This is a genomic window from Chryseolinea soli (assembly GCF_003589925.1).
In the GTDB taxonomy this organism is placed as follows: Bacteria; Bacteroidota; Bacteroidia; order Cytophagales; family Cyclobacteriaceae; genus Chryseolinea; species Chryseolinea soli.
Map to the genome: position 1 here is coordinate 2764331 of NZ_CP032382.1, position 461373 is coordinate 3225703.

General features: G+C 51.1%; 392 protein-coding genes, 8 tRNA genes, 1 pseudogene and 2 riboswitches (2 of these 403 only partly in view). Of the genes and pseudogenes, 219 read left to right on the plus strand and 182 right to left on the minus strand.

All coding sequences use genetic code 11. From position 1 onward, the window contains the following. Both D4L85_RS11905 and sucD read left to right on the plus strand, forming a co-directional pair. Nucleotides 1-646: the 3' portion of a hypothetical protein gene (locus D4L85_RS11905; protein ID WP_160143683.1), read on the plus strand. Its footprint begins 239 nt before the window's first position; the window shows 646 of its 885 coding nt (coding positions 240-885); its start codon lies beyond the left edge, outside the window; the stop codon is at nt 644-646. A 124-nt stretch (nt 647-770) separates the two neighbouring features. Further along, complete coding sequence (sucD, locus tag D4L85_RS11910) at nt 771-1655, plus strand: succinate--CoA ligase subunit alpha (RefSeq protein WP_073133838.1); 885 nt, start codon at nt 771-773, stop codon at nt 1653-1655. Between the two features lie 20 nt (nt 1656-1675). On the opposite strand, the gene D4L85_RS11915 is transcribed toward sucD, so the two are convergent. Together D4L85_RS11915 and D4L85_RS11920 are read right to left on the minus strand one after the other, a co-directional pair. Beyond that, a complete protein-coding gene (locus tag D4L85_RS11915) occupies nt 1676-1927 on the minus strand; it encodes a hypothetical protein (protein WP_119754519.1) in 252 nt (83 codons plus the stop codon). Between the two features lie 140 nt (nt 1928-2067). Then, a complete protein-coding gene (locus D4L85_RS11920) occupies nt 2068-2649 on the minus strand; it encodes a CAP domain-containing protein (protein ID WP_119754520.1) in 582 nt (193 codons plus the stop codon). Nucleotides 2650-2774: 125 nt separating this feature from the next. Here D4L85_RS11920 and icd point away from each other — a divergent pair, with 125 nt between their 5' ends. From icd to D4L85_RS11935, 3 genes are all read left to right on the plus strand, one after another. Continuing rightward, nucleotides 2775-4001: an NADP-dependent isocitrate dehydrogenase gene (icd, locus tag D4L85_RS11925; protein WP_119754521.1), complete on the plus strand. Its 1227-nt coding sequence runs from the start codon at nt 2775-2777 to the stop codon at nt 3999-4001. A 214-nt stretch (nt 4002-4215) separates the two neighbouring features. Continuing rightward, nucleotides 4216-6501, plus strand: a complete 2286-nt coding sequence (locus D4L85_RS11930) for a PKD domain-containing protein (RefSeq protein WP_160143684.1) — start codon at nt 4216-4218, stop codon at nt 6499-6501. Continuing rightward, the gene (locus D4L85_RS11935) at nt 6501-7592 is read left to right on the plus strand and encodes a PorP/SprF family type IX secretion system membrane protein (RefSeq protein ID WP_119754523.1); all 1092 of its coding nucleotides are present in this window, start codon (nt 6501-6503) and stop codon (nt 7590-7592) included. The genes D4L85_RS11930 and D4L85_RS11935 overlap by 1 nt, the downstream gene beginning before the upstream one ends. A gap of 2 nt (nt 7593-7594) precedes the next feature. On the opposite strand, the gene ribH is transcribed toward D4L85_RS11935, so the two are convergent. From ribH to pdhA, 3 genes are all read right to left on the minus strand, one after another. Then, nucleotides 7595-8062, minus strand: coding sequence for a 6,7-dimethyl-8-ribityllumazine synthase (gene ribH, locus D4L85_RS11940; RefSeq protein WP_119754524.1), 468 nt, complete (start codon nt 8060-8062; stop codon nt 7595-7597). 88 nt (nt 8063-8150) lie between these two features. Further along, the gene (locus D4L85_RS11945; protein ID WP_119754525.1) at nt 8151-8840 is read right to left on the minus strand and encodes a tetratricopeptide repeat protein; all 690 of its coding nucleotides are present in this window, start codon (nt 8838-8840) and stop codon (nt 8151-8153) included. A gap of 121 nt (nt 8841-8961) precedes the next feature. Then, nucleotides 8962-10005, minus strand: coding sequence for a pyruvate dehydrogenase (acetyl-transferring) E1 component subunit alpha (gene pdhA, locus D4L85_RS11950; protein ID WP_119754526.1), 1044 nt, complete (start codon nt 10003-10005; stop codon nt 8962-8964). Nucleotides 10006-10080: 75 nt separating this feature from the next. On the opposite strand from pdhA, the gene recF reads away from it, so the two are divergent. From recF to D4L85_RS11965, 3 genes are all read left to right on the plus strand, one after another. After that, complete coding sequence (recF, locus tag D4L85_RS11955) at nt 10081-11190, plus strand: DNA replication/repair protein RecF (protein WP_119754527.1); 1110 nt, start codon at nt 10081-10083, stop codon at nt 11188-11190. Then, complete coding sequence (locus tag D4L85_RS11960) at nt 11177-11473, plus strand: DciA family protein (RefSeq protein WP_119754528.1); 297 nt, start codon at nt 11177-11179, stop codon at nt 11471-11473. Before recF ends, D4L85_RS11960 begins: the two co-directional genes overlap by 14 nt. Nucleotides 11474-11614: 141 nt before the next feature. Continuing rightward, nucleotides 11615-12094 (plus strand): hypothetical protein, encoded by a 480-nt coding sequence (locus tag D4L85_RS11965; protein ID WP_119754529.1) that lies wholly within the window; start codon nt 11615-11617, stop codon nt 12092-12094. 98 nt (nt 12095-12192) lie between these two features. Here D4L85_RS11965 and D4L85_RS11970 read toward each other — a convergent pair whose 3' ends face one another. Continuing rightward, nucleotides 12193-13839 carry a carboxylesterase/lipase family protein gene (locus tag D4L85_RS11970; protein ID WP_119754530.1) on the minus strand — a complete coding sequence of 549 codons (1647 nt, stop codon included), beginning with the start codon at nt 13837-13839 and terminating at the stop codon, nt 12193-12195. A 76-nt stretch (nt 13840-13915) separates the two neighbouring features. Between D4L85_RS11970 and D4L85_RS11975 the strand changes: the two genes are divergently transcribed. The 24 genes from D4L85_RS11975 to rpsJ all read left to right on the plus strand — a co-directional run bounded on the left by D4L85_RS11975 (nt 13916) and on the right by rpsJ (nt 36458). Then, nucleotides 13916-14608: an NUDIX hydrolase gene (locus tag D4L85_RS11975; protein ID WP_119754531.1), complete on the plus strand. Its 693-nt coding sequence runs from the start codon at nt 13916-13918 to the stop codon at nt 14606-14608. 10 nt (nt 14609-14618) lie between these two features. Continuing rightward, a complete protein-coding gene (locus D4L85_RS11980; RefSeq protein ID WP_160143685.1) occupies nt 14619-15218 on the plus strand; it encodes a hypothetical protein in 600 nt (199 codons plus the stop codon). 304 nt (nt 15219-15522) lie between these two features. Next, nucleotides 15523-16818 carry a TPR end-of-group domain-containing protein gene (locus D4L85_RS11985; protein ID WP_119754533.1) on the plus strand — a complete coding sequence of 432 codons (1296 nt, stop codon included), beginning with the start codon at nt 15523-15525 and terminating at the stop codon, nt 16816-16818. A gap of 46 nt (nt 16819-16864) precedes the next feature. Continuing rightward, a complete protein-coding gene (locus D4L85_RS11990) occupies nt 16865-17341 on the plus strand; it encodes a DMP19 family protein (RefSeq protein ID WP_119754534.1) in 477 nt (158 codons plus the stop codon). Nucleotides 17342-17347: 6 nt separating this feature from the next. Next, nucleotides 17348-17653 (plus strand): hypothetical protein, encoded by a 306-nt coding sequence (locus D4L85_RS11995; protein ID WP_119754535.1) that lies wholly within the window; start codon nt 17348-17350, stop codon nt 17651-17653. A gap of 65 nt (nt 17654-17718) precedes the next feature. Further along, the gene (locus D4L85_RS12000) at nt 17719-18180 is read left to right on the plus strand and encodes a DUF4304 domain-containing protein (RefSeq protein ID WP_228450865.1); all 462 of its coding nucleotides are present in this window, start codon (nt 17719-17721) and stop codon (nt 18178-18180) included. Between the two features lie 843 nt (nt 18181-19023). Further along, nucleotides 19024-19106: transfer RNA gene (locus D4L85_RS12010), tRNA-Tyr, on the plus strand. 112 nt (nt 19107-19218) lie between these two features. Then, nucleotides 19219-19291 (plus strand) — tRNA-Gly (locus D4L85_RS12015). A gap of 129 nt (nt 19292-19420) precedes the next feature. Further along, nucleotides 19421-19492 (plus strand) — tRNA-Thr (locus tag D4L85_RS12020). A gap of 261 nt (nt 19493-19753) precedes the next feature. Next, nucleotides 19754-20941, plus strand: a complete 1188-nt coding sequence (gene tuf, locus D4L85_RS12025) for an elongation factor Tu (protein ID WP_073133806.1) — start codon at nt 19754-19756, stop codon at nt 20939-20941. A 179-nt stretch (nt 20942-21120) separates the two neighbouring features. Further along, a tRNA-Trp gene (locus tag D4L85_RS12030) sits at nt 21121-21193 on the plus strand. A gap of 23 nt (nt 21194-21216) precedes the next feature. Beyond that, nucleotides 21217-21408 carry a preprotein translocase subunit SecE gene (gene secE / locus D4L85_RS12035; protein WP_119754537.1) on the plus strand — a complete coding sequence of 64 codons (192 nt, stop codon included), beginning with the start codon at nt 21217-21219 and terminating at the stop codon, nt 21406-21408. Nucleotides 21409-21419: 11 nt separating this feature from the next. After that, on the plus strand, nt 21420-21977 hold the full coding sequence (gene nusG, locus D4L85_RS12040) for a transcription termination/antitermination protein NusG (RefSeq protein ID WP_073135097.1): 558 nt from the start codon (nt 21420-21422) through the stop codon (nt 21975-21977). Between the two features lie 6 nt (nt 21978-21983). Then, nucleotides 21984-22427: a 50S ribosomal protein L11 gene (gene rplK, locus D4L85_RS12045; protein WP_073133804.1), complete on the plus strand. Its 444-nt coding sequence runs from the start codon at nt 21984-21986 to the stop codon at nt 22425-22427. An 8-nt stretch (nt 22428-22435) separates the two neighbouring features. After that, a complete protein-coding gene (gene rplA, locus D4L85_RS12050; RefSeq protein ID WP_119754538.1) occupies nt 22436-23140 on the plus strand; it encodes a 50S ribosomal protein L1 in 705 nt (234 codons plus the stop codon). Between the two features lie 4 nt (nt 23141-23144). Beyond that, nucleotides 23145-23678 (plus strand): 50S ribosomal protein L10, encoded by a 534-nt coding sequence (gene rplJ, locus D4L85_RS12055; RefSeq protein ID WP_119754539.1) that lies wholly within the window; start codon nt 23145-23147, stop codon nt 23676-23678. 36 nt (nt 23679-23714) lie between these two features. After that, nucleotides 23715-24092: a 50S ribosomal protein L7/L12 gene (gene rplL / locus D4L85_RS12060; protein WP_119754540.1), complete on the plus strand. Its 378-nt coding sequence runs from the start codon at nt 23715-23717 to the stop codon at nt 24090-24092. Nucleotides 24093-24264: 172 nt separating this feature from the next. Further along, entirely contained in the window at nt 24265-28137 is a 3873-nt protein-coding gene (rpoB, locus tag D4L85_RS12065; RefSeq protein ID WP_073133796.1) for a DNA-directed RNA polymerase subunit beta, read from the plus strand. An 87-nt stretch (nt 28138-28224) separates the two neighbouring features. Further along, the gene (gene rpoC / locus D4L85_RS12070) at nt 28225-32541 is read left to right on the plus strand and encodes a DNA-directed RNA polymerase subunit beta' (RefSeq protein WP_119754541.1); all 4317 of its coding nucleotides are present in this window, start codon (nt 28225-28227) and stop codon (nt 32539-32541) included. A 67-nt stretch (nt 32542-32608) separates the two neighbouring features. Next, nucleotides 32609-32935 carry a DUF3467 domain-containing protein gene (locus tag D4L85_RS12075; protein ID WP_119754542.1) on the plus strand — a complete coding sequence of 109 codons (327 nt, stop codon included), beginning with the start codon at nt 32609-32611 and terminating at the stop codon, nt 32933-32935. Between the two features lie 144 nt (nt 32936-33079). Next, nucleotides 33080-33499, plus strand: a complete 420-nt coding sequence (gene rpsL / locus D4L85_RS12080; protein WP_073133791.1) for a 30S ribosomal protein S12 — start codon at nt 33080-33082, stop codon at nt 33497-33499. A 12-nt stretch (nt 33500-33511) separates the two neighbouring features. Further along, on the plus strand, nt 33512-33979 hold the full coding sequence (gene rpsG / locus D4L85_RS12085; protein ID WP_119754543.1) for a 30S ribosomal protein S7: 468 nt from the start codon (nt 33512-33514) through the stop codon (nt 33977-33979). Nucleotides 33980-33992: 13 nt separating this feature from the next. Continuing rightward, nucleotides 33993-36110, plus strand: coding sequence for an elongation factor G (fusA, locus tag D4L85_RS12090; RefSeq protein ID WP_073133787.1), 2118 nt, complete (start codon nt 33993-33995; stop codon nt 36108-36110). Nucleotides 36111-36152: 42 nt separating this feature from the next. Continuing rightward, nucleotides 36153-36458 carry a 30S ribosomal protein S10 gene (gene rpsJ, locus D4L85_RS12095; RefSeq protein WP_025538266.1) on the plus strand — a complete coding sequence of 102 codons (306 nt, stop codon included), beginning with the start codon at nt 36153-36155 and terminating at the stop codon, nt 36456-36458. 52 nt (nt 36459-36510) lie between these two features. On the opposite strand, the gene D4L85_RS12100 is transcribed toward rpsJ, so the two are convergent. The 6 genes from D4L85_RS12100 to D4L85_RS12125 all read right to left on the minus strand — a co-directional run bounded on the left by D4L85_RS12100 (nt 36511) and on the right by D4L85_RS12125 (nt 44182). Continuing rightward, nucleotides 36511-37125, minus strand: coding sequence for a nucleotidyltransferase family protein (locus D4L85_RS12100; RefSeq protein WP_119754544.1), 615 nt, complete (start codon nt 37123-37125; stop codon nt 36511-36513). Nucleotides 37126-37159: 34 nt separating this feature from the next. Beyond that, a complete protein-coding gene (locus tag D4L85_RS12105; protein ID WP_119754545.1) occupies nt 37160-39277 on the minus strand; it encodes an outer membrane protein assembly factor BamB family protein in 2118 nt (705 codons plus the stop codon). Nucleotides 39278-39757: 480 nt separating this feature from the next. Then, on the minus strand, nt 39758-40954 hold the full coding sequence (locus D4L85_RS12110) for an XdhC family protein (RefSeq protein ID WP_119754546.1): 1197 nt from the start codon (nt 40952-40954) through the stop codon (nt 39758-39760). A gap of 71 nt (nt 40955-41025) precedes the next feature. After that, entirely contained in the window at nt 41026-41457 is a 432-nt protein-coding gene (locus tag D4L85_RS12115) for a c-type cytochrome (RefSeq protein WP_119754547.1), read from the minus strand. A gap of 73 nt (nt 41458-41530) precedes the next feature. Beyond that, nucleotides 41531-43690 carry a molybdopterin cofactor-binding domain-containing protein gene (locus D4L85_RS12120; protein WP_119754548.1) on the minus strand — a complete coding sequence of 720 codons (2160 nt, stop codon included), beginning with the start codon at nt 43688-43690 and terminating at the stop codon, nt 41531-41533. Between the two features lie 12 nt (nt 43691-43702). Next, complete coding sequence (locus D4L85_RS12125; RefSeq protein ID WP_119758755.1) at nt 43703-44182, minus strand: (2Fe-2S)-binding protein; 480 nt, start codon at nt 44180-44182, stop codon at nt 43703-43705. 322 nt (nt 44183-44504) lie between these two features. Between D4L85_RS12125 and D4L85_RS12135 the strand changes: the two genes are divergently transcribed. Continuing rightward, nucleotides 44505-44939, plus strand: coding sequence for a DUF2141 domain-containing protein (locus tag D4L85_RS12135; RefSeq protein WP_119754550.1), 435 nt, complete (start codon nt 44505-44507; stop codon nt 44937-44939). Here the strand turns inward: D4L85_RS12135 and D4L85_RS12140 are convergent. The 5 genes from D4L85_RS12140 to D4L85_RS12160 are packed head-to-tail and all read right to left on the minus strand — an operon-like array spanning nt 44936 to nt 47940. After that, a complete protein-coding gene (locus D4L85_RS12140) occupies nt 44936-45421 on the minus strand; it encodes a DinB family protein (protein ID WP_119754551.1) in 486 nt (161 codons plus the stop codon). The genes D4L85_RS12135 and D4L85_RS12140 overlap by 4 nt on opposite strands. Further along, nucleotides 45418-45924, minus strand: a complete 507-nt coding sequence (locus tag D4L85_RS12145; RefSeq protein ID WP_119754552.1) for a c-type cytochrome — start codon at nt 45922-45924, stop codon at nt 45418-45420. Before D4L85_RS12145 ends, D4L85_RS12140 begins: the two co-directional genes overlap by 4 nt. Further along, nucleotides 45911-46561, minus strand: a complete 651-nt coding sequence (locus D4L85_RS12150) for an SCO family protein (RefSeq protein ID WP_119754553.1) — start codon at nt 46559-46561, stop codon at nt 45911-45913. The genes D4L85_RS12145 and D4L85_RS12150 overlap by 14 nt, the downstream gene beginning before the upstream one ends. Next, nucleotides 46554-47090, minus strand: a complete 537-nt coding sequence (locus D4L85_RS12155; RefSeq protein ID WP_119754554.1) for a CopD family protein — start codon at nt 47088-47090, stop codon at nt 46554-46556. Before D4L85_RS12155 ends, D4L85_RS12150 begins: the two co-directional genes overlap by 8 nt. 52 nt (nt 47091-47142) lie before the next feature. After that, nucleotides 47143-47940: an MOSC domain-containing protein gene (locus D4L85_RS12160; RefSeq protein ID WP_119754555.1), complete on the minus strand. Its 798-nt coding sequence runs from the start codon at nt 47938-47940 to the stop codon at nt 47143-47145. Nucleotides 47941-48072: 132 nt separating this feature from the next. Here D4L85_RS12160 and D4L85_RS12165 point away from each other — a divergent pair, with 132 nt between their 5' ends. After that, nucleotides 48073-48750, plus strand: coding sequence for a Crp/Fnr family transcriptional regulator (locus D4L85_RS12165; protein WP_119754556.1), 678 nt, complete (start codon nt 48073-48075; stop codon nt 48748-48750). A 51-nt stretch (nt 48751-48801) separates the two neighbouring features. Here the strand turns inward: D4L85_RS12165 and D4L85_RS12170 are convergent, their stop codons facing one another. Both D4L85_RS12170 and D4L85_RS12175 read right to left on the minus strand, forming a co-directional pair. Continuing rightward, nucleotides 48802-49605 (minus strand): DJ-1/PfpI family protein, encoded by an 804-nt coding sequence (locus tag D4L85_RS12170; protein ID WP_119754557.1) that lies wholly within the window; start codon nt 49603-49605, stop codon nt 48802-48804. 69 nt (nt 49606-49674) lie between these two features. Next, complete coding sequence (locus tag D4L85_RS12175; protein ID WP_119754558.1) at nt 49675-50670, minus strand: GlxA family transcriptional regulator; 996 nt, start codon at nt 50668-50670, stop codon at nt 49675-49677. Nucleotides 50671-51045: 375 nt separating this feature from the next. On the opposite strand from D4L85_RS12175, the gene D4L85_RS12180 reads away from it, so the two are divergent. Both D4L85_RS12180 and D4L85_RS12185 read left to right on the plus strand, forming a co-directional pair. Then, a complete protein-coding gene (locus tag D4L85_RS12180; RefSeq protein ID WP_160143686.1) occupies nt 51046-52299 on the plus strand; it encodes a hypothetical protein in 1254 nt (417 codons plus the stop codon). Between the two features lie 47 nt (nt 52300-52346). Next, nucleotides 52347-53558, plus strand: coding sequence for a hypothetical protein (locus D4L85_RS12185; protein WP_119754560.1), 1212 nt, complete (start codon nt 52347-52349; stop codon nt 53556-53558). Here the strand turns inward: D4L85_RS12185 and D4L85_RS12190 are convergent. The 8 genes from D4L85_RS12190 to D4L85_RS12225 form a co-directional block, all read right to left on the minus strand. Continuing rightward, nucleotides 53537-53992 carry a DoxX family protein gene (locus D4L85_RS12190; protein WP_119754561.1) on the minus strand — a complete coding sequence of 152 codons (456 nt, stop codon included), beginning with the start codon at nt 53990-53992 and terminating at the stop codon, nt 53537-53539. The genes D4L85_RS12185 and D4L85_RS12190 overlap by 22 nt on opposite strands. 59 nt (nt 53993-54051) lie before the next feature. Beyond that, a complete protein-coding gene (locus D4L85_RS12195; RefSeq protein WP_119754562.1) occupies nt 54052-54642 on the minus strand; it encodes a Crp/Fnr family transcriptional regulator in 591 nt (196 codons plus the stop codon). Then, nucleotides 54639-55064 carry a DUF2147 domain-containing protein gene (locus D4L85_RS12200; protein ID WP_160143687.1) on the minus strand — a complete coding sequence of 142 codons (426 nt, stop codon included), beginning with the start codon at nt 55062-55064 and terminating at the stop codon, nt 54639-54641. Before D4L85_RS12200 ends, D4L85_RS12195 begins: the two co-directional genes overlap by 4 nt. 62 nt (nt 55065-55126) lie before the next feature. Beyond that, on the minus strand, nt 55127-56389 hold the full coding sequence (locus D4L85_RS12205; protein WP_119754564.1) for a M16 family metallopeptidase: 1263 nt from the start codon (nt 56387-56389) through the stop codon (nt 55127-55129). A gap of 5 nt (nt 56390-56394) precedes the next feature. Next, nucleotides 56395-57549, minus strand: a complete 1155-nt coding sequence (gene porV / locus D4L85_RS12210; protein ID WP_160143688.1) for a type IX secretion system outer membrane channel protein PorV — start codon at nt 57547-57549, stop codon at nt 56395-56397. A 29-nt stretch (nt 57550-57578) separates the two neighbouring features. Next, on the minus strand, nt 57579-60992 hold the full coding sequence (porU, locus tag D4L85_RS12215) for a type IX secretion system sortase PorU (RefSeq protein WP_119754565.1): 3414 nt from the start codon (nt 60990-60992) through the stop codon (nt 57579-57581). A gap of 31 nt (nt 60993-61023) precedes the next feature. After that, nucleotides 61024-61695 carry a CDP-diacylglycerol--serine O-phosphatidyltransferase gene (gene pssA / locus D4L85_RS12220; RefSeq protein WP_119754566.1) on the minus strand — a complete coding sequence of 224 codons (672 nt, stop codon included), beginning with the start codon at nt 61693-61695 and terminating at the stop codon, nt 61024-61026. 7 nt (nt 61696-61702) lie between these two features. After that, nucleotides 61703-62353 (minus strand): MBL fold metallo-hydrolase, encoded by a 651-nt coding sequence (locus tag D4L85_RS12225; RefSeq protein WP_119754567.1) that lies wholly within the window; start codon nt 62351-62353, stop codon nt 61703-61705. Nucleotides 62354-62490: 137 nt separating this feature from the next. On the opposite strand from D4L85_RS12225, the gene D4L85_RS12230 reads away from it, so the two are divergent. The 3 genes from D4L85_RS12230 (at nt 62491) to D4L85_RS12240 (ending at nt 68173) form a co-directional block, all read left to right on the plus strand. Next, nucleotides 62491-63561, plus strand: a complete 1071-nt coding sequence (locus D4L85_RS12230; protein WP_119754568.1) for an NAD(P)/FAD-dependent oxidoreductase — start codon at nt 62491-62493, stop codon at nt 63559-63561. A gap of 3 nt (nt 63562-63564) precedes the next feature. Beyond that, nucleotides 63565-67182, plus strand: a complete 3618-nt coding sequence (locus D4L85_RS12235) for a PD40 domain-containing protein (protein ID WP_119754569.1) — start codon at nt 63565-63567, stop codon at nt 67180-67182. A gap of 112 nt (nt 67183-67294) precedes the next feature. After that, entirely contained in the window at nt 67295-68173 is an 879-nt protein-coding gene (locus tag D4L85_RS12240) for a YicC/YloC family endoribonuclease (RefSeq protein ID WP_119754570.1), read from the plus strand. A 14-nt stretch (nt 68174-68187) separates the two neighbouring features. On the opposite strand, the gene D4L85_RS12245 is transcribed toward D4L85_RS12240, so the two are convergent. Then, a complete protein-coding gene (locus D4L85_RS12245; protein WP_119754571.1) occupies nt 68188-69348 on the minus strand; it encodes a formimidoylglutamase in 1161 nt (386 codons plus the stop codon). A gap of 221 nt (nt 69349-69569) precedes the next feature. On the opposite strand from D4L85_RS12245, the gene D4L85_RS12250 reads away from it, so the two are divergent. Next, complete coding sequence (locus D4L85_RS12250) at nt 69570-71285, plus strand: MASE1 domain-containing protein (protein WP_160143689.1); 1716 nt, start codon at nt 69570-69572, stop codon at nt 71283-71285. A gap of 25 nt (nt 71286-71310) precedes the next feature. On the opposite strand, the gene D4L85_RS12255 is transcribed toward D4L85_RS12250, so the two are convergent. The 4 genes from D4L85_RS12255 to D4L85_RS12270 all read right to left on the minus strand — a co-directional run bounded on the left by D4L85_RS12255 (nt 71311) and on the right by D4L85_RS12270 (nt 76039). Beyond that, complete coding sequence (locus tag D4L85_RS12255) at nt 71311-72570, minus strand: homoserine dehydrogenase (protein WP_119754573.1); 1260 nt, start codon at nt 72568-72570, stop codon at nt 71311-71313. Between the two features lie 21 nt (nt 72571-72591). Next, entirely contained in the window at nt 72592-73644 is a 1053-nt protein-coding gene (locus D4L85_RS12260; RefSeq protein ID WP_119754574.1) for a homoserine O-acetyltransferase family protein, read from the minus strand. Between the two features lie 75 nt (nt 73645-73719). Continuing rightward, nucleotides 73720-75042: an O-acetylhomoserine aminocarboxypropyltransferase/cysteine synthase family protein gene (locus tag D4L85_RS12265; protein ID WP_119754575.1), complete on the minus strand. Its 1323-nt coding sequence runs from the start codon at nt 75040-75042 to the stop codon at nt 73720-73722. Between the two features lie 280 nt (nt 75043-75322). Continuing rightward, nucleotides 75323-75425, minus strand: a riboswitch (SAM riboswitch). A 158-nt stretch (nt 75426-75583) separates the two neighbouring features. After that, nucleotides 75584-76039: a DinB family protein gene (locus D4L85_RS12270; protein WP_119754576.1), complete on the minus strand. Its 456-nt coding sequence runs from the start codon at nt 76037-76039 to the stop codon at nt 75584-75586. A 180-nt stretch (nt 76040-76219) separates the two neighbouring features. Here D4L85_RS12270 and D4L85_RS12275 point away from each other — a divergent pair, with 180 nt between their 5' ends. After that, on the plus strand, nt 76220-76552 hold the full coding sequence (locus D4L85_RS12275; RefSeq protein ID WP_119754577.1) for a type II toxin-antitoxin system HigB family toxin: 333 nt from the start codon (nt 76220-76222) through the stop codon (nt 76550-76552). Between the two features lies 1 nt (nt 76553). Further along, nucleotides 76554-76976 carry a helix-turn-helix domain-containing protein gene (locus D4L85_RS12280; RefSeq protein ID WP_119754578.1) on the plus strand — a complete coding sequence of 141 codons (423 nt, stop codon included), beginning with the start codon at nt 76554-76556 and terminating at the stop codon, nt 76974-76976. 18 nt (nt 76977-76994) lie between these two features. Here the strand turns inward: D4L85_RS12280 and fabG are convergent, their stop codons facing one another. Next, nucleotides 76995-77741, minus strand: coding sequence for a 3-oxoacyl-[acyl-carrier-protein] reductase (gene fabG, locus D4L85_RS12285; protein WP_119754579.1), 747 nt, complete (start codon nt 77739-77741; stop codon nt 76995-76997). 183 nt (nt 77742-77924) lie between these two features. Here fabG and lpdA point away from each other — a divergent pair, with 183 nt between their 5' ends. Both lpdA and D4L85_RS12295 read left to right on the plus strand, forming a co-directional pair. Beyond that, nucleotides 77925-79316, plus strand: coding sequence for a dihydrolipoyl dehydrogenase (gene lpdA / locus D4L85_RS12290; RefSeq protein ID WP_119754580.1), 1392 nt, complete (start codon nt 77925-77927; stop codon nt 79314-79316). Nucleotides 79317-79418: 102 nt separating this feature from the next. Then, nucleotides 79419-80525 (plus strand): acyltransferase family protein, encoded by a 1107-nt coding sequence (locus tag D4L85_RS12295; protein ID WP_119754581.1) that lies wholly within the window; start codon nt 79419-79421, stop codon nt 80523-80525. A 127-nt stretch (nt 80526-80652) separates the two neighbouring features. Here D4L85_RS12295 and D4L85_RS12300 read toward each other — a convergent pair whose 3' ends face one another. Continuing rightward, nucleotides 80653-83619 carry a glycosyltransferase family 117 protein gene (locus D4L85_RS12300; protein WP_119754582.1) on the minus strand — a complete coding sequence of 989 codons (2967 nt, stop codon included), beginning with the start codon at nt 83617-83619 and terminating at the stop codon, nt 80653-80655. A 176-nt stretch (nt 83620-83795) separates the two neighbouring features. On the opposite strand from D4L85_RS12300, the gene D4L85_RS12305 reads away from it, so the two are divergent. Then, nucleotides 83796-84908, plus strand: a complete 1113-nt coding sequence (locus D4L85_RS12305; protein WP_119754583.1) for a DegT/DnrJ/EryC1/StrS family aminotransferase — start codon at nt 83796-83798, stop codon at nt 84906-84908. Nucleotides 84909-84977: 69 nt separating this feature from the next. Beyond that, nucleotides 84978-85289 carry a DUF6922 domain-containing protein gene (locus D4L85_RS12310; protein ID WP_119754584.1) on the plus strand — a complete coding sequence of 104 codons (312 nt, stop codon included), beginning with the start codon at nt 84978-84980 and terminating at the stop codon, nt 85287-85289. A 7-nt stretch (nt 85290-85296) separates the two neighbouring features. Here D4L85_RS12310 and D4L85_RS12315 read toward each other — a convergent pair whose 3' ends face one another. From D4L85_RS12315 to D4L85_RS12330, 3 genes are all read right to left on the minus strand, one after another. Beyond that, on the minus strand, nt 85297-85851 hold the full coding sequence (locus D4L85_RS12315) for a hypothetical protein (RefSeq protein WP_119754585.1): 555 nt from the start codon (nt 85849-85851) through the stop codon (nt 85297-85299). Nucleotides 85852-85877: 26 nt separating this feature from the next. After that, a complete protein-coding gene (locus tag D4L85_RS35035; protein ID WP_119754586.1) occupies nt 85878-86822 on the minus strand; it encodes a UDP-3-O-(3-hydroxymyristoyl)glucosamine N-acyltransferase in 945 nt (314 codons plus the stop codon). A gap of 312 nt (nt 86823-87134) precedes the next feature. After that, nucleotides 87135-87767 (minus strand): hypothetical protein, encoded by a 633-nt coding sequence (locus tag D4L85_RS12330; protein ID WP_119754588.1) that lies wholly within the window; start codon nt 87765-87767, stop codon nt 87135-87137. A 36-nt stretch (nt 87768-87803) separates the two neighbouring features. Here D4L85_RS12330 and D4L85_RS12335 point away from each other — a divergent pair, with 36 nt between their 5' ends. Together D4L85_RS12335 and D4L85_RS12340 are read left to right on the plus strand one after the other, a co-directional pair. Beyond that, nucleotides 87804-89087, plus strand: coding sequence for a tetratricopeptide repeat protein (locus tag D4L85_RS12335; RefSeq protein ID WP_119754589.1), 1284 nt, complete (start codon nt 87804-87806; stop codon nt 89085-89087). Nucleotides 89088-89225: 138 nt separating this feature from the next. Beyond that, complete coding sequence (locus D4L85_RS12340) at nt 89226-90584, plus strand: hypothetical protein (protein WP_228450866.1); 1359 nt, start codon at nt 89226-89228, stop codon at nt 90582-90584. Here D4L85_RS12340 and D4L85_RS12345 read toward each other — a convergent pair. Then, nucleotides 90533-91612, minus strand: coding sequence for a glycosyltransferase family 4 protein (locus tag D4L85_RS12345; RefSeq protein ID WP_228450867.1), 1080 nt, complete (start codon nt 91610-91612; stop codon nt 90533-90535). The genes D4L85_RS12340 and D4L85_RS12345 overlap by 52 nt on opposite strands. 203 nt (nt 91613-91815) lie before the next feature. On the opposite strand from D4L85_RS12345, the gene D4L85_RS12350 reads away from it, so the two are divergent. From D4L85_RS12350 to D4L85_RS12385, 8 genes are read left to right on the plus strand one after another with little or no spacing between them, the layout of a single operon-like run. Further along, nucleotides 91816-92649, plus strand: a complete 834-nt coding sequence (locus D4L85_RS12350) for an ABC transporter permease (RefSeq protein WP_119754590.1) — start codon at nt 91816-91818, stop codon at nt 92647-92649. Continuing rightward, complete coding sequence (locus D4L85_RS12355) at nt 92646-93914, plus strand: ABC transporter ATP-binding protein (RefSeq protein WP_119754591.1); 1269 nt, start codon at nt 92646-92648, stop codon at nt 93912-93914. The genes D4L85_RS12350 and D4L85_RS12355 overlap by 4 nt, the downstream gene beginning before the upstream one ends. Further along, the gene (locus D4L85_RS12360; protein ID WP_119754592.1) at nt 93902-94726 is read left to right on the plus strand and encodes a class I SAM-dependent methyltransferase; all 825 of its coding nucleotides are present in this window, start codon (nt 93902-93904) and stop codon (nt 94724-94726) included. Before D4L85_RS12355 ends, D4L85_RS12360 begins: the two co-directional genes overlap by 13 nt. Beyond that, nucleotides 94723-95739 (plus strand): glycosyl transferase, encoded by a 1017-nt coding sequence (locus D4L85_RS12365; RefSeq protein ID WP_119754593.1) that lies wholly within the window; start codon nt 94723-94725, stop codon nt 95737-95739. The genes D4L85_RS12360 and D4L85_RS12365 overlap by 4 nt, the downstream gene beginning before the upstream one ends. Next, a complete protein-coding gene (locus D4L85_RS12370; RefSeq protein ID WP_119754594.1) occupies nt 95736-96665 on the plus strand; it encodes a glycosyltransferase family 8 protein in 930 nt (309 codons plus the stop codon). The genes D4L85_RS12365 and D4L85_RS12370 overlap by 4 nt, the downstream gene beginning before the upstream one ends. Continuing rightward, nucleotides 96662-97693, plus strand: a complete 1032-nt coding sequence (locus tag D4L85_RS12375; protein ID WP_119754595.1) for a hypothetical protein — start codon at nt 96662-96664, stop codon at nt 97691-97693. The genes D4L85_RS12370 and D4L85_RS12375 overlap by 4 nt, the downstream gene beginning before the upstream one ends. Beyond that, nucleotides 97677-98561 (plus strand): hypothetical protein, encoded by an 885-nt coding sequence (locus D4L85_RS12380; RefSeq protein ID WP_160143690.1) that lies wholly within the window; start codon nt 97677-97679, stop codon nt 98559-98561. Before D4L85_RS12375 ends, D4L85_RS12380 begins: the two co-directional genes overlap by 17 nt. Next, a complete protein-coding gene (locus tag D4L85_RS12385; RefSeq protein ID WP_119754597.1) occupies nt 98558-99460 on the plus strand; it encodes a glycosyltransferase family 2 protein in 903 nt (300 codons plus the stop codon). Before D4L85_RS12380 ends, D4L85_RS12385 begins: the two co-directional genes overlap by 4 nt. Nucleotides 99461-99467: 7 nt before the next feature. On the opposite strand, the gene D4L85_RS12390 is transcribed toward D4L85_RS12385, so the two are convergent. Beyond that, nucleotides 99468-100478: a glycosyltransferase family 2 protein gene (locus tag D4L85_RS12390; RefSeq protein WP_119754598.1), complete on the minus strand. Its 1011-nt coding sequence runs from the start codon at nt 100476-100478 to the stop codon at nt 99468-99470. A gap of 3 nt (nt 100479-100481) precedes the next feature. Beyond that, a complete protein-coding gene (locus D4L85_RS12395; protein ID WP_119754599.1) occupies nt 100482-101108 on the minus strand; it encodes a class I SAM-dependent methyltransferase in 627 nt (208 codons plus the stop codon). Between the two features lie 77 nt (nt 101109-101185). On the opposite strand from D4L85_RS12395, the gene D4L85_RS12400 reads away from it, so the two are divergent. The 9 genes from D4L85_RS12400 to panB all read left to right on the plus strand — a co-directional run bounded on the left by D4L85_RS12400 (nt 101186) and on the right by panB (nt 110272). Next, entirely contained in the window at nt 101186-102292 is a 1107-nt protein-coding gene (locus D4L85_RS12400) for a glycosyltransferase family 4 protein (RefSeq protein WP_119754600.1), read from the plus strand. 37 nt (nt 102293-102329) lie between these two features. Next, nucleotides 102330-103322 carry a class I SAM-dependent methyltransferase gene (locus D4L85_RS12405; protein WP_119754601.1) on the plus strand — a complete coding sequence of 331 codons (993 nt, stop codon included), beginning with the start codon at nt 102330-102332 and terminating at the stop codon, nt 103320-103322. 13 nt (nt 103323-103335) lie between these two features. Next, nucleotides 103336-104223, plus strand: coding sequence for a glycosyltransferase family 2 protein (locus D4L85_RS12410; RefSeq protein WP_119754602.1), 888 nt, complete (start codon nt 103336-103338; stop codon nt 104221-104223). Continuing rightward, a complete protein-coding gene (locus D4L85_RS12415) occupies nt 104220-105158 on the plus strand; it encodes an NAD-dependent epimerase/dehydratase family protein (protein ID WP_119754603.1) in 939 nt (312 codons plus the stop codon). The genes D4L85_RS12410 and D4L85_RS12415 overlap by 4 nt, the downstream gene beginning before the upstream one ends. Nucleotides 105159-105169: 11 nt before the next feature. Continuing rightward, a complete protein-coding gene (gene asnB / locus D4L85_RS12420) occupies nt 105170-107044 on the plus strand; it encodes an asparagine synthase (glutamine-hydrolyzing) (RefSeq protein WP_119754604.1) in 1875 nt (624 codons plus the stop codon). Beyond that, nucleotides 107041-108204: a glycosyltransferase gene (locus D4L85_RS12425; protein WP_160143691.1), complete on the plus strand. Its 1164-nt coding sequence runs from the start codon at nt 107041-107043 to the stop codon at nt 108202-108204. The genes asnB and D4L85_RS12425 overlap by 4 nt, the downstream gene beginning before the upstream one ends. A 199-nt stretch (nt 108205-108403) precedes the next feature. Next, complete coding sequence (locus D4L85_RS12430) at nt 108404-108880, plus strand: Lrp/AsnC family transcriptional regulator (protein WP_073133671.1); 477 nt, start codon at nt 108404-108406, stop codon at nt 108878-108880. A 33-nt stretch (nt 108881-108913) separates the two neighbouring features. Continuing rightward, the gene (locus tag D4L85_RS12435) at nt 108914-109420 is read left to right on the plus strand and encodes a phosphoribosyltransferase family protein (RefSeq protein WP_174236152.1); all 507 of its coding nucleotides are present in this window, start codon (nt 108914-108916) and stop codon (nt 109418-109420) included. Between the two features lie 33 nt (nt 109421-109453). After that, a complete protein-coding gene (gene panB / locus D4L85_RS12440) occupies nt 109454-110272 on the plus strand; it encodes a 3-methyl-2-oxobutanoate hydroxymethyltransferase (RefSeq protein WP_119754606.1) in 819 nt (272 codons plus the stop codon). A 158-nt stretch (nt 110273-110430) separates the two neighbouring features. On the opposite strand, the gene D4L85_RS12445 is transcribed toward panB, so the two are convergent. The 8 genes from D4L85_RS12445 to D4L85_RS12480 form a co-directional block, all read right to left on the minus strand. Beyond that, nucleotides 110431-111768, minus strand: a complete 1338-nt coding sequence (locus tag D4L85_RS12445) for a PhoH family protein (protein WP_119754607.1) — start codon at nt 111766-111768, stop codon at nt 110431-110433. 72 nt (nt 111769-111840) lie between these two features. After that, nucleotides 111841-112524 (minus strand): AlbA family DNA-binding domain-containing protein, encoded by a 684-nt coding sequence (locus D4L85_RS12450; protein ID WP_119754608.1) that lies wholly within the window; start codon nt 112522-112524, stop codon nt 111841-111843. Nucleotides 112525-112696: 172 nt separating this feature from the next. Further along, entirely contained in the window at nt 112697-112927 is a 231-nt protein-coding gene (locus D4L85_RS12455; protein ID WP_119754609.1) for a hypothetical protein, read from the minus strand. A 79-nt stretch (nt 112928-113006) separates the two neighbouring features. Then, nucleotides 113007-114521 (minus strand): magnesium chelatase, encoded by a 1515-nt coding sequence (locus D4L85_RS12460; RefSeq protein ID WP_119754610.1) that lies wholly within the window; start codon nt 114519-114521, stop codon nt 113007-113009. Nucleotides 114522-114578: 57 nt separating this feature from the next. Then, nucleotides 114579-115676 (minus strand): vWA domain-containing protein, encoded by a 1098-nt coding sequence (locus D4L85_RS12465; protein WP_073133659.1) that lies wholly within the window; start codon nt 115674-115676, stop codon nt 114579-114581. 383 nt (nt 115677-116059) lie between these two features. Beyond that, nucleotides 116060-116701: a sterol desaturase family protein gene (locus D4L85_RS12470; RefSeq protein WP_228450869.1), complete on the minus strand. Its 642-nt coding sequence runs from the start codon at nt 116699-116701 to the stop codon at nt 116060-116062. 49 nt (nt 116702-116750) lie between these two features. Next, nucleotides 116751-117893 (minus strand): N-acetyl-alpha-D-glucosaminyl L-malate synthase BshA, encoded by a 1143-nt coding sequence (gene bshA / locus D4L85_RS12475; protein ID WP_119754613.1) that lies wholly within the window; start codon nt 117891-117893, stop codon nt 116751-116753. 140 nt (nt 117894-118033) lie between these two features. After that, the gene (locus tag D4L85_RS12480) at nt 118034-120985 is read right to left on the minus strand and encodes a glycoside hydrolase family 3 N-terminal domain-containing protein (protein WP_119754614.1); all 2952 of its coding nucleotides are present in this window, start codon (nt 120983-120985) and stop codon (nt 118034-118036) included. A gap of 281 nt (nt 120986-121266) precedes the next feature. Between D4L85_RS12480 and mutL the strand changes: the two genes are divergently transcribed. Genes mutL through D4L85_RS12495 form a run of 3 tightly spaced genes read left to right on the plus strand, consistent with a single transcriptional unit; the run spans nt 121267 to nt 124647 of the window. After that, a complete protein-coding gene (gene mutL, locus D4L85_RS12485) occupies nt 121267-123069 on the plus strand; it encodes a DNA mismatch repair endonuclease MutL (RefSeq protein ID WP_119754615.1) in 1803 nt (600 codons plus the stop codon). A gap of 30 nt (nt 123070-123099) precedes the next feature. Continuing rightward, nucleotides 123100-123735, plus strand: coding sequence for a rhomboid family intramembrane serine protease (locus D4L85_RS12490; RefSeq protein ID WP_119754616.1), 636 nt, complete (start codon nt 123100-123102; stop codon nt 123733-123735). Between the two features lie 21 nt (nt 123736-123756). Beyond that, on the plus strand, nt 123757-124647 hold the full coding sequence (locus D4L85_RS12495; protein ID WP_119754617.1) for a rhomboid family protein: 891 nt from the start codon (nt 123757-123759) through the stop codon (nt 124645-124647). A gap of 3 nt (nt 124648-124650) precedes the next feature. On the opposite strand, the gene D4L85_RS12500 is transcribed toward D4L85_RS12495, so the two are convergent. From D4L85_RS12500 to D4L85_RS12515, 4 genes are all read right to left on the minus strand, one after another. Then, nucleotides 124651-125514, minus strand: coding sequence for an alpha/beta fold hydrolase (locus D4L85_RS12500; protein WP_119754618.1), 864 nt, complete (start codon nt 125512-125514; stop codon nt 124651-124653). A gap of 38 nt (nt 125515-125552) precedes the next feature. Beyond that, the gene (locus tag D4L85_RS12505; protein WP_119754619.1) at nt 125553-126233 is read right to left on the minus strand and encodes a carboxypeptidase-like regulatory domain-containing protein; all 681 of its coding nucleotides are present in this window, start codon (nt 126231-126233) and stop codon (nt 125553-125555) included. Nucleotides 126234-126292: 59 nt separating this feature from the next. Continuing rightward, the gene (gene rlmN, locus D4L85_RS12510; protein WP_119754620.1) at nt 126293-127336 is read right to left on the minus strand and encodes a dual-specificity RNA methyltransferase RlmN; all 1044 of its coding nucleotides are present in this window, start codon (nt 127334-127336) and stop codon (nt 126293-126295) included. A 67-nt stretch (nt 127337-127403) separates the two neighbouring features. Continuing rightward, entirely contained in the window at nt 127404-127829 is a 426-nt protein-coding gene (locus D4L85_RS12515; RefSeq protein WP_119754621.1) for a hypothetical protein, read from the minus strand. 131 nt (nt 127830-127960) lie between these two features. Between D4L85_RS12515 and D4L85_RS12520 the strand changes: the two genes are divergently transcribed. Beyond that, entirely contained in the window at nt 127961-129034 is a 1074-nt protein-coding gene (locus D4L85_RS12520) for an N-acetyltransferase DgcN family protein (protein ID WP_119754623.1), read from the plus strand. Nucleotides 129035-129132: 98 nt separating this feature from the next. Continuing rightward, on the plus strand, nt 129133-130200 hold the full coding sequence (locus D4L85_RS12525) for a mandelate racemase/muconate lactonizing enzyme family protein (protein ID WP_119754624.1): 1068 nt from the start codon (nt 129133-129135) through the stop codon (nt 130198-130200). A gap of 61 nt (nt 130201-130261) precedes the next feature. On the opposite strand, the gene D4L85_RS12530 is transcribed toward D4L85_RS12525, so the two are convergent. The 3 genes from D4L85_RS12530 to D4L85_RS12540 all read right to left on the minus strand — a co-directional run bounded on the left by D4L85_RS12530 (nt 130262) and on the right by D4L85_RS12540 (nt 134878). Beyond that, nucleotides 130262-132229 carry a M56 family metallopeptidase gene (locus D4L85_RS12530; RefSeq protein ID WP_119754625.1) on the minus strand — a complete coding sequence of 656 codons (1968 nt, stop codon included), beginning with the start codon at nt 132227-132229 and terminating at the stop codon, nt 130262-130264. After that, nucleotides 132226-132612 (minus strand): BlaI/MecI/CopY family transcriptional regulator, encoded by a 387-nt coding sequence (locus tag D4L85_RS12535; protein WP_119754626.1) that lies wholly within the window; start codon nt 132610-132612, stop codon nt 132226-132228. Before D4L85_RS12535 ends, D4L85_RS12530 begins: the two co-directional genes overlap by 4 nt. A 190-nt stretch (nt 132613-132802) precedes the next feature. Continuing rightward, complete coding sequence (locus D4L85_RS12540; RefSeq protein ID WP_119754627.1) at nt 132803-134878, minus strand: IPT/TIG domain-containing protein; 2076 nt, start codon at nt 134876-134878, stop codon at nt 132803-132805. A gap of 249 nt (nt 134879-135127) precedes the next feature. Between D4L85_RS12540 and D4L85_RS12545 the strand changes: the two genes are divergently transcribed. Then, the gene (locus D4L85_RS12545; protein WP_160143692.1) at nt 135128-136603 is read left to right on the plus strand and encodes a rhomboid family intramembrane serine protease; all 1476 of its coding nucleotides are present in this window, start codon (nt 135128-135130) and stop codon (nt 136601-136603) included. Nucleotides 136604-136777: 174 nt separating this feature from the next. Here the strand turns inward: D4L85_RS12545 and clpB are convergent, their stop codons facing one another. After that, a complete protein-coding gene (clpB, locus tag D4L85_RS12550; RefSeq protein WP_119754629.1) occupies nt 136778-139393 on the minus strand; it encodes an ATP-dependent chaperone ClpB in 2616 nt (871 codons plus the stop codon). A gap of 124 nt (nt 139394-139517) precedes the next feature. Here clpB and D4L85_RS12555 point away from each other — a divergent pair, with 124 nt between their 5' ends. Continuing rightward, on the plus strand, nt 139518-141347 hold the full coding sequence (locus tag D4L85_RS12555) for a glycosyltransferase (protein ID WP_119754631.1): 1830 nt from the start codon (nt 139518-139520) through the stop codon (nt 141345-141347). Between the two features lie 19 nt (nt 141348-141366). Here the strand turns inward: D4L85_RS12555 and D4L85_RS12560 are convergent, their stop codons facing one another. Continuing rightward, nucleotides 141367-141807 carry an iron chaperone gene (locus D4L85_RS12560; protein WP_119758760.1) on the minus strand — a complete coding sequence of 147 codons (441 nt, stop codon included), beginning with the start codon at nt 141805-141807 and terminating at the stop codon, nt 141367-141369. Between the two features lie 185 nt (nt 141808-141992). Then, nucleotides 141993-142979, minus strand: coding sequence for a GlxA family transcriptional regulator (locus D4L85_RS12565; protein WP_119754632.1), 987 nt, complete (start codon nt 142977-142979; stop codon nt 141993-141995). A gap of 479 nt (nt 142980-143458) precedes the next feature. Between D4L85_RS12565 and D4L85_RS12575 the strand changes: the two genes are divergently transcribed. From D4L85_RS12575 to D4L85_RS12595, 5 genes are all read left to right on the plus strand, one after another. Further along, nucleotides 143459-143869, plus strand: a complete 411-nt coding sequence (locus D4L85_RS12575; protein WP_119758761.1) for a VOC family protein — start codon at nt 143459-143461, stop codon at nt 143867-143869. 287 nt (nt 143870-144156) lie between these two features. After that, nucleotides 144157-144735, plus strand: coding sequence for an O-methyltransferase (locus D4L85_RS12580; protein WP_228450870.1), 579 nt, complete (start codon nt 144157-144159; stop codon nt 144733-144735). Nucleotides 144736-144871: 136 nt separating this feature from the next. Beyond that, nucleotides 144872-145780 carry a sugar phosphate isomerase/epimerase family protein gene (locus D4L85_RS12585; protein ID WP_119754634.1) on the plus strand — a complete coding sequence of 303 codons (909 nt, stop codon included), beginning with the start codon at nt 144872-144874 and terminating at the stop codon, nt 145778-145780. An 11-nt stretch (nt 145781-145791) separates the two neighbouring features. Further along, nucleotides 145792-146187 (plus strand): Dabb family protein, encoded by a 396-nt coding sequence (locus D4L85_RS12590; protein WP_119754635.1) that lies wholly within the window; start codon nt 145792-145794, stop codon nt 146185-146187. Between the two features lie 122 nt (nt 146188-146309). Then, nucleotides 146310-147413 (plus strand): energy transducer TonB, encoded by a 1104-nt coding sequence (locus D4L85_RS12595; protein ID WP_119754636.1) that lies wholly within the window; start codon nt 146310-146312, stop codon nt 147411-147413. Nucleotides 147414-147455: 42 nt separating this feature from the next. Here D4L85_RS12595 and D4L85_RS12600 read toward each other — a convergent pair whose 3' ends face one another. Then, on the minus strand, nt 147456-148091 hold the full coding sequence (locus D4L85_RS12600; RefSeq protein ID WP_119754637.1) for an alpha/beta hydrolase: 636 nt from the start codon (nt 148089-148091) through the stop codon (nt 147456-147458). A 7-nt stretch (nt 148092-148098) separates the two neighbouring features. Continuing rightward, the gene (locus tag D4L85_RS12605; protein ID WP_119754638.1) at nt 148099-148722 is read right to left on the minus strand and encodes an NUDIX hydrolase; all 624 of its coding nucleotides are present in this window, start codon (nt 148720-148722) and stop codon (nt 148099-148101) included. A gap of 194 nt (nt 148723-148916) precedes the next feature. Here D4L85_RS12605 and D4L85_RS12610 point away from each other — a divergent pair, with 194 nt between their 5' ends. Next, on the plus strand, nt 148917-151319 hold the full coding sequence (locus tag D4L85_RS12610; protein ID WP_119754639.1) for an ABC transporter permease: 2403 nt from the start codon (nt 148917-148919) through the stop codon (nt 151317-151319). Between the two features lie 31 nt (nt 151320-151350). Here D4L85_RS12610 and D4L85_RS12615 read toward each other — a convergent pair whose 3' ends face one another. Together D4L85_RS12615 and D4L85_RS12620 are read right to left on the minus strand one after the other, a co-directional pair. Continuing rightward, nucleotides 151351-151767 carry an energy transducer TonB gene (locus D4L85_RS12615; protein ID WP_160143693.1) on the minus strand — a complete coding sequence of 139 codons (417 nt, stop codon included), beginning with the start codon at nt 151765-151767 and terminating at the stop codon, nt 151351-151353. A gap of 189 nt (nt 151768-151956) precedes the next feature. After that, a complete protein-coding gene (locus tag D4L85_RS12620) occupies nt 151957-154437 on the minus strand; it encodes an ABC transporter permease (RefSeq protein WP_119754641.1) in 2481 nt (826 codons plus the stop codon). Nucleotides 154438-154623: 186 nt separating this feature from the next. Here D4L85_RS12620 and D4L85_RS12625 point away from each other — a divergent pair, with 186 nt between their 5' ends. Further along, nucleotides 154624-156333, plus strand: coding sequence for a GMC oxidoreductase (locus tag D4L85_RS12625; RefSeq protein ID WP_119754642.1), 1710 nt, complete (start codon nt 154624-154626; stop codon nt 156331-156333). A 17-nt stretch (nt 156334-156350) separates the two neighbouring features. After that, a complete protein-coding gene (locus tag D4L85_RS12630; protein WP_119754643.1) occupies nt 156351-156953 on the plus strand; it encodes a gluconate 2-dehydrogenase subunit 3 family protein in 603 nt (200 codons plus the stop codon). Between the two features lie 293 nt (nt 156954-157246). On the opposite strand, the gene D4L85_RS12635 is transcribed toward D4L85_RS12630, so the two are convergent. The 3 genes from D4L85_RS12635 to D4L85_RS12645 form a co-directional block, all read right to left on the minus strand. After that, the gene (locus D4L85_RS12635; protein WP_119754644.1) at nt 157247-158911 is read right to left on the minus strand and encodes a metallopeptidase TldD-related protein; all 1665 of its coding nucleotides are present in this window, start codon (nt 158909-158911) and stop codon (nt 157247-157249) included. A 4-nt stretch (nt 158912-158915) separates the two neighbouring features. Continuing rightward, a complete protein-coding gene (locus tag D4L85_RS12640; RefSeq protein WP_119754645.1) occupies nt 158916-160631 on the minus strand; it encodes a metallopeptidase TldD-related protein in 1716 nt (571 codons plus the stop codon). A gap of 171 nt (nt 160632-160802) precedes the next feature. Next, the gene (locus tag D4L85_RS12645) at nt 160803-161666 is read right to left on the minus strand and encodes a methylated-DNA--[protein]-cysteine S-methyltransferase (protein ID WP_228450871.1); all 864 of its coding nucleotides are present in this window, start codon (nt 161664-161666) and stop codon (nt 160803-160805) included. A 137-nt stretch (nt 161667-161803) separates the two neighbouring features. Between D4L85_RS12645 and D4L85_RS12650 the strand changes: the two genes are divergently transcribed. Then, a complete protein-coding gene (locus tag D4L85_RS12650) occupies nt 161804-162709 on the plus strand; it encodes an MBL fold metallo-hydrolase (protein ID WP_119754646.1) in 906 nt (301 codons plus the stop codon). A 95-nt stretch (nt 162710-162804) separates the two neighbouring features. On the opposite strand, the gene D4L85_RS12655 is transcribed toward D4L85_RS12650, so the two are convergent. After that, nucleotides 162805-163503 carry a 2OG-Fe(II) oxygenase gene (locus D4L85_RS12655; protein WP_119754647.1) on the minus strand — a complete coding sequence of 233 codons (699 nt, stop codon included), beginning with the start codon at nt 163501-163503 and terminating at the stop codon, nt 162805-162807. Nucleotides 163504-163635: 132 nt separating this feature from the next. Here D4L85_RS12655 and D4L85_RS12660 point away from each other — a divergent pair, with 132 nt between their 5' ends. The 7 genes from D4L85_RS12660 to D4L85_RS12690 all read left to right on the plus strand — a co-directional run bounded on the left by D4L85_RS12660 (nt 163636) and on the right by D4L85_RS12690 (nt 170796). After that, on the plus strand, nt 163636-165222 hold the full coding sequence (locus tag D4L85_RS12660) for a hypothetical protein (protein WP_119754648.1): 1587 nt from the start codon (nt 163636-163638) through the stop codon (nt 165220-165222). 117 nt (nt 165223-165339) lie between these two features. Continuing rightward, nucleotides 165340-166239, plus strand: a complete 900-nt coding sequence (locus D4L85_RS12665) for a 3-keto-disaccharide hydrolase (protein ID WP_119754649.1) — start codon at nt 165340-165342, stop codon at nt 166237-166239. Then, entirely contained in the window at nt 166236-167117 is an 882-nt protein-coding gene (locus D4L85_RS12670; protein ID WP_119754650.1) for a DNA-3-methyladenine glycosylase family protein, read from the plus strand. The genes D4L85_RS12665 and D4L85_RS12670 overlap by 4 nt, the downstream gene beginning before the upstream one ends. Nucleotides 167118-167151: 34 nt before the next feature. After that, nucleotides 167152-167583, plus strand: a complete 432-nt coding sequence (locus tag D4L85_RS12675; RefSeq protein WP_119754651.1) for an acyl-CoA thioesterase — start codon at nt 167152-167154, stop codon at nt 167581-167583. 17 nt (nt 167584-167600) lie between these two features. Next, nucleotides 167601-167927 carry a nucleotide pyrophosphohydrolase gene (locus D4L85_RS12680; protein WP_119754652.1) on the plus strand — a complete coding sequence of 109 codons (327 nt, stop codon included), beginning with the start codon at nt 167601-167603 and terminating at the stop codon, nt 167925-167927. Then, the gene (locus D4L85_RS12685) at nt 167924-169564 is read left to right on the plus strand and encodes an amidohydrolase (protein ID WP_119754653.1); all 1641 of its coding nucleotides are present in this window, start codon (nt 167924-167926) and stop codon (nt 169562-169564) included. The genes D4L85_RS12680 and D4L85_RS12685 overlap by 4 nt, the downstream gene beginning before the upstream one ends. Before the next feature lie 113 nt (nt 169565-169677). Beyond that, the gene (locus tag D4L85_RS12690) at nt 169678-170796 is read left to right on the plus strand and encodes an acyltransferase family protein (protein WP_119754655.1); all 1119 of its coding nucleotides are present in this window, start codon (nt 169678-169680) and stop codon (nt 170794-170796) included. 8 nt (nt 170797-170804) lie between these two features. On the opposite strand, the gene D4L85_RS12695 is transcribed toward D4L85_RS12690, so the two are convergent. The 4 genes from D4L85_RS12695 to D4L85_RS12710 all read right to left on the minus strand — a co-directional run bounded on the left by D4L85_RS12695 (nt 170805) and on the right by D4L85_RS12710 (nt 176069). Then, entirely contained in the window at nt 170805-171515 is a 711-nt protein-coding gene (locus tag D4L85_RS12695; protein WP_119754656.1) for a 2-phosphosulfolactate phosphatase, read from the minus strand. A gap of 27 nt (nt 171516-171542) precedes the next feature. Then, nucleotides 171543-172628, minus strand: a complete 1086-nt coding sequence (gene gcvT, locus D4L85_RS12700) for a glycine cleavage system aminomethyltransferase GcvT (RefSeq protein ID WP_119754657.1) — start codon at nt 172626-172628, stop codon at nt 171543-171545. Between the two features lie 55 nt (nt 172629-172683). Further along, a complete protein-coding gene (locus D4L85_RS12705; protein WP_119754658.1) occupies nt 172684-175443 on the minus strand; it encodes a T9SS type B sorting domain-containing protein in 2760 nt (919 codons plus the stop codon). 179 nt (nt 175444-175622) lie between these two features. Then, nucleotides 175623-176069: a hypothetical protein gene (locus tag D4L85_RS12710; protein WP_119754659.1), complete on the minus strand. Its 447-nt coding sequence runs from the start codon at nt 176067-176069 to the stop codon at nt 175623-175625. 463 nt (nt 176070-176532) lie between these two features. Here D4L85_RS12710 and D4L85_RS12715 point away from each other — a divergent pair, with 463 nt between their 5' ends. From D4L85_RS12715 to D4L85_RS12745, 7 genes are all read left to right on the plus strand, one after another. Further along, entirely contained in the window at nt 176533-177375 is an 843-nt protein-coding gene (locus D4L85_RS12715) for a prephenate dehydratase (protein ID WP_073133576.1), read from the plus strand. Between the two features lie 14 nt (nt 177376-177389). Further along, nucleotides 177390-178589 carry a pyridoxal phosphate-dependent aminotransferase gene (locus D4L85_RS12720; RefSeq protein WP_119754660.1) on the plus strand — a complete coding sequence of 400 codons (1200 nt, stop codon included), beginning with the start codon at nt 177390-177392 and terminating at the stop codon, nt 178587-178589. 15 nt (nt 178590-178604) lie between these two features. After that, entirely contained in the window at nt 178605-179486 is an 882-nt protein-coding gene (locus D4L85_RS12725; RefSeq protein ID WP_119754662.1) for a prephenate dehydrogenase, read from the plus strand. A gap of 12 nt (nt 179487-179498) precedes the next feature. Further along, nucleotides 179499-180602 carry a chorismate mutase gene (locus D4L85_RS12730; protein WP_119754663.1) on the plus strand — a complete coding sequence of 368 codons (1104 nt, stop codon included), beginning with the start codon at nt 179499-179501 and terminating at the stop codon, nt 180600-180602. 126 nt (nt 180603-180728) lie between these two features. After that, complete coding sequence (locus D4L85_RS12735; RefSeq protein ID WP_119754665.1) at nt 180729-183965, plus strand: toxin-antitoxin system YwqK family antitoxin; 3237 nt, start codon at nt 180729-180731, stop codon at nt 183963-183965. Further along, on the plus strand, nt 183958-185889 hold the full coding sequence (locus tag D4L85_RS12740; protein ID WP_160143694.1) for a transglutaminase-like domain-containing protein: 1932 nt from the start codon (nt 183958-183960) through the stop codon (nt 185887-185889). Before D4L85_RS12735 ends, D4L85_RS12740 begins: the two co-directional genes overlap by 8 nt. A 117-nt stretch (nt 185890-186006) precedes the next feature. Continuing rightward, nucleotides 186007-187962, plus strand: coding sequence for a DUF3857 domain-containing protein (locus D4L85_RS12745; protein WP_119754668.1), 1956 nt, complete (start codon nt 186007-186009; stop codon nt 187960-187962). 24 nt (nt 187963-187986) lie between these two features. Here D4L85_RS12745 and D4L85_RS12750 read toward each other — a convergent pair whose 3' ends face one another. Next, the gene (locus D4L85_RS12750) at nt 187987-188712 is read right to left on the minus strand and encodes a L,D-transpeptidase family protein (protein WP_119754669.1); all 726 of its coding nucleotides are present in this window, start codon (nt 188710-188712) and stop codon (nt 187987-187989) included. Then, complete coding sequence (locus D4L85_RS12755; RefSeq protein ID WP_119754670.1) at nt 188709-189773, minus strand: mechanosensitive ion channel family protein; 1065 nt, start codon at nt 189771-189773, stop codon at nt 188709-188711. Before D4L85_RS12755 ends, D4L85_RS12750 begins: the two co-directional genes overlap by 4 nt. 182 nt (nt 189774-189955) lie before the next feature. On the opposite strand from D4L85_RS12755, the gene D4L85_RS12760 reads away from it, so the two are divergent. Next, a complete protein-coding gene (locus tag D4L85_RS12760; protein ID WP_119754671.1) occupies nt 189956-190750 on the plus strand; it encodes a sensor histidine kinase in 795 nt (264 codons plus the stop codon). Here D4L85_RS12760 and D4L85_RS12765 read toward each other — a convergent pair. Beyond that, nucleotides 190717-191361, minus strand: coding sequence for a response regulator transcription factor (locus D4L85_RS12765; RefSeq protein WP_160143695.1), 645 nt, complete (start codon nt 191359-191361; stop codon nt 190717-190719). The two genes, D4L85_RS12760 and D4L85_RS12765, sit on opposite strands and share 34 nt — an antisense overlap. A gap of 592 nt (nt 191362-191953) precedes the next feature. Between D4L85_RS12765 and D4L85_RS12770 the strand changes: the two genes are divergently transcribed. From D4L85_RS12770 to D4L85_RS12780, 3 genes are all read left to right on the plus strand, one after another. Next, nucleotides 191954-197527 carry an alpha-2-macroglobulin family protein gene (locus D4L85_RS12770; RefSeq protein WP_119754673.1) on the plus strand — a complete coding sequence of 1858 codons (5574 nt, stop codon included), beginning with the start codon at nt 191954-191956 and terminating at the stop codon, nt 197525-197527. A gap of 61 nt (nt 197528-197588) precedes the next feature. After that, complete coding sequence (pbpC, locus tag D4L85_RS12775; protein WP_119754674.1) at nt 197589-199952, plus strand: penicillin-binding protein 1C; 2364 nt, start codon at nt 197589-197591, stop codon at nt 199950-199952. A gap of 89 nt (nt 199953-200041) precedes the next feature. Continuing rightward, complete coding sequence (locus D4L85_RS12780) at nt 200042-201388, plus strand: OmpA family protein (RefSeq protein ID WP_119754675.1); 1347 nt, start codon at nt 200042-200044, stop codon at nt 201386-201388. On the opposite strand, the gene D4L85_RS12785 is transcribed toward D4L85_RS12780, so the two are convergent. The 5 genes from D4L85_RS12785 to D4L85_RS12805 form a co-directional block, all read right to left on the minus strand. Then, nucleotides 201385-202911, minus strand: a complete 1527-nt coding sequence (locus D4L85_RS12785) for a tetratricopeptide repeat protein (RefSeq protein WP_119754676.1) — start codon at nt 202909-202911, stop codon at nt 201385-201387. The two genes, D4L85_RS12780 and D4L85_RS12785, sit on opposite strands and share 4 nt — an antisense overlap. Nucleotides 202912-202972: 61 nt before the next feature. After that, the gene (locus D4L85_RS12790) at nt 202973-204343 is read right to left on the minus strand and encodes a pyridoxal-phosphate dependent enzyme (protein ID WP_119754677.1); all 1371 of its coding nucleotides are present in this window, start codon (nt 204341-204343) and stop codon (nt 202973-202975) included. A 115-nt stretch (nt 204344-204458) separates the two neighbouring features. Beyond that, the gene (locus tag D4L85_RS12795) at nt 204459-205382 is read right to left on the minus strand and encodes an aspartate carbamoyltransferase catalytic subunit (protein ID WP_073133545.1); all 924 of its coding nucleotides are present in this window, start codon (nt 205380-205382) and stop codon (nt 204459-204461) included. A 5-nt stretch (nt 205383-205387) separates the two neighbouring features. After that, nucleotides 205388-205930 (minus strand): bifunctional pyr operon transcriptional regulator/uracil phosphoribosyltransferase PyrR, encoded by a 543-nt coding sequence (gene pyrR / locus D4L85_RS12800; protein WP_174236153.1) that lies wholly within the window; start codon nt 205928-205930, stop codon nt 205388-205390. A 79-nt stretch (nt 205931-206009) separates the two neighbouring features. Beyond that, nucleotides 206010-207113 (minus strand): peroxiredoxin family protein, encoded by a 1104-nt coding sequence (locus D4L85_RS12805; protein ID WP_119754679.1) that lies wholly within the window; start codon nt 207111-207113, stop codon nt 206010-206012. A gap of 234 nt (nt 207114-207347) precedes the next feature. Here D4L85_RS12805 and D4L85_RS12810 point away from each other — a divergent pair, with 234 nt between their 5' ends. Further along, nucleotides 207348-207773: a hypothetical protein gene (locus tag D4L85_RS12810; RefSeq protein ID WP_160143696.1), complete on the plus strand. Its 426-nt coding sequence runs from the start codon at nt 207348-207350 to the stop codon at nt 207771-207773. Nucleotides 207774-207792: 19 nt separating this feature from the next. On the opposite strand, the gene D4L85_RS12815 is transcribed toward D4L85_RS12810, so the two are convergent. From D4L85_RS12815 to D4L85_RS12880, 14 genes are all read right to left on the minus strand, one after another. After that, a complete protein-coding gene (locus tag D4L85_RS12815; RefSeq protein ID WP_119754681.1) occupies nt 207793-209265 on the minus strand; it encodes a hypothetical protein in 1473 nt (490 codons plus the stop codon). Nucleotides 209266-209281: 16 nt separating this feature from the next. Next, nucleotides 209282-210895, minus strand: coding sequence for a hypothetical protein (locus D4L85_RS12820; RefSeq protein ID WP_160143697.1), 1614 nt, complete (start codon nt 210893-210895; stop codon nt 209282-209284). 11 nt (nt 210896-210906) lie between these two features. Continuing rightward, nucleotides 210907-211317, minus strand: coding sequence for an EVE domain-containing protein (locus D4L85_RS12825; protein WP_119754683.1), 411 nt, complete (start codon nt 211315-211317; stop codon nt 210907-210909). A gap of 314 nt (nt 211318-211631) precedes the next feature. Then, nucleotides 211632-213515, minus strand: a complete 1884-nt coding sequence (locus D4L85_RS12830; protein WP_119758764.1) for an amidophosphoribosyltransferase — start codon at nt 213513-213515, stop codon at nt 211632-211634. A 115-nt stretch (nt 213516-213630) separates the two neighbouring features. Continuing rightward, nucleotides 213631-215115 carry an NADH-quinone oxidoreductase subunit N gene (locus tag D4L85_RS12835; RefSeq protein ID WP_119754684.1) on the minus strand — a complete coding sequence of 495 codons (1485 nt, stop codon included), beginning with the start codon at nt 215113-215115 and terminating at the stop codon, nt 213631-213633. Between the two features lie 3 nt (nt 215116-215118). Next, complete coding sequence (locus D4L85_RS12840; protein ID WP_119754685.1) at nt 215119-216732, minus strand: complex I subunit 4 family protein; 1614 nt, start codon at nt 216730-216732, stop codon at nt 215119-215121. A gap of 28 nt (nt 216733-216760) precedes the next feature. Further along, nucleotides 216761-218701 carry an NADH-quinone oxidoreductase subunit 5 family protein gene (locus tag D4L85_RS12845; RefSeq protein WP_119754686.1) on the minus strand — a complete coding sequence of 647 codons (1941 nt, stop codon included), beginning with the start codon at nt 218699-218701 and terminating at the stop codon, nt 216761-216763. A 3-nt stretch (nt 218702-218704) separates the two neighbouring features. Next, nucleotides 218705-219013, minus strand: a complete 309-nt coding sequence (nuoK, locus tag D4L85_RS12850; RefSeq protein ID WP_119754687.1) for an NADH-quinone oxidoreductase subunit NuoK — start codon at nt 219011-219013, stop codon at nt 218705-218707. Between the two features lie 4 nt (nt 219014-219017). After that, complete coding sequence (locus D4L85_RS12855; RefSeq protein WP_119754688.1) at nt 219018-219536, minus strand: NADH-quinone oxidoreductase subunit J family protein; 519 nt, start codon at nt 219534-219536, stop codon at nt 219018-219020. Then, the gene (locus D4L85_RS12860) at nt 219533-220243 is read right to left on the minus strand and encodes a 4Fe-4S binding protein (protein ID WP_119754689.1); all 711 of its coding nucleotides are present in this window, start codon (nt 220241-220243) and stop codon (nt 219533-219535) included. Before D4L85_RS12860 ends, D4L85_RS12855 begins: the two co-directional genes overlap by 4 nt. Before the next feature lie 106 nt (nt 220244-220349). Further along, nucleotides 220350-222371 (minus strand): tetratricopeptide repeat-containing sensor histidine kinase, encoded by a 2022-nt coding sequence (locus tag D4L85_RS12865; RefSeq protein WP_119754690.1) that lies wholly within the window; start codon nt 222369-222371, stop codon nt 220350-220352. Nucleotides 222372-222375: 4 nt separating this feature from the next. Continuing rightward, nucleotides 222376-223458: a complex I subunit 1/NuoH family protein gene (locus D4L85_RS12870; protein ID WP_119754691.1), complete on the minus strand. Its 1083-nt coding sequence runs from the start codon at nt 223456-223458 to the stop codon at nt 222376-222378. Nucleotides 223459-223551: 93 nt separating this feature from the next. After that, nucleotides 223552-224364, minus strand: coding sequence for a glutamate racemase (gene murI, locus D4L85_RS12875; protein ID WP_119754692.1), 813 nt, complete (start codon nt 224362-224364; stop codon nt 223552-223554). 62 nt (nt 224365-224426) lie between these two features. Then, complete coding sequence (locus D4L85_RS12880; protein ID WP_119754693.1) at nt 224427-225164, minus strand: tripartite tricarboxylate transporter TctB family protein; 738 nt, start codon at nt 225162-225164, stop codon at nt 224427-224429. Nucleotides 225165-225295: 131 nt separating this feature from the next. Between D4L85_RS12880 and D4L85_RS12885 the strand changes: the two genes are divergently transcribed. The 3 genes from D4L85_RS12885 to ispE all read left to right on the plus strand — a co-directional run bounded on the left by D4L85_RS12885 (nt 225296) and on the right by ispE (nt 229078). Next, nucleotides 225296-227293 carry an ATP-binding protein gene (locus D4L85_RS12885; RefSeq protein WP_160143698.1) on the plus strand — a complete coding sequence of 666 codons (1998 nt, stop codon included), beginning with the start codon at nt 225296-225298 and terminating at the stop codon, nt 227291-227293. Between the two features lie 99 nt (nt 227294-227392). After that, entirely contained in the window at nt 227393-228205 is an 813-nt protein-coding gene (locus D4L85_RS12890; RefSeq protein WP_119754695.1) for an enoyl-ACP reductase FabI, read from the plus strand. Between the two features lie 63 nt (nt 228206-228268). Then, a complete protein-coding gene (gene ispE / locus D4L85_RS12895; RefSeq protein WP_119758765.1) occupies nt 228269-229078 on the plus strand; it encodes a 4-(cytidine 5'-diphospho)-2-C-methyl-D-erythritol kinase in 810 nt (269 codons plus the stop codon). A 299-nt stretch (nt 229079-229377) separates the two neighbouring features. On the opposite strand, the gene D4L85_RS12900 is transcribed toward ispE, so the two are convergent. The 4 genes from D4L85_RS12900 to D4L85_RS12915 all read right to left on the minus strand — a co-directional run bounded on the left by D4L85_RS12900 (nt 229378) and on the right by D4L85_RS12915 (nt 233710). Next, entirely contained in the window at nt 229378-230289 is a 912-nt protein-coding gene (locus D4L85_RS12900; RefSeq protein WP_119754696.1) for a DMT family transporter, read from the minus strand. Continuing rightward, nucleotides 230290-231426 (minus strand): LptF/LptG family permease, encoded by a 1137-nt coding sequence (locus D4L85_RS12905; RefSeq protein WP_119754697.1) that lies wholly within the window; start codon nt 231424-231426, stop codon nt 230290-230292. 22 nt (nt 231427-231448) lie between these two features. Further along, nucleotides 231449-232579, minus strand: coding sequence for a tRNA guanosine(34) transglycosylase Tgt (gene tgt / locus D4L85_RS12910; RefSeq protein ID WP_119754698.1), 1131 nt, complete (start codon nt 232577-232579; stop codon nt 231449-231451). A gap of 63 nt (nt 232580-232642) precedes the next feature. Continuing rightward, nucleotides 232643-233710: a LacI family DNA-binding transcriptional regulator gene (locus tag D4L85_RS12915; RefSeq protein WP_119754699.1), complete on the minus strand. Its 1068-nt coding sequence runs from the start codon at nt 233708-233710 to the stop codon at nt 232643-232645. A 215-nt stretch (nt 233711-233925) separates the two neighbouring features. On the opposite strand from D4L85_RS12915, the gene D4L85_RS12920 reads away from it, so the two are divergent. The 9 genes from D4L85_RS12920 to D4L85_RS12960 all read left to right on the plus strand — a co-directional run bounded on the left by D4L85_RS12920 (nt 233926) and on the right by D4L85_RS12960 (nt 247900). Further along, a complete protein-coding gene (locus tag D4L85_RS12920; RefSeq protein ID WP_119754700.1) occupies nt 233926-237045 on the plus strand; it encodes a SusC/RagA family TonB-linked outer membrane protein in 3120 nt (1039 codons plus the stop codon). A 28-nt stretch (nt 237046-237073) separates the two neighbouring features. Next, complete coding sequence (locus D4L85_RS12925; RefSeq protein WP_119758766.1) at nt 237074-238654, plus strand: SusD/RagB family nutrient-binding outer membrane lipoprotein; 1581 nt, start codon at nt 237074-237076, stop codon at nt 238652-238654. 131 nt (nt 238655-238785) lie between these two features. Beyond that, nucleotides 238786-242070 (plus strand): VCBS repeat-containing protein, encoded by a 3285-nt coding sequence (locus D4L85_RS12930; RefSeq protein WP_119754701.1) that lies wholly within the window; start codon nt 238786-238788, stop codon nt 242068-242070. A 99-nt stretch (nt 242071-242169) separates the two neighbouring features. After that, nucleotides 242170-243270, plus strand: coding sequence for a glycosyltransferase (locus D4L85_RS12935; protein ID WP_228450872.1), 1101 nt, complete (start codon nt 242170-242172; stop codon nt 243268-243270). Then, nucleotides 243258-243866, plus strand: a complete 609-nt coding sequence (locus D4L85_RS12940) for an RNA polymerase sigma factor (RefSeq protein WP_073133492.1) — start codon at nt 243258-243260, stop codon at nt 243864-243866. Before D4L85_RS12935 ends, D4L85_RS12940 begins: the two co-directional genes overlap by 13 nt. Nucleotides 243867-243908: 42 nt before the next feature. Further along, nucleotides 243909-244538: a 16S rRNA (guanine(527)-N(7))-methyltransferase RsmG gene (rsmG, locus tag D4L85_RS12945; protein WP_418219867.1), complete on the plus strand. Its 630-nt coding sequence runs from the start codon at nt 243909-243911 to the stop codon at nt 244536-244538. Between the two features lie 128 nt (nt 244539-244666). Continuing rightward, on the plus strand, nt 244667-245206 hold the full coding sequence (locus D4L85_RS12950; protein ID WP_119754703.1) for a hypothetical protein: 540 nt from the start codon (nt 244667-244669) through the stop codon (nt 245204-245206). A 209-nt stretch (nt 245207-245415) separates the two neighbouring features. Continuing rightward, nucleotides 245416-246357: a transporter gene (locus D4L85_RS12955; protein WP_160143699.1), complete on the plus strand. Its 942-nt coding sequence runs from the start codon at nt 245416-245418 to the stop codon at nt 246355-246357. Then, nucleotides 246347-247900, plus strand: a complete 1554-nt coding sequence (locus D4L85_RS12960; protein ID WP_119754705.1) for a vanadium-dependent haloperoxidase — start codon at nt 246347-246349, stop codon at nt 247898-247900. Before D4L85_RS12955 ends, D4L85_RS12960 begins: the two co-directional genes overlap by 11 nt. A 251-nt stretch (nt 247901-248151) precedes the next feature. Here the strand turns inward: D4L85_RS12960 and D4L85_RS12965 are convergent, their stop codons facing one another. The 4 genes from D4L85_RS12965 to D4L85_RS12980 all read right to left on the minus strand — a co-directional run bounded on the left by D4L85_RS12965 (nt 248152) and on the right by D4L85_RS12980 (nt 252874). Beyond that, the gene (locus D4L85_RS12965) at nt 248152-248904 is read right to left on the minus strand and encodes a lysophospholipid acyltransferase family protein (RefSeq protein WP_119754706.1); all 753 of its coding nucleotides are present in this window, start codon (nt 248902-248904) and stop codon (nt 248152-248154) included. Between the two features lie 163 nt (nt 248905-249067). Continuing rightward, nucleotides 249068-250405 (minus strand): Gfo/Idh/MocA family protein, encoded by a 1338-nt coding sequence (locus tag D4L85_RS12970; protein ID WP_119754707.1) that lies wholly within the window; start codon nt 250403-250405, stop codon nt 249068-249070. Nucleotides 250406-250471: 66 nt separating this feature from the next. Beyond that, entirely contained in the window at nt 250472-251422 is a 951-nt protein-coding gene (locus D4L85_RS12975) for a formylglycine-generating enzyme family protein (RefSeq protein ID WP_228450873.1), read from the minus strand. 258 nt (nt 251423-251680) lie between these two features. Beyond that, complete coding sequence (locus D4L85_RS12980; protein WP_119754708.1) at nt 251681-252874, minus strand: RsmB/NOP family class I SAM-dependent RNA methyltransferase; 1194 nt, start codon at nt 252872-252874, stop codon at nt 251681-251683. 210 nt (nt 252875-253084) lie between these two features. Between D4L85_RS12980 and D4L85_RS12985 the strand changes: the two genes are divergently transcribed. After that, nucleotides 253085-254023: a hydroxypyruvate isomerase family protein gene (locus tag D4L85_RS12985; protein WP_119754709.1), complete on the plus strand. Its 939-nt coding sequence runs from the start codon at nt 253085-253087 to the stop codon at nt 254021-254023. Nucleotides 254024-254172: 149 nt separating this feature from the next. Continuing rightward, complete coding sequence (locus D4L85_RS12990) at nt 254173-257010, plus strand: CHAT domain-containing protein (protein WP_119754710.1); 2838 nt, start codon at nt 254173-254175, stop codon at nt 257008-257010. A 24-nt stretch (nt 257011-257034) separates the two neighbouring features. Here the strand turns inward: D4L85_RS12990 and D4L85_RS12995 are convergent, their stop codons facing one another. From D4L85_RS12995 to D4L85_RS13010, 3 genes are all read right to left on the minus strand, one after another. Further along, entirely contained in the window at nt 257035-257397 is a 363-nt protein-coding gene (locus D4L85_RS12995) for a hypothetical protein (RefSeq protein ID WP_160143700.1), read from the minus strand. Between the two features lie 548 nt (nt 257398-257945). Further along, nucleotides 257946-258428: a TPM domain-containing protein gene (locus D4L85_RS13005; protein WP_119754713.1), complete on the minus strand. Its 483-nt coding sequence runs from the start codon at nt 258426-258428 to the stop codon at nt 257946-257948. Between the two features lie 27 nt (nt 258429-258455). Next, nucleotides 258456-259244 (minus strand): ThuA domain-containing protein, encoded by a 789-nt coding sequence (locus D4L85_RS13010; protein WP_119754714.1) that lies wholly within the window; start codon nt 259242-259244, stop codon nt 258456-258458. 149 nt (nt 259245-259393) lie between these two features. Between D4L85_RS13010 and D4L85_RS13015 the strand changes: the two genes are divergently transcribed. Then, nucleotides 259394-260389 (plus strand): aldo/keto reductase, encoded by a 996-nt coding sequence (locus tag D4L85_RS13015; protein ID WP_119758769.1) that lies wholly within the window; start codon nt 259394-259396, stop codon nt 260387-260389. A 156-nt stretch (nt 260390-260545) separates the two neighbouring features. On the opposite strand, the gene D4L85_RS13020 is transcribed toward D4L85_RS13015, so the two are convergent. The 3 genes from D4L85_RS13020 to D4L85_RS13030 all read right to left on the minus strand — a co-directional run bounded on the left by D4L85_RS13020 (nt 260546) and on the right by D4L85_RS13030 (nt 263482). Further along, the gene (locus tag D4L85_RS13020) at nt 260546-261055 is read right to left on the minus strand and encodes an SLOG cluster 4 domain-containing protein (RefSeq protein ID WP_119754715.1); all 510 of its coding nucleotides are present in this window, start codon (nt 261053-261055) and stop codon (nt 260546-260548) included. A 65-nt stretch (nt 261056-261120) separates the two neighbouring features. After that, nucleotides 261121-261534, minus strand: a complete 414-nt coding sequence (locus tag D4L85_RS13025) for a putative signal transducing protein (protein ID WP_119754716.1) — start codon at nt 261532-261534, stop codon at nt 261121-261123. Next, nucleotides 261518-263482 (minus strand): glycoside hydrolase family 97 protein, encoded by a 1965-nt coding sequence (locus tag D4L85_RS13030; protein WP_228450874.1) that lies wholly within the window; start codon nt 263480-263482, stop codon nt 261518-261520. The genes D4L85_RS13025 and D4L85_RS13030 overlap by 17 nt, the downstream gene beginning before the upstream one ends. Nucleotides 263483-263549: 67 nt before the next feature. Between D4L85_RS13030 and D4L85_RS13035 the strand changes: the two genes are divergently transcribed. Next, nucleotides 263550-264071 (plus strand): 5' nucleotidase, NT5C type, encoded by a 522-nt coding sequence (locus D4L85_RS13035; protein ID WP_119754718.1) that lies wholly within the window; start codon nt 263550-263552, stop codon nt 264069-264071. A gap of 9 nt (nt 264072-264080) precedes the next feature. Here the strand turns inward: D4L85_RS13035 and ygiD are convergent, their stop codons facing one another. Beyond that, entirely contained in the window at nt 264081-264905 is an 825-nt protein-coding gene (gene ygiD, locus D4L85_RS13040) for a 4,5-DOPA-extradiol-dioxygenase (RefSeq protein ID WP_119754719.1), read from the minus strand. Between the two features lie 172 nt (nt 264906-265077). After that, a complete protein-coding gene (locus D4L85_RS13045; RefSeq protein ID WP_119754720.1) occupies nt 265078-265605 on the minus strand; it encodes a YceI family protein in 528 nt (175 codons plus the stop codon). A 197-nt stretch (nt 265606-265802) separates the two neighbouring features. Between D4L85_RS13045 and D4L85_RS13055 the strand changes: the two genes are divergently transcribed. The 9 genes from D4L85_RS13055 to D4L85_RS13095 all read left to right on the plus strand — a co-directional run bounded on the left by D4L85_RS13055 (nt 265803) and on the right by D4L85_RS13095 (nt 273983). Further along, a complete protein-coding gene (locus D4L85_RS13055; protein ID WP_119754722.1) occupies nt 265803-268538 on the plus strand; it encodes a VWA domain-containing protein in 2736 nt (911 codons plus the stop codon). 176 nt (nt 268539-268714) lie between these two features. Further along, complete coding sequence (locus tag D4L85_RS13060; RefSeq protein WP_119754723.1) at nt 268715-269227, plus strand: RNA polymerase sigma factor; 513 nt, start codon at nt 268715-268717, stop codon at nt 269225-269227. Beyond that, a complete protein-coding gene (locus D4L85_RS13065; protein ID WP_119754724.1) occupies nt 269217-269717 on the plus strand; it encodes a hypothetical protein in 501 nt (166 codons plus the stop codon). The genes D4L85_RS13060 and D4L85_RS13065 overlap by 11 nt, the downstream gene beginning before the upstream one ends. A 93-nt stretch (nt 269718-269810) precedes the next feature. Continuing rightward, nucleotides 269811-270359 (plus strand): DUF4252 domain-containing protein, encoded by a 549-nt coding sequence (locus D4L85_RS13070; RefSeq protein WP_119754725.1) that lies wholly within the window; start codon nt 269811-269813, stop codon nt 270357-270359. 87 nt (nt 270360-270446) lie between these two features. Beyond that, entirely contained in the window at nt 270447-270932 is a 486-nt protein-coding gene (locus tag D4L85_RS13075; protein WP_119754726.1) for a DUF4252 domain-containing protein, read from the plus strand. 11 nt (nt 270933-270943) lie between these two features. After that, nucleotides 270944-271459 (plus strand): DUF4252 domain-containing protein, encoded by a 516-nt coding sequence (locus D4L85_RS13080; protein ID WP_119754727.1) that lies wholly within the window; start codon nt 270944-270946, stop codon nt 271457-271459. A 54-nt stretch (nt 271460-271513) separates the two neighbouring features. Beyond that, a complete protein-coding gene (locus D4L85_RS13085) occupies nt 271514-272404 on the plus strand; it encodes an ABC transporter ATP-binding protein (RefSeq protein WP_119754728.1) in 891 nt (296 codons plus the stop codon). Nucleotides 272405-272410: 6 nt separating this feature from the next. Beyond that, nucleotides 272411-273217 (plus strand): ABC transporter permease, encoded by an 807-nt coding sequence (locus D4L85_RS13090; RefSeq protein WP_119754729.1) that lies wholly within the window; start codon nt 272411-272413, stop codon nt 273215-273217. Between the two features lie 280 nt (nt 273218-273497). Continuing rightward, nucleotides 273498-273983 (plus strand): hypothetical protein, encoded by a 486-nt coding sequence (locus D4L85_RS13095; RefSeq protein ID WP_160143701.1) that lies wholly within the window; start codon nt 273498-273500, stop codon nt 273981-273983. 164 nt (nt 273984-274147) lie between these two features. On the opposite strand, the gene D4L85_RS13100 is transcribed toward D4L85_RS13095, so the two are convergent. The 5 genes from D4L85_RS13100 to dinB all read right to left on the minus strand — a co-directional run bounded on the left by D4L85_RS13100 (nt 274148) and on the right by dinB (nt 282202). Continuing rightward, nucleotides 274148-274666, minus strand: a complete 519-nt coding sequence (locus D4L85_RS13100; protein ID WP_119754731.1) for a M23 family metallopeptidase — start codon at nt 274664-274666, stop codon at nt 274148-274150. Between the two features lie 6 nt (nt 274667-274672). Beyond that, nucleotides 274673-277747, minus strand: coding sequence for a DNA polymerase III subunit alpha (locus D4L85_RS13105; RefSeq protein WP_119754732.1), 3075 nt, complete (start codon nt 277745-277747; stop codon nt 274673-274675). A 27-nt stretch (nt 277748-277774) separates the two neighbouring features. Further along, on the minus strand, nt 277775-279928 hold the full coding sequence (gene recQ, locus D4L85_RS13110; RefSeq protein WP_119754733.1) for a DNA helicase RecQ: 2154 nt from the start codon (nt 279926-279928) through the stop codon (nt 277775-277777). A 513-nt stretch (nt 279929-280441) separates the two neighbouring features. After that, a complete protein-coding gene (locus D4L85_RS13115) occupies nt 280442-280978 on the minus strand; it encodes a 2'-5' RNA ligase family protein (RefSeq protein WP_119754734.1) in 537 nt (178 codons plus the stop codon). A 30-nt stretch (nt 280979-281008) separates the two neighbouring features. After that, the gene (dinB, locus tag D4L85_RS13120; RefSeq protein WP_119754735.1) at nt 281009-282202 is read right to left on the minus strand and encodes a DNA polymerase IV; all 1194 of its coding nucleotides are present in this window, start codon (nt 282200-282202) and stop codon (nt 281009-281011) included. Between the two features lie 497 nt (nt 282203-282699). Here dinB and D4L85_RS13125 point away from each other — a divergent pair, with 497 nt between their 5' ends. Both D4L85_RS13125 and D4L85_RS13130 read left to right on the plus strand, forming a co-directional pair. Next, nucleotides 282700-283479 (plus strand): XRE family transcriptional regulator, encoded by a 780-nt coding sequence (locus D4L85_RS13125; RefSeq protein ID WP_228450875.1) that lies wholly within the window; start codon nt 282700-282702, stop codon nt 283477-283479. A 91-nt stretch (nt 283480-283570) separates the two neighbouring features. Then, nucleotides 283571-284842: an NADase-type glycan-binding domain-containing protein gene (locus tag D4L85_RS13130; protein ID WP_119754737.1), complete on the plus strand. Its 1272-nt coding sequence runs from the start codon at nt 283571-283573 to the stop codon at nt 284840-284842. Nucleotides 284843-284904: 62 nt separating this feature from the next. Here the strand turns inward: D4L85_RS13130 and D4L85_RS13135 are convergent, their stop codons facing one another. The 6 genes from D4L85_RS13135 to D4L85_RS13160 form a co-directional block, all read right to left on the minus strand. Beyond that, a complete protein-coding gene (locus tag D4L85_RS13135; protein WP_160143702.1) occupies nt 284905-285471 on the minus strand; it encodes a hypothetical protein in 567 nt (188 codons plus the stop codon). 316 nt (nt 285472-285787) lie between these two features. Next, nucleotides 285788-285869 (minus strand) — tRNA-Leu (locus D4L85_RS13140). A gap of 61 nt (nt 285870-285930) precedes the next feature. Next, nucleotides 285931-286014 (minus strand) — tRNA-Leu (locus D4L85_RS13145). 71 nt (nt 286015-286085) lie between these two features. Then, nucleotides 286086-286466: a fluoride efflux transporter CrcB gene (gene crcB, locus D4L85_RS13150; protein WP_073133423.1), complete on the minus strand. Its 381-nt coding sequence runs from the start codon at nt 286464-286466 to the stop codon at nt 286086-286088. Nucleotides 286467-286659: 193 nt separating this feature from the next. Further along, nucleotides 286660-287415, minus strand: coding sequence for a hypothetical protein (locus D4L85_RS13155; RefSeq protein WP_160143703.1), 756 nt, complete (start codon nt 287413-287415; stop codon nt 286660-286662). 74 nt (nt 287416-287489) lie between these two features. Beyond that, nucleotides 287490-287561, minus strand: a tRNA-Thr gene (locus D4L85_RS13160). Nucleotides 287562-287649: 88 nt separating this feature from the next. Between D4L85_RS13160 and D4L85_RS13165 the strand changes: the two genes are divergently transcribed. The 5 genes from D4L85_RS13165 to D4L85_RS13180 all read left to right on the plus strand — a co-directional run bounded on the left by D4L85_RS13165 (nt 287650) and on the right by D4L85_RS13180 (nt 291320). After that, complete coding sequence (locus D4L85_RS13165) at nt 287650-288096, plus strand: RrF2 family transcriptional regulator (protein ID WP_119754740.1); 447 nt, start codon at nt 287650-287652, stop codon at nt 288094-288096. Between the two features lie 130 nt (nt 288097-288226). Beyond that, nucleotides 288227-288862 (plus strand): peroxiredoxin, encoded by a 636-nt coding sequence (locus tag D4L85_RS13170; RefSeq protein WP_119754741.1) that lies wholly within the window; start codon nt 288227-288229, stop codon nt 288860-288862. Nucleotides 288863-289324: 462 nt separating this feature from the next. After that, nucleotides 289325-289474 (plus strand): hypothetical protein, encoded by a 150-nt coding sequence (locus D4L85_RS34410; protein ID WP_160143704.1) that lies wholly within the window; start codon nt 289325-289327, stop codon nt 289472-289474. Next, the gene (locus D4L85_RS13175; protein WP_119754742.1) at nt 289471-290631 is read left to right on the plus strand and encodes an FAD-dependent monooxygenase; all 1161 of its coding nucleotides are present in this window, start codon (nt 289471-289473) and stop codon (nt 290629-290631) included. Before D4L85_RS34410 ends, D4L85_RS13175 begins: the two co-directional genes overlap by 4 nt. Nucleotides 290632-290789: 158 nt before the next feature. After that, nucleotides 290790-291320 carry a GNAT family N-acetyltransferase gene (locus D4L85_RS13180; RefSeq protein WP_119754743.1) on the plus strand — a complete coding sequence of 177 codons (531 nt, stop codon included), beginning with the start codon at nt 290790-290792 and terminating at the stop codon, nt 291318-291320. A gap of 71 nt (nt 291321-291391) precedes the next feature. Here the strand turns inward: D4L85_RS13180 and ilvA are convergent, their stop codons facing one another. The 9 genes from ilvA to D4L85_RS13230 all read right to left on the minus strand — a co-directional run bounded on the left by ilvA (nt 291392) and on the right by D4L85_RS13230 (nt 303260). Next, the gene (ilvA, locus tag D4L85_RS13185; RefSeq protein WP_119754744.1) at nt 291392-292645 is read right to left on the minus strand and encodes a threonine ammonia-lyase IlvA; all 1254 of its coding nucleotides are present in this window, start codon (nt 292643-292645) and stop codon (nt 291392-291394) included. Nucleotides 292646-292713: 68 nt separating this feature from the next. Further along, nucleotides 292714-293784, minus strand: coding sequence for a ketol-acid reductoisomerase (gene ilvC / locus D4L85_RS13190; RefSeq protein WP_119754745.1), 1071 nt, complete (start codon nt 293782-293784; stop codon nt 292714-292716). A 66-nt stretch (nt 293785-293850) separates the two neighbouring features. Further along, nucleotides 293851-294144, minus strand: a complete 294-nt coding sequence (locus D4L85_RS13195) for an ACT domain-containing protein (RefSeq protein ID WP_119754746.1) — start codon at nt 294142-294144, stop codon at nt 293851-293853. 49 nt (nt 294145-294193) lie between these two features. Continuing rightward, complete coding sequence (gene ilvB, locus D4L85_RS13200) at nt 294194-295951, minus strand: biosynthetic-type acetolactate synthase large subunit (protein ID WP_119754747.1); 1758 nt, start codon at nt 295949-295951, stop codon at nt 294194-294196. Then, nucleotides 295926-297608 (minus strand): dihydroxy-acid dehydratase, encoded by a 1683-nt coding sequence (gene ilvD, locus D4L85_RS13205; protein ID WP_228450944.1) that lies wholly within the window; start codon nt 297606-297608, stop codon nt 295926-295928. The genes ilvB and ilvD overlap by 26 nt, the downstream gene beginning before the upstream one ends. A gap of 95 nt (nt 297609-297703) precedes the next feature. Beyond that, nucleotides 297704-298591, minus strand: a complete 888-nt coding sequence (locus tag D4L85_RS13210; protein WP_073133401.1) for a branched-chain amino acid transaminase — start codon at nt 298589-298591, stop codon at nt 297704-297706. A 572-nt stretch (nt 298592-299163) separates the two neighbouring features. After that, nucleotides 299164-299793, minus strand: a complete 630-nt coding sequence (locus D4L85_RS13220; RefSeq protein ID WP_119754750.1) for a DNA-3-methyladenine glycosylase family protein — start codon at nt 299791-299793, stop codon at nt 299164-299166. Nucleotides 299794-299838: 45 nt separating this feature from the next. Further along, on the minus strand, nt 299839-300339 hold the full coding sequence (locus D4L85_RS13225) for a methylated-DNA--[protein]-cysteine S-methyltransferase (protein WP_119754751.1): 501 nt from the start codon (nt 300337-300339) through the stop codon (nt 299839-299841). 293 nt (nt 300340-300632) lie between these two features. Then, nucleotides 300633-303260 (minus strand): ABC transporter permease, encoded by a 2628-nt coding sequence (locus D4L85_RS13230; protein WP_174236155.1) that lies wholly within the window; start codon nt 303258-303260, stop codon nt 300633-300635. 326 nt (nt 303261-303586) lie between these two features. Here D4L85_RS13230 and D4L85_RS13235 point away from each other — a divergent pair, with 326 nt between their 5' ends. Further along, nucleotides 303587-304810: a phospholipase D-like domain-containing protein gene (locus D4L85_RS13235; RefSeq protein ID WP_119754752.1), complete on the plus strand. Its 1224-nt coding sequence runs from the start codon at nt 303587-303589 to the stop codon at nt 304808-304810. 53 nt (nt 304811-304863) lie between these two features. Here D4L85_RS13235 and D4L85_RS13240 read toward each other — a convergent pair whose 3' ends face one another. The 4 genes from D4L85_RS13240 to D4L85_RS13255 form a co-directional block, all read right to left on the minus strand. Then, nucleotides 304864-305277 carry a hypothetical protein gene (locus D4L85_RS13240; RefSeq protein ID WP_119754753.1) on the minus strand — a complete coding sequence of 138 codons (414 nt, stop codon included), beginning with the start codon at nt 305275-305277 and terminating at the stop codon, nt 304864-304866. Nucleotides 305278-305487: 210 nt separating this feature from the next. Continuing rightward, nucleotides 305488-305925, minus strand: coding sequence for an aminoglycoside 6'-N-acetyltransferase (aac(6'), locus tag D4L85_RS13245; RefSeq protein WP_119758771.1), 438 nt, complete (start codon nt 305923-305925; stop codon nt 305488-305490). Between the two features lie 154 nt (nt 305926-306079). After that, nucleotides 306080-307399, minus strand: a complete 1320-nt coding sequence (locus tag D4L85_RS13250; RefSeq protein ID WP_119754754.1) for a pyridoxal phosphate-dependent aminotransferase — start codon at nt 307397-307399, stop codon at nt 306080-306082. Nucleotides 307400-307542: 143 nt separating this feature from the next. Then, nucleotides 307543-308535 (minus strand): AraC family transcriptional regulator, encoded by a 993-nt coding sequence (locus D4L85_RS13255; protein ID WP_119754755.1) that lies wholly within the window; start codon nt 308533-308535, stop codon nt 307543-307545. Nucleotides 308536-308623: 88 nt separating this feature from the next. Between D4L85_RS13255 and D4L85_RS13260 the strand changes: the two genes are divergently transcribed. After that, a complete protein-coding gene (locus D4L85_RS13260; protein WP_119754756.1) occupies nt 308624-309589 on the plus strand; it encodes a cytochrome c in 966 nt (321 codons plus the stop codon). A gap of 565 nt (nt 309590-310154) precedes the next feature. Here D4L85_RS13260 and rlmD read toward each other — a convergent pair. Further along, entirely contained in the window at nt 310155-311591 is a 1437-nt protein-coding gene (rlmD, locus tag D4L85_RS13265) for a 23S rRNA (uracil(1939)-C(5))-methyltransferase RlmD (RefSeq protein WP_119754757.1), read from the minus strand. A 77-nt stretch (nt 311592-311668) separates the two neighbouring features. Here rlmD and D4L85_RS13270 point away from each other — a divergent pair, with 77 nt between their 5' ends. After that, on the plus strand, nt 311669-314377 hold the full coding sequence (locus D4L85_RS13270; protein ID WP_119754758.1) for a T9SS type B sorting domain-containing protein: 2709 nt from the start codon (nt 311669-311671) through the stop codon (nt 314375-314377). Between the two features lie 108 nt (nt 314378-314485). Here the strand turns inward: D4L85_RS13270 and D4L85_RS13275 are convergent, their stop codons facing one another. Continuing rightward, nucleotides 314486-315220 carry an SH3 domain-containing protein gene (locus D4L85_RS13275; protein ID WP_119754759.1) on the minus strand — a complete coding sequence of 245 codons (735 nt, stop codon included), beginning with the start codon at nt 315218-315220 and terminating at the stop codon, nt 314486-314488. An 80-nt stretch (nt 315221-315300) separates the two neighbouring features. Here D4L85_RS13275 and D4L85_RS13280 point away from each other — a divergent pair. From D4L85_RS13280 to D4L85_RS13290, 3 genes are all read left to right on the plus strand, one after another. After that, nucleotides 315301-315373: transfer RNA gene (locus D4L85_RS13280), tRNA-Lys, on the plus strand. Between the two features lie 512 nt (nt 315374-315885). Continuing rightward, nucleotides 315886-318555 (plus strand): DUF6493 family protein, encoded by a 2670-nt coding sequence (locus D4L85_RS13285; protein WP_119754760.1) that lies wholly within the window; start codon nt 315886-315888, stop codon nt 318553-318555. After that, nucleotides 318555-319901, plus strand: a complete 1347-nt coding sequence (locus D4L85_RS13290; protein ID WP_119754761.1) for an SWIM zinc finger family protein — start codon at nt 318555-318557, stop codon at nt 319899-319901. The genes D4L85_RS13285 and D4L85_RS13290 overlap by 1 nt, the downstream gene beginning before the upstream one ends. A gap of 52 nt (nt 319902-319953) precedes the next feature. Here D4L85_RS13290 and D4L85_RS13295 read toward each other — a convergent pair whose 3' ends face one another. From D4L85_RS13295 to D4L85_RS13305, 3 genes are all read right to left on the minus strand, one after another. Next, nucleotides 319954-320358, minus strand: a complete 405-nt coding sequence (locus D4L85_RS13295; RefSeq protein ID WP_228450876.1) for a VOC family protein — start codon at nt 320356-320358, stop codon at nt 319954-319956. A 67-nt stretch (nt 320359-320425) separates the two neighbouring features. Further along, nucleotides 320426-321142, minus strand: coding sequence for a helix-turn-helix transcriptional regulator (locus D4L85_RS13300; RefSeq protein WP_119754762.1), 717 nt, complete (start codon nt 321140-321142; stop codon nt 320426-320428). Between the two features lie 168 nt (nt 321143-321310). Continuing rightward, on the minus strand, nt 321311-322093 hold the full coding sequence (locus D4L85_RS13305; RefSeq protein ID WP_160143705.1) for a hypothetical protein: 783 nt from the start codon (nt 322091-322093) through the stop codon (nt 321311-321313). A gap of 234 nt (nt 322094-322327) precedes the next feature. Here D4L85_RS13305 and D4L85_RS13310 point away from each other — a divergent pair, with 234 nt between their 5' ends. Next, complete coding sequence (locus tag D4L85_RS13310) at nt 322328-323581, plus strand: hypothetical protein (protein ID WP_119754764.1); 1254 nt, start codon at nt 322328-322330, stop codon at nt 323579-323581. 47 nt (nt 323582-323628) lie between these two features. Here the strand turns inward: D4L85_RS13310 and D4L85_RS13315 are convergent, their stop codons facing one another. Then, nucleotides 323629-326250, minus strand: coding sequence for an ABC transporter permease (locus D4L85_RS13315; protein ID WP_119754765.1), 2622 nt, complete (start codon nt 326248-326250; stop codon nt 323629-323631). Beyond that, nucleotides 326247-326708 carry a PadR family transcriptional regulator gene (locus D4L85_RS13320; protein WP_335621964.1) on the minus strand — a complete coding sequence of 154 codons (462 nt, stop codon included), beginning with the start codon at nt 326706-326708 and terminating at the stop codon, nt 326247-326249. The genes D4L85_RS13315 and D4L85_RS13320 overlap by 4 nt, the downstream gene beginning before the upstream one ends. A gap of 237 nt (nt 326709-326945) precedes the next feature. On the opposite strand from D4L85_RS13320, the gene D4L85_RS13325 reads away from it, so the two are divergent. After that, on the plus strand, nt 326946-327683 hold the full coding sequence (locus D4L85_RS13325; protein ID WP_119754766.1) for a hypothetical protein: 738 nt from the start codon (nt 326946-326948) through the stop codon (nt 327681-327683). On the opposite strand, the gene D4L85_RS13330 is transcribed toward D4L85_RS13325, so the two are convergent. The 4 genes from D4L85_RS13330 to D4L85_RS34415 all read right to left on the minus strand — a co-directional run bounded on the left by D4L85_RS13330 (nt 327660) and on the right by D4L85_RS34415 (nt 330207). Next, a complete protein-coding gene (locus D4L85_RS13330) occupies nt 327660-328616 on the minus strand; it encodes a polysaccharide deacetylase family protein (protein ID WP_119754767.1) in 957 nt (318 codons plus the stop codon). The two genes, D4L85_RS13325 and D4L85_RS13330, sit on opposite strands and share 24 nt — an antisense overlap. Nucleotides 328617-328934: 318 nt before the next feature. Continuing rightward, on the minus strand, nt 328935-329387 hold the full coding sequence (locus D4L85_RS13335) for a DUF1569 domain-containing protein (RefSeq protein ID WP_119754768.1): 453 nt from the start codon (nt 329385-329387) through the stop codon (nt 328935-328937). Between the two features lie 160 nt (nt 329388-329547). Beyond that, the gene (locus D4L85_RS13340) at nt 329548-330039 is read right to left on the minus strand and encodes a hypothetical protein (protein ID WP_119754769.1); all 492 of its coding nucleotides are present in this window, start codon (nt 330037-330039) and stop codon (nt 329548-329550) included. A gap of 21 nt (nt 330040-330060) precedes the next feature. After that, nucleotides 330061-330207, minus strand: a complete 147-nt coding sequence (locus D4L85_RS34415) for a hypothetical protein (RefSeq protein ID WP_160143706.1) — start codon at nt 330205-330207, stop codon at nt 330061-330063. 227 nt (nt 330208-330434) lie between these two features. On the opposite strand from D4L85_RS34415, the gene D4L85_RS13350 reads away from it, so the two are divergent. The 3 genes and pseudogenes from D4L85_RS13350 to D4L85_RS34765 all read left to right on the plus strand — a co-directional run bounded on the left by D4L85_RS13350 (nt 330435) and on the right by D4L85_RS34765 (nt 333850). Next, nucleotides 330435-333071 (plus strand): ligand-binding sensor domain-containing protein, encoded by a 2637-nt coding sequence (locus tag D4L85_RS13350; RefSeq protein ID WP_160143707.1) that lies wholly within the window; start codon nt 330435-330437, stop codon nt 333069-333071. 50 nt (nt 333072-333121) lie between these two features. After that, nucleotides 333122-333298, plus strand: a pseudogene (locus tag D4L85_RS35110) (hypothetical protein); the annotation flags it as partial. Nucleotides 333299-333403: 105 nt separating this feature from the next. Next, nucleotides 333404-333850 carry a sensor histidine kinase gene (locus tag D4L85_RS34765; protein WP_228450877.1) on the plus strand — a complete coding sequence of 149 codons (447 nt, stop codon included), beginning with the start codon at nt 333404-333406 and terminating at the stop codon, nt 333848-333850. Between the two features lie 111 nt (nt 333851-333961). On the opposite strand, the gene D4L85_RS13360 is transcribed toward D4L85_RS34765, so the two are convergent. Continuing rightward, nucleotides 333962-334141, minus strand: coding sequence for a histone H1 (locus tag D4L85_RS13360; RefSeq protein WP_119754773.1), 180 nt, complete (start codon nt 334139-334141; stop codon nt 333962-333964). A gap of 447 nt (nt 334142-334588) precedes the next feature. Between D4L85_RS13360 and D4L85_RS13365 the strand changes: the two genes are divergently transcribed. Next, nucleotides 334589-335692 (plus strand): Fic family protein, encoded by a 1104-nt coding sequence (locus D4L85_RS13365; RefSeq protein ID WP_119754774.1) that lies wholly within the window; start codon nt 334589-334591, stop codon nt 335690-335692. A 61-nt stretch (nt 335693-335753) separates the two neighbouring features. On the opposite strand, the gene D4L85_RS13370 is transcribed toward D4L85_RS13365, so the two are convergent. The 5 genes from D4L85_RS13370 to D4L85_RS13390 form a co-directional block, all read right to left on the minus strand. Beyond that, nucleotides 335754-336083 carry a hypothetical protein gene (locus D4L85_RS13370; RefSeq protein ID WP_119754775.1) on the minus strand — a complete coding sequence of 110 codons (330 nt, stop codon included), beginning with the start codon at nt 336081-336083 and terminating at the stop codon, nt 335754-335756. Beyond that, nucleotides 336080-336478 carry a DUF4267 domain-containing protein gene (locus tag D4L85_RS13375; protein ID WP_119754776.1) on the minus strand — a complete coding sequence of 133 codons (399 nt, stop codon included), beginning with the start codon at nt 336476-336478 and terminating at the stop codon, nt 336080-336082. Before D4L85_RS13375 ends, D4L85_RS13370 begins: the two co-directional genes overlap by 4 nt. Before the next feature lie 71 nt (nt 336479-336549). After that, complete coding sequence (locus D4L85_RS13380; protein ID WP_119754777.1) at nt 336550-337125, minus strand: Crp/Fnr family transcriptional regulator; 576 nt, start codon at nt 337123-337125, stop codon at nt 336550-336552. Between the two features lie 47 nt (nt 337126-337172). Then, the gene (locus D4L85_RS13385) at nt 337173-337742 is read right to left on the minus strand and encodes a Crp/Fnr family transcriptional regulator (RefSeq protein WP_119754778.1); all 570 of its coding nucleotides are present in this window, start codon (nt 337740-337742) and stop codon (nt 337173-337175) included. A gap of 44 nt (nt 337743-337786) precedes the next feature. Next, nucleotides 337787-338011 (minus strand): DUF2798 domain-containing protein, encoded by a 225-nt coding sequence (locus D4L85_RS13390; protein WP_119754779.1) that lies wholly within the window; start codon nt 338009-338011, stop codon nt 337787-337789. Nucleotides 338012-338203: 192 nt separating this feature from the next. On the opposite strand from D4L85_RS13390, the gene D4L85_RS13395 reads away from it, so the two are divergent. The 4 genes from D4L85_RS13395 (at nt 338204) to D4L85_RS13410 (ending at nt 340781) form a co-directional block, all read left to right on the plus strand. Next, a complete protein-coding gene (locus D4L85_RS13395) occupies nt 338204-338806 on the plus strand; it encodes a Crp/Fnr family transcriptional regulator (RefSeq protein ID WP_119754780.1) in 603 nt (200 codons plus the stop codon). 146 nt (nt 338807-338952) lie between these two features. Then, the gene (locus tag D4L85_RS13400) at nt 338953-339606 is read left to right on the plus strand and encodes an NADPH-dependent F420 reductase (protein ID WP_119754781.1); all 654 of its coding nucleotides are present in this window, start codon (nt 338953-338955) and stop codon (nt 339604-339606) included. A 95-nt stretch (nt 339607-339701) separates the two neighbouring features. Continuing rightward, entirely contained in the window at nt 339702-340091 is a 390-nt protein-coding gene (locus D4L85_RS13405) for an ester cyclase (protein WP_228450878.1), read from the plus strand. A 12-nt stretch (nt 340092-340103) separates the two neighbouring features. Then, nucleotides 340104-340781 (plus strand): DUF1080 domain-containing protein, encoded by a 678-nt coding sequence (locus tag D4L85_RS13410; protein ID WP_228450879.1) that lies wholly within the window; start codon nt 340104-340106, stop codon nt 340779-340781. Between the two features lie 655 nt (nt 340782-341436). Here the strand turns inward: D4L85_RS13410 and D4L85_RS13420 are convergent. After that, the gene (locus tag D4L85_RS13420; protein WP_160143709.1) at nt 341437-341820 is read right to left on the minus strand and encodes a hypothetical protein; all 384 of its coding nucleotides are present in this window, start codon (nt 341818-341820) and stop codon (nt 341437-341439) included. 104 nt (nt 341821-341924) lie between these two features. Here D4L85_RS13420 and D4L85_RS13425 point away from each other — a divergent pair, with 104 nt between their 5' ends. From D4L85_RS13425 to D4L85_RS13445, 5 genes are all read left to right on the plus strand, one after another. After that, complete coding sequence (locus tag D4L85_RS13425) at nt 341925-343013, plus strand: efflux RND transporter periplasmic adaptor subunit (RefSeq protein ID WP_119754785.1); 1089 nt, start codon at nt 341925-341927, stop codon at nt 343011-343013. A gap of 25 nt (nt 343014-343038) precedes the next feature. Further along, entirely contained in the window at nt 343039-346248 is a 3210-nt protein-coding gene (locus D4L85_RS13430) for an efflux RND transporter permease subunit (protein ID WP_119754786.1), read from the plus strand. Further along, nucleotides 346217-347680 carry a TolC family protein gene (locus tag D4L85_RS13435; protein ID WP_228450880.1) on the plus strand — a complete coding sequence of 488 codons (1464 nt, stop codon included), beginning with the start codon at nt 346217-346219 and terminating at the stop codon, nt 347678-347680. The genes D4L85_RS13430 and D4L85_RS13435 overlap by 32 nt, the downstream gene beginning before the upstream one ends. Nucleotides 347681-348018: 338 nt before the next feature. Continuing rightward, nucleotides 348019-348525 (plus strand): RNA polymerase sigma factor, encoded by a 507-nt coding sequence (locus D4L85_RS13440; protein ID WP_119754787.1) that lies wholly within the window; start codon nt 348019-348021, stop codon nt 348523-348525. Then, a complete protein-coding gene (locus D4L85_RS13445) occupies nt 348522-349112 on the plus strand; it encodes a hypothetical protein (RefSeq protein ID WP_119754788.1) in 591 nt (196 codons plus the stop codon). The genes D4L85_RS13440 and D4L85_RS13445 overlap by 4 nt, the downstream gene beginning before the upstream one ends. A gap of 36 nt (nt 349113-349148) precedes the next feature. Here the strand turns inward: D4L85_RS13445 and D4L85_RS13450 are convergent, their stop codons facing one another. Further along, nucleotides 349149-349517 (minus strand): nuclear transport factor 2 family protein, encoded by a 369-nt coding sequence (locus D4L85_RS13450; protein WP_119754789.1) that lies wholly within the window; start codon nt 349515-349517, stop codon nt 349149-349151. Nucleotides 349518-349638: 121 nt separating this feature from the next. On the opposite strand from D4L85_RS13450, the gene D4L85_RS13455 reads away from it, so the two are divergent. The 3 genes from D4L85_RS13455 (at nt 349639) to D4L85_RS13465 (ending at nt 352904) form a co-directional block, all read left to right on the plus strand. Further along, nucleotides 349639-350619 carry a GlxA family transcriptional regulator gene (locus D4L85_RS13455; RefSeq protein ID WP_119754790.1) on the plus strand — a complete coding sequence of 327 codons (981 nt, stop codon included), beginning with the start codon at nt 349639-349641 and terminating at the stop codon, nt 350617-350619. A gap of 196 nt (nt 350620-350815) precedes the next feature. Further along, on the plus strand, nt 350816-352333 hold the full coding sequence (locus tag D4L85_RS13460; protein WP_228450945.1) for a M81 family metallopeptidase: 1518 nt from the start codon (nt 350816-350818) through the stop codon (nt 352331-352333). Nucleotides 352334-352514: 181 nt separating this feature from the next. Then, a complete protein-coding gene (locus D4L85_RS13465; protein ID WP_335621965.1) occupies nt 352515-352904 on the plus strand; it encodes a DUF4268 domain-containing protein in 390 nt (129 codons plus the stop codon). A gap of 105 nt (nt 352905-353009) precedes the next feature. Here the strand turns inward: D4L85_RS13465 and D4L85_RS13470 are convergent, their stop codons facing one another. Further along, nucleotides 353010-354749 (minus strand): PQQ-dependent sugar dehydrogenase, encoded by a 1740-nt coding sequence (locus D4L85_RS13470; protein ID WP_119754793.1) that lies wholly within the window; start codon nt 354747-354749, stop codon nt 353010-353012. A gap of 291 nt (nt 354750-355040) precedes the next feature. Between D4L85_RS13470 and D4L85_RS13475 the strand changes: the two genes are divergently transcribed. Then, nucleotides 355041-355505 (plus strand): RidA family protein, encoded by a 465-nt coding sequence (locus D4L85_RS13475; protein ID WP_119754794.1) that lies wholly within the window; start codon nt 355041-355043, stop codon nt 355503-355505. Between the two features lie 60 nt (nt 355506-355565). Here D4L85_RS13475 and D4L85_RS34940 read toward each other — a convergent pair whose 3' ends face one another. From D4L85_RS34940 to D4L85_RS13485, 3 genes are all read right to left on the minus strand, one after another. Then, nucleotides 355566-355781 (minus strand): amidase family protein, encoded by a 216-nt coding sequence (locus tag D4L85_RS34940; protein ID WP_250645400.1) that lies wholly within the window; start codon nt 355779-355781, stop codon nt 355566-355568. 11 nt (nt 355782-355792) lie between these two features. Continuing rightward, nucleotides 355793-357112, minus strand: coding sequence for an amidase family protein (locus D4L85_RS13480; RefSeq protein WP_250645401.1), 1320 nt, complete (start codon nt 357110-357112; stop codon nt 355793-355795). Nucleotides 357113-357176: 64 nt separating this feature from the next. Then, nucleotides 357177-357641, minus strand: a complete 465-nt coding sequence (locus D4L85_RS13485; RefSeq protein ID WP_119754795.1) for a YybH family protein — start codon at nt 357639-357641, stop codon at nt 357177-357179. A gap of 316 nt (nt 357642-357957) precedes the next feature. On the opposite strand from D4L85_RS13485, the gene D4L85_RS13490 reads away from it, so the two are divergent. Continuing rightward, on the plus strand, nt 357958-359043 hold the full coding sequence (locus D4L85_RS13490) for a DUF3500 domain-containing protein (protein WP_160143710.1): 1086 nt from the start codon (nt 357958-357960) through the stop codon (nt 359041-359043). An 83-nt stretch (nt 359044-359126) separates the two neighbouring features. After that, nucleotides 359127-360329 (plus strand): HupE/UreJ family protein, encoded by a 1203-nt coding sequence (locus D4L85_RS13495; protein WP_160143711.1) that lies wholly within the window; start codon nt 359127-359129, stop codon nt 360327-360329. 7 nt (nt 360330-360336) lie between these two features. Here the strand turns inward: D4L85_RS13495 and D4L85_RS13500 are convergent, their stop codons facing one another. The 3 genes from D4L85_RS13500 to D4L85_RS34770 form a co-directional block, all read right to left on the minus strand. Then, nucleotides 360337-361224 carry a dienelactone hydrolase family protein gene (locus D4L85_RS13500; protein WP_119754798.1) on the minus strand — a complete coding sequence of 296 codons (888 nt, stop codon included), beginning with the start codon at nt 361222-361224 and terminating at the stop codon, nt 360337-360339. 204 nt (nt 361225-361428) lie between these two features. Next, a complete protein-coding gene (locus D4L85_RS13505; RefSeq protein ID WP_119754799.1) occupies nt 361429-362436 on the minus strand; it encodes a transglutaminase domain-containing protein in 1008 nt (335 codons plus the stop codon). 19 nt (nt 362437-362455) lie between these two features. Next, nucleotides 362456-363181 (minus strand): carboxypeptidase-like regulatory domain-containing protein, encoded by a 726-nt coding sequence (locus D4L85_RS34770; RefSeq protein WP_228450881.1) that lies wholly within the window; start codon nt 363179-363181, stop codon nt 362456-362458. A gap of 356 nt (nt 363182-363537) precedes the next feature. Between D4L85_RS34770 and D4L85_RS13515 the strand changes: the two genes are divergently transcribed. From D4L85_RS13515 to tenA, 6 genes are all read left to right on the plus strand, one after another. After that, on the plus strand, nt 363538-363888 hold the full coding sequence (locus D4L85_RS13515; protein ID WP_119754800.1) for a type II toxin-antitoxin system TacA family antitoxin: 351 nt from the start codon (nt 363538-363540) through the stop codon (nt 363886-363888). Next, the gene (locus D4L85_RS13520) at nt 363854-364393 is read left to right on the plus strand and encodes a GNAT family N-acetyltransferase (RefSeq protein ID WP_119754801.1); all 540 of its coding nucleotides are present in this window, start codon (nt 363854-363856) and stop codon (nt 364391-364393) included. The genes D4L85_RS13515 and D4L85_RS13520 overlap by 35 nt, the downstream gene beginning before the upstream one ends. Before the next feature lie 147 nt (nt 364394-364540). Beyond that, a riboswitch (TPP riboswitch) is annotated at nt 364541-364636 on the plus strand. A gap of 67 nt (nt 364637-364703) precedes the next feature. Next, complete coding sequence (thiM, locus tag D4L85_RS13525; protein ID WP_119754802.1) at nt 364704-365501, plus strand: hydroxyethylthiazole kinase; 798 nt, start codon at nt 364704-364706, stop codon at nt 365499-365501. Then, entirely contained in the window at nt 365501-366142 is a 642-nt protein-coding gene (gene thiE, locus D4L85_RS13530; RefSeq protein WP_119754803.1) for a thiamine phosphate synthase, read from the plus strand. Before thiM ends, thiE begins: the two co-directional genes overlap by 1 nt. A gap of 7 nt (nt 366143-366149) precedes the next feature. Further along, the gene (gene thiD, locus D4L85_RS13535) at nt 366150-366974 is read left to right on the plus strand and encodes a bifunctional hydroxymethylpyrimidine kinase/phosphomethylpyrimidine kinase (RefSeq protein ID WP_119758777.1); all 825 of its coding nucleotides are present in this window, start codon (nt 366150-366152) and stop codon (nt 366972-366974) included. Then, complete coding sequence (gene tenA / locus D4L85_RS13540) at nt 366961-367620, plus strand: thiaminase II (protein WP_119754804.1); 660 nt, start codon at nt 366961-366963, stop codon at nt 367618-367620. The genes thiD and tenA overlap by 14 nt, the downstream gene beginning before the upstream one ends. Here the strand turns inward: tenA and D4L85_RS13545 are convergent. Continuing rightward, complete coding sequence (locus tag D4L85_RS13545; RefSeq protein ID WP_119754805.1) at nt 367561-367899, minus strand: DUF3303 domain-containing protein; 339 nt, start codon at nt 367897-367899, stop codon at nt 367561-367563. The genes tenA and D4L85_RS13545 overlap by 60 nt on opposite strands. A 168-nt stretch (nt 367900-368067) precedes the next feature. On the opposite strand from D4L85_RS13545, the gene D4L85_RS13550 reads away from it, so the two are divergent. The 4 genes from D4L85_RS13550 to D4L85_RS13565 all read left to right on the plus strand — a co-directional run bounded on the left by D4L85_RS13550 (nt 368068) and on the right by D4L85_RS13565 (nt 372075). Continuing rightward, complete coding sequence (locus D4L85_RS13550) at nt 368068-368886, plus strand: LytR/AlgR family response regulator transcription factor (RefSeq protein WP_119754806.1); 819 nt, start codon at nt 368068-368070, stop codon at nt 368884-368886. Between the two features lie 106 nt (nt 368887-368992). Next, entirely contained in the window at nt 368993-369589 is a 597-nt protein-coding gene (locus tag D4L85_RS13555; protein WP_119754807.1) for a hypothetical protein, read from the plus strand. A gap of 19 nt (nt 369590-369608) precedes the next feature. Continuing rightward, nucleotides 369609-370778: a serine hydrolase domain-containing protein gene (locus D4L85_RS13560; protein WP_228450882.1), complete on the plus strand. Its 1170-nt coding sequence runs from the start codon at nt 369609-369611 to the stop codon at nt 370776-370778. Between the two features lie 253 nt (nt 370779-371031). Further along, nucleotides 371032-372075: an aldo/keto reductase gene (locus D4L85_RS13565; RefSeq protein WP_119758779.1), complete on the plus strand. Its 1044-nt coding sequence runs from the start codon at nt 371032-371034 to the stop codon at nt 372073-372075. Between the two features lie 11 nt (nt 372076-372086). Here D4L85_RS13565 and D4L85_RS13570 read toward each other — a convergent pair whose 3' ends face one another. Next, nucleotides 372087-372629 carry a cysteine hydrolase family protein gene (locus D4L85_RS13570; RefSeq protein ID WP_119754808.1) on the minus strand — a complete coding sequence of 181 codons (543 nt, stop codon included), beginning with the start codon at nt 372627-372629 and terminating at the stop codon, nt 372087-372089. A 211-nt stretch (nt 372630-372840) separates the two neighbouring features. On the opposite strand from D4L85_RS13570, the gene D4L85_RS13575 reads away from it, so the two are divergent. Beyond that, a complete protein-coding gene (locus tag D4L85_RS13575; protein WP_119754809.1) occupies nt 372841-373635 on the plus strand; it encodes a restriction endonuclease in 795 nt (264 codons plus the stop codon). A 67-nt stretch (nt 373636-373702) separates the two neighbouring features. Here the strand turns inward: D4L85_RS13575 and D4L85_RS13580 are convergent, their stop codons facing one another. From D4L85_RS13580 to D4L85_RS13600, 5 genes are all read right to left on the minus strand, one after another. Further along, nucleotides 373703-374341 carry a hypothetical protein gene (locus D4L85_RS13580; protein ID WP_119754810.1) on the minus strand — a complete coding sequence of 213 codons (639 nt, stop codon included), beginning with the start codon at nt 374339-374341 and terminating at the stop codon, nt 373703-373705. 11 nt (nt 374342-374352) lie between these two features. After that, nucleotides 374353-374730, minus strand: coding sequence for a hypothetical protein (locus D4L85_RS13585; protein ID WP_119754811.1), 378 nt, complete (start codon nt 374728-374730; stop codon nt 374353-374355). After that, nucleotides 374727-375392, minus strand: coding sequence for a DUF2306 domain-containing protein (locus D4L85_RS13590; protein ID WP_119754812.1), 666 nt, complete (start codon nt 375390-375392; stop codon nt 374727-374729). Before D4L85_RS13590 ends, D4L85_RS13585 begins: the two co-directional genes overlap by 4 nt. 272 nt (nt 375393-375664) lie before the next feature. Continuing rightward, nucleotides 375665-378364, minus strand: coding sequence for an ABC transporter permease (locus D4L85_RS13595; protein WP_228450883.1), 2700 nt, complete (start codon nt 378362-378364; stop codon nt 375665-375667). A 3-nt stretch (nt 378365-378367) separates the two neighbouring features. After that, nucleotides 378368-378700, minus strand: coding sequence for a PadR family transcriptional regulator (locus tag D4L85_RS13600; RefSeq protein WP_119754813.1), 333 nt, complete (start codon nt 378698-378700; stop codon nt 378368-378370). Between the two features lie 205 nt (nt 378701-378905). On the opposite strand from D4L85_RS13600, the gene D4L85_RS13605 reads away from it, so the two are divergent. The 6 genes from D4L85_RS13605 (at nt 378906) to D4L85_RS13630 (ending at nt 384487) form a co-directional block, all read left to right on the plus strand. Further along, entirely contained in the window at nt 378906-380042 is a 1137-nt protein-coding gene (locus tag D4L85_RS13605; RefSeq protein ID WP_119758781.1) for a serine hydrolase domain-containing protein, read from the plus strand. Nucleotides 380043-380054: 12 nt separating this feature from the next. After that, complete coding sequence (locus D4L85_RS13610) at nt 380055-381233, plus strand: cystathionine gamma-synthase family protein (protein ID WP_119754814.1); 1179 nt, start codon at nt 380055-380057, stop codon at nt 381231-381233. A gap of 386 nt (nt 381234-381619) precedes the next feature. Then, on the plus strand, nt 381620-382714 hold the full coding sequence (locus D4L85_RS13615; RefSeq protein WP_119754815.1) for a fatty acid desaturase family protein: 1095 nt from the start codon (nt 381620-381622) through the stop codon (nt 382712-382714). Between the two features lie 67 nt (nt 382715-382781). After that, nucleotides 382782-383645 (plus strand): sigma-70 family RNA polymerase sigma factor, encoded by an 864-nt coding sequence (locus tag D4L85_RS13620; protein ID WP_119754816.1) that lies wholly within the window; start codon nt 382782-382784, stop codon nt 383643-383645. A gap of 28 nt (nt 383646-383673) precedes the next feature. Continuing rightward, nucleotides 383674-384033 (plus strand): hypothetical protein, encoded by a 360-nt coding sequence (locus D4L85_RS13625; protein ID WP_119754817.1) that lies wholly within the window; start codon nt 383674-383676, stop codon nt 384031-384033. Nucleotides 384034-384295: 262 nt separating this feature from the next. Continuing rightward, nucleotides 384296-384487, plus strand: coding sequence for a cold-shock protein (locus D4L85_RS13630; RefSeq protein ID WP_073133259.1), 192 nt, complete (start codon nt 384296-384298; stop codon nt 384485-384487). Between the two features lie 486 nt (nt 384488-384973). On the opposite strand, the gene D4L85_RS13635 is transcribed toward D4L85_RS13630, so the two are convergent. Then, a complete protein-coding gene (locus D4L85_RS13635) occupies nt 384974-385426 on the minus strand; it encodes a cold-shock protein (protein ID WP_119754818.1) in 453 nt (150 codons plus the stop codon). A 388-nt stretch (nt 385427-385814) separates the two neighbouring features. Here D4L85_RS13635 and D4L85_RS13640 point away from each other — a divergent pair, with 388 nt between their 5' ends. From D4L85_RS13640 to D4L85_RS13685, 10 genes are all read left to right on the plus strand, one after another. Further along, nucleotides 385815-387578 (plus strand): purple acid phosphatase family protein, encoded by a 1764-nt coding sequence (locus D4L85_RS13640; RefSeq protein WP_119758782.1) that lies wholly within the window; start codon nt 385815-385817, stop codon nt 387576-387578. A 185-nt stretch (nt 387579-387763) separates the two neighbouring features. After that, a complete protein-coding gene (locus D4L85_RS13645) occupies nt 387764-390013 on the plus strand; it encodes a ligand-binding sensor domain-containing protein (protein WP_160143712.1) in 2250 nt (749 codons plus the stop codon). Nucleotides 390014-390131: 118 nt separating this feature from the next. Then, a complete protein-coding gene (locus D4L85_RS13650) occupies nt 390132-392357 on the plus strand; it encodes a ligand-binding sensor domain-containing protein (RefSeq protein ID WP_119754820.1) in 2226 nt (741 codons plus the stop codon). A 75-nt stretch (nt 392358-392432) separates the two neighbouring features. Continuing rightward, on the plus strand, nt 392433-395054 hold the full coding sequence (locus D4L85_RS13655; protein ID WP_119754821.1) for a family 20 glycosylhydrolase: 2622 nt from the start codon (nt 392433-392435) through the stop codon (nt 395052-395054). A 554-nt stretch (nt 395055-395608) separates the two neighbouring features. Further along, a complete protein-coding gene (locus tag D4L85_RS13660; protein ID WP_228450884.1) occupies nt 395609-399010 on the plus strand; it encodes a SusC/RagA family TonB-linked outer membrane protein in 3402 nt (1133 codons plus the stop codon). Between the two features lie 20 nt (nt 399011-399030). After that, the gene (locus tag D4L85_RS13665) at nt 399031-400659 is read left to right on the plus strand and encodes a SusD/RagB family nutrient-binding outer membrane lipoprotein (protein WP_119754822.1); all 1629 of its coding nucleotides are present in this window, start codon (nt 399031-399033) and stop codon (nt 400657-400659) included. Nucleotides 400660-400802: 143 nt separating this feature from the next. Next, on the plus strand, nt 400803-402161 hold the full coding sequence (locus tag D4L85_RS13670; RefSeq protein WP_119754823.1) for a PhoPQ-activated pathogenicity-related family protein: 1359 nt from the start codon (nt 400803-400805) through the stop codon (nt 402159-402161). A 6-nt stretch (nt 402162-402167) separates the two neighbouring features. Further along, nucleotides 402168-403010 (plus strand): glycerophosphodiester phosphodiesterase family protein, encoded by an 843-nt coding sequence (locus tag D4L85_RS13675; protein WP_119754824.1) that lies wholly within the window; start codon nt 402168-402170, stop codon nt 403008-403010. A 6-nt stretch (nt 403011-403016) separates the two neighbouring features. Next, nucleotides 403017-403859, plus strand: coding sequence for a glycerophosphodiester phosphodiesterase (locus D4L85_RS13680; RefSeq protein ID WP_119754825.1), 843 nt, complete (start codon nt 403017-403019; stop codon nt 403857-403859). A 2-nt stretch (nt 403860-403861) separates the two neighbouring features. Beyond that, on the plus strand, nt 403862-405223 hold the full coding sequence (locus tag D4L85_RS13685) for a sialidase family protein (RefSeq protein WP_119754826.1): 1362 nt from the start codon (nt 403862-403864) through the stop codon (nt 405221-405223). A 78-nt stretch (nt 405224-405301) separates the two neighbouring features. On the opposite strand, the gene D4L85_RS13690 is transcribed toward D4L85_RS13685, so the two are convergent. The 5 genes from D4L85_RS13690 to D4L85_RS13710 form a co-directional block, all read right to left on the minus strand. Next, a complete protein-coding gene (locus D4L85_RS13690) occupies nt 405302-406474 on the minus strand; it encodes an AraC family transcriptional regulator (protein WP_119754827.1) in 1173 nt (390 codons plus the stop codon). 510 nt (nt 406475-406984) lie between these two features. After that, nucleotides 406985-407254 (minus strand): hypothetical protein, encoded by a 270-nt coding sequence (locus D4L85_RS13695; RefSeq protein WP_119754828.1) that lies wholly within the window; start codon nt 407252-407254, stop codon nt 406985-406987. A gap of 122 nt (nt 407255-407376) precedes the next feature. Next, nucleotides 407377-408129 (minus strand): SDR family oxidoreductase, encoded by a 753-nt coding sequence (locus tag D4L85_RS13700; protein ID WP_119754829.1) that lies wholly within the window; start codon nt 408127-408129, stop codon nt 407377-407379. Between the two features lie 79 nt (nt 408130-408208). Beyond that, nucleotides 408209-408949, minus strand: coding sequence for an SDR family oxidoreductase (locus tag D4L85_RS13705; RefSeq protein WP_119754830.1), 741 nt, complete (start codon nt 408947-408949; stop codon nt 408209-408211). Between the two features lie 84 nt (nt 408950-409033). Continuing rightward, nucleotides 409034-409966 carry an AraC family transcriptional regulator gene (locus tag D4L85_RS13710; RefSeq protein WP_119754831.1) on the minus strand — a complete coding sequence of 311 codons (933 nt, stop codon included), beginning with the start codon at nt 409964-409966 and terminating at the stop codon, nt 409034-409036. A 134-nt stretch (nt 409967-410100) separates the two neighbouring features. Here D4L85_RS13710 and D4L85_RS13715 point away from each other — a divergent pair, with 134 nt between their 5' ends. The 7 genes from D4L85_RS13715 (at nt 410101) to D4L85_RS13745 (ending at nt 417238) form a co-directional block, all read left to right on the plus strand. Continuing rightward, the gene (locus tag D4L85_RS13715; RefSeq protein WP_228450885.1) at nt 410101-410778 is read left to right on the plus strand and encodes a FadR/GntR family transcriptional regulator; all 678 of its coding nucleotides are present in this window, start codon (nt 410101-410103) and stop codon (nt 410776-410778) included. A gap of 40 nt (nt 410779-410818) precedes the next feature. Beyond that, nucleotides 410819-412033: an MFS transporter gene (locus D4L85_RS13720; protein WP_119754833.1), complete on the plus strand. Its 1215-nt coding sequence runs from the start codon at nt 410819-410821 to the stop codon at nt 412031-412033. A gap of 100 nt (nt 412034-412133) precedes the next feature. Continuing rightward, entirely contained in the window at nt 412134-413015 is an 882-nt protein-coding gene (locus tag D4L85_RS13725) for a helix-turn-helix domain-containing protein (protein ID WP_119754834.1), read from the plus strand. 167 nt (nt 413016-413182) lie between these two features. Further along, a complete protein-coding gene (locus D4L85_RS13730; RefSeq protein WP_119754835.1) occupies nt 413183-413722 on the plus strand; it encodes a carboxymuconolactone decarboxylase family protein in 540 nt (179 codons plus the stop codon). An 8-nt stretch (nt 413723-413730) separates the two neighbouring features. Next, nucleotides 413731-414747: a zinc-dependent alcohol dehydrogenase family protein gene (locus D4L85_RS13735; protein ID WP_119754836.1), complete on the plus strand. Its 1017-nt coding sequence runs from the start codon at nt 413731-413733 to the stop codon at nt 414745-414747. A 195-nt stretch (nt 414748-414942) separates the two neighbouring features. After that, a complete protein-coding gene (locus D4L85_RS13740; protein ID WP_119754837.1) occupies nt 414943-416607 on the plus strand; it encodes an AMP-binding protein in 1665 nt (554 codons plus the stop codon). A gap of 136 nt (nt 416608-416743) precedes the next feature. Beyond that, on the plus strand, nt 416744-417238 hold the full coding sequence (locus tag D4L85_RS13745; protein ID WP_160143713.1) for a hypothetical protein: 495 nt from the start codon (nt 416744-416746) through the stop codon (nt 417236-417238). Between the two features lie 10 nt (nt 417239-417248). Here D4L85_RS13745 and D4L85_RS13750 read toward each other — a convergent pair whose 3' ends face one another. Continuing rightward, complete coding sequence (locus D4L85_RS13750) at nt 417249-418406, minus strand: LacI family DNA-binding transcriptional regulator (RefSeq protein WP_119754839.1); 1158 nt, start codon at nt 418404-418406, stop codon at nt 417249-417251. Between the two features lie 233 nt (nt 418407-418639). On the opposite strand from D4L85_RS13750, the gene D4L85_RS13755 reads away from it, so the two are divergent. The 11 genes from D4L85_RS13755 to D4L85_RS13805 all read left to right on the plus strand — a co-directional run bounded on the left by D4L85_RS13755 (nt 418640) and on the right by D4L85_RS13805 (nt 435071). Continuing rightward, a complete protein-coding gene (locus tag D4L85_RS13755; protein WP_228450886.1) occupies nt 418640-421705 on the plus strand; it encodes a SusC/RagA family TonB-linked outer membrane protein in 3066 nt (1021 codons plus the stop codon). Nucleotides 421706-421735: 30 nt separating this feature from the next. Next, nucleotides 421736-423241: a RagB/SusD family nutrient uptake outer membrane protein gene (locus D4L85_RS13760; RefSeq protein ID WP_119754840.1), complete on the plus strand. Its 1506-nt coding sequence runs from the start codon at nt 421736-421738 to the stop codon at nt 423239-423241. 9 nt (nt 423242-423250) lie between these two features. Next, on the plus strand, nt 423251-424132 hold the full coding sequence (locus D4L85_RS13765) for a sialate O-acetylesterase (protein ID WP_119754841.1): 882 nt from the start codon (nt 423251-423253) through the stop codon (nt 424130-424132). Between the two features lie 3 nt (nt 424133-424135). Further along, on the plus strand, nt 424136-426115 hold the full coding sequence (locus D4L85_RS13770; protein ID WP_119754842.1) for a glycoside hydrolase family 2 protein: 1980 nt from the start codon (nt 424136-424138) through the stop codon (nt 426113-426115). A gap of 27 nt (nt 426116-426142) precedes the next feature. Further along, on the plus strand, nt 426143-428425 hold the full coding sequence (locus tag D4L85_RS13775; protein WP_119754843.1) for an FAD-dependent oxidoreductase: 2283 nt from the start codon (nt 426143-426145) through the stop codon (nt 428423-428425). Then, the gene (locus D4L85_RS13780; protein WP_228450887.1) at nt 428415-431000 is read left to right on the plus strand and encodes a glycoside hydrolase family 127 protein; all 2586 of its coding nucleotides are present in this window, start codon (nt 428415-428417) and stop codon (nt 430998-431000) included. The genes D4L85_RS13775 and D4L85_RS13780 overlap by 11 nt, the downstream gene beginning before the upstream one ends. A 55-nt stretch (nt 431001-431055) precedes the next feature. Continuing rightward, on the plus strand, nt 431056-432723 hold the full coding sequence (locus tag D4L85_RS13785) for a sodium:solute symporter family protein (RefSeq protein ID WP_174236157.1): 1668 nt from the start codon (nt 431056-431058) through the stop codon (nt 432721-432723). An 85-nt stretch (nt 432724-432808) separates the two neighbouring features. Further along, the gene (locus D4L85_RS13790) at nt 432809-433399 is read left to right on the plus strand and encodes a Crp/Fnr family transcriptional regulator (protein WP_119754844.1); all 591 of its coding nucleotides are present in this window, start codon (nt 432809-432811) and stop codon (nt 433397-433399) included. 129 nt (nt 433400-433528) lie between these two features. Further along, complete coding sequence (locus D4L85_RS13795) at nt 433529-434077, plus strand: carboxymuconolactone decarboxylase family protein (RefSeq protein WP_119754845.1); 549 nt, start codon at nt 433529-433531, stop codon at nt 434075-434077. An 83-nt stretch (nt 434078-434160) separates the two neighbouring features. After that, nucleotides 434161-434628 carry a YHS domain-containing (seleno)protein gene (locus tag D4L85_RS13800; protein WP_119754846.1) on the plus strand — a complete coding sequence of 156 codons (468 nt, stop codon included), beginning with the start codon at nt 434161-434163 and terminating at the stop codon, nt 434626-434628. Between the two features lie 35 nt (nt 434629-434663). Beyond that, the gene (locus tag D4L85_RS13805; RefSeq protein ID WP_119758787.1) at nt 434664-435071 is read left to right on the plus strand and encodes a DoxX family protein; all 408 of its coding nucleotides are present in this window, start codon (nt 434664-434666) and stop codon (nt 435069-435071) included. An 81-nt stretch (nt 435072-435152) separates the two neighbouring features. Here the strand turns inward: D4L85_RS13805 and D4L85_RS13810 are convergent, their stop codons facing one another. Next, nucleotides 435153-435752, minus strand: coding sequence for an FMN-dependent NADH-azoreductase (locus tag D4L85_RS13810; protein WP_119758788.1), 600 nt, complete (start codon nt 435750-435752; stop codon nt 435153-435155). A gap of 243 nt (nt 435753-435995) precedes the next feature. Here D4L85_RS13810 and D4L85_RS13815 point away from each other — a divergent pair, with 243 nt between their 5' ends. After that, nucleotides 435996-436403 (plus strand): winged helix-turn-helix transcriptional regulator, encoded by a 408-nt coding sequence (locus D4L85_RS13815; RefSeq protein WP_119754847.1) that lies wholly within the window; start codon nt 435996-435998, stop codon nt 436401-436403. Here D4L85_RS13815 and D4L85_RS13820 read toward each other — a convergent pair. Continuing rightward, entirely contained in the window at nt 436393-438360 is a 1968-nt protein-coding gene (locus D4L85_RS13820) for a tetratricopeptide repeat-containing sensor histidine kinase (protein WP_119754848.1), read from the minus strand. The two genes, D4L85_RS13815 and D4L85_RS13820, sit on opposite strands and share 11 nt — an antisense overlap. A gap of 205 nt (nt 438361-438565) precedes the next feature. Here D4L85_RS13820 and D4L85_RS13830 point away from each other — a divergent pair, with 205 nt between their 5' ends. The 5 genes from D4L85_RS13830 to D4L85_RS13850 all read left to right on the plus strand — a co-directional run bounded on the left by D4L85_RS13830 (nt 438566) and on the right by D4L85_RS13850 (nt 445056). Continuing rightward, nucleotides 438566-440164 (plus strand): hypothetical protein, encoded by a 1599-nt coding sequence (locus D4L85_RS13830; RefSeq protein ID WP_160143714.1) that lies wholly within the window; start codon nt 438566-438568, stop codon nt 440162-440164. 121 nt (nt 440165-440285) lie between these two features. Then, entirely contained in the window at nt 440286-441092 is an 807-nt protein-coding gene (locus D4L85_RS13835; protein ID WP_119754851.1) for an AraC family transcriptional regulator, read from the plus strand. 67 nt (nt 441093-441159) lie between these two features. Continuing rightward, complete coding sequence (locus tag D4L85_RS13840) at nt 441160-442029, plus strand: SDR family oxidoreductase (RefSeq protein ID WP_119754852.1); 870 nt, start codon at nt 441160-441162, stop codon at nt 442027-442029. A 163-nt stretch (nt 442030-442192) separates the two neighbouring features. Next, a complete protein-coding gene (locus D4L85_RS13845) occupies nt 442193-442738 on the plus strand; it encodes a hypothetical protein (protein WP_119754853.1) in 546 nt (181 codons plus the stop codon). 119 nt (nt 442739-442857) lie between these two features. Further along, nucleotides 442858-445056: a TonB-dependent receptor family protein gene (locus D4L85_RS13850; RefSeq protein WP_119754854.1), complete on the plus strand. Its 2199-nt coding sequence runs from the start codon at nt 442858-442860 to the stop codon at nt 445054-445056. Between the two features lie 189 nt (nt 445057-445245). Here D4L85_RS13850 and D4L85_RS13855 read toward each other — a convergent pair whose 3' ends face one another. Both D4L85_RS13855 and D4L85_RS13860 read right to left on the minus strand, forming a co-directional pair. After that, nucleotides 445246-445809, minus strand: coding sequence for a hypothetical protein (locus D4L85_RS13855; RefSeq protein ID WP_119754855.1), 564 nt, complete (start codon nt 445807-445809; stop codon nt 445246-445248). A 115-nt stretch (nt 445810-445924) separates the two neighbouring features. Next, nucleotides 445925-448099 (minus strand): carbohydrate binding family 9 domain-containing protein, encoded by a 2175-nt coding sequence (locus tag D4L85_RS13860; RefSeq protein ID WP_119754856.1) that lies wholly within the window; start codon nt 448097-448099, stop codon nt 445925-445927. A gap of 167 nt (nt 448100-448266) precedes the next feature. On the opposite strand from D4L85_RS13860, the gene D4L85_RS13865 reads away from it, so the two are divergent. Both D4L85_RS13865 and D4L85_RS13870 read left to right on the plus strand, forming a co-directional pair. Then, nucleotides 448267-448839 (plus strand): Crp/Fnr family transcriptional regulator, encoded by a 573-nt coding sequence (locus D4L85_RS13865; protein WP_119754857.1) that lies wholly within the window; start codon nt 448267-448269, stop codon nt 448837-448839. 71 nt (nt 448840-448910) lie between these two features. Next, nucleotides 448911-449651, plus strand: coding sequence for an SDR family oxidoreductase (locus tag D4L85_RS13870; RefSeq protein ID WP_119754858.1), 741 nt, complete (start codon nt 448911-448913; stop codon nt 449649-449651). A gap of 77 nt (nt 449652-449728) precedes the next feature. Here D4L85_RS13870 and D4L85_RS13875 read toward each other — a convergent pair whose 3' ends face one another. After that, on the minus strand, nt 449729-450205 hold the full coding sequence (locus D4L85_RS13875; protein WP_119754859.1) for a hypothetical protein: 477 nt from the start codon (nt 450203-450205) through the stop codon (nt 449729-449731). 180 nt (nt 450206-450385) lie between these two features. Between D4L85_RS13875 and D4L85_RS13880 the strand changes: the two genes are divergently transcribed. Continuing rightward, nucleotides 450386-451147: a metallophosphoesterase gene (locus D4L85_RS13880; protein ID WP_119754860.1), complete on the plus strand. Its 762-nt coding sequence runs from the start codon at nt 450386-450388 to the stop codon at nt 451145-451147. Here the strand turns inward: D4L85_RS13880 and D4L85_RS13885 are convergent. After that, nucleotides 451134-452081, minus strand: a complete 948-nt coding sequence (locus D4L85_RS13885; protein WP_119754861.1) for an MBL fold metallo-hydrolase — start codon at nt 452079-452081, stop codon at nt 451134-451136. The genes D4L85_RS13880 and D4L85_RS13885 overlap by 14 nt on opposite strands. A 135-nt stretch (nt 452082-452216) precedes the next feature. On the opposite strand from D4L85_RS13885, the gene D4L85_RS13890 reads away from it, so the two are divergent. Together D4L85_RS13890 and D4L85_RS13895 are read left to right on the plus strand one after the other, a co-directional pair. Beyond that, the gene (locus tag D4L85_RS13890) at nt 452217-453362 is read left to right on the plus strand and encodes a hypothetical protein (protein WP_119754862.1); all 1146 of its coding nucleotides are present in this window, start codon (nt 452217-452219) and stop codon (nt 453360-453362) included. Continuing rightward, complete coding sequence (locus D4L85_RS13895; RefSeq protein ID WP_119754863.1) at nt 453359-453919, plus strand: hypothetical protein; 561 nt, start codon at nt 453359-453361, stop codon at nt 453917-453919. Before D4L85_RS13890 ends, D4L85_RS13895 begins: the two co-directional genes overlap by 4 nt. Before the next feature lie 9 nt (nt 453920-453928). Here D4L85_RS13895 and D4L85_RS34775 read toward each other — a convergent pair whose 3' ends face one another. Continuing rightward, on the minus strand, nt 453929-455149 hold the full coding sequence (locus D4L85_RS34775) for a hypothetical protein (protein ID WP_228450888.1): 1221 nt from the start codon (nt 455147-455149) through the stop codon (nt 453929-453931). A gap of 247 nt (nt 455150-455396) precedes the next feature. Between D4L85_RS34775 and D4L85_RS13910 the strand changes: the two genes are divergently transcribed. Further along, on the plus strand, nt 455397-455729 hold the full coding sequence (locus D4L85_RS13910) for a PadR family transcriptional regulator (protein WP_119754864.1): 333 nt from the start codon (nt 455397-455399) through the stop codon (nt 455727-455729). Nucleotides 455730-455741: 12 nt separating this feature from the next. Further along, nucleotides 455742-458420 (plus strand): ABC transporter permease, encoded by a 2679-nt coding sequence (locus D4L85_RS13915; protein WP_160143715.1) that lies wholly within the window; start codon nt 455742-455744, stop codon nt 458418-458420. Nucleotides 458421-458587: 167 nt separating this feature from the next. Here D4L85_RS13915 and D4L85_RS13920 read toward each other — a convergent pair whose 3' ends face one another. From D4L85_RS13920 to D4L85_RS13930, 3 genes are all read right to left on the minus strand, one after another. Next, nucleotides 458588-459157, minus strand: a complete 570-nt coding sequence (locus tag D4L85_RS13920) for a dihydrofolate reductase family protein (RefSeq protein WP_119754866.1) — start codon at nt 459155-459157, stop codon at nt 458588-458590. A 147-nt stretch (nt 459158-459304) separates the two neighbouring features. Continuing rightward, nucleotides 459305-459817 (minus strand): hypothetical protein, encoded by a 513-nt coding sequence (locus D4L85_RS13925; protein WP_119754867.1) that lies wholly within the window; start codon nt 459815-459817, stop codon nt 459305-459307. Between the two features lie 58 nt (nt 459818-459875). Beyond that, nucleotides 459876-460382, minus strand: a complete 507-nt coding sequence (locus D4L85_RS13930; protein ID WP_119754868.1) for an OsmC family protein — start codon at nt 460380-460382, stop codon at nt 459876-459878. Between the two features lie 321 nt (nt 460383-460703). Here D4L85_RS13930 and D4L85_RS13935 point away from each other — a divergent pair, with 321 nt between their 5' ends. Together D4L85_RS13935 and D4L85_RS13940 are read left to right on the plus strand one after the other, a co-directional pair. Further along, nucleotides 460704-461039, plus strand: a complete 336-nt coding sequence (locus D4L85_RS13935) for a PadR family transcriptional regulator (protein ID WP_119754869.1) — start codon at nt 460704-460706, stop codon at nt 461037-461039. Continuing rightward, nucleotides 461036-461373, plus strand: partial view of an ABC transporter permease gene (locus D4L85_RS13940; RefSeq protein WP_228450889.1) — the beginning only. It continues 2356 nt past the right edge of the window; only the first 338 of its 2694 coding nucleotides appear in the window; its start codon is at nt 461036-461038; the stop codon falls past the right edge of the window. The genes D4L85_RS13935 and D4L85_RS13940 overlap by 4 nt, the downstream gene beginning before the upstream one ends.

The following is a 461373-nucleotide window of genomic DNA, read 5'->3' on the forward strand; positions in this document are numbered from 1 at the left end:
ACCGGCCGGCACCTACAAGGTGATAGACTTTGCCAATCAGGTGAAACCCGGACCCAGCGTGCTGAATAAATATACCGACTTCGTGCTAAGCTCGGCCACTTCACCCAAAAACACCCTTGCCGCAACAGGGGCCGTAACACGCGGCGACGAGTTCATTGCGTTATACTTGCCAGTGAACCACAACGAAGTGTTTGGTAACAAAATAATTATCAGCTGGGACGATGAGAAAAAACTGAAACCCTACACGGTGACTTTCACCACACTGTTTGGCGATGAACTGCTGAAGAAGGAAACATCCGACTCATGGATGGAAGTAGACCTTGCCGACCCCACTTTTGGCCCCGAGAACAACATCATCGTAAATGTGGTATCGAAGACCAACAAGAATCACAAATCGGAAAACTTTACGTTGAAGAAGGCCCCCAAGGCCACGCGCGATAAGATCAAGGGGCCTTATGCTGAGTTGGCCGCCACAGAGCCCACCGCGATCAATAAACTGTTCATCGCCGCCTTGTTCGAAGAGAACAACCTCCTCATCGACGCTGGCACAGCCTTCCAGGAAGCAGCCAAACTCGAACCCGCCTACCAACAGTCCTACACCGACTTCCTGGTGCGGAACAACATCAAAAAGCTGGTTAAAAAGTAAACCGACCGCCCAAAGAATAAAGAAAAGCTGCCCTCACCCGGCAGCTTTTCTTGTTTGCGGCGCGTTTGGTCAAAAGGTTTATTATCCTATTTTTGTGCTTCTCAAAAGCAAACGACAAACTTCCATGAGTGTACTGGTAAATAAAAATTCCCGTGTCATCGTTCAGGGTTTCACAGGTTCCGAAGGCTCCTTTCACGCGGGCCAGATGATTGAATATGGAACAAACGTAGTAGGGGGTGTAACCCCTGCGAAAGGTGGAACCGAACACTTGGGAAGACCGGTATTCAACACCGTGAAAGAAGCCGTTGAGAAAACGGGTGCCGACGTGTCCATCATCTTCGTGCCCCCTGCCTTCGCCGCCGACGCCATCATGGAGGCCGTAGACGCAGGCATTAAAGTAGTCATCACCATCACCGAAGGCATACCCGTAAAGGATATGATGACGGCCAAAAAATATCTGCAAAGCAAAGGCGGCGTAACCCTCATCGGTCCCAACTGCCCTGGCGTGATCACCCCTGGCGAAGCCAAAGTAGGCATCATGCCCGGCTTTGTGTTCAAGAAAGGACGGATCGGCATCGTGTCTAAGTCGGGAACCCTCACCTATGAAGCAGCCGACCAGATCGTGAAAGCCGGCCTGGGCATCTCCACCGCTATTGGTATTGGCGGCGACCCCATCATCGGAACACCCACAAAAGATGCTGTAGAATTGTTAATGAATGACCCCGAAACCGACGCCATCGTCATGATCGGCGAGATCGGCGGAAACTATGAGCCCGTAGCGGCCCGTTGGATCAAGGATTCGGGAAATAAGAAGCCAGTGGTTGGATTTATCGCCGGCCAGACTGCCCCTCCGGGTCGCAGAATGGGCCACGCGGGTGCCATTATTGGCGGCGCCGACGACACCGCAGCGGCTAAGATGAAGATCATGCGCGAGTGTGGCATCACCGTGGTAGAATCACCCGCCGAGATTGGCGAAACCATGGTGAAAGTATTGGCCGGCAAAAAATAGTCGCCGGCCCCAATTTCCTATTAAAAAGTAGTTCTGAATTCGTTTTCCAGGTATTCGTTCAGGTTTTTCAACCCGCGCAGCATGCTGAGCTTTTCGGCTTTTTGATCGGCGTTGTCGTTTTGGTAGATCACCTCTACGAACAAGTCGCGGAGCATGTAGATGTAGATTTTGCGGCCATTTTTCACGCGCGTTCCCAGGGCTACACCTTTTCTTTTGAGGTATTTCACCTGACTTTCTAAAGAAAGCTTGCTGAAAATGAACTTGAGGATCATAAAACAATTTGTTTGTTGTGTTATGTATCCAAATGCCAATAGCAAGCCAGGAGAAAAAAACCTTAAAATATCGGTGTTTTGGCCTTTTTAGAGTGGAGGCCAGTCCAGGAATGGGAAACTGAATTCAAAACAATACTCTTTTATGGACAGAGGTCGGGAGCCACATCGTCTACCTCGCCAAACCACACCAGCCCGTATTCTTTGTAGATGCCAATGCCGATGGCCTTCCATTTTGCCTTTTCCCACGTGCCGCTGTTGATGAGCAGGGGATTGTGGCCGGGACTTACTTTCCAACCGTCAAGTCCTTCTTTCGCCGTGGCGCCAACGGAACTGTAATAGGCGATCTCAAAACCATTGCCCGTATAGCCGGCAATTTCCTGTGGCTTGGTCCACATGCAGGAGGCTTTCTTGTGATCGTTGGTATAACAGCACGACGTCCATTTTCCGTGCGACGACCAACTGTGGGGGTTGCATTTGTTCTTGGGGTCGAAGGTATAGTGCTCGGAGAGATCGCGTGCATGGGTCTGAGCCACCTGCGAGAGTTTGGTAGAGAGCGGAATCGATTCCAGGTGGTTTTCCCGGCGGTAGACCATGATCAGGTCATACAGTTTCTTCTCTTCTGGACTAAGGCAGACCGTTGCAACAGGATAGGGCCGCTCATGGAAGCCGCCGAGGCCAAACAGCACCAGACTGCTTGCCAGAAGAAGGGAAAACGATTTCATAGAGAAATTTACCAATAAACGCCAGGCCGAGTAAAAATATCTTCATTTCTGGTTGAGATTTTTTAATTTTCCGCGCCCAAAAAAATGGGCATCACAAAACATTCACTTTTAACGCATTACAAACAATGAGCGATCAGAAAATTAGCATCAGCAACGGTAAGCTGAACGTGCCTGATAATCCTACGATTCCCTTTATTGAAGGCGATGGAACCGGCGTAGACATTTGGCCTGCATCTCAACTGGTATTCGACAAAGCGGTAGAAAAGGCCTATAACGGAAAGCGGAAGATCAACTGGAAGGAAGTTCTGGCAGGCGAAAAAGCGTTTAACAAAACCGGCAACTGGATGCCCGAAGAAACGCTCACCGTCTTCAGAGAATATTTAGTAGGTATCAAAGGCCCCCTCACCACACCGGTAGGCGGCGGCATTCGCTCCCTCAATGTGGCCCTCCGCCAGGAACTCGACCTCTATGCGTGTGTGCGTCCCGTGCGGTGGTTCAAGGGCGTGCCTTCGCCCGTGAAGGAGCCTCAAAAGACCGACATGGTCATCTTCCGCGAAAACACCGAAGACATCTATGCCGGCATCGAATTTCAGGAAGGCTCGGAAGAGAACAAGAAATTCCTGCAGTTGTTGAAAGACAATTTCCCGAAGAGCTATAAGAAGATCCGCTTCCCCGAAAATTCGGGTATCGGCATCAAACCCGTTTCCAAAGACGGAACCGAACGTCTCGTGCGCTCGGCACTGAAATACGCCCTCGAGCACAAGCTGCCCAGCGTTACACTCGTGCACAAAGGCAACATCATGAAGTTCACCGAAGGCGGTTTCCGCGACTGGGGATATGCCCTCGCGAAAAGCGAATTTGGAGCCGTAGACCTCGATGGTGGTCCTTGGCAAGTGATCCAGAAAGGTGATCATAAACTGATCATCAAAGACGCCATCGCCGACGCATTCCTCCAGCAGATATTGCTGCGCCCGGATGAATATTCGGTGGTTGCAACCTTGAACCTCAACGGCGACTACATCTCCGATGCGCTCGCTGCCATCGTGGGAGGTATCGGCATTGCGCCCGGCGGAAACGTGAACTACGTAACCGGCCACGCCATCTTCGAAGCCACACACGGCACAGCACCTAAATACGCCGGCCAGGACAAAGTGAATCCCGGCTCTGTCATTCTCTCCGGTGTCATGATGCTCGAATACATGGGCTGGAAAGAAGCTGCCGATCTCATCATCAAAGGATTGGAAGGCGCCATCAATGCAAAGAAAGTAACCTACGATTTCCACCGCCTCATGGAAGGCGCAACCCTGCTGAAATGCTCGGAGTTTGCGAAAGAAGTAGTGAGTAAGATGTAATAAGCAACGGTTCACAACCGTGTGTTTTAAGAAAGGTCATCGAAAGGTGGCCTTTTTCTTTTTTTAAAATTTCAATCGGACGCCGTTAAAAACGTCGATGAAAACGCATAGCCCCTTGGATATTTTTTCAGGACGCGAAAAAATCAGTCGCATCTTTTTCTACTGAAATGTGGTTGCAGTAGTGTGAAATACTTTGCAGGAAAACGAATCGATCATGAACCCGTTCCTGCAGACCTGCCTGTCCGTTTTTTTCCTGGCTGTGATGCCGAATGCACCTATGTTTGGTCAGGCGCCGTCCTGCATGGGAATGACCAACACCATCACACAGCCTTCGCCGTTATGCCTGACAACCACGCCGGCAACGATCGTCCAGCCCGCGGCCACCAGCGTCCACACAGGACCAATGACTTACGATTGGGAGATGTCAACTTCATCCGCGACTGGCGGATTCGCTTCTCTGGGCGTGAACGCAGAAGATCTCCCGGTTCCCACATCGCCGGGGACCTACTACTTTAGAAGAATCGCTTCGCTGTCGGGCATCCCTGCACCCCCCCATACGCCACCTCCCTTTCGGCCATGCGAGAGCAATGTTGTCGAAGTTGTGATCGTGTCGCCGCCATCCATTTCGGCCAAATCGCCCGTTAGTGCAGAGGTATGCTCAGGTGCGGGCACAAGTTTTTCGATCACGGTATCTGCTGGGGGAGGAGTGAACAGTCAGTGGCAATACGATGATGGAACGGGTTTCACAGACATTGCATTCGGAAGCTCCACTTACAACGGAGCAAACGCGAATACGCTGACCATTTTGAATGCTGCAGGTTTGGGCAACCGAGATTTCAGATGCACAGTGACCAGTACGTTGAGCGCTGACTGCCAAAGTCAATCCACAGTATTTTCCCTGCATGAGAGACCGCTCCCCACCGTAACGCCCCTCGCAAAAACGGTTTGCGAAAGTGTGACAGCAAGAGGCGGTGCCGCCATCGTCGATCTTAACACGTTTAACAACGCACTAACCGTTTCAGATCCCGCCAACCTTTTCGTGTCGTGGTTCACCTCCTCACCCCGGGCCTCCATTAGCGATCCGGCAAACTTTCACTTCACGGGCACAACCGTGTTGACGGCCAATGTTACCAACACAACAACCTTTTGTGCGGCCGATGCCACGGTAAGACTCACCACCAAACCATTCCCAACCGCTACCGCCATCATACAATCGCCGGCCAATCTCTGCAGCGGCGAATATTTCGACGTCGCTTTGCAAGGAGCTGCTCAATACAACTGGACGGCTAGTGCGCCAACCGGAATACAAGGCGCCGGACCCGGGCAGGCCCCTGTCATACACCAGGCATTGACAAACCGGGGAACACAACATAAAGCGGTTACTTACACCATCGTGCCCAAACAGGACGGATGCATGGGCCCGCCGATCGATGTGACGGCAACCGTTCAACCGGAAGTAAAAAAATTTGCGGTCACCGGTGGGGGTGAAATATGCCTGGGCCATGCGGGCCTCACGATCGGGCTAGTGAACAGCCAATCCAACATAGCGTATGAATTGGAGCGAGATGGACAGTCCACGGGCATCACCTTGACTTCTCCCGGTGGTCCCTTTGTCTACCCCAACCCCATAGCCAGCAACGGCACCTTCACCATTCACGCCACCACCGGCGGCCGATGCGAAACCGACATGGACGGAAGCGCCATCGTCATTGTACGAACGGTCCCACAAGGAACCGGTATCATATCAGGCGACGAAATCATTTGTCAGGGATCGACACACACCTACGAGGCGTCCGGCTGGACCGATGCCACGGACTATCAATGGATCCTCCCAACACCGCTGCGAAGCGTGCGCGAAGAAGAACAGGTTGCTGAAATTATCGCGGAGCAAATAGAAACGGATGGGGCCGTGCAACTACAAGCTGTTGGCGTGAACACGTGTGGCGCGGGAATGACCGCCGCGAAAATCATCAGCATCCACGCCAACCCCATCGTCAACATCAGCCAACCGCAGATCGTGATAGCGGGGCAACCCTTTGACCTAACCTACACCACCACGACCTCTCTAGCGCAATGGCAATGGAATTTTGGCGACGGCGGCACATCCACCGGGTCATCTCCCGAGCATACCTATGATAAACCCGGTCCCTATGTTGTATCGCTGAACGCGTTCGATGAAAATAATTGCCCGGGATCTAACACGCTGAACATCGCCGTCACATCGGCCATTTCATCAAACAACATCAAGAACGTGATCACCGCCAACGGCGATTCGCAAAACGGATATCTGATCGTGGAGAATCTGGAGAAATTTCCTGACAACGAAGTGGTGCTTCTCTCGCGTTGGGGCAACGAGGTGTTTCGAAAAAAAGGCTATGCCAACGACTGGGATGCACGCGTTGATGGCTATTTTCTGCCGGCGGGCAACTACGTTTGCATCGTCCGGCTCACGGAAACAAACAACGTATTTTCACGGGTAATAACCGTCGTAAAAGATTGATGCGCCGGCTCGCAACCTTCTGGTTTTTCAGCGCGGCCCTGGCTGCACACGCCCAGGACATCCCGCTGTTCACACAAAAGCTGACCAATGCTTTTTTGTATAACCCCTCGGTGGCCGGCAATACTTTGGGATCCATCACGCTCGCGCGCCGGCAACATTGGAAGGGTATACAGGGTTCGCCAAACTCCACCCTGCTCAGCGCACATCTTCCGGTAAATGGTTATCGCTTTGGCACGGGACTCACCGTGTATCAAGACAACGTCGGTGTGTCTCAGACGCTTTCCGCCAACGGTGCCTTCGCTTATCACCTGATCTTACCCAGTCGCCAATCGTTCTCGCTGGGTGTGTCTGCTGAATATTATAACTACCGTGTTGTTCCCTCGCGCGTGGACGTGCAGGCAACGGGTTGGAGCGATCCTGTTCTGTTGTCGAGGTATACCGGTGTGAACGGCGTCGATTTTTCGGCCGGGGTCAGTTATTATTCGCGTTATCTCCGCGCAGGTGCTTCCATCAATCGCATCAGCGGATGGCTGGGGTCGGAGCACAGAAACCTCTTCCAGCCTTTCTTCACCGGGTTTGTGCAAGGCATACTGCCCCTGGCCGACAAGCGACACGGGGTGGAACCGATGCTCACCTATCGCTCCCTAAATCCGGAGAGCGCCTTGTTGGAGGGAGGTTTGTATTACACGTTCGATAAGAAGATCACCCTCGGGGCAAGCTATCGCACAGGAAAAGTAGTTTCCGTGGCCACATCATTCCAGGTGTACAAGAATCTGACGATAGGCTATAGCAACGAACTCTTCGCCAGTCAACGCAACGTTGGCTTGGGACCTAGTCACGAAATCGCTGTGCGTTTCGATTTTAACGATCGCACCGATCTGCAGGCCCGCAAAAGTCCCCGGTATCTCAACACGGCTCAACTTCAGGCTCGCCGCAAACCCCTTGTAAATTATTTTGTCCCGAAAGTCGCCGTCAGGAAATACAAGCACTATGTCAGGAAGACCCGCAGAATTTCCAATCAGGCCTTGTTCGAATGGCGCGCGAAAAAGACGCCTCGCAAAAAGCGGATGACGATAAAAAAGAGAAAATGAATTTAGAAGTTGAGCATGCCGATCGCTGTGAGCGCGGCTTCCTCACCCTTGTTACCATATTTACCACCCGCACGATCCAACGCCTGCTGTTTGTTCAACGTGGTGAGCACGCCAAAGATGACCGGCTTGCGGGTTTTCAACGCAGCCTCGGTGACACCGTAGGCAACGCCCTGGCAGATGTAGTCGAAGTGGGGTGTCTCGCCTTGAATAACACAGCCCAGACAGATCACGGCGTCGATATCTTTTTTCTCACCCATCCACAAAGCGCCCAGTGAAAGCTCGAACGTGCCCGGCACATTTTTGCGGATGATGTGTGTTTTCTTTACCCCGTTGGCGGTCAGTCCCGCTACGGCACCTTCATAAAGGGCTTCCGTGATCTCTTCGTTCCATTCCGCCACGACGATGGCGAATTTCTTTTTGGAGAGATTTACGTCCGATTTTACTTTTCCAGATTTCAAGGGACCGGCCATAGGCGTGTAGTTTGTTTTTCCTGGAGGAAAATAGGGTGAAATAAAAAAGGGATAGAAGATCTATCCCTTGAAATTAAATGAAATATGCTTAGGAATTGCTTTCCAAACGCGCTTTGAACTTGCGGGCACTTTGATATTCCGCAGATTCCCAATACTGGGTGATCACTTTTTCATAGGCTTCTTTTGCCTTGTCGTTCTGGTTCAGCTTTTCGTAGGCCAGGGCTTCCTTCATCAGGTAGGCCGGTGAAAAATATTTGTTCGGCTTGTAGTTGGCGGCCTTGTTGTAGTATTTGGCAGCGTCCTCATACTTCTGCTCTTCCATATAGGTGTCGCCCACCAGGCTATAGGCCCGGGCCTGTACCAAAAGATCGTTAGAGCTAAAGTCTTCCAGGTAAAGACGGGACAGCTCATATTTACCTTGCTTCAAATAGCAAACGCCAGCATAGTAGTTGGCCAATTTGCCTGCGTCGGTAATACCGTATTTATTGATGATCTCGAGAAAGCCCATGCTGTTTCCATCGCCATCCAGCGCTTTTCCCAGGCTGTCGGCTTCGAAATAATAAACGGCCTGGAACATTTCTTTCTGGGCCTCTACGTTTTGGGTGCTCTTATAATAGTGGAAACCAAAATATCCACCAACGGCTAAAAGAATAGCGACCGCGATGCCGACAACGACCTTGGGATTGCTTTCAATCCAATTTTCGGCGCCAATCAAACGGTCCTTAATTGCCTCGGGATTTTCGAGAAGTTCGTGCTTGTGTTCTTCCTTTTTTGCCATTGTATTCAGGTTATTTCCGCCTCAACCCGGAAAGGAACGGGTTCTGCGTGACATTATTACGTTTTGCCCGACCAGTCGGGGGCGCAAAACTACACATTAGATGCTTCTAAAAAAAGGGGTCTTAATCCAGCACGAAAGGATAGTCCGTTTGTACATAAACGTCCGTCAAAGCCTCGGAAGGATCGGGATACTTGGATTCTTCCGCGAACTTCACGCTTTCGTCTACCTGACCCATCACCTTGGCATCGATGGCTTCGAGGTCCTTTTCGGTTGCCATTTTGCGTTCGAGGATGGTTTTGCGTACGATTTCGATGGGGTCGCGTTGTTTGTATTGTTCCACCTCGTCCTTGGTCCGGTATTTTTGAGGATCGGACATGGAGTGACCCTTATAGCGATAGGTTCTGAATTCGAGCAGGGTAGGGCCTTCGCCTTTGCGGGCGCGGTCGGCGGCGCGGGCTACGGCCTTATGCACATCTTCGGGGTGCATGCCATCCACCGGTTCGGAAGGCATATCGTATGCTTCACCCAGGGTATACAGGTCCGTCACGTTCGAGGTGCGTTGCACCGACGTTCCCATGGCATAACCATTGTTCTCGATCACAAAGATCACGGGCAGCTTCCAGAGCATGGCCAGGTTCAGGGTCTCATGGAAAGCACCTTGACGTACGGCACCGTCGCCCATGGAGCAAATGCAGAGATTGCCGGTCTTATTATATTTTTCGGCGAAGGCCAGTCCGGCTCCCAGCGGAACCTGAGCGCCCACGATGCCGTGGCCGCCGACAAAACCTACGTTTTTATCAAAAATGTGCATGGAACCGCCTTTTCCTTTGGTGGTACCGGTTTCTTTGCCATAGAGCTCGGCCATGATGGCCTTAGGGTCTGTGCCCAGGGCCAGCGGGTGGCCGTGGTCGCGATAGGCCGTGATCCATTTGTCGCCTTTGCGGAGGGCGGTAACAGAGCCGGCGGCGCAAGCCTCCTGGCCGATATAGAGGTGGCAAAAGCCTTTGATTTTCTGCATGCCATACAATTGACCTGCCTTCTCTTCAAATTTGCGCATCAGCTGCATGCTTTCGTACCAGTAGAGATAGGTCTCCTTGGAGAACTCCTGGTTGTCACTCTTCGCCGCAACAGCGGCCTCATTCTTCGCTTTGGTTGTCGTAGGCATATCCCTATTTTTGAATCCGAGCTGCGAAATTAATTCCCAAACGAACATTAGCCAAACTTTCCGTGTAATTCTCTCATGCACCTTGAAAAACTTCATTTGCTCAACTTTAAGAACTATGCAGAGGCGAATCTCACGTTTTCACCCCGGATCAATGTCCTGGTAGGCAAAAACGGCAGCGGCAAGACCAATTTGCTGGATGCCATCTTCTACCTGGCCTTCACAAAGAGCGCTTTCTCCACCACCGATCAGCACTGCATTCAACACGAGCAGCCTTATTTTATGGTAAAAGGAGGCTTTCGAACGGAAAACTCCTCCAACGAAATCGTTAGCTCCGTCCAGCAGGGTGCCAAAAAAGTGTTCCGTGAAGGCGTGAACGAATACGAAAAGCTCAGCGACCACATCGGCAAATACCCGGTCATCTTGGTAGCCCCCGACGACGTAGACCTGGTGAAAGAAGGCAGCGAGGCCCGTCGCAAATTTTTCGACGGCATCATCTCGCAGTTGGACAAGCATTATCTCGAAGACCTCATCCAATACAACCACGCCCTGAAGCAACGGAACAGCTTTCTGAAAATGGCCTACGAAAAAGGCCTTACCGACTGGCTCACCCTCGATGCCTACGACCAGGTGCTGGTGAAACGTGGCATGCCCATCTTCGAAAAACGCCTGGCGTTTGTGAAAGAATTTTTGCCCGTGTTCCGGAAATATTATCGCTTCATTGTCGAGGAAAATGAGGTGACTGATCTTGCCTATGTGTCACCCTTGCAGGAAAAAGATTTTACGGCAGGATTGCAGGGCACCCGTCAAAAAGACCTCGCCCTCCAGCGTACCAGCTTCGGCATCCACCGCGACGACTATATTTTCACTCTCGAACAAGGCGACTTGAAACGCCTGGGCTCGCAAGGACAACAGAAATCGTTTGTCATCGCCCTCAAGCTGGCCCAGTTCGAGATTCTGAAAACCCACAAAGGCTTCAAACCCATCCTGCTTTTGGACGATATTTTTGATAAATTGGACGACTTTCGCATCAGCCGCCTGCTGGCGCTCATGAAGGAAGACCTCGGCCAACTCTTCATCACCGACGCCCGCCCCGACCGCACCCAAGGCTTGCTGGACCAAATCCACGTGGAGGCTACTGTATTTACCATCGAGAAAGGAAACGTGAAGCTGTATGAGCGACAATAAACACAACATCAAGTCAGTAGGAGACGCCATCCGCGAGATGCTGAATTCCTATCGGCTCAACAATAAATTTGATGAGGCCAATGTGTTGGCGTCATGGGAGCGCATGGTGGGGAAGCCGATCGCCAAGCGTACGAAAAAACTGTATATCAAAAATAAAGTGTTGTTTGTAGAGTTTGATTCGCCGACCATGCGTCATGATTTTTCGATGCATAAAACGCATGTTTTGGAGATGTTTAAAAAGGAGTTTGGTGAGGGGGTGGTGGCGGAGATTATCGCGATGTAAATTAGCCTTGGCGATTACCTTGAGGCCTTAAACGTTGGACAGAAGACATGGAAGGGACCATAAAATAACAACCTGCACGTTCAGGAAAACGCCAGCTAGAAAGTTTTTTGCCGAGATATGAATAAAACGTAAAGTAAAATCATGGCCCTTATTTTTTTGGATCGGACCGCTTGCGCAATCTGCCAGCAAACTTTGAAGGAAGGAGAGCGCATCAGTGGTTTTCCTGCCTTCACTAACAATATCAAAGATCCGTTGTATCTCTTTAGTGACAATGGCGTTCATGAACAATGTTTCGAACACCATTCGTTGAAAGATGAAGTCGATGGGCTTTTGACAAAATTTTTTGACGCTGCGAAAAGTCGGAGATGCTTTGTCGATGGTCAGATTATTGATAAAATGGGCGATGCCATCCAAGTGGGTTTTATTACGTCAGACACAAGCGAAGAGTTATACAACTATAATTTCATTTACATCAACAGAAAGAATCTGCAATCTTGGGTCGGAAGAGATCATTTTGTGATGCTCCTTAGAAATTTTGAAGAGGAGGGAAAATACGTCGGCTTCGGATCGTTCAATTCAATAGACCATCTCCTTCAGCAGATTGCCCAACCCGTGGTGTGAACCCACGTTGTAAAAAAAACAGTAAAGGCGCGAAGAACAAAACCCCTGGCATCTCTATCGGTCTGGCTTTGTCCTTCGCGCGAAAAAATCATCACGACCTACGGCGCTTGTTTGGCCACCTTCGCTGCCTGGCTGTCCAGGAAAAGATATCGTGTATCGTCGTATTTCACCGATTTCGATTCGGTGTCGAGGATCATCACGGGTGGTGTAGCATCGTTAGGTTGTGCGGCAGGCCACTCCGGCAGACCGCTCGCGTTCGGGTTGCCGGTCTTGATAAAGTTGGCGAAATAGTTCAGCATCGTCTCCGATACTTTGTAGTCGTCGGCCGTCCACTGATAGTCTTTCACCAGGGGCAGGTTCCCCATGCAGTATTCGATCTCACAGGCATGCGGGGCACCGAGAGGCTCGAATTTCATTCCACCTTGTTGCGTGCCGCCGGCGAGTCCGGGTGTCAAGGACTTATCCACCATCGCGGGGCGCAGCTTGCTGTAGAGATATCGGTACACGGGCTGGCTACTGTTTTTGCGATGAAGATCGAACCACTTCCAGGTGCTGTAGGAAATAAACCTGTCGGACGCAAGATTGGTCGCCGCCCACTCTACTTCTTTGGCATTGCCATGCGGATATACTTTCAGTGCCGCTTCAAAATCGTTCGGATAAGCCTCCTTTACTTTCTTGATCAGATTCTCTTCCGAGTACGGCAACCCCTGCATGAACGCCATGCCCGGAATTTCAGACGAGTTCCATCCCAGTAGCAGCGGCACCTGGGACTGTTCGTGTGCCTTAAGGACGTCGGCCATGTTCTTCGTGTAGAAGTATCCGTCGATCACCGGGGGGAAGCCAAAACGTTTGGACTCCTGGTAGGCTTCAAACAGTTCGCGGGTGCTGGCCTTGCGCAGCTGGGCCAGCGAAGTATAGCCGGCATTTTTCGCGAACTCGGCGCCTTGCTTTTCGCCTTCGGCCAACGGAACAGCCGCCAAAGCACTAATGCCCGAGCCGCTCTCGCCAATCGCACCGGCAATCAATCCTTTCGACAACGGCGACACCATCTGGGCGCTCACCGAAATAGATCCGGCCGATTCGCCGGCGATCGTCACCTTCTTCGGATCGCCACCGAATACAGCAATATTTTTGTTGACCCATTTCAAAGCAAAAGCTTGATCGAGTAAACCAAAGTTACCCGATGCCTTGTAAGGGGATTCCTTGCTCAACTCCGGGTGGGAAAAAAATCCAAATAGACCCAGACGATAGTTCACCGTCACCACGACGATACCCTTCTGTGCCATAGCGGCACCATCATATCGCGGCTCGGAGCCATCGCCTGCCACAAAACCCCCACCATAGAAATACACCAACACGGGAAGTCCCGTGGCATTTCGTTTTGCGGGCGACCACACGTTCAGGTAAAGACAATCTTCACTGATGCCTTTTGAACGTGAGTTCATGTCGCCAAAAACAATGCCCTGCACCGGGCGTGGGCCAAAGGCCTTGGTCTCTTTCACGTTGGTCCAGTTGTCGAGGGGCTGTGGCGCCTTCCAGCGAAGATCGCCCACCGGGGGTTTGGCAAACGGAACTCCGAAATAGGTTTGCAGACTTGTTTTCGTGTCGTACAGTCCTTCGATCGTACCGTTCTCAATTTTTACCTGAACCGGAAAACCAAAGTTGTCTTGTGCCCGAAGCCCAGAGGTCGCCGAAATGGCCATAAGGATCACCATGGCGAAGGCGGTTTGTGTAATCGTTTTCATTATTGTCTCATTTTGTAACAATAATAGGTAGCGTTTCTTTAAAATACCATCTATTTTTGGACAAACTTGTTAATTCATGGCGGAAAGGGCTTTTTTGCCGCATTTGGCGTATGATTCAGTTGTTTTCGGATTTTCCGGCGACGAGCTGAAGATCCTCATCATGGAATATCACAACACGGGCTTGTTCGCGCTTCCTGGAGGATTTGTAGGAAACGACGAAGACCTGGACCTGGCGGTGCGCCGCGGATTGGCCGAGCGCACAGGGCTCTCCGACATTTACCTCGAACAGTTTCACGCCTTTGGATCCATGGCCCGCTACAAACCGGAAGTGATGGCGACAATCCTGCGGGCCAACGGTCACAACCCCGAACAGGATTTTCCATGGATGCTGGACCGCTTCATCACCATCGCTTACTATGCGCTCATCAATTATAAAGACGTTGTGCCTAAACCCGATGCACTTTCCGATTCCTGTCAATGGTATCCGGTGAAAGAATTGCCGAAGTTGATCTTAGACCACGAAGGTATTGTAGAAAAAGCCGTGCTCACGTTGCGTGAAAATCTGGATCGGAAACTTGTAGGCGGAAATTTGCTGCCGCAGCGTTTTACGATGAAAGAACTCCAACATGTTTATGAAGCCATTCTGGACACCAAGCTGAGACGCACCACGTTTCAACGCACCATGCTGGCCACGGGCAAACTGAAACGACACGACAAGCAGTATTCGGGCAAGGCGCATAAGGCGCCTTATCTATATAGCTTTACATAGCCGGTTCGATTTGAATGCCCGCGCAATAAGTGGTAGGATTTTTGCAAATGCTGACCAAGATTTTGCATTATCCATGAATCGAAAAACGATTATAGAACGCGATACCCTTGTTTTTTTATACGCCTATTTAAGACAGATCGATTTGTCATTGGATAGATGCAGGTGGACATCTTGGGCCGAACTTCAACATTATTACCACGACAAAATAAATCCAGCGAGGGTAATAAATTATCTTCTGAAATACGCTCATCTGAATCTTGATACTATCGAATGGCTATGTTCTTATGATGAAGAAACAAGTTGGTTAAGAAGACTTGGCTGTTTTCTATTTAGGACTGTTAATGGGCCAGCTAGCCTGGCACACTCAGAAATCCTGTGTTGTTGCAAATTGTTGTCAATATTTGATGAGTATTTAAAGTCGGATTTTCAGTCCTACAATTTGGAAGTTGAAAAACTGAGAATTGATATCGCTAAATTCTATTCCAATGTTTTGGAGTGCAAGTTGCGGCGCAAAGATTCGGATAAAGCAATGCGCATTGAGCACTACTTTCAAAAATCAATTTTGAAAACGACTCCCATGGAGGAGTTCAGCAGGGGAATTTATTTATAAGATCATAATAATTTCTTTTCCTGTCGCCATTAATGTCCTTGCGTATATAGGCGAAGGCGCTTACATGTCGCAATCTCTGCGGGTACCCTATTGGTTAGCTGGAATGACAGGTTTGTTCAATGATTTTTTTTATCTTGGCACCCTCAAAAACCTACGTTGCCATTGAGTGAAAAATTCGCAATGTTTCTGTTAAAAAAACAATCCTCTTTATCATCGTCTCATCTCCAAATGCGGCGCAGCGAATGATCTTTTTTGTTTTCACGATACCAGGCTAAAATATTTTTCAAAAGAATTTATAAATGTTATGAAATCATCACTCTTCAAAACGTTTTGCGGCACACTATTTACGCTCCTCGCGTTGTTCTGGCCATTTTCAGGTCATGCACAAAACAGCAAAACGTATCAAAATGATGTCGACAGCGCAAGGCTTTATCAGGAGGATCATCACTATGAAAAAGCGCTCGTCTGCTACAAGCGGTCATTCAAAAAGAAAAACATAGATCTGTATGATTACTACAACGCCAGTTGTTGCGCTTCCCTCACGGGCAACCTGGGAGAAGCGTCTGAATTCCTGTCCAAAAGTATTGCACAGGGATATTTGAACCGGGAATGGATGGAAGAAGACGCCGACCTGGCCGCGCTACGTCTCGACCCGCGCTGGATGCGGATTCGAAAAAACATGGACGACGCGCTGAAAAATATCGAGAAGAAATTCTCGAAAATAGAGAAGGTGAACGCCACCGACCTCATACCCTTTCAGGAGAATAGCCGGTGGGGATATATGGACCGGGCCACGATGAAGGTCGTTGTAGCACCGGAGTTCTGGAAATTAACGTTTATGGGCGATTGTGCCACCTTCTATTATAAGGACGACGGGAAGATACAGCTCGGTCGGGATGGAAAGATCAGGAAGGTGACCTATTCCAATACCGGCCCCGCGATCGGGACAGCCGACCCGGACCCCATACGCTTTGCGGACCCGGCGCCGATCAGCGGCTTTAAGGGTTTTATGCTCGACAGCTTCGACAAGGTTGTGGCTTTTTCGGACATCTATAATCGCAGTGAGACGCCGAGCTTCAATATCAGCGAACCGTTCAAGATCAACGGCGAGTTTTATCTGATCGCCCACAAGCCCGAGCGCAGCGGCATCATCGCAAAGGACGGAACACCGTTGCCGCATTTTGATTTTGTCCACACAAATCTCTCCCGGAACACGAGGGTGACGGGCGATCTGAAATGGTTCTATTTCACCGACACCAACAACGAAAAAGGATTCATCAACGAGCGCGGAGAAGTTAAATTGAAAGGTGAATTATTGGACTATCCCTTTCACCGCTATGATGCCACATGGGTGACGGTTCAACATGGAGACGATGATCGCCGTGGGGTATTAGATCTCCGGAAAATGGAATGGATCATCAAGCCACAATCCCTGCGGATCGTCGGGATTAACTATTCGTATAAAGGTGACTGCGTTCCTTGGCCACGCGAGAGCGACATTGTGGAATTTTATTTTTTAGTGGATCCCACAATCGAGAATGATGGGACGTCGCGATATTACATCGATAAGAACATGACGGAATTCCGACCAAAAAAATAGTTCAGAATGGGTTAGAAAAATCGGGGTTGGTAATCTTTGACAAACTATGGACGATCGGATATTTATAGGGAAAAAATACGCTGAGGCCGTTAAAGGAATAAAGGCGGAGTGGTTAAAAACGACGGATTCTAGATGGTACGATTATGTAGTTGGGTTACCTAGCGATCTGCAGGTTACTTACCTTGTCGTTGTTGTGCATAACCAGGTTTTTAACGGGGGATTTCACCAATATTTCTTTAATGGTTATGGTCAGTTTGCAAAAGAAACGATTAGGTCTCTTATTAAGATCAACGCACCGAGAAGGGCCGAACTTTTGGTAAAGGCATTGAAACTAGTGAACAAGGAGGGTTGGCCTGATAATGTTTTTAGAGAAAGATTACTGAAAAAAGATCTTAGACAATTATTCGTCGATGATGATTTATTTGAACCGCTAAATCAATTGGATATCCAATATTATGATTATGACGACAAAGAGGAAGAGGATATAGTACAACGATTGAGTAACTATCTGCAGAACCCATAAAAACAAATGATCGAGAAGGATGACAGCATAGTAAAGCTCATAGAGCGGTTGAAATCAAAAATTGACTTTACCGCGATCGAATTTGTTCCCTATTGGGACGCGGACCTTTGTGCCATAGGATTAAAGCAACGAAATCATCTTATTTATATTTCTACTTACGATTATACTGAGCTACCTGAGTTTCAATGTTATTTTGAGTTGGAATTAATTGATGAGAAAAACGGCGATGAAACGATTGAAACTATCTTGGTCGGCAGAGAGGTATCAGAGACTGAACTCGTGGCAGTAATGAAAGAACACTTTAATATTTAGTCTTATGGCCCGCCTATTTCCCAATCCTAAAAATTGTTAACGCCCCAATACCCGGTTTTTGAAAAATGGACAGCAGGGATTTTAAAACGATGTTCGGCGATGTGGCCAAGGAAAGCGGATTTGAAAGTGCCTTCGGTGGCTGGTGGAAAGAAAGTTCTGAAACGATCGTTGTACTCGACTTGCAGAAATCGAACTTCAACAATCTTTATTACCTGAATATCAAGATTTATGTACAAGGGATATCCGGTAAGCGCTATACAAGGAGTAAGAATTTAGTGAAGAAGGACGTAGGAGATATTTTCAGGAGACAGCCCCCTGCCTACAGTTCAGTGCTTGATATCGATCCGGCCGAAAATGATAGCATGCGAAAGGATAAACTGGAAAAAATGTTTCTTGAATTTTTGGTGCCGTTCGCGGATAAGGCGTTATCAAAGTCGGGCATAGTGGAACTGGCAGAGAAGGCTGAGATTTACTTGCCGCCTGCAGTCAAGGCTTGGTTATCACAACAGAATGATGGAACGGTATAATAATTTAATGGGCTTGAGGAGTCAAAACTCTTTTAACCTGTGGACGGAGGTTGATTATGGAAATGATTGATAATTTTAATGCATACAATTGGCCGTTTAGGTGGTTTGGCCTTTGGAAGGGATATGGGGATCGATATAGAAATTATCCCAGTGTCAGACAATTTGTCGACGAAAGCCTAAACGCCACATATTCTGAGAAGTCCAAAATGGGGATTTATCTAAACGAAAGCTATAGCATAGCCTTCACAAGCAAAATGAATTTTCTCTCGCCTTTTACTGGAAAAATGTCATTCGGGTCGATAGGCTGTAGAACGGACGGGAAATGGTATTGGCTTGACAATATTTTTGAGTTTGTAGAAAATCACAACCTGATTCTTCCGGTGAAGTTTTACGAACACATGAAGGAAAATGATTTCAAGATACAAGATGTTCGGCCAGAACAAATTGCTGATCTAGAACGCCCTGGGTTAACAATCAATTAACAAAGCGGAGCATCTCTAAACGAAAAGAACAGACCGATTGAATACACTGGCCGATTCGGGAAAGCGGATAATCTTGGTGCCCTGGGCGAGAACCCCAAGCTTCCCCCAAAATCCCATTGCGCCCACTTTGCGTCCTTTGCGGTAAAACAGGAAGTCGCGCCTCAGCCCAACTCGCCCGCCACCAACAAAGTTTCCACACACCCAAACCGAACAATTTTCACCCCCAACCCACCATTCTCCACGAAATTCTCCACCAAAGTTTTGAAAAAGTAGAAAAGCGTCTAATTTTGCACTCTCTTTTTTGAAAAGGACCCGTTAAAGGCCGTTTCAAACGTTCTTAAAAGTACTGAAATCAAGTTTTGGGGGAATACCAAAGCGGCCAACTGGGACAGACTGTAAATCTGTTGTCTTATGACTTCATAGGTTCGAATCCTATTTCCCCCACATCGCCCGCCGAAGCCTTGGCGAAGGCGGGCAGCCCAAAAGGCAGTCTCGGACATCGGTTTCTACCAGCAACCGGCTCCATGAAAGGAAGCAGTCCTTTCTAAATAAAATTGCGGGAGTAGCTCAGTTGGTAGAGCGATAGCCTTCCAAGCTATAGGTCGCGGGTTCGAGCCTCGTCTCCCGCTCATTTTGACTCCGGTCAATGAGCACTCGGCAAAAAAATCAGGACAAAAGCCTGTTTTTCTAACGAAAACGCAAATTGACCAACTAGGCTGTTGATAGTCTATAAAGAGGAGAACGGCAGGATTTTAAAAGCTGTTGTAGCTCAGTGGTAGAGCACTTCCTTGGTAAGGAAGAGGTCGTGAGTTCAATCCTCATCAACAGCTCAATTAGAGAGGTCGTGAGTTCTCCCGATAACTATCGGGACCTCATCAACAGCTCATCCTTAAAAAAGGATTCAAGGCAGGAAGCATGTAAGACGTAGCGACTCTTATACCGTCAAAGAATCCATGAAAACGAAAAGCAAACCCTTTTCAAAGGCTTAAAATGTTCAGGGTGTTAGGTTCAGCAGCAGGCAGGACCGAAGAAATAGGTAAAAAACAATTTCAAACACTTATAATTTTAAACTTTAACAGGGATTTTCAAATATGGCAAAAGAAACATTTGATCGTTCGAAACCACACGTAAACGTTGGTACTATCGGTCACGTCGATCACGGTAAAACTACGCTTACAGCAGCAATCACCAAAGTTCTTGCATCCAAAGGACTTGCTTCAATGCGCGATTTCTCTTCTATCGATAACGCTCCTGAAGAAAAAGAAAGAGGTATCACCATCAACACGTCGCACGTAGAATACGCTACTGAAAAGCGTCACTATGCGCACGTTGACTGCCCTGGTCACGCCGACTATGTGAAGAACATGGTGACGGGTGCTGCCCAGATGGACGGCGCTATCCTCGTGGTAGCCGCTACTGACGGACCTATGCCCCAAACCCGCGAGCACATCCTTTTGGCTCGTCAGGTAGGTGTACCCGCCCTGGTAGTATTTATGAACAAAGTTGACTTGGTTGACGATGCAGAATTGCTTGACCTCGTTGAAATGGAAGTTCGCGAACTGATGTCCGCTTACTCTTTCCCTGGCGACACCATGCCCGTTATCAGAGGTTCCGCTCTCGGCGCCCTGAACGGCGAGCCGAAATGGGTTGAAAAAGTTGAAGAACTGATGAAGGCTGTGGATGATTATATCCCCCTGCCCGTTCGTTTGATCGACAAAGACTTCCTGATGCCTGTAGAAGACGTGTTCTCGATCACTGGTCGTGGTACCGTTGCTACCGGTAGAATTGAAAGAGGTGTGATCAACACTGGCGATGCCGTAGAAATCCTCGGTATGGGTGCTGAAAACCTTAAATCTACCATCACGGGCGTGGAAATGTTCCGTAAGATCCTCGACAGAGGTGAAGCCGGCGACAACGTAGGTCTCCTCCTCCGCGGTATTGAAAAAGAGCAAATCCGTCGTGGTATGGTTATTTGCAAGCCTGGTTCTGTAAAGCCCCACGCTAAATTCAAAGCCGAAGTTTACGTTCTTTCGAAAGAAGAAGGTGGCCGTCACACGCCATTCTTTAACAAATACCGCCCTCAATTCTATTTCCGCACAACCGACGTAACAGGTGAGTGTAAGCTTCCTGCCGGCGTGGAAATGGTTATGCCTGGCGATAACATCTCCATCGAAGTTGAGCTGATCAACAAGATCGCTATGGAAAAAGGTCTCCGTTTCGCTATCCGCGAAGGTGGTCGCACCGTAGGATCGGGTCAGGTGACTGAAATCCTGGACTAACCTCCAGATAATCAAAGCATAAAGCGTTTCTGAAAATTTTCAGGAACGCTTTTGTTTTCTGGTCCTTTGTTTTACCTTTGCAGTCCTTTTGGGCTGAGGTACATGGGTGCGGCTCAGGAGTTTGAGCGGCTCCGGCTAAAGGAAGGTCAAAAAGGCCAGAATTCGGTATTTTTAAGTAAACGGGTGTAGCTCAATTGGTAGAGTAGTGGTCTCCAAAACCATTGGCTGGGAGTTCGAGTCTCTCCACCCGTGCAAAAAAAGTTTAAAAAAATCAAATGGAGAGGTTAAAGACCTATATCGCAGAGTCCTGGGATGAGATCAAGAACAAGGTTACTTGGTCAAAGTACAGTGAGTTGCAAGGCAGCGCCATCCTGGTGTTGGTAGCTTCCACCATTTTCGCTTTAGTCATATACGCTGTAGACGTGGTTTTCAAATCAGGTCTGAAGTGGTTTTACAGAGAATTTTAATGCAGAAGGTCATGGGCGAACTGAAATGGTATGTGCTCAGGGTCGTCAGCGGCCAGGAAAAGAAGGTTAAATCCTACCTGGAGACTGAGATTGAACGCTCAAAACTCACGGATTTTATCCCGCAAGTTCTGATCCCTTCTGAAAAAGTATACGAAATGAGAAACGGTAAGAAACGGGTGAGAGAAAGAAATTTCTTCCCGGGCTACGTTCTCCTTTCCGCAGATCTCTCGAACGGGGAGGCTCACCACGCTGTCAATAGCATTCCGGGCGTGATTGGGTTTCTCGGTAACAACGGCACCGGGGCTTCCAAGGATCCTGTACCTCTTCGTCAATCAGAGGTAAATAGGATTCTCGGTAAAGTTGATGAGATTGACGAATTCGAGGAAAAACTCGAAACACCTTTTATCAAGGGCGAGTCCGTAAAAGTTATGGATGGACCTTTCAGTGGATTTACCGGCACGGTAGAGGAAATTTTTGAAGACAAAAAGAAACTCAACGTGATGGTGAAGATTTTCGGCCGGAACACACCGGTCGAGTTAAGTTATATGCAGGTTGAAAAGCTAGATTAAGATAACATGGCAAAACAAATTATAGGTTATCTGAAATTACAGGTAAAAGGCGGACAGGCAAACCCTGCACCTCCGATTGGTCCTGCATTGGGTTCCAAAGGTCTGAACATCATGGACTTTTGCAAGCAATTCAATGCCCGTACGCAGGACAAACCCGGACAGGTGTTGCCCGTTTTGATCAGTATCTACAACGACAAGTCGTTCGATTTTGTAATCAAAACTCCTCCCGCCGCAATCCTGATTTTGGATGCAGCAAAAAAACAAAAAGGATCCGCAGAACCGAACCGCACCAAGGTGGGCTCGATCACCTGGGATCAGGTTAAGACGATTGCCGAAACAAAAATGCCCGACCTCAACGCATTCAAAGTTGAGTCTGCCATGAAAATGGTGGCCGGAACGGCAAGAAGCTTAGGTATAACAGTATCAGGAACTCCCCCTTGGGATAAATAATCACAGCGATGGCGAAAATTTCTAAAAACAGAAAAGCAGTCCTTGCGAAATACAATCCTGAGAAGGAGTATTCCCTTGAAGATGCTTCAAAACTTGTGAAGGAAATCACCTTTGCAAAGTTCGATTCCTCCGTTGACGTTGACATCCGCCTGGGCGTGGACCCTAAAAAGTCTGACCAAATGGTGAGAGGTGTGGTAGCGTTGCCCCACGGAATCGGTAAAGATGTACGCGTGTTGGTTCTTTGCACCCCTGACAAAGTTCAGGAAGCCAAAGACGCTGGCGCCGAACACGTAGGCCTGGACGACTTCCTCCAAAAGATCGAAGGCGGCTGGACAGATATCGATGTGATCATCTGTACCCCTACGGTAATGGCAAAAGTAGGTAAGCTGGGTAAGATCCTCGGACCCCGCGGCCTCATGCCCAATCCTAAATCAGGAACTGTTACGCTCGAAGTTGGTAAAGCCGTGAAAGAAGTAAAAGCCGGTAAAATCGACTTCAAAATTGATAAACAAGGTATCATCCACTGCAGTGTTGGTAAAGCTTCCTTCTCGGCCGATAAGATCCGGGACAACGTCGCAGAAATGATCAATGTTATTGCCAAGCTGAAGCCCGCATCAGCAAAGGGTGCTTACTTCCAAAGCATCACTTTGTCGACAACGATGAGCCCGGGTATTACCGTTGACACGAATTCCGTAGCTGGCGTTAAGCAATAAGAACATGACCAGAGAAGAAAAAGCACAGATTATAGACGAACTTTCTGCAAAGTTTGCCGACAACGCCCACTTCTATATTACCGACGCTTCGGGCTTCACCGTAGAACAGGTAAACAATTTTAGAAGAATGTGCTTCAAGAGCGGTGTGGAATACAGAGTGTACAAAAACACGCTGATCCAGAAAGCCCTTGAAAGACAAGAAGGTGTCGACTACTCTCCTTTGTTTGCAACGTTGAAAGGTTTCTCGGGAGTTATCTTCTCCAAAGAAGTCGGCAACACGCCCGCCAAGGTGATCACTGAGTTTCGCAAGAAGCTTGAAGGCAAACCCGTACTGAAAGGTGCATCTATCGAGTCCGCCCTGTTTATCGGGGACGAGAACTTAAAAACGCTGACCGAGCTGAAGTCCAAAAACGAGCTCATCGGCGAAGTTATTTCCTTGCTGCAATCGCCTGCCAAGAATGTTGTCTCTGCGCTGCTTAGCGGCAAGAACACCGTGGCCGGCTTGGTGAAAGCCCTGGAAGAACGCGGAACTAAATAATTATTGAACACAACGAATTAATTAAACTTTACTAAAATGGCCGACATTAAAGCACTCGGAGATCAACTTGTTGAACTCACTGTTAAAGAAGTAAACGAACTCGCTTCTTACCTGAAAGAAACCTATGGCATTGAACCTGCTGCTGCAGCTGTTGTAGCTGGTCCTTCATCTTCAGGCCCAGGTGCTCCCGCCGCTGAAGAGAAAACTAACTTCGACGTAGTGTTGAAGGCAGCTGGTGCTAACAAACTGCAAATCGTGAAATTGGTGAAAGAACTTACCGGCCTTGGCTTGAAAGAAGCTAAAGACATGGTAGATGGCGCTCCCAAAACTATCAAAGAAGGCTTGCCTAAGGACGAAGCAGAAAACCTTAAGAAGCAACTCGTTGAGGCTGGTGCCGAAGTAGAGTTGAAGTAATCTTCTTGACGAAGGGTACCGTCTAACAAACTTCGGTTAGACCCCGTTTCCGGATCGCTGGATCAGGACGGGGTCTATTCCTATTTGTACCTGAACAACTCGCTCTGCCTGAACGACTTGTTTTTTTCTATTGTTCTCCGTCCAGGATCTTAGAACTTAAACGTTAAACACCTTGACAAAGAAGACTATAAACGATAGGATCGATTTCTCTTCAAGCGAGAGAGTCCTTGACTATCCTGATTTTCTGGATCTTCAACTCCAGTCTTTCAAAGATTTCTTACAGATTGAAACGCCTGCCGAGAAACGGCAGAACGAAGGCCTTTACAAGGTTTTTGCTGAGAACTTCCCCATTAGCGACTCGCGCGAGAACTTCGTACTCGAATTCGTAGACTATACCATCGATCCTCCCAAATACAATGTGGACGAGTGTATCGATAGAGGCTTGACGTTCTCCGTACCCCTGAAAGCAAAGCTTCGTCTCACCTGTAACGACGAAGACAACGAAGATTTCGAAACCATCGAACAAGAAGTGTTCCTCGGCAATATCCCGTATATGACCGAGAAAGGCTCTTTTGTGATCAATGGTGCCGAACGCGTTATCGTATCGCAGCTTCACCGTTCCCCCGGCGTGTTCTTTGCCATGAGCAAGCACACCAACGGAACGAAATTGTACTCTGCCCGGATCATCCCCTTCAAAGGATCGTGGATCGAATTCGCGACAGACGTGAACGCCGTGATGTATGCCTACATCGACCGTAAAAAGAAATTCCCCGTAACTACACTGCTCCGCGCCATTGGTTATGGTTCCGATAAAGATATCCTCGACCTCTTCGGCCTGTCTGAAGAAGTGGAGGCGACCAAAAACACCCTCAAGAAGGTAGTAGACCGCAAACTGGCTGCCCGCGTTTTGAAGACCTGGACGGAAGACTTTGTGGATGAAGATACCGGTGAAGTGGTGTCGATCGATCGTAACGAAGTGTTGCTGGAACGCGACCACACCCTGTCGGCCGAAGATGTGGATGTGATCCTGGACAGCGGCGTGAAGTCGATCATCCTGCACCGCGACGATATCAACATCGCCGACTACCACATCATTTTCAATACGCTGGCCAAGGATACTTCCAACTCTGAAAAAGAAGCTGTGGAGTACATATACCGCCAGTTGAGAAATACCGAAGCTCCCGATGAACAAACGGCCCGCGATATCATCCAAAGCCTGTTCTTCAGCGAGAAACGCTATGACTTGGGTGAAGTAGGACGCTACCGGATCAACAAGAAGCTCGGTCTCGACCTCAGCTTCGATCACCGCGTATTGACCAAAGACGATATCATCCTGATCGTAAAATACCTTATCGGCCTCATCAACTCGAAAGCTGTAGTGGACGACATCGACCACTTGAGCAACCGTCGCGTGAGAACCGTAGGGGAGCAGTTGTATTCGCAGTTTGGCGTTGGTCTGGCCCGTATGGCCCGCACCATCAAAGAAAGAATGAACGTTCGCGACAACGAAGAATTCAAGCCCGTTGATTTGATCAACGCGCGCACGTTGTCGTCGGTGATCAACTCGTTCTTTGGAACCAACCAGCTGTCGCAGTTCATGGACCAAACCAACCCGCTGGCCGAGATCACGCACAAGCGTAGAATGTCGGCACTCGGTCCCGGTGGTCTTTCCCGCGAACGCGCAGGCTTCGAAGTTCGTGACGTACACTACACGCACTACGGACGCCTCTGTACCATCGAAACCCCGGAAGGTCCGAACATCGGTTTGATCTCGTCCCTCTGCGTTCACGCAAAAGTGAACAAGATGGGCTTTATCGAAACGCCTTACCGCAAGGTGGAGAATGGCAAAGTGAAAGTAAAAGAGCCCGTGATCTTCCTCACGGCCGAAGAAGAAGATACGCACTACATCGCGCAAGCAAAAGTGCCCATCAAGCCTACCGGCGAATTCCTTGACGAAAAGATCAAGGCACGTTTTGAAGGTGACTTCCCTGTGATCGAGCCGAAAGACTTGCGTTACATGGACATCGCTCCTAACCAGATCGTGTCGGTGGCCGCTTCGATGATCCCCTTCCTCGAGCACGACGATGCTAACCGTGCCCTGATGGGTTCGAACATGCAACGTCAGGCTGTGCCGCTGATCAGACCTGAAGCACCTATCGTAGGTACAGGTTTGGAAGGCCGCGTAGCCCTCGACTCGCGCGCATTGATCCTTGCAGAAGGACCTGGCGTTGTGGAGTTTGTAGATGCGAAGAAGATCACCATCAAATACGAAGTAACGGAAGAGCAACAACTCGCCAGCTTCGACGATGAGTTCAAGACCTATAGCCTGATCAAGTTCAGAAGAACCAACCAGGATACCTGTATCAACCTGACGCCGCTCGTAAGAAAAGGCCAGAAGGTAGAGAAAGGCCAGCCGCTGTGCCAGGGTTATGCAACCCAGAATGGCGAGCTCGCCCTGGGACGCAACCTGCTCGTGGCCTACATGCCTTGGCAAGGTTACAACTTCGAGGATGCGATCGTAATCTCCGAGCGTGTGGTGCGCGACGACGTTTATACTTCGATCCACATCGAAGAATTTGAACTCGAAGTGCGCGACACCAAACGCGGTGAAGAAGAACTTACGTCGGAAATCCCGAACGTGAGCGAAGAAGCCGTGAAGCACCTCGACGAGAACGGTATCATCCGCATCGGCGCAGAAGTAAGAGAAGGCGATATCCTCATCGGTAAGATCACCCCTAAAGGTGAAACCGACCCTACGCCGGAAGAGAAACTGCTCCGCGCCATCTTCGGCGACAAAGCCGGCGATGTGAAAGATGCATCCCTCAAGGCACCCCCGTCATTGAAAGGCGTGGTGATTGAAACGAAACTCTTCTCGCGTCCGAAACGCGATAAGGATGTTCGCACCAAGTCGAAGAAAGAACTGGATGCGCTGAAGAACAAGTACAGCAAGCAATTGGCCGAACTCCGCGAGGAAATGATCAAGAAACTTGCTCACCTGTTGAACGGCAAGACCAGCAACGGTGTGAAGCATAAATTCGGTGATGAACTCATCAGCAAGGGTGTGAAGATCTCTGCGAAAGTGATCGACAACAACCTGTTCCCTGATAAGAATATCTACCGCGACGAAAGCAATTACAACGTTCCTGAAGAAGTGAACCTGATTGCTGACATCAGCCTGGAGAACTGGACCAGCGACGAGCACACCAACGACCTGGTGGCTCAGACGGTGAAGAACTACTTGCTGAAGCGCAACTCGTACGCCGGCGAATTCAAACGCGAACGTTTCACGCTGGAAGTAGGCGACGAACTCCCTACGGGCATCGTGCAATTGGCAAAAGTATATGTAGCGAAAAAGCGCAAGCTTAAAGTAGGGGATAAGATGGCCGGTCGCCACGGTAACAAGGGTGTTGTAGCGCGTATCGTACGCGAAGAAGACATGCCTTTCCTGTTGGACGGAACTCCGGTAGACATCTGCTTGAACCCGCTGGGTGTACCTTCACGGATGAACTTGGGTCAGATCTACGAAACGGTGTTGGCATGGGCCGGCCACAAGCTGGGCAAAAAATATGCAACCCCGATCTTCGACGGAGCAACCCTGGATCAGGTGCAAGCCGAATTGAAAGAAGCCGGCCTGCCGGAATACGGACGGACGTATTTGTACGACGGTCTCACCGGCGAGAAATTCGACCAACCCGTAACGGTAGGTATGGCCTACATGCTGAAGCTCGGTCACTTGGTTGACGATAAGATGCACGCCCGTTCCATCGGACCCTATTCCCTCATCACACAGCAACCGCTCGGTGGTAAGGCACAATTCGGTGGTCAGCGCTTTGGTGAAATGGAGGTTTGGGCAATCGAGGCATTCGGTGCTTCGCACATCCTCCAGGAAATCCTTACCATCAAGTCCGACGACGTGATTGGTCGCGCCAAGGCATACGAAGCGATTGTGAAAGGCGAGAACATGCGCAAACCGAATATTCCTGAGTCGTTCAACGTGTTGGTGCACGAGCTCAGAGGTCTGGCGCTTGAGATCACCATGGATTAAGTCGGAAGGATAACGCATCCGTCCTGTTAAAAATAAAATGTAAGGCCGCTTTGTAAAAGGAGCGGCCCTCACTGAAAACCACAGCTTATGTCTTTCAGAAAAAATAAAAAGATCAACAGCGACTTCTCAAAGATCACCATCAGCTTGGCTTCTCCTGAATCGATTCTGGAAAGCTCGCATGGTGAAGTAACGCAACCCGAAACCATCAACTACAGAACCTACAAGCCTGAAATGGGCGGTCTGTTCTGCGAGCGGATCTTCGGTCCCGTGAAGGATTGGGAATGTCATTGCGGTAAGTATAAAAGAATTCGTTACAAGGGTATCATCTGCGATCGCTGCGGTGTTGAAGTAACCGAGAAGAAGGTTCGTCGCGAGCGCATGGGCCACATCGAGCTGGTGGTACCTGTAGCACACATCTGGTATTTCCGTTCCTTGCCCAACAAGATCGGCTACCTGCTGGGTCTTGCCACCAAGAAACTGGATCAGATCATCTACTACGAACGGTACGTGGTGATCCAACCCGGTATGAAAGAAGAAGATGGCGTGAAGAGACTCGACTTCCTCACGGAAGAAGAATACCTCGACATCATCGACAAACTTCCCCGCGAAAATCAATTGCTGGATGACAACGATCCGAAGAAATTCATCGCCAAAATGGGTGCTGATGCTTTGGAAATGTTGTTGAGCAGAACACAACTCGATACACTTTCTTATGACCTGCGTCACCAGGCCGCTACCGATACGTCACAACAACGTAAGGCAGAAGCGTTGAAGCGTCTGAAAGTGGTAGAAGCTTTCCGCGATGCCCGCACACGCATCGAGAACAAACCCGAATGGATGGTGATCAAGATGGTTCCCGTAATTCCCCCGGAATTGCGTCCCCTTGTACCCCTGGATGGCGGCCGTTTCGCTACGTCGGATTTGAACGATCTGTATCGTCGCGTGATCATCCGCAACAACCGTCTCAAGAGACTCATCGATATCAAAGCTCCTGAAGTAATTCTCCGCAACGAGAAACGCATGCTCCAGGAAGCCGTAGACTCTTTGTTCGACAACTCCCGTAAAGTGAACGCCGTGCGTTCCGATGGAAACCGCGCCCTGAAATCGTTGAGCGATATGCTCAAAGGTAAACAAGGTCGCTTCCGTCAAAACTTGCTCGGTAAGCGTGTCGACTACTCCGGTCGTTCGGTTATCGTGGTAGGTCCTGAATTGAAATTGCACGAATGCGGTCTGCCCAAAGACATGGCGGCCGAATTGTTCAAGCCGTTCATCATCCGCAAGCTCATCGAAAGAGGTATTGTGAAGACGGTGAAGTCGGCCAAGAAGATCGTGGACCGCAAGGATCCTGTGATCTGGGATATTTTGGAAAACGTATTGAAAGGACACCCCGTTCTTTTGAACCGCGCTCCTACGCTCCACAGATTGGGTATCCAGGCTTTCCAACCGAAACTGATCGAAGGAAAAGCTATCCAGTTGCACCCGCTCGTGTGTACGGCCTTCAACGCCGACTTCGACGGTGACCAGATGGCTGTTCACGTTCCCCTGGGACAAGAAGCGATCCTGGAAGCGTCTATGCTGATGCTTTCTTCGCACAACATCTTGAACCCTGCGAACGGCGCCCCGATCACCGTACCTTCCCAAGACATGGTGTTGGGTCTCTACTACCTCACCAAAGGCAGAAAGAGCACGCCCGACAACCTGATCAAAGGCGAAGGCAAGTCCTACTATTCCGCAGAAGAAATCATCGTGGCATTCAACGAAGGCAAGCTGTCCAAGCACGCCAACGTGAAAGTGCGCGCGAAAGTAAGAGATAAGAAAACCGGCGAGCTGAGTACGAAGATGATCGAGACCGTTGCAGGTCGCGTGATCTTCAACCAGTACGTGCCGGAAGAAGTAGGCTTCGTAGACGAACTGCTCACGAAGAAGAAACTTCAAACCATCATCGCCGATGTATTCAAGGCTGCAGGTCAATCCAAAGCCGCGAAGTTCCTCGATGATATTAAAGAACTCGGTTTCCAGATGGCCTACAAAGGCGGTCTTTCCATGGGCTTGAACGACGTGAAAGTTCCGGACGAAAAACCCAAACTGGTAGCCAACGCACAGGAAGAAGTAGACAGCGTGTGGAACAACTACATGATGGGTCTTATCACGGACAACGAGCGTTACAACCAGGTGATCGACATCTGGACCCGTACCAACACGTTGCTCACCAACACGCTGATGAAGCAGTTGGAAGAAGACCAGCAAGGGTTCAACTCCATCTACATGATGATGCACTCCGGTGCCCGCGGTTCGCGCGAACAGATCCGTCAGTTGGGCGGTATGCGCGGTCTGATGGCCAAGCCTCAGAAAAACCTCGCCGGCTCTGTGGGATCGATCATCGAAAACCCGATCCTTTCCAACTTCAAAGAAGGACTGGACGTGTTGGAGTACTTCATCTCCACCCACGGTGCGCGTAAAGGTCTTGCCGATACCGCTTTGAAAACGGCCGATGCCGGATACCTGACCCGTCGTTTGGTCGACGTAGCCCAGGATCTTGTGATCACCGAAGAAGATTGCGGCACACTGCGCGGTTTGAAAGTAACAGCACTGAAAGACAACGAAGATATCGTAGAGCCTTTGTCGGAAAGAATCGTAGGACGTACCACGGTACACTCCATCTACGATCCGCTGTCCGATGAAATGATCTGTGATGCTAACCAAGAGATCACCGACGAACTGGCAAAAGTTATCGAAGACGCCGGTATCGAAGAAGTGGAGATCCGTTCTTTGCTCACATGTGAGTCGAGAATTGGCGGATGCGCGAAATGCTATGGCCGTAACCTGGCTACTGGCAAAATGGTGCAGTCCGGCGAAGCGGTGGGGGTTATTGCAGCCCAATCCATCGGTGAGCCCGGTACACAGCTTACCCTCCGTACGTTCCACGTAGGGGGTACTGCATCGAACATCGCGGTTGAAGCTAACATCAAAGCGAAATTCGCTGGCGTGCTTGAATTCGAAGGTATCCGCGTGATCGAAACCACCGACCGTGATGACAAACCTGTGAAGGTTGTGATGGGTCGTACCGGTGAGATCCGCATCCTGGATAAAGAAAAGAACAGAGTGCTCATCACCAACCACGTTCCTTACGGTGCCTTCCTGAAAGTGGAAGACGGCCAGAAGGTAGAGAAAGGCGACGAGTTCTGCTTCTGGGATCCTTACAACGCCGTGATCCTTTCCGAGTTCGACGGTACTATTGAGTACGAGTCGATCATCGAGGGTATCACCTACAAGGAGGAATCCGATGAGCAAACCGGTCACCGCGAAAAGGTTATTACCGATACGCGTGATAAGACCAAGAACCCGGCGATCGTGGTGAAAGGTAAAACCGACACCAAAGGCTATAACATTCCCGTAGGCGCCCACTTAGCGGTGGATGCTGGCGAGAAGATCAAAGCTGGTCAGGTATTGGCCAAGATCCCTCGTACGATGGGTAAATCAAGGGATATCACAGGGGGTCTGCCCCGCGTAACGGAATTGTTCGAAGCGCGTAACCCTTCTAACCCGGCTGTAGTGAGCGAGATCGACGGCGTAGTGACCTATGGTGGTATCAAACGCGGTAACCGCGAGATCTTCATCGAATCGCGCGACGGTGTTCAGAAACGCTACCTGGTGCCGCTGTCCAAGCACATCCTGGTACAGGACAACGACTTTGTGAAAGCGGGTCAACCGTTGTCCGACGGTTCCATCACACCCTCCGATATCCTTTCTATCAAAGGCCCTACGGCGGTGCAAGAGTACCTGGTGAACGAGATCCAGGAAGTATACCGTCTGCAAGGTGTGAAGATCAACGACAAGCACATCGAGGCCATCGTAAGCCAGATGATGCAGAAAGTGGAGATCATCGATCCGGGAGACACCAGCTTCCTCACAAACGAATACGTAGACAAGCTGCAATTCCGTGAAGACAACGACACGGTGTTGGATAAGAAAGTGGTGATCGACGCAGGCGATTCCCCGAACCTGAAAGCAGGCCAGATCATCACGGCCCGCGAATTCAGAGACGAGAATTCCGTGCTCCGCAGAAAGGATCAGAAATTGGTTGAGGTTCGCGACGCGATGCCTGCCGTTTCCAGACCTACGCTGCAAGGTATCACCCAGGCCTCGTTGAAGACGGAAAGCTGGCTGTCGGCCGCATCCTTCCAGGAAACGACGAAGGTACTCAGCGAAGCCGCCATCCGCGGAAAAACCGACTGGTTGATGGGCTTGAAGGAGAACGTGATCGTAGGTCACCTCATCCCTGCCGGTACCGGTCAGCGCAAGTACAATGACATCATCGTGACCCACAAGGACGAGTATGATGCCATGCAGGCCTCCGCATCGCGCGAAAAGAGCCGCGACCGCGAGAAAGAACTACAGGATTAATGTAGACATACCATAAATCGGGTTGATGCCGTAAAAAGCATCAACCCTTTTTTTATCCCTCTTTATTATGTCCGACGACAAGAACAAACAGCAGCAACAGGCCCAGATCAACATCGAGCTGACAGAGGAAATCGCCGAGGGCGTTTATTCCAATTTGGCCATGATCGCCCATTCCAACAGCGAATTTGTGATCGATTTTATCCGGTTGATGCCGGGAGTGGCCAAAGCGAAGGTAAAATCGCGCATTGTCATCACTCCGGAACACGCCAAACGCTTCCTTTTCGCCTTGAAAGACAATATTGAGAAGTACGAGGCCAGCTTTGGCCCCATCAAGCGAACCGACGATATGCCGAAGTTTCCCATGAATTTTGGGGGTACCGTCGGGGAGGCATAACAGAAAAATAACGCCAAAAGGCTTAAAATCAGGGTTTTTAAAGCGGGGAGGCTGCAAAATTCTTGGAAAAAGGTTTTGTATCCTTTGTTTCTTATGATACCTTTGCAGTCCTAATTTTTGAGAGGTTTATAAAGTAAAATATAAATGCCTACCATTCAGCAACTTGTAAGAAAGGGAAGAAAGAAATTGACGTTCAAGTCAAAGTCACCTGCCCTGGATTCCTGCCCTCAGCGCAGGGGCGTTTGTACACGTGTGTACACAACAACGCCTAAAAAACCTAACTCTGCTATGCGCAAAGTAGCCCGCGTACGCCTCACCAATGGAAAAGAGGTGAACGCGTATATCCCTGGTGAAGGCCATAACCTGCAGGAACACTCCATCGTGCTGATCCGCGGCGGTCGGGTGAAAGACCTTCCCGGCGTTCGCTACCACATCATCCGTGGTGCCCTCGATACGGCGGGCGTGAACGGCCGTAAACAAAGCCGCTCGAAATACGGTGCCAAGAGACCTAAACCGGGAGCAGCAGCTGCAGCCCCTGCAAAGGGCGGCGCTAAGAAAAAATAATCTTTAGAAGCGATGAGAAAGTCAAAACCTAAGAAAAGATACCTGTTGCCCGATCCTAAATTCCAGGATACGCTGGTGACCAAGTTTGTGAACTACCTGATGGAACAGGGCAAGAAAAGCGTGGCCTACACCATTTTCTACGACGCCGTTGAGCAAGTAGAAAAGAAGACCAACGAAAGTGGTCTCGAAGTGTGGAAGCGCGCCATGAGCAACCTGACTCCCGCCGTTGAAGTAAAGAGCCGCCGTGTAGGGGGTGCTACTTTCCAGGTGCCGGTAGAAATCAGACCCGAGCGCAAAGTAAACCTCAGCATCAAATGGCTTATCGACTACGCCCGTCTGCGCGGCGAAAAGACCATGATGGACAAGCTGGCTGCCGAGATCATCGCAGCTTCTAAAGGTGAAGGCGCTGCCATCAAAAAGAAAGACGATACCCATCGCATGGCGGAAGCCAACAAGGCTTTTTCACATTTCAGATTTTAATTAACAGATATACATGGCTAGGGATTTAAGATTCACCAGAAACATTGGTATCGCTGCGCACATTGATGCTGGTAAAACCACCACCACTGAGCGTATCCTGTACTATTCCGGGGTGAACCACAAGATCGGTGAGGTGCACGATGGTGCCGCCACGATGGACTGGATGGCGCAAGAGCAAGAAAGAGGTATCACCATCACTTCTGCAGCCACAACCGTATATTGGAAATACAGAAGCAACGACTACCACGTAAACATCATCGATACCCCCGGGCACGTTGACTTTACGGTAGAAGTGAACCGCTCCCTCCGCGTACTGGATGGTCTCGTGTTCTTGTTCAGCGCCGTTGACGGTGTTGAGCCTCAATCCGAAACCAACTGGCGCCTGGCCGACAACTACAAAGTGGCCCGCATCGGTTTCGTAAACAAAATGGACCGTGCAGGTTCCGACTTCCTCGGCGTTTGCAAGCAAGTGAAAGAGAAGCTCGGCAGCAAGGCTGTAGCCCTCCAGTTGCCCATCGGTTCGGAAGAAAACTTCCGCGGCGTAGTTGACCTGGTCAACAACCGTGGTATCATCTGGAATGAAGAAGACAAGGGCATGACCTACAAGGTTGTTCCCATTCCCGACGACATGGTGGAAGAAGCTGCCGAATACCGCGAGAAATTGCTGGAGTCCGTAGCCGAATACGATGAGAGCCTCATGGAGAAATTCTTCGAGGATCCCAACTCCATCACTGAAACAGAAATTTTGACTGCGTTGCGTAAAGCAACCATCGATATGGCCATCGTTCCCATGGTGTGCGGTTCTTCGTTCAAGAACAAAGGCGTACAAACCATGTTGGACTATGTGATGGAACTCCTTCCTTCACCGATGGACAAAGACACGATCGTAGGTATCAACCCCGATACCAACGAAGAAGTGGCTATCAAGCCCGACGAAAAAGGACCTTTCGTTGCCCTGGCATTTAAAATTGCAACCGATCCGTTCGTAGGCCGTCTGTGCTTTATCCGCGCATACTCCGGCGTATTGGAATCCGGTTCCTATATCTACAACACCCGCTCCGAAGCAAAGGAACGCATCTCCCGCGTATTCCAGATGCACGCCAACAAGCAGAACCAGATCGAAAGACTGTCTGCCGGTGACATCGGTGCCGTGGTAGGTTTCAAAGACATCAAGACTGGCGATACGCTTTGCGATGAAAAGAACAAGGTGGTGATGGAATCCATGGTGTTCCCTGAGCCTGTGATCGGTTACGCTATCGAGCCGAAGAAACAAGCCGACGTGGACAAACTGGGTATGGCCATTGCCAAGCTGGTAGAAGAAGATCCTACGTTGCGCGTAAATACAGATCAGGAAACGGGTCAGACCATCCTGAGAGGTATGGGCGAGTTGCACTTGGAAATTATCATCGACCGTCTGAAACGCGAATTCAAAGTAGAGATCAACCAGGGTGCTCCCCAGGTGGCCTACAAAGAAGCGCTTACCAAGTCGGTTGAACATAAAGAAGTATACAAGAAGCAGACCGGTGGTCGTGGTAAATTTGCCGATATTCTTTTCGAACTCGGACCCCGCGGCGAACTGCAGGAAGGCGACAAGGAAGGACTGGAGTTTGTGAACGACATCGTAGGTGGTGTTATTCCTCGCGAATTCATCCCCGCCATCCAGAAAGGCTTCGAGCAGTCGATGGTGAACGGTCCTCTGGCCGGCTACCAGATCGACAACATGAAAGTAAGATTGTTCCATGGCTCTTACCATGACGTTGACTCCGACTCTTTGTCGTTCGAATTGGCGGCACGCATTGGCTTCAAAGAAGCCGCTAAGAAATGCGCTCCCCAATTGCTGGAACCGATCATGAGTGTGGAAGTGCTCTCGCCGGACGAGTTCACAGGTTCTGTAACCGGTGACTTGAACCGCAGAAGAGGCGTTATGAAGGGCATGGATACCCGCTCGGGTGCCCAGGTGATCAAGGCCGATGTGCCGCTGGCCGAACTGTTCGGTTATGTAACGGACTTGAGAACCATTACTTCAGGACGTGCTTCAGCTTCTTTGACGTTCTCTCACTATGCGCCTGTTCCCAAGAACTTGGCCGAGAAAGTAATTGAAGATGTAAAAGGCGCAGCCTTAGCAAAATAATTTAACGTAAAGGATTTAGACGATTTCCTTAACCACTATAGTATGAACCAGAAAATCAGAATAAAATTGAAGTCCTACGACCACAACCTGGTCGACAAATCTTCAGAGAAGATCGTTAGGGCTGTAAAAGCTACAGGTGCTGTAGTGAGTGGACCCATTCCGTTGCCCACTGAAAAAGAGAAGTTCACGGTGCTTCGCTCGCCCCACGTAAACAAAAAGGCGCGTGAGCAATTCCAACTCTGCACGTATAAGCGTCTGGTTGATATCTATTCCAACAGTGCCAAGACTGTTGATGCCCTGATGAAGCTCGAGCTTCCCAGCGGTGTTGATGTAGAGATCAAAGTATAGTTATACCCCACTGTGTGGGTTGAAAGCCATTCCTTTTGAAGGGATGGCTTTTTTATTTTTGGTCGAGGTAGTTTTGATAATCATCCATCGTGTCGAGGTCCAATTCTCCTTTGGGGAAATCCACGGTGGATACCTGTTCTGGGAAAAGCTGAAACATTTTTTTTGCACCTTGATCATCTCCAAGAGCATGGAGGGAAGGAAAGAGCGATTTTTTAAATAATGCCGGCACGCCAGGCGATCCGGCGTAATGAGAGGCGACAATAGGTTTTTCGGTTTTTCCAATGAGGTTTAACAGATGCTGTGTGGTCAGTGCCGGTTGGTCGCAAACCATGAAGAGCACTGCGGTGATGTTCGGGTGGTGGGCTTCCACGTGCCGAAGCCCTGCTTTTAACGAACTTCCCATACCCGTCTCCCATTGCTCGTTCACGACAACGCTCGCAGGCAGAGACTGAATACTTTCGCGATGTTGTTTCGCGTGCGCACCCAACACCACCGCGACCACGGCTGGCCCGGCATCTAAGGCAACCGTAATGGCGTGGCGAAGCACCGTGGTGTCATGCACCCGGAGCAGCTGCTTGGATTGACCCATGCGCGAAGAAGAACCCGCGGCCAATATAACGATGGCAACATGAGGGTTGTCAGCCGCTGGGTTCTCCTTCTTGGTCATGGTAGTATTTTTTTTTGGTATAACTTCTTAAGACTTAAGGAAGCGCGAACGCTACAAAACTATCGCCTGATTTTGTACCCATCTTTCCACCACCACAAGCGATCACTACATATTGTTTTCCATCGACTTCGTATACCGATGGCGTTGCATATCCGCCCGAGGGCAATTTGTATTCCCAAAGAATTTTGCCGGTAGCTTTATCGAAGGCGCGGAACATTTCATCGCGGCTGGCGCCGACAAAGACAAGACCGCCAGCAGTCGTTGCTGTTCCTCCGTAATTTTCTGTTCCAGTAGGAGGGACGCCTTTCTCTTTCAACTCCTTAAATTCTCCGAGGGGAACCTGCCATTTCATTTCACCGGCGTTCAGGTCGATGGCGCTGAGCGTGCCCCAGGGAGGCTGCACTGCCGGGTAGCCTTCGGGTGTGATGAAACGGTTGTAGCCCGTGTTGGAATAGAGAATGTCGGGGTGGCGTTCGAAGATGCCTTTCTTTTCATCTTCCGTGCGTTCCTCCAGGTTTAGAACATAGCGGGCGATGGCGTCGCGTTCTTTCTCTGTGAGGTGTGTAAAGGCGGGCATGACGCCTTTTCCTTTCAGGATAAATTGCTTGAGGGATTCTTTGTTAAACTTCTCATTGGCTTTTAGCAGGGATGGAAATACGTGCCCGTCGCCGGCGCGCTCGATGCCGTGACAGGTCGCACAATGTGTGCGATAGAGCGAGATGCCGATCCATGCGTTTTCTTTCATGCGCACATCCACCATTTGAAGGATCCAGGGCATTTCGTTTGCGTTTACATAGAGCAAACCGGTTTCTGGGTCGAATGAACCACCACCCCATTCGGCGCCACCGTCAAAGCCGGGGAAGATGATGGTGCCCTCCTTGCTGGGGGGAATGAAATTTTTCCCGGTGCGAAGGCCTTTGAATTTTCCCTTCACCCAGTTTTCAATTTCCGGCGTCATCTTGTTGATCATGTCTTCCGTGAAAGCCTGGCGGGCAAAGGGGGCAGGCTTCGTAGGAATGGGTTGGGTGGGCCAGGCTTCTTCGCCTTCGAGATCGGAGGGAGGGAAGGGTGTCTCCACTACCGGGAACAAAGGCTCACCGCTGTCGCGGTCCAATACATAGACAAAGCCACTCTTTGTGAGCTGGGCCACAGCATCTTTCTTTTGACCGTCGTGAGTAACAGTGACCAGCATGGGGGGTGCCGGCAGATCGCGATCCCACATGTCGTGATGGATCACCTGATAATGCCATTTGCGTTCTCCGGTTTCTGCGTTCAGAGCCAGCACACAGTTGGCGTAGAGGTTTTGTCCTTTGCGATTTCCTCCATAGAAATCAAAAGAGGGTGAACCGGTGGCGGCATAGACCAGGCCGCGTTGATGATCCACGGTCATGCCACACCAGGCATTCACGCCGCCGATGGTTTTGTAGGCATCCTTGGGCCACGTTTCATAGCCCGCTTCTCCGGGTTGAGGGATCGTGTGAAAGACCCACGCCAGCTTTCCGGTTTTCACATCAAAGGCGCGGAGATAGCCGGGTGCGGCGATGGGGCCCTCGTGAACGCGTGAGCCCATGATGATCAAATTTTTATAGATCACGCCCGGGGTATTGGAGAGCACCATCAACGTGGCCGCCCGTTCGCCGAGCCCTTCTTTCAAACTAACTTTTCCCGACGTGCCGAAGGTTTCAATTTTCTTTCCCGTCTTTGCGTCGATAGCATATAGATTTTCACCAAAGGAATAGAGAATGCGTTTGTCTTCGCCTTCTGCCCAATAGGTAACGCCCCGATTCACGCCGAGGCCTGCATTGGGTTCGCCCGGATCGAATCGCCACAATTCTTTGCCCGTGGCGGCATCAACGGCAAAGGCTTTCAATTGGGCCGAGGTGGCATACAGCACGCCATCCACGATGATTGGATTGCATTGGAGCTGGGTCCGGTTGTTCACCGTGTCGGCATCGCCGGTGCGATACGTCCAGGCCACCCGCAGGTTGGATACATTTTCTTTGTTGATGGTTTGCAGCGAGGAATACTGGATGCCATCCGCCGTGCCGCCTTTGATGCGCCAGGACGCGTAGGCGGAGGTTGCCGTTTCTTCCTTTTTCGTGGAGCAGCTCGCCAGGAAAACGAGTAGCGTTAAAGACAGGATGTATTTCATACGGTTGGGTTGGTCTGGTTGTATAGTAAATATGGAAAGTTCTATCCGAAAACGGAATCACTCAGCGTGCCCTGGACCCGTTGCGCGGTTAAGAAAATTCTTATGCCCCGACGCTTTAATAAGAGCCCGCAGAGCGAATTTCCTCACTTGCTTTTTACATATTTTGAGCTGCCTTCGCAAAGTTGTGCGTCTTTCAAGGCCATAGCCTCCTCGTGTTCGTCGCCGGTAAGTTTGAAAACCATTTCATCCGGAAAGAAGCAGGCGAATGCCTTTCCATTATTTTGGAGCACGGCTTTCCGAACATCTGGCGCTCTTCTCCTTTTAGTTTCTTGCCGACGGCTGTAAGCACATTTCTTCCCGGGTTATAAGACAATGGTTGTTGGGGAAGATAGGACTTCTGCGAAAGGAATCAAAAGCCTGGCTGGAGGATCAGTCTGAAGATGGGTTGTGTGGCGGCTGCGCGTACGTCTGCGAAAACGACTACTTGTGGGTAGCTGTCTTTTTGGTGCCGTCCGGGCTGTTGAGATAGACTTGTTTGAAGACCTGGTCGCTGGTCGCATCGCGGTGATGGATGGGGCCTTGACGATATTTCAGGAACCCACCAGAACGATTGGTGAACTTGCCTTGAATTTCCGCAATAATAGAAACAGCAATCTCATCCGGAGCTTCTGCGCCGATGTCGAGGCCTATCGGAGAATGGATGCGGTGAAAGTCTTCCGGCGTCAAGGTCAATCCTTCTTTTTCGAATTCCACTAACATTTTATCAAAGCGCTTTCGCGGACCCAGGATGCCGATGTAAGGCGTTTCCGTGCGCAGCAATTTCCGGAGCACATCGCGATCGTAAGTGTAGTTATGCGACATGAGCACACAGGCCGTATAAGGCGTGATCACAAAATCACGGTCGACAAAATCACGTTGACAGAGTGATAGTTTATCGGCATTTGGAAAGAACAGCGGCGCGATATGCGCAACACACTCGTCCGTTACGGTCACCTCCCAGCCCAGCGACTTGGCCAGTTGGGTCACGGGGCGTGCATCGAAGCCACCACCAAAGAGAATGAGCGATGTAGAAGGCTGAATGAGCTCCGTGAATACTTCCACGGCCTTTCCTTTCACATCAAAAGTGATCGCCTGCGATTTTTTTGATTCAAAAAGTTTTTCAAGATGCGGTGTGACGATGGCCTCGAGCGTACCATCGAAAAAATTATGGGGCTTATGGCCATCCTCCGAAAGCAGAAGTTTTTTTCCTACCAGACCAGCGTCCTCTGCTGCAAAAATGGTAGCCAACGCTACGGGTACCTGCAAAGCCGCAATCTGCTCATAAAACCCAACCGGATTTTTCTCGTCCGTCGGATCGACCGGTTCGATCAATACATCGATAATGCCATTGCATCCCAAACCAATCCCGAGGTTTTGATTGCTTTCCTCGCTGGTATCGTAAGTCACCGTCAGTGGAATTCGATCCGTCATCACCTGCCGCGCCTTGCGTAGCGCATCCCCCTCCAAACACCCGCCACTGATCGACCCAACCCAACGGCCATCATCCGTAATAAGCATGCGAGCCCCTGGGCTCCGATACGACGAACCCCGCACCTTCACCACGGTAGCCAACGCAGCCCTCCGCTCGGCGAAGTCCACCTTCTTACACGCATCCAATATGGCCTTAAACTCTTTCATTTCATGTTATAATATTTTGTGCGCCGCCATTGTTGGTGTTCTTCACCAACAAGAGTCGCTTCCAGCCACGCTCAGTAGGGCGTATACTCCGCAGACTTCGTCCCCAACCCGGCCGCGATCTCACTAGGCTGAACCGCCGGATGCTTATTCCCCCAAGAATTGCGCACGTAGTTGATCACATCCGAAGCCTGCTCATCCGTCAACTCAAATCCCACCATTTCACTGTCATAGTCAGTACCGTTCACCTTGATGGGTCCACGCATCCCTTTCAAAACAATCTTGATCAACCGGTCGCGGTTGGCCAGAAAATTCGATTTGGCCAAAGGAGGATAAACACCCTCCATGCCTTCACCTTGCTCCATGTGACAGTTCATGCACTGGGCGGTATAAATTTCCTTGCCACGGGCGATGCTGGCCTTCAAATCAAACAAAGGTTTCGCCCGGAAAGAGAAAAAGGAAGCGATGATCAGGCCAAACAAGGCAACTAAAACGACGTTCTTCATCAATCTAAAAGTTTTTGTGGATCTTCTATCAAAATAACGGCCACACTTTACGTGGGCCGTTATGGGTTTACAATTATACTTCTTCCAAGTTGAACGGCAACTTTCGAATGCGTTTGCCGGTCAAATCAAATATGGCATTGGTCAGTGCGGCGGACAGTGGCGGCAATCCGGGCTCGCCAACGCCCCCTGCTTTTTCTTCGTTGTCGACCACGTGCACTTCAATTTCCGGGGTCTCGGTGATGCGCGGCATTTTGTAGGTGTTGAAATTCTGCTCTACGGCCTTGCCATCATTGAAGTGTGTGGCATGAACGGTTGCGGCGCCCAACGCCATCACGATGCTGCCTTCTACTTGTGCGCGGATGATGTCGGGGTTCACGTACCATCCACAATCCATCACGGCCCACACTTTGTCTACTTTCACTTTGCCGTCGGCTTTCTTGGAGACTTTCACTACTTCGCCTACGATGCTCGAAAAACATTCGGTGATGGACACGCCATAGCCTTCGTTCTTCTTCCGGTTTTTCCAACCCGATACTTCCTCCAGCCGGTTGATGAGCGTTTGATAGCGCTCTTCACCCAAATGTTGACGCCGGAAATCAAGCGGATCTTTTCCGGCTTGAACGGCCAGCTCGTCCATAAAACTTTCAAAGGCAAATCCATTTGTCGAAGCATATACCGAGCGCCACCACATCACGGGGATGGGCACATCCAACGGCAAGTCTGAGAAGCTGTAGTGCGGAATGCTTTCAAAGTAAGGTTCCAAAAATCCTTCCGTGGTGCTGCCGTTATAAGAATCCTTTTGTGCGCCGGGCCACTGATGGTCCATGTTCTGGCCGGCAAGCTTGGCCTTGTAGGCCGAAATGCGTCCGTCTTTAAGACCGCCGCTGCATTGGTACACCATACCTGGACGGAACGGTCCTTGTGTAGTATCATCCTCGCGCGTCCACACCACCTGCACGGGGGAGTTCACTGCTTTCGAGATGATGGCTGCTTCGTGCGGGTAATCCATAAATGCCTTTCTTCCAAAACCACCACCGAGGAATGTCATATTTACGGTGATCTTTTCTTTTGGCAGATCCATCAAGGGACTCAAAAGATCCTGTACCCAATCCGGGCCTTGAATGGGTCCCCAAATTTCCAGCTTGTCGCCTTGGTAGTGGGCTGTGCAATTCACAGGCTCCATGCAGCTGTGTGATTCGTAGGGAGTTTCGTACGTGGCTTCGATTTTCTTATCAGCTTTCTCTAATGCCGCGGCAAAGTTGCCCTTGGTGCGGAACGACAATCCGTCTTTTGTTTTCAGGTCGTCGTTCATGCGGGTGTAGAGTTGTTCGGTGCTGAAGTGTTCAAAACCCGAGTCGTCCCACTCCACCTTCAATACTTTTCGTCCTTGCATGGCCGACCAAATGGAGTCTGCCACCACGGCCACGCCTTCGCGGAAGGTGTTGAAGACGCTCATCTTTACCGGGATCACGTGCTTCACGCCGGGGACTTTCTTGGTCTCGGTGTCGTCAAAGCTTTTTACCTTTCCCTGGAAGCGCGGGTTGCGTTCCACCACGGCATAGAGCATGCCGGGAAGTTTTTTATCCATACCGAAGGTAGCCGTACCGTTGACTTTGAGCGGTGTGTCCTGGCGTGGAATGGGTTTGCGAAGGACCTTATAATCTTTCGGATCTTTCAAATGCACCGACGTGGGTGGCGTAAGCTTGGAGGCATCGGCCACCAGTTCGCCATAGTGGAATTTCTTTCCGGAAGGTTTGTGAATGACGTGACCGTTTTCAGCATAGCATTCCGACGCGGGCACGCTCCACTTTTTAGCGGCGGCCTCGATCAGCATTTCGCGCGCGGTGGCGCTCAGGTGTAAGAGTTTCTTGTAGGTGCCGCGCACCGTGGAGCTTCCACCGGTGATCTGGCTGCCGTACTTGGCGTTATTCCCCTGGGCAAAGATGATCTTCACGTCGTTGAGATCCACTTCCAGTTCTTCGGCAATGATCTGTGGCACCGACTGGAACGAACCTTGTCCCATTTCTGCGCGGTGGTTGGTGATGGTCACCTTGCCGTTGGTGTCGATCGAGATCCAGGCGTTGAGGTCGATGCCGAGATTGTCGGCGGTTTCGGTCTTCATGATCTCGGCAGCTTTCGCGCCGGTCGGGAAGTAAAAGCCGATCGTCAGCGCTGCGCCGGTAAGGCTGGAGAGCTTGATGAAATTTCTGCGGGTTAGATTTTTTGTTTCCATGGTAGGGTGGATTTATTTCGCAGAGGCTTTTTGGTTCATGATCTGGGAGGCCGTTTTGATGGCCTTGCGAATGCGCGGATACGTGCCGCACCGGCAGATGTGGCCTTGCATGGCCGTGTCGATATCCTTATCGGTGGGGTTAGGGCTCTTTTTCAGCAGGGCCGTGGCCGCCATGATCTGACCCGACTGGCAATAGCCGCATTGGGGCACCTGCTCTTTTATCCAGGCTTGTTGCACCGGGTGGGAGTTGTCTGTGGAGAGTCCCTCGATCGTGGTGAGATCTTTACCGGCCGCGACGGACACGGGGATGGAACAGGAGCGCACAGGCTGGCCGCCCATGTGCACAGTGCAAGCGCCGCATTGCGCGATGCCACAGCCGTACTTGGTGCCGGTAAGCCCTACAAGGTCACGTATGGCCCACAGCAGGGGCATCTTCGGATCAGCCTCTACGGTGTAGGTCTTACTGTTGATTTTCAAGGTGTAGGATGCCATAATCATGTTGGGTTGGAGAGAGGTAAGTTACAAAGATCATGGCAAAAGTGCGCACCCGTATGGCGTTTGTCGCGGCTTGAAATTCCGCCAGATGAGGGATTTTGAACATCAGAGGTTTCTTGCGTCCCCCGGATGGCAAAAACAACCTGATAAAAAACAAGGTTTTGGATGGACGAATACGGATTAGCACAGTAATTGCAAAAGAATTTCCGGTTCCGCCCAGGGAAGTTTCTCCCCAGGTGAGCATCCGGAAACGACACTTCGGTACAAGTCATTGACCGGCTTCCGGAAAGTAGACAGTTTAGGAGAAAATTAGAAACGCATGAAGAACACATTGTATTCCATCCTGCTGATGGCCGCCCTGGCGATTGCCGGTCACAACACTTTGGCACAAGGCTCAAACCTGCAGGTGGTGGTGAAAAATATCAAAAACGCCAAGGGCGAGATTCGCGTGGGGCTGTTCAACAACGAAGAGACCTTTCTCAAAACCCCCATCGACGGCAAGATCGTTTCCGCCACGGAAGGCTCCGTCACCGTGGTGTTCTCAAACGTGGTGCCCGGCGACTATGCTATCAGCGTGGTACACGACGCTAACAAGAACGGCAAACTGGACTATACCAGCCTGGGCATTCCCAAAGAGGGCGTGGCTTTTGGCAACAATGCCGTGGGCTCATTCGGACCGCCGGCGTTCGACAAGGCCAAGATCAACCTGAACGGCCAGGACCTCACCTGTACCCTTGAAATGAAGTATTATTAGAAGCGGATCAAATCCGTATCCACCGGCGTGTAGCCCAGGTGACGACTCATGGAAAGCACCTGCCCTTTGTGATGAAATTCATGGGTGGCCACGTGCGTGAAGATGGCCAGAGCGGTGGAAACAATCTCTTTTTGGCGGCTTTGGATAGGGATGGTCAATACATCGTTCCAACGCCCGTCAAACTGGGTGAAGAACACCTCCATCATTTTGTCAACTTGCCGATAGAGCGGCGGAATGTCCAGCATCGTGACCACGTCGTCTGCTTTAAAAAAAGGCTGCTTTTGCTGAAGGGCATTGTGGCCGATCCAATACTGATAGACATTGGCGACATGCACCAGCAAATGGCGGATGCTTCCATGACCAAAGCTGGGAATCTGCTGAACAAAATCTTCGGTCGATAAATCCTCACAGTAGGTGAACAACGCGGCTCGTGCGCTGAGGGCAAGCGCATATTGGTGGCGGAGGGTGTCGGTGATGCTCATTGGGGGATGGTGTCGCACGAAGTTAAGACTTTCGAAACGTGTTGTACTTCTACGATGCCTTCGTTGCGATTCCAGGTGTTATAAAGATACGTGGCGATCTCGGCGATCTCGATGTCGGTGAGGGCTGGGATGGGTTGCATCACTTTATTAAAGCTTACGCCGTTCACGGTGACGGGGCCGCTTTTTCCATTGCGGATCAGGCAGATCACGGCGTCTTTGTTTTTGTCTACGTAATCCGACGTAGCCACCGGGGGATAGAGGCGGGCGAGTCCGGTTCCATTTTTTTGATGGCAGTTGCTGCAGTACCGCAAGTATAGCTCCTCTCCGTGAACGTAGTATTGTTGGAATTTTGGGGAGCCTTCGGGGAGGGCTTTTGACGTGTCGGTTTTTGAGGGCGTGCAGGATAGGAAAAGTGCTGTTTGGGCCGCAAAGAAGCAGAGACGCAAAATTGACGCAGGGCGCTTTGCATCTCTGCTTTGTTCTTCGAGTTTATTTTTTCTCATATTCCTTTTCCAGGCGCGCGATGTCTCCCATCAAGCGGTTTACATCGTCTTCTTTTGTTCCGTCGTACTTTCCGCGGATGCGGCGTTCTTTGTCGATCAGCAGGAATGCGCCACTGTGGATGAAGCCATCCACTTCGCCTTTGTCTTCCATGGCGGTGGCAAAGTAGCCGGTTTGAGCAATCTTGTAAATGTCTTCTTGTTTACCGGTAACGAAGTGCCAGATGTCGCTTTTCACACCGAGGCGGTCAGCGTAGTCATGCAGCAATCCAACGGTGTCGTATTTCGGATCGATGGTGTGAGAAAGTAGTCTTACCTGCGGATCATGTTGAATGGAGTCGTACACGCGCAGCATTTGTGTTTTCATGATGGGGCAGATGGTGCGGCAAGAGGTAAAGAAGAAATCGGCTACATAGATCTTGTCCTTGAAGGTGTCGTTGGTGATGGTGGCGCTGTCCTGGTCCACAAATTTAAAATCGGCGATGGTGTGATAGACGGTATCCTTGCCCTCCACTTCACGTTCTCCAAAAATGGGCAGCGGTGGTTCTTCTTTTTTTGCACACGAAGCCAACAACACGCAGCCTGTCAGCAGGGCAAAACCTGCCGCCAGCCACGTCGATGAGAAAGTCCTGTTATTCATTTTTTCTATATTTTTTATAAAGTCGAATCCCCAGCGTAATGGCGATAATCACCGCCAATAGTCCAACCAATCCCCACACCATACTCAGCGCGCTTTTCAACACGATGATAAAAACGATGCTGATGAGAAACAGGGTGGATACCTCATTCCAAAAACGCAGCTGTTGCGAGGTGTATTTTACAACGCCCCGCTGCAATTGCTTAAACAAATAATGCAGTGAAAAATGATAGCCGTAGAGCAAAACAACCAGCGTGAGCTTTACGTGCATAAACCCTTGCTGCAAAAACGAAGGTTGATTGATCAGCAACAATGTTCCCATGATCAGGGTAACGATCGCCGAAGGCCACGTAATGGCAAACCAAAGGCGTGAGGCCATCATGTTCAATTGCTTCAAAAGAATGGTGCGCTCCGGTTCGGGTTTGCTGTGGCTTTCGATGATGTAAACAAACAGCCGGGGCATATAAAACAATCCGGCAAACCACGTGACAATAAAGATGATGTGAACGGCTTTGAGATACAGGAATGTCATTGGACAAAAATCACCAGTAGGCGCACGGCGATCAACAGTTTGCCGTTTTTTTTTATTGGAGGGTAATGGCCTCACCAACGGTGACGATGGCGGGTTCTACGGTAAGCACGTTTTGGCCAAACAGGATCTTGTTCTCGCTCCGCCGGTAGGTGGCCAGCGTGCGCGTGGGCTCCTGACCTTTTTCGGCCGTGTCTTGGTTGATGGTCGGCAGCGCACAACGGGCACAGGGCTTTACGCCAACAAACCGGGTGGTGCCCACAGCAAAGTCGCGCCAGGTGTCTTCCTCGTAGGGTTCGCCCCCCGTAAATACCAGGTTGGGACGGAACCGGTTCATGGGCAGGGGCGCCTGCATGCGCTGGTTTAGGTCGTCCAGTGAGCTTTGGCCAATGATGAGCAGGGGATAGGCGTCGGCCAGGCTCACGTGGTTGCCCGCTGGGCTATACTTGAGGTCTACCTGCCGGGCATTCTCCTCCGGGAAATACACCAGCCTACACGACATGCCCACGTGACGGGAAAACCAGGTGCTGATTTCCGGGTTCACCTCATGGGCGGTGACCGTGTCATCCCAAATCGTCACCGTGAGGGGATTGGGATCGTAGGTGGGTGCTAAGCTTAGTTGTAGCGTGTGTTCCTGAAACCGCACGGTGAGATTCGTGTCGTCGATCGATGTCTTGAAGAGGGCCATAATGGGATGCACGCGTTGTGTGAGAAATACACCCGCGTCGTCCACAAGCATCCAGCGACGGTCGTATTGCAGACCCTTTTTCATGACGCGTGCCTGTGTCAACGAGATGCCTCCCAGTGATTTGATGGGGTAGATCCAGATTTCGCTCAGCGTCAGACGGCTCATGAACTTTTCCGTTTATTTTTGTGCTAACTTAAATAACTTATCGGTGAATTTTGCCCGGTGAAACCGATAATTGAGCTATTTACGTGAATGCTGAAGAAAGGTTGATCCCCACACACAACAGAAGACGTTCCCATGACAAATTCGTCCGCCCTTTGGTATTTTGAAAGCACCAATCTTTACAACATTCTATGTCCCCACAAAGTGAAGCGCATGGCCGACAACCATGAGTTCGTCACCTACAAACGGTCGCAGTTTATTTACATGCCCGACGATTCGGCCACACACATTTACATGATCGTAAAGGGTCGTGTAAGGATCGGCCACTATCTGGATTCGGGCGAAGAAGTGATCAGCGCCATCCTGACAAACGGCGAGATCTTTGGCGAACTGGCCCTGGCCGGGGAGGACAAACGCAAGGACTTTGCGCAGGCGTCGGACGAAACCGTGATTTGTCCCCTCACCATCAACGATCTTCAGGCCCTCATGTACGAGAATCGCGAACTGAGCTTCAAGATCCTGAAGCTCATCGGCCTCCGCATCATGAAACTGGAGCGCAAACTCGAACTGCTGGTCTTCAAGGATGCCCGCACCCGCATCGTCGAATTCCTGAAAGACACCGCCGCATGGAAGGGCAAAAAAGTCGGCTACGAAACGCTCATCCCAACGCAACTGACGCACAAGGACATTGCGTGTCTCACGGGCACGTCGCGCCAAACGGTGACGACGATCTTAAATGATCTCAAGGAAAGCAATCTGATCAACTTCGACAGAAAACGAATTTTAATCCGGGACCTGGAGAGTTTGAAATAGACGAACAGAACAAGTTCACGCAAGGCCTTTGCGTGAACTTGTCATGAAGTTTTATTTTTTTGCGTTGGAAAGAACCAGCCCTTCTTTCGGTACCCACTTATCGTACTCCATGTATTGTGCCGCTGCTTTTGCGGCCGCTTCGCCTTTCAGTTTGGCTACCAAATGGAGGGCGCCGTCAATTCCGGCGGATATGCCTGCCGTTGTGATCAGGTTGCCATTGTCGACAAAACGAACGTCCGACAATACTTTTGCCTTTGGGAAAGACTTCTGCAGGGCATCGATGCTAAGATGGAAAGTGGTGGCCGTCTTGTCATCCAGGAGACCAGCTTTGCCAAACGCAAAGGCACCGGTGCATACAGAGAAGAAATAGGAAGTCGCTTTCTCGCGCGACTTGATCCAGGCAACCACCGACTCATCAAATCCTTGTGATGCGTTGCCTCCGAACGTGGCGAGTATGTCGGCCGGGGGTGCATCCTGCAGGCTGTAGTCGGGGATGATCTTTAAGATGCCCTGCGAAACGATGGGGTCTTTTGTTTTCGATACAGTGAACACATGAAAGCCTGCGTAGGAAAATACTTCCATCGGTCCCGCGAAGTCCAGCACTTCCACCCCGTCTTGCAAATAGAAACAAACCGTCAGGGGCTTTTGAGAAACCTCGGTCTTGCGGTCGGCGAAGGTTTGCTGAACCAGGGTCATGCCGCAGTGCGAGCAGGTGCCAGGTTTGTCAAACACGAGGTTGTCGCAGTCGCTGTTGCAAAGCGGACAGAAATAGGCCATGTCTTTGGGGTTGGTTTTGGTTTGAGCCCCGGCACTGAGCGCAAGGCAACCAAAAAGAAACAGGAGGAGAGTTTTCATAGCGGTCGTTTGAATGAGTTCAAAAATAAGCCGGACGCATCGCCGGAAAAAGGACAACCCGGCGCAGGATCAGGACATCACATCGGAAGGCAGCAGCCCGGCGTGCTTTTTCAAAAGCGAACGCAATTGGTTTGTGCTCTGAAGACCACACGAACGGGCGACGGTTTCTACTTTCTCATTTTCGCGGAGTAGATGAAGGGCGTGCTCTACCCTTAGCTTTTCAACGTATTGTCCGATGGTGATTCCCGTCGTGTCTTTGAATAGTCGCGTCAGGTTGCGGCCGCTGGTGTGAATGCGTTCGGCTAATTGGTCGGCTGTATGTTTTTTGTCGAGGTTGTGTGAAAGCCATTCCTGTATTTTATGGACACGGTCTTCCAGGTGATTCCGGTACTGCAAAAAGATGCTGAGCTGCGGATCTTCCACGCCCCGGCGCATATAGATCACCACTTCACGCGCCACCCGCGCGGCGAAATTCGATCCGTATAACTCTTCCAGCATAAAAAGCGCGAGGTCGATGCCGGAGGTAACGCCCGCGCTGGAGTAAATACCCTCCTGGAAGACAAACAGGCGGTTGGTGAGCACCTCGGCGTGGACGTACCGGTCCTTGAGCAGCTGCTGAAATTTCCAGTGTGTCGTTGTTTGCCGGTGGTTCAGCAGTCCCGCTTCGGCCACCAGGAACGCGCCCGTGCACACCGAGCAAACCTTGACACCCTTGGCGTGCTGATGCCCCAGCCAGGCCAGGAAGGGTTGAATGGAATCGTAGAATACCGTGTCGGTGAGATAGTGCGATTCCAGGCCGGGCACAAAAATGAGATCACCTTCTTGCAGATCCAACCCCTCGAAACTCTCCAAATGTGCAAAAGCCAGACCGCTGGAGCTGGTCTCTTCGGAGACACGGGCATAGGTGGAGGTGAATGCCAGCCGTATCGGCACACCAAAATCCGAAGCCTCATAAAAAATGTGGGCCGGCCCGCTCATGTCCAGCAAGTGAACGCGCGGTGGGATAACGAAAACCGCCGTGATCGGAGGGGTTTGTGAAAAATCGAATTTCCCTGGGGTTTGCATGAAATTCTTAAACGTAAATCGAATCGGTTGGATTTGGCTGGACCAATATAGGGCAATTTGCCGCAAGGCGGCGACCGGACATCGGTTATCCCCAGGAGATGCATATTTCACCTTAAAACGGCCGGAGAGTCCATTCCGGTATTCCCACCCGAAGCCTCGCGACCTCGGAATGGTTGGATTAGGTTGAGGGATGGCTTAGGATGGGCTGGCAGCGCGAATTCCGGGGATAGAGGCCTCCTTGCCATATGCACTAAAATATTTGCCGGCAATAGACTGTCCATCTGGACTTTTAAACAGGAAGCGGATACCTTGCAGGTTGTGGTTGTCCCCCGACGCAGCGTCATCACCAAAAAGCAGGGAATGAAATTCATGTATATGCAAATTCGCACACAAACTCTTTCTCGTTATGCCGGCATCCGTGGCGTGCGTGCCGTCCTTCTTTTTTTGGGGATGAGTGTTTTCCTGCTCGCCTGCGGCGACGACGATGACAAGAAATCCGTCGGGCCGCTGTTCACGGTGGTAGTGGATGAATCCTATACCGTGGACGGCGACAATTGGATCTTCGTGACCGATCTGTCGGGCGACGTGTTGGACACGAAGTCTTATGCTCCCGGTCAAACCATAACGTTCAGTTCGACAAACGAAGCCGACAAGGTCAACGTCACGATCTTCCAAGGGCACGACACCGGGAATTTGAAAGAGCTTTCTTTTCGTACGTACACAAACCTGGATCGTGGCGATAGCTTGAAGCTGAGCGTGACAGTAGTTACGCCGCCTACTTCCTCTCCCGGCGAGGCCACCATTGAGATCTCCAACTATTCGGATGCCGACAACGTGCCGTCTACGCTGCTGTTTTCAAACACCCAAGGCTGGAACAATTCGGCCACCGCCGGCGTATTGGATGCCGTGGTGACCCTGCCCAAGAGTCCCGCCGATGTGCTGGTATCCGGTTATCGTTCCGGCGTTCCCGTGTACAGTTGGGCCAACGCCCTGATGGCAGACGATGTTGTTGAAAAGGATTTTACAGCGTTCGACGCCTATCCCGAACAAATAAAACTTGACTATCCCGGCGTGACCAGCGGCTCTATCGTCGGATACTACCCTAGTAATTCGACTCCCTATTTTTTTAGCAACAGCAGCCAATTGGATCAGACCACGTTCAAAACCAATACACCAACCTTGGGCTATTTGGATGGATTCGATCACTACCAAACCTATGTGTTCAATCAAAACGACGCCGGCACGGTCAGCTATTACAAGACGGGTAGCGTGAACACATCGATCGCCATCCCCGCCTTCACGTTCTCCTTAACGAACGGCGACATCAAGAACTTCGCATTCAATTTTTCAGAAGAATACACCTACTTCGATGCGCAGTGGCAATACCTGGAAGACACCAATTGGATCCACTGGAATATCGAATCGGAACCGGGACAATTTTCGGGTGTCACTTCCATACCCACGGAAATACGGTCACTCTACCCGCAGTTGGATTTTAACAAGCTGGAATATTTCGGCTGCACGCTCATCAAATTCCTGGACGGAAGAAAATACCAAGATGCCGTGCCCCTCACGACGAGTCAAACGCCGGACCATTCCGAATACTATAATTTTAATCCCACGTTTTGATGCATCATTAACAACGCCCTTAGGGCATAACCCCATTAGCCAATATTATGAACCATACAAAACGAACACATGCGTTGGCCCTGGCCATCAGTCTTTTCTTTGTAGCATGCGACAGCGGCGATGATGCCGCAAACTCGTTTGCGTTATTGACGCTGGAGGTCGATGCATCCTATACCGAAGGAATCGACAATTGGATCTTTATTTCAGACCCCGCTGGCGAACTGTTGGATGTGAAGCAGTTTTCAAAAGGAGAAACCATCACCCTTTCAGCTGCCAAAGACGTTGACAAATTCAATGTTACATTTTTTCAGGTAACAGATCTTTACGATGTAAAACAACTTCTCTTCCGAACCTTTACACAAATCGACCGGAATACGACCCTCAAGCTGGACCTGCCCGACGTGCCCGAACAAAATACAGGAGGGACGATTGCGCGCATGAAAATTCAAATTGCAAATTACGAGGACGCGACAGGAACGCTTCAATTTTCGGGCAGCCATGGTTCAACCTATTCGGATGCGAGTGGCACCCGGACCTTTGAATTTCTCGCGAAACAAACTCCAAGTGATATTCTGATTTCCGGCTACCGTTTGGGATCACCCGTGTATAGTTGGGCAAAGGGAACCCAAGAGAATGTTCTTGTCATGCAAGATTTCTCCGATTTCACCGAATACCCCAAACTGATCCACCTCGATTTTCCGGGTGTAAACAGTGGATACATCACGGCGTACAATGATGATCTGAGCGATCCTTATCCTTTATGCGACACGCGTCGTTCAGAATTGGATGCACCGGATCACCCGGTTCTGGGCTATATGGACGGCTTCCATCGCTATGAGATGTTTGTTAAGAACGTGACCGCTTCCGGTACCGTGCAGTATAATCGGAGCGGCAGCGTCGTGAACACAGACTTCACAATGCCCACGTATTCCTTTACCGCAAAAAGCAAGGCGTTGAATGATTTTGCCTTTGATTTTTCGCTTGACTACACCTACTTCTATGCCGGATGGGAATATGAAACCGGCGACAATAAAGTCATCTGGTTTGTGTATTCCCTCGCCGATTTCGCGGTGGCCTCTTCTTTCCCTTCGGAGATCGTCGCGAAGTACCCTCAACTGGATTTTAGCAAATTGAAATATTCCAGCTGTAATTTTTTCCAACGGTTAGACCAGGTGCGTTATCCCGATGTGGTGACCGGTCTGGTCGTGCCCCGGAAGAATTTCTCTTCGGAGTACTACTACATTGCGCCGTCAAACTGAAAGAGCCATTTGTCCAGGGAAAATTTGCCGCTCCCAATGACGAGCAGGGCCGTACACAGACCAATGACCAACAAGTGGTATTCGTAGCCTTCGCCATTTTGATTCTGAAACCAGTTCATGAAGAATCCATTTTTGTAGTTTGTAGTAGCGATGGCGCCGATCATGATAAAGATCAGTAGCAAGGCCCAAAGCTTGCTGGCAAACCCGGTGATAAGCCCCACCGCTCCAAAGAACTCGATCATGATCACCAGGAAAGAAATGAATGCGGGAAGTTTCAAGGTCTCCGTAAAAAAATTCATCGTGGCAGGGTAGCCAGATCCACCAAAAAGCCCCAGAAGTTTCTGTGCGCCGTGGGGAAACATAATGGCGCCAACCGTGACGCGAAGGATAAAGCCGGCCCAGTCGTTTTGTGTACTGAAAAGGAGTTGTTTCATACTGTTGTTTTTTTGATGACAAAGCAACAGGGGGGTGTTCCGGAAAAGAATAAACTAGTTTAAGAAATCAGTGACTTCGCTCTGCGGTTTCGCAGCATGCTGAGAAATTCCGGTGTGATGCCCAGGTAGGAGGCGATCTCTTTTTGCGGAATGCGCAATTCCAGGCCGGGATATTTTTTGGCGAACTGGTTGTACTTTTCTTCGGCGGTCACAAAAAGATTTTGTGTGAGGCGGTGTTGCAACAAGATGTAGGCGTTCTGGAACAGGATCCGCGAAAATTTTTCAAACTGCGGGACGCGATCATAAAGCGCGTCGTGGTTGGCTTTGCTGAGTTGGAGCGTTTCCGTATCTTCCAGTGTTTGGATGCTGTAGAATGCGGGAGTTTGCTGTGCAAAACTTTCCAGGTCCATCGTCCACCAGTTTTCGATGGCGAACTTCACGATGTGCTCCACGCCCTCGGCGTCGGTGTAAAAGATCTTCGCGCAACCTTTCACGACAAAGGTTTCGGACAGGCAGGTGTCGCCGGAACGGAGAATGAAAGATTTCTTTTTGAAGGTGCGCGGTTCGAGATAGGAAGTAAACAACTCGATCTCCTCGCGGCTGAGGCGAATGTGTTGGGTGACGTTTTGGACAATGCGATCGAAATTCATGGCACTCTCTTGTAGAGGACGGACGAATTTTGTGGATCCGCTCCTTCGGTTGCCAGCCCGATGGTGTTGGCGTCGATGAACTGGACTTTGAAATCCTGTGACGTCGACTGGCCGTAGAGAGAGAAAAGATCGGCGGCGAGTTTTCTTTCGGTTAATTTGAATTCGAAATCGGAAACGCGTTGAATGCCGGAGACCCAGACATCGCTGGAATCGGCAAACATTTTTACGAGCTTGTTGTTGTTCAGCTTTACGATCCTTCCCGTAAGCGCGTCGTCGTGCTTTTCGATCTTGATCCGGATGCCGTCAAATTTGGTCCGGCCTTTGAGCTCCCACGTCCCGACAAAGGCATCGTCGGATACTTTTTCAGCGCAACCGGTAAACAGGCACATCAAAAGGAAAAATGGAACGAGCGTAGATTTCATAGTGTATCGGATTCCCCTTTCAAGGTAGCGCCGTGACGTAAACAATCCAAAAGAAAATGTGGCTAGCCTACGGCCACTTCAATGAAGCTGTCTTCCTTGAAATAGGTGGAGGCGGTCTGCAGCAGATCGTCGGCGGTGATGGCGTCGATGCGGCGGATCATGTTTTGATAATGTGTCTCCGGCAGGTTATAGAGCAGGATGGTCTTGATCTTATCGGCGTGCGCAAACGATGTGGTGATTTCCGATTGCAGGCTGCCCGTGAAGTGATTGCGGGCGGTCTCGAGCTCCTCAGCGTCGATGGGCTCGGTGCGCAGGCGTTTCAGTTCTTTGCCGATCTCCTCGAAGGTGAGCGTCGTGTTCTCGCGGTTCACATCGGCGCCGATCATCAGGTAGCTGTCATGCTTCAAAGCATGCAGGCTCGACGAGATGCCATAGGAAAGACCCTTTTCTTCACGGATGTTTTTCATAAGCCGCGAACCGAAGTAGCCGCCCAGGATGTGATTGAGAAAAACCGTATCCACATAGTCGGCGTGTGCGCGATCGATGAAGCGTTTGCCCATGCGGATGGTGGACTGCACGCTGCCTTCTTTCTCCACCACCTGGCGATAGGACCGCGCATCGGCGAAGACCGTGGAATCCTTTTTTTGCAAAGCGTGGAAGGCAAAGGGAGCAAACACATCGGCCATGAGCCGCCGGTTGGCTTCCGTTACTTTTCCGGAAACCAGGATGGTGCACGTTTTGAAAAAGCGGTTGAAGTGCTCGGCCACCTGCTGTTGTTGCAGCGGATTTACCTCGGCCTCTTCCAGCTCTTTTCCATAGGGGTGGGTTTCTCCAAAAATATTTTTGCGGATCAGCAACGATGCCTGGAAGCTGGTCTTCTCGCGATTCACCTTCAGGTTCTGCAGGTAAATGGACTTGAGTTGTTCCAGTTCCTTTTCGGGAAAGATGGATTCTGTCAGCAGCTCCAGCAACAGACGGAGGCCGGCTTCCAGGTTCTTATTGAGCGAGTATAGCGATACGGATACAAAGTCGAGGGCGGAATGAACCTCCAGGTGAGCCCCCAGGCTATCGAATCGTTGTGCGATCTCGTAGCTGCCTTTGTGCTTTGTTCCCTTGTTCAGAAGTTGCGATGAAAAATAAGAAGCGCCCCAAACTTTTTCTATCCAGCGACCTGCTGGAAAGATGAGCTCTACCTTGCTAACGTCCTGGCTACCGCCTAACACGAAATAGATTTCAGCGCCCGAGGCCGTGGTGACCTTTTCGGGATGCAGCAATTCAAAATCAGTAGTACGGTTAAAAGGCGGGGCGAGGGTGCGGTCGAGCATCAGGACTAGTCAGTAACGGTTTCGTCTTTGTCGGCCGTAGTCTCTTTGATCAGGAAGTGCAGCGTGAAACGCAGCGTTTCAGCCAGTGGGCTTTCGCGTTTGTTCACCGGCACCAGGTAGGCCACGTCTACGCCGAATTTATTCTTGCGGAAGCCGAGACCGATGGTCATGTATTTCCGGTTGCCTTTGTTTTTGGCTTCGTTGAAATAGCCAAGGCGCGCGGCAAAGATGTCGTTGTACCAATATTCAACACCCACCGAAGTCATGATCTCCTGGATCTCTTCTTTGAAGCCGCCGGGTGCGTCGCTAAACGATCCGAACATGCCACTGAGAAGGCCCACGGAGTCGCGGCCCGAATTGGGGCTGGGCACCATCAGCTTGCTGAAGTCTAAGATGAACGTGAGCGAGTTGTAGGCATCGAGATCGGTTTTGTAGGCCGTTCCCAAACGCAGGGTGGTGGGCAGGAAGTTTTTGTTCTCGTTGTCGGTATACGACAGCTTCGCGCCGATGTTGGTAATGGTTGCTCCCAACGACAACGTTGAGTTGGGATGGCGTTTTAACGGTGTTGTGTAGTAGGCACCGATATCGGCGGCCACGCTGCGGCCGGGTTTGGCGTCGATGCCGGCAAAAGCACCCGTGAGGTTCGAGTAAATGTAACGGCCGGTGATGCCCATACTGAATTTTTCGGAGAGCAAACGGGAATATGTGCCGTCAAGTGCGAACTCGCGCGGGTTGAAATCGCCCAGCGGGTTGTTGTTAGCATCGCGGAAACTGATGTCGCCTAGGTTGAAATATTTGATAGATGCCGAGATGGCCTGTTCGCGGGTGATCTTATAGAAGCCCGACAGATAGGAGATCGACATGTCGTTCACAATCTTTCCCAGCCAGGGTGTGTAGGAGATCGTTCCACCGTATTTTTTATCGATATGCACCAGCTTGCCGGCATTCCAATACGACGAGTTCGCGTCGGGCGAAGTCGCTACGCCAGCATCACCCAGGGCCGCATGACGCGCGTCCGGGGAAATGGTGAGGAAGGGAACAGCCGTAGTGATGGCATTTTGGGCGCCAATCAAGTCGCCGGGGGATACTGTGCCTTGGGAAAATGTGTGCTGAACTCCGATCAATACAAAGCTCAAAAGGAGGAATACGCGATAATGCATCAAGTTTTTTTTCAAAGGTCCAAAGATAATTAATTCACCACAATAAGTTTTGTAACGCGCTCACTTTTAGAGCCATTGGTTACTGAACGAACGGCCAAACGGGCTAAGTATACCCCCGCAACAAGTTTTTTCCCGCCCTCGCCCTGTGCATTGATTTCCATCAAATCGACCTCATAGGGGCTTGAAGGTATGGAAAAGTTGTATGCCATCACTTCCTCGCCCGTAATATTGTAAATATACAATTGGGCCTCTAAATCGTCCCCCGAGCGGTTATGCGTGAAAAAGATGTGACTTTCTCCCTGGAATGGGTTGGGCGCATTACTCAGGGATTCGATGATGAGCGACTTTCCGTCGGTGACAACAAAAGAAACAACCGATTGGGCCGGGTTGTTGTAGGTATCCCAGACTTTCACCGTAATGGTGTGCTTTCCGGGGGACAAGCCATTAATGGGGAAATTCACCCATCCCCGCGTAAAATCGTCGGTCTCGGCCTCGTAATAATCGCTCAGGGCATACACCTGTACGTCGTTGTCCAGCACGCCGGTCAGGGTGTTGCCAATGCCATAGGTGGACGTGTTGATGCCGCTGGCGTCGTGCAGTTTAACGATCAGGTTCGTGTTGGGGAGCACCATGCCGCCGTTCACAAACGTAGTGTCGCCCATAAAAAGCTGTATTTCGGGGGGCGTATTGTCCGGGGCAAAGCTTTTTTCACTTCCGCCGACCGGCGCCGACAAAGCTCCCGCGGCATCTGCCATATGCGAGGAATCGGAAGCATAAAAACTGAGTTTTCCGGCACCCACTTCGTAGGCGATATTTTTGGGAACCACAAACTGGATCGAGAACAACCCATCTTTCACCGTGGCTTTACCCCGGAAAAGTACGTTGCTCCATTCTTTGAAATGGAACGGAGGATTGTTTTTTCCGATGGTCACCGACTCGCTTTGTTTGTCATACAAGGTGGCTTGCAGCGTGCCGTTGAAATGCGGGATCAACACGCCGTTTCCATCCTGTACTTCTCCCGAAACCGTCACTACCGAAAGCGCCTTTAAAGTGTCGGTGCCCGAAGCGACTTCGGGTTTGGCAGCGGCAACGATGTTGGGCGTCATGGCCAGCGTCATCCCGGGGTCGGCCAACAACGAAAAATTGCGATTGAATACGCCGCTGGTGCTTTGGTTTTTTGTCTTCCGGAACACCTCGCCCAGCGTGGGGATCTGGCCCGATTCTTTTTGAAGGAGATTGCCGTAGAACGATTTGTTCAACTCAAAGTTGGTGTCCGATTTCACAGGTCGCGAGGTAGTAACAAGGCCTACGGTGCCGCCGTTAGGGTGAAGCACGCTCATTTCGGCGCTCGAAATATCCTGGGGATCGTCCTGCCGGCCGAATTCACAAGTGGCAGTAATGAGAAAAGGGTAGAGCTTGTTCTCCAGCGTGAGGATGTCGATGTCGGTAAATACTTTCTCATCCGCCCAAAGCTTTTCGCTGCCGTGGCCCGTGTAGTTGATGATGAGCGTGCCCCGGTTGAAGTCGCGCACGATGGCCTCGTTCACTTCGGGGATAGCCTCGCCGTTGGGCTTCACGGTTTTGGTATAGGTGCCCAGAAAAATTTTATGCGTATCGAATTGTGGATTTCCCGATTCGATGGTCGTGCTCATGACGTCGGCTTGCGATTGGTGAATGGATGTGAACCCGTCGGAGAGGCTTCCGTCGTCGGCCACGAAAACGATGTCCTTGCGCCAGCGACCCAGGCCTTTCTTGTCGGTGTCATAGGCGATGATCTTCGTCACCACGTTCGAAGCTTCCTCCAGCGTCTTGGCGGGGATGCGGCCTACGCCGATGTCGAGGGTTTCGGCATGCGCCGGATCTTCTCCCCAGCCGCCTTCGCCCGGCTCCAGCAAAGCAAAGAAGTCGTCGGAGGAATAGGTCTCCAAGGGCGACAGCGAATTGCGCGCTTCGTAGGTGGGCACAAAGTTCGTGTTGTCAGACAGGCGATCTTTGTAGTCATACGAGCCTTTTCCTACGAACACTACTCCCTTGAGTTGGGATGGGCCGGCCTCGTATTTGCGCCGGATAAAATCGCGAATGGCGCTCACGTCCTGGCGGCCGGATGAAAACTCGTTGAAGATCTGTTCGGGGGTCACCACCAGGGTAGACCATTGATTGTACTGTGAACGGTGCGCGGCCAGGCGTTGTGCCTCGCTCATAAAATCGGGATGCGTGATGACGATGTAATTCACGGCCGAAGAAGCTCCTACATTTTGATTGGCTACCGGACCCACAAGCTCGGGCGCGGGAGTATTGGCATTGAAGACGATGTAGGCATGCAACGCATCGCTCGCCGCCGAAAATTGGGCGCTGCCATCTTGCACCGTGAAAGCCTGTTGCTGCACTTTTAAAGGATCGGTAACGTCCCACACACGATGATCCGAGGTGGCGGAAGCAACGCGATATTGCGATACGGATTGGTTCAGGCTCGTAGGCGACACAAAGAAGGTCTGGTCGCTATAGACCGCCAGTTTGCGCGTGAAGTTCAGCAGGAAGAAATCCAGAAATCCCACCGAGCGTCCTGTGCCCTTAATGTACTGATACGTGAGGGTCTGCGTGGTCTGTCCCACGGCCCCGATACTGGAAGCGTTCAGCGTGAGTGTGTCGAGCCGTATGGCTCCTTTTACGGCGTAGGTCGAATTGGTGATGGCCGAGACATTTTGTTCGCCTGCCGGCGTATTGTTTAACAAGATCTTGAACGTAGACCCGTTGCCGTCGTAGCATTGGGCCATCACGTTCGATACGATCTTGACGTTGGAATTTTCAACCACCCCGTCCACATCCGATTTGAAACTATACGATGTGGCGAGATCGAATCGCTCGCCAAACCATTGACGGCCGGATTGCAATTCGTTGTAGTCCTCTAGCTCGTGATAAACAAAATCGTCGTATTGTTGAACCACGGGAAAATTTCCCGCCACGCTCTCCACGGTCTGGATACGCGCCGGGCGATCGCCCCCGGTAGCAACGGTGATAAAGTAAAAATTCTTCTTGCTGTAGAGATTGCTTTGGTAAGCGAACACCTGGCGTTGTGCATCGTAGTGAACGGCGTCCGGTCCTTCGGCGTAAAAAAGAATGTAGTCGTTTTTGTCGAACACGCCATCGCTCTCCCCTTCGATGTAGATCGCATTTTCCTGGAGGGCGTTAAAGCGGGGGGCATCGTTTTCCTGGGGAAGCATGCCGCCGGGGTTCCCATAGATGGCAATTTGTCGCGGGTCGACGGTGGCGGGATCGAATCCCATTTTTTTGAAATCGTCGTAAGATACTTTGTACACGCCGCGTTTTTCAACGCCCAGCTTAAACCAGGAATTGGATGCCAGCGTCTCCTGGGCATGGGTGGCCGATACGGCGGATACCAGGGAAAGGACGAGAATCCATCGTATGGTGAACTGGCAATGCAAGTGAAAAGGTTTAAGCCTGAAAATTAGTGCCTTATTTTGAAAACACCCGGACCCCTAACGATAGGGTAATGTACAAAAGTATGATCACGGGCAATGCCGCCCATTGAAAGAAGGCCAGCAGTAATACGGCCAGCAGCAGGAAGGTAAACCGGACTTTATTATCCGCCCAATTGAAATTTTTGAACTTCAGGGCAAAGAGGTCGATCCGGGACACCAACAGGGCCGAAAACAACACGGCGATCACGGCTAACAGGGTCGGGTTTCCCATCACGTTAACGCCCAGGCCTTGCAAAAAGGGCAAAGCCGTCAGGAAGATGGCGTTGGCGGGCGTGGGCAAGCCTTTGAAGGCGTCCGATTGGGTGGTGTCGAGGTTGAAAATGGCCAGGCGGAGGGCGGAACAGATGGCGATGAGCAGGGCTACGTAGGGTAGGAATGGGGTGGTCGATCCTTGCAGGGCTTGGTAGATGAACAGCGAGGGTAAAGCTCCAAAGCTTACCATGTCGGCCATGGAATCCAGCTCTTTTCCGATGGGGGATGAAACCTTCAGCCATCGTGCGGCAAAGCCGTCAAAGAAATCGAACAAACAGGCGGCCCACACAAAATAGGCGCTGGGGACGGCGGCATTTTCCCACAAGAAGATGATGCCCAGCATGCCGCACACCAGATTGCAGCAGGTTAAAAAATTGGGAAGGTATTTAATCATGAACCATTCAGGTTGAAATCACGGCGCAAAACGGATTTGTTTTCTTTTCAAAACCAATGTTTGTCTCCGGACCGTGGCCGGGAAAAACAACGACGTCGTCTGGCAAGGTAAAAAGTTTTTGATGGATGCTCCGGATCAGGGTATCAAAATCTCCGCCCGGCAGATCGGTGCGGCCAATGCTGTTGTAGAACAACACATCGCCACTCATCACGATTTTTTCCTTTTCGTTATAAAAGGCCACGTGCCCTGGCGCGTGCCCCGGGACGAACAGCACTTTGAAACTTTGTTGTCCGAACGTGATCACCTGTCCTTCTTCCAGAAAGGCATCGGGCGTGGCTTCCTGGTATTGCGCAAAACCATAATTGGGGGCGTAGGCTTTCACGGCGCGCAATACCGGTTCGTCTTTGGCGTGAATGTAAAGGCGGACGCCATATTTCTCCTTTACAAACGCGTTGCCCAGCACATGATCGACGTGGCAATGTGTGTTGAGCAACATTTTCACCGTGAGGCCCTCTGCCGAAATAAAATCGGCCAGCTCTTGCCGTTCATAGGGCTCATAGCATCCGGGGTCGATGATCACACATTCGCCCGACTCGTCATATAACACGTAGGTGTTTTCCTGCAGCGGGTTAAAAACGAACGACTGGATCTGAAGCATGCCCTGAAATTTTCTTCAAAGTAAACTGAAATTTCCGATGGCCTGTCGCCTGCCATCATTTTTGTGTCGCAGCTTCATAGCAATTTCATATTCGCGCAAAAAATGCTGGGGACTTTATCGTAGTTTGGCGCCCCGGAATGACAACGCGACAGGTAGATTATATTATCGTAGGACAAGGCCTGGCCGGTTCGGCTGTGGCGGTGCAGTTGCTCCGGCAGGGAAAGCGCATCCTGGTGATCGACCAGCCGTCGCGGAACAACTCCTCGCGCATCGCGGCAGGGTTATTCAATCCCATCACCGGCCGCAAAATGGTAAAGACCTGGATGGCCGACACATTATTTCCCTACCTGTTTTCGTTCTACCGGGCAGTGGAAGAAAAAACCGGACAAAAGTTCTTTTATCCCATGCCGCTTTACCGGCCTTTCCTATCCGTCGAGGAGCAAAACGAATGGATGGGCAAAAGCGCGTCGCCGGCCTATGCATCCTATATCGAAAAAATAACCACTACGAGCACCTTTCCCGCCGTGGCTGACCCTTTTGGCGGACTGCTGCTGAAACAGTGCGGGTACCTGGACACCGAGGGCTATCTCGATGCCGTACGGCAATGGATCGTCCAGGAAAACGAGTTTTTGTTGGAAGACCTGGAGGAGCGGGCGTTGACCCTGTCGGCGGAAGGCGTTCGTTACAAACAATACGAGGCTTCCGGAATCATCTTTTGCACGGGCGTACACACGTCAGAAACATTTCAGTGGCTGCCGGTGAAACCCTTGAAAGGCGAGATGATCCGCATCCGGGCGGCCTTCGAACCGGACGTGATCCTGAACCGCGGCGTTTTTATGGTTCCGGCGGGCGAGCCTGGCGAATGGCGCGTGGGTGCTACCTATAATTTCCAGGATGCGTCGCCGGACGTCACACCGCAGGCTTGCGCGGAACTGGTGGAAAGATTGAACGAATTGATCCGTTTTCCGGCGGAGGTGATCGGGCAAACTGCCGGCGTGCGACCGACCACCCCAGACCGGCGTCCATTGCTCGGACGGCATCCCCAATGGGAATCGGCCTTTGTTTTCAATGGCATGGGCACCAAAGGGGTGAGCCTCACCCCCTATTTTTCGGAGGTTTTGATCGGGGCCGTGTTAAATATTCCGGCCATAAACAAAGAGGTGGATATTGAACGTTATAATGTACTATATTGGACTTCCCCTAAATGAATTATGAATTTGCGAAGCGGACTACTACTCACCCTAACTCTGATCGTTTTAAGTTCCCCCCAGGTAAAAGCCCAGCAATCGCGGGAGGTATTTGGGAAGAATAGAATTCAATACCGTCAGTTCGACTGGGTATATCTCAGCGGCGAGAACTTTGACGTTTACTATTACGATGCCCGCAAAGGTGTTGCCACAGAAGCCCTGGAATACCTCGAAGGAGAATTCGATCGCATTACGGACCTGATCGGCTATCCGCCCTATTTCAAAACAAAAGTTTTCCTCTACAATTCCCTCAGCGACTTGCGTCAAAGCAACGTGGGCCTGAACCATAACGTGTTCAACGTCGGTGGTGAAACGGAATTTATAAAGCCTTATGTTGAAGTGGCCCACATGGGAACGGCCCAGGAATTCAAAGACGAATTGCTTTTCCAGATCTCCGACATCATGATCCACGAGATGATGTTTGGCGGCAACCTGAAGGACATGTTCCAAAGCTCGATCCTCATGAACCTGCCCGATTGGTTTGTGAACGGCGCTTCGCTCTATGTGGCCCGCGGCTGGAGCATGGACATGGATGATTATATCCGCCAGTTGATGAAAACACGCCGGGCGAAAAGAGCCACCAAGCTCTCTGGTAATGAAGCCGGACTGGTGGGACAATCCATTTGGAATTTTATTGCAGAGAAGTACGGCAAGAGCAGTGTGGCCAACATCCTCAACTACACACGGGTTACCCGGAACGAGGAAAAAAGTATTCTCATCACCCTGGGTATAAGTTTCAAACAGTTGCTGGCAGAGTGGCAGAAGTTTTATTCCGACATGGAAACCACCGTGAGCAAGTCCTACATTGATCCGGAAGCGTCCACTTCGTTTACACAGCAGCACAACAAGACCACGGAATTTACCACGGTAAAGATCAGTCCCGATGGACGCAACATCGCCTATGCCGAAAACGACCGCGGGCGTTACATAGTGAAAGTGAGATCGCTGGAAACCGGGCGGGAAAAGACCATCATTTCGGGTGGCAGCAAAGTGATCAAACAACGGGTGGACTACAGCCTGCCGCTCATCGCCTGGTCGGATGCCACCACCCTCGGGGTGATCGGCGTGAAGAGCGGGCAATATGTTTTCTGGCTCTATGATTTTAACACGCGCACAAAATTGCCCCGGCAATTGGAACGCTTCAGCAACATTCGCAGCTTCAGTTTTTCGGGTAATGGAAGGTTGATCATTCTCAGTGCCGACTTTGAAGGCAAGAGCGATCTGTTCCTGTTGAGCTCCAAGCGCGACCGTGTACGCCGCCTCACCAACGACTTGTACGACGATCTCGATCCGACCTTCATCCCCAACACCAACCGGATCGTGTTCTCGTCTAACCGCACCACCGACACGCTGCGGGCCAATGCAAAGCCCCAGTTTGAAAAGCTCACCAACAACTACAATTTGTTTGTCTACGACCTGGACAGCACCAAATTTTTGTTGACGCGCCTCACCAACACGCTCAGCAAGGATCATTCTCCGCAGGCGATGGATGAGAACAATTTTTATTACCTCAGCGACCAACGCGGGATCATTAACCTCTTCAAGTACAATCGCCCCACGGGCATCTACTCGCAGATCACCAACTTCAACGCGAGCATCAAAGACATCGACCTCAATTTCGCCAATCAAACCATGGCCATGGTGATGACGGAAGACAACAAGGAGAATATTTATGTCGACCGCAGTTTTAATCTCAACCGGCAAGTGTTCACGCCCGCCACGCGGCGCAAAGACCTGCAGCAGGCCCGTGTGATCCGCGAGCGGCGCAAGCAGGAGGAGAATAAAAACATGAGCATCAAAGACCTGCTCAACTCGCGTCTGCGTCAGGCCCAACCGCAAAAGGATACGGCCACCAATGTTCAGCCTCCTGCACGCCGCGATTCCACCATCGTGCAAAGCGGCCCGCCTCCCGCCATCGACAGCACGCGGCTGGGCAAGCCCGTAAATCGAGCCGATGCCGTCAACTCCGACAACTATGCGTTTGAAGATGAAGTGAAAAAGCCGGCGCCAGCACCCGTGACTACTACGCCGCCAGCGGTGCGGACCGAGACTACGACACCTGCGCGGACCGAAACCACTCCAGCGGAGCGGGCCGAAAACAGGCAGCCACCCGCACAGCAACCCAAGCCCGGCGAGGTGAACACCGACAATTATGTTTTTGGTGATGAAGAAAAGAAACCGGCTCCCGCGCAATCCACGCCGCAGGTGCCCGCGACAGACACCACCAAAGTTGCCAGGACACAACAGACGCCAAAGAAACCCGGCGAAGTAAACACCGACAACTATACGTTCGAGGATGAAGCGGTGAAGAACCAACCGAGCGAGTCGTTCCTGACCCGCTACATGAAAGCGCGCGAGAAGAGCCGGATCACGGGACCTTTCCCCTATGAATCGAAGTTCAGTTCCAACAGCCTCGTCACCTCCATGTTGGTAGACCCGATGCGGGGTCTGGGCATCTCCATCGAGACGCAGATGAACGACATGCTGGAAAACTACCGCTTCTTTGGCGGGTTGATGACCAGCGTCGATTTAAAGAACGGCGACTTCTTTGCGGAATTCCAATATTTGAAATCGCTCATCGACTTTGGTGTGCGCGTAGACCGCAAGGGCATCCGTTGGTCGGCCGAGCCGGCGGAAGATGGTTTGCAAGGCGAGCTCTATCACTATTCGTTGAACCGGATCGAACTGAGCGCTTCACTTCCCATATCCGATCGCATTCGCTTTACGCTGAAACCTTTCGGCGCCCTGGCACGCTCGGTAGATTTGGGTGAAGCCGACTATCCCACCGCACCGCCTTCGGTGGCGCCGGTCAATAACTACTATGCCGGTCTCAAGGCGGAACTGGTATACGACAACTCGGTGTCTACCGGTCTCAACCTCATCGAAGGCACACGGGCCAAGATCTCGTTCCAAAACTATCAGGGCCTCAACAATGCCGACCTCGGTTTTAGCCAGGCATCGATCGACGTGCGTCACTATCAAAAGATCTACAAGGAGATCGTCTTCGCCGTGCGCGGATTTGCCGGCACCTTCTTTGGAAATTCGCCCAAGAAATATTTGCTGGGTGGCATGGACAACTGGCTCTTCAACAAGACCCGCAAAAACGGCAAGACCAGCGATGGCCAACCCAATCCGTTGGGTTTCCCCGGCGAAAACCAGGATATCCTGTTTGTGGAATACGCCACTTCGCTGCGCGGCTTTGACTACGCTACGTTGTTTGGCAACAGCGTGATGATGGCCAATGCAGAATTCAGAGTGCCGCTGGTGAAAGCCTTGTCGAATGGCCCCATCTCTTCGAACCTGCTGCGCAACCTGCAATTCATTGCCTTCTACGACATCGGCACGAGCTGGTCGGGCAAGCCGCCGTTCAACTCCACCAACAGTGTGAGCTATGAAGAGATCGCCGATGGCCCTTTCAAGGTGCAGATCAAAAATTATCTGAACCCCTGGCTCTATAGCTACGGTCTCGGTGTCCGCACGGTGTTGTTTGGTTATTACATCAAGGGCGATGTGGCATGGCCCGTAGAAAATTACCAGGTATCCAAACCGAGAGTGTTTGTCACCCTGGGCTTTGACTTCTAAATGGTCATCAATTTTGTCATTCGCAAGGGCATAAACATACATCGCTGTGGATGGCGACGTATGTTTATGTACTTTGCGCAGTCTTGACATCCACGAAATAGAATTTTATTGCATGATTAAATCCATGACAGGCTTCGGCCAATGCACCGCCGACGACGGCTTGGTTCAGATTGCCGCCGAGGTGAAAAGCCTTAACTCCAAATTTCTTGACCTCAGCTTAAGGCTACCCAGACTTTTTTCCGACAAAGAGATCGAAGTGCGCAACCTGATCAGCGAAAGGCTGGAACGCGGCAAGGTCTCCATCAACGTGGAATATCAACGCTATGGTGAAGTAGAAACCAAGCAGTCCTACAACGAAGCGCTGTTCACCGCCTACTATGCCGAATTGAAGAAGCTGGCCGATCGCGTTGTGGCCCCTTACGAAGGCCTGTTCGAACTCGCCCTCGCCTCGCCCGATGTGGTGCAAAACAAAGCAAAAGACAGCGCCGATGAAGAAGAATGGAAGAAGGTGAGGGATTGCATCATCACCTCCATTGAGCGTTGTGAAGATTTTCGCAAGGCCGAAGGCAAAGTGTTGGAGAAGGTGCTCACCGATTGTTGTCTGGAGATCAGCAAGCAACTGAAGGCTGTGAACGAACTCGACCCCAAACGGGTGGAGCGCATTCGCGAGCGGCTAAAAGGAAACGTGGTATCCTTTTTTGGCGAAGAAGGCTACGACACCAACCGGCTGGAACAGGAGATCATCTTCTACATCGAAAAGCTTGACATCAACGAAGAGAAGGTCCGCCTGCAAGCCCATCTCGACTACTTTATCCAGGTGGCCCGGGAAGCCCAGAGCAACGGCAAGAAGCTGGGCTTTATCTCCCAGGAGATCGGCCGCGAAATCAACACCATCGGCTCCAAAGCCAGCGACGCCGCCATTCAAAAACACGTGGTGGTGATGAAAGAAGAACTCGAAAAAATAAAGGAACAGCTCAACAACGTAGTATAACGGTTGAAAGTAGATCAGATCAGCTTTGCCAGCATGCTGATGTAACGGTCGGGCACTTCGCCTTTCACCGCCGTTTGATAGTCGTTGTAGCTGCACGGCACAATGCTGTTGCGCGCATAACGCTCGCGGCCATTGGGGTAAGGCACTTCGAGCCACCACTTTTCACTCACCTTGCTTTTGTAGAACGTGAGCACTTCCGGTTCGGAGGGCATGGACACGGAATATTTCATGAAGTCGTTGCTCCTGAAATTTTGCTCGTTCTTGCGATGATAGTAGCCTTCCACAAAATACCAGATCATGGTAGCCACCACGGCGGCCGTCTTCTGGTGGGCGTCGTCGAATGCAGGGTTGTATTCATAGAAGCCGATCGAGCTTAGCTTTTCATTCAAGCCGGCATACCAACAGATCTGACACGCCTCTTCGCCCGTCAGCCCGAACGGCTGCGCCTGGGCATTGCCCGGGGCATCTGACGAGCGTATAGCGGTGACGTCAAACGACACGATATCGGCATTGCGGATGGTGGGCTCCATCTCCTGCATGTTTGTGCGCATTTGCCCGATGCGAAATGCTTCGAAATAAAGTTTCTCCAACACCGATACCGACAACGGATCGATCAGGTAGCTTTGATAGGCCAGGTGCGTATAGCTGAACAGGAAGTTGGGTTCGTGCAACAGGATCTTGTGAATGTGCTGACGGCTTGCGCCCGCTTCCTTTTTTTCTTCCAGGTCGAGAAACGCATCCACGTTCAGCAGGCTCACCAGTTTGTCCATGGTCTCGTAGGCAGCATATTGACCATAGTCCAGGTCGTGTGAACCTCCAATGACAATCGGGAGCACGTTTTCTTCCAGCAGCATCCGACACACTTCGCTGATGCGGGTATAGGTCTCGTCGAGGTCGTGACCCACGTTAAGGTTTCCCAGGTCGATAATGCGGTAAGTTCCCGTGCCCCGCTTCAGGTGATAGAGTTTTTTACGGATCACATCGGCACCTGTGGCCGAGCCAGCATTTTGCAACGAGCCGCGTCCTTCCTTCACTCCAAACAGGGCAATGTGAGCACCCCTGTAGTCGGGCATCTTCTCGCCGAACACGTGAATGTTTCTATAAAAACTGGAGGGGGAGGTGATGTCTTCGTAGAGCGATTCGTCTACGGGCGAAAATAAGATGGTCAGATCCATAAAAGAGGCTAAAAAATTTTCTGAGTGAAAGATAGAATTTTCACTGCATACTTTTCGAAAGGCCTTCTCTGACGACAACAATGATCCTTTTATTGAGCTTACCCTTACAGTTAGACCCCCAAAAAAAGCCGCTCGGCTTCAAAAATGGAATCTCGCTCCCGAACGGATGGCTAATACGGCTTTTTTGTTATTATATTTGATTGATAATGAGTTAATTGATTTTGAACGTTAAACTGCCACTTAAATACAAGCTTGACCTCAAGATCATTGGGGTGGCCCTCTTGTATTATCTTTTTGCCAGAGTGGGCTATTTTTTTGCGTTCGAGGGCTCTACGGCCTTGCCCACATGGCCGCCTTCGGGTATTGGATTTGCCTTGATCATCCTTTTGGGCCGGTCTTCCTGGCCCGGCATCACCATTGGATCGCTGGTGGCCAACGTGATGGCCTACTGGAACAACCCCCACCTTCCCGCACAGGAAATCATCACCATCAGCAGCCTTATTGCCGTGGGCAATACGCTGGAGGCTGTGACCGGTAATTACCTGGTGAAGAAATGGATCAGGGATGACTTCCCCTTCCGGAGTGCGAAGAATGCCTTCCGGTTTTTGTTTGTCACCATGATGATGTGCTGGATTGGCGCCGGCGTTAGCACAGGAGCGTTGTACCTCAACCATGTGGTGTCGCCTGACCTACTGTTGCGCACAGGAATTTCATCTTGGGTAGGCAACGTAGTGGGTATCCTGTTGTTTACACCGTTCATTCTGGCTTGTTCAAAGAAGATCCACGTCCGCCTCACGACAGAGAAAGCCATCGAGGTCGGCATTTTTATTTTATTGCTGGGTGGTATCGTCGCCCTGCTGGAGGTCGATTACCTGGTCTCCACCGTGGAGCGCGCGCTGCCGTTCCTGGTGTTGCCTTTCCTTTTGTGGCTGGCCTTCCGCTTCGAACTGATCGTGGCCATCGCCGGTGTGTTGATCACGGCGCTGTTGTCCATTTACATGACCATCGGCGGCGTTGGCCCTTTTGTGCTTTCAGACTCTTACAATTCCATGCTGCTCTTGCAGATCTTTATCGGGGTCATCAGCATTAGCACGATCATTCTTTCCGCTACCGTACGGGAGCGCCATCATGCACAAAACAAGCTGTTGGAATTTAACGAGAACCTGGAAGCCATGGTGCAGGAACGCACCCGTGCCCTCAACGAAGAAATCGTTACGCGCAAGAACGCCGAAGAAAAAATACAACGCACCAACACCGAGCTGAGCAAACGCAACACCGAACTCGACAATTTTGTCTACAGCGTTTCGCACGATCTTCGCGCACCCATCGCGTCTGTGCTGGGGTTGATCAACCTGGCCAAGAAAGACACGGACGGTGTCATGAAAGACATGTACCTGGATATGATCCACAAAAGCGCCATGCAGCAGGATCATTTCATCAAGGAAATTTTGGATCAGTCGCGGAATTCGCGTTTGGAAGTGAAGCGGGAAGAAATACACTTTGAGCCGCTCATCGACGAAACATTCAATCAATTGAAGTTTGCCACCAGCACGGGACAATCCGTTCAAAAAGTTATCCGGATCAACCAGGAGGCGCCGTTCTTTTCGGATCGCTGGCGTTTGAAAGTGATCCTCAACAATATCATCTCCAACGCCATCCGCTATCGCAATGGCAAAGATCCCGTCATCAAGGTGAATGTGGAGATCCGGGAGCACCTGGCCACGCTGGCCATTGAAGACAACGGCAAGGGTATTGAAAAAGACCACCTGCCCAACATCTATAAAATGTTCTATCGCGCGACCGACGACGGCGCCGGCTCAGGTCTGGGCCTTTACATCGTGAAAGAAGCCATCGATAAGCTGAACGGCCACATCGACATCGAGTCGGAAGTGGGCCGGGGCACCACCGTGAAGCTGGCCATCCCCGAACTGGTCTGATCCCCTTTTAAATCTTTGGACTCTCTTAGGATGCCAGGCTGAAAGATTTCGCCACTTCTTTTTGCGGCGTGAGCGTAGCATTGGGTGCGAGAATGACGCCTACACCATCCCAACCCGACCATTCCTGCAATTTCTCCAGGCTCACTTTGCCCACCATGTACTGTTTGCCATGCGAGGCATAGCCGGACTGGAATTGCTCGAAGTCGCTCATGGAGATCGCCGTTCCTTCATCAAAGCTCACAAAAGCCTCGACGGTGAGACGGTTCGTGAATTTGAGATCGTGTGGCTGGTGGAGCTTTTTGTATTCGTATTGATAGTCGTAGGTGAGCGCCGAGATATCGGACAATACCGCAGAACCTGTGGGGTAGCTTCCTGCCCCCTTACCGACGAAGAGTTGTTGCTCAGCAAAAGCGCTTTGCACTTGCACGGCGTTGTATTCGTTGCGAACGGCGTATAAGGGATGCGTGGACTCGATGAACTGGGGTGCAACGAAACCAAATACCTTATTCTCCACTTTAAAGGCACGGGCGATCAGTTTGATGCCGTAGCCGTTGTCGCGGGCAAATTTCAAATCAAGATCAGAGATGCGATCGATCCCGATGTTGATGACCTCCTCCGGTTTCACAAACACACCGAACGTGTGCGCAATGGCCACCACCAGCTTGAACTTGGGGTCGAAACCTTTCACGTCGAGACTGGGATCGGATTCGGCAAAGCCAAGCTCTTGTGCTTTCTGCAACGCGTCGCCATAGCTTTTGCGTTCTTCAAAAACTTTGGTGAGGATGTAGTTGGTCGAGCCGTTGAAGATACCTTCGATGCCCGTGAGCAAATCGTTGTCGTAATATTCTTCGAGGTTCCGGATGATGGGGATGGCGCCGCAAACGGCTCCTTCATACAACACCGGCTTGCCATATTGCTGCTGAAGCTGGTAGATCTCTTCCAGATGTTCGGCCAGCATTTTCTTGTTGGCGGTCACAACGGCTTTGCCGTTTTGCAACGCGGTTTTCACAATGTCAAAAGCAGCCTTGGCATCGTCGATCAACTCTACCACCACGTCGATGTCCGGATCGTTGAGGATGTCTTCTTTGCTAAAGGTGAACAGGTCTTCCGACAGCGGTCGTGTTTTATTTTTATGTTTTACGCAAATGCGTTTGATCTCTGCTTTAATGCCGGGCGTTTCGTCCAATACGTGATACAATCCCTGGCCCACGCAGCCAAAACCGAAGAGGCCCAGCTTGAGGTGACGATGTTTGGTGTGTGAGGTGTTGTTCTTTTCTGCTGACATATCGTTCGTTTAATTTTATGCTTATCGGACCTTTACTTCCACCGGGACGAGGTCTTCGAGGAAGAATTTTTTTATGTGACTGCTCAATTGTTCAAACTCGACCAAAAAACCGTCGTGGCCGTAAAGGGAAGTCATCACTTCCAGTCGGGCATTGGGAATGTTCTCGGTAAGGAATTTTTGTTCGCTTAGCGGAAACAAAATATCGGAATCGATGCCCACGACGAGTGTTCTTGCTTTGATGGACTTCAATGCGGCTACAAGGCCCCCGCGGTTGCGCCCCACGTTCTGACTGTCCATCATCCGGGAGAGGCTGTAATAGGTGAACGCGTTGAAACGGTTGGCCAGCTTTTGGCCCTGATAGCGCTGGTAAGTGGCCGCTCTGAAATCGTCTATCTTCTCGTCGCTTTTCTCGGCTTGTGTCTGGCCATAGGTATCATAATAGCGATACGAGATCATGCCGATCGCGCGGGCGGCTTTCAAGCCTTCGGTGCCGGCGCGATGATCGTTCTCTTTCCAGGTAGCATCGGCTTCGATGGCCATGCGCTGTGCTTCATTGAAGGCGATGCCCCAGGGTGAGTGCACGGCATTTGTGGCGATGGGAATGATGTGTTGAAAAACATCGGGTTGCTGCACAGCCCACTCCAACACCTGCTGTCCGCCCAACGATCCCCCGATGAGTGTGTGCACTTGCTCGATGCCGAGGGACTGGCGAAGCAAATCAAAGGCCTGCACCACATCGCGGTTGGTCAGCGTAGGAAAGGTGTGATAATAGGGCTTGCCCGTTTCAGGGTTCAGCGACAGGTGGCCGGTGGAGCCGTAGCATCCGCCCAGCACGTTGGCACAAATAATAAAATATTGGCGTGGATCGAAGAATCTCCCTTCATTGAAAAGTCCGCTCCACCAGTCGGTGAAGTCGGCGCTGCCCGTCAAGGCATGGCAAACCCAGACCACATTGCTGCGGTCGGCATTGAGCTTGCCGAGCGTGGAGTATTTGAGCTGGAAGCCCGGCAATGTGCTGCCCGATTCCAGTTCAAATTTTTTCTGATAATGAAAGGTTTGATCGTTCTTTTCCATAAACTCTTGTCAACCCTGCCCGCTCACCCGGATGGCAACCGGTGTGAGCGGGAGAGACTTTTTATACTACTTTAACTAGGATACTAATTCGCCTTCAAAAACTTTTTCAAATGCCTGCTGGAGATCCGCCTTGATGTCATCGATGTGTTCGATGCCGGCCGAAATGCGAAGCAGGTTGGGCACTACACCCGATGCGATCTGTTCTTCGTCGCTCAATTGTTGGTGCGTGGTAGCCGACGGTTGAATGATCAGCGTTTTCGCATCGCCCACATTGGCCAGGTGGCTCACCAGTTTCAGGTGATCAACAAATTTCGTGGTGTGCTGCTTCGTGCCTTTCAGTGTGAATGAGAACACGCCGCCGAAGCCGTTGCGCAGGTATTTTTTTGCCAGCTTGTGATAGGGACTGCTTTCGAGCCCGGGATAGTTCACGCTCTCCACCAACTCGTGCTTCTCCAACCATTTCGCCAGCGCCAGCGCATTGTCGACCGAACGTTGAACGCGCAGTGACAAGGTTTCCAGTCCTTGCAACAGCAGGAAGGAATTGAATGGTGCCAGCGAGGGTCCGAAATCACGCAAGCCCTCCACGCGGGCGCGGATGATGAATGCGATGTTGGGCAGGCCCAGCGGATTGCCTTCACCGAATACGTCCCAGAACTTCAAGCCGTGATAGCCTTCGGAGGGCTCTGTGAATTGGGGGAATTTTCCATTCGCCCAGTTGTAGTTTCCACCGTCGATGATCACCCCGCCAATAGACGTGCCGTGGCCGCCGATCCATTTCGTGGCGGACTCCACCACGACGTTGGCGCCGTGCTCGATGGGGCGGAAGAGGTATCCGGCCGCACCAAAGGTGTTGTCGACGATCAGGGGCAGATCATGCTTTTTCGCCAGTGCGGCAATGGCCTCAAAATCGGGAATGTTGAAGCCCGGGTTGCCGATGGTTTCCAGGTAGATGGCTTTCGTTTTTTTGTCGATGTGTTTTTCGAAGGCTTCGGGCTTGTCGCCCTCGGCAAAACGCACATCGATGCCGAGGCGTTTGAAGGCGACTTTGAATTGGTTGTAGGTGCCGCCATACAAAAATGTAGTGGACACAAAGTTGTCGCCCGATTGCAAAATGTTATTGAGTGCCAGGAACTGTGAAGCTTGTCCGGAACCGGTGGCCAACGCGGCCACGCCACCTTCCAGCGCGGCGATGCGCTTCTCGAACACGTCGGTGGTGGGGTTCATGATGCGGGTGTAGATGTTGCCGAATTCTTTCAGGGCAAACAGGTTGGCGCCATGTTCCGAATCTCTGAACGTATAAGAAGTGGTTTGATAGATGGGTACGGCACGGGAGCGGGTGGTGGGATCGATTTCCTGGCCGGCGTGCAATTGAAGGGTTTCGAAATGTAAATTTGACATGATGATAATATTTAGAGGGTCTAAGAATGAATCAATAGGATAAAAAGAGGGGGAGTTAGCCGTAACCAGAACTGCCTGTCACTTGGCAGGGTCGTACGCTACTGTGTTGCGGGAAGATCGCGGATCACTCATCAGCAACAGCACGCACAACAACAGCACATGCAAATGTCGCCGTTAATGAAGCTGTCAATAGAATGATTGAGGTTTTCGAAGTAAGCACGCAAGCGTTGTACGCTTGATCCCGAGATGATGGTGTGAATGATTTTCTTCATTTTTTAACCGTTTATATTTTCCGCCTTGGCGGATCAGGATTTAGCACCTTTCTTTTTTAGGAGGTTGCTAGCGTTTCTTAGAGCCTGTCTCTCCACGCTTCTTTATAAAGCGATTAAGCTGAATGCGCTTATTCGACTTTGATACCACAAACGTAGAGCCTGAAAGCTAGGTTTCCAAACCGCACGATAACTTTTTTTGATGTGGCGATACTGACAAATGTTAGGCCGGTCCCTGAAAATACGGCGTTCTGGGTGAGTTAAAACGTTTGTTATAGCGCTGCCCTCCGGATGAGCATGATCTGCCCGGTGTGGTATAAATCGTGGTGCACGATGCCGTGGAGGAGGATATAAAACGAATAGGGAGCCGATGCATTGGGCACGGTTTCGTGCAGTTTGTGCTCGGGAAAGGACTTGAGGGCGTCCATGAGTTGGCGTTGACTTTCCTCCAAGGCGTTGAGGGTGGCAACCCAATCGGTAGCGGCCGGAAAGTTGGCTTCGTCTGAGACTTTAAAATCGGCGTCGCCTTGAAGGCGTTTGACAACGAACATTCTCCACGACGTCATGTGCGCCACCAGCTCGATGATGCTGTGGGTTCCCGGGATTTTCTTTTGTGCCAGTTCCGGCGTGACGTTTTCCAGGGATTCTTTTACGGAAGGTCCGTGCCATGCGTGCTTTTCGAAGGAGCGCTTGATGAGGATCGCGAGATGGGGTAGTTCGTTTTGCATTGGTGGTAGAGGTTCGTTTAAAAACAAAGACGTAAGCGACGCGCAAAGGTTTTGGTGGGGAAGATTGTTTTCAATTCCCTTTTATGTGAAGGTGATAAATCGTAAAATTAGTGGGTAAAAAAATTTTAGAAAAAAAGTTCACAAAACGTGAACTTTTGGTAACTTTAAACGTTGGTTGAGATGAAGGTTCATTTGATCAGGAAAGAGACCATCCGGAAATTTGTGGAAGAAAATGCCAGGAGCCGGTCTTCCTTTGAGTTATGGTTAACGGCTATCAAATTTGCCGATTGGGCGATCCCGGCCGATATAAAGAAAACATTCGGGGCGGTCGATGTTTTGGGCAAGGGTTGTAGCCGGGTGGTGTTCGATATTGCGGGAAATGCCTACCGGATGATTTGTAAATATGCTTTCGGGGAAACCCAGGTTCATTTGTTTATCTGTTGGATAGGAACGCATGCAGAATATTCTGCATTATGTAACAAGGGAGATCAATACACTGTAAATCAGTATTAACATGGCACTCAAATACAAAGTGATAAAATCCAAACGGCAGTACTACGAATATGCCGACATTCTCGAAGAACTTGTTTCGAGTCCTTCCAAGAGCAAGATGTTCAAGGATGAAATTGAATTGCTGACCCTTTTGATCGAGAAGTGGGATGAAAAACACAATGCGCTTCTCGATGCGGATCCGATCGCCTTGCTGCATGGTTTGCTGGAGCAACATGATCTGAAGGCAAAAGACCTCGTGGAGATCCTCGATGTGAGCAAGGGATTGATCTCCGATATTCTGAACTACAAAAAAGGACTTTCCAAAGAGATCATCCGCAAGCTGGCCGATCACTTTAAAGTTTCGCAGGAGGCTTTTAACAGGCCTTATAAATTGAAATTGCAAAAAACGCAGCGGGCAACTGCGGTTGGGTTACGATATTCCTGAAGCAAAGATCGCTGCGACTTACGTCAGCATGCCACCATCCACTTGCAGCACTTGTCCGGATATATAAGAAGACATATCCGATCCCAAAAACACGCAAGCATCGGCGACGTCTTCGGGGCGGCCGCCGCGTTTCAGCGGGATGGCGTCGCGCCAGGTTTGAACGGTTTTTTCGTCCAGCTTGCCGGTCATTTCGGTTTCAATAAAACCCGGTGCTATCGCGTTGGAACGGATGCCTCGCGAGCCCAGTTCCAGTGCCACCGACTTGGTGAAGCCGATGATGCCCGCCTTGGAGGCGGCATAGTTGGCCTGGCCGGCGTTGCCTTTGATGCCGACTACGGAGGTCATATTAATAATGGAGCCCTTTTTTTGCTTCATCATTTGCTTGGTGGCCGCTTTCACGGTGTTGAAGCAGGACTTGAGGTTTACGGCGATGACTTTGTCCCACATTTCCTCGTTCATGCGGAGCAACAGGGTGTCCTGGGTGATGCCGGCGTTGTTGATGAGCACGTCCAGTGAGCCGAAGTCGGCAATGACGTCGTTGACCAGTTTTTCGGCCTGGGCGTAGTCGGAGGCATCGGAGCGGTAGCCTTTGGCTTTCACACCTTTGCTGGAGAGCTCAGCTTCCAGGGCCTGACCTTGCTCTACGCTGGAGAGGTAGGTGAAGGCCACGTTGGCGCCTTGTTCGGCATATCGTAAGGCAATAGATCGTCCAATTCCCTTGGAGGCCCCGGTGACGAGGGCGGTTTTTCCTTGTAGCAGTTTCATAAAAGTCTTGTGGCCCGCGGGGGGACGAGGGTTTAGTTTCTCAGTTTGCGCCTAAAAATAGCCAATTCTGTTAAAATTCATCGTACCGGACCCCCCGGGCCGGGATTTCTATTAAAAATTGTAAACTTTTTGAAAGCGCAATCTCCGGTTTATCTTTGGCAGCGAATTTTAAAATACAATACTATGTCAAAATATGATCTGATCGTGATCGGCAGTGGCCCAGGCGGTTACGTGGCGGCTATCCGGGCCTCTCAGCTGGGCCTCAAAGTGGGCGTGGTGGAGAAGGCGGAACTGGGCGGCATATGCCTCAACTGGGGATGTATCCCCACCAAGGCATTGTTGAAAAGTGCCAATGTTTTTGAATACATCAAGCATGCAAAAGATTATGGAATAGAGGTGAAAGACTCCAGTGCCGACCTGACCGGTATGGTGAAGCGCAGTCGCGAGGTGGCGGCCGGCATGAGCAAGGGTGTGCAGTTCCTTTTTAAGAAAAATAAGATTGATCAACTGCTTGGCTTCGGGAAACTGAAAAAGGGCGGTAAAGTGGAAGTTACGGATGCCGAAGGCAAGAAGACCGAATACGAGGCCAAACACATTATTGTCGCCACCGGCGGCCGCTCGCGCGAATTGCCCAGCATGAAAATCGACGGCAAGAAAATTATCGGCTATCGCGAAGCGATGATCCTCGATAAACTGCCTAAAAAGTTATTGGTAGTGGGCAGCGGTGCCATTGGCGTGGAGTTCGCCTACTTCTATAGCACCCTCGGTTCGGAAGTAACGATCGTGGAGTTCCTGCCCCGCGTCGTGCCCGTGGAGGACGAAGAAGTGTCGAAGGCCTTGGATAAATCGTTCAAGAAGGCGGGCATGAAGATCTATGTGAATTCCGAAGTAACGAAAGTAGACACTTCCGGCGCCGGTTGTGTAGCTACGGTGAAGACCCCTGATGGTGAGATCAAGATCGAGGCCGACATCGTGCTTTCTGCTGTGGGTGTGGCCACCAACCTGGAGGGTATTGGCCTGGAAGAAGTGGGCGTGAAGACCGACAAAGGTCGTGTAGTGGTGGATGATTTTTACAAGACCAACGTGCCCGGTGTGTATGCCATCGGCGACATCGTGAAAGGTCCTGCCCTGGCACACGTGGCTTCTGCTGAAGGCATTATTTGCGTGGAGAAAATCGCCGGGCAGAATCCCGAGCCTTTGAATTATAACAACCTTCCGGGATGTACCTATTGCTCGCCGGAGATCGCCTCTGTGGGCTTGACGGAAGAAGCCGCCAAAAAGGCGGGCTATGAAATCAAAGTGGGCAAGTTTCCCTTCACGGCCTCCGGCAAAGCGAAAGCAGCCGGTGCTCCCGACGGTTTTGTGAAACTGATCTTCGATGCCAAATATGGCGAATGGCTGGGCGCACACTTCATCGGTGCCAACGTAACGGAAATGATTGGCGAAGTGGTTGTGGCCCGCAAGCTGGAGACCACAGGTCATGAGATCATCAAGTCCGTTCACCCGCACCCTACCATGAGTGAAGCGATCATGGAAGCTGCCGCCGCCGCGTATGGCGAGGTGATCCACTTGTAATCTTTTTGGAAAGCATCCTGAAATATATCCACAGCCCGACGGACCTCCTGTCGGGCTGTTCTTTTTTTTCGCCGGCTTTGACACGATACATCTAAAACTCCGATGCAGAAATATCCCAGTATCAACGGACTTCGCGCGATCAGTATTTTGCTGGTCTTATTGGGGCACCTGCACGTGACCAGCAGCATTTTCCAGGTCTGGAAGGAAGACAACCGGTTGCTGAACCTGGTGAAATATTTTCTATTGAACCATCATTTTGGGGTGAATGTGTTTTTCGTTGTGTCGGGTTTTCTCATCACCAGCTTGCTGCTCGACGAGGAACAACGGACGAGAACCATCTCTTTTAAAAAATTCTACATCCGGAGAACCTTACGGATATTCCCGGCCTATTACTTTGTTCTGCTGGTTTACTTTCTGCTTCAGTTGGGCGGGTATTTTCATTTTAACACTTTGTCCTGGATAACGTCGCTGACCTTCACCAAACAATTCTATAGCCACGACTGGCAGACGGGCCACTTTTGGTCGCTGAGTGTGGAGGAGATTTTCTATTTGTTCTGGCCCCTGGTTTTTGTGGCCGGCGACCGGTTCAGAAAACGAACGGCTATCCTCCTCATCGTTCTTGTGCCGTTGATGCGGATCGTGTTTCATTTTTATCCCACGGAGTGGCGGAACGACTTAACGCTTTTTACACGAATCGATGGCATTGCCCTCGGTTGCCTGGTCGCCTTGTACAAGGAAGAGATCCTGGCGAAACTGAGTGCCTACTGGACCGCCGTTTTTATTTTCGCCGCTGCTGCGCTGCTCGTATTGCCCGATGTCCGCTTTCACCTGGCCAAGATCGGGTTGGAATTTATTCTTATTCCCCTGGGAACAACATATGGGAGCATCGCGAATGTGCTCATTGCGCTCATCCTCCTGTATTCCGTGTTTGGCCCCCAACGACTTTGGTTTAGGATGCTCAATAGCCGCGTCATGGACTACGTCGGCATGTTATCGTACAGCATTTATTTGTGGCAGGAATTTTTTATATGGGGGAGGGAAGGACACAAGGATTGGATTCACCAATTCCCACAAAATATCGTATTCACATTCCTGGCAGCCATGGGTTCGTATTACCTGATTGAGAAACCGTTCCTTCGCCTGAAGGCGAAATTCTCGTCGGATGCAGCCCCGACGGGAAAAACTGTTCAGGTGGCAGAAGCTCCCTGATAGGTTTGTTATCTGATCACGGACGATTCACAAAAGAACAAGACAAAGACATTCTCGAGTAAGCCTGGTGTCAAAAAGTAAGAGGCTGCCTTTCCGGGTAGCCTCTTACTTTTTTATTGGCTAGTATTTAAAATCCCCCGCCGCGACTTTGGAAGACACCGGCGTGTTTTTCATAGGCCTCTTCGATTTTCTTAGCGAGGTCTGCTTCGCCGTACTTATAGAGCACGCGTTGCAGTTCGCCCAGGATGACGATGTTCACCTGCAATTCGCGGCCGAAGTCGCGCTTGGTGATATAGTAGGTGGCCAATTCATCGGCGCGCTTGCTCATGATGTTGGCGATCTCCATGGCTTTTTCCTTTTCACCTACCTCGAACAGCATATCGAGGGTTTGTGCGTTGGTGTAGTCGTAGGGGATGGATGCATCGGGCATTTTGGCGAGGGCAAACAGCAACACTTCGCGGGCTTTGGCGGTGTCGCCTTGCAACAGGAGATACTGCGCTAAAGAGTTGAAGCTGCTCCGGTGGTTGAGCACGAAATTGCGATAGTCCTGGTTGTAGTACACCTTGGGATTGTCGAGGTTGCGGAACTGGAATTTCGTCAGCATGTTTTCGGTGCTCACCTTGGTGTTGACCAGTTCTTGCTGGTTGAACGGACGCGGGTTGTACACGGGAAGAATGCGATAGGCATTGCCTTCCTGCACCACGTAGCGGCTAAGGTCCACGTTGAATTGTGCCAGCGACGTGTTGTTCACATACAAGGGGCGCTCCCAGTTGGCCGTGGCCAGCACGTCGAGCATGGCGAGGTCTTTTTTCTCCAGTCCACCGCCGCGTACTTTGAAACGCATTTCGGGAACGATGAGGCTGTCCATTCCTTCGGGGATAATGCCCAGGGCTTTCACTTTTTCAACGTCCACTTTCAGCACGATCTCCTTGGAGGGGAGCATGTTGCGCGAGCCGCCGTAGTTGGGGTGCAGCAAGCTCTTGTTGTTGGTCTTCACCAGGTCGAGGAATTTGTGAAGATCCATTTGTTTGATGCCGGTCTCGTAGTAGGGCAGATAATCGTTCAGACCGTTCTGACTGTAGTTCTCTGCGGTGAGGGTGTACGGGAAAGCCTCGGAGGTGTAGACCTTGCGCATGCTTTGCTCGATGTACCAGTCGGTGTTGTAGTAGCTCAACACGATTACGCGCATGTCGGTGCGCACGCCTTCCACTTCCTGTGAGTACCACAAAGGGAAGGTGTCGTTATCACCACCGGTGAACAGGATGGCATTCTTGGAACAGGACTGCAAATAGTTGATGGCAGAGTCGACGGAGAAGTAGCGGTCCGAGCGGTTGTGGTCGTCCCAGCCGGCGGCGCCCATCAGGATCGGGGCCGTAAGACCCAAGGCTGTGGCGATGATGGCCGAGGTTTTCAGGTTCTTGGTGAAACTGGCAAATGTTTCGGCCATGGCGATGACAGCGAAGCCGATCCAGAAGCAAAACGCATAATACGATCCCGCATAAATATAGTCGCGCTCGCGCGGTTCGGTAGGCGGCGAGTTGAGGTAGACCACGAGGGCCACGCCCGTGAGAATGAAGAGTAGCGTGACCACCACAAAATTGCGCGTGTTGTGCACGGACTGATAGAACATACCCACCAGACCCAGCAAGAAAGGTATCATGAAGAAGTTGTTGCGGCCCCGGTTTTCGGCCAGTGCGGGCGGTAGCTTCTCGAACCAGTTAAGGGGGCTGATCCAATCGGCATTTTGAATATCGCTTTCGCGGCCGGCAAAATTGAAGAAGAAATAGCGCACATACATCCAACCGATCTGGTGCTGGAACATGAACTTGAGGTTGTCGCCAAACGTAGGTTTCTGACCTTCGGCCAGGCCGAGGTTATCGCGATAGATCTGGGCGTGGTCGGGGTCGCTGCTCCAAACGCGGGGCAGGATCGTTTCCGAACCGGGCTCGTATACGTATTCGAATTTGTGATCTTTGATCTCGTATTTATCCTTGCCTTTCTTATAGATGGCATCGCCTTGTTTCATGTCGACGGGCTGCGACGTGAAATAAGGTCCGTATAACAAGGGGCGGCTGCCGTATTGTTCGCGCTTCAGGTAGCTGACGTAGGTCATCACGTCGGACGGATCGTCTTCATCGATGGGAGGGTCGTAGGACGAGCGGACCAGCACTAGGGCATAGGACGCATAACCGATCAGGATAAAAGCGGTGGCGTTGGCAAACGTGTTGAGCAACACCTTCTGATGTTTTTGGGAGTAATAGATGGTGTAGACCAGGCCGACCAGTAAGATCAAACTGAACACGATCACGCCGGAGTCGAAGGGAAGCCCCAGGTCGTTCACAAAGTAGATCTCGAAATAGCTGGCCAGTGTGGGCAGACCCGGGATGATGAGGTCGTTTACAAAGAAGATGATGAGCAAGCTCACGATCATGGCGCCGATGACGCCCCAAACCGTGGGCTGGTATTTTTTAAAGTAGTAGATGAGCGCGAGGGCAGGAATGGTCACGAGGTTGAGCAAGTGGACGCCGATGGAAAGACCGACCATATAGAAAATGAGCAGCAGCCAACGGTTGGCTTTGGATTCGTCTTCGATGACATCCCACTTCAACATGGCCCACACCACAAACGCCGTGAAGAACGACGACATGGCGTATACTTCGGCTTCTACGGCCGAGAACCAGGCCGAGTCACAAAAGGTATAGGCCAGCGAGCCGACGAGGCCGGCGCCCATGAGCACCCACAGCTTGGGTTCGGTGATCTCTTCTTCGCGGGTGATGCGCATGATCTTGCGACCGAAGAGCACGATGGACCAGAACAGGAAGGTTACGCAAAAGGCGCTGGCCAACACGCTGCTGAAGTTGATCCAGTAGGCCACTTTGGTCACATCGCCAAAGGCCAGGAAGGAAAACAGGCGGCCGATCAAAAGAAAGAGGGGTGCTCCGGGAGGGTGCGGAACCTCAAGCTTATAGGACACGGCGATGAACTCGCCGCAATCCCAATAGCTGGCGGTTTCTTCCATGGTGAGCCAATAGGTGACCAAGGCTACCACAAATACGACCCAGCCGAAGATGTTATTTGTTTTCTGAAAGTTCATGTAGAATATGGGATTGAGATATGTGTAAAAAGGTGATTTTTTGGACCGGCGAGGCACTAGCCTCCACAACAAGTTATCGGTTTTGACATTCCTGAAATAAAAGCCCGAAAATAAGGGAAATTTTGCTTTTCAGCAGGGTGCATTTATTTTGTCGACTACTTTCGTCTATTTGCTGCATGACCCCGGAACCCATCCCATTTTTATCGTTTTCGCCGCAGCACGATGCCATTCGCCAGGAGGCCCTGGAAGCCATGGCGAGGGTTTACGATAAAAATTGGTTTATCCTGGGCGACGCCCTAAAGGCATTTGAAGAAGCCTATGCGGCATTTTGCGGCACTTCCTGGTGCGTGGGCGTGGGCAACGGCTATGACGCCCTCGTGGTGGCCTTGAAAACTTGCGACATTGGAAAAGGAGACGAAATCATTGTGCCAGCCAACACCTACGTGGCCACCTGGCACGCCGCCGCCCAGACCGGCGCTATTTTACGACCGGTAGAACCGGACCCCGTCACCTTCAACATCGATCCGCGGCAGATCGAGCAACACATAACTTCCAAAACGAAGGCGATCCTGCCCGTCCACCTCTATGGCCAGGCTTGCAACATGACGGCCATCATGACCCTGGCCCGTAAATATGATCTGATGGTTGTGGAGGACAACGCCCAGAGCCACGGCGCCACCTGGGCTGGCCAGCGCACGGGCAGCTTTGGACACGCCAATGCGACCAGCTTTTATCCGACAAAGAATCTCGGTGCCCTGGGGGATGGTGGTGCGGTGACAACGTCCGATGAAACGAAGGCGCAGTTGGCGCGACAATTCCGGAACTACGGCTTTGCATCCAAGCACGTTTGCGCGGAGAAGGGTATCAATTCGCGCCTGGATGAAATGCAGGCGGCGGTGCTGAGCGTAAAGTTGAAATATCTAGTGCAGTGGAATGAACAGCGGCGGTTATTGGCTGATTTATATATGGAGAAATTGAGCGGTCTGGGTGATATTATCCTTCCCGTTGTGAAGGAAGGGGCAGAGCACGTATATCATTTGTTTGTGATCCGTACAGCGCACCGCGACAAGCTGAAAGCTGTGTTGGCCAAAGAAGGTATCGAGACGATGATCCATTATCCCATTCCGCCACATTTGCAGCAGGCTTATGCTGAGTATGGATTCAAAAAAGGAGACTTTCCGTTAACGGAGCGTATAGCCGATACGGTGTTGAGCTTGCCGTTGTGGCCGGGGATGATGGAAGAGCAAGTGGTAAGGGTTTGTAGGGGTATTCTTAAATTTTTTATCTGAAGCCGTCGGAAGTCGCGTGCATTTTGGCTTTGTCGAATACTTTATTCTGATTTAAATAATTTAGAGGCTATGGAAGAATCAACATCCTCAGACAAGCCCAAGCTTTACAAGCACTTTTTCTGGGAATTTAAGTATGAGGCAATTGATTGGCAGCGGCATTATGCAACCGTAATAGAAAGAGTGATCGAACGCGGTATGGAGCCGGAGTGGGGAGAGATTATCCGTTTCTACGGAAAAGAAAAAGTTATTCAAACGTTAATAGAGGAGGTAAACTATCTTCCGAACGAAATCATTAAAAAAGTTTGCCGTTACTTTGACCTTAAGCCGAGACAGTTGAAATGTTATTTGAGAAAACAGTCGCTTCCACGACACTGGATTTGAGATAGCATTAGTCCTTCCAGTTCTTTCGTGTAGCATCCACCGTTCGCATGAGCAGAGATAATACCCTTTCTTTTCTCCAATTTTTGTAGTTCAGCGTCAAATCGTTTATTAACTCATTGTAAGCTTTAGTCTTGTAATTATCCATCATCGTCTCTTCGCCTAAAATGGTAGCCAATCGAATAAGTTTTTGACAACAAGGCTCGTCCTTTCGACAGCAACTGTATCTGGCCGAAAATTCCTGGGGATATTTTTTAACGTAGGTGAGCGCATATGATCCAATAACTTCCGCCAAGGCCCCATCGGCGTGCATGGCAATTTTTTCAAACACGGGGAAGAAATAGTCTCTGGTTCCTTTGTGAGTTGAAAGTATGCTATCCATGCAAGCGAAGGTGATTTCGTCGTCCGAGGGTCTTAGGCTATCCCGAAGAAACAGGTAGCCAATCCTGCGCATATTCGCAATTTTGGCTGACTCAGGGTCGTATTTTGATTTTGAAGGAGTTGCAGATTGTGCCATAGAACAACCCACTTCGAACAGGCAGAGAATAAAAATGGCGATTTTCATCTGAAAGGTGGTAACTCGACTTTGTTCTATGGCAAATCCTTAATCTTCTTCTGCATCGCCAAAAACTCCGTCAACGGTCGTGCAGGCGAACCCGTCCACGTCTGACCCGGCGGAACATCTTTTGTAACGACGGCACCTACCCCAACCGTTGCACCATCGCCGATCTTAAGTTGTTGCAGGATGGAAGCCGATGGGGCCACCCAGGCTGCAGTCCCAATGGTGACGCTACCGCCCAACATGGCGTGAGCAATAACAAATGCGTTCTCACCAATATTAACATTGTGGGCCACGTGCACAAGGTTGTCGATCTTGGCGCCGTTTCCGATGATGGTGTTGCCCAGGGCGCCGCGGTCGATGCAGGTGTTGGCGCCGATCTCGACATCGTGGCCGATCCGGACGCCGCCGATGTGCGGGAATTTTTCCACGTTGTTGTTTTCATCGCGCGAATAGCCAAAGCCGTCGCTGCCGACCACCACGCCGGCGTGGAGGATGCAACGGTCGCCGACGGTGACGTTGTCGTAGATGAAGGCGTGGCCGTGAATGACGGTGTGGTCGCCGATGACGGCCTCGCCAATGTAGGTGAAGGGACCGATGTGACACGATTTCCCGATGACGGCCTTGGGGTGGACACTGGCCGTGGGATGGATGCCCGGCGCGGGACGTTTCGCCAGCAGGGCGTTGACCACTTTAGAGAAAATGCGCTTCGGTTCGTCGACCAGCACGAATACTTTGGCGGGCTTGGGTTCGGGCAGGTTGTTCCAGGTAGCTTCGTCGCAGACGATGAGTGGGGCGGCGGTGTTCACGATCATGTCCGTTGCCTTGGGGTGGCCGGGTTTGATCCAGGCGATGCTTTCGGCGTCGGCCTCGGGCGCGGGAAGGGCGCGGGTGACGTTGAGGGGCAACTCGCCTTGCTCGACGGTGAGCGATTCGCCGCGGAGGGCTTCCAGGATGTGATGGAGATCGTAGGGCATGTGCGCGCCGGTGTGATGAACGGCTTTGCGAAAATATGAATTTTTTGTGCGGCGTGATTTCGCACGATGTTTTTTGGCGCATTCGGCAGCACCCAGGCACGATGGGACCGGCCAGGGATTGGAGTGGAAAGCCCGAAGCGCGGTGGGGATGCGGAGGGTGATTTGTTGGTGGGGACACCAACAAATGGGTTTAATCGGGTATCGGAATGGAGGGATGAAGGGCGGGCGGACTTGGAACGGAAAGCCCGACCCGAGGTACGAGGGGGGCCGCCAAAACTTTTTTATCTTGCGGCATCTCCCCAGGCCAGGCGTCTACTTATAAACAATGCTGTAGAACAACAGCCACCCAAAAAACAACAACACGTAGGAGCATAGCACGATGACCCACACGTATTTTTTGCTTTTGCGGGCAAAGCTGTGGATGCCTTCCACCAACATGAACCAATAGACGATCTCGAAAAGGTTGAGTGCCCGCAACGGGTATGCCCAGCGTTTGTCGATGGAATAGTAGTCGAACAGCGAGAGCAGGGACAATGGATAGAACGCGCTGACGTCGGAGTAGGAGGGGTCGGTTTCTACGAACATGAACCAGCCGATCTTGAGCACTTCGGGGATGAGGAAGATGAATTCCGCGCCGATGACCACACCCCAGCACTGGCTGTAGGTGACGCGGTAGCCGAACATGAAGCAGCCCACCCAGATGACGAACGCGATGACGGTGAACTTCCAGAGATAGACCAGGGGTATGGCAAAGAAGCGCAACCCGTTGATGATCCGCAGGATGGTGCCCTCGGGGCGGTCTTGCAGAAATTCGAATGCGGCGGTTTCGTTTTCGATAAAAGAGATCTTGACATAGAGTAGGGCCAGGGTGACCAGGCAAAGCAGCAAAAACAGTAATCTTTTGCTGGCACCAAAGAATGATTTAGTTTCGTGTTCCTGAGACATGGGTTTCTGCGTGGACAGGGGTTTAAGTGTAAGTTTATGACGAACGTTTCTTCCATCCAACAAAAAAAGCGATCCGGTTTTGATCCTGTGCGTGGCGGGAGGCGTTTTGGGCGTCTGTTGCTGTCGCGGTGGCTTTGGTTTGGGATGGTGTTGCCGTTATGGGTCGCACAATTTGACGCACGGGCACAGATGATCACAAAAAAAGACACGACGATCATTCTCATTTCCGACCTGAACGTGCAATTGGAATGTTCGCAGGCCCTGAACGACCTCTATAACTTCAAATTTTCTGCCGCTGAGGCGCAATTCCAATACCTCAAAGCCAAGTATGCCTGGCATCCGCTGCCCTATTTTTTGATGGGCCTCATCGAGTGGTGGAAGATCATGCCCAACACGAAAGATCAGTCGCACGACGAAACGTTTCTGGCCTACATGGACAGCACCATTGCCGTGGGCGAAAACCTGTATGAGAACTACCCGGCCTATAAAACCGAGTCGTCGTTTTTCCTGGCGGCGGCCTATGGCTTTAAAGGAAGGCTCTATGCCGACGAGGAGCGCAAGGCCTGGCGCAAGGCTGCGGTAGTGGGCAAAAACGCCATTAACTACCTGGAAGAGAGCAAGGAAAAGGAGGGCCTCAATCCCGAGTTGTTGTTTGGCGACGCCCTCTATAACTATTTCTCGGTGTGGGTGCCGGAGAACTACCCGGTGTTGAAGCCCGTGTTGTGGTTTTTTAAGAAAGGCGACAAGGCGCTGGGATTGAAACAATTGAAAGAGGTCTCGTACAACGCCTTCTACACCCGCACGGAAGCCATGGTGTGGCTGATGCGCATTTTGAACAGCTACGAAAACGACCAGCCCCGGGCATTCCAGATCAGCGAATATTTATATCAGACGTATCCACGCAATCCCTACTTCCACCGTTACTATGCACGCATGCTCTATTACCAGGGACGGTTTGCCGAGGCGGACCCCGTGTGCAGGAGCATATTGAACAAGATCGACAGCGGGCAGGTGGGCTATGAAGCTACCAGCGGCCGTTATGCCGCTTTTTTTCTGGGCCAGATCAACGAAGCCCGCCGGAAGTTGGACGAAGCCAAAAAGTACTATGAGCTTTGCATGCGCTATGCCGAGCAGATCGAAGCCACGGAGTCGGGCTATTATCTCTACTCGATGATCGCCTTGGGCGAGATCGCCGAGAAACAAGGCGACAAGGCCGGCGCCCGGAAGTGGTTCAAGGCGGTGGAAAAGAAAGCGGGACGAAAAGACGAAGCCTACAAAACTGCCCGACAGCGGTTGAAGAAAATGGAGAAGGGCGATTGAGGACGACACCGGGTGATGTGACGAGATGTGCTACACACTGATATTGATGATACCCAACACGATGATATTTGATACCACCATGACTGAAGCCAATGGCAACGATGCGGCGGTTGCTTTATCGTGGGTAAACGGTGATCTTTGATCGACTCAAAACGGAAGATCTTGGATTATCGCGATTTTGTTGTTTTTCCTATTGTCGTGGCCATCATTTATTTGGTTGCTTACACCCTTCGCCCGTCCGTTACAGACGAAGTGACACGCCGGTATTTTTTTCCGGCGCTGACCGTGAAGATCGCGGGAGCGCTGATCGTTGGGCTGGTGTACCAATTCTACTACGGTGGTGGCGATACCTTTAACTATCACACCTATGGAAGCCGTTACGTTTGGGAGGCTTTTTGGGAATCGCCGATGACGGGGTTCAAACTCATTTTCAACAACGGCTACGACTATAACGGGGTGTATAAGTACGCTTCAAAAATTCCCTTCTTTCGCGATCCGCCTTCCTATAATATTGTCAAGATCGCGGCGATCTGCGACCTGTTCACCTTCTCTTGCTATTCGGCTACGGCCGCGTTGTTTGCTGCGTTTTGCTTTGTGGGGATGTGGCAGTTTTTTCTGACCTTCTACGAGCAATATCCGCACCTTCACAAGGGATTGGCCATCGCGACATTTTTTATTCCATCCGTTTTTTTTTGGGGGTCGGGTCTGTTGAAAGACACCATCACGTTGGGGTGTTTGGGGATTGCCACGTTTCAGATCTACAAGATCTTTATTGTGAGACAACCCAGTCTGTCGCGAATAACGATGCTGTTGCTTAGCTTCTATGGGCTGTATGCGATCAAGATCTACATTTTGTTGACCTTCCTGCCGGCAGCCATTCTTTGGGTGTTTTTATTTAATCTGAGGACCATTCGGTCGCAAGCGATCAGGACGATTGTTTTTCCATTTGTGCTCGGCATCGCGGGAGCGTTGGCCTATTTCGCAACCTTGAAGGCAAGCGAAGACAATCCCAAATACGCCATCTCCAGCCTGGCCCGGACCGCCCAGGAAACGGCCTATGACATCCGCTTTCAGACGGGCAAGGATGCAGGGTCGGGCTATACACTGGGAGAATTGGATGGCACGTTGGGTTCCATGCTAGCGCTTGCGCCGCAGGCCATCAATGTGTCGATCTTCCGGCCTTATTTGTGGGAAGCCAGGAATCCCTTCATGATCCTCTCGGCGCTCGAAAGTTTTGCACTGCTGCTGACAACATTATATCTTCTGTGGAAACGAAATCTTCAGGTCTTCTCGGCCCTGCTGTCTCCCAACATATTCTTCTGTCTTCTCTTCTCCCTCACCTTTGCTTTTGCCGTGGGGGTGTCGACCTACAATTTTGGAACGTTGGTGCGCTATAAAATTCCACTCATGCCCTTCTTTGTCGTGGGCCTGATGCTGATGCTGGATTATTCAAACAGGGATAGGAATGTTGAAGTGTTGGAGCCCACGGAATATTGATCGATAACTTTTTTGCGTCCCGCTGCGCCCATTTGTTTTCGAAGCGTGGGCGCATCCATAAGTTTCTCCAGATACATTTCCCATTCCCCGGGTGTGCCGGCGAGAAAGCCTACGGCCGGGTCGACCATCGTTGTGTTTATGCCTACCGGCGAAGTGACGGTGGGAATGCCAAGCGCCATGTATTGCAACGCTTTGAAACCGCATTTTCCTTTGGCCCAGATGTCGTCGGTTAACGGCATGATCCCGATGTCCATCCGTAAAAGATCCTGGATCTCCGTTTCTTTTTTCCAGGGCAGAAAGATGAGGTGCTGCAGGGCGAGCTGGGGAGCTTTGTTGGCGATGACTAAAAATTGGATCCGGCCGGGATATTTTTTTTCCAGCCGCTGGAATACCGGGACGAGAGGATCCAGATACTTCAAGGTCGAGTGGGTGCCGGTCCATCCGATCACAACCGACTCGCTCGCGGCATGCGGGGCATAGTGCGCAGGATTGTGGAGGTGTTCGGTGTCGATGGTGGTGGGATTGACCACAACGTTTTTGTTGAACCGCCTGGCAAAGTCGGCCAGATAGTCGTTGCCACAGCTAATGCGATAGCTCCAGCGGCATATAGCGCTCACTTTGCCATGCCATTTCAAAACCGAAGCGATCTTGTTTTCATCGGACGTGTTGGGGAGCCAGATGGCGTCGTCGAAGTCGTAGATGATTTTCTTTCGGAGCACCTTGGCGAGCAGCCACTCAAAAACAGGCGGCCCCAGCGGTGTGCATTCGCGGTGAATGAAGATCAGATCAAAATCTGCCGCCATAAAAACCGACTTTATTCGTCTGACCACACCGCGTAAAATTCCTATCGCCTTTCCGGTGTGATGGCCGGGGCTGTAGAGAATCCTCCACGTTTGAAGATCCCAGAAAGATTGGATGCGCGTTGAGATGCCGGCCGCCTCCAAGGTCTCCATATATTGCTCGAAACGGAACCGCTGTGAAGGAGACTCACCCGGCGGATAGGGAACTAAGAAGAGGACTTTCACCATGAAGCACAAAGGTACAAAATGGATTCAAGCGTCTTGTTTTGGGATAGATTTCAAATAGCTTTGGAGTCGAAAGATTTTTATATTTGCAAAATCTATCGAAAAGTGCGGTTTTGACTTTTTTCGGGGGTTTTAGACTGATTATTGCACGTCAGTCGCTTTTTGAAGTTCCATTATTTCGGCTCGGTAGCCGCCAAGAAAATTTCATGCAATTACGGCAAAAAGAGTATGTCATATCGTCGGAGCGCTCGATCGCTTTGGGCCTTAAGGAGCTTTGGTTATACCGGGAGCTTTTTTATTTTTTTACCTGGCGTGATGTCAAGGTGAAGTACAAGCAAACGGCGTTGGGGGTTATTTGGGTGGTGCTGCAGCCGGTATTGACGGTGGCCATATTTTCTTATTTTTTTGGAAGAACGTTGCACATACCTTCCTCCAAAGTGGACTATCCGGTCTTTGTTTTTTCGGGGTTATTGCTTTGGAATTTTTTTTCCGCCAGCGTGAACACGGCGGGAAACAGCATGCTGACCAATGCGCCCATCATAAAAAAAATATATTTCCCCCGACTCATCATCCCGGTGTCGGCGCTGATGGTGGCCGGTGTGGATTTTCTTATTGCCTTCATTGTATACCTGGGCATGTTGCTGTACTATCATACCGCCGTTGACATTTCGTTGTTGCTCCTCTACTGGCCGATGGCCATCGTGCTGGTGGTGATGGGCACACTGGGAATAAGCTGCGGGTTGGCTGCTCTGACCGTAAAATATCGCGACTTCCGCTATGTCATTCCCTTCGGGCTCCAGATCGCTTTGTTTGTGAGCCCGGTCATTTATCCCGTGTCGATCGTGAATTCGCCATGGCTCAATTATTTGCTGGCGCTAAACCCCATGTTTGCCGCGATCAACTTCTTCCGTGCGCCCCTCATCGGATTGGATGCCAGTGCGCTGCTCATGACGACCAGTTGTGTGTCCACACTCCTCTTTATGATTGTAGGGATCAGTTACTTTAAAAAGACGGAAGCATTCTTTGCTGATATTGCATGAAGCCCATCCTGGAAATACAAAACGTATCCAAACTCTTTAAACTACACCACCGGGGTCTGCCGTACTTGAGTTTGCGCGACCGCATCTCCGGCGTCTTCAAGAAGACCGATGAGATCGAAGAGTTCTGGGCGCTCAATGATGTTTCGTTTTCCGTGGAGGCGGGCGAATCCATTGGCATCATTGGAAGAAACGGGGCCGGTAAATCGACCTTGCTCAAGATCCTGTCGCGCATCACCTTGCCCACCAAGGGACGCATCATTGTGCGCGGCCGCATTGCCAGTTTGCTCGAAGTGGGTACAGGCTTTCACCAGGAATTGACCGGGCGTGAAAATATTTTCATGAACGGTTCGATCCTCGGCATGAAGAAGACCGAGATCAACAAACGATTCGACGAGATCGTCGACTTCTCGGGCACAGAGCGCTTTCTCGACACACAGCTGAAACATTATTCCAGCGGCATGCAACTGCGATTGGCCTTTGCCGTGGCGGCTCACCTGGAGCCTGAGATCCTCATCGTGGACGAAGTCCTCTCTGTGGGTGACGCGGAATTCCAGAAGAAGTGCATGGGACGCATGAAGCATCTCAGTGAATCGGAAGGAAGAACCGTATTGTTCGTGTCGCATCAGTTGGAAGCCGTTACAAGGCTTTGCAGTAAAGTGATACAACTGGAGGCTGGCAAGGTCTCTTTCCAGGGCAATGCTTCGGAAGGCGTTAGCCGGTACCTGAAAGGTTCTACCGGGCGAAACTATCACTTCACCTTCGACGATATTTCGCGAGCCCCTGGAAATGAAAAAGTGCGGCTGACCGAAGTGGGCATAAAGAGTCACAACGGTGAGTTCTCCGACCAGGTGGATATCCGCAAGCCGGTAACCATTTTTTTCAAATACAACGTATTGGAAGATGGCGTTTCGTTTACGCACGGGCTGAACATTCACAACAACGAAAACATTCACGTGCTCAGTTCGCACGACACGGAGACGGGACGAAAGCGCCCGCTGTTCAAGAAGGGGACCTATTATGCGGAGGTGATCGTGCCGGGGAATTTTTTGGCTGAAGGCCTGTACTTTGTGAGCGTGGCCGTCATGCAGTATGATCCGTTTGAAGTATTTTTTCACGAAAAGGAAATCGTCACGTTTACGGTGGTCGATACCGTGGATGGCGATTCGGCGCGGGGCACATACGGCGGTACCTTTCCGGGTGTGGTGCGCCCGATCTTAAATTGGGAGTATCGAATGCTAGATAAAGAAGGCGTATGGAAAGAATGATTGAAGATTACCGGTATGGCCGTGGCCTTATCGAGCATTTGCATCGCTACGCTTTTGTGATGCCTTTTGTGAAGGGCAAGGTGGTGGTGGACATCGCCTCCGGTGAAGGCTATGGAAGCAACCTCATCGCACAGCAAGCTGCCCAGGTAACGGGCGTCGACGTGTCGGCGGAGGCCGTGCAACAAGCAGCCGCGAAATACAAAAGGCCCAATCTTTCGTTCGTAACGGGGTCGGCCACCAGCATTCCTTTGAACGATCAAAGCGTAGACGTAGTGGTGAGCTTCGAGACCCTGGAACACTTGCTCGAGCAAGACCAGATGATCGCTGAAATACGACGAGTGTTGAAACCTGCCGGCATGCTCATTATATCCACTCCGGAAAAAGAAAACTATCATCCCACGGACCCCGACAATCCCTATCACCTGAAGGAGTTGACCTCGGAAGAATTTATGAGCCTGTTGGGTAAATATTTTAAGGTGGTAAAAAATTTCCGGCAGCGTTATCTCTCCATGTCCATGATCTATGCCGATCGGGCCGATTCGGCCGAAGTCATTGAGATGTCCGGGAATTTTGAACGCATCAACCCCGAGGAGAATTTTTTTGGCAAACACCTTTTTAACATCGCTGTGGCGTCGGCAACGGAATTGCCTGTCACCGATGCTCTTCGCGTTTTTAATGGCAATGCGATCATGGAAGCGCAGACACAGTACTACGAGAATAAGATTGAGGAGATTTTCGCGAGCCGGACCTTTTTGCTCGGTAAATATTTGCTGTGGCCGTTCTGGTATGTGAAGACCAAACTTTCCAAATGAACATCACGGCGTTCACCATTTGTTCGACGAACTATTTTGCGCATGCGCGGGTGCTCGCCAAAAGCTGGCTACAGCATCATTCGGATACCTCCTTCTATGTTTTCCTGGTGGACGAGCTTCATGCCGGCGTAAACTACCGATTTGATGAACGCGTCGTGGTGATCCCGATCGCCGACGTGAACATTCCGACGTTCGACACGCTGGTTCAGCAATACAACATTGTGGAGTTGAACACCGCCGTGAAGCCGGATGTTTTTTTTTATCTCTTTGAAAGAAAGGGCTGCCAAAAGGTGGTCTACCTCGACCCCGACATCAAGGTATACGATCGGTTTGATGAACTCAGCAGCGCACTTGATCAGTATAGTATCATTGTGACCCCGCACTTCACCACGCCCATCGACGACGGGGAATCGACAACGGATTTCAGAATGCTCGGGAGCGGTCTTTTCAATTTAGGTTTTATTGCTTTGTCGCGCATAGACGCGGTGCGACCTTTTCTGACCTGGTGGCGCGACAGGCTTTATAAATACTGCTATTACGATCTGACCCGGGGCATGTTTTATGACCAGGTGTGGTGCAATTATGTTACCGTTTTTTTTGAGAACTATTTTATCCTCAAGGACCCGGGATACAACATGGCCAACTGGAATTTTCATGAGCGACGACTTTCCAAAACGGGCAGCGGTAATTTCCGTGTGAACGAAAAATATCCGCTCTATTTTTTTCATTTCAGTGGCTTTCGATTCGAAGAGCCCCTGAAGTTTTCGCGCTATCACAGCCGCTACACGTTTGCATCACGGCCGGACCTCAGGGAGATCTATGAGGACTATCACACCGACTTGGGGGACAACGAGGCTGCATCGCTTGCAAAAATTCCTTGTGTATACTACGAGCGTCACAAGCAATACAAAACGAAGGAGCAGGAACAAGCCTATCGGCAGCTCACGTGGCGGGCGAAAGCAACGCTGTGGTTGACGGCCCGGGCCCGGACCTTATATGCGCGTATCAAATGAGCGCAGCATCCCTGAAGCCCTTGCACCTGGCCGCCGCGTTCGATCAACATTACCGCGCACCTTTCTATGCGTGGTTCTTTTCTGTTTTAGATCACCATAAAAAGACTTCCGTTCATTTTCACCTCATCGTCACCGGGATCCCGGAAACGGAAAAACAAACCATCGTTGAAACGGCGGGCAAGCACCAAGTGTCCTTTTATGTCATCGACGAGGCGTTCACCGCGCAGTTTGTGCTCGCCAGCAAATGGACTCCCGCCGTATACTATCGCCTGTTCTTTCCTTTCCTTGTGCCGCCTTCGCTTGATCGGCTGCTGTACCTCGATGTTGATACCATTGTGGTAAATGATCTCACGGATTTCTATTCGCTGGACCTGGAGGGAAAACCTTTGGCGGCTGTGTATGATAACTATGTGGTGACACAACCCTTGCTCGGAATAAATGAACCTGGAAATTATTTTAATTCAGGGGTCATGCTGATGGACTTGAACCAATGGCGGCAATCGAAAATTTCCGAGCAGGTCATAGACTATCTGTTGAAATACCCGGAAACGATCCGGTATGTCGATCAGTGTGGGCTCAATGCTATTTTGGTCGATACCTGGAAGAAACTGGATGCGCGCTACAATTACCTGTATACCTACGTGCCGCAGGAGCAGAGCCTGAAAGAACTAAAAGGATTGTTGCATGACAAATATGTTGTTCATTTCACACTCCAGCGACCGTGGGAGATGCTTTGCAGGAATCGGTTAAGATTTTTGTATTTTCAATACCGGAAGAAATGGAGCGATCGCACGTCGAAGTACACCGACTTTGGATGGAGTAAAATACCGGCATGGCTAAAAATAAGGGCGGTCGAGTTTTACTTTGACGCGCCCCTGGTAAGGAAGATGTGGCGTGGTCTCAAGGCTAAAAGCGTACGAACATGAACCTCGTGATACAGTCGTTTGGGAAGGAGTATGAATACAGACGGGCCATCCTGACGATCTATAGTTTTTATGCCCACTATGGCTGGCCAACGACGGCGCGCGTGATCTTGTTTACCGACAACGAAGCATACTTTAAGCCCTATTTGGAACCTTTCGCGGTTGACTACATTTTTTTGTCGCCCGAGAAAATAAAGACCATGCGGGGTGCGATCGATTTTCTTCACCGGATGAAGATCGCGCTTATTGACGAAGCACTTCAGCGTTCCAATGACAAGATCTTTTATGTGGATTCGGATACCTTTTTTATTGCCAATCCGGAATCTGTCGAGAAAGCCGTGGCACCGGATGTGGCGTTTATGCATTTAAAGGAGTACGATTTTGCCAGTTTGAAAGACAAGCCCCTGCCCGCGGGCAAGACCTTTCGTGCATTTTATGAATTGATCGTGTCGCAGCGTTTTCGCGGAGCAAACAACGACGACCTCGAAGTTTTGCCTGGTGCTGAGTCTTGGAATGCCGGTGTCATGGCGTTGCATCCCGCGCAACGTGCTTGGCTGGCCGATGTGTATGCGTTGACAGATCAGTTCTACCCGGCTACGCACAATCACGCCAGTGAGCAGTACGCCTTTTCGATCGTGCTCCAGCAACGGGCAGAACTTCGCCCTTGCGACGATGTGGTCTATCACTATTGGTATCGCATCGAGAAGCGGATTGCCGATCTTTGGCTGGAAAAACACATCCACCTGGATTGGTGCGCCCTGCCGGTGCAGCGCCGGCTCGACGACATCCGGAAGATGACCGGTATACTCCCCGCTCAATTCGCGAACCACCTGCTCATGATTCAAGACCGGGCCATTCAATCGTTTAATGAAAATAAATTCGCGGAGGGCAGACACTATGCTTTCCGTGCGTTGCTGCGCAAGCCTTGGGACATTAAGTTTTTGCGTGATGTGGCTTACCACCTGCGACGCGGCTGGCAAGGCGCGATACCTCACACCATCCAGACACAACAGCATGAAGGAAGCAATTAAGGTCGGTTTTTGTGTGGCCTACGATTGGTATCTGTTGGAGCATGCGCTGCCGCTGATCTACAACGCCGCCGACATGATCTGCCTGTCGCTCGACAAAGATCGCATCAGTTGGAGCGGTCACCCCTATGCATTCGATACGGCTGCGTTTCAACAATTGGTGGCCCGACTTGATCCGGATAAAAAGATCCGTGTGATCGAAGAAGACTATCACCTGCCCGACCTGACGCCGATGCAAAACGAAGTACGCCAGCGCAACCGTATCGCCCAACACTTTGGCCCCGGCGGCTGGTTTGTTCAGCTTGACTGTGATGAGTATTTTCTCGACTTCGATGGATTCGTCGCGTACCTGCGGTCGCTCACATCGCGACGGACGAAACGCGCGAACGTGGCCTGCGCATGGATTATCTTATATAAGCAGACCCCAGAAGGCTTTCTGTATGTTGACCCTGTAGACAAGACAAAAACCGAATTCATGCAAATTGCCACACGCGAGCCGGGATATGAGTATGGAAGGCGAAATGGCAATTTTAATATTATTACAAACTTTGCGATCCTGCATCAGTCGTGGGCGCGGAGTCGCGAGGAGATAAGGGATAAAATTTATAACTGGGGGCACAGCACGGATTTCGACAAGGAGAAATACTTCGCTGCCTGGGAAGGCTTCGATGCCACCAACTTTGCCACAGCGAAAGATGTTCACCCCCTCCAATCGGGGTTATGGCCGCGTCTGAATTTCGTGAAAGGAAAAACGATAGCCGATCTCTTGAAGAATTTCCCCACGCACACCATGCCGGCCTATTCGACGGTGGATTTGTTTTTTAGAAATTCGCGGCTCTTTTCGAAACTCCGAAGTCTACTGAAAAAATGACGATACGCCCTGCCCTTTCCGTGATTGTACCAACCTACCAGGGTGCCCAGCGAATAATGAACACCCTGGGTTCGCTGGAGAAGCAATCCTTCCGCGATTTCGAGGTCATCGTTGTCATCGACGGCAGCACGGACGATACGAAAACGCGGGTGCAGCAAGCTTCATTTCGTTTCCCCCTTTTGGTGCACGAACAGCCGAACAAAGGACGCGCCGGTGCGCGCAATGCCGGGGCGGCCCTTGCTCAAGCGCACGCCCTTATTTTTTTGGATGACGACCTTACGTTCGACGACAGCTTGTTGAAAAAGTATGAGGCGCTGGCGGAACAGGGTCACCCCATCGCTGTGGGAAGCGCCTATGCCGTGCCCGTGAAAGAAAGGGACGAATTCTTTCACTTCGCCGAATACCTTAACACCAAGTGGGAATCGGGGCTGGCGAAAGCGACGAGGGAGGTGCTGAAAAAACCGTATCTCAACGCGCAGAACTGCCTGATCCGTCGCGACGTGTTTGAATTGTTGGGAGGCTTCGACGATCGTCTGCGTGATGCCGAGGACTTTGCCCTGGCCGTCGCGGCATTCGAAAAGAAGATCCCGATTCTGCTCGACGCCGAGATCCGGGTGGGCCACCATCTTCAGCCCGATTTCAAAACCTATGCCCGGCGTTTGGTGGAATATCAAAACGCACGGCAAGCGTTGGCACAACTGATGCCAGCAGCCAACCACTACATGACCACGCAAGTCCAGCGAAGTCGCGCCAAGACGATTTTCTACAAAATGGTGTCGGCGCAAGCGTGGATCGATTTGGTGGACAAAGGTTTGTTCATGATCCTGCCGCGTGCACTCCGTTTCCGGATCTATGATTTGCTGCTGACGGCCTATTCCGTTACACGCGTGGTCACGTGAGTGATCATCACACCTGCACTCGCATCACCTTCAGCGCGGGTTTGTAAATTAGTTTTGAATGGCGGGCATTCATCTCCCGCGACTGCGAGGGAATGTCGCGCAGGAAGTAAGGGAAGAGAACGCGGTAGGCATGTAAGACTTTTTTCAACAGCGTGCGCGTGGCAGCCGTGCAGAAAGGCATCGTCACCAAGATGGTGAGACAATTTATGCAGCCCACGAGCAGATAACCGATGTAGTGCAGCCATCCTTTTTTGTACCACACTAACGACAAGGACAGTCGCGATTGAATATACATCAAGTCCCGCGGCGCACTTTTGCCACCCAGGTGAATGATGGAAGCTTCCGGAAAATAATAGACAGCATAGTTTTTGGCGATGCGTTCGCGGATCCACTCGGTGTCTTCACAATACATAAAAAAATCAGTATCGAAATAGCCGGTATCGCGGGCCACGTCGGCGCGCAGGAACATGAACGCGCCCGACACATCGCCCACCCGTTGCGTGCGGGTGAAGTCGAAGTTTTGATGTTTGTCGCGGCCAAGGCGACGCACGATGGCGTGGGCAATTGGATTCTCGAGCTTGAAAAAGGTCCACAAATTATTGTGGAGGTAGGGCCACACGGAAGGTTGAAGGGTTTTGTCTTCGTTCAACAACCGGCAGCCCAGCAGGCCAATGTTTTGCGCTTGGGCAAACGGCGAAGTCATGAACGTGAAGCATTGTTCCAGCGCTCCGGGCAACACGATGGTGTCGGAATTGAGCAGCAGGAAAAATTGACCCCGGGCCACGGCCATACCCTCGTTGTTTGCCCGGCCAAAACCAAGATTCTCACCGGCTTTGATCAACACAAGTCCCGGAAAAAGTTCGGCAAAGGTGTCGGCAGGCCGGTCTGTCGAATGATTGTCCACCAAGATGATCTCAAACGAGACCCGCGTCGGATCCAGTGTTTGGTAAATAGATTCGATGCAGGCCCGGGTGAGGTCGAATGTGTTGAAATTGACAATCACAATGGAGAGATCCATGTGTTACCGGGGTTTGGCTTGGATGCCGTACTGCAGGAATTGTGACTCGGCCCAGTAGCCGAGTGTGGCAATATTGAAGAGGTAGAATTTCTTTGAGTCGGTCGGTCGAATGCCTTGCTGGGTCGCAATGTCGTAGCCGCACTCCTGGAACATGCGCTCGATGCTCTTCTTTGTGAAGAAACGCAAGTGGGTCTTGTCGAAAATGCCAGCCTCCTCATACTTCCAATCGCGCGACAGCAGCATTTGCATAAAGTCGTGAAAGTATAAAATGTTGGGAATGGAAGTGACAATGACACCCCCGGGGTTGAGCAGCTCCCTGCAGTAGCGCAGTGCGCTCCAGGGATCGACCAGGTGCTCCAGGACATCGTTGAACGAAATGACATCGAACTTTCTTTCGATCTTCAGCGAACGGTCGAAGTAGCCGTTAATAACCTTGTCCAGTTTTTTTTGGGCTTCCAGCGAAGGCTCGTATACAGGTTCCACGCCCCACACTTCACAGTGAAAGGTTTCTTTTACAAGCGCTGCAAAGTATCCTTCACCACAACCCACGTCCAGCAGCGACGTGATACCGGGAGGGATGAAGGCAAGCATCTCCGAGCGATTCAATTTATAGTATTGCGCGTTAGGCATATCCCGGTTTTTCGTCAAAAATAAATATAAATGTGATAAACCTTTTTTAGTAACATTGATCTTTTATTTGTACCGCATTGAGGAGGAAGATCGTCTATATCGTCTCGGATGTCGAGAAATCGCTTGCTTTTGAGTGGATGGCTGCCCATTTCAAGAGCCATGCCGAGCTTTTCTTTCTTCTGATCGGCAAGCGACAGACCGCGCTCATTTCCTTCCTGGAGCAGACCGGGGTGCGCTACCAGGTGGTGGCCGACGAAGATGGGGCATCGTTCTTCCGAAAGTGGCTGACAGTGCTGTCGCTGTTGCAAAGGGAGCGACCCCACGTCGTGCATGCGCACCTGTGGCGGGCCCAACTCATGGGCATGACCGCTGCGTGGTTGCTGCGCGTTCCGAAGCGAATATTCACACGTCACCATGCTGCCTTGCACCACGAAGTGTATCCCACCGGGTTGAAGTGGGATAAGCTGTGCAATCGATTGGCTACCGGCATCGTAGCCATTTCACAAAATGTTCAAAATATTCTCACCCAATGGGAGGGCGTGGCACCCGCTAAAGTACACCTGATACACCACGGCTTCGACCTCGCGTACTTTGCGCAGCCAGACCCGCAAGCAGTGGCCAACCTAAGGCAAAGGCACGGGCTTCCTGCGCGTGGCCCTATGATCGGCGTCATTGCCCGCTACCTGGAATTGAAGGGCATTCCGTACGTGGTGGAGGCCTTTAAAACTATCCGAAGGGAATTTCCAGACGCGTTTCTCATTCTGGCCAACGCCCATGGCGTGTATGCACCGGTCATCAAAAAAAGCCTGGCCGATGTTCCAGTGGAAGCCTACAAAGAGGTTATCTTTGAAAATGACCTGGCGTCATTGTATGCCGTGATGGATGTCTTTGTTCACGTGCCCACGGGCCCTCATGTAGAAGCTTTTGGACAAACTTATGTAGAAGCCTTGGCCGCGGGTGTGCCCGCGGTATTTACGCTTTCGGGCGTAGCACCGGAATTTATCGTGAACCGGAAGAACGCTTGTGTGGTGGGGTTCCGAAATGCCGGCGACATCGCTTCCGCGATCACCGACATTTGGCAAAATGATGCGCTGCGTGAAAACCTGATCACCGAAGGAAAGCGGTCGGTACAATCGTTCAGCCTGGAGCACATGCTGCATAAACTGGAAGCCTTGTACGCCTGATCGCCATGAGTCCATCATCAATTGATATCAAAACAGCATGACCCCACCGGATGATATAAGACTCATCAATCCCATCAACAAAAAGCCATTGACGGCCCGCAACGGACAATTGGTTGACGACGCGGGAAATTCATTTCCGCTAAAAGAAGGCGCCTATCGCTTTGTGCACGACGACAACTACACAGCCAACTTCGGGTTTCAATGGAATAAGTTTCAGAAAACACAGATCGACCGCTTTCAACGCACGGTAGATCAAAGCCGCGAACGTTTTTTTGCCGTGACCCAGTGGGATAAGATCGATCTCGCCGATCAGAATATCCTGGAGGTGGGCTCTGGCGCCGGTCGCTTTTCGCAGATCGTGCTCAATCACACGCATGCTAATTTGTATAGTGTCGACTATAGCAACGCCGTGGAGGCCAACTTCCGGAACAACGGTCCGCATCCTCGTTTCCATCTTTTCCAGGCCAGCGTATACGATTTGCCGTTTGCCCCCGCGCAGTTCGACAAAGTTTTTTGTTTTGGAGTTTTGCAACATACCCCCGACTTCAAACGCTCGGTGGGTGCGCTGGCAGAGATGGTGAAGCCGGGCGGCGAATTGATCGTGGATTTTTACCCGGTGAAGGGATGGTACACGAAGCTTCACGCCAAGTATCTATTGAGGCCTTTCACCCGGAATATGAACCATGAAAGATTGTTATCACGCATTGAAGCGAATGCCGGGTGGCTCATTTCGGCTTCCCGATTTTTCGACGCCATTGGTTTAGGTCGGATCGTGAATCGATTCCTGCCCGTGTGCGATATTCGCACCACCATTCCGCGTGGGCTCGACAAAACTGCCTTGCGGGAATGGGTTATTCTTGACACCTTCGATATGTTTTCGCCGGCGCACGATCATCCACAGCGTTTGGAGGTGGTGGGGCAATGGTTCAAGTCGTTCCAGCTCACGGATGTGGAATTGCTGACGATCCCCTACGGCGACGGCAACACGGTGACGGCCGTTCGCGGGAAGAAGCCGGCGACCGTAAACTAACTGAATTACACCTATGCCAGATATATTTTTCTCCATCGTCATTCCCACCTACAATCGCGCAGGCTATATCCGCAAAACCGTAGAGTCGTTGTTGCAGCAACACGATTCCGCCTACGAGATCATTGTGGTGGATGACGGCAGTACCGACAACACCGAGGAGGTGCTGGCACACATCAAAAGCGACAAAGTTTCCTATCATAAAAAAGCCAACGCCGAACGCGGTGCCGCCCGCAACTACGGGGCGCGGCTGGCCAAGGGTACGTACATCAACTTTTTTGATTCCGACGACGTGGCGTATCCCAACCACGTGGGCGAAGCCCGCAAGGCCATTATCAGCCTTAACCAACCGGAGGTGATCCACCTCGGCTACGACGTGAAGGACCCTGAAGGCAAGTTGTTGCGGACCGTCGACGCTTTTCCTCCTACGATCAACGATGCGTTGATCAATGGTAATCACCTCAGTTGTAACGCTGTGTTTGTGCGCCGCGACATCGCTGCCCAATGGCCCTTCAGCGAAAACCGCCTGCTGTCGGCATCCGAAGATTATGCCCTCTGGCTCAAGCTGGCCTCGCGCTATGATATTCATTGCTGGAACGTGATCACCTCTACGGTCGTGAACCACGAACTGCGCAGCGTGTTGACGATCAACCTTGAAAAGTTTTTGCAGCGCATGGAGATCTTGTGCCAGGAGTTGAAGGCCGACGACGCCTTCCTGAAAAAGTATGGCAGCCGTTGGAGCACCTTCCGGTCGTATCGCGATATTTATATTGCCTTGCACCTGGCCATGGCCCGGTATCCGAAAAGAAAAAGTATTGCCTACCTTTGGCATGCCGCCCTGTTGCGGCCGCAGGTGGTGTTGACCCGGCGGTTTATGGCTGCCTTAAAAAATGTTTTAGTATGACAAGAATATTGGTGACCGGCGGCGCCGGCAACATCGGGGCCTCGTTGGTAGAGCGACTGGTGAGTGACCCTGAGAACTACGTAGTGGTAGTCGACAACCTGAGCACAGGAAAATCCCACAACCTTTCCGAAGCAACGAAACACAGCAACTCGAAATTTATAAAGTGCGATGTAAACGTACTAGAGGACATCATGCCTGTCATGACGGCCTATCGGTTTGACTACGTATTTCATTATGCCGCCGTAGTCGGTGTTCAGCGCACGCTTGAGAATCCCATTCACGTGCTGCGCGATATCGATGGCATCAAACACATTCTGAACCTCTGCAAAAACACAGGGGTCCGTCGTGTATTTTATTCCTCTTCGTCCGAAGTGTATGGCGAGCCCGTGGAGATCCCCCAACATGAAAAGACCACGCCGTTGAATTCGCGACTGCCCTATGCGATCGTGAAGAATTTAGGGGAGGCCTTCTGTCAGTCCTACTTCCAGGAATATGGTTTGAACTACACGATCTTTCGTTTTTTTAATACGTATGGCCCGCTTCAAAGCAGCGATTTTGTGCTGACAAAATTTATCAAGGCGGCGCTGAAGAACGAGTCCCTCACCATCTATGGCGACGGAAGCCAATCGAGAACGTTTTGTTATATTGACGACAATATGGAACTTACGCTGCGCGCGTTGAACGATGGGCACTTTATTAACGATGTGGTGAATGTGGGCAACGATGTTGAGGTGAGTATTTTGAATTTGGCCAAAGTGGTCATTAGCACCCTCGGCTCAACCTCGTCCGTCGTACATCTGCCACCGCTGAAAGAAGGCGATATGACGCGGCGCAAGCCCGACATTTCAAAAATGAAACATGTGCTGGGCCGCGAGCTGACGCCGTTGGAGGATGGCATCAAGCGTGTGGCCAATGCTTTGAAATTGCAGCGCTAACTAAAAATCCTATGTGTGGAATTGCCGTTGTGTTGAGTAAAAACGCAGGAGGGGCTCGGGATATTGAACCCATGATCGCGCAGCTTCGTCACCGTGGTCCCGATGCCGAATCGACCTGGCTGTCCGACGACGGCAAGGTGGCGTTAGGTCACACCCGTCTCAGCGTGATCGATCTTTCCGAAACGGCCAACCAACCCATGGTGTCCCTGGATGGACGATACATCATTGTCTTCAACGGCGAGATCTATAATTTCAAGACGATCCGGGAGGAAATTGAGACCACGCATCCCCAAGTTAAATTCAAAACAACCTCCGACACGGAAGTGATCCTGCAGGCCTATGCGCTTTGGGGCGAGCAGATGATGTCGCGCCTGGGCGGTATGTTTGCGCTCGCCATTTGGGACACGGAAGCCAAAACGCTGTTCGTGTGTCGCGACCGGGTGGGCAAGAAGCCATTGTTCTATTATCACGACGATCACTATTTTATTTTTGCATCCGAGATAAAATCGTTGTTAAAGCATCCGGTCGTGAACGCCGCAAAGCATAGGCTCGACAACGATGCTGTTCACCAATTTCTGCACCTGGGATACATCCCCGAGCCCCGCACCATTTTCTCGTCGATCAAAAAATTTCCCGCCGGGTTTGCAGGCACCGTAAATGCCGATCTGGTGCTGGAGCTTAAGGCTTATTGGTCGATCGAAGAACAATTGCATCCCCCATCCTCAACGGATGAAGCGAGCGTAAAACAAACCCTAAAGAGCATCCTGACGGAAGCCGTGCAACAGCGCCTGATCAGCGACGTGCCGCTCGGAACATTTCTGAGTGGTGGAACAGACTCTTCGCTGATCACGGCCCTGGCGTCTAAAAGTTCCACCGGGCGACTGAAGACGTTCAGCATCGGCTTTACAGAAGGCAAGTTTGATGAAAGCGAATACGCGCGGCGCGTGGCATCACATCTTGGTACCGATCACCATGCCTATACACTTTCAGAAAAGGAGGCCGTTGGTATCCTGGAAACCTACCTCAAACATTTCGACGAACCCTTTGCCGACACCTCGGCGATACCCACCATGTTGGTGTCCAAGCTGGCGCGAAAGGAGGTGACGGTGGCCCTTACGGGCGATGGAGGAGACGAACTGTTTCAAGGCTACGGAGCCTATGATTGGGCGCAGCGTTTGCAAAATCCATTCGTCCGGCTTCTTCAAACCCCGCTGGCCTTTGGCTTGAGAAATTTCGGGAGCAGCCGTTTGAAACGCGTATCACATATATTGGAGAAAGTCGACAAAACGCGCATGCGCAGTCATATTTTTTCCCAGGAGCAATATTTTTTCTCCGATCGCGAACTGAGACAAAACGTGTTAAAGCATCCGGCCTCTTATACATCATTTGTTTACGATGATCTGCAGGTTGACCAGGTGAAACTCACCGCCCGTGAACAACAGGCAATCTTCGATTTGAAATTTTATTTGAAAGACGACCTTCTTGTTAAAGTCGACCGTGCCTCCATGTTTCACGCCCTGGAATGCCGTTGCCCGTTACTGGACCACCGTGTTGTTGAATTTGTATTCAACCTGCCACTTTCCTATAAAGTGCGCGGCAATGTGCGCAAATGGATCTTGAAGGAAATATTGGGCGATTATTTGCCGGCAGAGTTGGTGCACCGTCCAAAATGGGGCTTTAGCATTCCCCTGGCGAGCTGGCTGAAGAACGAACTCCGCTATTTGATAGACGACTATCTGGACAAACCGGGTATCGAGACGGCAGGCCTGGTGGAATATGATCACGTAAAGAAATTGAAGGAAGCTTTCTTGAATGGAAACGATTACCTCTATAACCGTCTCTGGACCTTGATCGTCATTCACAAATGGCTTCGCGAAAACGCATGAGCAAGGCCAACGTACTATATCTTTCCTATGACGGCCTCACCGATCCCCTCGGACAATCGCAAGTGTTGCCTTACCTCTGTGGCCTGGCAGATGAATATTCCATCACGGTGGTGACGTTCGATAAACCGGATCAATACGAAAAAAAGAAAAACGAACTGGAGGCCATTTGTCGTCAGTATGATATTCGGTGGATATCATTAACATACCGTCGCCAACCGCCTGTCGTCTCCACCGTGTGGGCATTGATGAAACTGCGACGCCTGGCGGATCGTTTGCATCGTGAAAAAAAAATAGACATCGTGCATTGCCGCAGCTATCTCACGGCGCTGGTGGGATTGGGATTGAAACACACGCAGGGTGTGAAATTTATTTTCGACATGCGCGGTTTTTGGGCCGATGAGCGTGTAGAAGGTGGGTTGTGGAATCGCAACAACCCGGTATTCAATGCCATCTATCGTTTCTTTAAGCAAAAAGAAAAAGTATTTCTGACGGAAGCCGACCACACCATTTCGCTGACCGAAAATGCCCGCCGGGAAATTCTCTCCTGGAATCTAAACCCGGCGCCGATCACCGTCATTCCTACGTGTGTCGACATGACGTTGTTTGATCCGGCAAAGCTCACGGAAACCCAAAAACGGGAGAAGCGATCAGCCTTGGGAATTGCACCGGGCGACTTTGTGCTGCTCTACCTGGGTTCGTGGGGTACGTGGTATATGACAAACGATATGCTGGCTTTTTTCACGGCCTTGAAAGCGCAAAAGTCAAACGCCAAGTTTCTCATCATCACACAAGACAAGATCGACCTTCACCAATATCCGCACCGCGAAGACGTGATCATGAGACCAGCAGCGCGACCGGAGGTTCCGCTCTACATCGGCTTGTCCGACGCAGCCATTTTCTTTATCCTTCCGTCTTTTTCAAAGAAAGCCTCATCGGCAACAAAGATGGGCGAGATCATGGCCATGAATGTCCCCGTGATCACCAACCCGGGCTGGGGCGATGCCGAAAGCATTATCCGCAAAGCCGGAGGATACCTGGCCGACGGGCCGTTCCCATTCGAAAGCCTGGCGCCCGTTCAATCGCGGGACTATTGCGAGCAGTACCTTAGTTTGAAGCAGGGTGTGCTGACCTATAAGTCGGTTTATAAAAAACTCTTGTGAAAGGCGATCGTCATGAAAGGACTGGGATGGCCCCTGAATCTGGGGAGATATTTTCAAGTGCCTGGTGATCACCGTTTTGGAATTTGGGCTTTCCGGTAAGTTTTTTCCCTTTTTAAAATCACTTTTCTCAAAGGAAAAGGTAAATTCTGTTAATTTTGGCCAAATTTTATTTGGAGACGAACCCTCGTAAAGACATACTATGAAACCTGTGAAATTAGACGGTACCGATCGCAAGATCCTGGAGATCCTTCAGGCCAACTCGAACATTACCAACGCCCAGCTCGCCAAAGAAATAGGCCTGTCGCCCGCACCCACCCTGGAGCGTGTGAACAAGCTGGAGACCAGCGGGGTCATCAAAAGCTATCATGCCGTTATCGATCCGGGAAGCGTGGGCATCGGTGTCAGCACCTTTGTAATGGCTACCCTGAAAGGTCACAATAAAGAAAACATCGAAAAATTCATCAAAGCCATCAAGGGCATCGACGAAGTGGTGGAGTGTCACCACATCACGGGCGCGGGCGACTTTATTCTCAAGATCGTTTGTGCCGACATCGCCGCCTATCAACAGCTGATGCTGGAGAAAGTATCAAACATTGAAGTGGTGGACAGCCTGCAATCCATGGTGATCCTTTCCACCTTCAAAGACAGCAAATCCATGCCGCTGCCCAACGCCTGAGAGGCTTTCCTTTACCATCATCTTTTTTAAACTATGGTGTCAGAGAAAACATTGATCCTGGATGCGCGCCAGGTGCAGGAAAAGATCAAGCGCATGGCGTTTGAGATCTATGAGCACAACTTCAAGGAAAAAAACGTGGTCATCGCCGGCATCGACGGCCAGGGCTACATCCTGGCCCAACTCCTGCTGAAACATGTGCAGGAGATCTCTCCCCTGGAAGGCAAGCTCGTCAAGGTGTCGCTCGACAAACTTTCGCCCTTGCAAAGCGAAGTGACGCTGGATTGTGAGTTGAAGGACCTCAAAAAGAAATGCATCATCCTGGTGGACGATGTGCTCAACACTGGTCGAACGTTTGCGTATGGCATGAAGCCCTTCCTGAACATCGAAGTAAAGAAGATCGAAACCGCCGTGTTGGTAAACCGGAGTCACACTTTGTTTCCCATCTATCCGCAATACACCGGCTATGAGCTGGCCACCACCATCAAAGATCACGTGGAGGTAAACCTGGGCAAGGAAACCGCCGTGTACTTACTGGATTAACTCCCTAGCCCATTCCACCACAACCTCGAGAACATGTCTATCCACAAACCTGAGATCAAGCGCATCACGACGCACCAATTGCAGGAAATGAAGAACCGCGGCGAGAAGATCGCCATGCTCACGGCCTACGACTACAGCATGGCCAAGATCATCGACGGCGCCGGCATCGACATCGTGCTGGTGGGCGATTCCGCCTCCAACGTGATGGCGGGCTACGAAACGACACTGCCCATCACCCTGGATCAAATGATCTATCACGCTGCCTCGGTGGTACGCGCCGTAAAACGCGCGCTCGTGATCGTGGATCTTCCCTTCGGAACATACCAGGGAAGTTCGGTGGAGGCCCTTCGCTCCTCCATTCGCATCATGAAAGAATCCGGTGCCCACGGCGTGAAGCTGGAAGGCGGCAGCGAAGTGAAAGACTCGATCGACCGAATATTGAGCGCGGGCATCCCTGTGATGGGCCACCTCGGCCTCACCCCCCAATCCATCTACAAATTCGGGACCTACACGGTCCGCGCAAAAGAAGAAGCGGAAGCAAACAAGCTCATGGAAGACGCAAAACTTCTGCAAGAGTGCGGATGCTTCGGCGTCGTGTTGGAAAAGATACCTGCCTTGCTTGCTAAACAGGTTTCTCAATCACTCGTAATCCCGACCATTGGAATCGGCGCCGGGCCGGATGCGGATGGTCAGGTGTTGGTGATGCAGGATATGTTGGGCATCACGAAGGAATTCAAACCCCGGTTTTTGCGGCGCTATGCCGATTTGCATACGGTGATCACGGATGCTGTGGCGAAATACATCACAGACATCAAGGCAAAGGACTTTCCGAACGAAGACGAGAAGTATTAAACTCGCCCTTGTTGGTGTTCTTCACCAACAAGAAAACCGGGCGACAAATATCGTCGATGGGAACTTCGTAAAGGAAGGGTGCTAATTAGGGACATCAATAATACTTACAGGCAGCTAAATTTGTTGGTGAAGAACACCAACAAAGGCGACGGCGATCGCTACAACAACTCGTTCGCCAAATTAGCCAACTCCGAGCGCTCTCCTTTTTCCAGCGTAATGTGCGCATACAACTCGTGATCCTGCAAGCGATCGATGAGGGTTGACAATCCATTACTTTGCGAGTCCAGATAAGGCGTATCGATCTGATAAATGTCGCCTGTAAAAATGATTTTTGTGTTTTCGCCGGCGCGGGTGATGATGGTCTTCACTTCGTGCGGGGTCAGGTTTTGGGCCTCGTCCACAATGAAGCAGATGTTCGACAAGCTTCTGCCACGGATGTAGGCCAGGGGTGTGATCATAAGCTTTTCCTGGTTCACCATTTCCGTGATGCGCGAATACTCCTTGTCCGTTTCGTTGTATTGGTTTTGGATGAACTTCAGGTTGTCCCACAGTGGTTCCATGTAGGGATTTACCTTTGATTTTATATCACCCGGTAAATAACCGATGTCTTTGTTGCTGAGGGGCACGATGGGACGGGCCAGGTAGATCTGCTTATACTCCTTCTTCTGTTCCAATGCAGCGGCGAGGGCCAGCAACGTTTTACCGGTTCCCGCTACACCCTGTATCGACACCAGCTTGATCTCCGGCTTCAGTGCAGCATGGATGGCAAAGGTCTGCTCTGCATTGCGGGGCTTCACGCCATAGACGGCACGCTTCTCTACATGCTCCAACATTTCGTTGAAGGGATTGTAGTAGGCCAGGGCTGACTTTTTTCCGCTCTTTAAAATATAGTAGTGATTCTTGACCGGCGCCATTTTGCCCAACAAATCGCCCGGTGGGCAATAGCCTTTTTCATAGAGGAGGTTGATCATGTTGGAGTCAACATCTTCCAGGATGGTCTTGCCGGTGTAGAGCGATGAAATGTTTTGAACCTTGCCCGTCGTGTAATCCTCCGATTGAAGACCCAGGGCCTTGGCCTTGAGACGCAGGTTCACGTCTTTGGAGACGAGGATGATCTTGCGGTCTTTCGCTTCTTTCTGCAACTGCAGCGCCGAGTTGAGGATGCGGTGGTCGGCCTTCTCTTCATTGAAGACCTTGTTGGCGTCGATGGTGCTCTTGGTGTCCATCAACACCTTGAACACACCTTTGCCTTTGCCGTTGATGGGGTTCCAGTTGTGGAGCATCTGGCCTTTGGCCAGCTTGTCTATGAGGCGGATGAATTCGCGGGCTTCGAAGTTTTTGGTGTCGTTGCCCTTTTTGAAGTTGTCGAGTTCTTCCAGTACGGTGATGGGGATGCCCACATCATGTTCGTCGAAATTAAGGATGGAGTTGTGCTCGTAGATAATGACCGAAGTATCGAGTACGAAGATCTTTTTTTCCTTTTTGGTTTTGGCCATGCGACACAAAGAACTTGGTTTACGAAATGTAATGAATGGAAATGAAAAGCGTGTAACTTTTGAGAAAAGTTTTTATGAAACTTTCCCGAACGCAATCGAGTAGACATCGCCCCGTTCGTGCGGCGACACCCGCAGCACGTCAGCCAAAACCAAGAGCACTAATTTTTTGGAAGCATAGAACCGCTTCAGTCCCGTGAGCACCATGAACTCTTTGAGGGTGATGCGCTTGTGCTCGTCGAGGTATTTGATCAGGAACTGTTCGTGATCGCCATACCGGAACCCGATGTCCTTTTGGCGTTGCCGGCGCCGGATGATCTCCCGCACTTCGCGGCTTGCCTTGATGCTCTTGTCGTCCACCCGCACGAACGATTCCTTTGCCTGGTTGTCGCCAAGGAAGTAGTGGGGCCGGCGCTCGCTTTTGGCGATGTCGTATTGAATGACGGTGCGCTGGTTGCCGAGTGGGATCAGTGTTTCGGTAAGCGCGAGGGCGGGACGTACGCGCTTCAGGATCTCCTTAATAACATGCACGTCGTCTTCAGGATATTTCAGCCCTGGGATGGTGCCGTCGTCGCCGATGCCCACCAGCAGCGTGCCGCCTTCCGTGTTGGCAAAGGCGATCATTTCACGCGCGATCTTTTCGGGGTTAGAGGCCTTGCGCTTGAACTCCAGGGCAGCACCTTCACCTTTCCGGACAAGCTGCTGCAGAAGCTGAACCTGCCGGGGTTGAAAGGATACGGATTCCTGCGGCTTGTTCATGGGCTATCTATGAATGTGTCTGGCTTCTTTGTGATAGAATAAAAACGGAGAAGAAACCATAACCGAAAGGCCATCGGAGTTTATACGGTCAGGACGCTTCAGGCAAATGCTTTGCCGGGCATTGTGTTATCGAATTCAATTCATCAGGAGAACGGCATACGATCACTGGATTTCACAGCCACTTCGCATACAACTTCCTGGCCTGACTGTGAAATTTTACCCTGCCTGCCTTCAACTCTTCCCATCCCTTTTCGATCGCGCTTCTTTCTTCCTTTGTGATCTTATCCCACCAATCTAAATTCTTCTGATTTTTCATGAGCATTTTCACCCGGTCAAGTGCGGCCCCTTCCTCCAGCGAGAGGATCCACTCAATGAGTTTTAATTTTTCACCGTCGATGCTCATAAAAAAACACCTTTCTTAAAAGTACAAAATCTGTTAAGAAAATACATCACGATGTCCGGTCAGAAGAAAAAATTGGGCGTTAAAACTTTCCGCCCAACGCTTCATCGTCATCGTCCTCGTCTTGCCCGGGTCGCGGCAGGGTGAACATACTGCTCAGCAGGTCCTTGAACTGAAGCCCGGCGGTTAGATTGTGTTTGCTGATCAGGCTGTACTCCGCCAGACCATGCAAGGCAAACTCCATCAAAAATAATTTCGATGCGGTGTCCTGATCCCTGTGAAACTCATTCACCAGGTCGAGCAGGCCTGGGATGGACTTCAGTTTTTGTTCAAACTCGGCCTGCCCGCTGTCGTGAAGCAGGTCCACGGTGTTGCCGTCACCAAACCAGTTGGCGACTTTTTTATACGGACTCTTCTCTTTTTGTTTTCGGAATTTATCGGGGTCGGGGAAGTAGTGAACGAATTGTGTGCGCAAGGCTTTGCCCACCAGGTTCTGTGCCACAATGCCCGGGCCTTCCTGTTCGCCTTCATACACTAGCTCCACTTTGCCGGTGATGGCGGGGACCACACCGATGAAATCGGAGATGCGGATGTTCACATTCTTCTCGTTGTTGAGGATGCTTCTCCGCTCGGCAGCGGCCACCAGGTTTTCATAGGCCGAGATGGTGAGTCGGGCCGACACACCACTCTTGGCATCCACGTATTCGCTCTTGCGCGCTTCGAAGGCGATCTGCTCCACCAGGTCCTTCGCGATCTCGTTCACCGAAACCGTTTGGCGCTGGATGTCTTTCAAGCGGGCTTCTTGTTGTGTAATGCGTTTACCGATCTCGAGTGTCTTCGGATAGTGTGTAATGATCTGGCTGTCGATGCGGTCCTTGAGCGGCGTAACAATGCTACCCCGGTTGGTGTAGTCTTCCGGGTTGGCCGTGAACACAAACTGAATATCCAAAGGCATGCGGATCTTAAAGCCGCGGATCTGGATATCGCCCTCTTGTAAAATATTGAAGAGCGCCACTTGAATGCGGGCTTGCAAGTCGGGCAACTCATTGATCACAAAAATGCTCCGGTTCGACCGTGGGATCAACCCGAAGTGGATTACGCGTTCGTCGGAGTAAGGCAGTTTGAGCGTGGCGGCCTTGATCGGGTCAACATCACCGATGAGGTCGGCAATGGAAACATCCGGCGTGGCCAGTTTTTCGGAATAGCGTTCGTCGCGATGCATCCAGGCCACCGGCGTGTTGTCGCCGAGCTCTTTCACCTTGTCTTTACCATAGCGCGAGAACGGTGCCAAGGGATCGTCGTTCAATTCGGAGCCTTCGATGATGGGCACATACTCGTCCAGCAAGTGGACCATGAGCCGGGCCAGGCGCGTCTTGGCTTGTCCACGCAAGCCCAGCAGGTTGATGTCGTGGCCGGCAAGGATGGCGCGTTCGAGATCGGGGATCACGGTTTCTTCGTAACCCCAGATGCCCGCAAATACCGTTTCCTTTTTTCGAAGCCGCGCGATCAGGTTTTCGCGCAACTCTTCTTTGATCGACCGGGGTTCGTAGCCGGCCTGCTTTAGCTGACCCAGCGTGTTAATCTTTGAATGATCCATTCGTGTGGTTTGATGTTTTTAAAAAATGAAACCGGAAATCGGGAGAGAAATGACCGGTTATAAATTCTTTCTTCTGTTTCGCTTGAAATCCTCGAACACCAGGTTGCCCAGGCCTTCCAGGTTGCTGTAATAAGCATTGCCGTTGTTGGCTTTTGTAAAATCACGCACAAAGGCTTTCAGATACGGATCGGTAGCGATCATAAAAGTAGTGACCGGAACTTTCAACTTGCGCAGTTGCCCGGCAAGGTTCAAAGTCTTGTTCAAGATCTTCTGATCCAATCCAAAAGCGTTCTTATAATATTTTATACCCTGCTTGATACACGTGGGTTTGCCATCCGTGATCATGAAGATCTGTTTGTTGTTGTTTTTTCTTTTCCGCAGGATATCCATCGCCAGTTCAAGGCCGGCCACGGTATTGGTGTGATACGGTCCCACTTGCAAATAGGGCAAGTCCTTGATTTCGATCTGCCAGGCGTCGTCGCCAAACACAAGAATATCGAGCGTGTCTTTCGGATATTTTTTGGTGATGAGCTCAGCCAGGGCCATGGCCACTTTCTTGGCGGGTGTGATGCGGTCTTCGCCGTATAAGATCATGGAGTGCGAGATGTCGATCATCAGCACGGTGGACGTTTGCGTTTTGAACTCGCTTTCCATCACCTCCAAATCTTGTTCGGTCATGAAGAAATTGTCGAGGCCGTGGTTGATTTGGGCGTTGCGCAGCGAATCGGTGGCCGAGATCTGCTCGAGCGTGTCGCCAAATTCGTAGTCGCGGTGTTCGGTGGTTTGCTCGTCGCCCAGGCCACTGTGGTGGGTATTATGTTCGCCGGATTTGGTCTTTTTCAGCTTTCCAAAGATCTCCTCCAGGGCGGACTGACGTAGGTTTTGTTCGCTTTTTGCCTTTAACTTGAATTCCCCTTTAGGACCTTCGTCGGTGATATAGCCTTCCCGCTTCAAATCCTCAATAAAATTGCCAATTCCGTACTGATCGTTGGTGAGCCCGTATTGCCGGTCCACCTCCGTAAGCCACTGCAGGGCCTCGGAAACGTTGCCAGAGGTGATGAGGATCAGCTGCATGAAAACTTTCAGCAGTTTCTGGAAATCGCTTTTATCCTTGTCGTCGGGGGGAGTGTAATTCGAAAATCGGTATCCAAGCATGGGTTTTGGGCCTATATATCACACTAAACCATTAATTTGAGAAATCTGTTTCGCCCTCAAAAGTTAATTTCTAAAAACTTTAAGGTCCCATGTAAGGATTTGCCTCAGAATAAAATTGTGATTTTATCGACGGACGTTAATTTTGGTCGACAAACAAACCAATATACCTATGAGAAAGTCAGTAGTTGTTTTAATCTTGGCGGCTTCTGTCATGCTGGCTGCCTGTTCGGAGTACACATGCCCGACCTACGCGAAAGCTCCAGCCAAAGCCAATACGGCGAAGCAGACGCGCCTCTAAAAAGCACTCATTAACCTGAGCTATAAAAAAGCCACCGCGGGAAACCAAGGTGGCTTTTTGCTTGATATTGGATGGAGGATGCCGCTCAGGTGGCGCTTTTCTTCTCTTTCATCGTGCCATAGATATAATCCCACAGCGGCGACGAGACACCGAAAATAATATCTCCATTTTTATAGTGGTGCATGCTGTGATTGATCCAAAGCTTGCGGAACACATTTTTCGGCGGAGGATAGGCGTGCACGACATAGTGTATGGAAAGATAGGCCGCATAGCCCACCAGGAATCCCGGCAAAAATGAAAACGCGAGGTCACCCAGAACCAACCGGAAAAGCAATAGCAGGATCGTGGAAATGGTCACGCTCACCAACGGCGGCATGGCCAGCCGGTCTTTGTCTTTTGGGAATTCATGGTGAACACCGTGCATGATGTATTGGGCCTTTTCACGCAACTTATTGTACGTGGCCATGTGAAACACGTGACGGTGCACTGTGTACTCCACCCACGAAAACGAAACCACGCCCAGCAAAAACATCAGGATTGTTTGCAAGGTAGACAAAGACGTGTGGGTAATGCTCCAATATAAAAGAGCACAAGCAAACGTCGTAAAGATAAGCAAGGGAACAGAGATGTGTGTGCGGGACAATTTTTCAAGAACAGGGCTCTTGAAGAGTTGCTTGGTCCCTTGATTCTTTGGTTTGATCTCAGGCGGCATTACATCTGCTAACATTGCGTCATGGGGTTTAATGACTGATCTTTTTCCTCAAGGTTTTATACGGCTACAGTGCCGCTTTTGATGCAGTTTTCTCCATTACACGTTGATAATAACCTTCATATAGCGGCAGGATCCGGCTGATATCAAATTCCTTGGCGCGTTTCAGGGCATTGTCCTTAAACGTCTGAAGGTTATTCTTATCCAAAATAAACAGCGCTTTGCGCGTCATGTCTTCCACGTCACCCACCGGGCTCATAAACCCGGTAACGCCCTGAATGTTAAGTTCCGGCAAGCCCCCGGTGTCGGACGAGATCACCGGCACCTCGCACGCCATTGCTTCCAGCGCGGCCAACCCAAAGCTCTCTTTTTCAGAAGGCATCAGGAAAAGATCGGCTACGGAAAGCACTTCCTCTACGGCCTCCAACTTGCCCAGGAAACGGACATCCTGGCTGATCTCCAACTCGCGGCACTGGGCTTCGGCCTTGCTGCGTTCGGGACCATCTCCGATCATTAACAATTTGGCGGGGATTTCGGCGTGAATGTTGGCAAATATATTTATCACATCGCCCACGCGCTTCACTTTGCGGAAGTTTGACGTGTGCACGATCAGCACCTCGCCGTTGGGGCAAATGGCTTTTTTGAAGTGATCTTTCTTTTGCTTCTTGAATTTCTCCAGGTCAATAAAATTAGGGATCACCTCGATGTCGTTGGTGATCTTGAACGAATGATACGTCTCCCGCCGAAGGTCTTCCGAAACGGCCGTCACACCGTCGGACTCGTTGATGCTGAAGGTGACCACCGGTTCGTATGAAGCATCTTTGCCCACCAGCGTGATATCGGTACCGTGCAACGTAGTGACCACTGGAATCACAATGCCGTGTGTCTTTAAAATTTGTTTGGCCATGTAGGCCGCCGAGGCGTGGGGGATGGCATAATGCACATGCAACAGGTCCAGCTTTTCGTTCTTCACCACGCTCACCATCTTGCTGGCCAGGGCCAGTTCGTAAGGGGGAAAATCAAAAAGGGGGTAAGAATGAAAATCAACCTCATGATAGAAGAGATTCTCATTCAGAAAATCCAATCGTGGAGGTTGTGAATACGTAATGAAGTGAACTTTATGACCCTCTTGGGCCAGTGCCTTTCCAAGTTCGGTGGCAACTACACCGCTTCCGCCAAAGGTGGGATAGCAGACAATTCCAATATTCATGTTTAGGTTCGTTGTGTCGTTAAGGTTGGGGGTACCCGGAATAACGGGTCCCTGGCGTGTGGGTGTGTTATTTAATTGTTAAAAGTGTGGACGTGTGCCTTAAGCCTTGAGACGAACCCCTGCTTGGTTTTATTGCAACCTTAACGGCGACTGGTCACCAGCGATGTGTCGGCCTCCGCATCGTCTTCCGGAACATCGCCGCAGTAGCTGAAAATGGATTCGTATACCACGTCTTGAATGCGAGAACGTATATTGGCGTTGTTTAGTTTATTGTTCCGGTCGGGATATACCCGATTGGAAAGAAAAACATAGACCAGGTCGAACTCGGGGTCAACCCACATGCACGTGCCCGTAAAACCGGTATGTCCAAAGGTTTGGGGGGAGGCCTTTAAGGAGGTAGGGCTATTCCAGTCGCTTTGCACGGGCTTATCCCATCCTAAACCTCGGCGGCTTTTGTCAAATTGTTTAGCGGTAAACGTTTGAACGGTTGATCGCCGGTAATAACGGGTGCCACCATATTCGCCCATCTGCAACAACATCTGCCCCAGCTTGGCCAGGTCGGTGGCGTTGCTGAACAACCCCGCATGGCCCGCCACGCCTCCCATCATGGCCGCCCGCTCGTCGTGCACGGTGCCGGCGATGCGCGTCTTGCGATAGATCTTGTCATCTTCGGTAGGGGCAATGGTTTGAAGGGGGAACCGGCTCAGGGGCAGGTAACCCGTGGTGTAGGCGCCGAGCGGTTCATATAAATTTTGGTGGAGGAACTCATCCAGCGGTTGGTTCAACATCCGCTCGGCCAGGCGTTGCAACATGAGAAAACCAAGGTCGCTGTATTTATAACCATAAGGCGTACGCGCAGGCCTGTCTACCAGTTTCGATTTTGAGATCCACGACCACACGGAATCACGGATGTTGGTGGCCGCAAATAAATTAGCGGAAACTTGCAGCGGATAATGTTCGTCTCTTTTGCGACTATAATATAGAGGAAGGAACGTGGTGTCTTTCACCGTCTCGTTCCACATCGGTATGAACGGCGCGAGGCCTGCCTGGTGGGTCAGGATCTCCAGCAAGGTGATGTCTTTCTTGTTGGTGTTCTTCAGCTCCGGCAAATAATAAGAGATTTTTTTATGAATGTCGATCATGCCCTTCTCATACATGAACATCACCGCCTGCAACGTGGCCGAAACTTTGGTGAGCGACGCCAGATCATAAATGGTTTCGCTGGTTACGGGTGAGGTATTATCGTAGGTGAGGGCGCCGAACGACTTGTCATAGATCACCTTGCCGCCGCGGGCCACCAGCACCTGGCATCCGGGCGTGGCACCCATCTTGATGGCATCTCTCACAATGCTGTCGATCTTGGGCAACAAACGGCTTTCCATGCCGGCGTCTTCGGGGATGGAATAGGAGAGACGTTTAATGGCGTCAAACGCCTGACCCCTTCCTTCCGGGAGCAGGGGAGAGGCGGCAATGGGCAGTGCACCCTGGGCAGGCAACGCGCCGAAAATGATCTGCGGAACGGCCCGGAGGGTTTCCGGGGTGTTGGTATAGGCCGTGATCACCGTGGGTAACGTGCTGGCCGATCGCAGGAAACTTTCGTTGCCGAAATCACAATAGATGATCTCCGCCGTGCTTTGTTTCAATAGGGTGTTCAGCCGCTCGATCACGGCCGGGGCCGTCTGTGGAAATATGCCGACGATGATTACCTCATGCCCGCGCAATCCATCCGACAACTCCATGAGGTCGCTCTTTTCGTCGAGCGTGAAGTAGGAGGTGTGCACGTATTTGTTCAGCGTGGAAACAAAGTCTTTGTTCGGTGTGGCCGCATGGCTGGAGATAAAAGCAAAGCGTTTGTTCTCCAATACTTTCACGGGTAACGTGCGTTGCGTATTGCTGACGACAGTGATTGCCGCGGAATACAATTTCTGATTCATCAGGCGTGGGGCCGGACCGTTGAGGCGGGCCACGAGGTTGTCGAGGTTCACGGGCTTGCGTTTCGACAGCCCGGCATCGTATTTGAAACCGAGGATCTTCTTCACACTGTTGTCCAGTTGGGTCTCATAAACATCGCCCGACTTCAACAGCTTTTTTATTTTGCGGATGGCGGGGCCGATCTCCTGGGAACCGATCAGGATGTCGTTGCCGGCCTGGAAGGCAAACATCTCCGCTTCGCCGGCTCTCACTTTTTCGGTGAGCGTTTTCACCTGGTGAAGATCGACAAACACCAGACCGCTAAAATTCAATTTCCCTTTCAGCCATTCGCCGGTAAAGAACAACGAGAGCGTGGCGGCATCGAAAGCATTTTTCTTGATGAGGTTTTTACTTTCGTAGAAGAGTGGGAACGTCGATGCGGCAGGCATCACACCGGCCAGGTTGTTTTCAAATAATTTGATATAGGGATAGGAGCGCACCGAGTCGATGGTGGGCTTGATGCTGGGAAAATCTTTGTGAACATCCGTCACGGTGAGACCTTTCACCGTAAAGTGTTTGGCGCAGGCCAGCACACCGTGGTCTTGCATGCCCCGCATAAAAGCGGTGGCTTTGCCGGCGACGTTCACTTTGTTTTCACCAAAAGAACGGTAGCTGATCATGGGGTCCTGAGGATTGTTGTTGATGTCGGCGGTGGGTCCGAAGTTGAGGTTCACCCCCAACATCTTCATCTGGCTGGCCACTTCCTTGCCGGCCTGGTACACCAGCGTGTCGTTGCGAATGGCACCCATGATGAGCGGTCTCGGGAAGCTTAGCGTGCTGTCGACCGACTGTCCCAAACCCCATTCGGCGTCCTGGCCCACGAACAAGGGCAGTTGCGAGGCGGCTTGAAAGACATTGGTGGCCCGGGCCTGGTGCAGGGGCGTTTCCTGTTGGAAGATGATGCCACCGATGTCGTGGTTACGGATGTTGTCCTCCACGACGCGCAGCTGGTCTTTCGTGGCGTGGGGTGGCACCGTGGCCATGAACAATTGACCAATTTTTTCCTCCACGCTCAGGGTGTGGAATACACTGTCGACCCAGTGGTTCTTCTTCGATTGGGCCGATGCGGCCGTGAACATGCCGCCCAGGATCAGAAAGCTCAGGAAAACTTTTTGTAGCATTCGTTTGATGTTGAGAGTTTAAAAAATGAAGCCTCCAAAGTATAAAGTATAAAATTAATGAATTGAAAGGGTATTTAAACATATTGCCCTTCGAAGATAAGCGAACGGAGGTAACTCGCGCTATCGTCCGGTTAATGGATCAACGACCCGTGTCCTTTTTCCTTATCCCCCGGCGCATAAAATAAAAACAGGGCTGTGGAACGGAATGTTCTTCGAGAATTGTCTTTAGAATGCAGATCGAATGACACATTTTTGTGACCTGTTAAGCGTATATTCATCGCATGCCTGATATCATTCAGCTTTTACCGGATTCCATTGCCAACCAGATCGCCGCAGGTGAAGTGGTGCAGCGCCCCGCCTCGGCCGTGAAAGAGCTGATGGAAAATTCTATCGACGCCGATGCCACCCACATCAAACTGATCCTCAAGGAAGCGGGCAAGACCCTGCTGCAGGTGATCGACAATGGCAAAGGCATGTCGGAGACCGACGCGCGCATGAGCCTGGAGCGTCACGCCACCTCCAAGATCCGCTCGGCCGAAGACCTGTTCACCCTCCACACCATGGGCTTCCGTGGTGAAGCCCTGGCCTCCCTGGCCGCGGTGTCGCAAATGGAAATGAAAACGCGTCTCCACGACCAGGAGTTGGGCACGCTGGTCGTGGTCGAAGGATCGGATGTGAAACGCCAGGAGCCAGTGGCCTGCGAGGCGGGCACCAGCATCAGCGTGAAAAATCTTTTCTTCAACATCCCCGCGCGGCGCAATTTCCTGAAGTCGAACGCCAACGAATACCAACACATCGTCGATGAATTTCAGCGCCTGGCCCTGGCCCATCCCGAGGTGGGCTTCCAGTTGATCGAGACCGACACCTTGGAGTATGACCTGCATCCCGCGAAGCTGGGGCAACGCATCGTCAATATTTTTGGAAAGCCTTACCAGGAACAACTGGCGGCCTGCCAGGAAGAGACGCCGCTCGTGAAGATCACGGGCTACCTGGGTAAACCCCATGGGGCAAAGAAGAAACGCGGCGAACAATTTTTGTTTGTCAACAAACGGTTCATCCGCAGCGCCTACCTGAATCACGCCATCATGGGAGCCTACGCCGGCTTGTTGCCAGAGAATACATTTCCCTTCTATGTGCTCTTTATCGAGATCGACCCGAAACACATCGACGTGAACGTGCATCCGACCAAGACCGAGATCAAGTTCGACGACGAACGGGCCGTCTATACGGTGATGCTGTCGGCCGCCCGCCAGGCACTGGGTGCCCACAACCTCACACCGGCCATCGACTTTGATGCCGATGTGAACATTATCTCCAAGTTATCGCAGGCCTCGAACCAAACGCGCGAAGCCTATTTCGAAGAGCGCTTCAGCGCCGTGCCGCGCAGCAGCCGTGAGAACTGGGAGCGGCTGTACGAAGGCGAGGCGCCTGCCGTGCGCCTGAACGTGCCGCCGGACACCACACCCGTGCAAACCCTGCGTTTCGAGAGCGCCCTAAATCAACAAGCCGACACACCGCTGGAGCAAAAAACATGTTTCCAACTTCACAACCGGTATATCGTTAAACAGGTGAAATCGGGCATGATGATCGTAGACCAGCAGGCAGCACACGAACGGATCTTATACGAGAAGTTTCTGACGCAGGTAAAAAATAAATCGGCCCAAAGCCAGCAAAGCCTGTTCCCCCAAGCCATTACGTTCCCTGCGGCCGATTTTGCGCTGGTGCTGGAAATGCAACAGGAAATCGAGTCGTTGGGCTTCCGGATCGAAGTGTTCGGCAAAAATACCTTGCTGGTAAACGGTGTGCCCGGTAATATTCCGGCCAGCCGGGAGAAGGAATTGTTTGAGGGGCTCATCGAACAATTCAAGATCAACCAGGCCGAGCTTTCCCTGCCGTTGCGGGAAAACCTGGCCCGCGCCCTGGCCCGCCGTGCAGCCCTGAAAGCAGGACAAGTGCTGGCGCGCGAGGAAATGCAGGCCCTGATCGACAATTTATTTGTATGCTCCACCCCAAACTATGCCCCGGATGGAAAACCTACATTTTTTATTTTTGAGTTGAATAAAATAGAAGCTTACTTTCGGTAGACTATATAGACGAAGACCAATCATTTTATTATGCTGAGACTTACCCCGGTTGTACGGAATTTGATCATGATCAACGTTCTTATCTTTGTAGGATCGTTCCTGGCGGGCAAACTGACACCTCTTGTCGATATTGGAGGTTGCTTCGGACCCTTTTCGCATCCCGTCGATATTATTTCCGCCTACCTTTCGCTCTATGGCCCCCATACGGATTGTTTCCGGCCCTACCAGCTTTTCACCTATATGTTTATGCACGGCGGCATCAGCCACATCTTTTTCAATATGCTGACCCTCGCGTTTATGGGGCCGATCCTGGAAAGCTATTGGGGCACCAAACGGTTCACTATTTTTTACCTGATCACCGGCGTCGGTGCAGGCATATTCAATATTTTTGTAAGCCAGGTTCTGCATATCGGATCCTTCGGCGTCATGGTGGGCGCTTCCGGCGCTATCTATGGTTTGTTGACGGCCTTCGGTATGTTGTTTCCGAATATGGAAATACAACTGCTCATCCCGCCCATACCGATCAAGGCGAAGTACCTGGTATTGCTTTTGGGTGGGCTCAGTTTTTTGATGGACCCGAGCGGCAACACCGCTCACTTTGCTCACCTGGGTGGAGTGATCTTTGGCTTTTTCATTATCACGGCCTGGCGCAGGCAAGGAAATTAACATACGCCCGTGTAGAGAACTATGTTTGACGATTTTAAACACGCCTTTCAACGCTACAACAACGCACACGTGCAGTTGATCATCATCAACGTGGTGATCTTTCTCGTGATCGGTGTGATGTCGGTAGTCGGCAATTGGACGGGCACCGAATGGTTCGCCGATGCGGTGTACAACCAGTTCTCCATACCTCCTGTTTTAGGGGAGTTTCTTACCCGCCCGTGGACGCTGGTCACCTATATGTTTGCGCATAGCCGTTGGGATATCAGCCACATCCTGTTCAACATGCTGGCGTTGTACTGGTTTGGTAGCCTCTTCGCCGAATATTTGGGCAGCGACAAGTTGGTGGCCATGTATGTGTTAGGAGGACTGGCCGGCGCTTTGGTGTACCTCTTCATGTTTAACACCGTGCCGTTCTACGTAGAACGGTCCCTTGATTTTCCGGGTATGGTGGGCGCCTCTGCGGCCATCTATGCCATCGTGGTGGGAGCCGCCACATTGTTGCCCGACTATACTTTCTTCCTCATGTTTATCGGGCCCGTGCGCATAAAATATATCGCGGCCTTCTATGTCATTGTTTCTTTCCTGGGCACCACCCAAGCGAACGCCGGCGGCAATCTTGCCCACCTTGGCGGCGCGCTGATGGGATTTATCTATATCAAACAATTACAACGCGGTAATAACCTGGGAAGCTGGGTGACTTTTTTCATACAGTGGGTCAGAAATTTATTCGCGCCCCGGCGGAATGTTAAAGTGACCTATCGGAAGGAAACCTCATCGGGTAAAAAATCCAACAAGGCTTCGGCCATCTCTCAAGCCGAGATCGACGCCATTCTCGACAAGATCTCAGACGGTGGCTATGAAAGCCTGACCAAAGAAGAAAAGGAAAAGCTTTTCAACGCCAGCAAAAAATAACGGCTAGCGCACAAACTCCCGGATCCCGCGCACCATCTCCTGCGGTTTTTCCTCCTGCACAAAATGACCGGCATCGTCGAACTCCACGAACGTGGCGCCGGGTAACTTGGTTTTCCATTGAGCCAGCTCGGCAGGGAGAACAAAGGCATCTTTCAGTCCCCAAAAGATGAGGAAACGGTTTGCGTCAAACCGATCCATGTTGTCCCACAACTGTTGCCACCAATCGTGCGCATAGCTCATCTCTAACGCAAAAGCGTAGGGCCCTTTGCGGTCACCTTTTGGAAGGGCGTCTTTATAGTGCTGATGGACCTTTTTGGTGAGCTTCTTTTTGTCGCCATAGGCGGCTGGCATGATGGTGTTCACCGGCGTGTTCAACGTGTGATAAAGAAATTTGCCAACGATCGAGCGGAGGATGCGCGCCGGCCGCGTGTAGTGCGGCTCCGCTTTCAGTGAGCGCATCCAGGTGTTGAAGAGCACGATCCGGTTCACGTTGTCCGGGTGCTGCAAGGCGTAGCTCATCGCGATGCTTCCCCCGAAATCATTGGCAACGATATTGATGTTTTTCAACCCCAGTTGCTGAATGAATTTCTCCAACCGCCCGCTATGCGCTGCACACGTATAGAATTCCCCCGGGGGCTTGTCCGACAAGCCGAAGCCCAACAGGTCGACCGCTACGCAACGGTAGCTATCGCGCAGGGACTTGATCAGGTCGCGAAAGCCGAATGACCATTCCGGCGTGCCATGGACAAAGAGCAGTACTTCGCCCTGGCCTTCATCGATATAGTGAAGTTCGTTTTCCTCTACCTTCAGCCAGTGTGAGGTAAAAGGATACAGGGTTCTGTCCACCCAGGACGGTGCGGTTTTCATTGAGCAGGGATTTATAGGTCTATACGACGGGGCTTTCGCTAATGATACGTCCGGGCAAAGAAAGATTTCAACGAAATGATGATTTCTTCCGGATCGGTCGAATACAACACATCACGGCTTTGCTGGTTGAACCGGGCCAGGGTGCTGTAGTATTGGGTTTCCGTGATGTTCAACTCCTCCATGATGGTCTCCCGCAGCGTTTGGTCGTTCACGATCTGAATGTAGGTTTTGATGCGGTCGTTCTCGTTGATGAGCTTCACCACTTTGCGCCGCTCCTTTTGCCCTTTCGAAAAATACTCCCAGGGACTGGAGAAGGCATCGCGCACGGTCATTTTCTGGGGCTTGGTGTGCTGGGTTCGGATGATGTCGTTCTCGCCGATGCGGGCGCCGGTGATGGTGATCTCCTTGAGGATCTTCACGCGCTCGCTCATGCGGATCATGATGTCCTCTTCTTCAAAGATCAGGGGCAGCGTGATCGTGCGGTAGCCCAGGGAGGTGAGCACCAGGGTGTCCGTGGGCAAGGTGTTCACTACAAACACGCCGGCGGCGTCGGTGATGGTGCCCCGCTTGGTTCGCTTGATCATCACTTGCACACCCGGCATTGCCGACATGGACATCGAATCCACCACGATGCCGCGCGTTCTTTTCTGTGCCCATCCCGAACCAGCGGTAACCGCCAGCAAGACCGTGATCGAAACGAGTTTTAGCCAACTCTTCATACGCCGTTAAAAGTGCTTGTCCAAAGCATTAATTTGGGTTAGGATGCACGGGGGGCAAATTAAGTTTTATTGGCCAGTTGGCCACACGCGGCATCGATGTCTTTGCCGCGGCTTTTACGGATGCGGGTAGTGATGCCGTTCCGTTCCAACAGGTCCATATACATATTCAGGGCCTCCTCGGAGGCCTGTTGAAATTCACCGTCATCGATGGGGTTATATTCGATGAGGTTTACTTTCGAAGGGATGATCTTACAGAATTTCAGCAGCGCGCGCGCATGCTCTTCGGTGTCGTTAATGCCTTTCCAGACCACGTACTCATAGGTCACTTTGCGCTTGGTCTTGTCATACCAATAGCGCAATGCATCGCCCAGCTCTTCCAGCGGATTGGTGTCGTTGATGGGCATGATGGACGAGCGGGTTTTGTCCAGCGCGGCGTGTAGCGATACGGCGAGGTTGAACTTCACCTTGTCGTCGGCCATTTTGATGATCATTTTGGCGATGCCCACCGTCGATACCGTGATGCGCTTGGAGGCCATGTTCAATCCCTTTTGGGCCGTGATCTTGTCGATGGCCGTCATCACATTGGCGTAGTTCAAAAGCGGTTCGCCCATGCCCATGAACACGATGTTGGTGAGGGGGCGGTTGAAGAACAACTCGGCTTGCTCGCGGATGGCCACCACCTGGTCGTAGATCTCGTCGGGGCTGAGGTTGCGTTGGCGTTTCAAGCGAGCCGTAGCACAAAACTTGCAGGCCAGGCTGCAGCCCACCTGGGAGGAAACACAGGCCGTGATGCGCTTTTCGGTCGGGATGAGCACCGATTCCACCACCATGCCGTCGAACAGCGTCACGGCGTTCTTTATGGTGCCGTCGGCGCTGCGCTGCATGTGGTCTACTTTGATGTGATTGATGGTAAAGTGCGACTTCAGCATGTCGCGCAGGCCGATGGACAGGTTGCTCATCTGGTCGAAATCCTTGGCCGATTTGTTCCAGAGCCATTCATACACCTGTTGGGCCCGAAAGGGCTTTTCCCCGTGCTGCACAAAGAATTCCTTCAACTCATCGAGCTTCAGCTTCCGGATATCGCGCTTTGCGGTCTCTACCATGGGGCAAAGGTAGGGAAAGAAGAGAACTTTTCAGGCTTGAAAAAGGGTGAGCGGCAGGGGTACGGCGTCATTTAATCTTCACAAAGACCTTCGTTTCACACACCCGGGAGCTGTTGGTGATGATCAGGGAGTCGGCATCGATCTTTTCCACGGAAAAACCCTCGATGATGGTGTGCGATTTTTTGTCGAGGATGTAGAGGCCTTCGCCGCTGTATTTATAAAGAAAAGACTTGGAGTTATAGGCCTTTTTATGGCTCACGATCTTGGTGCTTTCCTGGCCGGTATTGTTGTCTTTGAATTCGATCACCTGGGGCATCGACCCGGCCATGCCTTTCATGTCCTCCACCAGGGCCGCGGTTTCAGCGTCCTGGGGCGGCAAATCCTCTTCCACGCAGTTGCTTTGCTTGACCAGCTGCCATTTGCCCACAATGGACTGGCTGTTGGCTTGACAATACAGGAGGGTGAAAACAACCAGGGATAGAACGGTTTTCATGGCCTTTGAGGTTTAACCAAATTTACTCAAAAATCGGGCCTCATGCTGTTGATCGGGCATTATTTTGAGCGACGCCTTCTTTTGAAAACTCAGTTTATTAGTCGAAATTTTCGACCTTCAAAATATACCGCATGGAGAAAAGTAACGCAATCGTCATCACGGGGGGATACCTCGCCAGCAGCAATGCCAAAACCGCACATGGCTTGATCCGCGGCACAGATCGCTTCAACATTGTGGGGTTTATCGACTCAAAAAGTGCTGGCAAAGACGCCGGTGAAGTGCTGGATGGCAAGAAGCGCAACATTCCCATCTATGCTACCCTGGAAGACTTTCTGAAGTCAGGACAAAAAGCCACCTATTGCATCGTGGGCGTGGCGACCAAAGGCGGCGTGATCCCCGAGTCGCTCCGGGCCGAATTGAAAGACGCTTTGCAGCATGGCTTTCACCTGGTGAACGGCCTCCATGAGTATGTGTCGGACATTCCCGAACTGGCCGCCCTGGCCCAGCAAAAAGGATTGGAGATCATCGACGTGCGTAAGCCAAAAAAATTCAAAGACCTTCATTTCTGGACCGGCAAAATCAAGGAAGTAAAATGTCCCAAGATCGCTGTGCTGGGAACGGATTGTGCCCTCGGCAAACGCACCACTACGCGCTTCCTCGTAGAGGTCATGCGCAAGGCCGGCTTCAAAGCCGAAATGATCTACACCGGTCAAACCGGCTGGATGCAAGGCGCGAAATATGGGTTTGTGTTCGACTCGACCCTCAACGATTTCATTTCCGGCGAAATGGAGCACGCCGTGGTGACGTGCTATCACGAAGCCAAGCCCGATATTATTTTCATCGAAGGTCAATCGGCCCTGCGCAACCCCAGTGGCCCTGCCGGTGCGGAGTGGATCGTTTCCGCCGATGCGGACGCGGTCGTGCTGCAGCATAATCCTGCGCGCAAGCAGTACAAAGACATGGAATACTACCCGGCCTATTTGCCTGCTGTGAAGGATGAAGTGGCCCTCATAAAAATTTACGGTGCACCCACCGTGGCGATCACGCTCAACACGGCGAAGATGACCGAACAAGACGCCCGGGCTGCTGCTGCGCAATACGAAAGCGAACTGGGCATACCCGCGGTGTTGCCTTTGGAAGATGGGCTGGATAGTCTCGTTCCCATTTTTGAAGCGATGATCAAAAAGAGCGTGGCACACGCATAAATCATTTTAGCCGTCCGGCGATCCGGCGAACACCGATACGGAATAGCATAGACTCAATAACCAACCTAAACCGAAGCTGCTAAGCAGGGAACATTCAAATGAAAATAAAGGACATTAAAGTATGGAGCGTCGACCTGGGCAACACCAAGCCCTACACCATCGCTTTCAAAACCGTCGATGAAGTAAGGAACGCCTTTGTAGAGATAACACTCGACAATGGCCTCACGGGCATTGGTGCCGGCAACCCCAGCGAATACGTGGTAGGAGAAACCCTGGAAGAATGCCTGGATGCGCTTCAAGAAAAGAACCTCGAATTCCTCATCGGCCGCGACATTCGCGAATTCAACCAACTGACGTTCGACGTGTGGAAGCGCTTTCCCGAAAATCCTTCGGCGCGCGCCGCCCTGGACATTGCGCTGCACGACGTGTTCACGAAATTCCTGGATGTTCCCCTCGTTAAATTCTTAGGACAGAAGATCAAAAAACTTCCTACTTCAAACACCATCGGCATCAAGAACGTGGAGGAGACACTGAAGGAAGCGGAAGATTATATCAAGCGTGGATTCCGGGTGTTGAAAGTAAAGTTGGGCCGCGATCTCATGGAAGACGTGGAACGCATTATGAAGCTGCGTGAAAAATTCGGCCCCAACATTATTATCCGCATCGACGCCAACCAAGGCTACACGGTAGAACAAACCATTCAATTCTACGGACGCACCTACGACCTGGATGTGGAACTGATCGAACAACCCCTTCCCGCAAAGGCCATCTCCGAAATGAAAAGCCTGCCCCCGGAAGTGCGCGAAAAAGTAGCCGCCGATGAATCGCTGATCACGCCCGCCGATGCCATCGAACTGTTAAAGCCACCGAAGGCTGCAAAGATATTCAACATCAAACTGATGAAGTGTGGCGGCGTAAGCCAGGCACTCAAGATCGCGGACATCGCTTTGCACGAAGACGTGGACCTCTTCTGGGGTTGCAACGACGAAAGCATCGTGAGCATCACCGCCGCTTTGCACACCGCCTTTGCCTGCACCAACACCAAGTACATCGATCTCGACGGCAGTCTCGACCTGGCCCGCGATGTCGTGAAGGGAGGATTTATTTTGAAAGACGGCTACATGTCGTGCTCGGATAAACCGGGACTGGGTGTGGAACGCATCTGATTTCAAAACGCCAAAAAAAAGGGAGCCGCAAAGCTCCCTTTTTATTTACCCTTTTGTGAAACTATTCTCTTGTGTGATCTTCCTTGAAATATTTGTTATGAAGATCACGATACTTTTGAACATCCGATGATTTGATCTTGGTGCCGTTGATAGTGATGTCGCCATCGTCGGTCCAGTTCATGCTATGAATTTCCTCACCCTTCGACAGGTAGCCATCGCTGACGAGTTGTTGTTGGAGGTCGTCCTGGAAGGCTTTCATTTTCTGCTCCATCACTTTCATTTTTTCTTCTATGGCCTTCAGTTTGGGGGCGTTCACGGCCTCCCAGTCTTTCATGTTGCTTTCGAACTTCTTCATCTTTTCCTCGAAACCCTTCCAGTTCTCTTCGTGAGCCCGGGCTTTATCGGTTTGGAAAGCGACTATTTCGGCGTTTCTCTCCGCCATCTCACTTGCCCGCAAGGCATGGAGCATGGCTTGTTCCTGAGCCCTTTCGTTATAACGCTTGATCTGTCGATGATACACCTCCGCGTGACGGGCTGGCATTTCCGCGTAGCGTTCGGCCATGGCATCAATTTGACGTACGGTGATGTGGACTGGGGGCACATGAATCTCGACCGGCTCAACCGGAGTGGCGGGCTCAATGGGCTCGATGGGTTCAATGCCGGCCATATCGGGCATTGGAGGAATGGGCGGTATCTCGAAGTCAAAATCGCCCAGATCGATGTGGATTTCGGGAACGTCGATATCGAAATCAAAATCTTTGTTGAAATCCATGACCATGTCGCGATGCATAATTTCGCGCATGTCTTCGTCGCCGTCGTAGGTTTCGATCACCGTTTCATGGTTGCCATCGTCGTTGGTGGTGGTGATCTTTCGCATTTCGTACGAGGCTGATTTGTCTTTGCTCTCAACGTTCTTTTCATGCTTGTTCTTCTTCGTGGTATCGGCGGCCACTTTTACGGTGCCCTCCGCATTGCCGTCGGTTGAAGCGATGTTTTCGTTTCGCGACTGCACCGTGAGCCATGATGCGCACATCAACCCCACCACCAGCAGCAACACCGGGATGATGCGCTCGCGGGGCGAATAATTTTTTACAGACTTTTCCATAATGCGTTTGATTCGGTTCAACAATTGGTTTTTATTTTCCGCCAGCGAAAGCGCGATACCGGCCTTGCTGAGTCGCACTTCCTCCAGGGTCGCCAGCGCATGCGCATACGCCAGAGCATTTCCCTGATAAAGCACGACCGCGTCGTCGCAGCAATGTTCGCGTTCCTGTCGCAGGATGCCCGAGATCATCCACACAAAAGGATTGAAAAAGAACAAAGCTTCCACGACCGACTGCAAGAGGTTGACGAGGTAATCGTGACGGCGGATATGAATGAGTTCGTGTAGGAGAATACTTTCCAACTGTGTCGTGGAAAGACCGGCGCACATGCCCACGGGCAACAAGATGATGGGCTTGACATACCCGATGACCACCGGCGCCTGCACCATGGCCGACTCGGCGAGCCGGACCACGCGATCGATATGGAATTGGCGGAGCAGCGTTTCCATGCGTTCCGTCCAGGGTGCCTCCAGCAACACGGCCTGCTGTTTCAGTTTGGCCGTGTACCACCATCCGCCGAAAAGGCGAAGTATAAAGAGGGCAGTGCCTAGCGACCAGGCCAACACCACAAAGGGAACGATGCCATGAAGAAAATCATACGCTTGCGTCAGCAGTTGGCGAAGCGAGAGCGTTTCCGAGGCGGCCGATGAAAGGTCCATCACACCGGTGAAAGCGATAGTGCCATCCTGGATCTGCGATCCGCCGGAAGGCAACAACCATAGAAATGTGGAGGCCGAAGCCAAAAAGATCAGCAACAATCCCGAGCCAGCAACGGCATAGCGTACGCCAGACCGTTGTGAAGGCACACAACGCAAGACGCCCACCACCAGCATGCCGATCAGCAAGGCCTGCCACAGGGAGTGTATCACTGTGAACCCAAGGGCTTGCGCCCAGGCGCCATCGAAGAAATGTAAAAGCGTGTTCATGATGCGCCCCCTTCCAATTTTTCCAGATATTTTTTGATCGCTTGCAGTTCTTCTTTTGAAGACTTGTTAGAACCCAGGGCGCTGAGCACGAGTTGGGCTGCCGAGCCTTGGAATACGGTACTGATCATCTTGTCGAGCATTTGCTGGCGCGTGTTTTCCAAAGAAGGCACGGCAGTATAAAGATGAAGCTTGCCACTTTTTTGGCGTGTCACCAATCCTTTTTCGTGCATAATCTGCATCAGTTTCAGGATGGTGGTGTAGCCATTCGCCACGTCGCCGCCCAGGGCCTCGTGTACGTCTTTTACGGACACAGCTTCCTTTTCCCACACGATTTGCAGGATTTCAAGCTCTTTTTCCGTCGGTTTTGGGGTGAGTGCACTCATAAATACGAATATGTTCGTAATACAATCTTAGTGATCCGCCAGATGATCTCAAAGTATTTTACGAATTTTTTCGTATGTGGTTCTAAAAAAATGTCGAAAAGAGGCAAAACGAACGAGCTATCGGGGTTTGCCCGATAGCTCGAATGGATTGACCTTATATATAGGAGCAAGCCTGTGGCTTGTGTCGACCTTATTGAAAGGTGATTTTTCGGATGCGATTATTGCGCTCATCGCTGACCAACAAATTGCCATCGGCATCCATGGCGAGTCCAAAAGGAGCATTGAATTGAGCCGTGGACCCGCTACCGTCATTATAGCCGGCTACACCGGTGCCGGCGATGGTGGTGACTGTTCCAGAGGAATCGATCTTATAAATTTTATGCTTCGTGTAGTCGGTGGCGTAAAGATTCCCTTTTCCATCCCAAACCAATCCGAAAATCTGTCCCAGATTTTTTGCCAGGGTGGTCACGTTGCCGGCGGCATCTATTTTTCGGATCGCGCCATTGACGCAATCGCCAATGTAGACATTGTCGGTTTCATCGATGGCGATGCCTCCGGGATTGAAGAATCTTGCATCGTTGCCCTTCCCATCCAAAAAGCCGGAGTTAATCGCCAGTCCGGCAAAGGTGGTGACTTCGGCCAAGGCATCCATTTTGCGGATGATGTGTGACCAATAGTCGGTGATAAACCAAGTGGCGCTGTTTTTTGACTTCACAATGCCTGTGGGGTAAAAGAATCCTGCGGCTCCCGTACCGTAAGGTCCGGCGCCCTGTCCATCGCTGATATCGCCTTGTCCATTGGTGTTTCCCGCCCACGTTGTCACCATCACGAGTGGACCGTTTGTTATTTTTCGGATAGCATTGTTTTGGGTGTCGGCCACGTAGACATCACCTGTATTTTCATCCACGGAAATACCGGATGGTGAATTGAATTGCGCGGTAAGAAAAGTTCCGTCCACCGCGCCGGTCAAAGAGCGGGCGCCACTTCCTGCAAAAAAAGCAAGTCCCGATGCGGTGAGTTTCATGATCTTGTGATTTGCCTGATCTGCAATGAGCAGATGGCCACTCAAGTCGAATGCGATGCCTCTCGGCAAGTTCAGCGTACCCGAACCCAACGGAACGGTGGACACCGTGATCGCAACGGTAGAGGGCGTAACGGTGAATACCGGTCCTTCCGCGATATCGGCGCCTACACCTACCGTTATGGTTCCCGTCGTGGCCCCGCCGGGTACCGTTACTTTGAGCGTTGTCGTCGTGGCTTCCGTGACTGGTGCGTTGATGCCATTGAATTTTACAATATCGACCGACGGGTTGCTGTCGAACCCTGAGCCTGTAATGATAACCGATGTTCCCACATTTCCGGAGGCGGGATTGTAGGAGGTTACCGCTAGGGGTGTGATAACATCAAAATGAATACCGGCGGAAGTCTTTCCATTTATCATCACGGTGACGTCGCCGCTGGTCGCTGCCGCAGGAACGGTCACCGTCAGGGCGGTGGATGTGGCATTCGTGACCGTGGCTACGACGCCGTTGAACTTGACTACGTTTTGTGACAGCGTGGTACTGAAGCCGGTGCCGGATAACGTGACGGTTGAGCCGGCTTTTCCGGAGATGGGTGCAATGCTAGTGAGTGTGGGCGCTGCGGGTGTCAGGACAGTGAACATCAATCCGATGACAATGTTGTTGCCCACCTGAACGCTTACCGACCCCGTGGTGGCATTGCTGGGCACCGTGACGACCAGTTGCGTGGCCGTTGCACTTTTAACGACGGCTATAGCACCGTTGAACTTGACGAAGTTCATGGTGATGGTGGTGCTGAATCCTGTGCCTGTGAGCGTAACGTCTATGCCGGTCAGGCCCGATGAAGGGTTGATGCCCGTGACGGTGAGCGATGAAAGCTGCGTGACCGTGAACACCGGACCGGTAGCTTCTCTTCCTCCCGTTGAAACTTTCACAACGCCCGTCGTTGCCGAGGGCGGCACCGAGGCGATCAATTGTTTGTCGGTGGCCAGCGTGACGGTTGCCGGCACGCCATTGAACGTGACGGTGTTGGCTGTGGCGGTCGTGCTGAAGCCTGTTCCGGTGATCGTGACCAAAGTGCCCACCGGTCCTTCTGTAGGTGATAGCGAAGTGATGCTAAGCGGGATGATCTCGTCATGGTCTTTGGAGCAGTGATTCCATAAGGCCACCGCGACGATCATACAAAATGACAGGGACAGCCCGCGCGTTATTTTTTGAGGGGAAAGTGACGATGTCTTGCTTTGCATGGCATTTTAGTTTTTTGCCAAGAATAGGGTGCAAGACTGAAATGAAATTGCAGTAGCGTTATTTAACGATGGGTAGGGTAGGGCGAGGAAGCGGAAAAGGGCAGGTCGATGGAATGTCGGATAGGGTGGGATTTCAGGGCGAACAGGGTACCGAAAATTGATTATCTTGCTTGCCTTAACGTTGGAGGTGATCGATTGTGGCGTAAAACCTTTGCAACGGAACTCCGTCGATTACGCATTATTGAGTATATGGCTTTTGGAATCTCCCCTAAACACGTCCAGGAAGCGACGTATGAAAATCTTCCCACAGAAGACATCTTGATCATCGGTATAGAAACTGCCCGCAAGCTTGGGTGGGACGTTGGCTACACCAGTGCCAGTGGGTTCATAGCCTACGGCAGGATGTCGATGGCCTCGTGGGGTCAGGAGGTGACAGTAAAAGTGGAGCCGGGAAAGTTGGTGGTGAAGAGCCGGAGCACCGGCAGCGAACTGTTTGACCTGGGTAAAAACAAGCGAAACGTTCAAGCCTTTCTGGCAACCTTTGACGAACAGCGCGTGGCACTGACGGCGGAAGACATCGCACAAAAGAAATCGGCGTTGTCATTTCCAGAGGAGGATCGGTTAAACCAGCCACCCCAATCCGCGCACGAAAAAGTAAAGGACTTCTTTTCGATCTTTATCCCGACCCGCGGATTTTTTGTTACCCCCTTGCTCATCGACATCAATCTGGTTGTTTTCGTGCTCATGGTGGCCAGTGGTGTTAATTTTTTTCTTCCCGACGGGCAAAGCCTGCTGAATTGGGGTGCCAACTTCAGGCCCGCGATCGCCGACCGGGAAGTCTGGCGATTGTTCACCTGCTGCTTTATTCATATCGGGATCATCCACTTGCTGATGAATATGTATGCCTTGCTATACATCGGGATGTTGCTGGAACCGCGAATCGGTTTAACCCGGTTCCTGACAGCCTACGTGCTCACGGGCATTGCCGCGAGCGTGGTCAGCGTATGGTGGCATCCTTTCACCATTAGCGCCGGAGCGTCGGGGGCTATCTTTGGGATGTACGGCGTGTTCCTGGCGATGCTGACGACAAACCTCATCGAGCGGGCGGAGCGAAATGTTTTTCTGACCAGCATTCTGGTCTTTGTGGGATACAATTTGCTAAATGGACTCAAGGGCGGTGTCGACAATGCCGCACACATCGGGGGCTTGCTCAGCGGAATGCTCATCGGCTATGCCTTTCATCCCAGCTTGACCGAGATCGAATCGAAGTCCTTGAAATTCATGACGGCGGGCGGACTGACCGTTGTGGTGATCGTGGCCACCTTATTTACGATCTCCAAACTTCCCCCGGGCGACTTCCAGAGCTACGAAGACAAAATGAAGACCTTTGCTTCCTATGAAGAGATGGCGTTGGAGGTGTATACGCGTTCGGCCGAAACCCCGAAAGAAGAATTGATCATCGAACTGCGGAACCGGGGTATTTACTATTGGAAGGAATGCCTGAGAGTCATTGACGAAATGAATGCGTTAGAGCTTACCGACGCGGCCCAACAACAGAACTGGCGGCTGAAGCAATATTGCGAGCTGCGGATTGAGTCCTACGAAATGATCAGCAAGGCCCTGGAGCAGGGCAAAGACCTGCAGGTTGATTTGCCCGAGTTGAACGCGTTGAACAAAAAGATCGAAAACATTGTGAACGAGATCTCCAAGGCTGCAGGAAAATAACGCCGTTGTTGGGGTGCACCTTTAGAAAAAATGGCGGAAGATTGAAATCCACAAAGAATCTTCTAAAAAAGAAAAAACCCCGGGAACCACCCCGGGGCTTCAAACCAAACCCCTCAACCAACACATCCGCATCCCGACCGAAGCCGGGAAGGGAATCACCAATCCTTAAACCAATTACTTAACAACTTCAGCGGCCTCAAGGTTCTCGAAAACGAAATCTGTTTCGTTTTTTAGGTCAATAAAAATGACCGAATCTTTCTGAACCTTGCCCGCCAGGATCTGTTTGGACAGTTCATTCAGGATTTCGCGCTGCATGACCCGCTTCAACGGCCGTGCCCCAAATTGCGGGTCAAAGCCCAGCTTGGCCAGCCGGTCGCGGGCGCTGTCTGAGATCTCTATTTTCACGCCTGCTTCTTCCAGTCGTTTGACGATCAATCCCACCTGGATATCGACGATTTTGCGAATATCTTTTTGACTGAGCGGCCGGAACATGATGATCTCGTCGATCCGGTTCACGAACTCGGGGCGCACAGACTTCCGCAGTAACGCCAGCACTTCGTCTTTGGTATCTTCCAACACGTCGAAATAGTTTTCGGGCGTGATCTTTTCAAAGTTTTCCTGGATCAGCTGCGAGCCGATGTTGGTGGTCATGATGATGATCGTGTTTTTGAAGTTGGCCACGCGACCTTTGTTGTCCGTTAGCCTTCCTTCATCCAAGACCTGCAGCAGGATGTTGAACACGTCGGGATGGGCTTTTTCAATTTCGTCCAGCAAGATCACCGAGTACGGCTTCCTGCGAACGGCTTCCGTCAGTTGTCCACCTTCATCGTATCCCACGTAGCCGGGAGGCGCGCCGATGAGACGGCTCACGCTGTGGCGCTCCTGGTATTCGCTCATGTCGATGCGCACCATGGCGCTGTCGTCGTTGAACAAATAGTCGGCAAGTGCCTTCGACAATTCCGTTTTGCCCACGCCGGTTGTTCCCATAAAGATGAACGAACCGATGGGGCGCTTGGGATCTTGCAGCCCGGCGCGGCTTCTGCGCACGGCGTCGCTAAGCGCGGCGATGGCTTCTTCCTGGCCGGCCACGCGTTTGCTCAATTCATCCTCGAGGTGCAACAGCTTTTCGCGCTCGCTTTGCAGCATTTTGGAAACGGGGATGCCCGTCCATTTTGCCACCACCTCAGCAATGTCTTCGCTGTCGACTTCTTCTTTCAGCAGGTTTTTTTCGCCCTGCATGGCCTTCATCTTTGCTTCGGCTTCGACCAGGCGCTTTTCGGCTTCCGTGATCTTGCCATAGCGGATCTCGGCCACCTTGCCATAGTCGCCGGCTTTTTCGGCTTGTTCGGCCTCGAATTTCAGCTTGTCTATATTTTCTTTTTCCTTCTGGATGCCGTGCACGACCTGCTTTTCGCTTTCCCATCTTGCTTTCAGCGAATTGCGTTCTTCCGACAGCTCGGCAATTTCCTTGCTCAGCAGGTGCTCCTTTTCTTTGTCTTTTTCACGGCGGATGGCTTCGCGCTCGATCTCCAGTTGCATGATCTTGCGATTGAGCTCGTCGAGTTCTTCGGGAAGCGAATCCATTTCCAGGCGCAGCTTCGAGGCGGCTTCGTCCATCAAGTCGATGGCCTTGTCGGGGAGGAAGCGGTCGCTGATGTAGCGGCTGGACAATTCCACCGCAGCGATGACGGCATCGTCTTTGATGCGCACACCATGGTGAAGCTCGTATTTATCCTTGATCCCGCGCAGGATGGAGATGGAGTCTTCCACGGAAGGCTCGTCCACCATCACCGATTGGAAACGGCGTTCGAGCGCCTTATCTTTTTCGATATATTTTTGATACTCTTTTAATGTCGTTGCGCCGATCGCATGCAGCTCGCCGCGGGCCAGCGCGGGTTTGAGCAGGTTGGCTGCATCCATCGCGCCCTCGCCACCACCCGCACCAATGAGGGTGTGGATCTCGTCGATGAACAAAATGATCTGCCCATTGGCATCGGTCACTTCCTTGATCACCGCTTTGAGTCGCTCTTCAAACTCGCCTTTGTATTTCGCGCCGGCGACCAACAAGCCCATGTCGAGCGACACGAGGATCTTGTTCTTCAGGTTTTCGGGCACGTCGCCGTCGACGATGCGCTGCGCCATGCCCTCCACGATGGCGGTCTTGCCCACGCCGGGCTCGCCCAGCAGGATGGGGTTGTTCTTTGTGCGCCGGGAAAGGATCTGCAACACGCGGCGGATCTCTTCGTCGCGGCCAATCACCGGGTCGATCTTGCCTTGTTTTGCCAGGTCGTTCAGGTTTTTGGAGTAGCGCTCCAGCGACTTATATTTTGCTTCCGCGTTCTGATCGGTCACGTTGGTGCCACCGCGAAGTTCTTTGATGGCTTTGATCAGCGAGGACCGCTCCAATCCGGCGTCTTTCAGCACGGAAGAAACTTTGTCTTTGGACGCCAGCAAGGCGAGCAACAAGTGCTCCACGGCAATAAACTCATCTTTGAACTCGCGCAGCTCCTTTTCAGCGTTTTGCAACACCGTGTTGCTGGCCGACGACAAGTAGGGTTGCTGCCCCTGAACATGGGGGTAGGAATGCAATAGGTCATCCAGCTTGTTTTGCAGAATGGTTTCGCTGACGTTCAGTTTTTTAAAGAGATAATTGGAAACGTTTTCGTCCGTTTCCAGGATGGCTTTCAAAATGTGCCCGGGTTCGATGGCCTGTTGCTGTTTGGCCATAGCGATCTCTGCCGACTTTTGCAGGGCCTCCTGGGACTTTATCGTAAATTTTTCGAAGTTCATAATCGTAGGTCTCCGCGTTTCCTTATCAAAATACTAACCATATAAATGATACTGCTATTTTCGGAAATTTTGACATTTAATTAATAGCTTTAATCGCGGCAAATCGGCCATACTGACCTTAAAAATGTCAAAACGTTCTACAACATTAGCCAACCATTTTCCCGCTGCCTGTATCGCAGAAGTGTCGTGGGAGGTCTGCAATCAGGTGGGAGGGATCTACACCGTAATCCGCTCGAAGGCGCCTGCCATGGTGAAGCACGCCAACGGTCCTTATTGTATGGTCGGCCCTTATGTAAACAAAAATATTCACGCAGAGTTAGAGCCCCTCGACGATTCGCAGGACGTGTTTGGACAAGCTGCCGCCATTCTCCGAAAAAAAGGGTTCGACGTGCTCTACGCCGAATGGCTGGTGACGGGTAAGCCCCGCGTGGTGTTGCTCAATCCCAATGCCGTCCAGGACAAATCGCTCAACGTGGTGAAATACTTGTTGTGGAAAAATCATGCCATCAGCACACCCGCTGATAACACGTTGATCAACCAGGTGATCCTGTTCGGCTATCTGGTGAAGCTCTTTTTTGATGAGCTGGTAAAACTTGTCGACCCCGAACATCCTATCATCGCGCACTTTCACGAATGGATGGCCGGTCTGCCCATCCTCGACATCAAGAAGGAGCGCATGCCCATCAAAACGATCTTCACCACGCATGCCACGCAGTTGGGCCGCCACCTGGCCATTAACTCGCCGATGTTCTATGCGCACCTGCCGTTCTTCAAATGGGAAGAAGAAGCCAAACGCTTTGGCATCGAAACGGAAACCAAGATCGAAGTGAGCTGTGCGCAACATGCCGATGTGCTCAGCACGGTGAGTGAGGTCACGGCCCGCGAATGCCGGCACCTGTTGCACCGGAAACCCGAGGTGGTAGTGCCCAACGGCCTGAACATCGAGCGCTTCGAGGCCTTGCATGAATTTCAAAACCAGCACGTCATGAACAAGGAGGAGATCCATCGTTTTGTGATGGCCCACTTCTTCCAATCCTATTCTTTCGATCTTGACAAAACGCTCTATTTTTTTACATCGGGCCGATATGAATACAAGAACAAAGGTTTCGATCTCACCATCGAGGCATTGCAACGCCTGAATGCGCGTCTCAAAAAAGAGAAGTCCGACATCACGGTGGTCATGTTCTTTGTTACGCGGCGCGACTTCAGCAACATCCGCCCTGAAGTGCTGCAATCGAAAGCCATGATGCAGGAAATTTTCCAGACCACTGCGGCCATCCAACAGCAGGTAGGCAAGCGGTTGTTCTATCAAAGTACCGTGCAAGACGATAACCACCTTCCCGATCTGAACACCTTTGTGGACGAATATTGGAAGCTCCGCTACCGGCGCACGCTGCAAGCCTGGAAAACGAAAAAGAACCCGCTCGTGGTCACGCACCGTTTGATCAACGAAGAGCAAGATGAAGTGCTGCAGGCCCTTCAGGCAAAAAAATTACTAAACAATGCAGATGATCCGGTGAAGGTGGTCTATCATCCCGACTTCATCAACGTGAGCAGTCCGTTGTTTGGAATGGACTACAACCAGTTTGTGCGGGGATGTCACCTAGGAATTTTCCCTAGCTACTATGAGCCCTGGGGCTACACGCCACTGGAATGCATGGCCAGCGGAATACCTTCCGTGACCAGTGACCTTTCCGGCTTTGGTGATTATATTCTCCATCACATTGAAGACCCTGAAAAATACGGATTGTTTGTGATCGAACGCGGCAAGCGAACCTTCGATTGGTCGGCCGGTCAACTCACGGATGTGATGTACGGATTCCTGATGCAGTCGATGCGCGAACGGATCATGCAGCGAAACAACGTAGAAAACAATTCTTCGATCTTTGATTGGACCAACCTGATCAAGCACTACAAAGAGGCCTACGTGCTGGCTACAAAAAACCAACCTTAATTCACCGGCAACTCACTTTTTATTTTTGCGCCTTAGCGCCTTTCTTTCTCGCCGAAGTTTTTGCGGTCCGTTTCTTCGCACTGGCCTTCGCTTCCTTCAAAACCCTCGCCGCCTCATTTTCCTCCATCCGGGCCTTCACAATACTTTTCACTAACGCAGCCGGAAGCGCTTTATCCAACGGAAAACGGATCGTCCCCGTGGCCTTTTCATATCCCGCCACTTCCTTCTCAAAGCGCTTCAAAACGGAATTACTCATCACATAAAACCCACAATGATTCTTAAACGCCCCAAACCCGACAAGCCAATCCCCCTGCCGGAACACCACAATCCCATACCGAATGATCTCCTCCGCCTTCGGCGCTGCCGCCCGAATAGACCGCCGAAGTTTCTCCAACGTAACCTGAACGTCCTCTGGAAGCCCGTCCAAATATTCATCCGCAGTTTTAATTCCGGTTTTCATAGTCCTGCTCATAACTTTGAATTTTGATTGACAATAAAAATGAACTACCGAAATACCGCCCCCAACTTTTCTAACCCCCGGAGCGCTGACTCCTGCCCCTGGATTCTGACTCCTAAGATCCTGGCTCCTAGATTGACTCTTGGATTCTGGCTCCTGGCTCCTGGCTTCTGGCTCCTGGCTCCTAATTACGTTCTCGGCAAAACCACCTCTCTATTAAATTTATTCCGATAATCCACCGGCGAAAGTCCCGCTACTTTTTTAAACACATCGCGAAACGCCTTCGAGTCCGTGTACCCCACATCATACATGACCTCGTTCACCGTTTTTCTTCCCGACTCCAATTGTTTTTTTGAGGCTTCGATCTTCACCCTTTGAATATATTCCACCACGGTGTTGCTGGTGGCTTTTTTGAAACGTCGCTCCAAGGTCCTGCGGCCGATGCCAAATTCTTCGGAGAGCTGGTCGATGGAGATCTTGTCGGGCACGTGGCCTTCGATGAATTCCTGCACCTTGACGATCTCGGGGTCGTCGTGGATCTTTTGACCTTTGAAGATGCTGAAGGGCGATTGGCTATCGCGGCTGATGTCGAGCACAAAGAACTTGGAGGCGAGGATGGCCATTTCGCGGTTGGTATATTTTTCAACGAGGTAGAGGAGGAGGTTCCAGTAGGAATTGGCGCCGCCACTGGAATAGAGACCGTTTTGTTCGGTGATGATCTTGTTGTCGACCAAGGTTACTTCGGGGAACATATCGCGGAACTCGTTGACGTATAGCCAGTGAGTTGAGCATGTCTTGCCATCCAGTAGCCCCGTGGAGGCCAGAAGGAAAGCGCCCAGACAAAGGCTGGCCACTTCGGCGCCGTTTTTATATTGTTGTACGATCCACGGCAGGAATTCCTGGTTCAGTTTGATCGCGTTGGCCAGGTTCCCACTGATGGCGGGCACAATGATGAGGTCGGCTTGTTTGGCGGTCTTGAGTGTGGCGTCGGTGTGAATGGAGATGAGGCCGTCGCTGAGCTTCACTTCTTTGGTGAGGCCCACGAGTTGCACATTGAAGAGCGGCGGTTGGCCGGAACTTTTGATAAACTCGTTCACGGCCGTGAACATGTAGCGCGGGTCTACGATAGCGGCCGAAACGGCGGTTTCGGGAACCAGGATCCATACATTTTTCATGGGGTTGACATTTAATGTTTTTTGGGGGATGATCCTTCATCCTTAGCCAAAGGTAAAATGCCGTGTTGTCGCAATCAACCCTTTATATTGTCGTATTTACACTATTTGGAGGCTTTTTTTGACTAAAATTTCGTCCTGGAGCCCGGACGGGCCAAAAAGTTTGACAGGGATAGGAGCTTGACCAGGTTCATTTTTTATGATGAGCAGCGGTGCGTGTAAATTTTTTCGCTTTGAAAAAATCTTGAGTCCATGCAGGGAAAGTACGGGCATTTCTTCGGCGAAATCTGCAATAAATATCCAGCCTAAACCTTGGTGTCGTAATAGGCCCTTCAAATTGTCGCTTTCACACTAAACAGGGAAAATTTTCGGGCTGTAGGTTTGTATTGTTCAAACGGGAATTTCTTTCTCACGTGAACGATAGACTCAGCGTTATGCTATAGTTTAAAAAAATGACGCGCTACAAAGATAAACCTACTACAATGAAAACACAGATCAATGCTTACTTGAACTTCAACGGCCGGTGCCGTGAAGCGATGACGTTTTATCACGATTGTCTGGGAGGTGACCTCCTGTTGCAGAAAGTGTCCGAATCGCCGATGGCGGCGCAGATGCCCTCGGAGGAGGGGGCTAAAATATTGCATGGCATGCTTACGCATGACAATATTGTGTTGATGGGCTCCGACATGATGGGAGCTGGATTAGTGAATGGCAACGCTGTGACGTTGTGTTTGAATTGCGGTAGTGATGAGGAGATCAATGCTTTTTTTGATAAGCTGAGTACTGGAGGAAAGGTGAGGACGCCGTTGCATCAATCGTTTTGGGGGAGTTTGTATGGGGAGCTTACGGATAAGTTTGGGATGAATTGGATGTTTAATTATTCGAAGAATTGAGTGGCATTGAGATGCATGTATCCATGCCGTTGATCCCTTGCGTCGGTTGTTGGTGAGGAACATCAGCAAGGACGAGGGTGGTTAAAAATTGATTGAGTTATCTGTATTGTTGATCCCTTGCGATGCTTTGTTGGTGGGACACCAACAAAGGGGTGTGGGGTGTCGGTTAGTTGGCACCAAAGGATGTTGGCGGGTGGAATTTTTTTTTGGGTGGCCTTGCAAATCGTTGGCAGAAACAGCACCTTCACTGGCGGCATTTCCTATTGTCAAACTAAACGTACGTTAGTGTGAACACATCTTTTTCGCAACCTCTTCCGAAGGCTTATTCACAAATTGAAGAAGCCACCAAAGCATCCGGGTTTACGATGGCTTCTGATTTGCTGACGGGTTCGCTTTTGGGTACGCTGGCGGCTTCGAAGCCTGGTGGAAAATTTCTGGAGATGGGTACGGGCACGGGACTTTCTACTTCCTGGTTATTGAACGGCATGGATCAACATGCCACGCTCATTTCGGTGGACTATGATCCGAAGTATATTGCGATTGCTGAGAAATTTTTGGGCGACGACAAACGGCTTTCGTTGGTGACGGCCGATGGCGGCGAGTGGCTCGACGCCAATAGCCGGCTGCGGTTTGATTCTATTTTTGCAGACACGTGGCATGGCAAATACCTGATGCTGGATGAAACACTGGCCATGTTGAACAAGGGTGGTTTTTATATTATCGACGATATGCTGCGACAGCCGAATTGGCCGGAGGGGCATCATGAAAAAGTGACCAAGCTGATTGCCACCCTGGAGGCACGGCAGGACTTGTTTCTCACGAAACAGGTGTGGTCGACCGGGATTATTATTGCGGTGAAAAAATAACACCTTACCCTTCCTAACGGGCGGTCTTTCTCCCCGCGACGTTATGTCTTAACTTTTGCGGCCACTCATCCTATTTTCGCTATTCGTAAGAAGAAAAAACTTATCTTTCACAACGATCAAAACCCAAAATATTACTATGCAAACCTCACGAAGAGATTTCCTTAAAAAAGGCGCACTGGCCCTTGCCGGTACCTCGCTGCTCTCACAAACCCTGCTGGCCAAGGCCAAAGTGGAAATGACGGGCGTTCAGCTTTATTCTATACGCGACCAAATGAAGGCCGATCCCCTCGGCACCTTGAAACAGCTGGCGTCCTTTGGATACAAGTATGTGGAACATGCCAATTACGTAGACCGCAAATTCTATGGACATTCGGCAAAAGACTTCAAGAAAGTGCTCGACGACCTGGGTCTTAAAATGCCCAGCGGCCACACCGTGATGGGTAAAAAACACTGGGACGACGCGAAAAAAGATTTTACGGACGCGTGGAAGTATACCGTGGAAGACGCCGCCACCGCGGGACAAAAATATGTGATCAGCCCATCGCTGGAAGAAGGTCTTCGCAATTCTCCCGACGACCTAAAGCGTTTTATGGATGTGTTCAACAAATCGGGTGAGCTCTGCCAGAAGTCGGGTATGAAGTTCGGTTATCACAACCACGACTTTGAGTTTAGCGTGAAGATGGACGGCAAGACCATGTATGATGTCATTCTCCAAAGTACCGATCCCAAGTTGGTGATGCAGCAGTTGGACATTGGCAACCTGTACAACGGCGGAGCAAAGGCTATTGACATCGTGCGCCAGTATCCCGGCCGTTTCGAGTCCATGCACGTGAAGGATGAGATTGCAGCAACGGGTGGTGGTCATGAAAAATATGAGAGCACGATCTTAGGTGCGGGCATTGTGAACACCAAAGAAGTGATCGACCTGGGCCGGAAGTCGGGAGGCACAACGCTTTTCATTATTGAACAGGAATCCTACCAGGGTAAGACGCCACTCGACTCGGTGAAAGAAGATCTTGCCATCATGAAGAAGTGGGGATATTGATACAAACGACGATGAAGAAAATAGCCATGATGTTTTTCGCCACTGCATTGCTCGCCACGTTGGCCAGCACACAGGCATCCGCCCAAGTCAAACCCACCGCGCCGGTGTTGCGCCATGTGGTGATGTTTAAATTCAAGGACGATGCCGCCCCGGCGGATGTAAAGAAAGTAGAGGACGCGTTTCGCGCCCTCGCCGGAAAGATCAAACTTATCAAGGACTTTGAGTGGGGCAAAAATTCCAGCCCCGAAGGCCTCAACCAAGGCCTGACCCATGTCTTCCTGGTGACCTTCGCCAGCGACAAAGACCGCGATGCCTACCTGGTACATCCCGATCATCAAGCCTTTGTGGAAGTTTTGAAGCCACACCTCGATAAAGTAACGGTGTTGGACTATTGGTCCGGTAAATAAATCTCTGCGCCTTGGCGTCTTTGCGGTTTAATTTTCACCGCGAAGACGCGCTAGGGCGAAGGATATTGGTTGTGTGATTAAAGTACAGTAGCTTTCGGCCTCCAATTTAAAACCAGTTGCTCATGAGATTTTGTGGCCGTTCTGTGAAGCCAATGCGGTATTTACTTCTTCTTTTTCTCGTAAGCATTTCATATCAAGCCCGTTCTCAAATGAGGGCGGTTACATTTTACGACAGCGCCTGGGCTCTCACATCGAAAGAACGCCACGTTTATTATCGAGTGGGGATTGTCGATACTTTGCGCTATCAATATTATGGTGAGGTGTCTGAATTCTATAAGAATGGAAAGCGTTTGATGCAGGGTAATTTTAAGGCGAACGTAAAACAGGATACATTCTATTTTTATTATCCAAGCGGCCAGTTAAGAACCAGAGGCATCTATCAAAATAATTTGCGAAAAGGAATTTGGACGAATTACTACGAGTCGGGGAAGATCAAGGAACGGTTGGAGTTCGATAATATTTTGGTGACAATCCGAGACTATTACGATGAAAATGGTGCTCCAAAGGTCATTGATGGGAATGGTAAGTGGAAGACGGTCTACGATGTAGATCCGAAAAAGGCGCTTGCGATTGAAGGTGTTTTAGTGGAAGGGCGTCGTAACGGTGCTTGGACGTATCAATTGATCGATAAGAACAATGGAGATACCACCCTATATTGCACGGAGACCTTCAAAAATGGAAAATTTACATCTGGAAAAATGTATGCAGAAGACAAGAGAGGGCAGCGGATGAACGGCCCTCAAATGCTTATCTATCCAGAATTGACTAGAATGAAAAACTGGGGGACATGGGATGTCACGCCATATGCCACACTGAAGGAATATCCCAAACTTCCATTTCTCGCCAAGAATGTCGATGAGGTGCCGGCTTCATTTAAAGGGGGATTCCAGGCCATGGGGTTATTTATTGGGCGAAGCTTGCGCTATCCATCCGACGCCCGGAGTATTGGTAAAGAGGGTGATGTATTCGTTTCCTTCATCATTAATAGCGATGGCACCGTAGAAAAAGACTCCGTGACCGTCGTCAAATCCGTGTATCCTTCCCTGGACGCAGAAGCTGTTCGAGTCGTGAAAAGCTTTCCGCCTTGGATGCCTGGCGTCCAATCCGGGAAACCGGTTCGATCTAGATTTATGCTGCCTGTAAAATTTCGTTTAGGAACCCGTTGACACATAGTTTGTGCCTGTCAAGAGAAAGTTGCCCTGTTTGGTTTAGCAGCAAACTCTAATTATTTCATCAATTTCTTGCGCTCGGTTAATGATCATCAAATGCCCGCCACCCTCGATCTTATAATCCGCAGTGGTAAACGGGATCAACCTGTCTTTCGTGCCATGAATATGAATGGCGTTGTCCAATATGGTTTCGTTTCCCCAATTGACGATCCGGTCGATGGCCCATCGGAAGAAGACAATGTTTGTGTCGCGCATAATGGCGCGGAGCAAATCTTTTTCCCATTTCTTTTCAACACCGAAGAACCAAAACACGATCCGGTTGGGATTTTTTATAAGTCTCGTAGGAATAAATCGATGTAACTGGAGTTTGCGCATGAATTGGAATCGCGGCGCCGGAATGTCCTCCTTGGATTTTGCCGAGGAGATGAGGATGATCTTTTCAACGGGCATTCGCTTGGCGATCTCGATGGCCACCATGCCTCCAAAGGAGACCCCCACGAGAACAGGATTGTTTTTTCCAATCTTCCCCGAAAGCCTCTCGGCATATTGTTCGATCGATTCGTTCGGTAATGGATCGATCCAATCCACATGGTTAACTTTATAAGCGCTCAAGTCCAGGTATTCAAAAACGCGCTTGTCGGCACCGAGGCCGCTGAATAGAAAAAGTTCTTTCATAGTATACCTAATCGAAATATGGGAAGCTGTTCAAGGCCACGGCTTTTTTGTAGAGGATAGCAACCTGCGAAGGCAGAATCCGGTCGCCCGAAAGTTCGGGCAATTGATGGATGTCGAAGTATTGTACATCGAGCACATCAAATCCCTTCTTCAATTCAGTCGAAAGCGCGCGGCAGAGGAATGCGATCTTGTAGACATAGAACGGCTGCGACGGGTGGGGATGCATTTTTTTATCAAACACGGCCAGCAGTTTTTCCGCGACAACGTCGAGACCCGTCTCTTCTTTGAATTCTTTTACGATCACTTCCGAGGGACTGTAACCAATGTCGGCCCAACCGCCGGGCAGCGACCATTTTTGATCGGCGCTTTCTTTGACGAGCAACACCTTGCCTTCGGGCGAAAGCAACAGTCCGCGGATGTCGACTTTAGCCGTGGGATAATCTTTGGCGGGGGTGTAGAACTGTTTGAGCGTTTCCAGGTCCGTGCCGGAAAGAAGGTGGTGGAAGCGGTGCGTAATGTCCTGCAGTTCGCGATAGCGCTCGCGATCGTAGTCGTCTTTGGCGTAGAGCAGGCCGACGTCGGCGATGGATTTTATGCGCTGGATGAGGGTGAGGATTTCGTTCGGGACCATGGGCGATGAATTGGGATGGTAAGGTAGGAAACAATGTGGAGGCCATGAAAAAATATCTCACCCGTGGCGGGGTATGCGGTGTGTGTAGCATTTTTGGTCACCCCGGTTTTAAGCCTTTCTCATAAAAACACGTTTCAAATTGTTATCTTCCGTGGCATTTTACTTCTCTGAATAACCGACCAAAACCAACTGCTATGTTCCGCAACTATATCAAGATCGGCTTTCGCAACCTCGTAAAAAACAAAGTCTACACCCTCATCAACATTTCGGGTTTAGCCATCGGGTTGGCGTGCTTTATCCTGATCGCGTTATACATCCACCATGAGACCGGGTTTGACACGATGTATGCCAACGCCGACAACATCTACCGCATCAATACGCACGTGGACGTGAACGGTGCCTCCAACGTGTATCCGTCCGCACACTACCCGGCTGTGTTCGACATGGTGCAGGACTATCCGGAAGCCGTGAATGCCACGACGATGTACCGCATGTTCTTTCTGAGCAACGCCGTACCCAAAGTTCGCTATGGCGATGCCGAATTTGAAGAAACGAAATTCTACCTGGTAGACTCCAGCTTTTTTACGGTATTCGATTTTGAATTTCAATACGGCAATGCCGCCAAAGCTTTCGAGAACAACAATTCGGTGGTACTGACCGAAGCCATGGCAAAAAAATATTTTGGCGACACCAATCCCATGGGCAAGTTATTGCAACTGCAGGATACCGTGACGTTGAAAGTGACCGGCGTGCTCAAACCGATAAAAGGAAAGACACACCTTGAGTTTGATTTCCTGGCCAACGCCAAACCGTATCTCAACCAGTTCATTGGTTTTCGGGTAGATCACGCCTATGTTGGCTTATGGTATTACTGCTATGTCGTGCTTCAACCGGGCAGTTCGCCGGCGGCATTGGAGTCGAAACTTCCGGCCTTTGTAAAAAAATATTATCCCCCGCGCTATACGGACAACAATGCGCGGCTCACCCTCCAGAGCATCAAAGACATTCATTTGTATTCTGATTTCACCGGCGGGGAGATGTCGGTGAGTGGCAATATTCAATATATCTACACACTCGGGTCCATTGCCGTGCTGGTGTTGCTGATTGCCTGTATCAATTTTATGAACCTGTCCATCGCGCGTTTCTCGAACCGGGGCAAGGAAGTAGGCATGCGCAAAGTGATGGGCGCGGAGAAGCAGAACCTGATCTTCCAGTTTTTGGGCGAGTCGGTGCTCATCGCGTTGATGGCCGGTGTCGTGTCGCTGGTGTTGGTGCGCTTGTCGATGCCTGTTTTTAATGCGCTCGCCAATGTGCAGTTGGATGCGATGGAAATGATCAGGCCGTTCAACCTCCTGGTGATCCTCGCCATCATTTTGTTCACGGGGTTGCTGGCAGGCCTTTATCCGGCAGTGGTCATGGCGGCCTTTCAGCCGGTAAAAGTATTAAAGGGTTTGCACAAGGCAGGGCATCAAAAGATCAACCTGCGAAAGGTGTTGGTGATCGGTCAGTTCACCGTGTCGCTCATTCTGTTGATTGGAACGTTGGTGATCTCCAATCAACTGGATTTCATGCGCAACAAAGATCTTGGCTTTGCTAAGGATCAGATCATGATGATCCCCACGAGCAGCCAGGCGTTGGCGCGCGACTTTGCAACCTTCAAAAATAAACTCAAGCAACAGGAATCGATTGCCGCGGTTACACACGTTTCGCATAACCTCGGACAGGAAACGTTGCCCTATCTGCCCCTGTTTGTAGAAGGCAAGGAAGAAGAGCAAATGCTGCCGACAATGACGGTGGGATACGATTTTCTGGAGACCTTCGATATAGAAGTAGTGAACGGCAGATTTTTTGATGTCGACCATAACACCGACAGCACGCAGGCCTTTGTGATCAACGAATCGGCGGCCAAGGCGTTGAATTGGTCCGATCCGATCGGCCGGAAGATGTCCTTTGGTGTGGGAGGAAATCCAAATAGTGTGGTGATCGGTGTGGTGAAGGATTTTAATTTCGATCCGCTGCGCAACAAGGTGGGGCCGCTGGTCATGAATTTTTCGCCGGTGCAGGGCAATGTGGCAGTGAAAATAAAACCTGGAGACTATCAAAGCACATTGGCGGCTGTGAAGAAAGCCTGGGGTGAGATCGAAACCGAAAAGCCCTTTGCTTTTTATTTCCTCGACGAAGGACTGGCCAAAACCTATGTGGCGGAAGAGAACCTTGCATTGGTGTTCAAATATTTTTGTGGCCTTGCCATTTTTGTGGCCTCCCTGGGCTTGTTTGCGTTGGCCAGCTTCAGCGCCGAGCGCCGGTTGAAAGAGATCGGTGTGCGCAAAGTGTTGGGAGCTTCTGAGGCAGGGCTTGTGGTTTTGTTGTACAAGGAATTCCTCGTACTGATTCTGATCTCCTTCATCGTAGCCAGCCCGTTGGCGTACTACTTCTTTAACCGATGGCTAAACGAGTTTGCCTACCGCATCGACATCGGTGTGATGCCCTACCTGATTGCCGTGGTGTTCATCACGCTCATCGCGCTGATCACCGTGGGCTATCAATCCATTTCGGCGGCGCGCAGCAATCCGGTAAAGATCCTGCGAAGCGAGTAGCGCAAGCGTGGATAGTATTTGGTGGTAACCCTTAAAGGGTAAAGGGAATGGGGACCAATTGCCTTGACTTAATGGGTTTGCCCAAATGCGTGGCCGGCTTCCAATCGGGCATGATCTTTACGAGGCGCAAAGCTTCTTTGTCGCACGACGGGCACAAGCCACGTTCAATATGCTCTTCCACTATTTTTCCATTGGTGTCTACCCAGAATTCTACGAAGACCTTGCCCACGACGATGTTGTGGGGTTGTTTCCATTTGAAATTTTTGCGGAAGAATTTGGTCATGCCGCTGGCGCCACCGGGAAATTCAGCGGGGGTGTCGGCAGCCATGTAGATGATCTTGGTCACCGTGTCGACCCTGACAGTGGTTTTTTGTTTAACAGTGTCGGTGGCCTGTCCATAGGCAGCAGCGGCCAGGATCAAGAAGAGGAGTGTACTGAGTGCTTTCATGCGTGGGCGCGATTCGGTTTGGGTTGAGCGCCGGGTATGGTGGTGGACGATCAACCTTGCTTTACAAACCTACTAAAAAACGGGGAAGCATCAATCGGGTGAAAAGATCTGCCGGGCGTGAATGCACCTCACGCGTTTGCGTCGGTACATTAGGGGCGATTTTTTACATTCTTTGACTTTGGATGGGCATTATTCGCTGCGCAACGCGTTCACCGGGTTGGTCCTTGCCGCCTTCCAGGTTTCGTAACTGATGGTGATCAGCGTCACCAGTAGAAGTCCCAACAGGCTCACCCCAAAGATCAGCGGACTGATCGACGACCGGTACATAAATCCCTCCAACCAATATCGCGCAATGAAATATGCAGCCGGCACGGCAATAACCGCCGACACGAGAAAGATCTTGACAAACACCCACAGGAACATACCCACCACTTGCTTCACCACGGCCCCCAACACTTTGCGGATGCCCACCTCCTTGGTCTTTTGCTCCGCGGTGTAGGAGGCAAGCCCGAAGACGCCTAGCACGGTGATGAGAATGGCCAGCACGGCAAAACTTTTCGACAACGACGATACCCGTCCTTCCTCCAGGTACATCCGGTTGAACTCGTCGCTCACAAACCAGTAGTCGAAACCCACGCCGGGCATGATCTCTTTCCATTTCTTTTCGATGGAAGCGATCTTCTCCTGGAATTTTCCAGGCGGCAGTTTGATATAGGCGATGCGATCGATGAAGTGGACGTGCGGGTTGAGCATGAGCGGCTCGATGGCCTGGTGCATGGAGCGGAACGGGAAATCTTTTACAATGCCGATCACCCGGAACGAAGAAGAACTGCCGTCGCCGCGATTGTTCCTGAGGGTGACCGACGAACCCATCACTTTTTCGATCGGTTGATTCAAAGCTTTGACCGCCGCTTCGTTCAGGATGACCGACGAGGAGTCGTTGATGTTGGCGGCGTCAAAATCGCGACCGGCGATAAACTCGAGGTCGTATGTTTTTGGGAAATCGAAATCCACGTTCAGTTGGTTCCATTGCATTTCTTCTTCGTGCAATCCGGGAAACCGGACGGTGGCGCCGATGAAGCCAAAGTAGTTGAGGCGTGGCAGGTGGTTGGCCATGGTCACGTGCTCGATGTCTTTGTCTTGCAACACGGCTTGTTTGAAGGCGAGAAATTTATCCTGCGGCGCATTGCCGCCATAGCGGATGGAAAGCAGCTGACCGCCCTGCTCGTTCAGTTTTGTGTTTTGCATGTAGCTCATCTGCCGGATGATCGTGAACGTGGAGATGATGAGAACGAGTGCCACGGCATACTGCGCGGTGACGAGACTTTTGCGAAACAGTTCAGCGCCACGCCCTTTCACCACTTGCCCCTTCAATACTTCGGAGGGTTTGAAACCAGAGAGATAAATGGCGGGATAACTGCCGGAGATAAAGGCCATCAAAAAGACGATGACCAACACAATGGCGATCATGTACGGATTGAGCAACGAGGCCACCGTAAAAGTTTTGTGAGCCAATTGATTGAAAGGCTGCAGGAAGGCGATCACCAACAAAACCGCCAGGACCAACGCGGCTACCGTCATCAACGTCGACTCGAAAAAGAATTGTTTGGCGATCTCGCGTCGTTTGCTGCCCAGCGATTTGCGCAGACCCACTTCTTTGGCACGCCGCGCCGAGCGGGCTGTGGCCAGGTTCATGTAGTTGATGCATGCGATGAGCAGGATGAGGATGGCCACTGTGCTGAAAATGGCGAGGTAGCTTTTGTTGCCCTGTGTGTTGTCTTCCTCCCACAGGACTTTTTCATCAAAATGCATGTCTTCCATTTTCACGATGAAGGGTGCCAGTTTAAAACCGTTGGCCACAAAGTTGGAGTCGGCTTGGGTGAGTTGGTCCGACATGCGTTGCAATTCAGCCTCGATGGGTTTCATGTCGGTCCCGGGTTTCATCACCACGTAGTTTTCGAAGAACTCGATGTTGTCGCGGAAGCGCAAGCCCTCCATGTAGTTGTTGAAGTTGTCGCCCATAATGGTGCGGAAGGCGTTGACGTTGATGAGGTACTTGGGCTTGAAATGCGAATTGGCCGGGTAGTCTTTGAATACCCCGGTAACCACTACGTCGATCTCGCGTCCTTGCGTGGCGAAGTTGTGTTTTAAGGTGATCGTTTCGCCGATCGGATCCTGGTCGCCGAACAGCCGCCGGGCACCGGTTTCGCTCAGCACCATCGTGTTGTGGTCGTCGAACATCTTCTCCTGGTTGCCCTTCACCAGTTTAAAATCGAGGATCTGGTCGAAATGCGGTTCTGCCCATTTGATCTCTTCGGTGAGGATGATCTTGTCTTTGGCCTTGTGATGGAGTGACGTCGGATAGCCGATATAGTCGACGCGCGTGCCGCTGATCACTTCGCTGCGCGTTTCTTTGAGCTGCTTCAACCAGAAACCGGGCGAGGTGGTGTTGTCGAACGTCTGTCCTTCGCGATTGGTGAAGCGGCAGCCGATGCGATAGGTGTTGTGGAAATAGGGATGCATCGTGTCGTACTGCAGTTCGTCGCTCACATAGAGAAAAATGAGAATGGCACTGGCCAATCCCAGGGCAAGGCCGGACATGTTGAGGAGGGCAAACATTTTTTGCCGTTGGAAATTCCGGAGGGTGATCAGCCAGTAATTGCGCAGCATAGTGTATAGGGGTTGGTTAATCTAAGAACGCGTTTTGTCAGCTCCGAGGTTATCCCCCGTTACACCTGATTTTTTCGCCGGCGGAAATGCCGCTTCGATCGATTGAAATGAGAAGAAAAAACGGTTCCGCCTTGGAAATGGACCCGGCCCTGGCTAAGTTAAACACCCGAAATTTACCCGGAAGGCATGAACCTCAATATCGACGCACAAAAACAACAATCCTACGACGCCATCGTCGTGGGCACCGGCATCAGCGGTGGATGGGCCGCCAAGGAGCTTACCCAAAAAGGACTGAAAACCCTCGTTCTGGAGCGCGGCCGCGACGTGAAACACGTTGTGGACTATCCCACGATGACTAAAGACCCGTGGCAGCTTCCCCACGGCAACAAGCTGACGGACGAAGAACTGAAATTTTATCCCGTGCAGTCGCGCACCAACTGGGTGAGCCAGGCCAACAAGCACTGGTGGGTGAAGGACACGGAAAACCCATACACGGAAGTGAAACCCTTCGACTGGATCCGTGGCTATCACACCGGCGGCCGCTCCATCATGTGGGGCAAGCAAACCTACCGCCTGTCGGATCTGGATTTCACCGCCAATGCCAAAGACGGCGTGGGCGTCGACTGGCCCATTCGCTATGCCGACCTGGCGCCGTGGTATGACTACGTAGAAACCTTTATTGGCGTGAGCGGTCGCGCCGAAGGTATCCCGCATTTGCCCGACGGAAAGTTTTTGCCCCCGATGGAGTTGAATTGCGTGGAAGAGACGTTTCGCGATAAAGTGGCCGAAAAATTCAACGGCCGCAAGATCACCATCGGCCGCGTGGCCCATCTCACGGCGCCGTTGCCGCACGATCCCAGTCGCGGCGTATGCCAGTCGCGGAACATGTGCGACCGGGGTTGCCCTTATGGAGCCTATTTCAGCAGCAATGCTTCCACTTTGCCGGCAGCTGCCAAAACCGGCAACATGACGTTGAAGCCCAATGCCATCGTGCATTCTATTATATATGACGAAAAGAAGGGCAAAGCGATCGGCGTGAAAGTGCTGGACGCAGAGACCAAACAGGAGGTGGACTATTTTGCAAAAATTATTTTCCTGAACGCCTCCACCCTGGGCAGCACTTTCATTTTGATGAACTCCATCTCCAACCGCTTCCCCAATGGACTGGGTAATGGCAGCGGCGAGTTGGGCCACAACATCATGGATCACCAATATCGCGCAGGAGCAACAGCACTCGTGGAAGGCTATGAAGACAAGTACTACATCGGTCGCCGCCCCAACGGCATCTATATCCCCCGCTTCCGCAACGTAGGCGACGACAAGCGCACGGACTATCTCCGCGGCTTTGGTTATCAAGGCGCCGCAAGCCGCAGCGAGTGGCAACGTGGTGTGAGGGAAATGTCCTTTGGAGAGGATTTGAAAAATTCACTCACGGAACCCGGAGGATGGAGCATTGGCATCACCGGCTTTGGCGAATGCCTGCCCAGCCATAGCAACCACGTGACCCTGAACAAGGATAAAACCGACATCTATGGCTTGCCTACCCTGAGCTTTGACGCCGAATGGGGACCCAACGAAAAGGCTATGCGCAAAGACATGAAAGACAGCGCCGCCGAAATGCTGGAAGCTGCCGGCTTCAAAAACGTGGCCACCTACGACAACCCCGATAACATCGGCCTCGGCATCCACGAAATGGGCACCGCCCGCATGGGCAAAGACCCCAAGACGTCGGTACTGAACAAGTGGAACGCTGTGCACGAAGCCCCCAATGTATTTGTTACCGACGGCGCCGCCATGACCTCATCGGCTTGCCAAAATCCGTCGCTGACCTACATGGCGCTGACCGCCCGTGCCGCCGACTACGCCGTGAACGAATTGAAAAAAGGAAATCTGTAACAATTGAATCACTGACAATGAACAGAAGAGAAGCCATTCAACGCACCGCCCTCGCCCTGGGCTATGCCATATCCGCACCCGCCATGGTAGGTGTGCTTAACGGATGTAAAGCCTCACCTGAGCTTTCATTCAAGCCCGTATTTTTTAGTGAACCGCAGGCCCAAACCATCGCTGAACTTTCCGAGATCATTCTCCCGAAGACAACCACCCCCGGCGCCAAAGACGCGGGTGTGCCTGGATTTATCGACAGCATGTTGAAGGAAGTCTATAGTAAAGAGGCTCAAGAGAAATTCATAGAAGGTCTCAACGCTTTTGAGGAAGACGCGAAAAAAACTTTGGGCGACGGCTTCATGGACTTGAAACCTGAACAACGCGTAGCCCATTTCAAAAAACATCACGATGAGGCGCTGGCTGCTGCCGGCAAAGGAGGTCCCACAGGCTGGTGGAATGCCGGAAAGGATGGGGACAAACCCTTCGTTCTAAAAATGAAGGAACTGACGCTGCTGGGATTTTTTACGAGTCAGCCTGGGGCTACTGAAGTGTTGCAGTACAAGCAGGTTCCCGGACCGTATCATGGATGTGTACCGCTGGCAGAGGTGGGGAAGGCTTGGGCGACGTGAATTTGCGCGTCATATCGCAGGCACATGCTGGTTAGAGAACTACGCCTGAAATTCAAGACATCCCGAATTTCGAGTGCACGGATCTGGAGACGCTTCGAACGCCGTAAAACGAAACCCGGCAAACACCGAAAAGCGTACCCCCCATTCAAAATGCATCACCACACGGATCAAAATGCGCTATCCACTGGATTCCTTGAAAAACGTGCGAAGCCAGATGACGTGCGTGCATGCGGAATGACGCGCTCTGTCGGAAAACTTTGAACGGCTGCAACACGCGCAAGCACAAGCTCCTCTTAGTTCTTCAATGGACTGGAAATATAAATCTTATTCTCCTCCTGATAAGGAATCCGCAACGGTGCCGCATCCATATTATCCAGCAACAGTGCATCGGGGACGATAAAGGATACCAGACTGCCTCCGGAAGTTTGGAGATTGACCACTTGTTTTTCTTTGCCCACGGCGGGTACGCGCTTTAGATTTTTCAAACCGCCTGAACCCATTCTTGCCGAGCGAAGTAATTCTTCTTTTCCGGTTTCAAGATTCACTTTATAGATCTCCGGAACTCCGTCGCCGCCAGAGGAAATTTTTCGAGCGATGAGGGCAAATTCAAGACCGTCTTTCTTGGCTGCATCGATGAGGGCCTGCTTCAGCGCTTGAGTCGTTTGACCGTTGCTGGTGGAAACCTCCAGGACACCTGGACCACTAGCGTGCCCGTTGGCGACCTGGCCTGTTTTCGTGAGGGAACGATCGTTCAATTGATTTTTCAGGATGCCTTTTTCGATGAGCACGAGATTTTCTTGAGGCACCACACCTTCGTCGTCGATGTCATAGCTGCCGAGGAGCGAGGTGTTGTTGAATTTTTGGAGGGATGTGCGGGCTGTGACGGTGAAGGCGTTGTCGATGAAGAGCTTTCCAATCTTGGCATCCATGCCGGTGCTGCCTTCGTTGCGATCCATTGTGCTGGTGAGCGTGTTGGAGGCGACGAGGTTGTCGCGATAAGAGAAGAACGCATTGGAGAAAATTTCGGCTACGGCGGGGCCCAGGAACAACACGGGGCCGTTATACTCTTCTTCCAAGGCCACGTTGTCTTTCGAGGTGGTGAGCTTGCGGGCCATCTTCTCCACTTCGGCTTTCATGTCTGCGAGGCTGGGGAGCTCTTCCGGTGTGCGGGCGTAGCGCACCAAGTTGTCGAAGAAGGGTTCGCCTTTTTCGGTTTCCATGTAGGCGCCGCATTGCAGATAGACGGTGGTGAAGGGCTTCACAATGGTGGTGCCTTCGCTGTTCACAAAATACTCATCGCCATAGGTAATCGTCAGGGCTACGGCTGAGCCTTCAATATCGGGATACGATTTGAAGACGGCGGACAACTCTTTTGTGTACTTGTTCCAGTGTTCCTGGTTCAGGTTGAAAGGTTTGGCAAAATCGATTTTTGTCACCACGGGCACGGTGGCAAACTCGCGGTGGGGAAGGTCTTCCAGTTTTTTATTTTCTTCCTTCAGGGTGAGCTGGTGTTTTTTGTATTTCTGCGCTGCGCCTTTGTAGACCACGTCGGTGGAAGCCCACAGCGCGCGGCGTATGCCGTAATAGTCGTCGTCGAGGGGGACGGAGAGATCGTTGGCATTGGGTGGACTGGTCAGGTTGTTGTCGAGGCTTTCGTCGTTGAAGGTGTAGTTGCCCACCAGCAGCCGCACCGATTTGTTCCGGCTTTGAAAGGCGTCGGACCGGATCAGGGCACCCAAGGTGGCCTGGGCGGTGAACACATGACGGTCGTTGATGCCATAGCTGATATAGAAGGGTTTGTCGTGGCCTTCATATTTGGCGTCGGTCATCGTTCGCTTCATCTCGTCCTTCATCGCTTTGAGGATGACGGACTCTCGTTCTTGCGCACACAGCGGTTGAGCGATGGCCATCCATCCGGCAAAAAGAACAACGGGTCTTATAACACGAAATATGCGCATAGCCTTACGGTTGAGGTTGTGATCCCGGGCGGCTCAACAGGGTGGCCTCCTGGTGTTGACGGGGTTTCTTTTGTGTTTCGATCCTTCGCACGAACAAAGAAGGCGATGCGGCACTCACCGGTACATAGCCCGACTCGGCGCCGCAAAAACCGATAAACGTATCGCGGTCGTTGCCCGTGGCTTGTATTTCGGCAAACATCGCGAGGGGTGTGCCGATCAGGTCGACGCCCCGCACCAGCTCGTCGGCGCGGCCATCGACATAAATGCGATAGACCATGGTGGGGAAAATGTTGAACGCGTTGGGATTGTAACGATCCGTCACCGTAAATCCCCCGACGACATCGCGAAACAGGTAGCCATAGGGTTTACCCTGGCGTTTGCATTCCTTCAGCAACATTTTCCGCAGATCTTCCATGGGCACGCCTTTCGATGTTTCCACGATCAGGTTGGATTGCCGCGAAACGGGTTCCATGCCGATGGACGCGCGACCGTGACCATTGGAGCGAGCCAGGTTTTCCAGCGGTGTGCGCGACATGAGGAAAGTTTTCAGCATGCCTTTGTCCACCACGGTCACGCGTTCGCCTTTGATGCCTTCGTCGTCGTATTTATAGCCGCCGTTGATCGGTTTGCCATCGATGGTGGTCAGCGTGGGATCGAAATATACTTGCAAGGTTTTGGGCAACACGTATTCGCCGATCTTGGCTTTGAAGGTGTGGCCGTCGTATTCTTTCTTCATGCGATGGCCCTCCACCCGGTGACCAAAAATTTCGTGGAAGAAAACACCGGCGGCGGGTGCCAGCAGAATGGCCGGTCCACTGTAGGGCTCGGCCAGTGGCGCCGTTTTTAGTTTCTCCAGGGATGCGATCATCTTTTCGATGTCGCCCATGATTTTTTCATCGGCGGGAAATCCATCGGGTGTTACGGCATAGTAGGAGAGGTGGAGCGGGATCACATCGCCGTCGCTGGCGCGGATGCTGCCGTTCACGTGGATGTAGGCCGACGTGTTGTTTTGAACGATCTGGGTTTGTTCGGTGGTGATGAAATATTTTCGTTCCTGGGAAAATTGCAGCGATACGTCCCCTTCGACGAGGTCACTGTTTTTCAGGAAGAGGGCGGAATATTTTTTGAGTTTTTCTTTCCAGGTGGCGTTGTCGAAAGCGGTGATCAGGTCGGTCTGGGGTGGTTCATAATAGCGGGTCGGGGCCTCTTTCGAGAAATCGTCCGTGGGTGTGGTGGTGACCGGCGTGGTGATCCGCTCGCGCGCCTGGCGGGCGGCTTTGAATCCGCGCAGCGCTTGTTTGTATTGGTTTTGGGTGGTCATCCAGATGCCCATGCGCAGGGCGATCTTCTCGTTTTCATAGGGCAGTTCCGTGGGGTCCGAACCCTCGTGCATTTCGAAGTCGTCGGGTCCTTGCGGATGGGTGTTGTCAAATGCATAGCTGCCCACTTTCACGCGCGACACCAGCACACGGCTTTTGTCGCTGCCGGCGCGCACCAGACTGCCAAAGGACGTACTCAGGTGAAGGTTCGACAAATCGTCGACGCGATAGTCGATGTAGTAGGCCGGGACAGTTGCTTTTTTTAACTCGGTAAAACTCCGGGCGAGTTCAGCCTCTAGGACCGTCATCAGTGAATCTTGTGCCCGTACCGCGAAGGCGGGCAGCATAAACAACAGGAAGACCCCCAGGCGTCTTTTGATATAACCAAATAACAATTTCACAGCTTTCGAAAGTTAGGACCTTGGCAGCATAGAGCAGCTCCAGAATGTAACGGTAAAGTATCTCAAAAAACGTGGAAGACAAAAAAATATATGTTGTTCTTTGTCAGGGTCCTAACCTCCTACTTCGCTGGTGTCAACGTTTTTGTTGATCGCGAAAGCGGCCACAAAGGCTCATTTCGTTTCGGTTTTGGCCATTTCCCAGCCGATGATGCTCTTCTTCCGGGCAGGGCTCCACCGGTACTCACCCAGGATACCGTCTTTGCGGATGACGCGATGGCACGGGATGAGATAGGCAATGTGGTTGGCGCCCACCGCCGATCCAACGGCCTGCAGGGCATTCGGATTGTGGATGTTGGCGGCAATGCCCTGGTAGGTGGTCACGTTGCCCATGGGGATCTTTAACAGCGCTTCCCACACCTTGAGCTGGAAGTTTGTGCCCTTCACAAACACATGGAGCCGTCCCGATGCGGGGGCCTCACCCGGATGAAAGATCCGATCGACAAAGGATGCCGTGAGCGCCTGGTCCTGGTGAAAGATCGAATTGTGCCAGTGTTCTTTCATGGCCTCGATGTGCCCCTTGGCATCTTCGTCCGTGGCCAGGAACGACAGCCAGCAGATGCCTCGGTCGGTCACGGCAAGGAGGCAGTTGCCGAAAGGCGTTTCGTGGATGCCATAGTGAATGTGCAGCCCGGAGCCGTGGAGTTTGTACTCCTGGGGTGTCACACCTTCCAGCGTGGTGAACAGATCATAGACCCGCGATTGGCTGGAGAGCCCGGCCGATTCGGCGGCTTCCACCAGGTTGCGGGATTGTTCCAGTTTCTCTTTCAGGAAATCGACCGTCAGGAACTGCAGGAATCGCTTGGGACTGATGCCCGCCCATTCCGTGAAGATGCGCTGAAAGTGAAAGGGTGAAAGATGAACTTTTTCGGCCACCTCGTCCAGTTCGGGTTGGCGTTGAAAATTTTTTTCCAGGTAAAGAATAGCTTCTTCGATACGCTGGTAATTAATGTGGTTTTCGTTCATGGTCAACAGCATAAAACTATCATTTTTTTGTTGACTCAAAATTGCCACCGCCGGGGCGATTACTCAACCTGCTTCTTGCGGACTTCATTTGTGATGAGGGGTAGCGTAATCTTTCGACTTTTCTTTATTTTTAAAGAAATCCCACAATCATGAAAAGAACTTTACTGACGCTCTTTTTTGCGATGGCCACCACGGCCGCGATCCTGGCCCAACAACCCAACTACGATACGGTGAGGATACGGCCCGTGCTGGTAAGCAACAACCTGTATATGTTAAAAGGTTCCGGCGGCAACATCGGGGTGCTCATCGGAAACGACGGCACGCTGATGATCGACGACCAGTTTGCGCCCCTCTCGAATAAGATCAACGGCGCCATCAAAACCCTTAGCCCGGGAGAGATAAAATTCCTCATCAACACCCACATCCATGGCGACCACACCGGTGGCAACGACAACTTTAAAAAGATGGGCATCACCATCCTGGCCCAGGACCAGGTGCGCGAGCGCATGACCAGGGAAACGGTGAATCGCATGAACGAAAAAGTTCCGCCACGCGAAAAAGATGCCTTGCCCGATATCACGTTTGCCGACAAACTGAACCTCCACATCAACAACGAAGACATCGAACTGATCCACTTCGATCCCGGCCACACCGATGGTGACGTGATCGTTCATTTCAAGAAAGCGAATGTGTATCACATGGGCGATATGTTTGTCACGTATGGCTATCCGTTTATCGACGTTTCCAGCGGCGGTTCTGTGAACGGGATGATAGCGGCCCTGGACAAAGTCCTCGCCTTGATGGATGACAATGCCAAAGTGATTCCCGGGCATGGCGAGGTGAGTACAAAAGCCGACGTGAAAGTGTTTCGCGACCGGTTGGCGGATATTCGCGATCAGGTGGCCGCAGCGTTGAAGAAGGGAAAGAAGAAAGAAGACCTGGCAAGCCTGGGCATCACCGATAAATATGATGCCGAGTGGGGAAAAGGATTTTTGAAGGGAAAGGATTTTGTGATGTTGGTGGCGGATAATATTGCTATCCCTCCGAAGAAATAAATTGAACCGCAGAGTCGCAAAGTCAATGCAAAGCATAATTTGTGTCTTCTTTGCTGCCTCTGCGACTCTGCGGTTCAAAAATGATTTTCACATCGTCATGCCGCATCATGAAAAATGATGCCCAACGAATACCGCACTCCTGATTTCACTTCGCTAACGCCGTGCTTCATCGTAGCACGATAATATCCCCGCGAGCCTTTTACGGGCCGGAAATTAGTGGTGAAGATGAGCGCATCTCCCTGATTCGGCTGCAACACCTCCGCCTTCGACTGCGCGCGAGGCACCTGCTCCGTAAGCACAAACTCCCCGCCCTCATGATCCCTCCCCGCCTGACTTAACACAAACACCACCTGGAAAGGAAAATACACGGCGCCATAAAGATCCTGGTGAAGCGTATTGAATCCTCCCGCTTCATACCGAAGGATCAGCGGCGTTGGCCTGGGCTGATCATGATCGTGACAATGCGCGACGAGCGCTTTGTGATCGCCGGGATAGGTAATATCCATCCCCAACTTCTGCATCCAGGCATTGGCGAGCTTGGCCAACGGCGCGTACAGCATTTCTCGCAAGACTTGGATGGTCGGTGGCAGGGGATAGTTGAAATATTTATACTCTCCTTTGCCAAAGCGATAACGCTGCATGTTGATCGTGTTCCGGTAGAGATCCGGGTCGGCATACAATCCGGAAAGGTGCCGGCACTCGTCGGCCGAGAGCACCCGCGGCAGCAGGGCGTACCCTTTTTCATTGAGTGCAGTATAGATCGATTCCCAGGGCATAGCGACAATATCCTCCATAATTTTTTTCTGTAAAGATCCGGGATCCGGTGGACCCGCTCAACCCGAAACTTGCGGAATGAAACGGGGTGGATTTTTTCGTTGATCATCGGCATAAAAAGAAGTACCTTTCTATGCTTAAATCCGAACACCATGAAAACCCTCTTCCTCTCCGGGTTGTTTCTCTGCGCCACGGTGCTCTCCTGTAAACAACCCTCCAAAACCAACTACACACTCGGCACGGTAACGTTCGAGGTGGCGGGCACCGATGCTGCGCAGCAAGCTTTTCTGAAAGGCCATTTGTTGATGCACAGCTTTGAGTTCATGGACGCCGCCGAAGCTTTCCGCGAAGCGCAAACACTGGACCCCACGTGTGCGATGGCCTTCTGGGGAGAGGCCATGACCTACAACCACGCCATCTGGCAGGAGCAGGATTATGAAAAAGCGGCAGCCACATTGAAGCGTCTGGCCGCAACACCGGAAGCACGGGTGGCCAAAGGGGCAACGCCGCTGGAGAAAGATTTTCTGCAAGCTGTGAACGTTCTCTATGGTGAGGGAACAAAAACAGAACGCGACCGGGCCTATGCCAAATTCATGGGCGAGCTATACAACAAATATCCCGGCAACCATGAAGTAGCGTCGCTGTATGCCCTGGCGTTGTTGGGTGCAGAGCCCGTAGGCCGCAGCGAGGAATTGTACCGGCAGAGCGCGCGCATCTCTGCGCAGATCTTGAAAGAGAACCCGAATCACCCCGGAGCGTTGCATTATTTTATTCATGCGAACGACGATCCTTATCATGCCCGCGAAGCCCTCCAGGCAGCAGACGAATATTCCGTCGTGGCCCACGATGCGACGCATGCCCTGCACATGCCCACGCATATTTATCTCGCCCTCGGCATGTGGGACCGCGTAGTAAGTTCAAATGAAGTGTCGTGGCAAGCCAGCGTGAACCGGAAGCAAAAAAGAAATTTACCCAACGATGCACTGGGCTATCATTCCTTTCACTGGCTGGAATACGGCTACCTGCAACAGGGCCGCATCCAAGACGCTCAAAAACTTTTGCAGGACATGATGACCTACTGTGCTACACAACCCTCCATCAAAGGCCGCACCCACGAGATCTATTTGAAATCGTCTTACGCCGTGGAAACCAATGACTGGAAATCGTCTTTTGTGGCGCACGAAACCGATGCCAAAGGATTGAACGTTGCCACCCAGGGCTTGGAGAACTTTGTCAAAGGCATGCGGGCGTATGCAATGGCCGACATTCCGACGATGGAAAAAGTTATCGCCACCATGGATCGGGACCGCGTGCTCGAGCTCTCGAAGATCGATAGCGATGGCATTGCCCTTTGTGGCAGTGGTGCGAGTCGTGAAAATACGACGAAGACCGATATCGATCTCGTGCAGCTGATGGAGATGGAACTTCAGGGCATGAAAGCCTGGCAGCAGAAAGACCTCACCGCCGCCAACCGCTGGCTGAAAGATGCTGCTTCGTTCGAGGATCGCATTGCCTTTGGTTACGGCCCACCGGTGGCCAAGCCTTCATCCGAACTCTACGGCGAATTCCTGCTCAGCCAAAACCAGCCCAGCGAAGCCCTGCAATATTTCGACAATGCCCTGAAACGTGCACCGCGGCGTGTGCTGTCCCTCAAAGGAAAAATGGAGGCTGCCAAAATGTTAAAGCAAGACGATGTGGTGGCGGCGATCGAGAAGGAACTCAACAGCATTAAGGTATAGCGGGAACACTTTTGCTATAAATCATGCCGCGGTTATCGGCCGGGGTATGCTACGATCTTGAATACCGCCAGCAGAAAACCCCCGGGGATTTCTCGCCCAATTCCGTACTTTCGTCGCATGAAGCATTTTAATCTCCTGTTTTCTTTAGCCCTGTTATTTTTGATAAGTGCCTGTGCTACAAAAAGCAACCCCGATTCCACCCGAGAGGAATGGATCGACCTGTTCAACAACAAAGATCTTACCGGCTGGGATATCAAGATCGCGAAACACGATCTGAACGATAATTTCAATAACACCTTTTATGTAAAAGACAGCCTACTGGAGATTGACTATAGCCACTACGATAAATTTGACGGCGAATTCGGCCATCTTTATTATCATCAACCTTTTTCTTATTACAGAATTCGGCTGGAGTATCGCTTCCGGGGCAAACAGCTGCGCGGCGGACCCGACTATGCTTACCTGAACAGCGGCGTCATGCTCCATTCGCAGGCGGCCTCTACGTTGACAAAAAATCAGACGTTCCCGGTATCCCTCGAAATGCAGTTCCTGGCGAGCAACGATTCGGTGAAACGAACCACCGGCAATCTGTGCACCCCCGGCACAGAAGTTTTTCAAAAAGGAAGCCTCTTTCCTGGCCATTGCATCGACTCGAACTCAAGGAACTACGACGAGAGTGAATGGGTCACTATCGAGGCCGTGGTGTTGGGCGACTCGATCGTTCATCACATTTTGGGAAAGGACACCGTACTCACCTATGAACACCCGCGTGTCGGGGGTGGTTTTGTGGGGGGCAGCATGAACTGGACGCGCGGCGGCTTTGCCGACTCGCTCCAATGGATGGCCAAGCATGGCACGCCGTTGAAGGAAGGCTATATTGCGTTGCAAGCCGAAAGTCATCCGCTGGAATTCCGTAAAGTACAACTGATGAACCTGAAAGGCTGCACCGACCCGAAGGCCTTGAACTATAAATCGTATTTCATAAAATCTGACAACACCCAGTGCCGCTATAAATGATCACGCTCACGGTTCCCGTTCCCAAGGAATTCAGTTTCGACCAGGCCTTGTCTTTCCTGAAGCGCTCGCCCCGTGAGCTGCTCCACCAGGTGGAAGGCGAAACCGTGCGCAAAGCCCTGCGCGTTGACGATGATGTGGTCGCCATCGAAGTGTCGTTCGAAAAAAAGAAAGTCCGGATCGACGTTTTGGCGGAGAGTCTCACCCCAGTCCAACAAGAAGAAGTGATCGCCTATGTGCGCGAATGGTTTGACCTGGACACCGACCTCAAACCTTTCTATGCCATGGCGGAGAAAGATAAGTTGCTGAAAGACCTCGTGCAGCAATACTACGGCTACCGTATCGTGGGCCAGCCCGATCTCTACGAGGCCGTCACCTGGGCCATGCTGGGCCAGCAGATCAATGTGGCGTTTGCCTATACGTTGAAACAAAGATTTGTAGAGCAATTCGGTGCGTCGTTGCAAATGCTGGACAGGAGATATTATTTGTTTCCCGTTCCGGAAGCCGTGGCCGTGTTGTCGCCCGACCTGTTGCTGCCCTTGCAGTACTCGCGCCAAAAAGCAGCCTACACCATCACGATTGCCGAAGCTTTTGCCAACGGCACCGTCTCCAAAGAAAGCCTGAAAGGTTTGCCGTTGCAGGAAGCCAAGGAACGCCTCATGAAAATAAAAGGCGTGGGCAACTGGACGGCCAACTATGCCCTGATGAAAACCTTTCGCTACCCCGATGCCTTTCCCCTGGAAGACGCGGGTTTGTACAACGTGGTAAAAAAATACAAGAAGCTTGACCGCAAACCTACGCCCGACGAAATGAAAAAGGTATTCAAAAAGTACAAAGGCTGGGAAGCTTATGCTACCTTGTACTTGTGGAAGAGCTTGTGATCCATGCCGGATCACTTTAATTTCCTGAAGCCTTATGTCCCGCATACAAATTCAATTACCGGAGAAATTTATTTACGAGACCACCCTGACCGTTCGCGCCTCGGATCTGAACTATGGCGCGCATGTGGGCCACGACAGGATCCTTACACTGATGCAGGATGTACGGGTTGAGTTCTACCGAACGCGGGGCATAGAAAACGAACTGCATTTGGATGGAACTGTTGGGCAAGTGATCGCGGATTTGGGTGTCGTATACAAATCGGAGGCTTTTCTGGGCGACGAGCTTTTTTTTCAGATGGGCGTTTCGGATTTTCATCGCGTGGGGTTTGATATGTTATATCGCGTCACGCAAAAAGCATCGGGCAAGGAAGTGGCCTTGGCCAAGCTGGCGATCATCACCTTCGACTATGCCGTCAGAAAGATCGCTCCGTTGCCCCCCGCATTTTTAGCAAAGCTTCAATCCTAAACTCAATCCCGAACCGCATGACTCTTGAACAAGCCCAGCAACAAGTGGACGAGTGGATAAAGACACACGGTGTGCGCTATTTCAATGAGCTCACCAACATGGCCATGCTCACGGAAGAGGTGGGCGAGGTCGCGCGCATCATGGCGCGGCGGTATGGCGAACAGTCGGAAAAAGAATCCGACAAGAACAAAGATCTTGGCGATGAGATGGCGGATGTGTTGTGGGTATTGATCTGCCTGGCCAATCAAACGGGCGTGAACCTCACGGAAGCGTTTGCCCGCAACCTGGAAAAGAAAAGCCAACGCGATAAAGACCGTCATCATCAAAACCCCAAATTGAAATGAAAAACGTCTTCGGCGCCGTCATCGCAGGATGCTTGCTGGTCGCCTGCAGCCAGCATCCCGCAGCAGATAAAATTATTCTCGGCCGCATCTGGACCGGCAATCCGTCGCAACCGTGGGCTGAGGGGGTTGCCGTAAGTGGCGATACCGTTGCAGCCGTCGGCGACGCCGGTGCGATAAAGAAATGGCAAGGTGAAAAAACCGAGGTGATCACCCTAAACCAAGGAGAGCTGTTGACCCCCGGCTTTATCGATTGCCATACACACTTCATCGACGGTGGTTTCGCCCTTTCATCCGTGCAGTTGCGCGATGCAAAAACACCTGATGAATTTATTTCACGCATCAAAGCCCACGCGCTAACGCTCCCGAAAGGCGTGTGGATCACCGCCGGCGATTGGGACCATGAGAACTGGGGCGGCGAGTTGCCCACGCGCGCGTGGATCGATTCCGTCACTGTAGACCACCCGGTATGGATCAACCGCCTCGACGGCCACATGTGCCTGGCCAACACGGCCGCGCTGAAAGCTGCCGGCATTACTGACCAGGTGAAAGACGTTGCCGGCGGTTCTATCGTGCGCGACAAAGCGGGCAAACCCACAGGCATCTTTAAAGACAATGCCATGGGCATGATCTCCAAGGCCGTGCCACCGCCCACCCCAGACCAGGAGGACAAGGCCCTGGAGGCGGCCATGGCCTATGTGGCCGCGCGCGGTGTAACCTCCGCGCACAATATGATGGGCTACCAGGAAGTGTTCGAGCGGGCCCACGACCGCCATGCCCTCACCACCCGCATCTATTCCGGCATGATGTTGAGCGATTGGAAAGCACTTGCCGATAAAATAAAACAAAAGGGACGTGGCGACGCTTGGCTGCGCAGGGGCGTGCTGAAAGAATTTGTAGACGGCTCGCTGGGCTCGCACACCGCCGCCTTCTTCAAGCCCTTCGACGACACCCCGAAAGATTCGGGCTTCTTTGTGATCCGCGAGCAGGAACTGCACAGCCTCATCAAATCTGCCGATAGCGCCGGGCTCCAGGTGACAGTGCACGCCATCGGCGACAAAGCCATTCACACGTTGCTGAACACCTTCGACCAGGTGGCCCACGAGAATGGCAACCGCGATCGCCGCTTTCGCATCGAACACGCGCAACACATTGCCCCGGACGACATCAAGCGCTTCGCTGCCCAAATGATCATCCCTAGCATGCAACCTTACCACGCCATCGACGACGGCCGTTGGGCCGAGAAAGTCATCGGTCACGAACGCTCGAAGACCACCTACGCCTTTCGCTCCCTGCTGGACGCCCACGCCAAGCTTGCCTTTGGCAGCGACTGGTTCGTGGCGCCACCCACACCGTTGGAAGGCATCTATGCTGCCGTGACACGCCGCACCCTGGACGGCAAAAACGATGACGGATGGATCCCGGAACAAAAGATCACCGTGGAAGAAGCGTTACAGGCTTACACCACCAATGCCGCTTATGCATCCTTTGAGGAGAACATCAAAGGCATGCTGGCGCCCGGCATGCTGGCCGACATGGTGCGGCTGGAGAAAGACATCACCGTCATTCCTTCTCCCGAGATCAGAGACGTAAAAGTGTTGACAACCTGGGTAGGCGGGAAAGTGGTCTATCAAAAATAGGGCGCCATTTAAAAAAAATATTTCGGTGTGCGCGGTGTGTCTCCGATTTCGTATGCGTCTCTCTTGCACGGTTGGAAAAAATCCTGGAGCTTTAGTCAAATCCTGAACAGCTTATGTCCGAGAATCAGCGCTACCTTTCCCTCGATGTGTTTCGGGGAATGACCGTTTGCTTTATGATCATTGTCAACACGGGCGGCGGTCCCATCAACTACGCGCCCCTGCTGCACGCCTCGTGGCATGGTTTCACACCCACCGACCTTGTGTTCCCTTCTTTTCTTTTCGCCGTAGGCAATGCCATGGCGTTCTCGCTCCATAAATATGAGTTGCAAGGCGAAGGCGTTTTCTGGCGGAAAACATTGAAGCGGACGGCCATCATTTTTCTGTTGGGTTTTTTGATGTACTGGTTCCCGTTTTTCCGTCCTGACGAGAGCGGCGAATGGGCCTTCAAGTCAATCACGACCACCCGGATCCTGGGCGTACTGCAACGCATCGCGTTGTGCTATTTCTTTGCGTCGATCATACTACACTACGGTTCAAAGCGCTTTGCCATTTGGTTTAGTGCATTTGCGTTGCTGGCCTATTGGATCTTGAGTTATGCGTATGGCGATGCCAATGATCCATATAGCCTGGCGGGAAATGCAGGATCAAAAATTGATTTGTGGCTGTTTGGTGAACAACACCTGTATCATGGAGAAGGCATAGCATTCGAACCCGAAGGACTGTTGAGCACGCTGCCGTCGATTGTGAACGTGATCTTTGGTTACCTCGCCGGGGATTTTATCCGGCGGTATGGAAATAAATACGAAACCATCGCTAAACTCATGTTAGCCGGTGGGTTGCTGGTCTTTCTGGCCCTCACCTGGGATATGGTTTTCCCTATCAACAAAAAATTGTGGACAAGCTCCTTCGTACTGCTCACCGTGGGCATCGATCTCATGGTGTTGTCGTTCCTCATCTATGTGCTGGAAATCCTCCATCGCACCAAGTGGACGCCGTTCTTTTTAGTGTTTGGAAAAAATCCGTTGTTCATCTACCTGCTTTCGGAATTGTTGATCATCATCATGTACATGATCCCAACCGCATCCGGCAGTCTGCAACGTTCGGTTTATTTGGGATTTGAAAAGATCTTCAGCCCTATCAATGCCTCGTTCCTGTTTGCGTTTTTCTTTATGCTGACCTGCTGGGCTGTGGGCTATGTTTTGGACAAGCGAAAGATCTATATCAGGGTGTAGCGATACGACTACCCGACATAGGGCACCAGCACATTTTCCTTCAACACCGGGATCACGTTGAACTGATCCGGCGTGAGACAAAACGAGATGTCCTTGAATACATGGAGTTTCGCCAGCCGCTTCACGTGACTCGCATTTTTGAGGAATCCTTCGAGATCGTTTTTGGCCTGATTGTATAAATGCTGCGCAGCAAGGGGTGCATCACAATCCGGTTCGATGTGATCTTTTAAAAGTTCAACCAACGCGCCGGCAAAAAGTGTATCCTCCAAATTCACTTTTCCTTTCCATCCCGCGCACACCACCAGCACGTTGTTGTCGCCATTGCGCAAATACTTCGCGACGGCCGAAAGGTTGAGGAAGGAACCGATGATAATTTCTTTAGCGTCTGCCGATTTGGCAATGGCCTGTGTGCCGTTGGTCGTGGTGAAAGCGATCTTTGCGCCCTTGAGCGATTCGGCCATGTACTCGAAAGGGGAGTTTCCCAAATCGAAGCCGTCTACCTTTTTTCCGTCGCGTTCGCCTGCAGTGAAATAGCCTTTTGCTTTCATGGCCCGGCAGTCGTCCAGGGAGGCAAACGGTGTGATGCTTTCGATGCCGTGTGCCAGGGCCGTGGTCATGCACGAGGTGGCCCGGAAAATATCGACCACCACCACGGTGCGGTCGTGCACTTTATACAAGTGCATCAGGTCGGGACTGAGGCAAACGTCGATAGTCTTCATAACCAGATGGACAAAAAAAGCGATGGACTAACCGATCAGTGGTGTTTTGCTCACTTGCGCTTTCAACGCCTTCCCGCGAACATCGATGAAGATCTCGGAACCTACGGCGGAGTTGGAGGTGGTCACGTAGCCCAACCCGATGCCGATACCCAGCAAGGGCGACATGGTCCCTGAGGTTACTTTTCCAATCACGTCGCCGGCAGCATTTTTAATGAGATAGTCGTGGCGGGGAATGCCTTTGTCCACCATTTTAAAGCCCACCAGCTTGCGGGTGACGCCTTCTTCTTTTTGCTTTTTGAGGGCGGAGGAGTTGGTGAAATCTTTTTTGAATTTGGTGATCCATCCCAATCCTCCTTCCAGCGGCGACGTGGTGTCGTCGATGTCGTTGCCGTAGAGGCAGAAGCCCATCTCCAGGCGCAGCGTGTCGCGGGCACCTAGACCAATGGGTTTGATGTCAAATTCTTTACCGGCTTCAAAGATGGCGTGCCAGATCTTTTCGGCGTAGGCCTTGTCCACATAGATCTCGAAGCCGCCAGCACCCGTGTAGCCCGTGTTGGACATGATCACGTTCTTCACCCCGGCAAATTCGCCAACGGTGAAATGGTAGTATTTTATGGTGCTAAGGTCTGTCTTGGTCAGTTTTTGCAGGGTGGCGACGGCCTTCGGGCCCTGCACGGCGAACAGGCACGTATCGTCCGAAACATTTTTCATGTCCACACCCTTGGTATTGAACTGGCTGATCCAGTTCCAGTCTTTGTCGATGTTGGAGGCATTGACCACCAGCATATAGCCTTCGTCTTCAATTTTATAGACGATGAGATCGTCCACGATGCCGCCGGTTTGGTTGGGCAGGCAGGAATATTGTGCCTGGCCGTCCACGAGCGTGGAGGCGTCGTTGCTGGTCACGCGCTGGATGAGGTCGAGTGCGTTGGGGCCCTTCAAAAGAAATTCGCCCATGTGCGATACGTCGAACACACCCACGCCGTTCCGCACGGTCATGTGCTCTTCGATATCCGATGAATAGCGGACGGGCATATTGTACCCTGCAAAGGGAACGATCTTTCCACCCAATGAAACGTGAAGCTGATGCAAGGGAATGTTCTTTATCTCCATGGTGCGATTTTAAGTGCACAAAGGTAAGAGATTTCCCAAAAGCAGAAACTCCTGTTCAATCAATAACCTGCACCCAACCCTTCACCACCCGGTGCTGCGCTTCCGGATTGCGCATATCGAAATACACATCGGCCGAATAAAAATACACGCCGCTGCTCACCTTCTTGCCGGCCGGGTCCAGCCCATTCCAAAAGACATAATTATTTTCCCCACCTGGCAGGGCATCCAGCGCAAAAACTTCCTTGCCCCATCGATCATAGATCTTCAGAGCAATGGACTTTACAAAACGAGGGCACGAAGCCCCATCGGCCACGTCGGTAAAGGCCTCAAAATAATCATTACGTCCATCGGCATTATAGGGAGTGATCACATTGGCAAACGTCACAAAGCCGCAGTTGTCGTTGCAAACGGGCTGACTTTGGGGGCTCATATTGCCTGCAGGATCGATCGCCGCCACCGTATAACATTTCGCCAGCGATGGAAGTCCGCCGTGCATAAAAGAATTCCCGGTCACGCGGGCCAGCGGCGTATAGTTAACCTCATCGTCCGAGACAAAGACCTGGTAGGTTTCAATGTCGTCGCCGCACTGCGCCGGCATGCTCCAGGTAATTTTGTTTGCGTAGTTGTTGCCCAGGCACGAAAAGGAACGGCAGTCCGTCGTCTCCATCACAGCGACCGGGGCGCATGGCGGTATCGTATCAGGTTTTAGGGCACGCAATACTTGTGAGAAATTTTCCAGGGGGTGCGGAAGGTCCGGATTTCCATAGGACCCCCGTGTTAACACTTTATAGTAATAGACAATATCGGGTTGCGCCCTCAGATCGGTATACACAAATCCATTCTCATTGACATCCACACTATCCAACAGCGTGAAAGGTCCATCAGGACCGGTTTCATTTCTGTAAATAAGATGATACGGATATGCTTGCGTGAAATTATACCAAGGCGTTTCCGCATCCCAGGCCATCGATAGTTCTTTCGTGTCAGGCTGAGCGGAGAGAAATACCGATGAAGCCGCATCCGATGTGTCTACCGGTGCCGTGGTGAGGGCGGGCACGTACAACTCGATCCGGTAGCGATGCGCAAGATCCTGTGTATTCAACGTATCGATAAAAACCGTATCCTGTAAAGGGCCCTGTACAAAAACAAAATCGGAACTCGCCAGTCCATTGCTGCGATACACTTTATACGTGTAGGGCGGCGGATACTGATTTTTATCCAAGGCAAACGGCGATGTCCAGCGCACCAGGGTGTGGCCGGTGGTCGCATGGGTTTTTGTTACGCTCACCGTGGTGATCACGGGCGCTTCCGGTGGTTTGGGAATAAGACAAGTATCCAAAGAGATCCGGCTGGGAACCTTGGCATCGCCCACCAATGACACGATCCGGTAACAATATTGCGCACCCACGGCTATGGCAGCATCCGTGTAGCTGACGGCATCTCCCGGCAATTCGGCCAGCAACCGGTAGCGCAAAGCTTTCGGCATGCCTGTGACACATTCCGGTGGGTCGTACGTATAGCGCGCCACCCGCCGCCATACTTGTATGGCTTTCGTGTTTGCGCACGCGGGCGATTTCCACTGTAACGTGAGAACCTTATTCACCGGATTAACGGTCACCCGTTCGTATTCCGGCGCTGGCGCCAGCACCTTTACAAACAAAGTTTGAAACCGAACCAACGGTGGCCCTGAGCGCGGACGGTCGGTGATCTTAAAGACAACCGCATAGGGCTGCTCCCGCACGCGAACACAAGCGGGCTTCCAGGAAAACGCAAGCGAGGCAGTGTCGTATGGAGGTGATGTCGATTGCTGTCTACCGTTGTTTTGAACGGTCGCCGGGTTTTCATCAAAGGAAAAAATATCCGAAAACGCCTCCATGATGACGGGATCTCCATCGGGGTCCGAGCCCTTCAAGGTTACGTTTACCAATGTGCCGGCGATCACGCAGACGTCTTGCGGGACACTTATTTCCGGCCGGCGGTTCATACAATCCTCGACAATGATCTGCATGTCGCGTAACACGTAGCCTGTAAGGTTCCAGAGGCTATCGTTCGGCGAGCGTCTCCATTCATAGATCCGGATCGAAATCGTGTACTCACCCACGGTGTTGGGAGCATCCCAGGTCAGCAAACCCGTTATGGGATCAATGGAGAAAGTCGGCGGACCATTGTGCGCTTCCGTGGCATGGTTATAGTCGACGCCAGCGTAAAATGCGATGTCGTTTGGAGACTTATAGTTGGTGACGGGTGTGTTGGACGTCGACAGCGGCACGGATAAGCCATACGATAAACTGTCCCCATCCCGGTCGGCGGCACCGATCGCGTGATAGAAAGCCAATCCCGGGCATGCACGATCAATGGGAGGGACGCTGAGCGTAGGCAAAGAATTGCAGTGGCAGGGTTCTATCAGGAGTGAGACCTCCGTATAAAAGACGGTAGAACCGGAACCGGTGAAATTCAAAACCCCTTCATTTCGGTTGGCTTCGGTGTAGGAAATAGTATACGTGCCTGGATTGAGGAAGGTGACCGTGGTCTCGAATTGTACGCGGCCAACCTTTAAGAGGGCATCGATCGTGTCGATGTCTATCAGTTCGGGCAATACAACCGAGCTGCCATTACCAAAACTTAGCAGGCTTCCGTCGCCGCCAAAGGCAACGGGAGTGCCATAGTTGACATAGCCAATGACCACGATCGTATAGGTGAGCACACTACAATTTTGCTGCAACGCCTGAATTTCCACGGAGCGGATATGGCTGGCCTGCAAACGGGTTCCTGTCAACAGCAACAGGAAACAGAAACCGGCGGTAAACGATTTCATGAGGAAGGGTTTTTAGGTACGGATACAACGGCGGCCTGCCGGCCTTTAGTATTCGTACCCCGCATTCAATGGCCAACAGCCTTCAAGACCCGGAGGAAACCCTGTCCCCGGGTCGTCTTTTTTCAGACGCAGGCAAATAGCATTGCGTTTTTTTTCCTTGTAACCCGCAGGCTGGGGGATTACTGTGCCTTCGCCTTCTCGATGGATTCGAGGATGTCGGTTTTCACCTTTTGCACTTTCTCCATTTGACCTTCCAGGTATTCCCGTGCCTTTTCTTCTCCAAGGCTGTCGGGTGGGGCGTTGAAGGCGCGCATCCACACCATCATGTTCTCGCTGGCCGAGTCGAGCTGAACGATGGTCTGTTCGATCGCTTTCTTCTTGGCTTCGGCCATCGACGGGGTGTTGGCAATTTTATCTTTCAGCGCTTCTTTCAGCGTATAGATGTCGTTGAGCTTGGGCATGACTTCGTCGTGCACCTTCATCACTTTCTCGTACAACAGTTGGTTGCCGGTGGCTTCCATGGTATCGGACGCTGCGGCTTCGTGCCCTTCGTGTTCGTGTGATTTATGACCGCAGGCCAGTGCAAAAAAGATGGGGATGAGTAAGAATAGAGAAGATTTTTTCATGGGATGCTAAGGTTGAGCGTCAAAGGTAATGCGCGGCCTGCAATGAACCATAAGGCATGGGAACCCATTTCGACAAGTGGTGCCCGGCTGGCATCGGTTGATGGGTTTACCTGCCGGTATTGCAGATTCCTGACCGCTTAAGTCAATATAGGATGGTGGATGGCGGCATGGGTGGCTCCTGTCATAGGCCTCCGCAGCATTTTCTTCGCTAACAACCATTAGTTACCATAAAATATTTTGCGAAAGGTGGCATGCAAACTTGCAACACTAAAAAAAAACATTTTATCTTTGAACCACTTCAAGAAGAAGATATGACCATCAACCGCACAAGCTTTTACTTTTACTACTTTTTTAGTACCCCAGCGGGACTTTAAGAGCAGTGTGTTGTTGATTAAACGATAACGAAAAACTCAAAAAAGTCCCGGAACCCCGGGACTTTTTGTTTTATGGACATAGTGTAAAAATGGCAAAGAAGAAGAAACTCAGCATTGCAATTCAAGGGATCGCCACCAGCTTTCACGAAGTGGCCGCGCTCACCTATTTCAACGAGCCCATCGACACCATCGAGTGCCTGTCGTTTCACCGTCTTTGCGAAAGCCTCAAGAACGGCGAGGCCGACTATGCGGTGATGGCCATCGAGAATTCCATTGCCGGAAGCATTTTGCCAAACTACTTTCTTTTGCAGGAATATCACTTCAGCATCATTGGCGAGCTCTATCTCCCCATCCACATGCACCTGCTCACATTGCCGGGCGTGAAGTTGAGCGAGATCACCACCATCGAGTCGCATCCCATGGCCATCCGCCAATGCGCCGAATACCTCCACGCCCTGAAGAACGTCGAGATCCGCGAAAGCGATGACACGGCGCTTTCGGCCAAACGCGTGAAAGAGATGAAGCTGAAGACCACCGCGGCCATCGCCAATGAGCATGCCGCAAAAAAATATGGCCTGCAGATCCTGGAGAAACGCATCGAGACCCATAAGAAGAACTTCACCCGCTTCCTGGTGCTCACCAAGCGCAGCCACGACAAAAAGGAAAGCAACAAAGCGTCCCTCAGTTTTGAAGTGGCCAACGAAGTGGGCAGCCTCGCCGACGCGCTCATGACCTTCAAGAACAACAGCATCAACCTGACCAAGATCCAATCGATACCGATCATTGGAAAGCCCAGCGAATACTCCATCCACATCGACGTGGAGTGGAAACGCCGCAAGCAATACGACGATGCCATGCACCAGGTGTTGCTGCAGGTAAAAAATCTCAACGTGTTGGGAGAGTATAAAAAAGGAAAGATCGAATACAAATAATAAAGACGCGAGCGATGATCACAACAGCCAACCGAATTGCACAGGTAGAAGAATACTACTTCAGCCGCAAGCTGGCCGAAGTACGCGGCCTCGACACCCCCGAACTGCGGGTGATCAACCTGGGCATCGGCAGCCCCGACCAGGCGCCATCGGCTTCCACCATTGAAGCGCTGACGGCCTCTGCAAAAAATCCGGCCAACCATGGCTACCAGAATTACAAAGGCATTCCCCAACTGCGCGGTGCCATTGCCGACTTTTATAAAAAGACCTACCAGGTTTCGTTGAATTCCGAAACGGATATCCTTCCCCTTATGGGTTCCAAGGAGGGCATCATGCACATCGCCATGGCATTTGTGAACGAAGGCGACGAAGTGCTCATCCCCAACCCAGGCTATCCCACCTATTCATCGGTGGCCAACCTGGTGGGAGCAAAGCTCAGTCCCTATGCCTTGCGCGAAGATTCCAATTGGGGCATCGACATGGAGGCGTTGAAGAAACGCGATCTTTCGAAAGTGAAGATCATGTGGGTGAACTTCCCGCACATGCCTACCGGCAGAACCGCGTCGCGCGAAGAATTGAAGGAATTGGTTGACCTGGCCCGCAAGCATCAATTCCTGATCGTGAACGACAACCCTTATAGCCTCATCCTGAACGATGAGCCCATGAGCATTCTTTCTATCGAGGGTGCTGATGAAGTGGCGTTGGAGTTGAACTCCCTTAGCAAATCGCACAACATGGCCGGGTGGCGCATCGGTTGGGTGGCCGGCCGCAAAGAATATATCGAGGCGGTATTGAAAGTGAAGAGCAACATGGACTCGGGCATGTTCCTCGGTCTGCAACACGCTGCCGTGGAAGCCTTGAAGAATGGAGCCGAATGGTTCACATCGCTTAATGCCGTGTACGCCGACCGGAAACGGGTAGCCATGCAGTTGCTCGACCTGCTCGGCTGCACCTATTCGACAAAGCAATCCGGTTTGTTCGTGTGGGCAAAAGCGCCCGACCAAATCCAGGATGTGGAGAAGTGGATCGACGAGATCCTCTACGGCACAAAAGTGTTCATCACACCCGGTTTCATTTTTGGCGAAGCCGGAAGACGATACATCCGCATTTCCCTCTGCTGCACCACGACGATGCTCACAGAGGCCGTGCAGCGTATTCAAAAGTTTTTAGGCGATAAGGCTGCTGTTTCGGCAAAGGCCTCTGTCAACGCATAAGTTTAAAAAAAGAAAATGAAGACAACGGTAATCGGTCTGGGGTTGATTGGAGGTTCCATCGCGTTGGATCTGAAAAAAGCAGGTCTTGCGTCGGAGGTGATCGGGCTGGAACAAAACGCCGCACACGCCGCCCGGGCTGTGGAGCTGGGATTGGTTGATCGGATCGGGGAAAAAGAAGAGGCTTTGGCAACTTCCGATCTGATCATCTTGGCCATCCCGGTTAACGCCTTGGGCAAATTGCTGCCTTCCGTGTTGGACAAAGTGCACAAAGACGCCGTGGTGATGGATGCCGGATCGACCAAAAGTTTGATCTGCCGCGCCATCGCCCACCATCCGAAACGCAGTCAATTTGTGGCGGCACACCCCATTGCCGGTACGGAAAACTCGGGACCCGAAGCAGCCTTCGAAGGACTGTTCCGCAACAAGACCAACATCATCTGCGAACGCGACAAGTCCTCCGCACAAGCGCTGGATGTGGTAAGCCAGGTGTTCGACGCCTTGGGCATGAACACCATCTTCATGGAACCGGAAGAACACGATAAACACGTGGCCTATGTATCGCACCTGTCGCACGTGAGCTCCTTTTTGCTGGGACAAACGGTGTTGGACATCGAGCGGGATGAAAAAAATATTTTCGCACTGGCGGGTAGCGGCTTCGCTTCTACGGTGCGTCTTGCGAAAAGCTCGCCCGACATGTGGGCGCCCATCTTCGAGCAAAACGCCGAATACCTGAGCCAGGCCTTGCTGGAATACATTATGCACCTGCAGAAGTTTCAGTACTACCTCATGAAACGCGACGCCAAAGAACTTCATCGCATCATGGCCGACGCCAACCGCATCAGAGAAATTTTAAACGGAATAGAACACAAACAAACAAAACAACAGATCGCAAAATAAAAACACACGCATATGAAGCATACATTGCAACTGGAATCAATTTCGAAATGGCTCCCCACCGCCAGTAAGCCCATCATCATTAGCGGACCTTGCAGCGCGGAAACCGAAGAACAGACCATCGCCACCGCCAAGCAACTGGCCGCTACGGGCAAAGTACACGCCCTGCGCGCCGGCATCTGGAAACCCCGCACACGCCCCGGCCAATATGAAGGCGCAGGCGAAGAAGGATTGAAGTGGCTCATCGCCGCTAAAAAAGAAACCGGCTTGCCCGTCACCACCGAAGTGGCCAACGCCGCCCACGTAGAAGCCTGTCTCAAGGCCGGTGTCGACATCCTTTGGGTAGGCGCCCGCACCACGGTGAACCCCTTCTCCGTGCAGGAGGTGGCCGACTCGCTGAAAGGCGTGGACATCCCCGTGATGGTGAAGAACCCCATCAACCCCGACCTGGAGTTGTGGATTGGCGCCCTCGAGCGTCTCAACAAAGCCGGCCTCACCAAGCTGGCCGCCATTCACCGCGGATTCTCGTCGTTCGAAAAAGGACCTTTCCGCAATGCCCCCATGTGGGACATGGCGATCGAACTGAAGACCCGCATCCCCGAACTGGACATCATCTGCGATCCCAGCCACATTTCGGGTAACCGCGAGCTCATCTCGTTCATCTCCCAAAAAGCGCTCGACCTCGATATGGCCGGTCTCATGATCGAAAGCCACATCAACCCCGACGCGGCCTGGAGCGACGCCAAACAACAAGTGACCCCCGCAAACCTCGGCAAGATCATCGACGGCCTGGTGGTGCGCACGGTGTCGTCCGACAACAAAACGTTCAAAGATACCCTCAGTATCCTGCGCGAACAGATCGACCAACTCGACGACGAGATCATGTCCAAACTGGCGGCCCGCATGAAAATATCCGAGAAGATCGGTCAGTACAAAAAGGAGAACGGCGTCACCATCCTGCAAGTGGCACGCTGGGAGGAGATCATCCAAACCCGCATCACGCTGGGCAAGGCCATGGGCCTGAATGCTGACTTCACCAGCGACCTGCTGAAGCTCATTCACCAGGAGTCCATCCAGATCCAGACCAAGGTCATGAACAAGGTGGAAGAACGCGTGTAGACATTGTTGCGATATGCTTTTTAAACAAAAACCCCTCTTTTCTTACAGAGGGGTTTTATTTTTTATTCTCATTCGAAAAGCATAACGCGTTTTTTTTTACTTTATGAATTGAATGGTAAAAGTTCTATGAATCGTTTTTTGTTGGCCGCCGGCCTGTTGATCAGTCTCACCAGCTATTCGCAAACCCTTCCCCCTCCGTATGTTCCCGTAGCCGACGTGCTGAGTCTGGCAAAGGAATTGTATGATTCCGGGAAATACGATAAGGCTATCGAAAAGTACCAGATCATCTCCAAGCGCGACACCGCCTACACCCTGGCCCTGGCCGAGATGGCACAAGCGTATGTGGCGAACAAGGAATACGACAAGGCCATTGCTGCCAGCGAAGAAGGGCTCCAAAAGCCGTCGATCTACCAACCGGAATTCATGCGGTTGCGCGGAGTGGCTTACGAACGCAAAGGCGATTTCGACAAAGCGGTTTCATTTTTTGAGAAAGCCCTCGAAACCTACCCGTTCAACTACGCGATCATGTTCAACCTGGGGCTTGCCTACTACAACCACAAAGACTACGACAAGGCCACCACACAGTTTTTCAAGATCCTGGCCGTCGATCCCTTTCACCCCGGGAGCCATTTGAACCTGGGCCGGATGGCGGCAGGCCAGGGAAAAAGAACACACGCCCTGTTGTCGCTGGGATTATACATGGGCGTGAACAACAAAGACCACGACCGCCTGGTGCTGCTGGAAAAAGTGATGTCCAATCAATTCGCCGACGACGGATCGCTTCCGTTCACGGGCGAGAATGCTTTTGACAAACTGGATCAGATCCTCAAGGCGGGCATCGCGATGGATAAAAATTATAAGACGAAAATTCCCGTAGACGCCGCCATCGTGCGGCAGTTCCAAATGTTCTTCGAGCAACTCTCCAAGGTGGAGAATAAACCGAATGATCCCTGGTACACATTCTATATGCCCATCTATCAGATGTTGAAAGACCGGGATTTGGCGGAGCCCTTCGTGTATCACATTCTTGGATCTATCGACAACGACCAGGTGCGCAAGTGGACAAAGAAAAACGACGACCGGCTCAAGGTGTTTTATAGCGCCACCAACACAGAGCTAACCAAGAAGCGCGTGTTGACCACGGCGCCCCAATTTGGATTTTCCGGGCCCGTGCAAGCCTGGTATAACGACAACAATGGACTGGAGGCCCTGGGCAAAAAAGATGAAGCAAAAGCGAGGCAGGGACACTGGTTGTATTTCACCAACTCGGTGCGCATAGCCGAAGGCAACTATTCGGATGCCGGAAAGAAAATCGGCGTGTGGAAATATTATGGCGACGACGGCGTACTCTCCAGCACAGAGAACCATGATACCGGTGAAACGAGGCTCTATAAAAATGGGGTTCAAGTCGAATACTTTTTTCTGAAAAACGACGAGATCGACGGCGCCGTGGAATTATACAATGCCTGCGGTGCGCTGCGGGAGAAACTGCTCTACGCCAATGGCAAACGCCATGGCAAAGGCACCTCTTACTTCAGCAGTGGAAAGGTGATGCAAGAATACAGCTACGATAACGATCAGCTCACCGGCACATTTACCAACTATTATGAGACGGGCACCGTCCGGAACAAAGCCACGTATGCGCTAGGGAAGGCGGAAGGTGTCTACGTGGAATATTTTGCCAACGGAAAAGTGAGCAGCACGGGCAGCTACAAAAACGGCGAAGTGAACGGCGTTTGGAAATATTATCACGCCAACGGAAGATTAAACCGCACCGGTAATTTTGTCAACGGCACGGCCACTGGCGAATGGACCTTCTACGACGTTCGGGGAAACCTGTTTGGGAAAAGAACCCTGGATGAGAAGGGGAACATCACCGGTGAAGACAACACCTATCACGACGGCAAACTCCATTACACCGAAACCTATAAAAACAGCGTGCTGGTGAAAGTGGTCTACTTTGAGCCCAGCGGCAAAGTGATCGGCACGTATGGAAAGAGTGACGGCACATTTCCTGTAAAATTCCACTACCCGACCGGGCAACTTTTCGCGGAGGGCGCCTATAAAAAAGGCCGCCGCGACGGCCACTGGAAATACTATTACCCGGAAGGCACCGTTGAAAGCGAACTGACCTACAAAGACGGCCAGGCGCAGGGAGAATCCATTGAGTATTTTCACACCGGGCAAAAAATGTACGTTTCGCACTATAAGGATGATGAGCGGGAAGGAACATTCGAAGAATTTTTCGTGCACGGACAATTGAAGCAACGCGGCTACTATGTGGCCGGCCAGCGCGAACAACACTGGTATGCCTATCATCCCGATGGCAAGCTGGCATCCGATTACTATTACATCCATGGCGATCTCTCCGGCGCGGCCACCGAATACACCGGCAGTGGTAAAGTGGCCGAAGTGACCACCTACGATGCCAACCGGATGACGGACGTTGTTACGATGGGCGCCGACGGAAAGGCTTTGACGCGGCGTGTGGAGAAAGACAAGACCGGCCGCGTGAACTTCGAGTCGACTTACAAGAACGGCAAGCGGCAGATTGTTTATGAAACGAATTGTGGTGAATATACCTACATCGGTAAAATGTTTCCCGATGAAAAAACGTTCTACGACTGGTCCTCGCTCAGTGGCAAGCGTGAGGGGCTTTTCAGACAGTATGCCATGAACGGACAACAGACAAGAGAAGGCCACTACCGCGACGGCAAAGCGGAGGGAATGTGGAAAAGTTTCGAGGCCGACGGTGCCGCCGATTATTCGGGCCTATACCTCCAGGATGAACACGATAGCACCTGGACCTTCAACTATTTCAATGGAAATGTATACTACACCCGTGAATACCGGGGCGACGAGGCGGACGGCATCCTGCGCGTCTTTGCACCCGACGGTACACCCCTGGTGGAAAAGCTCTATTACAACAACAAGCTTGTAGCGTTTCGCAAAGTCGCACCCCACGAAAAACAAGAAGATTGGACAGCTTTCAACGGAAATCAAACCATTATGGCAACCTACGCCAACGGAAAGACGGCGTATGAGGAAAAGCTGGTGAAGGGATTGATCGATGGAGCGCGGAAGATATACTACAGCAACGGTCAGCTCCACTTGGAATATCATTTCGCGCTGGGCGATTACCAGGGACCCTATACAATTTATTTCCCCGATGGCAAGGTAGAAGAGAGAGGGACCTATAAATTTGATGAACTGGACGGTCTTTATGAGAAGTTCTACCCGAACGGCACGCCGTTCATCCGCGAAACCTATCAAATGGGAGTACTCAACGGGGATGCCACCTATTACAGCAAAGACGGGAAGTCGAAAACATATCATTTTTACGAAGGGTTACCACATGACTAAAATTTCTTTTGCAGGCCTGATCATCGCAGTTTGCGGCTTCACGGGGGCAAGCGCGCAAAGCGATCTCTATAAAACATTCAAGCAAAAATTCCCGGACGACCCTGCCGTGTTTGTAGAGCGCTCGGAAGTGCTCACCATCCAGCTCAAGGATGACTCGCTGCAGGTGTTCACCGATGTGTCGGAAGATATCTTGCATTTGAAAGAACAAAGCGAAGCCTATGCTTCGGGCCGTGTGTACGGCTCGCACTTCAACCAGGTGAAAGACATCAAAGCAAAAACGCTGATCTGGGACAAGAGCCGCTACAAGGAAATGAGCGTCTCCGATTTTAAAAAGAACAGCGACCGCGATGCGGGCATTTTCTACGACGACTCGTATTACTATTCCTTCAACTATCCATCGGTCTCTAACGGCAACCGTACCCAACTGGAATACCGTTCTTTTCAAAAGGATGTGAAGTTCATCCCCGGCTTCATCTTCTCCACCTACCTGCCGCAGGGAAAAACCTCCTATACGATCAAGACCAGCCCGCAAGTGGATTTGTTTTATGAAGTGCTGAACGATGCCGCCGGTGTCATAAAATTCCGGAAGTTTGAGAAAGGCGGGTTTAAGTATTATGAGTGGACGGCTACCAACCTGCCCGCCCGCCGGAGTGAAGACAGCAGCCCTTCCATTCGCTATTACGTTCCACATGTGATCACCTACGTGAAATCGTATGAATCGAAAAAAGGAAAAGTGAATGTGTTGAGTAACCTCGATGATCTCTATCATTGGTATTACAGCTTCGTGGACGGTCTGGACAAAGAAGCCGCTTCGCCGGAGCTCACGGCCGTCGTGGAAAAAATTAAAAGCCAAAGCAAGAACGAAACGGACATCGTCCGGAACGTTTTCTATTGGGTACAGGAGAATATTCAATACATCGCTTTCGAGGAAGGCATGCGCGGCCTCATCCCGCACAACGGCACCTATGTATGCGAGAAGCGCTACGGCGATTGCAAAGATATGGCCAGCCTTATTGTGAGCATGCTGAACATCGCCGGCGTAAAATCCTATCGCACCTGGATCGGCACGCGCGACCTGCCCTACAAGTATTCGCAGGTGCCCACCCCGTTGGTTGACAACCACATGATCGCCACCTACATCGCTGCCGATGGCCAGTATTATTTTTTGGATGCCACCAGCGACCACACGCCGTTTGGCTTGCCGTCGTCGATGATCCAGGGCAAGGAGGCATTGATTGGATTGGACAAGGATCACTATGTGGTGAAGACCGTTCCGGAGATCCCGAAAGAACGGAACACCATGACGGATTCGATCACCATCAAACTGGATGGCAACCAGATCGTGGGGAAGGGCGCGAGCGCGTTAACGGGATATGCAAAAGTATTCGGGGGCTATGAACTGGACCGCGCCGAAAAGGACGATGTGAAACGCTACGTCACCCGGCTCATCGGCAAAGGCAGCAATAAATTTTATCTCGACGACTTCAAGGTGGCCAACGAAAACGACCGCGACAAACCCACCCGGATCAACTATACGTTCCGCATCGGCGATTATTTTCAGAAGATCGGGGATGAACTCTACATCAACCTGAACCTCAACAAAGATTATTACAACGCCTTTATCAACACCGCGCTCCGGCAAACGCCAAAGGAGAACGACTACCGGTACGAGTCATTGGAATATAGCGAGCTCACCATCCCCGACGGATACGAGATCGAATACCTGCCCCCGGGTGCCAAACAGGACGGGGACCTGCTGGGCTTCGAAACGCGCTATGAAAAAAAGAACGGCAAGATCGTATTCTCGAAAAAATTATACATCAACTACCTGCTCATGCAGACCAACCAGTTCGATCAGTGGAATGAGGCCGTGAAATCGTTGAGCGAAGCTTATAAAGAATCCCTTATTCTAAAGAAAAAATAGGCCTGGGAAATAATCCGACCACATCACCGCAACAAAGCGCTTTTTTGTATGTTCCTATTAGGGAAATTGACGGGAGACTGTCGTAAATTCGGCCTGTGATTTGTTAACTCTGAAAACATGAAATTGATCCGCAACTGTATCCTCACGGTTCTTGCCCTGGTAAGCCTCGGCGCCCGGGCAAACGATTATAAACCCTACGAGTGGGAGAAGGACCGCGCCCGCTATGTGTTGCAGGAAAAAGATGCAGCCCTGTCGGAACTCATCCTCAAGCAACATGCACAATACGACTACGTGTTGAAGGACAATGAATTCGTGTTGTATTCCACGGTTCACCGCATTGTGTACGTGAACAACAACGAAGCGGTTCAGAAGCACAACCGCATCGTCATCTCCATGAACAACACCCTGGAGTTGTTGGATGTGAAAGCCCGCGCCATCAACAAGGCCGGCAAAGCGGTGTATTTCGACAAGACCAACCTGAAAGAGTTGAAAGACGAGAACAGCGGCAACGCCTATAAGATCTTTGCCATCGAAGGGATTGAAATGGGGAGCGAGATCGAATACTACTTCACACGCAAAATGACGGCAACCCTTTTCGACCGGGCTTTCATGCAGTTCGACGCGCCCGTAAAAAACAATTCCTTTTTGCTCACTTGCCCCGGCCACCTGCGATTCGATTTCAAATCCTACAACGGTTTCCCGGAAGTGAAAAAGGATGAGAAGGAAAATCAAAATACCTACAGTGCGGAAGCGAAGGACGTGCCCGCATTGAAGAAGGAGCCGTTCTCCTATTTTTCTCCCAACCGTAAACGCATCGAATTTAAACTGGCCTACAACGTTGGCCGGTCACCGGCAAGACTCTACACGTGGGACGAAGCTGCAAAAACTTTCTACAAACTGTTGGTCACCCTTTCAAAAGAGGATGACAAAGCCGTTGACAAATTCGTAAAGACCATCGGCGACAAACCCACTGCCACGCTGGACGAACGCATCCGTAACGTTGAAGCCAAGATCAAAACCACCATCCAGGTGAACAAGGAAGGCGACAACGAATCGTTGAACCAGGTGGAGAGCATCCTCAAATACAAATTGGCCTCGCACCAGGGCATGACCCGCCTGTTCGTAGCCGTATTTGACAAGCTGAAAATAAATTGCCAACCGGTCATCACCTGCAGCCGTGAGAACATCAAGTTCGATGGCTCGTTCGACTCTTGGTCTTTCCTGGACGACTACGTGTTGTTCTTCCCCGATACCCGGAAGTTCCTCGAACCCTACACATTCGAATTCCGCTACCCGCTCATTCAACCCGACTTCACGGCCACACAAGGCTTGTTCCTGGAACCGTTCGTGACAGGCGATGTGAAATCAGCGTTATCATCGATCGGCGAAATTCCCCCGACGGACTATGCCATCAACCAGGATAACCTCGACATCGATGTCACTTTCACCGATGATCTTGGTGCCAACCAAATCCGGCAAAAGCGCGACTTCGGAGGCTACAACGCCGCCCTCTTCACGCCCTACTATGAATTGATCCCCGCGGCAGACCGCGTCAAAATGATCGAGGAGCTGACCAAGCAAACCGCTCCCGATGCTTCGATAAAGAAGTGGACAGCGACGCCCGTGCCCGGCGAAAATGCCGGCAACTTCCTGGTTGACGTCGATTTTCTCTCCAATCACTTCGTGGAAAAAGCAGGCCCTCGCATTCTGTTCAAAGTGGGTGAACTGATCGGTCCCCAGGTTGAAATGTATCGCGACGATGAACGCACTACGGTGGTGGAGAATGAATACAACCGCAAATACGATCGCAAGATCCGTGTCCACATCCCGAAAGGCTACCAGGTAAAAAATCTCGACGATCTGAAAGTCGATATCGCCTACCACGATCGCGACTATGTGCCCTATATGTTTAAGTCCGACTACACGGTGAAAGATGATGTAGTGGAAGTCAGTATTGTTGAATACTACAAAGAGATCTACGCGCCGCTGTCGCGCTATGAGGATTTCCGGAAAGTAGTGAATGCGGCTGCGGACTTTAACAAGATCACGCTGGTGTTGGAGAAGCGATCCTAGGCTCAACTGATCTTATCAAAAAACTTAAAACGAGTACCGACCGGCAGCGGTGATGTGTACTGTTTTAAGTTTTTTTGTTTTCTCGAAATCGTCGTATATCACCTTGAGGTTGTCCCAGAACGATTGTGTGGCAGCGTTGTCGAATTCTTGTTTTAATCCTTGGAGGGAGGCATCCGAAAGTTTCGTGGGAAAGATGTGGACTGGAATTTTTTCCTGGCCTGCCTGGCGGGCTTCCACAGCCAGCACATAGAGCTCTTTTATTTTATCGTCCGTCAACGGAATGCAACCCACCGTCACGCAATTGCCATGAATATAGATCGCGCTGCCGGGATGCTGGCGATCGCCGAGAATTTTGTCGGACGCATTGGGATAGTCGATGCCCAAAGACAAATAAAAATTGCTCGAGGGGTTAAAGTGCTCGATCGTGTAGAGGCCCTCCGGAATTTGCAAGTCACCTTCTTTGCGCTTGGGCCCAAGCGTGCCAGACGAGGCGCAAAATGGATAGGCGTGGAGCAAAGCGAACGTCGCTTTTCCTTTTTCCCGTACCCACACCTCCACCGTGCGCTCGCGCTTGAAGGCGCGGATGAACAATTGAAAACCGGTGAATGAAATTTTTTTGTCTGCGAAATATTGTTTGATCACGCGCTCCTTCTCATCATAGGCTGTCCGTACGCGTGGGAATTGAAGTTGGCTTTCTTTGAACGGCACCGGGAGCAATGTGGCCATGAACAAGAGCAGGGAGAGTTTCATGATACGGAGGGAACGTCTTTTGCCATAAAGGTCGTCTGCGTAGGATAGGCAAATTGAATGCCCTTCGCCAGAAACGCATCGTAGATCTGGAGATTGATCTCCTGCTGAATATCAGCGTAACGATTGTAGTCGCTGTTTTCCACAAAGTATACGATCTCATACTTCAGGCTGTATTCGCCGTAGGTAAGAAAGTGAACGCGGTCCAGCGTCGTTTCTTTTTGTGCCTCGACGATTTTTTTGATGATTCCCGGGATCTCACGCAACAACGAAGGCGGCGTTTGATACACCACACCCAGGACGAAAGCAATCCGCCGCCGCTCCATTCGCTTGAAATTGTGAATTCGCGATTTCGACAAGTCGCTGTTCGAGAACACCAATTGTTCGCCCGTTAAACTTTTTAGCCGGGTGGTCTTGATGCCAATATGCTCTACGTTGCCTTTCTTGTCATCGATCACAATGTAATCGCCGATCTCGAAGGGGCGGTCGAAAAAGATCACGAAATAGTTGAACAGGTCACCGAGAATATTTTGAGCGGCCAGGGCGATGGCAATACCGCCGATGCCCAACCCGGCGATGATGGTGGTGACATTATAGCCCAGGTTGTCGAATAGCACCAGGATCCCCAGCGCCCAAATCACAATGTTGAGGATGAGCATGATGCCCCCGAGCTGTTTCACTTTTTCCTCGCCCTGCTCTTGCTTCCGCACCCGCGTTTGCAACGTCAGCAGAACGGTGGTCGAGATGAGGCGCAACACAAAAAAGGTGATCACCACGGCAATGGCGATTTCCAACACGCGGGTTGCCTTGGGAGAAAAGGTGAGATAGTTTAGCCCGGCATAGATGACGATGAAATTGAAGATCGGCAACCCGAATTTTTCAAGACCCGCCACGGCATAGTTATCCAGGTTGGTCTCAGTCTTCTCCGACCATTTTTTGAGCCGGCCTAAAATGATCTTTTTAAAGACGGCCATGAGCGACATCCCCAACAGGATGACGCCGGCGGCGATGAGATAATCTTGTACGGTGTTACCGAAATATTTCTGGTTAAGCAAGTCTTCCATATGGGCATGGTGAATTTTCGATGCCGTAAAAGTAAAGATTTTATCAGCCCGAGTCATCCTAAACCAGCGATAGACAAAAAGTTTCCGGCAACACACCCTCCAGGGAAAATTTTGTAATTGTACTTTTTTGAAGAGTCGGCCGATTACGCCTACCTTCCGGTATCAAAAACGTTGGCGAAGAAATGGGATACAATATTTTTATGATGATCTCGCTCATCGCCCTGCTGGTGGTGCTGGTGTCGATGTATTTCCTGCATTCTGCAAGAAAACAAGTGCGTGAAGAATTGCTGGCCAAGGAAAACGAGCAATTGCGACAGACGCTGAAAGATCAGCAGGAGTCGCTGGAAGAAGAGCGCAAACGCATTGGCCATGACTTGCACGATGACCTGGCCCAGCTGTTGGCGGGCACGCGCCTGGCCCTGGAGAACCTGCGCCTGGAGCCCACGCTTTCGGGACGCAACAAAAGCCTGTTGCTGCGCATCGACCACGACCTGAACGACCTGCTCAACCGCGTACAGAACATCATCTGGAACCTGGCGCCCGAATCGCTTCGCGAGAAAGGGTTGTCGTATGTGCTCTGGAAAATGTGCGACCACCTCAAGGAACTGCGGTCCTTTCACATCGAGTTCTTCGAGACCGGCAACGTCACCCGCATGCCCGACGAGGTGGAGGTTACGCTTTTTCGCATCGTGCAGGAGATCGTCAACAATGCCATGCGTCATTCGCTGGCCTGGAATATCAACATGAAAATGCGCTGGTCCGATACATCCCTTCGCATCGAAGTGAAGGACGACGGCATCGGCAAGGACCGCGCTATCGGCGAACGACGGGCCACCGCCCGTGGACGGGGCTTGCCCGGCATGAAACGAAGAGCCGAACTCATCGGCGCCACCGTGGTCACCGAACCCATCGAAAAGGGAACGCTGTTTGTCGTGACCTACCCCTACAAAGTGACAATACCGTTGCTCAACGCGTAGTGGATCAACTCGTACGTATTTTTAGTGTTCGTCTTTTTGATGATCTCCTTCCGGTAATCCTCAATGGTATACTCGCTGAGGAAAAGCTTCTCGGCAATGTCTTTTGTGCCGTTGCCATGACAGAGCAACACGATGATCTCGAATTCGCGGGCCGTCAGTTTGATTCGGGGTGGATGGTGAATGCCGTCGGGCTTGGAGTGCAGGACAATGCTCACTTTCTCGTTGTAGAAGTGCTTGCCTTCCAACACCGTGATGATGGCGGTGTAGATCTCCTGCATGTGCGTGGTCTTCTTGAAAAGGATGCCCGCAATACCCATTCGCATCAGGTTGAGGATCATGGCCTCTTCGTCGAAGGCCGTCAGCGCGATGATGCGCGTCGACAATTTTAGCTTGTGCACATATTCGATCACCTCAAACCCATCGACCACCGGCATCCGGATGTCCAACAAGACCACGTCGACGGCGTGTTCGGCCATCAATTCCATGGCCTTCTGGCCGTTTTCGGCTTCGTAGATCTTTTTTACAAACGCGGTCTTTTCCAGCATGGCCCGGAGGCTTTCACGCATAAATAACTGATCGTCAGCCACAAGTACGGAGATACTACTCTTCACAATTTGCAGTATTAGAAAGTACAAACTTATTAGACAACTTCAAAGATACCGACGCTTTCGAAGCCATCAACCCCTACTTCCGGGGGTTTTTCCATGCGTTTTTGCGGTCGTTTCGGCCCTTTTTAAGGAGAACAGTCGCCGTAAAATTTTGGTTTGACCCCCCGAAAAGAACCCCCCTGCTTCCGGGGGTTTTTTTGAACGCTATTGCCTTGTACATAAGCGTTCGACTATCTTTAAAAAGTTAAGAATGGATTCATCGCGAGCTTTGCTTCTTCGGGGTGGATACCTTGGGCTCCAAATAAGGTTTACTTTCCTTCGATACATTCATTATATCTTATGAATGATCATTTCGAAGCGTTCATCAGTAGAAGGAAAATTTGAGCGGAATCCATTTTTGAAATATCGTTGGCACAATTCGCAAAAAGCCTCTTATCTTTTATAGGAGGCTTTATTTTTTTGGTAAGCCGCCATCACTACCCGCCTGTTTACCAGGCCTTTTTTTTCACCGGACTTCCTGTTTTTTTATTTTTTGATACCACCGATTTCGGTAGCGGTTTTTTTTCGATCTTTTCAACAAATCTCCCCAATCCATATGCAAAACATCTCCTGGAAGAAAGTTGCCATCGGCATCGTCACCGTTGTGGTCCTGGCCGTCGGTATATTTTATGCGACTACCCTCAAAGGCAAGAAGCCTGCACAGACCTTTGTGAACCCAGCCTTTGGCGAATACATTTCTTCCTACACCGCGGGTGTGGTCCCCTCCAGCTCAACCCTGCGCATCATCCTGGCGGCCGACGCGGTAGACTCCCTGGCGGTGGGCCAGGAGACTTCCGTTAACCTTTTCTCCTTCAGTCCCTCGGTAAAGGGAAAGACTACCTGGCTTGATCGCCGGACCGTGGAGTTCAAGCCCGACGCCCGGCTCGCATCCGGCCAAACCTATGAAGTGAGCTTCGCGCTGTCGCGACTCGTGGAGGTGCCGCAGGAGCTAAAGACCTTTGAGTATTCCTTCCAGGTGATCCCGCAGAACTTCGAGGTCTCCATCGAGAATGTGAAGCCTTATGTAAAAACAGAACTCAAACGCCAACGCGTGGAGGGCACCCTGGTCACCGCCGACGTGGCCGATGCCGCCGCGGTGGAGAAGACCATGGAAGCCACCCAGGACGGCAAAGCCCTGAAAGTGACGTGGACCCACACCGCCGAAGGCAAGCAACACCCTTTTGTGATCGAAGACGTAGCCCGCAAGGAGACGGCCAGCGTCGTGAAACTCTCCCTGGACGGCCAACCCCTGGGCATCAGCCAGGGCGATACCCGCGAAGTGGAGATACCCGCCCTGGGCGATTTCAAAGTGATGAACGTGCGCGTGGATCAAAGCTCCACCCAGCATGTCGTCATCCAATTCTCCGATCCCCTCAATGAAAAGCAAAACCTCGACGGCCTGGTCTCCCTCAACGACGTGGGTACGCTCGACTTCGATATCAAAGACAACGAGATCCGCGTCTATCCGCCCGTGCGCCAAGCGGGCTCCAAAACGCTGAAGCTCGAAGGCGGCATACGCAACGTACTCGACTATAAAATGAAGAGAGACACCACCATGGAGGTCGTCTTTGAGCAATTGAATCCCGCCGTGCGTTTCACCGGCAAAGGCTCGATCCTTCCCGGCACCGATGGACTGATCATGCCCTTCGAAGCCGTGAACCTGAAATCGGTGGATGTAGAGATCGTAAAGATCTATGAAAAGAACGTCCTCCAATTCTTCCAGGTGAACGACTACGAGGGCAGCCAGGAGCTGCAACGTGTGGGTCGACCCATGTTGCGCAAAACCATTTCGCTGGAAAACGCGGGTGTGACCGATCTGGGCAAATGGAACCGCTTCACCCTGGACCTCTCCAAAATGATCAATACCGAACCGGGCGCCATCTACCAGGTGCGCATCGGCTTCAAGCGTTCTTACCTGGCCTATGTGTGTGACGGAGGTGAAGAGACCGCCTCCGCCAACGACATGCAAGGCGTGGGCGAAGATTGGGAAGCGCAATCTGAAGATGAAAACAGCTACTGGGATTCATACGAAGAATATTACTACGACGAAGATTACGACTGGAACCAACGCGACAATCCCTGCAACAGCTCGTATTACACCGGTGACAAAAACATCCGGCGCAACGTGCTGGCGTCCGACCTCGGCTTGCTGGCCAAACGCGGCAGCGACGGCAACACCACGATTCTCGTCAGCGACTTGAAAACCGCGCAACCCCTTTCGGGGGTTATCCTCGAGCTCTACGACTACCAACAACTGTCCATCGGCACGGCCACGTCGGGTTCCGATGGCAAGGCCGTGATCAAATCAAAAGAAACACCCTTTGTGTTGCTGGCCAGAAAAGAAGCACAGCGAGGCTACCTGAAAATGCAGGACGGCGAATCGTTGTCGATCAGCAATTTCGATGTCGGTGGAGAACGCGTGAGCAAAGGATTGAAAGGCTTGCTCTACGGCGAGCGCGGCGTATGGCGCCCGGGTGATTCGCTTTACCTGACGTTTATCCTGGAAGATAAAATGAAGCTGCTGCCCGCGGCACACCCCGTGGTGTTGGAGCTTCAAAATCCGCAAGGGCAAGTCACCAACCGGCTGGTGCGCTCTACCGGTGAGAACGGATTCTATTCCTTCGCCACAAGCACCGCAGCCGATGCGCCCACGGGCAATTGGACGGCCCGGGTGAAAGTGGGTGGTGCTGAGTTTTCGCAACCCGTAAAGATCGAGACCGTAAAACCCAACCGCCTCAAAATAAACCTTGACTTTGGCGTAGAAAAGATCACGGCCGGCAACAGCAACGTGTCGGGCAAGCTCAATGTGAAATGGTTGCACGGCGCCCCCGGCCGCAACCTGCGCGCGGAGTTCGAAGTGCTCCTCACCAAAGCAGAAACAAAATTCCAACGCTACCCCGACTTTACATTCGAAGATCCTTCGCGCGGGTTCTCCAGCGAAGCAAAACCCATCTTTGAAGGCAATACCGACGACGACGGCAACGCTGTGGTAAACACCACGCTGGAGCCTTCCGAAAATGCTCCGGGTATGCTCAATGCTGTGTTCCGCGGCAAAGTGTACGAGGAAAGCGGCAACTTCAGCATCGATCGCTTCTCGATACCCTATTACCCTTACACGTCGTTCACGGGCATCCGGCTGCCACTCGGCGATAAGGCACGCGGCATGCTGCTGACGGACACCACCCATCGCGTAGACGTGGTCACCGTGGATGCAGACGGCAAACCGGTGTCGCACGACGGCATTGAAATGTCTCTCTACAAACTGAACTGGGCGTGGTGGTGGAGCTCGGAGAGCTCGAACGCCGACTACATGTCGTCCACGACCACCCAGGCCATGGCTAGCGGCACGATCCGCACGGTAAATGGAAAAGGAGCGTGGACCTTCAAGGTCAAATATCCGGAATGGGGCCGTTTCTATGTGAAGGCATATGATCCCGTATCCGGTCACACCACCGGCAAAGTGGTGTACATCGATTGGCCGGGTTGGGCAGGAAGATCGCGTGGCGGCAATGAAGGCGCCACCATGCTGTCGTTCTCATCCGACAAACCATCTTATAGCATTGGCGAGAAGGCAACGCTGACGATCCCGGGCAGCGACCAGGCGAGGGCTTTGGTCAGCATCGAGAATGGCAGCAGCGTGTTGCAAACCTATTGGGTGGATACAAAGAAAGGCGACACACCTTTCTCTTTCGAGATCACCAAAGAAATGACACCGAACATCTTCGCGCACGTCACACTGGTTCAGCCCCACGCACAAACCACCAACGACCTGCCCATGCGTTTGTATGGCGTGATACCCATCGGTGTGGAAGATGCGCAAACCCACCTGGATCCCGTCCTGGCCATGCCCGACGTGCTGGAACCCGGCAAAGAGGTGACGATCAAAGTATCGGAAAAGACAAACCGGAAAATGACGTATACCCTGGCCGTGGTCGACGAAGGCCTGCTGGACCTTACCCGCTTCAGAACGCCCGATGCCTGGAGCCGCTTCTATGCCCGCGAGGCCCTCGGTGTTAAAACGTGGGACGTTTATGATGATGTGATGGGCGCCTTTGGATCGCGCATCGAAAGACTACTGGCCATCGGTGGCGACATGGAAGGCGCCGGCAAGGAAGACGACGCCAAAGCCAACCGCTTCAAGCCCGTGGTCAAATTCATGGGACCGTTCACGCTGAGTGGCGGCAGCCAGGAACATAAATTCATCATGCCGCAATACATCGGTTCGGTAAAGACCATGCTGGTGGCTGGTTACGAAGGCGCTTATGGTAAAGCGGAAAAAGCTACTCCCGTGCGCAAACCGCTCATGGTGCTGGCCACCTTGCCGCGTGTGCTGGGCCCGGAAGAAAAGCTGAAGCTGCCCATTACGCTTTTCACGATGGAAAAAAGTATCCGCAACATAAAGATCACCGTAAAAGCCTCCGGCCCGCTGCAAGTGGCCAACCCAACCCAGAGCGTGACCATGGCCGGCGCCGACATGACGGTGGATTTTGATCTGGCCGTGAAAAGCGCCACCGGTGTGGGCAAAGTGGAGGTGACGGCTTCGTCCGGAAACTATTCCGCTACCGATGTCATCGAGATCGATGTCCGCAACCCTAACCCGCCGGTATCCAAAGCAACGGAAGCGCTGGTGGAATCCGGAAAGACCTGGAACGGTAATGTCGAAGCGATCGGCATGGCGGGTACAAACTCGGCCACGCTGGAGGTGTCGTCGTTGCCGCCGGTCAACCTGGGACAGCGTTTGAAATACCTCCTGCAATATCCTTATGGTTGTATCGAACAAACTACATCTTCCGTTTTTCCTCAACTCTACCTTGACCAGGTGAAGGCACTCAACGATGGCGAGAAAGCCGCTGTCCAAAACAACGTGAAGGCCGGCATCGAACGCTTGAAATCGTTCGTGACGCGCGACGGTGGCTTTGGCTACTGGCCTGGCGACGATGACTCGCAGAGCTGGGGGTCGACCTATGCGGGCCACTTCTTGCTGGAAGCGGAAGCAAAAGGCTATTTTGTTCCCGGCGATATGTTGAAGCGTTGGAAAAAATATCAGCGCAACAAAGCGCAAGGCTGGCGCAAGAACCAGGAGGCCTACAGCAGCGAACTGATCCAGGCCTATCGTTTGTATTCACTGGCACTGGCCGGCGACCCGGAAATGGGCGCCATGAACCGCCTGCGCGAACAGCCGTCGTTGTCGTCGACCGCCAAGTGGATGCTGGCCGCTGCCTATGCCAAGGCCGGACAACCGGAAGCTGCGAAAAAATTGATCGCGAACTTGTCTACTACCGTGAAGCCTTATCAGGAACTGGCTTACTCTTACGGTTCTGATCTACGCGATAAGGCGATCATCCTGGAGACGTTGTTGTTGGTGAACGATCGCGTGAAGGGCTTCGAGCTGGTAAAAGATATATCCGCGTCGCTGAGCAACGGCTCGTATTGGATGAGCACACAAACCGTGGCGTGGTGTCTCAAATCCGTGGGCGCCTTTGCCGGTTCTGAAAAGAAAGGACCGATCAAGTTTACATACACCTACAACGGCAAGACCTTGGAAGCGCAGACCGACCTCACCGTGGCACAAGTGCAGTTGCCCGTGGATGGCGTGAAATCACGCGCCGTAAGCGTAGTGAGCGCCAGCAAAGGAACCCTCTTCCTTCGCCTGATCACTGACGGAACACCGGCGCGCGGAACGGAAGAGGAAGCTGAAAACAATCTCTCCCTCGACGTGGTCTACACCAACACTGATGGCGGCTCCATTGATCCCGCACACCTGGAACAAGGCACGGAATTTATCGCGACCATAACCGTGAGCAACCCAGGCCTGCGCGGCCAATACGAAAACCTGGCCCTCAACCAGATCTTCCCCTCCGGCTGGGAGATCAACAACCTGCGTCTCGACGAAGCCGAAGCCCGCCTCAAGAGCGACCGGCCGACCTACCAGGACATCCGCGACGACCGGGTTTATACCTATTTCAATCTCAATGCCGGCCAACACAAAACCTTCAAGGTATTGCTCACGGCCAGCTATAGTGGAACGTATTATTTGCCGGCCGTGTCTTGCGAGGCCATGTATGACCACAGCATATACTCCCGCAAGAAAGGCATGGAAGTAGAGGTGACGAAACGCGTAACGCAATAATCTACCGGTCCGCGTGCTTGCTGTTTTCCGGCAGGTACGCGGACCTTTTTTTATCAAAGAAATGAAACGCCTGCTGAAGTATAGGGTATGGGTTGTGGCGACGGTGCTTCTTCTTGTTGTCTATTATTTTATTCTCCCCCGCCGCCTGTTCGACGATCCGTATTGCACCGTGCTGGAAGATGCTCAGGGCGAACTGTTGGGGGCCACCATTGCCGCCGACGGGCAGTGGCGTTTTCCGGAGATCAAATCAGTGCCAGAGAAATTTTCTACGGCCTTGCTGGTGTACGAAGACAAACGCTTTCGCCATCACCCGGGAGTCGATCTGCTTTCCATGGGGCGTGCCATACGACAAAATATTCAGGCACGGAGTGTGGTGAGCGGGGGCAGCACCATTACCATGCAGGTCATCCGGTTGTCGCGACGGGGGAAGGCGCGCACGGTTTTTCAGAAAGCGATGGAGATGCTGTTGGCCACGCGCCTGGAGTGGCGCCTTTCTAAAGACGAGATCTTGTCGCTCTATGCGTCACATGCGCCCTTCGGCGGAAATGTGGTAGGGTTGGAAGCCGCATGTTGGCGATATTTTGGCCGCGACCCCCAAGAGCTTTCCTGGGGAGAAGCGGCGTTGCTGGCGGTGTTGCCCAACGCACCGTCGCTGATGCACCCCGGGAAGAACCGGGAGCGTTTGAAGGCTAAGCGCGACCGAGTGCTGGAGGCCTTGAAAGCGCAAGGTGTCATCGATGCGTTTGCTTGTTCGCTGGCCCAGGATGAGCCCATTCCAGAGGCACCCCAGCCGTTGCCACGCCTGGCCCGCCACTTGTTGGCGCGGGTGGCGAAAGAGGGTGGAGAGGGTTATAAAGTGAAAACAACGTTGCGAGCCGGCCTCCAACTGCGGATCGAGCAGTTGGTAAATGAACATCATCAACGGCTCGCCAGCAATCAGATCTTTAATGCCGCAGCCCTTGTTGCCGATGTGCGCACGGGCAATGTATTGGCCTATGTGGGAAATACCGAAACCAAAGTTCCCGGAAACTATGGCGACGCCGTAGACGTCGTGACGGCGCCCCGCAGCACCGGCAGCATTCTCAAACCCTTTCTCTATGCTGCCATGCTGGATGAAGGAAAAATATTGCCGCATACGCTCGTTCCCGATGTGCCTACCTTTATCAACGGTTTCTCTCCGAAGAATTTTTCGCATAGCTATGACGGCGCCGTGGCGGCCGACAAAGCTTTGATCCGGTCGTTGAACATCCCTGCGGTCCATCTCCTAAGAAGCTACCGGTATGAAAAATTTCATACGCTGCTCGGCAACATCGGTTTTTCTACGTTGACCAAGCCCGCCGATCACTATGGTTTGTCTCTCATCCTCGGAGGTGCCGAAGGCACGCTGTGGGATATTACGGGCATGTACGCGTCCATGGCGCGCACGCTCACGAACTATTTCGGCCATCCCGGTTCAAACCGCTACGACCGCAATGACTTTCATTCCCTGCAATACTTGCCAGTCGATACCACCCAGGAAACGCCTGCGCTGGATGCAACCTCATGGCTAAGCGCCGGCGCCATCTATCAAACTTTTGATGCGCTGAAAGAAGTCTATCGCCCCGGCGAAGAAACGGGCTGGCGCTATTTCAATAGTTCCAAAAAGATCGCCTGGAAAACGGGCACCAGCTTTGGCTTTCGCGACGGCTGGGCCATTGGCGTCACACCCGACTATGTGGTGGGCGTATGGGTGGGCAACGCCGACGGCGAAGGACGCCCGGGCCTCACGGGAACAGATGCCGCCTCGCCACTCCTCTTCGATATCTTTGCCCAGCTGGATGGCCAGCGATGGTTCCAACTTCCGCGCATGGAGATGGAGCAGATCACCGTCTGTGCCGAAAGTGGCCATCGCAACACGCCACAATGCAACGTAGTGGATACTGCCTGGGTGGTGAAACAGGGATTGCAAAGCGCGGCGTGCCCGTATCACAAAACGGTATACCTCACCAAGGACAAAAAATTCAGGGTGCACAATTCTTGTGAGCCTGCGGCACGCATGGTGGAAACCCGGTGGTTTGTGTTGCCCCCTGCGCAGGAATATTATTTTAAGGCTCATGCGCTATCGTATCGCTCACTACCTCCTTTCCGAAAAGATTGTGAAGTGGCATCGGGCGTGGCCATGATGGACCTGATCTATCCCAAGCCGGGCGCAAAAATTTTTATCCCGCGTGATCTAGACGGTACGTTGGGTAGCACTGTTTTTGAGTTAGCACACCGCAATGCCACGACGCTGGTCTATTGGCATCTCGATGGGGAGTATATCGGCAGCACCCAGCGCACCCACAAGTTGCCGCTGCGGCTGGGCGAAGGTCGGCACACCCTCACCCTGGTGGACGAGAACGGCGAATCTGTGGAACAATCTTTCGAAGTACTGTCAAAAATGTAAGCCCCTGACAGGTAGAATCTTAATTGTATTTTGTTGATTCTTTGCTATATTCGTGGAACTTTTTGTGCTTGCACAATAAACCCAGTGTTATGAAGACCTACAGATTTTTTGCACTGGTAGGGATTTTAGCCATTATCTTTTTTGATCAACCTACCGTAGCGGCGCGTTTGGAGCAAGCGCCGATGGAGGAAACTCCGAACTATGTCGTTATCGGCGCCTTTTCGGTGCATCGAAACGCGCTGCGATTCACGGCCCGGGCCCACTCGGAGCTGAAAGTGAACGCCCGGTTTGAAATGAATGCCAACCGGAACCTGTACTATGTCTATGTGCTGAGCACGGACGACCACTCGCTGGCCATCCGCGAGGCGCTGCGGCTGCGACAGGAATCCGAATATACCGATACGTGGGTCTATCACGGGCCACTCGGTAAACAGAGTGCCGGAGTGATCGCCGATGCCAGCGGCACCGACATCAACCCGGAAACCCGCCAGAGCATGGCCGATGTGAAGCGTCGCGATCCGGCTTCATCAAAGGAGACCAAAGCTACTTCGCCGGGCTCGTCTGCTCCCACCGGGACCGCCCAGGAACAGAGCCGTTCGTTGTCGCCCGCCGGGGCATCTCCGGCAGCCCCCACAAGTGAACAGGCAACTTCACCGGCAGTATCAACCACCTCACCAACAACGACCACACCTGCCCCCACCACCGCGAAGGCGGAGCCGGACAATGGCGTGGAGGGGAAACGTTTCTTTTTCAAACTCATTCGCGCGATGGACCAAACCCAGGTGGAAGGCGAGGTAGATGCCATCGACACGGAGCGCGCACGCAAAATGGGAACCTACAAAGGAAACGCCCCCGTAAAGGTCTCGACACCCGCCAACAAGTCGGGACAGATCTCGCTGGTATCCGAAGTGTTCGGCTATCGCAAAGTGCAACACGACCTCAATTATAATGCCCCGGAAGGCGAGGGCATCGCTACCGACGATCAGGGCGACATCGTCGTGCCCTTTGACCTGGTGCGTCTGCAAAAAGGCGACGTGGCCGTTATGTACAATGTATTCTTCTTTAAGGACGCCGCGATCATGCGGCCCGAGTCGCGTTATGAGGTGACCAGCTTACTGGAAATGCTTAACGAGAATCCGAAGTATAGAATAAAGCTTCACGGCCACACCAACGGTAGCGCTGCGGGCAAAATCATTTCCCCGGCAAAAGACAGCAAGAATTTCTTTTCGCTTTCCGACACCAAGGAAGGCTTTGGCTCGGCCAAGCAATTGTCGGAAGCGCGTGCCGAGATCATTCGCGACTACCTCGTGGCCAATGGCATCGACACCGAGCGTATCGAGATCAAAGCATGGGGCGGTAAACGGCCGCTGCAGGATAAGAACAGTACGCGGGCACAGGAAAACGTGCGTGTCGAGGTAGAGATCCTGGAGAACTAGTCGCGTTTCTCGGGATGGATAGAGGCCTCCAGGTTTTGGCTGATCTCGCGGATGATGCAGTCCAGTTGGTCGCCACAGGTTTTTAAATGTTTCAAAATGATCTCGTGCTCCTGCGGGTCAGCTTGTTGGATCAGGCTGATCAGTCCCAGCATGCTCGCGACCGGCGCCCTCAGTTTGTGCGCATTCACAAAGGTATATTCCGCAAGCTTCTGATTTTGAACCACCAATTGGCGCGAGCGTTCGTCGATGCGGGTCTCCAACGAGCGGTTTAGCTCCTGCAGGGTCTCGTTCAGTTTCAACAGCGACGCGGCTTGGAGTTCGATAGAATTTTTCTGGGAATGGATCTCCTCATTCTTCCCTTTCAGATCGGCATTGGCCACGAGGATCTTCCGGCGTTGGCGAAATAGGATGATCGCAAATACAGCAGTGATGACCAATAAAATGGACACCGCAGCGATCAGATTCTCGCGTTCGATCAATTGCGTATCCTTCAATTCTTTCTCGATGCGCAGCTCCCGGTTCTCGCGCTCGCGCATTTCCGTTTCGTAGATGGCCTGCACCCTTTCCACCTGTTCCGATTTCAGCAGCGAATACACGCTATCCTTGAGCGCATTGTGGCGCGTCAGAAAATACAGGGCGCGGTCGTAGTGTCCCAGGGTGCTGTCGATGCGGAAGTACTCCAGGAAGGCCGTGATGCGCAGGTCGGGCACCTGGAGCGTTTTCGATAGGGCGGAGGCCTTGTTGAGATACTGGAGCGCTTCGTTGAGGTTGCCCTCCAGGCGTCGCGCGCGGGCCATGTCCTGGTAGGTTTGAATGAGCGACCGCGTTTCGCCCAATGCGATCCAGGCGTCCTGCGCCGATTGAAATTCCCGGAAGGCCTTTGTATAATCTTTTCGCTCCACGTTGATGCGGGCAAAACACCAATGGCAATAGGCGATGACGCGTTCGTCTTTGCTCACTTGAGCCAGCGTGAGCGCATGGTTCAGGTAATCCTCGGCTTTGCCGTATTGGCGCATGGTCACGTAAAGCTCACCGATGTTGTAGAGCGTCAGCGCACGGGTGGAGTCGCCGCGTTTCAGATCCAGCGAACGCTGCAGGTATTCCAGTGCGCGCTCGTTTTCACCCAGCCGCTTGTTCACCTCACCGATGTTGTTGTATACACCCGACAAGCCAAAGCTGTCGTGAATGCTCAGGTATTGACGGGCCGCCAGCAGATAATAGTTTTGAGCAAATTCGTAGATGCCTTCATACCAATAGGAGTTTCCCATCACCGTGAGCGCCCGCGCATAGCCGCGGGTATATTTCAATTGTGTAGAAAGGTTGATCACGTAAGAACTGACGTGCCGCGAGGCGGCCGGGTTGGTCTTCAGGTACGACGAGGCCAGCGCATTCAGTTTGATCACATAGTTGCTGTCGAGCGCTATTCCCATGAACTTCTGTTGGATACTATCGGGCAACGTGAATTGCGCCAGCGAAGTGCTCACGGAAAGAAACAGAACGAGTATGATAAAGGGAAACTTCAAATCCGAGAAGATTGATTCTTGATACGCCCAGGGGGAGGAGCAGTAACCTCCGGCAGACCGGTTAACTCGTCATGGCCTTCAAGACATCGTGTTGGGTAATGATGTGCACCTTCTCTTGTGCATCTCTCACCAAAACGGCTTTGTTGTCTTTGTTCAAAAGCGATGAAAGTACATCCAGGGTGCTGTCGGGCGCCACGAACTGCATGGGCTTGTCCATGATGTCGCCGACTTGCTTGGTTTGGAGTTGCGGGTCCTGGATGATCTTCTCCAGCAAACTGCTGGAGCTAACGCTGCCCACGAAGTTTTCATTCTCCGTTACCGGGATCTGATCGATGCCTTCGCGGTTCATCACCAGGATGGCATCGCCCACCTTCGAGGTCTTGCTGACGGTGTACAAACTGTTCTTGCCATTGCGGCTGGCAATGATCTCGCGGGCCGACCCGAACGAACGGGTTTCGAGGAAACCGTGGTCCTTCATCCATTGGTCGTTGTAGACCTTGGCCAGGTAGCGCGTGCCATGATCGGGAAGAAGGATCACCATCATATCGTCCTTCTTCAAATGTTCGCGCGCATATTCCAGTGCGCCGTGGATCGCCGAACCGCTGGACCATCCCACGAACAAACCTTCCTCACGCGACAGCCGGCGTGCACCAATGGCACCATCCTTGTCGGTCACCTTGATGAAGTGATCGATCACATTGAAGTTTACGTTCTTGGGCAGAATGTCTTCGCCAAAACCTTCGGTGAGATAAGGATAGATCTCGTTCTCGTCGAAGATGCCGGTCTCTTTATATTTTTTGAACACGGAACCGTAGGTGTCGATGCCGACGGTGACCAGCTTGGGATTTTGTTCTTTCAGATACTTGGCGGTGCCACACATGGAGCCACCGGTGCCGACCGTCGCCACATAGTGTGTGATCTTGCCTTCGGTTTGTTTCCAGATCTCGGGTCCCGTGGTTTCGTAGTGCGCTGCCGTGTTGCTTAGGTTATCGTATTGATTGGGATAAAACGAGTTGGCGATCTCCTTGTTGAGCTTGCGCGCAATGGAGTAGTAGGAGCGTGGATCGTCAGGGGCCACGTTGGTAGGGCACACGATGACTTCCGCGCCAACGGATTTCAGGATGTTGATCTTTTCTTGTGATTGTTTATCGGCCATCGTAAAGATGCAGCGATAGCCTTTTGCGGCCGCGGCCAGCGCCAGTCCCATGCCCGTGTTGCCGGACGTGCCTTCAATGATCGTTCCACCGGGTTTGAGGAGGCCTGCCTTTTCGGCGTCTTCCACCATTTTCAGAGCCATGCGATCTTTAGTGGAGTTCCCGGGATTAAAGTATTCCACTTTCGCCAGGATGGTTCCGGCGATACCTTTCGTCATTTTGTTCAGCCGCACCATGGGGGTGTTCCCGATGGTTTCAATGATGGAATTGTAGATCATGCTCCGCGTTTTAATAGAGGGACAAAATTACGGAAAATTATAGCGCGATGTCAGGAAAAGGGATGGGAGGAAGCAAGGGAAAATGCCCGTTTTCAGGCCTTTTCGGAGGACTTTGTTACTTGGCTCCGGCCAGGAGGTAGAGCACCGCCATGCGCACGGCAACGCCGTTTTCCACCTGGTCCAGGATGATGGAATGCGGCGAATCGGCGGCATCGCTGGTCAGTTCGACGCCCCGGTTGATGGGGCCGGGGTGCATGATGATGATCTGCTTTTTGAGACCGTCCAACATCCGCTTGTTGATGCCATAATACAGCGAATATTCGCGCAGGGAAGGGAAATATTTAATCTGCTGGCGCTCCAGCTGGATGCGCAGCACGTTGGCCACATCGCACCATTGCAGGGCTTTTTTGACATCCAGCTCCACCTCCACGCCCAGTTGGGCAATGAACTTGGGCAACAGGGTTGGCGGGCCGCACACCATCACTTTGGCGCCCAGCTTTTTCAAAGCGAAGATATTGGAGAGCGCCACCCGCGAATGCAGGATGTCGCCGATGATGGCGATCTTTTTACCCGCCAGGTCGCCCAGTTTTTCCCGGATCGAAAAGGCGTCGAGCAGGGCTTGGGTGGGGTGTTCGTGGGTGCCGTCGCCGGCGTTCACGATGTTGGCGGAAATGTGTTTGGCCAGGTAATGCGGTGCCCCGGGACTCGCGTGGCGCATCACGATCATGTCCACCTTCATCGCCAAGATGTTGTTGACGGTATCCAGCAGCGTCTCTCCCTTTTTCACGGAACTGTTGGAGGCCGAAAAGTTGATGACGTCGGCCGACAATCGTTTTTGGGCCAGTTCGAACGAGAGACGGGTACGTGTGGAGTTTTCGAAAAATACGTTGGCGATGGTCACATCCCGCAACGAGGGCACTTTCTTGATGGGGCGGTTGATGACCTCTTTGAAATTGTCGGCGGTCTCAAAAATAAGTTCAATGTCTTCCGGGGTGATGTCTTTGATACCAAGCAGGTGTTTTTGACTGAGTTTAGACATAGACCTTAATCCTTGTTGATCAACCAGATTTTATTTTGCTTATGACCTTGGGCTTCCAGCTCCACCAGCACGCGCTGCGACGTGAGGGTATTTACCACTTTGCCGATGTAGTCGGCGGCGATGGGCAATTCGCGGTTGTATTTGCGATCGATGAGTACCAGCAGTTCCACGGTGGCGGGCCGGCCAAAGGCGATCATGGCATCCATGGCTGCGCGGATAGACCGGCCTGTGAACAACACGTCGTCTACCAGTACCACTTTTTTGCCTTCGATGATAAACGGAACGCGGGTTTCGTTGGCTTTGACGGGGGTCTCGCGGCGTCTGAAATCGTCGCGATAGAACGTGGCATCCAGGTAGCCCAATAAAATGGTCTTACCCGTGTCCTGCTCTAATTTCCGGTGGATGATCTCGGCCAGGAAAATGCCCCGGGGCTGCATGCCGATGATGACCGTATCCGCGAAATCGTTGTGATTTTCAATTAATTGCTGGCAAAGACGCCTTATGGTAATGTCCAGGAGATCGGTGTCGAGGATGAGTTTTTTCTGCATAATTGCCAGGCAAATATAATAATTACCGAAAGATAAATCCCCGGACGCCCAGCAGGTAATAAAAAAAGGCTGTGCGGACCTACTTCAACATTTCCGCCAATCGCTTTCGCAACTCTTCGCCGCGAAGAGATTTGGCCACGATAACGCCCTTGTCGTCGATGAGAAAGTTCATGGGGATGCCATTGACGTCATAGATCAGGGCGGCTTCATTATGGGCTCCTTTCAGGTCGCTGACCTGCGGCCACGGTAAGCTGTCGTTTTGAATGGCGGCCATCCAGGGGGCGCGCTTGTTGTCGAGGGAGACACCCAATATCTCGAATCCCTTTTTGCGAAACTCGGCGTAGGTCTTCACCAATGCAGGATTCTCCTGGCGGCACGGTCCGCACCACGAAGCCCAGAACTCGAGCAGGACGAGTTTGCCGGATACAGCCGAGAGTTTCAGTCGCGTGCCTTCGGGTGTCGACTGTTCGAAGTCGGCATAGTGATCGTTGATCTTCAGGTCGCGACTCAGCGTGAGATACCGGTGAATGTCTTTGCCGAACGAGGTTTGTTTGTTGGCCTCGGTAAAATGATCATACAATTCCTGGGTGGCTTCCCTTCCATACGTCGAACCCATGATGCTGAGAATATTCGCGCTGACGATCGATTCGGGGTGATCGCGCAGGAAAGTTATCGAGCGATTCTGCAAGGCGGTTTCGGCGGCGCGCAATTGTGTCATCAACATTGTTGTGTCGGCCTTGGCTTGTGATATGGGAGAATAGATAAGTCTTCTCAGGCTGTCTACTTCCTCCCGGCCGGGGTCGAGGAATGCTTCATACTGATCATTCACTTGCTGTGTTGCAGATCCTGTTATCGTTGTGCCTCTGAATTTTCCTTTCTCGCCCGTAAGCGTTAGCGCAGCAGGTTCGGCCCAAAAGAATTTATAGTCGGTGTAGTTCTTCGTATGCAGGATCATTTGTGCCGCCGGCAAGGAATCGGGAAATGGACCTTCGATCTGAAAATGATCATGCATGACCTGTGCTGAATCCAATACATGATCATTATACTCAAGGAAAAACCACGTGCTGTCGGCAAACCCGTTCACCTGTGCTTGAATAGAAAATGTTGATGGTGCGTCGCTTTTTTTCTGATGACAGGCAACGGCCGCCCAAACGATGGCGGCGAAGAGTATTTTTTTTGACATGAGTCAATCTATTAAAAGCTGAAATGAATTCCTAATCCTTTGAAGGATGCACGACCATAGAAAAAAGTTTTCCACTACCGAAGTTAATGACGGGACTCTATACCCGTTTTCTAAGAACCACGCAAGCATGGTTTTCTGCCGATTTTGTGAACTGCAAAAAACTTTCAGAGGATCGGGTCACATTTGAAGCGTTTAACGAATGGAAGCGATATGACGAACGCAAACCTATTTTTTGTGAGCAAACTACCGAACACGGGCGGGCTAGACACCCTTCATATTCTCGGACCTTCCTATTTCGACCGAATCGACAGAAAACAACTGGACAACATCACGGACGACCTACACGACATCGTGCTGACCTTCTCGTTTATCAAAGGCTCGATGCCCTTGCGCAACTACCTTTTTCTAACACACATGCCACACCTGCTAAAGCGCATCCGCCCCGATGCGTTGGCCTGCCTGGTGAATCGCTACTATTGGTTGAAGAAATTCAGCGTTCACTACGAGAAGCGCGATAAAAAATTCGGGCTCTTGCAAAAGCAGATCGTGTCCATCATCGAAACCATCGACCACAACTTCCCGAACTTCGATTGGGACATCATTCAAGACATCCAACACCACATCCGCCAGGGCGACAACCGGCTGGAACGGGATGAGTGATCGTACACTACGCTGTTGCCTATTGATACGTGATCTTGTTGATGTAGAACACCCTGCGTTTTCCTGAAGGGCCCGTGATCTCCTGCACACCGTAGGCATAAAAATAGCCGTTGTACCAATACTCCAGCTTATTGATGTCGCTTTGATCGCGCTTCACAATTTCATTGGTCGAGTGCGTACGAATGGGTTCAAACGTTTTGCCCTCCAGCACTTCATTGTTCTGGATGATCTTGGTGCGTAACTGATTCTCGAAAAGGTAGAGCAGTACAATTTTGTCTTTCTTTACTTCCAGCTTTACAAACTGTTCCAGCGTGTAGGTGCGAACGTCGTTGATCTCAAAACTGTTGTCCCACAACAACCTGCCCTGGTGGTCGAAGCCCATCACCACGGCGTGGGTATATTGATAGCCATCGAAGATACGACCATCGCGGATCATGGAACCATTGAAGTAGGGGTTGCCAAACGAGCCATATCCCGATGAGATGGTGGTGTAGTGTGGATAGAAGGCTTCGCCGAGCAACACGTATTGATTATTATAAGGCACGATCTCGTGCACGAGGAAGCGGTAGTTGAATTTTATTTTTTTGCCTTTGATCTTCCGTCGCTGGATGCGTTCCTTCACCCGCGCCTCACGTTTGGCTTTCATGTATTTGAAGAAGTTCTCCAGGTCGCCATAACCATAGTAGCGCAGTCTTTCCGCTCCCTTCTCGTCGACGCTGGCCAGGAAAAGACCGCGCGAATATTCGGAGTTGCGCGCGCCGTAGACGCCGGCGATCAATTGCGTGTTGTCGGTGGTCTTCATGGAGCGCGCGAAGATGAGGTGCTTGCCAAGCTCCGGTCGAAGCGCAAAGTTGTTTTGAAGGTTGCCGTCCGCGTCATAGTTCTTTAGCCACACCGTTTTTTGTCCTTCAAAGTTGCGCGCACAGATCACGACATCGAACGTGGCGTCGGGATAGAGTTTGATCTGGGTGAGCTCGCCCGTTTCGTTGGCCAGGCCCGGCAGTATTTTTGATTTATGGGTGGCGAAGGAATAATACATCACCACTGGGACGTGATTATAATATCCGCCAATGAGCACGCCGTTTTTTGTCACCTGGAACTCCGAGGGCGCAAAGGGAATAAAATTGCGGATCACGTGGACGATGAATTTTCCATTGCTGTGGTCGAGTGCCACCACCTGGAAGTCGTTGCGTGTATAGTCATAATAACGGAAAAGCAAATAGAGATAATCGCTATCGGTTTTCTTTCCCATCAGCAGGAGCTTGCGATCCACGGGGAGATAGCCCTTCCAGTCCTCGTGAAAGACGGTGTCCAGTTTGATCAACTCCAACTGGTCGGTGGGGTGTGACGCCAGGCGGCGGTAGAGATAAACGCCGTGGTCTTGTGCGGGGATGATCTCGAAGAAGTTTTCGTCGCGCGACAGCGGAAGCTCATAGCGGTTACTTTGCTGCAACTGTTGAGCAAAGCTCGGTTGCAGGCAGCAGGTCAGCAAAAGCCAAAGGACAACCCTAGTGGACTTCCACCTTAATGATGTAGAATACATCGCGTACTCTATCCGCTTTCGTGACATTGCGCACGGTTTGATAGCCCCACACATAAAAACTGTTGCCGGTCCAGTACCGCACGCTGCCTTCCCCTTCTTTTTCCGACCGTATTTCGTCTACCGGGTCACTGACCAGCATCTTTGCCGAACTTTCGGAGGCGCTGTCTTCCGATAGAACAATAGATTTCAATTTCAGTTCCGATTCCTTTTTATAGAGCAAAAAAAGCTTCTTCTCGTCCAGGTAGAAATCCGAAACCTGCTCGATGCCCGACATCTTTACATCGGCGATTTTAAAGCTGTGATCCCACTGCACTTTACCCGTGGGATCGAAGGAGACCACCACGCTCTCCGTAGCCTTGATCTCGTCCACATTCTTGGTGTTGTTGCCGTAGGCATAGGGGCGATACATACGGCCCATTCCCGGGTAGTAATAACCGGGGTAATACGAGTTCATCCCGTATGGACTATAATACGGATTGTAGTAATACGGGTTGGAATAATAGGGATTCATGTTCGACACGGGGTTGAATACCTCCGCCAGCAATAGGTAGCCGTGTTCATACTCCATCACTTTATACGGCTGTACATAACTGGTGAAATTGGGGATCTTGCCATCGGCCAGGTCTTGTTTGGAGCTTTCCTTGATGCGGGCGGCACGCTTTGGGCTGAGGTAGTCGAGGTAGTGCGAAAGTTGGCCAACGTCCAGGAATTTTATTTTCTGTTCGTTGAAGGGATCGATGGTCACAAAATAGAAGCCGATGGACTGTTTGGAGTTTCGTTCGCCCCAGGTGCCCAGGATGCTGAGGTCTTCGCGCGCCAGCGCGCTGGTGATACCGGCCTGCAGGGCTTTATTTTCATCGATGGGGACAAGGTCTTCCAGGAGTTGCTTGCCGGTGTCGTCGAACGTGCGGAACACCAGCTTGCGATTTTCCTTTGAGCCGCCGCGGTCGATGAGCACGGTGTTGAAAGTCTGGTTTAGGTTGGTCCGCAGGTCCACCAATTCCGTGTCTTTTTGAAAGAAGCCGGGTAGGACGCGGATGTGATTGTTGGGAAGCTCGAACAGCAACACGGCGGGTTCGTTGTTCACATAGCCCCCGAAGATGAAGTTGCTGCCGGCCTTGATAAAGTGTGTCAGCTTGAAATCCAGGTCGGGTTTGAAATGATGTTTGACGTTCTCCCAGGTTTTGAGATTGATCTCCACGATCTCGAAATCATTTTTGTTGGTCTCACCCGTGCGGTAGAGCAAGAACAGCGTTCCCAGTGTCACTTCATAGCCGATCATCTTGTTGCGGCTGTTCACTTCCAGTTCGATGGTCTTCTTTTCCTGCAGGGCGGTGTCCAGCAAAATGAGCTCCCAGATCTTGTTGTTGTTCTGGAATTTGTCGCGTTCGCGAAAAAGCGCCAGCCCGTCGTCCACCAGCGGAATGACATTGAAGTAATCGTCCGACATTTTCTGATGCCGCTCAAAGCGATGCGTCTGCACCAATTGGGCAACGGAGGCCTGGGCGGCGCAGAGGAGGGCCATGAGCAAAAGCATGCCGACCGTGAAGGACGATGTGTTCCGGGGGAAAGGGCGCATCGGGTATTTTTTTAGTTTACTTTTTTCTCACTGAGGGCAACGATCATATCGAATTCCGCGGCCGTTACCGGCTGCACCGACAGGCGTGAGGATTTCACCAGCACCATGTCGGCCAGGCGCTTGTCGGCTTTCACCTCGGCCAGTGTGACGGGCCGCTTTAGTTTTTTTTCGGGGGATATCTCTACCGCAACCCAATCCTTGTCCTTGGGGTCGGGATAGTTTTCCTTTGTGATCTTGGCAATGCCCACCACAGCCTTGTCGTCCATGCTGTGATAGATAAAGGCCAGGTCGCCTTTTTTCATTGCTTTCAAATTGTTGCGTGCCTGGAAGTTTCTCACGCCATCCCAACCCGTCTTTTTGTCGCGCACCAGGTCGTCCCATGAAAAGGTGCTGGGTTCGGTTTTCATCAGCCAATAGTTCATATTCGTTCGTCGGTTAAGTCATACAAAATAGTAAATAGTCTTTGTATTTTCTTGTTGCAGAATCCAAAATGAAAGCGTGAGCCTTCGCGGAGAAGATGCGCAGTCCGTTGTTTTTCCACACCTCCTTCAACATTTAAAATGCAACCCGACGAACACGCCCCTTGGGGATGACGGCATAGGTTGGTTGCTGATCGTTGGGATGGCGTGCCGGTAACGCTATCCATCAAAGCATGAACGAGTTAGGGGTGCACAAAAAAAGAAGGGCCATGCAGCGCGCAGCGGCATGACCCTTATATTTTTTCGATGCGTCTTGATCAGTAGGCCCGCACCAGCTTGCCTTCCATGTAATTCACATAAGAACGGTTCACAACCTTCATACCACCGGGTGTGGGATAGTTGCCGGTGAAATACCAGTCGCCGGTGTGATGCGGTATGGCTTTGTGCAGGTTGTCTACGGTCTGGAAGATCACTTCCAGCTCGGCTTTCATATCGGCGGGACGAACGATCTCGGAGATCTTTGCCGAGATCTCGTCGTCGGTGAACGGCTCGTACAATTGCTTCACGTAGTTGAGTTGGCTCTGATGGCCGCGGGCGCGAATGCTTTTTTCATAGGCTTCACCCAACAAATAATCCTTGCCGTGATCCTTCAGCAGGGAGATCATGGCACGGAAAGCCACGAACTCACCCATCTTGCTCATGTCGATGCCGTAGCAATCGGGGAAGCGGATCTGGGGTGCAGAGGAAACCACCACGATCTTTTTCGGTTCGAGGCGATCGAGCATTTTCAAAATGCTTTTCTCCAGCGTGGTGCCCCTGACGATGGAGTCGTCGATGACCACCAGCGTGTCGATGCCTTTGCGGATCACTTCATAGGTGGTGTCGTAAACGTGGGCCACCATCTCGTCGCGGTGCTCGTCGTCGGTGATGAAGGTGCGAAGCTTTACGTCTTTCAATACCAGCTTTTCCACGCGCGGACGGAAGGAGAGAATGTCTTCCAACGAATCCACCGACGGCTTCTGGTCGATGATGATATCTTTTTGCTTATTGATGAGATAGTCTTCGATGCCCGCCATCAAACCGTAGAACGCGGTCTCGGCCGTGTTGGGAATATAGGAGAAGACAGTGTTCTTGATATCGAAGTTGATGGACCGCAGCACCTGAGGCACCAGCAGGCGTCCCAGTTGTTTCCGTTCTTTGTAGATGTCGGGGTCGTTGCCGCGCGAGAAGTAAATGCGCTCGAAGCTGCACGACTTTTTCTCGCCTGACTTCACGATCGCATATTGTCCATACTCGCCGCTCTTGTCGATCACGAGCGCGTGACCGGGCTTGATCTCTTCAATTTGATTGTAGTCTACATTGAAAGCTGTTTTGATGGCCGGCTTTTCGGAAGCCACGACCACCACTTCGTCGTTTGCATAGAAATAGGCGGGGCGAATGCCGTTGGGGTCGCGCACGACAAACGAAGAACCCGAACCGGTCATGCCGGCCATGGTGTAGCCGCCGTCAAAATCTTTACAGGCGCGGCGCAGCATGCGGGGAATGTCGAGCTCGTTCTCGATGATGTCGGAGATCTCGCGATTCGAGAACTGGTCTTTATATTTTTCGAAAAGACCTTGCACTTCTTCGTCGAGGAAGTGGCCGATCTTCTCCATCACCGTGACGGTGTCTACTTTTTCTTTGGGGTGTTGCCCGAGGTCCACCAACAGGTCGAACAACTCGTCCACGTTGGTCATGTTAAAGTTGCCGGCCATCACCAGGTTACGGCTGCGCCAGTTGTTTTGCCGGAGGAAGGGGTGCACGTTTTCGATGCTGTTCTGGCCGTGGGTGCCATAGCGCAAGTGACCCAACCAGATCTCGCCGGAGAAGGCGACGTTTTCCTTTAACCAACGTTCATTTTTGAATTTATCTTTTCCTTCTTTTTGGGCTTTCTTGAACTTCTTGCCGATTTTCTTGAAGAGGTGGGCGACGGGCTGGGCTTTGATGGAACGATAGCGGCTAATGTAACGGTGTCCGGATTCTACGTCGATCTTGATGTTGGCGACGCCTGCTCCATCCTGACCGCGGTTATGCTGTTTTTCCATCAGGATGTACATCTTATTCATGGCATACAGGGGGCCATATTTTTCGATGTAATACGAAAGAGGCTTTCGCAGGCGGATCATCGCTATTCCGCATTCATGAAGAATCTGGTCGCTCATGGGCTTGTGAATCGTTACATCGCCATCCGAAACCGACGGCATGCCCCACGGACTAACCTGTACTCCAAATACAGGAATCTTGGAGGGCGCTGCGAACGGTTAACGGCTAACGAAATTAGAGTACAAAGTTAATTTTATTAATCCATCCCATCAACAATCCGGGATTGAAGAAAAGATAGAGTACTGCTAGAACCAATATGAGGCCCAAAAGATTTTCGAACGTAAGATAATTTGGTTTTGCGTTGGATTCGCCGCCCCGAACGAAGGCATAGAAGGGTATGCGCAGGTAATAAAACAAGGAAACCACCGTATTTAGCAAACCAAATACCATCAACCACAGTAAAACACCCTTCCCGGAAAGCTGATAAGCATCCCAAAGCGACGAAAAAATGAAAAGCTTGCCCGTAAATCCGCCTGTGGGTGGCAACCCGGTGAGCGCCACAAATCCGACCAGCAAAAAAACAGAAGGCCAGACCAGTATTTTCCCGGATCCTGCAAACGATTCCAGCGTCGAGAACCCCAGCGATTCAAAATATTGCAGGTAAAGGAATACCAGAAAATTCATCACCACGTAGGCGCTGGCATAAAAAAGCATGTAGTGAATGCCTTGCGGAACAAACGCGGCCACTCCCACCAACAAAAAGCCCGACTGCGCGATCGACGAATACCCCATCAGGCGCTTGGCATTTTTTTGCCACAACGCCGAAAAGTTTCCGACGGTAAGCGACAACAACGCCACTAAACTGAGCACAAACTGCCAATCGAACGACGATTGTCCATAAGCATACAGCGCCAGGGTGAAACGGGTGAGCACGCCCAGCCCGGCCAGCTTGGGCACCACGGCAAAAAAAGCAATAACCGGCATCGGGGCCGCTTCATAGACATCGGGCACCCAGGGGTGTAGAGGAGCCGCCGCCATCTTATAGAGAAATCCGGCCAGGCCCAGGAAGGCCGCAATGAAAAACAATGGACTGGGATGACCGATGAGAGGCCGGGTGAATTCACCCGACGAGAAGTCTAACGTTCCGGTGAGTCCATACAGCAACGAGAACCCGTAGAGCATGGCGGCCGACGACACGGAGCCGAATAAAAAATACTTCAAACTTCCTTCGGTGCCTTTGCGCGAAAAGGCAAACCCGGCCAGCACATAAGAACTTAGCGACACCATCTCGAGTGAGAGAAATACCATCAACAGGTTCACGCTCATCACCAGTAAGTGTGCGCCCAGCGTGATCGTGATGAGCAAAGCATAATATTCGGAAAGCGCGCGTTGCAGCTGTTGACGGCGCCACGTCATCGCCACCGTGAACAGTCCACTGATATCGATCAGCAAATCGAGATAGGACGAAAAACTATCCCGGCGCAGCATACCCCCGAAGAGTGCACTCGATTCATGGGCCATCGAGCGGCTCAACGCGAAAGAGACCGCGATGGCGAGCAAAAAGGTGAGCGCGCTTATAGCGGTGAGTGTTGTCCGTTGTATTTTTTTGATCAGCCCTAAGGTCACCAACACCACGATGCCGGTCGAAAGCACCAGTTCGGGACCCAGCAGCATGAAACTTGCTTTGATCGAGGGCAATTGTCCGGCGACGTCTTCCATGTGCTAGGGGTTTAGCGTTAAACGCTTCCCCGACTCCAATACAAATGCCGCAAAGTGCTGCGCATACGGATCGATGACCGACATGAGGGGCTGTGGAAAAATGCCGAAGAACAAAATGGCCAGCGCCAGCGGGAGGAGGATAAAATATTCGCGCCGGTTTAGGTCGGAGAGTTGGTCCACGGAAAACTCACCCTTCACGTTCAGCGGGCCAAAGAACATGCGCTGCAGCGTCCATAAATAATAAGCTGCACCGATCACCAGGCCAAGCGTTGCAACGATGGCCAGGCTTTCATGCAAAGGTCCACCCAGGCCGGCCGACTTGAAGGCCCCCAGAAAGACCATGATCTCGGCAATGAACCCCGAAAAACCGGGCAACCCCAGCGAGGCAAAGAAGGCTACTAAAATAAACGCCGTATAGGTTGGCATTTTACCGGCTAAACCGGAATAGTGTGAAATGGTGCGATCGTTGGTCCGATCGGCCAACACGCCGGCCAAAACAAAGAGCATGGAAGAAATAAGTCCGTGGCTGACCATCTGGTACACGGCACCGGCGGTCCCCTCCGCGGTGAACGATGCCAACCCCAGCAATACAAAACCCATGTGCGACACCGACGAGTAGGCGATGAGTCGCTTCAGATCTTTACTGGCCATGGCGTTGAGCCCACCATAAATGATAGAGATCACCCCCATGAGTCCCACAAACCATCCCAGGTCAAATGCCGCGTCTGGAAAAATGGGAAACGCAATGCGTGCCAGGCCATAGCCGCCGATCTTCAACAACAGCGCCGCCAGGATCACTGAAATAGGAGTAGGCGCTTCCACGTGCGCGTCGGGCAGCCAGGTGTGCACCGGCACCATCGGCAACTTGATCGCAAAGCCAAAGAACAAAAGCAGGAACGCCCACGTGCGCGCCGAGAACGGGCCCAGCTGCAATGCGCGGTGTGGATCGAGCACAGAGGTTGAAATAAAATTGGACGCGTCGGCCATGTGCAGCAAGTTGAAACTGTGCACCAGTTGGCCGCTTGTCGACGGATCGTGCACGGAGACATACAACGCGATCATCACAATGAGGATGAGGATGGAGCCGAGCAAGGTATAGAGAAAGAATTTGATCGAAGCATACTCACGCTTCGGTCCGCCCCACAACGCGATGAGAAAGAACATGGGCAGCAACATGAACTCGAAGAAGAGATAGAACAACAGGAAGTCCAGCGCGGTGAAGCTGCCGATGATGGCCGCGTTGAGGATGAGCAGCAGGATGAAATATCCTTTCACGTTTTGAGTGATCTTCCAGGATGCGATCGTGGCGATGAAGAGAATGAAAACCGCGAGGGCCACCAGGGGCAAGCTCAAGCCATCGACGCCGACAAAGTAGGACGCTTTTAATACCCCCCAATTACCCATGTTCAGCGTGATCCACGGTTTCAATTCCACGAACTGAAGTCCCGCTCCGGATTGATAGCTCACCAGCAACACCAACAGGAACACGACTTGCAAAACATTCACCACGATGGTAATGATCCGGAAGGTCGCGACGGAAGTGGCCGGTAAGAAAAGACTGAGCAGCGCTGCCAGGAGGGGAGTGAACAGTAAGAGCGAAAGGAGGTAATGCTGCATTTAACTGGTCTTTAGGACTGCATACGGTTTAAAGCAGGGTCCAAATTATGAAAATTATGATTCCGAAAGTGGCCCAGAAAATATAAAGCTGGATTTTCCCACCCTGAAAAGACCGGGTGAACGAACCCAGCCCTCTCGCCGCGCCGGCCACCCCATCGACCAGGCCATCCACGATGGCGCGATCAAACCAACCGGTGAGGTGGGCAACAATCAATTGGGCATAGGCTGTAGCGTGAAGAAAACCATCGATCCATTTTTTGTCGGCATGATGGGTCAGGGCCGCCAGTTGAAGGATCGGTTTTTCCACGAACTGTTTCAGGAAGCGATCGAAATAGAAAGCGTTGAGCAACCCAGAGGATTCAAACGTCATCCGTCGTGTGGTGTACGCAACGCCGAGGGCCAGGATCACCCAAACTGCTGACGCGATGGATACGATCCCTGAATGCACGGGTTTGGCTTCGCTGATGTTCAGATACATCCAACCGGAAAAATCGAACGGATTCCAGGAGAACCAGATCCACAACGAGACGCCCGCCAGCACCGCCATGGGCGCGCGCATCACGGCCGGAGGTTCCGAAATATCGAGCCGGACTGTAGCGGTCTCGACGCCTTTGAAAATTTTCCAGATCATTCTGAACGTGTACACCACCGTGAGAAAAGAGACCAATGCCACGGCCGTCAGAATGAGCAGCTTCCAGGAGAAGCCTTCGCCTTTCCATTGCACCAGTGCGGTGAGGATGGCATCTTTCGACAAGAACCCGGAAGTGAAGGGCAAACCGGCCAGCGCGCTTCCGCTGATCACAAAAATGAGAAAGGTAAAAGGCAGTTTCTTTTGCAGGCCTCCCAGATTGCGAATGTCTTGCACGTCGAAATGGACGTGGCTTTGATGTTGCGCCTGGTGTAGCGTGTGGATGACGGCACCGGCAGCCAGGAAGAGACAGGCCTTAAAGAAGGCGTGCGTGAACAGGTGCAACAGGGCCGCTTGAGGCGAGCCGGCACCCAGCGCCACCACCATCAATCCGAGTTGAGATAGGGTGGAGTATGCTAGAATTTTTTTGATGTCGTGTTGTGCTAAGGCAGATACCGCGCCCAGCAGCGCTGTTATGCAGCCCACCACCACAACGACATGGAGCGATGGAACCGTAAATAGAAAATGCACACGGGCCAACAAGAATACGCCTGCCGCCACCATCGTAGCCGCGTGGATCAATGCCGAAACCGGCGTAGGTCCCACCATGGCGTCGGGAAGCCAGGTGAACAAAGGAAACTGTGCGGACTTGCCCACGATGCCACAAAAAATTCCCAACGACGCGAGGGTCATCCAGGTGGGATCAACCGGCAATTGTTGCAAGGCAGTGATATCGAAACTGTGTCCATGCGCCCACACGATCATGAGCCCCACCAGAAACCCGGCGTCGCCCACGCGGTTGATGATGAACGCGCGTTTTGAAGCTTCAGCAGCTGCGGGAATTTCATGCCAGTGGCCAATGAGCATGTAAGAAGAAAATCCGACCAGTTCCCAAAACACAAACGTCATCAACAAATTGTCGGACACCACGATGCCTTGCATGGCGAATGTAAAAAATCCCAGCATGGCAAAATACCGGCGAATGCCGGCGTCGCCCGCCATGTATCCCACCGAATAGAGATGCACCAGGAATGAAACACCCGTGACGATGAACAGCATGAGGCCCGAAACATTATGGATGTGAAGGGCGGCCGAAAAAGAATATCCCGCCAGCGAAAACCACTGCTGTTGATAGACGAACGGGGGATGATTCCATGCCTGATACAAAACCACGGCCGATGCCAGCGTGCCCAACAAGAGCAGGAACGATGCGAGCACTGAAGTGATCCAGGAATATTTTTCGGAGATATAGAACGATAAAGCAAATGAAAGCAACGGAAACGCCAGCGCGGCCACCAGGCAGAAGCGAAAGAAGAATGAGTATGTGTGAATCGCGTCCAAACGTCAAAGGTTTAATTCATTCACATCGTCGGGAACGGAGGTCTGGTATTCCTGGTAGATCCGGAGCACGATGGCCAGGCCCACGGCCGCTTCACACACGGCCACGACGATGACAAAGATAGCAAACATCTGCCCCTGCAACGTGCCCGGATGCAGGCGGTTGAAGGCCACCAGGTTTAGGTTGGACGCGTTCAGCATCAGCTCCAATCCCAACAGCACCAGGATGGTATTCCGTTTGCTGATGACCACCACAAGTCCTGCCGAAAAAAGGAAGGCGCCGAGGTAAAGAAAGTGATGAACGGGTACATTCATGGCGTCAGGCTTTTTTGGATTTGTGTTCCGAAGCCATCACGGCCGCGCCAATGAGTGCCATCAGCAACAGGATGCCGGCCGTTTCGAAGGGGAGCACATAGTCGCTCATCAGCGACACACCCAGGGTTTGGGTGGCGTCTAGCACCGTGGGTGCCGCGGCTTTCGCCGGATGGGCTTCGAAGCTTTCCTGCGAAAAGAGATATACCAGCGTGCCAAAGAACGCCAGGCCAACCAGGGTTGCTGAAACAGAACGGGCGTGTTCGATGACGAGGGGCTTCCCGCCGAGCCGCGTCGTTAACATGATCCCGAAAATGATGACCACGAGAACACCGCCGGCATACACCAGGATCTGCGTGACGGCAACAAATTCGGCAAAGGCCAAAATATACAGCCCCGCCAAGGCCAACAGCACGGCGATCACGAGCAGCGCGCCATAAAATACGTTGCGAACAAACAACAACCCCCCGGCGGCGCCGGCAGCTATGACCTCAAAAAAGTAGAACAGGAACGACGGTGCATTCATGATGGCGACGTTGATGACCCGGGTGGTTTTATCTTTGGCTTGAACACGGGCTTTGCAGGGGAGGCCGTCTTCGGTGCTTCTTTCTTTTCTTCCGCCCCGGCGGTTGAACCGGTTGGTGCAGGTGTAGAAGCTGTGGCCGCCGCTTTGTTCTTTTGGAATTCTTCAAAAAGTTTTTTCTTCTCTTCGATCTCCTCCGGCGTCATTTCACCAAACACAAAATTGTGTTCGCGGATGTCGGTCACGCTGAAGTCGTATACTTTCGTCATGGTGAGGCACTCGGTAGGGCACACGGTGGTGCACAATCCGCAGAAACAACATTTGCCCATGTCGATGTCGAACGTGGCGGCGTAGATCCGTTTGGAAGTTCCGTCAGAGGTTTTGCCGATCTCTTCGGTGGCCCGGATCGGTTCGATGGTGATGCAATTTACGGGACACACTTTGGCGCACTTGTCGCACACAATGCAGTCGTCGATTTCATTGTGGAGGCGGTAGCGGCCTGTGTCGGGCACCGGCTGCATTTCGTAGGGATACTGGATGGTGGCAATGCCGTCGCGCGACGTGAAATAATTTTCTTCGGCGATGCCGGTCACGGCCTGGGTTTTGCGCGCCTGGAGCAAATGGGCGAACGTGACCTTCAGCCCCATGCCAAGCGAACGAAGGGTGTCGGTGATGTTGTGCCAGTAGGAGGTGTCTTTGCCCGTATTCATTGCGATAGCAAAAATAAAAGGGAAAAGGATGTGACGAACATTTAGGGTGGATTATTCCACGGAAGATTCCCCCTGGAAAACGAACAGCTGTTAGACCGGGTGCGGCTTAGCTGGCTTTGGGCAGCGTGAAGTAGAACGTACTGCCTTTGCCTTCCTCGCTCTCCACCCAGATCTTGCCGCCGTTTTTCTCCACGAATTCTTTGCAGAGAATGAGGCCGAGACCTGTGCCCTTTTCGTTGGCCGTGCCCCGTGTGGTATAGGGAGCGGTTTTGTCGAACAGGATCTTGAGCACATCCGTGTTCATGCCCACGCCGTTATCGGCAACCGAGATCACCCATTGCGGGCCTTTCTCCTGGCTCTTGATGGTGACCTTGCCGCCGTCGTTCGTGAACTTCAGGGCATTGGTCATGAGGTTGCGGATCACGAGGTTGATGGTGTTGGAATCGGCAAAGCCGATGGTATTTTTCGGTACTTCGTTGACGAGTTCAATGTCTTTGTGGTGCACAGAGCCCAGCAGCTGAATATTTTCCTCCACGATCTTCTGGATGTCGATCTTGGCGGCTTGCAGGCTTAGCTTGTCCATTTGCAGGAGCGTCCAATCCAACAGGTTGTTGAGGAGCGTGCGCGTGTGGTTGAAGCGCGCCTTCAGTTCGCGTACGTGACTTGGCAATTCGGTTTCACTCACGGCGCCTTTGTCCAACAGGTCAAGCAAGCCACTGAGCGCGTTGATGGGCGAGCGCAGGTCGTGCGAAATGATGGAGAAGAATTTGTCCTTCACCTGGTTGAGGCGCTCCAGTTCTTCGCTTCGTCGCTCCATTTCTTCCTGGTGTTGCAGCAGCAGCATGTTGATCTGCCGGCGGCGACGGCCACTGCGATAAACGGTGATCAGCAGGATAACGGTCAGCGCCACCACCACCACGAGGATGTTGCGCACGAATTCCTGTTTCTTCAATGCATTGGTTGTATTTTGATCCTTTTGGCTGAGGTAGGCGATCTGTGAATCGCGCGACTCCGTTTCGAGACGCATTTGGTCACGGATCAGTTTGCCCTGCATTTCCTGGCTGAACAGCGTATCTTCCAAAAGCTTGAATTGCTTATAATATTCCAGCGACTTTTTGTAGTCTCCTTTCATTTCCCACAACAGAGAAAGCTGGTTGAAACATTTGATCTCCAACACGCGCGCGTTCAGTTCCTTGGCCACGGCGAGGCTGCTTTCAATTTTGCTGAGCGCCTGCGCATAGTCGCCTTCTTTGGTGTAGACAATGCCCCGGCCTAACTCCACTTCGGCCACGCCAAACTTGTCTTTAGTGCGGGCATTGAGGATGTAGGCTGAGTCGTAATGTGCGCGGGCATTTTGAAAGTCGCCCTTGGCCAGGTAGATCGTGGCCAACTTGGAGTGTACTTTGGGCTCCAGTGAATTCACGTGGAGCCTGCGCGTCAAATCCAGCGCGCGGGTAAGTGTTGCCAACGCCGAGTCATATTCGTTCTTGCGCAGTTGCACATCGCCGATCTCGTCGTATGCATAAGCGATGCCCTCATCATCCTTTTGCTTCTCGCTCATTTTTTTTGCGAGATTCAGGTGATCCAAGGCGCGTTGGTATTGTCCCAACTCTTTGAATACACGGCCCACGTTGTGGTAGGCCACCAGCATGCGGAACGTGTCTTTGACGGCCGTGGCAATGCGGTGTGATTGGGTGAAATAGAAAAAGGAATCGTCGTATTCGCCGAGTTCGTAATAGTCGTTGCCGATGTTGTTATAGTCGCGGGCGATCTTCACGCTGTCTTTTAGACTGATGTCGTTCTCCAGCGAAAGGTTGTCGAAGGTGATGGCGGTGCTATGGTCGCCGCTGCTGGTGAGCAAATAGGCCTTGCTTTGGTAGGCAAGCACCTTCAACTCGGGCACGCCCAGTTTTTCGGCCAGGGTCACGGCCTCGTCTGTATAGCGCGTGCTGGCGGTAAAGTTTATGTACTGGTTTAGGGTGGACAGGCGGACAAGGGCTCGCACCCGTGTGGAGTCCGGCAACGAACCCTTCAGGGCTTTTTGCAAGCTGTCAATTTCATGCGGCGCCTGCGCATGCAGGGCGGCCTGTGAACACACAAAGAGTAAGATCCAAAAAGTCTTTTTCACGCGATCAACTAAAAATTAATTTCCAAAATCCGCATACAACCACCAATACCAATGCAATCGGTGTCAAATATTTCCATGATACATTCATTAATTGGTCAACCCTGAGACGGGGAAAAGTCCATCTCACCCACATTTGCATGGCTACAAAAAACAAGGACTTGGCCAACAACCAAAAAATCCCCCACAAGGTTGATTCCCATGAGCCCGCTGCCCCACTAGTCCAATCCGCAAAACGTAGTGCAGCGATGTTCGGTAAGGGAGTGCTCCAGCTGCCAAAAAATAATACTGCCCCTAATATACTTACTAAAAGCATCATTCCATATTCGGCCAGCATTATTACAGCCCAGCGGAAACCCGAGTATTCTGTTTGAAAGCCTGCCACCAGTTCCGATTCTGCTTCCGGCAAATCGAATGGCGCCCGGTTGCACTCGGCCAGGGAGGCTATGAAAAACACAACCCAGGCCACCCACAGCAACGGCATCCGGAAGACATTCCAGGTGGTGAATCCGCCAACCGTTGTGGTCTCGATGCCCAGCGCGGGGATGCCAAAAAGGTATTGGGGTTCGGTGCTATAGATACTTTGCTGAAGCGAGATCGCTTGCAAGCTCAGCGTCTCGCAGGTCATGCAAACACACAAGACCGACAAGCCCAAGGGTACTTCGTATGAAATGATCTGCGCCGCCGAACGCATCGTGCCCAGCATGCTGTATTTGTTGTTGGAACTCCATCCCGCCACGACAATGCCAACGACATCCAGGGAAATGATGGCCAGTAAAAAGAACAGGGCGGTAGAGATGTTGGCACCGGACCACGTAGGGGCCAGGGGCAGGACGGCAAAGCCGGCGAACACGGCCGCGAAGATGAGCACGGGCGCCAGGCGAAACAGCGAGGCTTCGGCGCGGGCAGGTACGATGTCTTCTTTTTGGAGGAGTTTCAGCAAGTCGGCTATGGTTTGGGTAATGCCATAATATCCGGTTTCCATGGGGCCCAGGCGGTCCTGGACAAACGCGGAGATCTTGCGCTCGGCATAGATGGCGATCACCGTATAGAATAACAGGAATGGCAATATAAATACCAGTGTTGTCAAGGTCGGGCCAAGGGTCTTTCAAAGAGTGCCCAAATTGGGCAATTTATACTTTAGTATTTTTTATTTTTTCTACCGAAAAGTACATCGGTCGTATCAGTTCCACAAGGGGTGTTTTTCCAGCCTGACATCATCGTGAAAGAACATGCGGGCTGAAGCCTCGAACGACTCGGTATAGTCCGACACCAGGAAATGGTGCTGTACCCGGGCCGTGGTATTCAATAATTTTTCGTTTTCAAGGTATTGTCGCAGGGCCCTGGCAATGATTTCCGAAGAGTCCAGAATGGTCATGCGCTCGCCATAGAAGGCGGCGATCTCGCGTTTAATAAGGGGGTAATGGGTACAGGCCAGGATCAGCGCGTCGATGCCGTGCAGGCTTTCCTCGCCTAAATATTGGGCGATGATCTCATGGCTGATCTGGTTGTTGAAGAAGCCTTCCTCGATCATCGGCGCCAGCAACGGGGTGGCCAGCGAACGCAGGGTAATCCCCTGTTGGCCCTCCTCCACCTTGCGGGCATACACGCCCGACTGCACGGTGCGCTTGGTGCCGATGAGGCCCACCTTTTTGCCCCCAAAGCGCTGCAACACCAAGTCCACCATCGGGTCGATCACGTTGATGATATGCACGTCGTTGCGCACATATTCTTTTAGCAACTCGTAGGCAGCCGAGGAGGCGGAATTGCAGGCGATGACAATAACCTTACATCCCTTTCGGAGCAAAACGTCGGCAATTTTGATGGAATAGGCTTGGATGGCCGCCTCCGACTTGTCGCCGTACGGTAGGTGGGCCGTGTCGCCAAAATAGATGAGGCTTTCCTGTGGCAGCAGGTTTCGGATGGCGTGTGCCACGGTGAGACCGCCGATACCGCTGTCGAAGACTCCGATAGGATGTGAAGCCGATACGTTCATACAACGCGCCAATATACGGGTTGGACGCGTGTGGGAAACAGCCTTGAGGTAAAAGTATTTTTTTACGCGACGTTAGCGGAGAGCTTGGCAACGGTGACCTCGTGTTGTTCACGATGGCCGCAGTACGAGCATTTGTAGTGTTTCAACAAAATCCCGGGCTCGCCCAAGGTAGGGGCTTTTTCGATCTCTTCGCGGGCAATGCTCATGGTGAAATAGCCGCACTCCGAGCATTCTTCGGCATGCTGATAGGCAGGGTATTTTTCAATTTTTTTGAACCCGGTTGCCTCATCCACCCACACATCGTAATCGATTGAATGGATCACGCCGTCGGCGCGTTGTGCCTCGTCGAGGTGATGTTCCTCTTCCGATTCGCTGAGCTTGCGCATGGGGTTGCCTGCCGGCGAGATGCGGGGCGTGTTGCGCAGCCGCGCGAGTCGCTTTTCGAGCTGGCGCGGATAGTAAATGCGCACCAGGCTATAGAACACGAAGTAGGCGATCACCGCAAATCCTGCCGTGACGAATATACGGACGAAGAACCACCGTGTGCCCTCACGGGCGATCTTCTCCGTGGCAATGGTGTTGGCATAGATGACCACCGCCGCAATGAAGGCTATCATGGCGTACCAGAAGTACTTGATCTCGTTGAGATTGACATAGTCGTACTTCTCTTTGAGATCTTTGATCTGGAATACCTTGAACTCATGATACAAAAGGATCAATACACCCAACGCAATGCACATAACGGAGCCCACATACATGTATTGATCCCACGTGCTTAAGAAGGTTGACGTGGTTTCCATAGGGATTAAATTTTGATATACTAATATATACAAAAATATTCTATCGAATGCCAACGCCGACTGTCATTCTTTTGATGCCAGACGCTATTTTTGCGGTTTACTTCGTGTGTTTTTTTGCTATTTATACAAACATGATTGAATCGTGCCGCAAGTTTGGGTCTATCGCTTTCTTTATCGTCGCCAGCGTGCTGGTAGGGGACCAGGTGCACGGTCAGGCGCTGGCGAGTGTCAGCACAAAAAAAGCGCTCACCGAACTGGAGATCGATAGTCTGATCCATGCTTTCGACGCCCTGCCGTTGGCGGAGGCCGAGAAGATCCTGGGACAGGAAGTCCAAAACACAAGCCCGTCCAAGGGACAACTCCAGTCGCTGCGCATCCTGGCCCAAGTGCAACTTCACAAAGGCAAAACGGTGGAGGCCTTGCAAGTGGCGGAAGAAATTTTGCAGGGCGCCGAACGATTAAAACAACATTCCGAAAAAGGACCGGCCCTGTTTCTCATGGGCAGCATCTACAACCAGGAGAACCTGAAGGAAAAAGCGCTGGATGCCTTTCTGAAGGCCGCACCCTGGAGCGAAAAATACGGAGAACCCTACGAATCATTTGCCAACTACTACCAGGCCGGCTATATCCAATACCACGGTGAAAATTATGAGGCCGCCATTGACCTGCTGAACCGGGCCTTGCGCATTTACCAAATGCATGCCCAGGACTTCAAGGTGAAAGTGAGACGATTTGATGTCATGAACAGTTGGAACACACTGGGTCTGGCCTACATGAAGCTGGAGAACTTTGCTTCATCGTTCATTGCCCTGCGAGCGGCGCGTAAAATGGCGGAAGAAGATCGCAATGAATTTTGGGAAGGCCTTACCATCGGCAACCTCGGGACGCTTTATTTTAAAACAGGTCAGTACGATTCAGCGTTGTTGATGACGGCTGTTGACAAGCGTATCAGCCTGCGGTACCGGGAGTGGCACAATGCGGCCAATGCCATTTTTGTGATGGGCAATACCTATGAGGCTCTCGGCAAACACCTGGAGGCCCGCAAAGCATTTGACACGGTCGGGGTGTTGATCCGGGCCCACCAGTTTATCATGCCGCAATACTATAGCAAGGTGGCCGGATTCTATGCCGAAGCCGGCGATCATAAAACAGCCTACACCTTCATAAAAAAATTTCAGGCCGAGCACGACTCGTTATTGGCTCGCCAAAATTCGAAGGAGCGTGCCTATTTACAAGCGGCCTATGATTTTGATAAGAAGCTGGCCAACCACAGCCTGGTCGTAAAAGAAAATCAACTGAAAGACGAGCAACTCAAAAACCAATCGTATCTGATGGCGACGATAGGGTTAGGGTTGGGAATGGCGTTGGTGCTCATCTCTTTTTTGTATCGGCGAAACCGCTTTCGCAAAAAGGTGAATAAGGATTTGGAGGACAAGGTGAAAACCCGCACCCGCAAGCTGTTGGAGGCCAATCGCGAGCTCGACACATTTCTCTACCGCTCTTCGCACGACCTGCGACGTCCCATCACCACCATCATCGGACTGAACAACATCGGCCAGTACCTCATCAAGGAGGACATTGCCCGCGAGATCCTGCATAAAGTGAACACCACAGCCCAGGCGATGGACCAGATGTTGCTAAAACTGACCACGGCCCATGACCTCAACAGCCATGTGGTGGAACTCTCCATCATCCGGCTCAACGAACTGGTCTCGGAAGTGATCAAGAAATTTGAAGCCGACCTCCAGGAGCAACAGATCGCCGTGTCGGTAGCGGTGGAGGATGTGCGGTTTGTATCCGACGAAAAATTGCTCCGCATCATTATCATGAACCTCATCGATAACGCCATACACTTCACCAGCCCGGAACATCTTAATTGCATCGACATCCGTGTCTATGATGGCCACGGCACGGTGAACCTGGAGATCCGCGACCGGGGGGTGGGCATTGCTCAACCCTTCCGCAACGAGATCTTCAAACCCTTCTTCCGCGGCAGCGACCGTTCCAAAGGCAATGGCCTGGGTCTCTACCTGGTGAAAAAAGCCCTGGACCGGCTGGGTGGTAAAATCAATTTTGAGTCCGAGATCGGAAAGGGGACATCGTTCTCCATCTCCATTCCCAACGTATAACGCCCGGCGCATAATTGCCCGCCCGGTTCGCGTCACGCCAATAAATTCGTATTATTGTGCCCTTGACACAACCTTGACACAACGACAATCTAAAGAATCATGGCCAACAACTTATTGAAAGGAAAACGTGGTATCATTTTCGGTGCCCTGGATGAGAACTCCATCGCCTGGAAAACCGCCTTGAAAGTAAAAGAGGAAGGTGGATCGTTTACCCTCACCAACGCGCCCATCGCCATGCGTATGGGAAAGATCAATGAACTCGCCAAAGCCTGTGATACGGAAGTGATCTCCGCCGATGCCACATCGGAAGAGGACCTCAAGAATCTCTTCGTCAAATCCATGGAGCTCCTGGGGGGCAAGATCGATTTTGTGCTCCACTCTATCGGCATGAGCCCCAATATCCGCAAGGGAAAAGAATACGGCGACATGAACTACGACTGGTATCTGAAAACGATCGACATCTCGGCGCTCTCGTTCCACAAAATTCTGCAGACCGCCGAAAAGCTGGATGCCATGAACGAGTGGGGTTCCATCGTCGGCCTCAGCTACATCGCGGCACAGCGTTCATACCCCGACTACACCGACATGGCGCAAGCCAAAGCCATGCTGGAATCCATTGCCCGCAGCTATGGTGCGCGGTTCGCGAAACTGAAGAAGGTGCGCGTGAACACCATCTCTCAGTCGCCCACCAAAACCACCGCCGGTGCCGGCATTTCCGGCTTCGACGTGTTCTTCGACTTTGCCAACATGATGTCGCCCCTGGGTAACGCTACCGCAGAAGATTGCGCGGCCTACATCGCCGTACTGTTCTCGGACTTCACCCGCATGGTCACCATGCAAAACCTGATGCACGACGGCGGCTTCTCCAGCACCGGCATCACCCAGGAAATGGTTGACCGACTGTCTAAATAAAATTTTCCCGGTTGGGCTTTGTATGGCGTTTCAAGCCACAAAGCCCAACCCCTTTCAACGCCCATGGTTTCCTTCCCGCCCTGCAAGATCAACCTCGGCCTGAACATCCTCAGCAAGCGCCCCGACGGCTATCACAACCTGGAAACCTGTTTCTATCCCATCCCCTGGACCGATATTTTAGAAGTTATCCCCGCTGACCGATTTGGCTTTACGCAAACCGGCCAGCCCGTTCCCGGAAAGGCCGAGGATAACCTTTGCATCAAGGCCTATGAACTTTTGCGGGACGAGCATCGCCTTCCCCCGGTAAAGATCCATCTCCACAAGATCATCCCCATGGGCGCTGGACTAGGAGGAGGGTCTTCGGACGCGGCCCACACCCTGCGGTTGCTTAACACGGTTTTCCAACTCCAACAATCGCCTGCGCAACTGGCAGGCTACGCCGCGCAACTGGGCAGCGACTGCGCATTCTTTACCCAAGACCAACCGATGTTGGGCGAAGGCAGGGGGGAAGTGCTCTCCGCGACCCCGGTAAGCCTTCAAAAGAAATTTATCGCGCTGGTCAAACCCGACATCCATGTCTCCACCGCCGAAGCCTACGCCGGAATAACACCACGCCAACCCGAACAGTCTTTACGAACCTTGATCACTCGCTATCCTGTGGAGGAATGGCGACACTGGATCAGGAATGATTTTGAAGCAACTGTTTTTAAGAAGCACCCCGTACTTCAATCTGTAAAAGAAAAGCTCTATGCATCCGGAGCGTTATATGCCAGCATGAGCGGATCAGGCGCTGCATTGTTTGGGATCTTTGATAAGCCCGTCGACTTACAAACAAGCTTTCCGGACATGACGATGTGGTCGGGGAGTATTTAAAGAATCTTCCCCAAAATATTCGCGAGGCCAGCATGCCCTTTTGTTGGTGTCCCACCAACAAAAGTTGTTTTGGGATATTATCAATCCAGGCCAACAATAATGGGATTCATTTCTTTAAAGCGTCCCCGCCTTTGTTGGTGTTCTTCACCAATAAAAGTTGTGGGGAGCATCATTAAATAATGGTTGTTATTTTTAGTGTGAATCCGTTGTGGATAAATAACTAATATGGTGCGATGGGACACTGAATGAACTTGTTGGTGAAGAACACCAACAAGGGCCCGTTGGGCGGTGTGCAGTTTTTAGGACACCGCTTGTTTCGATGCGGCCCGTTGATCAAATCGTTTTCTTAGATAGGGGTAGACGAGGACGGAGATCATGATGATGCCGGTACCGACATAGAAATTGGTGCCCATTTTTTCGGAGCTTCCGAAGATGATGAGGGCCATGATGATGCCGTAGACGGGCTCCAGGTTTAGGGTGAGCTGGATGAGAAATACGCTGATCCTTTTCATGAGCTCCACGGCCGTGGTATAGGCATAGACGGAACAAACGCCGGCCAGTATGGCGATCCAAAACCAATCCAAGAGGCTTGGCCAATACAGCATCGATTCTCCGGTGGCCCAGGTGAGTTTGTAGAGGGGAAGAAATATTCCCAGGCCGACAAAGCAACCCATCATTTCATAGAAGGCGATGGTGAAAGAGGGGATCGTGCGGACCATTTTGGAATTGAAGACCGAGAACAAGGCAGAAGTGAAGCCCGCCAAAATGCCGAGGATCAGTCCGAGCTTGTATTGGAAATCGAAGGAGAAAATAATATACAAGCCAAAGAGCACGATGAAGCCCAGCACTAATTCGAATTTTTTTATGCGTGTGCGATTCATCCACGGTTCCAGGATGGCCGTCCACAGCGAGTTGGTGGCGAAGCCTACGAGGCTTACCGATACATTGGCCACACGACCTGAACCGAAGAACGACACCCAATGCAAGGCTACAATGAATCCGATGAGGATAAGGTATAGGAAGAAGCGGGGTGTGACCCGGAAAGTCCCTTTTGTCAAAAGGATCACGAGACCGATTCCCAGCATGGCCAAGAGCGCACGAAAAAATACCATCTCCATGGTCGGGATGGAGACCAGTTTTCCCAGGATGGCGGAGAAGCCCCAAAGGAAAACAATAAAATGTAGCTTGAGATAATCTGCGCGACTGGCCATTTACCGGGGAACGTATTTATACATGACGAGGGTGATGATGAAGAAGATGATGTTGGGTATCCACACGGAGATCTGCGGCGGCATGGAGCCCGCTTCCGCAAAGGTCCGGAATAAAGTAAAGAATAAAATAAACAGGAAGGACAGCACAAACCCCAGGGCGATTTGCAACCCCGTGCCCCCGCGGCTTTTACGCGACGACACGATGACGCCCATGAAGACGAGGATGAGGATGGTGAACGGCGAGGTGTAGCGCGTGTATTTTTCAACCTGGTAAAGTTCCACCCCCGTAGACCCACGCTTACTGAGCATATCAATGTAGTCGTCCAGTTCGTTTAGCGTCAGGCCTTCGGAGCGAAGGTAGTCGCTCTCGAATTCCTTGGGCTGGATGACCAGGGCCGTGTCGCGCGAGGAGCCGCTGAAGACCTTGGCGGTGTCGGGCAAGGCGGAGTGAGGCTTGTAGCCTTGTTTTACTTCCATGGCCGTGGGGATATGGAAGAGACTGTCCACGCGGCGAATAACCCAATCGCGCATGATCCATTTGCGTTTGGTGGTGTCCCACTCAATACGGTCGGCCGTGAGCTTTTCCACGAGGCGGTTGTGCTCGAATTTCTCGAGGGTGAAGTGATAGCCGGTCTGGTTGGAGTTGTTGTAGCTTTGCATGTACAGGTAAACGTCCGGCGCGACCTGGATGTGGATATTGCGTTTGTCGAAATAGTACTTGTTCTTGAGGTATTGCAACTCGAAGGCTACACGCTCTTTTGTGGAGTTGGGGATGATCCACCCCGTGAGGGCAAAGTTGATCACGCCCACAAACGCGGCGCCGACCAGGAAGGGGGCCAGCATTCGCCGGAAGCTGATGCCGGCGCTGAGCATGGCGATGATCTCGGTGTGTCCCGCCATCCGCGAACAAACATACACCGCTGCAATAAAGATGGTGATGGGCGTGAGCAGGCTGCCGATGCCGGGAATGTAGACCAGGTAATAATATAGGATCGACTTGGCGTGAAGGTTTGCCGCCGAGAATTTGTCCATCTTATCGGTCAGGTCGATGACCGTGATGACCGACAACAGGATCAGCACCACAAAGAAAAATGTGACGAGGAAGGTCTTGAGAATATATTTATCGAGCAGCTTCATGTAACCTTCACCAGGTTCTGTGTCAGAGGCGTTGAGAAACTATTTTTACCATATTATTTTTCCAGGTCGTGAACGTGCCGGCTTCAATCTGCTTCCGGGCCTCGCTCACCAGCCAAAGGTAGAACGTAAGGTTATGAATGGAAGCAATTTGCGCGCCCAATATTTCTTTATTGATGATGAGGTGCCGTAAATAGGCCTTCGAATGAAATGTGCTCACATAGCCGCCCAACGTGGCGTCGATCGGCGAAAGATCGTCTTTCCACCGCTCATTGCGGATGTTGATGATGCCCTGGGTGGTGAACAACATGCCGTTGCGGGCATTTCGCGTGGGCATCACACAATCGAACATGTCGATGCCCAAGGCAATGCACTCCAGGATATTTTCCGGTGTGCCCACGCCCATCAGGTAGCGCGGTTTGTCCTGGGGAAGAATGCCACAGACCAGGCTGGTCATGGCATACATGTCTTCGTGCGGCTCGCCCACCGACAACCCGCCAATGGCGTTTCCGGGTTGATCCTGTGCGGCGATAAACTCCGCCGACATTTTCCGCAGATCGTTATACACGCTACCCTGCACAATGGGGAACAACGTCTGCTCATAGCCGTACCGGGGTTCGGTCTGCGCCATGCGATCCACACAACGCTTCAGCCACCGGTGGGTCATGTTCATAGAGTCTTTAGCGTAGGCATATTCGCAGGGATAGGGCGTGCACTCGTCGAAGGCCATAACGATGTCGGCGCCGATGGTGCGCTGGATGTCCATCACACTTTCCGGGCTAAAGGTGTGCTTGGAACCGTCGATGTGTGATTTAAAGATGACGCCTTCTTCGGTGATTTTCCGGTTGGCGCCCAGTGAATAAACCTGGTAGCCGCCGCTGTCGGTGAGGATGGGCTTAGACCACCCGTTGAAGCGATGGAGGCCGCCGGCCCTTTCCAGCAACTCGGTGCCGGGGCGCAAATAAAGGTGATAGGTGTTGCCCAGGATGATCTGGGCCTGTACGTCGAGCTCCAGCTCCCGTTGGTGAACGGCCTTTACGGAACCGGCCGTGCCGACGGGCATAAATATGGGAGTCTGTATTTCACCGTGCCCGGTTTGCAGAATGCCCGTGCGGGCAGCCGATTTCGGGTCGACGGACGTGAGCTTGAATTTCATGAATGGCCGCAAAAATAGCGCTATGTCATCAGAAATCCTCGGCTCCCGTCGGGCTTGGGTGGCTTAATGAATGCCGGAACCCAGGTAGGAGTCCACATTTTGCTGGGTGATCACTTCCAGGGGGAACAATTCCAGGGCGGGTGCCGATTTTTTGAACATCAGGTGGTTCACCAGGTGGCTGATCCCGAGCAGTGCCTGCCGTTTCGGGTTTTGGTTGATCAGGAAGTCGATAACGCCCGAGCGAAGGTATTTCAGGTTCTCTTCCAGCAAATCGTAGCCAATCAGACGGATGTCCCTTTTGCCATATTTTTCAAGGAAGGAAGCTGCCACAGCGGTGCCCTTGGAGGTGCTCACAAAAATGCCCTTCAGCGTATCGTCGGCCAACAGCTCGATGAGCTGGTTTTTGAACGTAGGCTCGTTGGGATTGAGAATAAAGTCGACGATCTCAAATTTGTGTTTGCGGTGTTCCTGAAAATATTCCCGGAAGCCTTTTTCCTTTTCCAACAAGTGGATGGAGTCGTGAACGTCTTCATCTATATGGAGTACGGCAAAGGTGCCGGACTCGTGTTGTCCTAAATTAATGAGTTCTGCCCCCACCCGGCCGCTTTGGTTGAGGTTTTGGCCGATGAAGCCCAGCGGTTGCGCCTCGGGGATGTTGGTGTTGAACAATACATATGGAATCGACTGATTCTGAAACAGTTCGAAGGCCGGCAGCGATTCGTGATAAAATATAGGAGCGATCACAATGCCGTCGGGTGCCGATTCCAATACTTCCATGGCCAGGCCCCGGAACGCGTCCTTATTAAAGATGTCGAACGTGTAGGTGTCGACGGTGACGCCGTATTGTGCCCACTCGGCCTGTGCCTGGATGATGCCCAGGTTGGTTTGGGCCCAGTAGGGGTCCCCCGTAGGATCGGGGATCAGGGCGGCTATTTTATAGTTTTTATTGGATCCCAGGGTACGGGCGATCAGATTCGGTTTGTAGTCGATCTGGTCCATGACGGCCGTCACTTTTTTGAGGGCCTCATCGGAAACACGTCCCCGGTTGTGGAGCACACGGTCGACTGTGCCGACCGAAACGCCGGCCAGTTTAGCGATATCCTTGATTCGGATGTTTTTTCCAATGTCCATAGGTCAAAAGAATGAAATTTAAGTGAATAGAAAACGTTCTCGGCAGCGATGCTTAATGTGTTTTCGCACACAAATTAAGTGTGTGCGTACACATTTTAAAAATTTTCTTGCTTTTATTTCTTCTACTTTCTACTTTGACATACGTTTTGGCCGCTAGAATATTCGGCTGGGGCTAAAACGTGCGAAATAATGTTTCACCCTAACCTAAATTTTCAATGAAAAAACGTTTACTACAGCTGCTGTTCTTGCTCACGCTGGCAAGCGCATCGGCGTATGCTCAAACAGTGACCGGAACGGTCACAGCAGCGGGCGACGGAACACCCGTACCAGGGGTGTCCGTCCTACTCAAGGGAAGCACGTCGGGAACTACCACAGACTCGGAGGGTAAGTTCTCCCTGTCGGTGCCCGATCCTCAGAATAGTGTGTTGGTGTTTTCTTTTATTGGCTTTTCTACGCAGGAGATTGCCGTGGGAAATCAGTCCAATATTGCTGTTGTGATGCAGGAAGACACGAAGGAACTTTCTGAAGTGGTGGTAACGGCCTTGGGTATCCAGCGCGAAGCGAAGACGCTGGTATATGCCACGCAGACCGTGCCCACCGGACAACTCACGGAAGTGAGGGATGCCAACAACGTCATCAACTCGTTCCAGGGAAAAATTGCCAACGCCCAGATCACACAAGGCTCGGGTGGACCCGGCAGCGGGGCGCGGATCGTGCTCCGTGGTAACCGCTCTATCCAGGGAAGCAACAACGCTTTGATCGTGGTGGACGGTGTGCCCATCAACAACAATACGAACACGGCAGCGACCAGCGATTTTGGATCGGTGCAAAGCTCCGATGGTGCCTCGAACATCAACCCCGACGATATTGAGTCGGTCACTATTTTGCGTGGTGCATCCGCTGCCGCACTCTATGGAAGCTCGGCGGGTAATGGCGTTATTGTGATCACCACCAAAAAAGGAACAAAAGACAAAGTGACGGTGAACATCAACTCCGGTATCACGTCTGAGAAGGCTTTTGTTCTTCCCAAAGTTCAGAACAGCTACGGTCAGGGAAACGCAGGTCTGTTAAATTCCGGTGTTGGCGATAGCTGGGGTCCTAAAATGGATGGTCAGTCGTATATGAACGACTTTGGCCACACGTTGAGCTATTCACCGCAGCCCGACAACATTAAAGATTTCTTCCGCAACGGGGTAAGCTTGAACAACTCGATCGGCGTTCAGGGCGGTTCCGAAAAAATGCAGACGTATTTGTCTTATACCAATAAACAGGTGCAGGGCATTATTCCTAAGAACAATCTGCAAAGTCACAACATCAACTTGCGCATCAGCAATCAGATCAGTAAGAAATTCTCGACGGATGCCAAGATCACCTACATCTCCCAGACGATCAAAAATCGCCCCCGGACCGGTGAGGAGAACGCTCCTGTGATTGACATCTACCAGATACCCCGCAGTATGCCGTTGAGCGAGGCAAGCAATTTCTATGAAACCACGGACAACACGGGTCCCATACCCGCCGCCTGGCCCTCCACGCTCAGCTCTATCTATCAGAATCCGTATTGGATGATCAACCGGACAGCCATCAATCAGACCCGTAACCGTATCATGGGTTTTGTTTCGCTGAAATATCAAGTCCTCCCCAGTGTTAGTATTACGGGTAGGGCTAACGTTGACCGTACTATCGATGCCGATGAGCAACAATACTCCAACAAGACCTTGCTCTGGGCAAACCAGGAAGGGGGATATGATCAACTGGCGAAAACAGGGATCACACAACAGTGGTATGACCTGACGCTGGCCGGAGAGCATAAGTTTGGTGACGATTTTAAATTGGACTACCGGATCGGTGGAATTTATCAAGACTATCTGTACAATCAGGATCTTGCGACAGCCAATGGACTTTTGATTTACAATAAGTTCAGCCAGGGATTCGCAGCAACCAACACCGCGTCGTCGACGGCAACCGAAACACAAACGCAATCGGTTTTCGGTCAGGCGAGCCTTGCCTTTAAAGAATATCTCTTCCTGGAAGCCACGTTGCGAAACGATTGGGATTCACGCATTCCAAGCCCCTATACGATAACCTACCCTTCGTTTGGTCTGTCGGGCATTATTTCGGATATGATGACGCTGCCGCAGCCCATATCGTTCTTGAAAGTAAACGCGAACTATGCCATTGTGGGCAACGGTGGACAGCCTCAAATCCGCACCAACACATATACTTTCAGTCAAGGTGCTGGAAAAGGTTTCCTTGCGCGAACGCTTACGGAAGCTATTCCCGGTCTGAAATTCGAGAAGGTTAAAAACCTGGAATTCGGATTGGACGCCCGGTTCATGGAGAACAGACTCGGCTTAACGGTAACGTACTACAAGAGCAATTCCATCAACCAATTGCTGAAGATCAATCAACCGGTGGCCACAGGTTATTTAAATAAATACATCAACGCGGGTGACATCCAAAATCAAGGGGTTGAAATCGTGTTGAATGCTACTCCAGTGAAAGGCAATCTGACTTGGGATATCGCCGCTAACTTTGGTCTGAACCGCAACAAAATAAAGTCCCTGTCCGAAGGGCTTGATATCGCTTACCTCGGTGACAACGCAGGGTATGCACGCACAGCCACTCCTGTCATCCAGGTGGGAAGAGGCTACGGCGACATGGTGAGCCGGATGTGGCAACGTGATAGCAATGGAAATTTCGTTGTCGATGCGAAGACCGGTCTTCCCATCTCAACTCCCGATCAAACCTACCTCGGATCATTCATGCCGAGAGCTACCTTGGGTTTAACAAACACGATCAACTATAAAGGATTCTCTTTAAGGCTGTTGGTAGATGGACGCTTTGGAGGTGTGATCCTGGATGGAACGGAAATGAACCTGGCCTTCAGTGGTATCTCTGAAGTGACGGAGAAATACCGCGAAGGCGGCTGGAACTTAGGTGGTGTTGACAAGGATGGAAACAAGGTAGAGAAAACCATATCTGCACAAGATTTCTGGGCCGCTGGATCGGAATCGACATCGGGTAAACGCTACGGCATTGGCGAATTCTTTGCCTATGATGCCACCAACTTCAGAATCAGAGAATTGTCGCTTGGATACAACATTCCCGTGCCGGCTGGTTTCTTTATCAAGTCAGCACGCTTCTCTATTGTAGCGCGCAACCTCGCATGGTTGTACAGAGGCTCGTCCCTGTTGGATATTCCCGGTCTCGGAAAACGCAAACTGCAGATCGATCCGGATATGAGTCTTGGTAACGGTAACTGGCAAGGTGTGCAGTATGGAACGCTGCCGTCCACCCGCAGTTTAGGATGTAATTTGAATCTTACTTTCTAACTGTTAATCCTATAACTATATGAAGTATATGAAAAAATATAAGCTAATCTCCAGCAATGTTGTAAGGACTACCCTGTTGGGCGGTCTTGCGCTGGTAGCGTCTTGCACCAGTGACTTTGAGAGCGTCAATACCAATAAGAATAACGTGGCCACGATCGGTCCTGCTGAATTGCCGTTACTTTTTTCAAAAGCGGAGTCTGCAGCGCCGAACAGCCAATGGAACTATCAGGTTGCTCAGAATCTTTTCGCCGATCAATACGCACAGTATTTTGCCTGCGAGGCTACCTACTTTGGTTCCGATCGTTTGGTGATCAACCAAAACTGGGTAGGTGCTGCGTTTAACCCGATGTATACGGACGTGGTGCCGCAGTTAAAATCGATATTCGACGCCAGCGATCCGAATTCATCCGAATATGCTCTGGCGAGCATCTGGTGGGTCTATACTTTCCATCGTGTAACGGACTATTGGGGTCCCATACCTTATTTCCAAGCGGGTATAGCGGCGAAATCCGTTGCCTATGATGCTCAGGATAAAATTTATGATGACTTCTTCACACGGTTGAAAACAGCGGTCGATGTTTTGAAAACAAAAGGCCCTGAAGATGTTCCTTTTGGATCGTACGATATCATTTATGGTGGCGATAAGGCCAAATGGATAAAATTTGCAAACACACTTCGGCTGCGGTTGGCACTAAGAATTTCCAAAGTGGATGAGAATCGTGCAAAGACGGAAGCCGAAGCCGCTGTAGCCGGTGGGGTATTTACGAAAAGCCCTGATGACGATGCTCTGGTAGCAAGAAGTCTGAAAGGCGACGACGGAAACGGTTTGTCGATCATGCAATGGGATGAGTTCAGAATGAGCGCCTCCATGGAATCCGTGCTTAAGGGGTATGACGATCCCCGGATGACGGAGTATTTTGTCCCATCAAAAAAGGACGGCAGTTATCAAGGACTTAGAAATGGCCTCACTTCGGCTCAGCTGACCGACAAAGGTGGCTTGAACGATCATGACTACAATTCGCAGCAAGGACCACGTTGGTCACCTCCGGACAGAGGCGGCAGAGACGGCTATTTGGCAACGCCACAAAACGTAATGTGTACAGCGGAGGCTTACTTCTTGCGTGCAGAAGGTGCGTTGAATGGTTGGGATATGGGCGGCGGATCCGCTCAAAGTTACTACGAGGCGGGCATTAAGAATTCCTTCTTGCAGTGGGGCCTTGCTGTTGATCCTACGGGATACATCAATGGCACCAGTACGCCGATTGCTCCTCAGGACTTCCTCAACTCGCCTCCAATGACCGATATCCCGGTATTGTTCGGAGCGACGGAGCCTATACAACGCGAACAGATCGCTACTCAAAAATGGCTCGCACTTTATCCCGATGGTATGGAAGCATGGGCCGATTATCGTCGCAGCCACTTGGTGAAATTGTATCCTGTGGCAAACTCGGATAACCCGTTGATCTCGGATCCGGCCACACAGTGGTTGAGAAGAATACCCTTCCTGGTTTCCGAAGGACAAAATAATGCGGAGGCCGTGGAAGCTGCAAAGAGCCTGCTGAATGGTGCAGACAATACGCAAACCCCGTTATGGTGGGATAAAAACTAGTTTAAGGATATAGGCTAGAGTGATAAGGGGTCGGTGGTTAACACTGGCCCTTTATTTTTTTCTTTTTTTTCAAAACAGATGATACCCCAACACGGTGGCATTGCTTACCTTGTTCATACTTTACACTGCCTATGCTTCGTCATTTTTATTTACTCCCGATCTCCATCGCGCTCTTCGCGACCTGCGCTGAAAAAAAACCGACTACACTCTTTGAAGAACAGCCGGCTGAGAAAACCGGGATCGCTTTTCAAAACACCGTGGTGCAGCAGGGTGAAAATAATGTGCTGAACTATCCGTATTATTTCAACGGCGGCGGCGTCGCGCTCGGCGATATCAACAACGATGGGTTGATCGATATTTATTTTTCAGGAAATCAGGTCCCCAACAAGCTTTATTTGAACAAAGGAGATTTCTCCTTTGAAGACATCACCGATAAAGCCGGCGTGGCGCTGGCGCAAGGATGGAAAACCGGCGTGACCATGGCCGATGTGAACCAGGACGGTTGGCTGGATATCTACGTGTGCCGTTCGGCGATGAGCGATTCCGCGATGCGGAAAAATCAACTGTTCATTAACCAGGGCAACCTCACGTTTAAAGAAATGGCAGATGCTTATGGTATTGGAGACGATGCCTATGCTACACAGGCAGCATTTTTTGACTACGATAAAGATGGCGATCAAGATCTTTTTTTATTGAATCACTCCCTCCCTAATTATGCGGGCTTTGGCAAGGTGATGCCCAATTTAAAGGCTCAGAAGAACAACGCGTTCGGCAGCAAGCTTTATCGAAACGATCATCTCAAATTCACCGATGTGTCGCAAAGCGCGGGGCTTGTTAACAATGTGTTGAGCTTTGGTCTGGGTGTAGCCATTTCCGATTTGAACAACGATGGCTGGCCCGATGTGTATGTGTCCAACGATTTTAATGAAGAAGACTATCTCTACATCAACAACCACGACGGCACATTTAAGAACGCGATCAAAGATGCCACCGGCCACGTGTCGCTCTACTCTATGGGTTCCGATATCGCGGACATAAACAACGACGCGCAGCCCGATATCCTCACCCTCGACATGCTTCCGGAAACCAACGAACGCATCAAACTATCGTCGGGCGACGATAACTATGATAAATACAATTTGCTGGTAAAATCCGGGTTTCACCGTCAGGCTATGCGCAATATGCTCCAGCTAAACAACGGTGATGGTACATTTTCGGAGATCGGCCAACTTGCCGGCATTGCGAACACCGACTGGAGTTGGGCCGCACTGGTCACTGATTTTGATGGTGATGGATGGAAGGACGTATTCATTAGCAACGGCTACGAAAAGGACTACACCAACATGCAGTTTCTCAAATTTGCGGTGGACGGAGAGCTGAAGGCACGTCAGACAGGCATAAAGCTCAGCATGGATGAGATCCTGAATAACATGCCGTCGATCGAGGTGGGCAATTTTTTCTTCCAAAACAATGGCAACCTCACATTCAGCAAGCGCTCCAGTGCGTGGGGCATCACGCGCAACTTCAAATCCAACGGTGCCGCCTATGCCGACCTGGACAACGATGGCGATCCCGACCTGGTGATCAATACCATGAACCAACCCGCAGTGCTCTACAAAAACTCGGGTGCGAAAAGCGATTCGGCTAGGTTTCTGAAAATTGATGTGCGCAAACAGAATCTCAAACGTGTCGTAGATGGAACAAAGATCTATGCATCTGCTTCCGGTCGCTCGCAATATGTGGAAGTCTCGCCCGTAAGAGGCTTCCAATCGTGCATGGCGGCACCGGTGATGCTGGGTGCAAAAGGCATCGCGAAGTTCGACTCCATACGCATTGTGTGGCCCGATAACAAAACACAAGTGTTAACCAACGTGGATCCCGCCAAAATACTGGAACCCCGCTACGAGGATGCTACGGCAACATACGTCTACCCGCAACCGCCCCAAGCCTTGTTCGAAAAAACAACGCTCGCTGAATGGAAGCACGAGCCCCTGGAGATAAACGATTTCAAACGCCAATTGCTGTTACCAAAATTATATTCGTACTCGGGGCCAAGAATTGCCACCGGCGATGTGAACCACGATGGCTTACAAGACTTTTACACTTGCGGCCCACGCAAACAAAGTGGCGCGCTCTTCATTCAATCGCCTGATGGATCATTCAAACAACAACCCGAACCGGCCTTCCAAAAAGATAAAGACTTTCAGGACGAAGACGCTGCGTTCTTTGACGCCGACGGTGATGGCGACGTGGATCTCTACGTGGTGAGCGGGGGATATATGTCGGAAGAAAAGGACCCGCTCTTACAAGACAGACTTTACTTGAACAACGGCAAAGGACATTTCGTAAAAGCCGCAGATGCCATTCCGGCAGAAGCATGGGCCGGCGCTTGCGTGGTACCCTTTGATGTCGATGGAGATAAGGACGATGATCTCTTTGTAGGCAGTCGTCTGACTCCCGGGCAGTACCCCATCACACCTTCCAGCATGTTGCTGATCAACGACGGCAAAGGACATTTCGCGGATGCCATAAAAGATAAGGCCAGTGCCTTACAAGAAGCCGGCATGATCACCTCCGCCACCGCCGCCGATGTGAACAAAGATGGCAAGACCGACCTGATCGTGGTGGGCGAATGGATGCCCGTAAAAATATTCATCAACAACAACGGCAAACTCGACGATGCCTCCACCACCTGGCTATCCCAGCCCGAACAAGGCTGGTGGAACGCTGTGCTGGCCGACGACTTTGATGGCGATGGCGACCTGGATGCCGTGGTGGGCAACTATGGCCTGAATCAGCAGTACAATGTGTCGCCGGAGCATCCGGCCACGTTGGTGTACAAAAATTTTAATAGCGACAGCCAGATCGATTTCTTCTTTTGCTACTATCGCGACGGTGTGTCCTACCCCTATGCCAGCCGTGATGAGGCCCTCGGACAGGTGGCATTTTTAAAACCGCGCTATCCGGACTACACGTCCTATGCCAACACCACCCTGAAAGCGCTCTTCAAACCCGATGAACTGAAAGACACGATAACCCTCCACGCCAACAACCTGGCCTCCCTCTACCTCGAAAATAAGAATGGCCATTTTGAAGCCCATGTTCTGCCCATCGAAGCCCAGTTCTCGACCATCCATGCCATCGCCGCGGCCGATGTTGACGGCGACGGCGACAAAGACCTGGTCGTGGGCGGCAACGACAATTACAACCGTGTGCGCATTGGCGAGTGCGACGCCTTGACGGGCCTCGTGCTGCTGAACGACGGCAAGGGAAACTTCACCCCCCTGAGCAAACCCCGCAGTGGACTGGACATAAAAGGAGATACCCGCGGCTTGGTCTTCATCCCGACGGCCAAAGGCCTGCGCTTAGTGGCGGGCGTTACCGGACAACTGGTGCAGGAATATAACGTGAGGTGACGCTGCCGGTCGTCGGTCGCGTCCTGGGTGGAATTATCTGGTAATTACTTTCATCCTGATAAACGTCCTCTATATTTGTGATCGATAAACCAGCTTTCCTTGCAAATTTTAGAGATTTCGTTTTATGTCGTCGTAGGGATACAAATCGTTTATTTCCTGGTCTACTGTATTGCTTTTTCCAAAAAGCAGGCCGAGAAACAGGCGGTGGCCCTGCCCGTGTCGGTTATCATTTGCGCCCACGATGAAGAGGAAAATCTGAAGGAGCTCATCCCCCTGCTGCTGGCGCAGGATCATCCCGAATTTGAGATCATTATCGTGGACGACCGTTCCAACGACGGCACGTTCGACCTGCTGCTGACGGAAACGGGCAAAGACCACAGGCTCAAGATGGTGCACGTGAACCGCACCCCGCCGCACGTCGACACCAAGAAATACGCCCTCACCCTGGGCATCAAATCGGCGCGTTACGAATGGATCCTTCTGACGGATGCCGATTGCCGTCCGTCTGGAAAGGACTGGATCTCGGCCATGAGCACGCAGTTTAGCGATACCACCCAGTTTGTGTTGGGATACGCGCCATATATGCGCAAATCCGGCGTGCTGAACGCCTTTATCCGGTTCGACACGTTGGTGACGGCCATCCAATACATCGCCTTTGCCTTGCTGGGCCGGCCCTACATGGGCGTGGGGCGAAACCTGGCCTACCGACGGTCTAACTTCCTGGAAGTAAAGGGTTTCAATAACCTTTTGAATGTGACCGGGGGCGACGACGACCTGTTTGTGAACCGTCATGCCAAGGGCAGCAATACGGCTGTGCGCATGGGGGCCGCTTCGCTCACCCATTCCTTTCCCAAGACTACCTGGAAGGCTTTCTATAACCAAAAGGTCCGCCATTTGTCCGTGGGCCGGAGATACCGGATCATCCCTCGCTTTTTTCTGGGATTGTTCATGATCACCTGGCTGCTCTCGTGGTTCGGGGGCATTGGGTTGGCGTTCTTTTCGGAGCAATATTATATCATCCTGGGGCTGTTGGTTTTGCGAACAATCGTGTTCACCATCACAACTCAGGTGGCCGCAAAAACGTTAGGAGAGAGGTTCGAGGGTTGGGCAGTGCCGGTTTTAGATTTTATTTATGCCTTTTATTATCTTGTCACCGGCCTTGCGGCGTCTGTAACAAAAAAAGTACGATGGAAGAATTAGAAAATAGGTTTTCATCTAAGGCACTCGAGGATTTCAAGCTGATAGACATGGCGGTGGGGGGTGACGATAAAGCCTACGCTAAATTGTTACAACGCTACAAACGCCCTGTGTACCACATGATCCTGAAAATGGTACGCAACGTCGACGATGCCGAAGACCTGACCATCGAATCGTTTGCCAAGTCGTTTCGCAGCCTGCACCGCTTCAAGAAGGATTTCACGTTCAGCACGTGGCTGTTTCGCATTGCCACCAACAACACCATCGACTTCATCCGCAAGAAAAAACTCAACACGCTCAGCATCGAAAATACCTTCACCGACGACGACGGCCAATCCGTTTCCATCGATGTGGAAGACGAAAACCTGGATCCACAGGAAGAGGCCATCAAGGCCCAGAAAGCCGAACTGATCCAGATCTTCGTAGACAAGCTGCCCGGTAAATACCAAAAGCTGGTACGGCTCCGCTATTTCCACGAACTGTCGTACGAAGAAATTGCCGAAGAATTGGACGCCCCGCTGGGTACGGTAAAGGCCCAGCTTCACCGCGCCCGCGAGTTGATGTTCGACATGGTGAAGAACAAAAGGGATCACATCTAATCACATACCGCAAGCCGCGGGAATCTACCAAGCAACCTCATCTTGCCATCCGCCGACATTATATTCCACTATTTTCCGGACCTCACGGAAAAACAAAAAACACAGTTCACCAAACTGTTCCCACTCTACCAGGAATGGAACGACAAGATCAACGTCGTTTCCCGCAAGGACATCGACAACCTGTACGTCAATCACGTGCTCCACTCGCTGGGCATTGCCAAGGTGAACACGTTTAAACCCGGCGCTTCCGTGCTGGATGTCGGCACCGGTGGAGGCTTTCCCGGCATACCACTGGCCATCCTTTTCCCGGAAACGCAATTTCATTTGGTGGACTCCATTGGCAAGAAGATCACGGTTGTGAATGCCGTGGCCGAAGGTTTGGGACTGAAAAACGTGAAAGCGGAACAAGTCCGTGCAGAGCAGATCAAGGGCGAATATGATTTTATTGTGAGCCGGGCCGTCACGCGATTGAAGGAGTTTTATGGGTGGATCAATAAAAAAGTGAAGAAGCAATCGGTTCACGACCTCTACAACGGCATTCTCTATTTAAAGGGCGGCGATCTGGAGGAGGAGTTGGGTGAACTGCACAGACCCTACCAGCTTTTTGACTTGCCGGATTATTTCAAGGAGGAATTTTTTGAAACCAAGAAAGTGGTTTACGTGCCGCTTTAAATGGGTGAAAAGCCCATACTAACAACCGTCAGTTTTTCGCCGTTCACCCCTTTGGATTTCCCCTCATCAGGATGTAATCGTTTGCTATTTTCAGTATTTTTTCTAACTATTGTAGTCCTGAAGCCCGAATGAGAAAGATCCTTTCTATAGTACTCTCCCTGCTCCTGCTCATGAATGTGCTGGGGTACTATGGTGTTTTCATGGGACTGCATTACAAAAACTCCCAGGACCTCATGCAGCGCTTCGACGCCAACGACTATGGCGAACAGGAGACCGTAACGATCAAGGTGCCGCTAGCCCTTCCTTATGCTTCCGACGATGACCAATTTGAACGGGTAGACGGAGAGTTGGAACACAATGGCGAGTTCTACCGCCTGGTGAAACAACGCCTGCACCAGGATACTTTATATATGGTTTGCTACAAGGACAACCAAAGCAAGCGGATCAAACAGGCCCTGGCCGATTATGTAAAAACCTTCACCGACAAGCCCGCGGATGCAAAATCTTCCGGCAAGGTGATCCAAAACTTTATCAAGGACTACATCAGCAGTGTCATCAAAATAGAATCCGCGACCGATGGATGGGAGAATCCCCTTTCTTTCTTTGCCATCGAGCACACCTATCATCATTCGGTCGTTTCCCTCGTAAAACACCCACCCAAAGCCTGAGTCGCGAATTGTGCGATCAAGACTTTCTTGTCGTCGCAGACAAGCGTCATTTTCCATCTTTTATTCTTTAGTCAAATGTGAAAACCGGTAAGCGTGCTTGCCAGTCTTCATAAGCAACATGCGGATTTATTTTTCGCAGAGGCAAACACAAAGTCGCGGCGTACGGACATTGTGAGGAATGAAGTGTAACTAACCAAACCAAGTCATATATGAAGAGAATTTTTACAATTTTACTATTGTCGAGCCTGGGGTGCCTACACCTGCAGGCGCAGACGATAAACGATGGGTTTATGATGCCAAAGAAGACATTGTGTACGGGCCTTCTCTATACCCACGATCAGTGGACCAAGTATTGGGAGGGGACATTGAAGCGTGAAAATGGAAACATCGGCACCATCACCACCCAAAGCGTAATGTGGATGGGCACCTACGGCATTACCGACAAATTGAATGTCATTGCCATGTTGCCTTATGTGAAGACCAAGGCCAGCATGGGTACACTCCACTCCATGGAAGGCATACAAGACATCACCGTGGCGTTGAAGTATAACTTCTTTGCACACAAGACGGAGAAATTCAACCTCCGTTTCTTTGGTGTGGGTGCCTTCTCTACACCCCTAACAGACTACACGCCCGACTTCCTGCCCTTGTCGCTTGGCTTGGCCAGCACCACGGGATCGGCAAGACTCACGGGATACTTTGCGCTTTCGCAAGGATGGTTTATCAATGCTTCCGGAGCCTACACGCTCCGTTCGAACGTTACGCTGGATCGCCCGTCTTACTACGACGACGGTCAGCTGTACAACACCGATGAAGTGAAGATGCCGAACGTGTTTGATTACAGCGTCAGCATCGGATATCGCGCGCATGGATTGCAGGCACAACTTGACTTCATGCGACAAAATACTTTAGGAGGTGTTGACATTCGTCGCCAGGATATGCCCTTTGTTTCCAACCGTATGAACTACAGCAAGGGTGGAGCGCTCGTCATGTACTACCTGCCCCAACCCCGCGGCCTGGCCGTGAGAGGCGCAGTGACGTATACCCTGGACGGCCGCAATGTTGGTCAGTCCACCACGCTGATGGGCGGCTTAATGTACACTTTCATCTTCAAGAAAAACGAGACTACTACCGACGTATATGAGAACTAAATTTTATACAAGATTTATACTGGCAGCAATAGCCTGTCTGGTGTTTGCGACCAGCTGTGATAAAAGCATCACCCTTACCGAACAACTCACGCCCCTGAAACCGGCGGACAATGATGCCGATGCCGGCAATTGGTCGATGGTGCTGATGACCAGCCCCTCCCAGGTTGCTGTGGCAGCGCCCGCCGCGGTAACATCCGACGCTTACCTGGCCGAGTTGGCATCGCTGAAAGATATCCAAAGCAAGCTCAACCAAAACCAACGCAATGCCATCGACTATTGGAGTGGCGGTGGTGTGCTGCGCTGGAACCAGATCTTCCGCGAACTGGTTGCCCGCTACAATCTTCCTCCCTCGCCGAATGCTGATGGAAGCTATCCCGTACCGGATGCGGAGAACCCTTTTGCCAATCCTCAGTTCCCGTTCTCCAATCCTCCATATGCATCGCGTTCGTATGCGTATGTGAGCGCAACGATCTATGATGCACTGAAAGCAGCGTGGTATTACAAATATCTCTACAACCGAGCTGCACCTTACCAAACGGACAGTGGCGTAACGGCGCTGGTGCCGCAATCCGATTTGCCTGCCTATCCTTCGGAAGACGCCGTGATGTCGGGCGCGGCTGCGGAAATGTTGAAAGTGCTTTTCCCTGCTGCCGTAGAGGAAATTACATTGAAGGCCGGCGAGCAACGCAACGCTGCGTTGTGGGCGGGCAAAGCAACATCGAGCGATATTGCTGCTGGATTGGCACTGGGTAAATCCGTGGCCGAGCTTTTTAAAGCACGTGCGGCAAACGACGGTATGAAAACCGCCGGTGGCAACAAGGCATTATGGGAAGCCCTGAAAGATAATGCAACAACGCGTGGCGATGTGGCCTGGGCCAGTCTGGAGACGCCTCCGCGCCCGCCCATGCTTCCATTCTTCTATAAGGTGACACCTTTCAAAATGACCTATGACAATATTGTAGCACTGCGTCCCGGACCACCTCCGGTTGCCTTCAGCACAGAAATGAATGGCGAAGTAGAAGAGGTGAAATGGTACTCCACCAACCTGACGCGCGAACGCCTGGCTATCGTACATAAGTGGGCTGATGGCGTGGGCACCTACACACCTGCCGGACACTGGAACGACATTGCCGCTGAACATATCCGCGACGCAAATTATAGCGAAGTGCGCGCTGCCCGTGCCTTTGCCCTGTTGAACATGACCATGCACAACGCAGCCGTTGCTTGTTGGGATACGAAGTTTTTCTATTTCAACGCACGTCCTTGTCAGCTTGACAATTCAATTAAGACGGGAACCGGGGTGCCGAATTTCCCGGCGTATGTGTCGGGTCACTCTACGTTCTCCGCTTCGGGTGCGGCAATATTGTCCTACCTGTTCCCGGATCATGCCGGTGACTTCGAAGCGTACGCTAACGAGGCTTCGATGTCGCGTTTGTATGCCGGTATTCACTATCGCTCGGATTGCACCGGTGGTCTTACCTTAGGAAAATCGGTCGGTAATTTCCTCGTTGACAATTTCGCAAAAGGCGACGGCGCGGATTGATTTTAATAGTGGCGAATCTGTATGCTGAGTATTATCACTCGGCGTACAGATTCTTAACAATATTCATTCCGTCCAGCGGAGACGTTGGGTCTCTTGGGCGGCAGGAAGCTGAACATGTTGGTGAAGAACACCAACATGGGCGACAGGGCAATAAAAATATAAGGTCATCCGCCGAAAGGCGTATGATAAAGATGGGTTAGAGTTATCCGGGTAAGGCCTTTTTTTCATACGGGAAGGCCTTCCCGGTGATTCTATGATTTTCTCTCCGCCAATGATTTCTCGATCATGGCCTTCATCACATCGAAAGTTTGTTGGCGCAAAGCCGAAAGATCGCTGCTGGTCAATCCTTCCGTTTTAATTTCTGGAGCAACATAGATGCGGATGCGTCCGGGTTTCATGCGTATGGTGCCGGGCGGCATGAGCGGGCCTGCGCCCACCACAACCATGGGGAGGATGGGCTGTTGGGTGTCGATGGCAATGCGAAAGGCGCCTTCTTTGAAGGGTTGAAGAAGTTCCTTTGTCCTGTTCTGTGTACCCTCGGCAAATAGGAGAATGGAGACGCCGTCGAGCAAGATCCGTTTCAATTTATCCATACTTCGCTTGCGGCTCTCACCGCTGGAGCGATCGACAATGACAGTGGCGCCGCGTGCGATCCAGCCAAACACCGGGATCTTTAGCAACTCTTTTTTTGCCAGGGGGCGAAACTCGCCCGGAATGATCATGCGAATGCCGGGAAGATCGAGGAACGAGGTGTGATTGCTCACATAGATGTAGGCCTGTCCCTTCCGGAAATTTTCCTGACCATAAAAATCATAGCGGATGAACGTAAGCATGCTGAACACCCACGACCAGATCCACAGGAACGAGTAGCCGATCCAACTGACCTTTCTTCCAAACAGAAACGGCAACACCAATCCCGGCAGGAAAAAGAGCATGGAGGAAGTAAACACGAGGAATACCCAAAAGGCATACAGCCCAAGCAGGATAGAACGGATGATTTTCAAGCGGTACGTGTCAAAACTTCCGCGAAAGATCAGAAAGTTTCAGAAAGATGCAAAACAATGAGCCTGCCCGTTCCGGACGTACGACTTGCTTTTTGCAGAGCGGGCCCTTCCCGTGTCGTTGCGGGCCTCGGATGGGCCGCAACGACACGCGGGGCTGGGGGGACTACGAAAAGAACTTCGTGGTGCCCGGGGTGGCAATAGGGTAGAAACCGTTGGCGTCCGGTAAGGTGGGAGGAGTGGCATCCCACGCAAAACGGGTCGGCATGATGCTGATGCCCGAGTTGAGGGCCTTGTCCCACTCCACGACTTCACCGGAATAGGTAGCCATGCGGCCCAGGATGGACGTCATGGTGGACCGGGCTACGCGGTCGGCGTCTTCAAATTTGAATTCCCCTTTGGCGATGGCGGCAAAGAGTTCGTCGTGTTCGGTTTGATAGGGATTGTTCTCCAACTTTTTGTCGTATTGATAGGCTACTTTTCCCTTCTTGATGATCTGTGCATCGCCGCACTTCACCACACCTTTTGTGCCCACCAGCATTTCGTCTACGATGGCGTAGGTTCCTTTTTGGTGGCGGCACTGGCTATTCAGGATGGTGCCGTCGGCATAGTGGAATTCAACAAAGTGGTGATCGTAAATTTCACCATACTCCTTGCCCGTGCGAACCTGGCGTCCACCCATGCCTTGGGCTTTTACAGGATAGGCTCCTTTGAACCAGTTCATCACGTCGATGTTGTGGATGTGTTGCTCGTTGATGTGATCGCCACACAGCCAGTTGAAGTAGTACCAGTTGCGCATCTGGTATTCCATTTCGGTTTGAGAAGGCTCGCGCATCTTCACCCACACACCGTCGTTGTTCCACCACACCTGGCCGGAGGTGATCTCGCCGATCATGCCGTCTTTAACACGCTTATATAATTCGCGATACGAGTTTTGATAGTGACGCTGCAACCCTACCACCACATTCAATTTTTTTGCTTTGGCAAGTAGTGCAGTTTCAATCACCGACTTCACACCTGCGGGGTCTGTGGCAATTGGTTTTTCCATAAACACATGCTTGCCTGCGCGGATCGCTTCCGCAAAATGGATGGGGCGGAAACCGGGAGGTGTGGTAAGGATCACCACATCCGCTAAGGCGATCGCTTTGGTATAGGCATCGAAGCCGACAAATTTTGCATCTTCGGGTACGTTCACCTTGGCGCTCACATTGCCTTCTTCGTTGTTGGGATCGGAAAGCAATTTGTAGCAATCGTCGAGACGGTCGCGGAAGGCGTCGGCCATCGCCACAAGCTTCACATTTTGTTTGGTGAGCAATGCCTGCATGGCGGCACCGGTGCCACGGCCACCGCAGCCAACCAGGGCGATCTTGATGGTATCGTCAACGGAATGAAAATATCCGGCTTTCGACATGAGGGGAGCCGCCAGCAAACCGCCGGCGAGAAGCGTGGACTGTTTCACAAAATCCCTGCGCGAGGTTTTTGTGGATTCATCGATTGATTTCATAGGCATGTTGGTTTTATATTTATCATCTCTCCCTGCGTCAGGGAATTTACAATTCAAAATCCAATGTCATTTTAAATAGCTGACATAAAATTGTTCGATCGCTTCTTTCGAAGGAGCTACTGCAGGACGTACCACGCGGAAGCCGATGGACTTGCCATCGGTGAGCCACCAGCGGCTTTTTGGTACTTGCGGATCGCGCTTGTTCCAATCGGCCAGTGACGAAATGCGGTTGGCGCAGCGCGATTCTTTTGCAGGCGCCAGGTAAGACCCGCCGCGTGTTACCCGTGGATAGCGGGAGCCGGGATCCTTTACGGGATCTTTCGCGTGGTCTTCTAATTTTTTATAGGTGTTGTCGTCATATTGATCCAAGGTCCATTCCGTGAGGTTACCCAGCATGTCATACAGGCCCCAGGCGTTGGGCTTCAGTTGAGCCACTTTGTGAAATTTGTCGCCGCTGTTGTCTTTGAAGTAAGCGTAGTCCCGCAGCGCGCCGGGGTCGTCGCCAAAGGGATAGGCGGTGGTGGTTCCTGCACGACAGGCGTATTCCCATTCGGCTTCGGTAGGCAACCGGTAGAAAATGCCGGTCTGACTGTACAGCCATTTGCAGTACATGATGGCGGCAGACTGGCTCATGCTGTTGGAAGGTTGCTTGGCGTCGCGCCCCATACCCCAGGTGAGATCAATGTATTGGGCGGTCGGTCTCGAGATGGCGTCTACGGCGATGGCTTTGGTTTGGGGGACGTCCATGTTTTTAAAGAAAGCGTCCCACTCGGCAAAGGTCACTTCGTGTTCGGCCATCCAGAATGCGGAGATTTCAATGCTTTTTTGCGGCCCTTCGTCATTGTCGCGTCCGGTCTCGCTAGAGGGGGAGCCCATCAGAAAAGACCCCGCCGGAATGGGCACCATTTTGAAATTAACCGTGGTGCCCGGCACGGGCTGTTCATAGGTCTCCAGGGATTGTGCGAAGGCGGGAATAATCAGAAATGACAGAAGACAAATGAAAGCGAAAGATCTCACCGTTAGAATAAGTTTTAATGAAGGTTCAAGATAAGGAAATATGAGTCTTGCCGCAACGCAAACTGTCCTGCTCAACCACCGTTCAACACAATTTCGTTGCGGTGCACGGTAACGCTGTGCCCGCTATTTTTGTCCTGCGTCAGGCGTTGATAGGCGTTCTATTTGTGAAAAAAAATCTTCCTGGAAGTCAGGGTATGCAAGCAAAACGTACGTCCGTGACGAATGTTTATCCTACGTATACCCCTAGCGTTGGGTCCGCTATTTTTTCTTGATCAGGGCCATATAAAACCCGTCAAATCCCTCCGACGGCCAACTGTGTTTCTGTTCCACAAATTCGTATTTGTCGCCGTGTTTCGTGATAAAGGCTTCTACTTGTTTTTCATTCTCGGATGGCAAAATGCTACACGTGGAGTACACCATCATCCCGCCGGGTTTCAGCATCGTTCCGTAGTCTTCTAAAATATGAAGCTGCAACGTTTTGACCTCGTCGATAAACTGGGGTGATAATTTCCACTTGGCATCCGGATTCCGCTTCAATACACCGAGCCCGGAGCAAGGCACATCCAGCAACAAACGGTCGGCCGAATTGTCCAACCGTTTAATCGTTTTCGACGATTCGATAAATCGTGTCTCCAGGTTACTCACGCCAGCCCGGCGCGCGCGTTTCTGAAGTTCCTCGAGTTTCCAGGCTTCCACATCCATGGCGATGATGCGTCCTTTATTTTTCATGAGGGCCGCGAGGTGCAACGTCTTGCCACCGGCACCGGCACAGGCGTCGATCACGCGCATGCCCGGCTCTACGCGGAGAAAGGGTGCGATGAACTGTGAGGCGGCATCCTGCACTTCAAAAAATCCCTCCTTGAAGGCGGGATGACGAAAGACGTTCTGGCGTTCGGCCAATACCAGGCCTTCGGGGAAATCTTCCAACAGATCGGTCTCAATATCGCTGTCGGCGAGCTCGCGTTGCAGATCTTCGGCGGAGATCTTCAGCGTGTTGGCGCGCAGCACCACGTAGGCCTCTTCGTTGAGGGCTTTCAATTCTTCCTCCCAGCGGCGTTCGCCCAGCTCGGTTTCTCCCAGGGAGTCGAGCCAATCGGGTATGGATTCGCGGAAGCGGCGGATGGCGCGCATTTTCATGTCGCGTTCGTGGATGCGTTTTTCGTTCAGGCCCTTGAATTCGTCCCAGTCGGGGAGGGGAATGTTGTGGAGGACGCACCAGCCACCCAGCAGTTTCCAGTAGTCGCCTTCTTCGGCTTCGGTGATGTTTTGCAGGAAGCGGTACCAGCGCACGATGTCGTAAGTAGTTTCGGCGATGAAGCGGCGGTCGCGGGCGCCCCACTTGGGATTTTGTTTCAGCACTTTTTCGATGACCTTGTCGGCGTACTTATCGTTCTCGAAGATCATTTCCAGGGCCTGTACGACGGCGCGGGCGAGGTTTACATAAAGCTTCATGGGGCGTAAAGATAGCATATTAAGCCCTCCTTCGCCGAAGCTTCGGCGGGCAGGCAAGCAAAGTTGCTGCAAAGTTTTTTTCGAGGCCCTTTTCTGGTCTTCGGCTCGCCTTCGCCAAAGCTTCGGGAACGCGGCGCCTTTGCTGTAAAACCCTGCAACTTTTCGGGAATGTTTTTAACTTGGCTTACTCTAATCCTAAAAACTCACACCATGAAACGCAGAAATTTCCTCCGCAACGGTCTCACGGCAACAGCGTCCACGTTAGCCCTTGGAAGCGCCTTTGCCGGCACCGATCGCGCCGCCGAAAAGAATAAAGTCACCGCATCCCCCGCCGCCGAAAAAACATTCCGGCTCAATTATGCACCCCACGACGGCATGTTTGCCAACAGTGCGGGCAAGGATTTTCTGGACCAGATCCGCTTCATGTATGACCAGGGTTTCCGTGGCATCGAAGACAACGGCATGCTGAAACGCCCCAAAGAAGAACAGGAGAAGATCGGCGCGCTGCTGGCCAAGCTGGGCATGACCATGGGCGTGTTCGTGATCGATGGTGGCGAGAACTGGAAGACATCGCTCACAACCGGGAAGCAGGAGCATAAAGATGTGTTCCTCAAAGCATGCAAAGACAGTGTGGAATTGGCCAAGCGCATCAACGCCAAGTGGGCGACCATTGTGCCCGGCTTTTTTGAGCGCAACCTTCCGATCGGCATTCAGACCGGCAACGTGATCGATGCTTTCCGGCGTGGTGCGGAAATATGCGAGCCTGCCGGTTTGATCATGGTGATGGAACCCCTGAGCGATACGCCCGACCTGTTCCTGCGTGGCTCCGACCAAAGCTATGGCATTTGCCGTGCTGTGAACAGTCCCTCGTGCAAGATCCTTTTCGACATCTACCACATGCAGCGCAACGAAGGCAACCTCATCCCTAACATCGAAAAATGCTGGGACGAGATCGCCTACTTCCAGATCGGCGACAATCCCGGCAGGAAAGAACCCGGCTCCGGTGAGGTGCACTATAAGAACATCTTCAAATACATCTACGGCCGGGGCTACAAAGGCATTATGGGCATGGAACACGGCAACGCTAACCCCGGCAAGGAAGGCGAGGTGGCTCTTATCAAAGCCTACCGCGACAGCGACAGCTTTTAGTATTTCATTGTGTCTCTTTAGCGTCTTTGCACCCTTCGGCGAGCACCGAAGGGTGCAAAGACGCAAAGAGAGAAGCAAAGTTTCTCATCTGAATTCGAAACCCTTACGGCTGGTTTTAGTTAAATTGGTATTTATTTAACGAAACCCTCATGAAGCGCATTTCCTTTGGCATAGCCCTCTTTCTTTTATATTTCTCCGCTTCCGCCCAAATCCTTCAGAACATAAAAAACAAGGCTAAGAGCCTGAACACAAAAGAGAACCGCGAAAAAGTGGTGAACGCCGTGATGAGCGACATGGAAGCCGCCCGCTCCAAATTCGACTCCACCGATTTTGACTATGCCATTTTGCTGAGTGACAACTCAGGCTTGTTCGACGTAAAAGAAAAAGGAGAAAACGCGGCCCGTGTAACGACCCTGATGAGCTTCGGCACATCCTACGTCAAAAACAATGAGATGGCCGATGTCGACAAAGCGCGTTTTCAATTGGACATGGGCGAAATGTTTTATGCGAACGCCAAATTCTCGATCGCCGAAAAACGCTTTGCTTCCGCCAAGACCATCTATGAACAAGGCAGCCTCACCGACGACTTGGGCTACCTGAAGACACTCTCCAACCAAGGCCTGCTCTACGCCACCATGGGCCGCTTCACCCAGGCCGAAGACTTCACGAAAGACGCCCTCGAAAAACGCAAAGCCAAGTTTGGCGACAACAACATGAGCGTGGCCGCATCGCTGAACAACTATGCGGTGTTGAAATACAACCTGGCCCGCTATAACGAATCGGAAAAGGATTTTCAGTCGGCCGTCGGGATCATGAAAGGGAAAGCGCTCACGGCCGTCATGCCCTATGCCATCGTGTTGAACAACGAGGCGATGTTGTTCCAGGCGGTGGGGCGATACCCGGAAGCGGAGGCGGTGTTGAAGGAAGCGATTGCCATAGCGGAGAAGTTGCAGAGCAGCAAATCCAAAAATCACCTAAAGTTCTTGTCTAACCTCGCGTTGCTTTATCGACAGATGGGTAAATATCCGGAGGCCGAGGCCATCTACGCCGGCATGGAAAAGCGTCTTGGCAAAAACAATCCCGACTATGCCAGCATGCTGAACAACCAGGCGGCGCTCTACATGGTGATGGGCAAGGAAGATAAGGTGGAGGATCTTTTGAAGAAATCGGCGGCGATCTATAAATCCAGTTTCGGTGAAGAGAACCCTGCCTATGCCAAGGCCACGAGCGACCTGGGTAACTTTTATCGGTACAAGGCGCGCTACACCGATGCCGAGCCCCTGTTGGAAAAAGCGTTGACCATTCGGGAAACAACGCTGGGAAAAACCCATCCCCTGTATGTGCAATCGCAAGAAGACCTGGCCATCCTGGCGTGGAAGAAGAAAGCATGGGACCGCGCTTTTATGACCTATCGGGACGTGATGGATAAATCGCTGGACTTTGTGAACAACTATTTTCCGCCGATGAGCGAAGCGGAGAAGACCAAGTATTGGGATGTGCTCTCGCCGCGGTTTCAACGGTTCTATAATTTCGCCACCGAGGCCAGCGTGGAAAACCCGGCCGTGGTGCAAGATCTGTACGACTACCAGATTGCTACAAAAGCCCTGCTGTTGAACTCCACCAACAAAGTGAAGCAATCGATACTCTCCAGCAAAGACGCGGCCTTGATCAAAGACTACCTGACCTGGCTTGACCAAAAAGAGACGCTTGCCCGCCTGTATGCCTACAGCAAGGAGGAGCTGAGTTTGCAGAAAATAAACCTCGACTCCATGCAACGCGCGACCAACGCGATGGAGAAAAAATTGTCGGAACGCTCGGCCGAATTCTCTGCCGGTTACTCCGCACAAAAGATGAGCTACAAACAAATCAAGAACCTGCTCACCGACGCCGAGGCCGTGGTGGAGATCATCCGCGTTCAAAAATATGACCAGGCGTTTACGCCCGATTCCAAATACCTGGCGCTGGTGCTGACCAAAACCTCCGAGATGCCCAACCTGGTCGTACTCGACAATGGCCAGCAATTGGACACGCGCTACGCCAAATTTTATCGGAATGCCATCCAACAACACGCTGCCGACGAGTATTCCTACGATCAATACTGGGCACGCATAGAGCCAGCGTTGACGGGCAAGAAGATGATCTATATTTCTCCCGACGGCAGCTACAATCAGCTTAACCTGAACACGATGAAGAAGCCGGACGGCGACTACGTGATCAACCGTTACGACCTGGTGATTGTGGGCAACTCCAAAGACCTGATCGCCCTGAAAGCCCGTAAGCAAAAAACGATAAAGAAGAACGCGACACTGCTGGGCTTTCCCGACTATGGCGGAACATCTATCGCTGCCCTGCCCGGCACAAAAGTGGAGATCGATGGCATCACCAAGATTTTGAAAACCAACACCTGGCAGATAAAAACATTCACCCAAAAGACCGCCACCGAGGCCAACCTCAAATCCATCAAAGGCCCCGCGCTGATGCACATCGCCACGCACGGCTATTTTCTCCAGGACGTGGAGAGCAGCGGCTCTGCCTTTGGCGTGAACCTGGAGAACGCCAACAACAACCCGCTGCTGCGCTCAGGACTGATGCTGGCCGGTGCGGCGTCCACCGTCAGCGGTACGCGCATGCCCAACCTGGAAAGCAACGACAACGGCATCCTCACGGCCTACGAAGCCATGAACCTGAATCTGGAGGGCACGGACCTTGTTGTGTTGAGTGCTTGCGAAACGGGATTAGGTGATGTGAAGAGCGGTGAAGGTGTTTATGGTTTGCAACGAGCCTTTCTTGTGGCGGGAGCGGATGCGCTTATTATGAGTTTGTGGAAAGTGGATGATGCGGCGACGCAGCAGTTGATGACAAATTTTTATACGAATTGGATTAAACTAGGTAATAAGCAAAAAGCATTTAAGCAAGCGCAATTGCAGTTGATGACAAAGTATAAGGAGCCTTATTATTGGGGAGCGTTTGTGATGATGGGGTTGTAGGCGTTAAGAGAGAAGAACCGAGACTTATATGTTCGCCTTCTCCGCTTGATCGAAGAGTTTTATAATGTCCTCCGCTTCTTTGATCCAAAAATGACAATTGTGTGCTTTCACCTCGCGGCGATGCTCATAGTCGGCCTCCTTTCTTTTTTCGAATAGTTTTTCAAGGCGCGCCGCTGCCTGCCGTTTTTGGACGGAGAGCGCTCGCCTTAGAGAACTTATTACAGCTTGATGGACGCTGCCGTGGTCTACAAAAATAGCTAGCCTGTTTCGGATGTATCCAAACGCGCCATAGTAAGCACGGTTAATGGTGGAGCGGTAATGCGCCTCGGTTGAACCGGACATTAGTTCTTTGGAAACCGTAAGAAATGTTTGGGGATTAAAACTCACAACGGGTTTAGATCGATGTTTAATTTTCTTGATTCAACGGGAAAGTCGTTAAAGATATGATCGTAAAAGCTGTCGGTGAATGATTTGTATTTCTCCCAGTCACAGTGGGCATCAAATCGAATAAATAGGGTCTGCCAGCTTCGTCCTTCATTTAACAAGTGAAGATGCAGTCGCAGGTCTTCATCAAAAGAAGCCCTGATGAATTCGGCACAGAACGGCAGAAAGCGTTAGAATCCTCTGATGCCTTAACAGGAAATCTATTTCTTGCGTCGGGTTTTCGAACTCAAAATGCTTCTCGAGCAAGCTTCGTACCCTAAGCCTGTCGATTTCCAACGGAAGATATTTTTTCTGTTTTCTGGCGACAACCATTAGTGCTTTTTTTCTGAACTAAGGAAATTTAACTTCCGATCATTACAAAAGCAAAAGGTTCGTGCCAAAATAAACTTTGATAATAAGCGTCAGGCGTTGAGTTATGTCAACCCGCGTTTACTTTTCTCGTTATTCGTTCGGAAAACGCTGCTGCAGATTCCAGCCGTGTGAAAGTCGCACTACTTCGCGAGCGCACCCTTATTCACAATAAACACCGCCTTCAATTTCTCCACACCATCCACCAGGCCGGAGCCATAGTTTTGCTTGTTGAATTTTGGTGCCATGTCCCAGATCAGGTGCACGCGCAGCGGGTCGTCGAGGACCTTCTCTACCTCACTGCCGGTGACGATGTGCGCGGCGTGGCCGGTGGTGGCCACGAAAAAGAAAACATCTTTGGAGGCGTCGAACCCGTGGTCTTTGGCCGCCTTTGCAGAAAGGGCTTCTACTTTTTCCCCGTTCAGGTTCTCTACCGTCATGATGGCAAGGCGAGGGCCGATCTTAGTTTCGATCAGGCGGATCGCGTTGATGAGACTGTCTTTTTGCACATCGGAAATAACATGGGCTTCATCGAAGATGCGGTTCTCGATCGTGGCTTCTTTACTTCCGCAGGCAATCATGCCGGCAAACAGGGCACAGGCAATAATAAAATGAAGGGCTCTCATGGCGTTTGTTAGGTTGGTAGGTTGTTGTTAGTCTTTGAATACGTTTCCTTTTTTATCCGTGGCCACCACGTAGCGCAAGCCGGCAACGATGATCCGGTTTTGCGTAGCGTCCATGAAGATCTTGCTGCCGTGGCCGATGTTCATGTAGACCATGCGGTATTTCGTGTTGGTCCACATCACGGGCGTGTCGCCGTCGTGGATGATGTCTTTCAAGCCCAGGGGATAGTTGTCGGCAGAGAGCGAAGCAAGGATCTTCACATCTTTATTCTCCCGGGGACTGGGCTTCCACTGGTACCACTCGTTGGTCGGTGCAATATAGGATTCGGGGAGCCCTTTGGTGATGGGGTGCGTGTGGTCTTCGATCACCAGTTTGGCGGGCATGGGAGGCCAACTGTTGGTATAGAACACGGCCCCTCCGAGGAACTGTACAAACCAAGGCCAATGTGTATCCTTATCGTTGTAGGCGGCCACGTGAAAACCAAACCAGCCGCCACCGTTTTCCATGTAGCGCGTAAAGGCGTTGCGCTGTTCCTGGTTGTGGGGGAAATCGTTCAGCATCATCACCACGGAATAGTCTCTCAGCTTCTGGTCGTTGAGGTCGCTCATGTTGCTGGTGGTGTCGAACACGAAGCCGTTACCTGACGTGAGATCTTTGAAGAACCGGATGGCGTCGCGAGCGAAGTCTACGTGGTCGCGTTCAACTTTGTTGGAGTAGAAAGCAAGCACCTTAAAACGCGGGAATTGCGCCAAGGCCTCGCGACTACCGCTCACGAGCAGCAACAGGCAAAGCACAACTTTGAAATGGGAAAAATTCATAAGAGCCAAATTACGATGTGACATCTGCCGGGACAAGAGCGCCCAGCTTTTTTTACCGTGCGGTCCACAAGATACTACAAAGAAACTTTACGCCCTCCTTTGCGTCGTAGCGCCTTTGCAGTTTAACTTTATAAAAAAACGCCATGCCCATGAAACGCAAAACCCTCGGAACCTCTACTGTAACCGTAACACCCATAGCCTTTGGTGCCTGGGCCATAGGCGGATGGATGTGGGGCGGAGCCGAAGACGCCGCAGCCTTGCGCGCCCTCAAGGCTTCATTCGACGCCGGCATCACCACCATTGACACGGCGCCCATCTATGGTTTTGGCAAAAGCGAAGAACTGGTAGGCAAGGCCATGGCAGGCATCGCCCGTGACAAATACGAGATCCTCACCAAGTATGGCATGAATTGGAAGACTAACCAGGGCGAGTTTTATTTCGATACTACCGACAACAACGGCAAGCCTACGAAAGTGTACAAGTACTCCTCCAAGGCCGCCGTCATCAGCGAGTGCGAAGACAGCTTGCGGCGTTTAAAAACGGATTATATAGATCTGTATCAAATCCATTGGGCCGACACTACCACACCCATATCCGAAACGATGGAAGCCGTGGCTACGCTCATCCAACAAGGAAAAGTGCGCGCCGCGGGCGTGTGTAACTATTCTGCTGCCCAAGTGAACGAAGCCTTGAAAACGGTGAACATCGTTTCCAACCAGGTGCCCTATAGCCTGGTGAACCGCGGCATCGAGAAGGACCTGGTGCCGCAAGCCATACAAAAAAAGTTGAGCATCATTCCCTACAGCCCGTTGCAACGCGGCTTGCTCACCGGCAAGATCAAACCCGGTCATGTCTTTGGTCCGGGCGATACGCGTGAGAATAACAAGTTCTACAAAGATGAAAACATCGCCCGTGTTAACGCGATGTTGGAGACCTTGAAACCTATCGCGGAAAAACACAAAGCCACACTCACGCAACTCATCATCAACTGGACAACACGACAACCCGCGATGGATTGCGTGCTCGTGGGAGCCCGTGATGAGAAACAAGTGACGGACAATGTCAGGGCGCTGGATTTTGTGTTGAGCGATGAAGAATTAACTGCGATTGTAAAAGCAGTGAATGCGCTGGCCTTAGTGGATTAAAGCCGCGAGATCATCGATCCTTTGCAATAGCTGAAAAAATTCCCCTGCAACTTTAGCCCTGGGCCCAGCGTTGCAATTGCCCCCAAGTTTTCACCTTCTTAACATAAGGAAAATAGTTTGGAAACAAACGGGCTGTAGCCGGCGCGTCGGCCTCGACTACATCACTTTATTCATCGCCATGTATTCCTTGATGTGCTGAATGGTCTCCGGCACGTCTTTGCTGACCAGCACGTTATAGCTGCCAATATTTTTGAAAAAACGGATCGTGATCTCATCCTGGTTCAGCAGAATAATTTTTTTCTTCGACTTCAACGCCAGCGCTACTTCCGAAGCCGTACCTGCGGCCATACCCAACACCACCATGACGTGGCACGACAACACACTGATGTAGTTGCGGCCGCTGCCCATGCTGGTGACGATCTTTATTTGTGCATGATCGGAAGAGCCTTTCTCGTTTTCACCGGGCAGGATGCCAATCGTGAGTCCGCCGCCTTCTGTGGCGCCTTTTAGCGCGGCATCCATAATGCCAAAGCTCCGGCCACCCGTGAGCGTGATCCATCCTTGTTTGGCAATGGCTTTGCCCAGGTCGAAGGCCATGATATTTTCGTCGGGCGTGGCATTCTCGCCAGGACCCAGAACACCGATAATTATTTTTGAGGGAGACATAAGAGGCTTTATTCTAAGCACTGCAATTTAAAGGCAGTCGCCCAGAGTAACAAAAAATTCAACGATCAATCGTCAAATTCATGGTTACAATCACTGCATCGGAAGACTTTTTCGTGGGGAAAGAATATTCCGAAGAAAAGCACGTTCAGGGCGTGCCCTAATTTCAGGTTGTACCGCTGCGGGAAGTCACGCACAATGTTCTTGGATAGACAACGCGGGCAGGCATAACCGCCATCGTCGTGCACCAACAAGTTTTTTTCTTCCACGATCTGCTGTGCCCGTTCGGCATCGTTGGCGAAAAGATGGAGTCGCACGTTGAAGATCATCAGACTATTTGCGCCCGGATAGAGGTTGGCCATGTTTTCTTCCGTAAGAAAACAGGGTATGCCATAGGCGTCGAGCTTCGCCTTCACGATGTTGGCTTCGATCGCGTTGTCGAATTGTTGGAATACGATGATATCGTCAGGGCCGGGCATCATTCAATTTTATCAGCTTCACCACATAGCCGCCACCCGGGGCCATGTTGATCGTGAGTTTTGAGTTTTTATCCACCAAGGCATATCCCATGCGATAGTCCTCACTGTTTTTAGTGGCATTCGGGCCGTCTTCACACGTAAACGCGCGATAACTCCCGTTGTTCAAGAACGAAAGGTCGACGGTTATCGTTCGTGGCGTCCAGTCGGTCATCGCCGCCAGGTACCAGTCGTTGTCTTTTCGCCTCGCCACCACCAGGTAGTCGCCCACCTTGGCATCGGGCACGACCGTGTCGTCCCATGCGGTGGGCAGCGAGGCCAGGTAGGTGGTGTAGGCAATCTCGGGCCAGGCATCGGACGGGTTGCCCGAAAAAATTTGCATCGGGCTGTCATAGGCCACAAACATGGCCAACTGGTGACACCGCGTGCCTTGCGACATCACCATGTCGCGCAAGGGGCGGAACGTTTGTTGATTGGCATTTTTATAGAACCCCGGCTCATAATCCATCGGCCCGCCCACCATGCGGATAAAGGGAATGAGCAGGTCGTGTTCCGGCGAGGCTTTTTCACTCCAAATGTTGTACTCCGAACCCAGCACGGCCTCCCGCGAAATAGCATTGGGATACGTGCGCTCGAAGCCAGCACCCTTGAAGGCGCCATGAAACATGATCATGATCTTATGCCGCGCCGCCGCCTCGGCCATGCGTTGATAGAAGGCCACCGTCTTTTGATCGTCGCGATCCATGAAATCGGTGAGGATCAATTTTACATCCAGCTTTTGAAACAGGACCATCGCTTCTTCGAGTTGACGATCGAGGGTCATGGCCAACGTCCACAGCATGATGTGAATGTTTTTTGTTTTGGCATACGCGGCCACGGCTTCCAGGTCGAGACCCGGTGTGATCTTGAACAGGTCGTTGTTGTCGGACCAGCCCGCATCCAGCATCACATACTGCATCCCAAACCGGCTGGCAAAGTCGATGTAGTGTTGATAAGTAGCGGTATTGATGCCCGGTTTGAAATCCACACCGCGCAAGTTGGCGCCGCAGATCCACTCGTCGGTGCCGATCCCGGGTGTAACCCACGACCAGTCCGTTTGCTTTGCCGGCGTGGCCAGGCGATAAGACATGTCGTTCAGCAACAGGTCGCCGTCTTTTTCGGCCAGTCCGATAATGCGCCAGGGAAAGGAGCGTGTGCCTTGTGTTTTGGCGATATAGTTTTTGCGCGCCGTCACGATCCATTGCCTGAACTCGCCATCCTGGATTTCTTCCTTGGCGGGATACGGAGCAAAATCGCCTCGCAATCCATTTTGCAGTGTGCCCCGCACAAACATGCCGGGATAGTTCAGTAGATCCGACTCGGTGATCACTACTTTGCGTGCGCCTCCATCAACTAAAACTGGATTAAACGCTAGCTGATCGTGTTTGAATTGTGTGAGCGGTTGAACGGTGTAGGGTTCTTCAAAACTGGTGTGAAAAATATCGACCTTCTCGCGTTTTTGAACCAGGGGCAGATACCCCGTAGCGTCTCCCGGGAAACGGAACGTGGCAATTTCTTTTTCCACGATCAATGAATCCTTGAAGGTGGTGGCGAACCGGTAGGCCACGCCATCATCGTAGGCACGAAAAACGAGGGCAAAGTTTTCGCGAAACGAAAGCGTGAGCTCACGGTAATGATCGGGAATATTTTTCCGTTTGATCGGCACGGCATTCACGATGGTCTCTTGCACCTGCCGTGTGGCTTGTTTTGTTACGTGGCTGTTAACCCCCAAGGGGATATGTGAAGTGATCAGCGCGATGGGCGAGGGGGTGACGACGGGAGTTCCTTTCACCGCCAAGGAATAATAAACCGAATCGGCCACGCGCACCGTCAATGTGATGGCCCCAGCGGGAGAGGTGAGCGTATAATTTTTCTGGGCTACGGCCGTCGCCGAAAGGGCGATGAAGAGAAGCAAAATCCCTGTTGGCCTGCACGCCACAAATCCACATCTTTGCATCCAACAAGATAACGAAAAGCTGCAGATGAAACGACTTATTGTTGACATGGACGATGTTATTGCCGATGCCACCGGCCAGATCCTCCACTATTACGAACAGGAATTTGGCGTGCGCGTGCCCCGCGAAAGCCTCAATAACAAAGAAGAACTGGAAGGCTTTCCCGACCACCACGAAAAGATCCAACAATTTCTCTACCGTGAAAATTTTTTTCGCACCATGACCCCCCATCTCGACAGCCGCGAGGTGATGGCCGAACTAAACAAGAAATACGAATTGTTCATCGTGTCGGCGGCCATGGAATTTCCCCAGTCCCTTCCCGAAAAACTGGCGTGGCTGAACGAATATTTCCCGTTCCTCACCTGGAAACAAATTGTTTTCTGCGGAAGCAAAGCGGTAGTACACGGCGACTATATGATCGACGACCTGCCCCACAACCTGGAACGCTTCAATGGCGAAAAGTTTATCTACACCGCACCCCACAACATGCACATCCACCTCTACAACCGGTTGAACAGCTGGAAGGAAGTGGGCGACCGGTTGCTTTAGGATGCTTGCTTAATCCAGCTTGACCGAGGTCATGGAAATCGAACCCATCGTGGTCTTGTCGTTAAAGAACGACAGGGCATCGTGTTTGTCTTTCACACCCAGCGTGTAGAGTAACGGCAGGTAATGATCCGGGGTTGGGATGGACAACGCCGCGGCCTTGCCCAGGTCCTGAAAATTGATGAGCGCCTGGTGATTGTTTTCTGAAATCAATCGCTTGAACGTCTGGTTCATCTCATCAGCCCAATCGTAACCTCCATCGGGTTTGTTCCAGTCGAGAATGCGCAGGTTGTGCACCATGTTGCCGCTGCCGATGATGAGCACGCCTTTTTTGCGCAGGGCGGCAAGTTCGGTAGCCAGGTCATAATGGTATTGTGCGCTTTTGTTGTAGTCGATGCTTAATTGAAGCACGGGAATGTTGGCGTCCGGATACATATTCTTCACCACCGACCAACTGCCGTGGTCGAGACCCCAGTCGTGATCCAGGTGAACTTTCGTTTTCTTGATCAGCGCAGCCGTCTCTTCCGCCAGCTTGGGATGGCCGGGTGCAGGATATTGCACGTCAAATAAGGCTTGAGGGAAACCACCAAAGTCGTGGATGGTTTGGGGATTGGCCATGGCCGTGATGGCCGTGCCGCGCGTGAGCCAGTGTGCGGAGACCACGAGCACCGCCTGCGGCGTTGGGATTTCCTTCCCCATGGTGGCCCAGCGTTGGCTGAACGCGTTGTCTTCAATGCCGTTCATGGGGCTGCCGTGTCCAATAAAGAGGGCCGGCATCTTTCGATCCTGAACGGGCAACGTATCGCTAAAATTTTTGAGATCGGTTAAAGCATTCATAGCAGAGATATGCGCGAGGGAAGATAGAACAAAGTCCCTACGGTTCATGGGCACAACGTGATAAGTTTTTTAGAGGAATTAGATTGCATCAACAAGCTCCACCCTTCGATAAACCCCTCTCACCATGAAGGGGGAGATTGTGTGATGCAAAATTTTTATTGTGATGAGCCGCTTATGCTTTCACGAACTCGGCGAGTACTTCAATTTTCACGTCGTCACCTACCACGATGCCGCCGGTTTCCGTGAGGGCGCTCCAATTCAAACCGAATTCTTTGCGGTTGATCTTGCCGGTGATTTCAAAGGCAGCGACATCGAAGCTACCGCCAAAGCCTTTCACAGTGCCGTTATATTCTACAGCCAAGGCCACTTCTTTCGTGGTGCCGCGAATGGTCAGATCGCCGTTCAGCTCGTAGTTGTTGCCGGATTTCTTTTTGAATGATTTCGATACGAAAGTGATCGCAGGGTGGTTGGCGGCGTCAAAGAAATCAGGCGATTTCAAGTGACCATCGCGTTGACCGTTTTTCGTGTCGATGCTGTCTACGATAGCTTCGAACGTCACTTTGGCGTCTGTAAAATCTTCCTTGCTGCTGTCAACAGTAGCCGAAAAAGTGTTAAAGTTTCCAGAAATGGTGGATACCACTAAGTGTTTTACTTTGAATTTCACTTCCGAGTGGTTGGGATCAAGTTTCCAGGTCGACATAATAAAGCGTGTTTAAGTGTTAATAGATTCGTTTTTGTTTATATGTTGTCTCAGCGACAATTGTATATACAACAAATGTAGACTTCAGAAGTTCACGACCCTCGGATTTTTTTAATTTATTTTTGAATTGTGCGTTTTTAGGCTCCCTAGGCCATTTTTTATATCTTTCCAGTCCCATCACCGCTAAACTCAAGGCCATGCGCTACCGGCTTCTCTCTATTATAATGCTTTTGGCCGCCCCGGCACTTGGGCAGGTGATCACCCAGGCCCAGCAAAAAGCCTTGAATGCCTATGTGGACTATGCCAACCAATCGGCGGAGGAAGTAACGGCGGTTGTGAAAAGCATTATGAACTATTATCCGGAGATGCACCGCGAAAAAAGGTTTTCGACCCCGCGCTATGTCTGCCCGGTCCAGTTGGAAGACTATTATTTGAAAACAGCCCGGGACCTCACCAAATCCATCCCGCCCAACGATGCATCCAACCTCACGGCACAACTGAACGCCTTGCGCGAAGCTTCCGAACAAATCGACACCAAGTGCAAGGAGCTGGACACCTATCACAAGTTGGAAGACTATAAACAAGACAATTTTGAAAAAGCGAACCAGATCATTCTGGCGCTGCAAGACTTGGTAGGACAATATGCGCAGAAGCAACGTGATCTGGCCAATGGGTTGGAAGTCACCTTTCGAAAACTCAATCGCTATATCGCCGCGAATCCGTATCACAAAACGGATCAGATGATGCTCCAACAGATCGCCCGCGAAAAATCTTTCATCGACACCTGGACGTTCAACCTGGATGAGTCGGTGCATTCCGGCTGGCCCGTAGATAAGCTGGAGAAAAGCATTGCCGATACCGATGCACAACTCAAAACATTCAGCGCCTACAAACCCGCTCTGAAATATCCGGCCTCGAGCATGTATCCATCTTTCCAGGAAGCCATGGGCGACATGCTGGAAGTGAAACGCAACGGATTGGACGGCTATAACTTCGAAGCCAAAAAATCGGATCGCCACAGCAACCAGGTATACCTGGACCTCATCAACTATTACAACGGTGTGCTGGTGTCGAACTACAATACGTTTATGGATTTCGCCGCGGGCGACTATAATGGTCTGAAGGCTTTCAAATATGTGCCGGCCTTTGGCGTCCGCGCGCAGCCGAAATCAGACGGCGTCAGCGTAAAGCCATTCGACGACATCAAGCATCCCAACTTTGTCCCGCCAAAACAAAAGACGGCGATCGGCAAGCCGGCGTTTGATGCACTGAACAACTATATCGATTTTATTAATGAAGGCGAACGCCAACTGCGCTATATACACATGGTGCTGCGAAATTTAAACTCAAGCGCGGCCTATTACGAGACACTCGACTCGTTTGCCGGTCACGGCGGCTTGTCGTATGACTACAAAGATTACCAGGTGCCGTTATCACTCTTTCAAAAGACGGTTTCCGAAAGCGAGTCTCTCCCCGCAAACTTTGCCAAAGTGCTGAACGACCAGGCATCGGTGTTGCTCGGCATCCTGAAAGAAATGGATCAGCAAAGTGCCTCGCTGCAAATGGACGTTTCGGGGAAACAATATGAGAAAGACCACCTGAAAAACATTTTTAGTATTCTCGACAGAAATAAAACCCTGTACGATATTTTCGACGCCAAGAAAGAGCAGTTGTATAATGACGTGCGCAGCGTGTACGAATCCTATCCGCCTGCGGACCCCGCGAATTCGTGGTACGTTTCGGGGCGTGCGCTGCAAAGCCTCATCGACACCGACCATGAGCAACTGTTCATCGCCAAGGCCCGCTACCAGGGCGACTCCAGTGCCCAACTCGCCACAGCAAAGCTCAATCAGCAAGTGCGCGACGTGCTCGCAAAGGAATATGCCAACATGAAGGGTATCGAGAAATATGGGCGCAACAACGGTCTTTGTCCATATACGCCCTACGAGGACATGCCACAATCTTCGAAAGCCCTCAGCGAGCTGCTCACGAAATTCAGACAACCCAAAGGCGGCAACTACGAACACCCTTATCACGACATGGTGTATCAATACAACGACGCCATCGACGACCTCAACAAATTCAGCGAGCTCTCCAAAACGATTTTTTTACTGCGTGGCGTAAAACAACCGGAATTTTTCGAGGTGACGCACAGCGATAAAAAAGCAGAAAACAAAACGCCCGATGCCAACGGGGCGCCGGCCGTGGGTACCGTGGCGACAGGGAAGAGCAATGCACCGGCCACCCCACCGAGTTCCAGCACCAACACGGCGGCCAAAACCAAGAGCGCTCCACCCAAAACCAAGGTGTTGCACGACACGATCTACATCGAGAAGCGCGACACGATCTACCTGGGCGCCCCGGGAGAGAACCTGCGTTCGATGGAAGGCTATGCCTCCAACAACATGATCCTGCTGCTGGATGTCTCGGGTTCCATGAACACACCGGAAAAGCTCCCACTGCTAAAAGCATCCGTACTCGACCTGCTTTCCATGATGCGCCAGGAAGACGAAGTATCCATCATCGCTTTCTCGGGCAAACCGAAAGTATTGCTGGAGGGCGCCTCGTTCAAGGAAGACGAAAAGATCAAAAAAGCCATCAACGACTTGAAATCGGCGGGCAAAACCGATGGCAATGCCGGCATAAAGCTGGCCTATAAAGTAGCCGACGATAATTATATCCGCGGCGGCAACAACCGCATCATCCTGGCCACGGACGGCGAGTTCGCCCTCAGTGAAGAGTCGCTCCAACTGATTGAAAAGTTCTCCAAAGAAGACATCTATCTCTCCGTTTTCAACTTTGGAAAAGGCATGGGCTCCTCCAAAAGCCTGGAGCGATTCGCCGCCTTGGGCAAAGGCAACTACGAATACATCTCCAAAGAGAACGTAGATTACAAACTCATCCGTGAAGCCAAAGCCAAACGGAAAAAGTAGCCTTTGCCTGCCCGCCGAAGCTTCAGCGAAGGAGGGCGCCTTTCTTTGCTCGCCGACTTGCCCGGTCGTAGCTTTAGCGAAGACGGGAGCTTTGGCAAGTTGTGGCGGTTAAAACTTTTTCCGAAACCGTTGTAACATCCCCGAAACCTCACCGTCTTGTATTTGAATTTGACCGAATGAACATCGAAGCTTTTCAAAACCGGGTATTACCTGCTAAAAACAAGCTTTTTCGCTTCGCCCTCCGCTTTTTAGGCAACGAGGAAGAAGCCAAAGACGTGGTGCAGGAAGTCTTTATCCGGGTGTGGAATGGACGCGAGCAGATGAACGAAGTGCAGAACTGGGAGGCGTGGTGCATGCGCATCACCAAAAACCTCTCCCTCGACCGCATCCGCACCCTGGCCCGCAAACAGACCCACCCCTTGGAAACCGGCTACGATGTCCGCCAGGAAACTTTGTCACCCCATGAATCAACCGAAATACAGGAGAGCATGAACCGGGTAAGTCAATTTATAGCGGCCCTGCCCGAGAAGCAGCGCCAAGTGATACACCTCCGCGATGTGGAAGGGTATAGCTACAACGAGATCTGCGAGATCCTGGAACTGGACATGAACCAGGTGAAAGTGAACCTGTTCAGAGCACGGAATGCCGTGCGTGAAAAATTGATGAAGATAAACGCGTATGGACTCTAACAAAATAGAAGCACTGCTCCAAAAATACTGGAACTGCGAGACGACGCTCGAAGAAGAGCAACAGCTGCGCCAGTATTTCAGGGACGAGGCCATTCCCGAACAATGGAAAGAAACGGCGGCCATGTTCCGCTACTTTGAGGAGAACAAAAAAAAATCCCTCAACGATGTAGCATTCGATAGCCGCGTGATGGCCAAGGTGCAAACACCAAAACGCGGTAAAATGGTGAAGTTCTTTTACAACACCATGCGCATCGCCGCCGGCGTAACGGTGCTGCTCACCGCCACCTGGTTCATCCGCAACGAAGTACGCAAAACAACACCCCAGGAAATGGTCGACACCTACGACGATCCGAAGCTCGCCTTCGAAGAAACCAAAAAGGCGCTGCTCATGATCTCGAAAAGTTTTGGAACCGCCGAAACGCAGGCCAAGAAAATAAACATGTTCAACGAAGCCCAGGAAGAAATCAAGAAAAAAGATACGAAGCTATAGCGCAGGGCCCTGCTCAAATACTTCAACCGAAAGCAGAAAAAAGAAAAACAACCGAAGTTAAAAGGATCAGTAAACAAGGAAATTCAAGATACTATGAAAAAGATAATCGCAGCAGTGGTTTTGATGTTGGTAGCGACAGGCGGATTTGCACAGGATGCCATATCGAAATTCTTTAGTAAATACCAGGCCGACGAAACCTTCAGCCAGGTGACCGTCTCCAGCAAAATGTTCGGCCTCTTCACCAACATGGAAGCCGACACGCCCGAAGACAAGGAAGTGTTGAACGCCATCAGCAAATTGAAAGGCCTGCGCATCCTGGCCAAGGAAGATGCCCGCAACGCACGCGAACTCTACAAGGAAGCCTTCACGCTCATTCCCATGAAAGACTATGAAGAACTTCTGTCGGTTCGCGACAAAGACAAAGACATGAAATTCCTCATCAAGGAATCGGGTGGAAAGATCTCCGAACTGATCATGATCATGGGAGGTACAAAAGACTTTATGGTGATGACGCTCTTTGGCGAAATAGACCTGAAGCAAGTTTCCCGCATCGGCAAAAAGATGAACGTCGAAGGATTGGAGAAACTGGAGAAAATGAATCAGCCCGACAAATCGGACAAGCAACCCGAGAAGAAGAATTAACCCCAAAAATCATGGCCCGGCCCGCGACTTCGTGCAACGGCCGGGCCATGATCTGCATCTGTCAGGTAGATCAAACCCTACAAGCCCATGAAAACATTCATAGCCTCCGTCATCCTGACCGGTCTCATCAGCACCAGCCTGGCCCAAAGCACCAGCTTCACCACCTTCCGCGAAAAATTTATTGGTGAAGAGGACGTTCACCATTTTAGCATCAACGGATTTTTTACCCGCATGATCCTGCGCATCGCCACCGAAGACGAGTTTAATAAAGCGGTGAAGGAAGTTAAGAACATCCGGCTGGTCACGGTACCCAAAGCTGCATTCGAAAAACAGAAGGTGACCGTCGATGGCTTCAAACATGAATTGAGCAAAGACGCCTTCGAAGAATTGGCCCATGCGAAGGAACAAGGAAAAAATATTACCCTCTATATTCAGTCAACCTTAAAGCACGACAACCGTTACATGGTATTAATAGACGAGCCCTATGTAGTAACGCTCGTCGAGTTCAGGGGTAAAGTAGACCCCGATGTCCTGTTAAAGAACGGACCTTTATCATTCAATAAACCCCAGTAATCTCAACGCCTATGCGCCCGAAGTTTGTAGCCGGTTTGGTATTTGCCATGATGCTTTCCATAGCGTCGCTCTACGGTCAAACCAAAACCACCGAAGCCTTACACAAGCAAAACCAGGACGCTCTTTCGCTGTTCTTTTACAACAACACCTTGCGCATGCTCAACCAGGGCGACGACAAGGATTTTGACGCGCTCATCAAGGACATCGAGAAAATGAAATTTCTTATGATCGAGAAGAGCGCCAGCTTTGGCGCAACCCAATACAAAAAGCTGGTGGCCAACTACAAGGCCGAGTCGTTCGAAGAGATCATGACCAGCCGTTACCAAGGGAGGAACTTCGATGTTTTCCTCAAGGAACAAAGCGGCAAAACGCAAGGCATGGTCGTGACCGTGAACGACTCCACCAACCTCTTTGTGCTCGACATCGTGGGCAGCATCGCGCTCGACAAGGTTACCACGCTGTTCAAGCAGCTGGATGAAAGTGCCGACATTGGAAAGAAGATCAGAGACTTCGCGAAAAAGGATTAACTTTCTGTAATCCAACTTTCCCCTCGCCGACTTATTCATCAAAATCACGCCATCTTGAAAACAGTTCTCTCCATCAAAGGACTCACCAAAGATTTCGGACGCCTCCGTGCCGTGAACCAGCTCAACCTGGAGGTGCAACAAGGACAAGTCTTCGGTATGCTGGGCCCCAACGGCAGCGGCAAAACCACTACGTTGGGCATGCTCATGGGAGTTATAAATCCCACCGGAGGAGAGTTCACCTGGTTTGGTGAACCGCCTACCCATACCCTTCGAAAAAAGATCGGCGCGGTGTTGGAGCATCCGATCTTTTATCCCTACCTCAGCGGGCAAAAAAATCTTGAGCTGAACGCCATGATCAAAGAATGCCCCACCGACAACATCGCCAAAGTGCTGGACTTGGTGGAGCTCTCCGGAAGAAAGGACGACAAGTATAAAACCTATTCCCTGGGCATGAAGCAACGCCTGGCGATTGCGTCGGCATTGTTGAACGAACCCACCGTGCTGATCCTCGATGAACCCACCAACGGTCTCGACCCGATGGGCATCGCCGAAATTCGCGAGCTCACGAAGAAGATCGCGGCCAGCGGTAAGACCATTATCCTGGCGAGTCACTTGTTGGATGAAGTACAGAAAGTATGCACACACTTCGCCGTGCTCAAAAAAGGCAACCTCATTCACACCGGCCCGGTCGATGACGTGGGCAGAGGCTCGGAGACCGTGGAGGTTCAGGCAGACGTGGCGAACCTGAGCGAACTGCTATTGGATTTTTCGGGCACCGCATCGATCAACCGCGAGAACGGATATTTCCAGGTAACGCTGCGCGACGATTTTCATGGCAAAGACCTCAACCGCTTTTTGTTCGACAAAGGCGTGGTGGCCAGTCACCTGGTCACGAAGAAGAAGAGTCTCGAGAAAATGTTTTTGGAAATACTTTCAGAACACTAAACGATCATGCTGCTACACCTGCTCAAAATAGATCTCAAGAAGCTCACCAGCTACAGAACGTTCTGGGTTGTGTGTGGCTTGTATTTTATCACGATCGGATTTTCCACCGCCAGCGGCATGGAGTTTTTGAAATGGCTGGCCAGCCTCATCGAAGGCTTCGGACAAAAGATCAACATCGATCGCATTCCGCTGTATCACTTTCCCGATGTGTGGCTGAACCTGGTGTGGTGGAGCGGCTTTTTCAAAGTGCTGCTGGGCATCATGACCGTAATCTCCATTACGAATGAATACACCTATCGCACGTTGCGTCAAAACGTGATCGACGGTTTGAGCCGGTGGGAATTTTTGTTGACGAAAATCCTGACCAATTTCTTACTGAGCGTGCTCAGCGTCGTACTCATTTTTTTCATCGCGCTCATCACGGGATTTATCTATACGCCCGAGATCAATTGGAGCTATGTGTTTACCGATCTCGAATTTTACCCGGCCTACCTGCTGGAGGTTTTTTCCTATCTCTCCTATGCATTGATGCTGGGTATATTGGTGCAACGCTCGGGGCTTACCATCATCTTGTTGTTGCTTTCTCATTTACTGGAGTTCATCGTTAAGACCAACATCGACGACTATATGCCGTGGATTATTCCGTTTTTTCCGATGGAATCCATCAGCGCGCTGATAAAGATGCCGTTATATCGATATGCGTTCCAGGAGATCCAAGACTACGTAGATCCCCTGTCCGTTGCGGTTGCATTTGCATGGATGGTCGCCTTCAATTATTTCAGTTACCTGAAGCTGAAGCGCTCGGATTTGTAAAACCATTCGTCGCCAAATGCTGCGTACCGCAATATTTCAAAAAAGCCCAACCCCGCAATTATTGCCCATATAAGCCCTGTCGACAAGCCAAAGACTTTCGTCGATGAATGATCGGCATCAAAGTTGATTGGGGGTTCCCTTTACAAAATTGGGAAATTTGCACGCCTAGCCGGGTGGTTTCATGCGGTTACAACCGGGGAACGCATCGGATACATGTCGAGATGGGCTTCTCTGTTTGATTCAAAATACCTCTCTTTGACTACATCAAACAGAAACGACTATGAAAACAAGACTATTGCTTTTATTGAGTGTTTCCGTATTACTCTTTGCATGTACAGAAGGAGAAGACAGGGAATCGCCGATGTGGGGTATTGATTTTTCAGATGAAGCGTCTTCCGGTTTTGCCATAGGCTCCGTTGACAAACAGAACGATGGCGCGAAGATCACCTACATTGCCAAGGCCGCCAACGTACAGCATGTGAAGGATGATGTCTATTTATTGACATATGCTTTCCAAAGCGGCGATCAGCTGCAATTGACCATTACAAAAAAGACGACAGACTATAACTATCACTTCCCCGGCACCACCACCGAAAATCAAATCATCGTAGCGATGTTCAACGGCGAAACGTTGGACCTCATCGCCAGCGACGTTTCCATTCAACCCCGCTCGGAAGAAAATAAACTCTACACCGTCACAAACCTGCACACCACAAGCTCAGGCGACTTCAACGGCACCATCGGCCGCGTCCCGCTATTAGAATAACCAACCCCAAGGATTCACACACAAACAAATCAGAAGCGGGAAGGCTGACTGGAAAAAATAGTCACATCGCGTGTGGGCTATTGAAGGCTGAAAGACTTCCCAAACAATGGCCCCGGGTGCAAACCCGGGGTTATAAGTTTCAGGCCACTTCAACCCCGAAGAGGCTAGGGGTTCAAAAATTCGATCGGGTTCAAATAAAACATTTTCTTCCACCCCTGTGGCGCTGTATCCATTCTCCAGGGATAGGGAATCAATGTGGCAATAGAATAATGGAGATGCGCCGGCTTGCCTTTCGCATTCCCCGTCGTTCCAACCGTTCCTATTTGCTCCCCCTGATGCGCCCAGGAAAAAATGTTTGCATCAATGCGTTGAAGATGCGCGTAATAATGCACACGCCATTTCGGCCCCAGGATCAAAACGACGTTTCCACCCATCTTAAGTTCCCCCGTATAGATCACCCATCCCCCCGTTGCCGAACTCACCGCCGTTCCCTCTTTTGCAAAAATATCGACGCCTTTGTGGGTGCCCGACTTTCCCCAGGGATAATACCAAAACGATTTGGGATGATAGCTCTTGCGATCGGCGCCGGCCACGGGGTTCACAACGTGTTGGGGTAACCAGAAACCTACCGCGATGATCGCCAGCACGATAAACGCGAATACCTGCTTTTTTGAATATTTCATGAGATGTTATTGAGTCCGCGAATAAGAATTCCCATCGGTCACAAAACTTTCGCGCATAAACTCTTCCGCCCGTTTGTTCACGATGGGCAACTTATCCATCCACGCCACTTCCACTGCATACACGCCAAAGTCCTCGGTCACTTTTCCTTTGATCGAATAAAACCCGCGGCCCCGGAACGGAAACTTGCGCGCACTATCCGGAAAATGTACGGTATCAAAAACTTCGCCACGTTCGTCAAAGAACGTCCCGAAAAACATCGACTGCTGTGTTTTCATCGTGCTGGCATCTTTGGTGGTCACCACGTAGCCGACAATGTGCACCTGTTTATTTTTCTTATGTTTCAGATCGCGCGCCAAAGTATCACCGCGCTCTGGCGAAGCGATGAGCAGGAACGGGTTACACAACGGGAACCCCAACAATTCGATCTCATCAAAAGCATCTTCCAGCGAATTGCGTTGCAACACGGGCAGCGGGTAGTCTTTGGGTTCTGTGTCGAACAGTTCTACGGTGGTCTTGTTGCGCTGTTTGATATTGCCAAAATACAACATGGCTTCCCACAACAAACGCTGTTTGCTTTTTCCCGTAAAGCGAAACGACCCCAACCGGATGAGGATGCGGATTTGCTCCAGCCCAAGGGCAATCCGGCGCAGAAAATTGTCCAGGCTTTTGTATTCACCGCCCCGTAAACGCTCTTCCGGAATTTCTTTCGCGATCTTCGACTCGAGGCTCTTCAAATGAACAAAACCGATGAAGATGGACGTATCATAAATTGTCGTCAGATATTCGCTCCGGTTCACACAAGGAGCTTCGACCTCGGCGCCGTTCATGCGCGCTTCGTGAAAATAGAATTCCGTGCGATAGAATCCGCCAAAATTATTGATCACGCCCACCATAAATTCCAACGGATAGTGTGCCTTCAAGTAAAGACTTTGATAGCTCTCCACGGCGTAGCTGGCGGAGTGCCCCTTGGCAAACGAATAACCCGAAAAACTTTCGATCTCAAACCACACGCGATCGGTCACATGCTGTGCATAGCCTTGCTCGCGACAGTTCTCAAAAAAGCGTTCGCGCACGCGTTGAAACTCTTCCCGCGAACGGTATTTGCCCGACATCCCGCGCCGCAGCACGTCGGCTTCGGTCAACGTGAGCCCGGCAAAATGATGGGCCACTTTGATCACATCCTCCTGGTATACCATCACGCCATACGTCTCGGCCATCAACTCGTCCATTTTAGGGTGAATGGATTCGTAGCGGCCGTCGTTTTGGGTCAGGTGAAACCGCTCGATGTAGGCCCGCATCATCCCCGAACTGGCAACACCCGGCCGGATAATGGAGCTGGCCGCCACCAGCGTGAGATAGTCCGAACAACGCAGTTTCTCCAGGAGCATGCGCATGGCCGGTGACTCCACATAAAAACAACCCATGGCCTTGCTGTTGCGGAGCAGATCTTTCACTTTCTCGTCTTCCTTGAACACATGGAAGCGATGAATGTCCACGTCAATCCCGCGATTGCGCTTCACGTGTTTCACGGTCTCCTTCAAATGTCCCAGTCCGCGTTGGCTCAGGATGTCGAATTTGTAGATGCCCAGGTCTTCGGCGTTGTGCATTTCAAAATGTGACACCGGATATCCCTTGGGGGGAAGCTCCGTGGCCGTGTAGGTGTAAATGGGTTTTTCCGTGATGAGCACGCCGCCGGCATGGATGGAAATGTTGGCCGGCAGGCCCTTCTTCACGATGTAGCTGGCATATTTAAAAATGAGCTCGGTGATGTTGTCGCGACTTTTGAAATGTTGAGGCTCGTCCACCAGGGAATCGATTTCTTCTTTGGGCAAGCCAAACACTTTTCCCAGCTCGCGCAAAATGGAACGATACTTATAGGTGGTGTGCGTGCCCAGCAGGCAAACGTGGTCGGTGCCATACGTCTCAAAAATATAGCGATAGATGTCATCGCGGTTGTCCCACGCAAAGTCGATGTCAAAGTCGGGAGGAGAGGTGCGCTCTTCGTTTAGGAAGCGCTCGAAATAGAGATTCAGGTCGATGGGGTCCACGTTCGTAATGCCCAGACAATAGGCGACCACGCTGTTGGCTCCGCTGCCCCGGCCGACAAAGTCGTACCCTTGTTGTTTGGCAAAGACAATGAGGCGGTAGGTGATAAGGTAATAGGAGCAGAAGTTTTTATGGCGGATGATCCGCAGCTCCCGGTTCACGCGTTCGGTCAGCTCATCCAACGCTTCTTGTTTGGTGTAGTGGCCATAGCGAGTGGCAAATCCCTTCCAGGTTTCCGTTTCCAGGATGCGCCAGTCTTCTTCCGGCGTGCCGTAGATATGTTTTTTGTTTTTGTCTTCCTTAAGGGTAAAGTCCAGGCGACATGGCGCCAGCAAGTCTTCTGTATTTTTTACTACTTCGGGATATCGCCTGAACATGTAGGCCAGCACTTCCTCCGGCATCATGATCTCGTCTTCGTGGGCCAGCAGGTGTTTGGGAAACTTGCTCAACAGCGTATTGTCGTTGACAGCCCGCAACAGCCGGTGAATATTGTAATCTGTTTTATTCGCGAAGGTGACGGGATGAAGGACAACAAACTTGGATTCATAACCGGCGTAACCGGCATACATGGCAAATTGATTCAGCTCATGTTTTCGGATGCCGATGTATTCATGATGGCGAAGCTGTTCGGACACCATCCTCTGAAACGGATAGACGACAAAAACCTCATCGAAGTCTGGGGCCCGCTCGGGAAAGGGTTTGGCCTCGCGGTTGTAGCGCGACAGGAAGCGATTGATCTCCTCGAAACCGGCATTGTTTTTTGCGATGGCGATATAGAGCAGGTCATTGCCGTTTCTAAATTCCACTCCCACAACAATCTCCAGCGCATGGGTCCGCTTGCCCGTAGCGGTCTTCGGTCCCTGCCGTGGCGAGCGCTCTTCACACAACCGCAGCATCTCGATATATGACGCCGTGTTGTTTATTTCCGTCATCACCAACTTGTGGACGCCGCACCGGATGGCCTCTTCAAACAAGTCTTCCACCGGTAGGGTGCCATATTTGAAACTGAAACCGGTGTGACAATTGAGGTACATACGTTTGTTGAATACGACGTTAAACGACTACGAAGTAGCTTTGAATTCCAAATAGGCCATCACCGCTTTGATCTCTCCGTAGGTGAAACCCGCGCCCAGCTTTTCTTTGATCGGCGCCAGCATTTTTCCACCCACTTGCTCGATGGCGAGCTGAATGGTCGCAATCTTTGCCGGGCGCACAAGCTCCTCAACCGAAAGCTTTCCATATTGAACATAGTAGGCCAGGTGATTTTCTACTGTGCCCACACTCAGGCTGCGCAAGGCCGCGATGTCGCCGGGCAAATGACCGGCTTTGAACAGATCCAGGGTTTGTTGTTTGGTTTCATTTTCCCGTTGCGGGCGCTCCGGCCGGTCCCTACGACCGCTCGTGCGCTTTGGAGATTTCAGATGCATGCGCGTAGCCATGCCGTTCTCTTCACAGTACCGCACAATGGCATCTTCAAATGCGGGGCCATAGCGCTCCACTTTCAACTCGCCAAAACCCGAAATATTCCGCATCGATGCTCGATCCAAAGGCAGATACGTAGCCAGTTCGCGCAACGAGGCATCCGACAGCACCACATAGGGCGGCACATTCTCTTCCTGCGCCAGCGCTGTCCGCACTTTCTTCAGGATCATAAAAAGCCCTGCTTCATAGTCGGCTGATTGTTCTGAAACTTGCATCATCGGCGTGGGCAGTTTCTCTTTCGATCGCACCAACATCACGCGTTCGGCACCCCGCAATACGGCCGCGCTTTTAGCAGTCAGTTTCAATACCGGGTACGTGCCGTCCGATTTGGCCAGGTAGCCCTGTGCCAGCAGGTCGCGAATAATGCTGGTCCATTCTTCTTTGCTGGTGTCGGCGCCCACGCCAAATGTTTTCAGCGCCCGGTGGTCGTCCATGATCTTTGCGGAATTCGATCCGCGCAAAACGTCGATCACATAGTTGGTGCCGAATCGTTCCTGCAAACGCGTCACGGCCGACAGCACTTTCTGGGCCTGCACCGTGCCTTCTTCGCGTTCGACTTGCGTGAGACAGATGTCGCAGTTGCCGCAATAGCTGGGGGCGGGTTCGTCGAAATAGTTTAGCAGGTATTGGCGCCGGCACGTCACCAGGTCGCCATAGGTGGCCATCTGGTCGAGCTTTTTCAGGTAGATGCGCGTCTGCTCGGCGTTGCCCTCGATCTCGACAAACTTTTTCATCTTGCTCACATCGGCGTAGGTATAATAGAGCAAGGCCTCGCTCTCCAGACCGTCGCGTCCGGCGCGACCCGTTTCCTGGTAATAGCTCTCGATATTTTTCGGGAGGTCCATGTGCACCACGTAACGCACGTTCGATTTGTCGATGCCCATGCCAAAGGCGATGGTGGCTACCATAATTTTCACGTCGTCACGCAAAAACATTTCCTGGTGTCGTGCCCGCTGTTCTTTTTCCATCCCGGCGTGATAGGGGAGGACATTAAACGCTTCCTTCGCCAGGTCGGCCGCCAGGCTCTCCGTTGCCACGCGCGACAAGCAATAGATGATGCCCGATTCTTCCTTCCGGGTCTCCAAAAAGCCTAACAATTTTTCGAAGCTCCGTTTTTTTGGCTCCACCGTGTAGCGGATGTTAGCCCGGTTGAAGCTCGACACAAACACGGCGGGCGAGCGCAATGCTAATTTTTCGATGATGTCTCTTTGCGTCACCTTGTCGGCGGTGGCCGTCAGGGCGATCACGGGCACATCGGGTAGCGTTTGTTTTAGTTGGTTCAGCAACAAATATTCCGGGCGAAAATCATGACCCCAATGCGAAATGCAGTGTGCCTCGTCAACGGCCACCAGGCTCACATTGAACGAACCGAGACGCCGGAAAAACGAGCTTTCGGGCGCGAGGTACAACAGCTTCATTTCTTTTGACAACACCTTGGTGATGATCGCATCCTGCTCCGCGCCACTTTGCGTGGAATTGAGGTACGCGGCCTGTACGCCGTTCAGCCGCAAGGCATCGACCTGATCTTTCATCAGGGCGATGAGCGGAGAGATCACCACGGTGAGTCCATCGAGCAACAGCGCAGGCACCTGGTAACACAGCGACTTGCCACCGCCGGTGGGCATCAACACAAACGTATCTTTTCGCTGAAGAACAGACTGGATGATGGCTTCCTGTTCCAAACGAAAGGAAGAATACCCGAAACGGGTCCGAAGAATTTCTAAAGGCGACATGGCAACAACGTTATGAATATAAAGATAAGAACACAACGCCTCCCCGGGTATATTATCCGGATAAGTTCGGCTATTCGCCTCCAAAAAATAAGGCGGCCAAGGCACAAGCGCGGATGCCGTAATTTTCCCCACAACGAGCGTGGCAAACAACGTCGCAAACAACATCACCGCGCCGTGCAACGGCCGCCTATTTTTTTTTTCCGCAGACCAACGTGTCACTAGCCATCCGTCGAGGGATCGCTCGTGACAGCGTGGTCAAAAACAATTTCACAAGCATGTGGCGGCCCCCTCGCACCCCGGATCGGGCCCGCCCGTACCGAACATCCGAGGGGCTCTCTATCGAGTGTACACCCACGGGCATGTTCGGGCGGGCTATCCGTTCCAAGTCCGGCCGGCGCTCAGCGCCACCGCACTTCGGGCTTTCCACTTCTATCCCTGGCCGGGATCCCAAGGTGTGAGGAAGCACTTCATCTTCATAAGGCCACATACCTGCACACATAACCGCCAACGGATTTATTCGCCTAACAAAATATCGCGGTAGTGGACCCACCGGTTCTCGGCGCGGGCCAGCACGGTAATGCGGTCGCAAAGGAAATGCTGGCTATAGGGAAGATCCTTCAAATACGGCCACGCTTTCAGAAAATCTTCTCCCGAAAGTTTTCTCGCCACCGTGATGTGCGGCGTGTAGTGCGCATCCTCTCGGATCAATTTCTCAAAAATATCCCGCACAGGATACTTATTGACGATATCCAAAATGATGGTGCGCTCCGAACCATGGTGAAACACATTCAGGTCTTTGATAAATATGTTGAACGGCTTGATGTTGGACACCTTCACTTCCACGTGCCGGATGATATCGTCCACATACTCGTCCTGATATTTGAACAACGATATGTGCGCGGTCGAGTAGCGGTCCGAGAATTCATGACCGATGAGATAGTGCACATCGTCTTTCAGCACGAACACGTCACTAAGAATGTGCGGCGGCGGCGAAATAATAAAGAACAACTCCTGAACAGGTGATTTTGTGGTTGCGATGGATGTTTTCATAGCTATGATTTTTCATTTGTTACAATTGAGTCACTTCAAATTCCCTTTGAACATATTCATCTCCATGCGCACGCGACGGTTCACGCCCAACGTGGTGGCGCGGATGAGTTTCTCCACACCGTGCTTGTGCTTGATAAAGTCAATGGCCTCATACAGGTTGATACTTTCGGCCGTGTCGTCGAAAAGGCTGATCTGGTGGCTGCCGTGCACGAGGCTGCTCAGCCGCACGCCCACCAACCGGATCAACATCCGCCGGTTGTAGAGCCGCTTGAACAACTCGGTCACGGTGTTCAGCAGGACGTGGTCCGACGACGTATAGGGAATGTGAATTTGTTTTGTTTCCGTGTCGAAATTGGAGTAGCGGATTTTCACCGTCACACACGACGCCAGCTTCTTTTGTTCGCGCAGTTGGAAGGCCACCTTCTCCACCATGGCAATCAAAATAGATTGCAGCCGTTTCACATCGATGGTATCTTCTTCGAAGGTGCACTCCGTGGAAATCGACTTTTGCTCTGCATAGGGCACCACGGGCGACTCGTCCACACCGTGGGCCTTGTTCCAGAGACTGAGACCATTCTTGCCAAATGCGCTCATCAGAAACTTCAGCGGCATTTCACGCAACGTGGCCACGGTGCGCACGCCCATGTCATATAAAAAAGAAGCGGTCTGCTTGCCGATCATGGGGATCTTCTCCACCGCCAGCGGCGACAAAAAGGCTTCCTCCGTGCCGGCGGGCACGTTGTGTTTGGCTTCCGGCTTAAACTCGCCCGTGGCCACTTTCGACACCAACTTGTTCCGCGACATGGCCAGCGAAATGGGCAGCCCGGATTCCTTGTTGATTTTTCTCTGCAGCTCCACGGCCCACTGGAATGCCCCGAAATAACGGTCCATGCCACTGGCGTCTATATAGAACTCGTCGATCGACGACTTTTCAAACATTGGGGCGGCCTCGGCGATAATTTCCGTCACCTCGTGCGAACATTGGCTGTACGACTCCATGTCGCCCGAGATCACCTTGGCATCGGGGCAGAGTTGCAGGGCCAGATACATGGGCATAGCCGAATGCACACCGAACTGCCGCGTTTCATAGCTACAGGCGGCCACCACGCCGCGGCGGCTGCTACCTCCTATAATAAGAGGCCGGCCCACCAGCGCTTTGTTGTTTCTACGCTCTACCGCCACAAAAAACGCATCCAGATCCAGGTGAATTATGTTCCGCTCCATGATGCTAAATAACTAAAATTATTAGTAAAATGTTTTGCTTTTAAACTAATTTTTTTAGTTTTGTACTGTTGTTAATGCCATAGCAACTCCCATCCCAACCTCTGCGCCAAAAAGGCGGGAGGTGGGACAGGGTCTTTACCAGTATGATGTATTATGAATAGGATTAAACATGTTGAGCAGAAGGGCAGAACGCTTTAACTATAGGGCGGGAAAAACGGAATGCGAAGGAGGAGAACTATAGGGGAGATACTGTACCGGAGATCAAAAGAAGAATTGCAAAGTTGGCTACTCTGTGCGCCTAAACCTTTCCGCTACACGGCGGAGGGTTTAGTCCTGGAGGGCTAACGGAACGGTTCAGCGAAGATCGCCCCGAACGGTCAAGCAACGCGGACGCTGTTCTGCGAATGGGGTATTGGGAGATCGTTATATTTTCCACGCCTGTGTGCTTAGCCTTTGTTTTTCGTAAACACTTACCTCGTATTTTTACAACTATGGCAATGATCAATAAGAACCTGAAATTTCTGCGCACCCAAACCGGGATGACGCAAAAACAACTGGCCGAAAAATTGGGCCTCAAACAGGCCGCTATCGGCGCCTACGAAGAAGAACGATCCACCCCGCCTTTGGCTTCCTTGCTCGACATCACGAAGATCTTCAACGTGAACCTCGATGCCCTCGTGCGTCAGGACCTGAGCCGCCTTTCGGAAAAAGAACGCAAGGCCGCCACACCCACCAAAGGAAAAGACATCCTGGCCATCACAGTGGACAGTAATAATAAAGAGAACGTTGACCTGGTGTCGCAAAAAGCATCGGCTGGTTATTTGGCCGGCTACCAGGATGTGGAGTTTGTAAAAGATCTCCCCAAGATCAGCGTGCCCATGCTTCCCCGAAACAGAACCTATCGCGCCTTCGAGATCCAGGGCGACTCCATGCTTCCGGTACAACCGGGCAGTGTAATTTTTGGAGAGTATATGGAAGATGTTGCGGCCATAAAGAATGGTAAGCTCTACATCCTGGTCACCAAACAAGATGGCATCGTCTTCAAACGTGTTTTCAATTTCACGGCCGAGGAAGGCAAATTGCTGCTGGTGTCCGACAACCGCCAATACGAACCGTACTCCGTCGACGCTGCCGAAGTGCTTGAGATCTGGCAAGCCAAGGCCTTCTTTACCAACCAGTTTCCCGACCCGCAAACCACCAACACCGTCTCCACCGAACATTTGGCCCACACCGTGCTGCAGTTGCAGGCCGAATTGCAAAAATTGAAAAAGAAGTAAGCACACGCGCGCGATGTAAGTTTTGCCCGAATTAACACGTGTAGGGGTAGAGTATTCTCGATAGCTTGGCCTGTCCCAAACAAGTTATCCCATGATGTGTCGCATAGCCTGTATCCTCATCGCAGTCGCCGGCCAATCGGCCTGGGCGCAACAGCCTGTTAAAACGCTTGATCCTATTCGTATCGACAACCTCAATCTCAGCATCGAGGGCGAACGACAATTCCACGAGAATCAAAAACTCATCGAACAGATCGCTGGCAAACTGGAGCGTGGTGTGAACCTCAAAGACCTTCCCGTCGAACAACAGAAAATCTATTCCGAATGGGACGAGACCACGGAAGACTACTGGGATATTCTCGGCGGCGGATGCAGTTGGTATTGTGGCGCCATGTGCAGTAACGTAAGTGCATCGTCGACATTGAAATCGCAAGGCGATAATGTCTATGACGCCAACAACGCGCACGACCTGAACTATAAAAGCGCGTGGGTGGAAGGCGCCCCGGGCGACGGCGTCGGGCAGTACCTGCTCTATAAATTCGCGCCGGAGAACCCCCGGATCACAGAGATCATCGTGGTCAATGGCTACGTGAAAAGTCAGGCTGCCTGGGAGAACAACGCGAGGGCAAAAAAATTGAAGCTGTATGTTAACGACCGCCCATATGCCATCTTGAATCTCAAGGATCAACGCGCCGCACAACATTTCAAAGTAGATCCGATCGGGAACGGCAATCGCGAAGATTTTACTAAACTCAAAACACAAACAGACTGGAATCTCAAGTTCGAGATCCTGGAAGTATACAAAGGACTCAAATACGATGACCTCGCCATCTCCGAAATCTATTTCGACGGATTGGATGTTCATTGTTTTGCAAGGGGCACAAAGGTGACCGTTGCCAACGACCAAACCCGGAACATCGAAGACATTACCCCAGGCGATGAAGTGCTTTCTTTCAACACCGAAACAAATCGCTTACATCCTGTTGTGGTAGAGCAAGTCGCGAAAGTTGTGCATCACGGCATCGTGAAGTACGCTTTCGACAATGGTCGGGAAATTGTGGCCACGCAAGACCATCCTTTTTTAATTGTTGGCAAAGGTTGGGCTTCTCTAAAACCCGAGGGCTCCAGTCAATACAAAGGATTTGAAGATATCGGCAAGATCGCTTTGGGTGATGCTTTTGAAATATGCGATGGCCGGGGAAACAAGAGCACGACAAAGCTGAAACAGATTGAATATCTCGACGGTCCCTTCGAGACCTACACCATCACGCGGTTGAAAGGAGCAAGCAACTTCATCGCGAATGGTTGCATCGTGGGTGTGGAAGATACAGGGGGTGTGCTGACGGTGGCTAACGCGCATGAGTAGGGAACGCTGCGCCCTCCTTCGCTAAAACTTCGGCAGGCAAAGGGCGCAAAGAAAGGATCGTGTTAGTTCTTTTGGAGGGCGGTCATTATCCCGGTGAAGTGGGCTTTTAATATTTTTCCTTCGATCGATCCGGCGATGTCTATGGTATAATCTCGTCCTGACCGCGTCACGGCCATCTGTCCCGCGGCAAAGGAGAATACTTGCGGGCCCTGTGGTGAGGATGGGTCCGCGTCGTCCAACTGTACGCGCCCTTCCGGCATTTCAAAAACATTCGCGGGACTTTCTGTTCCAGTAAAAGTGTACGTTCCTGCATCCAAATCCTGTGTGGCATTATAGACCGTCAGCTCGATGGCATTTCCCTGCCCCGTCATCGTGTGCCCATCGGTGACAAGACCTGCGGACAAAAGCATGAATGTATTTTCATAACAGCGTGTGCCATTTCCGCCGCTGACATCAGGCGAAGACGCATAAAGTAGAAAAGCCGATCGCAAACCCCTGGTGCGACCATCGAAGTTGAAAGCGTTGGCCTTCGTATCATCATCTTTTTTGCACCTGACCATACTAGATAAGAAAATGCATGCCACCGTAACGATCATGCGGCCGGCGATGCGTAGGGTGATGAAACGCATAACGTTGTGTGTTTAGGTTCTCACCCCAATGTAGCCGTCGCCACTGCAATAGGTTTGCAGTATCCACATAAACAAAAATCAATAGTTAGCTTAACTGCTAGAATGATTTTACAGTAGTGTAAGCGTTGTAAAGGATGCCGCGCATATCAGAAACGGTGTGCAACCGATCACCCAAAAATCACTCAGGATAATGAACAGAAGCCAGGGAGGAAGAAAGCCGATGGAAAAGAGCGCTGAGAAAAAAGAGGCCGAGCCCATGGACGGCCGAGAAGGGGGGTAAAAAAAAATCACTCCTTTTGAGAGTGATTTTTCCATGTGCCGAAGGGGGGACTCGAACCCCCACAGCTTGCGCCACACGCCCCTGAAACGTGCGTGTCTACCAATTTCACCACTTCGGCAAGTGTCTTTCAAAATTCAGGGTTCTCCGGTCCGTCTCGACTGGAGTTTTTTGTTTTTGGGTGCCCAGGACTGGACTCGAACCAGCACACCGGTTAAGGCACTACCCCCTCAAAGTAGCGTGTCTACCAATTTCACCACCTGGGCATTTTCTTCGCCGTATGAGGTACGAAGGGCGACAAAAGTAAGAAGCTTTTCAGCATTAAGCAAAAAGGCTTTTAAATAAAACGGGCTATCCAGGCCCCCAGGGCCAGGGCCGAAAAACCGGCCACCAGGCTCACCGATGTGTACAGAAACGCGGTTCCGAGCATTTTTTGCTGGAACAGGCTGAAATTCTCCCAGGCAAAGGCCGAAAATGTGGTGAATCCGCCACAAAATCCAGCGCCCAGGAACAAGCGCCAGTTCTCGGTCATGCCGGTTTTGCGCACGGCAAGGACATAAAAAAGGCCTATTAAAAAAGAGCCCACCAGATTCACCGTCAGGGTGCCATAAGGAAAAGCGGTGTTCATTTTCTCGTCTAAGCCTTTTACCGTGAGGTAGCGGGCCACGCTGCCGATGGAGCCGCCGATAGCGATTATCAGAATTTTGAAGAGGTTCATTGGGATACAGATATTAACCGGCGTTTCATTTTAAAATGAGCTATGTGGTCCAGAAGCTGCAGACCGCCTTTGTTCATCCTTGTAATTTTAACATTGCGCGTTAAAATTACAAGGATAAAAAACGGGAGGAATGATCTTTGAGCTTCACCATGCCATGCCGATGAAGTCGCCGCGTCAGGGTAGGCACTACGATTTATTTCGATGGCTTCAATTTTGCCATGTCAAAATAATCCCAAAATGTGTTTGAATAAACGTAGCCGTCTTTGAATCCAAATTTCAGACGGAACGCTGCTTTAGTGTTGCCTTTGTAGCGAGGTAATTTTGCAATGAGCATGTTTTTTGGATCGAGAATTAAATCTCTCGCTAGGACACCGCATAGGTCAAGCTGCTCCTTATCAAGCATTACCCAGCGGCCGTGGTCATCTTTCACTTCTTGCACCATTCGCCGAATCATGTTGTGCGTCCCTAAATAAAGGAGAGAATCGGAATGATTCGTGATGACAATTGGAAACGCTTTCTGATATTTTATAGAATCCACAATCCAGTTTCCACTTTCTTCATCAGGATGAGAAAAATGATGTGGTTCCAGCATATGGAACAATGTATCGACCTGTATACTGATGTTGTTAGGCGTGATCTTCGCCCAGTTGTGGGCGTTTTCATACTTTCCATATTGCCCTTTGCCAACGCGTGACGAAATCGGTTGACGTGGCAGAACGATAGTGTCGGTGGACTCACCCAAGTAATACACCATGAAGTCGGCGCAAGAATGAAATTCCATCAATTCACCGGCGACGACAATCGAATCGATCAGGGTTAGATTTTGATGGGATTGAATGTGGAGTAGCTCTATTTTTCGACGGCAGGAAACCAACGCGGCCACCATCAATAAAGGCAGAACTACTCGGACGGTAAGTATGTTGAAACGGGGATGGCATTGTAATGTCATGCTACTGTAATGAGGCCGTCCCGAGAAAGACACAAAGAAATGTCTCTGTATGTTGTAACTAACTGATAATCAAGAGCCGAGGATGGGAATTGAACCCACGACCTGCTGATTACGAATCAGCTGCTCTACCCCTGAGCTACCTCGGCTTGTTTGGGGGCAAAAATAATCGATGAAAGTTTACGGCCGACATCGAAACGCATTTCGTTCTGCGTAAATTACTAAATTGTCGCAATTATGCTCTCCAAGAAATGTAAATACGCCATTCACGCCCTCGTCCACATGGCCAAGGAGCCTGAAAAGAAGTTCCTGATCAAGGATATTTCGGAAGCCTGTAACATCCCCAAGAAGTTCCTGGAGGCCATCCTGCTGGAACTCAAGCGAGCGGGTGTGCTAGGGAGCAAACAGGGTAAGGGCGGCGGCTATTTCCTGCGTCAGGATCCGGCCACGGTAAACCTGGCCGAGGTGCTGAGGATGTTCGACGGGACCATCGCGCTGGTTTCGTGCGCCGCCCATAAATTCTATGAACCCTGTACGGAGTGCGAGGACGAGGCAACCTGTAGCCTTCACCATGCCTTCCTGGAAATACGCATGGCCACCGTAGAGATGCTGAAGAACGAAACGCTGGAGGGGCTGGCTAAGAAAGAGTTGAAAATGAAGGCCAAGAAAAAGGCCAAAGCCTGAACTTTTGCCCCCCGAAAAGCTTTGTAATATTTTCTACCCTAAACTCTATAAATTCAATAGATTTAGGCTGCCGAAGCGCAGTTTCAAAATACTTTACTTAACGAATTGTTTCACAAAAAAATCCTGAATTATGTCAATCAGACTAGGCGACATCGCCCCCGATTTCACGGCCGAGACCACAGAGGGCACTATTAAATTTCACGACTGGCTGGGCAACAGCTGGGGCGTATTGTTCTCGCACCCTGCCGACTTCACGCCGGTGTGTACTACCGAGTTGGGTGCCGTAGCCAAGCTGCGCTCCGAGTTCGACAAGCGCAATGTGAAGGTGATGGCCATCAGCGCCGACCCCCTGGATTCGCACAACCGCTGGATCGGCGACATCAACGAGACCCAGAAGACCGTGGTGAACTATCCCCTGATTGCAGACCCCGAATTTAAGATTGCCAATCTGTACGACATGGTCCACCCGGCCGTAACGGATAAGTTCACCGTGCGTTCCGTATTCGTGATCGGTCCCGATAAAAAGGTGAAGCTCACCATCACCTACCCGGCTTCTACCGGGCGCAATTTTGATGAGATCCTCCGCGTCATCGACAGCCTGCAACTGACGGCCAACTATAGCGTGGCCACGCCCGCCAACTGGAAACACGGCGAGGACGTGATCATCACCGCCGCGGTGAAGGACGAGGACATCGCCACTAAATTCCCGAAAGGCCATACCCGCGTGAAACCTTATTTGAGAACCACGCCTCAACCGAATATTTAAGATCTTTTCAATTGTGAGCCCTACGAGCCCTCCGGATTACCTTCCGGGGGGCTTTGTCTTTTCCAGGGATCCCTGCATTAAATGACCAGCCAACTGCTGAATAGGGGAATTGAACGTTAAAAATGACGATGCTCATAACCTTTCGGGGTTTGGCACGTAATAACACGCACGAAGAATTTCAGAATTCTTCACCCTCCCGGTGGCATACGATGTTGTATCGATGGCCGTCCGGTGATGTCTCAAAGGCCTCTCACTAAACCAGATCGCTCCATTCGCGCGATAAAACGTTTGCATAACTCCGATTCGCAGGATGAATGGAGCGGAACGTTTAAAAAATCATAAACGCAACGTGCGTTATTAAAAAAGTAAATAAGACCGATATGCCTCTGCCCCGGGGAAAGAAAAAATAAAAGCATAGGGGTAAACGACAACAGAATTGTCATACATGAAAATTGAACGATTATGGAAAATAGGATCAATCTCGCCCCATCCGTCAATGATTATCTGAGACGCTTTTATGTTGCTCAAAACAATCTTCACCAATTAATCAAAGAAGAGCGCCTGCAGAAACGCATCCAAAAAAGTAAGCGGCAGCTCCTGAAAGCTGAATGAACAAAACCCAAAGACTCTCTATCATCGGTGGCGGCATCGGAGGCCTCACCCTGGCCATTGCGCTCCGGAAAAAAGGTTACCCCGTAACCGTCTATGAAAATGCTCCCGAGCTCAAGCCGCTTGGCGCGGGCCTCGGTCTGGCAGCCAACGCCATCAAAGCCTTTCAACAGATCGGCATCCGCGACGACGTGTTGAAAGCGGGAAGGGTACTAAAGAAATTTATCATCAAAGACCAGCAAGGCCAGGCATTGTCGACGGCCAATGCCGAGCGCATGAGTGCCAAGTTTGGTGCTCCCAATAATTTCACCATTCACCGCGCTGATCTTCACCAGGTGCTTCTATCACAGCTTCCCGAGGGCGTGGTGCAAAAAGGCAAAGGCTGCTCCGATTTTGAGCAGACGTCCAGTGGTGTGCGGCTTCATTTTACCGATGGCACTTCCGTGGAAACAGACTATGTGGTGGCCTGCGATGGCATTCACTCCGTCTTTCGCAAAAAGTTGTTGCCAGGAAGTACGCCGCGTTATGCAGGCTACACGTGTTGGCGCGCTGTGATCGATAAAATTCCTCCGTCGTTGAACATGGAAGAGACCTCGGAGACATGGGGACCCGGAAGCCGTTTTGGCATTGTGCCGCTGTCGCGCCAACGGATCTATTGGTTTGCAACGATCAACGCTGGGGCAAACGACCAGGAGAAGAAAGCCTATGGTGTGGCCGAGCTCTCGAAACATTTTGGAGCGTTCCACGCAGACGTTAGGAATGTTCTCGCGCAAACGCAAGATGCCCAGTTGATCTGGAACGACATCATCGACCTGAAACCCTTGAAACAATTTGCCTTTGGAAATATTTTGTTAATGGGCGACGCCGCGCATGCCACCACACCCAACCTGGGGCAGGGTGCGTGTATGGCGATTGAAGACGCGGTGATCCTGGCGAATTGCCTCGCCGAAAATGCAGAACCCATCGTCGCGTTTCAGCGCTTTGAAACCCGTCGTCTAAGACGCACACGTCACATCATCCGGGATTCGCGGCGCCTGGGGCGGATCGCGCAATTGGAGAATCCATTTCTTATCAAGCTGCGCAATGCTGCCGTGCGGCTCACACCACAGCGGGTCACGGAAAATCAGTTCAAGTTTATTTCAGAAGTTTCTTTTCAATAGTCGCTTTCGTAGCGGGTGCCGTGTTGAGAGAAACGTTGCTTAGGGCGATGTATTTCTATGCGCAGCGCTAAGCGCAGGGAGCAACCTTCGCGGGCTTTGCTGTGAAAATTCCGTTGCTTTGGATACTTTCGTTTTTCATAACATTACATTTTACTCCCATGCACTACCGTACCGCCACCGAAGAGGATGCACCCCGATTGTTGAGATTGTATAAAGCCGTATCGCGCGTGCGCGACGGCATTGCCCGGCTCGAGCATGAGGTGACGGAGGAATATATCCACGAGATCCTTCACAACAGCCTTTCGCGCGGCCTGATGGTGGTGGCCGAACACCCCGATGATCCTAATGAACTGGTGGCCGATATGCACGGTTACACGATGGGACTGGAGATCTTCAAACACTTAATTACCGACGTGACGGTATGCGTCCACCCCGACTTCCAGGGGAGAAAGATCGGCCGCACGATCCTCACCATCTACCTGGACGAAATTGTGCGCAACCGCCCCGAGATCGGGAAGGTGGAATTGATTGCCCGCGAAGGAAATCTCAGGGCGATCCATTTATATCAATCTGTTGGCTTCCGCATCGAGGGCCGGTTGGAAATGCGCATCCGCATGGCCGATGGCACGTATGAAGCCGATATCCCGATGGGATGGCAAAACCCTTCATTTGAATTCGACATGCCCTAGCCTGGGTCATGAACATTTCATTCCCGGGTATATAACCCCGGTTGCAAAAAAAAGATTGAAAAGGATTTTCGTTAGACGAGGTATTCGAACAGGTTTTCGTTCTGATTCACCAGCGTGTAGTTCAGCTTGTGGCCGTCCATACGGGCAATGAGCGAGTTGAAATCGTCTTTTGATTTCACTTCGATGCCGATGAGTGCGGGACCACTTTCCTTGTTATTCTTCTGGATGAATTCAAAACGCACGATGTCGTCGTTGGGGCCCAAAATGTCGTTGACGAATTCTTTGAGGGCTCCGGGGCGCTGCGCAAAGCGTACGATGAAATAATACTTGAGGCCTTCGTAGAGCAGCGAGCGTTCTTTGATCTCCTGCATGCGGTCGATGTCGTTGTTGCCGCCGCTGAGGACGCAGACTACCTTTTTGCCTTTGATCTGGGCTGCGTATTGATCGAGGGCTGCGATGGACAATGCCCCGGCCGGTTCGGCCACGATGGCATCTTCGTTGTAGAGTTGCAGGATGGTGGTGCTCACTTTGCCTTCGGGCACCAGCAGCAAGTCGGTGATCACGTCTTTGCAGAGCTCGAATGTGATGTCGCCCACTTTCTTCACGGCCGCGCCGTCGACAAAGCGCTGGATCGTATCGAGCACAACGGGCTTGCCTGCATCGAGGGCAGCTTTCATGGAGGGTGCGCCCAGGGGTTCTACGCCCACCAGTTTGGTTTGGGGCGAGAAGAGTCTGAAATATTGACCCACGCCGGCACAAAGGCCGCCACCGCCAATGGGCACGAAGATGTAGTCGATGCCCGACAGGTCGTCGAGGATCTCTTTGCCTACGGTGCCTTGTCCTTCAATCACTTTCAGGTGATCGAATGGCGGGATGAAGACCATTTCATTTTCTTCGGTAAACGCCAGCGCATGGGCCTGGCATTCGTCGAACGTGTCGCCGATGAGGACGATCTCGATGTTGTTGCCGCCAAACATTCTCACCTGGTTGATCTTTTGTTTGGGGGTGATGGCGGGCATGTAGATCACGCCTTTGATGTCGAGGTATTTGCAGGCGAAGGCCACCCCTTGGGCGTGGTTGCCGGCACTCGCACACACGACGCCGCGTTTGCGCTGGTCGTCGCTCAGGCTTTGGATGAGGTTGTAGGCACCCCGCAATTTATACGAGCGCACCACCTGCAAATCTTCGCGTTTAATGTAAATCTCGGCTTGAAATTTTTCGGAGAGTTTGCGATGGTATTGCAACGGCGTTTTCAGCGCTACGGCTTTGAGCGCGTAGGCGGCGGCGTTGATGTTGAGGTCGTATGTTTGTGAGGTGGGTTTCATAAGGATAAAATACTAACCGCGAAGGCATCAAAAGATCGTGTCCGTTGCGCCTTCGCGGTTAAGGAAAATTAGTTGATCATGCTGGCTTCCACCGTGTTCTTCTCAGGTCTGAGTTGACGTACGGCGGCACCGGCTTGCCAGAGTTCGCTTTCGCGGAGTTCTTTCAGTTCTTCTGCCAGCTTCTCGCGGTAGTCGGGCTTGCTGCAAGTTTCGATGGTGCGTTTTGCTTCGGCGCCAGTGGCTACGCTCTTGTACAATTCCTGGAATACGGGAAGGGTAGCGGCTTTGAATTTCTTTTTCCAATCCAATGCACCGCGTTGTGCCGTAGTGGAACAGTTGGCATACATCCAGTCCATACCGTTCTCGGCGACGAGGGGCATGAGGCTTTGCGTGAGCTCTTCTACGGTTTCGTTGAAGGCTTCGGAAGGCGAGTGGCCGTTGGCGCGCAGCACTTCGTATTGTGCTTCGAAGATGCCGGCGATGGCACCCATCAACGTTCCTCGTTCGCCGCTGAGGTCGGAGTATACTTCTTTCTTGAAATCAGTTTCAAACAAATAGCCCGATCCCACGCCGATGCCAAGGGCAATGGCTTTCTGTTTGGCATTGCCGGTTGCGTCTTGGAACACAGCATAGCTGGAGTTGATACCCTTGCCTTGGAGGAACAGGCGGCGTACGGAAGTACCCGATCCCTTAGGAGCCGCTAACACCACGTCGATGTCTGCAGGAGGGATGATGCCGGTTTGTTCTTTGAAGGTGATGCCAAAGCCGTGCGAGAAATATAAGGTCTTGCCTTTGGTGAGGAAAGGTTTGATCGTGGGCCACAGGGCGATCTGTCCGGCATCGGAGAGCAGAAACTCGATAACGGTTCCGCGTTGTGCTGCTTCTTCGATCTCGAACAATGTTTTGCCAGGAACCCATCCGTGTTCAACCGCTTTGTCCCATGTTTTGGATCCTTTGCGTTGGCCAACGATAACGTTGAAACCGTTGTCGCGCAGGTTGAGGGCTTGCGCCGGGCCTTGCACACCGTAGCCTATAATGGCAATTGTCTCGTTCTTCAGTATGTCAAGTGCTTTTTCCATCGGGAATTCTTCACGGGTAACAACCTCTTCGATCGTTCCGCCAAAATTGATCTTTGCCATTTTGATTTATTGTTTAAGTTTTAATTTTTTACGTGTTGTGTTTTTTTGATCCGGATCGCTTCCGCGTTATACAACTTGTTCGTTGTGCTTGGCGCTCAATTCGCAATAGAGATCGCTTCCGGGATAGTAGATCGCATATTCCACTTCGATGAGCTTCTCCAGCTGGTGTTTCACTTTCTCCATCATGTCGGCCGTGGTGAACAGCAGCAGCACGGCCACCCCCATGCGAAAGTCGCCTTCCACTTCGTGGGCCACCAGTTTTTTGATCCTGATCCTGCGGCGATTCAGGATATTAACGATCCGGTTCAAAACCGAAAAGTTATTATCGGAATGTATTTCAAGGGTGAATTCCTGTTTCATAGTTATCGTGTTGGTCTCTAAAAGGGTGCGGGTGTGTATGGTCATAGCATTAGATCTTAGGAGCTTCCAAAAGAACATCGGCCACGCCGGCGCCGGCGGGAACCATGGGGAACACGTTGTCTTCTTTGCCGACAACCACTTCCAGGAAATAAGGCGTTTCCGCGGCGAGCATTTCTTTCAATGCGCCCTGAAGATCGTCGCGGGCCTCCACTTTGCGTGCGGGGATACTATAGGCTTCGGCCAGTTTCACGAAGTCGGGGTTCTGCATCTCGGTGAACGAATAACGCTTGCCATGGAACAGCTGTTGCCACTGGCGCACCATGCCCAGGAAGTTATTGTTCAACACAATGATCTTCACGGGAATTTTGTATTGCATAATGGTGCCTAATTCTTGCACGGTCATTTGATAGCCACCGTCACCGATCACGGCCACCACTTGTTTTGCGGGTGTGCCCAGCTTGGCACCCATCGCGGCAGGCAAGGCAAAACCCATCGTGCCGGCGCCGCCCGAGGTGACGTTGGTGCGGGGATCTTTGTATTGATAATAGCGCGAGGTCGTCATCTGGTGCTGACCTACGTCGGTCACGACCACGGCTTCTCCTTTTGTGAAATTGGAGAGGTGGTGAATGACTTCGGCCATGGTGAGTTTTTCGCTGGTGGGGAAAAATTCCTTGCGAACCACTTTGTCGTATTCTTCATCGTTCAGCTTTTTGAAGCTGGCGATCCATTCGGCGTGACGGTTGGCTTTGCACTTGGGCTGCAAGGCCGTCAGCGCTTCTTTCGCGTCGGCGTGAACGGCCACATCGGCCTTGATGATCTTGTTGATCTCCGCTTTGTCGATCTCGATGTGAACGACCTTGGCTTGCTTGGCATATTTGCTCACGTTGCCGGTTACACGGTCATCGAAACGCATGCCCACGGCGATGAGCACATCGCATTCGTTCGTGTTCAGGTTGGGGCCATAGTTTCCGTGCATGCCCAGGAAGCCGACATAATTCGGGTGATCTGTGGGGAAGGCACCGAGTCCAAGCAACGTGCTGGCTACCGGAATGCCGGTCTTTTCAGAGAAAGCGATCAATTCCTTTGTCGCTCCGGACAACAGGATGCCCTGGCCGGCGAGAATGTAAGGACGTTTGGCATTGTTGATCAATTCCGCAGCAGCGTCTACTTGCGTCGGTTGCAGCGTGGGTTTCGGTTTATAGGTGCGGATGCTCTCGCATTTTTTGTAGTCCGCTTCCTCGATCATCTCGTTCTGTGCGTTCTTGGTAATGTCTACCAGAACAGGTCCGGGACGGCCAGTGTTGGCGATATAGAAAGCGCGTGCTACGGCGGGTGCGATATCTTTGGCTTCCGTTACCTGGATGTTCCATTTCGTTACCGGGATGGTGGTGTTCACCACATCGGTTTCCTGGAAAGCATCCGTGCCCAACAGGTGCGCAAACACCTGGCCGGTGATGCAGACCAGGGGCGTGGAGTCGATGAGTGCATCGGCCAGGCCGGTCACCAGGTTGGTAGCACCGGGGCCGGAGGTGGCAAACACAACACCTGCTTTTCCCGACACGCGGGCAAAGCCCTGGGCGGCGTGGATCGCGCCTTGTTCGTGGCGCACGAGTATGTGTGTCAGCCGGTCGGCATAGTGATAGAGGGCATCGTATACCGGCATGATCGCTCCGCCGGGATATCCGAAGATGATGTCGGCGCCTTCTTCCACCAGGCTGCGAAGCAACACTTCGGAACCGGTGATCTTTTGTTTGGGTTGGGTTTCCGTCCCAACGGCAAGTTTAGTCTTCGTCAGTAACGCATCCATCTGCAGCAGTTTTTACGTGTTTGGCATACTTCCATAAAATTCCATTCTTGGCGTTCAGCGGTGGAGTCTTCCAGGCCGCTCTGCGTTTGGACAAGGTCGCATCGTCAACCAGCAGGTTGATCGTGTGACCCTGTACATCTATTTCAATCAGATCATTGTCTTCCACGAGGGCGATCACGCCGCCTTCATAAGCTTCGGGGGTGATGTGCCCGATGAGGAGGCCGTGTGAGCCGCCGGAAAATCTTCCGTCGGTGATCAGGGCCACGCTCTTGCCAAGACCCACGCCCATGATGGCCGAAGTGGGCTTGAGCATTTCCGGCATGCCGGGAGCGCCTTTGGGGCCTACGTAGCGGATCACCACCACGTCGCCGGGTTTTACTTTACCACTCTGGATGCCATCCACCAAAGCAAACTCGCCGTTGAATACGCGGGCGGGTCCTTTGAAGCGATCGCCTTCTTTGCCCGTGATCTTGGCTACCGATCCTTTGGCCGCCAGGTTTCCGTACAGGATCTGGAGGTGGCCCGTGGCCTTGATGGCTTTTTCGAAGGGCAGGATGATATCCTGTTTTGTGAAATCCAGGTCGGGGATACTTTCCAGGTTTTCTTTTACTGTCTTTCCGGTTACGGTGATGCAATCACCGTGGAGGAAGCCCTTCTTCAGCAAATATTTCATCACCGCGGGCACGCCGCCGATCTTGTGGAGGTCTTCCATCAAATATTTTCCGCTGGGCTTGAGGTCGGCGATGAGCGGTGTTTTGTCGCTGATGCGCTGAAAGTCTTCTTGTGTGAGCGACACGCCGGCGCACTTGGCCATCGCGATGAGGTGCAACACGGCATTAGTGGATCCACCCAAAACCATGACCACGGTGATGGCGTTCTCAAAGGCCTTCTTGGTCATGATGTCGCGCGGCTTCAGGTCGCGCTCCAGCAGGAGGCGGATGGCGTTGGCGGCCTCGATGCACTCTGCCGATTTCTCTTTGCTGAGCGCAGGGTTCGATGCCGAGAAAGGCAATGACATCCCCATCGCTTCGATGGCCGATGCCATGGTGTTGGCGGTGTACATGCCCCCGCAAGCGCCTGCGCCGGGGCAAGAGTTTTGGATGATGCCTTTGAAATCTTCCGGCGTAATGGTACCCGCCATTTTCTGCCCCAGGGCTTCGAAGGCGGAGATGATGTTCAGTTGTTGTCCTTTCCAGTGGCCGCCGGCAATGGTGCCGCCGTAGACCATGATGGAGGGCCGGTTCAAGCGGGCCATGGCCATCAAGGCGCCGGGCATGTTTTTGTCGCAGCCGGGAACGGCGATGAGGCCGTCGTAGTACTGCGCACCGCATACGGTTTCGATCGAGTCGGCGATCACTTCGCGGCTCACTAGCGAATAGCGCATGCCTTCGGTGCCGTTGCTCATGCCGTCGCTCACGCCGATGGTGTGGAAGATGAGACCTACGAGGTCTTTGGTCCACACCGCGGTCTTCACTTCTTCGGCCAGCTTGTTGAGGTGCATGTTGCAAGTGTTGCCGTCATAGCCCGTGCTCACAATGCCCACCTGGGCCTTCTTCAAATCTTCTTCCGTCAATCCGATCCCATACAGCATGGCTTGCGCCGCGGGCAGCGTGGGATCTTGTGTGAGGGTCTTGCTATACTTGTTCAGTTCCAAAATGTATCTGCGGTTTAATCGTAAAATCTTTAAAAACGGGTCGAGTGAAGTTATCGGTGGGGACAACTTCACCTCCCCGAACATCTATCTGGTTGTAGTTAGATGATGACGTAGCTGAAGGACTTCTCCAACACCTGGCATTTGTAGGCCTCTTGTACAGTGGCGCCCAGGCTTTCGTACCATTCCTTGCGGAAGGGCTTGGCGTCGATGGACTCGATGCCGGCGATCTCGGCCGCGGTGCCGCAGAGGAAGGCACTGTCGGCGCTTTCCAGTTCTTCAGGGCTGATATTTCTTTCCTTCACCGGGATGTCCAGTTCGCGGCAGATGTTGAGCACGGTTTGCCGTGTGATGCCGGGCAGGATGTGTCCCACGGGAGGGGTATACAACACGCCGTTCTTTTCCAGGAAGAAGTTCGCGCCGGGCGCTTCGGCCACGTTGCCGTTCATGTCGAGCATGAGGGCTTCGTCGTAGCCGCGTACTTTGGCTTCGCTGGTGGCGAGGATCGAGTTCACGTAATGGCCGGTGACCTTGGCTTCCATTTTCAGGGAGTTGGGGTTAGGGCGCTGGTAGGAGGAAACACAAAGCTTGAGCAGCTTGTCGCCATGGTATTTGTCCCATTCCCAGGCGCACATCATCAGGAACACATCCTGGGGTTGGGTGAGGGTCATGTTGGGACCACAGTAGACCAGCGGGCGGATATAGCTGTCGGAGAGGTTGTTTCTTTCGAGGAGTTGGTAAGCGATTTGAACCAGTTCTTCGGTTTCGTACTGAAAGGGAATGCCCACGAGCGCGCAGCTTTTGCGCAGGCGTTCGAAGTGTTCGAAGGCCTTAAAGATCTTGACGCCGTTTAGTGACTGGTAAGCACGGATGCCCTCGAATGCACCGAAGCCATAATGCAGTGTCTGGCTGTAGAGGTCGGTGTGAGCATCAACCGCTTTTATGAACTTACCATTCAAGAAAAGGATCGTGTCTTTCGTGTAATACATATAACAATTGTTAGTTTGTTTTAGCCTGTATAAAACAAAACCGCCCCGAGGCTATCGGGGCGGTTCGTGAGTTTTTAGTTCGTTATGCTATATCACCATCGCCCCTGCGGGTTTGACCACGATCACGACGATTAGAAGCAACAAAAACAGGGAAGCCATGGACCTTGAAAGGTTCATGCTGCGTTCTGATATTGTTGTTGAATTCGACATATAATTTTGTGCGAGTACAATGGTCACAAATTATCGACTAAGGTTCAAGTTATTTACCAAAAATATTTGAAATTTCATCAATAACGAATGTTAGCTACTCCGTACGGGTGTTAGTTAAGGGGTTAATTTTGCCTGTGGTGGCCGTTGTTTTTTGAGGTACGGAAGGGATGTTTTTTTGTTGTTTTGGGAAGGGCATCGCGTTGGAAAAAAAATTTAGGCGCAAAGGCGTCCTCCTTTGCTGGAGCTTCGGCGGGCAGGCAGGAATTTTTACGGTTTGAACGCAGACAATGGCGAAAAAGTCCAGTCGCATTTTATGAGAAAAACATCTTACTATCTACGATCAAAAAAGTTGTTGAGATAGCCTATTTTTTTGCTCTGCGCGAGAGATAATAATGCCACAAGAGCATCGTCGCCACGGTGCGGTAGGGCTGCCAGTTTACGGCGATCTCCAGCAGTTCTTCGCGGGTGGTTTCGACCGGGAGATTTTTCAAATGTTTTAACGCATTTACGGCGGCCAGATCGCCAATGGGAAATACATCTACCCGTTGCAACACAAACATCAGGTACACATCGATGGTCCAGTTGCCAACGCCCTTCAGTTGGTTCAGCGTGGCGCGTACATCGTCGTTGGATAATTTTTCTATCGCGGGCAAATGCACTGTTCCATTGACGATCGACTCGGCGAGGTATCGCACGTAGACGGTTTTTTGACGACTGAAGTAACACGCTTTGAGCTCCTCATCCGACAACACCAGAACGCCTTCGGGTGTTATTTCTCCCAGGCGTTCGCGCAGTTTGTTCAATGCGGCTAATGCTGAGGCCAGGGATACTTGTTGTTCCAGGATGATGTGTACCAGGCTTTCAAAAGTGTTGGGCCGTGTCCACATCGGTGGATAACCATAGGTCTGAATGACCGATGTCAGGTCCTTGTCGTTTGATGCCAGGGCATCACAGATTTTGTGGAAGTTGTCGGAAGAGAAGGTCGTGAACATGAATGAAAATGGGGTCAATAAAGTACTGGTACAAGATCCAACTTTCTACCAGAGTGTAGGATTTTTTCTGGAGTTTTCCAGGCGCAATAAAAACGATTTGTTCTCAAGACCGCCACCAAATCCAACTAATTTGCCCGAGTGCCCGATGACGCGGTGGCAAGGCGCAATGATGGAGATCGGATTTTTGTTTGCGGCCATCCCAACAGCGCGCACGGCGTTTGGACTGTCAATTTGTTTTGCGATCTCACCGTAGGTCCGGGTTTCTCCAAAGGGAATGGTCAACAACGCTTCCCATGTTTTTTTCTGAAACGGCGTGCCGATAAAATCCAGTTCGAGCGTGAAGGTTGTTCTTTTTTTCTCGAAGTATTCCGTCAGTTGCTTTTCGGTTTCAACGAGAATGGGGTGGTCATTGCATTCGGTGCTGTTTAGCGGTGCGCTTTGTGGATCGTCGCGCTGCCAGTGTACGCCGGCGAGACCTTTTTCGCTGGCGATGAGGGTTAACTCGCCTACGGGAGATTTTATTTTTTTATGATAATATCCTTCCATGCTTTATTTTTCAGGGATGTCCGCGATGAGTGGGGGCATCCTGCGGTGGATCATATTCCCTATACGTTCATTGCGGACTGAGGGGTGAATAAATTTAGAAATTTCCATTGAAAATATGGGTTCACCGGTTAGGGTAGAAAATTTAAGATGTTCCCTTCTATCGCTTGTTGGTGAAGAACACCAACAAGGGCGGTGGGGCGGTGAGGCGATAAAGTTAAATCGCGCAAAAAAAGGTCCCGGATGTCAGGACCTTTTCATGCCACGTCAGCGGGCAATGCCGGGAAGAATGGAATCTACTCCGACCGCAAACTTTTCGCAGGATTGGTGAGCGCTGCTTTGATCGATTGGAAGCTTACGGTCAGCAATGTAATCGCCAATGCGCCTGTGCTTGCCATGACAAAGACCCCCCAGGAAATGTTGATCCTGTATTGGTATTGTGCCAGCCAGTTGTTCATAAAATAGAACGATAAGGGAGTGGCCACAACACAAGAGATCGCGACCAGGAAAACAAAATCCTTTGACAGCAACCGCCACAATTCGGATACCGACGCGCCCATGACTTTGCGGATGCCGATTTCCTTGGTGCGTTGTTCGGCTACGAATGACGCCAGCCCGAAAAGCCCCAGACAACTGATGACAATGGCCAGGGTGGCGAAGACAAAGGCAATGTGGCCGATGCGCTTTTCATTGCTGAATTTTTTTCCAAACTCCTGGTCGGCGAAGGCGTATTCGAACGCGTTGGAAGGGTCGTATTTTTTAAAGACCGGTTCGATCTTCGCCAGGGCTTCCGTTGCACTGGCCCGCGGATTTAGTTTAAGGTTCACGATATTGTAGTTGATAAAAGAAATCCTATTGGACTTCAAAAAGAACATCATGGGCCTCACCGCTTCATAGGGCGACTGCGTGATCATGTTTTTGACAACTCCAATAATTTTCCACTCCCCGTTTTCACCCCACTTGATGACTTGGTCTATCGGATTTTGAAATCCAAGGTAGTCCACGGCGGCTTCGTTCACGATGAACCCGGAAGAATCGCTGGCAAAGTCTTTCGAAAAATCTCTTCCATTTTTTATTTGCCACCCGATGGTCTTCCCGAAATCGTGCGTGACGCCGATCGTTACAAATTCCTCGGCCATGTCCGGGTTTTTCCCTTGCCACTCGAAGCCGCTGTTGGTGGTGTAGATGTCCGTTATGGAACTTTCCGATGCGGCAATTTCTTCCACGACGCCGGTTTGTAAGAGATCGTTGCGCAAGACCTCAAAGCGTTTCATGATCTCTGCCGTTTTGATGGGCACCGATACGCAACCATTGATGGCATATCCGATCGGCCGGTCTTGCGCAAACCGGATCTGCCGGAAGACGATGAGCGTGCCCACGATGAGCGTGACCGAAACCGTGAACTGCACGACCACAAGCACCTTGCGCGGCACGGCGGCAAAACGGCCGGCGCTGAAAGCGCCCTTCAAGACTTTTGCCGGCTGAAACGCGGAGAGATACAAGGCAGGATAACTTCCCGCGATCAATCCCGTGACGATGGCAAAGGCGGTGCACGCAAACCAAAACCACGGCGCGCTCCAGGGTAGACCGATGCGTTTGCCGGAAACCTCGTTAAACCAGGGAAGAGCGAGTAGGACTACCATCAGTGAAAAGACAAAAGCGATCAGCGCGACCAATAGCGACTCCGTGAAAAACTGATTGATCAGCTGCGTGCGAACGGAGCCGATCGTTTTCCGGATGCCCACTTCCTTTGCCCGCTTTTCGGAACGCGCCGTGCTCAGGTTCATGAAGTTGATACAAGCCAGGAACAAAACAAAGCCACCGATGGTCCCCAGCATCCAAACGGATTGAATCCCACCACCAACCGATACGCCATCTTTAAAATCGGAATGGAGACGCCAGCGGCTCATGGGGTGAAGAAGCAGTTGGGGGTTTGATTTGTCGCGTTCTTCCGTAGACGTTCTCTTCAGCTTGGCGTCTTTGATCTTTGCCGACACAGCGTTCATGTCGGCGCCTTTGGTGACTTGCACAAAGCATTGAAACCAACTGTTGCCCCAACCCACCCGTTGTTCCAGCTCTGGGGCAATCAACCCCCAGGCCAGGATAACATTCAAATCGGAAAAGGAGGAATTGTCGGGCAGGTCTTCGTAGACACCCATTACCTTTACATCAAACCGGTTGTCGACCTGGAGGGTTTTCTCGATGGGATCGTCTTCACCAAAAAGAGCTTTTGCGGTGGACTGAGAAAGTAGGATCGCATTGAGGTCCTTCGGCCCTGGGGACGTTCCGCTCAACATTTTCAGCGTCAACATTTCTGCCAGTCCGGGCTCCATGAAGCAGCCGGATTTTTTCACGCTCTTTTCTTCATAAGAAAGTTTATGGCCTTCAGGGAAACTGCCGATCACGACATGATCGAAGTTGTCACCGTAGGTGTTCCGCAGTTCGGGACCCAGTTGCATGGCCTGGCTAAACCAGGTTTCCACCTGCCCATCGAAGGTTTGGTTCTGAACCACGCGCGCAATGCGATCGTAGTTCGTGAAATTTGTATCATACGACACCTCATCAAAAACCCAAAGGCCGATGAGCATCGCGGCGGCCATCCCAGTGGTGAGACCGCCGATGTTGATGAGGGAATAGCCTTTATTCTTTAAAAGGTTTCGCCAGCCGATCTTGAAGTAACTTTTGAACATAGCATATTGGTTTGCAGATTGAATTTCGTTTACCGGCCGGATCATGCTGGGCCTGAAAAGCAGAAGCACGTCGATGATGAACCGGATGTTCGCTCTTGTTTTGCCGGAAGTTTTTAATCGTTCGTCATAAAGTTCGAGCAGGTCTCCTTCGATGTATTTCCTTAGCGCGGGATGACAGAACCACCGGAAGAAACGGTGAAACAATTTTGGCGGTTCTTGGGGTTGTGTTTTCATAAAGGATGGCCCGACCCTGGGTTCAGAATTTCATGGAAGTACCCGGCGGAAGAATAAATTCCTATTCGTAGTATTAATAATTATGCCAAATGGAAAAAGGGCTAATCGGAGGGAATTGGGTGGGGGAGAGCCGAAGGGTTGTTCGCATTCGAACAAAAATTGCTCGGATCAGAGCAGGGAGTCAGGAGCCTGCCTGGTGGTTAAATATTTTTTCTTTGGGGGTATGGGTGGGCGTTGCTTTGTTACATTTGCGGGAATCCATCCCTTTGGATACGGGTGGTGTGATCTGAAAATCGGGTGATCAATAATCTCTTTGGTGAAATTTTATGCTGATAAAAAAACTTGCTGCGCCGCTTATTAATGAGAAGATACTGGGACAGGCTGAACATGTCTATGTGGCCACAGCGGGGATTTCGGAGCCGGCGTTTGATTTTGTGGTAGGAAGATTGTCGGTGAAATGTAAGGTAGAGATGGTGACGGGGCTGGATGCGTTGACGTCGCCGAATGTGTTGCGGCGGATCTGGGCGCAATTCCCGGACCGGGTGGCCGCGCGGATCTATGCGCGGAATTTCTTTCATCCGAACGTTTATATTTTTGATATGCCCTATCGCAAGGCGATCGCTTTTGTGGGGTCGGGGAGTTTTACACTGGAGGGGTTGAAGGACCACGAAGAAGTATTTTATAAGATCACGGACCCTAAAGAGATCGAAAATCTGAAATCGTGGTTTATTGGTTATTATGAATTCGCGGAACCGCTGACGGAAAGGATTATCCAGGAATACGAATGGGCCTACCCCGCGATGAAGCAACGCGATATCGTTTCGCGCCAGGAGAAGAAACAGTTTATGGAGCTGGCCAGCCACGCCTTTCAGTGGGACGGCATCCGTTTCAAACTTCAATATTTTAAAAAAGAAGATTACCACGCCTTTGCCAGCTCTAAGGCCTCCCTGCAAACCGAGGAAATTCAGGCGGAGAGAGCAGCCGTGCAAAACAAGCTCCTGGAGCTTCATGCGCTTGTAAAAAATCACGTGGCGGGATTAAAGATCCAGCGTGAAACGGAACCCAAACAAATCGGCAGCCTGGATCCGCTTCAACACGCCGACGGCAGGCTCCGATCGCTTTGGCTGTCCTATGGTGATGGGAATGATCATGAGCTTTTGCAACTGCAAGTGATCATTCGCCAGAAAGATGTTGGACTCTGGCTGGCATCCGCTCCCTTGAAACAAGGCGTTGAGGCCAGGAGATATTTTCGTGATCAAATGAAGGAAGCAGGCTACCGTGCAAATTTTTTCAAGTTGCTTGCTGCACTAGGTGCGGGATATTGGGTGGAGGTCGCTGGTGATGTGAGAGCAATCGAGACCTTTCCAAACGACGATGCGCTTTGGGAATTTACGAAGGGTGATGATGGGCGGTATTTTACTTTTAAAATTGGGAAGAATTATTCGCCTGGTGACCCGGAGATCAGCGCGGAGAGTATTGTGGCAACGACTGTGAAACAATTCGATAAGCTTGTTTTGTTGTATCGGCAGATGGATGATCCATTTGGATAGTGAAATAGGGATCCGTCGATTTACATTTCGGGTCTGTTCAGTCCATTTTGTGTTCAGGACAATACCCTGTACCTGATCTCAAACTGTTTCAAAAAAGTCTCAACGTATATCCACTCCGATTTCCAAATGTTGAACGTGTATTCATCGTCCACTGAATCCATGCCTTCAATGTCGCCGGTTTCCTCGCTGGTGTATCGTTGCAGATGCTCCAGGTTGGCTCGTCGCAGTCCCTTTTTTAACACCGCCACGGGCGTATAATAGCTGCGGTCTTCGCCGGAAACGAATTTGTCTAAATCCGAAGTCAATGTCACCCATTCCAACAAAATGCCTTGGTCATCTTCTGGCAAAGAGGCATAGATCTCACGCAATTCTTTTGCGGCGCGGATCAGCTTGTGCCCTGAACTCGGGGTTGTCACCGCGTCGACAAAATTGATTTTTCGAGTTCTTATTTCGTCTGTAATGGTCATTGTAATGGCGATGTTTGAATGATCGGGGTGTGGCGGAGGTGTTCAATTTTGTTCCCTTAAAGCGGCTTTCAGCTTACCGTATAAAGATGCTGTCAAGAGGGTAGCAAGACGTTACAATCGAATGTGAAAAAGTTGCATAACTTACTGATTGTATTCAATCATTTGTGCCGCAGCGTGCATACCAATCAATGTTGCCTGCGTGCTTTTCTGTCAAAGTTCCTTTATAAAGCAAACGATGCGATTTGCTTCTTTAAATCCGATTTTCTTATGAAAGTTTATACTGCTGAAATTATTCAGTTCCGTGTCTGAGGCAAGTTGTTTGCAACCTTTTTGCCTGCCCCAACTTTCGCCAGCAGCTATTAATTTTTTGCCGATGCCAAGGTTTTGATAATTTGGTTTTACATATAAGGCTTCCAGGTAGGCAACGGGTAATTCGGTCGCTCCTTCAACATAATCATTCCGAATGGTTAAATGGATAAAGGCTATGTAGATTTCTTGTTCCTTGATGAGGTAACAGATTTCATTCTTTGAGCCCAATATGTTTTTATAGTTTTCGTACTCTTCGTCAAATGCGCAATCCGGCCATAATTCCAAAACAAGTTCAGTTAGCGGTTTAATATTGTCCGCTGAAAGTGGTTCTATGTCCATTGTAGTCACTTTGAATTGTGTTGCCTTGTTTAATTTTATCCACGCCACTAAAATGCTTGAATAAACCATGGGGCACAACGCCATGGACAAAGGGAACGCCAAGGGCAAGGGTATCTCCTTTGCGCTTGGCGTTATGTGTTATTTGGCTGCTTAACTATCTCAAATACTCCACAATCGCATCCCTGATGCTCGTGAAAGTTTTGACGAGCATATCCTCGTCTTCCTCCAGCAGCGTTACGCGGAACCCTTGCAGTTCAGAACAGAACGATGAAATAGGAACCACGCAAACCCCTTTCGCCGCCAATAGGTAATAAACAAACCGTTTATCGAGCGCGATGTCTTTGCTGGGCGTTCCATCGGCATTGTTCACCCAACTCTCCACCAGCGCTTTGATCTGGGGATTGCTGATGGCGAGCGACTGCGTGGGCTTGAGGCTGCCTTCGCGGAAGATGATGGTATTGTAGAAAGCACCAAAGGTTTCGTTGAAGGTGAGCTGCGGCACGGTGCGCAGGATGTCTGAGATGATCTTGCTGCGGCGGCCGATGTTGGCGTTGGTTTGTTCGCGATAGCCTTTGAAGCGCGGGTCGCCGAAAATTTTCGGGATGGCGAGCTGCGGGAGCTTGGTCGAACACACTTCGATCATCTTGGCGTTGTCGAGGGCCTGGCAGAAGCGGTTGAAGTCTTCGTCTTTGTCGCGGTTGTAGTATTCCATCCAGCCGCAGCGAGAGCCGGGCCACGGCAACTCCTTGGAGATGCCCTTCATGGAAATGCCGGGCACGTCGCCGATGATCTCGGCCAGGGCGTGCGCGCGTGCCCCGTTATAGGTGATGTTGATATAGATCTCGTCGGCGAGCAAAAAGAGATTGAACTCCTTGGCGATGGCCACGATGCGTTGGAGGATCTCCAGCGGATAGACCATGCCCGTGGGATTGTCGGGGTTGATGATGAGGATGCCCACCACATTGGGATTGTACTTCACCTTGTTGTAGAGATCGTCGAGATCGGGATACCATTTGTTGTTGGGATCCAGTTTGTAGGTGAGCGGCTCGTGCGCGGCGTGGGCCGCTTCGGCGCTGCTGTGGGTGGAGTATGCCGGCGTGGGGCCGATGACGCGCGAGGTGCGCGAAATAAATTGATACGCTTTGGAGATGGCGTCACCGAGGCCGTTGAAGAAGCAGATGTCTTCGGCGGTGATCTGCACGCCGTTCATGGCGTTTGTTTGGCGCGCCAGGAACTCGCGCGTTTCCAACATGCCCTTGGAGGGACAATAGCTGTAGGTATCGTCCTGCTTCATCAGGTCGGAGATGATGTCTTTGATCCACTGCGGAAGCTTGTGGTGTTTTTGGATGGGATCGCCAATGTTCTCCCACGAGATGGTGACGCCCATCTTCTTTAACACGTCTGCCTTCTTCACGATCTCGCGGATCTCGTAGCTCAGTTCTTTGGCGCCTTCGCTCAATAATTTTTGTCGCATAAATAAAAAATCAAAAAAAATTCAGGGTCTAAAAGTAAACCTTTGCACGGCCTGCGTGAAGTGGCATGACAAAAAAATTACAGCCGACTAACGATAGTAAGCACTGCAAAGTAATAAAAAGAAAAGGGGTAGGGGGCCGGGCTTTACGCTCGCGTGCCGGGAGCGAGGTCCCACGCTTTGACCTGGCGGCGCAAGGTGCTGTCGTCGGTGTAGCCGAGGAGGGAGGCGATCTCTTGTTTTTTCAGGTTGGTGTTCAGCATTTCGGTGGCCAGCTCTTTGCGCAGTTGGTGCGAGAGGGCGCGATAGGAAGTGCCTTCGTCGGTGAGCTTGCGCTGGAGCGTGCGCGGTGTCATGGAGAGGTGCGAGGCCATGATCTCCAGCGCAGGCACTTGCCCATTGAAGTCGAAGAGCAGGAGGCTGCGGATCTTTTCGGGCAGGGTGTTCTCGTTCGACAATGCATTTTGTTTTTTCACCAGCATGGCATTGAACAACGCGAACAAAGACTTGTCGTAGCTGATGATGGGCGTGACATATTGTTCGCGGGTGATGGTGACGCCATTACGTTGGGCATTGAATTTTACAGGCGCGTGAAACACCCGTTCGTATTCCTGTGGTGCGCGCTTGGAGTAGGTGAACTCCACATAGACGGGCCGCAGGTTTTTCCCGGTGAGTCGGCTCATCTGCATGGCGAACGACGTGGCGGAAACGTCCACGGCCTGCCGCGCGCTCTCGGGATACTTTTTCTCATAGAGCGGTATCGGCTCAAAGCCGACATGCACCAAACCTTCGCTGAACTCGAGTTTATATTTGAAAATGGAGCTTATCGTCGCGTTGAACTTGACAATGGTGGTGAGGGCATCTTCGAGCGTCTTGCAGCTTTGCGAGAGATAGCCCAGCATGCCAAAAGCCGACGCGCCAATATGCTGGCCGATGTGGAGGCCCAGTTGTTCGTCGCCCGTCATTTCGACGGCGGGTACCCAGAAGTCGGCGGCGGCTTCCCAGTCCATGTGTTTCTCGGCCTCGGTGAGCACGTGGGGGTCGATGCCCATGCGCTGGCAGAGGGCCTGGAGACTGGCACCATGGGCGACGGCACCATAGATGAGGTCGCGCATGACGGATACTTGAACGGAATACATTGGCGTGAGAGGGTTTGGGATTGTCGCAAATTACACGGATCGAGGGGGGCTATGGTTTCGTGTTCATACCTAAAAAGAAAAAAAGAACATGAAACGATTTCTGAAGATTGCCGGCAAGATCGTGGGCGCCCTGGTGGCCATCGTCCTGGTATTTGTCGTCTATATCGAGGTTAGCTACAAACGTACGTTCCAGGCACCCCCTACCGGCATCACGGCAAGCCGGGATACGGCCGTGATCGCCCGCGGCCGCTATATTGTGAAAGGCCCCGCACACTGCTGGACCTGCCACGCCAGCAAGGAGGCCATCGCCCGGCAAGGCAACGACCCCGGTAGCGCTCCCATGAGCGGTGGCGTGGAGTTTAAGACGCCCGTGGCAACCTTCTACACGCCCAACCTCACCCCCGACCCGGAAACCGGTATCGGCCGCCTCAGCGACGAGCAAGTGGCGAGGGCCATTCGCTATGGCGTGAACCACAGCGACCACGCCCTGGCGCCCTTCATGATGTTCCAGTCGATGAACGATGAGGACCTGACGGCCGTGGTCTCCTATCTGCGGTCGACCCCGCCGGTGAAAAATGAAGTGCCCGAGCGGGACCTGAACCTGTTGGGGAAAATGATCTCGCGGTTCCTGCTTGAGCCTGACCTGAAGCCGGATGTGAAGCCGGCCGTGGCGCACGACTCTTCGGCCGTGTATGGCGAGTACCTGGTGCAGGCAATGGCAAATTGCCGGGCGTGTCATACGAAGCGCGATGAGACAGGCGCTTTTGTGGGGGAGCCATTTGCGGGGGGCAGTCCCATGGAAACGGAAACGGGTACATTCATCACCCCCAATCTCACGCCGCACGCCACGACAGGCCGCATCTATACGTGGACGCCGGAGCAGTTTGTGCAGCGGTTTAAATTAGGGAAAGGGCCGGAGGGGAGTCACATGCCGTGGGAGGCGTATTCAAATATGTCGGAGCAGGATTTGAAAGCGATCTATGCTTTTTTGAGAACGTTGAAGCCGGTGGATAATAAGGTGGCGAGTACGTTTGTTCCGAAGCGGATGGAATAGAGTTTGATCAAGGCGCTTTAATCATCGACACAGCATACGCGTAGTGTGTTGTGTTGATTTTTTAAACTTGGGGTACGCATGGGTTTCTTCGGTTCCAAGTGCAGTGATGGTGCGCCATGAAAATTGTGTGCGTTGATTTCGTTTGTGCTTGGCGCATTTTTTTTGGTTTGCTTTCCCCCAGTTTCACTGGGGGTTATGATGGGGAACCCCTACGGGGTTCGGGTGCACTTTTTTTGTGCGTTAATAATATGATTGTGCTGATGCGTAGCTTCAGGTTCACTGGGCGATGATGTTTATTTGGGATTTAGGTGCGGGTATTCTTGTTGGGGAAGCGTATTAAAACTTTACCGGATCTTTAAGAGGGGCCGGCCAGGGATAGAAATGGAAAGCCCGAAGTGTGTGGGCTGGAGCGTGGCCGGACTTGGAATGGATAGCCCGGCCCGAGGTACGAGGGGGCCGCCGATATTTCCTTTTTTGTTTCCGCTACTATTTTGTCTTCACTAATTTTTTACTTCTGCCATCCTCTCGTTTGCGCACCTCATGCATTTGCTGTGCGCGGCGGTTCTCATTTTTTTTTCAGGCTCACGATGTTTTCAACGTGGACGGTATGCGGGAACATGTCTACCGGTTGAACCCTCAGGATTTCGTAGTTGTCGGCGAGCAAACTCAGGTCGCGGGCTTGCGTGGCCGGGTTGCAGCTCACATAGACGATGCGTTGTGGGGCGGCTTTGAGGATCATGCCGCAGACGGCTTCGTGCATGCCGGCGCGCGGTGGGTCGGTGATGATCGTGTCGGGGGTGCCGTGTTGGGAAAGAAACGATTCGTCGAGCAGGTCTTTGATGTCGCCGGCGTGGAAGTCGGTGTTGGTGATGTTGTTGATGCGCGAGTTCACCTTGGCGTCTTCGATGGCGGCCGCGACATACTCGAGGCCTACCACTTTTTGAGCCTGTGCCGCTACGAAGTTGGCGATGGTGCCCGTGCCGGTGTATAGATCATAAACCCGTTCGTGGCCCTTCAGCTCGGCCATCTCCCACGCTAATTTGTAGAGTTGATAGGCTTGGTCGGAGTTGGTCTGATAGAACGACTTGGGGCCGACGCGGAATTGGAGTACGCCGCTGCCGTCGGGTTTGGGCATGTGTTCGGTGATGTAGGGATTGCCTTTCCAACAAATGATGTCGAGGTCGTGGAAGGTGTCGTTCTTTTTTCCGTTGATGATATAGTTGAACGATGTGATCTGCGGGAAATCCTTTTCCAATCGCCGCAGGATCTTTTCGGTCCATTCCATTTTGTCGTAGGTGACCTGCAGGATGATCATCACTTCGCCGGTGTTGGCCGTGCGAATAGTGATGGTGCGAAGAAAACCCACCTGTTTTCGAAGATCAAAAAAGGGGATACCTGCTTTGAGTGCCTCATCTTTCACGGCCAGGCGGATGGCGTTGCTGGGGTCAGGCTGGAGGTGGCACTCGGTGACGTCGAACACGAGGTCGTATTTGCGCGGGATGTGATAGCCCAAGGCCGGTTGGGGTGGCATGCTTTCGGCCGGGTTTTCGAGTGCTTTCTTTTTCTCCATTTCCTCGCGTGTGAGCCAGCGCTGAGCGGAAAAAGTATAGTCTAGTTTGTTGCGATAGAACCTGGTTTTGGCGGAGGGAACGATGGTTTGGAGCGGAGGCAATGCCAGGCCCCCCAGGCGTTGCAGGTTGTCGGCCACCTGTTTCTGCTTGTATACCAATTGAGCGTCGTAGCCAATGTGTTGCCACGAGCAACCACCGCAGAGGCCAAAATGGGTGCAAAAGGGCTGGCTTCGGCTGGGCGACAACTGTTTGACGGTGGTGACCCGCCCTTCTAAGAATGAACTTTTGATTTTGGTGAGCTGCACATCGACGGTGTCGCCGGGGGCGCCGCCTTCCATAAACAATACCAACCCATCAATTCTGGAAACACATTTGCCCTCGGCGGCCATGGTTTCGACTACAATATTCTCGAGTACGTCTCCTTTTTTCATCGGGTGGTCAAATTACGCAAAACAGGGGGTTTTCTGCTGTCGGCTTTATCCCTATATTTAATCTCTTTGAGGGGACTATGAAACGGCTTTTGATCTTGTTTTTGGGTGCTTTTGCCATGCTGCCGGCCGCAGCCTCGCACATCGTGGGGGGTGAGTTTGAGATCCAATACCTCCATGACAACCTGTACCAGGTGAACCTCATTATCTATTTCGACCAGCGCAACGGCTCGCCCGGGGCCAAAGACATCAACATCGAGGCGGCCATCTACCGGAAGAGCGACAATGCCCTGATGGACAACATTTTTTTTACTGGCTTTACTGAAACCCCGGTGCTGTACACGCAACCGACCTGCTCGACTACCGACCTTCAGACGTCCAAGCTGGTGTACACGACGACGGTGACCCTTTCGTCGGACCGGTACAACAGCCCTTCGGGCTACTATCTGACGTGGGAACGCTGCTGCCGGAATTATGCTATTGTTAATATTTTCAGCGAAGACCCCACCTTTAGCGCTGCCGCCGCCGGACAGACCTTTTACCTGGAGTTTCCCCCCGTGACCAAGAACGGCGCGAAGTTCATCGACTCTTCGCCGCACCTGTTCCCTCCGCTGAGTGACTACGCCTGTCCCTTCAGAAAGTATTATGTGAACTTTGGCGGTGTGGACGACGACGGTGACTCGCTGGTCTACTCGCTGGTGACGCCGTTCAGCACGCATTCGATCATCGCCGTGCCACCATTGCAACCGGCGCCTTATCCGCTTGTGACGTATCGGGACGGGTTCGGCTTTAACAACATCATGAAGGGTAACCCGGACATGCGCATCACCTATGGAGGTTTTCTGACGGTGACGCCCACCATCCAGGGACTTTTTGTGTTTGCCGTGAAGTGCGAAGAGTATCGCGACGGCAAAAAGATCGGCGAAGTGCGCCGCGATTTTCAATTGCTGGTCGTAGATCAATGTGCTCACGACGAACCACCCCAGATCCTGGGCAAGAAACTGGCCGACGCCACCTTCGCCTACGACAACACGATGAACGTGACCTTTAGCAACACCACGGCCGACGCCGACCGTTGCATCCTGGTTCAGGTGTCGGATCCCGATGCTTCGAATGTGTTGGACAACTTCACCGAGAAGGTCCACATCCAGGCCCTGGCACTTGGCTTTGACAAAGATGTGAGCGGCGTATTGCCGGCCGTGACAGAGGCCACGCTGACAAACGGCAGCACCCAACAATTCCGCATCTGCTTTCCCGAATGTCCTTACCTGGAAGGCCCCTTCCAGATCGGGATCATTGCCTACGACGACGCCTGCGCCTTGCCAATGAGCGATACGCTGAAAGTGACCGTCAATATTCAACCACCGGCAAACAACAATGCGCATTTTGTCGTGCCCGTCGCCGACGTGACGGAGACCGTGAACGAAGGCGATGTGCGAACGTGGGACCTCGATGGGGTTGACCTGGATGGCGACATGCTCCTGTTCGGGGTGATCGCCGACTTTCGCCTCGAAGATGTGGGCATGAAGATCGTCCAGGTGAAGAACGTCGCCGGCGAGTATCAGGCGCAATTGCAGTGGGACACGCATTGTGATGTCTATGACTTTACCCATCGCACAGACTTTAAAATAACATTCACCCTGGAGGACCTCGACCTCTGTAATTTCAATCACCCCGACCAACGGGTGTTCAACCTGACGGTGAAACTGCCCGGCAACCTCGATCCCATCATCGACTCGGACCTGACGGCCAACCCCGCCGAGCGGCGCGTGCTGGGCCTGACGCGGAAGGTGAATGAAACGCTGGCCTTCAACGTGTTTGGAAAGGACGGCGACAACGACTTCATCGTGCTGAGTGGAAATGGCGTGGGCTTTGATATTGCCGACTACAACATCGAGTTCCCCGGCAGCAACGGCCGAGGACAGATCAGCTCGCTCTTTAAATGGAACATCTTCTGCGATAAGATCAACCTCGGTGTGAAAGATACCTTCCTGTTCGAATTCCTGGTGGTGGACAACGCCAACAAATGCCGGTTCTACAAGGCCGACACACTCGACGTGAGCGTGATCGTGGAGCCACCCGACAACAACCAGCCCAGTTTGCAGGTGAACAACCTGAACCAACAGATCCAGTTTGTCAACAATGCCATGACGGTGGAGCTGGGTCAGCAAATCACGCTGGGGCTGGTGGGCACCGACCCCGACAATGCGCCACAACCCGATATGTTGACCATCGACCTGATCAAAGCGGAAGGCAACGTGCCCCCCACAGGCTATGTGTTCGCCGAAGGCAGGGGACGGGGCACTGCCGAAACCACCTTCGCGTGGAAGCCGGAGTGTGACATCTTTTTGGATGACGTCTACGAAAACCATTACACGTTCACCTTTAACGTGACCGACGACCGCTGCTTCAACACCAAAGCCGACACCGTGGCGGTGGACATCACCATCAAAGACGTTGAACACGACAGCCGCGATTTCCTGCCACCCAACTTCATCACTCCCAACGGCGACAGCTACAACGACTACTTCGCCATGGTGCGGCAAGACGAATCAACCGGCCAGCTGGTAAACATCCTGCCCCGCGACAATTGCGTGGGCGTGTTTGAAGGCATCGCCATTTATAACCGCTGGGGCCGCCAGGTATTTGAGAGCAATGCGCGAGACTTCCGGTGGTATGCCGATAGTGAGGCGGCGGGCATGTATTATTATCTGCTGAAATATTCCAATAAGGAATACAAGGGGGTGATTACGTTGTCGTTTTATGACCAGCAGTCGAATAACCGGTGAGGTTCCTTGTCAGTAGCTAGTAGCCAGTAGCCAGGAGTAGTTGCTGATGTTCTAACGTGCCTTAAATAATTCCGAAAATAGGGTGGCCATTTTTTTCTGCCGGTAAGCTTATAGGCTGACGGGCAGGAGATTATTTTCTTTTACGTAGGCCGTGGCCCCATTCCACATCACTTGCACCCAGACGTCGCGGTGGCCGACGATCTCTACGCGATGACCTTCGTCGATCACGCTGATAACGGCAGCGCCGGGCGAGGGGCCGTCCATGAGGTAGGTGTTGGCATTGCCCACGATGCCGGTGCTGGGTTTTTCGCCCAGGTTTATGTGTACTACCAGGACGAGCAACACCAGCATGGACACGATGCCCAGGGCGAGCGGACTGCGTCCGCGGCGGCGCAGGGCAAAGGTTATGCTGAGCAGCAGCACGGCGAGTGCGGCCAGGGCGATGGAAATGGGCAGGTAATAGTCGTGGTAGAAGGTGAGAAAGCGGTCGGCGTCGGTGTGTTCGTAGCCCTTGAGGTTGTATTTGGTGGCCAGTTCTTCCATTTTATCCAGCACCTGTTTGTCGTTGCTGGCCAGGTAATAGAGGTTGAGGTAATAGAGGGCCGGGCCGATGCGGTTGAGGCCTTCTTCGATATAGGCCATCTTGAGGAGCATGGCGGGCGTGTATTCGTGCTGGCCTAGGATGGACGCATAGTGGTCCAGCGACTGGGTGTATTTTTTTTTGCCATACAGCGAGTCGGCCTGCTGCAAACGGAAGCGGCCAACCTGCGCGTGGAGGCTGCCAGCCCCGAAAAATAAAGTTAACCCCAGAATGGCGAGAAATTTTAGAACCCGACTTTGCATATTTTTTATATCCTGTTACCTTTGCGTCCTCAATTACGGAAAAGCGCTCTAAACAGGCAAATGGATGTGATTTGATTGAGGATTCCGTAGCTCAGTTGGTAGAGCAATACACTTTTAATGTATGGGTCCTGGGTTCGAATCCCAGCGGGATCACAAGTAAGACCTGAGAATAAATCTCAGGTCTTTTTATTTTAGAACACTTTCAAATTGAATGACAGGCCCGCTGGGATTCGAACGAAGGATGGGCGGTTCGAAACGGAGGTTGATCAGCGTTTGGATTGTGCGTCGGGATCGACCGGAGTTCGCGAGGGGATGTGCGCATGGTGGCGGGGACGAGCAATCCCAGCGGGATCACAAGTAAGATTAGAACCATGCGCCCCGAGCCTCTCGGGGCGTTTTTTGTTTTATCCGGGCAGCCCAAGCGCCTCGCTTAAGGGCTATAAAATAAAAAATGCAAGCGTATCGAGCACATGGTTCGGCTCTTGCAACTTTGATAGCTGGCGATCACCGAAGGTAATCCCAGCGGAATCACAAAAGAGGCACGAGCCTCTTTTTTTGAGTTCATCTCAAACCAAAGCCGCTCAAATCTTATGATTTGAGCGGCTTTTTTGTTTCAGCCTTAATATTTTTTGTTTATTCTTAAGTTGCGCTTAACCCATTAAAATGTGTTAAAGAAATACCTTGTCGAACAGATAAAAGATAAAAATTGGAAGACCGTAATCCAATCTTGTCAGTCACTAAAGGATGGCGAAAGACTGGAGCTTATAAAACTCCTGAAGGATGAGGACACCACGAAGGACATTTTTGATGAAGTGGATCGTACGTTGGGTGAAGAAGAACGGGCTGCATTTTATGAGAATCAATCCCGGGTAAGGAGATGCTACTACTTGGCCCTTCTTGCCTGCACACGTAATTATTCTGATCTGAAGCAAACAGAATCGAAAGTGAATGGTTGGGTATTAAACCCACTGCGTGAATTGCTGTGTCATTCGGATTACGTGGCGCTGGAAGCTTTTTTTAATCTGTTTCCGCCTGACTATCTGGACAAGGTAATCCAGGAAATGGCGAAAGATAAATTCAGGATTGTTGATTTTAGAACCCTGTGGAGAATTTATGAGTTAGGATGGGTAAGTTTTGATGAGGCTTATTTCACCAGAAGCCTGTTTACCATCCAGATGTTTAATAGAAACACAAAAACAGACACGGATTTCTTAGCGGGGAATGAGAAAGCGTTTCACCAGGTTTTTCTAGTTTTTTATAGAAATGAGGTACCGGTTCTGGACATTTCGAAATGGCAAGCGAGAGAGGGGTTTGTTTGCAAAAAGGTGTATGAATATTGGACGGAAGTAATTATTCTATTAAATGAAAGGGGAATAGTTTTTGATCGATCGATCATTAAGAATCTGTTGGAGTCGCTGCTGAATAACTGGAAGAAAGGTCATTTAGATTGGCACACCAGGCTGCTTGAATTTTTTCATCCAACGGAAGATGAATTGCTGGAGCATCAAACTTTACTCTTCGCGCTGTTCGGCACGAATAACCCCAGTCTCATCAATTTTGCCTTAAGGAATATCCAAACCATTCGTAAAGCGAAACGATTTAATGGCCTGGGCTTTATTGAAAACTTTGCCTTATGTTTCTCCAATGACAAATGCATCAAAGCGATTTTTTCCGGTTTGGATATCGTGGAAAACGTACTTACTAACCCCGATTACAAGGACGTGGATTTTTCCGAACGGTTAGCGGTGTTACTGATGCATGCTGACGCAAACCTTCAGATGAAGACTGCAACGCTATTGCGTAAGTTTACCAATGCCGAGGATTTGAATATCATCGCTGCCCCGTACACTTCGTATCTGAAGCAAAAAACAAAAGATACACTTTCCATTTCAAGTGAGTCAAAAGCAAGCGTAAATGCGGATATAGCGGAGACCAAACAAGTTGCGGAATTGGCTATTGCTTCCAACTGGGATGAATTGCTATTCCAGGTTGGCAATTGCATTCACACCAAATCGGCAACAGATATAGATCTGTTATTGGAGGGAATCAATCAACTTCAAAATCAGATTCCGGTTGATTTGGAGAAGCAATTGAAGCCTTACACCAAACAACTTTTTAATAGGTCATGGGAAAATCATGTAATGGCTTATTTTTCATTGTTCATCGAGGGATGGATAAATGAAAAGGAAATCGATTCAGACGAAGGCAGGTATGACCCTATTCCTTTTCTCAAAAACAAGTGTAATCGATTGATTGAAAAATTGAAGAAGAAGAATCGTTTATCCTTTCTTTCAACGCCAACGCATCGGCCCTTTTTCATTCATCCCACGGCTTTGGTAAAAAGAGTTCTGGCTTATGAAGAAGTTGACGGTGTGATTTTCTATGAAGACTTGATCGTGGCTTGCAATCGTACGTGGTTTAAAAATGCAGACAATGAATCGAGGACGTTGGCGAAAAAAATGAAGGGAAAATATGCGAAGGCCTTGTCATATTTTTTAGGTGTCTCTGATAAAATTGAACCTACTGAAGAGACTCTTGCCCTATGGGCGCAGGTAACAAGAATCAGGAACCCCGATGCCGTATTTACGGAGTTTGACAATACAAGCGCGAGGGAGTATCCGTCTGTGATTCATCCGTTAATGCTAGACTTTCGTATCCACACGGAATCGAATCAATACGCCACCTGGCACAAAATGATACTGGGAGGAAATTGGAATAAAGCGTGGTACCTCGATCAGGAGCCCATCAGCTATGACCACATTTTTTACAATGTCAGCACGTTAAAGAAAGCATCCCGTATTGATATACCCTATCAGTTAAGTCTGAATCCGAATTATGTTGACGGACAGATTAGCCGTTATATACCCAATTGGACTACCGGAAATGAAGTGGACGGATTTGAGTCCTGTTTGTTTCCATTGCAATTCCTGGTTGAAAATAAAATCGAAACGCATCACAGTGGATGGATTTATATAGCGGCTTGCCTGATGTTTGAGAAAAAAATATCAAGGGAATTGGCCGGTGAGTATATTGAAATGGCATTGGTTGAACAACATAAAGACCTGGATTACTTGGCTGATCTGATTGGTAGCCTCACCGCACAAAAATTTGGACCGGTGAACCGGCTACTGGAATTTTTTGATAAGCCCAACACGAATCATCCTGTAAATGCTTTTAAATTTAAAGTACTAGGAAAATGTCTTGAGCATTTCGACATGCAACAACTGCCCGCCAATAGCAAAAAAGTCGTGGAGTATTATGAAGAATGGGTGCATCGCCTGGGCGTGAAAGGAAATGAAGAGCTCTTGGCCAAAGTCAAAACAAAGAAGAAATAATGGTTCAGGATTTTGAATATCGGTATGCGTCTGCATCAACTGCCCAGGTAAAAGATGGCAGCACGGCATTGCTGTTTGCGCATTGTTCGGAAATTATTGAAGAGAACAATGTGCGTTGTTTTTTCTATGGACAGATTAAAGATTCCTTCATAGTGTCAAAATGCATGAGCGCGCTGGCCCGGACGGTAGGTTCCCATTATGCGCTTACGCCATCTCAAATTTTTTACTTAAAGGACCCGATCGTTTCGGTAGGGAACAAAGAAATGCGTTGGGAAGCATTTTCATCCTGCAATAGCGTTTATGCCCGTATTGATATTTTGGAAAATGGTATTGATGGGGAGTTCCTGCAATCTGGCTGCACCAATATCGACTTTAACTCCGATACCGTCAGGGCATTTAATACGGTTACTCAGAAAGAAAAGCTATCGGTAAGTATAGGTTCGAAGGAAGTGAATATCTCTACAGAGCGGAGTAGCACACAGGAGAAGAAAGTCAAATTACCCAACCGGTGGATTAAGGGCTTGGGGAATGTGCAGGTTTATCTTTCGTCGATGGAGCTTGCCTTTACCCTTACGAAGATTGAAGCAACTCAACTTTTTAATACGTTACCAAAGACAGCCGTAAAGGGAAACTATTATCTATACAAAAGCGGGTTGTCTTATCAATTCTCCCCTTCATCAAAACCTGGCGGCTTGAAAATAGGAGGGGTACACCGACTGAATTTACTGCAAAACTTGCTTTTGCTCACCGAATCCGTCAGCTTCTATAAAAGTGATGATGAGCAGTGTGTGGCGGTGTTGTTGCGATTTGGGAATATTCGGATGTCATTTCTTTTTTCAGAAAGTGTATATCGTGGATTTTCAGGTGAAGGAAAGAATTTGGAGGCCTTAACTGAACAGGTTTCCGAAGAACTGATCCTTGGAATTAATAATTTTTTTAAAACGAATGAAGTATTTCATCCCACGTTGATTTCAATTGAACATGACATTCCGCTTACGGTAATGGAGACGCTGCAATCATCCTTGTCCAGTATAGGGTTATTGGGGTACGAACTTGGTGATCGCCAGTTTTTCTACAGGAGACTTCCGTTTAAATTGGAGCGTCTAAAAAGCTTTAACCCAAGAATTCAAAATGCCATTAAACTTGTAAGGGATAATGAGGTGACGATCCTTCAGCAAACCGACCAATACATAAAAGCTGAAGTAAAAGGTTCAGGAGATGTATTGCATATGGTCATTGCGAATAATGATGTTTTTCAATGCACCTGTAACTGGTACACGGCCAATAAAAACAATCGAGGTTTATGTAAGCACATTTTGGCAGTGAAAATGACATTGAGCAAGTAGAATATATTTGCTTTGAGCTCCATCTGTACTTCATCGATCTACGTCGCTTTCGTTAAGCGAATTTCTTGATTGCCTCAGGGCTGACGGGGGTAAAAAAATTAATTAAATTGCCATCCGGATCGCGAAATAATAAGGAACGATTTCCCCAGGGCATGGTCGTAGGCTTTTGAACAATCTCACGGGTTAAATCTTTAATTCTCTCATAATCGTCATCTACATTTTCGACACGGAATTCTATAATCACACTTTTGTTGTTAGCAGGTTGTGCAATATTCTCACCGAAAAAGCTCAACGTGCGCGTGCTGCCGATGGCCAGTGTAAAAGAACTTGTAACAATCTCGGCAAAGTCGTCCGTAGCCCACCGGGCCGGTAGGTTAGTAGCTTTTTCAAGAAATTGAACCAGGCGTTTGATGTCTGCGGTGATAATTCTTAGCGATACTAAATTCATGTTTTTCATTTTCTTTTGTTTTAATGGATTATAAACGAATGAAACAAAAGTAAAATGACCCCCTGACAAGGGTGTGTCAGGGGTTGTGAAAGTTTTTCTCTTTACTGTCTAAATATTCCTTTAAGGTCAGTTTGTGGGGCGTGAAGTTCAAATCAAGAGGTTCAATTTTTAAAATTCTGCTTAGGCGGAACATTCTGTAGTCCTTCCTTAGTCTGCAGTATGCGATAAGCGTCCAGCTCTCTTGTAGGTTATAATAGAATGCAAAAGGCTCAATTTTCCTTTCTGTTCTTTCGTCTTTGTGTTCTGACTGATAGGTGATATTCAAAACTTTAAAGGCGGTCAAGGCGTTTTGGATTAACGTCAAAGAATCGCTCGTGTTTGAATGGGGTATGGCAGGGCTCACGGCAATCCTATTGGCTAATAATTCAACTTTCTCTTTTGTTGCATAAAGCAAAACGGATTTTATTTTATTAATCGCTTCGGTATATTCTTTAATAAGAGAACTGTCCCTGTTTTTTAGTACTAATTGTTCAGCCGTGATTAAAGCATTTGCTTCATTTTCGGTAAACATGACGGGCGGAATTCTATAGCCATCCATAAGAGAATATCCCTTCCCATCTTCGGTTACGATAGGTACGCCAGCTTGTTCTAATGCCCGGATATCTCTATAAATTGTCCTTACACTTACATCAAACTTTTCAGCAAGCGTTGTTGAAGTCAATATTCTTTTCGTTTGCAGCTGGGTTAAGATGGCAGTCAGACGGGAAATTCTTTTTGTGTCGTTATCTTTCATTGCAGGAAAATCTTAGAGAAAACTTGTCGGGTGCTAAAGTTACTGCTTCCATTTCACACTCCATCGTTTTCTTCATTCTTGAAAGAAATCCCGGCAATTGTTATACATGCGACTCCATCCCATCAAGCCACATTATATTTTGATAACTATTAGAAGGCTAATTATCATTTATAATGCATTTGATTTCGTTTCCGATGCGGTTTGAGAAATAACTAAAGCGGTGCCGCAGAAACATAGACAGGTTAAGGAGCCTGTAAAATTTTCACCTTCCTGCCACTGTGGATAGAGAATATTATAATAAAGGTGTAGCGATAATAACCAGATGAATAAATTGATGGCGAGCAGCATCAGAATGGCTCTTACCTTGAACCCACTAAAAATACTGATCGCAGATCCCATCAGGGCAACCCCGCCCAAGAAGGTCCAAAATTCGGGAAAAGGAATATACTTCGGCACTATGTTGCTGATTCCCTGCAGGTTATTGTAGTGTCCTACGGCAAAATTGTATAACATGATGGCGTAGAGATACTTTCCAAAAGGGGCGATCTTCCCAAGCCACTGCATAATCTTATTTCCAGGTTCTGGTGCTTGGATTGTCGAAATCGCCAGGAATCCTCCGCATAATGCTATAACCTTATTGGTGTTGACCCAGTACTTATTAAAAGACCCTCCTGATAAAGACCAGGGCAAATGACCCAATAGGAATAATGCCAGGAATATGATCCCCATGAATAGTGAGACGCTATTGAATTTTTTACCTATTGCAATTACAAAACCTGCAACGATTAGCAGCATGGCTATTAAATAGGCTACAAAAGATAGATCAGACGGAATATTTGTTAATTCAGGTAGGATGATGGGCCTGATTCCCGGATAGAAAAAGTGCAACACCCCTATGCCGATGATCCCTACTCCAAAAAAGATGCGACCGATGCTTAGATATATATTCATATGATTTTCTTTAGTGTCTGTCATTTGTCGCAGCCTGGATAGGGGAGCACTAACCTTCCGTGCCGGCTATTAAATTTCTGGCAATAACGACTGGGGCCTAAATAAGGCATGAACAAAAGCCCGGCAAAAGCCTACAAAAGTGGGCAATTGTGGGTCTCCGGGTGTTTTTGGATGTCCGTGGGTAATTTTTTGACGTTTTTATTCTGATTCAACGATCTAAATTTGGGAATCATCATGGACGAACAAACCTTAATAAAAACGAGCATCATCGAGATCTTTAAGGGCAACGGCTACAGCGATCTGGCTCGTATGACGCAACGGGACTTCGAACATATTGGGGAGCAGCTCAGGCAGAAGTCAGGCATCCTGATCAGTGGAACCACCATAAAACGACTGGCTTACGGGGAGTTCAGCCGGTTACCCCAAATCGCTACCCTAAACGCGATCGCCAATTTCTTCGATTACAAGAGCTGGCAAGAATATAGAGCCGACAAGGTTAAGAATGCGCCAGGAAAAGCGCCGGCAAAACAAGCAGGATATAAAATCAATTGGAAACACTTGTCAATACCGGGCACCATTATTATTCTGGCCGGCATTTATTTTTTTGGCGCAACCAATGACTCCGTTAAAAATGCGGAGAGCGCATCTTTTTCATTCCGGAAGAATACTTCGAATGATATCCCGAATTCGGTAGTCTTTAACTATAATATTGACGACGTGCAAGCCGATAGTTTTTTTATTCAACAGTCCTGGGATAAAAATCGCCGGGTGAGAATTTACAAGAAGAAACACACACTCACGGATATATATTATGAGCCCGGTTATCATATCGCTAAACTCATCGCCAATGATTCTGCCATCAGAGAGGTTGACGTAAGCATTCCAACCCATGGCTGGTTTTTCTATGCCATCGACAACATAGCCAACTACACACCTGAATATATCAAAGCGGATAGTTTTGTTAATAATGGCAGCCTTGGTCTGACGGCGGTGCAACTACGGGAGAGTAGCATTGATGTTAACAAAGACAAACGATACCATTACGTCTACTTCCCTGGTCAAATGGATGTACCGAGTGATAATTTTACATTTAAAACCAGGGTAAGAATGAGGGAAGTACGCCCTAGCACTTGCCCGTACATTGAAATAGAGCTCTTTTGCCAGCGATCCTTTATGATCATGAGAAGCACAACAAAGGGATGTGCACACGAGGCTTTGATACGATTTGGCGAGCAGGTAATGGAAGGAATGGATACCGATCTAATGCCGATATCCTTTGATGTTAGTCAGTGGACAGATATAGAAATAATCGTAAAGAATAAGGTCGCCACTGTAAAGATAAATGATAAGGAAGTATTCTCCACGCATTTTACGAGCAATACCCGGTACCTCACGGGTCTTGGATATATTTCAAATGGGCTATGTGAAGTAGACAGAGCGGAATTGATCGGCCTGGACGGAAAAGTTATGTACAAAAATGATTTCTGAATAATTTATTACCCGCGCGCTCGGGTTCAGTTTCATTTCGAAGTTTGTCACTCATACTTCAATGTCTCTGCAGGATTTACCAACGCGGTTTTAAAGGCGTGATAACTTACCGTTGCCAGTGCGATCACCAATCCTGCCAATGTACTTAATGCAAATAACTCCCAGCTGATCGCGATCGAGAATTTGAAACTCGTGAGCCATTGGCTCATCAGATACCAGGAGAGTGGCACGGCCAACGCAAAGGCAATCAGCGACAGCCACACATATTGTTTGTTGAGGAGAATAAAAATGGAGGACATTCCGGCACCCAATACTTTTCGTATTCCTATTTCTTTTGTTCGGTTTACGGCGTTGATGCCCGCCAGTCCGAACAAACCCATGCAAGAAATCAAAATGGCAAATCCGGTAGCGAGACCTGTGATGCTCATCCACCGCTCATAGCTTTCATATTGCTTCGCTACATCCTGATCGAGAAAAGTGTAGTCTAGCGGTTTGTCAGGGAAAAGCTCTTTCCACATGCTGCGTACTTTGTCAACGGAAGCCGGAATATTTCCGGCTTCTACACGAACCAACATTTTTGTGTGATAACCGAAAAATTCGTCCATCGTGAGAAACAAAGGTTCTATGTTTTCCTCGAGTGACAGGAAATGATAGTCTTTCACAACCCCTATCACTTTGGAGCCGAGGCCAACCGTGTCTTCACGCCAGTTCAAATGTTCGTTCAGCGGATCGGTCCACTTCAGGTCTTTCACCAACGCTTCGTTTACGATGACCGCAGACGAATCTGAGAATATGTTCGCATCGAAATTTCTTCCTTGCGCAAGTTGAATGCCGAGCGTGGGGAGATAATTCGGATCAACGGCATAAACATAGGCCGCCTTTTCTTCGTCGTTGAATTTGTACCAAAAACGGCCCACCCCTTGGTTGAAAGATGAGCCTGTACCGGCGACAGAAACGATTCCGCTCTCGCCCTGTGCGCGCGTTCTGAAGCGTTCCACGATTTTGTTGGCTTCCTTATCCCGCCATCCGGTTTGTGTTTGGATGACGAGCGTCTGCTCTTTATTGTACCCGAGGTCTTTCGTGGCCACAAATTTCATTTGACGATACATAATCACAGAACAAATGATAAGACTGGCTGATAAAAAGAATTGCAACACAACCAACGGTTTCGTAAAGCCTGCTTGAAGCTGAGAAGTAGAATGTCCTTTCAAGACCAGTGCAGGTTGAAAGCGCGACAGAAAAACGGACGGATAACTTCCTGCCAGAAGCCCAACAACAAAAGTAAGTGCAAGCCCCATGCTCAACAACTCAGCCCAGTCGTTCCAGGCAATTACAATTCCTTTTCCGGTAAACTGATTGAATGAAGGCAGAAAGAGAATGACAAGCATTATTCCAATAAGCATGGAGATACACGCCAACAACAAAGATTCAAATCCAAATTGATACATGAGTTGTTTGCGGCCTGCGCCGGTTACTTTTCGTACGCCCACTTCTTTCCTTCGCGATGCAGACGTGGTGAGCGCCAACGAAATATAGTTGATGCAAGCCATCACCAAAATCAACAAAGCAAGTCCCCCGAGAATATAGGCATATTGCGGATCGCTTACTTTGTGCCATCCCACCGATTTCATTAAATGCATTTCCGTGAGCGGAGTGAAGGCAAGTTCGATATCGCCCATGTATTTTTGACCAACTTTACCGAGGCTGGCACGGAATTGGGCAGCATCAGCATTATCCGAGAGTTGAACAAAGCAAGGTGTACCAAAGGCTCTCCAATCCGTCATTTGTTTTTCGTATCCGGGAATGCTCTCTTCCGGCACTAAAATTTGAAAATCGAGGCTTGAATTGGCAGGAGGCGCCTCAATTATTCCGGCAATGGTAAAAAGTCTTTCGCCTCCATTGTCAATGGAAATGATCTTTCCCATCGCGTCTTCTTTTCCAAAATACTTTTCGGCAATCGCGGGTGTGATCACGGCTTCAAGTGTGTTTTCGAAAAGCTTTTCCGCGTTACCCGCGAATAACTTAAAGGAGAACATCTTGAAAAAATCACCATCAACATATGAAATCTTCTCAGAAAAAATTTTGTCGCGGTACCGCAATACTACCGTTCTGCCAGTATTGAAACGGGTTGCGTATTTTATTTGTGGCACTTCATCTTTCAGGACATTTCGGAGGCCAAACTGAAGCGATGCGTCGCGCCCGGAGGGATTCTTTGAGTTTCTTTTAGCCTCCATGCGATAGATCTGGTTTTTGTTCGCATGGAATTGATCAAAGCTTTTCTCATCCCGAATGAAGAGATAAATCAAGATGCAAAATGCAATACCAACACTCAAGCCAAAGGCATTGATGAACGAATACATTTTGCGCTTGAGTATGTTGCGTGAGGCTACTTTAAAATAATTGCCGATCATAAAATTTTGATTTATTGAATGGCTTGAATACGGACGATAAACGGATCTCTGTTTTCGTTTTTTGATGGCATATGAAAACACAAGTGATAATACCTGTTGGCAATATTTTAACTTGGCCCTGGTGACGCTCATGCGTTCAAGGTTGGCATAAAACAATTCGGTCATGTCGCCATGCAGGTCTTCGATAGCGGCATTGTCGCAATACCACGCGAAGAACTTCTCGGCAAGAATGGGTGGCTTACTGTTTTGCTTTTTCATTTGGCGAGAGAAAGTGCCGTTCTGGAAAGTTTCCAAAGTTCATCCCTCAAATCCTTGATGTGGTGGAGACTTAGTTTGCCTTGATGCGTGATCTCAAAGAAACGCTTTCTTCTCCCGCCTCTTTCCTGGGTAGGTTCTCCAAGCCAGGATTTTATCAGTCCTTTCTCCTCCAATCGGGTAATGGTTGAATGCAGGGCTCCAATGCTAATGCTGCGGTCGCTTCTTTTTTCGATATCCTCTTTAATAGAAACCCCGTATGCATCTTCACCCAGGCTGGCGATCGTCAGCAAAACGAGTTCTTCAAATTCACCAATGTATCCTTTCATAAAATCAATCTTTAAAAAGACGCAGGCTAATGTAGCATATGTTTCTATTATTAAGAAGATATTGGCGGAAAAATGATGGATGTTGGTTAGAATATGGCTCAGGACGCTCCAGAACCATATTTTTTGTTGCATCCCTAAAACGTATATCCCACCGTCCCGAACCCCCGAATGGCATTATCGGCCGTTATAATTTTTTCAATAGCAGCGGATATTTACCATACAATACTTAGCTTCGCGATATCGTTTATCCACAGCGAAACCGATATTGAACGGTAGTTGAAGCTCTGAATGCATTTAGGTCGGATTAGCGAACACTTTATAGAAACGACTTTATAGGAATAAAAACAATTTCTTAGCATTCAGATAACAATGAAACACGTACCGCTCTTCGCGATCCTTCTGTGCGCCATGGCTCCGGCGATGGCACAAACGCGATTTAACCTGTCGGCAGGTTTGCTGGGAAATCACCTCATCGTATCGGAGACACCATCGTATATAAAAGTTAATGATTATCTATTATATACAGAGGGAATACGCGTAGAAGGGAAGCAGACGCTCGGGTTTATGGCCGGCGTTGAAGTTCAACAACAGATCCGGAAGTGGAGTATCTACACAGGTGCTCACTTTGTATATCAGCAAGCGAGTGTGACCTATCATAATGATAACCTCTTTTTTTACGACAATCATCCTCCCTTCGAGGAACACCGATTTGCTATCGGCATCAAACAGAATTTTAGCATGCTACAAATTCCATTGGGGGTCATGATTCCGGTTTATCGTAAATTTTACGTGGACGTGGCCTTCAGAGCGAACGCGGTTCTAGCGCTCAAGAAAACCGAAAAACCGAATGATCCCGAGTATGCGTATCAATTGGTTTCCTTGCAACAAAGGGACGTCAATCAATTTTTGTTCGAAGCGTCGGCAGGTCTTGCTTATCAGACGTCGGCGTATACCGCGAAAGTAACGTATAGCCGCGGTCTCAATCCACTGCAGAAGAAATCCCATAATTGTTACAACAATCTGATCCCGGCTGACCTCTATTTTTCGGGGATCAATCTTTCCCTTGGCGTGAATATCAATCGATTATTTTCGTTTAACCGAAAATGATCCCTCGGGATCTACGGTCACATAGGTGTTGCGTTTGTCAGTACGCGTGCTCCAGATCTTCCCCTTCAAGGGAACGATCTCAGGTTGATCCGCGGAGAGGTTAGGGATGGCGAGTGTAAGCGGTACATTGAATATTTCCGGCAGATCATTGATGAGGGTAACGGTAAAATTGTCTGCACTTCCCGTGATGCGCACCTCGGTATTCTTTCTTTCGATTTTATATTTTGAAAGATTTTCGAACGTGTCGATGTAGAGGTCGTTACGTGATGCCACCACGGTTTGGACAACATTCTGCAACACCTCATAGGTGATCGGTGCAAAACAATCGTCTATTCCGTGTGCCGTGGTAACGATCCACTTGCGTTTTTCAATTCCCTCTTTCAATTCTTCTTTGAACGATGGGCCGTTGTAAAGCGGAACCATGTGACAAAATCCCTGTGGTGATATTTTTGTTGCAAAGTGATGCTTGAAAACGATATTGTCGGCTTGCGGACTCGTACTGTGAAACGGGTGTCCAAATGAAAACGGAGGTTTGCTCAGGTGGCTGGCGAGCACAAAGTAGCTCGAATCAATTTCACGTTCCAGGATGGCATTGTCTTCAATAGTTCCCAGATAGTAAGAATGTGTCATGGAGTGATTTCCGACCTCGTGTCCGTTTGCAATGAGCGCATTCCATTTGTCCCATTCCTGCCGTTCAGAGGCGGCTCGTGCGATGATTAAGAACGTGCCTTTTAAGTTGTACTGGTCCAGCAGTGGAATGATCTTTGTGAAAACGGAAGGGCATCCATCGTCGAAGGTAATCGACAGCGCGGCAGTCTTGTTTTCAGGAAATTTCGTTATACGGACCCGGACGAAAAGGGGATCCACGTCTCCCCCACACGAGAACAGCAAAAACACCAGCAAAAACACGAGGAGAGAGCGAAATTTGATCATGGGCACACTGACGAATAATAAAGTTATGACGTTAGACACAGATTAAGTCCGAAAAGACGGAAATATTTTTGCGGGCTTTTTCGATAATTTTATTTCCTCAAAAAAACATGGTGCGCCGGCTTTAAACCACTAAACCAGGACGCCACCTCTTCAATGCGGGGTCAAAATATGGTGGCTGGCATGTATGCTTTTAGTTGCCATTGTGATTTTTAAATCAAATGATGTTAGGTGGAGGGTTACTTTGAACCTTTTTATAAAACTATAATTGTCTGATAATGAGATAGTTTTGAATCTGCCCGAAATTTTGACCGGCGGGATTCAAACCCCGAATTGCCTAAGATGATGATCCATGTGCATCCAGCTAACAATGCCCCAATCCTCGTTGCGCATATATCCCATAACGGGGTGTAGCGACCTGAACGGAGTCTTCCGTTCGGGAAATCGAAGCAGTGTCTCCATAAAAAATTCCCTTTGCTCGTTGAAATATTCCACGTCGATCAGTCCGCTAGTATCATTGTCAGGAGTGCCTCGATTGTTTTTTGGGATCTTCGCCAGGATGTATAGTACTATGAATTTTATAACCCGCTGCCTCGCCGATGGTCGAATGTAGCGAACGTCTTCTTCCAAGATGCGGCGGTTGCAAAGGTTGCAATGAAGCAGCATTTCGGTCACGGTCATCTTGCCCCAACGCCCTTTACTTTCTGTGTTCAGGTTTTTGACTCTTCCGATGATTTCCGTAACGGCTGCCTTATCCAATAAACTTTTCTTCATGGCTGAGGTATGCGACCGGTTTTTGCTCCCGGAAGCACCAGCAAATTTCTAAAGTGGGGAAATTTAGACAATCACAGAAATCCATGATTTAGGGTGCTCTCTGTCAAATTTAGCGTGCTCACAAGCTATTGAACAACGAGGTCAAAAAAGGCACCGATAATCAGCCTCTATCTTCAAGCTTCAGTGCGGCTTTGAGATAAGCTTCAAGTCTTTTGAGCGGCCAAATTATATTCACGTAAAGCAGAATTGAAAAAACAGCGATCACAAGCAAGGCAACGTCAATTCTTTCGGAGAGCTCCGGCACTCTCGAAACGCCATTGATGGTCATCTTATCCGTATAAAAAATGACCTGCAGACCATAGACTAGAAAAATCAGATAGATACAAATGACCAGGTAGGGAGGAACGATTCGGGTGTTGATCATCGTAGGATTTTCCGGGTGAATGCTTCCTTTAATTTTAGGATGAAAAATGCCGAATCGGTCGCGGTTTGGAGTGCGGAGCGTGAATTCATTTCCACTAATGGAACCGAAACATCTAACAAATGAAAAGAAAAGGAATTTAGATCTGCTGTTCAGTAACTTCGAGAGTGCTGTTGTTGCTTCCGTGGCAGAAAGCGAGGTGGTGAATGTTTTTTTAAGCTTAAAATGCATAGGCAGGTCAGGGTAAAAAAGTCAACGTTGATCAGTATGTCCTGCGCCATGATCAAAGTACCAATGCTCATAGCTGGTGATGTCATACAGCTTCATGAATTCATCTTGGAGAGAGGAGAGTTGCTCCAGGCATTCATCCTTAAATTGATCAAAATATCCGAGTGCCATAAGCACAAAGATAAGCCAAAAGAATCCGTTCAGATAAACGCACCTGATTTCTCTTGCCGAATACGTGTGCGTTGAAACTCAAGTATCGCAGATCGGATGTCCCCTCCCTTAATGATTTTTTTTCATGCTGAGCACGGGGTTATGTACGAAAAATAGGTCTTATTTTACCTAGATCAGTGAATTCTGATTGTTTGATGACATCTAATTATCGATATTAAGATATGTCTTTGGCTCAGATAATCTCAAGCCGGTTGTCCGGATCCAGGACGATTGTTGCGGTCCTGGTGGTTATCGCTGCAGGGTCACCTCGTTCCGGACTTGGACAACAACCGGCCATCCCGCCGGCTTTGGTATATAGCCACGCCTTTACCACCGAGGATGGCTTGTCGCAGAATAATGTCTCTTGCGTCATCAAAGACAAGGATGGCTTTGTCTGGGTGGGAACCGGCGATGGCCTAAACCGCTTTGATGGATATTCTTTTATAAAATTCAATCATTCCGACAAAGATTCTGCCAGTATCAGCAATGATGTGATCCGAAGCCTTTTGCTGGATAGCAAAGGCCGGCTCTGGATCGGGACATACAATGGTCTCAATCTCTATGACGATGAAACCGAGACATTTAAGAATTTCCTTACGAATGACTCCAAAGAAAATACCATTAGCCAGAACACCATACTTTGCCTTCTCGAAGACGAGCGGCATCAGCTCTGGGTGGGAACGTACTATGGATTGAACAAGATCGATCTTCAAACCCTCGAAATCACAAAATACTTTCATCATCTGGATGGTACCGGGTTGGCAGACAATGCCGTGAATGCCTTGCTCGAGGACCGAAATGGAAAGATCTGGGCCTGTACCGCCAAGGGGATCAATATCCTCAGTCCGAACGGCGTGGAAAAGACGATCCCACAGCGCCAAACCCCGGATGGATTGACTTCTGCATTAACGGTTGGCATCGTACAAGACTCCACCGGCGCCATCTTTATTGGAACAAATGGCGGTGGCGTGCTGCGGTTAGAGGATGAGCATGATGAGACATTTGAATATTTCACGCACAATCAAAAAAAATACTCGCTTGGTAACGACATCATTGCCACGCTCGGGATCGATCGCCAGGGGACGTTGCTCGTCGGCACCGATGGGGCCGGGCTCTATCGACATCTGGGTGGCGATAAATTTAATATTATACTGGCGCGCGAAAGCAGGATCCTTGACAATGCCGGTATTCAGAAAATATTTATCGATGAACAAAATAACTATTGGGTCGGCCTCTTTGGCGCAGGCCTTTTATTTATATCCGGTGATCAGCCGCGTTTTGAACACTATCGATTCTTCAATGCAAGTATGGAACGCATTGGAAAGAACTCTGTCCTGTCCCTGGCCGAAGATCATGATCAGAAAATATGGATTGGAACAGACGGGGCCGGCTTGTACAAATTTGATCCGGAAACCAAGGCATTCACGACGTACTTGCACGACCCGGCGAGCGCGAAAAGTCTGAGCACCAATGTTGTAAAATCCTTGCTGGTCGACGACAAAAATAATCTCTACATCGGGACCTATGCGGGGGGCTTGAATTATCTCGATACAAAGACCAATACCTTTACACATTATCTCCACAATCCCAAAGACACCACGAGCATCAGTACGAACCATGTATGGTCATTGCTGCAGGATCATAAGAAAAGAATTTTTGTTGGACAGCTTGGTGGCTTGAATGAATTCTTGCCGGCCACTAAAACGTTCAAAGCCCTTACGATCCCGGGCGGAAACCCGATCACCACCAATACCGCATCGGTCTTTTGTATGCGCGAAGATCGGAACGGCTATGTCTGGATGGGTACCCGGTTGGCGGGAATTCACCGGTACGATCCTCAAACCGGGGCATTTAGATCCTTCTTAAGTTCAATAAAAGATCCTTCCAGTTTGCCAACGAACGAGATCCTGGAATTTGAACTGGATGCTCAAGGGAAACTCCTTATCGGCACGGACAACAAAGGAATGATCCGGTTTGACCCGGAGACGTTCACGGCTGTGGATATGATCCCGGAGTTCCTCGAGAAAAATATACCGTCCATACTGGAGGACAATGCAGGCAAAATATGGTTTACGTCTTTTGATGGCCTTCACAAATTTGACCCGGCTACGGGGAAAATTTACAATTTTACAATTGCTGATGGATTGCAAGGGGTTCAATATAACGAAGGTGCGCGGCTAAAGAGTTCGACAGGGGAATACTACTTCGGAGGAACGAACGGGTTAAATGTTTTTCGTCCTGAGAAAGTGATCGATGATCAAAGCAAACCCAGTGTGGTGTTCACCCGCCTGGCTTTATTTCATGACGCGGTCCGGATCAACGATCCGTCGGGGATCCTGACAAAGAGTATCTCAAAGTCAAGAACCATTACTCTTCAACCCAATCAGAACGTTTTTTCGATCGAATTTGCCTGTCTGGAGTATAGGTTCCCCAAGAAAAACAAGTACCGTTATTACCTGGACGGATTTGACCATGACTGGAACACAATCCAGGAGAGCCGGACAGCAACCTATACCAACCTGCCGCCAGGGGATTACACATTGCGGGTAAGTGCAGCCAATGGCGATGGTTATTGGAATGACCAAGCTGCCAGCATTCAAATTATTGTTATCCCCAAGTGGCATCAGCGGGCCGTCATCAGGATCGGATTTGCCAGCTTCATCCTCTTATCCATACTGGCGATCATTCACATCCGGACCAGATTTTTACTGACACAAAAGCGCAAACTTGAACATCTGGTAAAATTGCGTACCCAATTGATCGAAGCTCAAAAGAAGAGATCAAGGACAAGAACGAAAAACTGGAGCATGCCTATGAGGAAGTAAATTCAGTAAATGAAGCACTTCACACGGTCAATGCGAACCTCGAAACGTTGGTGGAAAATAAGACGGAAGAACTTAGAGAAACCATCAAAAGGCTTATTGAAACCGATAAGGGGCTGGATACATTTTTGTATCGATCCAGTCACGATCTGCGAGGGCCTATTACTTCGTTATTGGGGTTGGCGCAGATCGCTAAAATGCAAAATCACCAGGACGATTTGGATACTTACTTCGAGAGTATGGAGCATACAGCAAGCAAAATGCTGCGACTCCTGCATAGGTTGAATGATACCGGAGCGCTCTTTCGATACAAGCGTAGAATGGAAACCATAAACATGGAAGAAATTATACAATCCATAAAGTTTCAACTGGACAACAGCAGCGACATGGTGAAAATAGAAATCGAAAACAGGATCGATGAGCCCATCTCGAGTGACCCCGTTTTGCTGAATAACATTGTTCTGAATTTAATGGAGAACAGTATTGTGTTTAGAGGCGAGATCGATCCATTTGTCAAATCGGTGTTTTATTTGAACGACCAACACCTGGTCATTAAAACCATCGACAACGGGATCGGTATTCCTCCAAGTGTGAAGGACCGGATATTCGAGATGTTCTACAGGGGATCACAGAAATCGGTAGGCAATGGGTTGGGACTCTTTATGGTAAAGAAGGCCCTCGAAATACTGCAAGGTTCCATTGCTATTGAAAGCCAGCCGAATGATCTAACGACAGTTACCGTCACGATCCCCCTCGGCAACACAGTTGCTTTTGGTATCTAGAGGGTCGCGGGAAGTGTAATTAAGCGTCAGTGATGATCTGGGGTATAAAATCCGGAAGGGTTATCAAAATTCACCAAGGCCATCCGGATCACAAAAAGTTTAAGAAAGGAGCTACTGCTCCTTATTCTTTGCTTCCTGAACCTCTGTTCTGATTTCTTGCGCCAATGATTTTAAATCCTGCATCGCTTTTCTGACGCGTGTTCCGGCAGCACCATTTTGCTTGTTGTAGAACTTATCCATATCGTCTTCCAAAGAGGCGATCAGCGTTTTCAATTCTTCGAATTTCTTCATGTCTATGGTTATTTATTGTGTACAAATCTGCAAAAATTGGTGCGTGATACAAGGGTTAAGAACGAATAAACTGATAGAAGTTTGTCATCACATTCCCGGCCCCGGTTGGAAATGAATAGGACCGAACGACGCTGAAAGAGTTCTCGATACGCCGGACTTCACGGGAAGGCTATCGGTAACACCAAGAGATGGGCGACATTAAGAAGAGAAAACTCATTGATCAGTTCACAACCGATGGATCATTTTGGAAAACAAGGTTATCCTGTTGAACACCCTACGCGCGAATAGGTTTAAGCGATTTTTTTAGCCTTACCCAGCGGTGTAGGGTGATTTCAGCGAAGAATCCCAAAATGCGGAGATTATGGAGCCTATTCTCCGCAAGAAACGCGGAGAATGTATTGGAAATGCGGCGAATAATGGTGTTATTTACCGCATAATTTGCGGAGAATGAGTAAGTACGTCCATCTACTAAAGGAGTGGCCAGCGTTCAAATGGGAAGATGAGAAGATCCTCTTGCCGCTTTCTGCCATGCGACACAAGCAAGGCCGGTTGCTGGGCAAACTGGAAGGACTTGGCTTTCGCTTAAGGGAAGAAGCAACGCTGGAGACATTGACGCAGGATGTTGTCAAGTCGAGCGAGATAGAAGGCGAGCGATTGCCGGCCGATGAGGTGCGCTCCTCTATCGCCAGACGGTTAGGGATTGAAATTGCAGGAGAAGTGGCCGTGAGCCGGAATGTCGAAGGGATCGTGGAGATGATGCTCGATGCCACACAAAAATACAAAGCAGCCCTCACGGACGACCGGCTTTTTGGATGGCACGCTACACTCTTTCCCACGGGCAGAAGCGGCATGCATAAAATTAAGGTGGGTGCCTGGCGGGACGATGCCAATGGGCCCATGCAAGTGGTGTCGGGCGCCATGGGAAAAGAGCGTGTCCACTATGAAGCACCGGAGGCAACCCGGCTCGATGTTGAAATGAAGACGTTCCTTCAATGGTTCAATCAGTCAACGCCACTGGATCCTGTGTTGAAAGCAGCGATCGCCCATTTGTGGTTTGTTACCCTTCACCCTTTTGACGATGGCAACGGTCGCATCGCCCGGGCCATCGCCGATATGCAACTGGCAAGAGCCGATGGAAGCCGGCAGCGCTTCTACAGCATGTCTGCTCAAATTCAGCGTGAAAGAAATGTTTACTACGACGTTCTGGAGAAAACGCAGAAAGGGAATCTCGATATCACCGCGTGGCTATTGTGGTTTTTTGATTGTCTTGACAGGGCCATCGCTTTATCGGAAGAGAACTTATCGGGTGTGATGCACAAGGCAAAATTTTGGGAATCGAACCAAACGGTTGCGCTTAACGAACGGCAGCGCAAAATGCTCAATGCCTTTATGGATGGATTTGAAGGCAAGCTCACCTCTTCGAAATGGGCAAAGATGGCCAAGTGTTCTCCGGACACGGCGTTGAGAGATATGCAAGATTTAATTGAAAAGGGGATCCTGGAGAAAGAAGAAGGAGGCGGAAGGAGCACGAGTTATAAACTAAGATCATAACTCGTGCGCATAGCCCTGGAGGGATATAATGTTTGAACGTTCATTAGCCTCAACAACTTTCCTATACCCGGAACACGGCAATCAAACTCGCCAATACGGTCAGGGCCATCAGGGTCCGGTAAATATTCTTGGGTAAGGCCTTGCCGCTGTAGATCCCGCAAAATGTTGAGATGACCACGAAGAGCGCGGATTTTGGAATGACCTTGTAAAGATTCACCTGTGGGTATTTTAACACGACCAGAAAGATCCCGGTAACTAAAATGGCGACCCCTAAAAAGATCGTGTGTTTATGGAGTTGTTTTTCGGGCATGGGAAACAGGACAACCAATTGACCAAGAAAAAACAGGAAGGCGACGAAGTGCACGATCAGCACGATGTTGAAGAGTGTCATGGGTTTGCTTTTTTGAAGTGGGTGAGATAGTATGCTCCGCAGGCCAGGCAGATGATCACGGCGGTCAGGTGTGGATATAAGTGGCTGGTTGTATAACCTGGCTGCGATAGAACAATACAAAAGTCAGCCGCGGGGATAATGGCCCCGGGCAGCAAGACCAGCCCCAGGGTGCGCCACTCCTTTTGCCACAGCAGGATGAGAATAATTAATCCGAAGAAAAAATCCCGTGCTCCTTTGATGTACTGAAAAGAGAAATCGCCATGGGTTAAGGTGTTGATGCCAAAGTCTGTTTCGGCGCCAAGGGGATCGAGGAAGAATCTCAGGCCAATGCATAAGAGACCGATACCAGAGAGGATGCTGATCCAGAAGATTGTTTGTTTTGCGATGTGTTTCATGGGTGATGAATGTTTTGTTGATACAAAATTCATCGCTGCGCAACGGATTCTGATGCACCCAGGTTAATAAATCAAGAGACCGATAATCTTTTCCGGATGCGGCTGAGGGATTGTGGTTTCACGCCCACGTAGGAGGCTATATAATATTGAGACAACCGCTGCTGCAAATCGGGGTGCTGCTGGATGAATTTTTCGTAGCGGAATTCCGGGGAATCGGTGTAGAAGGAATTTCGCTCTTTCAGGGTTTGTATGAAAACCTGTTCGATGACAAGCCGTCCAAAGCGCTCGCCTTCCTTTATTTCGGTGTAAAACTGCGGCAAATCATTTCGCGAGATGACCCGCAAGACGCAATCTTCCAGGGCCTGGATGATCTGCTGCGAGGGTGTTTGTGGTACGAAGCTCTCATAGTTGGAAACAAAGTCATTTTCCTTGGAAAAGCCGTACGTCTTCTCTTCGCCTTCGTCGTTGATGTAATAGCGCATGATGCCTTTTGTTATAAAGCCAACGTGTTTGCACGTTTCGCCCTCGGCCAGAAAGAAGTCTCCCTTCTTGTAGTTTTTCTCTTTAAAAAGATCTTGTACCAGCTTCTTTTCCGTTGAAGTAAGCGTGATCAATTGTGTTATGAATTGAATAAGGTCAGCCGCCATAGAAGATATTTATTGGATTTGATATTCGCAGGGAAACGCTTGACAAATTAACGTTTTGATTTAAGCCTGCTCAATGTCTCCTGTGAAATATTCAGGTAAGTTGCCACGACCTTGTTTGGTAAACGCTGGACAATTTTTGGATGGGTGTCCAGCAGTTGCTTATAACGGTCCGTCGCATCAAGGGTAAGGAACGACATCAGCCTGTTGGTGTTATTTACGTAGGCGTTTTCTAAATAATGCCGGTAGAACTTTTCCCATGAAGGAATGATCTCCAGCAAATGGTAAAAGTCTTTGTGCGAAATGTAAAGGAGGTTTGTAGGTTCCAATGCCTGGATGAATTCCAAAGAAGGCTCATTTGAAATGAAGCTGCAGAGTGCCGTCGCGAAATTATTTTCAAAGGCTATATAGCGCGTGGCCTCCTGTCCGTCTTCCGTGATGAAAAATATGCGTAAACAACCCTTGCCAACGAAAAAGGTTCGTTGGCTGGTTTGTCCCCGAATGACTAATAGTTCGTTTTTTTCAACTTCCAGGGGCTCGAAATAAGAAAGAATTTTCTCCAGTTCGTCGTCTGTGACCGTTATAATTCCTTTGATGTAGTTGGCGAGTTCTTCTTGCATGGCAGACGTGGGTAAACCACAAATTTACAAAACCCGAACGTTTGTTAAGATTTGGTAGTGATCTTCTCAGCCAATTTTCGTGCGCGCGGAATGATGATGAATGCGGAGAGATAGGCCACGGGAAGCATAACGCTCCAGGCGTTCAGGAATTTGAGAAACCACGCTTCTCCAAAGCCATAGTTTCGCATGAGCCCAACAAAGGCCATAATTAACGTCATCGGAATCACAACAAGCAATGTGTTGATGTACTTAAAATACTTTTTGTTCATTTAGATTTTTTGTTTAATGTTTAGTTGATGATACAAAAATGCCTGGCTAAAAAGATATTAGCTTTGATGTAGGTCAAAAAATAGAGAAGTCAGGAAATAAAGTGAGGTGCCGTCCGTATATGACTTTAACTTTTTATATTTTAGAGGAGTAACCGGACGATCTTCGGTTCTACATTTCAACCGTATTCATAAATGAGCTCGAAAGCAGACACAGCGTCCATCCAACCGTTACTCGATTACTTCGATGATATCTTGCCCCTTACGCCTGAGGAGAAACAACTCGTTGTGACAAAATTTCATCCACACCTTTATTTGAAAAAGCAATACGCGTTGCAGCACGGCGATGTTTGCCAGTATTTTAACTTTATCGTTCGGGGATGCCTGCGGCTCTATCAGGTGGACAACGAGGGGGCTGTGCACATTCTTCAATTCGCCACGGAGAATCACTGGATCCTCGACCTGGCAAGCTTTCATAAGGGCCTGCCGTCAAAGCTCGATATCGACGCGTTGGAGGAAACGGTGGTGCTCCGCATTACGCGCAACGATTTGATCGATCTCTACTTACACGGCCAGCAGTTCAATCGCATCTTCCGGGTGTTGCTGGAAAATAGCTTTATGCATCAGCAGGAGCGATTGTCTCAACTCTTCAGCTCGACAGCAGAAGAGCGATACCAGTCTTTTCTGGAAACCTATCCGCATCTTCTCACACGCCTCTCGCAGGTGCAAATTGCGTCCTATCTGGGCGTTACACCCGAATTCCTGAGTCGTATCCGGAGCAAAATGGCGAAGGGGTAGGCGAAGCGGGGTTAAACTAGATCAATACTTTTTCTTAAACCAGGTCAATACGCTTTCTTAAACTTGATCATTGGGTGGCGCCGTGAGGTGTTGTTGTTTTGTATCGTCAACAACAAACTATCTCACTTTACTAAAATTTTAAAATTATGTCAACCAACAAATCAAAAATTGCAGTCATTGGCCTGGGGAACATTGGCAAAGTAGTGGCAACCAACCTGGTCAAAGGCAACCGGCCGGTTATTGTCGCCAGCAGGAAGATCGAAGAGGCGAAGTCATTTGCCCAGCACGTTGGAAGTTTAGCAACGGCATTGGAAGTCTCCGATGCGATAAAGGAGGCAGACATGGTTGTGCTGTCCGTGCCGTTTGGCACCATCAAGGAATTGGTGAGCAAGCGGGCTGCCGAGTTTAAAGGGAAGATCATTATCGATCCCTCGAATCCCATTGCACCAGACGGTAATGGAGGATTCAAGAAGATCGTCGGTGAAAACGAGTCTGCGGGGGAGATCATCGCGGGATTGCTGCCGTCGGGTGCAAAGCTGGTGAAAGCATTCGGCACGCTCAGCGCCGGCTCGTTGTCGGGCGCCGCCAGGAGAAAGCTCGATGCGGCTGTGTTGTTCTATGCCGCGGATGATGCCAGCGTTAATGACAAGATCGAAGAATTGATAAAAGACAGTGGCTTTGATCCCGTGCGTGTTGGGGGTATCGATCAGTCCATCCGCATCGAGGTTTTTGGCGATCTCCATGAATTCGGGGCCCTCGGTAAAGTTGCTACGCTGGCCGAAGTGGAGGCAAAAGTCTAAAAATGCCTGAGCTTCATTAAGGAGCAAGCGTAGTTTGTATAGTCAAGAAAATAAAAGCTTAGACGATGATGTCAACGGAAAAAAATAGAATGGTCATGAACCGCTTTGTCGAGTTCATCAACACGGCCGACGAAAAATTGGCGCAGGAACTTATTGGCTTGGATGCAAAATTTTATGTCCCTGGACGCCCTGAACCTGTGCAAGGTCCCGCAGGATATCTGGCCATCATTGGCATGATGCGAAGTGGTTTCCCGGATATTCAATGGACGCTGGAAGAGACCATTGTCGAGGATGATAAAGTTGCCGCCCGTTTTATGATGCGCGGTACACACGATGGATCTTTTTTTGGCATCCCGCCAACCGGGAAATCAATTGCCGTGCAGGCGATGAACTTCTATCGTCTTTCGGATGGAAAGTTTATGGAAGAGTATGGCATGCCGGACAGGATGGGCTTGATGCAACAGATCGGCGGCATGCCGGTTTAAAATTCTACTGATATGAAATCGAAAGTGTCCATGCTAACCTTTCTGGTTTGCTGTTGCGCGCTCTGCTCCATTCGGCTGAGCGCGCAAGCTTTCCAGTTTGCAAAAGACAAATTAGTTGCCGTCCATGTAGCGATGTCGGTTGAGACCTTGAAGGGCAAACGTGTTGTGCGGGTGGCGAAGGATTCGGCGGTCAAAGAAGTTGATGAACCTACGTTTGTTAAATTGAAAGGGGTGGAGTTCAAAGACGGCACGATCGAGGTCAGGGTACTCAGTAAACTCCAACCTGCAGCCCCTGAGCTTGCGCGCGGATTCATCGGTGTGGCGTTTAGAATCAATGAGGATAATTCAAAATTTGAATGCATCTATATTCGCCCGGCGAATGGAAGAGATAGCAACCAGGTGAGGAGAAATCATGCCATCCAATACTTCTCTTATCCCGACTATAAGTTTAACCGGCTTCGAAAGGAAGCTCCGGAGCAATATGAGTCCTATGCGGACATGGGACTGAATGAATGGATCAAAATGAAGATTGTTGTGAAGGGCCAGCAAGCCAAACTTTTCCTGAACGAAAACCGGGAGCCCTCACTCATCGTCAACGACCTCAAGCAGGATGCTGAGCCAGGGGCAATCGGTTTGTGGGTCGATGTCGGTACGGACGGACTTTTCTCTGATGTTAGCATTACAAGATAGCAGTATAACCGTCAGCGGACGCAACCCCCGACTCCAAAGGCTCGCGGCTTTCACCCCCTAAGAATTTCCTTTGACCTTAAGAACTCCTTAAGGTTTTGGTGTTGATCCCGGTACTATTGTCAAAACAACTGTCCACTTCCTGCCGTGACCACAGAATGATCTGACTCCTATCTTGAACGTGAGATTGGGGTGTTCGGTAATCGCTGGGCCCCGGGGCTCGAACTTCCTGTGTACATAATTGTTTTGTGACCAAAGAGGCCTCAGATCATCTAAACAGCGATCGGTTCAGGCGGCATTCCGCGGGCTACTTCATAAACGAGAGCTTTTGGGGCCTCCTGAGCATTTCAAACGATTTCATAATCGTCGTCCTCACGCTGCGCTATTTTGAAAGTCGGGTTGGGGTAGAGATGATGGCAGCCATGAGGCCAAAAATCTGAAAAGAAAAGTGATGAAGTGCGTTCGTTTGCAAGTACCACACAAATAAGTATTTGCCCGGATAGAATAAGTATTTGCCCGGATAGACAACTTTATATAAGTTTGCGGTTTGATGAAAAAGGTCATCGTTAAGTTTTTTCTTTGCTTGTGTGTCCTTTTGGCGGGGGGATACAGTCAGTTGCACGCTCATGCGTATAATGACTGTGTTTGCTTCTCGCCATTAAAGGTGACTAAAAAGTCGGAAGAGGCTAACTTTTGCCCTGTTCAACGTCGCCACGCCACCTGTATCATCCAGTCGGCTTCCTCCGGCAAGGAGAACCCGGTCTATCGAATGGAAGTCGCCGAAAAGGAAGCTGAGGAGTATGAATCGGCCTCTTCCAAGAAACACCAGGAAATCAGTAATTACTTCACCACGCACTTTGATGCCCAGGTTGCCGGAGATCTTTTCGGTGACATAAACAGTTTGCCATTTTGCAGACAATTTTCGCACATCTCCTTCCTTAGGAGTTATCTCGTCCTTCAGGTTTTCCGGATCTGATTCAGCATTCGCGGGGGCAATTTTCAGATTGCCGAACCGCCCCATCGGTGTTTTATTGCTTGTCATCCCCAGGGCATAATGCCAAACAGGATGTCGGGTTTATCGGGTTACACACTGTCCACAAAAAAATCATCAACAAAAAAAACATATCGCTTTAAAAGCAGATCATTATGCTGAGAGTACCCATGTTCATGTTTGTAGGCTTGGTTGCCTTGTTGTGCCAAACCAGCTGTCATTCTAAAAAGGAAGAATCACAGGAAGAAACAAAATTTTTAATCACCAGTCCGTTAAGAAAAGACACCTTGGTGGTCCGTCAGTATGTATGCCAGATCCGCGCGATTCAGCATATAGAAATGCGGGCGTTGGAGAGGGGTTATCTGCAGAAAATTTATGTAGACGAAGGACAGCATGTGAAAGCCGGACAGCAGATGTTCCAGATCATGCCATTGCTCTATCAGGCCGAGCTACAGAAATCAGAGGCGGAAGCAAACTTCGCCCAGATCGAATATCAGAACACCAAGCAGTTGGCCGACAGCAATGTGGTGTCGCCAAATGAATTGGCCATGTCCAAAGCGAAGCTCGACAAGGCGAAAGCAGAGCTGTCACTGTCCCAAACCCACTTGCAATTCACACGCATCAACGCCCCGTTCAGCGGTATCATGGATCACTTCCAGGTGCGGCTCGGAAGTCTTGTGGATGAGGGCGATTTGCTCACAACACTGTCGGACAACAGCAAAATGTGGGTCTATTTTAATGTGCCGGAAGCCGAGTACCTGGACTATAAAATGAAGGCGAAGAAAGACAGCGTAATGCGCGTTCAACTGATCATGGCCAATCACCAGACCTTTGATCATCCCGGCCTGGTTCAGACCATTGAAGCGGACTTTAACAATGAAACCGGAAACATCGCTTTCCGGGCAACCTTTCCCAATCCGGATGGACTGCTTCGACACGGTGAAACGGGCAATGTACAAATCAAGCGACCGCTTAAAAATGCGTTGATGATTCCTCAGAAGTCCACGTTCGAAGTGTTGGAGAAGAAATATGTCTTTGTAGTGGATAAAGACGGCGTGGTAAAATCAAGGGAAATTACCATCGCAGCAGAATTGCCACACATTTTTGTGATTCAGAGTGGTCTGGATGAAAATGACAGGATCCTCCTGGAAGGATTGCGCCAGGTGCGTGAGAATGAGAAGATAAGCGCCACGTTCGTGAAGCCTGACTCGGTCATTTCGCATTTAGAGTTGTATGCCGAATAATCCATTATCCTAAAAAGCAGAAGACATGTTTAGTAAGTTCATACGCAGGCCGGTATTTGCTATTGTGATATCGGTCATAATCGTCTTTGTGGGGATATTGGCGATCAAGAAGCTGCCGATCTCTCAGTTCCCGGACATCGCCCCGACAACGGTAAACATATTTATCGCTTATCCAGGGTCGAGTGCCGATGTGTTGGTGAAGTCCACCCTCATTATGTTGGAGCAGGCCATCAACGGGGTGCAGGATATGCGCTACATCGCTACTGACGCCACCAGCGCCGGTGAAGCCACGTTGCGCATTATTTTTGAACCGGGCACGGATCCGAACGATGCCGTGATCCGGGTGAAGACCCGGGTGGACCAGGTGATGCCGCTCTTGCCGGAATTGGTTCAACGGGAAGGGGTAATCATCACCCCAATCCAGCCGAGTATGTTGATGTACGTCAACCTCTATTCCAACGAAAAGAGCATGGACGAAAAATTCCTGTTCAACTACGCCACCGTGAAAATGATCCCGGAGATCCAGCGGACACGGGGTGTTGCCCGGGCGCAGATCTTGGGTAGCCGGCGATACGCCATGCGCGTTTGGTTAAATCCCGAACGGATGCGCGCCTATTCGATCTCGGTAGAAGATGTGATGAAGGCGATCGGTGAGCAAAGTATCCTCGGGCGCCCCGGCCGGATCGGTCAAAGTTCCGGTATCAAAGCACAGTCGCTGGAGTATGTGCTCACCTATAAAGGAAGATTTAACAAACCGGAAGAATACGAGGCGATTATTATCCGGGCCAACCCCGAAGGCGAAAGCATCCACCTGCGTGATATAGCGACCGTAGAATTGGGAAGCGAATTCTTTGATATCTATTCCAACCTCGACGGCAAGGCTTCGGCCGCCATTGTGTTGAAGCAAAACTATGGTAGCAACGCCAGCGATGTTATTGAAGAAGTAAAAAAGAAGCTTGAGGTCATGAAAGAATCCTTCCCTCCGGGAATGGATTATAAGATCAGCTACGACGTTTCCCAATTCCTCGATGCGTCCATCGAACAGGTAATCGAAACGTTGCGCGACGCGTTTATCCTGGTGGCCATCGTGGTGTTTATATTCCTCGGTGACTGGCGTTCTACGCTCATTCCCATCCTCGCCGTTCCGGTGTCGTTGGTCGGAGCTTTCTTCGTCATCCAGTTTTTTGGACTTTCCATCAACCTGGTGACACTCTTTGCACTCGTGTTGGCGATCGGTATTGTGGTGGATGATGCGATTGTGGTGGTGGAAGCCGTGCACGCCAAGTTTGAGGAGGAACCTCATATAAGTCCGTACAACGCCGTTAAAAAAGTATTGAGTGAAATCAGCGGCGCCATCATCGCGATCACCATGGTAATGGTGTCGGTATTTGTGCCGATTTCATTTATGTCCGGTCCTGTCGGTACCTTCTACCGGCAGTTCTCGATCACCATGGCGAGTTCGATCGTGATCTCGGCGTTGATCGCGTTAACGCTGACGCCTGTATTGTGCGCGATGATGTTGAAAAATCACCACGGACATCCGAAGAAGAAAAACATCCTGACAAAAGCGCTCGATAGTTTCAACGGCGCTTTTGAGAAACTTACTGGACGATACGTTGGCATTTTGAAAGTAATCGTCAACAGAAGGTTAGTGACGTTCGTCATCCTGCTCGGGTTTTGTGCGGGGATCTACTACGAGAACAAGGTTGTGCCTTCAGGCTTTATTCCGAATGAAGACCAGGGTACGATCTATGCCATTATCCAGACACCTCCTGGTTCGACACTGGAAAAAACGAACGAGGTCTCCCGTCGCCTTCAGAAAATTTGCGAAGAAATTGAGGGTGTGGAATCCGTATCCTCTTTGGCAGGTTACGAAATCATGACCGAAGGTCGGGGATCGAATGCGGGTACCTGTCTGATCAACCTCAAGAATTGGTCGGACCGTAAACAAACCGTTAAGGAGATCATGGAAGAGCTGGAAACGAAAACGCGGGGCCTGGGCGCCATTGTCGAATTCTTTGAACCGCCGGCTATCCCGGGCTTTGGTACGTCAGGTGGTTTCTCGATGCGTTTGTTGGATAAAACGACCGACACCGACTATCATGAATTTGATAAGATCAACAAGGATTTCATGGATAAACTCGGCAAGCGCAAAGAGCTCACCGGTTTGTTCACCTTCTTCGCGGCCAACTATCCACAGTACGAACTCGAAATTGATAATAACCTGGCCATGCAAAAAGGCGTGTCGATCGGAAAAGCGATGGACAACCTCAACATCTTGATTGGTAGTACATATGAGCAAGGCTTCATCAAGTTCAATCAGTTCTTCAAGGTGTATGTGCAGTCCGATCCGAAATTCCGGAGAATGCCGTCCGACCTGCTGAACCTTTTTGTGAAAAACGACCAGGGACAAATGGTACCCTACTCGGCATTCATGAAACTCAAAAAAGGTCAAGGTCCGAACGAAATCACCCGATTCAATTTGTACAATTCCGCAGCGATCCAGGGTCTTCCGGCGAAGGGCTACACCACGGCAGATGCCATCCAAGCCATACGTGAAGTGGCCAAGACGTTGCCACGGGGCTACGACATCGCTTTTGAAGGTTTGTCCTACGACGAATCGATCCGGGGAAATGAAGCACTTTATGTGTTCCTGATCGTACTGTTGTTTGTGTACTTTGTGTTGGCCGCACAGTACGAAAGTTTTATCATTCCCTTTGCGGTAGTGCTTTCGCTGCCTGTGGGGGTATTTGGTTCGTTCCTGATGCTCAAATTAATGGGGCTGGAGAACAACATTTATGCACAGATCGGTTTGATCATGTTGGTGGGTCTGTTAGGGAAAAACGCCGTGCTTATCGTGGAATTTGCCGTCCAAAAACGGCAGCAGGGAGAAACCATTTTGAACGCTGCGATTGAAGGCGCGAGAGTACGTTTCCGTCCGATCCTCATGACGTCGTTCGCCTTTGTTGCAGGTTTGATACCTTTGATCATTGCCACGGGTGCCGGCGCTATCGGTAACCGCACCATCGGTTCATCGGCGCTGGGGGGTATGTTATTCGGAACAATCTTCGGGGTGATCGTCATCCCGGGACTGTACTTCATATTCGGCAGCCTGGCAGATGGCCGTCACCTGATCAAACATGAAGACGATGATTCACTGACCGAAAATCTGGTTCACCAAATCGATAATTTTCCGCAACCCGATGAAAAAGACAACGATGACCATGCGCACTAAAAGAATATGGAATTACGTAACCACGGGTTGTATTGTCATCCTGGTTACCGCTTGCAGTTTGCCATCTTCTTTGGTGGAGAAGAATGAAAATAAAAAAACACCGGAGGGTTATAAGATCAATAACCCGCAGGATACCGTGAACACGGCAAAAGTAAACTGGAAGGAATTTTTCACCGATCCGAATCTGGTTGGACTCATTGATACGGCGCTGCACAACAATCAGGAGTATAACATCGTGTTGCAGGAAATTAACATTGCCCGAAACGAAGTGAGGGCCCGAAAAGGAGAGTACCTGCCGTTTGTGGGCATCGGCGCCAGTGCCGGTGTTGAAAAGCCCGGTAAGTATACCACGCAAGGTGCCGTGGAGGAGAACCTGAACATTAAGGAAGACACGCGTTTTCCGGAACCTCTGCCGAATTATGCATTGGGGTTGAATGCATCCTGGGAAGTGGACATCTGGAAAAAACTGAGGAATGCAAAGAAGGCCGCCATGTATCACTACCTGTCGACAACAGAAGGCAGGAACTTCCTGGTCACCAACCTGATTGCCGAGATCGCGAATTCCTATTACGAGCTGATGGCGTTGGATAACCGGTTGGAAATTCTGAAAAGAAACATCGAGATCCAGCAGAACGCCCTCGAGATCGTGCGGATGGAAAAGCAAGCCGCGAAAGTGACCGAATTGGCGGTGCGCAGGTTTGAGGCCGAGGTGCTCAAAAACAGAAGCCATCTGTTCGACATCCAGCAGTCGATCACTGAAACGGAGAACAGAATTAATTTTCTGGTGGGGAGATTCCCGCAGCATATCGCCAGGAACTCACAGACCTTCACCGATCTGCCTTTGGATTCTATTCACGCCGGCATTCCATCGCAGCTGTTGCAAAACCGCACCGATATCCGCCAGGCTGAATTTGATCTGGCAGCGGCCAAGATCAACATAAAAGTTGCCAAGGCTAATTTTTATCCATCGCTGCACATCAGCGCGGGTGTGGGATACGAGGCGTTTAATACCAAGTACCTGATTTCCACGCCGCAGTCACTGCTCTACACCGTGGCAGGTGACCTGATGCAGCCCCTGATCAACCGGAATGCGATCAAAGCTTACTATTACACGGCTACCTCGAAGCAAATTCAGGCGGTGTACAACTACGAACGCACGGTGCTGAACGCCTACATTGAAGTGGCCAATCAGCTGTCGAATATTCGTAACCTGTCAAGAAGTTATGATCTTCAATCCCAACAGGTGGCGGCACTGACGCAGTCGATCGACATATCCGTGCGCCTGTTCAGATCGGCCCGTGCTGACTATATGGAAGTATTGCTCACCCAACGCGATGCCTTGGACTCTAAATTTGAACTGATTGAAACCAAAAAGCAACAGTTGAATGCCAAGGTTGATGTCTACCGGGCATTGGGCGGCGGATGGAACTAAGTTTTAAAAAATTGGCTATTCAGGAAGCAATCAAAAAATTGTAACACTGGATCGCTGGAGAGAGCCCTCGAAGTCCACGGACTTTGAGGGCTTTTTTTATTTATGTTTGGTAGCGCAGAGAATTGTTTTGATTGCGCTCAGTCACCGTTGTTGCATAGATGTATTGCTCTTACCCGGAATAGGGGCCACGGCCTCACTACACTTCCCATAAAGACGGATCTAGTCTTTGGCATTTGTTCATCCCAGACAGTTCAGCATGCGGTTCTTAAAAAAAACTGACTTTTATGTCATATTTTCAGATCTCGTGTCACTAAGAAGGTAAGGATCAAACATTGTGCATGAATCAGGAACTTGAAAACACCTTTTTAAAGGCGTTAGAGCAAAATCAGCAGAAGCTGCTTAGGATTTGCTCTGTTTATGCCGAAGATGCCGACGACAAAAAAGACCTTTTCCAGGAAGCGGTGATCAATATCTGGCAGGCTATGCCCGCTTTTGAGGAAAAATCTTCGCTCAGCACCTGGATGTTTAGAATTACGCTCAACGTCTGCCTTCGTCTGCAATCCAGACAAGTGAGAAAGCGAGACCGTTTCCTGAAGATGGACAGCATCAGGATAGAAAACATCACAATCGAAGAGACCAGCAGTGAGGATCATGAGCGGCTGATAAAACTCAGAGCCTGTATCAAGAAACTCAACGATGCCGACAGAGCCGTCATCACGCTCTACCTGGAGGAATTGCCCTATAAGGAAATCTCGGAAATCACGGGCCTGACGGAAAATCATGTCGCGGTGATGATCAAAAGAATCAAGGAAAAATTGTTGAACTGTATAATCGAAAGGTCATGATGGAAGATGAATTGATAAAAATCTGGCAATCGTCTCCGAACCAGGAGCGTGCAAAGTTTGAGAAATCGCGTTTGATGTTGGATGTGCAATCAACCTTGGATCACCTTCATAAAAAAATAGCCTATCGGGATGCCATGGAACAAATCGCGGTTGTAGTGGGAATTCCCATCTTCGCTTACTATGCTTATCACATTCCATTTGTCCTGACAAAAATCGCTTCTGTCTTGATCATTTTCTGGGGAGTATTTGTGATCATACGGATACGAAGTGCGAAAAAGCACAAACCGAGTGCGTTCACGGAAACTTACCTTGAATATTTATACAAGACCAGAGAGTATCTGAAAATTCAAAAGCGGCTGTTAGACAGCGTGCTTTACTGGTACATTTTGCCGGCAATGACCCTCCTATTCTTGTTTACCCTGGGGCCAGGGATCGCCGGGCGATTGCCAAGAATTGTGAAAATGACGGCGGGTAATGTTGCCATAGCAGTGGCTACGTACCTCTTAAATAAAAGCGCGGTAAAGAAGCAATTGATGCCCAGACTGGAGAAAATTGATGCGCTTATCGAGGTGATGGAAAAATCATAATACCCCACGTGTCATTCGCTATGCAATTCTAAAATATTATCCTTTCAGAAATTTTTGAAAGCCCTCTGTATCAAAGAAAATAGTCAAAGCGTCCAGTTTGCCATTTTTGACACTCCATAATTCAGCCACGTTGGCGTTGATGCTTTTGCCGTTGGGGAAAACATAGTCATAATTGGCCAGTACAAAGGCGCCTTCTTCCGAGGTGAAAATTTCTTTCGGACGCATATCGGTAAAGAGTGCGCTAAACCGCTTGATGATCTCAAGGTAAGCTTGCTTGCCCACGATCGGGTCCGTCTTCGTCATATCGCCGCCGATAAATTTGAAGTCATCGGCAATGGTTACTTCCCAGCCTTGTTTTTTTGCAAAGCCTTTGTAGTAAGTGTCCAGGAGTTCTTTTGTGGTCATGGCGTTTATTTTTTTACAAAACTACCCTCGCTTTCCAAGGAATCAGGGGTGCTAGATGGACATTGTGATGGGTTGATTTGGACAGGCCTGTTTTTTATCTTTAATCATAAGATGAATCACTATGAAGCAGCTAACCATTCTCGTCCCAAACGGATACCACAATCTCAGCAGTGTTGTTGGCTCCTATGAAGTATTCTTAAAGGCCAACGCTTTTTACCAAAGCCTGGGAAGAAAGCCGGTATTCAAAATAACGCTGGCCAGCACGTCGAAAACCGTGAAGTTGCATGACAATCTATTTGCCATAAGACCACACGCGCAGATAGAAAAGATTGCCCGGACCGACTTGATCATTATTCCGGCTGTGCGGCCTGATTTTTCGCAGAGCGTCCGGCAAGTCAAAGCCCTTAATAACTGGCTGATTGAAATGCACGGCAAGGGCGCAGAAATTGCGAGCATTTGCACGGGCGCTTTTCTCCTCGCCTCCACCGGTTTATTGGAGAGCAAGAGCTGCTCCACGCATTGGATGGCCGCCCATGAATTCAGGCAAATGTTTCCGGGGGTGAACCTGGGCACCGATAAGCTGATCACCGACGAAGATGGCATCTACACCAACGGTGGTGCATTTTCTTTTCTGAACCTGCTGCTCTACCTCGTGGAAAAATATTATGATCGCCAGACCGCCATTTATTGTTCAAAGATCTTTCAAGTCGATATCGACCGGCAGAGCCAATCGCCGTTCACCATTTTCTCTACGCAGAAAAAACACGGCGATGAGGTAGTAAAAAAAGCGCAGGTGCATATCGAAAGTAAATTGACCGAAAAAATTTCGATGGGAGAGCTCTCCTCAAAGCTCAACGTGAGCCGGAGGAATTTCGACAGACGCTTTATTAAAGCAACGGGCAATACACCGGTGGAATATTTGCAGCGCGCGAAAATAGAAGCGGCAAAGAAAGCGTTGGAGACCAGTCGCAAAAACGTAAACGAGGTGATGTATGATGTGGGCTATTCGGATGTCAAAGCTTTTCGCGAAGTGTTTAGAAAGATAACGGGCATGTCGCCCTTGGACTACCGGAACAAGTATAATAAGGACGCGGCGATTTGAACCACGGGAGGGGTAAGTTGTTTGAGAGGACTTGCCTCCCAGGCTAAAACGTTTGGGGTTGTAAAAGAAACGATAAAAAAAATGGTGCGGATCAGATAATAGTCATTGGCGGGAAGCAAATTGATCTATATATTGACTGGAAAGGAAATCCCCCATGAAAAAAATATTTTTGAGCCTCTCGGTTGCCCTGGCGTGTATGGCCCTGATCCATTGCAGTAAACCGGTCAAGAAACTTCCCCGAATAGCCATTGCAGGCTTAGCCATTGAATCCAGCACATTTTCACCGGCGTTAACACACGAAGAAGCGTTTCATGCCAAAGTAGGAGACACCATTTTGTCGTCGTATTCATTTTTGGCTCCCGATTCACTGGACCGCAAGCGAGCCCAATGGTTTCCGGCCTTGATCGGACGCGCGCTGCCCGGAGGCGTCGTGACACGCGAGGCCTATGAGTCGTTAGTAAAACAAACATTGGACTTGCTGAAGAAAGACCTTCCCTACGACGGTTTGTTCTTTGACATCCATGGAGCCATGAGCGTGGTCGGTCTCGACGATCCGGAAGGAGATCTGATTGTCAGAATACGGGAAGTGGTGGGAAACGAAACCGTCATCTCGACCTCCATGGATCTGCATGGAAACGTTTCCTGGCGTCTGGCTCAAAATAGCGACTTGATCACCTGCTACCGGATGGCCCCCCATGAAGATGCCGTGCAATCCGATAAGCGTGCTGTAGATAACTTGTTATCGAGGATCGAAAGCGGTAAAGGTAAGCCGGCTTACAAAGCCTATGTCGCTGTACCCATTTTGTTGCCGGGAGAAAAGACCAGTACGCGGGTTGATCCAGGAAAAAGTTTATATGCGCAAGTGGCACCCGCCGCTGCACAGCCCGGCGTGACCGACGCTGCGATCTGGATCGGCTATGCGTGGGCAGATGAACCCCGCAATCACGCCGTCGTGATGGTGACCGGCGACGATAAAGAAAAAGTGACCAAAGCTGCAGAAGATATGGCCAAGAGTTTTTGGAATGTAAGAAACGAATTCGCATTCATTGCCCCTACCGCTTCGTTAAAAGAAGCATTGGACAAAGCCGTTGTCAGCGACAAACATCCCTTTATGATCAGCGATATGGGCGACAACCCAACGGCTGGCGGTGCAGGCGATGTTACCTGGACATTGAATGAGATCCTCGCGCGTCCCGAGTTCAAGTCCGAAAAAGGCCCGTCGCTCATCTATGCTTCACTGCCCGGACCAGAGTTGGTGGAGAAAGCGATTCAAGCGGGAGTAGGAGGGAAGGTAGACGGCTTTGCAGGTGCTGCGATTGATTCGCGTTTCTCACCACCCGTGAGATTGGTTGGTGTTGTAAAAGCCATCGAGCAGGGAGACGAGCATGCAGAAACAGAAGTAGTAGTAAGAGTCGGAAGCGTAAATGTGATCGTCACCAAAAAGCGCAAGCCTTATCACCGGGAAGTAGATTTCACAAGGCTTGGGCTGGACCCACGGAAGACGGATATCGTAGTGGTGAAACTCGGCTACCTGGTGCCGGAACTTTACGACATGCGGGCGGACTGGATCATGGCCCTGACGCCCGGTGGTGTTGATCAGGATCTGGAAAGATTACCCTTCAAAAGGATCGAGCGCCCGATGTTTCCATTTAACAAAGATATGGCTGACCCGGATCTGAGTGCGAAACTGGTACCATTGTCGGGCGCTAAATAGGATGATAAATTCTTTTGAATAAAAAGGCACCTCGAAAAAGGTGCTTTTTTGTTTTGATATGCCTGTATTTGTAGAATGTTCAACCTTTGATGGATCGTGATGAACGAATGTCGGATATATGTTTTCCCGGGAAGAAGTATCGCGTACTAAGCACGAGTTCTGGACTGCTTTTGGCAGATATATGAACCCGGTTCTTTCGGCCGAGGGCATGAAGATCAACTGGATGAACTATCACACCAAAATTAAAGGGGTTTACTTCCGCATGGACGCAGGGCTGAAGTCGGCCGCCATTTCTATTTCGCTCGAACATGGCGATGCGGAGATCCAGGAATTATACTTCGAGCAGTTCCAGCAATTTAAAGACCTCCTGCACGCCACGCTCGACGAGGAATGGGATTGGCAGTTGCACGTTCCTGTTGAGGGCAGGATCGTCAGCAGGATATATAAAGAGTTGCCCCGTGTATCGGTAATGAACAAAGATCACTGGCCCGACCTGATCTCCTTCTTCAAGCCGCGCATCATTGCGCTCGACAGTTTTTGGGAAAATGCAAAGTATAGTTTCGAGGGCTGAAATGAAATAACATCTTGCTGTCATTCTCCCGTCAATGCATACCCTTCCAGCCACTGCAGCACGAAAGGATTACGGCATCGTTAGATATCGTTCGTCGGGTTGTTGTTACTTCACCTTTTCTGCCCGCACCATTTTGTAGATCCGGCCATCGTATTTGGTCATCACATACATTTCTCCCTGGGCGTCCTGGCCAAGACGCATGTCCACGCGACCTAAGCCGGCGATGGCCAGCAGCGTGGTCTCTTTGCCTCCGATGCGCAAGTGCAGCCGGTGAATGTCGGCTTGTTTGCCTTCGCGGATTTTTGACACGTCGGCGATGAAGACCTTTCCTTTGGCGATATCGCCCAGGATGAATTTTCCGGCGAAGGCCGGTATGGCTTTGCCTTTGTATTCATATCCTCCCGCCATGGCAAGGCCTTCGTCGTGATCGTATTGTATCACGGGATACACCAGGTGGTTGATGGAATCGTTCGGAGGCAGCGGATAGACCAGGTTGATGTCGCCCTCGGAGTCGATCACGAAGTTTCCCTCGCGGATGGGCCAGCCGTGATTTTTACCCTCCATCACTTTATAGAGCGACTCGATATGATGTTGGCCGACATTGCCCGCCAATATTTCGCCCGTTCTCAGCCACGTGATGCGGTGTGGATTTCGAAACCCATAGGCATAGATCTCTTTGACGGTGCCCGGGGAGGTGTCCTTTGCAAAGGGATTGATGGCGGGAATGCCATAGCGACCGTTCTTGCTGTTGGTGCCCAGGGGATCTATCCTGAAAATCGAGCCCAGGTAGCAATGTTCGTTTCCAGCCAGGAAGGGGTATCCATATTCTATTGCTCCCGCATCGCCGATGCCGATGTAAAGAAGTCCGTAGTCGGCATCTTTCGGTTTTGCATAGGGATTGAACGCGATCTCCTGCACGCCGTGCATCTGAGTGACCATATCCCAGCGAAGAATTTCACGGCCTTTGCCGGCAAAGGGAACCTGGCCGGGCTTGTCTGTTTTCCACTCGGTCAGCACCCACTGTAACGTAGAGGGGATAGAGTCGGCATAGGTGAAATCTGCTGGTTTGCTTTTGGGTGGCTCGGCGTGGGTGGTGTAGAGCAGACCGTTGGATTTGAATTCGGGATGAAACGCAAAACTGCCAAAGCCCGTGGCCATGCCGGGTTCGTCGATAAAAGCGGACTCTTCTTTCTTTATATCGAAATAGGGAGTCGCTTTATTTTTCTCCACCACATAGAGGGTGCCGCGGAGATCGAGAACATAAAAACCGCCGTTCGGTGCGGACTGAAATTTCGTTATCCGCGTAAACAGGTTTTTGTTACTCGAAGCGGGCATCTGTGTAACCGGTTCGAGATCAACCTGGAGGTCCGACATCGGTATGGAATCCGGGAAGGGATCTTTGATGGCCGTGAGCGTGTCATAGTTGTTTTTTATCAGACGCTTCACCTTGGTGTGGAGGAAGGCCAGCAGGTTTTCCATCTCGCCATCGCTGAACTGACCGAACGCGGGCATCACACCTTTGAAATCGGCTTTCAGGTCAAGTGCCCGGTGATCTTTTTGATCGATATAGTTTTGGGGATTGCTGATGAACCCTTTGATCCATGATTTTGAAGTATCCTGTGTCACACCGGCCAGGTTGGGTCCTATACCGTCTATCCGAAAATTGTGACACGCACTGCAATTTTTGGAAAATAATGCTTCGCCCGCGTGGATCGATTCGGTATCCGATGAGTAGAGCGCTTGTTCTTTTACTTTATTGCAGGAGGTGAGTCCAGACAGCGCAACGATGATGAGCAGCACCGAATATTTGCACAGAGGTTTTAAGAGGGGTGACGTGGAAATCATGGACGAAAGGTTTTTATTAGATCACTTAAAAGGCCGCAAGCCATAACGGGGGGGTTATAGGAATGCTTGTGTGTCTCAAGCACACCAAACGAGATAGTGCGCGAAAACACTAATCAAGTAAAGAAAAAAAATTAAGGAATGCGCTGGGTGATCCCATGTTTTTTCGGTGAGCAATATAAATATAAAAGGAAGGGATGAAGATGAGATTCCGGAGACGGGTGTCTCTCGATTGACCGCGGTTTAATAACTTTAGTTAATTTAGGCGAAGTAAAACGACAATAAATAATTCTCATGCAAAGCAGTATTATCATTGACAAACTGAAATCCCTTGGCATAACCTTTGGTGAAGTGCCTCAACCCGGAGGGTCCTACGTGGCCGTCAACATCCGGGGGAACGTCGCCTATGTGGCCATCCAACTTCCCATCAAAGACAACCAGTTTTACTTTCTCGGTCGCCTCGGCAAAGAGGTCACCACCGAGCAAGGCTACGAGGCCGCAAAGATGGCAGCCACGAATGTGCTATTACAGATCGATAAATTCGTGGGCTACGATCGGATCATAGGATTGAACCACGCCGACATCTACTACCAGGTCCACGACACCTGGGACGAAGGCCCCCAGGTAGCCAACGGAGCATCCGATCTGTTCCTTAAAGTCTTAGGCGACCGCGGACTCCACACCCGCGCCATCCTTGGTGTCGACAAATTGCCAAAGAATCACAGCGTCGCACTTGTTACTTCTTTCACGATCAAATGAATTGCCGAAGCGAACAACAACATGGAATCTCGTCATGGCTACTGGCTACTGGCTCCCCCATCAGACCGCGATCGCCGGCCGGCGCTTTCCGACCTTGGTCGCTTGTTCGAACGCGAACCCCATTTGCAACACCCTGAAGTCCGCATTATACCTCCCCACAATTTGCATCCCGATCGGAAGCTCGCTCTTCGAAAAAGCACAGGGCACGGACAAAGCCGGGTTGCCCGCGACAGAGACGTAATAAGACGAACGCATCCAGTCGAGATAGGTCAGCATTTTTACGTCGCCTATCTGATCGGATAAGGCGTATTGACATCAAAGGGCAACACCTGGCTCACGGGCATGATGAGGAATTCATATTTTGTCAGGAACTGTTGCACGCGTCTGTACAACGCCGAGCGCTTCATCTCGAGGCGTGAAAGGTAGGGTCCGGTCAGCTTGCGTCCTTCTGTGATGTGCCATTTGGTGTACGCATTCATTTTATCGCTGTTGCCTTCCAGCAGGTCCCCGTATTGTGCCTCGTATTGCCAGTGCCGGAAATTGACAAAGCATTCGTTGGCGTCGGTCATGTCCGGTTCGTTTTCCTCAACAATGCAACCCAGGTCCTCGAATACTTTGCGTTGGGAATGAACAGCGTCGATGACTTCTTTTTCCCAAGGCAAGCCGAGGTCTTTGATGAATGCAACCCTGACGCCTTTGAAATCACGACCCAATGGTTTAGCGAATTGTCTCGGATCGTCCGCAAGAGACAATGGTGAACGGAGGTCGGGCCCGGCCTGAACACTTAGAAGCAGAGCACAATCTGAAACGGTACGTGCCATGGGCCCCTGTACACTCAACGTTTGATTTGCAATTTTTACGGCCGCAAGCGGTACCCTTCCTGGTGAGGTTCGAAGGCCTACCACATTACAGAAGCTGCCCGGGTTGCGCAAGGATCCAGCCATATCGCTGCCATCGGCGAGGGGCGTCATGCCACAGGCCAGCGCGGTTGCGCCGCCACCGGTGCTGCCCCCGCAGGTCTTGGATGGATCATAAGGATTGAACGTTGGGCCAAAGACAGGATTGAAAGTTTGCGATCCCATACCAAGCTCGGGCACATTTGTTTTTCCGATCACGATCGCACCCGCATTTTTCTGACGCTCGACAATCAATGCATCCTGTGTTGGGACAAGATCTTTCCACAGGGGCGAGCCATACGTCGTTCTCAGACCCTGGGTTTCGATGAGGTCTTTCACCGCGATCGGCAATCCGTGTAGCGCCCCGGTTGTATTTCCTTTGGCGATCATTTCGTCGGCGGCAAGCGCTTGTGCCATCAGTTGCTCTTCGGGCACAAACGTAACGATGGCATTCACTTTTGAATTTACGTTTGCGATCTGTTTGAGGTGGGCCGTCATGACTTCGCGCGCGGAGATCTTTTTTGTTCTTAACCATGCGGCCAGTTCCACCGCGGTCATAAAACAGATTTCATCGGGTGCTGGCACGGGCTTGCCTTCGCTGCCGGGTGCGGCATGATCTTTGGCCACGACGATCGAAGTAAGGCCGATGGATGCGAGCGTTGCCGCAGAACTCTTCAGGATCATCTGGCGGCGGGTAATTTTGTTTTTCATGAGGAGCGGTAGCAGGGAGATGAAAATTCGATTTGTAAGCCAAGGAAAGGTGATGGTATGTCGACTACTTCGAGCCCTCTGGACTCAAAACGTCCAGCACATTTTTCCATACACCATCGGCTTGCTTCTTCCACACGCTGACGGAGTTGTATTGATGCGTCACAGGATTTCCGGTGGAGTCGTTGGCTATTATCGTAGTTTTCTCCAACAGGTATCCCAACTCGCCGCTCTGGGCGATCTCAGCTTGCTGAGGTTCCCAGCTGATCTGGAAACTGGGATCTTTATAACTCCCTTCCACCATCTGGCGTATGGCCGTTTTACCTTTCAAGGTGGCATCTCCCGCTGAGATCACGGTGGCGTCGTCGGCCCAATAGCTTAAGGTTTTCTCTACGTCGCGCTTGCTGGCATATTGCGACCATTCCCGGCTCAGCTGCATGAGTTTGTCGCCTTCGGCCTTTGTGTCGACGGTGGTCCGGCTGCAGCCCATCAGGACGAGCACGAGAGAAATCGAGGTGAGTATTTTTTTCATAGGGTATTGGTTAATGGTCAGTTGCTGAATTTACGGATTATTATCCCTTATACGAAATCCAGAATGAACAACAAGGGTTAGTTTGCCCAGACAAGAATGCCCGACAGGATCTGACCTCCACGAGGATGAGCCTCAAGTTGTGACAGACTTTCAAGATCAACTAACCCTCATTGCAAACCATGTTTCAAAAACAAGTCAGTTTTTAATCGACACATTCCTCCGATTGGTCGATTAGTCCCTGCGCTCCAATAGGTTGACAATATTTTGTAAATGATTTTTGCGTTGGTGGTGATAGAAAATATAAATGTAGATGCGAATGAGAAACTCAGTAGCCCTTTTCTTTTGTGCTGCGCTCTTGTTGGGAGGTAGTGCGTGTAGCAGCGATGATGACAACACCACTGCGGATACTACCGATACGGGCGAAACAAACCCGGACCCGATCGAGGTGTCGAGCTGTTCATCATCAACCGGTATGGAGAAGATCATTTGTCTTTCCGATGCCTTTAAAACGCAATTGACTTCGTCGCAATTGGCCGCAGCGCAGCGAACATACACGACGAGCGAGGCCATGAAGTGGTCTAACTTTCCGGAGGCGCTCTACGGCCAGCGCGTAGGGCTTGACTTTGGCTCCATGACCTCGACCCAGATCCAATATGCAAAAGCGCTGTTAAAAGAAATCGCAGGCACGAGCGACAACGAGGGCTGGGATGAGCTTCAAAAATTGCTGAACGCCGATGAATACTTGAAAGAAAATGGTGGTGGCTCCGACTACGGCGCAGCAAACTACTACATCGCATTTCTCGGCACACCTGCCGCTACCGGCACATTTGAAATTCAGTACGGTGGGCACCATGTGGCCTTTGCAAACACGTATACCGACGGTGTGCTCGTGGGCGCAACGCCATCTTTCAGAGGCATAGAACCGTTCTCGGCGTTTGAATGGAATGGCGAAACAAACCAGCCGTTGGTTCAAGAGAAGGACGCCCTTTCAGCGATGCTGACCGCCCTGTCATCCGATCAGTTGACGTCTGCCAAGCTGGCGTCAACCTTTTCAGACTTAGTTGCCGGGCCTCAAAAGGATGCCAATTTTCCCACAACACCCTCCGGGGTGAAAGGCGGCGATCTTTCTTCCGAACAGAAGGATCTGATCCTGACCGCCATCAAGACCTATGTAGAAGATGTAGAAGATGCCGAGGCCATACTAACCAAGTATACAACCGAACTCGACGACACCTACATCGCCTATTCCGGAACAACCGGTCTCACAACAACCAATGACTACGTACGCATCGACGGCCCTTCGGTGTGGATTGAATACTCCTGCCAACGCGGTGTGGTGCTCTCCGGGACCCACCCTCACTCGGTGTGGCGTGATAAGCTGACCGACTACGGAGGAAATTAAGGCGGACAATTCTTTCGCTTTTATTACTGATGGAGTACAAAGGCGCCGGCTCAAATTTTTCATTGACCGGCGCGCAAAAGAATATGGGTCAAATAAAACTTCCTGCGGCTGTCATTTCCAAGTGTATTTTAACCGGAGCCATGTTTGTGCTTGGTTTGAACGCGGTGGCGCATCCGATGCCCAATTCCGTGGTAAGCCTTTCGGTGTTGGAGAAATGGATCAGCGGCGAAGTAAAAATTCCGCTGCTTGAACTGGAAAGCGCCATCGGTCGAAAAGCCGGCGAGTTGGATACCGATTTTTTCCGCGAATATTTTGAAAGTCATATCCAGGCCGTATCGGGCAAGCGCACCTGGCATACTGAAATTGAAAGTTTATCGACCATAACGGACACCAGCCCTTTTGTTGGCGAGTATCAGGAAGTTGTCGTTCATTTTAAACTGACCCCGCCGGATGCCCGTCTGCTGCGGCATTTTACTTTCGAATACGATGCCGTGATTCACCAGGTGATTACGCATCGCGCATTGGTATTTGTGCAGTACGATTGGAACAATGGCCTTCAGGACCAGTCTGATTCCGAGCCCCTTGGTGTGATCGGATTGGACGTGCCCAGCGGAAAGATCTTTCCGCTGGAAGTGCATCTCGAAGAGGGAAGTTGGATCAACGGTGTGAAGGGAATGTTTTTGTTGGGCATGAAACATATCCGGGAAGGACTCGACCATATCTTGTTCCTGTTAACCCTTTTGCTCATCGCGCCTTTGACCATCGAGGATAGAAAATGGTCCGGGTATCAGGGATTCCGGTACACGCTCGAGCGCTTTTTAAAGATCAGCTTGGCCTTTACCTTAGGTCATTCGATCACACTGCTGGCAGGAAGTCTAAACCTGGTCGATTTTCGTGTGCAGTATGTAGAAGTGCTGATTGCTGTTTCGATTCTTGTTTCGGCGGTGAACTGCGTCAAGCCCGTCTTTTTTAAAAAAGAGGTATTTATTGCCGGCGGATTTGGATTGATCCACGGGCTGGCCTTTTCGATTTCGTTGTCACACCTTGAGCTCGGTCTGGGCAGCAAGCTTCTGAGCATTGTGGGTTTCAATCTTGGGATCGAAGCCATGCAGCTCATCATCATGGCGTGCTTTCTCCCGATGCTCCTGATGAGCAAATGGAAAGCTTACCCTGCGGTGAGAACTGCTTTCGCCGTGTTCACCATCATCCTTTCCACGGCATGGATCGTAGAACGGATCGCGACAAAGGAAAATTTTATCACCGCCCACTTCAACAAGCTGTTGTGACGCGCGTCTATTTCAGTTTTTGACTGAAAAAATCAACCGTCCGTTTCCACGCCAGTTCAGCGGCCGCTTTGTCATAGCGCGGAGTGGTGTCGTTGTGAAACCCGTGATTGGCGGCGGGATACATATACTCGGTATATTCTTTCTTGTTCGCTTTGAGCGCCGCTTCATAGGCCGGCCAGCCTTCATTGACACGCGTGTCGAGCTCGCCATAGTGTATGAGGAGCGGCGCGTTGATCTTCGGAACATCTTCGGCAGCAGGTTGCCCTCCATAAAACGGAACGGCTGCCGCCAGGCCGGGGATCCGGACGGCCATCATGTTGGCGATCCAGCCGCCAAAGCAAAAACCAACTACCCCAACTTTGCCATTGCAATCTTTGTTGGCTTTCAGGTAGTCATAGGCTGCGATAAAATCTTCCAGCATCTCGTCCCGGTTGCGCTTGCTTTGAAGCTCGCGTCCCTGATCGTCGGTTCCGGGATAGCCGCCCAGCGGCGTGAGCATATCGGGTGCGATGGCAATGAAGCCGGCCAGGGCTGCCCGCCGGCAAACGTCTTCAATGTGAGGATTCAGTCCCCTGTTTTCGTGCACGACCACGATGCCTCCGAGTTTCTTTTTTGCATCAACAGGTTTCGACAACAAGGCCTTGATCGTTCCCGCACCCTTGGGCGAAGGATAGTTGATGTATTCTGATTTTAATCTGGGGTCGTTCGGTTGGATTTGAATGCCACCTTGATAGTCCGGCATGAGAAAACTCATCAGCGCGGCCACGGTAACGCCGCCTACGGCATAGGTGGTCAGCTTTTCGCCAAATTGCCGTCTGTCGATGCGGTTGTGAGCATAGTCGTCATAAAGGTCAAATACCTCTTGTTTGATGTCTTCTTTTTTGAGGGTATGCATAGGATGGATAAGGTTTTTTGCTGGTTTAAGTTAAGAAATCAAAGGAATAGGCCGGCTCCTTCGGCAGCCGGGATTTGCCGGTCATAACACCTTTTCATATGCATTTGTTAATGTCCCTAAAAGATTGGTCAGCGCGGGAAGATCAGGCATGTGTTTTCGGAACGTAAACGGCACCCTCATGCCTGACGCTGCCTCCGGTGGACGCTACCGAACGTTTACAACATAGGTAAAAACGTAGCGTTCGTTCAAAAGAAAATGAACGGTCTGTGTTCCTCTCGCAGGGAAGGTGTGGTCAACGCAATAACGACCGCCGGGTTTTGCTTGAAAATGGGCATCGAAAGTTTGCTTCGCGTTCGGGCCTTCAACGGACAACTGCACACTTTCAATGATCTCATCGCCGCTCTTGACAAACTGAAAGGAGACAGTTTCTCCTTTTGCTGCGACGAGGTTGAGCGTTTTCGGGAACATCTCGTGGATTTCGTGTAACAATGCGCCACTATAGATGAGCGGCCCATTTAAGAATTGGTCCAACGTGGGCTTGTGCGTCAGGAGCATCCAGGTGGGATCCAATGGGTAATGGTTTTGAACAAACGAGGAAGGGTCGGCTAAAAAATAGGACACATCAAACTTCTGCACATACCTGGATTGCTCCGTGTCATATGCTCCACTCGACCACGTGACGTCGGACAGATACCATTTGTTGTGAAGCCGGACCGCATTCCACGAATGGTTGGCGATGCCGGTTCCACCTACATTGGACTGCGTGTTTCGCCCATAGCCGTCAATGATCACGCACGCCAGGCGGGCGTGCGTAGCCAGCTCCCGGACCAGGTAGGCATAACCCGAGCACACCGTCTTTTGCTTTTCAAGCAGATTTTTGAATACGCGCAAACAGAATCCTTTGTTCCATGCTGCGAGATCTTCCGGTTTTTTCAGGCTTTCTCTTTTTTGTTTATTCTTTAGAAAAAGCGAGTAGTCATACTCGATGTTGTTCGCTACCCAAACGTAGATAGCCCTGAACTTTTCCTCTTCCGTTGGCAACGACCGGGTCAATTTGTCGGCCAGACTTTTTAGATCGTTTAAAGGGTGCTTGGGATATGCTGCTGCGAGATGGTCGGCGTTTCTAAAGTCAGTGCACGCGAAATCGGTTCGCTGTGCATGCAGGGGCACCGAAAAGATTACAACGATACAAAACGTTAGCGTGGCCTTCATCCTATGGAGAATAAGAAGATCAGAATATGGCTTTGATGGCTTCCCATAATCTGCGAACACCCGATGGTTTGGCCTTGTAGGTTTGGTCGACGGCTACGGCGCCCATCAATGCCAGGTAGGCAGGGGGCATCGACACTTCGAGTGGGTCAGTTAATCTCTGGATGACACGCTCCTGAGGTTCAAGGCCGATAAAATTAAATATCAGTACATCGCCTTCTTTGAGCTTCCGGGGAAATTCAAATCGACCGTCTGCATCCGTGAAGGTGTGTTCCATGGAGCCTTTCAGGTAAACATTAACCCCGGGAAGTGGCGAATGGTCCTCATCGGATTTAACAACCCCGCGGATGACTTGCTTCTCTTTGATCGCCGCACGTTCTGATGCCGTCGCTTCCGGATGCTGAACCACTTCCGTGTTGGTTCTGGCACTGGGGATTTGTGCCGAAGTGGGTTTGCTCATCACAACCAGCAGCAAGCTCACAAGGCCGGCCCTGAACAACGTCAGCCCCGGATTGATTTTTACAACGGCCGTGTTTGAATAAGCTTTTAATTGATCCGGGCGAAAACGTCCGCAGGTGTGGGTTGGCCTGGCGCGAAAAAAATCAATGATTTCAGCGTCGCCCATTTTGGTAAAGTCGATAACCGTTTTTTGACAGGAACCACAAAATTTGCCACCGGATGCGGGCGTAAAGGCATCCCATTTTTCGGAACAAGGCGAGGAGATGGAGAGTGAGATATTTTGTTTCATAACCGATGTTTCTTGTAGGATGCGGGGGAAGGGGGGATTCCATAAGAAAGGGTGGATTTTTTAATGGCTTAGCCACCATTTTCGTCTCTCGCCAGCCTAAAAAGCTACTTTTCGGCCTGTTTTCCGGGGTTTAATGAATATTCAATATTTATTTCAATTTGGTCTGGACGTGACTTCTGAAATCGTCTTCAAAGGATAAGCGAAATGCCCTTTCTTTCTATGATAGATTGACAATCAATACGTTATAACTGTGTGTGTAATTTGTACGGAAATCATACACACAAAATTGCACGATGTACGGAAACTGTACGTATATTGTATGAAAGTGTATTGCGTAAAAATAAAACAAACGTCTTATGGCAACTGAAACAGCCCGATTGGATGTTCGATTGGCCAAAAACCAAAAAGAATTGTTCGAAGAAGCGGTTGATTTGGGTGGTTATTCTACCCTGACTCAATTTATTTTGGATGCCGCTATGGAGAAGGCGGAATCCATTATCGAAGAGCACAAGAATTGGTTAACCTCTGAACGTGATCGTGAAACGTTCTTCGCCATCTTGGCATCGCCGCCCAAAGCCAATGCTAGTCTGAAAGCCGCCGTTAGAAAATATGAGGCCGCACTTCAGGAACCTGAGAAGACCACTAAGGCTTCCACCCGGAAAGTAAAATCCAATGCAGTTAAGAAAAAAAACATTGGAAGCCGTTAGATTAAACTCCGCGCACAAAAAGAAGGAATTCTCATGCGGTGAAAAGGCACTTGACGATTATTTAAAAACGCAGGCGGGACAAGATCAGAAAAGAAACGTCGCCGTTTGCTTTGTGCTGGCGGAAGACGATGGAACAATCAAAGGGTATTATACGCTCGCCAGCGACAACATTAACAGAGAAAATATTCCTGAGGCTCGTCGTAAAGCTATGCCTTATAAAAACCTTCCCGTTGTCCTGTTAGGAAGGTTAGCACGCGATCAGCGATACAAAGGTACTGACATTGGCCATTGGTTGTTGGTCGACGCCTTGAAACAAACTATGACGATCTCGAAAACCATTGGCATAATGGCAGTTGTTGTTGATCCCCTCCATGAGAAGGCCGCTGCTTTTTATGAAAAGTTCGGTTTTGTGAAATTGCGCGATACAAACAGAATGTTCATGGCAATGGAAACCATTCGGGATGCCTTCAAAGGGGACGATAAAGGCGAAAGAGAAAAGCAATAACCCGGTTCACAAATTCTGGCGATAATCTCTCATCAAGTTTTCCGGAGCTGGAATAACAGATAAAGTTGATTTCGGGTGGAGACATCAAAGTTGACCGAATTTAAAAGAACGCCACTAGCATTTCTAAAATACTTTTTTATAGCTTTGGCCCGGCTTTAGGGGTGTTCCGAAATAGGAACTGAGATAATACCCTTTGAACCTGATCCAGGTCATACTGGCGAAGGGAAAAGTAGTGCTGCGATCTCCGTGCATATCCCATTCGGGAAAATTCCTATTGCCCTTTTATAATCTACGATCTAAAGTAAAAGTTATGCAGGAGCAACTGTGGAAGAGTATTGTATTGGTGCGGGACAAATCACCCCTCGTGCAAAGTATTACCAACTATGTCGTGATGAATAGCACCGCCAACGCGCTCTTGGCGGTCGGCGCCTCGCCCATCATGGCCCATGCCCACGAAGAGATGAAGGACATGGTGTCGATTGTTGGCGCATTAGTGATCAACATGGGCACGCTCGATGACTATTGGGTGAAGAGCATGCACCTGGCCATCGCCCAGGCCAACGCATTGCACATTCCGTGGGTACTTGACCCGGTAGGTGCCGGTGCCACGCCCTACAGAAATGAAGTGCTGGAAGGATTACTACAACTACGCCCAACGATCATACGTGGCAATGCCTCCGAGATCCTGGCCTTGGCCAGCAAGCATACCACTCCGACAAAAGGCGTCGACAGCACCCACCGGAGTACGGAAGCCGTTGATGCGGCGTTGACGTTGAACCAGCATTTTGGAAGTGTGGTCTGTATCTCCGGGGCTACAGACATCATTGTAAACAAAGACAGCATGGTAAAACTTTCAAACGGCCACCCGATGATGGCGCGTGTCACCGGCATGGGATGCACAGCCACGGCACTGACAGGTGCATTTGTTGCTGTCCACCCTGGCGACCCGATGAAAGCCACGGTGGCTGCTATGGCGCTGATGGGTGTGGCAGGTGAACTTGCCGTACGGCGATCGACCGGACCCGGAAGTCTGCAAGTGAATTTTCTCGATAGCCTGTACACCATACGGGAGACCGAGTTCGCGGAGCGGTTGAAAGTAAGTGCGTGATGCATCATCGGGAATTTCCATATCGTTTGTATCTGGTGACCGACGAAAAGGCTTGCCTGGGAAGAGACCTGATCAAGGTCACCGAAGCTGCTGTAAAGGGAGGTATCGACCTGGTGCAGATACGCGAGAAAGACCTGAACCAAAAAGCGTTTTTAGAAAAAGCATGGCGGTTAAAAGAAATGCTGGATCGTTACCAGGTGCCCCTCATTGTAAACGACAACCTGAGTGTGGCCCAAGCATGTTTTGCGGCCGGCATCCACGTGGGTAACTCGGATCTGTCGCCCGTGGAGATCCGAAAGGAGTGGCCTGCGCGTTGCATCGTCGGTTATTCCATTGAGGACGAATCACAGGTGACCAGTGTTGCGGCAAGCCATGCCGACTACCTGGGCATCAGCCCCGTGTTCTCGACGCCAACCAAAACCGACACCGTAACCGAATGGGGACTGGACGGTATTCGCAAAATCAGATCGCTTTGCACAAAACCGTTGGTGGCCATCGGGGGGATAAAAAGTGAAAATGCATTTGCCGTCATGACCGCCGGTGCCGATTGCCTGGCGGTAGTCTCTGCGATCTGCTCGGCTTCCGATCCGGCGCGGGCCGCTGAAACGATTCGAATGGAAATAGAAAAAGCATTAAAGTAAAATGACCATGGTACGTTATCACAGTGTGTTGACCATTGCCGGTTCCGATAGCGGTGGTGGCGCGGGAATACAAGCGGACATAAAGACCTTTTCGGCATTGGGATGCTTTGGCACATCGGCGATCACGGCCATCACCGTTCAGAATACCCGTGGCGTATTTGGCATACATAGCATACCACCGGCCATTGTTCACGATCAGATAAAAGTAGTGATGGACGATATTCGCCCCGCGGCGATAAAGATCGGAATGGTGCATACCGCCGACCTGGCGGTGGCGATTGCCTCGGCCATCAGGGAATATGCCGTGCCCGTGATCCTTGATCCGGTGATGGTGGCCACCAGTGGCGATAAACTGATCGAGGACAACACGATAGAGACACTACAGAAAGAACTCTTCCCCTTGTCCGGTCTGGTAACGCCCAATGTGCATGAAGCCCAACTGCTCGCGGGCATGCCCATAAAAAATAAGGAAGACATGAGACGGGCTGCGCGTGAAATCATCAAGACAGGTTGTCGCGCCGTGTTGATCAAAGGCGCCCACCTCAAGGGCGATCACCTGTTCGATGTATATGTGGACACAAACGGAAGAGAAGAGATTTTTGAATCGGGCTATATCGACACCGATAACACACACGGAACAGGATGCACACTCTCTTCCGCCATCGCCGCCTACAGCGCGAGAGGCATCGAAATGGTGGAAGCCATCAGGAAAGCCACGTTGTATGTGCACCAAGCCATCGAAGCCGGAAGAAACGTACAGACCGGTGGGGGACATGGCCCGCTCAATCACTTTTTCAATCCTCAAAAAATGATCACCCATGACCTGGTGTAAATCAGCCTGGCAAAAGGCACAACCCATCTATGACCAAATCGTCATCATGCCCTTTATCAAAGGAATGATCGATGGCACGTTGGATCAAAGCAAGTTCAATTTTTATATCGCGCAGGATGCCCGGTATCTTGAGAATTTTGGAAGGGCACTGGCCCTGATCGCGGCGCGTGCTCATCGCAAAGATCATGTGCTCGATTTTATCCGGTTTGCCGAAGGCGCCATCGTTGTGGAGAGCGCTTTGCATGCGGGCTATTTGAGCGGACAGGATGGAGCAAAAAAAATCGAAGTGTCGCCGGCATGCCATCACTACAACAGTTATCTGATCAGCACCGCCGCCATTGCACCGGTAGAGATCGCGATGGCCGCGGTGTTGCCCTGCTTCTGGGTCTATAAAGAAGTTGGTGATTACATATTTGAGCATCAAAATAAAAATGGCAATCCCTATCAGGCGTGGATCAACACGTATTCGGGAACAGATTTTGGAATCGTTGTCAACAAGGCGATCCTGATTTGCGATGAGATTGCTGCCACCTGCACGCCTCGGCAAAGAGACGCCATGACGGAAGCTTTTCTCACCGGCTGCCAACTAGAATGGATGTTTTGGGACAGCGCCTGGCGTTTGGAAAAATGGCCTGTGATGGCGTAGAAGAAACTTATTTCCACCCAATACTTTTTCTTTCGCCTGCGCGGAGGTGATCAAGGGAATGATCTCAAAATCGGCCAGGTCGTTCCACCGGCCAACCCACTCCTGGAGTTTTTCAATGGATTCGCTTTCCATGACCTGGTAACAAACGGTGACGTTTTCATCGATCCAACTGTTGATATACCGCACGCCTTCCGGGAGCATACGTCCTTTCTCATCAAATCGTTGGTACAACGTGCGCAGTTGATGCGGGTGAAATCGCTCGATGATCATGTACAGCATGGCGGGTTTGTATTGGGTTCGTTCGTCAAGAACGCAAATTCCGGAAACATGTGAAATGGCAAGCCCGACAGGGACAGGATGAATTTCTTAAAGAGACAAATCCGGCTCCATCAACTTAAATGCTGAAGAGACTTTTGTTTTTTTAATTTTGTATGCTTTGCCACCCCCATGAAGGAAGACCGTTCTGCCCGAAATCCGTATCGTCCCGATGTGACGTTGTTCCTGGTGCTGATACCCTTTATCAGTGCCTTCAACTACTATCTCACCTATTCCAACATTCGCCTGCGCTGGTTCCTGGTCATCACCTTCGTGCTCGACACCGTGCAGGGATACATCGCCTGGTGGGCCGTCCGTAAACTTATTTTCTACCTGGACCGAAAGCTGCCCTTCCACCAAGGCCTGCTCAAACGCATCGTGGTTCAATTGGTCACGACGATTGTGCTTGGCCTGGCCATCCTCATCGCGCTGACTGAGCTCTCCAGTTGGATTGCCCGGGGCAAACCCGCCGCCCTGAATTTCTACACCACCGATCTGTTCATCATCAGCATCTGGTTTTTTGTGATCAATGGCATTTACATCGGTTTCTATTTTTATAATCAATGGAAAACCCTGGAAGCGGAGCGGCACGAAGAAAAAAGAGAGCGCACCGACGGCCTGGTGGTGAAGCAGGGCAAGCAGGATATAAAATTGATCTTCGAAACCGTGGCCGGCTTTTCGGTGGAAGGGGAGTACGTGGTGGTGTTTCAGCTGACCGGCAAAAAGTTTTTTGTAGACCAGTCGCTCGACAAACTGGAGAAGACCCTGCCCTCGGTTTTCTTCCGGCTCAACCGCCAATACATTCTGCACCGGCAGGTGATCCAGGGATTCCGGCGTGCCGAAAACGGTAAGCTGGACGTGCTCATCGCCGCGAGCGAACAGCTGCCTGCCGAGATCACCGTGAGCCGCACCAAGGCCAGCGCATTTAAGAGCTGGTTTCAGCCGGAATGACTGCAATTGGCGGATAAAGTTGCCACACTTCGCCGGAAAACCGCCGAAAGACCCCGCCCAGGCCACATCCGCAGCCGTAATATTGCCTTGTAAAATCACGCTATCCATGAGACATCTTGCACAAAGCCTGGCGGTATGTTTTTGTTTTGTTTTATCGGCCAGGGGCCAGTCGGATTCACCCCGGGGCTACCAGGACTTTCCCATCATCGTCACCCTGCAATTTCATGCGTTTGCCGTGCCGTTTCACGATCTCAAATCCAATTTCAGGAATGTGGGGATCGGGCTGGGCACCGAGGTGAGCTACACGGGCAATCAAAAATTTGTACAACAGTTGTCGGTGGTGTGGTATCGCAATAAGACCATTGGAAACGGGCTGCTTTTCTATACGCAACCCGTTTGGCGCCCGGGCATTGGCGACAATTTTTATGGAGAGCTCAAGGCCGGCATCGGCTATCTGCTGGCAAGCCGCCCCTCACCGGCGCTCAGACAAACCAACGGCGAATGGAAAACCACCGGACACAAGGGCAAGGGAATGCTGACGTTGCCCATTGGGATCTCGGCAGGCTATAACCCCCAAGGCTCGGGCCAGGTGCTGGTGTCGCCGTTTGTGAGCTATCAACTTTTGGTGGTCAGCGGCTATAACCAGAGCGTGCCCGTGGTGCCGGAAACGCTGGTGCAAGTGGGTTCGAGGGTACACTTTTAAAATCAAAAAAAAGAAATTCATGAAACGCATCATCCCTTACATGCTCGTCATCGCGGGATTCGCCGCGGGTTGTTCGCCCTATGTCGGCGATCTGGCAACAAAATCCTGCAGCGAAGCAACCCAGGCCAGCGCCTCGTCCACACGGGAGAGCGCGCTCCAAATTTTGGGCGATCTCACCCGGCAAGGTGTACCCGGCGCGGTGTTGAGCATACAAACACCGGAGGCTTCGTGGAGTGTGGCGCAGGGGTTGGCCAAGGTGGAAGACAAAACCCCGATGGCATTGTGCCACCTGCAATACCTGCAAAGCATTTCGAAGACTTACCTGGCCGTGTGCCTCCTGAAGTTGTATGAAGAAAACAAGCTCGATCTCGATGCGCCCATGACCAAATACCTTCCCGAAAAGTACAGCCGTTACATCGACAAGCCTTCGACCATCACCATTCGCATGTTGATGAATCATACTTCGGGCATTCCGGAATACAATTCCGTTCCCGCCTACATCACTCAGTTGCTGCAGCATCCCGACCGCGATTTTACCGCTGAAGACTATCTGAAATACATCGACGGCAAACCGCTGGATTTTGCACCTGCCAGCAAGTATTCCTATCGCAACACCAACTACGTGGTGCTGGCCCTCATTGTCGATGCCATCACCGGCGATCATGCGCGGTATATGCAGGAGGTAATCTTCACCCCGCTGGGCCTGGCCAACACCTTCTACCGAAACGACGCCCATTATCTCGACTACCCACAACTGGTCAACACGTATTGGGATCGCTACAGCGACGGCTTGCTCGAAAATGTTTCTGTCTTGCAGCGCAACAACGTGCGCGCTTTGATTGGCGACGATGGCGTGGTGACTACGCCGGAAGAAGCGCTGGCCTTTTTAAAAGGACTGATGCAGGGCAAACTTCTCAAGCCCTCCACGCTCGACCTCATGAAGTCGTGGGCCAACGACAGCAAAGGCAATCCCACCTACGGCCTTGGGCTGGACTATGGCAAATTTGATGGCCACACCGGCTATGGTCATAGTGGCGGAGGACTTGGCGCCGGTTGCCAATTGTATTACTTTCCGGAAAAAGACACCTATATGTTTGTGGCCATAAACCTGGGCACGGTAACGGAGAGTCCCTTGCACAAACAAACTACCGCTGCGCTCGAGAAATTGTATAAGCTGCTGTTGGATTGAGGAGATGATAAGTCTTCAGGAGATATAATTCTATAAAATAAAAAAACGCAATCGATTCATCACAGGCATGTTGTCTTGAATTCCGGAGCTTTAAATTTTCAGAGCCTGTTGTAGCAATTTACTTCGAGGGGAGTTTGTAATTTCATTTGAACGGTATGTTTTTATGCCCGCACGTTCTTACCTTTTGGGCAGGGTAGCACGCGTTCGTCGGTTGCCTTTCTATGGACATGCCAACAAATTCAATTCATACAAAATGGAATACAGACAACTAGGAAATTCCGGGTTAAGAGTACCCGTATTGAGCTTTGGAACAGGCACATTTGGAGGCGGCAGCGATTTCTTCAAGGCCTGGGGCAGCACGCAAGTGGACGAAGCCAAGCAAATGATCAACCTGTGTCTCGATGCAGGCGTCAATCTTTTCGATACGGCAAATGTGTATTCCCGGGGAGCAGCCGAAGAAATTTTAGGCAAGGCCATCGCCGGACGGAGAGACAACGTGCTGATCTCCACCAAGGCCACCTTCCCGATGTCGGATGCTGTAAACGATTTTGGATCGTCCCGGGCACACCTGGTGAAAGCCTGCGAAGACAGCCTGAAGCGGCTGGGCACCGATCACATTGATATCTATCACATGCACGGCTTCGACGGCAACACGCCGATGGAGGAAACGCTATACGCATTGGACAACCTGGTGCGAAGCGGGAAAGTCCGTTACATCGCTTGTTCCAATTTTTCGGGATGGCACCTCATGAAATCGCTTTCCATTTCGGAACGATACGGTTGGTCGAAATATGTCGCACACCAGGCCTACTATTCCCTGGTCAATCGCGATTTCGAATGGGAGCTTATGCCTTTGGGAATCGATCAGAACATTGGAACCATCGTGTGGAGTCCGTTGGCCAGTGGCAAACTGAGTGGCAAATACCGGAGAAATCAACCCGCCCCGGCCGATGCACGCGTGGCGCAGGGAGGCAACCCGGTGTTGGGTACGGACAGTGATGATGAGCGCCTCTACAACATTGTCGACGTCCTGGATGCATTGGCAAAAGAGACCGGAAAAACAATCGCACAGATCTCATTGAACTGGCTGTTGCAGCGACCCACGGTGTCCAACATCATTATCGGGGCAAGAAACGAAGCCCAATTGAAACAAAACCTGGATGCTGTGGGATGGAATCTGACGTTGGAGCAAGTCCAAAGGCTGGATAAAGTCAGCGACATTTTGCCTGCCTATCCGTATTGGCACCAGCGTCAATTTCCGATGCTGAACAATGCGCCAAAGCTGTACGGGAAATAGCGTGAGCGGGCTTACAATTCAATTTCTTCAGCCCGCTTCATGACAACTCTTCCTTTGGTGGGATTCAGATTTCGCCACACCCAGTTGTAGTGCTCCACTATTTTTTGTGCGCTCAGGTGAGCTCGTTCGCCTGTGGTGTGACCGTCTCTCACCACGGTCACGATATAGTTTTTGGTCAAAGCCGACTGGATGCTGGAGTCTATACAAAAGTCGGTGGCACTGCCGGTGATGAATAATTCGTTCACCTGCCGTTGATCCAGGATGGTCTGTAATTCCGTTTCATAGAATGTGTCGTTCGCCGTTTTTCCGATGCGGATGTCTCCCGGAGAAACCGTCAGCGCCGGGATGAGCTCCCAGCCGGGAGTACCCGGAACGTATTCGCCTTGGAGCGTTCCGTCGTGTTGAACCAGGATCACCGGAAGACCTGCCGCGCGAAACTTGGCGCTCAACGCATTGATCCGCGTCACAACCCCTTCCAGGTCGTAGCTTGGTGCGCCAGGCGGGAATGATTCGTTTTGCATATCGATGATCAGCAAAGCCTTGTGGTTTTTCATTTTTCGATTGGTTAAATTTCTAGGATTCAATACTAAAAATAGCAATAACCCTTTGTTCTGATGCGAGGAGTCCTTGAAAGAAATTCATCATGCGTGGGCCTCAGAGACGCTGGAATGTTAAGAGTTTTTTTCCGATTCCCAGGTAAAAGTCAATATCACCGTTGGGATTTGCTTATCAAATGAGGTAAATTCAAATAGTCGCACCTAGGATATGAGTATTTGGTACTATGGAGCCCGACATCAACAAAACAACGATGCCATCCTGGCATCTCAATCAAATTGTATTTTTTGTAATACGCCCCTCTACCGCGATAAAGAAGATGAAAAAAAGGCTACGCTTTCAAAAGACGTATTCTATGGGTGGAGCGATAACTTTACGACGAACAGCTCCGCGCTGCTTGGGATCTGTCCTGCTTGCGGCTGGTGGAAATATGTTCTTGAAACGCAATTTGGTGGAAAAGGGGTTCCTTCAATAACTACCAAAATCGGAAGCTTGAAGAAGCTTGACCTGGCCGATATCTCGCTTCCGCTTCAGGAGGTACGCGCTTACCTGGTTGCCAGATACGAAGCACGGTTCGAGACTCATCCCCGTTTGTTCGAGGAAGTTGTTGCCTCGGTTTTTCGCGATCATGGGTTTGAGGCAGACGTTACAGCCTATTCTGGGGATGGGGGCATCGATGTCATTCTTAGGGGAGATGAACAGGGTTCTATTGGCGTACAGGTCAAGCGTTATAAAGGCCGGATATCGGTCGGGCAGATTCGCGAATTGACTGGCGCGCTGGTGATCAACGGTCATACAAAAGGTATATTCGTCACAACATCGGAATTTGAAAGTGGAGCAAACAAAACCGCCGCGATGAGCAGTGATCGGGGATATCCCGTAGAGCTCGTCGATGGACACGCCTTCCTGGATGCCTTAAAAATTGCCCAATTGTCGTCGACAAAGGATTTACACCTCAGGAAGCCTTGGGGAGAAGTCGACGAATGGTATTCGTTGAACCCGTAAAGACACCACCCTGTCCATCATTGTGACAAACTGGGTGGCGAATCAAAGCCGCAGAATAAATGACTGATCACCGATTTCTGTATTCGATCTTATTCCCTAAACTAAGATCCGACAAATTTACCCTTACCAGGTAATGATCATTGTCGTTTAGCTGAAACTCCCCATCATGATTGCTGTCGCGTTGAACGGTTAGAAGGATAAAGCCAAATTTTTCGTAGCGCACGAACGATACAACGTTTTCGGATTCCGGGGTAATGGGCTTTAGATTTTCACCACGGGTATCGGAAGCATATAGAATAAAGGGATCACGTTCATCGATTTTTCCGTTGCCGTTGTGATCTTTGTTTTTCACCAGGTAAAAGACCCAGGATTTTGAAATGTTTCGATGCCTTGGCTCGCTCCCACGGCTGTACGAGTAGGAGTAGGGCTCCGGGGCCTGGATGTAGGTGTCGTCGGGGAACAAGGTCGCGTAGGAATCGGAATTGAAATGATACACGATATAGTTTGCATAATAATTGCCCCAGGACTTCATCTTATCGGAAGAGAAAAGGCTGGCGTCATAACGATAGGGTATCAACATCGTGGAAGCCGAATCGGTGACCCAGGGTTCGTCGAAGGACCGGAAAGAACTTTTCCGGTCCTGACAAAACGCCCCATGAAAACCTGCGATAAACGCGAGTGTTGAAAAGAGGGAAAGGAGTCTCATGCTTTTAGCAATTAAGGATTGATTATTAGCGTATCCTTCTCCGCAAAGGCAACGTCTTCAAGTTCCTTTTTCACGACCAGGCTGTCTTCAAACTGAATGGCCCGGCTGAACATTTCCGGCTCTAATTTTGAAAGCTTGTCCTTCGAGCTGATCCGTTGCGTTTTGTAAACTTTCTTTTCCTGCAAAGCTTTTGACGTTTCCGGTTTTTGATATTTCCTGCGATGGGTGTTGATGGCCAATGAGTCGCCGCCGGCTTTTCGATCGGTGTCTTCATAGCGACGGGCATAGGTAGTGTCTTGTGCCGCATTTATTCCGGGCTTCAGCCAAAAGGCAATGATCGATGTCACCACGACACAAAGGGCCAGGATTCTTCTTCTTAAGGGTTTCATATAGATTGGGATTTTAGTGAATGTGATTTTTTGATTTCAACAAAAAAGATGATGAGCTCGGCCATCAGAAAATTGCCAAACAACCCGAGCCATTGCGAGATGGCATAGTTGTCGTGGTAAGGAACATTCCAGAGGAAAAACAAAATGTGAAGGATCCGGAACGACAGCACTACCGAAGCAATCGCGTAGGACCGGATCATAGAATGAAAATGCCCAACCTTGTCCCCACTTGCAATGGCTTGATATCCCTGGTAGGTGAACACCGCTAAAAGAATTCCCTGCAACATAAACCCAACCTGGGTGATCAGGCCCCCCTTGGCATAACAGGCGAGATACATGCCGGTGGGACAAACCAAGGTCAGCGTCACCCACACATATATTTTACCCACCACCTGATGGAGGCTAAGCGCCCGTTTGAAAAACCTGCGCGTGAAAAGCACGATAGGGCTGAGCAGGCAAATGACCCCGGTAGGAAGATGAATATAAAAAGCAACATTCCAGAGCATGTCTTGTTGCGCCACTCTTTTTTCAGGCAGAATCCCATATTCGCCACCGTGTGTAAAATAGAGCATCGCGTTGTGCGACAGCAAAAGGGAGAAGAAGATCAGTGGCACCCAAAGTAGGGCCGCAGGGAGGAGCGATAGGATCTTTCGGTGAATCATATCCGAATGTATTCACCCCATGGCATGACCGGAAGCGCCATTTAGGGAATCGGGAAGGACACTTAGCGAGGAGGTGGTTTCGCTGAGCGGAGTATTGATGCTCAGGGCATCGGACCCTGCGGATAGAGAAATTCGGTCACTATTTTTTCATTGGATTGGATGAAAGCGTCTTTTCACGGTGTCGACGTCTGTGATATCACCGTTGTCGGCATAAATACGACAAGGCGTTGAAGGAAGGTCTCGCATTGAGCCAGACCTTCCTCACGCCAGGCCTATTCGCTGCGCAACGAATTCACCGGGTTTGAAGCGGCAGCCTTGATGGATTGGTACCCCATGGTCAGCCAGGCTACCAGGAAGGCCGATATCCCCGCCAGCAAATACACCAACGCGCCAACTTCCGTTTTGTAGGAATAACTTTGCAGCCACCATTTCACGGCCAACCATGAAAGCGGTGCAGCAATAACAAAAGCGATGATGATGAGCTTGCCAAACTCCTTGGAAAGCAACAACACGATGCTGGTCACCGTGGCGCCGAGAACTTTCCGGATGCCGATTTCTTTTGTGCGTTGCTCCGCCGTGAAAGCGCTGAGCGCAAAGAGCCCCAGACACGCAATGATGATGGCGAGCCCGGCAAAGATGGCAAAGATCTTTCCCAGCCGTTGTTCCGATGCATACATGCTGGAGAAATCATCGTCCAGGAACGTATATTCGAACGGCTGGGTCGGTGCCATTTGTTTCCATTTTTTTTCCAAGGCGGAGATAACATCGTTCACGTTTTTAGACGCGAGCCGGAAAGAGATAAGTCCTGTGCTTTTGGAAAGGAACATACCGAGCGGGGTGATGTTGTCGCGCAGCGATTCAAAATGAAAATTCTTGACGACGCCCACCACGGTATAAACATTGCGTTTGTCTTTCTCGATCGAGTTGCTCCCTCCGGCAAACGCGAAGGTTTCTATTTTTTTCCCGATGGGATCGGCAGCGATGTTAAACGCCTGGGCGGCCGCTTCATTGATGATGATGCCGGTGGAGTCCGAGATAAAGTCGCGCGAAAAATCCCGGCCATCTTTGATCTCCATGCCTAAGGTTTTGATATAGTCATAGTCGACATAGAATCCCTGCATGCCGACCATGTTCTCCTGGTTGGGTTCTTTTCCCATGGGCCAGTAGGTGCTGTTGTTTCTGTCGGTGCCGGCAACGGGAAGAGATCCGGAAATTGTCGCACTTAGGATGTGGCTGTTCTTTAACATTTCGTTCTTGAAGCTTTCCAGTTGATCGCCCATGGCATGCGCTTCCCGGATGATGATGACTTGATCTTTGTTAAATCCTATTTTCTTCTCCTGGATATAGGTGAGCTGACGGTTGATGGTGATCGTCCCCACGATGAGGAATATGGAAATGGTGAACTGAAAAACCACCAGGCCGCTCCGGATCAACCCGCTTTTCATTCCCAGCGCCAGTTTTCCTTTGAGAACATTCACGGGTTTGAAGGCCGATAAAAAGAAGGAAGGATAAATTCCGGCCAGGGCTCCGACAAACAAGGATAATCCCATAAACAAAAACAGAAAATCAGGATCTGCCACGGGAATATGAAGATGCTTACCGGAGAGATCATTGAACGTGGGGAGGAAGACAAAGGCCAACCCCAAGGCCAGCAGGAAGGCCATGACACTGATCAGGACAGACTCCAGCAGGAATTGACGAACCAGGTGCGAGCGAAGCGAACCCAATACTTTTCTGACGCCCACTTCTTTGGCACGATTGGCGGACCGCGCGGTAGACAAATTCATGAAATTGATGCAGGCGATGACCAGTATAAAAAGCGCGATCGCCCCGAAAAGATAAATATAGACAATGTCACTGGCGGGCTCCACCTCGATCATGGTCTTGGCGCGCAAATGCACATCCGTTATCGGCATAAGCCAGAAGTCGAATTTACTGCCGTCGGCGGCGAGCTTCTCGGGGGTGTTCTCGGCGCCCAGGAATTCGCGGACCTGGGGGCCAACGTATTTTTCCCGCATGGCGAAAAATTTCTTTTCCAGCCCTTTGGCATCGGTACCTTTCTTCAGCAATACATAGGTGTGAAAATTGTTGCTGAGCCACATGTTGTTTTTGCTTTCCTCGCTGTTCAGCATGGACACCAGTATTTCGAAATGAAACTGACTGTTGTCGGGGAAATCTTCCATGACACCAACGATCTTGTTGTTCCAGTTGTTGAAGAACGTGAGCGTTTGTCCAATGGGATTTTCGTTGGGGAAATATTTATCGGCGATCTTGCGGCTAACGACGATGGTGTTGGGTTCGGTGAGGGCCTTGGAAGGATTGCCGTGAAGAAACGGAATGGTGAAGACTTTGAAAAACGAGCTGTCGGCATAGGCAACATTTTTCTCCTTGAAATTTTCCTTGTCTCTTTTAACGAGATAGTTCCCCTGAAGTCGGATTCGCGCCACGGATTCCACTTCAGGATAATCCTGAAGCACGGCTGCGGCAAGGGCTGGCGGTGTCACCGCCATGTCATAGTCCAGGTTGCCAAATTTGATCCGGAAATTCACCCGGTAGAGGCGGTCGCGGTTGACGTGTTGGGTGTCATAGCTCAACTCATTCAAAATAAACAGCGAGATGATCAGGCAGGAGGCAACACCGGTTGCCAGCCCCGCAATGTTGACGAGCGAGTAGAAACGGTGTTTGGTGAGATTGCGCAGGGCAATTTTAAAATAATTTTTAAACATGAGCCTTGTGGTTTGAGTGTCGGTGATGAGAACTTGTTTCTGGGTTTGTTGCAAACCCCTTGTATAACCAAATCGCTTTAAGGCATGGTGATAGGCATCGATAAATCGTTTGCCACCGGCCATCTCTTTTTCCACGAGCGTGCAGAGGTGATCAAGAACTTCTTCCTGAAAACCTTCCAGGACAATGCCCCGGGAGCTTAGATCGTTGACGATGTAATCAATATGTTCGCTCGTGAGCAACGGCATGGCTTAGCCTACTTTTACCTGCAATACCGCAGACATGGTTTTAATGAAATCTATAAATTCGGCCACCCGGTCTTTGGCCAGGGACTTTCCTTCCGGGGTTAACGTATAATATTTCCGGACGCGCTTGCCGATATTCACCACCTCCGTTTTGACCAGCCCGTCGTTTTCCAGCTTGTGCAACGCCGGGTACAGCGCGCCTTCCGTGAGCAGGATCCGGTCTTGCGAAAGCTCGCCCACCATTTGCGTGATCTCATAGCCATACATTTTGCCATTGTCTTTCAACACCTTTAAAATGATGGTTTGCAGGGTGCCCCTTAATAGTTCGGTTGGATGCATAAACTGTTAATACATAGAGTTCTTATGCATTAGACGCTTATTTTAACCCGAGGTTACAGTGCTCTGAAAAATAATCCGAAATCCCGCCCAGCGAGCCATTTTTCGACCTTTTTTCATGAAAAGACCTCCGACGCTGCATCGGCAGAATTGAAACAATACTGTATATTGGATAGCTTGATCGATGTATATTTTAAAAGAGAAGCCCATGCTGAAGTATTGTATGCTCACCCTATCCGCCCTGCTCATTTCTATTTTTTGCTTCGGTCAAAATCCCAAGGCGGAAAAAGAACTACAAGCGGTGATCGACGATCTGGATGTGGTTGGCCTTTCCGTGGTGGTCGTGAACAAAGGCGACATCGTCTACAAGCATCAATTCGGGATGCAGGATGTTGAAAAGAATATTCCACTCAGTGATCGCACCCTTTTCAGGATCGCGTCCATATCAAAATCATTTTCGGCCGTCGCGATCATGCAGCTCATCGAGACCGGGAAGCTTAGCCTCGACGACGACGCCAGCAAACTGATGGGCTTCGCGGTAAGGAATCCTAAATATCCAGACAAGGTCATTACATTGAAAATGCTCTTGTCGCATACGTCCAGCGTCAACGATAGCCAGGGGTATTTCTACCTGGACCTGATCGACCCGGCCAAGAATCCCAACTGGGCAAAATGTTATAGCGACTATGCGCCGGGAACAAAATACCTGTATTGCAATCTCAATTTCAACATGATCGGCGCCATCATCGAACGGCAGACCGGCGAACGGTTCGACCAGCGCATCAAGCATCGCATTCTCGATCCACTCGGGCTCTATGGAGGCTACTGTGTCGACTCTTTGGATGCCTCGCGTTTTGCTACACTGTATGACTATGATTCTTTGAACAAAAGTTTCACGCCGATGCCACAAGCCTATGCGCCTCGCACCGAGGAGATCAGGAACTACACCATGGGATACACCACGCCCGTGTTCTCGCCCACCGGAGGCATGAAGATCACGGCCGAAGACCTGGCGAAATACATGACCATGCACATGTATAACGGATCGTATAAAGGCGTGAAGATCATGTCTGAAAAAAGTGCTGAAAAGATGCGGGAGAAGATCTCCGAGGAAGAGGGCTATGGTATGGCCATGCGCACGGCGGCTGATCTCATCCCGGGAAAAGTACTGAAGGGCCACACCGGTTCGGCCTACGGACTTTACAGCGCGATGTTCTTCGACCCCAAAGACAAATTTGGTTTTGTAGTGATCACCAATGGATGCATTCCCGACAACCAAAGTGATATCCGGAATGTGCTGAGCCGGTCTATGGTCATTCTCTACAACAACATCATCAAAAAGTAATTTGTTAAAATCATGAAATCGATTTACAAAAAAGGCACGGATGCCGTATGGGCCGGTGAAGGCAACGTCAACACCAAGGGCGCAACCACCACACCCATCGTTAATAGCGTAACGTTTGCCTACGAGGATCTGGACGAATGGCACAATGTGGCAACGGGAAAAGAACCCGGGTATATCTATAGCCGCAACACCAACCCAACGGTGGCGGCACTGGAAGAAAAGATTCGCGTATTGGAGGGAGCGGAAGCTGCCACATCGTTCTCCACGGGCATGGCCGCGATCAGCAACAGCCTGTTCACATTTTTACCCGCGGGAAAAAGGGTGGTTTCGCTAAAGGATACCTATGGCGGCACCAGCAAAGTGTTTCTTGATTTTCTTCCCCAGTATAACGTGGATGTAAAACTTTGCGACACGACCGACCACGAAATGATCGAGGCCGAAGTGGCCAAAGGATGCGACCTGCTCTATCTCGAAACCCCGACAAATCCCACGCTGAAGATCGTAGACATCAAGCGCCTCGCAGCGGCGGCAAAGAAAGTGGGAGCGATCACGATGGTGGACAACACCTTTGCCACACCGATCAATCAAAATCCCCTTGAACTTGGCGCCGACCTGGTGGTGCACAGCGCGACAAAATTTTTATGCGGCCACTCCGACGCTATGGGCGGATTGGTGGCGGGTAAGGAAGCGTTGGTAAAGAAGGTTTTTAGTTTTCGCGAGATCAACGGCGCAAGCCTGCAGTCCGATCCGGCCTACATGATCGCTCGCGGAATGAAGACACTGGAGTTGAGAGTGGAACGTCAAAATGCATCGGCGTTAAAAATTGCCCACTATCTTCAGCAGCATCCGAAGGTCAAAGACGTTTTCTATCCCGGGTTGGAAAGTCATCACGGGCATGCTATTGCGAGATCTCAGATGCGCGGTTTCGGAGGGATGATGAGTTTTTCTTTGGATGGCGGCTGGGAGTTGGTTAAAAAATTTCTGCCGGCCTTGAAACTTGTTCACCTGGGCGCCAGCCTGGGATCGGTAAGCACTCTCGCAGGTCCTCCGCGAACAACCAGTCACGTCGAGCTGACTGAAAAACAACGCCGGTTGCTCGGCATTCCCGAGAGCCTGGTGCGCTATTCCGTGGGCATTGAAAACGTAGACGACCTTCTGGCCGACCTGGAAAGTGCAATGAAGAAAATTTGACGGGGGATCGTTAATGAAACCTTGGAAAAAATTTCAGACGATCACTGAAAGCAGCACGGCAACAGTGGGCTTCCATTGAACTGGAAACGCCACTTGTGCGTTGTCTAATAAAGGCGTAATCGGAGAGCAATAGCGCGCTTTTTGCCCCTTTTAGAGACAATAGGTTCATAACTTAATTGGTCGTATCTTTACGCGTCAATTGCGGATTCTTTTAATTCACTGCCGAAATTTCCCCTCGGAATTGTAGTTTCTTAATCCTTTCCACAATTAATACGGAATGTTTTGTGTGAAAGCACATCTTTCGCACGTGTGGTAGTGCCTGCAATGGGAGTGCATGGGTCCAATGGAGTCGTTCACCTCCGTTTTTAATTCTTACTTCTTCAATAATGCAACAATCGAAGTCATTAACTTTTGCGACGTCGAATCGTGATTTTTCAGCTACGCTCAATAAGCGCGTAAACGAGTATTTTAAAAATCATAACATCAATCGTCATGCAAACGGCGAAATGGTGGTGAAGACCCTCGTTATGTTTGCCGCCTACTTTGTTCCCTACAGCCTGATCCTGGCCAACGTTGTGACGGGAAACATCGCCTTGCTCGCCTCGGTGGTGGTGATGAGTCTCGGTCTGGCAGGGATCGGCCTGTCCGTGATGCACGACGCCAATCACGGCGCCTATGCCAAAGAGAAATGGCTCAATGTGCTGATCGGATATTCTCTGAATTTGATCGGCGCCAACGCCTTCAACTGGAAGATGCAGCACAACGTATTGCATCACACCTACACCAACGTGCACGAGGAAGACGAAGACATCAGTCCGCGCGGAGCGCTGCGCATGACGCCACACACCGCCTGGAAAAAAGTGCACAAGTATCAATTCATCTACGCCTGGTTTCTTTATGGATTGATGACGATCGTTTGGCTTTTCTTTAAAGATTACGTCCGCATCGTTCGCTATCATCAATCGGGCCTCGCGAAAAAACAAAATGCCAACATCACCACCGAGTGGTTCATCCTGATCTTTAGCAAGCTTTTGTATATCACCTACATTTTTGTGCTGCCCGTGTTGTTCACACCCTTGTTGTGGTGGCAGATCATCATCGGCATTGTATTGATGCACTATATCGCCGGCTTTATCCTGGCCATCATCTTTCAGCCCGCGCACGTGATCGAAGGCACGGAATTCCCGTTGCCCGACGACACGAACATGCTGGAAAATAATTGGGCTGTGCACCAGCTCCTGACGACAACCAATTTTGGAAACAAAAGCCGTTGGTTCTCCTGGTATGTGGGAGGACTAAATTTTCAGATCGAACATCATTTGTTTCCCACCATCTGCCATGTGCATTACCGGAAGATCGCGGGCATCGTAAAAGATACTGCTGCAGAGTTTGGATTGCCCTATAAAAGCACGCGCACGTTCTTCCAGGCGCTGGTCTTGCATGGACGGTTATTGAAGCAATTGGGTGCACGCCCCGTTTGAGGTTGATACATTCTTCAAGAAATAGTTCCATCGGTGTTTTGAATTCATTGGTTTAATCACCCGCAACATGAAGCAGCTCAAGATTACCAAGCAGATCACCAACCGCGAAATGCAATCGCTGGATAAGTATTTGCAGGAGATCGGCAAGGTGGACCTGATCACGGCCGAGGCCGAGGTGGATCTGGCGCGGCGGATACGACAGGGGGATGCCGCGGCACTGGACAAAATGGTGAAGGCTAATTTGCGTTTCGTCGTTTCTGTGGCCAAGCAATATCAGAACAACGGTCTCGCCCTCGGAGACCTGATCAACGAAGGCAACCTGGGCCTGATCAAAGCAGCGATGCGATTTGACGAGACACGCGGTTTTAAATTCATTTCCTATGCGGTGTGGTGGATCCGTCAATCCGTTTTGCAGGCATTGGCCGAGCAATCGCGCGTGGTGAGACTTCCGTTGAATCGCGTGGGGGCCCTCAACAAAATGCACAAGGAGTTCGCGGCACTGGAACAAAAATTTCAGCGCGAGCCTTCCCCGGCCGAGCTCGCAGAATCGATGAATGTTTCGCTGGAAGAAGTGGAATCCAGCATGCGCTTTACCGGGCGGCAGGTTTCGGTAGACGCACCGTTGAGCCAGGGCGAAGACGGCAGCTTGTTGGATGTGTTGGCCAGCACCAGCGCTGAAACACCGGATGCTGATCTCATGCTCCACTCGATGAAGGGGGAGATCAACCGTGCACTGGCGGCGTTGACCCACCGCGAGTCGGAAGTGATTTCCAGCTACTTCGGTCTCAATGGTCACCAACCCATGACCCTCGACGAAATCGGCACGCGCTTTAACCTGACCCGTGAGCGCGTAAGGCAAATAAAAGAAAAAGCTACCCGGCGCCTGCAAACCCTCACCAAGGGCAGATCGCTGCGCGCATACCTGGAATAAAATCCCCTACAGCAAACCAATCCTTCAAATGGACATCTTGAATTCTATGACGCCAACCGTTTATCTTTCTTTGTGGAATAAGTATCGCCCCGTGATCGTGCACCTCATGCTGGCTGCCGGCGACGGTCCGCAACAATACAAACTTTTCAGTCACGAGTTCAAAGCGCTGGCCGCGAAGGAAAAGACGTTCTCCTTTGTGTTGCAAGCCTTCCGCGGCAAATCGACAAACGGCATCCGGAAATCGTTCGCCGCCCAGGACTTGCTGAGCATGCTCAACACCTCACGCAAGGCCAGCGAACAAATGGAGAAATATGGCTTCGAATTCAAACTCGACAGCCAGTTTGTGCTGCACGTTACGCGATTGCAGGCTGCGGATGAGCAATCGTGAGGTTTCGCGACCGATCGCGCGACAACGATGGGATTATAGGCCGCGGGAATAGGTTTACCGGTAATAAAGGTTTACCTTTGTGACGTAGTTCAAGTGAATTGGAAACAAGACTGATACATCGTTGTCTTTTTTCCTTCTTTAATTTCCCAATCCCTCATTACACTTCGCCCTGTGATTTCTTCGGGCAAAATTTAATGCGATCGTATCGGTGATTATCGGGCTGGCTGCAGCGTAAAACGATGCTTTTATAAAACATTACAAAATGCAAGGAACAGTAAAATTTTTCAATGACGCCAAAGGTTTTGGTTTCATTAAGCCCTCGAACTCGAACGAACAAGACATCTTCGTTCATTCCTCCGGGCTGATCGACGAAATTCGTGAAAACGATGAAGTGGAATATGAAGTGGAAAAAGGCAAGAAGGGCTTGAACGCCGTGAAAGTGAAGCTGGTTTAATTCCACTGTCTTCAATAAAAATGCAAAGAGGCTGTCTCAAAAGGGCAGCCTCTTCTTTTTTGATTGAGTTTATTCGCGATAGTCCTAGTGTTAACAAACGGAACAACCGTTGGCGCTGACATCGGATGCTCACTTTGGATTAAATAACCCCAGGCTTTAGCCTGGGGTTAGCGCAGTCGCTAGCAACTGCGCTACGCTCGCACCTAACAAGTAGCACGAACGTTCATAGCGCACCTTCACTACCTCCGGCCTCGAAGTGCAATTAGGCCGCTCCGCCCAAAGGATACGAGCACACCAGAAGAGAGGGGCTCGCCGTGTCGCCCACAGGGCAGTGTGTACGGTTGGTGTCATGAAACGTGAAGATCGATCCGGCTTTCCGATGGCACCATTTTCATTTCATGCCGCTAACCCCAGGCTAAAGCCTGGGGTTATTAAAAAAAAAGACTGCCCTTTTGTGGCAGCCTTTTTTTGCTTTGAGGGCAAGATCTATTTAAGCAGTCTTACTTTTATGGCGTTTAATCCCTTGGGACCTTGTTCGGTTTCGAAAGTCACCATGTCGTTGTCTTTGATGGTGTTGAGCAACACATTGCTGGAGACAAAAACATTCCGGCCGGTTTCGTTGTCTTTGATAAAGCCAAATCCTTTGGCGTAGTTAAAGAACATGACCTTTCCTTGCCGGGTCTTCACGTGGACGGTTTCGCCCGTGTTGCGCGATCCGGTAACAATGTCGGCGGTGTTGATGGTGCTCTTTTTGACGGTTGCGTCAGGTGGTTTGTTGGTCAGGTTCCCGTTTTCGTCAACATAGGCGACCATATTTTCCCAAGAGGTGTCTTTGGGCGCGGCTTTGCGTTCTTCTTTACGCTGCTCTTTTTCTTTGCGCTTCTGTAATTTTCTTTTTTCGAGGTCTTTTTTGCTGAACGATTCTTGTGGTCGGGCCATGTAATGTGGGTTGGTGAATACTGGAGAAAGGAACCTTGGTGAATCGGGATGGCCTAGAAGGCTAAGTTTCTCTCAAAACAGGAAGGATGCGTAAAGATACGGTTTAATATCCAAAAACCGGGTGAACGGAATGAAACTATTCTGGCCGTCTGGATTTGCGCGTTTTGAAGTATTCTATACGCAAAACCTTACGTCGGTTCCCGGGGTTCAGTCTACTTTTGAAGCTGTAGAAAAGGCCCGTCGCAGCAAGAGCGATCTTGCTGCGAGAAACACGATGTTGAACGGCTTTTGTCTATGGTAGAATTTTAGTTTGGGTAACAGGTAAGGGCCGGCTAGATGTTTGAATCAAGCATTCCGGCTCCTTCCTTTTTTTGACAACGCCGGTTATATGCGCTACATCTTTATCGCTTCCATTTTTATCTTCTCGTTAATATCCTGTCACAAAACACCACCCCAGTCCCGGGGTTCTGTGGCCGGCGTGATGGACACGGTGATCAGCCGGCTCTATGCCAACGTTCCGGAAGCGGAGTTTAACAAGATCGACGACGCCTTTATGCGCCAATTTGTGACCGATGAAGAGCGACAGGTGCTGGCGACGCGCTACCAGTATTTTACCGCGGACGTTCCGGTCACGGTGTCCATCATGCGCGACAAAGGCCAGGCCGTTGTTCCGTTTTGGTTGGAGCCGGCAGGGTTTGCAAAAACGACCCTGGAGGTGAAGAACGAGGAGTATACCTACGAGGTATGGCAAAAAAATTTCCCGGCCGGTCAGGTCGCGCTGGGCATCAATGGTTTTGACAAACATCGTCCCGTCTATTTCGTGAGTGTTGCACCCCAGAACAAAGGAGAGCATCTCGCCCTGACGGGAATATATCCCGGCTACCCCGTAGACACGTTGCGCGTGGGAGCGTTCACCTATCACGACTGGTCGGGCCTGGTAATCACGGAAGTTCCCGAAGCCTTGCAAGGCCAGGCATTGTTCACCACGGTTCGGGGCCGGGCACGCGAGGCGCATGTGGTGGACGCCTTTCGGAAAACGCAGTTTCCGTCTCATGCCGAACCCGACCAAATTCTGCTGACCTGGAGCGCCTCACCCCAAACCAGCATCGACGTACAATGGCGCACCGCCCCTTCCGTTGCCCAGGGATCGGTGAAGTATTGGGTGGAAGGGACAACCGACACGTTGGTCACAAAAGCGTCCCTGAACCAAATCCAGGACCGCATGCTGTTCAATGACCGGTACGTCAACCGTTTCACGGCGCAACTCGCCAATTTGCGCCCCGGCACGCACTACGGCTACTGCGTGGGCGCAGGCTTGGGGTGGTCGACGGCGCGATCGTTCCGGACGGAAGGGGAGAAAACCGATGACTTCACCTTCGTGTGGTTTGGCGATACACATTGCTTTCCCGATTCGGGTAAGCTGGTGTCGTTGGCTGACAAGAACAATAAAGACGCAGCATTCTATTCCATCGCCGGCGACATTGTGAGCACGGGCCTCAACCGCGACGACTGGGACCACCTGTTTGGCTATTCGCACGATGTGTTCTCACGCAAGCCCTTGATGCCCGTGCCCGGGAATCACGACCGGCAAGACGGTTTAGGCGCGCAGCTTTACTACGACCTGTTTAGTTTGCCCAAAAATGCGCCCCGCGGCGTCGACCAGGAATCGAGCTATGCTTTTGAATATGGCAACGCGCTTTTTATCATGATCGACGCCACCTCCGAAGTCGATGCCCACACACCGTGGATCGAAGAGCAACTGGCCAACACCAAGGCTACCTGGAAGTTTGTGATGTTTCATTTTCCACCCTACAATTTTGAAGAACCGTATCTCGATATTCAAAAGGCTTGGGTTCCCCTTTTTGACAAATATCATGTCGACATGGTTTTGGGTGGACACATTCACTACTACATGCGCTCCAACCCGATGTTTGCCGGAAAGGTGGTGGACAACTTTGGCAAGGGTACGGTATATGCCATCTCCATCAGCATTCCCAGCAAGCATGACGCCATGACACCGGAATCCTATGCCGTGAAACAATATGACCGTGGATACTTTTATCAGCGCATGGAAATTCATGACAAGTCGCTCACCTATACTGCCGTGGACAGTGAGGGCGCGGTAAAGGATACGTTCACCATTCGAAAATAGCGCAGGTGCCCAGCGTAGCTTCCGTACGTTCATGCTGTCGGGGTTGCTGGATTTCAGCCGCCAAGATTTCGATCGTTCTTGATCATGCGTTAACATTCCATTGATATACGCAAAATCCCTCCCGTACTTCATTAAAATTTAATATCCTTGCTTACGCGCAAAGAGACTGTGCGAACTCCCCATTTATGACACAACGATTTTTTCTACTGTTGTCGTGTGCATGCTGGTTTGCCTGCAAGCAGAATGCCCCGGCGCCTTCCGCCCCCACCGAAACGACTGTGTTTCACGATACCGTGTTTTTGCAGGAATATCACGAAGGCTATCCCACTCCCGCGAGCGTTGGCGAAGTGCGAAGCCTCGTGGTGGATGATAAAGCCAACGTGTGGATCGCTACGCCGGCGGGAGTGTTTGTGAAAAAGAACAACGCCATGACGTGGGAAGCGGCACTGCCGGCCGCCGAACAAGGCCCCGCGTTTTCGGTAGCGATAGACCAGGACTCGGCGGTCTGGATGAGCACGTGGAAGGCTGTGTTTAGAATGAAGCATGATGTGGTTTCGAAAAGGGAAGGCGCCACACCGCCACTAAGTGTACTGTGCCCCGCGAAGGAGGGAATGTATGCCGCTGGCCCCAGAGGGGTCTGGCTCTTTAAAGGTGAAGGATGCGAGAAAAAGAACTACGCCGTTGCGCGCTCCATCCGCGACGTGGCCTCCGATGGCGACGGAGGGTTGTGGCTTGCAACGGATGTGGGCTTATATCATGCCGGGCAGGACAGCACGCAACATTTCGTGGATACGACCGATGTGTTGAGCGCCTACATTCGTGGTGTTGGGTTGGCGAATGGCGGGCAGGTTTGGGCTGGAGGACTTGGCGGCGTCACGGTATTGCAGAACGGCAAGAAAGTAAGAACCCTTGAACCTGATGAGGGCATCCCTTCGATCAACGTGAACGCTGTACGCCGATCGCCTTCGGGCGTGATGTGGATCGGCACCGACATGGGTGTCGTGCGGTATGCCCAGGATCGCTCACACTCCCTGCGCTTCAGCCGGCGTTGGCTGGTCGACGACAAAGTGAATGCCGTTGCATTTGATGCCGATGGAAACGCCTGGTTAGGCACACCGAAAGGAGTGAGCGCCATCAAAAGAAAACCCATGACACTAGCTTCCAAAGAACAATATTTCTACGATGTGTTGATGCGCCGCCACATTCGCGAACCTTGGATCGCCGGACAATGCAGATTGCTCCAGGAAGGCGACACCACGCGCTGGAAACCGGAAGACGACGACAACGATGGCGAGTACACCAGCAACTACCTGGCGATGGAAAGCTTTCGTTATGCCGCGACCAAAAGCGAAGACGCAAAAGAAAAAGCCCGCAAAGCCTTCCGGTTTTTGAAACTCCTGCAAGAAGTGACCGAGACCGACGGCTTCTTTGCCCGCACCATCGTGCCCTCGGAATGGACGTTCTATCACGATGGAAACCGCACCTACACCGATCGCGAGCGGGCCGACGAAGAAGTGAAAGAACCCCGCTACAAACCCGTGGAGATCCGCTGGCACAAGTCGCGCGATGGCCAGTGGATGTGGAAAGGCGACACCAGCAGCGACGAGATCTGCGGCCACATGTTCGGCTATTTTATTTATTACGATCTCGTGGCCGATGAGACGGAGAAAAAAGAAATCCGCGCCCACGTTTCCAAAATTGTCAGCCACCTGATGGCCCACCACTTCACGCTCACCGACATCGATGGGCAACCCACCCGCTGGGGCGTTTGGTCGCCCGACCGGTTGAATCGCGATCCCGAATGGACCCCCGACCGCAGCCTGAATTCGATGGAGGTGTTGTCGTTCCTCAAGTTTGCCCACTACATCACGGGCGAGGAGAAATTTCAGCAGGAGTATCTCCGTCTTATCCAAACGGAAGGCTACCTCGACAACATGGCCAACATTCCCCATCAAAACCCGGCGTGGTTTATCTATTTCGATGTGATCTTGTCGGCCTATCAATATCCCATCCTGTTAAAGACCGAAACCGACCCGAAGCTGAAAAAGTTTTACGAAAACCATATCGACCAATGGCTTGAACGACGCAAGGGTGATCACAACCCGTTGATCAATTTCATATATGCGTATGCGCGACAGCAGAAAAAAGAATTGCAACCGTCGGTAGCGTTCCTCACCGACACGCCACTCGACCTGGTCGATTGGAGCATAGATCACACGAAGCGGGAAGATGTGCGTGTCGTGCATACGCCCGTGTTGGGCGAGGTGCAAGTGGACGCGTTGCCGCCGGCCAGTATTCGCGCGACAGTGCGATGGGATAAAAATCCCTGGGGCATCAACGCTGGCGATCATTTTATGGAGCGCGAGCCAGTGTTTTGGCTGCTACCCTATTGGATGGGGCGATATCTGGGGATGATCCAGGAACCGGCCAAGTGACGATCCGCGAAGACGAACGCGTCATTGCGCAAATGCATCCCTGATAAACGTGAAATCCTCACGGGAGACGTATGGTTTTTAACAATCTTGTTGATCTTTAAACTGAAACGCTCATTCCATGAAATATGCGCCGTGGACCTTCGTCCTGATCTCGATTCTCTTTCAAGCCTGTAAACCAGACGCCCCTGCCAAGGCACCCGTTACCCAACCCATCCACTCCGACGTGGCCTTTACTCAGGACTACAGCATCAAGTACGGTCTTGCGGGGGAAGGGATCACGTTGAAGAATGTGGTGAGCGACCGCAATGGTGTGATCCAGGTTTTTTCGTCGGCGGGTTTGCTGAAACCTTTCGCGGGAAGTTTTCTCTACCCCGGGACGCTGGTGCCCGATCGCTCCTATCGGCCGTTGGCGGATAAAAAGATCAGGGGGCTGGAGGTCTGTGAACATCAGTTTGTCTACGTCGACGACAAAGCTGTGCTGGCCAACGCCTGGGCTGGTGAATTGTTTATGCCGCATACCCTCCCCATGGTCACGCGCTTCAAAGGAAATCGTGAAGGATTTCTGCTTTCGGATGGGCAGCAGCTGGAGTACGTTGTAAATGGAAAGTCGCTGTGGAAGGAAAAGCATACCGAAAACATTCTGGACATGGCCTACGATGAAAACGCCGGTAGGTTTTGGTTGCTCACGGCCAGTTCCCTGCAATCATTCTCCACGAAAGATCATGTGTTGAACACGGTTTTTTTAGGGAAGGACCTTACCAGCTTTACCCTCACCGAAAAAGGAAAACAGGCGGTGATCGGAACACGCGAAGGATACATCGTGATCGATCTCACCTCGGCAACTCAAAAAGGCGAACGCCAGACAAAACTCCCCTGGACGGAGATTACTTGTGTGAGAACGATCGGTGATGTCCTGTGGTTTGGAACCACACGGGGTGCTTTCAAAGTACGCAGCGATGGAAAGTTTGATTATTACGCCTCCAAGCGTTGGCTCCCCAGCGATCGCGTGGTCGATATCGCCGAAGGGCCGGAAGGCTCCATCCTGATCCTGACCGATCTGGGGCTGGGACAAATCGTGTTCAAAAAAATGACCCTTCACGAGAAGGCCGACTATTTCGAGCGACAGGTTCGCGCGCGCCACATCCGACACGGCTTCAATGCCACGCTGGGCTACATGAAAGACGGCAGCCTGGCCACGGGTTCGCTGGAAGACTCCGACAACGACGGATTGTGGACGTCCATGTATCTGGGCGCAGAAGTATTTCGCTATGCGGTTACCAAGTCGGACGACGCCCTGCAAAATATTCGCGAGGCCACCGAGGCGATGGAGCGGTTGTATTCCATCAATGAATTGAAGGGATTTCCGTCGCGGTCATTCGAACGGAGAGGCTATAAGTATGATGACAAACCCTGGCGCCGTGCGAGCGATCCCGAGTGGGATTGGAAATCGACCACGAGCAGCGACGAAGCCATCGGTCACATCTTTGCCTTTGGCGTGATGGCCGAACTGTTGGAAGACCAGGATCTGAAACATCGCGCCGTCACCCTCATCGACTCCTTGATGCAACATGTGCTCGACAATAACCTCTACCTGGTGGATTGGGATGGCAAGCCCACCGTATGGGGAAAATGGAACCCCGACTATGTGAACCAACGGCCCTTTGGTGTCGGCGACCGGAAGATCAACTCGTCCAACATCATCGCCATGTTGCAAACGGCTTACCATTTTACAAAAAAAGAACCGTACAAGACAAAAGCCTTTGAGCTGATGGAGAAGTATGGTTACTTCAAAAACCTGATGTACCCCATGAGCAAGATCGGCATGGCCGCGCCGGATGCCGACGACTGGAGCAAGATGCTGTCGGAGGCGTGGAACCATTCGGATGATGAAATGTATTTTGTAGGCTATTGGGGCTTGTATCGTTATGCATTGAACGACACGCTGAAGACGCGTTTTAAAGAATCGATCATCGACCACTGGCAGGCGGAGCGGCCCGAGAAAGAAGGCGCGTGGAATATTTTCACCGCTCTCACGGGCACGCCCGAATTCGATCTGAACGAGGCGGTTTGGTACCTGCAAGAATATCCCCTGGACCTGATCCATTGGAACGTGTCGAATGAACACCGCCTGGACATCGCGCGCATTGAACCCAACTTTCGCAAGCAAACCCTTCGCGAGGTGCTGCCGCCCGACGAATTGCCCATCAGCCGCCACAACGCCAACCGCTTTGACTTGGAAGGTGGCGACAACGGTACATCGGAATACAGCGCCGGCGACATTTGGTTGTTGCCCTACTGGATGGGACGCTACCTTGGGGTGATCAGTGCGCCGGTTGAAAAATGAATCCGCGAAAGGATTGGAGCATGCCTTGTATCGTAAAAAGATATTCATAAAATTTAGAATAGACATCCCTGTTTTATGAACGCCACAAACCCATACACGCTCGGCTTCTTTGTTCTCCTCCTGTTGAGCGGCACGGCGTGTCAGCCAAAAAAGAACGCACTGGCGACCACGGGCAAAATTGCTGTGTTGTGGGAACTGGTCACCAATTTCACCGGTGAAAAGGATGCATTCTATGCACGCTTTCAATTGACGAACCACAGCGATGTCAACCTGGACGATAAGAACTGGGCCCTGTTCTTCAGCATGGCCCCGCGACCGATCCTTGACAACCAAACCGAACAGCCCGCCCGCCTTCATCACATCAATGGAGATTGGTATGTGCTGAAACCAGACAAAAACTTTCATCTGCCACCCGGGGAATCGATAGATATTTTCTACCGCGGCGTGGAAGCGGTCATCAAAGAAACAGACCGGCCCCTGGGTTTGTATTTTGTTTTTTATGATGACGAGGGGAAGGAACAAAAAATTGAGAACGTCATCGAATACACCTGGAAGCCTTTCGTCAGTCCGGATCAAATTAACCGGAATGAAAAAGATGAGGAGCCGATCCCTACGGCAGCGCTGTCTTACAAGAACAACCTCGACATGACCGATCTTTCCTCCGCCGCGGTTAAGCCGATCATTCCTTCGCCCGTTTCGCTGGTCATGGACAAAGATTCAGTCGAAGTAAATAATGCCTGGGCTATCTATTTTGAGAAGGGATTGGAGGGAGAAGCGGCCTACCTGGCCGCAGCGCTGAAAGAGGCTACCGGACTTGATCTCAAAACGCAGTCGGGCGCCCCGCAAGGAAAGGCCATCCGGCTCCTGCAGGCACCTCTTGTTGTGAACGGAGTGGCTCACGAGGCCTACGCGTTGAATATCATGGCAAACGGCATTGACATTTCCGGGAGCGATGCCGCTGGAGTGTTCTATGGCATTCAAAGTTTGCGTGCATGCATACCGTTGAAATCCTATGCAAGTAGATCGGGTACATTGCGGTTGCCGAAACTGCAGGTGAACGATGCTCCCCGCTTTGCGTTCCGGGGATTGCATCTAGACGTGAGCCGGAATTTTCAAACCAAAGAAACCATCCTGCGAACACTTGATCTTTTGTCGTTCTATAAGATCAACCGCTTTCTTTTCTACACCACCGAAGACGAAGGGTGGCGCCTTGAAATTAAAGATCTGCCTGAGCTGACCGACGTAGGTGCACAAAGACAACATACCTCTGGCAAAGAAGCGCCGGCGTTGCACCCGGCTTACGGTTCCGGGCCTTTTGCAAAAGAGGAGGGCCGCTTTGGTCATGGCTATTATTCGAGAACGGATTTTATCGAGATATTAAAATATGCCACCGCGCGTCACATCAAGATCATTCCCGAGGTAAACTTCCCTGGTCACGCACGGGCGGCGATCAAAGCCATGGAAGCCCGCTATGAGCGATTGATGAAGGAAGGCAAGGAAGATGAGGCGAACGAATATCGCCTCATCGATCCCGATGACAAATCGGTCTACTTATCCGCACAAGGCTACCAAGACAACGTCGTGTGCGTGGCGCGCGAGTCGGTCTTTCATTTTTATGAGAAAGTGGTGGATGAAATTGCTACGCTCTACCAGGAAGCCGGGTTGACCTTGGATGAGTTCCACACCGGCGGCGATGAAGTGCCCGAAGGCGCGTGGACAAAATCGCCGATGGCTATGGCATTGATGCGTGAGCACCCCGAGATCAAAGACCCCAAAAATTTGCAGACCTATTTTCTACGCGAGCTGGTGAAGCGGCTGAAATCGCGAAACCTCCAGCTGGATGGATGGGAAGAAGTGGCGCTCGCGAAAAAGGCGGACGGCAAATACGAACCCAACCCGGAGTTTGTCAACGCGAATGTGGTGCCCTATATCTGGAACAACATTTTCGACTATCCCGACCTGGGCTATCGATTGGCCAACGCCGGCTACAAGGTGGTGCTGTGCAACGTGTCCAACTTCTATTTTGATTTGGCGTATAGCAAGGATCCGCAGGAGCCGGGTCTGTATTGGGCCGGGTTTGTTGATACCCGTCACAGCTGGACCTTTGCGCCTTATGATATGTTCAAGACCACGAAGAAAAACTCCCTGGGTCAAAAACTCGATCTCGAAACCGTGAAGGGGTATGAGAAGAATAAAATCATTGTAGAGCATCTAAAACCCCAGGCCCGCAAAAATATTCTTGGCCTGGAAGCACAGGTTTGGTGCGAAACCGTGAAGGGCCGCGATATGCTCGAGTACTACGTCCTTCCGAAACTGGTAGGCTTTGCCGAAAGCGCCTGGGCAGCAGAACGCTCCTGGGAAACCGTGGACGATAAAACGCAGCGCGAAAAACTTATCCGCGACGGATGGAATGTGTTCGCCAACAGCTTGGGCAAACGGGAGCTGCCGCGTCTTCATTATTTGAATGGCGGCTATAACTATCGCGTCCCCCCGCCGGGAGCTGTCATTGAAAATGGTGAGCTGAAAGCAAATGTCGAATATCCTGGATTGACTATACACTACACGACAGACGGAACCGAGCCGACCATCGCCTCACCGCGCTATGAAAAACCCGTCGCCGTGAAAGGTCCCGTGGTCTTGAGAAGCTTTGATGACGCCGGCAAAGGGAGTCACCGGGTCAACGTGTCGTCCGAATGAGGTGTCCTTGTGCGAAATGAAATTTATGAACACCATCCGCAGCAAACCTCCAGCCTAAACGTCATCAAATGATGACCCTCGCAGAATCACAGTATAGCCTCTGCCCGGTACAGTGGGCTTAATGTCCGACCCGGCTCACTTTTGGACAACGTCGTGAACATAAATTTCCAAAATCATCAACATACGATTGGATGTGCCATTTAAGGCCACTTCCGGTATTTTGGCCACGACGTTGCACCAAGGCAAAGGAGCATTTTGCGTATCGTTTCAAGGCTATTGTAAAGATTTGAAAATCATTATATTAAGCCCGTATTAAATATTCCACTCTTGCGCAAACCCTGCCTCGGTTGACGCAAAATGCGCGCACACTGCACACAATAAATGACCAGCTTTAGATAAGCATCCTGCGGTTACCGGAATTGGAGCAGAAAGGGACCGTTGCCTAAACGGAGGATCACTTGAAAAAAATGCCCTTTTTTTCAACGCCCAAGAAAAAACCAGATGACATCAAACGAGCAAAAACTAACTCTGATATAATTAACCCCCATCTCCCCATGAATGAGAAATTTTACAGTGTACAGAAAAAATGCAGGAGTTACCTGTTCTCCTGCTGCGTGATGCTGCTGCTGGCAGGCAATGCCCTGGCCAGCGCGCCCGTTGAAGTGACGGTGACCGGCAAAGTCACTTCTGCCGACGATGGAAGCTCGCTCCCGGGCGTGAACATTTACCTGAAAGGAACACAGGTGGGTACCATCACGGATGCCGATGGAAAATATTCCATCACTGCATCCGACAACAACGCGGTGATCGTGTTTTCCTACATCGGCTACACCACCCAGGAAGTATCGATCAGCGGCAGAACGGCCATCGACGTCGTGCTGCAACCCAACACCGAGTCGCTCGATGAAGTGGTGGTGACAGCCCTCGGCATTAAACGCGATGAGCGTTCGTTGGGCTACTCCGTAGGACGCGTAAACGGTAACGATCTGAATCGCATTCCGCAGGAGAACGTGCTCAATAGTTTAGCGGGCCGCGTGCCCGGCGTGACCATTTCATCCACTGGTGGTCCGGGTTCCTCTGTGAACATGGTGATCCGCGGTGCCAAGTCGCTCACCAATAATCAGCCCCTCTTTGTCGTGGACGGCGTACCGCTCAACAACTCGATACAGAACGTGAGCGCTATCGGTTCGGACAACCGCGTGGACTATGGCAACGCGATTGCTGATTTGAACCCCGACAACATCGAATCCGTCTCCGTATTGAAAGGTGGCGCAGCTGCTGCATTGTATGGTTCACGCGCCGGAAACGGTGTGGTCATGATCACGACAAAGACGGGTGCGAAGGCCAAGAAATTAACGGTGAACGTTTCCACTAACAACACCTTCGATGTCCCCTACAAATTCCTGGACTTCCACGATAAATATGCCGTGGGCGTACGGCCGTATACTCCGGATGCCAATCCCTCCGGAGTGCTGACGATCGATGAAGGAACCGTAGCGGGTGTTGGTCCGCGGCTCGACCAGGGCTACAAGGCCATTCAATGGAACAGCCCCGTGGATGCCGATGGAAACAAGATTCCCACCCTATTGACGTCGCATCCCAACAACGTGAAGAACTTTGTGCGCACCGGTATCACCTCCACCAACACGGTGTCGGTGTCGAACAGCAGCGATCAACTCACGTATCGGCTGGCCTACACCAACATGAGCAACCGCGGCATCGTGCCCAACTCGGACTTGTTTAGAAATACGTTGGACTTCAACACGTCGCTAAAGATTTCCAACAATGTCCGTTTTAGCACGAACGTTGACTTCACCCGCAGCAACTCCAACAACCGGCCGGCCGGAAACCGCGGGACCAACCCGATCCAGTGGGCCTATTATGTTTCACCCCACATCGACATTCGCGACATGAAGAACTATTGGGTAAAGGGAAAAGAAGGCCTGCAGCAACTCACCCAAGATGATGGCGCCGGAGAGTACAACAACCCTTACTTCTTAGCCCATGAAGTGAACAACAGTTTTGTGCGCGACCGCGTCTACGGAAACGTGAAACTCGACTGGCAGATCACGAAGGACATCTCGGTGTTCGGTCGCTATTCGCTCGATACCTATAAAGAGCAACGTGAAACGAAGATCGCCAACAGCTATACCGGCGAACCGCGTGGTGCCTATGGCATCATCGACATGGACCGCCTGGAACGCAACGCTGACTTCCTGGCGACTTATAAAAAAGACATCGGCCAGTTTCACCTCAGCGTGTCGGCGGGGGGTAACGCGATGCACCAGAACTATGGCGGTGTGTCGAACGCTAGCAAGGCGGGTACTGGATTGACTGTGCCGGGTTTGTATACTATTCAGAACATCCCCCAAGCCAACCTGGAGTACAGCAGCAATCGGAATAAGAAATCGATCTACAGCATTTACGGAACGTCTACGCTCGGATACAAAGACATGGTCTATCTGGATCTAACCGCACGCAACGACTGGTCGAGCACCTTGCCACCAGAAAGCCGCTCCTATTTTTATCCTTCGGCTTCCTTGAGTGTGTTGGTGAATGAAATGGTACACATTTCCGATGATCTCAGCATGTTGAAGTTGCGGGCCGCCGTGTCGAAAGTGGGTAACGACACACAACCGTACCAGCTCTACAATATCCTCGACAATTATGCAGCCTGGGATGGAACACCGCGGCTCGGTAAGTCCTCCAACATCCTCACTAGTAATCTGAAACCGGAGATGCTCACCACATCCGAATTTGGGTTGGAATTGGGCCTCTTTAACAACCGCGTGCGTTTCGAGGGTACGTATTATAAAATGGACAGCCGAAACCAAATCTTTTCCACCGCGCTGGCGCCTTCCAGTGGATTTGAATCGCGCAAGATCAACTCGGGGCTCCTCGTCAGCAAAGGCATCGAGTTGAGTGCCGGCGCCACTGTGGTGGAGAACGGCAACTGGCGGTGGGATGTCAATGTGAACTACAGCCGCAACCGGACGAAGCTCATGGAGCTGTCGGGTGGTGATAAATTTTATACGTTCTGGACCGATGGAAAAGGTGGATCGTGGACCTATGTCGGTGAAGAGATCGGCGATCTCTACGATGCGAAGCTGGTAACCGTGGAAGACAAGAACTCTCCGTACTACGGCTACCCGCTGCTGGATGACGAAGGATCATGGCAGAGCGTGAGTGCCGGCGATACCAAAAATAAGATCGGTAACTACAATCCCGATTTCCTGATGGGCATGCAATCTACCTTGTCCTACAAAGCGTTTACGCTCAACCTTTCGTTCGACTGGCGTCAGGGCGGTCAATTCATTTCACAAACCTATCGTTATGCCGAGTCCGATCTCAAGACGCAACGGTGGCTCGATCAGTTGATCAACCCCGGCAACATGACGGGCGATGCGCTTCGCGATTACCTGGTGGCCAATGCAGACCAGGACATCAAGAACGGCTTTCACATTGTGGGCGGCCCCGGCCCGGAATATGGCGGACATCCCCTGGGTGACCTGGGCGATGGCGTGACGCTCAACGACGGTGTTTTCAATCCCGGTGTGATCGCACAATATGATGCCGATGGAAACATCACAGGCTATACAGAAAACCTCGGCGGCCCGGATACTAAATACATTCCCTTCGCCGACAACTATCCCTGGAGCTTTATGAAGCCCGCCATGTTTGATGCGTCATTCATTAAGCTGCGCGAGATCTCGTTGGGCTATCAATTGCCGAAGACCTTTATCAGTAGCCTCGGACTTCAAAGTGCCAGCTTCTCGCTGTATGCACGCAACCTGATGCTGTGGACCAAAGCCAAGATCGGCGTCGATCCGGAGTTGGCGTTTCAGCCGGAAGGCAATCAACAGGGAAATAACTCGCCGTTCAAACAGGGCATCGAGCGCTACAACGTGAACCCCTGGACGGTCTCCACAGGATTTAAATTGAGTCTGACGTTTTAAGACATAACCGCGAACTTATTATGAAAACAAAATGGATAGCATGTCTGGTTGTCTTCGCACTCTTTTCCTGCGAAGATCTGACCGAAGTAAATAAGAACCCCAATGGCATCGAGGCCACCGACGTGAACCCCGACCTAATCCTGCCCACGGTGCTCACCGAAGGTGCCAAGGCTTATACCAACCTCGGCTTCGGCGACGTCGCCGGCGTGATGCAGCATACTCAATACGATGCATGGGCCGACAGCCACAACGACTACAACTGGTACGACCAAAGTTGGTCGGCCTACTATGGCGTGCTTAGAAACAACAAGCTGCTGTATGACCGTGGCGTGAAGCTGGATCAAAAATTTCACCAGGGTGTAGCGTTGGTCATGAAGTCGTTCATGTTTGGATTGATCACCGACCTGTGGGGTGACGCGCCCTACTCGGCAGCGCTGAATGGCGAGACGCCCGGCATCGAAAATTCACAAGCTAAATTCGATAGCCAGGAAGATATTTATAAAGGCATCATCGCCGATTTGAAAACGGCCAACCAACTCCTGGCCGAGTTTGACACGGCGAACCCGGGCTACAGCAACGATGTGGATGTGATCTACCAAGGCAATGCGATGGGTTGGCGCAAGATGGCCAACTCCCTTTTGCTCCGCTACTACTTGCGCATATCCCCCAAACTCTCGTCCGACGCAAAGACAGGCATCGAGCAGATCGTAGGCGACCCGGCACAATTCCCGATCATTACCGATCCCGAAGATGATGCCACCATGGCCTACGTGGGCAACAACGCCGATGACGCATGGCCTTCCAATTCCGTTTACGACGCCAGCGGCAGCAACTTCCGCCGGATAAAAATGTGCGCCACCTTCGTCGACAAACTTGAATCCCTGAACGATCCCCGGCTTGACCTGTGGGCCAAGAAGATCGAAGTTCCCCTCGTCGTAGACAACACGCTGCCCGCAGGTACAGACGAGATCATTGACGGTGTCCGTTACCTGGCACCCGATGTGGTAGACGGTGTGATCATCGATACCGATCCCGACTATGTGGGCATACCTCCAAGTTTTTCGGCATTGCCTTCTGCCTACAACATGAACCCTACTCCGGGACAGTTGTCGTATAACCCGCACGTGTCTTTCCTCAGCGACATGTACCAGGAAGCAAAAGGCGACTTGTTAAAATCGCGACTCATCTCGGCTGCCGAAGTACATTTCATTTTGGCGGAAGCCGCGCTGAACGGCTGGAACGCCGGAGACGCCGAAGAGCACTATAACGCCGGCGTGGCCGCTTCCCTTCAAACCTGGGGTTTAGGTGACGCCTACGGCGACTACATCACGCAACCCGACGTCGTGTTCAACAACACCCAACAACAGATCATCGAACAAAAGTGGATCGCCAGTTGGACCGTCGCCACCGAATCATGGTTCGACTACCGCCGCACCGGCTACCCCGAACTCACCACCGGCATCTCGGCCAAGCGCGACCGTCTTCCCCTGCGTTTCTACTACATGCAAGCAGAGATCAGGCTCAACGCCGACAACACCTCGAGCGCCATCGACAAGCTCGAAGTCACCGGCTTCTCCCAAGCCGACGGCAAAAACAGCGCCTGGTCCAGACCCTGGTTGATACAAGGCACCGGCAAACCCTGGAACTAAAATAATAGCTGCAAATCTCGAAATAGCGGAGGAGCCATCTCCGCTATTTCTTTCTTTGTCCGAAGCTTTAGCGAAGGCAAGTCCCCGTTATTTTCAGCAACACCGGATCATCACTAAATTCACCTAAACAAAGCATCACCTTCATGAAGAACTTTCTCCCCAACACCCTCCTCACACTCCTTCTGGTTTGCCTCAGCATCACGACACTCCAAGCCCAGCTCACACCCTCCACCGCCCTGCAAGGCTACCTGAACAACGGCGACAAAACCTATCGCTGGGAAGTGAAGGACACGTACACACTTGGCGACGTGAAAGCCTATAGCTTGCTGCTCATTTCCCAACAATGGCACGAGTTCGTCTGGAGCCACCAACTCACTGTGTTGGTACCCGCAGAGAATCGTTACGACGGCGCCCTCCTGTTCATCACCGGCGGAAGCAACAACAAGGGTCTGCCCAATATGAAAGGCCGCGACGACGGCTTCAACAAATCCATGGCCGACATGGCCACCAAGAACAAGGCCATCGTGGCCGTGCTGCGTCAAACCCCGAATCAACCCCTCTTCAACGACCTCGAAGAAGATGCCTTGATCTCTTTCACGCTTCACAATTTTAAAGAAGATGGCGACTATTCCTGGCCGTTACTTTTTCCCATGGTGAAAAGCGCCGTCCGGGCGATGGATGCCGTGCAGGATTTTTCTAAAACTACCTTGCAGCACGACGTGAATCGCTTTCTGGTGTCGGGTGCTTCTAAACGCGGTTGGACGACGTGGCTCACCGGCGCCAGCGATCCGCGGGTGACGGCCATTGCGCCCATGGTGATCGATGTGCTCAACATGCCCGTCAACCTCGACTATCAAATCAAAATGTGGAAGGCCTATAGCGTTCAGATCGAGGACTATGTGAAGCTGGGCATTCCGCAAACGGCGCGCTCCGAAAAAGGAGAAGCCATCAACACCATGGTCGATCCGTATTCCTATCGCAAGAAACTGACCATGCCCAAGATGCTCTTCATGGGTACCAACGACGAATACTGGACAGTCGACGCCATCAAGCACTACATCGACAGCATCCCAGGCCAGAACTTTGTGCATTATGTTCCCAACGTGGGGCATGATCTTGGCGACAAGAAACAAGCACTCACAGCATTAAGCGCTTTTTTTGGAGAGACCCTGATGCATACACCCTATCCGTTGTGCACGCCGACGCTCACATATTCCAAGAAAGGCATTACCCTCAGCGTGAAAGCAACACCCGATCAACTGGTGGACGCCATCCTATGGACCACCGAATCGCCCGACACCGATTTCCGGAACGACAAGTGGTCGGGAAAAAGTCTGATGCTGAAAAAGAAAACGGCCGTGATCACGTCAACCCAGCCCTTTCCATCCTCTGGGTATCGCGCTTTTTATTTGGATCTGAAATACAAAGACCCCAATGGCGGTGAATACACGGAAAGCACGCGCATGTATGTGGCCGATAACGACGAAGTGTTTGTAAAGTAGTCAACCATGCAAAATCGTCTCCTCGTTTTCTTTTTTTTCTTTTGGGTAAGTTGCGCCGGCTATGCACAGCAAAATGCCGATGCCATTCGTTATGTGTTGCTCAATCCGTCGGGAGGAGTGTTGGTGGCAGCCCACCGCGCCGAACACCATCGCTACCCGGAGAATTCTTTGAAGGCCATTCAGGCAGCGATCGATCTGGGGGTTGATATTGTGGAGGTGGATGTGAAGGTTTCCAAGGACGGCGTGCCGTTTCTGATGCACGACAAGTCGGTAGACCGCACCACGAGTGGAAAAGGAGATCCGGAAGCTATGACTTGGGCCGAGTTGCAACAACTTTTCCTCGTGGATAAAGGAAAACGGACGTCATTAAAAATCCCATCGCTGGAAGAAGCGTTGACGGTAGCGTCGGGGAAGATCCTGGTGGACCTGGACCTGAAGACCGATCGCATCGACAACATCCTCCGGATCATTCGCAAAACGGAAACCAAAGACATCGTTTTCTTTTTCGACAGCGACTACACCGTGCTCTCCGCGATCCGGGCGGCCGATACCAATTTTATGATCATGCCGCGGGCCTATCGCTACACGCAAGCCGATTCGGCCATTGCGTTGTTCGATCCGCCGGTGGTGCATATCGATGACTCCTTCTACACACCGGAATGTATTCAATTGATCAAAAGCAGCTATGCCCGCGCCTGGATCAACGCGCTTGGCGAACCGGATGAAGCGATCCGGAATGGAAAGGAAAAACACGCCCTAAAAAAATTGCTGAAGTATGGTGCCAGTATCATTCAAACCGACGAACCTCAAAAGGTGATCCAAGCTTTAAAAGAAGGCGGATGGCGTTAACCTAAAATGATGACGATCATAAAAAAATCACGACGACAGAAAGTATGGCTGATCGCCCTGGCGGGAGCGATATTGCTTTCGTTCGCGATAAGCATAAAACCGGAAAATAGCCGCCCCTTGGTTTCGGCCCACCGCGGCGCATCGCGACAGGCCCCTGAAAATACACTGGCCGCGTTTCAGCTGGCTATGGACATGAAAGCGGATTTTGTCGAAGTCGATATCCGTACGACTTCCGACGGCACACAGGTTTGTCTTCATGACCGTTCCCTGAAACGAACCACCGGTGTCGATAAGCCCGTAAAGGATCAGACGATCCATGATCTTCAGGGTCTTTCAGCAGGCCAATGGTTTGATCAAAAATTTAAAAAGGAAAAAGTGCCGGTCTTGGATGAGGTATGCGCCCTGGTCAGCCAAAACAACAAGGCATCAGCTCACTATTGCCGGCTGTATGTGGATTGCAAAGACATTATCGCCACCGCCGTTGTGAAGACGCTCGCGCGCTATGCGTTGCTGGACTCTGCAGTTTTTTATGGCGACGAAGAAACGCTCTTAAAGATCCGCAAGGAACATGCTGCGGCCCGCCTCATGCCGTCGTATCCGGGCGCCGACAAAGTACGCGCGATAATGCTGTCGCTGAAACCATACGCTTTCGATATGGCCTGGCGTGAGATAACACCGGAACGCGTGACGCAATGTCACGCCGCCGGCATCCGCGTGTTCACCGACCTGTTGGGTGAAGATGACACAAAGGCGAACTATGAAAAAGCCATGGACGTGAATGTCGACCTCATTCAAACCGACGACGTTGCAGCCGTGCATGAGGCGATGATTCAAAAACGAAAACACTGATCATGACGTATCTGGATAAAACGATCCTTCTATTCCTCATTTTGTTGGTAAGCAACGGTTGCCGGCCCCCAACCACAAAGCCCCCCGGGCAATCGTTGCGAACCAACCTTATTTTTCCGCTACAGGACGAGCACGTTCATGGATCGACATTGGTAGAGCTGCCCAATGGCGATTTATTGTCGGCGTGGTTTCAGGGATCGGGCGAACGATGGGCCGACGACGTGCGGATCATGGGTTCGCGATTGATCAAAGGCGACACCGCGTGGTCGGCGCCCTTCGTGATGGCGGATACGTATGATTTTCCCGACATCAACCCCATCCTGTTCATGGACAAACAACAACGACTTTGGCTGATGTGGTATGTCGTGCTGGCTAACCAATGGGAGACGTCGTTATTAATGTATGCGCGAAGCGAAGATTATGATCAACCCGGCATGCCGGAATGGAAAACGAAAAATGTCTTACTGGTAAAAGTCGGCGACAAAACCGAACGCGGCATCCAACCCGACGACAAGTTTGTCCGTGAGGTGGACGATCAGTTGCATGAATACGAAGACTACCTGAAAACCACGTTGCTGCCCGAGGCTCCCGACAGCCTTCGGCAAATGCTCATGACCGATTGGAAAGCCTATCGAAATAAAATGGATAGCCTCGCGCGCGGCCGCAACATGCTGCGCAGCGGCCGGATCACTGACGATGCGCACGACACCTCGGTAAAATTGGGATATCCGCTCACCCGCAGACTGGGCTGGCAAACCAAGAACAAAGCGATCTACGCCGGCCATCGCTTGATCCTTCCGTTATATACCGACGGATTCGACGGCTCCCTTTTCGCGCTCTCGGACGATGATGGAGAACATTGGCAGTTCAGCAACCCCGTGCTGGGTGGCGCCGGCATCCAACCGACGGTTGCTATAAAAAAAGACAGCACGCTGGTGGCCTACCTTCGCGACAACGGCCCGCCGCCCCAACGCATGCAACACACGATGTCACCCGACAAGGGCATGACCTGGAGCATCGCCAAGGACGACACGCTTCCCAATCCCGGCGCGGGCTTCGACATGGTGACGCTCCCCAATGGGGACTGGCTCATGGTGTTTAACGACACTGAAGTGGAACGCTTCAACCTTTCCGTTGCCCTCTCCGACGACGAAGGCAAAACCTGGCGCTGGAAACGAAGCCTCGAAAACGACACCCGCACAAAAGACGCCACGTCAAGTCACTATCCTTCGGTGATCGCAGGAGCCGACGGCATCATACACGTGGTGTATAGCTATCATCGCGATGATGTCAAACCGGGGAAGACGATCAAGTATGCTTCCTTTCCGGTGGCCTGGATAAAAGAGAAAACGGCAACGCCTTAAAATCCGGTATGGATCAGGATGAAACGGACCCCGGAATGTATCAGGGCTTCGAAGATGGATACGCGAAGGAGGGAAGGGTTACACGGGCAGCTTGGTGACCATATACTTTTTGCGATATTCCACTGGTGTCAGCCCTTTTATCTGTTTGAACTGCCGGGCGATGTTTTTGCTATCGGTAAGTCCCAGGTCGAGCGCGATCTCGAAGATGGTCATATCGGTCTCCAGCAATTTCTGGGTAAATTTTTCGATGCGCTGGTTGTAGATGTATTCGTATACCGGGTAGCCCGTGGTTTGCATAAACCGTTTCTCGAGCGACCGTCGTGAGAGGGGGACTTCGCGCAGTACCTGGTCCACCTTCAGGTTTTTGTCGAGATTGTCGTGGATATATTTCAAGGCGTTCACGATATATTTATCCTTGCTGGCAAAGATGTCGGTCGATTGTCGCGTGATCACGTGTGTGGCTTTCACCACGATGTCGCGGGCGGTGCATGTTTTTTGGGTGATCATCTTCTCCATGAGCCGCGCGGCTTCATAGCCACATTTTTCGGCATCGAGGTTGATGCTGGAGAGGGGCGGATCGGAGAGGTTGCACAGCATTTCATCGTTGTCCACACCGAGCACGGCCACTTCGTCGGGCATGCGGATGTTGGCGTGACTGGCCGCTTCGGTGATGTGATGCCCTTGATTGTCGTCGCACGTCATCAGGGCAACGGGCTTGGGCAACGACTGGAGCCAGCGGCTGAGTTCGGAGGGTTTATAATACCAAAGATCGCGGCTGCGCTGTTCCTTGTGTTCATAATAGTGTACGGTGTAGCCCGCCTCCTTCACACGCTCTTCAAAACCTTCGGCCCGCTCGCGCGACCACACAATGTTGTTGAATCCGTAGAAGGCGAAATTTTTAAACCCCTTTTTCAAAAAGTAATCTGCGCCTAGCCGGCCCGTTTCATGATAGGCCCCGGTGATGTTGGGAATGCTGGTGAACCGTTCTTTAAAGTCTTGGGCAATCACTGGGATCTTTGCCGCGGTGAATTTATTCACCTCCTCATCGTTGTAGAATTGCCCGATAATGCCATCGGCGCCCCATTCATGCACCCACTCCAGGATGCCGTCGATGCCGATGGTCTCGCGGTAGTAGGGCGGCATCCGGCAAAACGTCCAGGGACCGTGATCTTTCGAGTACCGCGTGATGCCGCGGAGGAGGTTCTTATAGTATTCTTCGGAAAAGTCACTGAGTAAAATAATTCTGATCATAACCGTATCCTTAGCGTAAATGGCGCAAAATTTTCACAGATCACTTTATAACCCGTGGGCTGGGCGACGCCAACGGCAAGTCCCTAAACTCGGAATTTTCTTCGTTACTTCCATGCAAAATACCTGAACGTTTCAGAAAAATATCCCAACGCTCATGACCGTCAGTGCAGGTATCGGATGAATGTTGAATAGAAGGATTTTTCAATCGATGCCGTGCAACGCATCCAAAGTTTCTCGTGCAAACAACAATGATCGAGAGAACTTTTTAAAAAACCTTCCCTGTATAGTTAAAAGCAAACTTTGAATCAACCATCCTGTTCCTTCCTGCTCATGTCATGTTTAACGACAATGTCGTGAGGAGAGACATTCGGCGCCTGCAACTTTACGATGCTGTGAAGTATGTATTATGAAATGGGATGGATCTGTCTTATGAAAACGGCCATGTTTTTTGTGATTCGTTAATGATCGTTTCCGGACAAAGAGCGATGGGTAATATGCGCCAATTTATTTTCAATCGATGGACCCGCCACACCCGGTGACTTTTATCTGCTCGCGATGGATCAGGCATCCCAACTCGCGCGTATACCGGTCGAGCTCATCGAGACAGATTCTCAAATCGAGGATCGCTTGCGCGTGTTCATGTTCTTTCAAAAGATCAAGCCGGATAAGTTCCAGCAGCCCCAGCATGGTGGCGATCGGTTTTCTGAACCGGTGCGATATCGAGAAAGCCAAATGATTCAGGGCTTTTTGATAGTCTTCATTTTGAGAGGTGTTCAACATACGTTGGCGCCTAAGCGCTTTTTTTAAGTGTTCAGCATCGAAAGAGAATTAAAAGTGATTGACATGATAATAACCCGACGTGCATCACACGATCGGGTCAAAATGCCGGGTAGTCCCAGCCACTAGTTTGTAGCGCCTCCGTTGACCAACAGGTGCTGGCCGTTCACAAACGAGGAAAGATCGCTGGCAAAGAACTCCGCCACGTTGGCAACATCTTCCACTTCGGCAAGCCTTCCCATGGGGCAGCTATCGAGAAGTTGTTTCCGCAGCGCCGGGTAGCTGTCGGCCTCCACGAAAATCCCCGAATGATCCACCGCAAAGGGAATGATCGAGTTCACCGTCACACCCCGGTGCCCGATCTCTTTGGAGAGAATGTCCACCAGGTAACGCGGCGTGGTTTTGCTACCACCATAGACTGCCATCCCCGGAACGGGAAAAGAAGTCGTACTGGAAGCGATGTAAATGATGCGCCCGTTGTCCTCTATGTTGCGTGCAGCCTGCTGCAACGTGAAGTACGAGCCTTTGGTATTGATGGAAAAGACTCTATCAAATTGAGCCTCCGTAAACTCCGTCACCGGCGTCTCCACCAATTCAATCCCGGCGTTAGCCACCACGATATCGATTTTGCCAAAAGCCTTCTTAGCCTCCCCGAAGAGCCGCTCAATGTCAGCAACCTTGCTAACATCCGCCTGCACCGCGATCACACGGGCCCCCATAGCCTTGATATTACTCACCACCTCCTCAGCCGAAGCCTTATCTTTCGAATAATTGATCACCACATCCGCCCCCAACGCCGCATAACGTTCAGCAATGGCCTTACCCAACCCCCTGGCAGATCCCGTCACAATAGCGACTTTGTTTTTTAAACTGTTCATAATGATAAATGGATTTAAAGTTTTTAAATATGATACTAAAGATTAAAGGACTAAAGACTACTGACAACTGGCTCCCGACTCACGCCATCCCTCCATTGATCCCAATGTTCTGCGCCGAGATCCACTTCGCATCATCACTCGCCAAAAAGCTCACCACCTTAGCGATGTCATCCGGTTGTCCAATGCGATTGAAAGCCGACAAAGAAGCCAGCCGTGCAATGGTTTCGTCTGTTTTTCCCTTGGTGAACAACTCCGTGTTCGTGGGGCCCGGCGAAACAGAATTCACATTGATGCCCCGGCCGCCCACTTCTTTTGCGAACACGCGCGTCAGTTGTTCCACAGCGGCTTTGGTGGCGACATAGGTCGAATAGGTGGGCAACATGATCCGGTTCACGGAAGTGGAGAAGTTGATGATGGTGCCATGGTCGGCCAAACGGGTGGCCGCTTCGCGCAGTGTGTTGAATACACCTTTTACATTGATGTCGAATTGACGGGTGAAATCTTCATCGGTGGTGTCCTTCAATAATTTGGTGATCATCACGCCGGCGTTGTTCACCAGCACGTCGATCCGGCCGAAATGCGCCAGGGCGGTGTCGAACATTTGTTTTACCTCGGCGGACTTGCTCACGTCGGCTTGCACGGCGATAGCGTCGGTGCCTTTTGCTTTTAATTCGGCCACCAACTGGTCGGCACCGGCCTTGTCGCCGGCATAGTTCACAATGAGGTTGGCGCCATCGGAGGCCAACTGGCGGGCAACGGCTGCGCCGATTCCTTTGGAAGCGCCGGTCACCAGGATTACTTTTTCTTTTAGGGTTTTCATATGACTTTGTGTTTGTTGATGACACAAAGGTGGGCTACCGACCGGGCCCGGGACGTATGAGAATTACAGAATTGCTTATGAAATCTAAAGATCGGCCTTCGCGGCCTCCTTGCGGTAGAGTGCTGGGGTGGTGCCTGTGTTCTTTTTGAAATAATTGCTCAGGTGGGTGGCTTCCGAAAAGCCCAGCAGGTAGGCAATTTCTTTGATGGACAGCGAGGAGTTTTGCAACAACGATTTTGCCTCGGTGATGGTCTTCTCCATGATCCAGGTGCTCACGGTTTTTCCGGTTTTGCTTTTGATGACGTTGCTCAGGTAGTTGGGGTGTAGCCCTTGCAAGGCGGCGTATTCCTGCACGCGATACACTTTGTCGGTCTTGCCCTGCACCAATTGGCGATAGTGCGCTTCCAGGTTTTTGCGAAAAGTTTTTACGATCTGCGAACTGCGGTTGCCCTCGTAGATAGGATTGTAGTCGCTCCAGAAATATTCCTTGATCTTCAACAACAGGATCACAAAGAAGTTGCCGATGATCTTCTGCTTGTATTGCGACGGCCCGCGAAACGCATCATCGATCTGCTTATAGAGCAATTCAAATTCGGCAAACGCCTCCGGCTCCAACACGCGGGGCGACACCGTTTCCGACAACAAGAAGGGGAACTCCTGGAACACATCGCGGTGGACATTTTCTTTCAGGAAGTCTTCGGTAAACGTGATCAGCGTCACGTCTTCGAGGGTATTCCACACAAATGACTTGAAGTGGCCCGGGTTGGTAAAGTAGATAGTGCCGGGCATGGTTTTGAATGTGGAGTCGTCGGTAGTGTATTGTCCGGTGGCGTTCTTTACAAAAAGGAACGAGAAATAGCCGGGCCGGTAACCCAGAGAGGAGAAAGGCAATTGGGGATGGAGGGTCTTCAGGTTGTTGATGGTGAAGTCGCCCGTAGGGGAGATGCCGTCAACGGGCAACCCCATGGCCTGGTAGGTGTCGAATAAGTTGGCGAACGAGACGATCTTTTTATCCATTTTAAGGGCTTCACACAAAGGTATCGGAATTTTAGCAAACGATCCTTTGTTCAGCCGGCCACGAGGATGAGAAAAAAAATGTAACCCCATACAGGGCGTTACCGTTTTTACTACATTTGTAATCATCAGATGATATGATGACTATGCCCGACACACTTTCCCGAAAATCGCTTTCCGACGAAGTCGCCTCCCGTCTGCAGGAGAAGATTTCCCTGGGCCAATACAAGCCCGGCGACAAGCTCCCCATCGAACCCGAGCTGATGAAGCTCTTTGGAGTGGGGCGGTCGACCATTCGTGAGGCCATCCGGATCCTGGTCAACGCCGGGTTTCTGAATGTTCGTCAAGGACTTGGAACGTTTGTGGAGAATGCAGCGGGCAGCAACGAGCCGTTCGACCAGCGGCTCAAACGCGCGCGCATACAGGAAGTGGACGATGTCCGCGAACTGCTGGAACTAAAGATCGCGGAGAAGGCCGCGCGCAACCGAACGGAAAAAGATATCCGCACCATGGAAAAACACCTGGCCAACCGGAAGAAAGCCGCAGGCGAGGGGCGGTTGGAAGACTGTGTGGAAGCCGACATCCAGTTTCACGTGTCGGTGGCCGAAGCCACAAAGAACCAGATCCTGGCCGACCTGTACCGTGTGATCTCGGTGCACCTGAAAAAGGGATTCTTTCGTCTCTATAAAGATACCGAAGCATTTAAGGGAAGTCATTCCCTGCATGAAAAACTCCTCAAAGCCATTGTCGCGCAAAATGCCACACAAGCCGGCGACACCGCGGAGAAGATCATCGGCTATAAGTATAGCCATTAACCCAAAATGAATTTATAACTCACAGCATATTTCCCTCAAGATGAAAGCAGCGTCAGAGATGTCCCTCGCGGTCGAGCCGGCCGCCGTTCAGAAAACGGTTTACCCCATATTGTTCACCATCGCCTTCACGCATTTGCTCAACGACATGATGCAGTCCGTCATTCCGGCGGTGTATCCTTTGATCAAAGAACAGTTTAGTCTTTCCTTCACCGAGATCGGATTGACCACGCTCACCTTTCAATTGACGGCGTCGTTGCTGCAGCCCATTGTTGGATTTTATACCGACAAAAAGCCGTTGCCCATGTCGCTGGCCATCGGTATGAGCTTTACGTTGGTAGGACTTATTTTACTTTCATTTGCCAACAGCTTTGGCATGTTGCTGGCGTCGGTGGCGTTGGTCGGCATGGGATCGTCGGTGTTTCACCCCGAGTCGTCGCGGGTAGCGCAGTTGGCTTCGGGTGGACGGAAGGGACTTGCGCAGTCGATCTTCCAGGTGGGCGGCAACGCCGGCAGTGCACTGGGGCCTTTGCTGGCGGCGTTGATCGTGATGCCCTACGGCATGCACAGTGTGAGTTGGATCTCGGCAGCAGCGGTGCTGGGCATCACCTTGCTGTGGCGGGTGGGAAGATGGTACGAAAAACATTTGTACCTGAAAAAAGCGAAGGTCGTTTCCCAAGGCGGGCAACCGGCGTTGGCGAAAGGAAAAGTGATCGCAGCCATCGGCATTCTCTTGCTGCTGATCTTCTCCAAATATTTCTACATGGCCAACATGACCAGCTACTTCACCTTTTTTCTCATCGATAAATTTCACATCACCGCACAACAGTCGCAGCTTTATTTGTTTGCGTTCCTGGCGGCCGTGGCGCTGGGCACGATCATCGGCGGACCGTTGGGCGACCGGTTTGGAAGAAAGGTCATCATCTGGTTCTCGATTCTGGGCGTTGCGCCCTTCACCCTGGTGTTGCCTTATGTGAGTTTGTTCTGGACCGTGGTGCTCGCCGTCATCATTGGCGTGATCATCGCGTCGGCATTCTCTGCCATCCTGGTGTATGCCACCGACCTGGTGCCGGGCAAAGTAGGCACGATCGCCGGGCTTTTCTTTGGTCTTGCGTTTGGGATGGGCGGGCTTGGCTCTGCCGTTTTGGGAAATCTCGCCGACCACACCAGCATCGGTTTTGTATTCAGGGTATGTGCTTTTCTGCCCCTGATCGGTATCGTGACCGGTTTGCTTCCAAACGTGGAGCATAAGCGGTGACATAACGCGACCAGCCGAAAGCGACTCAATGTAAACGTTTTTGGAGACCTGGTTTTTTCTTTCAATATTAGGTGAACACAGAAGCGCTTAACCGTCGCCCATGGAAGATCCTGCATTTTTAGAAAAGATAAACAGGTTGGTATCTCAAACCGGCGAGCTGCTCTTCTGCCTTCACCCGGTTCACGACGAAACCATGACCGTGCCGGGGCAACACTCCCTCTATACCATTTTCTTTCTCGAAGAAGGTGAAGGCATGTACCACGCCGATTTTGGTGTCTTTCCCTTCAGGGGTCCCATGTTGCTGTTCTCCACGCCGCTGCAGGTGATCTACATGCAGGAGTGTCATGGCTTGAAGGGAACGATGCTCCAATTTCACGGTGATTTCTATTGCATCGAATATCACAAAGCCCAGGTGGGTTGCAACGGATTGTTGTTTAACAATATTTACATCGAGCCGTCTATTGCGCTCACGCCACCCGAGGTCAAAGGCTTCAAAAAAATTCTCGCCGACATGGAGGAGGAGTTTGCCGCACAGGTTCCCGATGAAATGGTTTTGCGATCCTATCTGCAACTCTTCCTGGCCAGGTCGAGCAGCGCCAAGCTTCACGCCCTTTCCACAAGCGACCCGAAAGAAAGGGACGAACAAATGGAGCAGTTCATGCAACTGTTGGAAAAAAATTTCCTGACGCTTCACAAGCCGAACGACTATGCCAATTTGCTGGCCATGTCGCCCAACACGTTCAGCAAACGGTGTGTCCGTTATTTTAAAAAAACACCGTCCACCCTCATCCAGGAGCGCCTGATCCTGGAGGCCAAAAAGAAGCTTCACCTGACGCGGCAAAGCATCAAGGAGATCGCCCACGCTTTGAATTTTGAGGATGAATCCTATTTCAGCCGTTTCTTCAAGAAGTTCACCAACGTCTCACCCCAAACCTTCCGCGACAAAACGGGGATTTCCATGATGGCCGATGTCGCCCCGTAGAACAATCGATTGTGAGGATTAGGTCGGTCGACACCCGTCGAATTTGTCCGGTACTCTTCCCGTTTTGTCCATGCGATGATGTGGACGCGCACACTACTTTTGACGTATAACTCACTGGCGACGGAGAAGTAATTCGTCAAACCAACGTCGCTTGTCAAACCCCATTTATGAAAACCATCGCAGTTCCTTCGGCTGACCAAGTCAGCGACGAATCCCGTGTTCTATTGGATCAATTGAAAAAACGTCTGGGCAAGGTGCCCAACCTGTATGCCACGATGGGCTATTCGTCCCATGCATTAAAAGGATTTCTCGATTTTGAAGCAGGTCTCAACGGAGGGCAGTTCTCGGCAAAGGAAAGAGAAGCCATTGCCCTGGTCGTCTCGGAAGTAAACCAATGTGCCTATTGCCTGGCAGCCCACACCGGCCTCGCCATCCTGAGGGGCTTCTCAAAAGCGGAGACATTAGATCTCCGGCGAGGTCAGGCAAGCGATGCCAAACTGAACGCGATCTTGCAACTGGCAAAGTCCATAGCCGAAAACAAAGGACACGCAGACGAGCGCGTGCTGAACAACTTTTATGAACAGGGCTATAACGAAGCGGCGCTGATGGAGCTGACCGGTCTCGTTGCCGTGAGGGTGTATACAAACTATGTCTATGCACTCACCGCCATCCCCGTTGATTTTCCCGCTGCCGAATCTTTGCAATAAAACCCACTATGAAAAAAAACACGCTCACCATGCACGCCATGGTCCTTGAAAAGTACAACGATGAACTTGAATTCCGGGTGATGTCACGCCCCACGCCAGGCAAAGGTCAGGTCCTGGTAAAAGTGATGGCCAGTGGCCTGAACCCACTCGATCTGAAGATCACGGCCGGCAAAGCCGCGCACGCTAAAGTTTCCCTGCCCGCCATCCTCGGAATTGATGGCGCCGGCATTGTTGAAGAAGTGGGAGAGGGTGTCACCGATTTCAAACTCTTCGATGAAGTGTATGGCATGATGGGAGGTATTGGAGGCCACCAGGGAACCCTCGCCGAATACATTGTGGTCGATGCCGACCTGTTGGCGCGCAAGCCAAGCAATCTCTCCATGAAAGAAGCCGCTGCGTTGCCGTTGGTTTTTATCACGGCGTGGGAAGGTTTAGTGGACCGCGCAAAAGTGCGTGCCGGACAAAAGGTTCTCATTCACGGTGGTTCGGGTGGTGTTGGTCACATCGCCGTCCAGATTGCCAAGGCTTTTGGTGCTGAAGTATTCGCGACAGGTTCTGCCAAGGGATTGAGCTACCTCGCCACGTTGAACGCCGAGGCGATCGACTACACCACGAAGACGCCCGAAGAATACTTGAAACAATATACCGACTCCGAAGGATTTGATATCGTCTTCGATACCATCGGTGGTGAAACGCTAGACAATTCATTCAAATCTATCCGGCCCTATCATGGCCACGTGGTGAGCGCGCTGGGTTGGGGTACGCACAGCATTGCTCCGTTGTCTTTCCGGGGTGCGACCTATTCGGGCATTTTTACTTTGCTTCCGCTGCTAACCGGTAAAAACCGGCGGCATCATGGAGCGATCCTTCAGGAGGCAACGAAACTGATCGAAGCGGGAAAAATAAAACCGCTGGTCCATCCGGAGAAGTTTTCGCTGGTGGATGCCAACCGTGCTTATCGTGTCATGGAGAGCAGGAAGGGTTTGGGGAAAGTGGTTGTGGGAATTCGCGAATCCATCTTGTGATTTTTTTGCAGACGAAGGACTTTCTATTGGGCGATATACGTGTGAACACTGAATTTGATCACGCGCAAAGGTCTTGAAATTCTCGGATAAATTGTTATTTTCGATAGACAGGTCGTTAGCAGGAAGCCGTTTTTGTTGACCATCATCTCCAGGCATTCCGGTACACGGCTTGTCATCGAACCTAACCTAGATCCTATGGCTTTCGCTTGGTACAAAAGTTATCCGGCCGGTATTCCGCATGAAATCGGCGCCGTCGAGCACTACTCCATGATCGACTACTTCGATCACTACAGCCTGGTCTATAACGAAGCCATTGCCGTCGACAACATGGGCGTCACCATGACCTTTGCCGACGTGCATCGCCAGGCCACCTACTTTGCGGCATACTTGCAACACATCGGGCTGCGCAAAGGAGATCACATCGCCATACAACTGCCCAACCTATTGCAGTTCCCTATTGCATACTTCGGCGCCATCAAAGCGGGATTGGTGGTGGTGCCGACCAATCCTTTGTACACCGCGCGCGAAATGGAATTTCAATTCTACGATGCGCAGGTAAAGGCCGTCGTCATCCTCTCCACGGTAGCCAAAAACCTGGAGACCATTTTGCCGCGCACCGGCATCAAGCATGTTATCGTTACCCGCATGGGCGACAGGCTTGGGGTCATCAAAGGTACGCTCGTCAATTTCGTCGTGAAATATAGCAAGAAACTGGAACCGGACTATGCCATAGCAGGGGCTGTCAGATTCAACGACGCCCTGAAGATCGGCAGTCGCTCACCGTATCAGAAACCGGCCGTTCATATCAACGACCTGGTGGTGTTGCAATATACGGGTGGAACCACCGGCACGCCGAAGGGGGCCATGCTGTCGCACCGAAACCTGTTGGCGCAAGCCCAACAAATGAAGGACTGGCTTTTTCCGGCGATGAAGGGCAAGGGAAAAGACGTGGTCATCACGGCGCTGCCCCTCTATCACGTCTATTCCCTCATGATAAACCTGCTGGTGGGCTATTGCTGTGGAAGTAAAAACATATTGATCACCAATCCGCGCGACATTCCCAAATTCGTGCAGGAGTTGAAAAAACATAAATTCACCGTGATCAGTGGCGTCAACTCGTTGTACAATGCCCTGCTTAATCACCCCGATTTTGCTTCCGTCGATTTTTCCGAGCTGCGCATCGCCGGTGCAGGGGCCATGGCCTTGCAAGAGGTTGTTGCCACGCGATGGAAGGAAGTGACCGGCAATACGATCATTCAGGGGTATGGGCTGAGCGAGAACTCGGGCGGACTGTGCGCCAATCCTGTTGCCGGCCCTATAAAAAATGACACAGTAGGGTTACCGTTGCCAAGCACCGAACTGGGCATATTCGACGAGTCGGGTCAGCCACTTCCCCAGGGCGAAACCGGGGAGATCTGTGCCCGCGGCCCCCAGGTGATGAGCGGTTATTGGAATCACGACAACGACGACGTTTTTTTTGAAGGCAATTGGTTTAGGACGGGCGATGTGGGCGTGATGGACGAGGATGGATACTTCCGGATCGTCGATCGCAAAAAAGACATGATCGTTGTGTCCGGATTAAAAGTTTTCCCCAGCGAAGTCGAAAATGTCATTGCATCGCATCCCAAAGTTCTCGAAGTGGGTGTCATTGGCGTGCCCGATGCGCAATGCGGTGAAGCCGTAAAGGTATTCATCGTGAAACGAGAACCCTCCCTCACCAACGACGAAATCATCGCCCATTGCCGGCAAAACCTCGCCCCCTATAAAATTCCCAAACAAATTGTTTTCGTTGCGGCGCTCCCGAAGACTGCCGTTGGAAAGATCCTGCGGCGCGAACTGCGCGAAGTAGAAGCGGTTTAACCCTTTAGCCATACCGTTGGTAAAATTTCTGAACAACGCTCAAAATCTCAAATTGTTTTTGCGATTTTAGCGCATCAATTATGTGCGCCAGAGTATTTTTAATCCACAATCAAATCACGATAAACAATTTTTTATTATGGGAAAAGGAATAGTTGCCCTTTTAATGATTTTAGGAGGGGTTGGTTTTGTGGTGGTGCGTCTGATCTCCACCGCGATGAGCAAGCGATCGACACAGGCCGCGATCGACGCGATCCGGAAAAATCCTTCGAAGGCACAGGAGATAGCCGCATCGTTGGATATTCCGTATCTGAGCAAGAAAGATTTTCCGGGCGATCAGTATCAGAAATTGAAAGGGAATTTACAATCGTCAGCACAAAAAGGGGATTATAAGATACTCCATGTCGCTCCCTTTGGTGAAGATCATCTTCTCATTTTTACCATGTTGTCATTCATCGATTTCGATATCAACATGTCTGGAAAGGCAACGGATACAAAGAAGACAGCCTATCACAATTTCGTTGTGAAGTTCGACCGGGAAGACGGGTTGCAGGTGTTGTCCACGATTTATTCGGATGCAACCGAAAAATTCCAGAAGGAAGGTTTTATCACGGCGATCTTCCAAGGAGTTTAAACCTTTCGGCCTATCGTTTCCGCAAAGAAGAAGCGCGCACGATCAGCTGTGTCTTCAGGATTTCCGTCCGGGGCAGGATGGCGTCGTCTTCAATTTCATTTAACAGGAATTGAACCGTGGTTTTGCCGATCTCATCCAACGGCTGAGCCAGTGTAGTGAGCCCCGGTTCGATGAGCGCCGACGTAGGTTCGTTGCTAAAGCCTACGATCGCCAGGTCGTTGGGTATGGAGATGCCTCTGCTCTTGGCAATGAGAATGGTCTGAATGGCCGCCGGGTCGTTCACACCAAAGATGCTGTCGGGTGGAGTAGGGAGGTCCAGTAATTGCCGGGCTGCGGCTTGTGCGCTGCTTTTGGTCAGGTTGCAGTACACGATCAACTCATCGTACACCGGCAGGTTATAATCGCGAAGCGCGTCGAGGTATCCGCGGAGCCGCTGCTTGCCCACTTGTAGATTTTGAGGTCCGGCCAAATGCGCGATGCGCGTGCAGCCTTGTTGGATCAAGTGTTCTACGCCGCGGTAGGCCCCGTCATAATCATCGACCAAAACCTTCGACACATCCAATCCGTCGCAGATGCGATTGAACATCACCAGCGGGATGCCGGCGCGCTGGAATTTTTGAAAATGATCCAGGCTTTTTGTCTCCGCCGTCACCGACGCCACCACGCCGTCGACGCGGCTTGCCATGAGCACATTGGTGTTGGCGATCTCGGTTTCCAGCGATTCGTTGGATTGGCAAATGATCACGTGGTATCCCGCCGGGTTGGCCACTTGTTGTGCGCCGATGATGATATACGGAAAGAAGCTGTTGATGAACTCCGGTACGATGATGCCGATGGTGTAGCTGCGGCTCTTCGCCAGCCCCAGCGCCAACAGGTTGGGTTGATAATCCAGCTGATGGGCCATGTCCAGCACGGCCTTGCGGGTGTTTTCGTTGATGTCGGAATGTCCTTGCAAGGCGCGCGATACCGTTGATTTGGAGATCTGCAACGCGCTGGCAATGTCCATGATGGTGGTTTGATGACGCCGGTGATGATGCGTTTCCGGGGTGAGCAACGAAGGTTGTGTAAAATAATACTCACACCGCTTGCAATGATACCGCTGTTTTCCCCGCACGATGCCCGATTTGGCGATGGCATCGACCTCCCCGCATTTGTTGCATTTGATCATAGTGGTCCTCCCGGCGAACGGCCCTGACGTGGCTTCGCCATCTGAAAAATACTAAAAAAAAGTCGCCTGGGAAATGTTGGTAACGATTGAAAAAACGGCGGTGATGGATGGCCCTCACCTATCGAGAGCGGTTGCGAAAGCGTTCCCGGTACATCTTGAAACCTGATTTCAATCGTTTTCAATAATTTTTCCGCGAACACGAATTACATTTCTGCCCATAATTTCAAACCTCTATGAGAAAAAGCTTTACTACAACGCGTGTTTTCCTGCTGCTGGGATGCATGCTTTATTTGCTGGGCAGCCCGTCGTTTGCGTTTGCGCAAGGCGGATCGGTGAAGGGAAAAGTCGTCTCCGACGTCGGAGAGGTGCTGCCAGGGGTGAACGTGCTGATCAAGGGATCGTCGCGCGGCACAACGACGGATGCGGATGGACAATATACGCTGGGCGACGTGACCCCGGCCGACGTGCTGGTATTCTCTTTCATCGGCTACAAGACACAGGAACTGACCGTGGGGAACCAAACAACGCTCGACGTCACCCTTACGACCGACATGGAAACCCTGGGGGAAGTTGTGGTAGTGGGTTATGGTACCCAGCGCAAGATTGAGACCACGGGCTCCATCGCTTCCGTGAAATCCTCCGACCTCGTACAAACACCGGTGTCCAACGTAGTCCAAGGTCTCCAGGGAAGGGTGGCCGGTGTACAGATCACGCAAAACTCCGGCGCCCCGGGTGGTAACGTCAGTGTTCGCGTTCGCGGAACGAACTCCATCAATGGAACATCGGAACCTCTGTACGTCATCGACGGTATCCAGGTCGCCAACAGCGGCAACATCACCGACGTGAGCCCGCTCTCCACCATCAACCCCAACGACATCGAATCGGTGGAAGTGTTGAAAGATGCCTCCGCTACCGCCATCTATGGTGCACGGGGCTCCAACGGGGTAGTGCTCATCACGACCAAGCGCGGTAAAAGCGGAACCACCCGCGTTTCGTATGAAGGCTATTATGGCGTGCAGCAAGTGCGCAAGGAACTCGACATGCTCAACGCTGCGCAATTTGCACAACTGGAAAACGACGTTTTTAAATCACAAGTATATGCCGATCCCGCAGCCGAGGGACAGGGTGTGAACTGGCAGGACCTCATCTTCCGCACAGCGCCCATCCAAAACCATCAGTTGTCCGTGAACGGCGGAACCGATAAGACCCAACTGGCTTTGTCGCTGAACTATTTCAACCAGGACGGGATCATCATCAATTCCAATTTCAAACGCTACTCGCTGCGGCTGAACCTCGATCACAAGATCAGCGACCGAGTGAAGATCGGCACGAGCATCATGGGCAGCTACAACATCAACGCGGGCATTCCCACGGGATCGCAAACCGTGGGCGATGCCGATGTCGTAACGGGTAGCATCGTGGGTGCTGCGCTGGGTGCGCCTCCCACCTTGCGGCCCTATCGCGATGACGGCTCCCTCTATCCGTTCGGCGAACAACGCGACGGCCGCTATCGCGAAGTGACCAACCCCTTGGGATTGGCGTCGGTCAAAAATCAAACGGATATCCGCCGGTTGATGACCAATATATATGGAGAAGCCACCCTGTTGAAAGGCCTGACCTATCGCGCTTCGTTCAATGCCGATGTACAGGGGAACCTGAACAATTACTACTCGCCGCTATACATCATTGCTACAAAAGACATCAATGCCAATTCGGGCTCGGCGAAAAAGGACAATCGCAATAACCTCGTGCTCTTGCATGAAAGCATCCTCACCTACACGAAGACGTTGGCCGATGTTCACACGCTGAAATTCACCGGTGTGTTTGCTACCCAGTCGGTGCAGTACAACCAGAACACCATCAACGCCAACGGCTTCCCGAACGATGCTACTACAAACGAATTGCTGCAGATCGCAAACACGGTGTCGACCAGCAGCGTGCGCACCAAGGAGCGGCTGGATTCGTATATGGGTCGCGTGAACTACGGTTATAAGGACAAATATTTCTTCGATGTTACGGCACGTGCCGACGGCTCGTCCAAGTTTGGTGCAAACCACAAGTATGGTTTCTTTCCTGCGGCCTCTGCGGCATGGCGCATCAACGAGGAAGCCTTCATGCAAGACGCAGACTTCATCAGCGATCTGAAACTTCGGGCCAGCTTTGGTCGTACGGGGAATGCCGGGGCGATCGATCCCTACAAATCCCTTTCGCTGCAAACTACTTCGAGTCTGACTTCTCCCGGCGGCGGCGACTATCAGTTCAATCACGGGTATACAAAAGGCATCAGCCCGTCGGGCATTGCCAACCCCGATCTTCGTTGGGAAAAATCCACGCAGCTCGACATCGGTTTGGATGTGAGCTTGTTTGACGATCGCATCGGCTTTACGGTGGATGTCTATAAGAAAGACACCAAAGATCTCTTGTATGAAAAAACCTTACCCCTGTCATCCGGCTATCCGTCGATCATCACCAACCTGGGTGGGATCCAGAACAAGGGGATCGAATTATCGGCCAACGCGCGGGTGATCGATCACGGCGATTTCAAATGGAACCTTAGCGCCAACTTCACGGCCAACCGTAATAAAGTGACCGACATCGACGGCGGGGTGACCAACGAACGGTTCATCACAACCTATACCATCCTGAAAGTTGGCCAGCCGTTGGGTCTCTTCAAGACCTATCTGTTCGACGGCATCTATCAAACCGGTGAAACGATCATCCCGGGTTCGGATGGACGCATCGGCGGAACAAAAGTGAAGGACTACAATGGCGACGGTGTGATCAGTTCGGCCGACCAGGTGATCACGGGCAACCCCAACCCTAAATTTATCTACGGTATCTCGACAAATCTTTCCTACAAGAACTTTGATCTCAGCATGTTCGTCTCCGGATCGTATGGCAACGACATCTACAACGTGAGCCGCGCCTCCTTCGAAAATCCGCTGGGGCAAAGAAACTTGCTGGCCGGCGCGGCCAATCACTGGACAGCCGACAATCCCAACAACGAATATGCAAGCCCCCTCCAGGGCGGACGCCTTCCCATCACCGACCGCTTTGTGGAAAATGGCTCTTACCTGCGTTGCAAGAACATCACGCTGGGCTATCGCTTGCCCGCCATCAAAGGCATCAACAGCGCGCGGATCTATGTGAGCACGAACAATTTGTTCACCATCACGAAGTACACCGGCTATGATCCCGAGGTGAACACTTACGCCGGATCGAACACCACCATTGGTGTGGACAACCTCGTGTATCCCGCGGCCCGTTCGGTACTCGGCGGCATTCAAGTAACTTTTTAACGGTCGCGAATCCATAACAAGCATAATCTTATGAAACGCATAACGACATATTTTACTCCCGTTTGCCTGACGCTGCTGATGCTGGCATCGTGCCAGCTGGATGAGCAGGTATACTCCTCCATCTACACCGCAAACTTCTACAAGACCGGCGCCGACGCGCAGGCCGCGATCACGGCCGCATACGACCCCATCGCCGACATGTACAGCGGCCCTGCGGCCGTGTTGGTGCCTGACTTCAGTGCCGATCAAACGTATCCGCGCGCAGCTGTATCGCGCAATGCGCTGACGTTATTTACCTACGACGTCAATTACACGGCGCAACGCACGGCAGGCCGACTTTTTGAATCGCCACAACAGATCTGGATCTCTTGCTATGACGGCATCGAAAAAGCAAATTGGGTGATCGAGAAGGTGCCCGGTGCGAGCATGGATGCCGCCCGCAAGAAGGAGATCATTGGCGAAGCTTTTTTTCTGCGCGCGTTCTATCATTGGATGGCCACAAAAAATTTCGGCGAAGTGATCATCAAAATAAAACCCAGCGACGTGCAGGCAAATGCTTATGTGCCAAAGAGCGCCATCGCCGACGTGTACAAGCAGATCTATCAGGACCTCGACTCGGCGGTTGTCAAGTTGCCTACGCACACGGCTTCCCTGGTGAAAGGTCGCGCTTCAAAAGAAGCTGCGCTGGCACTGTATGCGAAAGCAGCACTCTATAATCAAGATTGGGCCACCTCGTTGTCGAAAGCCCAGGCCGTGATGACCAATGCCTATCTGATGCTGATGCCCAATGTGCTGGATATCTACGATGTAACAAAAGAAGATGTGGCACGCGTGGAAAATATCTTTGCCTTTGAATCCGAGTCCAACGCTTCGGTTTCCGGCTCCACGTCGGCGAGAAGTCACCAGATGGTGGGTCTTTGTGGCCCTCCCGGCAGCAACGGCCCGGCCTATGGACTCACCACCTTCGGATCTTTCTTCGCCTATCAGTCGTTCTTCAATTCTTTTGACCCGACCGATAAACGCCGCGCCTTACTGGATACGACCTACATTGACAAAACGGGCAAGACTGTTCCGCAGAAAAGCATCACGCCCATTACCAAGAACGGCGTGTTGGTGAAAAAATATATGGATCCCTTTTCGACCACGGGCAATACCAACAACATACCGATCTTTCGCATGGCCGATGTGTACCTCATCGCCGCTGAAGCGGAAGCGCACCTCAACGGACCAACGACAGCAGCCTATGACTATGCCGACGCTGTTCGTCATCGTGCGGGCCTGGGTGATCTGACGGCCGGATTAAGTCAACAGGCTTTCATCGATGCCGTGTTGCAGGAACGTTCATGGGAGTTCTTCGCTGAAGGCGATCGCTGGTATGACCTTACGCGCACGGATAAATTCATGACGGTGATCCCTTTAGCGGTGAGCGACTACTATCCCGTGCGCACACCACAGCCGAAGAATAAATATTTTCCCATCCCTCAGGATGAGCTCAATGCAAACACCCTGTTGACACAAAACGATCCCTGGAAATAATAGTAAGTGATGATGATTTGGGTAGAGGGTGGCAGCGCGAACAGAGGAGCTTTCCGGTTTAACCGGGTTGCTTCACTGTTCGCCTGTTGCCTTTTTGTGAGCACACTGCTGATGAATGCAAAAACGTTTGCGCAGGAAAAAACACTCTGGCTCATTGCGGGTCAGAGCAACGCCGTAGGGCAGGGCGACAGCACCCTGTCGCCGAAATGTGAAAATGACACGGCGTGGGAATATGCGTTCACCTCTGATGCACTACGTCCACTCGCCGATCCTGCAGGAGTGAAAGAACTGAATTTTGAGCGGGCCAACAACGGAAGCCTTGCACCTGCCTTTGCATCGAGGATGGTGGCACGACAGCCGTCTTCGTCTGTTGTCATTGTTTCGGCAGCGCGGGGAGGAGCGTCCTGTCATCAAAAGGCGGAGTTGAACAACTATGGAACGTGGGATACCCGCGGCAACCTGATGTTGTTCGAGGATGCAATAACAAAAGTGAAGGCTGCCGAAAAGAAGACGGCCGTCACGCTCTCGGGAATACTTTGGCTGCAAGGCGAACGCGATGCCAATGCCATCAACGATGGGAAACTGACGCCGCTGGAATATGAAGCAGCGTTGACGACCTTGATCGCGCGATTCCGGAAAGCCCTGGGAAAGGATGTCCCTTTCTACATTGTTCAAACGGGTTACTTCAAAGATCACCCCCACGAAGGCTTTGATGCCGTACGCCGCGCACAACAGAATGTTGCCGACAAAGACAAATTCACAAACGTGATCTACACGGAAACGAATCGGTTTGAGGCGAAGGGTTGGATGAAGGACCAAATTCACTATAATCAAATCGGCTTAAACCACATTGGCGCGGCAGTGGCCGACGCCCTTTCAAACTTTAAATGATCCATGAAATTGAAATACGTCGTCTTACTTATTCTCTTTTGTCCGCTCACCTTGCTGGGCCAGTCATCGAAGACAACCCTGCATGGCGAGTGGGCCTTCGCGCTCGACCCCGTTAACATTGGCGAGAAGGATTCCTGGTACACCGCCGACTTCCCGCTCACCCGGTGGGATCAAGTGACCGTGCCGCATTGTTTTTCGGTTGATCCCCGGTATCAATTGTACACGGGCTCCGCCTGGTACATAAAAAAATTCAAACAGTCGCCCGTGCCGCCAGGTCATCGCGCCTTCCTCCGGTTTGAGGCAGTGTTTTATAAATCGGCGGTATGGATGAATAACAAAAAGCTGGGGGAGCACGAAGGCGGATACACACCTTTTGAGATTGATGTTACGGATGCTTTGTCGGCGGAGAATACGCTGGCGCTGAAAGTGAACAATGCTTGGGATACGACCACCATTCCGGGTGCCAAGACGCGTGTAGTTTATGAGAACGAAAATAATGCCCAGGTTTTTCCATGGATCAACTATGGGGGCATCAACCGCGAGGTGTATCTGATCATTCGTCCAAGCACATACATCCAGCGTGTCAAGATCGTGACCGATCCGGACCTGGTGAAGAAAACCACGTTGCTGCAGGTGCGGGTTGATTTGGCCAATGCCGACGCGTCGAAAAAAATCACACCGGTACTGACGATTTACCGCGATAAGGTGAAGGTGCCGTTCAAAGGAAAACTGAAACCTGCCGGGACATCGCAAAGCACGGGTGCCCTCTGGATAGAAGGAACGCTGGCTGCCAAAGATGTTGCGCTTTGGTATACGGACGAACCCACATTGTATGAAGCCGAGGTGATAGCGGGCGCCGATACCGTCCGCACTCGGTTCGGCATTCGAAAAGTGGAAGTAAAAGGAACCAGCCTGCTGCTTAACGGCGAGCCTATCCGCATGGGCGGCTGCAACCGCCCGCTGGACTATCCACACTACGGATCAATGGATCCACAAGAAATTCTGGAAAAAGACCTCGCCCTCATCAAATCGGGTGGCATGGAGCTGTCGCGTATCAGTCACTATCCGGTGTCCACACACCTGCTGGACTGGGCTGACGAGCATGGGTTGCTCATCATCGCCGAAGCGGGGAACTGGCAGCTGACACCAAAACAAATGTCGGACCCGGTGATGCGAAAGAAATTTCAATCGCAGTTTAGTGAAATGGTCGAACGCGATTGGAATCACCCTTCTGTGTTTGCCTGGAGTGTGGGCAATGAATTCCCCTCCCAAACCGACGAAGGTAAGTCATGGACAAAAGACATGTATGCCTATGCGAAATCCCTCGACCCTTCGCGGCTCGTCACTTTCGCCAGCATGTTCGTGGCGCGTGACATCATCAAAAAGCCCGAAGACGAAGCTTCGCAGTATGTGGACTTCATCAGCTCCAACATGTACGGCAACTACCTCAGCAACCTGAAGCACATTCACGAGATCTATCCTGACAAAGCGGTTTATGTCAGCGAATTTGGTATCCGTACCGACGGTGTGAAAACAGAACAAGGCCGTGTGGATCATCTCGCAAAAGCGATGCAGGACTTCCGGCAGTGCGACTTCCTGGTGGGCGCTTCGGTGTGGACCTTCAACGACTATCAGAGCCGTTTCCCCGGCACCAATCCCAACGGCTATCGTCCTTGGGGACTGGTGTCGCCTGAGCGTGAACTGAGGGGCATGTACTATGCCTTCCAGGAAGAATTTGCGCCGGCTACCGTCGCCTTCAGGAGCGAGGGCGGTAAGCTTAGCATTACAGTGACCGCGCGAAAGGATTTTCCAAGCTACACGCTGCGTCATTACAAGCTTGCGTGTGGAAGTCAGACCTTCGACATCGCACAACTCAAACCCGGCGAGAGCAAGACGTTTACCTACGAAGGGCCGGCAGTAAAAGAAATAGCACTGGTGAAGCCCGGTGGGTTTACCGTATTGAAAAAATCAGTTCAGCAATAAAAAACGGTTGTTAACGGCCATATAAATATGATGATTGAAGAGCGAAAGAAGTCCAGATCGTTTCAGCAGAAAATAATCGCCTCCGACCTGGTGGTGGTGGGTGGCGGACTGGCCGGCACCTGCTGCGCCATCACGGCCGCGCGCGAAGGAATAAAAGTAACGTTGGTGCAAGACCGACCCGTATTGGGCGGCAACGCCTCCAGCGAGGTACGCCTGTGGGTCTTGGGGGCCACATCGCACATGGGAAACAACAATCGCTGGTCACGCGAAGGCGGTGTGATCGATGAGATCCTGGTGGAGAACCTCTACCGGAACCCAGAAGGCAACGCTGTGATTTTTGACACGGTGGTGCTGGATAAAGTCGTGAGCGAACCGAACATCACGCTGTTGTTGAATACCGCCGCGATCGAAGTGGAGAAGAATCCGGACGACACCATCGCGAGCGTGAAAGCTTTTTGTAGTCAGAACTCGGTGGAGTACGTGTTGAAGGCGCCTTTGTTTTGCGATGCTTCTGGCGATGGTGTACTGGGATTTTTATCCGGCGCTGCGTTTCGGATGGGTGCTGAATCGCGGGATGAGCTGGGCGAAAAATTTGCCCCATCGAAAGACTACGGTGAACTGCTGGGCCATTCGCTTTATTTCTACAGCAAGGACACCGGCAAACCGGTGAACTTCGTGCCGCCATCCTATGCCCTGAAAGACATTACGGCCATTCCCCGTTACCGGAAATTCAACTCAAAAGAATACGGATGTAATCTGTGGTGGATCGAATACGGTGGAAGACTGGACACCGTGCATGAAACGGAGGCCATCAAATGGGAATTGTGGCGTGTGGTCTATGGCGTGTGGAATCACATCAAAAACTCCGGCGAGTTCCCTGAAGCCAGGAACCTCACGTTGGAATGGGTGGGTACTATCCCTGGCAAGCGCGAAAGCCGCCGCTTTGAAGGCGACTATATGTTGCGGCAACAAGACATCGTAGAGCAGCGCGAGCATAGCGATGCCGTTGCCTACGGAGGCTGGTCCATCGACCTGCACCCGGCCGACGGCGTGTTCAGCGAAAAGCCGGGCTGCAATCAGTGGCATGGCAAAGGCATTTACCATATTCCTTATCGCAGTTTCTATAGCAAGAACGTCCCGAATCTTTTTTTTGCAGGAAGGATCATCAGCGTAAGTCACGTAGCGTTTGGCTCGGCGCGGGTCATGGGCACCAGCGCCTATGGTGGACAGTCCGTGGGTATGGCCGCTGTGTTGTGCCGCGAACTTAACGTGTTGCCCTCCGCACTGGGCGAAACACAACGCATGAAGGCCTTGCAACAAAGACTGATCCGCTCGGGACAATACATTCCTGGATTTGTGCTGGACGATAAAAAGAACCTCGTACACCAGGCATCTTTGTCGGCCTCCAGTGAACTGCGATTAAACGAATTGCCCGAAGACAGTTTATTGAAAACGCTGGACCCCGCGGTAGCCCAAATGCTGCCGGCCACCAAAGGCGAACTTCCCATCTTCACCGTGCACGCGCAAGCGACTACGGTCACGGCGATGCAAGTGGAGTTGCGCACGTGCGGCAAGATCGGAAGCTTCACGCCCGATGTCTTACTCGAACAAAAGACCATCGACCTCGTGGAAGGACGAAACTGTGTAAAGCTTGCGTTTAAAACAAAGCTTCCTTCTGCGCAGTATGTGTTCATTGTGTTTCGAAAAAATCCCGCGATAAAGCTGCATTTTTCGCCCAAGCGGATCACCGGTGTGTTGTCGGTGTTCAATCACATAAACGAAGCCGTATCCAACTATGGCAAGCAGACACCACCCGATGACATCGGCATCGACGCGTTTGAATTCTGGTGTCCCCAGCGCCGGCCGCAAGGAGAAAACCTGGCCATCAAGATGAGTACACCGTTGGAAGATTTTGGCGTGGAAAATATTCGAAACGGCGTGGCGCGCCCCACGGACCGGCCCAATGCATGGGTGGCGTCCTCTTCCGATCCCAAACCAGCCTTGCAAATCTCATGGACGGAGCCGAAAACCATTCGTACCATTGTGTTAAAGTTCGATACCGACTTTGATCACCCCATGGAGTCGGTGCTCATGGGCCACCCGGAAAATGTGATGCCGTTCTGCGTACGCAACTATGTATTGCGCGACGACCAGGGCAACGTCGTTTATCAAAAGACGGGAAATTATCAGACGATGAACACCATCCGGTTGCACGAGCCCCTGCAAACCAAACGCTTGACACTGGAAGTGGAGCATCCGTCGGAGCGGGTGCCCGCGGCGGTATTTGAAGTATTGTGCTATGAAAATTGAGAAGGACATGATGAAACAATTTGTTTTTGCCATAGGGCTGGCGCTGGTTTTGGCTGGATGCCGGAAAGAAGATGTGCAACTGGCCAACACCGAACTGAAACTTAGCTGGGAAAAAAGCGGCGAAGGGTGGAAGATGAAGGATTTGCAGTTGCAGGCAGGAGGGGTGTGGAAGAAAGTCGGCGTTCCGTCGGGCAAGTATACCTTGCTGTTCAGCGAAGGCAAACCCGATAGCACGGCCACGATCTTCAAGGCCAACACCGGGGTCCAATTCCCCGAAAAGGTGTATCACTATCAACAGGATATTTGGAAAGCCGCCACCGAGCCGGTATCGCTGAACACCGCCGGTAAAGCCCTGACATTTTTTCCACAGGAAGCCAAGACAACAGGTAACGCGATCACCTTTACATCCGACAACGAACAAGCCATGGTGACAGCCGAATGGCGGTTGGATGAAAAATATCCTACCGACATCGTGGTAAAGCAAACGGCCGTGGTAAAAAAAGCCGGCTACTATTCGCTGAGCTCTCCCACGTTGGTGACGGTTGACGAAAAGGACATGGCCTGGGCTACTGTGCCCGGCTATTTTCAAGGCGATGCGATCCAGAAGGACTTTGTGCTGGCGTATGCCTATGGGCAAGGTGTTCCCGAACTGCCTGTGCTCTACCGTGAGCGTTGCGTCAGCACCATGGCGGCGATTGTCGACACGAAAGATCAGGTATCGTTGGCCGTGATCCCCGCGCCGGGGTTGGGCCGTGACCCCTGGGAAAAAGATCACAATACGCATGAGGAATGGCACATCGGTATTTCGCACAAGAATCGCGACGCAGCCCTGGCGCCGTCGGTGTACTTCCCGGTGTTGGGTGAAAAGCCATCGCTGCTAAGGGCCGGCGACACAATTGCCTTTGAGTTCCGCTACAGCGTGCAAAGCGGCAACTGGTATAAAAATGTGAACCACGCCGCCAACGACATCTATCAATTCAAAAACACGCTGGCGTTGCGCACAAACCGGCAATCACTGACCAGCCGGATCGAGGCCATGCACCACTACCTGCTCGATCCCAAAACGTCGCTTTGGAATATCGAATCCTATCAAGGGTTAAAAATCGGAGGACAGTCCTACCTGGGGGGCGTGGTTGGCTCGCAGAAGGATGCCATGAAGAACTCCGACTACGGCGCCATGTGGATGCTGGCGCAGGCGACGGGCGATCCGCTGTTGAAGAAGAATGTATTGCCGTACGCACTGAACTTCAAATTGGTGCAACAGCAAACGAAGCCCGGATTTTTTCAAGGCGCTGCCATGGGGCAATACTACTTAGCGAAACGCAAGGTGTTTGTGGAGGAGTGGGGAGAATTTGTTGAGCCCGTAAGCCTCACCTACTACACTATGCTCGACGTGGGAAATATCCTGCTCTTCGAACCGGATAATAAAGCATTGCTCGAACGGCTTCGCATGGGCGCAGACTTGTTGCTGAAGTGGCAAAAGGAAGATGGCAGTTGGGAAGTGGCCTATGATCAACAAACGCAAAAGCCATTGTTCACCGACATCAAGGATCTCCGTCCCACATTCTATGGACTGATCGTGGCCTACCGGATCTTGAAAGACGAGAAGTATCTCAAGGCGGCAGAGAAAGGAGCGGACTGGCTTATAAAGAACGGAGTCAACAAAGGACATTTCCTCGGGGTTTGTGGCGATGCGCGTTATGCTCCCGATTTTGCCACGGCCCAGACCGCGCAAGCGTTGTTGGACTTGTATGACTTTACGAAGAAGCAAGTGTATCAAGATGCTGCCATCGCTACCGCCCGGATCTACACGACGTCCATCTATACGCACCCCATCCCAACCCAGCACGAAAAGCTGGTGAACGGCGAGAAACGGCAGGATTGGGAGATCACACAGTCGGGACTGGGCTTCGAGCACGGCGGCATCATGGGCTCGGCCCAGCGCAACGGACCCATTCAGCTGGCAAGCCATGCCGGCCTGTTCGTCCGCGTCTTCAAACTGACGGGCGACTCCCTGCTCATCGACATGGCGCGTGCGGGCGCTCTCGGCCGCGATGCTTTTGTGGACTCGGCGACAAGCGTGGCATCGTATTACTGGCGCGCGATGAACAAAGGTTCAGGACCATATCCCCATCACGCCTGGTGGCAGATCGGTTGGATCACCGACTACCTGATGGCCGAGGCACAACTGCGCTCCCACGACAACGTGATCTTTCCCCGCGGCTTTGTGACGCCCAAAGTTGGCCCACACCAGAGCTATGGCTTTGCGCCCGGCAAGATCTATAGCGACCCGGCCAACCTCATCCTGCGCGAAGGCCTGTTCCGGCTGGACGACCCTAACCTGGAATGCATCATGGCACAATCGGTTTCGAAGCAACGTGTGTACGCGGTGATCCTCAACGACCGCAACGAACCCCGTCAGCAAACGCTGCGCATCGATCTATCGAAGATCAGCCCCGGCGCACGCGCGAAGGCCATTACGGAATTGACCGAAAACAAGACGCTGAGCCCTGGCGTTTTGGTGGACGTCACGGTGCCGGCCTATGGCATAAAAGTATATGCCGTAGACCTTTGAGCCAACCTCCATCCTAACTTAGTTTTACACCCCATAACAACGACGCCCCGCGCCCATGGAACAACTCGATTTTATCGTCATGATAGTGTTTGCCCTGCTGATCTTTGCCATCGGGTTGACGTTCACCCGCATGGGGAGCAAGAGTGGACAAGCTTTCTTCGAAGCGGGGGGTGAGACGCCGTGGTGGATCAACGGGCTCTCCTTGTTCATCAGTTATTTTTCGGCGGGCACCTTCGTGGTGTGGGGTTCCATCGCCTATAAACATGGTGCCGTGGCCAACGTCATTCAGCTCACCATGGCCGTCAGCGGTTTTCTCGTGGCCATCTTCATCGCAGCCAAATGGAAACGCACCGGCACGCGCACGGCAGCGGAATATATCGGCAAACGATTCGGCACCAGGGCGCAACAATTTTATACCTACCTCATCCTCATCCTGAGCCTGGTCAATACCAGCGCCGTGTTGTACCCGGTGGGGAAGATGGTGTATGTGGCCACGCCGTTCTCGCTCAATGCCTGCATCATCGGGATTGGGTTGGTCATTGTGCTCTACACGGCGGCGGGCGGGCTATGGGCCGTGTTGGTAACGGACGTCGTGCAGTTTGTCATCCTGATGGCCGCCGTGCTGATCGTGATCCCCGCGGCCTTTGGTGAGATTGGCGGCGTGAACAACCTCTTCACTAAAACGCCGGAACATTTCTTCGAACCGTTCACCAGCGACTACACCGCGGGCTTCATGTTGGCTTTCATTGGGTACCAAACCGTTTATATCGGCGGCAACTGGTCGTATGTTCAACGCTACACCAGTGTATCGGACGAACGGAATGCAAAGAAAGTGGCGTACCTGTTTGCCGGGTTATACCTCGTTAGCCCCCTCATCTGGATGCTGCCGCCCATGATCTACCGGGTGATCAACCCAGACCTGCAAGGCCTCGACCCGGAAGGCGCCTACATGATGTTGTGCCAGCGCGTGCTGCCGGCGGGGCTGATCGGGTTGGTGTTGTCGGGGATGATCTCGGCCACTTCCAGCAAAGCGAACACGACCATCAACCTGGCGGCTACTGTTTTTGCGCAGGACGTTTATCGCAGTGTCTTCCGGCCGGCAGCATCGGAGAAGGAGCAGATCCTGGTGGCGCGACTCTTCACGCTGCTGTTCGGGGCGGGCACCATTGGCGTGGCCATGTTGGTGCCGCTGGCGGGCGGCATCGTCGAGGTGGTGTTGAGCATTGCAGCCATCGCGGGCGGTGCGCTCTTTGCACCGATCATTTGGTCGTTGTATTCGAAACGGCAGAATGCTTTCTCTGTCATTACGACAACCATCGTAGCCCTGTTGATCAATCTTTTTTTTAAGGTGATTGTACCCTCGCTCATCGGTCTGAAATTCAATAGAACGATTGAGACGCTTTTGGGTGTAGGCCTGCCGTTGCTGATGCTGGCCTGCTTTGAATGGTACTACGCGTCCAAGGCGATGGTTTCGGAGAGGGCGTTGGCGCTGGAGCGTGAACAGTCGAATGCCGCGAAGCCATCGGGTGCCCATCATGCCGAGGCGCGCCGTCAGAATGTGTTTGGAGTCACCGTCATTGTTATTGCATCGGCCGTTGTTGGGCTCGGTATTTTCTCGTTGGGTTTGGCGGCCAAACAAAACAGCATTGTCATGGCAGTTGGCGGCGGGATCTTTGTGTTGTCATCCATTGGCCTTTTACGGATTCGACGTGCCGCGTCGTAGGCGCGACATTTAGGTTCAATAAATGGACATCCGGTTGTGTAAAACTTATTAAAAAGCGAATTTTATTTGATTTTTAATGAGTTTCATGACCGATCTAACGCCGTTTAAAAACCACATCCTCAAAAAGGTCCCGCTCACGGAAGCGGAGTTGACAGAATTCATGTCCTTTTTTACGCCCCTCCGGATCAAGAAACGGCAATTCGTCGTCCAACCTAATTTTGTCGCCAAGGCCCGTAACTATGTTATCCACGGCGCCTTCCGCGGCTATGTGGTAGGCAATGCGGGGGAGGAGCACACCATTCAGTTTGCCATCGATGATTGGTGGATCTCAGACTACAATAGCTACATCTTTCAACAGCCCGCCACGATGTTTGTGGTGGCGGTGGAGGACAGCTGGGTCATGCAAATCGAATACGAAAAAGAAGCCCAGCTCAAAGCGCTGCATCACAAATACGAAACGTTTTTTCGCATAACCGCCGAGCGTTCCACAGCTTCCATGCAAAGGCGGCTGATCGCCAACCTGACCAAAACCGCGGAGGAACGATTCGATGAGTTCGAAGAGAAATACCATCTCATCGCCGAGCGGATGCCGCAGTATGCCATTGCTTCCTACCTCGGTATGACCTCGGAGTACCTCTCAAAACTGCGAAATAAGCGGCTTTCTAAAAAAAGTTAATCTAGTTCAACCATTTTTCTTAACCTATTCGGGGCTCCTTTCCTAAACCAGTTCATTGGTAAACCGGTGTGCTTGCCCTCACCTTTGTCATGTCAATGTTGACGCAGAAACTTTTAAACAACAACGAAAATGACAACCCTCGAACAAGGAACTTTCTCCGTTCCCACAAGAGCCGAAGTGTCTGAAAAGAATCAGGCGATCTTCGACAACCTCAAAAAAAATCTTGGCTTCGTGCCCAACCTGTATGCCTATTTCGCGAAGAGCGAAACGGCACTGGCCGACTATCTGGCCTTCCAAAACCGGAAGAGCACCTTGCGCGCGAAAGAAAGAGAGATCGTCAACCTGGTGACCAGCCAGATCAATGGCTGTTTGTATTGCCAGTCGGCCCATACAGTGATCGGCAAAATGAATGGCTTTAGCGACGAACAGATCATCGAGATCCGCAAAGGCGGCGCATCGTTTGATAGCAAGCTGGATGCGTTGGTAAAGTTCACAGCATCCGTAGTGCAGAATCACGGCCGGGCCACCGAGGAATCCAAAAAAGCATTCTTTGAAGCGGGCTATACCGAGGCCAATATGGTGGATGTAGTGATCGTGATTGGCGATAAGATCATCAGCAACTACATTCACAATCTTACACAATTTGAGATCGACTTTCCGCTGGCCGATAAAATTTAATCACAGCCCCATTAATCTTCCGAAGGCAGGTTTCCCAATGGTCGCCACCTTTCAAATAGTACAACCAAAATCATATTACGTCCATGAAAAAGTTAAATAGTCTCCTGATTGTATTGACAGTCCTTGTCATTAGTGTTTCCGCTCAAAAAACAGCCGATCGCAAAGCGCAATTCAATCTGGCCAAATCCGGTTTGGCCATCCAAGGGTATGACCCGGTGGCTTACTTTGTAAACAACAAAGCCGTCGAAGGGAAACCGGAAATCGCCGCGGTATACAACGGCGTGACCTATCAATTTGCCAGCACTAAAAACAAAGAAGCTTTCAATGCCAACCCGGCAAAATATGAACCTCAATATGGCGGCTGGTGTGCCTATGCCATGGGCTCCAAAGGCGAGAAAGTAGAGATCGATCCCCAGACTTTTAAAATTGTAGACGGCAAACTCTTTCTCTTCTATAATAAACTGCTGACCAACACGCTCCCGATGTGGAACAAGGATGAGACTCACCTCAAGACGAATGCGGATCAGAACTGGACAAAGTTCGTACACTGATCTTTAAGCGACGGTTCATCAATAGCAAAATGATCATGACGACTAAAGTTAAAAATATCATCTATTGGATTTTGCGCCTGATCGCAGCGATCATTATGGCACAAACCCTGTTCTTTAAGTTCACCGCATCGCCAGAATCGGTCTACATATTTTCGACCGTGGGCCTGGAACCTTGGGGACGCATTGGCATTGGTGTAATGGAACTCATCGCCACCATCCTATTGCTTGTTCCGCGGACGGTGGTTTTTGGTGCGGTGTTGGGCATGGGCCTTATGGCTGGCGCTTTATTCTTTCACCTGACCAAACTGGGCATCGAGGTACAAGGCGATTCCGGGTTGCTGTTCACCTATGCCCTCCTGGTGTTTGTAAGTTGTCTCATTCTGGCGGTAACCCACCGGGCCCAGCTAATCGATTTGCTCAAAGCTAAATTTGCAACATTGTAAGTTCTTGCCCGCTTAAAAAGCAACTCGCCCTTGTTGAAATTGCTCAGCAAGGGCGAGTGTATTTAGCCGATATAAGATAACTCAAGCCAACACACTTTCCAATCCTTTCTGTACGGCCGTCTCCATCACACCCGGAATGCCGGCGCCTTCAATGCGATAGGTGGTGATATCGGTAAGACCGATAAATCCGAGGATGAACCGGAGATATGGCTCTGCATAGTCCATGGATTTCATCGGCCCGTCTGTGTAGACTCCGTTGGAGGCGATGGCGAGATAGACTTTTTTTCCTTTCAAAAGCCCCTCGGGCTTCCCCGTCTGATAGCTGAACGTTTTGCCGGGACGAACGATGTGATCGATCCAGCCCTTCAGCGCTGCGGGGATGGCGAAGTTATAGAGCGGAACGCTGACAACGAGGACGTCGGCGTCAAAGAGCTCGCTCACTGCGGTGTCGGAATCGCGAAGCGCCTGTTTATGCTCCAGGCTGTGATGGTCTTCCGGAAGACGGTAGGCCGTCACGTGTATGGCCTGCAGCGGTTCATAATCCTTTTCCAGAACATTGTTGACGGTTACTTTGCTCTGCGGGTCTTCCTTTTTTATTTTTTCAATAATAGTATTCCCCAACTGCGTGCTGTTCGATTCGGCGCCACGGGGACTGGAGATGATGTGCAATATTTTTTTCATGGTGTATCCATAGATTTTTGTTCCGAATACAGGCGAAGCAACCACCCCGGATAGATCTTCGACGGAATGGTTCACGCATAGCCCTGTTCTTTCGAAGGGTGTACAATCGATTTGAATTTTTTCGACGTCATGACAATCGTTTAGCGCTTTGTTGATACAAAAGTAGTTACCTTTGCTATCGGTTTGTTACTAGTATACAAAAGGTTAGTAGTAACCTTTGGGTAAGCACAAAGGCAGGAGCCTATGGCAGAAATAAAAAATTCAAAAAAACTCTCTCAGCCGGAATGTGTCGCCAGTTTGAATGCCGTCGGCGATGCATTTTATGTCATTGGAGGGAAATGGAAGTTGCGCATTATCATTGCGCTATCGGACGGGGCGAAACGATTCAACGAACTTCAACGCCTGGTGGAGGGGATCTCTGCGCGCGTATTGTCAAGCGAACTAAAAGATTTGGAAATGAATGGCTTGGTTACCCGGAACGTTCACGCCGACAGCTTCCCGGTAGTGGTTGAATACGAGGCCACCGGTTATGCCGACTCCCTGCGCGATGTATTGAAGGCGCTGACAGCTTGGGGAACGATGCACCGGAAGCGAATAAGAAAGCAGGCCGAGTTTGAGCGGCAAAGGGCATCGAACGTATCTAGGAAGTAAATTCGATATGAACCGATGTTCCCTGACCCGGGGCAGATTTAATATCCAGTTTGCCCTTCAGGAAATCCACGCGATGTTGAATACTTGTCCAGCCAAAGCCTTTTGATTGACCCAATGTGGCGGCATCGAATCCCTTGCCATCATCTTCAACCGTTACAGAAAGAATTCCTCCGTTTTTGGTGACCTGGACAATTGCTGTTTTAGCACCGGCATGTTTTAATGTATTCGTGATCAATTCCTGCACGATCCTATAGAGGGTGATGGACACGGTCTGATCCGGATTCCCATTCGCAAGCCCAATAGACTGATAGCTGACGTGAAGAGCGCCACTTTGATTGATGTCATGGCAGTAATCTTTTAGTGCAGTATCCAACCCAAACTTCACCAATGCCTCGGGCATCATGTTATGGGCCACCCTTCGCATTTCCAGGATGGAACTGTCCAGCATATCCATACTCCGCTCGAAGGCCTGATGGTTTTCTGGCGTCATGATCAGATTCCCTTTCATGGTGTTGAACGAGTATTTTATTCCGGAGAGCATCCCGCCTAATCCATCGTGGAGATCTTTCGCGAGGCGGGTGCGCTCTTGCTCTTCACCTTTCAGCACAGCCTCCGCGGCGGATAACTGTTTTTCTGTTTCCAGTTCGGTGATGCGTTGTTGCTGGAGCTTTTGTTTTTGTTTGTAGTGCCGGTAGGAAAGCGATGAGATGATCAATAACGTGAGGGCACCACCAATTAAGATATAGTTGAGGGTATTTTTTTGACGGATCGTTAAGGATTGAATATTTGCTTTCGCCTTCAGGCCATTGATCTCTTGTTCTTTTCTTTCAACATGATACCGCACTTCCAGCCCGGCAATCTTCTCTTTGCTTTCCTCCGAAAACAGACTGTCGTTGAGCGCCAGTGTTTTTTGCAAATAGAGGTTGGCATTTTTATAGTTGCCACTTTTTTCATGCCATTTCACGAGGTTGACATAGGCATTACGCCGGGCAGCCTTTAAATCATGGCCATTGGACAATAAAAGGAGGGTGTCTAAATACAACTTTGCCTCTTCCATTCTATTCATTCTGATCAGACAGTCTGACAAGGCCTCGAGTATATTGGTTTTCTGATAAACATCTTCATTCAACGTGGCATAACCCAACGCCTTTTTATAATGCGCTACAGCTTTATTGTGATCTTTGTCGTTCTCATCGATATAGGCGCTGGTGTAATAGAATTGTTGCAGATGACTGATGTTTTCCAGCTTCATGATAATAGGTTCCGCCCGGTCGAGTACCGTAGCGGCCTCTGTAAACTCTTTTTGGTTTATCAGCCTCATGGAATAGTTTAACAGCCTCGACGCCAGCGACCGGTCGTTCTGACTTTTTTCAGCGATGACAATTGCCTTCTTATCATACGCAAGGGCCTTTGATGGTTCATGAATTTTCTCGTAAACCTCTGCCAGGTTGGAATAGACAGTCGCTAAAAAAGGGTGATCCATGGGTTCAAAAATTCTTGCTGACAGTGTAAAGTTGGCAATGGCCTTTTCGTAATCCCCCAACTTAAAATAATCGCCTGCAATGTTATTGTGCAGATGCCCGGTACTCTGCCTCGCTTTTAGCGATGCGTCATTTTTTAGAACAGAAAAAGCAGAATCTGCATACAAAAAAGCTGTTTCATAATCCCCCCGGTCGCTAAAATAGATTTGCCCGATCATGAATCCTTTTTGAAGTCCTCGCTTGTAGTCTGTTTTTTTACTGATCGAAATAACCTCGTTCATGTAGGGCAAGAAATCGGACGTATTGTTGTTCAGCGCTTCTACGACGTATTCTAAAATTACTTTTATCCGGAAGCTGTCCTGCCGTTGACTCTTCTCAATTTCGTTTTTCAAACTGTCTAATACATGCTGTTGTGCAGACCCATCCGAAAAAATGATGACAAAAAATAGAATCAGTACGATGAAGCGAAAGTTCATTAACCCGGGTTATAGGATAAACTTATACAAATAAACTTGTAACCTTCAGGGTTCTCCTCCTCTTTTTCCATGATTTTTCCATTTTTTAAAAATCTCCTGTTTTTACAGGATGTGAGCGAAATGGGATAAGGTAATATTTGTATCACCAGCGACGAGGCAAGTCTGCACGCGCGTCCTGGGCAGCGATCGCCTAACCCCTAAAAAAATGAAAACCTTCTTTTCGCTACGCCATTTGATAATGACCGTGGTCATATTATCTGTCGCATTGTCCGGTTTTATTTCCTGTCGAAATGATGAGCCCGTGCCATCATCGGAGAAATCCATTACATCCTTTTCCTTCCGCGCCGCAGAGAACCCCAATCTTTCATCGGATGTACAAGGAACCATCTCAGGAGCAGCAATACATTGTATACTTCCTGCTGGTGTTTCAGTAACGGCCTTGAAGCCAACCATTGTGCACACCGGCAATGCTATCAGTCCTGCGTCGGGTGTTTCCACTGACTTTACTAACCTGGTTAATTACACGGTGACCGCACAGGACCGCAGCACCCAAGCGTATGCCATTTCGGTGACCGTCACCCCGCCCGTGTTGTCGTCCGACAAGACCATTGCATCCTTTTCCTTTCTTAAGACAGATAATCCGACGCTTTCCGATGATGTGCAGGGAACTATCAACGGACAAAATATACTATGCACGCTCCCTGCTGGCGTTTCCGTCACAGGATTAAAGCCAACCGTGGTGCACACCGGCAGTTCTATAAACCCTGCCTCGGGAGCAGCTCACGATTTTACAGCTCCTGCTGCCTACACCGTGACGGCAGAAGACGGCAGCACCCTGTCGTATACGATATCGGTGTCCGTGTCGGAATCGGGTCCTTCCGTTTATGTTGTCGGTGGACAGCGCTTCTTCGGCACAAGCTATGCCAGGGTTTGGAAGAATGGAACAGGAGCAAACCTCACCAACGGCACTTACAATGCCTATGCGACAGCGGTTTCCATTTCCGGAAATACTTTTTATGCGGCAGGTAATCAAAGCATAGGGAACAGTTTTGCCACGTATTGGAAAAGGGAAAATGACGTAGAACTACCTACTCCCAAGCTTAACGAAACGGTCAATGATGCCTATGCCAATTCTATTTATGTTTCGGACAATAATGATGTCTATGTTGCAGGGCAGGAAAATCACGGAGCCGGTATTGGCTTTAAAGCAAAAGTCTGGAAAAATGGAGTGGCAACCACGCTTACGGCTTCATCTGGCGCTGCCCACTCGGTTTTTGTTTCGGGCAATGATGTATACGTAGCCGGATGGGAAGAGATCACTACCGGTTGGGTTGCGAAAGTCTGGAAAAACGGTGTAGCGACGTCGCTTAGTCCCGTAGATCAAAGAGCTTATGGCCATTCCGTCTTTGTTTCGGGCAATGATGTGTATGTAGCGGGTCAATATTGGAATGGGACAACCTATCTAATTTGTGTTTGGAAAAATGGGACCCTCGAGATCATAGACCCCAATACGCCGGGTTCCGACGTCTCGTCGATATTTGTTTCGAATGGCGACGTGTATTTAGTGGGAAATGAAATTAGAAACAATGCCTATAACGCCAAGGTCTGGAAAAATGGAACGGGCACTTTTCTTTCCAGCTCGGCCGGGTCTGATGCTAAATCTGTCTATGTGTACGATGGTGATGTGTATATAGCGGGCTGGGAGTATGACAGTGACGGTAAACAGGTTGCCACACTTTGGAAGAATGGTGTAGCTTCACCGCTGGCCACTGACGCATTTGCCTATTCAGTGATTGTAAAATAACGGGTGCCATGTGCATACGGTAGGTGACTTTGCTCTCCAGGGATTGGCCTGGGGGGCATTGTTTTTTAATGGCGTCTGAACAAAGCAAGAATAAAAAAAGCATTTTGCTATCTTGCCTACCATGAACTACCAGCGAATTCTACCCATCCCAGCATTGCAGCCGTACGTCCGGTATTTTGGTGTCCTGGAAAGTGACGACGCTGGTGCTTCCTCCAAGTCGTTTGGAATCATTGCCGATGGATGCCCGGGACTCATCTTTCAGGAAAACCCCGATGCCTTTTTAGATCATGCTGGAAATGTATTGCCGCAACTGTTTTTGCACGGGCTCACGACAAAGCATTCCGGCAAGACCACCACGGGATCGTTTCGAAATATTGGAGTTTATTTTCAGCCGCACGCCATCAAATCAATTTTTGGAACGGACGCATGCGAATTGACCAACCAGTATATTGATCTCCATGCTTTGGTGAAGAAAGATCTTGCCGGTCGGCTCCTGGAGGCAACTTCCACCGAAAAGAGAATTCAGATGCTATCAAGGTTCTTGTGCGATCGGCTCGATCAGAATAAGCACCGCGAAAATCCACGCACCGCCTGGGCGTTGGAGAAGATCAAAAAACAAGGTGCCGGCACATCTTTGCCGGAAATACATTCAGCGCTTGACTTGTCGGAGCGTTCGCTGGAGAGAATATTTAAAACAGACATTGGCATCTCACCAAAATTATTCGCCCGGATCAACCGTTTCCAATCCTCCCTCAATCACCTGCGCAGTCAAAAATTTGATTCACTCACCGATGTTGCGCTGAGCAATTTGTTCTATGATCAATCGCACTACATACGGGAGTTCAAAGAATTTTCCGGTGTCACGCCAAAACAGTTTTTGCGACAAGCCCATGAGCAAGCCGTGAACTTCCCCGAGTGGCGTGCATAGCCGTGTCGGTTTTATACTATTTGCTTTTTTTCTGCGCTGATAGTTTTGAGAAAAAATAATCAGCAAAATGGAAAACAAAAACAACATCACCGTATTTGGGGCCACGGGCAGAATCGGCAAAGAGCTTCTGAAATTATTGTCGCAAGCCCGGATTCCCGTAACCGCGGTTACCCGTGATCAGAACAAAGCAATAGCCCTTCCGGGTGTCGTGTGGGTGGAAGCCGACATGAGTGATAAGACAAGCCTTTCCGCCGCCCTGCATGGAAGTCGTGCCGTATTCCTGTTGTCGAGTGTTGGGAAGGATTTTGTGAAGCAACAAAATAACGTGATCGAAGCCGCACAAGAATGCAACGTCAGACACTTGGTGAAACTTTCATCTGGAGTTGCCGACAAGGAATCGCCGCTGTATATCCCGAGGGTACATGGCGAGGTGGAAGCGTTTCTCAAAGGATCCGGTCTGCCGCATACGATCCTCCGATCCAACGGCATGATGCAAAATTGGCTTGGAGAATTGTCGGATTCCGTAAAACAGGAGCGCAAATTTTATGAATCGACCGGCGAGGGCAAGCGGGCTTATGTGGACATCCGGGATATCGCAGCAGTTGCTTTTACTGTGTTGACCACGCCAGGAAAGCATATCAACAAGACCTATCTGCTCACGGGTGATGAAGCGATAAACTATGATCAACTGGCCAGGGTCATCAGCGACGTCCTTAGCGAAACCGTGACCTACGTTCCCCTATCACTGGAAGAGGCCGGTCGCCAGATGACCGAAGCTGGCATGCCGGGCTGGGCCGTCGAAACTTTTCTTGCCTACGACCAAGCCCAACGCAACGGCCAAGCTGCATTTGTCACTCCCGCCGTGCAAGATATCTTAGGGAGACCCGCGACAACAATTGAGAAATTCACCCAGGACTACGCAGACCGGTTCAGGTAGATGCAGGTTTTGGACATGCCCTTCGATATAGTCGAAGGGCATCGTTCTCAATCCGTCATCGACAAAGACATTCCTGGCTCCTGACTACTGGCTACTGGCTCCTAATTCTTGGGCAAATTCCCAAAATTTACGTAGTATTATAACCTCATAGCCCAACCCACCAATGAAACGGCTTTTCAGTTTTTTCTTCCTGCTCCTCATCCTTCTCAATACCATCGGGTATTACGAAGTGTTGCTTTTCATGGAAAGACAGAACTACGACCAGGCTGTTCAAAAGATCAGTGGCAATGAAAACGAAATAAGCGGTAACCTGCTCCTCAAGATCCCGCTGGCCTCGCGCTTTAACGAAGACGATCGCGAATACCGGAAAGCCCAGGGCGAGATCACCGTGGAAGGCGAACTGTACCACTTCGTGAAGCAGAAATTGTATCAGGACACACTCTATATTATCTGTCTCCGCGACACCAAAACCTCCGAAGTAAGGGATGCCCTCTCGGACCTCTCCAGGACCATGGCCGACCAAAACCATAAGTCCGGCAACACGCAAAAAGGCGTCGATGTTTCCTTTGCAAAATTTTATACACTCAGTGCAACCGTGAAAGAGCGTATTGAAACCGGTTGGAGCCGCTTGCTGCAGCACGTTCCGGTGACAAACCTCTATCATTTCAGCGCGTTAGCATCTATTTTCCATCCTCCCTGTCTCGGATAATTTCACCCTCCATCAACTCAGTATTTTCGAATCTTAACAGAAGATACGCTTAACGATCTATTGTTTTCAGAACGGATTCATTCTGAAAGCAGCTACTATTTATTATCCAAGAAATTTATATGAACAAGAGTATACTATTACTTGTGCTTTTTCTATGGCCCTGCTTTTGCTTCACGGCAAGCGCACAGGCCATTGAAAAAGATACGATCAAATCAACGCTACTGGGCCCCGTCACCGTAGAGGGCTATCAGGACCGGGAGCACGCCTTGCCCGATGTGGTGGGCATGGGCATTTTTGCCGGAAAGAAAACGGATGTCATCACGCTCAGGAATGGAGAAGCCAACTTGCCGCAGAACGTGGGCCGGACCATCTTTGCCCGCATGCCGGGTGTGAACCTTTGGGACATGGACGGCGCCGGAACACAAATGAACATCGGTACGCGTGGCACCGATGCACACCGGTCCATCGAGATGAACATGCGTCAAAACGGATACAACACCAACTCGGATATGTTTGGGTACCCGGAGAATCACTACACGGCGCCCATGCAAGGCGTGAAGCAGGTCCAGCTCGTCAGGGGTTCGGCAGCGCTTCAGTTCGGGAGTCAGTTTGGGGGGATGATGAACTATGTGATGAAAGAAGGCGATACGTCAAAAGTGTTTTCGCTGGAGAGTGAACAAACCGTGGGTTCTTTCAATTTCTTCAACTCCTTCAACGCCATCGGGGGAACAAAAGGCAAAGTGAACTACTATGCCTACTACGACAATCGCCACGGCGACGGGTGGCGACCCAATTCGGCGTTCAACTACCAGGCGATGTACGCCAACATAAAATATCGCTTTTCGGAAAAAGGAAGCATCGCCTTCCAGTTCTCACGGATGGACTACCGGCAGCAGATCGCCGGCGGCCAGACCGATGCCATGTTCGAAGCCAACGCCCGGCAATCGAACCGTGCGCGGAATTATTTCAGTCCTAAGATCAATGTCCCGGCCATTCTTTTCAACTATGCGTTGTCTCCGTCCACACACCTGCAAATCACGTCGCATGTGGTTTGGGGTGAGCGAAGCAGTGTGCAGTTTATCAATACCGCGAACGTGGCCGACACATTCAACACGGCGATCGGTTCGTATAACCCTCGCCAGGTCGACCGCGACTTCTATAGTGGGTTTACTACGGAGGCGAGGTTATTGCATCGCTATGAAATGGGTAAAGTCAAAGGCGTATTGGCAGGGGGCTTGCGTTATTTCAATGGACACACCAAGCGAAGACAAAAAGGCAAAGGAACTAGCGGAAGTGATTTCGATCTGAGCTTGATTGGTCCTTACGGCATTGATCTGAAATTCAGTACGCTGAATTATGCAGCGTTCGTGGAGAACGTATTTTACCTGGGTAAGAATTTTTCCATCACGCCCGGATTCCGCTACGAAGTAATAAAATCCGATTTAACGGGTGTGATCAACAACGCTACGTTCCCCGTAGCCTATAAGGGCAATCGCACCTTCCCGCTTTTTGGTGCGGGGCTGCAATACCAGGTGTCGGCCGGAACACAATTGTATGGCAACGTCTCGCAAGCATACCGGCCCTACTTGTATGCCAGCATCACACCGGCAGACCAGATCGGACAGATCGACCCCAACCTCAAAGACAGCAAGGGCTATGACGTAGATGCCGGTTACCGCGGCCATCTGGCCGACTTTATCAACTTCGACATCAACGCATTCTATCTCTTCTATGGCGACAAGATCGGCAAAGTGACGGCAACTGCGAGCGACAACTCCACCTACTTGCTCACCACCAATGTTGGAAATTCGGTGGCGAAAGGATTTGAGATGTATGTCAGTCTTTCGCTCCTCGGTCCCGCAAAACAAAATACGCGTGCCACGGATGTGCGGTTGTTCAGTTCTTTAGCCTACACGCACGCCCGCTACACCAGCGGCTCGGTCAACAACGGAAGTTCCGATATATCGCTGGTCGACAAGCGCGTGGAGAATGTGCCCGACTGGATTGAACGCGGAGGTCTTGAATTCCTGTACAGGCGATTTTCAACCACGGTACAAATGAGCTACGTCAGCAACCAATTCAATGACGCGAACAACACAACATTTTTGGCTACCGGTCTGGTAGGGGAGATCCCTGCGTACACACTCTACGATTGGTCGTTCAACTGGTCGTTCCTGAAGCCATTTCACGTGTCTGGCGGCGTCAACAATATTGCTGACACGCGCTATTTCAGCCGAAGGATCAACATGTATCCAGGCCCCGGAATTTTGCCTGGTGATGGAAGGAGTTTTTACCTCTCGCTGGGTTTTAAAATCTAGCCAAGGGAAGCCTATAGAAAGGAATCAATTAAAGCCAAGAGCGTGAGTAACGTATTGCTCAGGGCTAAAGCCTGGTATGGGTTTGTTTGATAACCCCGGCCACTTAGGTCGGGGTTAATATTTTTGCGTTGTTATTCTGGGGGCTATGTACAAAACCCAAGAAGGCCTTAGGTCTCACCCACACTGGCGTTACTCGGACTCCTTCGTGCCATTGGTTTTTATGATCTTCTTTTCCCACTCCCATCCCGCATCGGTTTTCGTGAAGTAGGTCTCGCGTGTTTGCTTTGTTCTCATTTCGTAGTCTAACATCACCACGAAGGGAGTCAGGTTCTCCATAGTCGTGGTGTATTCCACCAGCGCCCGGTTGCCTTCTGCGTTGATCGTGATCTTGTTGATCTCGAAAAGCTGCTCATCTGCCAGTTTCACTTTTTGTACGTTGATCGACTTGGCCGTGTCGGACGTGGGTAGAAAATAGGGTTTGGATTTTTCGGTGAAGCGCACCAAGGGTTGGCCGATGTCTGCCGAAGTATGGTCCACCTGGGCCGTTACGTAGCCGTCTTTTTCCAGGCCATTGGCCAGCACTTTCTGTACGGTGACGTCGTCGCCACAAAAAACATTGTAGTCTATTACCTTGGGATATGCATTTGCCTCCTGGAGAAGCTGCTTGACTTTATCCTGGTTCAGCGAGTTGGTACTGCATCCGGTGAGCAGCAGGGCGCCGACGAGGGAGAAAGCCGTAATGATCTTTTTCATATGTGTGATTTTGGAGTCATCCGGATCATGCTGCCCGGTGACTCCAAAATTACAATTTCATTTTCAATTGAAGCAGGCTACACGCCTAAGGTTGGTCTGGATTGGACGCACAATCCTAAAATTGTTTCAGGAAACTGACTTTCGCGATCTGCGTGACCTCCCGGACGGATGGATCGGTGGTGCTCGTCCTGCTGTTATAGATCAAGTACACGTACGAAAGGGGCTTGTATTCCCAGGACAATCTCACATTGTAGGCATTCGTATTGGTTTGTGTATTCTTTTGGAAGAGTCCCACCAACTGCAGCCTTGGATTGAGCGCTAGCCGCAGTTGGGCGGTATACAGCCGTACATGCTGGGTCGTAAACTGGTCGCCAACTTCCTGAAAGTAGTTGTCATTGTAGCGCAACCTCAGCGCGATGTTGGGGAGCGGCGAAAGATTGAGCTGAAGGTCTGTCAGGTTTAACCGCCCGTTGAAATAGCTGCCGCTTTCGTAGAGGAATATATAGGAGACTTTTCGTGAGGGATTGCTTCCCATGGAGAGGGCATAGCGGGTATAGCTGAATTGCCCCGCAGGGATATACACGCCCAAAGGTTCGAACGGTGTGGAAAGATTTTGATAGGATGGCGTTACACTAAATCCAATATATCCCCCGGTCTGCAGGGTCAACCATGCGGGTGTTATTTTCACGGACCGTTCAATCAGTTCACCACGGGTGATCGAATGATAGAACTCCGAGGCCACGCCCGGCTCGAACGAGCGGATGAATTTCCGGTAGGGCAATCTTTGCCCGCGATAATACCAAAAGAAACCCGGCGCCGTGGCGACAACGTCTTGCCTGGACACAAACCCCGCTTCGGGGTTGAAGTCCTTTGTCACAATAGATTCGCTAAGCCAAAACTTAAACTTGTTCGTCGTGTAGAAGTAGCGCCCATAAGCAGCAAGCCCACCCGGTTTCGCCGTGGTGGCCGAGTGCATGGCCATGACACTGAAGGAATGCGCTTGTCCAAACCGGAAGAAACCGTCCAACGCCGTCACACCATTGACATGCCCCGGCGATGATTTGCCCGTGACGAGCATGCCCAACCGATTTTGCTTTCCGATGTTTTCCGTATAGCGGACGGTGGTGAATTGGCTGGCGGGTAAGGTATCGTATGCGTGCTGCCGGACCAGCATGGCGCCGATACTTCTTTTCGAAGAGCGGTATACCATGCGCGCGCCCGCGTCGATCGGAATGGGATTTCCAAGCGCATCCAAACCAATGCGCCGGCTGAAGAAAGGTTGTATGGTCATGTTGCCACCCGACAGGTCATCGTTCGGTGAAATTCCGGGTCCGAAAAGAGAGGCATTCTCGAGAAAGAATTGTCGTTTCTCCGGGAAGAAAACCGAGAAGCGCGTGATGTTGTTCACCTGCAGGTCGGCGTCGGCCTGTGCAAAGTCGGTGTTGAATGTGAAGTCCGCCACCGTGTTGGGGTTGATGGCCCACTTGGCTTCGCCTCCCATTTTATAGCTCACAGTGTTCGAGCCGTCTTTGTCATGGCGTGAAAAGAGTACGTAGGGATTGACCTGCAGATTGGTGCCCGGCGCAGGCGGCTGGATTCCTTTCAGCACACCGGCATATTCCATCCGGCTGAACCCGTACGATCTTGGATATTTAGACCACACCGAGATCTCGTTGCTTTGGCGACGCAGCCGGAGAAAATTGATGCCCATTTCGCGAACGTCTTTTTTTGCATAGCGCAACGTCTTCCACGGAATAGCAAATTCGGCCACCCAACCCGAATCGCTTCGCGAGGTGCGTACTTGCCAGAGTCCATTCCAATCGCTGTCGAAATAGGTGTCGTCAAACGAGAGGTAATCCTTTTGTGCGCCGTAGGGATTTGTTACGAACGACATACCGTTCCGGTGATCACAAAATCCGTCAAAGACAATAGCGAAGGTGTCGTGCGCGCGCCAGTTGAAGTCGCGCATGAGGTCCGGGGCTTTTAGTGATTTAGTGCCCAGGGTGTCGCGGCAAAAGGCGGCGATGTAGATGTAGCGGTCATCATAGAGAAGTTTGACTTCGGTGGAGTCGTTGGCCTTGTGTTCCTGGTAGGGCTCCACTTGCGTGAACGAGGTGGCGGGTTGTGCCTTCGTCCATGAAGGTTCCAGCAATTTCCCGTCGAGCCGGATGTTGTCGGTCGTTGGCATGGCCCACACTTGGGGCTTGATGGCATCCGGTTTGAACGATTCCTGTCCGTATAGATCCAAGATCAAAAGAGAACAGAAGAGCAGGGCGATTTTGCGTTTCATGGTTTGGGTTGACGAATGATGAAGCAAAGAGCGTCATAATACGACAGGACCTCAACCCGAAACTTGCGCTGTTTTATCTTGCTTTCGGAGCGAATTATCTTTGAGCTTTCGTCATCCGTTGTGGGGGATAACTATATATTTGATGACCAAATTGAAGCGATGAACGGATGGAAAACAAGCTGATTTCCTTTTTGCAACTCTTTATAAACATTCCCGAAGGCGACCAAAAGATCATTGCCGATGCCTTTCAATTCAAGACCTTTGATGAGGGTGAATACTTATTTCAATCCGGTCATGTTTGCAAAGAGCGTTTTTTTATTTGCAGCGGCATTCTGAAGATCGTGGTCATCAACGACAATGGTGTGCGGGTGACGCACTACTTTTTAAAGCAGAACCAGTTTTGTACCATCCTGGAAAGCTTTATGAAAGAAACCATAGCCGACGAAAACATCGTGGCGGCTTGTCCCACGGAAGTGTTGAGCATTACCAAAGCGGGTCTGCTCGCCTTGTATAAGAAACTCCCTTATCTCGAAAAACTCATCGATCAGATCACCCAACAGGCCTTGCTGGACAAGATCAAGATCAGGAACACCTACCTGGGTTACGACTCTTCTACCCGTTATAAATTATTTTTGATCCAACAATCGGACATCGCGCTAAAAGTTTCCCTGAGCGATGTCGCCTCCTACCTGGGGATCACCCAGCAGTCCTTAAGCCGGATCCGCAAAAATCTTAAATAGATTTCCTTTTTTACCATTTGGTAAATATTCGGCGGCGCTGTCTTTGGACCTTTGTAAAAAAAAGGAAAGTCATGAACACAAAAGACAAAACATTTTCGCTGGAAGGAAAAAGGATCATCGTCTTGGGAGGAAGCTCGGGGATTGGATTGGCCACCGCCATGGCCGCCGGGATGGAGGGCGCCGGGGTAGTAATCGCCTCCAGCAATCAGGCCAGAATGGAAGCTGCAATAAAAAGATTACCGTCCACCGCGAAGGGTTATGTGGTCGATCTGTCGGAAGAGAGTCAGATCAGGGATTTTTTTAAATCGATCGGCAAGTTTGATCACCTGGTGTATACGGCAGGGGAGAACATCAGCATCAGCGCGATCGCAGCATCGGATGCGGCCCATGCGCGCAAGTATTTTGATATCCGGTATTGGGGTGCCTATTTGTCGGTAAAATATGCTGGTGCTTCCATACGGGAAGGCGGTTCCATCACGCTCACCAGCGGCATTGCCAGCATGCGCCCGGGAAAAGGATGGTCGTTGGGCGCCAGCATCTGCGGGGCCATGGAGGGACTGACGCGTGCCCTGGCGATGGAGTTGTCGCCCATCCGCGTCAACATCGTTTCACCGGGTGTGGTGAAGACCGACCTCTGGTCGTCGTTAAGCGCCACGGACCGCGAGCAATTATACAAGGCAACCGCAGAAGCCTTGCCCGTCAAAAAAGTAGGTGAAGCCGACGAGATCGCACAAACCTATCTGTACCTCATGAAGCAATCGTATAGCACGGGCCAGGTGGTGACCGTCGATGGCGGTGGTGTGTTGGTTTGATGCTTTAGAATACTTAAACCGCCGGGCGTCTGGTCTCGGCGGTTTAGATCTCAGATCTCACCCTGGTCTTAAAAGATTTATAGGATCCGCCATTTAAACAACCAGAGCAGTCGCTTAAAAAGAGAAACTGCCAATTCAAAAATCATGATCGCGATAGCCAGGAGGATCACGAGGAAGATCAGGCTGCCAATACCCCCTGTGCCGAACGTTATGCCATAACCGAAAATCAAAACCTGGATTTTAAAAAGCGTGGCGAACGAAATCAAAAAAATGTAGTCGTGAATATTCCGTCCCACGAAATCATTGGATCTTTTGTGCACGACTTTATACAGTATATGATTCACCGGCAGGATCATAAAAAATAAAGTCCACTTGACCGGAGTCAGGTCGCCCGCAATGCCCTGCCGGGAAACGTAATCCAAACTCATAAAAAGTGTAAGCAAGATGATCGCCAACAATATAGAGATGCCAAAATCCCTGTAACTCATCGCCCTAACAAAAGATTTCGCGCTTAAACGACTGAGTATATCCTGTTCTGCTGTCTTGATTGCCATTTGACGAAGGGAAAATGAATGACATAAAAATATCCATTTCCGCCATCCGCACAAAGATGTTAACACCCGATTTAGTCAGGACAAGAGCGAGCATTCCCAATTTTTAAATGCAAATCCCCAGTATTTCTCCTGGCTCCTGGCTCCTGGCTTCTGGCTCCTGCATTTCCCTATCTTTGCCCCATGACCATCCAATACTGCTCCGACCTCCACCTGGAGTTCCCTGTAAATAAAAAATACCTGGAAGCAAACCCCATTACCCCCAAAGGCGAGATCCTTTTGCTGGCCGGCGACATTGTTCCTTTTGCTGTGATGGAAAACGAGAGGCCGTTCTTTGATTTTGTTTCCGGCAATTTTGAACAGGTTTATTGGGTGGCCGGCAATCATGAATATTATCGTTCCGATATCCACTACCGTACCGGCGGGGTACATGAAAAGATAAGAGAAAATGTATCGCTCGTAAATAACGTATCGATCCCGTACAAAAATGTCCGGTTGATCTTTTCAACGTTATGGACGAAGATCGATCCGGTCCGGGAGTGGGTGGTCCAAAAAACGATGTCGGATTTTCATTTGATACAGAGTAACGGTAAAAAAATAGCGGTACCTGACTATAACAAGCTTCATGATGCATCGCGTGAATTTCTCTCGAACGCATTTCAAACCAAAACTGAACAACCGACCATCGTAGTATCTCACCATGTGCCGACGCTCTTTCATTACCCGGAAAAATACCGGCACAGCGAACTCAACTCAGCCTTTGCGGTAGAACTCTATGACTTGATCGAAAGTTCTCCTGTTGATTATTGGATCTACGGCCACAATCATTCTGCCGTACCCGACTTTAAGATCAACAGGACCACACTCACCACAAATCAGCTGGGCTATGTCGAGTATGGGGAACACTTTAATTTTCAAAAGGACCGGGTGATCAAAATTTCATGAGCTCTCCCTGCACGGGAAACACCAGCCGAACTCCTAGCGTATTCTGTGCATTTAACTGGGTCTTGATTTTTTCTTCGCGGTCGTCCAACGGTTTCATATGGGTGATCACCACGGGCAGGCCCGCGATGCTGTTTCCAGAGGCTTTATCAAGCGCTGCCAATTCCTTCATGAGTAAGGATGGCGTGAGATGACCAAACAATAATTTTGTGGGCTGTTCATTTGAAAAGGATACCTCTATAAAGATGGCCTTCAGTTTTTTTGCCTTCACCAATCCCCCGACCTGTTGCCATAAGCTGGCGAGCTTATTCGATTGCTCCACTTCATCGGCACCTGTGTCGCCGAGGTATAAGAGATAGTCTCCATTTTGCTCGACCAAAAATGCCGTGCTTTGTCCGGGAGCCGAGTGACTCAGTTCAAACGCTTGCACCCGCAAGGTGGTTTGTTCCAGGGCTACGGCCTGCCCTGGGATGAGGGGGGTGTAGTGATATTTGTTGAGCATCGGTTTCTCTCCCTCGTTTCCGAAGTTTGCCCAGCTTTTCCAGCTGAAATATTTTTCCTTGATCACGTCCAGGCAAAACGGCAAGCCATAAATAGGTTTTGGCGAATCGTCGGGCGAGTTGATGATGAGGCCGGCCACGTGGTCGAGGTGGGGATGAGAGATGAGGTATCCTTTGATGTTTTCTTTGAGAAGCGTGGTGACATTGCCTTTCAACGTTCCCGAGGCAATGGCTTTTTCAAGACCGGCATGCACGGTACCTGCGTCCAGGCAGACATAAGCATTGGTGCCCGATGCTCCTACGAGGTATGCCGACAGGTTGCTTTCGTCACTACCACCCTTCACGCCAAGCGGCACGACCTGGAAGGCGTTCTGCCCCAGGGCAAACACATAACAAAAACAAAAAGCGATGCCGAGAATATAGGTTTTCAAAATCATGCAACAAGATACAGGGCGGCAGGTCGAAAGTGATTATGGAATTGTTAAAATAAATTTCTCACCTGGCATAACGGCAGGGGCATAGGGCTTGCTTTGTTTGCGCATTTCGTGTTTATTCACTCCTCAAACCTCCCTATGAAATACATCCTAAGCCCGATAGCCGTCAGCCTGTGTATGTTCGCAGCGACGGGCTGCACCACCAAAGCAACAACCCAGGAATCCACGGTCGACAGCGTTGGCGCTGTTGCGGAAGCAGTAGCGGTAGAACCCGAAGAAGTTCCGCGCGTAGAGATCAGGTATGGAGGCGCCGCCAGGGATGGCGTGTTGGCATCCCTCGAGACCATTCCCATGCTGTCGGAGGTGGAGGCCTTATTCGAGTCGGCCATAAAGATCAAAGACAGCCTTTATTATGCCGTCGGGGTGAATGGTATCAATAAAGATCCAAACGACAGCCTGCTCATCAAGACAGCCGAAGCAAAGGCCCACGAAGCTATACTTGCCTATCAGCAATCCCTGGCCAACGGGTTGCCCGCGCTGGACGCCTGTCCGGATCTGTTTCAGCTTACCCGCGTGCCCGAGGCGGATGACTCATCGCTGCTCAGACTTCCCAGTGTCAAGGCCTCGCAGACCTTCGAGCACAATGGTTTTTTCTTTCTTGGCGGCGCACCGTTTGTTTCAAAAAGCCCCTCGCCCGAAGGGGGCGCATTTGCCGATCCCCAAGGAAATCCGGAGACCCGTTTTGTTGCCGGCATCACGGAGAACACGAGTTATCTACTAAAGTCGATGTTCTATTTTAAGCGCACCAGCGCTCACGTTACGTTTGGCCCGCCACTAAACTCCTATGACGGACCAGCGCATGAGGTGAAAGGGATTGGGTCGCTCATCCACGAATTTGATAGCCGGATCCCCGCATTCTTTTTGACCGAGAGGGGTATCGTACCCGCATATCTTGTTTCTGTGGAGACGAAACTTTACGAGGTATACGGTTGCATCTCCAGTCTGCCCCAAGGTGAGTTTGCCTGCTCCACCGATCTTTCGGAGACGGAGATATTAGGCATATACATATCCTACAAAAATACACCGTTTGCCTCTTGTACGGTGACTCGCCAAGCGGGCGTATGGACTGCGGATCTCAATGGCGACGCCATCCCGGACCTCGCTTATGTAGCCGGAGTCTTCTCGGGCGCGAGCAGCGATGTGATGGCGGAAGCGCTGTGGTTTGTCAACGACAAGGGCCAATGGAAAATTCTCGATTGGGGCCGTGAAGTGGATTGTACATGAAAGCTCACCGATCTACGGGCAAAGCGGTGGGACTGCTCTGTGCTTTTTTTGTCCTGGTACTTTTCGTTGCGCTTGCCTTTTATCGTTACTACCCGGTATTGGTCATCGCCGGAGAATCTTCTGTTGGTGCATGGATGTCGGGCGTGTTGTTGGTGGTTTCAGCAACGGTGGCCTTGATCATCGGCGTACGCCGGGATGGGTTCGTTTGGTTTCTGATAGCCGCTTTCTTTTTTGTGCTCGCCCTCGATGAGCGTTTCATGTTTCATGAGCGCATGAAAGAGTATATCATTTTCCATTTTACACACAACTTCGTTCGGTCGCGCTTCGTCAACGAACTCCCGGTGATCACGGCGGCAGGTGTTGGCGTGTTTGTCAGTTTTATGCTTTGGCGTCACTTGCACGGCAAAAACCGGATCTTGCTGCTTTGTGCAGCAGTCTTAGGAACAGCCTCGGTTGCCTTTGATGTTCTTGCCGCGGGCGTTCTTTGGGAAGAATGCTTTAAGCTTTTGGCGGAACTGATAGTAGCCTGTGCGTTGCTAAGGGAAGTGGAAGCGTAGCGTCAGGATCTATTTGATGCGCTCCGAAACATTATACCAGTTCCATTCCCAGGTCTTCCCTTTGTCGGCACTGAATGCCTGGCTCCAAACCGGATTGTCCTTATCGCGCACGTCCCAGCGAAAGACCACAATGACGTCTCGCCCTTTGAAGGTGTCCTTGCAAAAGAAATGGCCGACGTTGTTTTCGAACGAACCCACCACGGGCGGATCCAGCGCGCTGACGTTGCTGGCTACCCAGTACAAGCTCCACAATTTTGTCTTCGTATCGAAGAGTCGCACGGTCACGCCTTCAAAGGGCTTGCCGCTGCCGCGTGTTCCGTCGGGGCCGGGCATCTCGGTGGTGTAATAGGTGTCGGTATCGCCAACGTCGCCAAGTATTCTGAAATTTTCATCCGTTGATTCAAACTCGGTCCAGTCCTGGCAGTTCTCCAGCCGTTTGTTTAGTCTCCGGTGATACATTCTCCACCGGCCCACCAGGAAATCAAAATCGCGCGGCGAGGAGGATGCCGAGGCGGTAATTTTTAATTCGCCATGGGCATCAAACGTCACCGCCGGTATGGCAAGGGCCGGGTCGGCTTTCAAGAGCTTGCGCCGGGCTGGTCCCACATCGCCGGCGAGGCGCTCTTCAGACATGTGCCAGTTCCATTCCCAGGTCTTGCCGTTGTCGGCCGAGAAGGCCTGGCTCCAAACAGCCTTGTCAGGATTGGTGATGTCCCATTGAGCTTTGACAAGAACGGGTTTGCCGTTATATACATCCTTCGAATAGAACGTTCCGATCTTGCCGTCGAACGACCCCACCACGGGAACGTCCATGACGCCTGAACGACTATCCGCCCAATAGATCTTCCACAGTTTTGTTTTTGCATCGAACAACGTGAGCGACATGCCTTCGAAAGGTTTTCCGTCGACGGTGGTCTTGTATTGATTCATGAAGGCGGTGCCGTTCAGGATGCTGTGAACCTCATCGGTGGCTTCGAAGGTGGTCCAGTCGTTGCTGTTGCTTAACCGCGTGGTCAGTTTTTTATTTTGAACTTTCCATTTGCCGGCATACCAGTTGAAGTCGTCGGCGGATGATGATGCCGACGACGTGATCTCCAATTCGCCGGAGGGTGTGATCTTTAAATGATTGTCGACAGAGACGGCGGTTTGGCAATGGGCTTGCAACGGCAGCCCTGCGAGGCCGGAGGCTAGGGCGACACTAAAGAACATTTTGCGGAGTGCTTTTTTCATGTTGGGAGAGTTTAGGTTAACCGATGTAATTCCAAATTACATATCCCGCGTGTTGAAATCTCACTTTTAACAATTCATTATGAACTTTTTAACAATTTGTTTGAAGTTGCTTTGCCCGCAAAGCTCAGCATGTCCCAGCTTGGGGGATGTCTTGATAAATTGCTTTGGAAGACATGCGAATAACAAGGGTTTTTAGAATTCGATAATATTATATACATTTATCAATAATATAATCGTTTAGAGTGGTATGAAAGGAACTTACCTGGGTGAATTTGAGGAAATCGTTTTGTTGGCCGTCGGCATTCTGCGCGACGGCGCTTATGGTGTGAGCATCCGCCAGGAGATAGAGGACCAGACCGGCCGGAACGTCAACATCGGCGCCGTGCACACGGCCTTGCACCGGTTGGAGGACAAGGGCTATCTCTCATCCCAGTTCGGCGAGGCCGAGGAAGTGCGGGGTGGCAAGCGCAAGCGACTGTTCACGTTGACGGCGGCCGGCATCAAAGCGCTTCGCGAGGCCCAGGCCATCCGCAAGCAAATGTGGTCGCAGCTCCCTAAGATATTATTGCAACAGAATTAAAATAGCATGGCGATGAAACATACCCCACCGGCCCTGGCCAAGCGACTTCTCCAATGGTTTTGTCACGCCGAATTCATCGAGGAGATCGAGGGCGACCTCTACGAATTGTTTCAACAACGCATTGAAAAGGAGGGACTCTTCAAAGCCCGCCTGCATTATTATCGCGATGTGTTGGACGCCACCAACCTGTATCGCTCGCAACCGCGCAAGAAGAGCCAGAACCAAACGCTACCGCTGCGCGATCGATGGAAACATTTTTTCACCATTGCCATCCGGAACATGACCCGGTCGCGATCGTCGACCGCCATAAACCTTTGTGGATTGGCCGTGAGCCTGGCCAGCTTCCTCTTCATCGCGCTGTACATCGTGGACGAAACGACATACGACACCTTTCATCCGGACGCGGCAAATACCTATCGCATCAGCTATTCGTTCAAGAGCTTTGATGGAAGGGAGGGAAAGGATTCGCGTGCCGCCGGCCTGTGGAGCGTGACGCTAAAAGAGATGATGCCCGAAGTGAAGCACGTAACCCGGTTTTCGCGTTTCGGCTGGCCGGGCAATGTGTGGACCGGCAGCCCCGACAATGTGTTTGTGGAGCAGGGATTCTTTTGGGTCGATTCCACCTTCACCGATATTTTTTCGCTCCCACTGGCAAGCATCGGCAATGCCAGAGAAGTTTTGAGAAATCCACAAGAGGTCATCCTCAGCGAGACAACCGCCCGTCGTTATTTTGGCGACAAGGACCCGATAGGACAATCCATTACCTATGTACGCGACGGCATGAGCTTTGCCTTCACGGTCGGTGCCGTGATGAAAGACTTTCCCTCCAACGCGCACTTCAAACCCGATTTCATCGCGAACTGCGTTGCCTTAAACCCGCTTTGGAAGCGCAACGACGAAGACCGTATCAATTCCTGGATGGATTCTTTTTCTTACTCGTTTATAAATGTCGAGCCGGGCACCGACCTGGAGAAAGTATCGAAAACCCTTCAGCAGATCTTCGACCAGAACCTCGGCGAATTTGCGAAAACCACGCACCCGATTTTGATCCCGCTGCACGACGTGCATTTCACTACCGGCTTCCTGTTTGAATTGGATGCGCCCGGCGACAAAACGCACTTGTATATTTTTGGTTCGATCGGTTTGCTCATCCTGGCGATGGCCTGCATCAACTATATGAACCTGGCCACGGCCCGGAGCATCCGCCGGTCAAAAGAAGTGGGCTTGCGCAAAACATTGGGGGTGAGCAAGGCCATGCTGATAACGCAGTTCCTGGGCGAATCCTTTTTAATGACGGGCATCGCCATGGTACTGGCCATGATTTTGTTTGCCGTATTTCTGTCGACATTCAATATGCTGACGCTGAAAAATTTTGACCTGCTGGTCGTGGGGCAGAACAAGACGCTTTATCTTTTACTGGTGTTGTTTGTTACCGTAGGTATTCTCGCCGGTAGTTATCCGGCTTTTTACCTGTCGGGTTTCCGGCCGGTGGAGGTGTTGAAGGGTACGCTCGTCACTGGCCGTGGCCCGGAGAATTTCAGAAAGGGTTTGGTGATCCTGCAGATCTGCATCACGCTGGTCCTGCTCACCAGCACCTACGTCATCCAAAGCCAGCTTTCTTTTATTGATCACACCCGCCTGAGCGAACACAAAGACGAAGTGGTGACCGTGCGTCTGGGCCAGAACGCGCCAGACAAGATGGCGGCTTATAAACAAATCGCCAAACAAGATCCCCATGTAAAAGAGGTCTCGACCGGCCCGCATTTGCCGCGCCGGGAAACGTTTGGCAACCTGCAACACTCCATGAAGTTCAGTGCACTGAGTCAAACCATTTATTCCTGGGATCAACTCGATGGCGACTTTGACTTCAGTAACTTATTTGGTTTGGAGTTGGTGGCTGGCAGAAGTCTGTCGGCCGACAACCCCGCCGATAGCTCGGCGATCTTGCTCAATGAAAAAGCCGTAAAAGAACTGGGCACAACACCCGAAAAAGCTTTGGGATTGGAAGCGGAGGTAGTGACCTTCTTTGAGAAGCAAGGACAAATGGAGCGCCTCGTAACGCGACACAAAGTGATCGGTGTGGTGAAGGATTTCAACTTTGCCTCCGTGCGGCTGCCCATCGCCCCCGTTGTCATCAGCGCAAAATCCACCGTATCGGAAATGATGTATGTGAAGCTGGATGGTGGCAACATTCCCGAAGTGATCCAACACCTTGTCAAGGCCTGGAAACAAGTTTACCCGGCGACACCATTTCAATATTGGTTTATGGACGAAGAGTTCGGACGCCTCTATCAAACGGAGCGTCAAATGGGACAGATCTTTACCTACCTTGCCGCCGTGGCCATCCTCATTGCCTGCCTGGGTCTCTTCGGCCTGGCCTCTTTCACCGCCGAACAAAAAGTAAAAGAGATCGGCATCCGCAAGGTCATGGGCGCCTCTACCGCACAAATCCTTTTGCTGCTCACGTCGCGCTACATAAAACTTGCAGCCATTTCATTTCTCATCGGCATCCCCATAGCCTTCATCTCCATCCACTTCTGGATGGAAACCTTTGTCTACAAAGCAACCCTGGGCCTGGGCTTTTACATCGTGATCTGCATTCTCATCCTGGCCATCGTCCTCGCCACCGTCGGCCTCGAATCACTCCGCGCCGCCCGCGCCAACCCATCCGACTCCATGCGCCACGAATAAGACCTAGCCCCATTTATTTTGGTCTTCCCATTTATATAAGTTCCGCCGCCGTTGTTGGTGTCCCACCAACAACCTCTTTCGGTGTTCGTGAGGCACTAATAACAGTCCCCGCCGCTGTTGGTGTTCTTCACCAACAACAATCGCGGCGCGTCACATCCCCGCTGCCCTCACTTCGTTCGATACCTCGCAATAACAACCCCCGACTTCAAAGTCTTCGCCCCGATTAACTCCAGCTTATACCGCCAATGCTGATCCCTGAAAATTGATTTCCCCCCACCAAGAATCGTCGGATTGATCCTCAACCGATACTCATCCACCAACCCGGTGTCCATAATCGCAGCAGCAAATTTCGCCCCGCCAACCACTTGAATATCTTTTCCCGGCGTGGCCTTGATCTTTGCAATCTCATCGGGCAAAGGGCCTCCCACAACTTGCGTGTTCGCCCACCCGGCATCCTTCATCGTACGGGAGAACACAATATGTTTTGTCTTATCCGCCAGTTTCGCATACGCCAACTGGTTGGCTGATGATTGTGGATTGGTCAGCGCCTGTTTCCAAAAAGCCCTGTAATCAGGGAACATACCACCTCCCAGCAGGAAAAGGTCCACGGTTTGCAGCATCTCGAAAAGATCTTGCCACTGGTCGTTGTCGTCTTTCAACAGCCAGCTCATGTCGCCGCCCGGGCCCTCAACAAAACCATCGAGCGATATTTGCATGGATAAGATTAGCTTTCTCATAGTTGTATATGTTTACAACACGAAGGTATCGCCAACCCTTTTGTTCGAAGTGTTGTGAATGCGACATTTAATAAGGTGGATTACGACACGGCTTCGAGCAGATGTTATTTTGTTCTGAACGAATGTGTAAAATCTATGATGGATTACTCAAGACGTGAATGCGGTAAGAAGGGTAATCAGAAGTCCCAGAGAAATTCGAAAAATGATGGCGATCCAAATGACCTGTATGACTCCCTTGGTCCAATGTCGTTGTATCTGTATGAAATCATCAATCGTATTGGTGGTATTTTTCGCATAAGCCAATTGATTTCCCTTAAAGCCGAGGTAAAACAAAGCAACGATGTTAACCGGAGGGATGAATAAAACAACGGTCCACAGGTCCAATTTGTTCGCGCAGGTCCAAACAGGGGCGAGAAGAAATGCACCCCAATTCCACCTTTTAAGTTTTGATGGGTCACTTGCCGGCGCGTTGCCTTGCGTCATCGCGGGGGGCTCCGGTAATCTGACGGCCATGTTTCTCTCCGTTGCTTCCTGCGCAGCCAAGGTTATGAGTGCTTCGTTGGCATCACGTCGCAATTGCAAAAGCGCAAGAAGCCGCTCGTTGGTCAAGCTGCTTATTTTTCTTTGAAAGAATTCCTGGTCAAACTTTTTCGAAGACATACTTAATGGGATAGCCGCAAAATGGTGTCCTGGCAAGGCGTTTGAGAAATTGTATCCATCACAATTTAGTAAAACGGCTTTCTACCGGAACGCCTTTCACTAACGTCTGATATACCACACAATACCGCTCGGTCAATTTCGCCAGCGTTTGAATTTGTTCGGCCGTGGCTTCTGTGTCCAGGTGGAACATCAGCCTGATCGCTTTAAAACCCACTGAAGCTTCTTTTGATACACCTAACGTTCCGCGAAAATCAAGATCGCCCTCTGCCCGTACGGTCCCGCCCTGGATCGCTATATCGACAGCCGTTGAAACCGCCCGCAACGTTACACCGGCACAAGCCACCAACGCCTCCAATAACATATCGCCCGAGCACGCCAGCATGCCATCGCCACCCGTGGCCGGATGAAGTCCCGCTTCAACGATGGCTTTCCCGGTTTCCACTTTGCAAGAGATGCCTTGGCCAATTTTTCCCTCGGCGCGTAGCGTGATCGTGGCAGATTCGGGTTGGTCGCGGTATTTATCCTTTAATGGCGACTGAAGGTTGCGGAGTTCTTCGGAGTTCATTTTCGTGTGAGGTTAGCAGGTCTTCCAAAAGTAACTCAAATTGATGTAGGATGGACGGATTCAGGTTTAGGCGGCAACTCTTTTATACAATCCTGGAAATGGCCTCGAATGGGCTGCTGATACTTAACTTATGAGACCTGTCTTCTGTCGATCGCGCACGCATTGCCGTTCAGTTTTATTCGTGCGTCCCCGAACGCTGGTGTTTCTATTCCGGACAGCGCCCTGCGTTTTTTAATTCCAAAAGCCGATTTCCACTAAAATTTCCTCGTTTTTCTGTGGCAAAGTATTTGATCAGCAAAAATGGATTTAATAGTTACCCCCATGAAGAGAGTCTATCTCGGCGAATTTGAAGAGATCGTGCTGCTGATCGTGGCCGTGCTGGAAGGTGCGGCTTACGGCGTGAACATCATGCACGAAATATTGGACCAAACGGGACGTTCCGTGCGGCTCAACCAAGTCCATGCGTCGTTGCAACGGCTGGAAGAAAAAGGCATGATCGTTTCAAAAATGAGCGACCCCACACCCGAACGCGGTGGACGGCGCAAGAGGATCTTTAGTATCACGGCCTACGGCAGCACGACGCTGCGCGATATTCAACAGGTGCGTGCAACACTGTGGAGTGTGGTGCCTTCCAACCTCAAATCTTTTACGGCGTGAACCACTTTCAAACTCCTCCTTCGCCGCCCCGTTGGGCCACGCGGCTGCTGCACTGGTATTGTGCTCCGGAGCTGCTGGAAGAAGTGCAGGGCGATATGTTGGAAGAATTTTACTTCCAATGCCGGCACAACAGTGTGGCCGCCGCCCGTCGCGACTATGTGCGCAACGTGCTGGGGTTCATGAGGCCCTTTGCCATAAAACGAAAATCATCACCATCTTATCCTATACTTCCTATGAACATGATCGGACATTACTTCACGGTGGCCCTGCGCCAGGTGTTGCGTCACAAAGCTTTTTCAGCCATCAACGTCGTGGGCCTTGCCATCGGCATGAC

Excerpts from the sequence above, each read along its gene's own strand:
- D4L85_RS13410 (WP_228450879.1), top strand. The coding sequence starts at position 340,104 with ATGAAATCGAAAGTGTCCATGCTAACCTTTCTGGTTTGCTGTTGCGCG.
- D4L85_RS13450 (WP_119754789.1), bottom strand. The coding sequence starts at position 349,517 with ATGACCACAAAAGAACTCCTGGACACTTACTACAAAGGCTTTGCAAAA.
- lpdA (WP_119754580.1), top strand. The coding sequence starts at position 77,925 with ATGTCAAAATATGATCTGATCGTGATCGGCAGTGGCCCAGGCGGTTAC.
- D4L85_RS12120 (WP_119754548.1), bottom strand. The coding sequence starts at position 43,690 with ATGGAAACAAAAAATCTAACCCGCAGAAATTTCATCAAGCTCTCCAGC.
- D4L85_RS13925 (WP_119754867.1), bottom strand. The coding sequence starts at position 459,817 with ATGTCTTCGAAAAAGTTTGACCAGGAATTCTTTCAAAGAAAAATAAGC.
- D4L85_RS13640 (WP_119758782.1), top strand. The coding sequence starts at position 385,815 with ATGCGCTACATCTTTATCGCTTCCATTTTTATCTTCTCGTTAATATCC.
- D4L85_RS12165 (WP_119754556.1), top strand. The coding sequence starts at position 48,073 with ATGACAAATTCGTCCGCCCTTTGGTATTTTGAAAGCACCAATCTTTAC.
- D4L85_RS13585 (WP_119754811.1), bottom strand. The coding sequence starts at position 374,730 with ATGAAACCCTTAAGAAGAAGAATCCTGGCCCTTTGTGTCGTGGTGACA.
- D4L85_RS12830 (WP_119758764.1), bottom strand. The coding sequence starts at position 213,515 with ATGAGCGACCAGATTCTTCATGAATGCGGAATAGCGATGATCCGCCTG.
- D4L85_RS12605 (WP_119754638.1), bottom strand. The coding sequence starts at position 148,722 with ATGGTCCCGAACGAAATCCTCACCCTCATCCAGCGCATAAAATCCATC.
- crcB (WP_073133423.1), bottom strand. The coding sequence starts at position 286,466 with ATGAACCTCTTCAAAATTCTGATAATCGCTATCGGCGGCTCCATCGGC.
- D4L85_RS13655 (WP_119754821.1), top strand. The coding sequence starts at position 392,433 with ATGAACGCCACAAACCCATACACGCTCGGCTTCTTTGTTCTCCTCCTG.
- D4L85_RS13600 (WP_119754813.1), bottom strand. The coding sequence starts at position 378,700 with ATGCATCCAACCGAACTATTAAGGGGCACCCTGCAAACCATCATTTTA.
- D4L85_RS12655 (WP_119754647.1), bottom strand. The coding sequence starts at position 163,503 with ATGGAGGATATTGTCGCTATGCCCTGGGAATCGATCTATACTGCACTC.
- D4L85_RS13890 (WP_119754862.1), top strand. The coding sequence starts at position 452,217 with ATGAAATACATCCTAAGCCCGATAGCCGTCAGCCTGTGTATGTTCGCA.
- D4L85_RS13630 (WP_073133259.1), top strand. The coding sequence starts at position 384,296 with ATGCAAGGAACAGTAAAATTTTTCAATGACGCCAAAGGTTTTGGTTTC.
- D4L85_RS12950 (WP_119754703.1), top strand. The coding sequence starts at position 244,667 with ATGAGAAAGATCCTTTCTATAGTACTCTCCCTGCTCCTGCTCATGAAT.
- rplK (WP_073133804.1), top strand. The coding sequence starts at position 21,984 with ATGGCAAAACAAATTATAGGTTATCTGAAATTACAGGTAAAAGGCGGA.
- D4L85_RS12540 (WP_119754627.1), bottom strand. The coding sequence starts at position 134,878 with ATGCAAAGCAAGACATCGTCACTTTCCCCTCAAAAAATAACGCGCGGG.
- D4L85_RS13210 (WP_073133401.1), bottom strand. The coding sequence starts at position 298,591 with ATGTATTACACGAAAGACACGATCCTTTTCTTGAATGGTAAGTTCATA.
- D4L85_RS12110 (WP_119754546.1), bottom strand. The coding sequence starts at position 40,954 with ATGAAAGAGTTTAAGGCCATATTGGATGCGTGTAAGAAGGTGGACTTC.
- D4L85_RS12335 (WP_119754589.1), top strand. The coding sequence starts at position 87,804 with ATGACGAACGTTTCTTCCATCCAACAAAAAAAGCGATCCGGTTTTGAT.
- pssA (WP_119754566.1), bottom strand. The coding sequence starts at position 61,695 with ATGATTAAATACCTTCCCAATTTTTTAACCTGCTGCAATCTGGTGTGC.
- D4L85_RS13275 (WP_119754759.1), bottom strand. The coding sequence starts at position 315,220 with ATGCAAAGTCGGGTTCTAAAATTTCTCGCCATTCTGGGGTTAACTTTA.
- D4L85_RS13800 (WP_119754846.1), top strand. The coding sequence starts at position 434,161 with ATGAAAAAGTTAAATAGTCTCCTGATTGTATTGACAGTCCTTGTCATT.
- D4L85_RS12240 (WP_119754570.1), top strand. The coding sequence starts at position 67,295 with ATGATTAAATCCATGACAGGCTTCGGCCAATGCACCGCCGACGACGGC.
- porV (WP_160143688.1), bottom strand. The coding sequence starts at position 57,549 with ATGCATTATCGCGTATTCCTCCTTTTGAGCTTTGTATTGATCGGAGTT.
- D4L85_RS13810 (WP_119758788.1), bottom strand. The coding sequence starts at position 435,752 with ATGAAAAAAATATTGCACATCATCTCCAGTCCCCGTGGCGCCGAATCG.
- D4L85_RS12145 (WP_119754552.1), bottom strand. The coding sequence starts at position 45,924 with ATGAGAAAAAATAAACTCGAAGAACAAAGCAGAGATGCAAAGCGCCCT.
- D4L85_RS12465 (WP_073133659.1), bottom strand. The coding sequence starts at position 115,676 with ATGCTTGGATACCGATTTTCGAATTACACTCCCCCCGACGACAAGGAT.
- D4L85_RS12375 (WP_119754595.1), top strand. The coding sequence starts at position 96,662 with ATGAACCTCGTGATACAGTCGTTTGGGAAGGAGTATGAATACAGACGG.
- ygiD (WP_119754719.1), bottom strand. The coding sequence starts at position 264,905 with ATGAATGCTTTAACCGATCTCAAAAATTTTAGCGATACGTTGCCCGTT.
- D4L85_RS12310 (WP_119754584.1), top strand. The coding sequence starts at position 84,978 with ATGGAAGAATCAACATCCTCAGACAAGCCCAAGCTTTACAAGCACTTT.
- D4L85_RS13330 (WP_119754767.1), bottom strand. The coding sequence starts at position 328,616 with ATGATCAAATTTCGCTCTCTCCTCGTGTTTTTGCTGGTGTTTTTGCTG.
- D4L85_RS13895 (WP_119754863.1), top strand. The coding sequence starts at position 453,359 with ATGAAAGCTCACCGATCTACGGGCAAAGCGGTGGGACTGCTCTGTGCT.
- D4L85_RS12305 (WP_119754583.1), top strand. The coding sequence starts at position 83,796 with ATGACCCCGGAACCCATCCCATTTTTATCGTTTTCGCCGCAGCACGAT.
- D4L85_RS13400 (WP_119754781.1), top strand. The coding sequence starts at position 338,953 with ATGTCAACCAACAAATCAAAAATTGCAGTCATTGGCCTGGGGAACATT.
- D4L85_RS12955 (WP_160143699.1), top strand. The coding sequence starts at position 245,416 with ATGAAGAGAATTTTTACAATTTTACTATTGTCGAGCCTGGGGTGCCTA.
- D4L85_RS13830 (WP_160143714.1), top strand. The coding sequence starts at position 438,566 with ATGAAAACCTTCTTTTCGCTACGCCATTTGATAATGACCGTGGTCATA.
- D4L85_RS12105 (WP_119754545.1), bottom strand. The coding sequence starts at position 39,277 with ATGAAATACATCCTGTCTTTAACGCTACTCGTTTTCCTGGCGAGCTGC.
- D4L85_RS13885 (WP_119754861.1), bottom strand. The coding sequence starts at position 452,081 with ATGATTTTGAAAACCTATATTCTCGGCATCGCTTTTTGTTTTTGTTAT.
- D4L85_RS13425 (WP_119754785.1), top strand. The coding sequence starts at position 341,925 with ATGCTGAGAGTACCCATGTTCATGTTTGTAGGCTTGGTTGCCTTGTTG.
- D4L85_RS13910 (WP_119754864.1), top strand. The coding sequence starts at position 455,397 with ATGAAAGGAACTTACCTGGGTGAATTTGAGGAAATCGTTTTGTTGGCC.
- D4L85_RS13725 (WP_119754834.1), top strand. The coding sequence starts at position 412,134 with ATGGAAGATCCTGCATTTTTAGAAAAGATAAACAGGTTGGTATCTCAA.
- D4L85_RS12370 (WP_119754594.1), top strand. The coding sequence starts at position 95,736 with ATGAGCGCAGCATCCCTGAAGCCCTTGCACCTGGCCGCCGCGTTCGAT.
- icd (WP_119754521.1), top strand. The coding sequence starts at position 2,775 with ATGAGCGATCAGAAAATTAGCATCAGCAACGGTAAGCTGAACGTGCCT.
- D4L85_RS12990 (WP_119754710.1), top strand. The coding sequence starts at position 254,173 with ATGAAGCGCATTTCCTTTGGCATAGCCCTCTTTCTTTTATATTTCTCC.
- D4L85_RS12915 (WP_119754699.1), bottom strand. The coding sequence starts at position 233,710 with ATGGACATTGGAAAAAACATCCGAATCAAGGATATCGCTAAACTGGCC.
- D4L85_RS12835 (WP_119754684.1), bottom strand. The coding sequence starts at position 215,115 with ATGGAAGACGTCGCCGGACAATTGCCCTCGATCAAAGCAAGTTTCATG.
- recF (WP_119754527.1), top strand. The coding sequence starts at position 10,081 with ATGCACCTTGAAAAACTTCATTTGCTCAACTTTAAGAACTATGCAGAG.
- D4L85_RS12245 (WP_119754571.1), bottom strand. The coding sequence starts at position 69,348 with ATGGATCTGACCATCTTATTTTCGCCCGTAGACGAATCGCTCTACGAA.
- D4L85_RS13230 (WP_174236155.1), bottom strand. The coding sequence starts at position 303,260 with ATGAAAACACAACCCCAAGAACCGCCAAAATTGTTTCACCGTTTCTTC.
- D4L85_RS13575 (WP_119754809.1), top strand. The coding sequence starts at position 372,841 with ATGAGTATTTGGTACTATGGAGCCCGACATCAACAAAACAACGATGCC.
- D4L85_RS13005 (WP_119754713.1), bottom strand. The coding sequence starts at position 258,428 with ATGAGAGCCCTTCATTTTATTATTGCCTGTGCCCTGTTTGCCGGCATG.
- D4L85_RS12740 (WP_160143694.1), top strand. The coding sequence starts at position 183,958 with ATGACTAAAATTTCTTTTGCAGGCCTGATCATCGCAGTTTGCGGCTTC.
- rpsL (WP_073133791.1), top strand. The coding sequence starts at position 33,080 with ATGCCTACCATTCAGCAACTTGTAAGAAAGGGAAGAAAGAAATTGACG.
- D4L85_RS34415 (WP_160143706.1), bottom strand. The coding sequence starts at position 330,207 with ATGGCACTCGGATATTTTGATCAATTTAAGGATGAATGCCTGGAGCAA.
- D4L85_RS13370 (WP_119754775.1), bottom strand. The coding sequence starts at position 336,083 with ATGACACTCTTCAACATCGTGCTGATCGTGCACTTCGTCGCCTTCCTG.
- D4L85_RS12505 (WP_119754619.1), bottom strand. The coding sequence starts at position 126,233 with ATGAAGAGTTGGCTAAAACTCGTTTCGATCACGGTCTTGCTGGCGGTT.
- D4L85_RS12350 (WP_119754590.1), top strand. The coding sequence starts at position 91,816 with ATGCAATTACGGCAAAAAGAGTATGTCATATCGTCGGAGCGCTCGATC.
- D4L85_RS13500 (WP_119754798.1), bottom strand. The coding sequence starts at position 361,224 with ATGCATACCCTCAAAAAAGAAGACATCAAACAAGAGGTATTTGACCTT.
- D4L85_RS35035 (WP_119754586.1), bottom strand. The coding sequence starts at position 86,822 with ATGCCCTACGATCTCCATCACATCCTGGAAGCCCTCCGCGGCGAATCG.
- D4L85_RS13700 (WP_119754829.1), bottom strand. The coding sequence starts at position 408,129 with ATGAACAGTTTAAAAAACAAAGTCGCTATTGTGACGGGATCTGCCAGG.
- D4L85_RS12920 (WP_119754700.1), top strand. The coding sequence starts at position 233,926 with ATGAAAAAACGTTTACTACAGCTGCTGTTCTTGCTCACGCTGGCAAGC.
- D4L85_RS13125 (WP_228450875.1), top strand. The coding sequence starts at position 282,700 with ATGATCAATAAGAACCTGAAATTTCTGCGCACCCAAACCGGGATGACG.
- D4L85_RS13095 (WP_160143701.1), top strand. The coding sequence starts at position 273,498 with ATGAAAACAAGACTATTGCTTTTATTGAGTGTTTCCGTATTACTCTTT.
- bshA (WP_119754613.1), bottom strand. The coding sequence starts at position 117,893 with ATGAATATTGGAATTGTCTGCTATCCCACCTTTGGCGGAAGCGGTGTA.
- D4L85_RS11970 (WP_119754530.1), bottom strand. The coding sequence starts at position 13,839 with ATGAAAACGATTACACAAACCGCCTTCGCCATGGTGATCCTTATGGCC.
- tenA (WP_119754804.1), top strand. The coding sequence starts at position 366,961 with ATGACCTGGTGTAAATCAGCCTGGCAAAAGGCACAACCCATCTATGAC.
- D4L85_RS13740 (WP_119754837.1), top strand. The coding sequence starts at position 414,943 with ATGGCTTTCGCTTGGTACAAAAGTTATCCGGCCGGTATTCCGCATGAA.
- dinB (WP_119754735.1), bottom strand. The coding sequence starts at position 282,202 with ATGGAGCGGAACATAATTCACCTGGATCTGGATGCGTTTTTTGTGGCG.
- D4L85_RS13730 (WP_119754835.1), top strand. The coding sequence starts at position 413,183 with ATGAAAACCATCGCAGTTCCTTCGGCTGACCAAGTCAGCGACGAATCC.
- D4L85_RS12265 (WP_119754575.1), bottom strand. The coding sequence starts at position 75,042 with ATGTCAAATTTACATTTCGAAACCCTTCAATTGCACGCCGGCCAGGAA.
- D4L85_RS12730 (WP_119754663.1), top strand. The coding sequence starts at position 179,499 with ATGAAGCATACATTGCAACTGGAATCAATTTCGAAATGGCTCCCCACC.
- rplA (WP_119754538.1), top strand. The coding sequence starts at position 22,436 with ATGGCGAAAATTTCTAAAAACAGAAAAGCAGTCCTTGCGAAATACAAT.
- D4L85_RS13020 (WP_119754715.1), bottom strand. The coding sequence starts at position 261,055 with ATGTCTCCCTCAAAAATAATTATCGGTGTTCTGGGTCCTGGCGAGAAT.
- D4L85_RS13565 (WP_119758779.1), top strand. The coding sequence starts at position 371,032 with ATGGAATACAGACAACTAGGAAATTCCGGGTTAAGAGTACCCGTATTG.
- D4L85_RS11990 (WP_119754534.1), top strand. The coding sequence starts at position 16,865 with ATGGACGATCGGATATTTATAGGGAAAAAATACGCTGAGGCCGTTAAA.
- D4L85_RS11920 (WP_119754520.1), bottom strand. The coding sequence starts at position 2,649 with ATGAAATCGTTTTCCCTTCTTCTGGCAAGCAGTCTGGTGCTGTTTGGC.
- D4L85_RS12455 (WP_119754609.1), bottom strand. The coding sequence starts at position 112,927 with ATGAGCATCGACGGTGAAAAATTAAAACTCATTGAGTGGATCCTCTCG.
- D4L85_RS12615 (WP_160143693.1), bottom strand. The coding sequence starts at position 151,767 with ATGAAAGCACTCAGTACACTCCTCTTCTTGATCCTGGCCGCTGCTGCC.
- D4L85_RS12255 (WP_119754573.1), bottom strand. The coding sequence starts at position 72,570 with ATGTCAGCAGAAAAGAACAACACCTCACACACCAAACATCGTCACCTC.
- nuoK (WP_119754687.1), bottom strand. The coding sequence starts at position 219,013 with ATGAATGTACCCGTTCATCACTTTCTTTACCTCGGCGCCTTCCTTTTT.
- fusA (WP_073133787.1), top strand. The coding sequence starts at position 33,993 with ATGGCTAGGGATTTAAGATTCACCAGAAACATTGGTATCGCTGCGCAC.
- D4L85_RS12115 (WP_119754547.1), bottom strand. The coding sequence starts at position 41,457 with ATGAAGAACGTCGTTTTAGTTGCCTTGTTTGGCCTGATCATCGCTTCC.
- D4L85_RS12960 (WP_119754705.1), top strand. The coding sequence starts at position 246,347 with ATGAGAACTAAATTTTATACAAGATTTATACTGGCAGCAATAGCCTGT.
- D4L85_RS12295 (WP_119754581.1), top strand. The coding sequence starts at position 79,419 with ATGCAGAAATATCCCAGTATCAACGGACTTCGCGCGATCAGTATTTTG.
- D4L85_RS34765 (WP_228450877.1), top strand. The coding sequence starts at position 333,404 with ATGGAAGAAATTATACAATCCATAAAGTTTCAACTGGACAACAGCAGC.
- D4L85_RS13805 (WP_119758787.1), top strand. The coding sequence starts at position 434,664 with ATGACGACTAAAGTTAAAAATATCATCTATTGGATTTTGCGCCTGATC.
- D4L85_RS34770 (WP_228450881.1), bottom strand. The coding sequence starts at position 363,181 with ATGAAACAAAATATCTCACTCTCCATCTCCTCGCCTTGTTCCGAAAAA.
- ispE (WP_119758765.1), top strand. The coding sequence starts at position 228,269 with ATGGTTTCCTTCCCGCCCTGCAAGATCAACCTCGGCCTGAACATCCTC.
- D4L85_RS13485 (WP_119754795.1), bottom strand. The coding sequence starts at position 357,641 with ATGAAAAAAATACTCACCTCGATTTCTCTCGTGCTCGTCCTGATGGGC.
- D4L85_RS12530 (WP_119754625.1), bottom strand. The coding sequence starts at position 132,229 with ATGAACACGCTTTTACATTTCTTCGATGGCGCCTGGGCGCAAGCCCTT.
- D4L85_RS12500 (WP_119754618.1), bottom strand. The coding sequence starts at position 125,514 with ATGAAAACCGCACCGTCCTGGGTGGACAGAACCCTGTATCCTTTTACC.
- D4L85_RS13385 (WP_119754778.1), bottom strand. The coding sequence starts at position 337,742 with ATGCAAGAAGAACTCGCCAACTACATCAAAGGAATTATAACGGTCACA.
- D4L85_RS13035 (WP_119754718.1), top strand. The coding sequence starts at position 263,550 with ATGAAACGACTTATTGTTGACATGGACGATGTTATTGCCGATGCCACC.
- D4L85_RS13115 (WP_119754734.1), bottom strand. The coding sequence starts at position 280,978 with ATGAAAACATCCATCGCAACCACAAAATCACCTGTTCAGGAGTTGTTC.
- D4L85_RS12560 (WP_119758760.1), bottom strand. The coding sequence starts at position 141,807 with ATGAAAACCGGAATTAAAACTGCGGATGAATATTTGGACGGGCTTCCA.
- panB (WP_119754606.1), top strand. The coding sequence starts at position 109,454 with ATGTCTATCCACAAACCTGAGATCAAGCGCATCACGACGCACCAATTG.
- D4L85_RS12760 (WP_119754671.1), top strand. The coding sequence starts at position 189,956 with ATGGGATACAATATTTTTATGATGATCTCGCTCATCGCCCTGCTGGTG.
- D4L85_RS12645 (WP_228450871.1), bottom strand. The coding sequence starts at position 161,666 with ATGCTGTTGACCATGAACGAAAACCACATTAATTACCAGCGTATCGAA.
- mutL (WP_119754615.1), top strand. The coding sequence starts at position 121,267 with ATGCCTGATATCATTCAGCTTTTACCGGATTCCATTGCCAACCAGATC.
- recQ (WP_119754733.1), bottom strand. The coding sequence starts at position 279,928 with ATGTCGCCTTTAGAAATTCTTCGGACCCGTTTCGGGTATTCTTCCTTT.
- D4L85_RS12590 (WP_119754635.1), top strand. The coding sequence starts at position 145,792 with ATGAAGAAAATAGCCATGATGTTTTTCGCCACTGCATTGCTCGCCACG.
- D4L85_RS13770 (WP_119754842.1), top strand. The coding sequence starts at position 424,136 with ATGAAATTGAAATACGTCGTCTTACTTATTCTCTTTTGTCCGCTCACC.
- D4L85_RS12535 (WP_119754626.1), bottom strand. The coding sequence starts at position 132,612 with ATGAGTGCACTCACCCCAAAACCGACGGAAAAAGAGCTTGAAATCCTG.
- D4L85_RS13220 (WP_119754750.1), bottom strand. The coding sequence starts at position 299,793 with ATGTTCACGACCTTCTCTTCCGACAACTTCCACAAAATCTGTGATGCC.
- D4L85_RS11975 (WP_119754531.1), top strand. The coding sequence starts at position 13,916 with ATGGCGGAAAGGGCTTTTTTGCCGCATTTGGCGTATGATTCAGTTGTT.
- D4L85_RS12125 (WP_119758755.1), bottom strand. The coding sequence starts at position 44,182 with ATGGCATCCTACACCTTGAAAATCAACAGTAAGACCTACACCGTAGAG.
- D4L85_RS13555 (WP_119754807.1), top strand. The coding sequence starts at position 368,993 with ATGAGACATCTTGCACAAAGCCTGGCGGTATGTTTTTGTTTTGTTTTA.
- D4L85_RS13705 (WP_119754830.1), bottom strand. The coding sequence starts at position 408,949 with ATGAAAACCCTAAAAGAAAAAGTAATCCTGGTGACCGGCGCTTCCAAA.
- D4L85_RS12860 (WP_119754689.1), bottom strand. The coding sequence starts at position 220,243 with ATGAATACGGGCAAAGACACCTCCTACTGGCACAACATCACCGACACC.
- D4L85_RS13875 (WP_119754859.1), bottom strand. The coding sequence starts at position 450,205 with ATGGCAATCAAGACAGCAGAACAGGATATACTCAGTCGTTTAAGCGCG.
- D4L85_RS13170 (WP_119754741.1), top strand. The coding sequence starts at position 288,227 with ATGTCAATCAGACTAGGCGACATCGCCCCCGATTTCACGGCCGAGACC.
- D4L85_RS13650 (WP_119754820.1), top strand. The coding sequence starts at position 390,132 with ATGAAATATGCGCCGTGGACCTTCGTCCTGATCTCGATTCTCTTTCAA.
- D4L85_RS13090 (WP_119754729.1), top strand. The coding sequence starts at position 272,411 with ATGCTGCTACACCTGCTCAAAATAGATCTCAAGAAGCTCACCAGCTAC.
- D4L85_RS13075 (WP_119754726.1), top strand. The coding sequence starts at position 270,447 with ATGAAAACATTCATAGCCTCCGTCATCCTGACCGGTCTCATCAGCACC.
- D4L85_RS13340 (WP_119754769.1), bottom strand. The coding sequence starts at position 330,039 with ATGCATTTTAAGCTTAAAAAAACATTCACCACCTCGCTTTCTGCCACG.
- D4L85_RS12665 (WP_119754649.1), top strand. The coding sequence starts at position 165,340 with ATGAAGCATTTTAATCTCCTGTTTTCTTTAGCCCTGTTATTTTTGATA.
- pyrR (WP_174236153.1), bottom strand. The coding sequence starts at position 205,930 with ATGCAGAAAAAACTCATCCTCGACACCGATCTCCTGGACATTACCATA.
- D4L85_RS12660 (WP_119754648.1), top strand. The coding sequence starts at position 163,636 with ATGAAAACCCTCTTCCTCTCCGGGTTGTTTCTCTGCGCCACGGTGCTC.
- D4L85_RS13310 (WP_119754764.1), top strand. The coding sequence starts at position 322,328 with ATGGACGAACAAACCTTAATAAAAACGAGCATCATCGAGATCTTTAAG.
- D4L85_RS34775 (WP_228450888.1), bottom strand. The coding sequence starts at position 455,149 with ATGAAAAAAGCACTCCGCAAAATGTTCTTTAGTGTCGCCCTAGCCTCC.
- D4L85_RS13660 (WP_228450884.1), top strand. The coding sequence starts at position 395,609 with ATGAATGAGAAATTTTACAGTGTACAGAAAAAATGCAGGAGTTACCTG.
- D4L85_RS12380 (WP_160143690.1), top strand. The coding sequence starts at position 97,677 with ATGAAGGAAGCAATTAAGGTCGGTTTTTGTGTGGCCTACGATTGGTAT.
- D4L85_RS13775 (WP_119754843.1), top strand. The coding sequence starts at position 426,143 with ATGATGATTGAAGAGCGAAAGAAGTCCAGATCGTTTCAGCAGAAAATA.
- thiM (WP_119754802.1), top strand. The coding sequence starts at position 364,704 with ATGCAGGAGCAACTGTGGAAGAGTATTGTATTGGTGCGGGACAAATCA.
- D4L85_RS13270 (WP_119754758.1), top strand. The coding sequence starts at position 311,669 with ATGAAACGGCTTTTGATCTTGTTTTTGGGTGCTTTTGCCATGCTGCCG.
- D4L85_RS13515 (WP_119754800.1), top strand. The coding sequence starts at position 363,538 with ATGGCAACTGAAACAGCCCGATTGGATGTTCGATTGGCCAAAAACCAA.
- D4L85_RS12140 (WP_119754551.1), bottom strand. The coding sequence starts at position 45,421 with ATGAGCATCACCGACACCCTCCGCCACCAATATGCGCTTGCCCTCAGC.
- murI (WP_119754692.1), bottom strand. The coding sequence starts at position 224,364 with ATGAACGTATCGGCTTCACATCCTATCGGAGTCTTCGACAGCGGTATC.
- D4L85_RS13625 (WP_119754817.1), top strand. The coding sequence starts at position 383,674 with ATGGACATCTTGAATTCTATGACGCCAACCGTTTATCTTTCTTTGTGG.
- thiD (WP_119758777.1), top strand. The coding sequence starts at position 366,150 with ATGGTACGTTATCACAGTGTGTTGACCATTGCCGGTTCCGATAGCGGT.
- D4L85_RS13175 (WP_119754742.1), top strand. The coding sequence starts at position 289,471 with ATGAACAAAACCCAAAGACTCTCTATCATCGGTGGCGGCATCGGAGGC.
- D4L85_RS12750 (WP_119754669.1), bottom strand. The coding sequence starts at position 188,712 with ATGAAACTCTCCCTGCTCTTGTTCATGGCCACATTGCTCCCGGTGCCG.
- D4L85_RS13060 (WP_119754723.1), top strand. The coding sequence starts at position 268,715 with ATGAACATCGAAGCTTTTCAAAACCGGGTATTACCTGCTAAAAACAAG.
- D4L85_RS12490 (WP_119754616.1), top strand. The coding sequence starts at position 123,100 with ATGCTGAGACTTACCCCGGTTGTACGGAATTTGATCATGATCAACGTT.
- D4L85_RS12575 (WP_119758761.1), top strand. The coding sequence starts at position 143,459 with ATGAAAACACAGATCAATGCTTACTTGAACTTCAACGGCCGGTGCCGT.
- D4L85_RS12755 (WP_119754670.1), bottom strand. The coding sequence starts at position 189,773 with ATGGAAGACTTGCTTAACCAGAAATATTTCGGTAACACCGTACAAGAT.
- D4L85_RS13675 (WP_119754824.1), top strand. The coding sequence starts at position 402,168 with ATGCAAAATCGTCTCCTCGTTTTCTTTTTTTTCTTTTGGGTAAGTTGC.
- D4L85_RS13465 (WP_335621965.1), top strand. The coding sequence starts at position 352,515 with ATGAACCCGGTTCTTTCGGCCGAGGGCATGAAGATCAACTGGATGAAC.
- nusG (WP_073135097.1), top strand. The coding sequence starts at position 21,420 with ATGGGCGAACTGAAATGGTATGTGCTCAGGGTCGTCAGCGGCCAGGAA.
- ilvA (WP_119754744.1), bottom strand. The coding sequence starts at position 292,645 with ATGAAACCCACCTCACAAACATACGACCTCAACATCAACGCCGCCGCC.
- D4L85_RS13430 (WP_119754786.1), top strand. The coding sequence starts at position 343,039 with ATGTTTAGTAAGTTCATACGCAGGCCGGTATTTGCTATTGTGATATCG.
- D4L85_RS13490 (WP_160143710.1), top strand. The coding sequence starts at position 357,958 with ATGAGAAACTCAGTAGCCCTTTTCTTTTGTGCTGCGCTCTTGTTGGGA.
- D4L85_RS12175 (WP_119754558.1), bottom strand. The coding sequence starts at position 50,670 with ATGCAAACCCCAGGGAAATTCGATTTTTCACAAACCCCTCCGATCACG.
- clpB (WP_119754629.1), bottom strand. The coding sequence starts at position 139,393 with ATGAACTTCGAAAAATTTACGATAAAGTCCCAGGAGGCCCTGCAAAAG.
- D4L85_RS13915 (WP_160143715.1), top strand. The coding sequence starts at position 455,742 with ATGAAACATACCCCACCGGCCCTGGCCAAGCGACTTCTCCAATGGTTT.
- D4L85_RS13840 (WP_119754852.1), top strand. The coding sequence starts at position 441,160 with ATGGAAAACAAAAACAACATCACCGTATTTGGGGCCACGGGCAGAATC.
- D4L85_RS13165 (WP_119754740.1), top strand. The coding sequence starts at position 287,650 with ATGCTCTCCAAGAAATGTAAATACGCCATTCACGCCCTCGTCCACATG.
- D4L85_RS12880 (WP_119754693.1), bottom strand. The coding sequence starts at position 225,164 with ATGGAAACCACGTCAACCTTCTTAAGCACGTGGGATCAATACATGTAT.
- pdhA (WP_119754526.1), bottom strand. The coding sequence starts at position 10,005 with ATGCCTACGACAACCAAAGCGAAGAATGAGGCCGCTGTTGCGGCGAAG.
- D4L85_RS13870 (WP_119754858.1), top strand. The coding sequence starts at position 448,911 with ATGAACACAAAAGACAAAACATTTTCGCTGGAAGGAAAAAGGATCATC.
- D4L85_RS11965 (WP_119754529.1), top strand. The coding sequence starts at position 11,615 with ATGGCCCTTATTTTTTTGGATCGGACCGCTTGCGCAATCTGCCAGCAA.
- D4L85_RS12705 (WP_119754658.1), bottom strand. The coding sequence starts at position 175,443 with ATGAAATCGTTTACCGCCGGTTTCTGTTTCCTGTTGCTGTTGACAGGA.
- D4L85_RS12625 (WP_119754642.1), top strand. The coding sequence starts at position 154,624 with ATGAACCTCAATATCGACGCACAAAAACAACAATCCTACGACGCCATC.
- D4L85_RS12355 (WP_119754591.1), top strand. The coding sequence starts at position 92,646 with ATGAAGCCCATCCTGGAAATACAAAACGTATCCAAACTCTTTAAACTA.
- D4L85_RS13155 (WP_160143703.1), bottom strand. The coding sequence starts at position 287,415 with ATGACATTACAATGCCATCCCCGTTTCAACATACTTACCGTCCGAGTA.
- D4L85_RS13375 (WP_119754776.1), bottom strand. The coding sequence starts at position 336,478 with ATGAAACACATCGCAAAACAAACAATCTTCTGGATCAGCATCCTCTCT.
- D4L85_RS13390 (WP_119754779.1), bottom strand. The coding sequence starts at position 338,011 with ATGAACAAAAAGTATTTTAAGTACATCAACACATTGCTTGTTGTGATT.
- thiE (WP_119754803.1), top strand. The coding sequence starts at position 365,501 with ATGCATCATCGGGAATTTCCATATCGTTTGTATCTGGTGACCGACGAA.
- D4L85_RS12710 (WP_119754659.1), bottom strand. The coding sequence starts at position 176,069 with ATGAAAAAATCTTCTCTATTCTTACTCATCCCCATCTTTTTTGCACTG.
- D4L85_RS13665 (WP_119754822.1), top strand. The coding sequence starts at position 399,031 with ATGAAAACAAAATGGATAGCATGTCTGGTTGTCTTCGCACTCTTTTCC.
- D4L85_RS13480 (WP_250645401.1), bottom strand. The coding sequence starts at position 357,112 with ATGAAAAACAAAATTACCCGCCGCCAGATGATCCTGAAGAGTTCTGCG.
- D4L85_RS13930 (WP_119754868.1), bottom strand. The coding sequence starts at position 460,382 with ATGAACTCCGAAGAACTCCGCAACCTTCAGTCGCCATTAAAGGATAAA.
- ilvB (WP_119754747.1), bottom strand. The coding sequence starts at position 295,951 with ATGGATGCGTTACTGACGAAGACTAAACTTGCCGTTGGGACGGAAACC.
- D4L85_RS13835 (WP_119754851.1), top strand. The coding sequence starts at position 440,286 with ATGAACTACCAGCGAATTCTACCCATCCCAGCATTGCAGCCGTACGTC.
- D4L85_RS13780 (WP_228450887.1), top strand. The coding sequence starts at position 428,415 with ATGAAAATTGAGAAGGACATGATGAAACAATTTGTTTTTGCCATAGGG.
- D4L85_RS12780 (WP_119754675.1), top strand. The coding sequence starts at position 200,042 with ATGAAGACCTACAGATTTTTTGCACTGGTAGGGATTTTAGCCATTATC.
- D4L85_RS12855 (WP_119754688.1), bottom strand. The coding sequence starts at position 219,536 with ATGAATGCACCGTCGTTCCTGTTCTACTTTTTTGAGGTCATAGCTGCC.
- D4L85_RS13315 (WP_119754765.1), bottom strand. The coding sequence starts at position 326,250 with ATGAAAAAGCAAAACAGTAAGCCACCCATTCTTGCCGAGAAGTTCTTC.
- D4L85_RS13010 (WP_119754714.1), bottom strand. The coding sequence starts at position 259,244 with ATGAATTTTTCCCATTTCAAAGTTGTGCTTTGCCTGTTGCTGCTCGTG.
- D4L85_RS12205 (WP_119754564.1), bottom strand. The coding sequence starts at position 56,389 with ATGCTCGACCGCACCCTCGCCCCGCCTTTTAACCGTACTACTGATTTT.
- D4L85_RS12940 (WP_073133492.1), top strand. The coding sequence starts at position 243,258 with ATGGAAGAATTAGAAAATAGGTTTTCATCTAAGGCACTCGAGGATTTC.
- D4L85_RS12425 (WP_160143691.1), top strand. The coding sequence starts at position 107,041 with ATGAGCAAGGCCAACGTACTATATCTTTCCTATGACGGCCTCACCGAT.
- D4L85_RS12405 (WP_119754601.1), top strand. The coding sequence starts at position 102,330 with ATGACCCCACCGGATGATATAAGACTCATCAATCCCATCAACAAAAAG.
- D4L85_RS12525 (WP_119754624.1), top strand. The coding sequence starts at position 129,133 with ATGAAAATAAAGGACATTAAAGTATGGAGCGTCGACCTGGGCAACACC.
- D4L85_RS13880 (WP_119754860.1), top strand. The coding sequence starts at position 450,386 with ATGACCATCCAATACTGCTCCGACCTCCACCTGGAGTTCCCTGTAAAT.
- D4L85_RS12520 (WP_119754623.1), top strand. The coding sequence starts at position 127,961 with ATGGAGAAAAGTAACGCAATCGTCATCACGGGGGGATACCTCGCCAGC.
- D4L85_RS11960 (WP_119754528.1), top strand. The coding sequence starts at position 11,177 with ATGAGCGACAATAAACACAACATCAAGTCAGTAGGAGACGCCATCCGC.
- D4L85_RS13365 (WP_119754774.1), top strand. The coding sequence starts at position 334,589 with ATGAGTAAGTACGTCCATCTACTAAAGGAGTGGCCAGCGTTCAAATGG.
- ribH (WP_119754524.1), bottom strand. The coding sequence starts at position 8,062 with ATGGCCGGTCCCTTGAAATCTGGAAAAGTAAAATCGGACGTAAATCTC.
- D4L85_RS12585 (WP_119754634.1), top strand. The coding sequence starts at position 144,872 with ATGCAAACCTCACGAAGAGATTTCCTTAAAAAAGGCGCACTGGCCCTT.
- D4L85_RS12890 (WP_119754695.1), top strand. The coding sequence starts at position 227,393 with ATGGCCAACAACTTATTGAAAGGAAAACGTGGTATCATTTTCGGTGCC.
- D4L85_RS13015 (WP_119758769.1), top strand. The coding sequence starts at position 259,394 with ATGAAACGCAAAACCCTCGGAACCTCTACTGTAACCGTAACACCCATA.
- D4L85_RS11930 (WP_160143684.1), top strand. The coding sequence starts at position 4,216 with ATGAACCCGTTCCTGCAGACCTGCCTGTCCGTTTTTTTCCTGGCTGTG.
- D4L85_RS13335 (WP_119754768.1), bottom strand. The coding sequence starts at position 329,387 with ATGAAGAAAAGTTTATTGGATAAGGCAGCCGTTACGGAAATCATCGGA.
- D4L85_RS12200 (WP_160143687.1), bottom strand. The coding sequence starts at position 55,064 with ATGAAATCTACGCTCGTTCCATTTTTCCTTTTGATGTGCCTGTTTACC.
- D4L85_RS13570 (WP_119754808.1), bottom strand. The coding sequence starts at position 372,629 with ATGAAAAACCACAAGGCTTTGCTGATCATCGATATGCAAAACGAATCA.
- rlmN (WP_119754620.1), bottom strand. The coding sequence starts at position 127,336 with ATGGTAGAGACCGCAAAGCGCGATATCCGGAAGCTGAAGCTCGATGAG.
- D4L85_RS13720 (WP_119754833.1), top strand. The coding sequence starts at position 410,819 with ATGAAAGCAGCGTCAGAGATGTCCCTCGCGGTCGAGCCGGCCGCCGTT.
- D4L85_RS12450 (WP_119754608.1), bottom strand. The coding sequence starts at position 112,524 with ATGAACAAGCCGCAGGAATCCGTATCCTTTCAACCCCGGCAGGTTCAG.
- D4L85_RS13440 (WP_119754787.1), top strand. The coding sequence starts at position 348,019 with ATGAATCAGGAACTTGAAAACACCTTTTTAAAGGCGTTAGAGCAAAAT.
- D4L85_RS12170 (WP_119754557.1), bottom strand. The coding sequence starts at position 49,605 with ATGAAAACTCTCCTCCTGTTTCTTTTTGGTTGCCTTGCGCTCAGTGCC.
- D4L85_RS13645 (WP_160143712.1), top strand. The coding sequence starts at position 387,764 with ATGACACAACGATTTTTTCTACTGTTGTCGTGTGCATGCTGGTTTGCC.
- D4L85_RS12230 (WP_119754568.1), top strand. The coding sequence starts at position 62,491 with ATGACAACGCGACAGGTAGATTATATTATCGTAGGACAAGGCCTGGCC.
- D4L85_RS12650 (WP_119754646.1), top strand. The coding sequence starts at position 161,804 with ATGAAAAGAACTTTACTGACGCTCTTTTTTGCGATGGCCACCACGGCC.
- D4L85_RS12460 (WP_119754610.1), bottom strand. The coding sequence starts at position 114,521 with ATGGATCATTCAAAGATTAACACGCTGGGTCAGCTAAAGCAGGCCGGC.
- D4L85_RS13360 (WP_119754773.1), bottom strand. The coding sequence starts at position 334,141 with ATGAAGAAATTCGAAGAATTGAAAACGCTGATCGCCTCTTTGGAAGAC.
- D4L85_RS12620 (WP_119754641.1), bottom strand. The coding sequence starts at position 154,437 with ATGCTGCGCAATTACTGGCTGATCACCCTCCGGAATTTCCAACGGCAA.
- D4L85_RS13745 (WP_160143713.1), top strand. The coding sequence starts at position 416,744 with ATGGGAAAAGGAATAGTTGCCCTTTTAATGATTTTAGGAGGGGTTGGT.
- pbpC (WP_119754674.1), top strand. The coding sequence starts at position 197,589 with ATGAAACGCCTGCTGAAGTATAGGGTATGGGTTGTGGCGACGGTGCTT.
- D4L85_RS12595 (WP_119754636.1), top strand. The coding sequence starts at position 146,310 with ATGAGATTTTGTGGCCGTTCTGTGAAGCCAATGCGGTATTTACTTCTT.
- D4L85_RS13860 (WP_119754856.1), bottom strand. The coding sequence starts at position 448,099 with ATGAAACGCAAAATCGCCCTGCTCTTCTGTTCTCTTTTGATCTTGGAT.
- D4L85_RS13080 (WP_119754727.1), top strand. The coding sequence starts at position 270,944 with ATGCGCCCGAAGTTTGTAGCCGGTTTGGTATTTGCCATGATGCTTTCC.
- D4L85_RS12610 (WP_119754639.1), top strand. The coding sequence starts at position 148,917 with ATGTTCCGCAACTATATCAAGATCGGCTTTCGCAACCTCGTAAAAAAC.
- D4L85_RS13855 (WP_119754855.1), bottom strand. The coding sequence starts at position 445,809 with ATGAAAAAGATCATTACGGCTTTCTCCCTCGTCGGCGCCCTGCTGCTC.
- D4L85_RS13300 (WP_119754762.1), bottom strand. The coding sequence starts at position 321,142 with ATGAAAGATAACGACACAAAAAGAATTTCCCGTCTGACTGCCATCTTA.
- D4L85_RS12435 (WP_174236152.1), top strand. The coding sequence starts at position 108,914 with ATGGTGTCAGAGAAAACATTGATCCTGGATGCGCGCCAGGTGCAGGAA.
- D4L85_RS13260 (WP_119754756.1), top strand. The coding sequence starts at position 308,624 with ATGAAACGATTTCTGAAGATTGCCGGCAAGATCGTGGGCGCCCTGGTG.
- D4L85_RS13135 (WP_160143702.1), bottom strand. The coding sequence starts at position 285,471 with ATGCGTTTCATCACCCTACGCATCGCCGGCCGCATGATCGTTACGGTG.
- D4L85_RS13695 (WP_119754828.1), bottom strand. The coding sequence starts at position 407,254 with ATGTTGAACACCTCTCAAAATGAAGACTATCAAAAAGCCCTGAATCAT.
- D4L85_RS13765 (WP_119754841.1), top strand. The coding sequence starts at position 423,251 with ATGATGATTTGGGTAGAGGGTGGCAGCGCGAACAGAGGAGCTTTCCGG.
- D4L85_RS13935 (WP_119754869.1), top strand. The coding sequence starts at position 460,704 with ATGAAGAGAGTCTATCTCGGCGAATTTGAAGAGATCGTGCTGCTGATC.
- tgt (WP_119754698.1), bottom strand. The coding sequence starts at position 232,579 with ATGAAATTCAAGCTCACGTCCGTCGACCCGAAATCGGCTGCCCGCACG.
- D4L85_RS12235 (WP_119754569.1), top strand. The coding sequence starts at position 63,565 with ATGAATTTGCGAAGCGGACTACTACTCACCCTAACTCTGATCGTTTTA.
- D4L85_RS13180 (WP_119754743.1), top strand. The coding sequence starts at position 290,790 with ATGCACTACCGTACCGCCACCGAAGAGGATGCACCCCGATTGTTGAGA.
- D4L85_RS13445 (WP_119754788.1), top strand. The coding sequence starts at position 348,522 with ATGATGGAAGATGAATTGATAAAAATCTGGCAATCGTCTCCGAACCAG.
- D4L85_RS13595 (WP_228450883.1), bottom strand. The coding sequence starts at position 378,364 with ATGCCGTTGCTCACGAGCGAACATATTGATTACATCGTCAACGATCTA.
- D4L85_RS12395 (WP_119754599.1), bottom strand. The coding sequence starts at position 101,108 with ATGCCTAACGCGCAATACTATAAATTGAATCGCTCGGAGATGCTTGCC.
- D4L85_RS13100 (WP_119754731.1), bottom strand. The coding sequence starts at position 274,666 with ATGAAATATTCAAAAAAGCAGGTATTCGCGTTTATCGTGCTGGCGATC.
- D4L85_RS13755 (WP_228450886.1), top strand. The coding sequence starts at position 418,640 with ATGAGAAAAAGCTTTACTACAACGCGTGTTTTCCTGCTGCTGGGATGC.
- D4L85_RS13455 (WP_119754790.1), top strand. The coding sequence starts at position 349,639 with ATGAAGCAGCTAACCATTCTCGTCCCAAACGGATACCACAATCTCAGC.
- D4L85_RS13815 (WP_119754847.1), top strand. The coding sequence starts at position 435,996 with ATGGCAGAAATAAAAAATTCAAAAAAACTCTCTCAGCCGGAATGTGTC.
- D4L85_RS13850 (WP_119754854.1), top strand. The coding sequence starts at position 442,858 with ATGAACAAGAGTATACTATTACTTGTGCTTTTTCTATGGCCCTGCTTT.
- rpoC (WP_119754541.1), top strand. The coding sequence starts at position 28,225 with ATGTCTTTCAGAAAAAATAAAAAGATCAACAGCGACTTCTCAAAGATC.
- D4L85_RS12900 (WP_119754696.1), bottom strand. The coding sequence starts at position 230,289 with ATGGCCAGTCGCGCAGATTATCTCAAGCTACATTTTATTGTTTTCCTT.
- D4L85_RS12840 (WP_119754685.1), bottom strand. The coding sequence starts at position 216,732 with ATGCAGCATTACCTCCTTTCGCTCTTACTGTTCACTCCCCTCCTGGCA.
- ilvC (WP_119754745.1), bottom strand. The coding sequence starts at position 293,784 with ATGGCAAAGATCAATTTTGGCGGAACGATCGAAGAGGTTGTTACCCGT.
- D4L85_RS12720 (WP_119754660.1), top strand. The coding sequence starts at position 177,390 with ATGATCACAACAGCCAACCGAATTGCACAGGTAGAAGAATACTACTTC.
- D4L85_RS13795 (WP_119754845.1), top strand. The coding sequence starts at position 433,529 with ATGACAACCCTCGAACAAGGAACTTTCTCCGTTCCCACAAGAGCCGAA.
- D4L85_RS12000 (WP_228450865.1), top strand. The coding sequence starts at position 17,719 with ATGGACAGCAGGGATTTTAAAACGATGTTCGGCGATGTGGCCAAGGAA.
- D4L85_RS12670 (WP_119754650.1), top strand. The coding sequence starts at position 166,236 with ATGATCACGCTCACGGTTCCCGTTCCCAAGGAATTCAGTTTCGACCAG.
- D4L85_RS12685 (WP_119754653.1), top strand. The coding sequence starts at position 167,924 with ATGAAAAACGTCTTCGGCGCCGTCATCGCAGGATGCTTGCTGGTCGCC.
- D4L85_RS12160 (WP_119754555.1), bottom strand. The coding sequence starts at position 47,940 with ATGAGCCGTCTGACGCTGAGCGAAATCTGGATCTACCCCATCAAATCA.
- D4L85_RS13495 (WP_160143711.1), top strand. The coding sequence starts at position 359,127 with ATGGGTCAAATAAAACTTCCTGCGGCTGTCATTTCCAAGTGTATTTTA.
- D4L85_RS12180 (WP_160143686.1), top strand. The coding sequence starts at position 51,046 with ATGCAAATTCGCACACAAACTCTTTCTCGTTATGCCGGCATCCGTGGC.
- D4L85_RS13325 (WP_119754766.1), top strand. The coding sequence starts at position 326,946 with ATGAAACACGTACCGCTCTTCGCGATCCTTCTGTGCGCCATGGCTCCG.
- D4L85_RS13550 (WP_119754806.1), top strand. The coding sequence starts at position 368,068 with ATGAAGGAAGACCGTTCTGCCCGAAATCCGTATCGTCCCGATGTGACG.
- D4L85_RS12315 (WP_119754585.1), bottom strand. The coding sequence starts at position 85,851 with ATGAAAATCGCCATTTTTATTCTCTGCCTGTTCGAAGTGGGTTGTTCT.
- D4L85_RS13545 (WP_119754805.1), bottom strand. The coding sequence starts at position 367,899 with ATGCTGTACATGATCATCGAGCGATTTCACCCGCATCAACTGCGCACG.
- D4L85_RS13690 (WP_119754827.1), bottom strand. The coding sequence starts at position 406,474 with ATGATCAGAATTATTTTACTCAGTGACTTTTCCGAAGAATACTATAAG.
- tuf (WP_073133806.1), top strand. The coding sequence starts at position 19,754 with ATGGCAAAAGAAACATTTGATCGTTCGAAACCACACGTAAACGTTGGT.
- D4L85_RS13320 (WP_335621964.1), bottom strand. The coding sequence starts at position 326,708 with ATGCAACAAAAAATATGGTTCTGGAGCGTCCTGAGCCATATTCTAACC.
- D4L85_RS12600 (WP_119754637.1), bottom strand. The coding sequence starts at position 148,091 with ATGAAAGAACTTTTTCTATTCAGCGGCCTCGGTGCCGACAAGCGCGTT.
- D4L85_RS13760 (WP_119754840.1), top strand. The coding sequence starts at position 421,736 with ATGAAACGCATAACGACATATTTTACTCCCGTTTGCCTGACGCTGCTG.
- D4L85_RS13305 (WP_160143705.1), bottom strand. The coding sequence starts at position 322,093 with ATGAATATATATCTAAGCATCGGTCGCATCTTTTTTGGAGTAGGGATC.
- D4L85_RS12390 (WP_119754598.1), bottom strand. The coding sequence starts at position 100,478 with ATGGATCTCTCCATTGTGATTGTCAATTTCAACACATTCGACCTCACC.
- D4L85_RS12735 (WP_119754665.1), top strand. The coding sequence starts at position 180,729 with ATGAATCGTTTTTTGTTGGCCGCCGGCCTGTTGATCAGTCTCACCAGC.
- D4L85_RS13715 (WP_228450885.1), top strand. The coding sequence starts at position 410,101 with ATGATGACTATGCCCGACACACTTTCCCGAAAATCGCTTTCCGACGAA.
- D4L85_RS12225 (WP_119754567.1), bottom strand. The coding sequence starts at position 62,353 with ATGCTTCAGATCCAGTCGTTCGTTTTTAACCCGCTGCAGGAAAACACC.
- D4L85_RS13195 (WP_119754746.1), bottom strand. The coding sequence starts at position 294,144 with ATGAAACAGGAATTCACCCTTGAAATACATTCCGATAATAACTTTTCG.
- D4L85_RS13785 (WP_174236157.1), top strand. The coding sequence starts at position 431,056 with ATGGAACAACTCGATTTTATCGTCATGATAGTGTTTGCCCTGCTGATC.
- D4L85_RS12445 (WP_119754607.1), bottom strand. The coding sequence starts at position 111,768 with ATGGCCAAAACCAAAAAGGAAAAAAAGATCTTCGTACTCGATACTTCG.
- D4L85_RS13295 (WP_228450876.1), bottom strand. The coding sequence starts at position 320,358 with ATGAAAAACATGAATTTAGTATCGCTAAGAATTATCACCGCAGACATC.
- asnB (WP_119754604.1), top strand. The coding sequence starts at position 105,170 with ATGTGTGGAATTGCCGTTGTGTTGAGTAAAAACGCAGGAGGGGCTCGG.
- D4L85_RS13620 (WP_119754816.1), top strand. The coding sequence starts at position 382,782 with ATGAAGCAGCTCAAGATTACCAAGCAGATCACCAACCGCGAAATGCAA.
- D4L85_RS13025 (WP_119754716.1), bottom strand. The coding sequence starts at position 261,534 with ATGATGCCCGGCCCTGACGATATCATCGTATTCCAACAATTCGACAAC.
- D4L85_RS12805 (WP_119754679.1), bottom strand. The coding sequence starts at position 207,113 with ATGTCAAAAAAAATACTCTTCGCCGCCATCGTTTGGGCGGCCGTTGCC.
- D4L85_RS12985 (WP_119754709.1), top strand. The coding sequence starts at position 253,085 with ATGAAACGCAGAAATTTCCTCCGCAACGGTCTCACGGCAACAGCGTCC.
- D4L85_RS13380 (WP_119754777.1), bottom strand. The coding sequence starts at position 337,125 with ATGGCGGCTGACCTTATTCAATTCATAACACAATTGATCACGCTTACT.
- D4L85_RS13710 (WP_119754831.1), bottom strand. The coding sequence starts at position 409,966 with ATGGATAAAAAGATCGTCTCGTTCGCCAACTTATTCGACACCTACCAG.
- D4L85_RS12100 (WP_119754544.1), bottom strand. The coding sequence starts at position 37,125 with ATGACCAAGAAGGAGAACCCAGCGGCTGACAACCCTCATGTTGCCATC.
- secE (WP_119754537.1), top strand. The coding sequence starts at position 21,217 with ATGGAGAGGTTAAAGACCTATATCGCAGAGTCCTGGGATGAGATCAAG.
- D4L85_RS12150 (WP_119754553.1), bottom strand. The coding sequence starts at position 46,561 with ATGAATAACAGGACTTTCTCATCGACGTGGCTGGCGGCAGGTTTTGCC.
- D4L85_RS12825 (WP_119754683.1), bottom strand. The coding sequence starts at position 211,317 with ATGAACTATTGGCTGATGAAAACCGAACCCAGCACCTTTTCATGGGAC.
- D4L85_RS13130 (WP_119754737.1), top strand. The coding sequence starts at position 283,571 with ATGATGTGTCGCATAGCCTGTATCCTCATCGCAGTCGCCGGCCAATCG.
- D4L85_RS13435 (WP_228450880.1), top strand. The coding sequence starts at position 346,217 with ATGAAAAAGACAACGATGACCATGCGCACTAAAAGAATATGGAATTAC.
- D4L85_RS13670 (WP_119754823.1), top strand. The coding sequence starts at position 400,803 with ATGAAGAACTTTCTCCCCAACACCCTCCTCACACTCCTTCTGGTTTGC.
- gcvT (WP_119754657.1), bottom strand. The coding sequence starts at position 172,628 with ATGGAGATAAAGAACATTCCCTTGCATCAGCTTCACGTTTCATTGGGT.
- D4L85_RS12495 (WP_119754617.1), top strand. The coding sequence starts at position 123,757 with ATGTTTGACGATTTTAAACACGCCTTTCAACGCTACAACAACGCACAC.
- D4L85_RS13470 (WP_119754793.1), bottom strand. The coding sequence starts at position 354,749 with ATGATTTCCACGTCACCCCTCTTAAAACCTCTGTGCAAATATTCGGTG.
- fabG (WP_119754579.1), bottom strand. The coding sequence starts at position 77,741 with ATGAAACTGCTACAAGGAAAAACCGCCCTCGTCACCGGGGCCTCCAAG.
- D4L85_RS12185 (WP_119754560.1), top strand. The coding sequence starts at position 52,347 with ATGAACCATACAAAACGAACACATGCGTTGGCCCTGGCCATCAGTCTT.
- D4L85_RS12365 (WP_119754593.1), top strand. The coding sequence starts at position 94,723 with ATGAACATCACGGCGTTCACCATTTGTTCGACGAACTATTTTGCGCAT.
- rlmD (WP_119754757.1), bottom strand. The coding sequence starts at position 311,591 with ATGAAAAAAGGAGACGTACTCGAGAATATTGTAGTCGAAACCATGGCC.
- D4L85_RS12555 (WP_119754631.1), top strand. The coding sequence starts at position 139,518 with ATGTCAAAACGTTCTACAACATTAGCCAACCATTTTCCCGCTGCCTGT.
- D4L85_RS13750 (WP_119754839.1), bottom strand. The coding sequence starts at position 418,406 with ATGATCAAATGCAACAAATGCGGGGAGGTCGATGCCATCGCCAAATCG.
- D4L85_RS12725 (WP_119754662.1), top strand. The coding sequence starts at position 178,605 with ATGAAGACAACGGTAATCGGTCTGGGGTTGATTGGAGGTTCCATCGCG.
- D4L85_RS13395 (WP_119754780.1), top strand. The coding sequence starts at position 338,204 with ATGAGCTCGAAAGCAGACACAGCGTCCATCCAACCGTTACTCGATTAC.
- D4L85_RS12415 (WP_119754603.1), top strand. The coding sequence starts at position 104,220 with ATGACAAGAATATTGGTGACCGGCGGCGCCGGCAACATCGGGGCCTCG.
- D4L85_RS12280 (WP_119754578.1), top strand. The coding sequence starts at position 76,554 with ATGGCACTCAAATACAAAGTGATAAAATCCAAACGGCAGTACTACGAA.
- D4L85_RS12695 (WP_119754656.1), bottom strand. The coding sequence starts at position 171,515 with ATGAAGACTATCGACGTTTGCCTCAGTCCCGACCTGATGCACTTGTAT.
- D4L85_RS12565 (WP_119754632.1), bottom strand. The coding sequence starts at position 142,979 with ATGAAAAATGTATGGATCCTGGTTCCCGAAACCGCCGTTTCGGCCGCT.
- D4L85_RS12190 (WP_119754561.1), bottom strand. The coding sequence starts at position 53,992 with ATGAAACAACTCCTTTTCAGTACACAAAACGACTGGGCCGGCTTTATC.
- D4L85_RS13680 (WP_119754825.1), top strand. The coding sequence starts at position 403,017 with ATGATGACGATCATAAAAAAATCACGACGACAGAAAGTATGGCTGATC.
- D4L85_RS12270 (WP_119754576.1), bottom strand. The coding sequence starts at position 76,039 with ATGCAAAACGAACTACCCCATCTCGCGATCCTCATCAAGCGCTCCTTC.
- D4L85_RS13615 (WP_119754815.1), top strand. The coding sequence starts at position 381,620 with ATGCAACAATCGAAGTCATTAACTTTTGCGACGTCGAATCGTGATTTT.
- D4L85_RS12745 (WP_119754668.1), top strand. The coding sequence starts at position 186,007 with ATGAAATTGATCCGCAACTGTATCCTCACGGTTCTTGCCCTGGTAAGC.
- D4L85_RS13635 (WP_119754818.1), bottom strand. The coding sequence starts at position 385,426 with ATGGCCCGACCACAAGAATCGTTCAGCAAAAAAGACCTCGAAAAAAGA.
- D4L85_RS13065 (WP_119754724.1), top strand. The coding sequence starts at position 269,217 with ATGGACTCTAACAAAATAGAAGCACTGCTCCAAAAATACTGGAACTGC.
- D4L85_RS12635 (WP_119754644.1), bottom strand. The coding sequence starts at position 158,911 with ATGCGCATATTTCGTGTTATAAGACCCGTTGTTCTTTTTGCCGGATGG.
- D4L85_RS12680 (WP_119754652.1), top strand. The coding sequence starts at position 167,601 with ATGACTCTTGAACAAGCCCAGCAACAAGTGGACGAGTGGATAAAGACA.
- D4L85_RS13225 (WP_119754751.1), bottom strand. The coding sequence starts at position 300,339 with ATGGAAGGATATTATCATAAAAAAATAAAATCTCCCGTAGGCGAGTTA.
- D4L85_RS11995 (WP_119754535.1), top strand. The coding sequence starts at position 17,348 with ATGATCGAGAAGGATGACAGCATAGTAAAGCTCATAGAGCGGTTGAAA.
- D4L85_RS12480 (WP_119754614.1), bottom strand. The coding sequence starts at position 120,985 with ATGCTACAAAAAGTTTTCCTGAGCTTTCTGATCCTGGGCGGCATGTTC.
- D4L85_RS12970 (WP_119754707.1), bottom strand. The coding sequence starts at position 250,405 with ATGAAATCAATCGATGAATCCACAAAAACCTCGCGCAGGGATTTTGTG.
- D4L85_RS13070 (WP_119754725.1), top strand. The coding sequence starts at position 269,811 with ATGAAAAAGATAATCGCAGCAGTGGTTTTGATGTTGGTAGCGACAGGC.
- D4L85_RS13240 (WP_119754753.1), bottom strand. The coding sequence starts at position 305,277 with ATGACCATTACAGACGAAATAAGAACTCGAAAAATCAATTTTGTCGAC.
- D4L85_RS13420 (WP_160143709.1), bottom strand. The coding sequence starts at position 341,820 with ATGACAAGCAATAAAACACCGATGGGGCGGTTCGGCAATCTGAAAATT.
- D4L85_RS11945 (WP_119754525.1), bottom strand. The coding sequence starts at position 8,840 with ATGGCAAAAAAGGAAGAACACAAGCACGAACTTCTCGAAAATCCCGAG.
- D4L85_RS13250 (WP_119754754.1), bottom strand. The coding sequence starts at position 307,399 with ATGCGACAAAAATTATTGAGCGAAGGCGCCAAAGAACTGAGCTACGAG.
- D4L85_RS12275 (WP_119754577.1), top strand. The coding sequence starts at position 76,220 with ATGAAGGTTCATTTGATCAGGAAAGAGACCATCCGGAAATTTGTGGAA.
- D4L85_RS12330 (WP_119754588.1), bottom strand. The coding sequence starts at position 87,767 with ATGTCTCAGGAACACGAAACTAAATCATTCTTTGGTGCCAGCAAAAGA.
- D4L85_RS13055 (WP_119754722.1), top strand. The coding sequence starts at position 265,803 with ATGCGCTACCGGCTTCTCTCTATTATAATGCTTTTGGCCGCCCCGGCA.
- D4L85_RS12715 (WP_073133576.1), top strand. The coding sequence starts at position 176,533 with ATGGCAAAGAAGAAGAAACTCAGCATTGCAATTCAAGGGATCGCCACC.
- D4L85_RS12470 (WP_228450869.1), bottom strand. The coding sequence starts at position 116,701 with ATGTTAGCAGATGTAATGCCGCCTGAGATCAAACCAAAGAATCAAGGG.
- D4L85_RS12075 (WP_119754542.1), top strand. The coding sequence starts at position 32,609 with ATGTCCGACGACAAGAACAAACAGCAGCAACAGGCCCAGATCAACATC.
- D4L85_RS12260 (WP_119754574.1), bottom strand. The coding sequence starts at position 73,644 with ATGGAAAAGAACGATCAAACCTTTCATTATCAGAAAAAATTTGAACTG.
- D4L85_RS12690 (WP_119754655.1), top strand. The coding sequence starts at position 169,678 with ATGTCCGAGAATCAGCGCTACCTTTCCCTCGATGTGTTTCGGGGAATG.
- D4L85_RS13920 (WP_119754866.1), bottom strand. The coding sequence starts at position 459,157 with ATGAGAAAGCTAATCTTATCCATGCAAATATCGCTCGATGGTTTTGTT.
- D4L85_RS13255 (WP_119754755.1), bottom strand. The coding sequence starts at position 308,535 with ATGTATTCCGTTCAAGTATCCGTCATGCGCGACCTCATCTATGGTGCC.
- D4L85_RS13235 (WP_119754752.1), top strand. The coding sequence starts at position 303,587 with ATGCTGATAAAAAAACTTGCTGCGCCGCTTATTAATGAGAAGATACTG.
- D4L85_RS12515 (WP_119754621.1), bottom strand. The coding sequence starts at position 127,829 with ATGAAAACCGTTCTATCCCTGGTTGTTTTCACCCTCCTGTATTGTCAA.
- D4L85_RS13610 (WP_119754814.1), top strand. The coding sequence starts at position 380,055 with ATGAAATCGATTTACAAAAAAGGCACGGATGCCGTATGGGCCGGTGAA.
- D4L85_RS12770 (WP_119754673.1), top strand. The coding sequence starts at position 191,954 with ATGCAAAACATCTCCTGGAAGAAAGTTGCCATCGGCATCGTCACCGTT.
- D4L85_RS12300 (WP_119754582.1), bottom strand. The coding sequence starts at position 83,619 with ATGAACTTTCAGAAAACAAATAACATCTTCGGCTGGGTCGTATTTGTG.
- D4L85_RS12195 (WP_119754562.1), bottom strand. The coding sequence starts at position 54,642 with ATGAATTTCGATCGCATTGTCCAAAACGTCACCCAACACATTCGCCTC.
- D4L85_RS13820 (WP_119754848.1), bottom strand. The coding sequence starts at position 438,360 with ATGAACTTTCGCTTCATCGTACTGATTCTATTTTTTGTCATCATTTTT.
- D4L85_RS12385 (WP_119754597.1), top strand. The coding sequence starts at position 98,558 with ATGACGATACGCCCTGCCCTTTCCGTGATTGTACCAACCTACCAGGGT.
- D4L85_RS13865 (WP_119754857.1), top strand. The coding sequence starts at position 448,267 with ATGGAAAACAAGCTGATTTCCTTTTTGCAACTCTTTATAAACATTCCC.
- sucD (WP_073133838.1), top strand. The coding sequence starts at position 771 with ATGAGTGTACTGGTAAATAAAAATTCCCGTGTCATCGTTCAGGGTTTC.
- D4L85_RS12905 (WP_119754697.1), bottom strand. The coding sequence starts at position 231,426 with ATGAAGCTGCTCGATAAATATATTCTCAAGACCTTCCTCGTCACATTT.
- D4L85_RS13105 (WP_119754732.1), bottom strand. The coding sequence starts at position 277,747 with ATGTACCTCAATTGTCACACCGGTTTCAGTTTCAAATATGGCACCCTA.
- D4L85_RS13520 (WP_119754801.1), top strand. The coding sequence starts at position 363,854 with ATGCAGTTAAGAAAAAAAACATTGGAAGCCGTTAGATTAAACTCCGCG.
- D4L85_RS13505 (WP_119754799.1), bottom strand. The coding sequence starts at position 362,436 with ATGAAGGCCACGCTAACGTTTTGTATCGTTGTAATCTTTTCGGTGCCC.
- D4L85_RS13290 (WP_119754761.1), top strand. The coding sequence starts at position 318,555 with ATGGTTCAGGATTTTGAATATCGGTATGCGTCTGCATCAACTGCCCAG.
- D4L85_RS12155 (WP_119754554.1), bottom strand. The coding sequence starts at position 47,090 with ATGACATTCCTGTATCTCAAAGCCGTTCACATCATCTTTATTGTCACG.
- D4L85_RS12820 (WP_160143697.1), bottom strand. The coding sequence starts at position 210,895 with ATGCGCCCTTTCCCCCGGAACACATCGTCCTTCACGGTCGGCATGCTT.
- D4L85_RS12360 (WP_119754592.1), top strand. The coding sequence starts at position 93,902 with ATGGAAAGAATGATTGAAGATTACCGGTATGGCCGTGGCCTTATCGAG.
- D4L85_RS12930 (WP_119754701.1), top strand. The coding sequence starts at position 238,786 with ATGCTTCGTCATTTTTATTTACTCCCGATCTCCATCGCGCTCTTCGCG.
- D4L85_RS12925 (WP_119758766.1), top strand. The coding sequence starts at position 237,074 with ATGAAAAAATATAAGCTAATCTCCAGCAATGTTGTAAGGACTACCCTG.
- D4L85_RS13735 (WP_119754836.1), top strand. The coding sequence starts at position 413,731 with ATGAAAAAAAACACGCTCACCATGCACGCCATGGTCCTTGAAAAGTAC.
- rpsG (WP_119754543.1), top strand. The coding sequence starts at position 33,512 with ATGAGAAAGTCAAAACCTAAGAAAAGATACCTGTTGCCCGATCCTAAA.
- D4L85_RS11985 (WP_119754533.1), top strand. The coding sequence starts at position 15,523 with ATGAAATCATCACTCTTCAAAACGTTTTGCGGCACACTATTTACGCTC.
- D4L85_RS13460 (WP_228450945.1), top strand. The coding sequence starts at position 350,816 with ATGGCCCTGATCCATTGCAGTAAACCGGTCAAGAAACTTCCCCGAATA.
- D4L85_RS12980 (WP_119754708.1), bottom strand. The coding sequence starts at position 252,874 with ATGAAGCTTTATGTAAACCTCGCCCGCGCCGTCGTACAGGCCCTGGAA.
- D4L85_RS13605 (WP_119758781.1), top strand. The coding sequence starts at position 378,906 with ATGCTGAAGTATTGTATGCTCACCCTATCCGCCCTGCTCATTTCTATT.
- D4L85_RS12885 (WP_160143698.1), top strand. The coding sequence starts at position 225,296 with ATGATTGAATCGTGCCGCAAGTTTGGGTCTATCGCTTTCTTTATCGTC.
- D4L85_RS13845 (WP_119754853.1), top strand. The coding sequence starts at position 442,193 with ATGAAACGGCTTTTCAGTTTTTTCTTCCTGCTCCTCATCCTTCTCAAT.
- D4L85_RS34410 (WP_160143704.1), top strand. The coding sequence starts at position 289,325 with ATGGAAAATAGGATCAATCTCGCCCCATCCGTCAATGATTATCTGAGA.
- D4L85_RS12135 (WP_119754550.1), top strand. The coding sequence starts at position 44,505 with ATGAAGAACACATTGTATTCCATCCTGCTGATGGCCGCCCTGGCGATT.
- D4L85_RS13475 (WP_119754794.1), top strand. The coding sequence starts at position 355,041 with ATGCAAAGCAGTATTATCATTGACAAACTGAAATCCCTTGGCATAACC.
- D4L85_RS11915 (WP_119754519.1), bottom strand. The coding sequence starts at position 1,927 with ATGATCCTCAAGTTCATTTTCAGCAAGCTTTCTTTAGAAAGTCAGGTG.
- D4L85_RS12675 (WP_119754651.1), top strand. The coding sequence starts at position 167,152 with ATGTCCCGCATACAAATTCAATTACCGGAGAAATTTATTTACGAGACC.
- D4L85_RS13790 (WP_119754844.1), top strand. The coding sequence starts at position 432,809 with ATGACCGATCTAACGCCGTTTAAAAACCACATCCTCAAAAAGGTCCCG.
- D4L85_RS34940 (WP_250645400.1), bottom strand. The coding sequence starts at position 355,781 with ATGCTGACCTATCTCGACTGGATGCGTTCGTCTTATTACGTCTCTGTC.
- D4L85_RS13045 (WP_119754720.1), bottom strand. The coding sequence starts at position 265,605 with ATGTCGACCTGGAAACTTGATCCCAACCACTCGGAAGTGAAATTCAAA.
- rplJ (WP_119754539.1), top strand. The coding sequence starts at position 23,145 with ATGACCAGAGAAGAAAAAGCACAGATTATAGACGAACTTTCTGCAAAG.
- D4L85_RS12430 (WP_073133671.1), top strand. The coding sequence starts at position 108,404 with ATGAAACCTGTGAAATTAGACGGTACCGATCGCAAGATCCTGGAGATC.
- rplL (WP_119754540.1), top strand. The coding sequence starts at position 23,715 with ATGGCCGACATTAAAGCACTCGGAGATCAACTTGTTGAACTCACTGTT.
- D4L85_RS12795 (WP_073133545.1), bottom strand. The coding sequence starts at position 205,382 with ATGTCTAAACTCAGTCAAAAACACCTGCTTGGTATCAAAGACATCACC.
- D4L85_RS13580 (WP_119754810.1), bottom strand. The coding sequence starts at position 374,341 with ATGAGACTCCTTTCCCTCTTTTCAACACTCGCGTTTATCGCAGGTTTT.
- D4L85_RS12630 (WP_119754643.1), top strand. The coding sequence starts at position 156,351 with ATGAACAGAAGAGAAGCCATTCAACGCACCGCCCTCGCCCTGGGCTAT.
- D4L85_RS13405 (WP_228450878.1), top strand. The coding sequence starts at position 339,702 with ATGAACCGCTTTGTCGAGTTCATCAACACGGCCGACGAAAAATTGGCG.
- D4L85_RS12345 (WP_228450867.1), bottom strand. The coding sequence starts at position 91,612 with ATGGTGAAAGTCCTCTTCTTAGTTCCCTATCCGCCGGGTGAGTCTCCT.
- D4L85_RS13685 (WP_119754826.1), top strand. The coding sequence starts at position 403,862 with ATGACGTATCTGGATAAAACGATCCTTCTATTCCTCATTTTGTTGGTA.
- D4L85_RS12545 (WP_160143692.1), top strand. The coding sequence starts at position 135,128 with ATGGCTTTTGGAATCTCCCCTAAACACGTCCAGGAAGCGACGTATGAA.
- D4L85_RS11935 (WP_119754523.1), top strand. The coding sequence starts at position 6,501 with ATGCGCCGGCTCGCAACCTTCTGGTTTTTCAGCGCGGCCCTGGCTGCA.
- rpsJ (WP_025538266.1), top strand. The coding sequence starts at position 36,153 with ATGAACCAGAAAATCAGAATAAAATTGAAGTCCTACGACCACAACCTG.
- D4L85_RS12410 (WP_119754602.1), top strand. The coding sequence starts at position 103,336 with ATGCCAGATATATTTTTCTCCATCGTCATTCCCACCTACAATCGCGCA.
- D4L85_RS13590 (WP_119754812.1), bottom strand. The coding sequence starts at position 375,392 with ATGATTCACCGAAAGATCCTATCGCTCCTCCCTGCGGCCCTACTTTGG.
- D4L85_RS13560 (WP_228450882.1), top strand. The coding sequence starts at position 369,609 with ATGAAACGCATCATCCCTTACATGCTCGTCATCGCGGGATTCGCCGCG.
- D4L85_RS12790 (WP_119754677.1), bottom strand. The coding sequence starts at position 204,343 with ATGATCTACAATTCCATCATTGAAACCATCGGGAACACCCCCATGGTG.